Source organism: Algoriphagus sp. oki45 (assembly GCF_036245605.1).
Taxonomy (GTDB): Bacteria; Bacteroidota; Bacteroidia; order Cytophagales; family Cyclobacteriaceae; genus Algoriphagus.
Genome location: NZ_BTPC01000001.1, coordinates 1,556,398 through 2,017,770 on the forward strand (window position 1 = coordinate 1,556,398; position 461,373 = coordinate 2,017,770).

Genomic DNA, 461,373 nt, shown 5'->3' on the forward strand with positions numbered 1-461,373 from the left:
AATCCTTGCTGCGCAAAAAAATCCTCAGCCCGAATAACCATACAGGCACCTGATGCCCAATCCACTTGGATTGAATCGTCATATTGCCCCCGGTCCGTTTCCAGCACATCCCAAATCCTCCCCCGGCAGTAAGGATATCCCAAACTATCCAAAAATCCTCCACCAGCACCCGCATAATCAAATCGCTCCCGGTCGGACCAAGAAAGAATTTTGGGTTGAACACAGGAGTACTCTGGATTCCTTTCCAGCCAGGATAACAGGTCCTGGTCCCAGTTCGGAGTCACTTCCACATCCGAATTGAGCAAAATTAGGTATTCATATTGTCCCTTTATCGACTCGAGTCCCCAATTGTACCCTCCGGCAAACCCGAAATTCGAAGTAAGTCGGATGAGTTTTACCAGAGGAAACTCATGCTCAAGAAAGGAAAGAGAAGAATCCGTGCTGCTATTATCAATTACCCAAATATCCGATTGGCTATGAGCCAATACAGAGGGAAGGAAAGTAGGCAAAACCTTTTCTCCATTGTAATTGAGAATAACAACCGCGGATTTTTTCATAAAGAGGGAAAGTTTGCTCCAGGTTTATTCGGAGCCTTATTCCAGTTGCAAAAAACTTTTCTTGCTTAACCAAACATGCTTCCAAAGTCCATCCCGGGAATATTGGGAAGCATACCTTGAGTGGCAGCTTTCATTTCTTCTTTGATTTTCACCTCAATGGCTTCCATGGCCTTGTTGGTAGCGGCTACAATCAAGTCACTGAGCATCTCCTTGTCATTTGGACTGAGCAGAGATTCATCCATTTCTATGGTCAGGACTTTGCGCTCCCCATTCACCCACACTTTGACCATTCCGGCACCTGCTTCTCCTTCTGCACGCAGATGAACCAACTTGGCCTGAGCCTCTTTTATTTTTGCCTGGGCTTCTTTGACTTTGCCCATTATACCCATAAGATCAAACATATCACTTAATTTTTTTTCAAATATATCTTTTTCAATAAGCAGAAATTACCGCAGTGAATAATAGAATATTCTATTTTCATACATAAAATCAGAATTTTATTCTAAAAAATTACCTTTTATATCAATCATAAGAATATTTAAGCAAACTTTTAGATGAATTATTCTGTAAAACAAAAAGTAACCTAACCTCTTCGACCATGAAAACCATTACCAGGATTGAAAAAGAAGCAATCCGCGATTTAACCTTTTCGAAAAGAGAAGTTCTTTCCTCTCCGGACCTGCGAAAACAGAGAGAGGCAGCTCTTCATCGTTCCCAGACCCTAGGCAATCTATTGCAAACCAAAGTCTATCTGACTTTTGAAAGCGCAGATGGCACCGCCTACCAGGTTCACACGACCGTTTGGGCAGTAGGGGCTGACTTTGTTGTCCTAAAAGAAGGGATTTATTTGCCTGTTTCCGCAATTCTTGAAGTGGATTAAACCAAGGTCTGCAATGCCTCATCAATCGTGAAAGCTTGCTGATCTCCAGTCTTTAAGTTTTTCACAGCCAAGGTATTCGAACTGATTTCTGCATCTCCGCAAATCCCCACAAAGGGGATTTCTTTTTTGGAGGCATATTCCAGTTGCTTTTTTAGCTTGGAGGGGTCAGGATAGATTTCCGCTTTGATTCCTGCTGCTCTGAACTTACCCAAAATGGACAGAGCATAGTCAAAGCCCTTCTGATCAAAATAGGCTAAAAGCAGCCGAGTCCCTTGTAGACTTTCTTCAGGAAATAGCCCCAATTCGTCCAAAACATCGTAAATCCGATCTACCCCGAAGGAAAACCCAACACCGGACACCCCCGGTAGGCCGAAAACACCAGTAAGGTCGTCGTATCTTCCTCCCCCACTTACCGAGCCTATAGAAACACCGTGTACTTTCACCTCAAAAATAGCCCCTGTGTAATACGAAAGCCCTCTTGCCAACAAAACATCAAAATCCACATGGGAAAGGTCTTCACCCATCTGCTTCAATACCCCTATTGCTTCCTCTATTTCCTGAATCCCTTTAAGGCCAGTTTCTGAGCTTTTTAGAAATTTACGCAGAAAATCCAGCTTTTCCGCCAGCCCGTCTTCCAAATTAACCAAGGGTACAAGCTTCTGAACCGATTCCGCTCCAAATCCCCTCTGGGACAATTCCTCCTTCACTTTTTCCCAACCTATTTTGTCCAGCTTGTCAATTGCTACACAAAGAGGCCCTTCTTTTCCTGCTTCCCCTATAGCTTCAGCGATACCTGTGAGAATCTTTCGGTTGTTGAGCTTGATGCTGTAGGATTTGAGCCCCAACTTAGCGAAGACTCTTCGGATCATCAGGATAATCTCTGCCTCGCAGACCAAACTGTCCGTACCTACCACATCCGCATCACACTGATAAAACTCTCTGTAGCGGCCCTTTTGTGGCCTATCTGCCCTCCAAACCGGCTGGATTTGATAGCGCTTGAAGGGAAAAACCAATTCATTGCGATTCATGACCACATAGCGGGCAAAAGGAACCGTCAGATCATAGCGAAGTCCTTTTTCAGAAACTTTAGGGAGAATGGCAGAGCTTCCGTTTTTCAGGTCTTCCTCGGTGACATCCTTGGCAAAATCCCCGGAATTAAGGATTTTGAATAAAAGCTGATCGCCCTCATCCCCGTACTTTCCGGTAAGGGTGGACAGATTTTCCATAGCAGGAGTTTCGATCTGTTGATAGCCAAACAGCTGAAAAGTCTCTTTAATGGTATCCAGAATGAAGTTTCTTCGACCCATTTGAAGGGTTCCAAAGTCTCGCGTTCCTTTGGGAAGGGAGGGCTTTTGCATGTCTTTTTTGGTGATTTAGGCCCAAATTTACCCAAAAATCCCCAAAAGGCCGGAGCATCCTGGATTTTCTCAAAGAATAATTTGCCGGATTTTTAGGCATAAAAGAATTGTCTTCCTATCTTTGCGCCTCATTTCGAATCCAAAAACTTAAACATATACGGCCATGGGTGTAACTACTCTAAAAAGAAAATTGAGAAGAAAAAGACAGGGGCAGAACGCTCGCGTGATCAAAATCAAGCAGTTGAGTGCGAAGCCTGTGATCAAAAACGTGGACATCGAAGAGCTTAAGGCTTCTTTCTCCAAGTAATTTCTTCCTTTGAGAAGATAAAAAGCGGCTCCACAGCCGCTTTTTTTATTTTAAACCCTCCCTCTTTTTCCCAACTCCACCACTTTTAGATTGGTGATTTTCCCCTGGTCCAGGTCAAAAAGCAGCATAGTTCTCGTCTGATGAAATCCCTGCTGCCCTATGGCTCCCGGGTTCATGTAGAGGCAATTGAGCTCCCGGTCGAATTCTACTTTGCAAATATGGGAATGCCCGCAGATTAATACTTGGGCCTTGGACTCCCTGATTCGGATTTTCACTCCTTTTGCATACCGAGGCGGCTTCCCTCCGATATGCGTCATCAATACTTTGACTCCCTCCAGCGTAAATTCATTCCACTCCGGAAAGCGTTCCTGAACCTCCTGATCATCGATATTTCCAAAAACCCCTCTCACAGGAATTCCTTTGGGCAGGCTATCGATCACTTGAAGATCACCAACATCCCCCGCATGCCATATCTCGTCTACATTTTGAAGATATTCAAGCGTTTTGTGATCAATGTAACTGTGCGAGTCAGAAATCAAGCCGATCTTTTGGGGCATTTTGAGTAGATTTAAGGTCAAGTGTAATTCAAAATTCTGTTTTTTCTTTGTTTAGAAAAGTAGAAGCTTTGAACAAACCCAAAATCACCCCAAAAGACATTTCCTATTTAAGATTAACCAAGCAAAAAGTTATAAAACCAATATTACTATGAAAACGAAATTTATTTTCCCCGCCTTATTCTTATTTCTTCTGGTCTTCTCTGCTTCTGCACAGACAGCCCTTCAGGACTCTATTCAGGTGATTTCCATAGAAAAATTCGAAAAAATGTCCGCAAAAAAGAAGGCCAGAATTGTAGATGTCCGAACACCCGAAGAGGTATCCGAAGGTCACCTTGAGGGCGCCTTGAACATCAATTTCCTAGGTGAAACCTTCGCTGAGGAGATTGACAAACTCGACAAAAAGAAAACCTATCTCTTGTATTGCCGTTCGGGAAGCCGTACCCGTAAAGCTGCTGACTTGATGCAAAATGCGGGATTTAAACATGTGTATATGCTTGAGGGCGGAATTACCGCCTGGAAAGAAGCAGGCAAACCCATCGAAAAATGAATTTGATCAAATCAGTTAACCCTTTTACCAACCAACTTTTAAAAGAATTTGTACCCCTTAGTCAGGAAGAAGCCAAAGAACGTGTAGTTCAGGCCCAAGAGTCTTTTAAGGCATGGAGGCAAACCTCATTGTCAGAGAGGGCTGTTTTGATGAAAAAAGCAGGAGAACAACTCCGAAGTGAAAAAGAACACTATGCCCGTCTGATTTCCCTGGAAATGGGAAAAGTAATCCGAGAATCCCTAGCGGAAATTGAAAAATGCGCATGGGTTTGCGACTATTATGCGGAGCATGCAGAAGATTTTCTGCAGGATGAACCTATAGCCCTTCCTGATGGGAAAAAGGCCAAAGTTATTCATCAGCCTTTAGGGGTCATCCTTGCGGTGATGCCCTGGAACTTTCCTTTTTGGCAAGTATTCCGATTTGCTGCCCCTACCCTGATGGCAGGCAATGCCGGAGTCCTGAAGCATGCCTCAAATGTACCGCAATGCGCTTTGGCTATTCAGGAGGTGTTTGAAAAGGCCGGCTTTCCCAAAGGCCTTTTTCAATCTCTTCTGATTAGTTCGGATGTCACACTTGACCTTATCCAAGAGCCTCAAATTCGCGCGGTTTCCCTCACAGGAAGCGAACCTGCAGGACGGGCAATTGCTGCGGCTGCTGGCAAGGGGCTGAAGAAGACCTTGCTAGAGTTGGGAGGCAGTGATCCTTTTATAGTTTTTGCGGACGCAGATATCGATCAAGCTGTGGAAACTGCTGTCAAAGCCCGGATGATCAATTTTGGGCAGAGTTGCATAGCTGCCAAGCGATTTTTGATCGAGCATTCCGTCTATACTCAGTTTGTAGAGGGATTCCAAGAGCGTTTGAGCCAACTCAAAGAAGGTGATCCACTGGACGAGAATTCGGATTATGCTTGCATGGCAAGGCCTGATTTGGCTATGGAGCTATTCGAACAGGTAAAAAAGACTCGACTTCTCGGAGGAACAATTCCTTTTGGTGGAGAAAAACCGGAGCAGGGATCTCCATTTTTCAAACCCACCCTAATCACTGATATCCCAAAAAACTCCCCTGCGTTTCTGGAGGAGATGTTTGGACCTGTGGCTTCCTTCTTTTCCTTTGAAAGTGAAGAAGAAGCAGCACAGATCGCCAATGCAACAGATTTTGGACTCGGTTCGTCCGTTTGGACCAAGGATTCCGATCGTGCCGAGCGAATGAGCCGGTCCATAGAAAGCGGAGCGGTATTCATCAACTCCATGGTAGCCAGTCATCCTTGGCTTCCCTTTGGGGGAATCAAAAACTCCGGCTACGGCAGAGAGCTAAGCCGTCAGGGTATTCTTGAATTTGTCAATACCAAGACCGTCTATCTGGGGTAAAATCCACCTGGACAAAGAAACGGGCAACTTTTGCAAATGCCCGATTCCTTCCTATTTTTACGAGCCAAAATTTTGTCTTTAAATCATGAGAGAAATACAATTCAGGGAAGCTTTGAGAGAGGCGATGTCCGAAGAAATGAGACGTGATAAGAACGTTTTTTTAATGGGTGAAGAGGTGGCCGAATACAACGGCGCCTACAAGGTATCCCAAGGAATGCTCGATGAGTTCGGACCTGACCGAATTTATGACACCCCAATTTCCGAATTGGGCTTTGCCGGCTTGGGAGTAGGTGCTGCGATGAACGGCCTGAAGCCCATCATTGAGTTCATGACATTCAATTTCTCTTTGGTAGCTATAGATCAGATCATCAATTCAGCAGCCAAGATGTATTCTATGTCCGGAGGAGCCTATTCAGTACCTGTGGTTTTCCGTGGTCCTACAGGAAATGCCGGACAGCTCGGAGCTACTCACTCTTCTAACTTTGAGAATTGGTTTGCAAATACTCCAGGACTGAAAGTGATCGTTCCTTCCAACCCTTACGATGCGAAAGGCTTGCTCAAAGCCGCAATCCGTGATCCGGATCCGGTTATCTTTATGGAATCCGAGTTGATGTATTCCGACAAAGGTGAAGTACCTGAGTCAGAATATCTTCTTCCCATCGGAGTAGCTGATGTAAAGAGAAAAGGAAAGGATGTCACACTAATTTCCTTAGGAAAAATGATGAAAGTAGCTCTCGAAGCGGCCGAGGAAATGGCCAAAGAGGGCATCGAGTGCGATGTGATCGACTTGAGAACGGTACGCCCCATCGATTATGCAACCTGCGTGGAATCATTGAAAAAGACCAACAGAGCTGTTATCGTGGAAGAGGCAAATCCAATTGCTGCCATTTCTTCTGAATTGACTTACCATTTCCAGAGATATGCCTTTGATTATCTTGATTCTCCAGTCATTCGGGTCAATTCTATGGATATCCCATTGAGTTACTCTCCAACCTATATCGACGCGACTCTTCCCAATGTGAAAAGAACCGTGGAAGCGATCAACAAGGTCCTCTACAGATCCTAAAAATGAAGAAGCCCGGTTGACCGGGCTTTTTCATTTATGCTTCTTTTAAAATCAAAATCAGATTAGGGTTATTCGGAATAGATTCTAAAGGTGCTTTTTATTTGCTCGCAGTTTTGGTTTCTAAAACCGGGGAAAAATCAACTTTTTGACCTACTTCGTACTTCCCTTTGTGATCCAATTTCCAGGTGGGTCTGGCATTGATATTCCCTGGATTGACAGGAATAATTTTATAACCTACCATCCCATTAAATTTTTCCTCATTGGGTACATAGATCTCAGAAACTACCCAAATGGTTGGCTCTTGCGGAATGATCAGTTTTTTCTCAGGAGTACAGGAAAAAGTCAGTAAGGAAAAGAAGGTCAGGACAAGTAGCTGAAAAAGAGAAACATAAGAATCATTCAATTTCTTCAATTTGATGGATGAATTCATTTGTAGATTTCTTTTTAGGTTAAGGGCTTAGGATTTCGCTCGCCATTCGGAAAACTTTTCAAAACGAACATAGGGTGATGCGATTAATTTGGATTTCCTCCTCTACACTTACCAATTTTCATACCATCAATTCAGATAAGTCTACAATTTGGATGACAAATGAAAAAATTGAGGAGAAAATGAGCTGGTTTTGATAATGAATGGGACCTGAGTTATGAGAATATCAGTTTAAATCTTCTTGTTCCTCATCGGATATAACAAAAAAACCAAGCTTACGAAGCCTGGCATTTTTGTTACCCAATCTATCTATCATTTGTGGGAAAAAACCGGAATGGTCAGTTCCGGGTTTTAATGCGGTAGTCTGATCTAGTTGGATTTAATAGGAGAAAAAACCTCCCATTATTCTTGATCTTTGGATTCAGGAGGAAACCCTCTTTTTAGCTCAGAAGGTCCCTTGAATCTGATTTATTTATCTGTTTCTCACCGGAGCTCCTCCTCCATTTTCCATACCTCCATCACCTCCTCCGTCTTTGAGGTCATCGTTGTTGATGGACTTTCTTCGTCTTGGTCTTTGATCCATGCTGAGCTTTCCGATTCTGTAGTTGAAGTTGATCTTGAAGTTCATGTTTCGGATCGCATTCGTGCTGTTTTGAATGATGGTCGGAGTGATGATTTCGTTTCGGAAGACAAATTCCTTAGCGAGGAAGTTTTCAGCACCGAAGCCAATAGAACCTCTTTTCTCGTTGAATTGCTTATTGAAGCTCAGTCCATAGACTGCGAAGCCTCCCGAGGTACCTTGAAGCTCTACTCTCCTGCCTCTGGCGAAAGAGAACAGTTGTACTTGCCAGTTCTTAGGTAAAGTGTAATTACCAAACAACCTACCAGAGATCACAAAACCTTCATTTTGCGCTGCAAACTGAGGATCGGTGAGTCCATTATCCAACATGGCGTAGTACAAGTCACCTCCCCCGTTCAGAGAGAATTTATTATTGATGTTGATGTTGAAGAAAATGTTTGTACCGACAGCTTGCTCCTGACCTACGTTTTCGTAGGTGGTGAAGATGATTCCGTCGTTTTGAGTGGTTCGGATGGGTTGGATAGAACCTGTCGTATTTCTAAAGAACCCTGTGAAGTTGATCGTTGTGTTCTTGATAAAGGTACTATAGCCCAATTCATAATTGTCGGTCAATTCCGGCTCCAACTCAGGATTACCTTGAGTGATCAGCTGTGGGTTGACTGCTTCAATGTTCGGATTAAGGAATCGAAGAGAAGGTCTTTGAATTCTTCTGTTATACGCAGCCTTAATCATGTTTCCATTTTTCAGCTTTCGGCTGGCGTTGATGCTGGGCACCAAAGTACCATAAGAAGGAATCTCTGCTTCAAATTCCGTTTTGAAATCCGCATTGATCATCGTGTATTCGTAGCGAAGACCGGTTTTCAGGGTATAGTTTTTCAATAAAGGGAAGGTGTAAGACAAATACCCAGCTGTTACATTTTGATCGTAGCTAAATTCATTGCTCAGACTAGGATCTTCCAGCTGCACAAACTCTCCCTCGGCACCCTGAGCTGCGAAGTAAGAGAAGTCCGAATAGGCTTTTCTCAGGATATTCTTAGCTCCGTATTCCAAAATTTGATTTCCTTTTTGATCCAAAGGAGTGACGTAATCAATCTGCACGGTAAACTCCTCGTTTTTGCTTGGGTTTACGTTTCTCAATCTGGACAAGACATCCGTTTGATTTTCTTCAAAAAGGGTATTGGTAAAAGAGTTTTCCCGATCGTTTACAGAGTATAGCGTCAAAAAGCTCAATTCTCTCCCTTTTTTCTCGTAAGTTCTGGTATAGTTTAAGCTTACATCTACAGAATTGGAGTTGTCAAGCGAATTCGTAGCTCTCAATTGTTCTCCTCTGAGTACATCGTCCAGGAAATTCTGAGTAAGGAAGTCATTTTGCCAATTTTTAGAATTTCTCACTCCGAAATTGACCGTACCAGTGATGAAGTTGTATTGATCGATCTCGTAATCCACACCGAAATTATATCGTCCAAAAAGATCTCTTCTTTCCGTCTCTGCGGATTGAAGGGTTTTAGATACTGTTCCGTCCTGATTGTTTGTGATCTGCTGATTGTCAAATCCCCCAAGGATATTGTATCCAGATCTGCCAAATCCTCCAAGTGAGAAGCCAAACTTTCCTGTTCTCGCACTCCCCTGAAGACCCAAATTGGATCCTCTCAAACCGAAGCCGGAGTTGATATTGAGGGTGAGTCCTTGAAGATTATTCTTTTTGGTCACGATATTGATGACACCGGAGGTACCTTCCGCGTCAAATCGAGCCGAAGGAGAGGTGATCACTTCAACTGCTTTGATTTCGTCTGCAGGAATCTGACGAAGCGCATCCGCGATAGATGAAGCAGCGATCGCCGAAGGCCTGTTGTCGATCAGAACCAAAATATTGGAGCTACCTCTCATGGACACATTTCCGTCCAAATCCACAGAGAGCATTGGAACCCTTCTCAATACGTCAGTGGCATCCCCACCGGCAGTTGTTCGGTCGTTTTCGGCTTTATAGATAGTTCGGTCCACTCTTTCTTCGATCAATTCACGCTGACCTTGAACGGTCACTTCTTCCAAAGCGACCCCTTCGTCACTCATTCCGATTTCTCCCAAATTTATTTCAGAGTTTAGGGAGTTGATGTTGACCACCCTTTTGGCAGTTTCATATCCGAGGAAAGTAACCTGAAGCTCATATTCCCCTAGGTCATACCCGGTAATGTAAAATACGCCATCTCCATCAGCCACTGCGCCGGAAGTACTGACGTCGGTTCCGATTTTATATAAAGCTGCGGTTGCGTAGCCTACGGGTTCTCCGGATTTGAGATCCTTTGCCACCCCGATAATTCTTCCGGCTGTTTTCTTTTCCGGATTGTCCTGAGCAAGGGATTGTCCCGCTCCCAGGATCAAAAATGCAAGTACTAGATTGAGTAGTTTATTCATGGTTTTGTTTTCAAACAAGGTATTCGCCTATTAGTACCCCAAAGGTCGAGGCAATGTTCAGGCTGGAAAAATGTAATAGACCGCCCTGCCCCTTTTATCGACAAACCCAACCTATAAGGGGATGAAACGCCACCTTTTCAGAAAAGGAGGCTTAATCCCAAAAAATTGGAGTTTCATGGGGAGAAAGGGTAGTTTGGTAGATTTGATTTGAGGGAGAAATAGAAATTACCTTAGTTTGGATACTGAAAATCAACTCAATGCCAAATCTGATTCCCAATAAAAACCTCTCCCTACTAGTCCACTTGCTAGGATGGATTATGCTGGTGGTAGTTCTTCTGCTGCTTTCTCCGCTTTCTTGGAGAATGGGGGAAATCCAGCTTCCCTATCAATTCTGGATGAAGCAGGTCTTTCTTGTCGGAATCCTGATCACAATTTTTTACTCCAACTCTTCAATCCTAGTTCCAAAGATTCTACTTAAAGGAAAAAACTACCTCTATCTTCTGATGGTCCTTTTGGGAGCCGTGTTGTTTTATGGACTGATCGTCTATTTCGAGCAGTTCATCGGCTATGGAAAAGCCATGCATATGGTTTTTAATCCTGACAAACCTTATGACCCGTCAAGAAGATGGCTCCCGGGAGATGTTTTTCAGCTTTTACTCTTCGTTATTTCAATAGGCTTGAGTACATCAGTTGCTCTGGTTACAAAATATCAAAAAGACGAGGCGCTAAGAAGAGAAATGGACCGACAGCGGATCAATACCGAACTATCCTACCTCAAGGCACAGATCAACCCCCACTTTTTCTTCAATACCCTAAATAATATTTATGCCCTGACCAATCTGGAAGTAAGTAAGGCTCAGGAGGCCCTGCTCAAACTCTCCCGGATGATGCGCTATGTACTTTACGAAAATCAAAAAAACGAAACGCTACTCTCCAAAGAGTTGAATTTTATCCAGGATTACATCGAACTGATGAAAATGAGGCTTTCTTCCAAAGTGAGCCTGAACATTCAGATCGACGAGCCCAAGGACGACCTGATCATCGCTCCCATGCTGCTGCTTCCCTTTCTGGAAAACTGCTTCAAGCACGGCATCAGCTCTCAAAAGGAAAGCGAAATCGTGGTCAAAGTGGAAATCATGGGCAAAACCCTCTTTTTTGAAACACGAAACCAAATCTTTCCCGTCAATCCGGATAGCCCCGAAGCGCATGAAAATGGCATCGGACTGACCAATACCCAGCGGAGATTAAGCCTGATCTATCCCGAAAAACATCGGCTGAAATTTGGCAAAGACGAAGCAAAACAGGAGTATTGGGTAAATCTGACCATCGACTTGTCATGAAGATCAAATGCATAGCTGTAGATGACGAACCCCTGGCACTCAGTCTGCTAACCAAATTCATCAAGCAGACCTCCTTTTTGGATCTGATCGGAGAGTTTTCCAACGGAATAGAAGCTTTGGGATTTGTCAACCAAAATGAAGTTCAACTGATCTTTATGGATATTCAGATGCCGGATCTCTCGGGAATGGAGCTGGCGAGAATCCTGGATGGAAAAAAGAATTCCGACAAAACCCGAATCATTTTTTGCACGGCCTACCATCAGTTTGCCATCGAGGGCTACAAGGTTGAGGCGCTGGACTACCTGCTCAAACCCTATAGCTATGAGGACTTTCTGGCAGCGGCTACCAAGGCCTATCAATACTTCGAAAAAGTAAAACAAAACTCAGAATTCCAGCCTAGAAAGGAATCCGAGGCGCAGCCGGAATATATTTTTCTCAAAGTGGAATACCAGCTGGTCAAAGTGATGCTGAAGGATATTACGCACGTGGAAGCCTACAAAGACTATGTCAAGGTTCATCTGAAGTCAAAGCCCAATCCGCTTCTTTCCCTGACCAGTATGAAAAATATGGAGGAGCTACTTCCTTCGGATAAGTTTATGCGGGTGCATCGCTCGCATATCATAGCATTGGACCACATTGACTCTATTGCCAAAAACACAGTAATTATCGGGAATCATCAAATCTCAGTGGGGGATAATTACAAGGAGCCCTTTTTGGAGTTTCTCAGTCGTTGGATCAGCTAAGGGCCGAGATCAAGGACTTCCGGTTGAATATTCTTTGTGATTAGGTGCTTTGTTTCCAATACCAAACAGAAAAAGTGAGAAGTATTATTCCAAAGCGAAGTGGACAGTGGGCCGTGGTCCGTGTTCTATTCTTTTTTCACAAAACCCAAGACATCCTTGTATCCCTTGCTCCAAGTCCAAAAATACTGAGTAATCATGGGAATATGCTTGGTTTTGGGGTAAAAGGAGTAGGTCAAGTCCGTGCCTTTTTCTTCCGCTTCCTTTATAAACCGCTCCACTGTCAATCGAATCCCGGGATAGGTTTTTTCTCCTTCCATAAGCAGTAAAGGAATCTCTTTTCCACCCAGGAAGTAAATCGGAGAATATTCCTTCCACACCTCAGGCTTGTCCGTAAAAGCATCGTAGTTGTCTTCCGCATTGTATTTTTCCTTTCGCTCAGTCAGAAACCAATACCAATCCAATCCCGCCGGGTCGTTCAGAATAGCACCCTTCAAAGGATTTTGGATACCCAATTCTTGCCAAGGTTCTTCCTTGATGGCGACCAGAGCAGCCAAATGACCTCCTGCCGAATGACCCGAAACGTAAATTTGATCGGGGTCACCACCATAATTGGCAATATTTTCCTGCACCCATTGGACAGACCTTGCGCTGGCCTTCTCCATGGCAGGAACCAGATAATCCGGTGCCAAAGGATAATCGATGATTACCGTGACCACTCCTCTTCGGGCAAGTCGACTTCCCATAAAATCATAGATTTCCTTCCTTCCCTTATTCCAGCTTCCTCCATGAATAAAGATCAACACGGGAGCATTTTGGGCTTTTTTGGGAGCAAAAATATTGAGCTGCTTTTCAGGCAGATCGGATGAAGACTCTAGATAAGTCAGGTCCTTGGTCCGGGTGATGGATTTGAAAGCGCAGCTGGTAAAAAGTGTAAAAACGAGGAGGATCGGTATAAGAGATTTCATTGGTGGATATGTAAGACAAAAAAGCAGAAAAGGCAGGATATTGTTTTGGTGAATTAAAAGGAATAGCTTAAAAACTGAATTAAAGCAGGACTAACTACTCAAATTTATTTCTATTTTTCAGACCGTAATAGATCAATTACAGCCTGTTTAAATCTATAATTGCTCACAGATTTCTCAGATTTGCACAGATAATATACTGGACTACAAGCTTCAACTTGAACACTGAACCCTGCTCCCGATAGTTAGCAGGACTGCAAACTGCCTACTGCCTACCGAAAAGCCGGTTCCTGCTGACTCAGCCCCTCACTAAATCCCTCAAACTTTCCGAAAGTGGGTTTTTACCAGAATTGAAAGCTCTGGACCGGACTTTTTTTATAAGGAATAAATAAAAGAGCGAAGAAATATTGAAGAAATTGAATTACTTTACTTTACCATAAGATCAATAAATTTAAAATAATTTCGAACCTTACTGTCATTTCCTTGTTCGAAAACAGCTATACAAGATAAATTCCCATTTTTAATATGGCCCAATTTTGGATAAAATTCATGCTGGTTAATATAATCTATTTCAATATTATTAAAGATTTGAACATTATCTTTATTTACAACTCTTCTTAAAGCATATATTATTTGCCTATCCTTAATATTTTCGCTTTTTACTACAATAATCTGATTTGAAGGATTTTTTCTGATAAACTCGGCCAATTGATCTATCAAATAATCAAAACAATTAAAACAGGAAGAACTTGGCAAAATAAATAAAAAGCCAGTTGCTTTTTCCGAAAACACTTTTTCAAAGGATAAAAAGAAGTCCTCATCATAAAACCTATCGGAAACTATTTCTGATAGTATATCTACACTTTTACTAGAAAAATTATCAGAATCAACTTTTTCAGAACAAGAAAAAAAGATTAAAAACACTGCAAAAAACCTATTTTTCATGAAATATTAAAATTAGGGGGTTATCACTTTCATTTAATTGAGCGAATTCATCTAATTCGGAAAGAAATCCACTTTCTAGTGGAAGAGAAATATATCCAATTCCTTCACCGAGTGATCCGATCCTCATTTCCTCCTCAAAGTCAACGAAAAATTCACTACCATTTAAGTTAAACTTAATTCGGCCTCCTGAAACAAGACTCTTATCATCTTTATTGTAAATTGACAAATAAGGTTTGCCTGAATTAAAAAAACGAAATGTGAGAAACGATTTACTTTGAAAAACATTACCTATATTAAAAGATTTGTTTGTTGAATTAATATAGGTAAATACATCCACAATGGTAGAAAACCCTCTATTGATCAAATCCTCATTTAATACTTTTTTGTCCTGAAAATCAATATAGTATTCGATAGTAGGCACACCATATTTATTGATAGAATAAATTGTATCATTAAAAGAATTAACAAAGTTAAATTCGTTTTGATTTAATATTGAAAAGTAATCATCTCTATTTATGTGCAAGTATTTAGATTTTTCTATTTCAAACGGAAGAAAAGAGTTTTCCAAAGAATACCCAATGGCCAAGTTTTCACCTGAAAAATTAATCAAAGCTCTCGGCTTATCTATAGACATCATGTACCCAGGTGTACCCAATAAACGGTCATCACTTTTTTCTATACCAAAAAGAGGAAAACCTAATTTATAATTTATCTCAAAATCAAAATCATAATCAAATTGAAGTAAATTCCTTTGATTAGAATCATATACCCAAATTCGATTTTGATCCGGCATTAAAACAACATCCGTTAAATTTATAAAACCATCAGGCCCATCCTTACCTTTTTCAATCTTAGAAATGAATTTTCCAGTTTTATCAAACTTAAAAATTGCACCACTACCCTTTAAAAATAAATATTCATCTATTAAAACTTTATGTACAAAGTCAATAATTGATGAATCATTCGTCTCTAATGCAATAATTTCAGTGATTTCAAAATAATTATCAAAATCGATTACATCATCAGCCTTAGGCAAATTTTGTGAAATTGTAGTATAGGTAAGGACCTCTTTTTGTACTTTAGGCTTACAAAAAACAAGAAAAACTACGGGGATAAATATAAAGTTGTTAAATCTCATGGATTTCGTTTAAAAGAGTTTTTATTTTATTTCAGAAGTACAAGCTGTCTCAGATGCAAGTATGAGACAGCTTGTTGCTTGTAAACCTAACATCTAGCCGCAGGGCAGTAGTCGCTATTGGTATCAGCGCAACAATAAAGGGTACCAGATGCATTACTCATCAATGGCCCACAAGGAGGACAGGGTTCTGTCCCGTCCCCTCCAACAGAAGCTTGAGCAAATGAAGTAGTCATTAAAGACCCTAAAACCGATTCCTGATTGGTGGAACCGGACAAGTCAATTCCCAGAATTCCTACGAATCCAAGGCACAATACAATTGATAAAATTTTCAACTTTTTCATAGTAGTTACTAGTTAATTGTTAGAAATAATTAAAAGAATGGTTGATTTTAAAAAATCAGTTCCACACTTCCAAATCACTTAGGATCAGAAACTTCCGATTCTTGGAATAATACAATCTGAAAAACGGATTTTTTCGGAATATTCTTTTGAATTCTTAGGTCTCCCCCCCCCCCATATTCCTTAGTTTATTTTGCAATAGTTTAAACTAACAAAATAACCAATCGAATATCAACTATTTTTGAATTATTTTCAATTCTTGGCAAAATCAAACGATAAATTTAATACCACTTGTTAAGGAACTGGGCGGAGTCCCTAGCCTCAAAAAAATGAAACTTCTGATTCCTGTATTGAGAATAGCTGAAACATGGGCCTTCTGCCTAAAAAAATTGCTCACAGACTACACAGATTTGCACAGATTATTGAAAGGACTACAAGCTTCTCACTACCAACTGAATTCAACAATACTGCCTACTGAACACTGCAAACTGCCTACTAGACAGCCCGTTCCTGCTGACTCAGCCCTTCACTAAATCCCTAAGACTTCCCGAAAGCAGGTTATCTCCCTGAGCCAATAGGTCGGGCGTACCCACCTCCACCAGTTTACCCTGATCCAAAATCATCACTTCGTCAGCAAGCAGGGCAGGTCGGATGCGGTGTGTGACTACCAAAACAGGAATCTCTTTCTTCACCTTCAGGATCAAGTCTAGCATTTTCTGCTCAGTTATCCGATCCATGGCTCCGGTGAATTCATCCAGAAAAAGTGCCTTAGGACGTTTGATCAAAGCCCTGGCAATGCCTACCAGCTGCTTTTGGCCTCCCGATAGATTTACTCCTTCTTCTCCCACCTGAGTAAAATAGCCCTGTGGCATCCGCTCGAAAAACTCATGCAATCCCAACTCCTGACATCGTCGAACCACCTGTTCAAAACAAGCCGGATTGGGATCCAAGCTGAGGTTAAACCCCAGACTCCCGTTGAAAATCTTAATCTCCTGAGGCACATATCCCACCTGTTCACGCCAGTTGTTTTTAGAAATAGCTTTCATGGACCTATCCTCATTGATCAGGATAGATCCCGATTCGGGGGGATAAAAACCCATCAAAACTTGCAAGAGTGTACTTTTACCACCCCCTGATTCGCCCAACAGCACGCTCAATTTCCCTTGCTTCAGTTCAAAAGTTAGCCCGTCAAAGAGTAGTTTTCTACCTGCAAAGCGGAAACTCAAGTTCTCCACCTGAATCCGGGTTACCGTCTCAGGAATCTCCTCCCCGTCTTCTACCTGCTCCTTGTTTACCTGTACAAATTCATAAAGTCTATCCCCTGCGATCGTTGCCTCCTGAATTTGAAGATTGGCAAGGGCCAGTTTGTTCACTGCCGGAACCAGCATTCCCAGCATTCCGCTGATTGCCACCAAGACTCCCAACTCTAGTTGATTTTGTGCCACCAAATAGCAGCAAGTGCCCAAAACAGAAACCAAAAACACCACACCCGCCAGTTGGGATACCAAGCCCAAGCGATTGTTGACCTGTCCTAAGGCAAAAGCTTCATCCTGAAATCGTCGGTAGGCACTTTGATTAGCTTTCAAAAACAGCCCCTCTTTGGATTCTCCCTTGACGGCTCCTATGCCAGTGAGCGTATCGATGAAATCCGATTCCGAACCCGAATAACTCATCATCACTGCTTTCTGACCCTTTTGAATCGGCCTGTGGTATCGGTAAACCAGAAGAAAATAAACGGGGAGAAAAACAGCAACCCAACATCCAATCTCCCAAGAGTACAGGAAAATCGAAACCGTGCACACGATGACCACAAAGGAGTCCACCATCAGTTCTGTGGTCAAGACCGACACCGCCCGCTGAATGCGGCGGGAATCATTCATCCGGGAGGTGATATCCCCGACTTTTCTGGAATCAAAAAACACCTTGGGCAATCCCAGCAATTGCTCAAAAAATCCGCTGATCAGTCGGAGATTCAATTCTTTGCTTTGACGCACCAAAATGGAAGCACGCAGGTAGCTGAGCACCGATCTTCCGATCAAGAGGACAAAAAGCAGTACCAGACCCAGAGCCAGCTTTTGCCAGGCCTGATTGGGCAGAAACTCATCGATGAGTTTTTGGGAAAATACCGCTACCGCCAGCCCCAAGATCGTGGTGACCAAACCAAGAAAACCCGAAATCAACAAAATCGGTAAATCCGGACGGACCAGATCCAGAATCCATTTCCGCTTTTTCTGACGGCTACTTTCCGAGGTCTCAAATTCGAAACCGGGGCGGATCAAAATCAACGTACTGCTTTGCCAGATCTCCAAAAGCTCCACCTCCGTAATCCAGCGAGCTCCCAAAGCCGGATCCATCAGCTGATACTGCTCACCTTTTTTACCATAGCAAACCACAAAGTGGCTAAACTTCTGATCGATCACAACATGAAGAATGACAGGAAACTCCAGCTCATCCAGGTACCTGATCTCCTTTACCCGAAAAGCGTCACCTTCCAGACCCAGCTGCCGGGCTGCCTCCACCAAACCCAATACCGTCGTGCCCTGAATGGCTGTGCCGCTCAAGTGACGCAGGTACTCTATCGACCGCTCGCCTCCAAAACACCGAATCACCGAAGCCAAGCAGGCCACTCCACAGTCAGAACTCGCCTGCTGCAAGATCACAGGAATCTTATCTGGAGCGATCATGGGCCTTTTGGATGGAAAGGGTCAAGTCTGACATCGATACCGCACCCAAGGTATAGTCCAACAGATTCCCCTCGGCATCATAGACAAAGGTAGCGGGGACTCCAGTCAATCGAAAGGCAGAGGCCAGTCTAAAAAGGGTGTCAGAATAAAAGCGGTGCGTATCCAAACTATCAAGGCTATAGTGTGCCGCAAAATTTTTAACTTCCTCCACCGATTCAGAGGAAACCCATAAAAATCGGGGCAGCGTGTCCGCTTTAAAAGTTCTTTCAATCAACTCCGCCTCAGACTGACAGATCGGGCAGGTGGAATTGAAGTAGATTAGGACAGAAGGGACAGAATCACCTTCGGTTTTCAAATTTACAGAATCACCATCTGTTGAAGTCAACATGATTGAAGGAATAGAACTGTAGGTTGATTGCAATTCCTGCTTTGTGGTATACCTAGAGAAACCAATCCAAGCACCAATCATGATCAATCCAGCTAGCAGAAAAGGGAAAACATATTTTATCTGCATAGCACTAGCTGTTTCCTAAGGAAATAAACATGACAAAAACAACCCAGCAAAAAAGAAAGCTTACATAATAACCCATTACAATTCTCAGAATAGTAGTATCCACCCGAGCAACTGCATATTTTTCAGCCTCCATTGACCAGCTAATTTTGCTTCAAAAACAAACTTATGAAAAGAGCGAGTCAACAAGAAATGGAGGCGATGGTAGCTTCCTTCAAATCCAGTGGTCTGACCCAACGTGACTTTTGTCTGCGGGAGAATATCAAGCTGCCCACCTTCTCCTACTGGTACCGAAAAGTAGGAGCTGGAGCTACGGCTGTCTCATCCGGTTTCACTGAAGTGAGCCCTTCTTTGCCTTCTGGCGATCTTGAGGTAGTCTATCCCAATGGTGTAAGGATTCGGGGGATCCAGGATCTGTCACTACTTGAGCTACTGGTCAAGCTGTAAGATGTTTGCCTTAGGATCTTCGCACCGGTTCTTTCTTTTCGGCGGGGCGGTGGACATGCGCAAAGGCTTTGACGGGCTTTGCGGTCTGGTCCGCAATTCACTGGACCGGGATCCGCTGTCCGGGGAAGTGTACATCTTCCTGAACCGCAGCCGAACCCTGGTCAAGCTGCTCCACTGGGAAGCCGGCGGACTGGTGATCTACTACAAGCGGCTGGAAAAAGGTACCTTCCGGCCACCCGAGGGAATGGAGGCTGGCGGCAAACTCCCCTGGAGTTCACTGGTGCTGATGGTCGAGGGCATCAGGATTCTGGAATCCCGTCAGCTTCCCAGATTTACCCGACCCTGAGGATTTTTTTCAGGATTTTTACTCCTTTTTTATCGACCGGGGTTCAGGTTTTGGGGAAGGGAACAGGCTCTGAGGATACCGTGGCAGTATTTTATGAGTTAAGACAATAATCATTCTCGGGGGACTGTTTATCCACAGGTGGTGTGGGAAACTAATGCTTTGACCGCTTCTTTCGGGGTGTTATTTTCGGTGCATGAACAAACCCCTAGACCAGCTCTCCACTGCCGAACTCATCGCCCTACTGGGCGAGCGGGATCAGCGCATCGAAAAGCTGGAGGGGATTCTTGCCAAGTTTCAAAAGATGCTCTTCGGTCAGAAGCGGGAGCGCTTTGAGTCCCCTGACCAGCTGAGTCTGCCTTTTGAAACCACAGCCGAAGTACAGCAGGTCCTACAGGAAGAACTCACCCAAAAGGTGGAGTATGTCCGCAGGAAATCCGGCGCTGTACATCCCGGCAGGACAAAACTGCCCGAACACCTCCCCGTGGAAGAGATCGAGTTGTATCCTGAAGGCAATCTGGAAGAGATGACCTGCATCGGCAAAGAAATCACTGAAGAACTGGACTACGTGCCGGCCAAGTTTATCATCCGCCGCTACATCCGTTATAAGTATGTATCCAAAGCCCAGGATGATAAATCCCCGATAGTCATCGCAGCACTCCCTTCCCGCCTGATTGACAAAAGCATCGTGGGAACAGGTTTGCTCGCTTCCATCCTGACAGATAAATACGTAGATCACCTCCCGCTATACCGACAGCTCCAACGCTTCAAACGGGAAAACATCCCAATCGCCTCCTCCACACTGGACGGCTGGGTGAGACAGGGGCTCGAGCGGCTGGAAATCCTTTACGGCTGGTTGGTAAAAGACACCTGCGGGAAAGGATACCTCCAGGCGGACGAAACCACCATCAAAGTACTGGACAGCACCAAAAAGAAAGACACCCATCTGGGCTACTACTGGGTTTACCATAACCCTGTGGACGGCACCGTATTGTTTGATTACCAGAAAGGCCGTAATCAAGAGGCTCCCCAAAAGATACTGGAAGGGTTTAAAGGATACCTGCAGACCGACGGCTATATTGGCTATGACCCGTATGCCGCATTACCGGGTGTCACCCACCTCTGCTGCTGGGCACATGCACGGAGAAAATTCTTTGAGGCCCAGGAAAATGACAGGGCAAGGGCAGAACTGGCACTGGTCTTTATCGGGAAACTCTATGAGATCGAGGCCCATTGCAGGGAAAAGAAGCTGACTCCAAAAGACAGAAAAGCTTACCGGCTGGACAAGGCCCTGCCTGTTTTAGATGCCTTTTCCAAATGGCTGACCGAAAACTATGCCCAGACACTTCCAAAAAGTGCCATCGGTATGGCCATGGCCTATACCATGAGACTATGGAAAGAGCTGTCAAACTATCTCCTGGACGGGGTACTCGAAATCGACAACAATACCGTGGAGAACAGGATCAGACCTGTAGCCCTGGGAAGGAAAAACTACCTGTTCGCAGGATCACATGAGGCAGCACAGCGAGCAGCAATGATCTACTCCTTTTTTGCCATGTGTAAAACCGAAGAAGTCAACCCTCAGCACTGGCTCAAGTACCTCTTCGACAATGTCATGGACACCAACATCCAGAAAATACACGAACTCCTGCCCAAAAATTATAAACAATCTCTAGCAAAAAATCACACTACATAAAGACGCAGTTGCCCGGGTGGATACGAATAGTATCGAAACGTTGATTTAAATAATAGCTCCAGACAAAGGTTAATAAAAGCCAATACACAAATTCGTAAAGATTAAAAATTACGACTAAATACTTAAAATTTGAATCAGAATTTAAATAAGAACTAAAAGACAAATCAAATTTTGATAATCCCGAAATACCAAACATTTCAAAGGCAACGGGAATGCAAAAAATAGAATCACAAATCAATACAATAAAAAATAAATCTAGAAAGTTTATTTTATGGTGATTCATCCAAGCGCCCAAGAATAGAATTGATGTAATAAAAATAAACTGTAAAAACTTAAATATTATGGTTAAAAGTGAAAAAATAAGTCCATTTATATTTAAATCAAACAAATTTAAATAATTATATGAATTCTCTAAGTTAGAATACGTCAATTCAAAAAATATAATGACAACAAAGACTAAAAGGGCAGGAGTAAAAATTCTATTTTTCACTTATTTTTAAATAATAACTAGTCAAAACAGCATTTCCCGTAACCAAGGTATCTCCACTGAAGTAAAAAAAATCTGATGTAACACCTAAAAACCTACCATTTGAATCAAAAGCCTTATATTCTATATTTTTATTAACAATTGACCATTTTATTTTAGGATAGTCCATAATTGACATATCTGCATCTTCCACTTGATTTCGAACAATTCGAAAATCTAAAATAAAATCCCCATTTTTTTTATAAGCATATGTATACTTTTCACCAATAGACTCATCAAATCGGGGTTTTCCATCTTTTTCTGACTTAATCATCACCCAAACTCCAATTATCCTCTCCCTTTCCTTTTGTGATTGTAGTTTATTCTCCAATTCTGAGGTAAAGAAAAAAAAGACCATCTTAATTATTAATATTAAATTGAATTGCATAGGTTATATCATTTGAATCCAAAAAATCAGGTTGGTCGTGACCAACCTGAACCATTTTAAGCCATTGCACAATCAAATAGCTTCGCTTGTGCTAAAACCCACGCGGCCCAGTTGTGCGGCGTCGGGTCATCACTCCACTTATCCCAAGCAAGGGCAGCGTATGCAGCCTCATCGAAGCAAGTACCAAAGGAGCCCCCCACCAGATTTTCCATCTGGTCATTTGTTAATTTTTCCATAGTTGTTACTAGTTAATTGTTAGAAATAATTAAAAGAATGGTTGATTTTAAAAAATCAGTTCCAAACTTCCAAATACCTAACCATCAGATCATTGCAATTCTTAGAAAAGTACAAGCTGAAAAACGGATTTTTTCGGAATATTCTTCTGAATTCTTAGTTTCACCCCCCCCCCATATTCCTTAGTTTATTTTCCAATACCTTAAACTAGCAAAATAATCAATCGAATTTCAACTATTTTTTAATTATTTTCAATTCTTGGAAAAATCAAACGATAAATTTAATACCCCTTGTTAAGGAACTGGGCGGAGTCCCTAGCCGCAAAAAAATGAAACTTCTGATTCTTGTCTTGAGAATAGCCGAAACATGGGCCTTCTGCCTTAAAAAATCGCTCACAGATTACACAGACTTGCACAGACTATTGAAAGGACTACAAGCTTCTCACTGCCAACTAAATTCAACAACACTGCAAACTGAACACTGCAAACTGCCTACTAGACAGCCGGTTCCTGCTGACTCAAGCAGTGAAAACTGCCCAAACCCCAGATGATATCTGTACTGTCGATACCGATCACACGCCTACCCGGAAAGCAATCTGTAAGGATATCCAGAGCTTTCTGATCGTTTTTATCCCGAAAAGTCGGCACTACGACCACTTCATTCCCAATGTAGAAATTAGCATAGGAAGCAGGAAGCCGCTGATCTTCCCAGATCACGGGACTAGGCATAGGGAGCTCCACGATATTCAGTTGCTTGCCATTTTCAAGCCTCATTTTCTTAAGGAGCTCAAGATTTTCAGCCAGGATATGGTGATTCTCATCGACTTTGTTTTCCTCCACTACCGTCACCACGGTATCCTCATTCACAAAGCGGGTGATGTCGTCGATATGCCCATCCGTATCATCCCCGATGATGCCATCTCCAACCCAGAGGATATGCTTTACCCCATAGTAATCACAGAGGTACTTTTCGATTTGGGCTTGGTTGAGGTGAGGATTGCGGTTTTCATTGAGCAAGCAGGCCGTTGAGGTCAAGAGCGTTCCTTTTCCGTTAAATTCCACCGAACCCCCTTCCATGACGATTCCAGGTTTGAAATAGGGAATACCCAAGTGCGCCGCAATGCGAATCGGAATCTGATTATCCAGATCGTGAGGAGGATATTTTTCCCCCCAAGCGTTGTAATCCCACTTCACGAGCACCTTCTTGATTTCCGCATTAGGATTGATCAAAAAGGCGGGGCCATGATCCCGGCACCAGGCATCATTGGTTGGAAAGAAATGAAACTGGACTTTGCTCAGATCCGCACCTGCTTTTTCCAGATGTGCCAAAGCAAATTCTTTCATGGCTACATCTGCCACATTGATATTCACCTTTTGGCCTTTGGCTACTTCGGTGATAAACTGGGAATAGGGTGCAAAAATCGTCTCGATTTTTCCCGGCCAGCTTGCCTCTTTGTGGGGCCAACTAAGCCACATGGATTCCTGAGGAGCGAATTCAGCCGGGAAATAATAGCCCAATTCAGCCGGAGTCACTGCTCCGCTTTTGGCCAAGTCAAACAAATCTGCCATCGCTTAGTCTTCGTCTAGGAAACGCTTGGTGATCGGATCGTAGGAATCGATTCTTCGATCCCGGAGGAAAGGCCAATGGGTTCTATATCTGTCCGAACCCGTCAAATCCAATTCTTCCACGTGAACTTCCTCTTCCAAATGCGGGGCCTTGTAAGTCACCCGACCAAAGGCATTGGACACGAAAGAACCTCCCCAAAACTGCATGGGCCCTTCGATTCCGGTTCGATTCACGGAAACTACAGGGATTCCATTAGCGACTGAATGGGAGCGTTGAATCGTCTGCCAAGCGTTATATTGATCCTCGTTGGTCTGCTCGTCCTGATGTAGGGCCCAGCCGATGGCAGTGGGATACACCAAAAAGTCGGCTCCTTTCAAAGCAGTGATTCGGGCTGCCTCAGGATACCACTGATCCCAGCAGATCAGCACGCCGATTTTGCCAAATTTGGTAGGGAACACCTTGTAACCCAAGTCTCCTGGAGTAAAATAAAACTTCTCAAAATACCCCGGGTCGTCAGGAATATGCATTTTTCGGTATTTACCGAGGTAAGTTCCGTCTGCATCAAGAACTGCAGTGGTATTATGGTAAAGTCCTTCCGCACGTTTTTCAAACAGTGAAGCCACGATGACCACGCCAAGCTCTTTGGCTAGGGCTCCGAGTGTCTCAGTTGATGGACCGGGGATGGCTTCCGCCAAAAGGAAATTATCATAATCCTCCACATCGCAGAAGTAGAGCGATCTAAAAAGTTCTTGCAAGACCACGACCTGAGCGCCTTTTTGGGCAGCGGTGCGAACTCCTGCGAGGGTTTTCTCCATGTTTTCGGCCACATTCCCAGAGCAACTGAGCTGGACCAGACCTACTTTGACGGTTTTGTTTGCCACGGCTAAAAGATTTTTTGATTCGGGGCAAAGATACCTTGGAAGGGGGGGAATGGCAAATGAAGTTTGGAGGGAGCTGAAAGGTTTGGTCGGTCAGTTGTAAAAAATGAGTGGTAAGTGGTGAAATGATCAATTATCAAATTCAATGATCAATTTTCAAATTGAGGAAGTGTAACGGGTTTAAATGCCGTAAAACTTGTACCGTCCAAATGGTTCCTGATTTTGCCAAAGGATGCAAATTGCTTACTTCTTGGATCGAACTTAAAATTGGATTTTTTTTCAGAATTACCCTTTGAAGATATTGATTCTGAAAGTGGCTTTAAAATCATATACCTTCAGAGAAGGATCATTTTGCTTGAAAAACTTGCCGGTCATCGTCCCTTCTATGATTCGGTTTGCTTCGTCAAATTTAGTGATCTGCATGCTCAGTGGAAGGTCTGCAGGTTTGGGGCTGATTTCAGGTCCAATGTACCGGGACAAGTATTGGCTTCCGTTCACTTCCAAACTATTGGTAAAAATGGAAGGGTAAGACCCTACTTTGAGGCTTTGGGGCATGAAAACTATCATGTTGACGCAATCTCTTCCTTCTCCTGTGCCGCATTTATTTCCATACTGCATCGATATAGAGTAATCGAAAAAATTGTAAATCAGCACATTAAGCCCCGGAGTATTATCGGTGATTCGTTCAAATCCAGTTCCGGGGATTAGGTTTTCCTCCAAAATTTCAGATCGATACTTCGTTCCGTCTAGGGTAAACTCCATGTATAAAGCTTTCTTCTCTTCTACTACAGGGTCAGGTTCTTCCGTTTCGGAACAACCCAGAAGAAGAGGGATAAAAGGCAAAATAAGCAATAGTAAATAAGTGGTGGTACCTAGGAGTTTTTTCATGTTTTTCTTAAAAATTTTGATCAGATGTACTATTAAGAAAAGCGCTGAAAAATACCCTATATCGGGTATTTTTTTAGTGTTTTAATTATTGGATAATTGGGATAATATACCCCTACCCAGCTATGACACTAAGTGAACAATTAGTCTTCTGCAAAAAATGCCATAACAGAAGATTCGATGCCAATCAAGGCCTGGTTTGCTCCCTGACCAGTGCAAAACCCAATTTCCAAAACCTGTGAAACCTTTCATCTGGACGAAAGAATGCAGGCGGAATTATTAGAAAGCTCAGAAGAAATCACAACTGAAATTCCCGCCAATATTCCCCAACAGAAGTACCAAGCGCTTCTCCAGGAACAAAATCTCTCTTTAGCCATCACCGGGGGGATTTTGGTAGGATTGCTTGGAGCAGTTCTCTGGGCGGCAATTACCGTAGCTACAGGGTGGCAGATCGGTTATATGGCACTCGCTATCGGAGCGGGGGTTGGTTTTTCCATGCGCTATCTGGGCAAGGGAATCGAGCAGGTATTCGGAATTTCCGGTGCAGCAATCGCTGTTTTCAGCTGCGTGATTGGTAACTTTTGGAGTGTTTTGGCTTTCATCGCCGATGCAGAAGGGTTGACCTATTTGGACACATTGCTTTACTTTGACTATAGCTACACCTTGGAACTTTTGGCCGAAACTGCCCAATTCATGGATTTGGTTTTCTATGCCATCGCAGGGTACGAGGGGTACAAATTCGCCTTCCGCCAATTTACTGGAAGTGAATTGGCAAGCTTGGCGAAATAAAAGATGATTTTCTGAAAAATTCCTGTACAATTTCTCAATTTTTGACCATGAAAGACCCTCAGGCCATTTTCGATTACTACTTAGAAAAAATCCAAGAGAAAGACTTCGATCTGGCTGAAGTAAGGAAAACACTGGAGGGGGAAAACTTTCCAGAGGAGGAAATTCGACCCCTAATCAAGCGACTGGACAATGAACTGCAGCGGCAGGCATTTTCAAAAATCAATCAATCCAATCGGGTCAATTTGATGGGATTGGGATTGTTTCTCATAGCCTTGGGCTTGGTGGTCACCTTGGGCACCTTCCTGGGGCTAATCCCTTCCGGCAATTCCTTTATTCTGGCATACGGACCGATTTTTGGAGGACTTGGGATCACTGTTTCCGCCTAATTGAGTAAAAAGAGAAATGGAATAGCACGAGGGAAATTTGAAAATCGGAAAAGGTGAATCGAACACTTTTCAAAAAGTGTAGATTTTGATTGGCTTTCAAAAATCCATGATCGCTTTCAAATCTCCCTAAGCTCCAATGCTTTTTCCAACCTGAGCTTTTCGAGCTTCTCAAAAAATCGGGGATTTTCCAAGGCATGGAATTGATCCAAGAAAATCAAGGAATTTTTTTCCTAAACCGGTTTCTGAAACATCCATGTGAGCTCAAAGAGAGATTTACACCTTGATGAATGTTCAAAATCTTTTCTTTCCTACAGGCGTTCATTAACTTAGAATTGACTATCAAAAACTAACATGTCAACCACACTCAAATCCTCCATCCATCAGCTTGTAGATGAAATCGAAAATGTACAACTGCTGGAAACGATTAGGGATTTTCTTGCCTCAAGAAAAAACTCTGAACCTGGTCAACTTTGGGCAGAACTGCCTGAAGAAAAGAAACAGGAAATTTTATCGGCCTTAGAAGAATCGGAGGATGAATCAACCTTGATTACAAGGGAGGATTTTTTGAAAAGAGAAAAATGAAAATCCTCGTAAGCAAACGAGCCAACAATGACTTTCAACGGATCCTAGATTACCTAGAATATAAGTGGGGTAGTGCTTCTGTAGAAAAGTTCAAAATCTTAACCGATGACTTTTTGGATATTTTGGAGAGCTTTCCTGAAATCGGCTCTATGGAATTCCCAGAAAAAAATATTTTAGGTTTTCAACTAACCCCACAAACTCGTGTTTTCTATATAATCAAAAAAACTCACATCTTGATTTTAGCATTCTTTGATGTCCGCCAAAACCCAAAGAGAAAGAACTTTTCATTAAGAAGCTCAAAAATCCATCACCGCGCCTAACTTCTCCCTCAGTTCCAAAGCTTTTTCAGTACGAAGTATTCCAAGTTTTTCTCAATTCAACTTTTAGTCCGCGACAAAGATTTATCAGAAAAAATCAAGCTACCCCCTCATCGATCAGCTGATCAAATTCCGCATTCACTTCCATGGACGAATCTCTTACCAGTTGACAAGCTTTTGCGAATGCTTTGGCCAACTTCTTCCGCTTATGATAGAGATTGTAAAAATCAATGGCCTCATTGAGGTACCTATTTCTTGGAATTCCCTTTTCCTTGAGAATATCCTCTGTTTCCTCAAAAATCGCTTTTTCGAGACTTTCTGTTAATCGCTTCATGAATTGAATTTAACCCTTCGATTTCAATTGTGAATATTCTTATTTGAATTCACTTAACGAGCTCAAACTTGAAAATTGGAGATCGTAATCCCCAAAAAGACGTATTTTCAGGGATCACAATCCCCAAAAATTCATTTTTCTTAGAGAACAGAACAATTAAGATCCTCCAAAATTTTATTGAGAGCATTTTCCTCAGGTTGAAAAAATTTAATCTATCTGTACACCTGTGCCGAAACTTTGCCAAACTCCCTATAAATCCTACTTTTAACTCAACCTAAACCCATTAACCTATGAAAAGACTCTTTCTCGTGACGCTCCTGTTTTGCTTGGGAGCATTTTCCACTTTTGCTCAAAAAGGCACCAAGGAACGAATCAAAGTGCACAGCAAAGCCCTAGAAGGCAATTTGATCGGAGATCCGGCTGACCGGGACGTCACCATTTATCTTCCTCCCTCCTACGCTACCAATCCCGACAAGCGCTTCCCGGTGCTTTACATGCTCCATGGATTTACAGACACCGATTCCCAATGGTTTGGCTGGGAAAAGCACTGGATCAACTTACAAGACGTGATCGAGCAGTCTTTAGCCGAAGGCCTTTCCAAAGAAATGATCGTGGTCATGCCCAATGCTTATAACCGCTTCAAAGGCAGTATGTATGCGAGTTCCGTCACGATCGGAGATTGGGAAACCTTCGTCACCCAAGAACTCGTCAGCTACATCGATGCCAACTACCGCAGCATCCCGACCAAGGAAAGTCGGGGGTTAGCCGGCCACTCCATGGGAGGCTATGGCACTTTGCGGCTGGGAATGAAATATCCGGACGTTTACTCGGCAATTTACGCACTCAGTCCCTGCTGTATGGATGGTGAAGCCTCCACCAATCCGGAATTAATGAAAAAGTTAGAGACCTTAACTCCTGATCAACTTCAAGAAACCTCCTTCTTTGAAATTGCAGCTTTGGCAACTTCAGCAGCGTTTGCCCCGAATCCCAAAAACCCACCTTTGTATTTGGACCTTCCAGCAAAAGATGGAGCTCCTCGGCAAGATGTAATCAACAAAATCATCGCCAACCGCACGCTCAACTTTGTGGATCAATACATCCTTAACCTGAAAAAACTCAAAGCCATTGCCATTGATGCGGGACTCCAGGACAGAGGGATTAGTGAGGCGACCAAAAGCCTACATGAAGTATTCGAATCTTATCAGATCAAACACTTCTACGAAAGCTATGAAGGCGATCACCTCAACCGAATAGCTGAGCGGATTCATACCAAAGCGCTTCCTTTCTTTTCTGAAAATCTGAAATTCTAAATCAGAATAACCCCATATTTCTTTAGGCCTCAATCTATGCATCCTAGATTGAGGCCTTTTTCATTTGATTTTTACCAAGAGAAAAATTATCGCTTGTCGCTTCCAATGGTATTTTCTATTTTCACATTTTGAGACAATAGAAATTTACACTATGAAAAAAATCCTAATCCTTATGCTTAGTGCCCTGCTCATTCAGGCGGAAGCATTCCCGCAAGAAGCCCTATTTAGAGACCAAAACATCATCTCTCCGGAAGTCCACGAGGACAATTCGGTCACCTTCCGAGTTTTCGCCCCCAATGCCAAGGAGGTCCAAGTGACCGGAGATTTTCTTCCTACGGTGAAAATACATTCCCCGATGGGTCAGATAGACGGACCCAGTAAAGCCGCTTTGACAAAAGATGAAAATGGCGTTTGGTCAATGAAGACTGCCCCTCTAGGTCCCGAGCTATACAATTACTCCTTCATCGTAGATGGATTCACGACCACCGACCCAAACAATCCCTTCCTGATCCGGGATGTGGCTTCAGCTTTTAACATATTCATCGTCGGAGGAGGCCACGCAGAGCTGTTCAAGGTAAATGATATCCCTCACGGTTCGGTGACCAGGAGATGGTATGATTCTCCGGGCTTGGGCATGGACCGTAGGATCACCATTTACACTCCTCCGGGCTACGAGCAATCAAGTGAAAGCTATCCGGTACTATATCTTTTGCATGGTGCTGGAGGAGACGAGGAAGCTTGGATCAACCTTGGGAGAACTGCCCAAATCATGGACAATCTCATCGCTGAGGGTAAAGCCAAGCCCATGATCGTGGTCATGCCAAACGGCAATGTGATCCAAGACGGTGCTCCGGGAGAAGGGAGCAGAAACATGTACAAGCCTCAGTTTATGATCCCGAAAACCATGGATGGAACCTATGAAGGTGCTTTTGAGGATATCATCAAGTTCGTAGAAAGCAACTATAGGGTGAAGGCTGACAAGGCCAACCGCGCCATTGCAGGCCTATCCATGGGTGGATATCATACACTTCATATTTCCAGATATTATCCGAATACGTTTGATTACATGGGACTTTTCTCGGCCGCCATCATGCCTAGAGAAGATGCCACCGGAAAGGTGTACAGCAATTTTGATGAGACCCTAAAAGCCCAAATGGATAATGGCTATAAACTCTATTGGATTGCTATCGGGAAAACCGACTTCCTCTATGATGCCAATCAGCAATACATTGCAAAGCTAGACTCCATGAAAATGCCTTACGAGTATGTGGAAAGCGAAGGCGGCCACATCTGGAGAAACTGGCGATTGTATCTTAGTCAATTTGCCCCGAGATTGTTTCAATAACAAAAAAATGAGGCTGTCTCATAAATCGTTTCGTTGTCAGCCTGAGCACCTGAGAGACGGGAGTCTTGAAGTCGAAGGCCATTTCCAGCTTTCCGGACGACATTTCGACTTCGCTCAATGTGACAAACTTCACTTTTGAGACAGCCTCTTTTTGTTTAATCTACAGGAACTGCCCCAGGAGGAAGCTTTTGCACGATCCGAAACTGCCCCTTGGTTACTTTTACTTCTTGCCCGTCTTTTGTTTTGAAAGTTCCCGCAAACTGTCCTTCGACTGTACCTATAAACAGGCTGAAAGTCCCATTCATAAAGCTATACCTAGTTTGCTTCCCTTCAAATTTGTTGATTTTGACGGTGCAGGAAGAACCTGGAATACGCTCCGATTCCAAAAATCCATATTCATGCGCCGAATACGCATAATGCTTTACATTGCCTTTTTTTACAAAAGCGGTCATGAATAGGTTATTCCCGTTGGTTCCATTCCCAGGGCCCAAATCATGTCCGGCTTCATAGGTACCCACTCCCAGAGGAATCCAATAAAACCCTCCAAAATTGAAGTCATTGGAGGGTCCCCAAAAATTCACCGAAATGGATTTGTCCACATTCAGGGTATTGAGGATCTCTGCATAGTTTTTTACCTCCACCCCATCGATCTCCATCGAATAGCTGCTTTCGTCCCCAGTCAGGGTAAATGGAAAATTCAAATCATTGGTAGCCTGCTGAGGATCATCCGGATCCACATCCTCCCCATCTGTACACGATACAAATAGCCCCGCGAAAAGCGCAAGAATCATCCCTTTAAACAATAAATTTTTCATGTTAAGTTAAATTTTGACTTTCCCAAAATTCAGTCTAATCCAAAGAAATCGCCATACGACAAACGCCCTATAATGGTCCAGGGAGTGGAGTCCTAAAAAAATCCTAAAAATCTTCAGTTGAGATAGGTGAAATGGAAATTTCTATTTTACTTTGTATTTCAAAGTACTTTTAAAATGAATAAAGCAGAACGAGAATTAGCCGAAATCAAAGCCATGATGGAGCGGAGCACCCGCTTTCTTTCCCTCAGCGGCTTATCCGGAGTCCTAGCCGGAATCTACGCCTTGATCGGTGCCGGCATGGTCACTTACTGGATTTATGGTGTAGAAACCAGCCTTTTCGAAGGAATCGACGTTCTTACCACTCGGGAGATTCTTAACCGGACTTTGGTAACAGCTTTAATCGTTTTGGCTTTAGCTTTGATCTCTGCCTACATTTTAAGCCAAAAGAAAAGTCAAAAAAGCGCTTCCAAATTTTGGACTGCTTCCAGCCGGAGATTCCTTTCTGCGCTCTTTGTCCCGGTGATTTCGGGAGGGCTATTTTCCTTCGCCCTGCTTCATGAAGGATTCTTCCATTTGATTCCAGCCGCCACCTTGGTTTTTTATGGCCTGGGGTTGATCAATGCTGCTCAATTCACCTTGAACGAAATCAAAAATCTAGGCTACGGACAGCTGATTTTGGGGCTAATAGCCGCATTTCATCCTGCAGTCGGGCTGATTTGCTGGGCACTTGGATTTGGCGTCCTCCACGTGATCTATGGCTCCATGATGTATTACAAATACGAGCGATAAGGTGAAGGGAAATTACGATAAGGCTTTTGAAAATGTGGTCCGGCTACGCGTCATGTCCATCCTCATGGTGAATGCCCAGTTTGACTTCAATTCCTTCAAGGAGCTACTCGATGTGACCGATGGCAATCTGGCTTCCCACCTGAGGAACCTGGAAAACCAAGGCTATATCCAAGTGGAAAAAACCTTTGTCGGACGCAAGCCCCAAACCAATTATTCGGCCACAGCAGCCGGAAAAATCGCCTTTCAAGAACACCTCGATTTCCTTGAAAATTTGATTAAAGAAAACAAAACCTAAAAAATTTATCAATCCACTTTGAAAATCAAAGTACTTTCCAAATATAGAAATCATGAAAAACTCGCTCAAATACCTCTTGGGAATCGACCCTAATTCCTTGATTCTCCCCGCCATTCTAGGTGCTCTAGTTCCTACTTCTCTCCTGACGTTTCTGATTTTGGCAAATACAGCCAATTACTCCTTATGGATGATCCTCCCACTTTTGATTATTCCCACAGGGGGTGCTGCTGGAGGGATTTTCTTTTATCTCATGGGCTTCCATTGGTTTCCCAAGGGCAATCAAAAACTGATCGCCATAATCGTAAGTATTCTCGTCTACTTCGTGATCGTCTGGCTGAGTTCTGTGATTACGTTCAATTTCACCGGACACTGGAATTAAAAAATTAAATTCAACAAACCTCAACCCACATGAAAGACCTCATTCGCTCCCACTTGGCTGAGCCAGCCGAACTGGAAAAACTCTACCGGAAAAACAAATCCGAGTTTAAATCCGCTTTTAATTCCATTTATCCCGACATCCAAAAGGAGCCCTTGGCCGAATTTTGGAATTCCCGCCTCAACTATGAATCCGAATCGGTGGGTTGGGGAAAGTCAAGCGATTGGATCTTTATTTTGACAGCCACCGCAATCGCCTACCTGATCGCCAAGTTGCCGACCATTTTCGGTTGGGATGAGGAGTTTTTCTTCCCGAGAAATCTGGGCTTTATCGTCTTTCCTTTCGTATCCGCTTATTTTGCCCGGAAGCAAAAGCTGAGTTTGAAATCACTGGCATTACCCGTGGCTTTAATGACACTAGCTTGGATTTACATCAACCTCCTTCCTGACAATAACCAAAGTGATACCCTGACTCTGGCCTGTATTCATTTGCCTTTGCTGCTTTGGGGAATATTGGGCTATGTTTTCGGCGGGGCTAAACCCAAAAATCACGAGGCTAGATTGGCTTACCTGAATTTCAATGGTGACGCGGTGATCATGGGAGCCGTATTGGGACTATCCGGTTTGATTTTATCCGGAATCACCATAGGCTTATTTTCTCTGATCGGACTTCAAATCGAAAAGTTTTATTTCGAATACATCGGCTTATTCGGCTTGGTCGCCGCTCCTTTAGTCGCCACCCACCTGACACAAACCAATCCTCAACTAGTGAACAAGGTCCCTCCTATCGTGGCTAAGATTTTCAGTCCTTTGGTTTTGGTTATGCTGGTGATTTACCTCGGGGCCATTGTCTACTCAGGAAAAGACCCTTACAACGACCGGGAATTTCTTATGCTTTTCAATATGCTTTTGATAGGCGTAATGGCATTGATATTCTTCTCGGTAGCTGAATCGTCCGATGAAGAAAATTCCAAACTTTTCAAATGGGTATTGACGCTGCTTTCCCTAGTCACCATTCTTGTGAACATGGTCGCACTTTCAGCTATCGTTTTCCGGATTTCTGAATGGGGAATTACTCCAAATCGATTGGCAGTATTGGGCATCAATATTTTAATGCTTGTTCATTTACTTCTTGTTAGTAGAGATTTGCTCAAAGCAGCAACAAAAGGATCTCCAGTGCACCAAGTGGGCAATACAGTGGTGACCTACTTACCAATTTATCTGGTTTGGACCATGATCATTGTGTTTTTGTTCCCTTGGCTCTTCGGGTTTGAGTAGACTATCAAATCCCGAAAAAACAACCCTCTGGCATAAAAAAACACGGCTTGTTTTGCGGTAAATAAATTTTATCAAAAAAAATAGTTGATTTGAATACGATTCGTATTTTCGCTTCAAATTCAACTCACACCAATCCATGAAGAAAACTCCCTTTTTCCCCTTTCTTTTCCTCTTTATCCTGATCGGATCGATTCCGGCCTTTTCCCAAATCAAAGCCGTCACCGAAAACGGAGACACCATTTATGTCTACAACGACGGCACTTGGAGCTACGAACTCCGAGAGTTCTCCGGCCAGCAGGGAATGATGGATTTTCTTAATGAACCTATCGATGTCGAGACCCTCAGCTCTTCCTTTACCACCCCTTCCACCTCCAAGGACAAGGTGAAAAATGCCCGGGATCAGTTTCAGATTTTATTCAACTCGGAAGAGTGGAGACGGGTACCTCCTGCCACGCTGAATGATGAGGCAGAATTTGCCTTCGAAGCAAAATTCTCCGACGTATGGAGTGTGGTCATCTCTGAGGAAACGCCAATCGAAAAAGAGACGCTCTTCAAAATCGCCCGCAAAACCATGGAAGACAATACCGGCGCCAAGCCGGAAATCATCAGCCTGACCCAATTCAAGGTCAATGACCAAGATATCCTGAGAGGAGTGATGAGGGCAAGTTTCTCAGGAATTACCTTTGTTTTTGACACCTATTACTTTTCTGATGAGCGGGGTTCGGTACAGTTTACCACCTGGTCCAGTGAGGCGGTTTGGAAAAAGAACGAGGAGAAAATTCAGGACCTGCTTAAAGGTTTCGAAGTGATAGGAGTAGAGTAATTAGCAGGATTTCCCAGTAAAATCAAAAAAGGATAAGAAACATGAATCATATCCTTTTCTTTTTTGAACAAATCCTTATTTAATGGCTCAAGTCTTACTTTTCAAACACAATCGCCTCCGGATTTGCCCCCAATTTTTCCAGGCTCTTGCTGACCGCTTTGATCATGGGCTCTGGTCCGCAGACATAGAATTCCTGAGAGAAGTCCGTCACATTCTTTTTCAAAAAATCCTGATCCACTCGACCGTGGATATGTCCGCTTTTCTCTTCTTGATCCAAAAGGGATATAAAATCATCTCCCAGGATATCCCGAAACCAATCTTCCAAAATCACATCTTTGGAGGTTTTGTTGGCAAAAAACAGGCAGTTACCTTTTAGTATGCCTTTTTCCAACAGATCTCTGAAAATGGCGATGAAAGGAGTAATCCCCGCTCCACCGGCAATGAATGTTCCTTGACCCTTGTACTGAATGGCACCCCAAGATTCATCCACGATCAACTCATCTCCGACCTGAAGACTGTCTATCTTTTTGGTCACCCCGTCATGGTCGTGATAGGATTTGATTACAAATTCCAGATGATCGTCCAGAGGTAGCGAAGTGAAGGTAAAAGGCCGTTTTTCCTCCCGATACCCTTCCTGATTGATGGCCACTTCACAGGCTTGGCCCGGTGTAAAAGAGTAATCCTTTGGTTTTTCTACTTTGATGCGTTTGACATCATGAGTGAGGGACTCAATGGCAAGAATTTTTACAAGGTCTGACATAAAAATGAAGGTTTAGTACATAAATAAAAGCCGCTCAGAGGCAGATTGTTTGATTGATATACCCTATCATTCATTTGCAACCGCTTTTCCCTGCCTCCTGCCCCACAGCCTAAAATAGGTTTGGGATTGAGAAGAATTGGGTAACTTCCGAGCTCAAAACCCTGAACTTACCCTCAGGGAAAACTTACCCTTCAAACACTTAAACCCTATGAGAAAAACAGCTTACAGCCTGATTTTTGCCACATCCCTGACTATGGGAATGCTTTCCTGCGGACAAAAAACAGAAGAAACCACCGAAACCGAAGAAATGACAGAAACTCCTACCCGATTTGGAGGATTGGCCCTTTACACCGTGAGAGATGCTATGGGGCAGGACCCCAAAGCTACCCTTAAGGCCGTAGCTGATGCAGGCTATGCCTACGTGGAAGCAGCCGGCTATGCCGATGGTAAATTTTATGGAATGGAACCTGCTGCATTCAAATCCTATTTGGACTCCCTGGGCCTGCAGCCAAAAAGCACTCATATGGGTGGAGTGACTTTGGACAATGCTGAGGAGCAAATTGCCGCTTCCAAAGCTGCAGGATTTGAGTATTTCGTGATTCCTGTGCCCCCAATGGGCATGTTTACCTTTGGCCCGGAAGGATTGGGTATGAAAGGAACTAAGGAAGAGCTTGTGAGTATCTTGACCACTATCGGAGAAAAATGCTCTGCAGCCGGATTGAAGCTTTTGTATCACAATCACGACTTCGAATTCAAGCTCGATGAAGACGGAAGCACCATCACGGACTATATCCTCCAAAACACCGACCCTGCCCATGTCAACTATCAGATGGACCTATTTTGGGTAACCAAAGCAGGAGCGGATCCTTTGGCATACTTCGAAAAATATCCGGGAAGATTCAAGGCTTGGCACGTCAAGGACATGAATGATGCGGGTGAGTTTGCTCCGGTTGGTACAGGAAATATTGACTTTGCCCGGATTTTGGCAGAAAAAGACAAATCAGGCATGGTTTACTACCTCGTGGAGCAGGACAATACCTTTGATCTTAATCCCATGGAAGCCATCCAAATCAGCCATAGAGGCTTGGAAAAGTATGGTTTTCAATAGTCTTTTTTAAAAAAAATAGGAAAAGCCAGTGCTTAACACTGGCTTTTTTTTTGCCCCAATTTGATTTTTTCACTTCTCTGCAATCGCCCATAACCAAAAAATAGAGCCTTTTATCCTAAAAACAGGCCCAATTTCCATGGATTAGGCTTTATATTTGACCTTTCTCAAAAAATCTCCATTCCGGAGATTCCAATAATCCTTTACATGCAAGATATTATCAGTACCCTCAACGGTCTCATTTGGAGCAATGCTTTGATTTTGCTCTGCTTGGGTGCCGGCATCTATTTTTCTATCGTTACCAAGTTTGTACAGATTCGCTATTTCCGGGAAATGATCAAGCTTCTTTTCGGAGGAAAATCCTCCAATCAGGGCGTATCTTCCTTTCAGGCTTTCGCTTTGGCTTTGTCGGGCAGGATCGGAACCGGAAACATCGCAGGAGTAGCCACGGCTATCGCCATGGGAGGTCCCGGAGCGATCTTTTGGATGTGGATCATTGCTTTTTTGGGTTCGGCTTCGGCTTACATTGAAGCAACCTTGGGACAGATTTACAAAGAAGTCAAGGACGGGCAGTACCGGGGAGGTCCTGCCTTTTACATTGAAAAAGGATTGGGAGTCAAATGGTATGCAATGGTATTTGCCGTGGTAACCATCATCAGTATGTCCCTTTTGCTGCCTGGTGTGCAAAGCAACAGTATCGCACTGAGTATGGACAATGCCTTTCAGGTACCCGTGGAAATCACAGGAGGTGTGGTCGTAGTATTTTTAGGCTTGATCATTTTCGGAGGCATCAAGCGTATTGGCAAAGTAGCCGAACTCGTAGTTCCATTTATGGCCTTTGGCTACATTTTGATTGCTGTGATCATCATGGTGCTGAACTTCCAGGAAATCCCCGGCGTGATCAGCCTGATCGTACGATCGGCATTTAATTTGGAATCGGCCTATTCCGGGATTTTTGGCTTAGCCATCGCTTGGGGGATCAAAAGGGGGATTTATTCCAATGAAGCCGGACAAGGTACCGCACCTCATGCAGCAGCGGCAGCTGAGGTAAGCCATCCCGCCAAGCAGGGTTTGGTACAGGCTTTTTCGGTCTATATCGACACCCTCTTTGTCTGTTCAGCCACAGCCTTTATGATTTTGTTTACCGGACAGTACAACATCCTTAATCCCGAAGGAGGATTTATCGAGGAAAACCTACCCGGAATCAGCTTTGGTCCTGAGTTTACCCAAATGGCCATTGCCACCCACTTCCCCACAGTCGGAGCGGGATTTGTGGCTATTGCATTGATGTTTTTTGCCTTCACCACCATCATGGCCTACTACTACATTGCAGAAACCAACTTGAGTTATTTGCAAAAAGGCAGCAAGAAAAAATGGCCGGTTTATGCCCTGAGAGCTTTGATTTTGGTGGCAACTTTTTATGGTTCGGTCAGAACCGCCGAAGTAGCCTGGACCTTGGGTGATATTGGGGTCGGCCTGATGGCTTGGCTGAATATTGTGGCCATTTTGCTGCTGAGAAAACCTGCCCTAAATGCCCTGAAAGACTACAAAAAGCAAAAGGATGCCGGAAAAGATCCGGTCTATGATTTCAAGGATGTGGATTGAAGAGAGGGAAGTGGGAAGACGGAAGACAGGAGCGGGAAGTCGGATGTCCGATGTCCGATGAAGGGAGCGAGAAGTAGAAGTTTAAAGTGAAAAGTTTAAAGTAAGGCATGAGTGCTTAATTGGTCCAATCCCCCCTATAGGGGGGCTAGGGGGGTTAAATGAAGTTGGAAAGAGATTGAAAAATTAGACAGATGTCCGGTGTCCGATGACCGATGATTGGAGCCGGAAGCGGGAAGATCGAAGCCAAGAGGTTGTAAGGTGGTAAAGTTGAAAAGTTTTAAAGCTGTATTCTCCAATCGATGTCTGAGGATCCTTTGAATGTCGTAATCCTGTACTGAGCTTGTCGAAGTATCGTAAATCGTACCTCGTAAATAAATGAGCGGGAAGACGGAAGCGGGAAGATCGAAGTTTAGAGTGAGGAAATCAGGGTTGAGGTTCCTGTTGATGTCGTAAATCGTAATTCGTAATTTCAAAAGGATTCTGGTTATCTTTTATCTTCCAAAAAATAACCTGCCATGCTCTTTCCTTCCCTGCTTTTTGCTTTCCTGAGTGTTTTTTCCCCTGATTCTTCAAAAGAAGAAAAACCCAATATCGTCCTGATCTTGGCGGATGATTTGGGTTGGTCGGATATCGGCTGCTATGGCAGTGAGGTGGAAACTCCCAATCTGGACTGGTTGGCTGAAAACGGGGTTCGATTCACCCAAATGTACAATACCGCGAAATGCAACCCCTCCCGGGCAGCATTGATGACCGGACTCTATGCCCAGCAGGTCGGCTACGAAGCCACCTATCAGCAGCCGCTGATCAATGGGATTACCCTCGGCGAACTGTTGAAATCCACCGGTTACCGTACGCTTTGGTCGGGAAAGCATCACGGTTTTGACCATCCCATGGACCGGGGGTTTGATCGGTATTTTGGATTGAAAGAGGGAGCATCCAACCATTTCAATCCCGGCCTTCGTCGGGAAGGAGAAGCCCAACCTGCTCAAAAACGCCCGGATCGACCTTTCTACGAGGATCGGACACTTTTTCAGCCTTTCACTCCGCCACTGGACTACTATTCCACAGATTACTTCACCCGATACCCACTCCAATGGCTTGAAGAGTACAAAAACGAAAGCAATCCCTTTTTTCTCTACCTCGCCTACACCGCACCCCATGACCCCCTGATGGCTTGGCCGGAGGACATCGAAAAGTACAAAGGCAAGTACGACCAAGGTTATGAGGCAATTCGCCAAAAGCGCTTCGAAAAGCAGAAGAAACTGGGGCTGATCAGGGAAGATTTCCCTTTAACTGAGTCCACCCACGTCCCTTGGACTAGTCTTTCAGATTCCCTGAAAAGAATCGAAGCCCGGAAAATGGAAGTTTATGCCGCCATGATCGACCGCATGGATCAGAAAATCGGGGAAGTCATCCAAAAGCTCCGTCAGCTCGGCAAGCTGGACAATACGGTCTTTATCTTCCTATCAGACAATGGAGCCTCCGCCGAAATGGTCAATATTCCCGGGGATGGCAACATCGGCACTGTAGGCCATTGGACTTCCCTCGGGGAAGACTGGGCCAATGTGGGCAATACCCCCCTCCGCTTTTACAAAAACTACTCTTTCGAAGGGGGCATCCGCACTCCTCTGATCATTAGCTGGCCCAAAGGCTTGGCTGCCAAAGGAAGCTTCACTGACTTTCCTGCCCATCTAATCGACATCCTCCCTACCCTTGCCGATCTCTCCGGTGCCAATTACCCTAAAGAACTGGATGGAAAGCCGGTTCTTCCTTTTCCGGGTCAAAGTCTTTTGCCTGCTATCCGGGGAGAAAAAGAAGAAAGAGAAAAGCCCATTTTCTGGGCATGGTCCGTAGGCAGGGCTGTTAGACAGGGTAACTGGAAGGCGGTCGCCCATGGCAAAGATGCCCCTTGGGAACTCTACGATCTGTCCAAAGACCCGCATGAAACCCAAAATCTAGCTGCAAATCATCCCGAAAAAGTCCAGGAGCTAAAGGGCCTTTTCCAAGTCTGGAAGGAAGTCAGCGCTCAGCAAAAAGCCTCCGGTCAACTTTCTTGGACTAATTCCCAACAATGAAGGACAATCTGACCCTGATCATCGTTGTGGGGATTTTGGCTCTGCATTTCCTCCTTGGAATCGGTTGGCTGCTGTATAAAATGGCAGGTCCCAAATCGGAAAACAAAAACCCCAAACCCGAAAAATAATCTTCCCAAAATGAAGTTTGTGTAAACTTCCTCCAAGATGTCCCGGAAAAAAGGCGACTTGCTTATCTTTCCCCTACAAATCCAAATTAACCCATTATGCTTCGCATTTTTCTTTGCTTTATGGCTATGACCATCCTTTCTCTTTCCTCTCTTGCTCAGGATACCTTCCACTCCAATCCCGTGATCGCGCATCGGGGAGCTTGGAAAAAGAACAACCTACCCCAAAACTCCATCGCCTCCCTTCGGGAAGCGATTCGCTTGGGATGCATGGGGACGGAGTTTGACGTCTGGATGACCAAGGACGAGGTACTTGTGGTAAATCACGACCATGACTTTATGGGAATGGACATCGAGGAAAGCACCTATGCCGAGCTATTGACCCAAAAGCTCCCCAACGGTGAAAAAATCCCCACTCTGGAAGAATACCTTCGCGAAGGCATTAAGCAAACCGGTACCCGCCTGATCTTGGAATTCAAACCCTCCCGACTGGGCGTAGAGAGAAGTGAGCGCGTGGGAGAGCTCAGCGTCCTGATGGTAAAGAAACTGGGAGCAGAAAAATGGGTGGATTACATCACCTTCAGCTACGAGGGAGGAAAAAAGGCCATCACCACCGACCCCCAAGCCAATGTGGCCTATCTTACCGGAGATAAGTCTCCCGCAACCTTGAAAGAGGATGGATTTTTTGGTTTTGATTACAATATCCGACTGGTCAAGCTCCGAGCCGACTGGATTACCGAAGCTCAGGAACTCGGACTCACTACCAATGCCTGGACTGTCAATGATCCCGATGACATGACTTGGCTGCTCGACCGAAAGGTGGACTTTATCACCACCGACGAGCCCGAAGTGCTTTTTGAACTGCTCAAGCAGAGAAAATAAGCCAAAGGCCGATTCAGGATTTCAGGCGCAGCACTTTTTCCTCATCCCAATGCAGGTAGACCCGATCTCCGGCAGTGAATCTCCGCTGTGGATCATCTACCTCCCATAGCAATCCGCTGTCCTTAAGCCGGACAAAGAGGGAATTGTAGTGCACCAAAAAGCGCTGATCGACCACATGACCGAGCAGTCCCCCTTTGGTTCTCAGCTTGACATCTGCGGGACGCAGGTAGGTATGGTCTACACCAGGAAGGGGATTGATGGCAGAAAAAAGCCGAGCCACATAGCGCGTCTTGGGATGCTCGCAAAGGCTTTGGGAATTGCCCCGCTGCACCAGTTTGCCTTTTTGAAGGATTAGCACCGAGTCCGTCAGGCGGAGTGCATCGTCCAACTCATGAGTCACAAAGATCACCGTCGTACCCATTTCCTGCAGCAATTCCTTCAGTTCCTGGAGAATTTTTCGCTTTTGGATCGCATCGAGATGGGAAAATGGCTCGTCGAGAAGCAATACCTCCGGCTCCACAGCCAAGGCTTGCGCTATAGCGACCTTTTGCTGCTGCCCACCGCTGAGTTGACGGGGCAAACGCTGCCGATAAGCTTCCAAGTCCAACTCCCTCAGCAGGCGATCCAGTTGCTTTTTTCTGTAAGCCGGATCAAAAAGCAGGAGGGGACGGAGGATATTTTCCTCCACCGTAGAGTTGGGGAAAAGCTGGTAATCCTGATGAATCAGCTTGATTTCGTCGTAGCCGGGCACCAGTTTTTCGGCGGGATTTTCGATTTTTTGTCCATTGAGCAGTACTTCCCCGGAGCTTTGGGTCATCAGTCCGGAGGCGATGCGGAGCAGGGTACTTTTTCCCGAACCGCTCTCTCCCACGATGGCGATCATCTCCCCTTTTTCCAATTCCAGAGAAAAGTCATGCAGGGCGGTTTGGGTTTCGTAGGATTTGCTGAGGTGGCGGAGGGAGAAGTAGGACATGGGTGGTTTTCTTCGATATTCGATATTCAACATTCGATATTCGGCATTTATTCAAGGATTGAAAAATTGGAAGATTGGAAAATTGAAATATTGACCTCGACAGAAACCCTTTCTTCCAAGCTGAATTGAATATTTCTTTCTGTGCCATTCTGTGAAATCTGTGAGCAATAAACAATCTGGAAAAATTGAAAATTTTGGAGCTTGGGACTTTACTTCAAACTTCTTACTTCTGCATTCAGACTTTTAAAATGGCTCACGGAAGACACAGATTTTCACAGATTTGGATTTTTAAGACCCCAAAATTCTAATTAAAGTCCTGCTAGGTGAAGATTAGGAACGGAGAAAGGAGTGGTATTGAAAAATTGGAAGATTCGAAGACTGGGTCCAACAGAATTTCCTCCTCCCAAAGTAAATTGAATATTCCTTTCTGTGTCATTCTGTAAAATCTGTGAGAAATAAACAATCTGGATAAATTGAAAATTTTTGAGCCCTAGACTTTACTTCAAATTTCTTACTTCAGCTTTCGGACTTTTAAAATGGCTCACGGATGACACAGATTTTCACAGATTTGGATTTCCCTCAGAAATTATACTTCAAAACTCTATACCGTGCTTCTAAATACCCAATTCTGTCTTTTTTATAACGAATCCAAATGAAACGCCGATTAGTGGGATCAAATAAAGACTGTCCATGACACAACAATAATTTTCCTAACGACCTGGAAAAAGGATAAAATCCTAAATTAACATCAACTGAGATCTTCGTACAGAAGTAGTCGATTTTTTCGACATATGGAAAATCACCCTAAAAAGTATTGCAGAGATATGGAATTGTTCCTTTCTTGAGCAAAGAAAAAGAAAGAAATAAGGCATTTCATACCGAAATCAGATGTATTAAGGTTAAATGAAGTGCTAGGGAAACGAAAAAGATCCCTACTCCCATTCATAAATTTTTTAGAAAGGTGCTTCCCTATGATGACAAAAAATATTTGGAGAAATGATTGACAAAAAAATCGCTCAACTTATTGGAAAAGCCATAAGAGAGGGGAAATATCTGAGTATTACTTACCAAAACCTAAAAGGGGAAATTAATCCATTTTGGATAAACATTCTTGACATCTACACTAATGGTAAACTGAAAGTGGACATGTTCAACGTGACAAAAGATGCCCCTCTCAAAAATGCCGAAATCTATATTTCATCCATAAAAACTGCCGAAATTCTAAAGTTTTCTCACAGTGACATTTCTGAGGATTTTATAAAAAAACTGGATGAAAATGAAAGCTTTCAATTTTTTGAACCTGAATTGAGTGACAACAATATTTTGAATTATTACTTGGCATGCTATCGGGCCAACAAAGACCCTTTTCTATTCAAAGCCCATTTAATTCAAGGAGTGGACTTAACAGAATTGGAAAAGGAAAACCCATACCCATTAAGCGAAGATCAGCTCAAGCAGATTATTAAAGATGTTTACCATAATGAATACCGCAAGTACCATGAATATGAACTCGCTATTTGCGAACTGTCTATTGACTTACCTTCAAAGGGCAAATTTGTAATTGCCTATAGAATACTAACACTAGACCCTGTAAACAGGAAACTCCAAATAGGAACCAAAACACGATTCAATCCGCATTTTTACATCAAGGAGGTAAAGCATTCTTTGGCATTTTATACCGATTTGAGCCCCGAGGATTTTGAAGAGGTTTATCATAAAAACAGATATGAAGCAGAAGAATTATTGAAAGCCAACTTCAATACTGGAGAATTGATCAATACCAGGCCCGAGGTGGTTGTTTTGGGATATTCCCAAATTGATATTTCGGGAATATATGAAGGTATCCAATCCGAATTCAGGAAAAAAGAGGCCATGATTCCATTGAAGGCATTTTTTCAAAACTTATCCTCCCTAGACAGAAAAAACAGGAAAGAGCCCCACCTAGTACTATATGATCAGAATATAAACATTGATCAGATTCAGACTATCTATAATGCACTGAAATATCCGATCACCTATGTGCAAGGACCACCCGGCACAGGCAAAACACAAACTATCCTGAACATTATTGTGAATTGCCTTACCAATGGAAAGACACTTTTGATTTCGTCAAATAACAATGTGCCAATCGATGGGATAAAAGAAAAATTGTATTTGGGGAAATACAGAAACAAAGAAATCCTGCTCCCCGTGCTGAGATTGGGAAACAATGAAATGGTAAAGCAGGCTCTTAAATTGATAAAAGAGCGCTACGATTTTGAAACCAAGGATCTACCCAAAGAGCAACTGTTGTTTAATCTCAAAGAAAGGTCAAAAGAAAAAAACCAAAGACTGCTTGAGAAAATAAAAAATCATGAAATCCGGATTGAACAGATTCAAAATCTTGAGTTTGTAAACAACTTATTATCAAAAGGTTGGAACTATTTACTGGAAAAAGAAAAACAGACCATTGAGGGGAAAATTAAGCAGTTGCCAGAAACGGATAACGAGGATCTGTCCGATTTATACGAAGTGATCAAGGACAATCACCAACTCCTTCAATTTTTTTACTTCGAATCCTTAAGGTATGTGAAACGCCTAAAGACTAAAGATTACTCCGAACTCATCGAAATCCTTGAAATTGAAGAATCAGATAATCAGGTAAAAGAGTTTAACAAATGGATTGCCGATGATGAAAATCTCGATAAACTCACCAAAGTATTTCCCATTATTCTTACCACCAATATATCGAGTCGCAAACTTGGCCAAAAATTTAAGTTTGATTTGCTTGTAGTGGATGAAGCCGGGCAGTGTGATATCTCAACTAGTCTGATTCCAATCTCCAAATGCAAGAATTTGGTCCTCATTGGGGACACCAATCAGCTGAAACCCATCGTGGTCTTCGAAGAAAGCACAAATCAAAAATTGATGCATCAGTTTAATATTGATGAAGCCTATGATTATTTCACCAATTCCATCCTCTCTGTCTTCAAAAGGATTGATAACATATCCAGAGATATTCTGCTGAGCTACCATTACCGATGCGGAAAAAAAATCATCGATTATTCCAACATGCGGTTCTATGAGGGTAAGTTGAATCTCTCCAAGATAAAAATCAATGGTGAACTGAAGCTGATTGATGTCAATAATGTAAACCAACCCAAAAGAAATGCATCGATAGAGGAAGCCGAGGAGATTGTGAAGTATATTACTGACAATGATCTGAGGGACGTTTTTATTATCACCCCTTTCCGAAATCAGGAAGCCCTTATAAACCAATTTTTGGGGATGGCAAAAGCTGACAACAGGATTGCTGAATCAGTCAGCTGTGGGACTATTCATAAAATCCAAGGGCAGGAAAACAAAACCATTGTCATTTCCACCTCCATATCCAAAAACACCAGTCCAAGGACTTACGACTGGATAAAAAACAACAGTCAGCTGATTAATGTTGGGGTGACCAGGGCTCAGGAAAATCTGATTGTTGTGGCTGATAAGAAAGCAATAGACATCTTTTCCAGAAAGGATGACGACCTATATGCCCTTGTTGATTATGTTCAAAAAAACGGCAATACCCAAATCCAACAAAGCACAGCAAACCGATTCACGATTGGGTTTTCCAATGATTCAAAATTTGAGGATGAGTTTTACAAGACCATCAGCCACTATTGCTCAATTGAAGGAAGCCGGTTTGAAAGAAATGTGAAAGTTTTGGATGTTTTTCCAGGAGAAATCCACAACCCAGTATTCAAAGAGAAAGAATTTGATGGAGTGATTTATCAAGGCAGGACTCCAAAAGTAATCTTTGAAATCAATGGTGCTGAGCACTACCTGAACAAAAAAAGCATCAATTCCGACCTTTCAAAAATGAAATTGCTGCGGGACAAAGGTATACCTCATATCACCATCCCCAATGCCTATGTGAAGCATTACGAATTTATTCGAGAACTGATGAATAAGATTAAAGGAGGGGTTTACCAGAAAACACTATTTGAAGAATATGAAACCTTCACCTGAAAACAGGGAAATCGATCAATACCTAGTGAAGCTGGCTTTATTCGGAAAAAAATAGGTTCGCTCAAATCACCTTTGTCCAATTTACGGGCTCAGCAGGCATATTTTTAAAGGCTCACGGATAACACAGATTTTCACAGATTGGATTTTTCAGACCCAAAAATTCCACTTAAATATCTGCTAGATAAGGATTAGCAACTGGGAAAGAAGTGGGATTGAAAAATTGAAAGATTCGAAGATTGGGTCCAACAGAATTTCCTCCTCCCAAAGTGAATTGAATATTTCTTTCTGTGCCATTCTGTGAAATCAGTGAGCAATAAACGATCTGGAAAAATTGAAAATTTTGGAGATTGGGACTTTACTTCAAACTTCTTACTTCAGCTTTCAGACTTTTTAAATGGCTCACGGAAGACACAGATTTTCACAGATAAAGCTATTGCCAAGTTTCAGCTTTCTGACTCTCGTGCTGAGCTAGTGGTCCCTGAGTTTGCCGAAGGGTCGAAGCATCAGACTTCTTACTTCAATCACTCCTTACCACTCACTGTTTACTATTTTCCAACACCTACAAACTCTCACGCAACTTCCTGGGCAAAGAATCCCTCACCAAGTCATAACTATGCTTGGTCAACTCCAGGATCAACGTATCCGGAACATTTCCCAGCACGGAGACCGAATTCCAGAGCTTTTTATTCATATGGTAGCCGGGAGTGATGCCTTCGTACTGTTCCCGAAGCTCGATGGCCCGCTCGGGGTCGCACTTTAGATTCACAAAATCCCAGACTTCCAGATCGGCAATGGCAAAGATCTTCCCTCCCACCCGAAAGCAGAGCGTATTCGCATCAAAAGGCGTGTCTTCCGATACTCCCGGAAGCGCCAAGCAAAAATCACGGAAATAAGATAAAGTCATTTGGAAGGCTGAAGGATAGAGAAGAAATCTAGGGAAAAAAGAGAAATATTCCCTTTAGAAGTACAATATAGGCTGTGGACAAAGCGTAGCCCTGCTGAAACCGAACCTACACTACAAGCCTCCAAAATTTACACGGCCCCAATCAAATCACTTCTGGCTTCAAGATTTCCTTCAGCAAAACGCCAAGTGATAGTTTGGTATTCAAAAGCAACTTCTTCGAGCTGGGTGAGCTCCGTCAGGGTAGGATTTGCGAGCTGCTGTCGGATGGCCGAAATTCTGGCATTTTCAAGTTCTATGCTGTAGAACAGAGAGACACTTCCATCCTCTCCAGTAGCATAGCTTTCGATTTTGACTCGTTTGAATCTGTCATTGGTATTCCAGCAGTCATAAATCAGGACACTTGCTTTGTCTATAGCCTTGGTGATTATTAGGGGTCCATGTTGATTTTTACCTCTTGCCCTTCTTCCAGTGACAGGAGTGGCCGAAGTGACTACATGTGTGGTAGAGAAAACAGAAATCAGGTTTTCGAATCCAGATTGGGTCACCGATCCTTCTATGGTGCCGTGACGATTACTTTCAAGTGTGAGGAAAAGCTGCTGTGACATGATTAGGAGGTTAAAGTTAAAAATTGGTTCGAGTTTTAAAGTAATACTTAAGGAGCTGATTTTCAAATCAATCCTCAATCAACCATTGGAAAACTTGAAAAAAAGGGCCTTTCCCCCTTTCAAGGTATCTCTAACCTACCGGGGGTTTCCTAAAAAGAATTTGAGCCGAATTCACCAGCCATTTCACCTTGTCTGTCTGTTTACCTCAGCACAAAGGCCTTACTTCGCAAACAAAGGCGGATGCTTTTCTTCAAAGTCCGTCGCCTGCTGATAGGCTCGGGCTAGGGCCAAAATACTTCCCTCGTCATACAGGTTTCCCAAAAGCGTAAAACTGGTGGGCCTGCCCTTTTTGTCAAAGCCATTGGGCACACTGAGCGCAGGATGTCCGGTCAGGTTGGTGATCAGGAGCTGTCTGCCCCGGTTGGAGGGAGCGATGATGACCTCATATTCTTTGAAAAGCGCATGAATGGCCTCGATCAGCAAGCTGCGTTGCCGGTTGGCCTGAAGGTATTCCACTGCAGGGATAAACCGGGACTGCCTTAGGGAATTGGCGCGTGAGGCTTCGTCCTGCCCGGTCAGCAAATCCACCTCACCACTTCGTACCAAGTCGTCAAAGAAAGCACCTGCCTCCGCTCGGAGGATGATGTCAAAGACCGCATAGGGAAAGTTGGCCGGCAATTCAATCGGAGTAGGCTCCACGCCCATCGTTTTCAATACTTCCAAGGTAGCTTTGAGGTTGGCCCCAGACTCTGTCGTGTCGGATTCGATGTCTTTATTCAGGTAAGCCACTTTCAGTTGAGCAGGTGATTTGCTCACCCGATTGAAGGGGGCCTCATTTGTACTCGGGTCCTGGGGATCTTTGCCATAGAGCAGGCTGAAGATCAGTTCGCAATCCTCGGCAGAGCGGGCAAGCGGGCCGATTTTGTCCATGGACCAGCTGAGGCTCATGGCGCCCTGTCGGCTGATTCGGCCGTAGGTGGGTCGAAGTCCAGTAATGCCTGATCGAGAGGCGGGTGCCGTGATGGAACCGAGGGTCTCGGTGCCAATTGCAAAGGCCACTAACCCTGCGGAGGTGGCTGCACCGGAACCGGCAGAGGAACCACTGGCACCTTGGGTAAGGTCCCATGGATTTTTGGTTTTGCCACCAAACCAGACATCCCCACGTGCCAGTTCACCTGAAACGAGTTTGCCCAGCAGCACGGCTCCCTCCTCTTCCAATCGTCTGACCACATACGCGGTGGCATCAATTACTTGGGTGGAATAGGGCGCAGCTCCCCAGGTGGTTGGATATCCAGGTACAGCCAAGAGGTCCTTTACGCCGTAGGGAATCCCATGCAGGATGCCTCGGTAATTACCCGAGGCGAGCTCCTGATCAGCCCGTTGCGCTTGTTTGATGGCGAGGTCTTCCGTCAGCGTGATGACACTTTGGAGTTGGCTGTCGTAGCGCTTGATCCGATCCAGGTAGAGCCGGGTCAGGGCCTCAGAAGTGATTTTGCGGTTTTTGATCAGCGAAGCCAGCTGTGGAATGGTGTAAAAAGCGACCTCCTGAAGATCAGCAGGCAGACTTACCTCATCAGGAATCTGGAAAGGGGGATTGTCTTTTTTCTCAGGAAATTGAAATCCCATGGGTCGTGGATCAAACTGGACTGCAGGTAGGGTCTCGAAAGGAACAGGATAGGCACGAAGGCTGTCATACCCCGATTTATTCTCTTTGAGGTAGTTGTATACCACGTCAATTCGCTCCTTGTTAAAGTCCAGACCGATCAGCTTTTGACTGTGTCGGATGTCTTTTTTGGTAAAGCCAGATTGGTTGGTTTTGCAGGAATGTAAACCAACAGCGATAGCGAGCAGCGCGAAGAAAACGAATTGTTTCACAGGTGGTGGAGTTGATCAAGAAAAGAGAAAATACCAAAAACGGGTTGGATGAGTAAGATAATGGAAAATCAAAAAATGCAGCAAGGCAATCGTGCTGACCGGAAAAATGGAAAGGCAAGAGAGTGGCTAATCTGATTAAATAGGAACCCGAAATATCTGAATTCCCCTCTGAGAGTAGTAAAGCCGATTAGGACCAGGTGGAATTTGTAATTCCTCAAACATCCTCTCCCTTTATGCCAGTATAAAAGCCATTTAGGACTAAGCGGAGTTCTCCCTAGAGCACGGCAATCCATACTTTGAAGACTTTTTGTCCTGAGTATCAATCAAAAGTCCGATATTGATAGAACCGAAATAAACATTTTGTTTTTTATCCCCACCGAACCAGCACGTATGACCCGATTTCTTTGCTCTTTTGCTTTGGTTTTCTTTCTCTTCGCCTGCCAATCCCACCAAAACGTATTGAAAGACGCCAGCACTTACTCCAACTTCCGGGGATTTATCCCCATCGATCCCATAGAATATCACGATGAGATTCTCCTGTCCCGAGATGGGGATCTCTATACCAAAGACATCAAGCTGATGAGCAGCGATGAGATTTTCCAGTTTCTTAATAATGAAACAGTTCTCGTCAGCATAGGTCAGGTCAATGCAGAAGGGGGAATTTCCTACCTCCCGGTGACAGTTTCGACGAAAAACTCGAGCTACAAAGTGACGATGGACTATATGAAATTTGCTACCCTGGCTGAGGTGAGACCGGATGGTTCCTTTATCGGATTTCGACGCGTGGGTGTGGGATTGCGGCTGATCACCTTGCTGACCGCCAATGAATCCGGGATCAATATCGGGGACCTTTCTTCCATCGGTTTGGCGGCCAAGCAGGGCTCGATCAAGGGAACCATGATGATCGAGGTGGTGGGAATCAAATCCCGGGAAGTGACCACCTTGCTCCCTCTCCCTTCGGAAATCAATCAGACCACCATCCAAAACGCCATGCAGGCCCTAGCCACGATCAAATCCAAAATCTACGATGAGGACACCGAGCTTTACCCTCAGGTGATGGCCATCAAGCCCGACAGTACTTCCCGAAGAAGGCAACCCTTGGCCGAGCTACCCGAAAATCCGAATACCCAGCCCGGGAGATTACCCAATACCGGAGATGGATCCTTGACTGGCTCTCCCAACCCTGAAACCCTCCCTCAGCCTACGGTCGATCCCAGCAGTACTTACGACAATGATATTCTGCTTCAAATCGGAGGAAGTAAGGGCACGGCAAGCAAGTACCAGACGGCAAAAAATCTGGAAAGAACCGCATTCGAGTTTTTGTTTGACCGGAAAATCGACCGGGTGATCGAGACTCTCGAAGCTGCGGAAAGGGCCTATCCCGGCTTTCACAGCGTGTACGATATCAATCGGATGCTCAAAGCCGAGCGGGAAAGTCTCCAAGATCCGGACTCACCCAAGTGGAAAGAGGTGTATTCCCGAATTTTGAAAGAATACCCTTGGAGGCTATCGGATGAGATCATTGAAAGGCTTCAGGAGGAAGTAGATGGGTGAAAGGGCTAAGGATAGAAATGGGAAAGACATCCCCTTTGGGAGTAGAACCATATTTAGGACTAGGTGGAATTTGTAATTCCACCCCCAACTGATTATTCATAACAGCTTCAATATGTTTGGCAAATTTGAGCTTGATTCGAATAGTAAGTTAAATTCTGCATTCCGATTCTTTAAAGCTGCTTAAGGTGTATTTTTAATAAGTTTTATCAAAGCAGTCTTAAGTGCAAAGAAAAGGTATTAAATGAACCGATTATTCTCAATCGAAGAAATCAGCAAACGCTTCGACACCTCTGGGAGTCGTCCTTTGCTTGTGCACGCTTCCGATTTGGAATACTATATCTGCAAGTACCCTTTTTATCCGAAAGACCCAAAATTACTGAATGAATACTTAGCCTTTCATTTTGCCCGAATTTGGGATATTCGAATTCCTGATTTGGGAATAGTTCAGGTTCAAAGAGACCACTTACCCCCTGAAATGCTAGGAATGCAATTGAGCTATCTCTCTATAGAAAATCCGCTTGTTGGTTTAAAGCAAGTAGAAGATGTCATGGAATTAATTGATTCGGCATCTGAAGGCATTTCAGACTCGATGCTTAAAAAGTATAGCAAATTGGAGTTCTTGAAAATTGCGCTATTTGACCTATGGCTATCAAATGAGGACCGCAATTGTGGAAACATGAATTTGCTGGTCAATTTCCAAGATGATGTGATTGCTCCCATCGCAATTGATCATGAGAAAATTTTCAATTCAGGTTCTCCTTTTGGCCAGATTTATGCATTAAGCTATGAAGAGACTTTGTTTTATTCCAGATTATTTCATTGCTTGTTTCGAAGCCGGAGAAAAAATAATTTGGATATATTTAATCAAATTGGTGCATCTTTGCAGCCCTATGTCTCTAGATGTCAGCAAGAATTGAAGACCATTCTTGACGGAATTCCAAGAGAATGGGGCTTTGATTCAGATGAAATTTATGAAGCTTTATCCAATGGGCTTTTTTCTCCCGAATGGATAGAGGAAGTAGCAAGAACCTACCAGGAGTATCTTTCATTTATGACCCAAAAACCATGAAAAGCTTTTATTCTATCGTCTATTCTCCAATCTCCGCTGTTTCGCAAGAGCGGATTAATTTGGGGTTGCTTATGATTGGCAGCCAAGGGGAAGGCATTTTTCGATTTTCACATGAAAAGCTCCATTCTGTGAAAAGTCTTTTTTCAGAGGAAGGGCTTAAGCTTTTAAAGTCCACATTATCCTCCTTTGAGAATAAGTTTGACCAAAGCTCAAATGATTACCTCTCCAAAACAGCGATCAGTACTGAGCTTTTGAACTATTTCTCTTATTACACCAATAACTTGATTTCATTCACAGCTCCTAAATTGATTGAAGTTGATTTGAATGAACAGGTATTTACTAATCTTTTTGAAAAGTGGGTTTATAAAGGACCAAGAGAAAACCTAAAACAAGAAATTACTTCATATATCAAAAGAGTTAAGCATAACTTAATTCCCCGGGTCAAGTCTAGAGTAAATGTTGATTATCGATTAGAGGCCGAACAATATGATTTTTTGGTGTTTAATTTCAATGTAGATATGATTGGAAAAAACGATCGTCCTGTTCTAACTCAGTTTGTTGATTTTAACGCTAGCCAACAGACCTTGAAAAACAAAATCACCGAGTTTGTTAGCATTATTAAGCCTCTTGAGATTTTTGAAAATCGAAAAGGTAAATTCTTCTTGGTTGGAGAAGAACCATCCCCTAATATGCCTCACCAACACCTTATTTGGGAGCATTTACAAGAATCAACTTGGATAAAAAATGATATTCTAGAATTAGTTCTTCCGAACGAAATAGACAAAATCGAGGACTATTTAGAGGTGCATAATGTTAGGCCATATGTAGAGAATACTTAAACCTCATCAAGTAGAGAACCATAATTAAGACTAGGTGGAATTTGCAATTCCACCTTATTTTTTAATAGAATTTGTAATTCCTCAAAAATCTTCTCCCCGACAGCCATCCCTGACCTATGATCTTTGAGGAGGATTTTTGGCTGCATCCCTTGTTTTCAAATATTTGCTTAGATTGGATTTCTTAATTCCGGGAAATGAAGTGTAAAAACTGCGGAGAATCAGTAAAAGGAAATTTTTGTACTCATTGCGGCCAAAGCACTCGTGTCGGCAAAATCAACCTTCCAAATTTTTTTCAGGAGCTATCCGCCTCCGTTTTTCAGATTGAAAGGGGATTGTTTTTTACCATCTGGGAGGTATTGATCCGACCTGGGACCACCCTGAGAAATTTCATTCAGGGCAAACGGAAAAATTATTTCAAACCCTTTGCCTTTCTATTGACCCTCTCGACTATTTATATCCTGCTTGCGGAAGTGACCGATCTGGACACCTGGTTTGATGCATTTTATACAGGCTGGATGGCTGGAGCATCCGATACCCAGCAGGATAGCAATGCCCAGAAAGTCTTAGGATGGTTTGTGATCAATTATCGATTTTCCACGCTGGCCCTTTTACCGGTTTTTTCCCTGGCCTCTTATCTTTCTTTCCGGAAGTTTGGGTACAACTACCTGGAGCATGTGGTCATCAACTGTTACATTTCCGGAATGCAGGCTTTGATCTATGCAGTTTGTACTTTAGGGGAAGCCTTGCTTAGAAATGAAGTCGTGGAAAGTGCTTCCTTTTTTATTTCAATGGGGTTCAACATTTGGGCCTTTTGGGACCTTTTCATGCAAGCCAAGCCTTTTTCGAGAGTCCTACGCACTATCCTGACCTATTTCCTCAACCTGCTATTTGGAATCCTTTTGCTTTTTGCCGCCATGGCATTGACCAAACTGGCCTAATCAGGTTTTTGACCATAAATCATAGCATCACTTCCTGAAAACCCGATAAAACCTCCACCCTTTTGAGCCCTTTATATCTGAAAATAGTAGAAGTAAAAACAAACCGGGAAATCCCCTTTGAACTGCTGGACTTGGCTGATCCCTCACGGGCGATGATCGAGGAATACCTGAAAACAGGAACCTGCTATCTGGCCAAAGTCGAGTCCCAAGTGATCGGGGCTTTGGTACTTGATCCATTGGGTTCGGATAGGATGGAAATCAAAAACATAGCCGTAGCCGAAAGCGAGCAGGGAAAAGGCTATGGAAAGGCCCTCTTGGCCCATGCTGAAAAGATAGCCCGAGAATCCGGCGTGAAAAAATTGATTATCGGCACAGGCAACTCCAGTCTAAACCAACTGGCGCTCTATCAGAAAGCAGGCTTTGAGATCGTTGGTATCGAAAAGGACTTTTTTACACAAAATTATCCTGAACCCATTTTCGAAAACGGGATTTCCTGCAAGCATAAGATTATCCTGGAGAAGACGATGTGAAAAATGCCCAAATAAAATCTTGTTACTCTCTATTCTTCCGAACTAGGATCAGGTAAAAAATTCATTGATCTTTAGCTTTACGATCAAAAGCCTATGGATATCGCTTCTTTAAAAACCCTACTTTGGAACCAGTTCGGGGCGAGTATCGATATGCTGATTCAGGCGATTGATGACAGTCCGGATGGATATTTCCAGCAAAATCCAAGGTTTTTTTACATCGCTTTCCACAGTGCAATTTTTTTGGATTACTATCTTACCATTCCACCGGAGGACTTTTCCCCACTTCTTTCTCTCACTCAAAAAAGTCCCGAAAACCGACCCAAAGAGGCAATTGATGACTGCATTCCAGACCGAATCTATTCAAAAAAAGAACTGCTCGCCTACCTTCGTCAAAGCCGTGCAAAGGCTCAAACTTTGATCGACTCGCTCACCGAAGAAAAGCTAAAGCTTCGATTTACCGAAGGTGAGGAAGAAGGGGATATGGATTACCCGCTTTTGGAAATCCTACTTTACAACCTACGCCATACCCAGCACCATACAGCTCAACTCAACCTGCTGATCCGTCAGGACATGGACTTGCATTTGAAGTGGTCCTTCCGTGTGGGAGACTTAGAATAAATAAGGATTATGATTCAGGATCAAATCTTTTAGAAGTCTATGTGTTATTTCTCATTTTTGGTACAAACCTATTTATCTTCATCCCACCCACTCACAAAACTGCATGCAAAGTAAAATCAGATACGACTTTTCGGCTCAGGTATGGATATCTCCCGGGATGGGAGGATGGGTATTTGTTTCCCTGCCAAAGGAACTGGCCCAGGAAATCCGGCAACACCTAGGGAGTCTGGAAGAAGGCTGGGGCCGGATGAAAGCTACTGCCCAAATCGGAGATGTATACTGGGATACAGCCATCTGGTTTGATAAAAAACACGACACCTACCTACTCCCCCTAAAAGCTGAAATCCGAAAGAAAGCCCGGGTAAATTTGGGAGAGACCATCAGCCTGAGTATTCTTCTTTGAGAAAGAAAAGAATTTACGAGGTACGATTTACGAAGTACAAGGTATGAGGTACGATTTACGATTTACGACATCAAAAGGAACCTCAACGCTAATTTCCCCGCTTTAAACTTCGATCTTCCCACTTCCGGCTCCAATCATCGGTCATCGGACTTCCGTCTTCGGTCTTCCCGCTTCCAGCTTCCAGCTTTTTTATTTACGAGGTACGAATTACGATTTACGACATCAACATGAACTTCAACCCTTATTTCCTCACTCTAAACTTCGATCTTCTCGCTTCCGGCTCCCTTCATCGGTCATCGGCCATCGGACTTCCGTCTTCGATCTTCGTTCTCCCGTCTCCCCTTTTCCACCTTCAACTTACCCCCTCCCCATTCCGAAACGCTACCGGAGTCAGACCGGTTTTGTTTTTGAACAGCTTGGTGAAATGCTGAGGATAGGCAAATCCTAATTGATAGGCGATTTTAGATACGGGTTCCTCCGTACCCAAAAGGTAGTTTTTGGCCTGCTCAATCAGGTGAAAATGGATGTGCTCTTGCGCATTTTTCCCGGTTTCCTTTTTCAGGAGATCACTCAGGTATTGGGGAGAAAGGTGCAATTGCTCTCCGAGGTATTTGACGCTGGGCAGACCTTGGTCCAAGTGTTTTTCTTCTTCAAAGTAGGCATTTAGCTCCCGCTCAAACCGGTCGATCAGACCTTGATTTAACTGAGTCCGAACCAGAAACTGTCGATCATAGTATCTCAGGCAATAATCCAGAAGCAGCTCCAGAGTAGAAACGATCAGCTTTTGGCTGTAACGGTCGAGGTTGAGGCTCAGTTCGGAATCGATCTTGCGGGCCAAATCAGTTAATGCCTGCTTTTCCGCCTCTGAAACGTGCAAGGACTCGTAGGTCTCGTAGTCAAAAAAACCATAGCGATGGATATTTTTTCCCAAATCCGACATGCGGATCAGGTCCGGATGAAAAAGGAGCAACCAACCCTCTGATGGCACTTCTGATACAGGGGAGGTGACGGTCACGACCTGCCCAGCTTTGAAAAAAGCCAAAGCACCTTCCCGGAAGTCAAAGGAATTCCGTCCATATCCCACCTCGCAATCAGTTCCGGGTTTTAACCAAATCTGGTAGAGATCTATGCGCACCTTGGTTCCCACCTCCACCTCTGCATGGAAGTCCTTTGCAGGCACAAAAGAAATCAGCGGATGCTTAGGAGCCGGAAGCTTCAAAAAGCGATGTGCATCGGTGACAGTCTTGAGAATCAGCATTTTTATTGATTTTGGGCTATTTCATTGATCTCGGTATTGCCCAGATGGGTTTTTGGAAAACCTTTGCCCATGACAGAAAGCATCGCTTGGCCAATGCGAATGGTGGTGGTGATGGACTTGGATTTTTTCATCAGGGGAAAAAAGGGGCGCAGGATTTTGTAGGCGGTATTGTACCAAGGGACTTTGGCCTGAACTCCCTTTTCTGGGATTATCACTCCCGGACGAAAAGCATAAGCCTCCCGAAAACCCTTTTTCAATACATAGTTCTCTGTTTTGCCTTTGACCCTGGCCCACATCATACTTCCCTTTTCGGAAGAATCAGTACCAGCACCAGAGACATAAATGAAGCAGGCCTGAGGACTTTGCTTAAAAATCAAATCCACAAAAGCCTTGACCGGATCAAAAGTCAGGGAAGTATATTTAGCTTCATCCATACCCACAGCGGATACTCCCATGCAATAAAATACCGCATCGAGCTGAGGGATTTCTGCTACTTTTTCCGAGATCTTGGTGAGATCAGAAAGCAGAATTTCTTTGATTTTTGGATGGGAAAAACCGACTGAAGATCGGCTCACCAAGATGACCTGACTCACCACAGGGCTGTCAAGACATTCCAAGAGCACGCCTTTGCCCACCATTCCGGTAGCTCCTGTGATCAATACGGTTCGGGAAGTTTTCATAAGATTCAGAGTGCATTGAAGGAATCTACCATGGTTTCTTCCAAGCTTCGGTAGGAAATACCCAGTTCCCGGATGCTTTTGGAATTGTCGGCTCTCCAGATATGTCCGATGTTGTTTTGGATAAACTTTCTGGTAATCGACTTATTGATCAAAGGCCCCACGAGCATAAGTAACCACTTGGGCAGAGCTTTTTGTGGGATGGGGTGATTTTTCCCAAAGTGGCGATAGAGAATTTGGGCCATTTCCAGCATCGAAGTATTGGACCCGTTAATGATATTCCTTCCATGGGCTTGTTTTCTCATCCCTGCTTCCAAATGGGCAACAGCCAAGTCACGAACATCCACAACCCCGATTGCCAAATTGGGAACACCCATCTTCATGGTTCCATCGGTCATCTGCCGGAGAATATGGATACTTTCCGAAGTGGAATACTTGGGATTCAGTGAGGGCCCCATGACAAAAGAAGGATTGACCACTACCAAATCCCATTGATTTTGACCTTGGACGAGATTCCAAGCCTCTTTCTCAGCGAGTGTTTTGGAATAGGAATAGGGCTGATGATTCAAGGAGGCCGTTGTGTTCCAGATTTCCTCGGTAAGGATTCCTTTGGGCGTTTTCGCCACCTCAGAAGCATCGGTATAGATCGCTGCACAGCTGCTGGTCAAGACCACCCGCTTCACACTGGACGTTTTTGATGCTTGGAGGAGGACGTTTCGGGTACCATTTACAGCAGGATCGATCAGTTCCTTCTGAGGATCGGAGTAGTTGGATGTGAAAGGTGAAGCTGTGTGATAAACCAAGGCACAATCCTGCATGGCCTCTGCGAAACTCCCCTCTTCCAGTAAGTCTGCCTTGAAAAGCTTAAGAGTTCCCGGAGAAGCTGCGGCCAAATCCGAAAGGTGCTGCGTTTTGTTCGTGTCCTTGGGATTTCTGACCGTAGCGTGCACGGTAAATCCCCGCTCTAAAAGTTCTTTGACAATCCATCCTGCTACATAACCGGTAGCTCCGGTCACCATAACCGGCTGACTCTTATCGATCCATTCCATTTGCTTTTTGTTTTTGTTGGGACAAAGCTCCTTCAAAATACAGAGAAGCATTTATACGGAAACCGGAAACGCTAATACATTTCCCAGAAAATATAGATTCCTTATCTCACTTTCCTGGATACTAGGAGAATTTGGGATACTTCCCTCTTCCAGTTCTTTTATTTACGAAGTACGATTTACGATTTACGACATCTACACAACCTCAACCCTAATTTCCCTACTTTAAACTTCCCTCTCCTCTCTTCGGTCTTCCCGGATACCTCTCCAAGCATCGGTCATCCGACATCTGACATCGGACCAATTTTTCAATATTCCAATCTTTCAATTTTTCAATCTCCTTCCAGCTCTGTCAATACGCCGTCCAGCCTCCGTCTGCTACCAAAACCTCTCCGTTGACAAAAGAGGAGTCTTCGGATGCGAGAAACAACGCAATTCGGGCTATTTCATCGGATTCCCCCATTCGAGGCATGGAACCTGCCCCACTGCTGCAAAGCGCCGCTCCTTCCTCATCGGGCTGGGCATTTTTCATGATATTGGTATTCACACCTCCTGGGGCGATCACATTGCATCGGACACCTTTTTTGGCGTAGGTAAATCCAATGTTTTTGCTCATTCCGATAAGGGCGTGCTTAGAAGTGGTGTAGGTCACCCCTGCCCTTCCTCCCATCACTCCGCCGATAGAGGCAATGTTGATTATCACCCCTTTTCTTTGCTTGAGCATTTGGTATATTGCCTCCCGAGAAGCATAAAATGGCCCATTCACATTGACTGCCAATACTTTTTGCCAAAGTTGGTCGCTTACCCGCTCCAAGGGAGTGAAATCATCCATAATGCCGGCATTGTTGACCAAGATATCCAACGAGCCGAATTCGATCACTGCGGCATGGATCAGCTTTTTCACCTGATCCTCGTCGGAGACATCACATTTCAATCCAATGGCATGCCCGCCCTGATGACGGATTGATTCGGCTACCATTTCTGCATCAGTCGAATTCATATCGGAGACAATCACTTTTGCTCCTTCCTGAGCAAAAAGTTCGGCCATGGCCTTACCCATTCCCGAAGCTGCTCCGGTAATGACGGCGATTTTATTTTCCAGCTTTTTCATATGCTTTAGGTTAAATTTTGGATTCGGCTTGAATCATATTTTCGATTCCTTTCAGCAAGGCATCGGGATTAAAGGAAATACTGTCTATGCCCTCGGAAATCAGAAATTGGGCAAAGGCCGGGTTATCACTCGGTGCCTGACCACAGAGGCCAATTTTCTTTCCGGCTGCTTTTGCCTTTTGAATTACTTCAGCAATCATCCACTTCACGGCAAGGTTGTTTTCATCAAACAACTCGCTCAAGACTTCCGAATCCCGATCGACGCCAAGGGTGAGTTGGGTGAGGTCATTGGAGCCAATGGAAAAACCGTCGAAGATTTGGGCAAACTCTTTGGCCAAGATGACATTGGAAGGAATTTCGGCCATGACGTAGATCTCCAAGCCGTTTTTCCCTTGCTCCAAACCCAACTTTTTCATCCTAGCGATGACTTTCTTCCCCTCTTCAGGAGTACGGCAAAATGGAATCATCACCTTTAGATTTTCCAAGCCCATATCTTCCCTTACCCGCTTGACCGCTTGGCACTCGAGGGCAAAGCCTTCCCGGTACCTTTCGTGATCGTATCGAGAGGCTCCCCGAAAGCCCAGCATGGGGTTTTCCTCCTCAACTTCAAATTGGCTTCCTCCCAAAAGGTGAGCGTATTCGTTGGTTTTGAAATCACTCATCCGCAAAATCACATCCTTGGGATAGAAGGCCGCGGCAATCGTCCCCACTGCCTGAGCCAACCTGTCCACGAAGTATTCCTTCTTGTCTGAATACCCATGGCAAAGGGCTTCGATTTGGGCTTTTTCTTCCTTATCCTCCAGCTGATCAAAATGCACCAAAGCCATGGGGTGCACTTGAATGCTTCCATTGACTACAAACTCCATCCGCATCAAGCCAACGCCTTGATTGGGAAAAAAGGAAAGATTGAATGCCTTCTCGGGATCGGCAAGAATAAACATAGGCTGGGTTTTCGGGAGTTGAAGTCCTCGGAAATTGTGTTCCTGGGTTTTCCATTTCAGCTTTCCTTCATAGACTTTCCCCATTTTTCCTGAGGAATTGTCCACGGTCACCACATCCCCGTCTTTTAGCTCCTCTAAAGCCCCTTCAGCCCCGACAATCGCCAATGCTCCGACTTCCCGAGCCACGATGGCGGCATGGCTGGTTCGACCACCTTTAGTGGTAATGATAGCACCGGCCTTTTTCATCACCGGGTCCCAATCGGGATTGGTAATCTCGGTGAGAAGAATATCCCCTTTTTCCAGTAAATCCGCCTCGGCAGGAGAATGGAGGATTTTGATTTTCCCTGCCGTGATTCCACTTCCAATGGCATAGCCGGTACTGCTCAATTTGCCTTTTTCTGTAAGGGAATATTCCTTCAGTACATAGGGATCCTTTTCCGCATGAACCGTTTCCGGTCGGGCTTGCACGATAAAAAGCTCTCCGGAACTCCCATCCTTTGCCCATTCGATATCCATGGGCATTTTGTAATGCTTTTCGATCTGCACTGCCCACTTGCCGAGGGTCTCTATTTCCTTATCCGAAAGCACAAAGGCTTCCTGTTTCTCTTTTGGGGTGTCCAAATTGAGAACTCCTCCCCCTTTTTGGTAGATCATGGTCTTGGTTTTGGAGCCGATTTTTTTTGAAAGGATGGATTTTTTCCCTTTTTCCAAGGAAGGCTTGAATACCAAATACTCATCGGGAATCACCGCTCCCTGCACAATATTTTCTCCCAAACCCCAGCATCCAGTGATCAAAACAGCATCGGCAAAGCCCGATTCAGGATCTATGGAAAAAGTCACCCCACTGCAGGCCAAGTCCGCTCTCACCATCAATTGCACACCCACAGAGAGTGCGATTTCGTGTTTGTCAAAACCCTTGTCGTGCCGATACTTGATCGCCCGGGCATTGTATAGCGAGGCAAAGCAAGACCGGACCGTTTCCACCAGCTTTTCCTTTCCTCGGATATTCAAAAATGACTCATGCAATCCGGCAAAACTCGCCCCGGGAAGGTCCTCGGCGGTGGCACTGCTTCGGACAGCCACCTCTATTTTCCTTCCGTTTACTTCGCAAAGTTGCTGATAGGCTTTTTCAATTTGCTGAGTCAATTCTTTGGGAAAAGATCCGGAGAGAATAAGTTTTTTGATCGAGGAGGAGATGGCATTGAGGTTGGAAAATTCCTTTAAGTCCAACTGCTTCAAGTGCTTCTGAATGGATTCTCCGATTTCGTTGTGTTGGATAAAAAACCGGAAGGCATCCGCCGTGACTGCAAAGCCATCCGGAATATTGATTTTCAGGGGAATCAGCTTTTGGAGCATCTCTCCAAGGGAAGCATTTTTGCCCCCTACTCGGCCCACATCCTCTATTCCGATTTCCCGAAAGGAAAGAATCAAGTCTGACATGGCATTTTGGGTTTAGAATCTGACCTAACTTACCGGATTCCTCCCGGAAGATTCCTGATAAAAGTCAGACCAAAAAGTGAATCTTTTGGAAAGTGTCTGTAGCGAATGCCTTTTCCTCATCGTTCCAAAGAAAAATCGGTACTTTTCCTATCCTTCCAAATCCCATGCTTATGAAACGCCAAATCAACTATTTTCTAAGCCTTTGTGCTCTGGTCCTGATCCTGGCTTCTTGTCAGGATGAAGTAACTTCGACCTATACATATCGGACCATGCTTCCAGTCTATCTCGAGATGAGCGATGTGAGGGCGAGAATCATTGCTCCCGAGCCTCCACAAGCTCTGGAAAATCCTGGCAAGATCTACATCTACGGGGATTATCTGCTGGTGAATGAGCCTACGAAAGGCATTCACATCCTGGACAACACCAATCCTGCCAACCCGATCAACCTGAACTTTATCCCAATCGAGGGCAATATCGACTTGGCTGTCAATGACGAAATGCTCTATGCAGACAACTACGCGGATTTGTTGGTTTTTGACCTGAGCAATCTGGGGAACATCCGATTGGTGAAGCGGGTGGAAGACGTGTTCCTCAGCCAATACGTTCACGAGACAGGACAAATCATCACTTTTAAGGATACGGTGATTACCACGGATGCTCCTTATTTCACAGGAAGGCCGGAATGGGGCTGGTTGGTGAGTTCGGATATGGGATTCCGGGCCAATTTTTCAGCCGCTTCGCAAAGCTATGGGACAGGTGGATCTTTGGCCCGATTCACCCTGATGAGTGGGCACTTGTACGCAGTGGATGAATATACGCTTCGGGTTTTTGACGTAGAAGATCCCAAAGACCCCCAATTCATCAAGCCCATCGATTTGGGATGGGGAATTGAGACGATTTTCCCCTTTCAGGAAAAACTCTTTATCGGCTCCAATCGAGGGATGCATATTTACGATGCCTCTACGCCCAGCTCTCCCACCCGCATGTCGGTCTTTGAGCATGTTATGGCCTGTGACCCGGTGGTAGTCAATGAAGAACATGCCTTTGTCACGCTACGAACCGGCAATACTTGCTGGAATGGAGTTAATGAACTGCAGGTGGTCGACATCACTAATCCATACAATCCCACTCTGAAAAAGGCCTACCCTATGCAAAATCCGCATGGATTGGGATTGGCTGGCGATTATCTCTATCTGGCAGAAGGTAATCACGGACTGAAAAGCTTTGACGTAAGCGATGTGATGAATATCGATCAAAACCAGCTGGAATTCCTCCGTGACATGAAATCCGTAGATCTGATTCCAGGACCAAAATCCCTGATAGTGATCGGACCGGATGGGGTCTGCCAGTTTGACTACTCCCAACCTAATCGTCTCCGAAAGCTCAGCTGTATTCAAGTCTCCAACCCTATTGTGATTAATTGATTGGACTATGAAGCTTCGGATTTTTTGTCTGATTATTTGCTTTTTCTTCTCCTGGGTCAGCAGTTTGGCTCAGGAGAAAATCTATTTTACCCAAAACGAGATCGGTTTACTCTTCGGAAAAGGAGAGGAGCAGTGGGATGGGAGTTCGGAGCGCCGTGTAGATTTCACACTTCAAACTTTTCACGGAGCCTGGATAGGAAAAAAGCAGGTCATCGGCTTTTCTGCTGGGTTGGATCAGTATGATGACATTTCCTTGATTCCTTTGGCAATGGGCTGGAGAGGTTTTCTGGGGAAAAGCGGACGACCTCAATTTTTTGGAGGATTGGATTTGGGAGCGAGTACGGCACTTTTGGAGAAAAAAGTAAGAACCGAGTGGCAGGAAAGCTGGTACGAAGGGGGAGCGATGGTCAGCCCTTCTTTAGGTGTCCGATTTCCTTCTAAGCAGGGGCAATCCTCCCTGAGCTTTACCTTGGCATACAAGCGGCAAGAGCTGACCTATTTCGAAGGCGCACTGAATGGAGGAGGAATCATTTTTCCTAATAACATCGGCGATATTCCAGATGGATTCAATTCAATCTTTCGAAGGGAAACCATCTTTCACAGCTTAGTATTCCGGGCTGGATTGATGTTTTGATAAAATAGAGTTATTTACAAAAACCGCTTGATCGTCCAGACAATCAGGGCAAAAAGGAAGATCAAAATGGAAATTTTGTTGATGCCATGCATCATTCTTAGGTTGAAGTTGGAGGGCTTGTTGGGGTCTGGCTTTTGAAATACCCGCACGAAGTAGTTACCTACCTCTCCCAACTTGAAAAACTCCTGCACTTTATTTTTCTCGGCCATGATAGTTAATTTCTTTATTTACGATTTACGAATTTCGATTTATGAGGCTTTCAGGAACTTCAATCTCTGATCTAGGTAGCAAACTTTACCACTTTACAACCTTCCAACTTCCTAACTCCCCGACTCCCCAACTTCGGTCTCCTGTCTTCTGTCTTCGGTCTCCTGTCTTCTGTCTTCGGTCTCCCGTCTTCAAATCGCCTCCGGCTCATTCCACATCCCGTCTTCCCGGATGATTTCGATCAGTTCATCCACAGCTTTTTCGGATGGAACGGATCGCTTTACCACCTCTTTTCCTTTGTAGAGTGTGATTTTTCCTTTGCCCGAACCCACATATCCGTAGTCAGCATCAGCCATTTCCCCTGGTCCGTTGACGATGCATCCCATGATTCCGATTTTGACGCCTTTAAGGTGGTCAGTTCGCTTTCGGATCATCGCTGTAGTCTCCTGAAGGTCAAAGAGTGTCCGTCCACAGGATGGGCAGGAAATGTATTCGGTCTTGGACATTCGGGTTCTCGCTGCCTGAAGTACTCCAAAGCTCACCGAATTGTGCAACTTGATCTGATCCAAAACTTCCTGTCGGGTATGTTCTCCTTCTTTTTCCAAAGAAATCAAAATCCCATCACCCAATCCGTCTACCAGCAATCCGCCCACATCAGTTGCAGAATAAAGCATGGTCATGTCTGCTGTCTGATCGGGATAGCTCACTTTCACAACCACTGGAATATCCGAACCCGCTTCGATCAAAGAAACAAATGCTCTTCTCAAAGCAGGCATACTGTGCGTATTGGCTGTTTTTAGGATCAGGACGGTGTCTTTTCTTCCCTGAATTGCACAGATGGTTTCAGCAATTTCTGTATCCAAGACTTCCAAGAAGTTGATTTCCGAATGGAAAACCTCTGCCTTTTGAAATTCTGACAAGCTAAAAAGTGGAAACTTATTGACCTGATCCGGAGCCTTTTCCCAGACTAAGTAATTCTGGATTTCCTTCATGCCGTTGGGCAGCATGAAAGGAATCGGATTGGAACCAGAATAGACAAAATCACATCCCAAGTCGTTCATTTTCCACTTGTCCAGTTCAGGCAAATAGAAATGACCTACAGCCTTCATTTCCCGATTTGTGATATTTTTCACTTTGGAAATATCCGTAATCACCCGGGGTACATTATGTCCACCGAAGTTGTATATCTCGGCTACCTGCCGCTTGTTGTGCTCAAAAGGAGTAATCGGATAATTGACTACTTCCGGAATGGAAGCATGTCCAGTTCGTCCAGTATAGCGATCGATCAGGGCTTTGGCTACAGGGGCTTCAAACTCAGGATCTTCGGTAAGTGAGACTCTCACCGTATCTCCCAACCCGTCTTCGAGGAGAGTTCCGATACCAACGGCTGATTTGATTCTACCGTCTTCCGCTTCTCCTGCCTCGGTTACACCCAAGTGGAGAGGATAGGGTTTGAAGCCTCCTTCGTTGAGCTTTTGGACCAAAAGCCGATAGGCCTGCACCATCACCTGAGTATTGGACGACTTCATAGAAATGACGATATCGTGGAATTTCTCATCCTCACAAATTCGCAAAAACTCCAAAGCAGATTCCACCATTCCGATCGGGGTATCTCCATATCGGCTCATGATCCTGTCAGAAAGTGAACCGTGATTGGTTCCGATCCGCATAGCTGTTCCGTTTTCCTTGCAAATTTTTACCAAAGGCAGAAACCGCTCGCGAATCCGCTCCAATTCCTCTGCATAGGAAGCATCCGTGTAGTCGATGACTTCAAATTTCTTTTTATCCGCATAGTTCCCAGGATTGATTCTCACCTTTTCCACAATTCTGGCAGCGAGTTCGGCTGCGTTGGGAGTAAAGTGAATATCTGCCACCAAAGGCGTCTGGTAGCCTCTTTTTCGGAGTTCTGTTTTGATATTCTTCAGATTCTCCGCCTCCTTGATAGAAGGAGCAGTGATCCGGATCAGCTCACATCCTGAGTCGATCATGCGGATGCATTGCTCTACAGAACCGAGGGTATCCATGGTGTCTACCGTGGTCATGGACTGCACCACGATATGATTGTCTCCGCCGATGATCACATCGCCTACTCTTACGGGGATGGTTTTTCGGCGGGAATACTGCGTGAGGTTGTCACAATAAAGGGAATCAAGGCTTTTGATGAGGGATTCCATAGCTTATATATCTCCTAGTTGGGGTCGGATTATTACTTCTTCAACAACGGTTCGGGGCGAAAGGTTATAAGCCGCCCAAACACTCTCTGCAATGTCTTCTGCGGGAATAAATCGCTCTACGGGCAAATCCACTCCTGCCCAGCTTTCAGTGAGGGTAGCTCCGGGCAAAATGGAGGTGACTTTGATCTGATGGGGTTTCAATTCTTCTCTCAGGCACTTGGTCATGCCGAGCATGGCCCATTTGGATACGGCATAGCTTCCTCCATTAGGGTAAGCTGTAAGCCCAGCGATGGAGCCCATGCTGAAGATGTGCCCGGATTTCCGTTGAATCATATCCTGCACCAAGGCCCGAATCAAATGATATGCAGAAAACAAATTGGTCTGCATCATCAGCTCAAAATTGCCGGCAGGCTCATCGTGAACTGCTCCAGGTAAAAATACCCCGGTGTTATTGACCAACGCATCAGGGATGGAAAAGGCCTTAGCTGCCTCAGCAAAACTTCTTACTTCATCTGCACGAGAAAGATCCGCCTTTTTGGCAAAAACACGAACTCCGGGATATTCGGATTCAATTGAGGCTTTGAGACGCTCCAAATCCTGCTCGTTTCTTGCGCAAGTCAGGATATTAAAACCCTCCTTGGCGAATCGCTCGATGATTGCCTTTCCTATTCCTTTTGTTCCGCCTGTGACCAGGATGCTTTTGCCCATTTGTTTAGCAGTTTAATAGTTAGTATGACAACTAACCAGCGCCAGCAAAGTTACATTTTTTTTCACGCGATTAAGAAATCGAAAAAGCAGGGATGTAGGGGAAGGGAACTCTCGCTTATATTGAGAAGAAGATTGACTCTCAAAAAAGAGCCGAGACCTGCATTCTTCCGATATGGACCACCCGATCGAGCCCTTCCGAATTTCTTCCCTCATAGACCAGATTGAGTTGAAGCCCCTCACCGATTTTGTGTAGCCAATTGAGTGACCAGGTTACATTGGTGCCCACAGTCAGAGCCTGCAGCATTTCATAGCCTACAGGGGAGTTGACCTCGCCGTTGTAGTCGATTTGGACGAGCTTTAGATTTCCTGTAAGTGTCGTTTTTATGGCTTTTGCATAGCGAATATCCATCCCCGTCTGATGAATCAGAGACTTCTCCTGAAACTCCACATTTTGCACATTTTCCTTTTCTGTAAAGGAATAAAAACCGGTAATCCTAAAGTAAGGGGTGGGTTGCCAAGCCAGTTCAGGACCAAAGGAATACTGATCCAAGGTATAATTTCTGTTGTCAAGAAAATCCGAAGCGGAAATCCGATTCCCCACACTTCCCAAAAGCCGGAGCGTAGTTTGGGAGTTGAAATTGTAGCGGGTGTTCAGTTTCCATTCCTGCTGAATCTGATCCTCAAAGCCTCCCGTCAACAGCTGCTTCAACTGGGAGTCAAAAAGAGAAAGGTCAAATCCGTATTTGGCTGAGGCCCGATTGAAGAAAAAACTGGTTCGAATCACCTGCCGAAGCGAAAGAATCTGATCTCTACTCAAGCTCCCCAAAAAAGGATTTACCCAACTCCAGAAGTCATCAGAAGTGACTTTCTTTTCCACACTGAGGCTGGATGTATTTGAGAACTTTTGGAGAAAAGACTTCACTCCCCCCGCCCCTTTCCAAGAATCCGGAAGTCTGGCCTGAATCCGGTAATTGAGCAAGGTGGTATATGCCTGGACAAAGGTATCCGTAGGCACAAAGACTTTGATATACAGCTTTTCTTCCGGATTGATGGCGAGGTAAAACTCATTCAACTGCTGAATCCCGTCCCCATTATCATCCCTCCAGGTGTGGGTTCCATCCCCATTAGGTGCAGGAAGGTAGACGTATTCCCGCTGCAGTTCCCGACCATTTCCGATGGCATAGCTTATTTCATTTCGGATGAGATTTTTTCCTATCCCACCCGAGTAGTCCACCTTACTTAGCAAAGTCAACTCATTGGGTAGCTCCCTTTGCAAATATCGGATATCCCGGTAGGTGAATGTCCCGCTGAGGTTGTGACTTTTCCACTGCTTACGCAAAGAGAAATTGGAGGTAAAGGCCTCCGTATCATCCTGTAGAATTCCTCCAGTGGGTAGTCGGTCTGTTCTCCAGGCCGCATCGGCGAGGAATGTGAGTTTGAGCGAGTCATTGCTTTGCAGAAACACCCTATGCTCCTTGAAGTTCATCGCAGTACCTATGATGGAATCTCTTTTGGAGTCGGTCACCTGATTGCGGTCCAAGGAAAACTGATAACCCGGCACGAAGATTTTGGATTTATAGCTCACATTGCCCAAATACCGAATCCAGTCATTGGTGAGGGTATCTTTGGTAGAATTGAGCTGAAAAAACTCCTGCTGAATTCGGAATCTTTTTCCCAATTCGGCTTTCCAGTTGGCTGCTTGCTGATAACCGGTCAGTTGATCTTCCCGGTTTCTCAGATTGATTCGATAGCTAAGTTCATTGAGCGCGTCTTTTTGCAAGGCAAGCTGAGTGAAAAAGAGACGCTCTGCCGCTGCTTCCCTGAGTTCGGCTGGATCCAAACCCCAATCCCGATCAAATTCGATGTATCTAAATCGATCAATGAAATTGAAATTGGTGGAGTTGTATTCCAGCTCGGTTTGGCCCTTGAAGCGGTAGCCTTTGAGAATTCCAACTTCCCGATTTTCGGATTGAAGACCGACTTTCCATCCCAAGCCCTGATTGTCCTGATCGTCAAGTTCTGAAAACAGGTTTTTGTCCAATGAGGAAAGTGCAACTTCAGTATAGACTTTTTCATAAGAACCTAATTTAATCCTTGTACCCGCGGTAGTCATTCTTCGGGCATCCGGGGCAGGGAGTTGAGTCAAAATGGTGTAATTCCCCTGAGCTTGTCCATTTACCCGGGGAACATACTCATAGACCACCCCATTGGCCAGTTGGGTGCTTTTCCGATAATCTCCTTGGCCTTGACTCACCTGTGAAAAGGAGACCTGAAAATGGGCCAAGGCAGGATCTGTGGAATAGCGATAAAATGTAAAAGGATTGCCAAGTGCATCTGTTTCGGTCACTTTTTCATACAAAATCCGGGTAGGGTCAAAGCCCACAGAATCGATGCGGGGAATCACCGCATTTTGGGTTTGATCCCCGACAGATGCCAAAAGGGCCTGCTCCTCCGGAGAAAACTCGGTGAAAAGGGGCCGGTTTCGGTTGTCTTTTTCCTGATAGAAATTGACATAAAAGTCCACCTTCCCATTGGTTTGAAGATGATTGGCTCCCAAAATGGACCGGGTATAGTTTCTCTCAGCAAACTCAAAATCCACCCTCACTCGGGAATATTGGGTGATCAAAACTTTCGGAGTAAAGGTAATCTCAGCTTGATTGTAGTCGATCACATAGTCTGCATTGAATCCCCGCTGCAGAAGACGTCCATCCAAAAATACTCGCTCTGAATTGGCCATGATGACCACAAAGCGTTCTCCATTAGGTCCATTGAGGCGATAAGGCCCCAATACTCCTTCCAAAATCGGAACCTGAATCGAAGCAAACTTCCCTTTGGCCACCGAAGCAAAACCTTCCGTACTCGCTTCCCAACCTCCTTTGACCTTGTATTTGGTGGTAAGTTGGAGCCCCTGCACGTTTTTGTAATAGCGGAGAAAATCCGATTGCCTTTGCTGCAGCACCACATCCCCTGCCGAAAGTCTGAACTGATCATTGTACAACTCCACCAGCACATTGTCGAAATCCTGAATCTGCTGTGAATTTCCCTCAGGTTGAAATGGGACATTCTGATCGGTGATACTTGCCCTGATTTTCAAGTTTTCGCCGATATCCCCATCCAGCTGGAGATTCAAAGCCGAGTTGACAAAGACATTTTGGGTATTGCCAAAAGACACCCCACGGGTGAGACTTCCGGTTTTGTAGAGATTGGTGCTGGGAAAAAGCTCCTCGCGAATGTCAAAATCGGGAACCGCTTGCACCCTGTTGTCTTTAAAAAGTGCCATAGAATCGTAATTGGCCAGCAGTGTCCTTCGGGCAAAGGTTTGCTCCAGTGGAATGGGTAAAGTCTGATAGCAAACCTGAAGAGAATCAGGTCTTGCCGTCTCTTCTCCTTCCAACAGAAGGCTTTGGCTTTCGGGTCGGAAAGTAAAGGGATAAGACTTACCGGAAGCATCCAAAACCCGAATGGTATTTTCCAAAACAGGCAAGGAGTCCAGCCTAACCGGGGTTTTCAACTCTTCTGAAGAAAACCAACGGCACTTTTCCTGAGCCTGGCTAAATCCAGCCAGTAAAAGAAAACCTATCAGGAAAATCAACCGCATGCTTATCCAAAACTATTTCTTGAAGGTAATAAAAACCTCAAATTACTGGATAAGAGGAAAGGTGAGGTAAAAGGTGGTCCCTTTACCCTCTTGTGTCTCAAACCAGATCTTTCCTCCTGCAGTCTCTACCCCACTCTTGGCTATAGCCAGGCCCAGCCCCGATCCAGTGGTCTTGGTACTGAAATTAGGTATGAAAATCTTATCTCTCAATTCAGGAGGAATTCCTTTGCCATTATCAGAAATTTCCAGAAAAACTGCCTGCTCAGTCATCCAAAGCCATACCCGAATGTGGGGAGATTTCCCGGGTTCTACGGCCTGAATCCCATTGATAATCAAATTGGCGATGACCCGACCGAAGAGTTTATCGTCTCCCATGATTGGGATCTCATCAGCATAGGAATCATCCTGAAAGTCCAGCTGAACTCGCTTGTCATTTTGAAACAGCTCCAGAACTTTCAGCACCACAGCCTTGTAATTCATTCGCTCATTTTTGGGAAGAGGCATTTTTGCAAAAGTGGAAAAAGAAGAGGCGATCCCACTCAGTGCATCCACCTGATGGATCAGTGTCTCGAGGGATTTGCGCAACTTTTCTTTATCCTCCAATTTGCCTTCATGCTCCAGTCGGATCAGATGCTGAAGCGTCAGCTTCATCGGGGTGAGGGGATTTTTGATCTCATGAGCCACCTGCTTGGCCATTTCTCTCCAGGCAGATTCCTTTTCGGAAGAGGCAAGGACTTTTTTACTGGCTTCTAGTTTAAATAGCATATTGTTGTATTCCTTTACCAGCAGGCCGATCTCATCCTTGGCCGCCCAATACATGGGTTCGTTGTTTTCCAGATTTGTAGTCTTGAGTTTTTGCGTAAGGATCTTAAAGGGCAAAGTCAAATTGCGGGAAACAAAGCCGGATACTACCAAGAAAAGGATAAAGATGACTACAAAGGCGTTGAAAATATTGCTCAAGACATCCGAAATGAGGGAATTGAGCTCTGTCTCCGATTCGAAATAGGGAATAGCCAAAATTCCTGAGATCGAAGCGTCCACTTGAGAAGGGATTCCCAGATAAACCGTCTGATAGTTCAGGTTACCTATTTTTTCCTGAATCAAAAGTTCGACCTGATTCTTTTCAATGATTCCGGCCATGGCAGCAGGATTGATCAGGGGAGACAGAATTTTCTTATCAAAAATGTTGGGCCGGTTGGTGAATTCCAGCATTCCATCAGGTGTATAGAGATGAATATCACTTGCCAAAGTATTCGCTAAGGCATTGATCTCTTCATTGAGCAAATCCCGGTCTATACTTTCGGGATTTTGATTATTGAGCATGCTCCCCAAATTGACCCGAATGAGATTGGCCTTTTCCAGATATTGCCGATTGAGATCATCCCTGTAGCTCCCTGTAAGCAAACCTATGGTGATGATGGAAATGATGATAATAGGAAAAAAGAAGGCAAAATTGAGGTAGAGCTGCAGCTTGGTAGAGTAGTTGAATTCAAAGTTCCTGTAGCCTTTGAATAGCGTATTCAAAAGAATAGCCAAGAAGGTTAAAAACACAAAAGCGACGAAAAACAGGGAGATATTTCCAAAAAAATGAGCTGCAGAAGGAGTCGGAGAAGATATCACCAAAACCTCATCCCCATTGCGGATACCCAAATGATGAAACCCACTTTGAATTACTCCTGAAGTAAACAGCTGATCCCTCTGGAGATTAGGCAGAAAAGTCTCTTGTGAATAGTTGAATACTCCAACGCTCCTAAGCAATTCCCCATCCCGAAAGACTGCGTATGGGTAGGAAAGAGGCTCTAGCTTATCCGCATATTTCTTATCAAGGAGCAATTTGGGATAGACACTACCCGGCTGCACTCTCAGCTGATTCAGTTCAAAAAATATGGTACCCAAAAGATTATTTTCCCTCACTATGGGAACAAATCCTACCATCTTATTTGCTCCGGTCTCTTTGCCCCGAATAAAATACAGATCTCTTACTCCTGTGGCATAGTCACTTTTGACAAATTGCTGCTGAAGCGTGGGAAGTTCGACCCTTTCCAAAGGACCGAGGATTTGCTGTCCTGATGGAGAAAATATCCGGATAACTACTTCAAACTGATCAAAATAATTATCGAGGTAAATTTTCCGAAGTTTGGTTTCTACAGGGTCCTTAGAAAGGAGCGGATCAGCTAGACGGTTCTGAATAAACAGATCGTTTTTCAGTCGGCTAAAAATATCCGACATAAAAAACTCCGTCATCACATCATTTTCAATCAGGTTTTGGGTAGCAAAGCGAGTTTTTGATTGAACCAGGCTTTCTCTTCCCGTTTGAAAAGTACTGATACCCACAATCCCTGCAATGATCAAACTGGCATAGAAAAAGGTCAAAAAAGTATCCAAACCCAAACGGAAAACATTTTTGTAAAGCTCAAATCGGACTACTGTGAAAATAAAAACCAGGTGTAAAACCCAAGCCATACTCCACCAAAAAGAAAACCAAAACATCAAACCCAAAATGGGAAGTCCCAAAACCAAAAGGAGTCTGTTACTCGGTACTGGCTGAATAATCAGACTTCCTAAAATCCGAAAAAGGGTAAGAACTAACAGGGTGTAAATCCCCGCCCATAAAAAGAGAATGAGGAAACTGATTGCCTTGAATCCGTCGAAAGTAGGGATGGAACGTATATCCAAAACCCATTGAGAGTTAAATATCAAATCCCGAGGAAGAAACCAAAGGATTAGAAAAAAAAGGGAACCAAGACCAAAAGCCAGAAGATACAGCAAGAAGAAAGGATATCTTTCAGCTAATTTTTGGACTTTTTGAAGGGTATTTGCACTGGCTAGTTCATGGATCACCAACCCAAAAAGAAATACTATACCAATAGTATTTACCATTAGGTCACCCAAGCTGGGATTGAACCAAGAAGAAGCATAATAGATGGAATTAAAGAGCTCAGTTTCGAAAAAAGCCCCTGGAAAATCCGTCCACAACATCAAAATTCGAACAGCCAAAAAGAGGATCAAACCATAACCTATAGTCTGCCATCTTTGTCCTTTTTTCCATTTCTTTCTCAGAAAGTCAAAACTGACCAAAACGTAGAGTAAGGAAATGGAACAAATAAAAATAACTAAGGCGGTATTGGAGACGCGAGTCACCGGCACATAGCCTAAGAGGAAATTGATCCCGAATAGTTCTTTTCCTGCTGCATTTTGAATCTGATAAGCTCCGTCTGCTGGATTGGGAAAAAGTTGAAATCGCTCATTTCCAAACAACTCGGGAGATGGGCCAGTTTGGAGATAATCGTTTTGAATTGATCCAGGCCATATCAAACGGTAGGCATGGACCATAAAATAATCCGTGCTTCCCCGTTTGATTTTTCTGGTTTTTAGAAAAAAGGTCCCGAAAGGATCTTCATGCAGGATATATTCTTTGGTAACGTCTAATGCAGAAAAATCCAACCTCACCGTAAAATCCGACCAAAACATCAGGTTTTTTTCCTGATCCAAAAGAAAAAATGGATGCAAATGAGAGGGACTGCTGATCATCGAAAAGGTAACCGGATCTTCCGGTCTCACGTCCATCAACACCCGGATAAAATCCTCGTCAAACTCCCTTTCGATTTTTTGAATCTTGGATTCGATCAGCCTGAGATATTTTTCCTCATCGCTTTTTTGAAAGACAAAAAAATTGAGAATTAAAACGATCAAGACGGCAAGGATGCCAAACAAGATCAGAAGACGACGGGTAGATGGACTCATTTAGCCTAAAAATAAAAAAGCAAAGTCTGGTATCAAACTTTGCCTTTACCTTCATCGAAGGGATAATTTAGCTTTTTTCTTTTTGGCGGATCTATACCATAGAAATCCGATAATGGCAGCCATCAAATACGGCATTACAAATAAATACAAAATCCCGTTGTTCAGCCCGGCACCGATGGAAGTGTCACCATTGCTTACGTTATTCTCAACTGAAGCCCGGCACATTGCGCACTGGGCCCAAGAGGAAACCTGAAGGCCAAAAAACAAGATCAATGCTAGGAAATACTTCAACTTCATCATTTTATTGATTTGAATTGAGATAATCAATGGGTGTAATAGGGAGAGATCATCAGATATACGATCACCCCTGTCACTGATACGTAAAACCAGATCGGAAAGGCGAATTTAACCAATTTTCGGTGCTTTTCCCTCTGATCCGTATACCCATAGTAATAGGCAAATAGAATAGGAAACAGGGCAATGGCTGCAAAGAGGATATGCGTAATCAACAGGAAATAATAGATTGGCCTGATAATCCCTTCCCCTCCAAAGCTGGTACTTTCTGCCGCACTGTGATAAACCACATAAGACACCAGGAAGATTGCTCCTAGTGTAAATGCTACGGTCATAGTAGCCCCGTGGTAGGCAAACTTCTTCTGCTTTGCAAAAATCAAAGCCACAACCAAAGCTACGGAAGCCGCTGTATTAATCACTGCATTCAGATGAGGCAAGAAATATACCCAATCTCCCAGGGCAGTAATTTTGGTAGGCATAAAGAGCAGCACGGCTACTGCCAAAGGAATTGCAACGGATATCCCAATTATCCAACCCTTAACATTTTTCTCGTTTGCCAATGAGTTATTTTCAATTTTTGCCATGCAATAAAACTTTTGTTTCTAACATCAATAGATCTACAGCTTCGCGGTCTGTACCGCTATAGTATCCACGGATACGCCCCATATCATCAATCAGGACAAATTTATCGCTGTGGACAAAATCATCAGGTACTCCATTTCCATCCAAGGTGGGTAAAACGAATCCGCACTTGGCCAGCTGATACGTCTCCTCTTTTGGACCGGATAGAAAGTGCCATTTACCGGGTATAGCATTATGTCTTTCTGCATACTCTTTTAGAATCTCAGGAGTATCGTACTCTGGGTCTATACTGATAGACATTATCTGAACCTTTGGCTCGTCTCTAAACATGTCATTGACCCGCTCCATTTCCTTAGACATAAGAGGACAAATACTTGGACAGGAAGTAAAAAAGAAATCGACGATTGTGATTTTCCCTTCCATTTCAGCCCTTCCTAGGGATTCCCCATTTTGATTCAAAAAGGAAAATTCCGGTATAAAATGCTGACCTGAATCCGTAGATGGACATTCCTGAAAAGGATTTTCCACTCCATTTTCGAAATAAATTGGAAGATCGTATTCATTTTTCCCAAATCCTCTCAGGAAAAGAAAGATCAACAAGGGAATAAGCAGTATGCAGACCAAAACCATGCCCTGCAGCAATCTCAAACTTCTCATACTAGTGGATTAACAAAAAAGAAGGTTGAAGTGATTCACTCCAACCCTCTTTTTTTGGAAATTTTTTACGGATTACCAACGCATCATGAAGATGTCCGAACCTTCCTTGGCCAAGGCAATCAGAAGCCAAACCAAGAAGATCAAAGGAACGATGATGGAATAGAACAAAGGCTTCACTTCGTCTCCCAAGTGCATAAATTCCATCATGATGTACTTGGCTTTCCAAATAGTCAGAATAATGAAAAGGGCATACAAAAGAATACCTCTATCCATAGTAAATGCCATAATAAATTCAGCGACAGTGATGGCCAAAAGAATTCCGGCAGTTTTCCAGATTTTCTTGATTTTCTCTTCATTTCTAGGTTCTACCTGAAGAGTGGATTTAGTGTCTTGGATTTCCATATTTCGAGAATTTTAAAAGGCTTAGATCAAATAGAACAAGGTAAACACGAATACCCAAACCAGGTCAACGAAGTGCCAGTAAAGGCCGATTTTCTCAATCATTTCATAATGACCTCTCTTGTCATACACTCCCACAGCAGCCTGATAGAAAGCCAAGAAAAGGAGCACCACACCGATGGTCACGTGGAAACCATGGAAACCGGTAATGAAGAAGAACAATTGAGCAAAAGCAGGAGGACCATACTCATTGACAACCAAGTTGGCTCCAAATACAGTCTCGGTCACATTTTGGTTCAAAGAATTGATGTAGGTCAGGACTGAACCTCCGTCTGTACCATGGATGAAGTGTGACCATTCCCAAGCCTGACAGCCTAAGAAAGTGATACCACCTAACATAGTCCAAAGCATCCATTTAACTACATCATTTCGATCATTTCTATGACCTGCTTCTACAGCCAATACCATGGTCACAGAAGAGGAAATCAGAATGAAAGTCATGATACCCACAAATACCAATGGGGCATGAAAACCGTGTAGGAAAGGAACGGCTTCAAAAACCAATTCCGGAACAGGCCAGTATTCATTTGAACCGACGAAAGTTTCGGCAGGTCCGGCGTAGGCAGGATAGCTGACTCGGATAGCCAGATAGCTGATCAAAAAAGCAGCGAAAGTGAAAATGTCGGAAAGCAGGAAAAACCACATCATAAGTTTTCCATAGCTAGCCTTAAGGGGCTCATTTCCTCCTCCCCAAACGCCTCTCTTCGAGCTTACTCCAATAGCAGTAGAATGCGCAGACATAAGTTATCTATTTGTACTAGGTTAAATTAATGATTCAATAATAAGAACATGAAAAGATACAGCCAAAGCCCCCCGAGAAAATGCCAGTAAGTCGTGGCCATTTCCATCGTATTCATCGCTTGAGAATGTACCTTCAATCTAAAGGTCGAAATTAGCACAATAATCAGAAATATTAAACCGCTGATCAGGTGCAAGGCATGCATTCCTGTGATTACATATAAAAACGAGCCCGCAGGATTGCCCACAAAAAAGACTTCTCGGTCTACCAATGCTACCCAACTGTACCACTGCCCTACCAAAAAACCAATTCCTAAGAGGACAGTCAAAACCATTCCGGTTCGCAGGTTGGCAAAATTATCTTTCTTGGCAGAGAAATAAGCCCACTGTAGGGTAATTGAACTGAAAATTACGATTCCTGACGTAATCCAAAATACTTCAGGGAGATCATATTCCAGCCAGTTACCTTCGGCTTGCCTCACAATGTAGGCGCTAGTCCACGCTGCGAAAAGCATAACTACAGTAACCATAAACAACCAAAGAGCAAACTTTTTAGGATGCATGCTGATTGGCTGCTCGACCATATCTACGTATTTCAATTCTCTCTCCATCACTTAAGGCATCTTATCCAACAAATACGCTATCTGCACAATGGGCAGGTAGAGAAATGATCCAAACATAATTTTCAAAGCAGACTTTCGACTGCAATCTCTCATCAGGGAGAAAGTTTGAGCCAAAAACAGCACTCCACAAATTGTAGCAACAATTCCAGAATTGATCCCTGTAAGACCGAAATAAGAAGGAAGTAAACCTAGAGGAAGAAGGAACAGCGTATAGATCATAATCTGGATAGCTGTATTCAAATCCTGACCTCCACCACTGGGCAAAAGTTTAAAACCTGCTCTTTTGTAATCTTCATCAGACACCCAAGCAATAGCCCAAAAGTGAGGGAATTGCCAAATAAACTGAATCCCAAAGATGATCAACGCTTCATGGGAAATAGCTCCTGTGGCTGCAGTCCATCCCAACAAGGGAGGCATTGCTCCAGGGATAGCACCTACAAAGACAGCAATTGGTCCAACTCGCTTCAGAGGGGTGTAGGCAAAAACGTAAAGGACCATGCTCAAAATCCCCAACCAAGTGGTCAAGGGATTAGTGAATGCCCAAAGCAGTCCCACTCCAACCAGCGCTACAATAACTGTAAACCAATACGCTTCTTGAAGAGAAATGATATTTAGAGGCAAGGGACGGTTTTGAGTTCTTTTCATCAACCGATCCAAATCGCGCTCCATGATTTCATTGGCAGCGCCTGAAGCTCCTGAAATCAAAAATCCTCCCAAGGCTAAACCCAAAAATCCGGTCCAGCCAAAACCTGTTCCCCGATCGCCAAGGATATATCCAAAGACTGCGGAAAAGGTCACCAATGCAGATAATCTGATTTTAATCAAATCTGCATAGGCTTTTGCCCTTACCAAAAGGAAGCTTACTATAGAATGGTCAGTTGCATTAACTGTCCTCATTTTTCCTATTAATTTAACTTAAACTGAACTTGGTCTTTTAATTGAAGAATCAAAATAAATTGTATCCCCAGTATTAAAGACCCCAAGACTAAATGAAGTGGCTGAAGAAAAGCTGGAATGCCGAAGTAGGCCATACCCATACCGGTTGCAATTTCCAAAAGCAAAACCAGCATCAAGACTTGACTCCAAACCTGCACTTTAGACTTTCGGACTGCGTATCTAAAAGCCCAAAAGAAGTAAAGGATATGTACAGCAAGAAGAATCAGGGAGAAAGAACGGTGGATTATAAACTTGAGTCCAATTTGATCAATCCACTCTTCTCTCATCAAATTTCCGAGAGCGAAGGAAATTCGGTCAATCTCCTCACGAACCTGAGTTCCCAATACTACCTGAATCAGCATCAGGATGGCTCCAATGATTAAAATCCATCTCACTTTTCCAGGAATCTCAGCTCGGATACCGTGATCCAGCTGTAATCTTTCCGAGCGATGATTGATGTACAACAACACACCTACCAGCCCAAGAGCAAGCAGCATGTGAATAGTAATCATCCAAGCCAGCAAATTGGTAGAAACCACAATAGAACCAATCCAGCCAGTGAACATTACCAAAATCAAGGCGACAAAGGCAAGGATTGGAATCATTTTATCAATCTTCCAGAGCTTAAGAGACTTCCAAAGCGTAAGAATGATCAATAATCCAATTACAACACCAATCAGACGGTTGATATATTCTATCCAAGTTTTGGTAGCATTGAATTCCTCTTCTACCAAAATTGATTTGTCATTGGCAATCTCACGAGCCGTTTTTTCAAATCCTAATTTTTCAAGCGTAGCTACAAACCGTTCGTTTTTAGCCAATCTCTGTTTGAGATAAATTTCCTGATAATTTTTTGGGAGCTGATCCACATGTGTAGGTGGAATCACGCTCCCAAAACATTTCGGCCAATCGGGACATCCCATTCCGGAGCCTGTGCTCCTGACGATCCCACCAACCAGTATGAGGAAATAAACAGCTGCCACCGTCAAGAAAGATGTCCGGCGGAAGCTGTTTATCAGTTTATCAGTGTTTGTTTTCATTAGCGACCAATACCTCAGACTCCTCCTTCATAATCTCCTCTTCCAACTTCACCAACTCTTGCTCATGAGGCAGGTTGGATTCTGGAGTTTGTGAGAATGGAACAGTCTGTGGAATGAAGTCTTCAGCAGCACCCGGCTTAGAGTAATCATAAGGCCATCTGTAAACAGTAGGGATTTCTCCAGGCCAGTTACCATGCCCTGGGTTGATAGGCGTAGTCCATTCCAAGGTAGTAGATCTCCAAGGATTAAGAGTAGCTTTTCTACCTCTGTACATGCTGTAGAAGAAGTTGAACAGGAAAATAAACTGCGCTGCAAATGTGATGATAGCAGCAACAGACACAAACATGTTCAGATCTGTATACATGTTGGTGAATTCAAAGTTAGTCCAAGAGTAATATCTTCTAGGGAAACCGGCAATCCCGATGTAGTGCATGGGGAAGAATACCATGTACACACCTACGAACGTCAACCAGAAGTGTACATATCCTAGTCTCGCATCCATCATTCTTCCAAACATCTTAGGGAACCAATGGTATACACCAGCCAGCAATCCAAAGAAGGAGGCTGAACCCATTACCAAGTGGAAGTGCGCCACTACGAAATAGGTATCATGAAGCTGAATATCGATAGCAGAGTTACCTAGGAAAATACCAGTCAAACCACCGGAGATAAAGAAGGAAACCAAGCCGATAGAAAACAACATTGCAGGAGTAAAGATCAAGTTACCTCTCCAAAGTGTAGTCAGGTAGTTGAATACCTTTACTGCTGAAGGAACCGCAATGATCAAAGTGAGGAACATGAAAATCGAACCCAAGAACGGATTCATCCCTGAAACGAACATGTGGTGAGCCCAAACGATGAAGGAAAGAATGGTAATTCCCAACATGGAAATGATCATCGCCTTGTAACCAAAGATTGGCTTTCTGGAGTTTGTGGCAATCACTTCGGAAGTAATACCCAAAGCTGGCAAAAGAACGATGTAAACTTCAGGGTGGCCCAAGAACCAGAATAAGTGCTGGTACAATACAGGACTACCTCCTGTGTTAGGTAAAGCTTCACCACCGATATAGATATCGGAGAGGTAGAAGGAAGTACCAAAGCTTCTGTCAAAGACCAAAAGCAGGGCTGCAGCAAACAATACAGGGAAAGACAATAAACCAATTACAGCAGTAAGGAAGAATGCCCAAATGGTCAATGGAAGTCTTGAGAAAGACATTCCTTTTGTTCTCAAGTTAATTACTGTAGTTATATAATTGATACCTCCAAGAAGAGAGGAAGCGATAAAGAAAGTCATCGCAATCAACCACAATGTCATACCCAATCCAGAACCTGGAATAGCTTGTTCCAGAGCTGATAGTGGAGGATAAACTACCCAACCACCTCCTGCAGGACCAGTCTTGATAAATAGGGAAATAAACATGATCACACTGGAAAGGAAGAAGAACCAGTAAGAAAGCATGTTCATGAATCCCGATGCCATATCTCTGGCACCAATTTGTAGAGGAATCAGGAAGTTAGAAAAGGTACCACTAAGCCCGGCAGTCAATACAAAGAACACCATAATAGTGCCGTGCATGGTTACCAAAGCCAGATAAAAAGTAGGATCTAATTTTCCTGTTTCGTCAATCCAACCTCCCAAAAGTGGTCGTAACCACTCAAGATTCATTTCTGGAAATCCCAATTGCAACCTAAAAAGGATGGAAAGGAATCCGCCAATAATCGCCCAAAAGATACCGGTGACCAAGAATTGCTTCCCGATCATCTTGTGATCTTGGGTGAAAATATATTTTGTTATAAAATTATCATGATGCTCGTGATCGTGATGATCGTGTGCATGTACATCATGATTTGCTACAGATGCTGTTGCCATAACCTATAATTTTATTTTTTACTTTCGCTCAACTGAATATCTGCCAATTCTTTCATTTCAGCAGGAAGACTTTCCGCAAGGGAAGGGTTTTGCTGAATAAAAGATTTCTGTTCCGCCAACCACTTCTGGTAAGCTTCTGGCTCTACTACCTCAATCACCTTCTTCATAGAGAAGTGCCCACGCCCACAGATTTCTGTACAAGCGATTTCATACTCAAATTCCGGATTATTCAATTCGGCTCTCATTTCTTCGGTTGTCTTGGTAGGGACAAACCAGAAACGAGTAGGCATTCCAGGAACAGCATCCATTTTCAATCTCATATGAGGTGCGAATACGGAATGTAAAACATCACGCGCTCTGATTTTGAAAAGAACAGGTTCACCTTTTGGAATAACTACTTTGGGAGAAGGGAAATCATCGATCGCATTTTTATCGGTGAAATCCACCCCATGCGAATTGGAAGCTGTGATCAACCGATAATCGTAATCTCCTAATACATTGTCTTTACCAGGATATCTCACGTCCCATGCAAACTGATATCCCATTATTTCTACTACATGGGCATTTTCAGGTGCAGGAGCTGTGATATCAGACCAAGCCATCCAACCGGTCAATACCAAGCCGGCAAGTACGACACCCGGTACTGCAGTCCAAATGACTTCCAGTTTGTTGTTATCAGGATAGAAAGTAGCTTTTCTGTTTTCCTTGTACTGGTATTTGTAAGGGAAAATGAAAAGCAAAATGTGTGTAATCAGGAAGACTATACCGGTTACAGCCATAGTCACCCAGAAAAGCCGGTCTGTGACTACCCCATGTTCAGAAGCGATTGGCAACTGATAGTTGTCAAACTCTTTAATGGAATACCAAAACATGAGAATGCCTGTTCCCAGTAAGAATAACACGAAAAGAATCGCATTAATCTTGTTACTTCCGGATGCTACTTTTTTATCCGAGCCTTTTACAACCGATACCAAGGTTTGAATTCTGTAAACCATCCAGATGATGGATAACAGCAACAAAACCCCTACTCCAATCAGAAATCCGTACATACCTTATTTTTTTCGGATAGTTAATTAAATGTGATGATGATAGCTTTCTTCAAGCATTGGATGATTTTTCGCAATCAGGTTCTTTTTCGCCAAACCACTCAGTACAACCAACGCCACCGCGGAACCATAAACCAAGAACATTCCTACTTCCATCAGACCAATACCTCCATTGTGTCCTAAAGTACCAGGCTGAACCATCAGGAAGAAATCAATCCAGTGCCCAACCAAAAGAATGGTACAAACCAACTTGAGGAATACTCCGTGTCTCTTGGAATCTCTTGTCATTAAAACTAGGAAAGGAAGCACAAAGTTTAGTGCAATGTTCACAAAAATAAATCCTCCGTAAACGTCACTCTGTAATCTCTCCAAGAAATAAACAGATTCCTCTGGAATGTTTGCATAGTAGATCAAAAGGAACTGAGAGAACCATAAGTAAGTCCAGAAGATAGAAAAACCAAAGACAAACTTACCGAGATCATGCACGTGGTTTTCATTAACCATCTCAAGATATCCTCTGCCTTTCAAGAATATGGTCAGTAAAGTGATTGCTGAAAGCCCTGAAACAAACCAAGAAGCAAACACATACCAACCAAAGAGAGTAGAGAACCAGTGTGTATCAATAGACATCACCCAATCCCAAGCAGAAACAGAAGAAGAAACAGCAAAGAAGACCAAGAAGTAAGCAGACCAGCTCCTCATTTTAAACCAATGGGAAGTACCTCCCAATTGGTCTTCCTGATCAGATATTTTCTTGAACTTATTAAAAAAGAAAACCCAGAATGCAAAGAAGATGACCATTCTCAGCACGTAGAATACCGGGAATGTTCCTTTTTCCATTGGCCAATAGAAGAAAGCACCTTTACCATCGATAATCTTATCGTATTGGGGATCATTTTTATCAAACAGATAAGAATGAGTCCAGTGGAAAAGATCATGATTTGCAATAAAGAAGGTGGCAATCATCAATAGGGCAGCATATGGCAACCAGTTGCCAAAGGAAAGCATAACCCTCAATAAAGGAGTGGACCATCCAGCCTGTGCGGCAAATTGAATTGCAAAGAAGAATACACCGACAATAGCAATTCCTGTGAAGAAGACATTGTTAATCCAAAGGTTAGCATAAAGTCTCTCATACCAATGGAAAGCATGTCCACCAGCTTCACCTGCCTCCTCATGATGACCACCTGTCATTGCCAGGACGATACCAATGCCGAGAATTACCGCACCGATAATCAAAACAGTCATGATAGACTTTTTGGTAGCAGCGTTAAAGTCAAAACGCTGATCTAAATTGTAATGTTGTTCGCCGTGATGAGCCATGATTAGTTAGCTGGGGTTACTTGTGCTTCCTCAGTAGTGGCTGCAGCTTCTGCTACAGGCTGACCTTGGATAACTTGTTTAACATAGTGAACAATTTTCCATCTGCTTTCTACGGGAATTTGAGAACCGTGAGCTCCCATTCTTCCCTTACCTTTGGTGATGACATGGAAAATATGACCTTCAGGAAGTCCTACATAGGCTCCACCTTTTAAATTGGCAACACCGCCGATAACTTCACCGGCTTTTCCATCCCCTTCACCACCTTTGCCATGACAGGCATTGCAGTACTGAAGATACAGCGCTTCACCTTGAGCCAATACTTGTTCTGAAGAAGGCACCGGATTTTTAACCAATGCAGCCTGCTCCAACTCAAATGTTTTTAAACGGTAAGGCAAATAACCTTGCTTGTTTCTAGGCACCGTATTTTCAACAGGTTCTCTCATATTCATTCCATGAGGATTATTGATGTTGGAGTTGTAAAACTCCCCTTTTCCATCCTCACGAGTGGAAAGCCAAGTTCCTTGAGATTCATCCTGAATCTGTGTCAAAGGCTCATAGGCTACGGAATGATACATCTGAGGAGAATACTCCAATCCCGGGCTTTCCCCACCTGCTTTACAGGCAGAAAACAGAGCTGCTACCAGAACCGAACCCGTCAGCGTTAATGCGTTTGCAATTTTCATATATCCGGAATTCTTATTCGAAACTTTTTTCATTTACTTCAGAAGCACCCGAAGACTTCAAGATCTCCTTAATCTTTGCCAGGTCCATTGAACCGTTATTGGCAATATCTACAGCCATGATGTGCTTGTCATCAGTGCTTCTTTCATCGAAGATTCTAGGCTGAGCCCAAGGCTTCAAATTTGAGCTAACCATGAATACACCAACCATTCCAAAGGCTGCAAGCAATACGGTCATTTCAAATGTAACTGGAATGAAATCAGGGAAAGCGGCATAATCTTTACCCCCGATAATCATCGGCCAGTCAAATTTCATCATATAAAACTGCATGGTCAAAGCCAAACTGGTTCCTAACATTCCAAACAAGAACGCAGCGATCGGAAGTCGGCTTCTTTTGTAGCCCAATACATGTTCCAAACCGTGAACAGGATAGGGAGAATATACTTCATGAATTTTAACCCCGCTACCTCTGACTTTCTCTACTGCATGGAGCAATACGTCCTCATCGTCGTAAACTCCCAAAACAAAGTGTGTATCTCTTTCCATGATTATTTTTCAACTTTTTCAGATGAAGACTTCAAGACAGATTTTACTTCGGCCATATTGATTACCGGGAAAAACTTCGCAAAAAGGAAGAAAAGGGTAAAGAACAAACCGAAAGTGAATAAGTAAACTCCCACATCAGCCCAAGTAGGATAGAACATCGCCCATGAAGAAGGCAAGAAATCTCTATGCAATGAGGTAACGATAATTACAAATCGTTCAAACCACATTCCGATGTTTACCACAAGAGATAGTAGGAAAGTAGCTACAATAGATGTTCTGATTTTCTTGAACCAGAATAGCTGAGGAGAAATCACATTACAAGTCATCATGGACCAGTATGCCCACCAGTATGGACCAGTAGCACGGTTGATGAAGGCATATTGCTCAGCCTCAACACCGGAATACCAAGCAATGAAAAACTCGGTGATATAAGCGATACCTACGATCGAGCCGGTGATGATAATTACAATATTCATCAACTCGATGTGTCCAATGGTGATGTAGTCTTCCAGTTTGAAAACTTTTCTGGTGATGATCATCAGCGTCAACACCATCGCAAAACCAGAGAAGATCGCCCCTGCCACAAAGTAAGGAGGGAAGATCGTGGTATGCCATCCGGGGATTACAGAGGTGGCAAAGTCAAAAGATACAATGGTGTGAACCGAAAGTACCAATGGTGTTGCCAAACCAGCAAGAATCAAGGAAACTGACTCATATCTCATCCAAGTTTTTGCGGCTCCGTCCCATCCAAAAGATAGGGCACCGTAGATGGTTTTTCTTAAACCTGTAGCTCTGTCACGGATAGTTGCAAAATCAGGAATCAAACCAATGTACCAGAAAACCAGAGAAACAGAGAAATAAGTTGAGATCGCAAATACGTCCCAAAGAAGCGGGGAATTAAAGTTTACCCAGAGTGAGCCAAAAGTATTTGGCAACGGAAGCGCCCAATATGCACCCAACCATGGACGACCCATGTGGATGATCGGAAACTGAGCAGCACAAATAACGGCAAAGATGGTCATCGCTTCGGCAGCTCTGTTAATGGATGTTCTCCACTTCTGTCTAAACAACAACAATACCGCAGAAATAAGGGTACCAGCGTGACCGATACCGACCCACCACACGAAGTTGGTGATGTCCCAAGCCCAACCTACTGTTTTGTTTAGACCCCACATACCGATCCCTTCCCAGAGAGTAGCTACAAGGGCAATTGCTCCAAGTGCCAATACTCCAGCTGCTGTTAAAAAAGCCAGGAACCAAAGCAAGGAAGGCTTTCCTTCTACCTGACGTGAAATATCATGTGTCACGTCATGGTAGGTTTTACCTCCAGTAACTAACGGTTGGCGTACGGATGAAGTAACCTGCATAGTTTAATTAATTATGATTACGCTTCGTTTTTCTCTTTATTTCTGATTTTGGTAAAGTACCAAACGTTAGGGCTAACGTTGATCTCTTCCAACACATGGTACGCTCGCTCTTCTCCAACTTCTTTCAAAGCAGAGGTTGAATTCTCCTCGATTTTTAGAAGCTGGGAAACTCGGCTGTTTGGATCATTCATATCTCCGAATACCAAAGCATCAGTAGGACAAGCCACAGCACAAGCCACATTGATCTCTCCATCCTGTACTTTCCTCTTCTCACGCTTGGCAGTAAGCTTACCAGCTTGGATTCTCTGCACACACATGGAGCATTTTTCCATCACGCCACGCACCCGAACAGTAACGTCAGGGTTAAGGACCATTTTACCCAAATCATCATTCTGAGCAATGTTCACCCCAGCGAAGTCTTTGTTGTCATGGTATTTGAACCAGTTGAATCGACGTACCTTATATGGACAGTTGTTTGCACAATATCGGGTACCGATACATCTGTTGTAAGTCATTTGGTTAAGACCCTCAGAAGAGTGAGTCGTAGCAGCCACAGGACATACTGTCTCGCAAGGAGCGTTGTTACACTGCTGACACATCATCGGCTGGAAGGTTACCTCCGGATTCTCGGCAGCCACTTCCATCCCTCTCAAATCATCAGCTGGAGCGTCTGAAGAGTAGTACCGATCAATCCTGATCCAAGCCATCTCTCTTCTATTAAGCACCTCTTGCTTTCCGACTACAGCCACGTTGTTTTCAACTTGGCAAGCGACAGTACAAGCACCGCAACCGATACAAGAGTTCATGTCGATAGCCAATCCCCAGTGGTGCTGGCTATACTGATGTCCTTTCCAAAGAGAAATCTTCGAAGGCTTGACAAATTCACCGTCTTTATAGATTTCCGGCTTATATCTTCCTGCTGACGCATCCTGCTTGTAATCAGCCAATGTAGCCTCCTGAATGACGTTTTCACGTCCCATGAAAGTCTGATGCGTCTGTGTTCTAGCAATTTTATAAGAATCACCTGTGACAGCTACCTCTACTCCAGTGGTGATATCAAAGTTGACAAAACCTTTAGAAGCATCAAGCAAATCGTAAGCGTTCACCCCTACTCCGTCAGCCACTCTACCGGCTTTGGTTCTTCCGTAGCCCAAGGCCAATCCGAAAGTACCATTAGCCTGACCTGGCTGGATCAAAATAGGAACGATCAAAGTCTTTCCGTTTACAGTGATTTGTGCCTTTTTGGTGTTTTCCTCTACCATGGTTACTCCGTTTTCAGAAGCCCATGCCTGAGATACAGTCAAATAGTTGTCCCAGGTAGCTTTGGTGATCGGATCAGGCATTTCCTGAAGCCAAGGGTTGTTGGCAAAAGCACCATTTCCAATACCCACTTTAGAGTAAACAACCAATTCAGCACCTGCATTGTCTGCTTTATAAGCTTTAGCAACCTCAGCAGCAGCAGCTGCAACGTCACCAGTAACGGAAACAGCAGGAGCTGTTCTGTTCAAAGCAAGTACACCATTATATAGTGAAGTATCCCAGAATTCTTGGAAATCACCGCCTGTCTCCACTTGGGTGAAAACAGAAGATTCCCAGTTGGTTCTTAGGAAATCATAATAATTGCTGTTTGAACCGGCCCAAGTCAGGAATGAATCCTGAGCCTGACGGGTATTGAAAAGTGGAGAAATAGTTGGCTGTGCCAAAGAAAAATGACCCAGCTTAGGTTCATAATCATTCCAAGACTCCAGGAAGTGATGATCTGGAGCTACAATCTGAACCAAAGAAGAAGTCTCATCTAGAGTTCCGTTTGTAGCGATGCTGACCTTTGCTTTAGAAATACCCTCAGCGATTTCAGCACCTCTTGCGTGGTCGTAAACTGGGTTACAGTTGTAGAATACAACTCCTCCGACTCTGCCAGCTTTCAATTCTGTAACAAATTGATTCATTTTGGCATCATCTCCTTTTCTGAAATGAGCAGGAGTTGAGAAATCCACGGTGGCACCTGTATTTCCAAGAAGTTCATTGATCGCATGGATCACTACCTGAACATTTGGATCATTAGACCCTGACACTACCAAAGAAGCTCCTTTTGAAGCCAAAAGATCATTGGCAGCTTTGTCCAAGTGAGCAATTTGTACTTTTGGAGCAGAAACTGCAGGTGCTCCTGTTTTTGAAGCAATTGCATTGTATAAAGCCAAAACAGCTAATCCAGATTGAGAAGCCTTGATCGGCGTACGGTAATCTGCATTGGCACCGGTCAAAGAAAGATTGGATTCAAACTGATAATGTCTGGACATTTCAGGCTTTTCCTTGGTGATCTTTCTTGTTTTTGCGTAAGCTGAAGCAAATTCGATCGGAGAAATCCAAGTACCTAGAAAATCAGCACCAAAGGATACGATGGTTTCTGCTTTGTCAAAATGATAGGAAGGAAGAACTGCAGAACCATAATAGGTTTCGGAGGCCTTTGTGATTCCATAGTTGGAAATGGGGTCATACATGATGACTTCCGCCCCGCCAAAGCTATCAGAGAATAAGCGAAGCGCTTCCAATGTAGAAGGTGATAGGATGGTGTTGGCTACGATCTTCACAGTCCCCGCCGAAGCCAGTTTGGATCTAACCTCTCCGTCCACTGTAGCCCAGTCAGACTTCTGTCCTCCAAGCATTGGATCAGTAATTCGCTGCTTATCATAAAGAGAAAGCACAGAACCTTCCACGATTGCGTTTACTTTTCCTTTATTTATAGGAGAAAGCTCGTTTCCATCGATTTTGATCGGACGCCCTTCTCGTGTCTTCACCACTACAGCGGCATAATCACCACCGGAAGCAAAGGTTGAAGCATAGTAGTTAGGAATAGATGGATTGATATCCACCGGCTTATTGACATAAGGAATAGCCTTTCTTACTGGCGCCTCGCAAGCCGCCAAAGAAGCAGCTGCCAAGCTGAATCCCATCATTTTCAGAAAATCTCTTCGGGAGGCACTTCCTTCCTCGGACAAACTGGATGGTAATTCAGGAAATTCCCTGTCTGCGTTCTTCACAAACTCCGGATCGTTGCTGAGTTGCTCGAGCCCTTTCCAGTAGGTTTTTTTATTTTCCTTCATTTTTATTTCTAGGAATGAATTAGCTAAAAGGATAAGGAATAATTAATAGTGGCACTTCGCACACTCCAAACCTCCGATGTCTTTTACTTTCAAAGCATCTTTGGAGTCTGAGTGAAGTTGAACCAGCTTTTCGTAGTAGACATTGCCTTCGGTTGCAATCTCAGTCTGTCTATGGCAATCAATACACCAACCCATAGTCAATGAGCTGTGCTGAGCTACCACTTCCATTTCCTGAATAGGACCATGGCAAGTTTGACACTCGATACCGCCTACAGCTACGTGCTGAGAGTGGTTGAAGTAGGCCAAGTCGGGAAGGTTGTGAACTCTCACCCATTCAATTGGCTGATTATTATCCACTGCATTGTATATCTTTTGGATTTCAGGGGAAATCCCCTCTTTTCCTCCTACATTCTGGATGTGCATGTGACAGTTCATACAAATGTTGGCAGAAGGAATATTCGCAGACTTACCGATTTCCACCCCTGTATGGCAATACTGACAGGCGATCTCATATTGTCCTGCATGAAGAGCGTGGGAGAAGGCGATCGGCTGCGCCGGAGCATAACCTTGCTGAACACCCACACTATAAAGTCCGTCAATGGCAGTTTTGGCAACCAAGGCCACAACCAAGGCGGTAACTATGATAATGAAGGCATCTGATTTAAACACTTTTCCAAAATCAGCTTTTTGAGAAATAAACTCTTTATCATCCTCTTCTAAGCCTTGCTTATTCAAATATTTGGTCAAAACCGAGATGATTAAGCCCAACACAACCAAAATCAACAACAAGACCAGGACTAGTACTCCAAGGATCAAAGTCAAATATTCACTCGGGATTCCTCCTCCGGCACCTCCCGCAGCAGCACCATCTGTGGCAGCAGCAGCGGCAGCAGGATCTACTTTGTCACCATACTCAATGTAGGACAACAAATTGTTCAGGTCATCCTCAGACAAAAATTCATGAGATGGCATCACAGTATTGTTGTACTCTTTGTACAGATTACTGTAATAGGAATTTCCTGATGCAATGACTGCCTGGGAATTTTTGATAAAGCTCTTTACCACTTCAATGGGTTGGCGTTCGGAAGAACCTCTAAGAGCTGGTCCAGTGTATTTCTGATCCAGCTTGTGGCATTGCTTACAGTTGGCATTAAATACAGTCTTACCTGCTGAAATTGCCTCTTCGCTGTCTACTACCGATGGATCGGCTGCGTAGGACGAAGCTCCGATCAGTAAGAAAAACAGCACTGCCAGCATTTGGAAACTTAATCGAATCCCTACTAACGAGCGGTTGGATAACATATAATAGCTAATTAAATAGTTTTTAACGGTCTCAATAACCCCTGCAAAGGTAGTATCGGACGCTAATTTTTCAAATATGAAATCCAGATGCCAAAAAGTAGCCTCATTTCATTTAGAATGGCTTTATTTTACTGATTTACAGCTTATTGCAACTTTATTTCAAGGGTAATAATAATTTAGAATCAATATAAATAATAGGATTTTTGCTTCAAAAACGTACAGGGCTGAAAATCAACCGAATTGCATAAAATCAACTTTGGGTATCAATAAAAAATCTTCGTCTTTCAACTTTAATCCCAAGAAAATAAAAAGTCAGCTCTTTGCCACTGAAAAGATAATCTTTACATTTGCATTCCTAAAACAAAGGGTCGCGTGGCCGAGTGGCTAGGCAGAGGTCTGCAAAACCTTGTACAGCGGTTCGAATCCGCTCGCGACCTCAACAAAAAAGCATCTTGATATCCAGGATGCTTTTCTTTTTTGGAGGCAGTTTTATTGAGAAGATGTGATTTTTTAAAAAATCAGAAAGTATACCCAAGCCCAACCTGCAATCCCAATTCCTGAAAGATGAATTCTCTAATTCCCGGATTTTCAAAGGGAGCTACTCCATGCCTCTTGTAATTGGATTGAAGACTGAAAAACCAATTTGCCACAGGAATCCTAGCTCCTAAACCTAAGAGGTAACCCAAACCACTTTGGTCAGAAAAGTTGTTTCCCTCAGACAGCTGAAAATCCAATAAAGGCCCAACGGCCAGATAGAAAACCTTCCCTAAAATAAACTCACCGTACACCGGAACAGAAAGCATGCTAAAATCCGGATTGTGAGCCACCAAAAAGCCAGGACCTGTCGTAATGCAATTTGGACAATTGAAACTAAAATCGACAGTTCCATAAGTATAGCTTAGACCAGTACTGAGCCTGAATTTTGATCCCAAATCTTTGGAGAGAATCAACCCAAAACTACTGACCTGATCCATACTGGGAGAGCTAACCCCAACCAATTCAGTTTTTCGGGAAAGCCCCGATCCGGATTTCCCATAATAGCCCTGTACAGAAAGTCCAGACTGTGCATTTGCACCAAAGAAAATGATCGAAAAGAGAAAGAAAAAGGCTGTTTTTTTCATGAGTCCACTAGGTGTCTTTTATCTTTTACGATCCGAAAACCCGTTTCGCTACAACCAAAAAAAACGCCGACTCTTCAGCCGGCGTTTTGTATTTAACTCAGGGGATCAAGAATTACTTCTTGCCCTCCATTTTCTCTTTCAATTCTGCCAAAGCATCCAGGTCACCCAAAGTAGACTTTTCTGCTGGTGCAGGCATATCTACAGATTCGTTACCTTTTTTCTTTGGAGCAGCAGCCTTCTTAGCAGCCTTTGCTTCTTCTCTGAAAGTAGCGGTATGAGAAAGTACAATTCTCTTGTCATCCTTGGAGAATTCGGTCACTCGGAAGTCCAAAGCTTCACCAACTTCTACCTGAGAACCGTCTTCTTTTTCCAGATTTTTCACTGTTGCAAATCCTTCCAATCCGTAAGGTAGTTCAAGAACCGCACCTTTGTCATTTTTGGAAACTACAGTACACTTGTGTACAGAACCTACCGGAAATACAGTCTCGAAGGTATCCCAAGGATTCTCTTCCAACTGCTTGTGACCTAGAGCCAATCTTCTGTTTTCAACGTCAAGTTCTAGAACTGCTACATCCAACTCGTCACCTACTTTAACAAACTCAGATGGGTGCTTGATTTTCTTAGTCCAAGAGAGATCAGATACGTGAACCAAACCGTCGATTCCTTCTTCCAATTCAAGGAAGAGACCGAAGTTGGTCAGGTTTCTTACTACACCTTTGTGCTTGGTACCTACCGCATATTTGGTAGACATGTCACCCTTAGTCCAAGGATCTTCAGTCAATTGCTTGATGCCAAGAGACATCTTTCTTTCGTCTTTGTCCAAGGTCAAAACAACCGCTTCGATTTCGTCACCTACTTTCACGAAGTCAGCCGGGTTTCTCAAGTGCTGAGACCAGCTCATTTCGGATACGTGGATCAAACCTTCTACTCCAGGAGCCAATTCCAAGAATGCTCCGTAATCAGCCACATTCACGATTTTACCCTGTACTCTGGAACCGATCTCCAAGTTGGCAGCCAAGGAATCCCAAGGATGAGCAGTCAACTGCTTCATGCCCAAAGAAATTCTCTTCTTGTCGTCATCGAAGTCCAATACAACGATCTGAACTTTCTGATCCAACTGCAATACTTCTTCCGGATGGTTGATACGACCCCAAGAGATGTCGGTAATGTGAAGCAATCCGTCCACGCCACCCAAATCGATGAATACACCGAAGTTGGTCATGTTCTTGATCACCCCTTCCAATACCTGACCTTTTTCCAGGTTGTTGAGGATTTCTGCTTTTTGCTTCTCGAGATCCTTCTCGATGAGGACTTTGTGAGAAACGACTACGTTATCATTGGCGTGGTTGATCTTCACCACTTTCACTTCCATCTTCTTACCTACATAGATATCGAAATCTCTGATAGGCTTCACGTCGATCTGAGAACCTGGCAAGAAGGCTTCTACACCGTAGATATCTACGATCAAACCACCCTTGGTTCTTCTCTTCACCAGACCTTCGATCACGCTGTCGTGCTCAAGAGCGCTCTCGATGTCCTGCCAAGCTTTGACGATTTTTGCTTTTTTACGGGAAAGGATCAACTGACCCAAGGCGTTTTCCTGCTCTTCGATGAATACTTCCACTTCATCGCCTGGCTTGATGCCGGCTACATCACGGAATTCGGAAAGAGGCACCAATCCATCGGACTTGAAGCCGATATTGATGATCACATCCTTGTCGTTTACTCCTACTACCACCCCTTTGATCACCTCTTTTTCGGTGATTTCATTGAGGGTTCCTTCGTACATCGCGGCCATTTGCTCGCGTTGCTCTTTGGAATAGCCTTCTCCGAAGCCTTTGGTCTCGAAGTTTTCCCAGTTAAATTCTTTTGAACTAGACATATTAAATTGACTCTGATTGGCCTCAGCCGTCGAGTCATCCGGCTGAAGTTTTTTGGTTAGGAATCAACGCTTTGCACACACAAAACGAGCCGTTCACCCGAACGGACTGCAAAGGTACTGATTTTCTTTTATTTCAAGTCAGTGAAGCATAAAAATGAATGTAGGTCTTTGGAGAAGTATTCTCCATCCGTTGTAAATTTTCCTCATTCCCTCTAAACTTGAACCACCAAACAAAAAAAGTCCCGCAAAAGCGGGACCTGCAAGCAAAGAGTTAAAGGATAATTTACGAACCCAAAAATAACGATATTTCCGGATGATCAAGTTCTTTCAGTGGATTTATACCCTGTATTCTGCCTTGGTATTTATCCTCCTCATGCTGCTGTTCGGATTATTCATTGTCCTGCCGATTCTTGTACACTCGAGGGGAGACCGGATTTCTTTTGTTTTTATTCGACTTTGGGCCGGGATTTGGGCATTTTTGTCAGGGATTCGGTTTGAAGTAGAAGGCAAAAAGCGGATAGACAGAAGCAAGCCATACATCTATATTTTCAATCACCGTTCTTTTATCGATGCTCCTGTTATCCCCATGGCCATCCCTCAGGAATTGAGAGCTTTGGGCAAAAAAGAACTGTCCAAAATTCCCTTTTTTGGTTGGGTGGTAGGCAAATTGGCCATTTGGGTAGATCGAAGCTCGGTAGAATCCAGACGGGCAAGCTTGGAAAAGTTGATCAGCATATTGGAAAATGGAATCTCAGTGGTCGTAGCCCCGGAAGGAACCCGAAATGACTCCGGAGAAACTCTGCTACCTTTCCAAAAAGGCGCGTTCCGATTGGCCATTGACACCCAAATCCCCATCCTTCCCATGGCGGTGATCGGAGCAGACCGAATCATGAAGCGGGGATCGATTTTACTCCGACCGGGAAAAGTCAGGATCTACTTTTCTGACCCTATTTTTCCTCCCCAACCTTCAGAAACAGCCGTGAATGAGTTTACCGAAAAGTGTCGAAATCGGCTGGAAGCTATGCATCTGACTCATGAGTAGGCCCTGAATCAGCCAAAGCCTCTGCGGTCAGCTTCTCAAAAACTGCATATACCGCAAAATAGCTTACCGGCAAGGTGATCAAAACTCCAACCACAAAAAACAGCAGCCCCAGGATATTGATCCCAATCAAAACGAGGATAAACCCGAAAAACTTCCACCAATTTCTGGTAATCAGCTTTCGGCTAAGCTCCAGAGAATTCCAAAAATCCATGCCTGAAAACAGGGCGAAAGGAATCCCAAAGGTAAATGCCACGCCCAAATAAATCCCGGGTAGAATCAAGGCAATTATTCCCAAAAAGGTCAAGATACCGGAAACCAGAGAAGTCACTATAAGAATTCCCCAATAGGAAAAGCCATTGAAATAGTCGGGCAATTGAACCTCCAAACCTCTACTCAGCTGATTGGCCACCAAAAAGAACCCTCCCGTCAAAGGCGGGGAGATCAGGATGCTGATGAAAAGGCTATAATCTTGAAGGAAAACGGAGGAACCCGCCGAAATCCCCAAAATGAGCAAGGAATACAAAAAAGTAAGCGCGGGCTGGATTTTGAAAAGTTCCCAACCCTTGCTCAATGCCTCCTGAATACTGAATTCAGGATACTGCTGAAATAATTTTTGGATCTGAGCTTGAGTCATCATTTTTAAAACTCTTTCTATAAACTGATGGAAATTTCAGAGTTCCGATATCCGGAATATCAGATTCTTGATTTTAGACTTTGGTGCTTTTGACAATCAGTCCAATGAAGAATGTGCTTCTCAGGAAAATTTAAAAATCCTTCAATCTTGGAATTTTCCAGTCCGATCATTTCGTGAAGGCTTCCAGAATATCGTGCTTAGTAATGATGTGGATGTTGTCCAAAGTATCCCTCACCAATACCGCCTTTTCTTTTTCGACCATGGAGGATAGCACATCCAAGGTCGAATCCAAAGCCACAAATTTCATTGAACCCTCCATCACATCGGCTACTTGGCCATCTTTCAGACTTGGATTATCAATGATTTTGGAGAGCAACTTATTATCAGTAAGGCATCCTACCACCTCGTCATTTTCCATGACTGGGATCTGAGAAACACTTTTCCCATTCATCAGAGCAATAGCCTCTTTGACTGAGTCTGACTTTTTCACTGCAAGTAAGGAATAGCTTCTATTGCGCTGGGCGATGATATCCCGGGCAGTAGCGTAGGTTTTGTCCTCCAGAAAACCATGATTTCGCATCCATTCGTCATTGTACACTTTGCCCAAATAGCGGGTACCGTGATCCGGCAAAATGATCACCATCCGATCACCTTCTTTAAGGTTTTCTTTGGCCCACTCTAAGGCTCCGTGCACCGCCGACCCACAGGACCAGCCCACAAAGAGTCCCTCTTCCCGAGCAAGACGACGAGTCATTACCGCAGCGTCTTTGTCAGTTACTTTTACAAAGTGGTCAATCAAGCTGAAATCCACATTTTTTGGCAAAATATCCTCTCCGATCCCTTCGGTCAAGTAAGGGTAAATCTCCTTTTCATCGAAGATGCCCGTTTCCTTATATTTTTTGAAAACAGAACCATAGGTATCAATTCCCACGGTCACAATGTTTGGATTCTGCTCTTTGAGGTATTTGGCTGTACCGCACATGGAGCCTCCTGTACCTACGCCTGCTGCATAGTGGGTGATTGTTCCTTCGGTATCCTTCCAAATCTCAGGCCCGGTAGTCTCATAATGAGCAGCGGCATTGGATAGATTGTCGTACTGATTGGGGTAAAAAGAATTGGGGATGTCCCGGTTAAGCTTTCTGGCTACAGAATAATAGGAACGGGGATCGTCAGGAGTCACATTGGTAGGACAAACCACCACTTCTGCGCCGACTGCCTTAAGGATGTCGATTTTCTCTTTGGACTGCTTATCCGCCATAGTGAAAATACACTTATAGCCTTTGGCCACAGCTGCCAAGGCCAAACCCATCCCTGTATTTCCAGAGGTTCCTTCGATGATCGTACCCCCCGGCTTCAGGATTCCTGCCTTTTCTGCATCCTCCAACATCTTGATTGCCATTCTATCCTTCATGGAGTTGCCCGGATTGAAGTATTCTACCTTCACCAGGACTTCTCCTTTGATGTCTTTTGCAAGCTTGTTTAGACGGATCATCGGGGTATTTCCGATGGTTTCGATGATGGAGTTGTAAATCATAGTCAGTTACATTTGGATGATCAAAATTACAGGAATTTTCCAGCCTTAGGAAAAAAGACGGGATTCTGACCAAATAATATTTTGTTAAGTCGAAGTGGATTTCAGCTAATCGACTTTACAGTTCCTTAAACTCCAATCGCTTGAGAATGTCCATGGTCACATGGACCAAAATCGCAGCGATAAAGGAAAATCCGATAACCAAGGTCAACAAGCCATAGACAAACTGATCAGTAACTGCAAAGATGATAATGGCAAGGATCCCGGACGGCGCCAAGCCAAAGAGCAAGATCCCTCCAATCATCAAAGGCTTAATCAGAAATCGATCCCAACTTTCTTCCAAGCCCACCTGAGGAATGAGGTTGATTCCCAATCCGATCAGATAAGAAAAGATCATCCCTAAAGGAAAAATCAGAATCAATCCCAAACTGATTTTAGCCAGAAATACTGAGGGTATAATGAGTAAAAGAGAAAAGATCACGGTCTGCAGAAGATCGAGCTTGATCATATTCCAGAATTTGGACGACCAGCTTGCAGGAATCAGGATAAACCAAGGCTTTTTCAGATCGCCGATATTTGCCCGGCCAATGCCTGCCAGGAAATAAAAGAGAATCATGAAAAAGAGGTAGAAATAAAAGACCTTGTGGGAAAACCAGTCGAATCGGGACAATCCTGCAAAAAGAATCCCCAAGGCGGCCATTCCGAGTGTGTTCACCCCGATCAAAGGATGAAAATCCTGTCGGCTGCTATGCACATAATTTCTCCAATAAAAGGCTTTGGCCCCAATTCCGAATTCAGGTAATGCCAGCTGCTTTTTTGAATTGAGGCTGTAAGTATCCTCGGTCACCTCCTTTTTTCCCCGAGCCTTTTCAAGCTTATCCTCATTGCTTTTGGTTGCCTCGAGCACATCCTCATAGTAATACCCCGAATGGCGGATTACCAGTTTCACCACCGTGAAGTAGGTCAGTCCATATAAGGCCACAAATCCGGATGCCAAAATCCAATTTTGATGCTGCAGGTAGCCAAAGATGCCTTTGCTCCATCCTACCAGAGGAAAGAAATCAAACCAAGGCGAAGCTATCCAGGCAAACATCCCTTGCCAGAACTTTTCCGCCTGTAATCCGGGTATCAAGATCATCGCTGCCAGCAAGACACCTACACCTACGATTCCACCCTGGATATAATCCATTATGCCGTATTTGGTGTGAAGTGTGTAAACCAAAAATCGGATCGGGAAGATCATGAAAAAGAAGAGGGCGAAGCCAAGTAAAAGAAAAACCACATTGTCCCAGCTGAAATTAAACAACCCGGCCATTTGACTTCCTCCATAGGCCAAGAATATCAGAGATCCGCCTAAAGAAGGAAGAATCGATCTGCCCATGTAGTACAATAGAAGATTTTCAGGTTTGACAGGAGCTGTAAAAAGGAGATTTACATCGGCCATTTTGAAAAAACTTACATTCTTTTTGGTAGCCCGATACAACTGAAAAAGCAAAAATGCCAAAGCCAATAGGGTAAGCCCGCCAATCATGTTTTGAAGACCATAGTCCACCTCTCCCAAGGCATCTAAATTCTCTCCGGATAGAGACTCTTCAGCTCGGTCTTTCATCCGCTGGGAATAGATAAAAAAGAAATACCCTACCATGACTGCATAGGGAATCAGTCTCAAGGGGTTTTTCAGGATCAGCAACAGGTTATTTTTTACTATCCAAAAATCCTTGCGGAGCAAAAGTCTAACTTCATTCATCCTTGGTCAATTCTAGAAACAGATCCTCCAAACTCAAGCCTTCTCCACCCTCAGCAGCTTGATAGCGAAGATTTTCGATAGTATCGTTACCGATGATTTGTCCGTTTTTCATGATCATCACCCGATCTGCAATACTTTCTACACTGTCGATCAAATGAGTGGATACCAAAATTGTCTTTCCCGCTTCTTTCAGATTTCTAAAGACCTGCTTGGTGTTTTTGATTGCTTTGGGATCCAAGCCGATCATCGGTTCGTCAAAAAACAACAATTGGGGATCGGGCAGAAGGGCACAGCAGATCGACACTTTTTGCCGCATGCCTTTAGAGAGATCCCTACCCAGTTTTTTCTGCTTATCGTCCAGTTCGTATAGCTCCAAAAGCTTCTGGGCACGAGACTTCCAATCTTTTACTCCGTACGCCTGAGCCACAAACTGCATGTGTTCATAGACCGTCAGAAGATCATAGACGTAGGGAGTTTCGGGTATGTAGCTGAAAAAGCGCTTGGCCTCCACGCTCAGATGATCATGTCCACCAATGGTGATTTCCCCGGAGGTTTTGCGAAGCAAGCCCACAATACATTTCATTGTGGTACTTTTTCCAGCCCCGTTGGGACCTAAAAGCCCTACAACTTCTCCCCCATCCAAGTTGAAGGAAATATCGTCAACAGCATTTTGCTTGCCGTACTTTTTAATCAGATTGGTAACTGTCAGCATTGGAGCTTAATTTTTCGAAAAATGAATAGATCCCGGCTTTTTCCCAAACCGGTCCCTGACCAATGACCAGATTTCATTACCAATGAGGAAAAATGCGGACTTTTGATTCAACTCCACTATTTTTAGAAATGTTGTGGACACCACTCATTCTTTTATTCAATGACAAACCTTATCTAAAATGAAAAAACTGATTATCGCCATTTTTATGTTGGCATGCGTGCAGGAAGTTGCTGCCCAGAGAGCCGGAGGATTCCGGTTTCAGATGGATTTGGGTGCTGCTATCCCAAAGGACGGGGGTATTGGAGCCTTAGTGAATCTGGAACCCCAGATTTTGGTCAAAAGCAATTTGGGTTTTGGGATTAGATTCGGAATAGCCGGCCTTGCAAAGGAAGTAGTCTATTTCAATGACCCTGAAGCTTATGAAGGAGAAGTAGGAGGCAATGCATCCATTGTGGGCACGCTCAATTACTATTTTAACAAAGGAAACTCCCGGGTTGCACCTTACATCGGAGCAGGTTTTGGATACTACGGATTCAGCAACTTAGAAGTGGATTCGAATGATGTCCCAGAAGAAGTAGGGGACTTGGAAGCAGAATTTGCTTGGGCACCGATGCTCAGGGCAGGTGTGGAATTGGGAAAATTCCGTTTGGGAGCAGAATATAATTTTGTACCGAGCAGTGATTTACAAAACATTAGCGGAGTCGCTATAGGCACTGCAGTCAACGAGTATTTTGGCTTTACCCTAGGGTTCTTTGTCGGAGGCGGAAAGTGGGGGAAATAATTTAGAAATTGAGATTTTGGATATCTTCCTTTGACCATCGATTAGGTTAAACACAAAAAAAGGATGAGGTCGGGGCCTCATCCTTTTTTTTATCTCATTTATTTATTTCTAGATCTTGATACCTGATACTTGATACAAAAAAATCAAGCTTTGGCCCCAGCCAAAAGGTAAAGCACAGCCATCCTTACTGCCACTCCGTTTTCTACCTGTTCCAAGATGATGGATTGGGCTGAATCAGCCGCATCCGAGCTCAATTCCACCCCTCGATTGATCGGTCCCGGGTGCATCAGGACGATTTCTTTATTCAGTGAATTGAGCATCTTTTTATTGATCCCATAGTAGAGGGAATACTCTCTGAGGCTAGGGAAATACTTAATCTGCTGACGCTCCAATTGAATTCTGAGCACATTGGCTACATCACACCATTCCAAGGCTTTTCGTACATCCAATTCTACTTTTACCCCCAAACTGGATATGTATTTTGGAAGCAATGTAATCGGTCCGCAGACCATCACTTCCGCACCCAGCTTTTTAAGGCAAAAGATATTGGAAAGGGCTACTCTGGAGTGAAGGATATCCCCGATGATGGCAATCTTTTTTCCTGCCAAGTCTCCTATTTTTTCCCTCATAGAAAAAGCATCCAACAGGGCTTGAGTAGGATGCTCATGGGTGCCATCTCCAGCGTTGACGATATTTGCTTTGACATTTCTGGAGAGGAAATGAGGCGCTCCGGGGCTGGCATGGCGCATCACGACCATATCCACTTTCATGGAAAGTATATTGTTTACTGTGTCCACCAAAGTCTCTCCTTTTTTCACCGAGGAGTTGGAAGAAGAAAAGTTGACCACATCTGCGCTGAGCCGCTTCTCTGCCAGCTCGAAGGAGAGCCGAGTACGAGTGGAGTTTTCGAAAAAGATATTGGCGATGGTGATGTCGCGAAGTGAAGGGACTTTTTTGATCGGTCTATTGATGACCTCTTTGAAATTAGCTGCTGTTTCCAGAATCAGCTGAATGTCTGATTCGGTGATATCTTTGATTCCAAGCAGATTTCGGGTGCTGATTTGCGACATAGTTAGGGGTTGACTTTCTCTGTGATCCAAACGGCGTCCTGTTCCGGTCCTTGTCCTGCCCACTCGACGACCACATATTGGCTGTCCAGTGTGTTGACATTGACTCCACAATAGTCAGGGAGAATGGGATAGTCCCGGGTATATTTTCGGTCCACAAGGACCATCAACTCTACTTTTTGGGGTCGGCCAAAAGCAATCATGGCATCCATGGCAGCTCTTACACTTCGGGCTTTGTACAGCACATCGTCGATAAGGATGACTTTTTTACCTTCTACCAAAAAATCTATTTTCGTCTCATTGGCTTTGAGGGGAAAATCTCTTCTGCGGAAATCATCCCGATGAAAAGTAGCATCCAGATACCCTGATGGCACACGGATTCCTGAAATCTCCTGAAGCTGAGCGACTACCTTATCCATCAGCAAAGTACCTCTGGGCTGGAGCCCCAAAATCACCGTGTTTTCGAAATCGTCGTGATTTTCGATAAGTTGGAAACAGAATCGCTTGAGGATGATGGCAATCTGCTGCTGATCGAGTACGAGGCGCTTTTGCATGGGTAGGATTTGGGCGTAAATATAGAAAATAAAACTAGTCCCCTTCCTCCTCAGGCTGATACAAATCACCGTCAATGACGAATTTGCTCAAAAAGAAAACCTCTTTGACTTCCTCCAATCCTTCCTCATTTTGGTACCGGATAGACTGCATACCAGAGAGCAAAAAATACTGGTCATACCAATGGACTAGACGTAAAGTTTCCAGATCCGTTCTTCGTATTCTTTGATTTTCATCAGGCAGTTCAATCTCAAAAAACATCCGCTCAAACTTCTTCTCCCCATTCCGGAAAAAACTGGCAATGATTTGATCATTTTCAGCATATACATGATATAAATCCTCTCCTACATAGGCAATCTCTCCAAAAGGACCGGGATAGAATGTGGCAAAGTCTCCATAAGTAGCGGAATTGTCCCATATGACACGCCCATCTTTAGACACTTTGATAAAATGAGAGGACACATATTGATATTCGGTCTGAATGTATACGGGAGTTAGCCCACCAACTGAACTCGGATTAGTCAAATTAGGAGGCGTGTAGGCCATTCGATTTTCCTGATTGTAGCGAAATTCGCTGAAAGGTCCTGTAGTACTGGTTCTTGAACCACCCCGCGAGGTCACAATATTTACCTGATCAAAGTACACCAAAAAAGCATCTTCTGTCTCCTTCACTTCCCGGATAGTGTAGGTATTTCTGATCGGAGGTATCTTTCCTCTTTCCAGATCTTTGAGTACCTGTTGATCCTTTTTTTCCTTTTGTTTTTCCTTCAGGTAATTGAAAAAGTTAGGGAAATCCTCCAGCCCGTAGAGCTTGAAATTGTACTCCCCAAACTCATTGATCTCCATGATAAACATACCCTGATAATTGCCTCTGGCGTTTAGTCCATAGGACCCGATCATCACCTGCTGGTAATTCTGATCTGCCAAAAGCAATCCTCCGAGAATTTCCTGTCCCGGATCACCGAATTGATCTACTTTCACCTCCCGGTAGAGATTCCCCAAAAGATCAAAGGTCAACACCAGCAACTCACGATTTCGGAATTGCCCTTTTCTATTGACGACCACCTCAATGGATTCCAGTTCGGGCATTTTCCTTACCTGTAGCACTTGGGTGTTGTTTCCATAGATTCCCTGCACAGTGTGGAGACTTTTATCGACCAAATCCAAAATCTGCAGTACCGGACGATTTTCGGAAGTCCCCAGAAAAACTGCTTTTTTATCCTGAACCAAAAACTCCACCAAGTCAGAAGGCAGCAAGTTGTCGGCTGAGAATTCAAGACCTTGATTGGTCTTTAAATCCACTTCCAATACATATTTGGTGGAATTGCTGGTGGAACCCTTGGCAAACAGCACATACAAACGATCTCCGTCTGTATCGTATCCGATCATGTCAAAATTGGTCCTTACAGCCAATTCGACCAATCCCTTGGAATTTAGATCCTTGTCTGACAAGAAAAATTGAAAGACCCTTTCACCGGAAAAGTTTTTGGTGACCATGGTCCGAAAGGATACCAAGCCCAAATCTGTCCTCATGGTCTCAAAAGTTGGGTCAAATGCCTCACCTTTGATCTCAAACCGGGACAAAAACTTAATCTGCCCGATGGCTTGAACTTGAATCAGTAGTAAAAAAAGAAGGAACCAGTATTTCTTCATTGTCATAGAAAGCGTTTCTCTAAACTAGTTGCAAAAGGATTTGGGAAAATTTCCCGGTGAATAAACCTTTTTTGAACTCAGGATTTTTTAGCACTCATTTTCAATATCAAATCAAACTCCGGTTTGGTTACTGACATGACTGATAATCTAGACTGCTTGAGCATCAGCATTTCAGAGAGTCGATCCTCCGCTTTGATCGCGGATAGGCTTACCGGATTTTGGAAGGGGGTTTTAGCCTTCAGGTTTACTGCGACCCAATCTCCATCCTTAGGATCGGGGAAAGCCTCCTCAGAAACCTCAGCCACGCCAACCACAGCCTTGTCTTTTCCACTGTGGTAAAAAAGCACCTGATCCCCTTTTTTCATTTCCTTAAGAAAATTCCTTGCCTGATAATTTCTCACCCCATCCCAGACATCTTCTCCTTTTTTCTCAAAATCTGTCCAAGAATAGGACGTTGGCTCTGATTTGACCATCCAGTAGTTCATCGTGTCTTTTATTAATGAGTTATGGGTACTTGGGTTAATGGTTAATAATTTGTTATGTTTTAGATTTCAAAACACTTCTTTCATCCACGGAAGACCTTTGATTTACAAATTTCGACGTATTCAGGAACTTAAATCAAAAGTTGCTTCGAAGAACCTTGTAACTTTCTGACCTCAGCACCAACCTTTCTTCATCGGTCATCCGACATCGGACAATTCTCAAACTCTAAACCAACTCTCAAAGGATAAGTTAAGCTTTCGGACTTTAAATTGAAACAAATATTGAAGACCTTTGTCCATTAAGCCTAACGAAAACCCAAACGTTTTGGATCATAAAACTATCCTGAAAAAGCTCAAGCTGTCCATTCAGCTCATGGAGCTTCACGACGAGAACCCCTTCAAAATCCGAAGCTACCAAAGCGCCCTGAATTCCTTAGAGCGAGGAGATCAGGACTTGATGGAAATTGCTGACGCTGACCTATCAAAAATCCCCGGCGTGGGAAAAAGCATCCAGGAAGCCATCCTTAGCCTCAAAGCTTCCGAATCCTTTCCTGCCCTGGATGAACTCCTGACAAAAACACCCCAAGGCATCTTGGAAATACTGCAGATCAAAGGGTTGGGACCCAAAAAAGTAAAAACCCTCTGGGAAGAACTCGGAATCACCTCCACGCACGAACTCATGGAGGCATGCCAAAGTAATAAGGTAGCCCAGATCAAGGGATTCGGAGAAAAGACTCAGGAAAGCATCATCCAAAATCTGGAATTTAAGGCTTCGAATGCAGGAAAATGGCTCTATGCAGATATTGAAGAGGCGATTTTGGCCTTGGAGGATGAGCTCAAAAAACTGAGTGGTCAAGTTTCTTTTGAAACGGTAGGTGAATTTGCCAGAAAAATGGAAATCATCTCCGGTGCGGAGTTTTTGGTAGGCAATCAAGCAGACAAGAAAAGCTTGAAAAACTGGGATCGGATCGATTGGGAATGGACTCAGAGCAGTCCGACTACCTGGCAGGGAAAGCTGAAAGACCTAGATCTGAAAGTCACCTTGTATTTCTCCAGCGAGGAAGATTTTCTCTGGAAAAAAATGGCGCATAATGCTTCCAAAGCTCATTTGCTTTCTCCGGTATCCGAATCAGAAAACATCGGGGAACGCTTGATGAAAAAGGACTTCAGCTCAGAGGAGGAGTTTTTCTCCAAAAACGGCCTTCAATTTATCCCGGTGGAAATGAGAGAGGGATTTGGTGAAGTCACCCGTGCCAAGGAAAACGCAATTCCAAACCTTTTGGAAGAAAGTGATCTGAAAGGCATCCTGCACAATCACTCCACTTACTCCGACGGAAAGCACAGCTTGAGGCAAATGGCCGAATACTGCAAATCCTTGGGCTATGAATATTTGGGCATTTCAGACCATAGTCGCACAGCCAGCTATGCAGGTGGACTTGAAATTGAAAAGGTCCTGAAACAGCATCAGGAGATCGACGAACTGAATAAGGAACTTGCTCCTTTCAAAATTTTCAAGGGAATAGAGAGCGATATCCTAGGTGACGGAAGTCTAGACTATCCGGACGAGGTATTGGCTAGCTTTGACTTTATTGTTTCCTCTGTGCATTCTATTCTCAATATGGATGTAAAAAGAGCGACCGAACGCCTGCTCAAGGCCATCAATAATCCTAACACTACTATCCTCGGACATCCCACGGGCCGACTTCTCCTGAGAAGAGGAGGCTATCCCATAGACCATCAAGTCATCATTGATGCCTGCGCAGAGCGCGGAGTGGTGATCGAGATCAATGCTAATCCCTGGAGATTGGACCTGGATTGGCGCTGGGTGAATTATGCCATGGAAAAAGGAGTCAAACTCTCCATCAATCCCGATGCCCATGAAATGGAGGGCTACGCCGACATGAAATATGGGGTCTTGGTGGGAAGAAAAGGTGGCCTGACCAAAGAAATGACGCTCAATGCACTCAGTCGGGAAGAAATTGCTGCTTACTTTGCGAAGCGAAAAGCAAAAATTCAGTAGGCAGTCTCAGATTATATTAAGTTGTTAGTAATGAATGGTAATCTGATTACCAAAAATAAAATTCAGCTTTTGATTCTCGATTCTCGTCTCTTGCCTCTTGCTTTTTGCCTCTTATTCTTGATACTAAACTCTAGCTACTAGATACTGAAAAATGAAATGGTCTAATCTTCCCGAACCCGTACTCCTGCAGCGTTCCTTTATTTTTGGACTCACCGGGATCATTTTGGGAACCCTCTCCCTAATCAATACCCAATTTGGCTTATTGGATGCTCCGATGGGCCCGCTAAACGGAGTCAGCCTTTTGCTCCAGTTTTTTGGATTAAGCCTTGCAGTGATGGTGCTTCGAAAGAGGAAACTTCCCCAGGAATTCAAGGAAAAATCCCAGATCATGATTTTGGTTTTAGGAGTAGCCCTACTATTTTTTGTCCTTTCCCTGTAAAAAACCTTCCGAAAAGAAACCCTGAAAGCAACTGACTTTCAGGGTTTTTATTTTTATCCTCAAAAAATTTAACTTTTTTTAGTCTTCCAGCGCAACCCATTTTCAGGCATCTGCATCTACCCTATTGAAAGCCAACCGGAATGTTTAACAGATCCAATTTTTCTACAGAAGAAGGACTAATCAAAGGATGCCTCAAGGGAGACAGAGCTGCCCAGAGACATCTGTACGATACCTACTCGGGAAAATTCCTGGCCATCTGCATGCGGTACCTCAAGGACCGCGAACATGCCGAAGACGTGATGATCGAGAGCTTTATGAAAATCTTCGAAAAACTGCCCCAATTCCAATCCAAGGGAAGTTTCGAAGGATGGATGAAGCGGATTGTAGTCACTCAGGCTTTGATGAAGCTCCGAAGCAACCGACACCTGATGATGGAAGTGAATATGGAGGACGAGCATTACCTGCAATCTCCTCATTACGAGTTGACCCATTTGGAAGCTGCCGAGTTGATGGAATTGGTCCAAAGCCTTCCTGTAGGCTATCGGACTGTATTTAACCTATATGCGATCGAGGGATACTCCCATCAGGAAATAGGAGACCTGCTCGGAATCACTGAGAGCACATCCAAGTCCCAACTGAACCGGGCGAGAAACTCGCTCAAAGAAAAAATTGCCAGTCTTTCACCCAAAATCAAGACAAATCATGGCTAAGACAAATGAACAATTCGACCGGGTGTTTAGAGAAAAACTCGATACCCACCAGGAAAAGCCCAGTGCCTTGGCTTGGGAGAGGCTGGAAAGCCAGCTCCCCAAAAAGTCAGAAAAAGGCTGGGGTTTCTTTATAGGCATAGCCGCATCCATGACCATTCTTCTGACGGTCGGTTACTTGCTTTGGCCCAAAGAAGGAGGAATAAGCGAAGATAATCTACTTGCCGAACAGGCAACTGAGCAAGTAGAAACTTCCCCTGAAGCCAACTCAAATGGCACCACTGAAGAAGTAATCCAAAGCGAAGAAAAAGAGGAATTGCCGGAAGAAAAATCAATCCAAACTCCTACTCCCAAAAAGCAGGAAAAAGTTCAAAACCGTACTGAAACCCAACCTCAACGGGAATTGATCGCTGATTCGTCTACAAAACCGGCAGAGGAAAACAAAAAAACAGAGCTAGAACTCATCCCGGTACCGGAATTGAAAGCTGAGGAATTGATTGAACTGCCCAAGCCTGAGCTCAAAGCAGTGGAAATCCCTCAAACGCTCGTAGCAGAAGCAACAAAACCAGCCGAGGAGGAACAGCTCTATCGAGTAAGCATCTATTCCAATGGAATCAAAAAAGGAGAAACCCCTGACAAGAACCTGATTACCGAACTCGGCAAAACTGTGGGTCAGGTAGAAGATCTTCTGGGTAAAGTAGATGATGGCTTGATTTCCCTTCAGGATGCCAAAAACAACCTATTTACTGCGAAAAACACCAAGAGAGAAGTCTCTGACGAAAAACCATAAAAACTAAACCAACTCATTTCTAAAAGTCAATCGTATGAAAAAGTATCTGCTGTTATTTTGCCTGATGGCCTTGGTTCAGGTGGCGTTTGCCTCTACAGACCCTATAGACTATCCCCTCACCGAGACCCGTGTCATGAAAGACAGTGTGGTCATCGAATTCGGTAAATCCGGAAAAGTAGTCATCATGGTGGAGTCCAAAGAGGACTTTGAAAAACTCAAATTGATGAACATCAATCAGATCATCAGCGAGCTGGATCTGGAAGAAAACAAGCAGACCGGAGAACTGACTATCGTAGAAATCCGGAAGAAAGACGGCAGCGTCAAGGAGGTAGTCAAAGTCTACGAGGACGGATTGGAGACGGAAGTCAATGTAGCCGGCGTCAGAGTATATGTAGACGAAAGCGGCGAAAATACCCGGGTCAAAGTAGAAACCGGTGGCCGGAAAAAATCAGATCCCCCCTTCCGCTCTTACTTCAACGTGGACTTAGGGATCAATAATTACCTCGAGGACGGATCATTTCCCACTTCCGACAAGCCCTACGCCGTGAAAGGCTGGGGAAGCTGGCAAGTGGGGCTCAATTGGATGGCCTCTCAGCGAATCTCCAAAGGCTTCCACTGGAACTTCGGAATAGGTTTCCAGTGGTACAACTTCAAATTTGAAAACCGGGATTTCCAGGCAGTGCGAGGAGAAGATATGATCGAATTTGCCCAGAGAACAGACGTGGATGGTTTCAAAAGCAAGATTTCCGCTTCCTATCTCACTGCCATGACTTTGCTTGAGCTGGATTTTGGAAAAATGAATGACAGCAAGCGAGGACTCAGCCTGGCAGTAGGTCCCTATGTGGGCTACCGACTGGGAGGTCAATCCAAATACGTATATGAAGAATTGGGCGGTTCTGGCCGCAAGAAGGATAAAGAAGCTACCGGTCTTTACCTTGAAAACCTACGGTATGGTCTAAGAGGTGAATTAGGAGTAGGTAGAATAAAATTTTTTACCACCTATGACCTCAACGAGCTTTTCCAAGAGGGTAAGGGCCCGGCCCTCAATCCCATCACCTTCGGAATTGTATTTTAATCCGGTCGGGGAGCACTACTCCCCTGCCTTTTCATTTGCCAACTAAACCAACTATGAAAAAATCACTTTTAATTTTCTCTTTTCTACTCCCCATTTCTTTGGCTTTTTCACAGGAAAAAACGGCCATGGAGGGAGAAAAAACCAAGGTTTACACCATGCTTGGAAAAAGCTGGATGGTCACCAAATATTCGGACGGCACCAAGATGTACGAATGGGAAATCAGTGAAGAGGACTACCAGAATCATAGAAAGAATAAGCCATCCCGCTTCGAAACCAACTTTGTAGAACCTGAATTGGGAATCAATCTTTGGCCTATTGACCAAGGAGCTCCGGAGGTCAAGCCTTGGGGCAGCTGGTATTTTGCGATGAATTCTACCGGAACCTGGAAGCCCGGTAAAAACTTCAGACTAAAATCCGCCCTTGGGGTAAGCTGGTACAATTTCAAATTTGAAGACAGCGATATCATTGCCGTGAAAACTCCCGATGGTTTGGAATTCCAGGAATTTGACGGCGGAGTAGGTACCAAGTCCAAGATATCCGCCTCCTTCGTCAATCTGACCTTGGTTCCAAGTATTCAGACTAACGACGGAAACCTCCGCTTCGGTGTAGGAGGATATGCAGGATTACGGATTGGAGGCAGAGGGAAGTTTGTCTACGACGATGCAGAAGGAGATCAGACCAAGCTATTTGAAAAATCCAACATGTATGTCGACAACTTCCGATATGGCCTTCGCTCAGAAATTGGCGTAGGGGACGTCACCCTTTTCTTCAACTATGACCTAAACGATCTCTTCCAGCCCGGAAGAGGGCCGGAACTTCAAGCTATGAGTTTTGGAATTTTGCTTACAGACTAGACTTTAAACAAATAAAAAGATGAAAAATACCTATTCAAAACTGACCTTGACGCTTTTACTTGCGCTAGTTTCTACCTGGACTTTTGCCCAAAATGTATTGGTGGACACCAAAAAATCCTATCCAGGAATCACCCGGATCGAAGTAGAAAGCGGCTGGCTCAATGTCACCTACGACGGAGGGGCCAGCTCCACAGTGGATGTGGAAGCCTATCTGGAGTCCAATGATACCGATCAGGACATCGTCTTTGTGACTGTGGGAGATGTACTGAAAATCACCCATACAAGAAAGCAGAGAAACTATAGCTGGAACACCCGAAACAAAGGCTATATCACCATTACCGGTCCCAAGGCAATGGCCTTGGATATCAAGGGGAGTTCAGGAAATGTCTCAGTCTCCCAAGTGAAGAGCGAAAGAACCAATCTTAGATTAACCTCAGGAAATCTGAAAGCCAATCAAATTGAAGGAGATCTGTTAGTAAAGGCTACCTCAGGAAACCTGACCGTAGATGGGGTAAAAGGAAATGTAGAAAGCGGACTGACTTCAGGAAACGGTAACTTTTACAACGTAGACGGGGATTTGAACTATCAATCCACAAGCGGATCATTGGATGCTAAAAATATAGGTGGAGAAGTCAACGTGGGACTGACCTCCGGAAACGCTAAAATCGAAAATGCCGGGAAATTGGGCAGCTTGCAGTTTACTTCAGGAACCATGCGGGCCACCGGTGCAGGACTGGGTGAAAACACCCGTTTTCAGGGCAGCTCGGGCAACTTCCGGATTCAGACCAATTCCAACCTGAAAGATTTCAATTTTTCCCTAAAGTCTTCTTCCGGTAATCTAAAAGTGGGAAGCATCAGCTCCGGAAAAACGCTGGAAATAGACAACGGCTCCTCCACTTGGATCCGGGGAAATATCACTTCAGGAAATATTTCCATCGAAAATTAAGAAAAAGCCAATCTTAATTTATTCAGGCCGGGAAGCTGCGCGAATCAGCTCCCGGTCTTCTTTTTTCAGCTTCATTAGTCTGGCCATTCTATCCGGACTGGGTTTGGCCAAAGAAAAGAATACCAACGCCAAAGCAAAAAGAATGGTGTGAAGGGGATTTCCTCCGAAAAGCAAGCCCACACTGGTACAAATAGAAACCAAGAACAAAAACAAAAACCGCTGTTCGGTGGCCTTGGAGTAGATTTTTACTTTTGCCAACAAATCTTCTTCAGAAAAAGTCGTCTTGATTTTGCTGTGAAAGACAAGGTACTGCCCGATCAGAAGAGTAGCCGAAAAGGCAATCAAAAAACCGTTCAAGAATCCTCCCAAAGGAGGAAGATCCTTGTTGATACTCCCAGAAGTATGATAGAGATACACCAATCCAAAGACTGGAAGTGCAATCATCAAAACAATCAGGGTAAACCTCTCGGTGCGCTTGTAGACTTTTCGAATGGGGTCGATTTCCAAAACAGTGAGCTTATTCGATGGTCACTTGAATGTCTTCAGTAAGCGGTCTGGAAACGCAGCAAAGGATATATCCTGCTTCTTTTTCCTTATCACTCAATCCTGCATCCTCATCCATCTTCACTTGACCACTCAGCAATCTTCCCCTACAGGCTGTACAAAGTCCACTTTGGCAGCTGTAAGGCATATTCAAACCGGATTCCAAACCGGATTCCAAAATCGTCTTGCCTGGATTCACAGTCACCACATGCTCCTCTCCGTCCAATTGGATTCGTACGTCCCGGGTCAAAACCCCATGATTAATACCTTTGAGGGCATCTTCATGGGCTTGGTGAGCTGCAGCGGAAAAGAAACTTTCCCGGTGAACCCTGCTTTTTTCCACGTCCAACTTTTCCAAAACTTCCTCTGCTGTATCCATGATCCCGTCAGGTCCGCATAGGAAGTACACCTCCTCATAGCGCTTTTCAAACTCTGCTTTTGCAAACAATTCTCTCAAAAGATCTCCGGAAAGTCTCCCTTTGAGACCGGTCCAGCTTTCGGATGGCTGGCTCAGATTATGAATGATTTTCAACCGGTCTGAATTGGCCTTTTCCAACAAATCCAGTTGCCTTTTGAAAATGATTTGCTCCTCATTTCGGCTGCAATAGATCAGCGTAATGACCGACTGAGGCTCATTTACCAAAACAGATTTCAGGATTCCCATCAAAGGAGTAATCCCGCTTCCTCCGGCAATGAGGAAAAAGTGACGTCGGTTTTGAGAGTGAAAATCCGTGGTAAAATTCCCAAGAGGCTTGAGTACATTGATGGTTTTGCCGGGGAAAACTTTTTCATTCAGATAGTTGGAAAAAAGCCCTCCGGGAACTCGCTTAACCGAAATTCCGGGGAAAGGATCCACAAAAGGAGAAGTACATAGGGAGTAAGAACGACGCTGTTCTTTTCCCTCAAAATCCATCACCAAAGTCAAAAATTGACCGGGTTTGTAATCGAGATAGGGTTCGGGTTGTTCAAAATAGATGGTAACCGTATCTGAAGTTTCTTTGACTACCTCCCGCACTTTGAGAGGCAAGTAAGGGCTGACTTTGACCTCTTCTTTCTTTTTCTTGAAGAAATTGAACATCTGAATTTTATGAATTGGCTGCAAAAATAATTTCCCAAGCCGGAAAACCGGCAATCCTTGGGATATTTTCCCTCAATAACCCCAAAACAAAAAGGTAAGTTTGGACAAAAAGGAGAATTATGTCTGCAGACAGAAGATTTTTTGGTCAAAGACTTAACTTTGCCCTTCCCGAAAATCGGGTCAAGCTCCTTTTTGATTCAAATCCTCACCCATGGAATTCAATGCCCTCACCGCAATATCTTCAGTAGACGGCCGATATGCTGGCAAAACTGCCCCGCTTCGTGCTTTTTTCTCTGAATTTGCTCTGATCAAATACCGCGTTCATGTAGAAGTCGAATATTTCATCGCCCTCTGCCAGCTGCCCCTCCCCCAGCTGGAAGCTTTTGATCATAGCCTTTTCCCCCAACTCCGAGGCTGGGTCAAAAACTTTTCTCTGGAAGATGCTGAATGGGTGAAAAATACCGAGCGTACCACCAATCACGACGTGAAGGCTGTGGAATATTTTCTTAAGGAAAAATTCGATCAGTTGGGTTTGGATGCATACAAGGAGTTTATTCATTTCGGGCTTACTTCTCAGGACATCAACAACACGGCCACTCCCCTGATGCTCAAGTTGGGTATGCAAGAAGTGATTTTACCTCTTTTACAGGAGGTCATCGAAAAGCTGAGCGATCTGGCAGAAGAGTGGAAAGACATCCCAATGCTTGCAAAAACACACGGGCAGCCGGCCTCCCCTACGCGCTTGGGCAAGGAAATACAAGTCTTTGTCGTTCGCCTGAAAAATCAATTGGAGCTCCTTGAGCAAGTACCCTACTCGGCAAAATTTGGAGGAGCTACCGGAAATATGAATGCGCATCAGGTAGCCTATCCTGAGCTGGACTGGAATGAATTTGCCTTCACTTTCGTGGAAAACTTCTTGGGACTCGAGCGATCTTTCCCAACAACCCAAATCGAACACTACGACAATTTGGCTGCACTTTTTGATGGCTTGAAGCGAATCAATACCATCCTTTTGGACCTCTCCAAGGATGTTTGGCAGTACGTGGCCATGAACTACTTCAAGCAAAAAATCAAGGCCGGAGAGGTGGGTTCCTCTGCCATGCCACACAAGGTCAATCCCATTGACTTCGAAAATGCGGAAGGCAATCTGGGCATCGCCAATGCCCTTTTGGAGCATTTGGCAGCCAAACTTCCGATTTCAAGATTGCAGCGGGATCTTACAGACAGTACGGTTTTGCGGGTGATTGGAGTTCCTTTGGCACACATGCTGATTTCTCTGGAATCACTCCAAAAAGGGCTGGGCAAACTCGAACTCAATCGGGCAGCTATCGATGCCGATTTGGAAGAAAACTGGGCTGTGGTGGCCGAAGCCATTCAGACCATCCTACGAAGAGAGGCCTTCCCAAAACCCTACGAGGCACTCCGGGACTTGACCCGAACCAACACAAAAATCACCCAGGAATCCATTTCCACTTTTGTGAACGGCTTGCCAATTTCAGAGGAATTAAAAGCCGAATTAAAGGCTATTACTCCATTTAATTACACGGGGATTTGAGGGCGGTTTGCAGTTTGCTGTAAGCAGTGGTCGGTAAATCGTAAATGGTGAGTGGTTAGTGGTAAGTAGTGGTTTTTTCTCGGTTAGATGTTCATTGTAAAAAGTCCAATTTGATAGGATTTGAACTTATTAGATCTTGTGCTGAATTAGTTCCAAGCATCAGGCTTTAAATTTTCCCACAGATTTCCACGGATTAAAATCACAGATTTTCACAGATGATTTGCTCAGGTCAATTTTTAGCCTTCTGACTTTAAATACGGCTCACAGATGTCACAGATTCCCACAGATGATTTGTTCTGGTCGAGTTTCAGCCTTCTGATTTTAAGACCATTTTCTACTAAATACTCACAATTTACAAACAACTCCTACTGGCAACTGCAAACTGCTAACTACACACTGTCTACAGATTTCTCGGTAAAAAAATCTCTGCCATCATGCATCTTGCAGAGCCACCGCCCAACTTTTCTATGGTAGGAATGGAAGGACTGATGATCGTCGTGTATTTTTCAATTTGCTGGATTTGGCCCACATTCAAGGAATCATAAGCTGTCTGTGACATCACGGTAAACTTTTCCCCGCCGGAATTGCTGACCTCCAGCATATTCCCGGCAAAGTGGAACTTCTGCTTGGCCGTAATGGGAATTACCTTTTTCCCTGCCTTGGTCAAAGACTCTTGCACCAGCTGCTTTTCGCTGGCTTTGGGTATGCTGTCGAGGCAGACCACAGCCAAATCAGTACCGATGTGCATCATGACATTTGTGTGGTAAATGGGACTGACTTGTCCTCCGATTTCCTGAACCGAATCAAATCCTACCACTTGGTAGCCCAAAAGCTTGGCTACATAATCCAAAGGAACCCGATGAGTACGCTGAGAATAGCAGGCATAAATAGTCTTGGAATCGTGATCGATGACCATGCTGCCAGTCCCTTCCATGTACTGCTCACTTTCCTCAAAAAAGCTCAAATCCAAAATCTCACCAACCCCATAGCCCAAATTAATTAGCTGCTCAATGATGTCTTTTCTTCGCTCGAGACGACGATTGGGGGAATACATGGGGTAAAGGATCAGTTTGCCGTCGGGATGGGTGCTAAACCAGTTGTTTGGAAATACGGCATCGGTTTTTATCGGGGTCTCAGAGTCTTCGATCACAATCACCTCCACTCCCTGATCTCTTAGCAAAGCCACAAAGCCATCAAACTCCTTCCGGGCCAATTCCCGGATTTCATCCGCAGACCTTTGATCTTTCTGCTGGTAAAAGTTGTTTTCCGCCGTCTCGGGATTGAATCCAAAGTTGGCCGGGCGGACCATCAAGATTACAGAACTGGTTTGCATGATTTAGTCTTTTGAAGGGTATCGGTAAAGAAAGGGCTGAATATTGAATCGCTTTTCACTGACGGTGAAATAGGATTTTCCGCTGGGAGAAAAGCCAATCGCCTCGCCTTGCGGTTCCGGCACATAAGGTAAGCGAACAGGCATTCGGGAGAGGGCATCGGTCAGGCTTTCTCCCTTTTTTCTCTCCCAATAGTAGACGGCAAAGTAATTTTTGATCAGAATACGGGTTCCATCAGCTGAGATATCTCCCGCTACGGCACTGCTGAATGGCAATTTGATCAACTCCTCCAATACCGACTTTTTCTTGGAGAAAGCATCCTTAGGAACCCTGTAAAGCGTGTTTTTCTCATCCCTTTTGGAGAGGATGTAGATTTCTCCGGTCCAAGGGTCGACCATCAAGGTTTCGGCATCTTTGGCCCCGTCGGGATAGTTGAGGACGGCCACTTCGGGTTGGACTTCTAAGGAGGATGTTACCTTTTCGGGTTCGGAAAAGCGATAGAGTCTAATCTCGGGATAGATTCCTGCATTATCCCCTATTTCTCCGACATAGACGTAGCTTTTGCCTTTTGGACCAGGGCCCACTGCGATATCCTCCCAATCCCGGTTTGGGGTATCGAGTAAGTTGATTTTTCCCAGACTTTTCCCCAAGGAATCCATCAAAAAGACCACCGACTCCCCTCCGCTGTCCACGTGGAGATAGAGTAGATTGGGTTGAATACGGGAAAAAGCAAGTCCACTGACTTCCTCCAAAGCCGGATCATTGATCTCCTTGATCCGCTCACCGGGAAGGTAAAGACTATCCATGGGTATTTCCTGAGCCTGTAATGGAAATTGGAGAAGAACAAATGCCGCATAGACAAGAAGGAGATTTTTCATGGCCTAAAAGTACCAATTTGAAATTGGGTTTGTATGAAGAAATAGCCAACTTTAAGCAAACCATCGCTTAATATCATGGATCCATTATTGAAAAAAATGAACTTTAAGGCTGGAATGAAGGCCCAAATCTGGAATGCTCCGGAGGAATTAGCCAGTCTGATCCAAACCTGGAAAAAAGATGGATTTCTAGTTGAAAACGAAGAAAAAGCTGATTTCTTACTGGCCTTTGTTTACAGTAAAGAGGATATAGACCAGTATTTTGAAGCCATGCATGCGCTTTCTCCCGAGGATGAAGCACTATGGGTGGCTTACCCTAAGGGAACTTCCAAAAAGTATAAGGTAAAAATCAACCGGGATTCGGGCTGGACCAAAGCAGGTGAGCTAGACTATGAAGCTGTAAGACAAATCGCCATCAATGAGGACTGGTCGGCGCTGAGATTTCGAAAATTGAAATACATCAAGACCCTAACGAGAAAGTTTAGCGCGAAGAAACAGTGAGCAGATTGCAGTTGACAGTCTTCAGTAGGCAGTCTTTAGAACACTTGCCTCTTTGTCAATAATTCCAATTGCCTACCGCATACTGTTTACTGCAAACCGCCTGTTGTTTACTGAAAGCTAGACTTTAAACGGCAATTCATACTTCCGCTCGCCGGTCAATTTGTACAAAGCATTGGCCAAGGCAGGGATATAGGGCGGAACGGGAGGCTCACCTACTCCGGTTGGCTTCTCCATACTGGGCACAATGTGTACTTCTATCTTTTTCGGAGCCTGTGGCATACGGATGATCTGGTAGGTATCAAAGTTGTTTTGCTGCACCTTTCCATTTTCAAAAGTGATGGCTGAAGTCATTGCCAAACTGGTGGCAAATTGAGCTCCACCTTCAAACTGGGACTTGATTCGGTCGGTATTGACTCCGATCCCACAATCCACGGCATAGTGCACCTCCGGGATGATTAATTTCCCTTCTGCATCTTTTTCTACCCTCACTACACAAGCCACATAGGTCAAAAAGCTCTTATGAGCCGCAAAACCCACTGCTTTTCCATCAGCCAGGTTTTGTTTCCAATTTGATTTTTCCGCTACCGTTTGGATTACTTTTTTCATCCGAGCAGTATCCCAAGGAAAGTCCTCTATCTTTTCCCCATAATTCCCATAATCGCCCACCATTTCAGCAGTAAAATCAAGATGCCTATCCTCACCGAGCATCTGAATGGCCTGATCTACAGGATCTACTCCCCGGGTTTCGGCTATTTCATCCAGCATCGTACAAATAGCAAAAGCATGGTGAATATTGCTGACTGACCTCAACCAACCCACCCGGGTATGTGCAGTAGTTTCATGGGCCTCCACACGGATATTAGGCACATTGTAAGGGAAGTCACGGCAGCCCAAATCCAATTCCCCATCAGAAGGAGGAGCAGGCGTATTGGAAGCTCCGATAGCAGGAAAAACGGTATGGTGATTCCACCCCGACAAATTTCCTTCTTTGTCCAACGTCGCTACAACTCGCTGGGCACTGTGAGAATGGTAAAAATCATGGTGTAGGTCACATTCCCGGGTCCACTGAACCCGCACCGGAACCCCGGCTGCTTTGGATAGAATCGCGGCTTCTGCCACAAAATCAGGCTTGGACTTTCTTCCAAACCCCCCACCCAATAAGGTCACATTCATTTTTACTTTGGCTACATCGATTCCCAAAGCCCCTGCTACCGCTCCTCTTGCCCATTGAGGATGCTGAGTTGGGGCCCAGACTTCCACTGACCCATCGGCTTTCACATCCGCTATTGCTGCGGGTGGCTCCACAGTCGAATGAGCATAAAATGGTGCCAAATAAGTCCGCTCGATTACTTTGCCTGAGGAAGATCTGGCTTTGGCAAAATCTCCTCGTTCTCGCTTAACCATTCCTTTGCCAGCGGTACTTTTCAGCATTTCCTGCAATTGACTGGAAGAATTGAAGGATTGATTTGGTCCCAAATCCCAGTCAATCTCCAAAGCCTTACTCCCTTGGATAGCGGCCCATGTATTTTCCGCCAAGACAGCCACTCCTTCCAAGGGCTTATCCAAGCCTGCCGGTAATCCGGGACCTTCAATTTTTATCACCTGCTTCACTCCTGGAATGGCCAAAGCTTTTTCATCCTTGTAGGAAATCACTTTCGCTCCGACCACCGGGCTACGCTGAACGACTGCGATCAGCATATTCGGTAGATTGACATCCGCACCAAATACCGCTTTGCCAGTTGCAATTGCCTTGGCATCATAGATCGCTACATCTTTCCCCACCAATTTGTAGCTGGAAAACTCCTTGAAGGTAAGTTCCTCCTGCTTAGGCAGCTCCATCGTCTTGATTTGCTCCACCAAGTCTCCAAAAGGAATTTTCTTGCTCCCCCCCTTTAGAATCACATGGCTAGCTTCGGTATCACATTCATCCGGTGATACGCCCCATTCTTTGGAAGCAGCCTGTACGAGCATGTGCCTTACTGTGGCACCAAACTTTTTCATGGGCTCATAGAACATCCTTACAGAAAAGGAGCCGTCCGTATTTTGATTGCCATAGATATCTTCATCTCCCACTGCCTGTACGATCTTCACCTTGCTCCAATCGGCACCCAACTCATCGGCAACGATCATAGGCAGGGAAGTTCGAATCCCTGTCCCCATCTCCGAGCGGTGGGCCACGATGGTGACCAGGTTATCCGAACTGAGGGTGACAAAGACATTGGGAGCGAAACTGATGATTTCCCCCTTGGGTCCACTGCACTGGAAGTTCACTCCCAAGACAAAACCTCCTGCTGCAAGAGAGCCTATCTTCAGAAAATCCCTTCTGGATGCTCTGAATATCTCACTTCGATCTTTTGCGCTGAACGAATCTGAGTCATTGGTTTTCTGTTTTTTCAAAAATGGCAAATTGGGCATCATAGCTTGAGTGATTTAGGGGAGATTAGAGAGACTGGGAGGCGGTGATGATGGCATCCTTGATTCGATTATAGGTGCCGCAGCGACAGAGATTACCCTGCATGGCTGCCTCAATTTCCATTTCGGAAGGGTTTGGATTTTTGGACAGCAAAGCCGCCGCGTTCATAATTTGCCCGGATTGGCAATATCCGCATTGGGGCACCACATGCTCGACCCAGGCAGTTTGAAGGGGATGATCTCCATCTTCAGAAAGTCCCTCTATGGTCGTGATTTTTCCTTCTCCCACCTGGGAAATCGGGAGACTGCAGGATCGTACGGCCTCTCCGTCTAAGTGAATGGTACAAGCTCCGCAAAGTGCCTGTCCGCAGCCAAACTTGGTACCTTTCATATCCAACAAATCCCGAATCACCCAAAGCAGGGGCATATCTGCAGGAGCTGTGACCGTCTGCATTTTTCCGTTGATTGAAATCGAATAGTTTTCCATAGGGAATGGTTTTTTCTGAGTTAGCAAGGTATAAGTTAGGGAAAAGTATCGAGATCGGAATTTTGGCCTGGGATTAATATCGGTATCCCCTTTTTTGAACTATGGAATTTGGGTAAAGGTCAAAGGGTTTAGGACAGCAATAGATTGGCATAGCTCCATAAAAGTCCTAGGAATCATTTGCCAGCACTGATACTATTCAGAAAATGGAAAAATTAAGTCCCTGAAAAAGAAAAGGAAAAAGGGCAAACGAATAAAGAATGAATAATTTTTCCATTCACAGTTTGGAAAAAATGGATCATGCCTCTACATTTGCAACACGTTTTCGGAAAGCGAAAGCAAACAACAAAATATTCCTCCTTAGCTCAGCTGGTTAGAGCACATGACTGTTAATCATGGGGTCCTTGGTTCGAGCCCAAGAGGGGGAGCTGAAGCCACTCAGAAATGGGTGGCTTTTTTTGATTTTTTTATTCCGATGAAAAATGATTGTAAAAACAATCTAAATCTTTAATTTCCATGAGCTATTAGAAATCTTGGAAACCTCTACTTACAATATCGCCCGAATTCAACATCTGATTTCCCTATACAGATTGGAGAAGGAAGAGTTTTTGGACTTAGTCAGTGAGGGATTAAAAAACAAGCTTCAATGGGAGGATATTTTCAAAGAGGAAATTCAAATCAATCATCTGAAAAGAATCGATAAGATTTTTAGTAAGGGACTTTCTTATTATTTAGATCCTGCTCCTCCTGTTCAATCCAAAGAATCCAGTATTTTTTTTAGGAAGGAAAAGTTTGGAACTGACCTAAACCTGGCCACCAAAAAGATTGTCAACCAGTTTGAAGAGTTGAAGCTTTCTCTTTCAGGACTTGCTAAACTTTCAGATTTAAAAATAGAGAGATCCTTACCTATTTATAATATAAATCAGGAATCTAAAGCAGTGGCTGAGGAAGTTCGCAAAGCTCTTCTTCCCAATTACAAAAAAGACCCCAAGAAATTCTTGGAAGCTATGATCAGCAAATTTGCTGAGGCAAATATTCTGGTTTTTGAATTTGTAGAACATCCCTCTCTAAAGCAAAAAGTCAATATTGATGGCTTCTACCTTCAGCCAAATGTCATTGTGCTTCGAAGAAATCAAGATTATTTCAAACGGGAAATTTTTACGCTGGCACATGAACTGGGACACTACCTACTCAATCAGGAAGAAGTCGAGTCTATGGATTACGATCACTTGGCTACAGGATCTATTTCCAAAATTGAGACTTGGTGCAATACCTTTGCTTTTGCTTTTCTGGCAGGGGAAAAACTGAATGAACTAGATCAACTGCCGGAGATTGGAAAGTCTAACGACTATTCTTTCGAAGAAATCAAATCTATCTCCGATGCTACACATCTGAGCTTCACGGCTATACTTACCTATCTCGTCCGAAAGGGCAAAATGAGCGGCGCCATCTATGGACGAATGAGAAAAGAGCAGGAAGATACCATTCAGGCAAAGAAGGATCTTGAAAAAAAGAAAAGAGAACTGGAAAAGGAAATGGGCAAACCCAGCATGGGAACCCAAGCAAAGCCCATCCAATCCCCTTTGTTCGTTTCTGCCATTCAGACCGCATTTTTTGATGGAGTGATCAATGAATACGAACTCTGTAAAACGCTTCACCTCAAACCCGAGCAACTCGAAAAGTTCCCGAGATGAGGGCCCTTATCGATACCAGTTCTTTGGTGAGTTTGGTTAATATACTATTGGTTAATCAGCTGTTACATTAAAATCTTTCCATTGGTTGTCCTCAACAGAAAATTGTTGCCAAAGATTATAATTGTATTTCTTGCTCCCATCCAAAGAAGAGTAGTCAATTGAAATTATTCTTTTTAGTTGATTTTCTTTCCCTTGGCCTTTTGAGAATATTTTTTGAAAGTCTGCTTGCCCTATCGAAAAACTCCATTCTGAACCAGAATCAGGAAACCTCACAAAGTTTTTTTCATTAAAAGAAAATAGTGTCTGATTTTCTAATTCAATCCTAATTCTGAATTCAACAATCTTACTTGGAGCATTCGAAACTCTAAAACCAACGTGTTCGGGAGAGGGTATCAAAATCCCAGTTCTTTGATCGATGTACCCGTAAGATAAAGCCCAAACAAATGGTCTGGTACTTTTTATATAATCTCTTCTATTCCAATAAAGTGAAATTAAGGAAGTAATTAGTGCAATAAGCGCAATGATTGTAGGTGCCCATTCCTCATACCAGGGAGTAACTGGAAAATTTTCAACGAATACCTTTAATTGATCTTTCATTAATCGGTATGAGGTTAAATAATCAAGCTATTGAAAACTTTAATAAAAAATAAACTATCCTCTCTTCCTTAACTCTTTTCCTCTGCTTTATCCCTCAATAACTGACTTATATCAATAGGAGGCAATAAATACCCTCCCATAGGACCAAGGTTGGTGATCTGATAGATGATGTTTCTAAGGTTATTGATCATCATGTTCAAAGTGGAAAACTGACTTAGATTATTTCTTAAGTTCTCTTCCACTTTTTCGGGATTTTGGATTCGAAAAGTTCCTCCTCCTTCGACCATCAGCTTATATCCAGGAAAAGGCTTCTTCTTGGCAAAATTCACCTCTATTTTAGTGAAAAGCTGGAATTCACCTTCAACCTCTGTTTTGCCTATCCCAAAATCAATATCCACCGGATAGGATTGAAAAAGATCCGGCACATTCACCTCGTCCTCTTCCGGAACTATAAATTCATAGTGGGACTCCAATAGCTTGAAATCCAATAATTGTAAGGGAGAAAATTTTGCTTTCATCCTGCCATAGCGTATTCATCCTCTCCGGCTTGGCTGACTGCCATGACGAGTTGAGGATTGGTGACTTGTTCTTTTAATTTTAAATATTCTTGAGTCTTTGACCAGCGCTTATGGTAGTCAATTAGCTCTTCCTGTACTTTTGCTTGGAAGAGTTCTTCGCTCATAATCTTAAAATCTAAATCCAACTCAAGAGACATTTTTGCCAGAGTATTCCAATTGGGTTTTCGATCGCCACGAAACAGCTGAGTGATAAAGGCAGCTGAGGTACCTATTTTTTCAGCCAATTGCTTTTTGGAAATTTTTTCCATTTCCATCTTGCGATCTACCAAGCCCAAAAACTGCAAAGCCAATACATCTGCCAATGAGGCGACGCGGTCTTCATAGGAACTCTCATTGAATAAGTCTTCCCATTCTTTTTTGATAGAATCTGTCATGGTTTGGGTTTTAAGTCGTACTCGTACTTGGATACTCTTCTGATAATTGCTTTTTCCGTAGATGTCAGCTTTTGGGATTTCTTCTTCTCTAGCAATTCTATCCCAATGATGACAAATCGCTCCGTGTCGCCATCAGCAAACTGCTGGCAGTATATTCTAGGATTTTTCTTCCCTTTAAACAGTTTAATAGCGGTAACCTTTTCACAACCTTTTTCAAAATCCTCCTTATCGTACAAATCCCTAGGAGCGTGGTGGTTCAAAATCATTTCTACGGCTGTTTTAAACTTCTTCAAGTTTGCTGGATCCGATTTCAAAAACGCCATTATTTCCCCGGAGTTTTCTTTATCCAGGTAAAGGGCCTTTTTTCCATCTTTTGAAACTTGTACCAGTTTAGCCTTTCTTTTCACGTCAAAATTAAGCAATAGGTTAATTTAATCAAACCATTTATCAAAAAACTACTCCTTTTTGTAGGATTCCCTTCCCTCCGCCACCATCCCCAATTCCTCTTCCACCCTGTCTTCCGCCTCAGCTACACTAATCTGCCCATTCATCAGCATCGGCAATAGCCAGTCTCGTAGCGTGGAAAGTTGTTGGTTTTGTTTTTTGTTTGCGAGGATTTTCTCGAATAAGCCCAAAGCCTTTTCATTGTAGGCCTCGATAAGATTGTCAGGGGGAATCGGGAGTTTTGTGAATTTAAAATCATTGGTTACCAATGCATTGAAAATAGAACCGCTGGCTTTGGCCTTGATGTAATTTACTAACTCAGCTATGTGTTGAAAAACGAATGGATATCCCAATTCTCGTTTTCCAAAGAGGGCATAACATGACTGATTCATAGCAATTGGTTCTGAAGCGATATTGATTTTTCCTACACTACCTCTAGCTGTTATAAAAATAGTCCCCTTCTTAAAAAGCTTGCTACTGCAATTCTCGAGGCCTTTTTCAGTTATTTTTTCTTTCGTAATAATTGAGAAAATAGATTCTTCATAATCCGCAGGAGTATAAAAACAGTACTCTCCATTCCAATATTCCAGAACATTTGTTTTCGGGGTTCCTCCACCGTAGAAATCTGCAATTTCCATGATGTTTCCACTTCTCCACCCCTCCGGAATCTCTCGTTTCAACTCCTCATTCCAGACCATTTTGCCACCGGAGCTTTTATACCCTTCGACTCCGCTCAGGCTGACAACGGGAAATTCAAACTGCACAAACCAATATTCATACACCAACTTCGCCATCGCCTCCAGTTCCGCATTCATGCGGTTGTTTAGCTCGATCTTGGCATCCAAGTCGGATAGGACTTTGGCGATTTTTTGTTGGGTTTCTAATTCAGGTAATCTTAATGGAATATTATCCATCAAGGAGGTATTCAAAGATGGCATTGTCGCCCCAACTGAAATGTTGAGCATCATTTCTTTGAAAGTTCTTTGTCTGAAGTAAAAGCTTATGAACTTAGGATCGGCTTTCATTTTATCGACCCTTACTCTAATACACCTTCCGGAGAAAAGCCATCCGTCCTCAGATTTGCTTACATAGGTATTCCGATCTACAGAACCTACCCGGCTAAAAACGATATCACCTTCTTTTAGTAAGTATTTGCTCAATCTGACTTTATCCGTGTCAGAGACTAAAGGAAGATTTTGATGCGAAAAACCTGTTTCTCCAAGGTGTTCGACTGTTACTATGGGGGTTCCAATTTCTACATAATCACTTTCATGAAGTTGACTACCAAACGGTCCCGTTTGCGAAATTGCGATATCCTTGAGTTTTAAATTAATCATTCTTATTGGTCTCCCTTCTTCGTCTTCGCTATCAACTTATCAAAATCCGACTGATAGGTTTGGTCTTGGATGACCCGAAACTTGTCAAATTCGCCCTCGGCTTTGAGCTTGGCTTCCAGCATGCTGACTTTTCCCTTGTCCCGCAGAATAGGATAGCTGGAAAGCTCCAAGAAGCTGTCCAGAAACTTGGCCCACTGCTGCATGGAGAAGGCCCTTCCCCGTTGGGCATTGTTTTCTGCCAAGTCCAGGTAGGCAGACACGATCCGGTTCAGTTCCTGAATATGCTGATGGGCAAGGTAGTTTTTGGCGATGGATACATCGCTTTTTTGGATTTTGCCATCGGGGGCGTCTTTCCAGGTCTTCAAGCCCATGTAGAGTTTGGAGGCATCTGCCTCGGTGTAGATGATCTCAGCGGCCGTTTTGCCGGTGATCGCCCAGTGCAGCTTGTTTTGTACCATACCAAAGAATTCCTTGGTTTGTGGACTCTGCGGGTCATAGTCTGTACTCAGCGCATAGAGGTCGGTTATCTTTTGGTAAAACCTGCGTTCACTCGCCCGAATCTCCCGGATGCGCTCCAGGAGTTCGTCAAAATAATCCTGCCCAAAGTGCTTACCCTGCTTCATCCGCTCATCATCCATCACAAAGCCCTTGATGATAAATTCATTAAGCGTTTGAGTCGCCCACTTTCGAAAGTCCGTGGCTTGCATCGAGTTGACCCGATAGCCTACGGCTAGAATGGCTTCGAGTCGGTAGAAATTGGTGGAGTAAGTTTTTCCGTCTTCGGCAGTATGTGCAATTTTTGCACATACTGAGTCCTTATTCAGTTCTTCGCTTTTGAAGATGTTAGCCAAATGTTTGGTGATCACGGATCTTTCCACATCAAACAGTTCCGCCATGGTCTTTTGCGTCAGCCAAAAGGTCCCGTTCTGAAAATAGACGGAGACATTGACAGATTGGTCAGCATTCTGGAAAAGTAAAATATCTCTTGGTTTCATGGCTGAGCAATCAATTCATTTTCAACCGTTTCAAATTCCCCAAGATCTCGTTATCCAAGGATTTTCCCTCGGCAAACATCCCGACTAAGCGCTCCTCAAAGCCGTTAAGCTTGCTCTGAAACTCCTCGGCCGTAATGTCCACATAGTCGATCTTGACTTCGAAGTATTGCCCGGCGCTAAAGCTGAAGTTTTTCTCGGCGATCTGTGATTTACTGACCACCACGGAAAGGTCCTCGACGGCTTCCTGATGATTGAAAGTTTCGATAATGCGGCTTTCTTCCTCCCGGGTGAGGACGGTGCGCTGGTTTTTGCCCTCTTTCACGGTTTGCCCCAGTTTGGAGGCATCCATCAGTACGATATGCTCGGAGTCGGCCATCTTGTCGAGGAAGAGCACGGAGACGTTGGTGCCCGTACTGGCGAAGATATTGCTCGGCATACTCACTACGCCCCGCAGCCAGCCTTGCTTGATGAGTTTTTCGCGGATGCTTTTCTCGATCCCGCTTTGCGCGGTGATAAATCCCGTCGGCACCACGATCGCCGCCCTTCCGCTTTCGCTCAGGCTGTGCATGATGTGCTGGATAAAGAGCAGGTAGATCGCCATGGATTCCTTCTTGGCCTTGGGTACCTTTGGAATCCCCGCAAAAAAGCGGTCCTTGAAGCTGTCCTTTTCCAGATCGTCCCGGAAATCCGAGAAATCCAGCTTAAAGGGCGGATTGGAGACGATAAAGTCAAACTTCTGACTCAAGTAGTAGGGCTGCGCGATGGTATTGGTCTTGATGATATTGGGGATGCTGTGGGTCAGTCCGTTGAGCACCAGGTTGAGACGCAGCATGGTGCTGGACTTTTGGGAAATGTCCTCGGAATAGATGCTGCAATTCTGCTCCCCGATCTGATGGGCCAGGCTCATGAGCAAGGTGCCCGAACCCGCACTCGGATCGTAGCAGCGCACGCCTTTGACAGGTTCGGGAACCAAGATCGCCGCCATAATGCGGGCTACGGTGTGGGGCGTGTAGTATTCGGCGTATTTGCCTCCGCTGTCGCTGTTATAGTCCTTGATCAGGTACTCAAAAATGGTCGCGAAGAAGTCGTATTTCTCCTCAAACATCTCCTCAAAGCTGAACTCAAAGAGCTTGTTGATCAGCGCCCGGCAAAAGGCATCCCGCTGGGAAGAGTCGGAAATGTACTGACTCAGCTCATCAAACAACTTGTCCTTGGCACCGGAAAAGGACTTGATGGAGAAGATATCGGCATTTTCTACCGAAATATCCCGAAGGGTATCGTCAAAGGTTTTCGCAAAATCCCCTTGATTCTGATTGTTGTAGAGGTGAGAGATCAGCTGATGAGACTGCAATCGGGGAATATTGGCATCCAGAGAATTGACCAAAAACAAGTAGTCTTCCTCTGGCATATTTAGCAGTGCGCCGGAAAAGTCTTCCTCGTTTGCCAGTTCTGGCATGGCTTTTTTCACCTCATAGCGAAACTTGTCATTCAGAAATTTGTAAAGGAAAACTTGAGTAATGATTTTAAACTCATTCCCGTCATTGCCCAGGCCATAGTTGGCGCAGACACTTTTCAGGTTATCAATGAGTTCCTTGGTTTTGGTAATGAAATTTAAATCTTGGGTCATCGTATGGATGAGGATTGGTACTGTTGCATATATTCACTGACGATCAATTGATTGATTCCCTCCGTGGTGGGATAATCAATTCTCATCTTTTGTTCATTTTTAAACTCCTTGATCACGAGCTGCATCATAAAGCGTTTGAAAAAAGTCTCGTTCCTCAGGATATCCTCGCTGTTCTGAATGGATTCATCAGCCTGGGACTTGACTTTCAGTAGAGCAACTTGCAATTGGAGCTGCTTCTGGGTCAGGGTTCCTTTTTCCAGCAAGCGCTTGTGGACTCGGGCAAATTTCTCATCCTGACTGTATTTCGACTTGATATTGCTGTTTTGGCGGTTGAGTTCCTTGGCTCTTTCATGGATTTTGCGAAGCAAAGGCATGTTTTCAGCCAAGTCTTCCTGACTAACCTCACTCAGATTCTTCTTTTTGAAAATTCGCTCCAGCTCTTCCCGCAAACTTACAAAAGCAGGATCCTGTTGGTCAAAATTATCCCGCAAAGTTTCCCGGGTTTTTCTTAGCATGTCCTTGAACTCATCCGCTAAGACCAATTCACTCTCGGATACCTTGATAAACTGGAAGACAATATCTTCCAGAGCTGTATTGATGATGTTGACGGAATCATCCTCTTTACCCAAGCTTTCGACATAGTTGATATTATCCAGGCGGTTTTGAGCCTCAATCAGCAATCGATTCCAAACTTCAAAATCAGCCTCCCCATCCAAGGCTTCATAGCCATTAATCGCGATCAAGTTTTTCAGCTCTTTGGCCGTTCTCAGGGCTTTGACCAATCGGATCAAAAGTCCTTTATCTGTGACCTGTGCAATCTGCTGGGAGAACAACTCTCGATTTTCGGTGTCAAACTGAAAGAGGACCTCTTTGATCTCTTCAATCTCCTGAGCGATTTCCTCAGGGGATTTGAAAAGATTGGAGTAAAGCTTCATCTCATCACCCAATTGCTCCTGGAGCTCTTCAAAGTAGAGTTTATTGGTCCGGTTAAAAGCTTTGGAGATATCCGCAAAGTCAACCACATACCCGTATTTATACTTTTTGTAAGGCCGATTGACCCGAGTCAAAGTTTGGAGAAGGTTATGATCTTGAATCACCCGAGCTAAGTACAGCTTCTTCAGTCGCTTGGCATCAAATCCCGTTAGGAGCATATTGTAGACAAAAAGGAGGTCAATATTTCCTTTTTTGTAGACTTTCACCAAATCCTTTCGGATTCCCTTGTCATTCTCATCGTGAAGGATCAAAGCTGCTTTGAGAATCGGAATTTCATGGGCTGCATACTTTTCCTTGGGTTCAGCAGCCAGCAATGCGCCGGCATCCGTTTCCTGTTTCCCATATTTAGCTTCAAAAAGACGAAAAAGCTCTTTGGCCTGGTCTGAGGAATCACAAACCACCATCCCTCCCAAGCTGGCATCCTGTTGATCTTTTCTGAACTGAATCAAATCCTCCAAGATGTAATCCAAAAGCGGTTCAGCGAATTTGGGATGGGCATAAATCTTGGATTTGGAAACCAACCCTTGCTTGACTTTTATCGCATCCATCAGCTCCTTCATCTCCATTTTGAACTTCCCTTCAATCTCCTCCCGAATCAATCGGAGCGTGTATCCATCAGCGATGGACATGTTGTAATAGTATTTGTGGATGTAGTTGCCAAAGAGGGTTTTGGAATCGTAATCTCCGGCTACTTCTCTAAGCAAAGGTGTGCCTGTAAGAGCAATTTTAATCGCCTTCCGATCCGAATTGATCAGATTGGCGAGATAGTTTCCTTTGGGATTGTAACTTCTATGGGCTTCATCCAAGAAAAATACCCGTTGAATATTGATATCATAGTCCAAATTGGCAATTACCGTTGCGTCTTGACTGAATTTTTGGATATTGACCACTGTGATTTCAGGAAGGCCAGAATCGTTGTGAATAGCCCCTAGAACCTGTAAATCCTCCACAAATTCCTGTCGGGAGTTAACTTGTTTTACTTTCAATCCCCGATTGCTAAACTCGGTAGAAGCCTGAATCAACAAATCCAAGCGATCCACCACAAAGTAAAACTTGGGAACGATCTGTTGCTTTTGGAAGTAATCCGTGAGATGCTTTACGTTGAAAAAAGCTAAAGCAGTTTTCCCTGAACCTTGTGTGTGCCAGATGATTCCTTTGGTCCGTCCTTCAGCCAATTTTTGAGCAATCGCCAAAGTGGCAAAAAGCTGTGGATAGCGCATGATGTGCTTTTCTAGACCAGTTTCTTCCTCCACATACGCCAATGCATATTTTAGAATAAATGACAAGCGCTCTCGGCTAAAAAGTGAGGTTAAAATTCTATGCGTTGGGGTAAACTCGGATTTGTTGGTGATAAACTCAGGACTATGCTTGATAACCATCAGGTTGGTATCCTTTAGAATTGCGTTTTCTTGCTCTTCAGAAATGGTCTTCAGGCCCTGTTTTACAGGATATTCCGGATCTTCCCGGAAGTAATTAAAATGCAATTCTTTATAGGATGAGGTTGCATAAAAAGCTCCAAAAACAGGGTCTACAATTCCATCTTCATACTCCATATTGTTGGAGAAAACCATCATTTGGGTGATGTTGGCAAATCTGCGAAAGTGCTTTTTTCGGAATCGCTCATTGATTCTTTTCCGCTCTGCAATGATCCCCTCGCGATTGTGAGGCTTTTTCACTTCAATAAAAGCCAAGGGCATTCCATTGATCAAAACTGTAATATCTGGGCGAAACTCTTCATCACCATTTTTGCAAGTAAGTTCGGTGGTAACATGGAAAGAGTTATTGGAGAAGTTCTGAAAATCGATCAACTTAACCCCAGAATTGGAAGTCAAACGCTCAAAAAACTTCCTGCCTAAATCCTCAAAATCCAATTCCAGAGTAATCTCCTCCAGAATTCTTTTGATTTCTGGCTCTTTGAGCCGAGGATTTATTTTCTGAATACTTTGGATAAAAATCTCCTCAAAAATATTGGTCTCTTCTTTACGATTTTGTTGATGTTGAGGAATATAGGTAAACCCCAACCGGATCAGATGTAAAATAGCCGGGATTTTTACCCTTGAGTCTTCGTTAAAAGCCATGAAAAGTCTGAAAAATTTTCTTTCAATATGGGGAATTTGGCAGATTGAGACAATTAATTTTTTATTTGAACTTTAGTTTTTTTGATCAAAAGTTATCTTGGTTTTATTGAGAAGCACTAATAATTAAAAGAAAAAATCTGTCATAACGGTAGAATTAAACTTATATCCGCTTTCTCCACCTAGCTCCCTTTCCCCCAAAACCCTTATTTTTATTCTCTAATCCATCTCCCATCCTTCTGCCATGAAAAAATCACTTAGGTATATCCTTACGCTCGTCGTCACCTTTTTCGCTATTGAATCCAATTTCGCACAAACCCTGCTGGAAAAAGAAACCATTTCAGACCTCAACAAAACACCCAACTACGCCTGCGGAGTCAAAGACGAAGATGGGCTGATGAGCGCCCTGTCCCTGTTTGATACCTTCGAAGAAAATGGGGTTCAATTCGAGAATTTTGAAATCGTGGTCAAAGGACCCATTGTAAAAAAGCTAGTAAAAGGCTCGGAACTCGAAAAAGCATTTGAAAAATACCAAGGCAAAATCCGCGTGAGTATTTGCAGTGTGGCGATGAAGCGGCAGGGAGTTACCAAAGACCAGCTTTTTGCAGGATTGGAGACAGTAGAGACCTATACCATCCGGATTTTACAGCTGCAGGCTTTGGGCTATAATTCGATTTTGTATTGAGAGAAAGGCTTTAAGTGTTAAAAACCGGATAATCACCCTTCCTAAAATAAGTTGACAGATTGAGGGCAAAGTCCTACCTGAGAATATATTTTCCTGTTTTAAACCAAAAACACCTCCCGGCTAGTTTAGCGTTGGGTTTAGCCCTTCAGCAGTTGATTTTTCATCTTCAACCTTCTTCAAAGCCTTTCCCAACTCCTCCACCAAAGCCTCAGAAAGCAAAAAAGACCCCAATAGTTGCTCCAAAAGCGAATTATCAGGAACTAACTGCCTTAGCTGGGAATTAGCGGCCTGGCATGCGGAGCTTTGCTCCAGCCTACTGAGACAAGCCGTCTTTAGGATCAACTCCCAAAGGACGCTTTGCCCCTGAATCTTCTCCGCCCAATACAGGGCATCGGTGTATTCTTTTTTGTGAAAATGATAAAAACTCAATCCTGCATTGAACCACCAGGGGTAGTAAGGATTGATCTGAATAGACTCACAAAGAAGACCATACCCTCTTTCAAACTCTCCTGCAGCAATCAGGCAAAAGCCCAAACCTCCCGCTACCCCAGTGGCCTTGTAGCTGAGCCTTTCCCATTCTTCGACGACTTGGAGGCATTCTTTCTTTTTCCGCTGAAAGAGATAAGCCAAACCCAAAGTCTGATACCCATGCTGTGTCAGCCTGTCCAGACTCAGCGCCTTTTGTCCGCATCGGATACCCTCTTGGAGAGGATCTGCCTTTCCTGTGTCAAACCCATAAAAATACCCCGCTACGTAAGTTTCCCCCAAAATCGCCCAGCCCAAAGCGTAATTGGGGTCAAAGCTGACGGTATTTTTCATGATCTCGAGTCCTTTTTGTAAAGTGGCTTCGTTGACATCGTTGAGAAGGTAATAGTACCAATAGACCGCATCGTAAACTTTAATATCGACCGCATGCCGGATCGGATTGGCCTTTGCTGCTTCCCTAAAAATGATCCCATGCGTGCCTCCGATTTGGTTGACGACATGGCGCACGATATCGTCTTGAAGCGCAAATCCGCCCAATTCGGACTTTTCGCGTTCATACACATCGGACCAGATTAGCTTTTGGGAGCTACTTTGGATGAGCTGTACCCGGATTCGCACCCGGTCATTTTTTGACTGAATACTCCCTGTGACCAAAAAGGTGGCATCGAGAAGTTTGCCTGCATTTTTCAAGTCAATTTCTTGGGAAGCCATCCTTCGGGAAGAAAAGTAAGAAATCACCGAAAGCTCACTGAACATCCCCAAATCACTGCAAATCTGGTCACAAAGCCCATCCGCAAAGGCTCTGAGGCTATCATCCTCCGAATCCTGAAATGGCAACACTGCCAGCGTAGGTCTACTGATGGATGGCTTATTTTCCGATGAAAACGCGCTTTCTTTTTCCTTCAGAGAAAAAACCGGAACATATGTGCCTTTGGGAATGGAAATCAAAACCGAGTCTTCCATCCCCGGACCCGAATAGTATTCTTCCAAACCCTTTCTCAATCTTCCTGCATGGATTCGCACTGAAGCGTCCCCTTGCGGGTCATAGCCTACTTCTTTTCCCAACACTTCCGTACCGATGGTGTACTCCTTGAGGTCTTTTGATCTTCCTGCCAAAGTCTCCTCCGTGACAAACCTTAAAAATCCGGAAAGAATCTGTGAATTCTTAAATACCGGGAAGTCCAAAATCCGCTTAAGCTGGTCAAAAATATCAGAATCGGTAAAAGAAGAAAGCAAACTCATTCAACGGTTAATTAACTGGAATGACTGGTAGCTAAAGCTACAAAATAATAGTTTTACCGACCCGCAAAAAGATTTAGGTCGGATTTATATCCCGCATTTCCCTTTCCTATGAAGAAAAGTACCCTAGCTCTAGCTCTTTTTTTTCTGAGTATTGCCTTTGCGCAAGCTCAAATCGACAAGGAATCTCTTTCCCTTGAAATCTCCAGAGCAGAAGAGGAAAACAGAAACCAACTCAAAGAATATATCTGGAAGAGAAGATCGGATGTCTTCATCGAAAGCCAGCTGAAACTGACCACAATTACTGAATTCAGCTTTGATCCTCAGGGAAAATTGGTCACCAAAATCATTGAAGCAAAAACCACAGTGGAAAAAAAACCGGGACTGAGAGGAAAAGCTCAGGCAAGTGCTGCCGAAGACAAAATCGAATACATCCAAAAGGCGCTTGCTCTGTCGATGGACTATGCGATGATGAGTAAGGGTGAACTTTTGGACTTCTTTGATAAAGCTACCGTCACAGAAAAAGAAGGCTTCATAGAGGCGGTTGCCACAGGAGTTCGCATCCCGGGAGATCGCTTGCTCGTGCGGATTGATCCCGAAACCCTCCTTTTCACCTACAAAGAATTCAACAGCCTATTGGGTAATGATCGGGTGGAAGGCACGCTGAGCTACAGCTACTTCAGCAATGGAACCAGCCATTTGGAATCGACCAGCCTGAATTTGCCTGCTCAAAAAATGACCATAGAATCCGCCAATCAGGACTACACCATCCGAGTCCAATAATTACCTAGACCGATAAAAGGAAGGAAAAGGATTTATTGGTACCTTTTATTACCATGGTTTGAAAATCAACCAAAGAACCTCTTCCAAGCTAAAAAAGCACCTATGAGAAAAATATTCTTCCTACTCCTACTTGCAGCAGCCTGCGGAAATCCCAGTCCAGAAGAAACACCAAGCCCCAAGCCAAATATTCTGATTTTGGTAGCCGATGATTTGGGATTCAGCGATATCGCCCCTTTTGGAGGGAATATTCACACCCCAACCCTGGAGCGCCTGAGCCAAGAGGGCATGCTGTTTTCAAACTTTTATATCCTGCCTACCTGCTCTCCGAGCCGCTCCGCACTCCTTACAGGAAATGACAATCACGTGACCGGAATCGGAGTCATGAGCGAAGTTCGCTATCCTGCTTTGGAAGGCTTACCAGGATATACCGGTCATCTCAACGATCAGGTGGTGACTTTACCCGAAATCCTATTGGAAAACGGCTATCATACTTACATGGCAGGAAAATGGCACTTGGGAGACGAAGAGGATCAGATTCCCTCAGCCAGAGGCTTCGAGGAATCCTTTGCCCTGCTGCAGGGAGGAGGAAGCCACTATGCAGACCAAAATCCCCTTTCTCCACCCCAGGTGATGGATTACCGGGTAAACGGGTTGAAAATCCAGAATCTCCCGGCAGATTTCTATTCCACTAGAAACTATACAGACACCCTGATTCACTATATCGACAAGCACAAAGGGGACGGGAAGCCTTTCTTTATGTATGCAGCATATACGGCTCCACATGATCCACTTCATGCCCCAAAAGAATACATTGACAAATACCGGGGAAAGTTTGATTCCGGATGGGATTCTCTGCGGATTGAACGCCTTGAAAATCTTAAGGCACTTGGAATCATTCCTCAGGAAGTCAATTCCTTTGCACCGAGTGGTATCCCGGCCTGGACATCCTTGACCCCAGAGCAGCAGGCCGCTTTGGCTAAGGATATGGAAGTCTACGCAGCCATGGTCGAGTATCTGGATATGAGTATCGGCCGAATCATCGATTACCTGAAAATGGAAGGTATGTACGATAACACTCTGATCGTCTTTCTCTCAGACAATGGGGCAAACGGGGTAATGGCCACCACCTACCCGGGCAATGGAGACGGAGTTTATCTCGGAGGATTTGACAATTCACTGGAAAATCGTGGCCTTCCCAACTCCTTCATCGAAATGGGACCGGGATGGGCCCAAGCTTCTTCTTCTCCATTCCGACTGTTCAAAAGTTTTGCTTCAGAAGGAGGTATTCGCGCTCCTTTGATTGTGAAAATGCCTAACAACCAGTCTGAAAAAGGCATTTGGAACAAAAGCTTTTACCACGTAACCGACCTGATGCCCACTTTCCTGGAGCTGGCAGAAGCAAGCTATCCTCAGGAATTTAAAGGAAAAGCCGTAAGGCAGCCGATCGGTAAGTCCATGCTTCCGGTTTTGAGCGGGAAGGCACAGGAAATTCACGCTTCTGAAGAGGGAATGGGCTGGGAACTGTTTGAAAGAAAAGCCTATATCCAAGGCAAGTGGAAGGTACTGAGACTTCCTCCTCCTTTTGGTCCTGGAGAATGGCAGCTCTTTGAATTGGAAACCGATCCGGGAGAGACCACAGATCTTTCTACACAGTTTCCTGAAATTAAGGAAAAACTGATCCAAAGCTGGCAGGACTATGCCCGGAAAAATGATGTATTTGATCACAAAGGACATTACGACAGCCTGTTCAGCAGAAGTTTGGAAAGCCACTAATCAGCAAAGGACATTCGTATGACCAAAGCTTATCAATGGACCGTTTTAGTCATTTCGCTGACTATGTTTGTGAATTTTTTATTCACAGCAGGAATGGGAGTCTATAAAACGGTCCATGCTTTTTCCATTTTTTGGACAGGTGGACCTCAAGCCAAACCTGGCTTGGAAATCATCGAATCACTGGACTTGTTTTTGGTGGCTCTGGTATTTCTGATTTTGGCCTTGGGTTTCATGAAGCTTTTCTACCCGGAGTTTAGCTTTCTGAAAAGAATCCACCTATCCTGGCTGGTCATTCAGGATTTCTACCAGCTCAAACAGCTCACTTGGAATGCGATCCTGCTTACGCTTTTGATCACCTTTTGCACTCAGGTCTTGAAGTCCAACGGCGTGCTGGATTGGCCCATGCTGATTATTCCGGGAGCCGTGTTTCTCTTTTCGCTCAGTTCCAAAATGCTGAAGCACTGAGTTCAACTGAGGAAAAGATTCGATTCAAAGAATCCTTATTCAATCCATCATATCCATGGATTATCCTTCTTCTTTCGCAGGTTAAATTGTACTCAGGAATCAACAGCTTTTAAAAAACTGCTTGGTCGCCAGCTTTTGCTCGATTTCTTTGGCTGTTTTGGTGATGGATAAGCCTCCAAGATTCGTGCAGCGAAGGGTATTGGGAATGCTCTTCCCCACTACATACATCGTCTCGATTACCTCATCCAAGGGTATCAAATGGTCATAATCTGCTAAAGCCATATTGGCGCAGGATAGGGAATTGGAAGCAGCCATCACGTTTCTGTTGAGGCAGGGAGCCTCTACCCGGTTGCCGATCGGATCACAGATCATTCCCAGTGAACTCTGCAAAGCCATAGATGCTGCGGATAAACTTTGATGGAGATTGCCTCCACCCAAATAAACTAATGCCGCAGCGGCCATGGTCGCCCCAGAACCGCACTCTGCCTGACATCCGCCAACCTCGGCGGCAAAAGTGGAATGGGCCGCTATAAACACTCCGATCAATCCAGCGATCATTAAGGCCTTGAGCGTTTCTTCTTCAGAAAGTCCCAAAGAATCCGCCACGCCCAACACTGCCCCAGGCATTGCCCCACAGGAACCTGCAGTGGGTGCTGCCACAATCACTCCCATGGAACTTTTGACTTCCATGATCGCCGAGACATACATGATGATTCGATTCAGCACATCCCCGTCCATGAGTTTTTTCTGCTCCATCAGGGATTTGAATTTGACGGATTGGGGGCCCAAAATCCTGTCCTCGAAGTGAGTGCCCCTAAGTCCGGTTTCCACTGCATTTTTGAGGATTTTGCGGATTTCATCCATTTTCGCCAACACCTCATCTTCGGAAATATTTCCCCGCTGACTCTCGTAGCGCACAGCCAACTCCCACAAGGATAAGTTTTTGTCGGCATTGTACGCCAGCATTTCCTCCACTGTGATGAAAGGAACTTTGGTGTTTTTGGAAGAAAGAACGGGTAAAACAGGGCGGATCTCTTTGATTGTTTTTACTCCCTCGATTTGGGAAAGCTCCTCTTTCAGAATCGAATCCAGAGGAGCTTGGGCAGTCAGCAGGACCATGGAGGAAGTCCCATCAAGCACTTCCAAACTGTCCCAATCCCCAGCCTGATTCAGGTAGTCCAATACCTGATTGGGAAGATCGGTATAGACCAAAGTCATATATCGGTCTCCTGCCAGGGAAACCTTGGCTCCATCGATCTCGACCACTTCGATCATACCTCCACCAGTGGAAATGGCCACTACTTTATGGGATTCCCAAGGATTGGAAAGGGTGATTTGGTAAGCATTGGGATGCTTGTTTTCCAATTCTATGATTCGAATAGTGTAAGAAATCCCAGCTCCCTTAAGATGCATTTCTGAATCTACCAGACGCTCATCGTGCGCCTCCCAACCCAAAAACCCTCCAAAAAGCCCCATATCCGATCCCTGATCTTTGTGAGTGGTGGCCAAAGAGCCTTCGGGATCAAAGTCGATTTCAATATAAGATATCCTCCCTCCCATCAAATCATGACAAATCCGTGCGATCCGGAGAGATGCCGCACAGTGAGAACTAGAAGGTCCGCGCATCACAGGACCGACTACATCATTGAAAATACTGGGATAATTCATGGCTTGAGAGCAAAGGTGGTCCCTTGAATTTAGGAAAAAGGAGTTAAAAAACAGTGCTAAAAACTTTACACCAATTTTTCAAAAAGACATAACTTACCCATCAAATCGCCCCAATCCATGATTCGATCTCTTTTTGTATTCTTCTTTTTTTGTCCAATTCTACTCTCTGCCCAAACCGTTTGCTCCTTGGAAAGCCGGCAACTTTTGGACAAAGAACTGGAGAATCTCGCGAGTGAAACCACCAAAAACCAGTCAATTCAGGAATGGGTGGTAGAAATCGGGAAGGATTTTTTGGGAACCCCCTATGTGGAAAAAACACTGGAAATCCCCGGTCCGGAGCAGTTGGTCATCAACCTGCAGGGAGTGGATTGCACTACTTTTCTTGAGGCAGTGGTGACCTTGGCAAGAATGACTGAAATGCAGGATTTGAGCTTTGAGCAATTCGAGAAAGAACTAGAGAAACTCCGCTACCGATCCGGAAAGAATGAAGGCTATCCGAGCAGACTTCACTATTTCACCGAGTGGATCGTAGCCAACCAGAAAAAAGGAATCATTCAGGATATAACAGCCGAAATCGGAGGCAGCCCCTACCCCAACAGTCCTTCCTTTATGTCGGAAAATCCCCAGTTTTACCCCCAACTCAGCGAACCTGCAAACCTTGCCAAAATTCGCGAAGCGGAGACTCAGATCAGTCAATATGCTTACTCTTTTGTCCCAAAAGAAAAAATCCAATCCCTAGAAAAAGGAATTCAATCCGGTGATTTGATTGCAATCACCACCCCCATGGCCAATCTGGATGTGGTGCATGTTGGCTTTGCTGTCTGGCAAAATGGCCGGGTGCATCTGCTTCATGCCAGTTCCAAAAACAAAGAAGTAGAGATTTCCGCTCTACCTCTCCATGATTACTTGGCCGGCAATAAAGGACAATCGGGGATAATGGTTGCCAGACTTACCGGAAACTAGAAAACTTATTTTTCGAGAAGTCTCTTCAGGTTTTCCAGCCCAACGGTGAAATCATCCCCGATCATTTGCTCCATTCCCATCAGTGGAATCATCAGATTCATTGGATAGGCCATATTCCCTTCAAATCCCCAAGCCACTTCGGTCTGGTTAGGTCCCAAAGAGCTGAAGGTCATATAGGCTTTATCTTTTGCCTCAAAAGGTTCAAAAAACCTTAATTCGTAATCAATTCGCTTCATTTCCTGAATTGCGATAATTTCCTGCTCTCCATGTCCCACATCGGGGTTTTGGCTTTTCCAGCCCGAAACAAATCCTACAGTTCCATCTTCTCCTTCGTAGTAGTGCTCCATCTCAGGGTCCATTAGCTGCCACTTGCTGTATTGGTCCTGATTTTTCAGATTTTTGGTGAAGGCATAAACCTCCTCTATGGGGCGGCGAATGGTTACTTTTTCTAAGACGGTGTACTGATTGGGGACAAATAGTCCATACAGCAAAAGGCTGGCAATGGCCAAAACCAGAACTAATCCGGCGATTTTCAGGATTTTCATAGGGTGGGTTTTTTAAGTGCTAAGGAATTTAAAAAGAAAAAAAGGGAAGTCCCAACTTACCCGAAAGCGAGTGAGACTTCCCGAGGGGAAGGGTGATTAGCAACTTCTCGTCCTCTTTTACTGTCTTAAAATGTCTTTTGCACTCGGAATGTGAGGTAATGAAAGCGGTATCCTGTACCTGAAGAGGCCGCAACATCACTGAATTGACCTCTCAAACCCAAATCGAATCCTGAAACTCTATAATTGAATTCAACCTGTCCTCTGAAGGTGGAGTCCCAAGGCTGATCTTCTATTTTTTGCAATCCTGCTGCCACCTGTAGCTGAAGAGCCAACTTTGAGATCAGAGGCATTGGTGTACTGTAGTCCAAAAACAACTCGGTACTCAAAAAACGATCAGGAGCGAAGTATAGTGTGGTTTCGGAATCACTGTAGGTCAATCCTGAGAAATTCAAACCTGTCTTCAAGGTCGGCTCGGTACGTAAAACCCGATATAGAGACCCGAAAAACTGCATTCTTGTATTCTGATCATTAAGCGCTCCAAAGCTTCCTTGAGAGAAAATTCCAGTTCTACCATCCAGCATCACGTGAGCCATGTATCCTACATCCTGACTTCTGATATTTTTTCCCAAAAGATCAGCTGTAAAATTGAGAATATCTGACTGATAGAACAGGCCCACCATTCTCCGGTCATTGGGCTGATAGACTGTCTCCATCCTACTGGTCAATCCTCTGTAGGAATCCCCAGCCTGAGGAGCGATTTGCTGCAAGGTCAATTCTCCTTTGGACTCAAGAGCAGCACTCCACCTGTAGCCTATTTTTCCAGAGATAAAGGATGATTTGGTAGTCTGCCCTTCAGGAGATGAAACCTGACTTGCACCTGCCCTGAATCCAACCTGTATAGGCTGATCTTTTTCATTCTGCCAGAAAATAGACTGCTCAAGTCGGGAGTTACCTCCGATATCTTCAAAGAATCCCAGTTGAAGTCCTGCAGTCTGCAAGCTGGCTTGCTCTAGAAGCCCTTCTATTCGGGCACGCTGAGACTCACTCAGTTCGGCTCCCTTTGCTTCAACCAAGGCTTTTGCCTCTTCCCATCTTCTCTTTCCAATCAATACCTCCCCGTACTCCAGAATGTAATGGGAAACCGGGAAGACGTTGACCAAAGTATCGTAATAAGCCAAGCCGGAACGATAATCACCTGAGCTGGTAGCCAATCTTGCCTTCATCACCAAGTATTGATCCTGCTTCAAAACCTCCTTATTAGCATCCAAAAAATCCGATGCTGCACTTGTTTTGGTGTTCCAAAGCATGGCATTGAAGTGATTGACGATAGCTCCCTGATGAAGGGAATCTTGAGCCCAGGCTTCCTGAGCTACCTGGAGTGCCTTGGAAGGTTTTTTACCCATGAATAGGGCGTAGGACTTATTGATCCGAACTACAGTCAGTTCATAGTTTAGCGGTAAAAGGGCGTCATACGTCTCCACTGCTCGATCAAACTCCTTGTTTTGAAGGCAAAGGTCACCTTTGAACAAAAGGATTTGGGCATCATCGGGATTGGCAGAAAGAATCTTGTCCAACTCCAAGATTGCATCAGAAAATCTTTCCTCAGCTCTCAGCTTGGAAGCCTGCTGTATAATCGCCTCCCTTTGTGCAGGATCCATGGTATTGGCAGCCTGCATAGCCATAGTTCCGGGTACTGCTGAAAAAATAAATAGAAGAACACCCAACACTTTACTCTTAGGATTAATATATTTCTTCAAATAAGTGAGACTATGGATATAGAGATCAATAAGTTTGTTGCCGTGGGTATAGGTCAACCCGCTCTTAGAATGAATCTGAGCGGAGAGGCTAAAGGAGCTGCTACCGAAACCCTGAGGAGCCATCTGAGTGAAATTCTTGGCAGCGATTTTAGCACGGTTTACTTGGATGTCACCGCCTTGACGGATAATGACCTGGGATTCATCAACGAGGTCATTCACTTCAATTACACTTTGGCTGAAAAGGGAAAGAGATTGATTCTTCTTTACAGAAAGGGATCTGATTTCGAAAATTGGATCAATACTTCCGGTATCGATAAGTTTATCGAACTCGCAGTCACTCCCTGAGAAAACTTTTCGGAACACCCAGAAAGCCAAAGAAGAGAAAATAAGCCCATAGAGTCCTGCACCTACACACATCATAAAACCATCCCAAAAAGAAATAAACTCAGGGAAGAAATAGATCCTCGTAAAGACCGCCAATGAAGCTCCTACCAAAAGCAATGTCCAAAAAGGGAAATTGCTCTTTTCGAAAGCTACTTTAGGATAAACCGGCAACTTGATCATCTCCCGGATCACCCATACCAATCCCAAAAGGCTAAAGCCCAGTTGAAGTACATGATAAAGAGGCATGGAGGTGATTCCTAAGTGAATCATGTCGGACAAGAAAGAAAGGCGGCTTACAAGTCCTCCGTCATGATGAGTAATGGAGTCCAGGATCAAATGAGAAGCAAGACCAATAGCAATAGAAATAAGAACAATCCAAATTCTGCTTGCCTTTTTCCAATCCGTGTTTGCCAGCGCTGCAAAGGAAATTCTTTGCTGAATAAATGCCGGGCTAAACTGAAATAAGGTGGTTTTGATCAAACCTTGAAACAAGAAGAAACAAAGCAAAGCCACCGGTAAATCGAAAAGGAAAATACCTGCTGCTTTATGCCCGATATTCTCATCCAACCTCAATTTGAAATAGAATTCCAAATCAGGAACGATACTACCAAACACCAAAGCGGATACCGATAAGTTTTCAGACCGTTTGATAAATGGAACTATTGCTGCAGGATGAGAAAAGGTAAAAGGCATGGCTATTTTAGACTGTGTGGATTTTCTGGAAATTTTCTATGATATCAGCTAAGGCTTGCTCGGTAGCATTTGCCTTGAGCAAATACTCTGCAGAGCCAAATTCAATCGCACTGATGGCGACTTCCAGATCTTCCAAGGCAGTGCAGAATACTACCTCGATTCCTGGATAGTATGCTTTTACTTGCTGTAGTACATCAAGCCCGTTGGCATTACCCATCTGATAGTCCAGGAAAATCAGTCCGGGATTGAGGTGAATATGGTCTAGACAAGCTTCCCCGCTCTCGAAAGTAGAAATCTTGCTGAAGCCTAATCCCTCCAATAGTTGTTGGAGAATCGCAGTCCAAAATGGATCGTCGTCTACGATAAAGGCTCTCATGTTTTTTAAATCTCTCATGGTATGGTTTAAAGTTTATTTGTTCTTTTTCAGATGAGCCTTTTCTTTTTCCTTTTTTGCCGGATTAGAATTACTCAGCTCTGAAACATCTATTTCCATTTAGGTGCCAAAACAAAAAAGTGCCCCAGAATCCACCTGAGGCACTTTTTGAATTTTGAAATTCCAGTTATTGGAAACTTTTTCCGTTTTCTGGAAAAAGAAATTGACTACTATCTCCCAAAATCATCCTGAAGTCGAACGATATCCTCTTCATCCGAAGGGTGAGAAGCATCGGTATGCTGCCAGATTTCAGCAACCACACCCCAGTCTTCCTTTCCGATCAGACGATGCCGCTCTCCTTGTTGCAGCTTGATCTTATCCCCTTCTTTCAGATGTTTGATTTCTGATTCCTCATCCGTTAGACTGGTAGCCACTGCCACTTCCCCATCAATACATCTCCAGATTTCAGCTCTGCGAAAATGATATTGCCAGCTAAGTCTTTTTTCCGGGGCTACGAGCAATATTTTGGGACTGAGTTTTTCAGAAATTTTTAAAGCTTCGAAATCCTCTTCCTGGAAAAACTGCTTGGCAAAAGCTGGGGCTTGACTTTCCTCTATCACTAAAAATCCTCCCCAAGGCCGATTTCGGTCTTCCTTAATTACCCGGAATCCCAGCTTATCCATCAATTTTTCTGCATGGGCAAATACTTCTTCTTTTTGTCTCATGTTATTTTTCTTTTAGGTCTTGCAATACTTCATTCAGAATCTCCTCCATATGCATGATGATGAATTTCATCCGGGGAGAATCCTTCTGTCCTTCTATTTCTTTTTCGAGCTCTGATACCTCCTCCGAGATTTCCGATATTCTCATCATTTTGATTGAGGGTTTGATCCTGTGGGCAATTCTTTTGACTTGAGTAAAATCCCCGTTTTCAAAACTTACCTTCAACTGCTCCATACCTTCCTTAGCATTGGTTTGGAAGAGTTCCAGCATTTTGGATACAAAATCTTCATTACCCTTCGCTATTGCCTCCAGCTCATCCAAGCTGTAGAGTTTTCCTTTTGGTTTTGTATCTATTTTTGGTTTGACGCTTTCCTTAGCATCCAGATCAAAGATTGACCCCAGCACCCTCAAGAGATCTTTTTCCTGGAAAGGCTTTGCCAAAAAACCGTCCATTCCTTTTTTGGTATACTTTTCTTCATCACCTTTCATGGCAAAGGCTGTCAAAGCGATGATTGGTACAGTCTTTTTGAGTTCTTCCCGGATAATTTGAGTGGCTTTGACCCCATCCATAATGGGCATTTGGATATCCATAAGGATAAGATCAAAGTCTTTCTCCCTGCAAATGCCCACTGCTTCCTGCCCGTGATTTGCTGTAGTGAGCTCCATTTCGAATTGATCCAAAACTGTCGTGGCTACCAGCCTGTTGAATTCATTATCGTCTACTATCAAGATTCGTTTACCTTTGAGCTTTTCCAAATCCACGGTCAATTGGGATTCCGTTGGTATATCCTTCTCGCTTCCCTTCTGGAAGGTAAACTTAACGGTGACCTGAGTGCCAATCCCCTTTTTGGATTTGATATCAAACTCTCCCCCCATCAAATCGACCAGTTCTTTGGTAATACTCAGTCCTAGGCCTGTTCCCCCGTATTTCCTGGTGATTGTGGAGTCTTCCTGAGAGAATTTCTCAATATTTCCTTTAATAAAGGAGGTATCCATTCCTATTCCTGTATCAGATACCTGAATAGCAACTACCTGTGAATCAAACCGGTCTTCCAGCACCTTGCAAGAGATTTGTACTTTGCCTTTTTCGGTGAATTTGACCGCATTGGAAATCAAATTCAACAAAATCTGATTGATCCGATAAGGGTCTCCAATCAAAATCGGATTAAGGCTTGAATCGCAGGAGGAAATATCTAAGTTCAGGCCCTTCTCCTCGGCTTTTGAATTCATCATCTGAATTACCTTGCTGAGAATTTCTCTAGGATCAAAACCGATAGATTCCAAGGTCATTTTGCCAGCTTCCAGCTTCGAAAGATCCAAGATATCCTTAATGATCACCGTCAGGTGATTGGCAGAACTATTAATGGTAGACAAAAAGACCTTTTGCTTTTCATCCAGCTTAGTTTTGGCCATTTGCTCACTCATCCCAACGATGGCATTCATCGGAGTCCGGATTTCATGGCTCATATTGGCAAAAAATATCTCCTTGGCACGCTTGGACTTTTCGGCTTCTTCCCGCTGTCGGATCAGCTCCTCTTCAAGCCTCTTTTGTTCGGTAATATCCAGATGAATACCGATCGATCCAATCAGCTCATTCTTGTCATTATAGTTTGGAGCTCCGCTGATATACCACCAGCGGGCTTCCCCACCTGGCCTATGATATTTTAGTTCATAAGAATCAGAAATCCCTTCAATTCGGCTTTTGGATCTTTTCAGCAGTTTTTCTTTTGAGTCTTCATCCAGAAGCAGATCAGTGGCCTTGGATCCGACGAGATTTTCCAAAGAATAGCCTGACATTTCGCAGAAAGTATTGTTCGCATGCAGTACCTTCTCATTCAAATCCACCTCTAAAAGCCCCAAGTTCATGTTTGAAATAATGTTTCTGAACTTTTCTTCCTGATGAAAAAGGCGGGTTTCTGATTGCTTTCGCATCTGCACGTTGATCAGCATTTGGGCAAAAACAAAAAGCAGTTCGATTTCTTTTTGGGAATATGAATGTTTTTGATTGACTGAATCGAAGCCTACAAAACCCAAGAGTTCTTTTCGATACATCATAGGAATGGCAATGAGACTTTGTATCCCCTGAGGCTCTAAGATCTCTTTTAACTCTCCCAAGCCCTGCTGATCCAATACCGACACATCTTCCACCGAAAACGGTTCTCCTTTTTCGTGAGCTTCTACCCATTGGGGAAGGGCCTCCAAGGGCACATTTTGCGTGTTTTCCTTTTCCTCGGAAATTCCATGCTGCACCCACTCATAGGTACAGGAGCAGGTATTGGCTCCCAAATCATACTTGAAAATATAAGCCCGGTCCGCCCCCACAAATTCACCTATTCTTCTGAGGGAGTTCTGAATCTGCTGATCCACCTCATCTAGGTCCATATTGATATAGGTCGAGGATAGCTCAATCAGAATATTTTTAAGCTCTTCCTGGGCTTCAAGCAACTCCTCGGTTTTTTTCTTTTCGGTAATGTCGACCAAGATTCCATTCATCCGAATAGGAACCCCGTCTTCATAGATCAGCTTGCCTTTATTCTGGACCCATTTTATCTGCCCATCCGGGGTTTGAATCCTATATTTTTTCTCGTATTCTGATTTTTCAACTACTTCCGAAATGATTTCATTAAACACCGGAAGGTCTTCCTTATAGACTATTTTTCCCCACCAGGAATTATCCTTCATCAAGGTGTCCATATCCAATCCAAAAAGTTCTTCTGCTGATGGGGTAAAGAAAATACCGTTGAGGTCAGGATAGGTTACAGACCAAATCACATCCTTGAGTTCATTGAGCACACTTCCCAGCTTTTTGTTTACGCTGATCAGTTCTTGCTGGGCATTTTTCTGCTCTGTGATATCGGAGTGAGTGCCGATGATTTTCAGGGGTTTTCCTGATTCGTCCTTCTCGATGACGATCCCCCTATCTTTTACCCACTTAATGGTGCCATCCTGAGATTTAATCCGGTATTCGAGCTGATGGGAAGAGATCAGGCCATTCCGGTACTTCTGGTCATTTTCTCTCAATAATGGCAGATCCTCTTCCAAAACGGACTCGAACCAAAGTTTGGCAAGGTCGGTAGTGTTATCAAATTTAAATCCGAGAAAGTTGTTCTTCTTGTTTGAAAAAACTGTCTTCTCAGTGATGAAATCATGCTCCCAAACATTGTCTCCTGAGAACTCCAGTACTTTTCGGAACGTGTCCTCGAAGTCCTTGATCTTCTTATTTGAAGCCTTAGCTGCTGTTATGTTTTCAATTTGAGAGAAAAAGTGAAGAAATCTTCCTCTTGAATCCAAAATGGGTTGGCCATTGATCCGAGCGTCAAAGAAAGTGCCATCCTTGCGGTACATTTTCCCCTCTAGCTTGAAACTTTCCTTACGAAAATAGGCCTGTATCATGACCTCTATTTTGTCCTTTTCCGACATGGGCCCTTTTCCAATCTCTATAGGTGTCTTTCCTATCACCTCGGAATTGGCATAGCCTGTCTCCTTCAAAAATCCTTTATTGACATAGGTGATCCTTCCCTCCGAATCTGTGAAAAGCACCCCATCTGAACTGGCACTAGCTATATATGCAAACTTTTCAAGTTCTTGCTTTTGCCTATTGATCGTCTGAACGAGCTCTTTAAGATCATCAGTCACCAATTCCTGATTTTTGATCAAATGCAAGAGATCGATCAAAGGATCCAGTGGAGCAAAGTCTGAAATAGCGAGATCATTTTCTGCGACCTCTTCTATATTTGAAAACCACGGTGTACCTAAGAAAATCAAAAAGCCTTGGTCCTTGAAATAATCAAATTGTCCTCTGAAAAGGGCATTTTTTCCAACCTTTGCTTTAAATAGAAATGTATGATCCAAGGATTGGGTCAAGTCTTCCAAATCAAAGCCCTGGAGTTTTGGTCTCTCAAATTGGAAAATATCTTTAAAAATTTGGCCTCTGATATCGCCCAACATTTTTTCCAAACTGGGACCTATAAAAAGAATTTTCCCTAACTCATCAAACCCAAAATGAAAAGGGAACGTCCGGTTCATTTGGTTTTGACTGATGGAAATATGATTTGCCTTTGTTTTCACCAGCTTACTTTAAATGCTTCATGCTCCCTTCCGGTGCTTTTTCCAAAAATATGTTCTATTTCTACCGGCGTCTCATACATTTTGCCGATTCCGGACAACAGGCCCTTCATGAATCCCACCAGACCTTCTCTTTTGGAAAAGTAGTGGACAATCAGGCTTTTTTCAGCTTCTTCCTCGATTTTGAATTCAGGCGAGGTGAGTTTAGGATAGATCATCATAATCCGGTCATGAAAAGCCGGTAAGTTGGTCAAAAACTCCTTCATCGTACTTCCTCCTGCTTTCATAAGTCCGCCATATTTTTGAAGACTAGTCTTTAAAATCCACCACTCCCCAAACGAAAATAAGACCTCATCAACACTCACCCCCAACTCCTCAGAAGCTGCAATGGCTAGTTTATACGTGACTGAATCATCATAGGGCTCCGTACTGATGAAGTAATCGATATCTATCTGACTTCTTTCTTTGATGGTATTCCACTTTTCTTCACCATAGTTGGTGGTGATCAGGTCCTGAATGGCTTTATTGACTAGTCCGTACATGATGTTAACGCTTTATCTTTATATATTGAAAAATCGGGCCATTCCAAAAACCCTCCCCTAGAGTCTGTATTTCGACTTTTTCAACTAAATCAATACTGGTTTTTTCCAAAAACTGGAAAAAATTCCAACTTTAAGACTATCCGGTCTTGACTTCGCCCTCCTGAATCATTTTGTAAATCGTGCTTTTGCCGATGTCCAAAACTTTGGCTGTTTCCAATACGTCCCCCTGATATTTATTTAGATAATGCTGAACAATATCGCAGGTATGCTGCCGAAGTGTCTTCTGTTCCAAAAAGAGTGTTTTCTCCTTCTGAGTACTGAAGAAACTCAAGTCCTTAGCATCGATTGTCCCTTCATCAGCCATGACTGCAGCCAGCTCTACTACTGCTTTCAGCTCCCGGATATTTCCCGGAAAGGGATATTGGAGGAGTTTGTTTTTAGCCTCCTGAGAGAAGGAAATCGAGGACATTTTATTGGACTTGGCAAAGTCATCTGCAAAATGCTTTGCAAGAATCAAGACATCTGTTCCTCTATCTCTCAATGGAGGCAGTTCGATCGGTAAACCCATGACACGGAAAAACAAGTCCTCCCTGAAATTTCCGGCTTTGACTTCCTCTGCGAGATTTTTGTGTGTGGCCGTGATGATTCGCACATCTAGCTTGACCTGTTCATTTCCTCCCACTCGGGTCAATTCCCTTTCTTGCAAAACCCGAAGAAGCTTGGACTGTAGATTAAGATCCATTTCGGCGATTTCATCCAAAAAGATGGTACCGCCCACCGCCTCTTCAAACTTTCCGATTTTTCTGGAAACAGCTCCGGTAAAGGCCCCTTTCTCATATCCGAAAAGCTCACTTTCGATCAGATCTTTGGGAATAGCAGCCATATTGACCGCAACAAAGCTTTTCTTCTTCCGCTCGCTATTGTAATGAATGGCTTTTGCTACAACCTCTTTTCCAGTCCCTGTCTCACCAGTAATGGACACATTGATATTCGTCTTGATTGCCTTTTCGATCAAGCCAAATACTTTGGTCAGTGCAGAACTCTTTCCGATAATAGTTTTTTCGAAGGAAAACTTCTGCCCCAGCTCTTCCTTGAGCACTTCCACTTCCTTCTTTAGAGATTGGTTTTCACGGATCTTGATGACCGAATTCCAAAGCAAGTCTTTCGTAGCTTCATCCTTGACTAGGTAATCACTTACTCCGGCCTTTAGCAATCCCACCGCCACCGAGATATCTTCCTGAGAACTGATTACCACCACCGGTATTGCAGGATCAAAGGCATTGATTTTTTGAAACAATTTGTCCCCCGAAATATCAGGTAAGGAAAAATCAACGGTCACCATGTCCGGTTTCTCATGAAGCCGAGACAGACATTCTTTACCCGTTTCGAAAAGCTTGACTTCATAATCAGGATTCAAACTCAGGTGATATTGAAGAATCTGCCCGTACCAAGGATCATCCTCAACTATGAATATTTTGAACTGTGCCATAGCTATCTTTTGATTCTACGGAAGATAGGAAATCTATTTAAATCCTGTTCATAAAATGGAATTTTTTCCAATATCTGGAAAATAATTTTTTCTTAAAATTTGCAAACAATTGATTTTCAATAATTTAAAAATTTGGAAATGCTTTTGAATAAAAGTTGGCACACCGAAATCGAAACAGTCATGATCACAACCGAAACCAAAAACGCTCTTCAACTCAATCAGCTATTGAAAGATGCTTTGAAGTACCAGCCGGAGATTCAGCATCAATACGCCATCGTAGTTCCTTGCTACAATGAAGAGCAGCGTTTTGCTTACCAGCAGTTTAAATCCTTCGCTCTTGCACATCCAGAGGTTCTACTTTGCCTTGTCAATGACGGAAGCAAAGACAGAACGCTGGCGGTATTGAGAGGTTTACAAACAGAATCTCCATCCAATGTCTGCGTGCTGAATATGGCAAAAAACGGAGGAAAGGCAGAGGCGGTGCGATATGGAATGCTGTTCGTTCATAAAAATTTCGATTCCAAGCTGATTGGATTTCTGGATGCAGATCTGGCTACCGTACCGGAAGAATGGCTTCAAATGGCCAAGTTCAAAGAAGCTCATCCAAAATTCGGTGCTGTAGTCGGAAGTAGGATCCAGCGATTGGGTGCAGCCATCAACCGAGACGATAGCCGTTCATTTGCCAGCAAGATGATCAAGAAAATCATCAAGACCATATTGAAAGCAAACTTTCAGGACACCCAATGCGGGGCAAAAATATTTCAGAGAAATCTGGTTCCCTTCCTCTTCAAGACTCCTTTCCAGACCCCTTGGCTGTTTGATGTGGAGATTTTTCTGAGACTTCAGGAAAAATTCGGTAAGACCACACTTCAGCGCGGAGTATTGGAGTACCCTCTTTTGCAATGGACCGAAGTTGGTGATTCTAGACTGAAGCTCAAAGACACCATCAGAATCCCTCTTCAGCTTCTGGGCCTATATTATCAGTACCATGTCAAATCAAAGCCACAAAAAATTTACACCAGCAAAACCAAAAAAATCTCAGTTCAATCCATTTGATCCATCAATCTTAAAAAAATACACCCATGAAAAATCAAAATCATTACGTCGCAATAATGGCCGGAGGAGTAGGAAGCAGATTCTGGCCCATGAGTAAGTCCAGCTATCCAAAGCAATTTTTGGACATTTTGAATACCGGACGAACGCTGATTCAGTCAACCTACGATCGATTCGCTGATTTCATTCCAGAAGAAAACATCTATGTGGTCACTTCCAGAGAATACATGGAAATCGTGAAGCAGCAGCTTCCAAACCTGCCCGCAGAAAACATCCTGGGCGAACCGGAAAGAAAGAATACCGCAGCCTGCGTGGCCTACATTTCTTTCAAATTGAAAAAGATGAATCCAAAGGCAAATCTGATTGTAGCTCCGAGTGACCATTTGATCGGAGACTTGGATTTGTTTGAGGAAACCTGCCTGAAAGCTCTGGACTACACCGAATCTCACGAGGCTTTTGTCACCTTGGGAATTCAGCCCAATCACCCCAATACTGGATATGGCTATATCCAAAAAAGCCTAGAGAGTAAGCAGGAAGGAATTTTTCAGGTAAAGAGATTTACAGAAAAGCCAGATCGGGAAACAGCAAAAAAATTCTTAAAGTCAGGAGATTATTTCTGGAATTCGGGAATTTTCATCTGGAGAGCAGAGGAAATTGTCCATGCATTCTGGGAGCACGTGAAGCATATCTACGATTTATTTGAAGAAGCTCTTCCGGCTTTGAATACTCCAGAAGAGGATGCAGCCATCGAGAAGGCCTATGCAGAATGCAGATCGATCTCTATTGACTATGCCGTGATGGAAAAAGCAGAGAACGTGTTTGTGATTCCTTCCTATTTTCAGTGGAATGACTTAGGGACTTGGAATAGTGCCTGGGAAAACTTCTCCAAAGATGAATCCCTCAATGCATCCAATAGCAAAAGCACCATCCTAGTGGATAGTAAGGGCTGCTTAGTTCATAGCAACGAAGATAAACTCATGGTAATCGGAGGTCTGGAGGATCTTATCGTGGTCAATACTCGGGAGGCTTTGTTGATCTGCAAAAAAGAGAACGAGCAGCAAATCAAAGAATATGTTGCCCGAGTGAAAGAAGTCAAAGGAGAACTTTATATTTAAAGAAATCCAGCTTCTCTAATTTGAAAAATCAGGAAACGATGCTATGGGAAGATTTTATAGGGAAAAGGCTGCTCTTGGTAGCCCTTTCCCTTGGTTTATTGACCCATGGCATCATTGTTTATTTCACACTGCCCCAGACCTACGATGCCTTCGTGCATATCTTTTTTGCGGATCATTATTCCCGATTTTGGTTTGAGCCCTGGGAATACCGTTGGTACACGGGATTTCTCACGATCAGCTACCCCCCGCTTGTTCATCAAGCCGTAGCCCTTCTCGGCAAGCTTTTCCCATTCAAAGTTGCCTTCGCCATTTATGCCATCATCGTCTATGAGGCATTAATTATTGGAGTCTACCGATTTACCAAAATGTTTTATGACAAGAGAACAGCTGGGGTTGCCGCCATACTTGCTGTAATTCTGAGCTCATTGGTAGAGACCCTTCATGTCTACGGACAAGTCCCCACTCTGACAGGCTTGGCTCTTCTGCTCAACTCGATTCCTTTTCTTTACCAATACCTGAAAAGTTCAGATTCGAGGTATTTGGTCCTTTCTCTGTCATTTATTGCTGTAGTGGTCAGTTCTCATCATGTCACTGCGATATTTGGGATGGTCTTTTTCATCGCACCTGCCATGCTGATGGCCTTAGTCGATTGGAAGGAAGACTTGGCCGAAGAGAGTCTATTCAAAAAATTTGTTCCCCGGCTTTTAATGGCTGCTTGGGAAAAGAAAGTTGAAATCTTACTCTTCGGCATCATTGCAATTATTTTGGCCGTGGGATTGATTTTCCCTTATTGGTATTGGAGTAAAACTGACCCGATCAGTCAAGTATCTATTCCCCATGGTTCACGGGATAATTTTTTGGAAGTGACCAGCTCAGGACTGGTATTTTATATCATCCCTCTGCTGTTGATCTTGGCTCTACTGCCAGCCATTACCTTTTTGATTACCCGCCATAAAAGACACTTGGGCTGGGCGGTTTCTTTTTTCCTATGCCTGCTATTCGGTAGCGGAGGCACTACCCCACTTCCCAAGCTGATGCTGGGGGAAAATGCCTTCAATATCCTGACCTTAGACAGATTTGGATTTTGGGCTTCGATCATTGCCATCCCTTACATCAGTCACTTTCTGGTATCCTTCCTGTCAGGTCCGATCCGACAATATTGGATAGGCAGGTTTGGAGAAACTTCCCACTTCCTACTTTCCGGATTGAGTGGCTTCTCTTACCTGCTCTTTATCATTTACATTTTTCATTTAGCCAGTTTTCGCCCTCTGCAGCCAAGAGAAGTGAAAATCGAACCCATTCTCAATTTCCTAAACCGGGACGATCACATGCGTTGGCGCTACCTGACTTTGGGTTTTGGAGATCAGATGGCCTGGCTTAGTGCCAATACATTGGCAGCTACCATCGATGGAAATTACCACTCAGCCAGAAGGCTTCCTGAAATGACTTCCCGAGCAGTGGAGCGACTGGAAAATGCCAAATATCTTTTTGAAGAAGGCATGGCCAGCTTGACAGATTTCCTGACCGATTCAGAAAAATACCAGCTGAAGTATGTATTCAGCAATGATCAATACTACGACCCGCTTTTGTTTTATACGGGTTGGAATCGAACTATCCGCTTGGAAAATGGAATCATGGTATGGGAAAAAGGAAACATATCTACAATCCAGCCTATTCAACCCAAAGACATTCACCCCATCCTGAAAAAGGCCTGGGGAATCCTACCCTTCACCACAGTGGCAGTAGCTCTTTTGCTGACCTTCCTTTACCTCTTTCATTTCAAAAAATCTCAGACTGAAATGATTTCTCCTGAGATAGTGGAGCGATACCCTAAGCCGGTGATTTTCCTCTCCGCTTGGATGCCTTTTTTGATTTTCTCCGGCTTTTTGACCTATCTAATCTATGAAATGCTGCTTGTCGATCAGCGAAAAGACCCGGAATCAACCATCTATGCCTTCTACGATCATTTGGACTTTCAGCGATTTGAGGAAGCTTTTTCCTATTTCAAATCCGGTCCGGATTATAGTCTGGATCAATATTTATTGGAAAAATCGGTGAAGGACGGAGGACTCCTTCCCTCCTATGCCAAACTCAACCAACTGGAAATAGACACTTTGGAGCTAGGCGAGGACCGAATCAAATACCAAGTCAATACCACCTGGAGAACCTCCTTGGGGCCGAGGTATTTGGAGGAGGAATTTGTGCTGGAGAAGAACGGGAGTCACTGGTTCATCCTTCCTCCCAAACTGGAATTGGAAATTCCTAAAAATCAGGTGATTTCCTATGATTACACCCTGTTTAAGAAAATGGGTAAAAGGGTCATTTCCGCTTTTCCGACTGTAAAAGACGATCGTATCAAAAAGCCCTTTGCGGCATTTTTTCAAGCCAATCTGGTAGAAAGAGACGGATTGACTTCTATCACCGGAGAACTTATCAACGCAGACAACAACCCCATCACCCTTGCACTTAAAGCTGAAGTAACTTTTAAAAACGATAGTCTGGCGATCTTTTATCCAGAGCGAAAAATGCATTACAACCTTGCCCCAAAAGCCACGACATTTTTCGAAATTCCCTTGGCTAAGGATTCCACCCAAGTATATCCTATCCAAAGCATTACGCTGAAAGCAGAAACGGACGTGACTGAAAGAGGCTATATCCGGGGAATCCGGACAGGATTTGAAATCAAAGAAGAAAACCCCAATTCCTACCTACTCGAAATAGAAATGGAAAATCCGCTGACTACCGAGATCACTATTCCGGGGGTATTGATTGCTGAGCGGGATAGTCTGGGAAGAATCATCCAAGTGGAATTGGAAACACACCCTCGGTCGATCCGCAGTGGATTGGGCACAAGCTTCCGAGTGGACCTGGAGAAAAAGGCCCTAGAGAGTGTGGTAGTAGAGGATATCCCGATTTTCCTCCAGATCAATGGGCAGGAGCGAAGCCTCGTCCTCAAAAGCTGGAATACTGAACAAAAAATACAGCTTTTGCCTCACTGCTTTATATCACCTGAAATCTATCTGCAATGAAAAAGACCCTATCCCTACTCATGATGGTTTGGTTTTTTTCCTGCCAATCGCCCGAAGTCAATCAGCCTACTTGGATCAATCCTATTCAAGAATGGAGGGAATCGGATGGAATATTGAAGTTTAAAGTTCAGCCCGGAGACTGGTCAGTCCTCATTCAGACGAGTTCTCAGCCTATCTTGGCAGATTATCAAGTAGAAGAAGGCGAACTGAGGATTGCCTATCCCAAAAACCGTTCTTTTGTAGTAGGACAGGCTTATATCGTTTTGGAATTGGAAGAAAAATCCTTTGCTTTTCCGGTAATCCTCAATCCCGAACTCGGAAATGGGAAATTGGAAGACATTCGCAGCCCAAAAACCCTGAACACGGACAGCAGTCTTGTGCAGCAGCAAATGCGCTATTCCTTTGGGAAAGGGGGTAACCTTGTTCCTTTGGAAAGTGGGGAGCTTTTCGAAGAGAGGTATATTAGTCAGAGCGATAAAGTCGGAACTTTTGCTGGGGAGTCTGATACCCAACTATCCAGCTTTTACATCACTGCCGGTACACCCGAGTCCATCCCGATGACCATTCAGTTTGATGAAATTCAAAACGAATTCACCGTCCTGGCAGGCCCCTTGAGGGACGCCTTTCAGAATCAGATTTCCAATGGAACCTTACTCACTTTTACCATTCGGAATTCCGGTAAAACCTGGATTATCGAAGAAGTGGCAAGAGAGGGATTTGTAAGAGTTCGTTGTTCGGCAGAGCGCTTTGAAGGGGCTAGTGTTCACGCAAATGTGGCCCAGGTTTTTTCTGAAACTTTAATCCTCAAGAAGCCATGACACGATACATTTTTATCTCCTTTTTTGTGCTCGTCGGCATCTTGTTGTTTTCCTTGGCAAGCTTGCAAAAAGTCAAACCCGAACCACCCTATTTCCTTCGATTTGATGAGAGGGCATTTAATCATCAGACTCAAATGAACCTGAGAGTGGAATCCAGTGTGGAGCCCACCGATGATCAGTTGAGAACTCTGGAAAAAGATCTAGTAGCGATTTGGGCGCACCTGAACTACATCTATGAAAGCAATGATCTCAAACCCGGAAAGGACAGATTTACCGAACGGTTTTATCAAAGCCTGTCGGAAGCCTATCCCGGTCAGCTTTCTGGAGCGGTCAAAAGACAAGACATCAGCCACCTGGTGATAATTAAGAATTGGTCCCGCGATGGATTGGCTTGTCAGCTAATCGATTCTTCAGCAGTAATTCAGTACCACCTCCCCTCGGGAGACAGCATTCAAACTCAGGCCTCAATCGCCATGGCCCTGTATTTTCAGGGAGACAATTGGCGCTTGGATGCCTTAAAAATCATCAATGAAAAACCATTAAATCCTTAACATATGAAACTGGCCTTCATCACCCCATATCCACCAAGTCAAGTGACCCTGAACGAGTACGGATACCACCTGACCCGAAGTTTTTTGGGAAAGAAAGGAATCGATAAAATTTACATTCTGACCAATCATCTCGAGGATGACGCTCAATACTCTCGATATGCAGAAGAAGGTTTGGACATCATTCCTTGCTGGAAATTTGACAATTGGTTTACCGTACTGCATCTGCGGAAAAAGCTCAAAGAGCTGAAACCGGATGCAGTGGTTCTGAACCTTCAATTCATGACCTTCGGAGCAGGTAAAATCCCTGCTGCCTTGGGACTTTTGACTCCTTGGATGTGCAAGCTTTTGGGAATCCCTTCTGTGGTCATCCTACACAATATCACCGAAACGGTTAAATTGGATACGATCGGCATGGCCGACAGCAAGTTTAAAGGACAACTTTTCCTTTGGATTGGGGAGCAACTGACCAAGTTCATCCTGAAAGCCGACTTGGTCGGAGTGACCATCTCCCAATATGTGACCATACTCAAGGAGAAATACAAGGCGAAAAATGTGGTTTTACTTCCCCACGGCAACTTTGAACTTCCCGAAAGAAACTACCTCCCAGATGAACCCAAAGAGATCAATTTGATGGCTTTTGGGAAATTTGGAACCTATAAAAAGGCGGAGGTAATGATCGATGCCATGGAGATTCTTCAGAAAAAGTATCCCAATCTGAAATTCAAGTCTACCGTAGCAGGCACAGACAATCCCAATGTCAAAGGCTACATCGATGGATTGAAGAAAAAGTACGCACATCTTCCCAATGTGGAGTATACCGGTTACATCCCCGAGGAAATGGTATCCAAAATCTTCTGGGACAGCACCTTTGTCATTTTCCCTTATACCACCACTACTGGAAGCTCAGGAATCCTACATCAGGCAGGAAGCTACGGCAGAGCCTGTATCCTTCCAAAAATTGATGACCTGGAGCGAGTAGTGGAAGAAGAAGGATACGGCGGAGCTTACTTTGAAACAGAAAATGCAGAAAGCTTGGCCAAGGCAGTTAGCAGTCTGATCGATAATCCGGAAGAACGAAAGAAAATTGAAGATCAAAACTTCAAAGCTGCAAAGGGCCTACCTATGAACGAGCTGGCCCAATGGTACCTGAGTCATATTCAAAAGCTCTTGCCTAAAACATCATGAATTTATCTTTGAGCAAAGGAATTGAGGCATTTCTTCAGTTCTTTTACCCTATCTTCAAAAAATGGCTAGCCTACGATGTCTACGCCTACCTGGCTGTTGGCGCCCTCAATACCGCACTGAATATTTTCCTCTTTGCTGTATTGTATGAATTTATACTTCCCAAAAGTGGGTTGGATGTGGGAGACTACAATGTGGCTTCTTATACCTTGGCTTTGATCATTTCATTTTTTGCCACAATCCCTACGGGATTTTGGCTGAGCAAAAACTTTGCTTTTAAAACTGTGGATACGGGCAGAAAAAAAACCGGAAAGCAGTTTTTCAAATACATTCTGGTGGTTTCTCAAGGCTTGGGGAGCGATTATCTCATTCTTAAGGGCTTGATCGTTTTTTTTAATGCCCAACCCACAGTGGCAAAAATTGTATCTACAGTAATTGTCCTTACTGTCAATTTTCTTCTGCAAAAATACTTCACATTTAAAAAGTAATTATTCCATATTTTGGAAAATAATCTCGCTATTTCCTGAAAATGGAATTACAAAAATTTTCAATCATTTGATTTTCAATACTTTAAAAAACAGGATCATCTTTTGACATTTTTGGCATAGCTAGAAAGATCAATTATGAAAAATCACCTGATCAAACCTTTACTATTTGCAGTTAAGTGGATAATCCTTGTTATCATTTCGCATTCAACTTTAGCCCAGGAAGTCGATAATAAGCGATGTCCTCAGATTTACAAAAGAAACAATGGCAACGGACAAAGAATAACCGAGTTTGCTTTAAATATCAGTCCTGTAAGTAGCTATTTTTTAAATGCGCTAACCAAAAACTATGAAGGGACATTCACCTTTGGTTGGGGAGGTCAGATTCTTTTTCCTCCTGTGGTCACCAAAAGCTGGATCACAGATACAAGCGGGGCTACAAGGCTGGATTGGACATTTGGGAACAATGACACAGGAAGCCCCTTCAATCCTCCCGGAATTCCCAATTCCAATCAAGTATCCTATAACTTCCACAATAGTAATCTACCCACTGCCGGGGTAATTACCATCGAATTTTCCGATCCTCAAGATAATCTACCGTTATGTATCTGCTCGTATCCACTGACCAATGGAACAGCCACAGATGTGCAATTGATTGGAGAAGAGAATCTCCGAGTGAGCTCCGGAAATGACGGTGGATTGGAAAGTAAAAGTTTGGGAACTGCCGTAGTCGAGCAGATCTTTTCACAATACCAAAACGGAAATGTGGCCTTGAACTACCAAAGACAACCCAGCCTTAAAAACTATCAAATTGCTAGAACCCAAGGATTCACACTGGATTCTTTTATTCCCAATGAAGACCAATTAGGTGAAGAATTCACAGGATATATTACCAGCCCGACTGAGCTTCTGGACATCACCAATGCCGAGGAAGTGGTGTCAGTGGATTACCTCAAGGAGGGAAATAATTTTGCCACTCTCTTTGCCACTGCAACTTCCGGAGTCATTTACGAGCATTCCAAGTACGTTTGTGACCGTCTCAAAGGATCTGAAGTGCTGGCTATTGACAGTCTCCAAGTTGGAAACTATAAACTCATCCGAAGCTTATTAAACCCACCTTCAGGTCTAAACGAATACGCAATTTCTTTTTCTGTTGGATTCAATCAAAATGGTACGGAATTCCACCTTCAATCTGCCTGGTTGCTGGAGGATTATCAGCCAGAAGAGAAGTTTTTCAACTTTCAGCTTTGGAGTGCTGATGCAAAAGTCCTTCAGCGCATGGTGGAAGCCGTAATAGATTCATTTGAATCCAAAGGGACTATATTCCAAACCGTGGCGAAAACTCAGCCCGGAATTTTCGTCAGCAAATCGGTGAGGAAATCCAATGATCCGAGCAAGGTGGAATTGACTATTTGGAATCGAACTCACCAATCCTCTGTCCAGTTGATCTCCACTTCCAAAAGGAATGAAAGCTCAAATGAAATGCTGACAGAGACAAAAGAGGTGGCATTGACTCCCATGGGAATTCAGAAAATCGAATGGGATGCTCAGGACTATGCAGAGTCTTCTCTGGAATTACTCTCCTCGACCAAGCAGGATTACATTTATGAAAGTGATGGTCTTTGGGCTTCATTTGTTCCATCAGGGGGTCAGGTTAGGGTTTTTGATATTCAGAATCAAAATGAACTTCAAGCCAAAGAAGGAACCTATCCCATCTGGAGAAATGTACAGTTTGAATCTAGCGGTTCAGATTATGCCACCGTTTATAAAACAGTCAAAGGTGGCGGAGCTACTGCCGACTTAAGTTCTTTTAATTACCTAAACTTTGAAGCCTCCGGAACTGGAAGTTTGACTATTCGGCTCATTAAAAAGTCAGTCCAAAATTTTGAAGATCACTATTCCTACACCATAGCCCTCAGTCCAAACTCCAGAACCTACAGCCTGCCGCTTTCTTCTTTTCAATCCCCAAAAATGAATACTCCTGTACAGTTGAATGATTTGGTTATTTTGTCTTTCACTGTAGAAAGTAAAGATAAACTTCAGGTACAGCTTAAATCAATCAATTTTGCAAGAGAAAAAGAATTGGTCAACACCAATCCCCTCCAGCTTCAGGCCTACCCCAATCCAGTTTCTTCCCAAACGACTTTGGTTTTTGAATCCGCCATCGGTGGACCTATGGATCTGGGATTGTTCAGTATTGACTCAGGCAGATTGATTCAAAATCAAACCATTGAAACAAAAGCAGGATCGAATTCAACTTTATTAACTCTTAGTCCAGATGTAAAAAAAGGAATTTACATCCTTCGCCTATCTTCAAACAGAGAGTTGCTGACCACCAAACTACTGGTTCAATAAAAAATTTGAGCTGACTATCCAAAGTCTTAAAAGTGTCGGAAAGAAGAAAAGGCAAGTTCATTCTCCATAATTGAAGAAAATCAGATTATTGGGTTACATTGTATTTCAGACCTTGTAAGAAATACATTTTTAATCCCTTTGCTTTTCGCTGTACTAATCTATGCCTGACGCCTCTTTTCTGTCTCAAAAAGGATCAAAAGCTGCACAAAACCCCATCCGGGTAGATTTAAAAATCTACTCCGAAGCGATGGAAAACCTGTATCATCCCCAAACAAATCCCTCAGGCACACTTCCGATGAACATCGCAGAAAACCAGCTTTGCTGGGAAATACTTCGTGAACGAATTCAAAAAGTGACTCGGGAAAAGGATATCCCCGATTGGGTGGCCAACTATACCGATTCCAACGGAGCCCCATCTTTTAGGAAGGCCACAGCAGGGTTTTTGAGCAAATTTCTTTTCCATTGCCCAGTAGATCCAGACAGTCTTGCACTCTCTGTGGGTGCTACTTCGGTGATTGAAATGACCAGTTTCCTATTGGCTAATCCCGGAGATACAGCCGTCATTCCTGCTCCAAGTTATCCAGTTTACACTGGGGATATTGGCAACTTACCGGGAGTACTACGCTATGATTTGCAACTTCCCGGAGAATTCAATGAAAGCGAATATGACTTTGAAATCAGTCTATTGGATCAGGCAAAGACCGAAATCGAAGATAAGGGCAGTCGGTTTCGGATGTTAATATTGACTTCTCCTGACAATCCTACCGGAAAAATCTATCGGGAAGATCATCTCAGAAAAATTGCCTCATGGTGCATATACCATCAAATCCATCTCGTGGTCAACGAAATCTATGGACTTTCTCAGATTGACATCACTCATCCCGACTTGCAAGCGGACTACCCCAACCCAACCCCATTCGTTTCTTTTGGCAAGCTGATGCAGGAATTTCAAAGTCCATTCCTCCATTTTTGGTATTCCTTTTCCAAGGACTTCGGCATTTCCGGCTTTAGGATAGGCTTACTTCACTCGCACAATACAGCGCTGATTCAAGGGTATCAAAATGCTGGTGCAGGTCACTCCATTTCCAATTACACCCAATGGGTCATGCAGGAAGTTTTGGATGACCATACTTTTTTGGCCTCTTATTTCAAGAAATTCCAAAAACTGCTCACCCATTCCTATATCACCTTTACACAGGGCTTAAAAAGTCTTGCCATCCCATTCAACCCCTCAAGAGGCAGCCTTTTTGTATGGTTGGATTTATCAGAGTTTTTGGATGAAAAGAGTGAATCAGGAGAGGAAATACTTTGGCTGGACATATATAAAAAAACCTCTGTGTTGCTGACCCCTTCTAAGGGATTTGGACATCAGCAGCGGGGTTGGTTTCGCGCTGTCATTACCAGTATCAGTCCCTCAGAAATGGAAGTAGCCTTGAAGCGATTGGAAACCTTTGTGGAGAAGAGAAGAAAAGTAAAAATCTAAAGCAAAACTCATTCGTGCCTCTGCCCTTCCATTACTCTAAAAACATGGAGAAAAGCCGGGAAAACGGCATCTATAGATTCTCCTGCCCCAGAGGTAGAACCCGGAACTGCCAAAATCAGGGTGTTCCCAATCTGCCCGGCTAGAGATCGGGATAGCATGGCAAAAGGCGTACGCTGCTGACCATAGTTTCGGATAGCTTCTTCAATTCCGGGAATTCTTCGGTCCAAAATTTCCTCCAAAGCATCCGGAGTGACATCCCGTGGAGAAAGACCTGTGCCCCCGGTGAAAACCAAAAGATGAATGCCTGATTTTTCTGCTTCCTTGGCGAGTTTTTGAATTTGGACCCTGTCATCGGGTATGACGATCTTATCCCTGACTTCTACTCCATGATCGGTTAATTTTTCCCGAATCACTTCCCCAGCCCGATCTTCCCCTTTGCCAGCGGAGATCGTATCCGAACACACCACAATCCGGGCTGAAATTGTCTGATTTGGAATTGGGGTTCGATCAGATTTTCCGCCTTTCTTTTCTACCAGTTTGATCTGTTCGATGCTTACCCCCTTATCGATGGGCTTGAGCATATCATACATAGTCAATGCCACCACTGAGGCCGCATGCATGGCTTCGACCTCCACGCCTGTCTTGTAAATGGTATGGATTTCTACCAAAACCTTGACTTCCATTTCCCCCACCTCATAGCTTACTGAAGTGAATTCGATCGGTAAGGGGTGGCAATCGGGAATCATGTCTGCAGTCCGCTTGGTTGCTGGAGGATTACAAAACTTATCCCGATCATTTCAACTTCCAATTTTGGAGCGCAGATGGAAAGCTCTTGCAATCGCTGATCCTGGATCTTTTGAATAATCTAAAATTCCAAGGAACCATAAACCAGGTTACTCAAGTCTCTGTTCCCCAGATTTTGATCACCAAAGGTCACAGAAATCCAAACGAACCCGGTAAAGTCACCCTAAAAATCCTCAATCAATCAGAGGCAAATGAAGCCAGCCTAAGCTATGAAGCCAAGGTTTCAGAGACCTCCAATGAGATCATCAACCAACAACTTACTTTCCCCTTACCTTCCAAAGGCTTGCATACTTTCACTCTGGACTTGAAAGATTACGCCGAGGCTGCCGTCTTTTTAGGAAATAAAAACCAAACCACAGACTATGTCTTTGACAGTGATGGGTTATGGAACTATTACCTGCCAGAAGGATCCAGCCTGAATGATTTTACGGTATCCAATGGCACCACCGAAGACTCTACGGCCAATTATCCACTTTTGAGAAAAGTGGATCTGTCAGCCCAAACTTCCACCTATGGCACCATTTACAGGACGATTCGAGGCGGTGGAATTCCTGCTGATTTATCCGGATATGAGTACTTGAGCTTTTCTGCCAAAGGTTCTGGTGAGCTTGCGATTCGATTGATTAAAAAGTCTGTGGACAAATACGAAGATCACTACACGCTCACTGTACCACTTACAGGACAAGAGTCCCAAGTTCAAGTAGCTCTCAAGGATTTTGAGTCCACCGGCATCAACCAAAGCTTGGACCCTTCTGATCTGGTTATGATCTCTTTCACCAATGAGGGATTTTCAAATTCCGGTCTTATGGAATTGGCTTTGGACAAGGTCAGGTTCACCAATCAAAAAGAAATCACTGCACCTGCGAAGGCAGAAGCTTTTGTCTATCCAAACCCTTTTGTCGGGAAAACCAATGTCATCTTAAAAACCCGAACCGGTGGAGATATGGTTTTGGGAGTTTATAATCTAGCTACCGGAAACCTGGTTTATGAAGAAACCATCTCTACCGTTCCGGGAGAAAACCAAAAAGAATTGATCCTAGACCAAGCCGTGAAAGATGGATTTTACATTCTCAAAATCGGTTCTTTGACAGAATCTGTGACTGCAAAACTCTGGGTGCAATAAGAATCTATTTCTCCATCCCTTCACTAGGGATCCTAGTTAGGGACCTCAGGAGTTATCCTTCGAACTTTAACTCTATCAGAAATCCCTTTTTCTAAAAACCCGGGTGGCAAGATAATTTGGAACAAGCATCCATATCACCAAGGCAAATGTGGCAATTAAAATGCCTGATCCACTGGAAAAGAACTGTTGGAAAAAAGCCCCTGTATAACCCATCAAGGCCGAAATATCCAACTGCATCAGCATGAGTATTCTTCCCAAGTCAACAGGATTTAGCATGACCAGTGCCAAGGTGGCTTTTTCTAATGGATAATCGGCAAAGCTGTAAATGATGTACAAGACCAAGCCGTCATAGACCAAGGAAAAGTAAATCCACAGCGCCAGACTTATTCCGATGGCTTTGGCCTTGTCCCTAGTGAGTACGCTTGCCAAAAATGCAAATCCTGCAAAGACTGAGCTTAACACGACTCCAACAACCAGCAGCGTCAGCAAACTGCTATCAGCACCCCAAAGCATCATAGGAAGTCCAAATCCCAGTAAAATAGATAAACTCAGCATAATCACTACGGCCAGGAGTTGGCTGAGAAACACGTGAATCCGCTTTACCGGCTGAGCCAGCATCAATTCGATAAACTCCAGATTATTGTAAAAATGGGTGGTGGCAAAGACCGCAGCAATCAGCGGGATAAACAGGATCATGATATTCATCAGGCTGAGCGAAACCTTGCTCAGATCATCCGAAACCTGGTAAATCGAAATCGCCACTAATGCCAAAAACACCGTGTAGATGATCGCAAAGCGGGATTTCAGAATATCGTAAAGCGCGTATTTGAGTAGCTTAAACATGGCTCAGAATTGGTTTACTTGACTTTTTTTTTAGGGTCCACTGCATCAGTTTGGCGATGGCAGGGGAAAACTTGCTCTCTCCGGTGATTTCTTTGAGTTCTTCGATGGTATCTGAGAAAAAAACCTCTCCCTCGTAGATGTAAATGGCCCGATTGGTCAGCTCCTCGAGATCGCTCAGAATATGAGAAGTGATCAGGATCAACTTTCCTTGCTCCCGCTCTTTTTTAATCTTGGCTTTTAGCACCTCCACCGCAATCGGGTCGAGTCCGGCCGTGGGCTCATCCAAAATCAGAATATCGGGATTGAATAAGAAAGCCAAAGCGGCGGAGACTTTTTGTCGAGTACCTCCGGAGAGTGTTCCCAGCGCTTTGTCTTTCATCTGCTCCAGTCCAAAAGCCTCCACCAATTCCAAATCATAGGTTTTGATCTCCGGACGCATGTCTTTCATCATGGAAAAAAGCTGCCCGATCTTCATATTAGCCGGATAGTGTCCGATCTGAGGCATATAGCCGATCTGTTTGCGATAGCTCACGTCACCTTTGATAGATTGGCTGGCGACGGTGATGTCTCCACTATCGGGGATCACCATGCCCAGGATGGTTTTGATCAGGGTGGTTTTTCCTGAGCCGTTAGGCCCCATGAGGGCGTAACTGTTTCCAAGCTCAAACTCCAAGTTGAATTCCTTCAGAACTTGCAGCTTGCCAAACTTTTTGGATATGTTTTTAACCGAAATCATAAGGTCGCATTTTAGGTGAGTGATCGATCATTTCGTCCGGAGTCATAGTGGGCAGAATTTTTTCCATCCTGTCCAAAAGCGTCACCATAAAGCTTCGCCATAGCATCACTGATGCTGGGATTTTTTCGACGATCACACTGTATAGATTGATGGGACGATAAGGCACATCCCCGATTTTATCTTTGTTGAGGTCATAGCCTTCGTACTTATCCCAATAGTTTTCTTTGAGCTCGTTGAGCACGGTATTGCCATTGGTGCTGATGTCAAAGGTATTGCCGGCAAAATTATTGGCCTGAAATAGGTTCTGATCACAGCTCGCCATAAGCTTCAGCGCCCATCCGTTTTCTTTGAAGTTGTTGTCCTTGAAATCGATCCGGCTGCTGCCCTCCATGTAGATACCGACCGTGTTTTTTTGAAAGGTATTTCCGATGACTTTGCTATCTGAGATGTCCTTAAGCAGGATGCCGTAAGCGCTGCTGCCCCAGTTTTCTTCGAAACGGTTTTCCTGCATGGTCACGTTTTTGGTGTACATGACTGCTACACCGGCCCCGTTTCTTTTGAAGGTATTTCTCAGATAAGTATTGTCATGGGAAAACATAAAGTGCAAGCCATAGCGCATATTTCCTTGGATGAAGTTTTCCTTAGCCAGGGAATTAGTAACAAACTCCAGGTAAATCCCGTCCCGATGGCCTGAAACCTCGTTTTTCTCAATCAGGTTGTCCTTGCATTTCCACAGGTGAATGCCGTTACCCACCTCAAATTCCCGGGTAGCTGAAGCTTTGACTTTATTATTTCGAATCGTAAGGTTGGACGAATTGGAAAAGTGAAGACCAAAAAAAGTATCCTCCAGGATATTATCTTCCACAGTACAGTTTTTGGAATCGAAGAATTTGATTGCGGCCGAATCGTCCATGTTTGACTTTCCGGTTCGGATAAATTTCAGTCCCCGAACCAATACATTTTCAGCTGCAATGAGGAAAATGTTGCCCTTGTTTTCCCCATCCATCACCGGGTAGTTTTCTCCGATCAGACTCAGGGGCTTGCGGATCGTGACCGCTGATGCTTGATACGTTCCTGGAGAAAAAAGCAAGGTATCACCGGCAGCAGCCCGATCTACCGCAGCTTGGATGGATTGGCCAGGCTTGAGAACGATCTTGGCCCCTTCCGCGGAAAATCCGCTGAAGGACAAGAAGATGAATAATAGGATCAGTCGGTTCATGACTTTCGATTTCAGACCTTACTTAAACTGAGTGGTGAGTTCGCCCCAAGCGAGGTACACACCGCCATTTTTGGACTTGAATTCTTCCAAAAGACCAAATTCGGGGAAAGCCACGACATTGGAAGCCATGGGGGTTTTAAACTCGGGAGACTTGAGGTAATGGGCAAAATTGGCATCGATGAGCGTGCCGGGATTGAGGTAGTCCATGACCAAGACATGCTTAAAAGTCTGGCTTTTCCCTTCCTCGGAATCCATGTACCCCATTAGGCAATTGACATCATCGAAGATGAAAATCTTGCCTTTGTCAGTAACCAGTTCGGCTCCAAACTTGGGATCCATCAGGGTCATTTTGCAGTGGTGGCAGGCGTCTTGTCCGAGGACAATAGGTCTCGGTTCGGAGCTGCAGGCTGCCAATATCAGCAGAGAGATCAGTGCAATCCATAATCGGTTCATAGCAAAGGGGGTTAATTAAAGGTCGTTAGGTCAGGTTTTGGGTTTTATTTTCCTTTCCAATCGAGGAAAACAGCAAGCATCAATAGGCCTACTCCACCCATAAGTATCCAGCTGCCGGTATCCGGACCGGAGTAAGCCAGAAAGTTTAAGAGTTGTTTGTATCCAATCAGCGGAGGCTGGTAAACCATACCTTCCACTTTGATGGCAGCCTTGGGGTCTAGCTCATGCCCGTATTCATAGCCCCAGCGGTACATATCCACCAGAATGGCGATACCAAATAAGGTCAAGAGTCCGAGAAAGGAATAGAGTGACCACCTTTTCCCAAGCAGGAAAAAAATAACACCCAATCCGATAATCGCTCCCATGACATACTTGAGGTAGGTGAATTCTGGAAACATCTCCACTCCGATATGCTTCATGCCGATGTAGTGGTTGACTCCATTGATCTGATCCACATTACCACTGAGGTGGTCGATCCAGATTTTCATATTCAGTCCTTCCGGATACTGAGGTGCCCATAGACTGATCTGCCAAAGCGGAGTGAAATAGGCCGGAATCAAGGTCAGCACAGCGACTAAAATGAGAATTCGGTTGGTATTGCTGAGGGATTTCATGACTAAGGGGGAGAAATAGAGGCTGTTTTTTGTGGCCGAGTTGTCAGCCTGAGCGGAGTCGAGGGCAATCGTACCAAGTACAACCACATTTCGACTTCGCTCAATGTGACAACGGGTTTCGTAACCGCCTCTAGAGTTAATTTTTATTCAGAGACTCCGGTTGAGTACTTCAGGGGGACATTAGCTCCCTTAGGAGAAACTCTCAAGTAGCCCTGCATCTCCTGGTGAAGTGCCGAACAGAAGTCGGTACAATAGAATGGGAACACTCCGACTCGGTCAGGAACCCACTTCAGGGTAGCAGTCTCACCCGGCATGATCAACAGCTCGGCGGTATTGGCGCCTTTTATCGCAAATCCATGCGGTACATCCCAGTCCTGCTCGAGATTGGTCACGTGGAAGTAAACTTCATCCCCCACATTGACCCCTTCGATATTGTCAGGTCTGAAGTTGGATCGGATAGAAGTCATGTACACGTGTACTTGATTGCCTTTTTTCTCCACTCGGGCGTCATTGATTCCTTTGAGTGCGTAAGGGCTGTGGTTTTTCTCGATCGGATAGAATTTCACCTGACGGTCTTTGATCAGAGAAGCTGGGAAAGACTCTGCATAGTGCGGTTCACCGATGGTCGGGAAGTCCAAAAGCAGCTGCATTTTATCTCCGGAGATATCGTATAGCTGTGCGGAGTGAGCGAGTTCAGGCCCGGTAGGCAGGTATCGGTCTTTGGTGATTTTATTGTATGCGACGAGGTATTTTCCGTGTGGCTTGCCGGTAGGTCCACCGGGAATGCTCAAGTGACCCACAGAATAATAAGTAGGAGCTCTATCGAGTACTTGGAGTGTTTCGATATTCCACTTCACGATTTCGGAAGACACAAACATGGACGTGTAGGCATTTCCCTTGCCGTCAAATTCAGTGTGCAATGGTCCCAAGCCTGGCTTTTCGACCTCTCCGTGCAGTACTGACTCGTACTTCAGCACGGGCATTCCGTTGATATCACCTTCGAAATCCTTGTTTTCAATCGCAGCTAGCATTTTGGTGAAGGAGAATACCGGAATAATCGCAGCCAATTTTCCTGAACCAATAATGTATTCTCCCGTCGGGTCGGTATCGGTACCATGAGGAGATTTAGGACATGGAATGAAATAGACAATATCCTTGAGAATGGCCGGATCCAAGGTCAACACTTCTTCCTTGATGGTAGAAGTAGCCGAGTGGGTTTCTTCATCCCATTTGTTATGGGCATATTTTACTTTTTTCTTGGCCCCCTGACCTGCTTTCACATATTCTTCAGCCTTTTTCCAGTTGACCGCCATGATGAAGTCCTTGTCCTTTTGCGAAGCATTCACTTCCAAAAGCGTGTGGGCCATCTCGGTATTGTAGGTGGAGAAAAAGAACCAGCCGTGGGATTTGTTTTTTCCGGCACGGGCCAAGTCAAAGTTGAACGGAGGAGCTTCGATCTGGAAAGAAAGATCCATATCTCCGGTCTCCTGATTTACTCCAATAAAGGAGATGTATCCTTTAAAATTGTCTTTGTAAGAATCAATAGATACGTCCTGATCATCCCCTACAGGCACAGAGAAACGGGTTCCTGCCACTACATACTCGGTATTTTGAGTGATGAACGGTGAGGAGTGGTTACCAGCCGAATTGGGAATCTCTATGATTTCTACAGTCTTAAAGGTGTTCAGATCCACTCGTGCGATACGGGGAGTGTTGTTGGCATTGCCAAAAGCCCAGCGAGCGTCATGTTCCGCATTAGTCGTAGAGATCGCGATGTGGTGCAAGTCATCCCAAGGCACGAAACCATTGGAGGTATTCAGCATCGGTTTGGATTGCTCGGAATATCCCCAGCCGTTTTCCGGGTGGACGGAGAAAACGGGGAGAATTTTCAAAACCCGACCGGAAGGAAGTCCCACGACGGACATTTGACCGTTGAAACCGCCCGAGACGATATTGTAAAACTCGTCATGCTCTCCCGGTGCCACATAGACTTTGGAGGCAGAATCGCCCGTGATGGCACTTTGGGCACCTTTGGGCTTACATCCTGGTGCTACCGCCGCCGCTAGAAGCCCTGCAGCAAGTAGCCATTTGTGTGTTTTCATTTGGATTATAGTTTAACTGGGTTATTTCACGGCCGCATCGCGCTGACCGCTCTTTTCTTCATCATTTACTCTCATGTATTCCAAAATACCCCTGGCATCATCCAGAGAAATATTTTGATTGGGCATTCGGGTAAGGCACTCTTCGAGAAGCTTTTGAGCTTCAGGATCTTGATCCAGCATCACATCCACATTGGTAATCATATTCATGATCCACTCTGGACGTCGACGATTGGTGACCCCTTGGAATCCCGGGCCCACCAAACGCTTGTCATTCAGCTGGTGACAGGCGGTACACTTCATGTCCACGATAGCTTTGCCTTTATCAGCCAAAGCAGGATCGATGCCTGTACCCAGATCCACATTTTTCACTTCCCCGATTCCTTTGGGATCAGCTGCAGGTGCCGCAGCTTCTTCGGCAGGTGCCGAAGTACCGGTAGAGGAAGATTGTGATTCACTTCCTCCACCGCATGAGGTCAGGAGCATCGCTACGATGCCCATGGACCAGATCATCGCTTTTTTCATAGTTTGGGATTTGGTTTGATTTGTAATTGAGGGAAATTCTATAAAGGGATTGGGACTGGAAACGGTCTCAAATAGACTGAGGAGAGCGATTAAGAGCCCCAAAGGGAACAGAGCAGCTAGTATAAATAGCGCTGTATGATACCAAGACCAATAGCCCAGTGCAAGCCAGACCATCGTCCCCTGACCAAAGAGCAAAAGCTCCGTACCCACAAAACCCAGCGCCACAAGTACCCAACCGATTTTGGACAGTGGACTCAGCGGTAAACGACCCTCAGCCATCGCTAATCCTGCCAAGCCGAAAGTCATTGCTCCCAGCAGAACCAGATGGAGAAATCCGATCACAAACATTCGGATCGTGTAAGAAATGACCGCAACCGCAGGCACCACCAACAGCAACTGAAGAATAGCTTTAGCGATCAGACTAACCATAGCCAAGTAGATCATCCCTCGGACAAATCGGGTCAGCTCGAGGTGAGGAAGGGCTTTCCAGATTTTGCGAAGCACCATGAAATAGGCTACCGCCTGAAGTACTACTGCCACCGAATTGATCCAAAATGACATCGGAGAAGGCGCAGCCCAAGTGACCACCAAAGCATAAGTAAGCAGGATAGATCCGAGCAAGACCATTTCTTGATTACCAGAAAATAAGATCTTAATACCTCTTTTTTCTGCAAAAAAAACGATCAAACCGAGCGTGCCGAGTACAAACCAAGCATTGAGCTGGAAGTGCAAAAACCACTGAATGGTCATGAAATACATTTCATGCATTCTTCCCAAAGTGGCCGTCACAGGCCCCAAAGCCCATAGGCCTAAGGTTGAGATCAGATACCCGATCAGAGACCATCGAATCAGCCGAATTCCAGTGGTGTTTTCTTTTTGCCCAAGGGTCTTCCAAAGCTTGAAGATGAATGCATAAGAAAGGAGCACAAACAAGGTGGAAAAGGAAATACTCACTACTCCATAGCCCTGCACTGGGAAGGAGAACAACATTCCGAGTAGGGAAACCAGCAAGGCGATGAATAGCCACCCGTATTTTTTCCCAAAGTTTTGTTTTCCTTCCAGCTCAAATATCATGGTTCCGATCAGCATCATAAATCCCCATCCCAAGAGGGCTATATGAGAATGGGTATGGAGAATATGACGGTATTCGAGAACAGGGATTTCCACGATGTGAAATGCTCTCATGGTCACCCCGAAAAGCGCAGCGATCAGGAAAAATCCTACCGCCCATCGGTTCCAGATGCGAATAAAGAGCTCGTTTGGTTTTGAAATCCTCATGATATTCGAACTAAAAGGATGTTATAATTTAAGAATTTAATTCTGAATAAAGCACCATAGCTTTTGGAAACAACACATTGTTTTCCAAGTGGATATGGGTATGTAAATCCTGCTCAAACTCCTGCAGCATAGAAAATGCTACCCGGTAAGTTTGACAGGCATCCGCTGGCGCAGTATAACCCTGTGTCAAGGAGTCAATTCTTCGAAAACGCTCCCCTTCCGTGTCATGCTCTTCCTCCATCATGGATATCGGGTTTTCGATATGTCCAAAATGTGGCTTTGAAAGCGGGAAGCTGTTGGTTTTGGCCTCTTCCATCGCTTTGATGTAAGGGAAGAGCACAAATTCCTCCTTTCTCATATGGATGGTTAGCGCATCTGCGGCTTCGAAAAACTCTTGGCGGATGAGTGTTAATTCCGGATGACGGTCTCCGTGAACCCGCTCAATTTTTTCCACATAAAACTTCAATGCCGGAATAGTCTCCTCCACATACTTATGGTGAACACCCACGATATGATCGATCAATTGACTGAGGGACATTTCCTGATAGGGACTTTGGTCGGCCACTTGCATGATAGTTTCCAGTTTTTCGACTACTTCATCTACATTCAGGCCCCGCGTACTACAGGCATCTGAGAGTTTGATTCCGCCTTTGCAGCAGAAGTCAATCCCATACTCCGTGAAAACTTTTGCAGTTCGGAAGTTTTCCGCTACGATTTTGCCTACTTTTTTCTCTTCGATAGTTGCCATTTTGCTTGGAAATTAAGGGATTTAATTATCTTTTAATTAGGTGTTTTTATGTCTTTAAGAAACTGATTCCGGTATTTATGCCCAATGCCATATCCTGAAGTGTGGTGGTCATCATCATACCGGTCAGGTGATCCCGGATAGCTTTGAATTTGTGATGGACTGCACAGGGGTGCTTCTCCGAGCACTCTTGAAGGCCAAGTGCGCAGCCTGTAAAAATGGAGTCGCCATCAATCACCTGTACGATGCGATAAAGGGGAGTTTTACGACCCTCTTCGCTGATTTCAAAGCCTCCATTAGGCCCTTTGATCGACAAAAGCAGATTTTCTCTGACCAGAGTCTGGAGAATTTTGGCAGTAAATGCTTCCGGGGAGTTGGTCGCAAAAGCAATGTCCTTGAGACCTGCACGCTCCTGACCTTCCGGCAGTGTGGCCAGGAAAACCATAGAGTTGATGGCGTATTTACAGGCTTTGGAAAACATCTCGTGCTGAATTGTTATCCCAAATGTATATGAATTTTAATAAAGGATAAAAATATCCTGTAATATTTTTTAAAAAAATTCCACCCTGCCACCGTGTTGCCATCATCTCCCAATTCGAGTTGGCATCAGAATTACATCCTCTAGCAAACGATGGGATATTGTGGTAACTTTGCTTACCTTAAAATCAATATGAAAACTCATCAACTTCCATCTTCCCACTTTTCGCCCGTAGAAGGTTCTTTCATGAACTGGGTTAAGAGGATGGTAGTGTGTCACAGTAGGGCTTTTATCACTTTTCCCTCCGTATTCTAAACGGAGGGCTAAATCACGCTCCAAATTTTCCAGCAGGTAACCGCAGTGGTGTGGCTACCTATACCTTTCAAAAATTACTACTGATGAAACCTATTCTGACAAACTCAGACTATAAAACTATCCATTCCCTACTCCAAAATCTTCCTTCCCGTCTGAAAGGAAAAGAAGTAAGTCTTCTCCAAAAAGAGATCAAATCTGCCGAAATCATTTCTGATGAAGCAATTTCAGAAGACATCATCCAACTCAACTCCCGATTTGAGGTGCTGGAACTCCTGAGTGGTAAATTCATGAACCTGCAGCTTGTGTTGCCTCATCAAGCAGACCTCAAGCAAAACAGAATCTCCATTCTCAGTCCGCTCGGGGTGGCACTGATCGGCTTCAGGCAAGGCATGACTGTGGAATGGACTCTTCCAGGTGGACTGAAAAAGCTACAAATCATCCGGGTTGAAAAACCACTCAGATCGACCTCTGCCACCGAAACAATCCTGAAATGAAATGGACTTACCAAATACGCGGAAAAGCCAAGATCTCCCTGCTTTTGACAGGGCTGATCTGTCTGATTTTGGTCAACAACCTCAGCGAGCGGTCCCAATCCCGTGAACTACAGAAGGTTCTTGATTCGATGTATCAGGATAGATTGATCGCCGAGAGCTACATTTTGCAGCTCTCGGACGAACTTCATTCGATTGGACTGATTTTGGAAAGCGGTTCTGATTTTCAAGAATCCCTTCTTTATTCGCATTGGCAGAAAATCGAACAAATCAACCTTAACTATCTGGAGACCCAACTCACCAAAGAAGAAAAAATTCATTTTGACCGATTTGAAAAAATGACTTGGGCCATTTTCCAGGGGATCCCGGAAAGGAAGAATAGTCAAGCAACCCTACAGGAAGCCCTGACTGAACTGAAAATCCTTTCCGAAATCCAAGTCAAAGAAGCTCAAAATCTAATCAGTAGATCGGGCCAAATCTTCTCCTCCGATGCTGCACACTCTCAACTCGAAATCGCCCTCTTAGTTGTAATGGTGCTGATAGTTCAGGCGATTTTGTTTGCTTCCAAGACGCTAAGCGTAGTCCCCAAGGCACCGCCACAGTTGAATTAAGCTAAATCTTAGTCGGAAGACACCGGACTAATCGGTTGAATTTTTTTCCGTTTTTGAAATTTATCCTTTAATCGATCGATAGATTCATAGACCATTGGCACGAGATAAACTGTCAAAATCAAGGAAGAAATCAATCCACCGATGATCACCCACGCGAGACCATTTTTCCACTCGCTCCCAGTACCACTAGCAAGAGCTATAGGCAGCATTCCGATCGCCATTGATAGGGTAGTCATTAGAATGGGACGCATCCTCCCTTTCCCGGCCTCAATCAGCGCTTCCCGGGTCTGAATTCCTTTTTCCTTCAGCTGATTGGCAAAATCCACGATCAATATTGCATTTTTGGCCACCAAGCCCATCAGCATAATCAACCCCAAAAGAGCAAATAAACTCAGGTTATTCATCGTCAGGTTGAGTGCCAGCATCGCTCCTATGACTGCCACCGGGATAGAAAACAAGACCACAAACGGATACACAAAGCTGTCATACAACGCGACCATGATCAGGTAGATCAGCAAAAACGAAATCAACAAAACCTGTCCCAAAGCACCAAAACTGTCATTTTGCCGCTTGATATCTGAACCCCATACCAGGCTGATTCCTTCGGGAAGTGGATGCTCTTTAAGATATGCCACCACCTGATCCGCTACCGTGCCAGAAGGTCTTCCCAAGGCATCGGCAGTCAAAGTCACCGCAGGCTGTCGGTCTTTTCTTTCCAAAAGCGAAGGAGAGTCTGCCTGAACCACATCCGCCACCTGCGAAAGCACAATCGGCATTCCTTTAGAATTAATCAACTGGAAGTTTTTGACATCCTCGTACGACTGCCTGTTGAAATTATCCAACTGAATTCGTACGGGATATTCGGTACCTGATTCGGTTAGGGTCGCGTCTTCATTGCCTGCAAAAGCATTGCGGAGTGTCAAGCCTAACATGGCATTGGACAAACCCAATCGCTGCAATTTGTCCGAATCGGGGATAACCTGATACTCGGGACTTCCCTCTTCAACCGATAATTTGACGTAATCCGCTCCGGGGATATTCTCCAGCACCAAGGCCAAATCCTTCGCCACCTGCATTACTTGCTCCTGATCGGGTCCGCTGAGCGTCATTTCAATCGGGGCCGAACGGGGAACAAGCCCCAAAGCAGTCATCGAGAAACTGATTCCGGGAAAAGTCCGCTTGAGTTCTTCCCGGACTTCTTTCATGAATTTTTCGGTAGTAAGCCCCCCAATTTCCTTTTTGTCCAAAAGCTGAACGGTCAATTCTGACTTATAAGGCAATCCCACACCCAAACTACCAATGCCGGTAGTGGGACCTGCCACATTGCTAAAAAGCGTGGAGACTTCAGGCAGTTGCAAAAGAAACTGCTCGACTTGAAGCGTGCGGAGGTTATTTTCTTTGACACTTGTGGATTTATCGTATTCCAAATAGAGTCTGAACTTGCCCTGATCTCCGGTGGCAATCAGTTCCTTACCGATAATCCCCTGCTTCATCATGACACCAGTGATCACGAAAAGCAGAATGACTATACCGGTGAAAGCCAACTTATGATTTAGCACCCAAGTCAACTGTCGGCCATACCAAGCAATAAACCGGTCCAACTGATGCTCAAAGCCAATCAAAAATCGGTTAAAAGCATTAGTAGGACTCAGATCCTCAGCCTTGCCAATACGGGAAGCCATCCAGGGTGTTAGCGTAAACCCAACCAGCAAACTGGTCATGGTCGAGGTAATCACCACTACCGAAAACTGCTTGAGCATATCGGCTACAAAAACCTGAAGGAACAGGATCGGTAAGAAAACCACTACGTCCACGAGTGTGATGGACAGCGCTGAAAAGCCAATTTCCATCCGACCATCCATAGCCGCCGACTTCTTGTCTTTTCCCATATCCAAATGGCGCTGAATATTCTCCAAAACCACCGTCGCATCATCCACCAAAATCCCGATAATCAGAGACATAGCAAGCAAAGTCATCAGATTGAGCGTATAGCCCAAAAGCCACATCACCGCAAAAGCGGTCACCAAGGAAGTGGGAATAGCGACCAATACGATCAGGGAATTTCTGAAGCTTCGCAAAAAGAGGAGCATGACCAAAGCCACCAAGATCACTGCTAAAACCAAGTCAAAAACCACAGCATTTACTGCAGCGATGGTATTGTCGGTGCTGTCATCAGCGATGACAAAAGACACACCTGCTGACTCATATTGTGTTTCGATTTGGGAAAGTTTGTCCCGGACAGCTTTCGAAACATCCACTGCATTGGCATCTCCTTGCTTTTTGAGCAAAAGACCGATTCCTTCCTTGCCGTTGAATCGGCTGACCGAAGTGATTTCCTTGGTACCATCTTTGACCACCGCCAAATCCCGAACATAGATCGGAGAACCCGGCATGGGCATCGCGACTTGAACCTGCTCGATTTCTTCCAAATCACTGAACTTGCCACTCAGACGTACCGCATTTTGAATCTGATCTGTCTGCACATTTCCGGCAGGCACATCCAAGCCCGCTCGATTGATCGCTTCCACCACTTGAGGAAGGGAAATCTGGTAGTACCGCAACTTTTCAGGATTCACTTTGACCTGAATCTCCCGCTGCTCTCCTCCGAGCACGGTGATTTCTGCGACTCCTTTTAATTGCTGAATCTGAGGGATAAAATCATCCACCATTTTCTGATAAAACACCTTGGATTCCAAGTCGCTGGTAGAAGTGATGGACATGATCGGAAGATCATTGGGCGAAACCTTGGTCATCACCGGAGAAAGCACATCCTCCGGCAGGTCCTTGGAAATATTGTCCATGTAGCGCTGCGCATCCTGCATGGCCTGATCGAGATCGACTCCATAATTCATGTTGGCAATCACGACTGAAGCATTGGGCATGGACTTGGTGACCAGATAATCTACGCCCTCTAAGTTGGATAGTGCGTCCTCGATTTTCTCTGACACTGAAGACTGGACCTCATCGGGCGAAGCACCGGGATAGCCCGTCTTGATGACCAACACCGGCTGATTGAAATCCGGCATCAGTTCATAGGACAGATTGGTAAAGCCAATGTATCCCAAGAGGACAAATAAACTGAACATTACGATGATCAGCGAGGGCCGATTGATGGATATGGAGGTAATGTTCATCGCTCAGAAGAAAAATTGGGTTCCACATTTGCTCCTTCAAATACATTGACCAAGCCACCGACAATGACCACATCACCGGGTTTGATTCCGCTTTTCAAAAGGAGTTGATCACCCACTCGCTTCGCGATTTGGATAGCTCGGAGTTTGGCTTTTCCATCCTGAATCACATAGACCTGAGGCTCAAATTCGGAACCCACCAAAGCCGAAGAAGGAATAATCAATCCTCCTGAATTTTCTCCGTTTTTCACCACAACCTCACCAAACATCCCTGCTTTCACAGCTTGATCCGGAGTATTTTCAAAGGTCAACTCTACCGGAAAGCTGTTGCCAATGGATCCTCTACTTCCCACCAAAGTCACTTGTGCGGGGATTTCCTTAGAAAGTGAATTAATCGTGACAAGCTGCGAGCTGCCTGACTGGAAATAATTCAGGCCGCTTTCAGGAATCTGAACTGTCAACTTTACCCGACTGAGATCTGTCACCTGAATCAAAGGCTTTCCAGGCGCAGCAAAATCTCCGGCCTCGGTCATTTTAGCGGTGACGATTCCCCCAAAAGGAGCTCGGATCGATGATTTGGCGATTTGTTCTTTTAAGGTGGCCAGTTGGACTTCCAATCCTGCCAAGGCTAGCTCTGTTTTTTCGAGCTGAATCCCCTGAATAGCTTCATTTTCGACCAATATCCGATACCGCTTGAGATCCGCTTCGAGACCGCCTTTTTGCACCTCGGCTGCCTTGAGCTGCAGCTGAAGTAAAGCCACATCCTGCTGCACCAGTACCTGATTAGCCGCTACTTTCTGACCGACTTCCACAGCCACTCGGGTCACTTTTCCCTGTACTTCGGCACTGATTTTACTTTCGCGGATCGGCTCAATCACCCCGGAAAAGCCCCGCTGATTATCCAGCTGACCTTCGGACACTTTTACCGCAAAAACGGGAACGGTTTGTTCTTTGTCATAGACATAGACCCGCTCTTGGGTGGTTTTCTTGTTGGATACCAGCCGGACCGCTACAATTGCGAAGAGGGCCAATGGGATGATATAAATGAGTATCTTTTTCATTGTTCAATCAATTGAGTAGAGTAGCAGATGATTTTTTGAGTTCGAGGGTGGCTCTGAGGTACTCGACCATCGCATCGAGATGGGCTTGTTGAGCAGATCGAAGGGATTGATCGGCAAGAAGAATATCGGTCAAGGTGGCTAATCCTTCCTGCTGCAAAAGGATGGACTTATCGTAAATGGACTGAGCTAGTCCGATCTGATACTGGGTCGTTTCGATTTGCTTTTTAGCAGTAGCCTGCAGTCGCAATGCAGCTTCATATTGCACTCGAGTCTGATCGGCTATCAGGGATTTCTGAAGGCTGGCATTGGTGAGTTCGAGTTCCTTTTGGCGGATTTTCTTGGAAGTGACTGTCCCGTTGAAAATTGGAAAACTCACCTGTGCTCCCAGAAAACTCTGTGGATAGAAATCCAAAAAGGACTCCGGCTCTCCACGGTATCCAAAGCCTGTGGTGCCATAGTTGGCAACTAAGTTTATACTGGGAATCCGGGAATTTTTGATGGCTTTGAGTTCTTGTCCGAGCATTTTCTCTCGCACTTCCTGAATCCGAAGGTCTGAGGTCAGCCCTGGATTGGGAATTTCGGATTCCTCGATTTGAATCGTTGACACCACTTCGATGGATTGATCTAGCGGCAGACCGATGACCAACTTGAGCTGCTGAAGGATCGTCACATATTGACTTTGAAGCTGGAAAATCTGGGATTCCAGCTGCTGATTTTGAAGGATCACTTTGTCCAAATCGGTTCGGCTGGAAAGCTTCTGTTCATAAAGCAAACGCACATTCCTCTCAAGCTTTTGCCCATTGACTTGATTGTCTTGGAGAAAAGTCAGCTTATTTTTCACGATCTGTGCATTGAAGTAGAGGTTGGATACTTCCAGATAAATCTGCTCTTCGGTTCTGACCTGCTGCCACTTGCTCAACTCTTGAAAAGATTCCGAAACCTGAATTCCAGCCATCAACTGCGGATCGTAGATGGGCATGCGAAGATTGAGATTGCCCATGATGGTATGCGGCACGCCAAACTGCACGGCACGAAACACTCCCTCAGGTCCACCAAAAGCAGCTTGGGGAAGAATCTGATAGGGAAGTTGCGTGAAATATTTATAGTCAGCACTCGCCATGATTTTGGGCAGCCACTGACTCTTGGATTCCTGATTTTTCAACTCAGCAGAAGAACTCTGATTAACAGCCATTTGCAACGTCTTATTGTATTGCATCGCCGAATCGATACTCTGCCGAAGAGTCCATTCCTGTGCTTTGATCTCTCCTATCAAAAGGAAGAGAAATAGATAAAGGAAGATTTGTTTGTGAGTATTTACTAACATTTAGAGTTAAATTTTTTTAGTTCTTAATCACGGTTAAAATTGATTCGATAAGTTGGGTGCCCGATGCATTCAAGTCAAAGCTGAATCCGGATACTCTCCATTTGAACATTTGAAGGCGAAATGCCCCCAACACCAAATGCACCAATTGCTCTGCAGAAACATCCGACTTGAAAGTCCCATTACTTTGACCATCCGTAATCAAAGGCAGCAAAAACGCCATTTTGGTCTGCATCAAAGCCAAAATGGCCTGATTGATTTGGTCACTTTCTTCCCAAAGCCCATCCGAAAACACAGCAACAACAAAGTGGGGATTTCGGGTAAAAAAGGAAAACTGACTGAAAAAAATAGCTTTGAACCGCTCTTCTACTCCCAGATTAGCACTAAGGGCAGAAAGCCGACCATGCATATTCTCCCGGAGATATTCCAGCATAGCTAGCGTGATGGCTTCCTTGCTCGGAAAATGCCGATAAATCGCTGCCTCAGAAAATCCCATTTCCAATGCAAGTTTCTTGGTTGTAAGTCCTCCGATACCTGATTCGGTCAGGATTTTACCCGCCGCATCGATGATTTCTTTTTGCCGCTCGGAGATCATTTTTTGGTTAGTTAGTGTTTACTAACAAAAATAAAAACAAAAATAACCGATGCAAAATTTTGGAGAATTAATTTTCCAGCTTATTCGCTTTTTCTGAGATCTCCCGGATCACCTGATCTAATTCCAATGCAGAGGAATCCAATAAACCTAGGTATTGGTTCAATTCGTCGAGATCCACAATCCCGTCTTTGATCAGCTGGACAATCGCCATCAGACGCGCCAGTGGCGCACGCACGATGTGAGATTGCGTCCAAGCGATGTCCTTGAGGATTTTGTTTTGGGCCTCCACTTTTTCCAAATAGCGCACGGTAGTGGTCACGTCGTTGGCCAGTACGAGCTGAGCTAACTTCCCTTCAAACTCGATGGGAATCGAAAAAATCTCAACAATCATCTGCTCCCCTGATTTCTTTTGGTGAATGAATTTTTCTTTGGAAACGGTAAAATTGCCCGGATTTTTCTCCAAAAACTCCTTCATCGTGCCCACTTGATCTTCCGGTCGAAAATCAAAAATCGATATTCCGACAAACTCATCCCGATCATAGCCATAATTGGTCAGCGCGGCCTCATTGACATCAAGCATCCGGAGGGTATCCAAATCAAAAACCCACATAGGCAAGGGGCTAAAATGAAATAGATCGCTGTATTTCTTTTCGGAGGCTTTGATTTTTTCGAAAGACTGAAAAATCTTCTCCTGGGCCTCTTTTTGCTCGGTAATATCCGTGCGGACGGCTAGGAAGCGATACACATTTCCAAACTTATCCTTCAGCGGAAATATGGTAGTAAACACCCAATAATGCGACCCGTCCTTTCTGCGGTTTTTCAGTTCCCCTTTCCACTCTTTTCCGGCTTTGATGGTATTCCACATCGTTTGATAAAACTCCTTTGGGTGATATCCAGAGCGGTTGACCCGAGTATGGGAGCCGATCAGTTCTTCTTTGGAATAGCCCGAGAGCTCGACTGTACTTTGATTGGCATCCAGAATTATCCCATCCAAGTCCGTCAAAATAATATTGGTGCTTTGATCTAATGCTTTTCGAAATTCACTGAGGCGCTGATAGGAAGATTTCAGACGATTTTTAAGAATCACCTCGTGATTGACATCCCGGATCGAACCGATCATTCGGACCACCTCACCTTGGGAGTTGCGAACTGCATAGCCCATTTCCAAGACATAGAAGTAGCGTCTTCGATGATTTTTGATACGATATTGAGCTACCCACTGACTTTTGGACGGATCATTCAGGAATTTTTCCAGACTGGCACTGATGCGGGGAAGATCCTCAGGATATAACCAGCTTTCCCAATCTTTGATAGAAAAAATATGGCCCTCGTGGTCATTGTGACCTAAAATCCGGTCAAAACTCCCTCCCCAGAAAAGTGCGTCATTTTCCAAATCCCAGTCGTAAATCGCTTCATTGGTCGCCTTATTGACCAGCTCATAGCGGGCGTTGGCCAAGGACATTTCTACTTCCAGTTTCTTTTTGGCTGTGATATCGGTAGCGATTCCCACGATCCCAAAAATACTTCCATCCTCTTCCGTCATAGGGACCAACCGGGTAAGAAACCAGCGCTGTTCATGACCCGATCCCACAGACCATTCGTATTGGACATTTTCCCCTTTGAATGCCTTTTGGTTGGGAATCTGATGAACTGAAGCGGCGTCAGGTCCAAAGATATCGGCGGCTGTTTTTCCAAGGAAAAATTCCTCGGTAAGGCCGGTTTTCTCCAGACTTTTCCCAAAAATCCCTGTGTGCCTAAACTCCGGATCAAGAGTAAAAATAAGATCATCCATACTGGAGACCAGCTTTTGGAAGCGTTCGTCAGATCTCAGCAGCTGCTTTCTGGCACGCATCTGATCGGTAAAATCCAGGAAAACAGCCTCCCATACTTTTCGTTTTTTAGTACTCCTCAGTGTCCACCAGGTCTGAAAAACCCGGAGATTGCAGTGTGTGGCAAGATTGATCTCGGCAAAAAAAGTAGCCCTGTCCAAAGTGTCAGCCTGCAGTTTTTCTTTTAACATGTCAGCATCTTCATCCTTCAACTGAGACCAAAAAACGTGGGCGTCATACACCGTATCACTGTAAAGCGAAAAGTATTTGGGAACTTTATTTCCATAGAAGGACACTTTTTCCTCACCTTCATTTTGGGAGGTATATCGAATCACGAAGCCAGGCAGAAACTCAGACACGGATTCAAAAATTCTGGACTTCTCATGCACATCCGTGATATCCTGAACCGTCCCATAGAGCTTGGTAATCAGTCCATCGGCCTGTCGAAGGGCCTTTCCCGTGGATCTGATCCATCGGTGATTCCCCTTGGCATCCAGTATTTCAAATTCACTATCGAAAGCCTTCCCCTGAACCAGACAAGCTGAAAAACTATCGAAAATCTGCTTTTTGGAATTACCAAAGGAATACATCTGCTTGGCTTCATCGAGTGTCAACTGATCTTTGAACCTGAGTCCATGGATGGATTTGGCCACATCATCCAATTCAAGTATGGATTTAGTCACATCATACTCCCAATTCCCCACATGGGTAGAGGCAAATCTGGTCGGTAAATCCTCCTTCGCATCGATCGTTTTGATCGGAGTCACTGTCCAGATCAGCTGGTCCTCGGATTCGACTTTTTCAGAATGGAGCTTCACGGTCATCACCTTGGATTCATCCACTCTGACTTGGGTGACGATGGATTTCTTTGAAAACTCCTCTTTGAAAAACCCTTCCCCAAACCACTCCACATTGAGAAAAAAGGTACTGAAATCCATCCCCAAGATATCCTTTCCGAATAATTCCCCGGCAGCTCTATTGGCATGCAGGACTCCAAATCTGGAGTCCGTGAGAAGAACTCCGATTTCGAGCTGATTAAATAGAGGGCTCCAATGGAAATTCATATTAATGATTCAGGGAAGGATATCAGCTTGCAATTGACTAACAAACCCTCAGTTTATCAAAAAAAATCGGGTGGAAAAATCAAATGGCGTTTTGAATTGTAAATAAACTTCTTCTATTTTCGGACTTATTACTCTTAAATAGATTAAAGTGTCCGAAAGATTCCATCTCACACTCGTGAAAAAATCTTTTATCGGCATTCAAAAAAAACAATTGATTATCACTTGAAAGCCCTCTCCCAAGTCGGAAAATACGGTCTTCGTGCCTTGCTTTACCTGGTAGCCTATCCACCGGAAAATCAGTATCTGAGCATCCGACAGATCTCGGATGATTTGGGTCTGTCCTTTCACTTCGTCACCAAAATCTTCCGTGAACTCACCGAAAGGGGCATTCTCACCTCCTACAGAGGACCTTCCGGAGGAATTGCCTTGGCAAAACCTGCCGAGGAAATCATGCTGATCGACGTGATCAAGGCTCTAGAAGGAGACGATTACTTTGACAAATGCCTGATCGGATTGCCCCACTGTGGCTCAGCTAAGCCCTGCCCTGTGCATGATTTTTGGAAAGAGGTGAAAACGAAACTCCAACATAACTTCTCCGAAACCAGCCTGGCTCTTTTGGGTGAAAAAATCCGAACCCAAGAAGTCCGCTTGGATGAATGAAATTTTTTTATCTTAATTAAGAATAAATAGTCTTAAATATGAAATAACCCTTTACCCACCCATCCATGAAGACAGAACCCAGCTTCCTAACCTACCTGATGAAGCCCAAAAACTGGTGGCTTCCCTTTCTCCTGATCTTCACCGTGAGTATCAGCGGCTTGATTTTCATTGGCTATCAGACCTACAATGAAGCCCCTCCGATCCCGGATTATGTGGATTCAAGAGGAAATGTGGTCATCTCGAAGGCAGACATTTTGGCCGGACAGGAGGTTTTTCATCGCTATGCACTGATGGAATACGGAAGCATGTTTGGTGACGGGGCTCTGCGTGGACCAGACTTTACCGCCCAAACGCTGCACGAAATGGCCGAGTCCATGAAAAAGTTTTACAAGGTGCAATCTCCAATCGAGCCAAATCCGGTTGCCCAAGCGGGTATCGAAGAACTGGTCAAGCAGGAAATCAAAGAAAACCGGTACCGGGAGGAAGACAATCAAGCTGTATTGAGTGATGCTCAAACTTTTGCAGCCAATGAAATCAATACCTTTTATCAGCGGGTTTTTCGGGATCCGGAATTTCATGAAGCCTTCAAGCCTTCCGGCTATCTGACGGACCCCAAGGAAATCGAGCAACTGAGCAAGTTTTTCTATTGGGGTGCTTGGGTGTGCAGCGTATCCCGACCAGGAGAAACGTACAGCTACACCCACAACTGGCCCTTTGACCCTGAGGCAGGCAACACCCCAACCGCTTCCACCATGCTTTGGAGTATCTTGGGATTATTTGGCTTAGTGCTTGGATTGGGAGCCGTGATGTACTACTACGGGCAGTTTGAGCAGCTGACGGAAGAATACTATGCCAAAGGTGCCTCGGAAATGGTAACAGAGGAGAAAGTGAGAACTTTCCGACCCACACCGACCCAGCGGGCCACCTTTAAGTTTTTCTATGTCGCCATTCTGTTGTTTTTGATCCAAGTATTGGCTGGAGTGCTCACTGTGCATGATTTTGTGGGGTTCACATCTTTCTTTGGATTTGATCTTCAGGCGTTGATTCCGGTGACGATTTCCCGCAGCTGGCATGTTCAGGTTTCCCTGTATTGGATTTCAGCTTGTTGGGTAGGAATATCATTTTTTATACTTCCTCTCTTGGCCAAAGGCGAGCCCAAAGGTCAACTCCGGCTGATCAATTTGCTTTTCGCCATCTTCTTTGTTTTGGTTGCCGGATCGGTAATCGGAATTTACATGGGCCCGATGGGAATGCTGGGCAACCTCTCCAGATGGTTGGGTCACCAAGGTTGGGAATTTGTGGAGCTGGGAAGACTGTATCAATACATGCTTTTGGCGGTTTTTGCCTTATGGGCCGTGATTGTCTATCGGGGACTAAAAGGCGTGATGGCCAAAGCCAAGCCCTGGGAACTGCCCAATTGGCTGGTCTATGCGGTTGTGTGCATTTTAATTTTGCTGGTATCCGGTTTCGTGGCCAGTCCAGAGACCAACTTTGTGGTGGCCGATTTTTGGAGATGGATGGTGGTGCATATGTGGGTGGAAGCCTTCTTTGAGGTGTTCACCACGATCATCGTCGGCTACATGATGGTGATGATGGGCTTGGTCAATCGGCAGGCGGTGACCAAAGTCGTTTATCTTGCTGCGTTGCTGTTTTTGGGTTCGGGATTGCTGGGGATTTCACACAATTTCTACTGGAATGCCAAGCCTATAGGCACTTTGGCTTTGGGTTCGGTCTTTTCCACACTTCAGGTCGTACCTTTGATTTTGCTCACCTTGGAAGCTTGGAGAATGCAGCGAATGCCCCAGCTTTTGGCCAATAAAAACAATCAAACTGGTCGCTCTTCGCTTTTTGCCATGCCCGGTGTATTTCTCTACCTCCTCGGGGTCAATTTCTGGAATTTCTTCGGGGCAGGAGTTTTTGGACTGATCATCAATCTGCCCATCGCTAACTACTACGAGCACGGCACCTATCTCACCGTCAATCACGGGCACGCAGCCTTGATGGGCGTGTATGGGAATTTATCCATTGCGGCAATCTTATTTGCCCTCCGCTACCTGACCAAGTCCGATACGTGGAATCCCCGCTTGGTCAAAGTTTCCTTCTGGTCGATCAATCTGGGCTTGGTGTTTATGGTCGTGCTCGACCTCTTCCCAGCCGGATTGCATCAGCTCTTTACGGTGATGGATCAAGGGTATTGGTTTGCCCGATCCCAGGAATTCATCCAAAGCACCCCTTTCCAAACCATGACTTGGCTGAGAATTGTTGGTGGTTCCATTTTCCTCCTTGGAGGCGTTTTGCCTCTTACCTGGATGGTTCTGAAAAGCGCCAGAAACCTAAAACCTGATCAACCCTTTGTTCTCAACCGCTTCCATCAGGAGCGAAAAGAAGTAGAAGTTTATTAATTCCAACTACCCTTAAACTATGCACGACCCTACGCATGACTATGCCGTCAACCTTGAGTGGAATCACGGACGGATCGGACAGCTGAGCAGTCCCGAACTCGAAAACCTCATCGAATGTGCCACTCCACCGGAATTTCCCCATGGAGTACCGGGCATTTGGTCCCCAGAGCACCTGTTTACCGCTGCAGTCAGCTCCTGCTTGATGACCACCTTTCTCTCCGTGGCTGACCATTCCAATCTGAAATTTGAAAAATTCACCTGCAAGGCCACTGGAACACTGGCCAAGCAAGATGGAAAATGGATGATGACTGAGGTGCATCTCTTCCCCGAACTCACGCTCAGCCCGGGAGAAAAAGAAGAGCGGGGCCTAAAAGTGTTGGAAAAAGCCGAAAAAGCCTGCCTGATCTCCCATTCGGTCAAATCAGAAATCAAAATGACACCGACTATTCTTCAACTCGAACTTCATTAATTCCAATCAGTAGCAAAGGTCAAAAAGGGCGGATCTCTTGGGTCCGTCTTTTTTCTTGCTAAAATAGGAATTGGAAACAGTGCTTAACTTACCTTAGAACATGGCAAAACCCACACCCCTCAAACGCCACCCTGCTCTCCATCACCTCAGCCACGATCACCATCACGGGCTTCTACTTTGCTGGAAAATCCGGCAGGGATTCAAACTGGAAGTTGAACCCGACCGAATGAAGACCTATTGCGAATGGTTTTGGGGAAATCACCTACAGGCCCATTTCGAAGAGGAGGAGAAACTGATTTTCCCCATTCTGCCTGAGGATAACCCGCTTGTCAAGCAAGCCCTGAGTGAGCATAAGCGCCTAAGACGGCTCTTTTCCGATTGGAAAAATGTCGAAAAAACCCTCAGGCAAATTGAAGAGGAACTGGAAAGACACATCCGATTTGAAGAGCGGATTCTATTTACCGACATTCAGGAAAAAGCCACTTCCACTCAACTGGAAGCTATCGCAGCCCAGGAAGTGCGGGAAAAATTTGTGGAGAATGGGGAAGATCCTTTTTGGGTAATTGCCACTTAAAGCCTCTTCCAAAACCAGATTTTATCTGAATAGCTCAGCTCCCGGATGTTCACATCATAGTAGGAATAGAGACGGTTTTTCGACAGGTTATTGATCAATACCGAGGAGAGAAAAAGTGTCAAAGCACCTGTCATCAATGGGTTGATCATATAGAGATACCCCATTTGTCTGACTTCCACTGACCCGATATTGGCGATCAGCGCAGTGGCTCCCCAGGATGAAGGGATTTGGTTATTTCTTAGCCAAAATAATCAAGGAAACAGCCAAAGGAGGAGAAATCCTAATGGATTCAGTTCTCCAAAAGAGTATTTACACACTTCCGAAGATCAATTTTTCGGACTGGGCTGCTTACCAATTAGTCATACCAAAAGGTAACACTGAACTGGCTCTAAAACTTGGTTAGTGTTCTTTTCCCAGATAAATGCTTCACTCTTTGGATTTCTGTCTATAGTCGAGCCAAAGTAGTGTAAAAACAGCTTTAATAATCCGCAATTTGGGCTTCACTTCGAAAACTCAATTCCTCCACACCCCCACCCCGCTTTTTAATCCTGGCTTTTTGCTCTCACCCAAATCGCCAAGAGTCTGCTTATCTCCCCGAAAAGGCTGCAAGTAATAGCTTCCGAAATAGCCTTTCCCCCTTAGCCAGGTGTTCATGGCATCAAGGTCGGATGTCCTCAATTGCTCCGAATGAACTGTAGTCCGAACCTCAAAGGGAACGGAAGAAGAGACCATGATTTCCAATGTTTTCTCGAAAGCCAAAAACAAATCAGAGCGGGTAACTTCCCAATACTTTTCCGGTAAAGATTTAAAATCAAGGGCCACATAGTCCAGCAAATCTTCGGTAATTAACTGCCCAATTACCTCAGGCCGGCTACCGTTGGTGTCGATTTTCACCTCAAACCCCATCTTTTTCACCTCCCTGACAAATGGAATCAACTGAGGATGCATCGTGCATTCGCCTCCGCTGAATACCACCCCATCCAGCAAGTGCCGGCGGCTTTGCAGAAATTCCCTGACATGAGCCCAACTCAGCTTGCCTTTGCCAAGGACGATCTCGGGATTGTAGCAGTAGCTACAGCGCATGTTGCAGCCGGCAAACCAAAGGATGCAAGCTGTGCGATCCGGAAAATCCAGCATTGTAAAAGGGGAGATACTGAAGACAGGTCTCCCCTTTTCCAGGCTATTCGACGAAATGGGTGCGCTGCTTGTGTTCACCTTTTTTTCCTATGTTAAAACTCTCCACGGGACGGTGGTAGCCCATCACGCGGGTGTACACGAGACATTTTGTGCGCTTTTCTTCAAGCTGATCGAGGAGCGCTTTGGTTTGGATCGGTTCAGTGCTTGTCTGCATAGTTTATTGGTTTTTGGTTAAGTGAATTGAGTAGAGCTTCATCGCAATGCGGGCAGTATTCATGTTCGCCGTTGAGGTATCCATGTACCGGGCAAATACTGAATACCGGAGTGACGGTGATGTAAGGCAACTTGAAGTTGGAAAGCACCTTCTTCACCAGTCGGCGACAAGCCTCAGGCGAAGAGATTTTTTCCCTCATGTACAGGTGCAGCACGGTACCTCCGGTGTACTTGCATTGGAGTTCGTCCTGTAGCAACAGGGCCTCAAAAGGATCGTCGGTATAGTCCACCGGGATTTGGGAGCTGTTGGTGTAATAAATGTTTTCCCCCATTCCAGCCTGGATGATTTCGGGGAAGCGCTTCTTATCCTCTTTCGCAAATCGGTAAGTGGTACCTTCTGCCGGAGTAGCCTCGAGATTATAAAGGTTGCCGGTTTCTTCCTGGAATTCTTTCATGCGATTTCGAATGTATTCAAGGAGCTCAGCGGCAAAATTTTGTCCGAAGTAGCCGGTGATATCTTCTTTTCCCTGGGAATAATTCAGAATCATTTCATTCAAACCATTCACTCCAATGGTCGAAAAATGATTTCGGAAATGCTTCAGATATCGTTGAGTGTAAGGATAGAGCCCACGGTCGTACATTTCTTGGATGAAAACCCGCTTTTTTTCCAAAGTGGATTTGGAAATCTGCATCAGGTAGTCCAATCGCTCATAAAGTCCAGCCTTATTTCCGGAGTATAAATAACCCAAGCGTGCCATATTGATCGTCACCACCCCGATACTTCCGGTCATCTCGGCACTTCCAAAGAGCCCATTTCCACGCTTCAGCAACTCCCGCAAATCGAGTTGAAGGCGACAGCACATCGACCGAACCGCATTGGGCTTGTAGGCATTGGGGTTTTCTATCTTTTGACCATTCTCATCCACCGTATATTGACTGCCTATGAAATTTTGAAAATAAGAAGAGCCTATTTTGGCCGTATTTTCAAACAGCAAATCCGTATTGGGTCCATACCAGTCAAAGTCTTCAGTGATATTGACCGTAGGAATGGGGAAAGTGAAAGGCTGCCCATTCGCATCTCCTTGGGTCATAATCCTGTAGTAAGCCTTGTTGATCAGCTCCATTTCGGGTTGGAAATGCTTGTAAGTAAGTTCTTCCAGGGAATTCACTCCCCGCTTTCTTGCCTTTTCCATCAACAAATCAGAATCGATTCCCTGGAATAGATGCAGGTCACTCTTGGTCGGCATCTGGTCTTTCAGATCCTCGGGAACTACCCAGTCCAGTGTCACATTGGTGAAAGGCGATTGACCCCATCTCGCAGGAACATTGAGATTATAGACAAAAGAACGAATGGCTTTCTCGATCTCCTTATAATTGAGCTGGTCCTTGAATACATAGGGTGCCAAATAGGTATCAAATGAACTGAACGCCTGTGCTCCTGCCCATTCACTTTGGAGGATCCCCAGAAAATTAGCCATTTGCCCCAGGGCTTCACGAAAATGTGCCGGTGGACGGCTTTCAACCCGACCCCGGACTCCATTAAATCCTTCATTGAGTAAGCCCCTCAAGCTCCAGCCTGCACAATAGCCCGTCAAGCAGTCCAGATCATGAATATGTATGTCCCCATTGCGATGAGCATAGCCTTCCTCCTTATTGTAAACCTTGTCCAACCAATAGTTGGCGATGATCTTTCCGGCCACATTATTGACCAAGCCGGCATTGGAGTAGGAAGTATTAGCGTTAGCATTGATCCGCCAGTCAGTCTGCTGGATATATTCTTCGATTGTCTGGGTACTGTCCACATAGGTGGTGTCCTCGTTGAGTCCAGCCACATGTTCACGCTGGAGTTTTCGGGTATGACGGTAGAGCATAAAGGACCGCATGACCTGAAAGTAACCCGTCTGAAAAAGCTCCTTTTCGATCAAATCCTGAATCTCTTCAACCGCCCAGGTGGTCTTGGAAGCCAAACTGCCGAGTATTCGATCAAAAACTACCGAATCATAGACTTCTGATACACTATGAAAGCCTTTTTTCAGGGCATCTTCAATTTTAAAGGAGGCAAAGGGCTCATATTCTCCATTTCTTTTGATTACATATTGTTCCATATTTCATCTTATTAAGGGATTATTTTATCCTTTAATATTGAATAAAAAGCGAGCCAACTGAAAAAAATCTGAACTAATATTCCTTAGGTTCCGGAATGATATTTATCATGGATTTTTTACCGGAACAAGATGTCCTCAATTCATTGTCAAAAAAATAAATTGGGCAGTCCAAGAACTTGAGTAATCAACTAGCCAAAAAAGCGCTCCTAAATATTCAAATATGGCTTTTTTTCAAAAAAAATCACCTAACATTTTGAAGGCGATTGAATTCAAAACGATTGTCATCTACAGAATTTAACATTATTTCTCCAGAGGAATCCATCCATCCCTAAGTCTAGGAAGCAAAATATCTCCCAAATAGAGAAAAAAATAATAGAGGATATCTTTATCTTTTAATAATTGATTTGTAGTTTTGTTTAAGAATCCGGGACGTCGTCCCTTTTCTTAACCTCAATAAGAGGACAATAATATCCTTTATTATATGAAAAACATCGCAGAACTACCCATAAGCGAAATAGTCTCAAGGGATTACAGAGCTGCTCTGGTATTCCGGACTTTCGGAATAGATTTTTGTTGCAAAGGAGATCAGACAATTCAGGAGGCATGCACTCAAAAAAAGGCAGACCCTCACCTTTTGTTTGAAAAACTTATCGAAGCATTCACCAAACCTGCTGAGGACCACTTCGATTATAAGAGTTGGCCTTTAACCCTATTGGCGAACTATATTGAAAATAAGCATCACCCCATGCTCCGGGAACGGATTCCACTGATCCGGAAATTCCTGAAGCGAGTCGTCAAAGTTCACGGCGCCCATGAACCTCAGCTCAAAAAAATCAAAGCCCTTTTTGAAGATTCCACCGAAGATTTAAAAAGACATTTAGAACAGGAGGAACTGATAGTTTTTCCGTTCATCCGCAAGATTTGCACAGACGGAGAGAGGAAAAAACTGCTATTGAGCCCCAATTTCCAGAAAATAAGAGAATTGATCTACCAATTAATGGAGGATCATGCTCAAGAAGGCGCGTGTTTGGAAGAGATCCGGAGACTTTCAAATGATTACAATCCTCCCTCTTATGCCTGCAACACCTACAAAGTAGCCTTTGCATTACTTCAGGAATTTGATGTAAATCTTCAGAAGCATATGCACTTGGAGCATAATATTTTATTCCCCGAAGCCATTTCCTTAAAGCCTGACCAGAGCATAAACTGATTGAAAGAAATGATTCCCTCCTCATTCAAGGCCTTCTACCTGCTCCCCTTTATTCTTTTGGGTTTGGTGGCCGGGATATCCGGAGGCTGGATCAGGCTTGGCTACCCGGCCATCCCCCTTGCCGAAGCCGCAAGTCAACACGGATTGATTATGACGGGTGGATTCTTGGGAACTTTGATTTCTCTGGAGCGGGCCATGGTCATGGCAAAAAAGACATGGCTCTTGATTCCTTTCCTTAGCGGGATTTCAGTTTTCGCTTTTCTCCTTGGTCTCTCTGATGTCGGTTTGCTCCTATTGACCACAGGGTCTCTCGGGCTAAGCTTGATTATGCACCTGCAAACCCTGAAGCACCCAAAATTCCACTCCGCGTTGCTGTATGGAGGCGCTGTCTCCTGGTTTATCGGCAATTTTCTTTCATGGCAGACCGGATTGATTGCGGCGGGAAGTACTTGGTGGATTGGCTTCCTCCTGTTTACTATTGTGGGTGAACGGCTTGAATTAAGTCAGTTTTTACCGGTCCCGTCCTGGTCACAAAACGCCCTAAAATCCCTCCTTGCCCTATTCACGGTGGGCTTGATCGTTCCCTTTCACACTTGGGGCAATGAGATTATGGGCATTTCAGCCCTATTGATTGCTGCATGGTTGTTGGTTTTTGACATGGCAAAGGTGGCCTCACGCAAAGCTGCCCAATTCCGCTATATCGGGATTGGATTGCAGGTTGGGTACTTATGGCTGGGGATTCATGGCTTGATTGTAATGGGAATGGAAAATCAGGCCTTATACTACGACTTGATGCTTCACACCTTCTTTTTGGGATTTACTTTTTCCATGATTTGGGCACATGCTCCGATTATTTTCCCCACAATTTTTGGGATCCGGGAGACCCCTTATCATCCGGTTCTTTGGATCACTTGGATCGGTTTTCAGCTTAGTCTTTTGGGAAGGATTGTGGCGAGTATCCTCGGTGAATATGAGCTGCGCAAAATATTGGGAGTAGCGAATGGGTACTTGATTTTGATTCAGTTTTTGCTGATGGCAGGAATAATTCTTTGGAAGATGAACCAGAACAAAAAAGTTAAGCCCGGGCGTAACCGAAGTCACGCGAAGGAACTCGAAAACAAAACATTTTTGCATACCCGTGTCTAAAACTTGGCTACATATTGCCCTGATTGTACTCATCCTGCTCAATGGAATGGGATACACGCTGATTCAAGTTCAGTTTTATTTGGACAGAGAGCAAATCACCGCACTTTTTTGTGTCAACAAAGACAAGCCACAACTCGAATGTGACGGAAAGTGCGAACTCTCCAAGCGGCTCTCTGAGGCCAAAGACCAAAACGAAAGTGATGCCCAAATCACCTTGGAAGAACTAAACCTGATCTTTTTGACAAAAAGTAGGGAGATAGGTTTGGACTTAATCCCCGAGGCAAATCATCAAATCGCGCATACTCCAAGGCATCAAATGCTTCACTCTTTGAATTTAGGAATGAATTTTTTCCATCCCCCTCAGCGCTGATTTTTTCTTCAGAAAAGAATCGGGAATCTCTCGATTCAGGACAAAGTCCCTTTTGATTTCCTAAATCCATTATCATGAAAAAGCTCATTTCGCCAGCTGCAAGGATGATTTTTGCCCTTGCCCTGGCACTTCATACCCTCATACCTGCCTTTGCTCAGGAAAAACAATCCCTCCGCATCCTTGATCAAACCACCCTCGAAGGAGTCCCCGGAGTCACTTACCGCTATGGCTTCCAAAAGGGAATTTCAGATGAAAGCGGCACCATTTACTTATTGACTGATAAAGAGAGCTGGCTTTACCTCAGCCATCTCAGCTATGGCAGTTGGATGCTTGATCCTTTGGAAGTAGCTCAAGCCCTTCAAAAAGGAAGCATTTCTCAGAAAGAACAGCTTTACGGTCTTCAGCCTGTATCGGTGATTGCTCTGAAAATGACCGAAGAGAAAGACAAGAGAATTCTCATTTCCGATCAGGAGCGGCTTCACCATGACGCCGGGGCTATTCTCGGTTTGGATCCGGTAGTCTCCGGGATACGCAAAAGCAGCAGCTTTGCCTTTGATCCGGTCATGCGAGGATTCAAATACGATCAGCTCAATATCGTGGTCAATGGCCTCCAATCTGCCAATGCTGCCTGCCCTAACCGCATGGATCCACCTACTTCCCAAGTGGCCCTGAATCGGATCCAAGAAGTAGAAATTCTCAAAGGGCCCCATGCCTTACGCTACGGAATTGGCCTGGGAGGCACGATCAACTACATCCAGGAAGCCCCTGATTTCACCTCCATTCCGGGAATCTACGGAAGGGTTTCTTCCCTGTTTGAAACCAATGGAGATGTATGGAGAAATGATGCCCGAGTGGGTTTCGCGGGAGCGAAGTATGACATCGGCGTGTTGGGAAGCTATTCCACAGGAAATGATTACCTGGATGGTGACGGAAATCCAGTCCCTGCCAATTTCAAGAGAGGAATTTTGGGAGTATATGCGGATTTACAAGCGACTTCAAAGGACTTGCTCCAAGTATCGGTCAATAGAAACTTTGCCCGGGATGTGGATTTCCCTTCTCTTGGAATGGACTTGCGCACTGATGACACCTGGATGGGAAGTCTAATGCACACCCGGACTTTTTCCGGCAAACCTCTTGCCCAGTGGACCAACTCCGTGTATTTCACCCGAGTGGATCACCTGATGGACAATCTGCTGCGCGAACCACGCATGATGGACGCCTCCACCCCTGCCATCACACAAAACTGGGGATTCAGAAGTGAAGGAGAATGGAAGTTCTCTCAAGGAAAACTTTTTGCCGGTGTAGATTTCAAAGAGGAATCAGCCGACGGTACCCGAACCCGTGCCATTACCATGGGGCCGATGAAAGGAAAAGTATTTTACGATAACCTGTGGCAAGATTCACAGATCCGAAAAACCGGACTTTTCGCTAATTACCTGATTCCTGTAGGAGGAACTGTCTTCAGTGCTTCCGGTCGTTTAGAAGTGAATCAGGCGGTTGCAAATAATCCTGCTGAGGAGTTCACCCAAATCCATAGCGAGACAGAAAACTCCCAACTCAATCCCGGAATCAGCATCGGCGCACAGCGAGATTTGGGAAAAGCATTTAGCCTGGGAATCTGGGCAGCAAGCGTCCGAAGAAGCGGAAGCCTTTTAGAGCGATACATCAACTACCTGGCTGTGGGTATGGATCCTTGGGAACTTGTAGGCGACCCTCAGATCAAACCTGAAACCAACAATGAACTGGATGTGGTCTTAGGCTATGGCCGTGAAAAAATCTCCTTGGAACTAACCCTTTTCGGATCCTATATGACCGACTACATTTCCTCTGTAAAAACAGATCTGAAGCCTCGATTGGCGACCAGTCCCGGTGTAAGACAGTATGTGAATGTGGATGAAGCTATGAAGACCGGGTTTGAGTTCAATTTCAAGCAAAAGCTAAGCGGAAGTTTCAATCATTCTCTTGGTGTGGCCTATACCTATGGAAAAGACTTGATTTTGGACGCTCCACTTCCTGAGATTGCGCCATTGGATCTTCGATATGGAGTAAGAGGTCATTTCTTTGAAAGAAAACTTCAGGCAGGACTTAACCTGAGGCATGTATTAGCACAGGAGCGAGTTTCGGAGGCCTTTGGGGAAGGCACAACTCCCGGCTTTAGCCTCCTGGACCTAGACTTGAGCTTTCCTCTGAGCAGCATGGTATTGGTTAAAGCCGGAGCACAAAACCTCTTCAATGAGACCTACTACGAGCACCTTTCCAGGCCCATACGAGCCGGAAACATCCCAATGTACGCCCCGGGTAGAAACTTTTTCGTGATGGTCAGCTTGAAGTTTCCTTAAGTAAAAATCCAACCTGCCAGGATTTAAAACCCTGGCAGGCTTTAAGCCATATTAATCATGTCTAGCCCCTTCCATCACCTTGAAAATGTGAAGAATGGAAGGAAAAACTGCATCCATGGATTCTGAAGCTCCTTTGGTCGAACCAGGAAGTCCCAATACCAAAGTGTCTCCGATCAATCCTGCCACGGAGCGGGATAGCATGGCATAAGGCGTACGTTGCTGTCCATAATTTCGAATAGCCTCTTCAATCCCGGGTATTCTTCTTTCTATTATTTCCTCCAAGGCCTCGGGCGTAATATCTCTTGGTGATAAGCCTGTCCCTCCTGAAAAAATCACCATATCCATTTGATCACTTACCTGCTGAGAACAAAGCTGTTGGATTTGGTCTTTTTCATCAGGTATGATTTGGTAAACAAGAACTTGAACTCCGACTTTTTCCAGTTTTTCTTTGATCACCAACCCGGCGGAATCTACCTTTTTCCCTGCCGAAATCGAGTCCGAACATACAACCACAGCAGCTCGAAGGGACTGCTCCAGATCTTTTTTGCGATCGGACTTCCCTCCTCTTTTTTCAACCAGCTTGATTTGCTCAATAGTCACTCCTTTGTCTATAGGCTTGAGCATATCGTACATAGTCAGGGCTACCACAGAGGCTGCATGCATCGCTTCTACCTCCACACCGGTCTTGTAGATGGTATGAATTTCGACAAAAACGGTTACTTCAATAGCTCCTACTTCATAGCTAACGGAAGTAAACTCCACCGGTAAAGGATGGCAATCGGGAATCATATCTGCGGTCCTTTTGGCAGCAAAAAGGCCCGCAACACGTGCACACTCGAGCACGTCGCCCTTAGGGACAGTTCGGTTTTGAATGGCTTGGATGGTTTCAGGATGACTTACTTTGACGATCGCCTGGGCCACTGCTTTCCGTAGGGTGTTACTTTTATGCGTGATGTCGACCATTTAATTCGTACTTAAACTCCGGGAAGATAGCATATCCTGAATAAAATCCTTCAAATGCTCTATTTCCACATGGTCCATCAGCACGATTTTATACCATTGATTGGTCTCATCGTGGGTTTGTGGGACAAGGTTATACTTATGAGCCAATGATTCCGGCACACATTCGGAGCGAATGGTGACAATATTCATCTCCTGTTCCCGAAAATAGATTACCCCCAACTGATCCAATTGCTTGCAAAGCCAGTTGGTCCGCATTTTGATCACAGATATCTTTTCAAACCACTTATGAGGACCATAGGTAGTCAAAATCACCCAAACTGCCACCGCATTGGCACCCGATCGACTTCCACAAAGGGTCAAGTCCATCCCTTGAACATATTTTGCTTCTGAAGTGAGTACATTTTCGATCAGTTCTTTTCGGCAGACAAAAATACCTGTACCATAGGGTGCCTGAAGCATTTTATGCGCATCAATAGTGATTGAAGAAATATCCGGATTGGTGAAGTTGATTTGGTTTTCGAAGTCTCCAAAAGGATAGACAAAACCTCCATAGGCTCCATCGATATGCATACGGAAAGGGAGGTGAAATTCGTGAAGGACAACTGTGAATACTTTGGGATCATCCACGGAGCCAAACATGGTAGTCCCCATATTGGCGACAACGATAAAGTACTTTTTACCTTTCTGAAGGCTTGCTTTCACCGCCTCTCTCACAGCCTTTGGGCTTACTTCTCTGGTATCCGGATCTACTGAGACTTTTTCCCAGTCGATCATCAGAAGATTGGCAGCCTTGGGGATGGAGTAATGGGTATCTTCGGAAGCAAGAATGACAATTTCATCCAACATGGCTCCCTTATTTTTCAAAAATTCGTTTCGATAAATCCACAGTGCCTGTGCATTGGCCTCAGTGCCTCCCGGAGAAATATACCCGTCAAACTCCCCTTCTCCGATTTTGAACAGGTCCACAGCAATCATGTTCAGGACCTCCCGCTCTATCGCTTGAGTACCTTTGAATGCATATTCGGAAGTCCCAAAGGTATGGCAACCGATATGGTTGGGGTTGGCGATGTATGTACTCAATACGGGCATTTCCCGAAGGAAAAGAGACTCATTTGTAAATACCTTTTCATCCAATCGAGAGGCAGGATAGCCCAAGTTAGCATCTTTAGAAAAATCCACATTGACTTTTAAGGCTTGCTGGACTCGATTGAGCCGCTCCTCTGGAGAGAGTTTTCTCCAGAACTTCATTTGAATTTCCATATCACAATATATTAGTTTTTTTCTTCAGGGAAATCGGAAAAAGTCCGGACTTCTTCCAGGGTGTTTACATTGGTAAATTCGAGATGAGGATCGGTAGAAATAGTCGCCAAATCGACCACCTGATGGGTTTGCCCCTCAATAAATCCTTGCACCTTGTACTCCTGCCGCTCCAGACTGGACAAGACCTGTGGCAGAAGGCTGACAGGATAAATCCCCGGAAAAGGATAAAGGCTCCCGGAAATCATGCCGATAACTATTCCCGTGCACTCCTTTGAGAGGAGTTTATTAATCGTGCCAGTCTGAATCAGCGGGGAATCACAGGAAAAGATAATGGCATGGGAGCATCTACAGTAGGTCAACGCTGTGTAAATTCCACCCAGGGGTCCACAGTTTGGGATCAAATCCGGAATCACAGGTACCCCCATGTCAGCATATCCTGGATGATGTCCGATAATATGCTGTGAAAGGCCCAGAGGAGCTGTGGCCTCTAGGACATGCTGGATCATGGGTTTGCCCTTTAGCTCCACAAGGCCTTTTTCCTGACCCATCCGGGTACTTTTGCCTCCGGCAAGAATAAAAACCGCTAGATCGCGCTGGCTACTCATATGATCAGTGATGGTCGATTTTGTCAGAAATCTCCGGTGCGTGTTTTTTCAGGATAGATTTCACCACTTTGGACATCCATACATAGCACAGAATGGACAGTGCCAGAATAAACATCCAGCTGCTCGTCCAGAGTCCAGTGCCCTCTAGCAGATAGCCAAACAAAATGGGGCAAAAGAAACCTCCCAGACCACCGATTACCCCTACCATACCACCGACTACGCCCACTTCGTTGGGGAAATAGTCTGGAATGAACTTATAAACGGAGGCTTTGCCTATACCCCACACGATCCCAAGAATCAATGTCAAAATGGCAAATACCCACATATTGGCTTCGAAATTGATCCGAGTCACACCTTTTACGAGGAGCTGCTTTTTCTCCACTACGTCGCCTGCTTTCACCACGGGTTCTTGCCAAGAGGTTTTTTGAGGCAATATGGGCTTCTTGTCCGATTCTAGCTCAGTTGAGGCTGGTTTTCCGCTGAAATCATAGGTTTTGCCGCTCTCCATGATGAGTTGGTTTGCCCGAACTTCGGCCACCACTCCCTTTTGCACAGCGTTGATTCCTTTGCCGGGAGAGAAGATTTCCATCTTGGGGATCATCAGGAGGGCTGCGATGGCGATGGACCAGGCAAAAACTCCAAACATCACTCTCCTTGCACCAAACTTGTCACTCATCCAGCCTCCCAAGGCGCGGACCACTCCGGATGGCAAGCTAAAGAGCGATGCGAAAAGACCGGCAATCACGAGGGTGGTGCCGTAGACATTGGTAAAATAAGGCACGAGCCACTGGGATAAGGCCACAAAACATCCAAACACAAGGAAATAGTATAGCCCAAATCTCCACACCCGAATATTGCCAAGTGGCTGGAGCGTCTGAGCCATGGTACGGGTGGAAGTGGCGGGTTTTTTATTTTGCGCCAGCAAAGCAAATAGAATAGCTATGCCCACCAAGACGGCTGCATAAATCGTCGGCAATGTGGTCCACGCCGAAGGATTTTGCCCATTGTCAGTAAAGTAATTTAGTGCTGTGGGAGCAAGCAGGGTGGTGATAGCTGCCCCGGCATTACCTGCTCCAAAAATACCCAAAGCTCTGCCTTGCCAATGTTTGGGATACCAAACCGAGGTGTATCCTATACCCACGGCAAAGCCGGCACCGGCCAGACCAAACCCAAAGCTCATCAGTGCATACCAGCTAAAGGAATCCGTGAAATTCAGCAGATACATGGGGATGGCGGTGAAAAGCAGCAGCCCTACAAAAATCCATTTACCTCCATACTTGTCCGTCAAAATACCCAGCGGGAGCCGCATGATGGATCCCGTGAGAATGGGGATACCGAGTAGCCAGCCGATTTCGACTTGGCTCCAGTTGAATATGCCATTGTCTACCAAGTAAGTCACCATGACCCCATTGAAGGTCCAGGCGGCAAAACACAAGGTGAAGGCTAGGGTATTGAGGAAAAGGACGCGGTGGGCGCCTGCAGGGATGCGCTCATTCATAGGATGCGGGGAGGAGTAGCGGGTGGGTTAACTCTTTTTCTTTCGGGCATCCGGCAGATAGCGCAGGAGCCAGAAGGAGGCGATCGCAAAGGTGATGGATCCCAGTGCCGTAGTAATCGCGAAGTTGAGGTTCTCTTGCAGGGCATTGTTTAGTGCTCCAAAGAGGAACCAGATCTGGATCGTGACAAAGAGAATCTGGAGCAGGATAATTCCTGTCATCAGTGTGCTGGTCTTATTGGGGTGTGCCTGGTTTTGGGATTGTCTGAAATCGCTCATAGCTCAGGGGTTTAGACTTGTTGGGCTTTGACTAGTACCATGCCGTCGCGAAGTACCACTTCGAGTTGGGGTAGTGGACGTGGTGGTGGACCCTGGATCACGTCGCCAGTACGTGGGTTGAAATAGCCCTTATGGCAGGGGCACACGATCTGTCCTAGGTCGTGGCGGTATTTCACCGCACAGGAGAGGTGGGTGCACTTCTGCTCAAAGGCTCGCCATTCGCCCTCACCCAAGTTGATGAGCAGGTAAGGAATGGTCTTGGATCCCTCGATCTCAAACATATAGGACTCCCCCACGGGCACATCAGACTCCAGGCAGATGGGGTGCTCTCCCACGAGTGGCTGATCTGGAAAAGCCAGAGACTTCACCACGATGGCCGTGCTTCCCACCGCAAGTGCACCAGAGAGTAAGGTGAGAAATTTGGCAAACTCTCTCCGAGACACATGTGTGGCTTCCTTTTGCTCAATGGGGAAATCCTGCTTCCATTTTGGAATTTCTTGATTTGGGTTTTTAGACATGACGCAAACTGATTTTAAGGATGAATCCGCAATTCTGTGCTGCCTTTGGGCATCATGATATTGACTTTGGTATTGACTTGTTCTTCTCCAAACATGAATTTGTTTACCGGAGTACTATTGGGACGTAGCTTTTCGATTTCCTCCCGGGTGCCGTAGAAGAGCGCCTGACTAGGGCATACCGTAGCACACATGGGCTTTTTGCCGGCGCTGGTGCGATCGTAGCACATGTTACATTTCATCATGAGCTCGGCCTTTTCTTCTTTTTTGGGTACCCCAAATGGGCAGGCCAGCACACAGTTGGAGCAGCCTATACATCGGGAGGTATTTGCCGTGTGGACCACACCAAAGTCATCCTTGGTGATGGCATCGGCCGGGCAGACATTGGCACACACGGGATCTTCGCAATGCATGCAGACCTGCACGGTCGTTTGGACAGAGGCGGCTCGCTCCACATAGTGAATGTGGATCATGCTTTCCTGCCCGTTGGTCTCACACTCAGCACAGGCCATTTCGCAAGCATGGCAGCCGATACAGCGCTGCATGTCTATGAAAAATTCCATCTGCTGATTGTATTGAGGGTTTTGCATGGTTAAAGGGCTGTTAGGTTAAAAACTTTGATAGGCTGTTTCTTTGATTTGGACAGAGGCCATTTTTCCTGTTGGAATAAGCTGACAGGCACATACTTTGAATTCTGGAATTTTACTGATTGGATCCAAGGTTCCGATAGTCAGTTGATTTGCAGAATGTTTGCCTCCCCAGTGATAAGGGATAAAGACAGTATCTTCCCGGATAGTTTCTACAATCTGGGCTGGGAAGGTCGCCTCTCCTCGACGGGTTTTTACGATTACCTGATCTCCATCTTTGATCCCGTACTGATATGCTAGCTTGGGATGAATTTCCAATAGCGGTTCCGGATATTGATCCAAAAGCTTACCGATTCGGCGGGTCTGAGTACCGCTTAGGTATTGAGATACCACTCTACCGGTGGTCATCACGACAGGATACTCCTTATCCACCACTTCTGCAGGGTCCCGATAGGATACCGGGTTGAAGTGTGCTTTTCCGTCTGGTGTTTTAAATTTGCGGTCCTCCCAAAGTCTAGGCGTACCGGGATGATCTTCTGAAGGACATGGCCAGAACACTCCCATATTCTTCTCAATTTTTTCATAAGTAATCCCGAAGTAATCGGCAGTACCTCCTTTGGAAGCTACCCGAAGTTCATTGAAAACATCCTCAGCCTTGTCATAGGCGAATTTGTCCCCAACTCCCAGTCTCTGTGCCAATTCGATCAGGATTTCGCTGTCTTTTCGGGCTTCTCCGGGAGGAGTGATCGCTTGGTTGATTTTTACCACCCGACCTTCAGCGGTAGTCACAGTTCCCTCTTCCTCTTCGTGTAGCGAGCCAGGGAGAATCAAGTCTGCATGCCTTGCAGTTTCATTGAGGAAAAAGTCAATGGCTACATAGTATTCCAGTTTTTCCAGAGCTTCCCGGACGAAGTTGTTATTGGGCAGGGAAACCAAGGGGTTGAAACAAATTGTGATTAATCCTTTGATTTCACCACGATGGATGGCTTCGATGATTTCATAGGCTGAAAGTCCTTTACCCGGCAATTCTTTTTCATCGATACCCCATACATCCGCAATGTATTGGCGATGTTCTGGATTGGTAATATCCCGATTGCCGGGCAGCTGGTCACACTTGTGGCCATGCTCGCGACCTCCTTGCCCATTTCCTTGGCCTGTGATCGTTCCATAGCCACAATAGGGCTTTCCGATTCGGCCGGTCGCTAAGACTAAATTGATACAGCTGAGGACATTGTCCACGCCTTTTGTATGATGTTCTATGCCTCTGGCATGTAGCAGAAAGCTCGTTTTTGCTTTGCCCCACCATTCTGCTGCTTGCTGGATCTTAGCGGCCTCAATTCCGGTTTTTTCCTCAGCCCAGGCCAAATCATAATCTTTGACAGCATCGATGGATTCCTGAAATCCGGAAGTGTGCTGGTCAATAAATTCGTGATCCAACCAATCATTGTCGACCAAGATCTTAAGCATAGCTCCGAAAAGTGCAGAATCTCCGCCCGGCCTTACCGGAAGGTGCAAGTCGGCTGTTCTGGCTATCGGGGTCACCCGTGGATCAACCACAATGAGTTTGGCCCCGTTGTCTCGAGCCTGCCAAATGTAGTGTGTCAGCGTAGGAAAAGTCTCAGACACATTCGTACCTGCTATGATGATTACTTCTGCATGCTTCAAGTCAGCCCAGGAATTGGAGATTCTATCCAATCCAAAGGCTTTTTTATTTCCCGCACCGGCACTTACCATGCAAAGTCTTCCATTGTAATCGAGGTTTTTGGTCTTCAAGGCAACCCTGGCAAATTTCCCGACCATGTAGCTTTTTTCATTGGTCAGCGACACCCCGGACAGCATCGCAAAAGCATCACGTCCATGGCTGTTCTGAATGCGCTGAATTTCGCTGACAGTTTTGCTCATGGCATCTTCCCAGGAGGTTTTTTCAAAACCTTTCCCTTCGACTCTCTTATAGGGATGCAAGATTCGATCTGGGTGATTGTTTTGAAGGTAGCGTTGAACGCCCTTTGGGCACAATCGCCCTTCATTGAACGGAAATTCCATCCAAGGTTCAAACCCAGCCACTTTATTATCTTTGACTTTCAACTGAATGCCACACTGCATCCCACAGAAGCAGCAATGGGTTTTAACCAACTTATCGGGCTCATGAACTCCCTGGAAACCTTCCTTAGGAGTGTAGGCTTTGTGAGGGCCGAATTGATCAATGATAGAATCTACTGAAGTAGGTAATTTTGCCATGGTCTGATATTTTTATCCGAAGAAAGCTCCGGCATTTTTTCTTGCTTCAAAATGTGCTTTAGCCAAAGCGGCTCTTTTACCTTCGGGACTTAAGTCCAGATGATTGCTTCCATCCTTGAGTGTAAAATCAAAGCCAAGCTCTTTGGTGACTTGCTTTAGGTCATTGACATGCAGTTGAGTAGCAAATTCCTCATGGGTATGCGGACATACAGCCATGCCGTGTTTTTTGCCTTCATGCCGATAAAGGTTGGCTCCTAATTGAGCCAATCGTTGGAAAATGTGGAAAAACTTCCCGAATGGAATCCAAACCAAAAACAGAATCACCGTGACCGCATGAGTCACAGCCATAAACTGATAGGTTTTCCCTTGCAGAAACGTGTAATCATAAGAAATGCCTAAGCCAGTAATGGATATCGCAATCAGCAGCACCAAGGGAAGCCAATCCCCTTCAAATGTCTGTGTCGCAATCAATCCTCCGTCCGTCAAACGACGCTTCATCATCATCACCGCACCTATTGTCACCAAAAGTGAGCACCACACCAGAGCATGAAATGCCATGAATGCGATGAAGGAGCCCAACTCAAATGATCCGGCTTCAAATCCAAAGACCTTGGCGTAATAAATTGTATCATTACCCGGCTTGAACTCAAAATGAATCCATCCCAAAGTCAGCGGAATTGTCACTGCAAAAGCAATCAGGCAGCCCGTAGCCAATAAAAAGTGACCTATCCATCGGGTTCTGCTTCGGTGATAAATAAACCTTTGAAAGAGAATATTTTGAAAAAAGAGCTTGACACTTCTCAAGAGGTAAAAGGGGAAATCCCTACTGAATAGAAATTGCATACTCCTTTTCCAATAAAGCCTTGTAGGAGGCCGCTGCAACCATACCGAATACCGATAGGCAATTCCAAAAACCGCAAAGACAGTCCCCAAGAGGTAAGCTATAAGGGCGGCATCGAAGTTTTGAAGATTTCTGGACCCCAAGAAAACCAACATTACTACCGCCAAGGCAGCAATGATCGCTTTAATCAAGGCTATTTTGTTAAGGGTTTGAAGTAGTCTAAGCATATAGATGCAGGTTTAACAAGGTCTTTCAGCACCTTTTCTGTTGTAGAAATACCAATTGATTCCTGTGGCCAAAACCAGGAAAACAGCCAAAATCTCAAAGAATCCCGTTGCGCTTCCAGTCGAAACCATGAAACCACTGATCGCTAAGGAAAATATAAAAGGTCCATAGGCTCCGATTGCGGCTGTCCATCCAATCACCCCAGAAGCATGCACCGGGTTATGCTTGAAAATCACCGGAAATTGCTTGAAAGTAGAAGCATTACCGATGCCCGTAAAAAAGAACAGCACCAACATAACCAGTATAAACATATCGAGCTGCTGTATTCCACTTGGTTCTAATAAGTTAAGGAAAATAATCACAAGAGTACAACCTAAAAGGCCTAAACCTGAAATTGTAGTCAAAACTGCTCCTCCAATTTTATCGGCAATAAAACCAAATCCCACGCGCGCTGCAGATCCAATCAACGGACCATAAAAAGCATATTTCAAAGGATCCAAGGAGGGGTCAAAGGGCCCATAAACGGACTTCAAAAGCAGAGGGAATGCAGCTGACAATCCTGCAAAGGTCCCGAAGGTCATAAAATAAATTACAGTGCAATACCAGGTATGCTTGTCTTTAAATATGTCTAGTTGATCTTTAAAAGTGGATTTTATAGGAATACTTCGTAATAATAGCCAACAAAGAATCCCAATTAGAATCAGAAGTGGCGCATACCACAAGGAAGCACTTTGAAGGAAGATTTCACTTTGAACCACTTCGCCAGCAGCAGTCTTTTTAGTAAAAATCTGCGGAGCTCCATAGAATCCTATTCCCAGCATAATAGGGGTCATGAACTGTGCAAGACTTACCCCAAAATTCCCAATCCCAGCCTGAATACCCAAGGCAGCGCCTTTCAAGCGAGAAGGGAAAAACATATTGGTCGAAGGCATAAAAGAGGAAAAGTCCCCTCCTCCAAAGCCCGCTGTTAGCGCTAATACCGCAAAAACCCAAAAAGGAGTGTTGGGATCCATAACCGCAAAGCCAAACCCAATGACCGGAATCAGCTTGATAAATGTCGCAATCGTGATCACATGCCGGGTTCCAAAAATGGGAATCAAAAACGTGTGCACGATCCTTAAGGTACCCGCAGCCAAACCTGGCAATGCCGCCAACCAGAAAAGCTGATTGGATGTGAAATTGAATCCGATTCCATCTAATCTTGTCACTATTGCACTGACCATAAACCAAGTTGCAAAAGAAAGCACTAATGAAATCGTTGTAATAGTCAGGGTTCGCCAAGCTATTTTTTTCCCTTGATCATTCCAAAAGATGTCATTTTCAGGTTCCCAGGTCGTAAGCCAAGTTTTCATAGGGTCATTGTTTTATTTTCAATCTGCTCCCGGGACTCCGGGATTTAGGAAGTCACACCACATTACCTCCTTATTTCACCCCTCCGTTTGGTTCGATTCCAAGGGATCTCAATTAGGATAGCTGCTCCGAAGGTAGAAGGTGTTTTTTCCCAATCACATGATAAAAATCAGTTAATAAAATAATTCCTGTAAGCTTTTTTCTACTCGAATACCGGTATAAAATCCCATAAATTAGGATTTAATTATCTTGTTATAATTATCATTTAGGTCGTAAAAGGATTTTTTTTGAAATTTGAAAAAATAATAAAGGATTTATTTGTCTTTTATTAATATGGAATATACATTTGACCTATGATTCACTAAATCCAAAGCATTCATCTTTCAAAAAGACCCAAATCCTTACCTCCCTTCACTATGAAAAAGTTGCTTTATCTCCCCTCTTTGCTTCTGGCCCTGGCCGCCTGGTCTTGTGGCGGTCAGGCCAAAGATAGCACAACTTCTACCGCTGAATCAGCTCCGGGTCCCGGACAATCCGCTGTTTTGGACGATGTCTCTAACCCAAATGTGGTCCAAGTAGCCGTTGGCTCAGCTGATCACAGTACCCTTGTGGCGGCATTGAAAGCCGCAGACTACGTGGATGCCTTGACCAATGTGGGTCCATTTACAGTATTTGCGCCGACCAACACCGCCTTTGATGCATTACCGGCTGGTACTCTGGATGATCTGGTCAAACCAGAGAATCAACGTAAACTCCGAGACATCCTCGAATACCATGTTTTGCTGGGAGTTTACAAACCCGATGATTTTGTAAATGGCAGGAACCTCGGAACAGCAGATGGCCGATCAGTCACCGTCACTGTTGCCGAAGATGGCACGGTGACCATTAATGGAGCAAAAATCGTCGGCACTGTTTCCGCCTCCAACGGAATCATTCATGTCATTGACCAAGTCCTTCTTCCAAAATAAGCTTTAGGTTTCAAGATTTTGTTATGGTTTTTCTTGAAAAGGCCGGAGTTATGTGACTTCCGGCTTTTTTCCTTTAAAATGTGAAAGGTATATTTCGGACAAAATTATCCAAGATGTTCTCCCAAGCTGCTAAGTACGCGATCAAGTCAGTGATTTATATCTGGACTCAAAGCCTTGAAGACAAAAAGGTTAGCGCAAAGGAAATTGGCCAAAAAATAGGCGCTCCAGAGGCATTCACTGCCAAAATCCTACAGAATCTCACCAAGGCCAAAATTGTGGGTTCCATCAAAGGCCCTAATGGGGGCTTTTTCGCAGATGAATCCTATGCAAATTTCAACTTGAAAGATGTCGTCAAAATCGTGGATGGAGATCACCTTTTCGCAGGTTGTAGCTTAGGTCTTCAAAAATGCTCCGAGAAAAACCCATGCCCACTACACTTCGAAGTGGTAAAGGTCCGACGAGACATCGATATCATGCTCACTTCCAAAAGCCTCAAGCACCTCGCTGTAGAAGTCATCAAAGGCCAAACCCATTTGTCAGAGATCCTCTAAATCCTTTTCTTCAGGAATCTTAAAAGCCAAAATATACGGGGTCAATTCACCTAAGAAATAGCATTTCAAGAGTTAACCCTTTCAAAAAAAAACCAGTGAGGTTTTCACTGGTTTTTTTCTATGTCCTTTAATCTTTTCTTCGCTGGCTTTTGATCTCCTCCGCTTTTTCCTTGCTGATTCCCCAGACTTTTCCTTCCAAGGCATCATCGAGCAGGCGATCGATATACCCATCGCTGATCTCATTGCTGTCTTTGTATTTCACCCGAAGTTCTTCCAAACGCCTGTGAAGGTCTGCCTTAATTTCTGCATAGGCAGGGTCATCATAGACATTTTTTAATTCCTTGGGATCTTTCACCCGATCAATTAGCTCCCAATAATCCTGAATGAAATAATAATGAATCAGCTTATACTCCTTCGTCACAATGGCATAATGCCGGTTGACCATATGCTCGGCAGGAAACTCGTAATAGTGATAATACACCGCATCCCGAGTCCATTGTTCTGGTTTTCCGGTAAGAAGGGGAATCATGCTTTCTCCCTGCATATCAATTGGAGCTGGAATCCCCGCAGCCTCCAAAAAGGTCTGCGCGAAATCAAGATTTTGGACTAACGCATCCGAGCGAGAACCTGGCGCGGTTTTTCCCGGCCAAGCGACCAACAAAGGGGTTTTGAACGATTCGTCATAGACGAATCGCTTGTCATACCAGCCGTGTTCTCCTAGATAAAATCCTTGATCTGAGGTGTATACAATGATCGTGTTTTCCATCAAATTATTGGCCTCCAAATAATCCAGCAGGCGACCTACATTTTCATCCACGGCTTTGATTGTACCCAAGTAGTCCTGCATGTAACGCTGATATTTCCAGCGCATGAGATCTTCCTTAGACATGGTGGGATATCTTTGTTTAAAATCCTCACTGATGGGATCGTAATATTTCCGGAAGTTTGCTGCCTGAGCCGGGGTAAACCGATTCATCTGCCCTATTAACCGACTGGTATCATAGCCACCCACATCGGCAATTCCCAATTCTTTCAAAATCTCAGGACGTAGCTTATTATCCCCTGACCAACCCATGTGGGTAAGGATATTCATCTCCGCTTCTGCTGCTGCAGGTCGGCTGGAATAGTCATCAAATAATGTTTTCGGCTCAGGAAAAGTCTTTTTGGTAAACTCCTCCATGTGGCGCTCTGCCATCAGCCAAGGCCGATGGGGAGACTTATGCAAATACATCAGTAGGAAAGGTTCATCTGGATTTCTTTCCTTTTCCAGCCAATCCAAAGTCATGTCGGTCACGATATCCGTTACATACCCTTCTACCTTGATATTCCCTTCGTTTTTGGTGATAAAATCGGGATTGTAATAGGAGCCCTGTCCAGGCAAAATCTTGAATTGATCAAAGCCCTTGGGATTGTTGCCAAAGTGAAGCTTTCCAAACATGGCTGTCTGATAGCCTGCCTGTTGCATCAATTGGGGAAAAGTGACATTGGTGGTATCGAAGGGGAAATGATTGTCGATTTTCCCGTTGAGATGTGAGTGCTTTCCGGTCAGAATGGTGGCTCGAGAAGGTGCACAAATTGAATTGGTAACGGAAGCCTGTGTGAAAAGCATGCCCATCTTGGCAATCCGGTCGATATTGGGGGTTTCGATCAAGGTATTGTCATAGGCCGAGATGGCCTGATAGGCATGATCATCCGACATGATGAAGATGATATTCGGCCGGTCTGATTTAGCTTCTTCCTTTGGAGTACAGGATGCAAAACCAACAAGGAACGCTCCGGCAAGCCATACTTTCAAGACATTTTTCATAGGCTATTCTAGTGGCTCAATTGCCCTTTTCCTTTTTTCGGTCTTCAAAAATCTTGTTCAAAAGCTCGGTGTTTTTTCCACCGGCATAGGACTTGTTTTCCTCCATATAATCCAAGTATTCCTGAAGGTACCGCTGTGAAATCTGGGAATTGTCCCCATACTTCTCTCTCAATCCATCCAGCCGCGTGTGAAGATTCTGGCGGATTTCGGCATATGCAGGGTCATCGTAGACATTGTTGAGCTCCTGAGGATCCTTGATTCGGTCGATCAGTTCCCATTCGTCGGTATCAAAATAGTAATGCACCAGCTTGTATTCCTTGGTCACGATCGCGTAGTGCCGCTTGACCATATGCACCGATGGGTATTCGTAATAGTGATAATAGACTGCATCCCGAGTCCATTTATCTGTCTGTCCTGTCAAAAGTGGAATCAGGCTTTCTCCCTGCATATCGCTCGGGGCTTGGATTCCGGCAGCCTCCAAAAAGGTCTGGGCAAAATCCAGATTTTGAACCATTTCGTTGGACTTGGATCCAGGAGCCACTTTTCCCGGCCAGGCAACCAAAAGCGGGGTTTTGAAGCTTTCATCGTAAATAAACCGCTTGTCAAACCAGCCATGTTCACCTAGATAAAAACCCTGATCTGAAGTATAAACGATGATTGTATTTTCCATCAGGCCATTGGCTTCCAAGTAATCCAAAACCCTTCCTACATTTTCATCCACAGCCTTGATCGTACCCAGGTAATCTTGCATGTAGCGCTGATACCTCCATTTCATCTTTTCCTCCTCAGTCATCGTCGGATAGCGCTTTTTGAAGTCCTCATTGATCGGCCAATAGTATTGATCCCAAACAGCCCTTTGGGCTGGATTAAGTCTTCCTACCTCTCCTTCGAAGGCCGCTTTGCCCCAATTGGAAGTCTCTTCTATGCCCAACTCATCCATGACACTTGGATAGATTTTGGAATCTCCAGCCCAATGCATGTCCTTCAAAAGGTTCATTTCTGCTTCGTGAGCAGCTCTTCCCCGACCGGAATAATCGTCAAATAAAGTAGCAGGCTCGGGAAATGAACGCGTGGTGAATTCAGCCAAATGTCGCTCAGCAGGAAGCCATTCCCGGTGAGGGGCTTTGTGCAGGTAGAAAAGTAAAAAAGGATCTTCGGCCTTTCGCTCATTTTGAAGCCAATCCAAAGTCATCTCCGTGATGATATCTGTCACATAGCCCTCCACTTGGATGTTTCCTTCGTTTTTGGTGATAAAGTCTGGGTTGTAATATTTCCCTTGACCGGGCAGGATCTTAAACTGATCAAAGCCTTTGGGATTGTTGCCAAAGTGCAACTTCCCAAACATGGCGGTCTGATAGCCGGCTTCCTGAAAAAGTTGAGGGAAGGTCACATTGGTGGTGTCAAAAGGAAAGTGATTGTCCACTTTGCCATTCAAATGAGAATGCTTTCCTGTAAGAATCGTAGCCCGACTGGGAGCACAAATCGAATTGGTCACCGTGGCATTGGTGAAAAGCATCCCCATTTTTGCGATCCGGTCAATATTTGGGGTCTCGATCAGATGATTGCTATAGGCCGAAATAGCCTGATAAGCATGATCATCCGACATGATGAAAATGATATTGGGACGTTCGGCTGGCTTTTCTTCCTGCTTGCAACTCCAAAAGGACACAATCAGCAGGGTGATAGGAATTATTTGAAAAACTCTCTTCATAAACTTTATCTTAAGCTGGTATAGCTAAAGTAAAAAAGATCTCTGTACCCAAGCCTCCATCCAAAGAATAATTGACGAAAACAAAAAAACCGTCCTCCTGATGAGAACGGCTTTAGTCAATCTATCTATTTACCTTAAAATTTCAATCCAAGCGTCAGGTAGAAGGTTCTTCCGTCCGCAGGCATGATTCCGGGGCCCGGATATCCTCCAGCTCTTCTTGTGAAATAGCGTTCGTCGGTTAGGTTGTTTACTCCTGCTTTCAACGAGTGCTGCTTCCAGACATTCCAGCTTGCCGACAGGTCCTGAACTTGGTAAGCAGGAATCAGGCCTACTGTGGCCGCAGCATTGGGTTCTACCGTGTTGGAAGCATCGGAGAAAGTCTCACTGATATCGCTCATTTGCCAAGTCACGGAAAACTTACCATTCCTATAAGTAGCTCCAAATCGGTTGATGTTTCTTGGGGCGTTTTCCACCTCATTTCCGGCTAAATTCCGTTCAGCAATCTCTCCGTTGCTCACCGAGGTGACTACAAAATCCTTGTAGGTAGCATTGATGACGGCCACGGAGGCAAAAAGGTGCAAATACCCATATCTGGAACTTCCCACGAATGCAGTAATCGGATCAAACTCCACATAGCCTTCAAAACCTTGACTCACCGATCTACCCAAATTGGTTCGGAAGTTGAAAATACTTCCATCAGCATTTGCCTGAGCAAGGGTACCGATTCGGTTGTCATAGTTCAGGAAGAAATAGCTGAGGTCAAAGTTGAGGTAAGAAGCGACTTTGCCTCGATAGCCAAAGTCAAAGTTGTACCCACGGGCATCCTGCAGATTGGGATCGATCACATCCGTAGTGGCCGGAGGAGTCAAATCAGAGATCAACACCGGGCGGTAAGCTTGAGAGAAATTGGTGTAAAATTCCGTGGTTTTGCCCACATGGTACTCTGCCCCCAGACCCAACAGTGCAAACGTACGTGTCCTAGTCTGAGGAGTAAGCAGTTGCGGATTGCCATTGCTTACATTCAGTTGTCCTTCCATATTGGACTGGATATTTTCCAATCGGATTCCGGCGGTGAAAAGTAGTTTTTCATTGAACCGAAGTACATTTTCAGCAAAGGCAGCCAAGTTAATATTGGTAAAGTCAAGATTTCTTCTGAAGTCTCCATCTGCCACAGAAAAGTCCATTTCGGAGCCCGTTGTGCCCGTACCCAATTGCTTTCTGTCAATGGCGCCATTGAAGTAGCGTAATCCGCTCATTAAGGTTTGTTCTTGACCAAATAGCTGGTAATTGTGCTGCAGTCTTAACTCAGTGCCGTAAGTAGTGTAGAAATCACGGTCTACCTGCCTATTTCCCAAATCATCCTCTTGGTTGATAGGTCTCATGAAGCCCACTGAATTTCTTTCGGCAAAGGTTCCAAAAGCTTTCCAGCTCAGCTTGGTATTGGGTGAAACCAAATATTCGGCAGAAAGTGACGGGATGAACCAAGGAGTATTAAACCAATTTCTGCTTCTTGAGCTTTGTTGAGAATTCTCTCCAAATTGAGCATCAGTTAGCCCCCCCGGCTGTTGGGTTTCCGTGGTCATATAGGTCATTTCATACCCGAGCTTAAGTCGATTGCTAGCGGCATAGTTGACCTCAACATGTGCATGATCGGTATTGAAAAATCCGTTTTCTCTCCAGCCTTTCCCTCTTCTTTTCTGATAGTAAGCGGTATAGTTCCACTTTCCTTCAGTACCCCCCACATAGTTGAAGGAACTGAAAAGGCCATTGCTACCTACTGTGTTGATAGACTCGGCAGTGAATCGGGTAGATTTGTCCGGCTTTCTCAGGACAAAGTTCATCAATCCGCCAAACTGCGGACCGTACTGCAAAGATGAGGCTCCACGGATGATCTGAATCTCCTCCACCACTTCCATAGGAGGTGTGAAATACGCCTCAGGATAGCCCATGGGATCAGGAGTAATGTCATACCCGTTCATTCGAACGTTGAATTCCCAAGAGCGATTGGGACTGAGGCCTCTGGAAGCTACGCCGAGTTGGATCCCGGAACCGTCATTTTCCCAAATAGAAATACCAGGAGTACGCCCGAAAATCTGTCGGCTGTTGTTCATCGCCAAATTGGCATCGATTTCAGCAAGCTTGATAACCTCGTTTTTCTTTCCGGCATTGATCTGAAAATCGCTGACTTCGGGCATATTCCCCTGTCCCAAAATTCCGCGGCTTGCTGAAATGCTGAATTCGGAAAGAAGGTATTCCTCTTCTGTCAGGGTGATATCCAGATTTTTGGTTTCTTTTTCTCCAATGGAAAAAGATCTCTCCTGAGATTCAAAACCCACCAGACTTACCACCAAGTCGTACTTTCCAGCGGGAAAATCCTTGATCTCAAAATTTCCCTGCAAGTCGGTTTGTACTCCTCTCACGGTTCCTTTCAACAAAACAGACGCACCTGACACAGGGGTCCCTTGGGGATCAATGATTTTACCTTCTACTTTATTTTTCTGGGCCATTGCAGCCGAAGAAAGAAAGAAAACGAAGAACAACACTCCGTAAATCGAACGCATAACTTTATTTAATTAGATTTATTTTAAATAACAATACAAACGTACAACAGGGAAGAATTGGATTCAATACTTATCTGGAAAAAATCTAAATAAAAATAATTAAGGTCAAAAAGTGGAGTTTTAGGAGATTTTGTCTGAACGGCAGGGAGAATAAAAAGAAATCATTTTACTTGCCCTTTCTCAATAGGATTTTAGCATGAAATGGATTTTGGCCAAATTTCTTTTGATTATTTCGGTTTCGGCTTTTTCTCAAAGCAAAAAACCAAATATTCTATTGATTGTCTCGGATGATCTGACCACCACGGCTTTGGGAGCCTATGGCAACTCAATAGTAAAAACTCCAGCCATTGATCAGCTGGCCAAAGAGGGGTTCCTGTTCGAAAACACGTATTCCCAATATCCTGTCTGTGGACCCTCCCGGGCTTCCTTTATGTTTGGATACTATCCTACCGCCACCCAAACCTACGGCTACGTCAGTGGGAGGGAACAAGTCGGCCCCTCCAAAAAGTCTATGGCTCAAGTTTTCAAAGAAAAGGGCTACTACACTGCCCGAGTAAGTAAAATCTTCCATATGGGGGTACCAATCGATATCGAAAACGGAAGCGATGGGGCCGACGACCCGGATTCATGGACCGATCGATTTAACTCACAAGGACCTGAATGGAAATCTGAAGGCTTGGCCGAATTGGTCCAAAACAATCCGGACGGCAGCATCGAGCGAAAAGGAGGCAATGTGATGACCATTGTCCAATCCCTAGGGGGAGATTTAGCCCAATCCGACGGCAAAACGGTCGAAAAAACCATCGAATTGATCCAAAAACATAAGGACAGGCCATTTTTCATAGCGGTAGGCTTGGTCAGACCCCATGTGCCTTTTGTGGCTCCCAAGGAATATTTTGAACCTTATCCTTGGGAAAAAATCGTTCCTCCCCCTTTCATTGCAGGTGATTGGGATGATATCCCCGAGAAAGGAATCAACTATGTCACCACCCAAAACGGGGAAATGAGCTACGCCCAGAAGCAGAAAGCCATCGCAGCCTACTATGCCTCGGTCAGTTTTATGGATGCTCAGGTGGGGAAAATCTTGGCAGCATTGAAGGAAGAAGGTTTGGAAGAAAACACTATCGTAATTTTCACCTCCGATCATGGCTTCCATTTGGGAGAGCATGACTTTTGGATGAAAGTATCCCTGAAAGAGGAATCTGTAAAAGTCCCATTGATCATTCGGGCCCCTGGAATTACTCCCGGAAGATCTTCGGCTTTTGCCGAATTGGTAGACCTCTATCCCACCCTTCTGGCACTCTCGGAATTGGAAAGCCCGCAGCAATTGCAGGGAAAAAGTCTGTTGCCGATTTTGCAAGGCAAAAAAGAAGCTGTCCGTGATTTTGCCTTTTCTGTCACTCAGGGAGGAGATACTTATCTCATCCGCACAGATCGTTGGGCCTATATTCAGTATGGAAAGGAGGGAGAAAACGGGCTGGAACTATTTGATATGTACCAAGACCCAGGACAATTTACCAACTTGGCATCCCTGGACAGCTTTCAAGCTGTAGTGAAGGAAATGCAAAGATTATTAACCCAAAAAATCGCTGAGGTCCAACAAAATGACTTAGGCAAAACCTATTGATAATGAAAAGACTCTTGATCGTACTTCTTCTTGCTTACCAATTAGGCTGCCAGGAGAAAACTCCACCTCAAAAGCCCAACGTTCTTTTCCTCTTTGCAGACGATCAGCGCGCAGATGCATTGGGAATTTCAGGGAACACCTATATCCAAACACCGACTTTGGACCAATTGGCAAAGGAGGGCAGCCGATTTACCAATGCCTATGTCATGGGAGGAAATCACGGAGCCATCTGCATGGCAAGCCGGGCTATGTTGCTCAGTGGACAAAGTCTCTTCCGGGTTTACGATCGGTTAAACGGAGTGGAAACAATGACCATGGACTTTGCGAAAGCAGGTTACACCACCTTCGGCACTGGAAAATGGCACAATGAAAAAGAAGCCTTCGAGGCGAGTTTTCAGCAGGCTAAAAACGTCTACCTCGGTGGCATGGCCAATCATTACGACATTCCTCTTCGGGAATATGGTCCTGACGGAAAATTGGGAGAGCCAGCCAGAAAAGGGTATTCTACCGAGGTTTTTGCCCAAACGGCCATTGACTTTCTCAACTCACAAAAGAACGCCAGCAATCCCTTTTTCTGCTATGTGGCTTTCACTGTCCCCCACGACCCCTATTCTCCCGAACTTGGGCTAATCGGAAAATATCCGGACGGAACCATTCCCCTTCCCAAAAACTACCAGCCTTTTCACCCTTTCCAGTTTGATGATTTGACAGTCCGGGATGAAAATCTGACGGGATGGCCCAGAAAACCGGAAGTGATCCAGATGATTCTTTCGGATTACTATGCTTTAGTCACCCATTTGGATTCCCAAATCGCCAAAATCATCCAAACTCTCAAAGAAAACGGCCAATATGACAACACGATCATCGTCTATACCGCAGATAATGGCATTGCCGTAGGAAGTCATGGTCTGCTGGGAAAGCAGAGTCTCTACGAGCACAGCATGAAAGTCCCACTAATCCTCAAAGGTCCGGGAATCCCTGAGGGGAAAGAGTTTGATGCATTTGCCTACATCCATGACCTCTATCCTACTTTGGCGGAACTGGCAGGACTTCCCAAGCGGGAGGATGTGGATGGAAAAAGCCTCGCGAAGGTGCTTTCCGGAGAGGAAAAGCAAGTTAGAGAGTCCCTATTTACTGCATACCGCAATACTGTCCGAGCTGTCCGTGACCAAAAATGGAAGCTAATCCGCTATCCCGAGCGGGATTTCACCCAGCTTTTTGATTTGGAAAATGACCCGGAAGAAATGAACAACCTGGCGGAAGACCCCCGATTTGATTCCGAAAAAGAAAAACTGATGGAATTGCTAAAAGCCTCACAAAAGGAGTTTGGAGATACGATATCTTTTACCTCTTCTGTGCTTAAGCCTATGGCCTACAATCCCGACACCCTAAAAAGAAAACCTGATCAATGGCAACCGGAGTACATACTGAAGAGGTATTTTGGAGAAAATTGATAGATTTCAGACAATAAGCCCCAAAACCCAAAATACCCAACCCGTGTACCGAATTGCCCTTTCTTTTTATTTCTTTTTCATTTTCAAGTCTTTGTTCGCCCAGGAAACCCTGGTATTCGAAGCAGGACAAGAAGGCCATGCCATCTACCGGATTCCTGCGATTGTTTCCCTCCCCGATGGAGACTTGCTGGCTTTTGCCGAAGGACGTGTAAACGGTAGCGATGACTTCGGAGATGTGAATCTTGTGATGAAAAAGAGTCATGACGGAGGGCATACCTGGTCTCCTTTGAAGACTTTGGTAGACTACGATAGCCTGCAGGCAGGAAACCCCGCACCGGTGGTGGATCTTCAGGACCCGGAACATCCACAGGGCGTGATTTTCCTTTTTTACAACACCGGAAACAATCATGAATACGATGTGCGGATCAAAAAAGGAGTCCGGGAGGTTTGGTTGATCAAATCCTATGACTTGGGAAAAACTTGGACCGAGCCTGAAAACATCACTGTGCAGGTTCATCGACCTGATTTTCCGGAATTCAATACCGAATACACCTTTTCAGAAGACTGGAGACACTATGCGAATACTCCCGGCCATGCATTTCAATTCCAAAATGGCCCTCACAAAGGACGGATTTATGTAGCCGCCAATCACTCTCAAGGTGGACCAAAAGAGGATTGGTCGGATTACCAAGCCCATGGATTTTTCACCGATGATCGAGGAAAAACCTATGGGATTTCTGAATCCTTGGATTTTGGCGGTTCCAATGAATCCATAGCTGCGGAACTCTCGGATGGAAGAATGATTCTGAGTTCGAGAAACCAAAAAGGGGATATCCGACAGCGCATTTTGGCTTATTCCTCGGATGGGGGCCAAACTTGGGAGGAACAGTATTTTGAGGAGCAACTGCCCGATCCGGTTTGTCAGGGATCTATTTTGGATTTGGGAGAAAAAGAAGGAAAGACCATCCTCGCCCACTCCAATAATGCTGACGAAAAAGACCGAAACTACCTTACCATCAAAATCAGCTATGACTCCGGAAAAACGTGGGATCATCTGATTCCGGTGGACTTCACTTCAGACGCTTCCAAACTTCCTTGGACGGCCTATTCAGATTTGGTCCGATTGGATGAAAACACCCTCGGTATTCTTTATGAACGGGATAATTATCGTCAGATCGTCTTTAAACCTATCCAATGGAGAAATTGAAAAAAGCGGCAAAAAAGCCGCTTTTTCATTTTTACAATTTCTTAAGCCCCTTCAATTCCTCCTTGCTTGCCTCGCGGATTCGGATGGCATAGCCTCCTCCCGGTGCGGAATACTCTTTCAACACCGATTTTGAGTTGATGGACACTTTTCTGATTTCATAGGCCTGAGGATTGGTTTTGAAGTGGGCATCAGCCTTATCTGCATAAATCTCCGCCAAATAGGTCTTTTCCGGATCCAAAAAGTCAAACTGGATTTCACCGATTCGTCCATCCAATCCATTGACATTCCCCACAAACCATTCTCCTGTGCCCTTTGCCTTTCTGGCGATAGTCAAATAATAACCCGGTTCGGCTTCCAAATACAGACTCTTTTCCCAATCCAAGGCCACATCCTTGATAAACTGGAAAGCATCCGGGAAGCGATCATAATTCTCAGGAAAGTCTGCCGCCATCTGTAGCGGGGAATACATGGTCACATAAAGCGCCAATTGATTGGCGAGGGTGCTATTGACATGGGAACCGTTGAATACGTCCATCTCAAAAACTCCCGGCGTGTAATCCATCGGTCCGCCGATCTGCCGGGTAAAGGGAAGAATAGTCACGTGATTGGCTTTGTTTCCTCCAAAGGCCTGATATTCCGTTCCTCTTGCCGATTCATTGGCGATGAGATTGGGCCAGGTTCTAGCCACCCCAGTCGGACGAACTGCCTCGTGGGCATTGACCATGATTTGGTATTCGGCCGCTTTTTCGATGGCGTATTGGTAGTGATTGACCAGCCACTGACTGTAGTGGTATTCTCCCCGGGGGAGCATATCTCCTACGTAGCCGCTTTTGACGGCCGGATAACCATAGTCTTTCATCAACTGGTAGGCCTCATCCATGTGCCGTTCGTAGTTGCGAGCCGAGGAAGAAGTCTCGTGGTGCATGATCATTTGCACGCCTTTTTCTTTGGCGTAAGCAGAAATCCCCTTCAGGTCAAAATCCGGATATGGAGTGACAAAATCGAACACGTAGTCTTTGGAATTGCCAAACCAATCCTCCCAGCCTACATTCCAGCCTTCGACCAATACCCCGTCAAAGCCATGCTTGGCGGCGAAGTCGATGTATTTTTTCACATTCTCAGTAGTCGCGCCATGGGTACCATTCGGTGTAGCTTTTGAGTAATCCGTCTCCACCAGTTTGATGGCTTTGTAGTCGTTGGTGTAGGACCAGGAGCTTTTTCCGGTGATCATTTCCCACCAAACCCCGACATATTTCATGGGTTTGATCCAGGAGGTATCTTCGATTTTTGAGGGTTCGTTGAGGTTGTAAGTAATCCGCGAAGCCAAAATATCCCCCGCCTTTTTGCCGACGATGATCGTTCTCCAGGGAGTGTGAGCCGGAGTATAGAGGTATCCTTTGTCTCCGATCGCATCCGGGGTGAGATGGGAAGTAAAAATCATCCGCTCGTCATCCAGCTCCAAGTGCATGGCCGGATAATCGATCAAAGCTGCCTCATGCAAGTTGATGTAAAGTCCATCTGCCGACTTCATCATCAGGGAAGTTTGTACCCCGGTATCGGAAAAAGGCGTCTGAGAAGCATTTGGCGTGATGGCCGTTTTCATCAGGCCACGGATTTCAGATAGCTTGGATTCGGTAAAGTCATATTCTTGCGTGTCGTAATCCCCAGGAACCCAAAAAGCAGTATGATCTCCAGTCATCGCAAACTGGGTCTTTTCCTCGGAAATCACGAAATACCCCATCTTTTCCTGCAAAGGAAACTCATAGCGAAGGCCCAAACCTTCGTCGAATGCCCGGAAACGAATGACCATTTTTCGGCCTGTGGCTGCTTGGATCAATTCCACCATCAGCTCATTGTAGTGGTTTCGGATTTGGCTTTCCTCACCCCACACCGGAGTCCAGGTTTCATCAAAAGTGCCAGTTTCGGTTTGGTTAATTTCGAATCCATTCAAAAGATCAATCTCATCCTCTTTCAAATCAAAGCCTAAGGAACTCGGCAAAACGACCGCTTTTCCTTCCAACTTCAATTCATACATCGGCTCACCTTTTGGTCCCAGGTGAAAGTTCATCTCCAAGGTTTTTCCGGGAGAAAAAAGGACTTGAGCTTGGATTAAATGAAGCCCAAAAAAGACCAAAAACAGGGTTAGGTGGATTCTTTTTAACATAATCAGCTACTTTTTTCAACTACAAATAAAGCTTTTATTCGGTCGAGTTGCTGTCCATTTTTTAATTCATTAGCTTTTAGCAAGTTAAAAATCCAAAAACCTATGCATTCCAAACTGTTGCGCTTTCGTCATTTGGCTTATTCTATTTTGGCGGTTTCTTCCCTCCTTTTTTCCTGTCAAAAACCAACAGAACAACTTGCCGAACCCGAAGTAAAGTCCATGACTTTGCTTAAAGACTACGTACAGGCTCCGGATTCGACCTTTCGCTATGAAATCGTCCACTCCGTGCCCGGGGAAAAGTATGATTACCATGTGCTAAAGATGTACTCACAGCATTGGCTGACCCCCGATATCGTGGACCAAACCGAATGGTGGCATTGGGTGTCTATGGTAATTCCCAAAGACACTCCCTACAGCACAGCCATGCTCTGGATCGGCGGGGGCAGCACCAACTCCAAAATGCCCGAGGAACCCAATGAGTTGATTTTAGCCGCTGCCACAAGTACCAATTCGGTGGTCGCCCAAATCCACAATGTCCCCTTTCAGCCGATCACGTTTGCCAATGACACCTTTGGAGAGCGCTACGAGGACGAGATCATTTCCTATGGATGGAGAAAATTTCTGGACGGCGGGGCCAAAGACGAAGATGCCATCTGGCTGGCCCGATTCCCCATGACCAAGGCTGCCAAGCTTGCCATGGATGCAGTCTCAGAGGTAGTTCAAAAGAATTACCAAAAGCCCATCGACTCCTTTATGGTCGGAGGAGCTTCCAAAAGAGGATGGACCACCTGGACCACCGCTGCTACAGACGATCGGGTGATTGCCATTGCTCCGGTGGTGATCGACTTGCTCAACTTGGTTCCTTCCTTTGAGCACCATTGGAGGAATTACGGTTTTTGGGCTCCTGCTGTGGGAGATTATGTCCGGGAAGGCGTGATGAACTGGGTGGGAACTCCGGAATTTGACCGGATGCTGGAAATCACCGAGCCGTATTCTTTCCGCAAAGACTATGACATGCCCAAGTTGCTGATCAATGCGGCTGGGGATGAGTTTTTTCAGCCGGACAGCTGGAAGTTTTATTGGGATAGCCTGCCGGGAGAAAAGCACATGATGTACGTTCCCAACTTTGGGCACGATGTGGGAGAATCGGACGCCTTGCCCAATCTGATTTCTTTTTACAATTCCATCCTGAAAAAAGCCCAAAGACCGAACTACTCCTGGAAAATCGAGGGAGACCAGATTAAAGTCACTTTTGATCCTGCCAATAAACCCGCTGCAATCAAACTCTGGTCGGCACTAAACCCTATGGCTAGGGATTTCCGGATCGATGTCTTTGGTCCCAATTGGACATCAGAGGACATTGCTGTTCCTGATTTGGGAGAATTGACTGTGAATATGACCACACCGGAATCAGGCTATCGGGGTTACTTCGTGGAATTGACTTATGGAGGCGAAAATCCGCTCAAAGTCACTTCCGGAATTGAGGTCTTACCGAGGACTTATCCTTTTGAGCCCTTTGTCTCACCCACAGCTTCCGGCAATTGATTATAAGAAGTGTTTGGATTTGGATTTTCACCCTGACCAGCCTGACTGCCATGGCCCAACAAGAACCGAATTACGAAGAAAGCAAAGTGCCTGCTTTGGTCCTTCCGGATATTTTTCTGAGCGAAAAAGGAAAATGGATCCGATCTCAAGAAGACTGGGAATCCATTCGCAGACCTGAGATTTTTCGCCTGTTTGAATCGGAAGTTTACGGGCAAATCCCAAAAGAATTTGATTCGATCGAGTTTGATTTGGCTCAAGAAACTCCCAATCCCTATCCCGAAATAGCAGAATTGGAGGAGGTCAATATCACCATAAGCAGGAACGGAAAATCCCATACCATGCGGGTCAATCTATTTATTCCCAAGTCAGGTAAAGGTCCATTTCCGGTAATTCTACTGATTAACTATCTTCCAAAATATCCCGATGGCAAGTTGGTAGATGAGTCTTTTTGGCCGGTAAAAGAACTGATCCAAAGAGGTTTTGCCACCGCTTCCTTCCATGCCGAGACAGTCGCTCCCGACAAAGCCGAGACTTACCAAAACGGCATTATTTCCACCCTATATCCCGAGCAAATCGGTAAGCCGGATGGACTCAAAGCCTTCGGTGCTTGGGGCTGGGCAGCGATGCGCGTTATGGATTATTTTGAGCAACACCCTCAAATTGACAGCAAAAAATCGGTTTTGGTGGGACACTCCCGAACCGGAAAAACCGCCCTTTGGACTTCCGCCAATGATCCCCGATGGGCCATCACCTATGCCAATGAGTCAGGTTGCGGAGGTGCGGCTATTTCCCGAAGGAAGTACGGGGAAACTGTCGAAGCCATCAATCGGCGTTTTCCCTATTGGTTTGCAGACAACTTCCGAAAATACAATGAGCGGGAAGAAGCTCTTCCTTTGGATCAGCACATGCTTCCCGGATTGATTGCTCCGAGGGCAGTTTACTATTCCAGTGCGAGAGAAGATCGCTGGGCGGATCCAAAAGGGGAATATCTGGGACTAAGTCTGGGCAGCCGGGTATTTTCGGAGATTTATGGGAAAAAGGCGGTTTTTGAACAGGAGTTTGAAGCCTTGAGCGGGCCTGTTCACCTTGAATCCGTCGGCTACCATATCCGGGAAGGCAAGCACGACCTGACTTGGGAGGATTGGAGGATCTTTTTGGAGTTTGTTGAAAAGATTTTATGATAGGAATGAGGCGTTCCGGACTCAAGAAATTCAGTTTCTTTTCTTAAAAATCAAAGAAGAAACAAAAAAGCTAATCAAGACCAAGCATGACCCTATTCCAATTCCATAACTCAGTCTCCAAAACCATTTCATAGCCGTTTGGCCTCCCTGAAACACTTCTTTTTCGGAAAATGAAAATGAAAGATTGCCGGCAAGCAGATAAGAAATTGGGACCCAAAGGATCCCGAGAAGGATCAAGAGCTTTAGGACCACTGATAAAATCATGTTGAATCGACTGGTGGGCTGTCTTAATTCTTTAGCGCCCCAATAAACCGAAAAGGGCAATGAGATCATTCCTATCCAGGTTATGAAAGTTCCTAAGGGAATTAGCCCTCCTTTATCCAGAGGATAAACAAGAAGAGGTGAACCTGTAATCAAAAGAAAAATTACGCAACATGTTAAAATCAGGAAAACAAAGAAATAGGTCTTTCTTTTATTCATTATCGGATAACTCAATTACTACTTTTTCATCGCTGGGAATTACATCATAAACTACAAAATCACCCTTTTCATCATTTCCCAAGACCAAATCCAGCTTGTTCTTCCCTTGAGTTCCTTGCACATTTTTCCAATCCGAAGGAATGTAGGTTTTAAGAGTCAAGGGAACCCGATAGACCTGTGGATCCAAAATTGAACTGAGACTGATCGAAATCCTCTCAGCATTGACTTCTGTAGTCACATGAGTGGCTTTCCTCTCTCTGATGTATTGGGTCACATCCCTGAAAGGTGCTATCCATACTTTTTCCTCTTTCTCTTTCAGATAGGAGAAGTATTCGACCAATTCCTGACGGGTTTTGGGTTCCCAACCCAGATTCTCCACACCATGATACACCAAAACCAGCCAAGTGTGGTCGTGATTCATGAGCGTGTCAACCCAACTTTTCATCTGGGCTACATCAGTACGGGTAAGCGGTCCTCTTTGCCATTGAACATACTCTTTTTCAGATTGTCCGGGAGTCATTTGGCTGCCCCGGTTGATTTCTTCCAGCCATTCTTCAGGCATGCGATTTCGGAGAGCTGGATATATTGTGTGAGCATATTCCATGACCCTTTCATTTTCTGTTCCGTAGGGCCCTTCCGCTGTGAATACTGACTCAGTACCTATGAATTTCAATAAATCCGCTTTGCTCTGCTCAAGTTCATAAAGCATATTGGCTTCATCCAAAACAGCAAGCCGGGGATGAGTTACCGTATGGGAAGCTATTTCATGACCTTGATCTGAGTAGGACTTGTATTGCGCCCAAGTGGTGGTGTCTTCCACATTGTTGTGAAAAATCACATCATCGGTATCCTGGATGGTTCCTTTCCGGATTTTCTCATAGCCTTCATCAATCAGGGCATAGGCTTGGTCCACCTTTCCTTGTTCAAATAGAGAGCCTACTCTGGCATGATAATCTTCTGCCTCACTTGTACCGGTAAATGCAATCAAGGATGCTCTTTCAAAAAAATTGCTGGAATCAGTTGGGACGTTTGCTGTCTCTCGGATGATTTCTGCAGGATTTCTCCCGATGAATTTTCCCTTGCCTGAACCTTCTACTTTTCCGGTAATGATGTAAAAAGTAGCCAAAAGATCAAGGCTGTCCAATATTGGCTTGGCAATCGTCAGTTGGTTGATAATTCCGTCATCAAAAGTGATGGAAACCGCCCCGGTTTTGTCTCCATACCACTTGGTGATTTCCGTTTTCCCGATTTGAGGATTGGGGGAAGTGCAGGAAACCCAGCAAAGAGCGGTGAGAATACAGGCGAGTAGCGTCTTCATGAAAGAGGGTGATTGGATGAAAAACCAATATCTGAAAAAGAAAAGGAGGGTAAAAACCACCAGTCAAGTTTTAGGAAAATCATGGAGATGAATGCTTAGACTTTTTTCCTGTTTTTAAAAAAATGCCCTGAGGACTTAAAAACGGAGATTATCCGACAACAAACGACTACAATCGAATACAACTGCTTAACTACCGACTAGTCCCTGGATCTCTCTCCAATTTTGACCCATCAGTTTTCCTCTGGCGAAAACGCAAAACAAATCTTTCACATCTAACTATTCAACATCATGAACGCGCTAAGAAACAAAGTTCAACTCATCGGTCGCTTGGGTGACAAAGTCGAAATCAAAACCTTGGAATCCGGAAAAATCGTAGGCCGGGTAAGCATCGCTACTCAAGAGGTCTATCGGAATACTCAGGGAGAAAAAATCACGGATACCACCTGGACCAATCTGGTGGTCTGGGGAAAGCAAGCTGAAACTTTGGAGAAATACACGGACAAAGGCTCAGAAGTAGCCATCGAAGGCAAACTCTCCAACCGTGCCTACACTGACAAAAACGGGAACAAAAAGTACATCTCCGAGGTGGTCATTTCGGACTTTCTTCTACTGGGAGGAAAAGAAAAGCAAGATTAAAAAGAGGATCAACCCATTGACCAAGCTAAACCGTGGACGCGAATAGTAATCCAAAATTCTAAATCTTCAAGAAAAGCTCAGGTCAGAGCCGGACAGTTTTCAAAAAATGTCCGGCTTTTTTGTTAGGTTCAATTCCATTTTGCTACCCAAACTAACCCAAGCCTATGTACTCCCTGATTTCATTTTTCGGACTTTTGAGTCTGCTGGTTTTCGAAGAAAAACCAAAACCTGAAATTCTTGCTTCTGGATTTATTTACGAAACAGCCCCTTTTCCTTCCTGCCATGCTTCAACCTTGTTGGAAACTCCTGATGGGATTTTGGCCGCTTGGTTTGGAGGCACCTATGAGCGGCATCCGGATGTAAATATTTACACCTCCATGCGGAAAAATGGTTCTTGGTCCACTCCACAGGAAGCGGCAGACGGAATTGAAAACAAAGACTTCCGAAATCCAACTTGGAACCCCGTCTTGCACCAAAAAACCAATGGGGAAATTGTCCTTTTCTACAAAGAAGGCCCCAATCCTAGGGAATGGTGGGGACTCTATAAAACCTCCGCGGATGGGGGAAAAACCTGGTCCAAAGCCATCCAAACCCCTTCCGGCTACCTCGGCCCGGTGAAAAACAAATCTGTTGTTCTATCAGACGGCACCTTGTTGCATCCTTCAAGCTTTGAAACCAACGAAATCTGGACTACCCACATGGAATTCACCGATGCAGATCTGAAAAACTGGAAGAAAGTGGAAGTACCTGGCCCATTTCAGGCGATCCAACCCACGATTCTTTTTCATGGAGGGGAAAAACTTCAGGTCCTGACCCGAACCCAAGAAGGAGTCATCGCCACGGCCTTTTCAGAGGATAATGGAAAAAGCTGGACAGCATTAAGCTCCAGCGGCTTGGTTCATAACGGCTCCGGGATCGACGCGGTGACCTTGAAAAACGGATACCATCTGTTGGTTTGTAACCCAATTCCCAAAGGAAGAAATAAATTGAGTCTCTTGGGCTCGACTGATGGCCAAAATTGGGAAGAGCTTTTGGTGCTGGAAGATGAACCCAGCGGAGAATTTTCCTACCCTGCTATCATTCAAGCCAGTGATGGTACAGTGCATATTTCCTACACTTATCAGCGGGAAAAGATCAAGTACGTTCATCTCAACCTTTAATCATTTTTTAGACTATGGAATCCAGCCACACACTTTTCGGGATCATTCCTCCCATGATTACTCCACTCAATCCAGATCTGTCTCTGGATGTGAAACACACGGAAATCCTTGTGGAGCATTTGGTTGAAGGTGGAAATCATGGCTTGTTCATTTTGGGGACAACGGGAGAATTCGCCGGAATAAGCCAGGATGTAAAGAGTGACCTGATCCGCCTGACCTGTAGGAAAGTAGGGGCAAAAATCCCGGTTTTGGTAGGTATTACCGGGTGCTCCTTGGTGGAAAGTTTGGATTTGGCCAGCATTGCCAAAGATTCAGGAGCTGCGGCCCTAGTGGCAGCGCCACCTTTCTACATGAATATCGGGCAGGAAGAACTTCAAGCCTACTACCTGCAATTGGCAGACTCGGTGAATCTTCCCCTGATGCTGTACAATATGCCTTCCCACACCAAAATCAGCATTGCCATTGAAACAGTGGGAGTGCTGGCTTCTCATCCCAATATCATCGGAATCAAGGACAGCAGTGGGGATTTGGGCAATTTTCAGGAACTGTGCAAAAAATTTGAGGATATGCCTGAGTTTCGAATTTTTGTAGGCCCGGAGGAAATTCTTTCTTCCACCCTGAAAATGGGCGGACACGGAGGAGTCACCGGAGGCGCCAATCTTTTTCCCAAACTGTATGTCCAAGCTTTTGAAGCCTTTCAGCAGGGAGACGAATCACGCTTGGGCCAACTCCAAGAAACCATCCTTTTTCTCAGCGAAAAACTCTATCAAAATGCCAGCTATAAATCCAGCTATTTGAAAGGACTAAAAGCCGCCATGAGTTTCGAAGGCCTATGCAAGGGGATTTTGGCACCTCCCCTGACTGCCTATTCTGAAGAGGAAAAGGCTTTGCTCAAAGAAAATTTTCTCGAGGTCAAAAACCGGGTAAGTCGAGTTTTAAACCCATCTTAAGTCTCGAAACAAATCCTTATGCCTGTTTTTGACCTTTTGGTTTTTTTCGTTTACCTCCTCGCCATCGTAGGTTTTGGGGTTTCTTTTTCCTTCAAAAAAAGATCTTCTTTAGATTTTACCACCGGAGGTGGAAGGCTCCCTGCTTGGGCAATCGGCATGTCGATTTTCGCCACCTTTGTCAGCAGCATCAGCTTTCTAGCCTTGCCTGGAAATGCCTATTCCGGCAATTGGAATGGATTTGTATTTAGCCTTTCGATTCCTTTGGCAGCTTGGATTGCCGTCCGGTATTTTGTTCCCCTTTACCGAAAACTGGGAAGCGAATCCGCCTATTTCTACCTTGAAGATCGCTTTGGCCCTTGGGCCAGAATCTATGCCTCAGCCTGCTACCTTCTCACCCAGCTCGCCCGAATGGGAGCCATCCTGTATCTTTTGGCTTTGGCTGCGCAGGCATTGTTGGGATGGAGTATCCCGACGATTATTCTGATTACGGGAATCAGTGTGATTGTCTATTCCATGTTTGGAGGAATCGAGGCGGTCGTCTGGACAGACGCTGTGCAGGGAATTGTGCTGATTGGAGGTGCTTTGGCATGTCTAGGGGTGATCTTTTGGGAAATTCCCGGAGGAAGTTCGGAAGTGTTTCGTATAGCCGAGGAATCGGAAAAGTTCAGTTTGGGGAGTTTTGAACTGGATTTCACCACCTCTACCTTCTGGATGATTTTGGTGTATGGACTATTTATCAACCTGCAAAATTTCGGAATTGATCAGAGTTATGTGCAGCGCTATCTCACAGCCAAAACCGAGCAGGAAGCCAAGAAGTCCACTTGGCTGGGAAGTTTGCTCTATGTGCCGGTTTCCTTTGTTTTCTTCCTGATTGGTACGGCCCTTTTTGCATTCTATCAAGCGCAACCGGAACTTTTGCCCAAAGGAATAGCCGGAGACAAGGTTTTCCCACACTTTATCGTAAACCAACTGCCTGTAGGAATCACTGGGCTGTTGATTGCCTCCATTTTTGCAGCGGGGATGAGTACAATCTCGACCAGTGTGAACAGTTCTGCCACGGTGATTTTGTCTGATCATTTCAAAAAGTACATCCATCCCAAGCCTTCAGAAAAGACTTCTCTTTTGGTCTTGAGGCTTGCTTCCTTGGGGATGGGAGTACTCAGCATTTTGGTGGGTTTTGCGTTCAATGGCGTGGAGAGTGCCTTGGATGCCTGGTGGGCTTTGGCTTCTATCTTTAGCGGAGGGATTCTAGGACTTTTTCTCTTGGGTCTTTTGTCCAAAGCTCAAAAACCACAAGCCTTGATTGCTGTGATTTTAGGCGTTTTGGTGATTGCCTGGATGAGTCTTTCTGCGGTTTGGGTGAAAAACGGCTTTCCCGAAACCATCGCCAATCCGCTTCACACGAATATGACCATCGTGGTGGGTACCCTGACGATTTTTTTGGTAGGCTTCGGCTTGGGAATGCTCCGCACCAAAAACTAATCCTACGACATTTTTCTCCAAAATTCTCCTTGTTCTTGATCTGAGGAGTTACTTTTTGTTTACATTATAAACAAATAAATGTTAAAATAATTAACATTTAAATACTCCTCTGGATTTGTAATCCGAGGTTCTATCCTACGATTTGTCATTCCTAATGCGCAAACCTTCAGGTCTCAAAAGCCTCAAAGGTTTTACCCAATCATAATTCAAACATGTTTATCAACTGCCATTCTCACTTCAGCTTCAAATACGGGACGATGTCTGTGGAAGCGCTGATCGCTGAGGCGAAGGGCAAACGACTCGACACCCTCGCCCTGACAGACATCAACTGCACCGCCGGGGTTTTCCCCTTCATCCGGGAAGCCCAAAAATCCGGCATCCACCCTGTCATCGGCATCGACTTCCGCAATGGTGTCCAGCAGCAATACATCGGCTTGGCTCGGAATCAGGAGGGTTTTTTCGAGCTAAACAAGCACCTCTCCGAACACTTGGTCCACAAGCGGGAATTCAAAGCACGGGCTCCCAAGTTTGAAAACAGCTTTGTGATCTATCCTTTTTCGGAAAAGACTTTTCCCCTGCGGGAAAATGAATACATCGGCATACATCCTGCCCAACTCAACAAGCTGCTGACCTCGCCGTGGTTTCGCAGAAAGGAAAAACTCGTGCTGCTCCAACCGGCTACCTTCAGCTCCAAGCTGGAATTCAACGCCCACCGCCTTTTGCGCAGCATGGATCTGAATACCTTGCTGAGTAAGCTCCCCCTGGAAGAGCAGGCGGATCAAACCGACCGGCTTTACTCCTACGCCGATCTGATTGCCCGCTGCGAAAATCACAGCTATCTGCTCGTCAATGCCCAAAAGCTCCTGGAGCAATGCCAGTTTTCCTTCTATTTCCAAGCCGTGAAAAACCGACGGGATATTCTGGGTTCGGACTGGGAAGATTTTGATTTTCTCCGACAGGAAACTTACAAAGGTGCTCTGCATCGCTATCCGGATTTTTCTCCAGAAATTTCCAAACGCATCGACAAGGAGCTCGAGCTCATCCAGCAAAAGGGCTTTGTCTCCTACTTCCTGATCAACTACGACATCATCACCTTTGCGCAGCAGCGCAACTTCTACCACGTCGGTCGGGGATCGGGTGCCAACAGTATTGTGGCCTATTGTCTGGGCATCACGGACGTGGATCCGATCGAGTTGGACTTGTATTTTGAGCGCTTTATCAATCTCTATCGGGAAAATCCCCCTGACTTCGATATTGACTTTAGCTGGACCGACCGGGATGAGGTGACGGATTATATTTTCCGCAAATACAATGGAAAGAAAGAAGAGTATGTAGCCCTTTTGGGTTCGTACAGCACTTTTCAGTACAACTCCATGCTCAGGGAACTCGGAAAGGTCTTTGGTCTGCCCAAAACCGACATCGAGTCACTGATCCACCATGCCGATAAGGAAGGCTATGAACCCGATCAGTTTGGCAAGCTGATTATCAAGTACTCACAGGTGCTGCACGACATGCCTTCCCACCTGACGATTCATGCCTGTGGGATTCTGATTTCCCACAAACCCATTCACTACTACACGGCTACAGACATGCCTCCGAAAGGCTTTCCGCTTGCGCACATCGACATGCACATTGCCGAGGACATCGGATTGCACAAGTTTGACATCCTAAGTCAGCGGGGACTCGGTCACATCAAATCTTCTTTGGAAATCATCTACCAAAACCAAGGGGTAAAAGTAGATATCCGGGAAGTAGAAAAATTCAAAAAGGATCCCAAAATCAAAGAGCATTTGCGCACCGGGCACACCATCGGTGCCTTCTATGTGGAGTCGCCGGCCATGCGGATGCTTTTGGCAAAGATGAAAGCCGACACTTATCTGGAGCTCGTCGCAGCCAGCTCCATCATCCGTCCGGGAGTGGCCCGATCCGGAATGATGCGGGAATACATCCTGCGACACATCAGCGAAGAGCGGAGAAAGCAAGCGCATCCGGTCATGTGGGACATCATGCCAGAGACCTACGGGATCATGGTCTATCAGGAGGATGTGATCAAGGTCGCCCACTATTTTGCAGGGCTGAGCTTGGCCGAGGCCGATGTACTGAGACGAGGCATGAGCGGAAAGTCGAGGTCCAAGGATGAATTCCAGCGGGTAAAGGATAAGTTCTTTGAAAACTGTAAAAAGCTGGGACGGGAGGATCAAGTCGCCAAAGAAGTCTGGCATCAGATCGAGAGCTTCGCAGGCTATTCCTTTGCCAAGGGACATTCGGCTTCCTTTGCGGTGGAGAGCTATCAGAGCCTCTACCTGAAGGCCTACTTCCCACTGGAATTTATGGTCGGAGTGATCAATAATTTCGGGGGTTTTTATCATACCGAGTTCTATGTCCACGAACTCCGGATGAACGGAGCCGACATCCAGGCTCCTCATCTGAACGAGAGTGAATACCTGACCCGAATCGCTGGAAAGACCGTTTTCCTGGGCTTTATCCATATGAAATATCTGGAGAAAGCCACGGTGGAAAAGCTGCTTTCCGAGCGGAGAGTAAATGGACCTTTTCTGGGTTTGGCGGACTTTGTGTCCCGGGTGGAAATCGGCCTGGAGCAGCTGCTGATTCTGATCCGGATGACTTGCTTCCGGTTTACAGGAAAGACCAAACAGGAACTCCTCTGGGAGGCACATTTTCTCCAAAACAAGCGTACCACCCTAGCCCATACCAATGAGCTATTCCGAACCGGAGAGATCAGCTTTGGCAAAAAACCGCCAGAAGTGCCTGATCTGGACGAGACCGATATCCGGCAGGAGATTTTGGATCAGATCGATATTCTGGAATTCCCTCTCGACTCCCCTTTTCACCTGGTCAAAGACCAAACTATCCAAGGCATCAAAGCCCGGGAAATGACCCAGTATTTAGGAAAAAATGTAATGATATTAGGCTACCTCGTCACGGTCAAATATACCCGAACAGTCAAAGGAGATGTAATGAACTTCGGTACCTTTTTAGATCGGGATGGAGACTGGATCGACACGGTACACTTCCCTCCCGTGGTCAAAAAGTATCCTTTCAAAGGCCGGGCAATCTATAGGATCGAGGGGAAAGTAGTGGAAGAGTTCGGCTTCTACTCCATCGAAGTGGATAAATTGGAGCGGATGGCATATTGGAATGCCGGAGAAGACTGAGCGTCAAGAAAGGCTCCAGTGAGCTTTTTGGATAAGGGCAAGATTGAAGGGAGGAGTTTTTTTAATCTCGAAATCAGGAAGACGCTATGTGGTGTGATAAAAAGTAATCCAAGGTCATAGGAAAATCTCTGTTTGTACTAATCCACTTAGATAAATAAAAGGTTGAGAAGAAGAATCAATTTCGGACAAATTACGTTATCTTAATGGACAAATTACCGATAAATACCATGGCAAAGAAACTATCTAAAGTAAGCGAGCCGGCGGTAGCCCTTTACCAAAAAGCAAAAATGAGCGTAGGAGACATTCTAAGAATAGATTTAGCTGACTTGAACGAGCCGCTCTCCCGATTGGACACATTTCGAAGTGGCCTGGGTAAGAGTGCCTTTGAAAGCTTCAAAGCACTTTCAGGACTAGACTATGAGACCTTGGCAGACGCTTTGGGAGTCTCTGCCAAGACCCTGCAGCGCAAGGAAGTATTTGACACAGGTCAGTCCGAAAAGCTCTATCAGCTGGCTGAGCTGTATGCTATTGGGATCAATTATTTCGGAAGGGAGGGATTCTGTCGCTGGATGGAGCGACCACTTTTTACCCTCGGTAATCGCATTCCCCTGGATCTAATCGACGTATCCGAAGGGATATCACTTCTCAAGACAGAGATCCTAAGACTTCAGCACGGAATTGCAGTCTGAGTAATGAAGGCCTATCGAATCGCACTGACTCCATTTTGTGATGCAAGTGGAGAAGGAGCCAAACTGTACGGAGGAAGATGGAATCTCCAAGGAACACCAGCGATTTATACAGGAGCAAGCATCTCTGCCTGTTTACTGGAAAGGCTTACCATAGACTCTGAAATCCTATCCTCAGAGCGGTATTTGCTCTATTCTGTCATGGAATTTGAAATTCCCGACCATCTTATTTTTTATCCAGGTGAAACTGAACTGCCCAGAGAATGGAATAAGATCCCTGCAGCCAAACCTTCAATGGAGTACGGCACAAATCTACTCAACTCTGGAATCACCTGTTTTGGAGTGCCTTCGGTAGTCGACCCTAGCTCCTTAAACTTTGTAATCAATCCTAATCCGAAGGATTTTCACTTGATACAATCAAAAACCTATCCTTTGACACTTGACAAAAGAATTCTGCGGTAAGCCTTGAGAAGACTCTCTCTTCTCCTATTATTTGGTTTTTTTAGGTTTTGACTTATTTTCATCAAAAATCCACACCTGCATGAAAATCCTCCAAACCGCCATTATTCTGATTTTCACCCTACTGGTTGTTCCTGTTTTCACCTATTTCTTCGGAATCCCACTGGGAGAGAAAGAGTGGGAAGTCCTAAAAGTGCTGATGTATATCTGTGGGTGCTCCATTACTTATTGCTTTTTGGTTGGGGAACTGACCAACAACAACAGCCAAGTAGACAAATACTGGAGTATCCTGCCGATAATCTATGCTTGGGTGATGGCCTACTATGGGGATTTCAGCCCCAGAATGATTTTGATGGCCTCTTTGGTCACTGCCTGGGGAGTCAGACTTACCTACAATTTTGCCCGAAAAGGAGCTTATCGATGGAAGTTTTGGGAAGGTGAGGAAGACTACCGGTGGGAAATTTTGAGGAAAAAACCGGAATTCCAGCCCCGTTGGAAATGGACTCTTTTCAACTTGTTCTTCATTTCTGGCTACCAGAATATACTCATCCTTCTCTTTACTCTCCCTATGCTGGTTACTTTGCAATTTGATGGGGCAGCTCTCGGTATTTGGGATTTGATCGTGGCTTCTGGAGTACTCTTTTTTCTAGTCCTTGAAACTATCGCAGATGAACAGCACTGGAACTATCAAAGTGAAAAATGGAGATTAATCCGGGAAGAAAAGCTGCTTCATGGAGACTTTGCTAAGGGCTTTTTAGACAAAGGTCTTTGGGCAATTTCCCGTCATCCCAATTACCTTGGAGAGCAGGGAATCTGGGTCTGCTTTTACTTCTTTTCAGTAGCAGTTTCCGGTCTTTGGATCAACTGGTCCATTGTGGGAGCGATGTTGTTATTGATCCTGTTTCAAGGGAGCTCCAACTTCAGCGAAGAAATAAGTGCCTCCAAGTATCCGGAATACAAAAACTACCAAAAGAGAGTGCCTCGGTTTATTCCAAAAGTTAGGCCTGAAGGCGTTGGAAAACCTGCCCCCTCCTCCTGAGATGGGTTAGACTTGGTCGGGCAGGGATCTTTGAGAGCTTATTTTCAAAGGACCTTATGATGTCCAAAGGGGATTGGATTTGATAATTATCTTCCTCGTCCAAGATCACTCCTAATCGGGTCTCCAACTCAAACAAAATACCTTCTACATAAAATCGATCAACAGCAATCTCGGAATAAAACTTTCTCCTCTTTTGACTTCCAATAGTAGGAATACCGAATTCCTGAAATACGGAAAGAATGATTTTTGAGAGATTCATCTTGGTTTTCATAGTAGTAAGTGTTGGGGATATGTGTTTATATTTTTTAAAAATCACCTAGAAAATCAGACACTTTTTTCATCGATTATTCACCATACTCACTTTTTGTCTTTAGAAATACGACTGAAACAATTGATTTGGATTGAAGCAGGGAAAGGAAAAAATAAGAGGTAAAAGTTTAAAGATTGGTTCAGATTCAAATTGAAAAAGGATAAATAAAAATTGCTATAATCACCTTTCCTTTGCCCACTTTAAATTGGCCAATTCCCAAAGAAAGACGGATCAGAAAAAGCCAAAAACGAATTTGATTTTTGCATTTTTTGCAAATTCAATCTCATTAGGAAAAAAAAGAGTGAGCCAAAGATTTCCAATGGGCATCCCAAATTGGCCTAGGAATTAAGCATTTATGACCTCAATAAACAGCCCTTTTCCTAAAAAGAGTAGCTCCCATCCAAATTCCTACAAGAGCTGACTATTCTATCCTTGAAAAGTTTGTCCGATTTCAGCATCCCAAAAAACTCGGACACGAAAGATTTCATCGCTTTCAAATCTGCGGAAGTATACAGGTCTTGATATTGGTCAATCAAGCCCATCAACTCGGACTCTCTGTCCAGGAAATGCTGCCTTACATATTGAAACAAAGATTCATCCCTGCAAAATCCCCTGTAAAGCCTTTCTGTCACTTTGCTAATGGGTACCGCTGAATTAACCTGTGCATAGGGAGGATTGACCAAACCGCACATATCAAAATCATAGGCAAGTGGATAAATCGTCTTTTGACCTACGATCATTACTTTTTGATTATGCTGATACAGTCCTGACCAATCTGTATTGCCGATCATCATCTGAAAAAAATCGTGGATGACTGTAGCTGTATCCTCCATGATATTCGGCGGGATTTTTTTATCGGAAATCTCAGCATCAAAGCGCTGGGCAACATCGTCGTCATCCTCAATCACAAAGCCCAATAGTTCTTCCTGCTCCCCTTTTTTATCGTCGAGGTTGGTAAATTTCATTTTGACCAATCGAGTTCTGAAATAATAATCAGTGACCAATTCATACATCTTGTAAGCCAAGTATTCCTTTCCTACATAGTTGCCGGAATTTTTACCTTTTGAACAGGGCAAAACGAGTTTCAACTTTCTAGTTCCCTGAAAAATTGAACCTTTGGCATCATCTTTTGCCATTCGGATGCGGGTGGGAGGATAGTAGCAGTTTTCCAGGCGGAAATTTCCCCGGGTTCTGATCTCAAATGGATAATTTTCAAATGTGCCATTTTCGTATACGGCGATATCTTGAGTTATAAAAGTGGAATCATTGGTTTCTGATCTCAGCCTTTTGATGGAAGTAGACATCTCCAGTTCTAAGGCTTCTTCAGTGTCAAAAAGCCGCTTTTCCTCTTGTGCAAAAACAGGATTGAAAGAAAAAGAAAAAAGGAAAATTGAGAATAAAGTCTGGAAAGCTCGGTGTATTTGCATGGGTTGATAAAGTTCGATCACCTTTAAAAGTTAGGAATTTTATCCCTTTTTTCCACCATGAATGAAATCTGAAAGGCCTTCCCTGCGAAGGAAATCTTAATTCTTAGAAGAAGCAGCCAACCTTGCCTCCCAAATCCTCATAAAAAGCATATGAGCCATCCTTCGGGCGTGTTCTTTGGCATAGTCTGCATTTTCCCCTTCGAAATATCGATCAACGGTAGCAAACCACAACTCAAGCCAATTTCCAAAGTGGACTTGGTCAATCTTGTGATTTACTTCCGCATCCACTTCCCGATGTACTTTTGTTGGATTGAATTTACCACGGCCAGGCCCAGTCTGAAGCAGAATCATTTCCCAGAAATCTGACAGATGAATCAAATGGTGATCCCAATCCTCGACGATTTGATTGAAAATCGGTCCTAACAGTTCATGCTCACGAACTTTATCGTAAAACCTTCTTACCAAAAAATCAACTTCCTTTCGGGATTGGATAGGGATTCTGTTCATTTCAGGATAGGTTGTAGCACTTCTAATTTCCCGTCGATATCTACCGGAATCGGCAGGCCTAAAATTTCGCAAATCAGGGGATACACATGAATATTATCAAAGGAATCAATGGTCAATCCCGATTTGATCTGAGGTCCCTTGGCATAGAAGATTGCATGCATTTCTTTTGCTTTAGGGTCAAAACCGTGCTCCCCTCGTGCAGTAGAACCATCCATCCGCATCCTTCTCGCGACCACACTGAGATAACCTTGATCATTGGCAAGGTAATAGCCCAAGTCGGCCAAAATGATCAAATCCCCTATGCGATCGGCATGAGTAGATAAGTCGCCATAGTACTCCAAATCAGCCGGATCGACGATTTTGAATTGGCCTTTTTTTGTCAAAAGCTGTTGTTTGACGGCTACTTTTTCTCCTGGATTTTGAAGGTACACATGCGCCAAAGCCCCGCTATTGACGATTCGGGCTTCGATTCCTTCCACCAGCTTATCCAGCAAAATTCGATTTTCCAAAGTCACATCAACCATTCCATGATCTGACACAATGATGATATTAACCTCTTGATCCAAGCTTTTTACCCCTTCAAAAAGCGCCCCGAGTTCGGCATCCAGCTTATTCAATCGGGCTCCAATTTGCTCTTCGTTACTTGGTCCATACCGATGCCCGATATCATCCATATCGGAAAAATACATGGTAATCATCCTCGGCCGAATAGAATCCGGCATCTGAAGCCATTCAAAGGCTTTGGAAATACGGGTCAGATTATTCACCCGCCCGTCGTAATCGTAATAGTAACTAGGCCTGACTCCTTGGATAGCTGCCTCTGAACCTACAAAGAAGTAGCTTGCGGCTTTGATCCCGTTTTGCTCCGCAAGCACCCAAAGCGGAGTGCCTCCATACCAAGATCCATCCGTCACTAATTCCCTCTTGCCGATTGCGTAGACCTCATCTTTTTCCGGATCGTAAAAGGTGTTGTCCACGATTCCGTGCCGCTCTGGACGCATGCCGGTGGCGATGGTGTAGTGGTTCGGGAAAGTTTTGGAGGGAAAGGAAGAGATCATGGATTGGGCCTGAGTCCCTTCCGAGATAAATCTGGAGATATTCTCCGGCTTGAATCGCTCCACATAATCGTATCTAAATCCGTCCAGAGAAATGAGAATTACTGTGGGTTCTTTTTTCTGAGACCAGGAAAGGGAAACCATTCCCATAAAAGCCATGCAAAAAAGAGCTAACTTTTTCATTGATATTTTTTTCGAAATTATTTCAAACACGCGATTCCCAAAATTCTTTTTTGAATTAGCAATAACCCAAAAACCTTCATCCAGGAGAAATTATTGAAGGAGCCCCTGATAATAGGCTGCCCGCTCGGCATTGCCCAAGGAGGTATTGAGCAAATACAAGTTGCGGATGACTGCCTGATTAGATCCATATTTCAAAGCATCTTCCAACACTACCAAGGCTTCTCTCTCCTTCCTTTGGACCAGCAAGGCTGTACCCAAATTCATTCGGGCTACAAATGGATCTTCTGGGTTGGAGTTTACTGCAGCGCGGAAGTACCGTTCCGCTTCGGCATACCTTTTTTCCTTGAAAAATGCGATTATTCCCAAATTGGTAAGCACTACATGGTTATTTGGATCTACTTGATAGGCCTTTAAAAATTCCTTTTTTGCCTCCACGGTATCCCGGGTTTCGATCAGGGCTTTACCAAAAGCGGCATAGTAGGATGGATATTTTTCCGATCCTCCGAAGGTCTCAAAATCCCCGGCAATCTTCCGGTAGTTTTGAATGGCGGAGGGATAATCCTGTCGCTGAAAAGCATCATTGCCAGCCTTTAATGCAAAGAGGAACGCCGTTTCTTTCACATTAATAGTCGAATCCTGCATCAATTCTCCGGCTTTTTCCACCATGCCCAAATCCGTGTATAGATAGGCAAGCAATCGGTTAATTTCAGGATCAGCTTTTTGAGCTTTGGCTTTCTCCAAGGCGGCTATAGCCTCGGCCTTTTGGCCCAATTGCATGTAAGTATTCCCGAGATTTTTGTAGGTGGCATACAAGTCGGGCCTTTCTGCCTCCAGAGCCTTGAGGTAAAGTTCTTTCGCTTTTTCATAGTTTCCTTTACCGTATTCAAAAAAAGCCAGCTTAAACCATCCGTAGTGGATTTTGGGTGCCTTGGTAATACTGGTTTGAAGCACCTCCTCCGCCCGGGTAGAATCTCCATATCCAAGAAGAGCCTCGGCCAAGGTGGCATAGTATTGCGGCACTGGATTGATCGGACCCAAAATCTCAAAACCTCGGTCATAGTGACCTATCGCTTTTTCAAAATACGGTTTGGCGGAATCGGGACTGGTCTTTTCGATCTCTTTTCCTTTCAACCGGAGCTCCTCTGCATACATAATGTGCGTTCTCCAGCTTTTTGGAGCATCCTCTACACCGGAGGCCGAGAGAGTCATGTTGTTTTCCCACACTTGAGACCGATCGATGGTTTTCCAGGAAAAGGCCAGACAAACCGGCACTAATACGGTTAAGGCAAGTGTAAAATCCTTTGCTTGCCATTTCTTTTTCCCCAGTTCGTACAATCCATACACTACCAAAAAGGAAAAGGCCAGAGATGGAGTAAACATAAAACGCTCTCCTAAATTGGATCCGATGATCAAAGAGGGAATCAAATTGGCGAAAATTGAAAAAGAGGTGAAGTAAAAGAGTATACCAAAGCTATACAGACTCCTCTCCTTGAACCCTGTATAGGCCACATAGCCCAAGCCTACAAAAACAGCCATACTCAACCATACCAAAGGATTTGCAAAAGTCTGGACCTCTATCTGACTGAACGAATAGTCCCAAGAAAGAGGATGAGGGAAAAACAAAAGTTTAATGTACTGAAGGTAGATATAAAAATTGGTGGATATCCAGTCCAAACCGCTCGCTGAGTACATCACTGAATTGACAATGCTGCCATATACACTTTCAGAGGCGGAATCCAGATATACCGCCCGAATTCCCATATACACTGCCAAAGGGATCAGAAAAGGCAAAACTACCCGAAAGGATTGATTCAGATTATTCTTTAAGAAAAACCAGGAAATCAATCCCACCAATGCAACAAGGGGAATACTTTCCTCCTTGGATAGGAGAGAAAGGAAAAACAGCCCTAAAATCAAAATCCATTTTCCGATAGCCGGTTTCCCTGAGTTTTTTACCCAAATCAGGATCGAAGAAAAGGCAAATACACCCGATAGCAAGGTGTCGCGGCTTTTGACAGAGGCTACCACCTCCGTATGAATGGGGTGAGCGGCATAAACCAACAAAATCAAAAGGGGGACCCAGTTAGGCAGATTTCTCTTTTGGGCCAAATCACTCAATAAAAATCCTATCAAGAGCAGCAGAATGAAGTACAGAAGGATATTGAAGATGTGTCCATTCTGTGCATCAAACTCTCCAAAAATCTGGTGCTCTATGGCAAATGTAAGCAGGGTCAGAGGTCGATAAATACTGGTATTGGAAGGGTTGATTTGAATGAAGTTCATGGATCCGTACTGGAACAATTCCGTCCAGTTTTCCAATCCTTTGATCGTGACCCGGTTGAAATAGGCATAAATACCATCATCCCCGGAATAGCCGAATGTAGCCGTCTGGAAGTACAATAAAGCTCCAAAAATGGAAATCAAAAGGATCCAAACCGAAGTATTAACTTTCATAGATTTTCCGAAAAGCCCCAGAAAAATAGAGAATCCATTTCAAAATTGACCAAATATTTGACGAAATGGCTTGATAAATACCTACCAATCTATCCTCATGAGGTAATCCGTCTGAATCTCATCTCCAAAAGGAAAAGGATGGCTTCCGAAGATTCGGAGGCCATTTTTTTCGTAAAACCGGATCGCTCGGGGATTATGCTCCCACACGCCTAGCCAGAGGTATTTTTTCCGGTTTTGCTTCGCAAAGTCAATGGCCGTATCAAGTAGCCTTTTCCCCAATCCACTTCCCAAGTGCTCTTCCAGCACATACAACCGGGCAATTTCCAGACTTTCTGGATCATGAATATCCGCCTGTGCAGGTACCTGATTGACTTTGGTGTACCCGATGATTTCCCCCTTGTATTCAGCCACAAAAAAGGTAGAAGCAGGGTTGGCCAGCTCCTTTTCAAATTGATTTAACGTAAAAGCTTCAGCAAGATAGGCTTCTACATTTTCAGGCTTATTTCCGGCGGTAAATGCCTGCAAAAAGGCCGTTCGGGCCATGTGGAGCAAGTCAGCTAGATCTGAAGGAATTGCTTTTCGGATGGAAATCATGGTGGCAAGCAGCAAATTTTTTGAAAAAAATAATATACATCAGTTTCTTATGTATATAAGGTTTTGATATATTCGAATCAAACTTAACATCATGTCAAGCAACGCGCTGGTCAAAGGTAGCCTTCAAACCATTATCCTCAAGCTGCTGGAGGAAAATGAAAAGATGTATGGCTACGAAATCACACAAAAAGTAAAGGAACTAACAGCCGGGGAGATCAAAATCACCGAAGGTGCCCTCTACCCTGCCTTGCACAAGCTCGAAGCCGAGGGACTCCTCACCACCGAAATCCAGCAAGTGGACAATCGGGTGCGGAAATACTACAGCCTGACCAAGGACGGGAAAAAAGAAGTGAGCTCCAAGCTCGCCGAGCTTCAGGCTTTTGTCGAAAATATGCAGCGGATTATCAATCCGGGATTGAAGCCGGAATTTTCACTCTAAAATTTAAAAACATGAAAAATTTACTGGAAAGGATAACCCTAAACCCAGAGGTAGTCCACGGAAAGCCTGCCATAAGAGGAACCAGAATATTGGTAAGTTCCATTTTGGAATACTTGGCAGGAGGAGATAGCGTTGAGGATATTTTGGAAGAATTCAAAGAATTGACCAAAGAGGATATTTTGGCATGTTTAGCTTATGCTTCAAAGGCTATCAATCATCAGGAGTTTAAGATTTCTGCGGCATGAGGTTTCTTTTGGATGCAAATATCCCCCCCTCATTAGCAGAAGAACTTGGAGGACATGAGGTCTTCACTTCCCAATCTCTACCCGAAGGAAATGCATCCAAGGATTCCGAAATCATAAAGTTTACCCTAGATCATGATGCAATTTTGGTCTCAAAAGACTTCGATTTCTACCATTCTTTTCTCCAAGGCAGAAAGCCCAGAAAACTGATTCTGGTCAAGTTGGGAAATATGAAAATCAGAGAATTGAGATCCTATTTCAGAAAAAATCTGCCAAAAATTATTGAGCTGTTTGTAACAACATCGATGATCATTCTTACACCTGAGGAAATTTTAACATTTGACTGATGAGAAAGCTTTCCGAACAAGAACTCAAACTTGTCCAATTGGCCATATCCGAAAAGGGGATAAACTCTGCCGAACTTTTGATGGAAGTATATGATCACTTTTTAAGCCATTTGGAAAGCTTCCCCGAAGAGCAATTTGAAGTTCAATTGAATTCGCTGAACTTAAAATGGTCCAGGGGGTATTGTGCAAAGCTTCAAGACAACCTCAAGAAAAATTTGAATAAAACGGTAAGGAAAATCCAGTGGAATCTGATCAACAGTTATTTTTCTTGGCCAAAGTTTTTCATCACCCTATTACTAATCGGCGGAATCACTCTATTGATCAATCTTCTCACCAGTAAATTACAATTGGCTATCCTTTTCTCAGTACCTCTGATTTACCTAACAGGGTTTCTGGCTATGGTTTTGTTTAGGACTCATCAAAAGCTAAAGCCCATTAAATCCACATTCAAGGATTCTGGTCTCAAAATTAACTCGCTTTACAGTTCGTATTTTATCACGTACCTGACTTTGCCTTTTCATTTTTACAATATCTGCCTCAATGTTCCTAGAGTACTCAAATTGGATCAATTAGTCTCTGATGAATTGGTGAATTATCTATCCATTGGCTTTTGCTTTTTCATTTATATTCATGCTATTACAGTCTATGAAGCCTGGAAAATCAAATCCAAAACTGCTTTGATATGAGAACACTTTCATCTAGTCAATTGGATAGAATCCGGAGAAAAATCAGCTCGAGCCAAGTCTACTACACCGATATCCGGGCCGAGCTGACTGACCATATCGCATGCAAAATCGAAACGGAAATCAAGGATGAAGAAGAATTTGAAAACTTATTTCAAAAATCCTTGGCGGAGATCAATCCCGGTAAGTTTCAGCGAAATCTTTTGATTCAGGCGCACTTCAGTTCCTTGAAAGAGTTTTTGGGCAATTTGGGCAACCTGAGAATTATGGTCAAAACCGTCGGGATGACTTTAATTATCGGCTCCTTTATCAATGTATTTTCAACTTACACCCCTGAAACTGCCGAGAAAGCACTCAAAACTGCCTTCTTGATTGCCTGTTATGGAGGATTCATTTTAGGACTCTGGAAAAACAAATACCTCAGCAATTCCCGGGTATTGACTTCGGCAAATGTCTTATTCCTGATCGCCTCCCTTTCCCAGTTCTTTCTCCGACTGGAGTGGCTGGCATGGACAGGGGCTTCCCATCAACAGCTACTTTTTTTTATGACTGCCTGCTTTTCCTTTATCCTTTGTTCAGGCTATGCCAACTTATTCCGCCAATTCCACAAAATCCAGTGGAAATGAAGCTTACCCCTGATCAAATCAATAAACTCAAAAAACTCATTTCCTTCAAAGGCTATGAGGAAATCGACGTGCAATACGAAATACTCGATCATGTGGCCTGTCGGATCGAAGTGCTGATGGACGAAAATCCCAAGTTGACTTTGGAGGATGCTTTCCAAAAAACCCACGCCGAATTCGGGATTTTTGGCTTTGCCGACTTGGCAGATTCCTATCGGGAAAGCATCCGAAAGAAGTTTTGGAGCCGATATTGGGCGAATTTGAGAAGCTTAGTGACTTCCTATCGGGTCTTCTATCTTTTCCTCTTGGGATGGACTTTTCACTGGATCAGCCAAAACTATATGTTCTTTGGAGAGCGTCTCACCGCACCGGGTTGGGCGGTGATTGGGCTGATGATCTCAGTGGTCCTTTTCTTGATTTACTTTCATCGTGTAGGGAAGAATTTCAAAAACTACGCGACTTTCAAGCATGGGCTGAGTTTCTTTGGTGGGTTTAATTTGATCATCCATATTTCTATTCAGGGAATGCGGTTTTTGATGGGCCCCGAGATCCCCATGGAATTGAGCTTTCAAGGAATTATGGCTTGGATTACTATAGCTGCTTTGCTTATAGCTTGGGTTTCGCTTTTTCTTTTACCAAAAATCATCCAGGAAGCCTCCATGGAAACCCAGCGACTAAAAGCGATCTACGAAGCCTGAATTTTCCTCTTCCTATTTCCCCAAAAAATCACCAGAGCCGCCGTACCAAACATAATCAGGCTGTAAATCGCAGAAGGGATGGTCATGATCGAATTGACAATCAAGGTGGCTGCGATGGTGATTCCCAAAGTACCATTCTGAATTCCTGACTCTACAGCGATGGTGAGACATTGTCGGAAATTCAACCCCGCCATCTTCGCAATTCCATATCCCAAAGCTAAAGTAGCTATGTTCAAAGCTAAAGAAGCTGGTCCGGCTTCGATAAAAAACTGAACCAGATTGTCCTTTTCCTTCAAAATAGCTGCGATGATGATAATCACAAAAAACACGGCAGAAATCTTCCGAAAGGGAGCATCCCAACGCCTTGCCAGTTCAGGAGCTTTTTTCAACACCAACATTCCAATCGCCACAGGAATAATGGTGATCGCTAAAACCGCCACCACCGTCCCCAAAATCTCCAGCTTTAACTCTTCTCCCCCCGGGATAAAGTAGCCAATTGAAAAATTGACGATAAATGGAATGGTCACAACGGTAATCAAGGAAGAAAAGGCAGTCAAGGTGATCGAGAGTGCAGAATCCCCTTTGGCCAAATGAGTAATCAGATTAGACGTAGCACCGCCGGGACAGGCCGCCAAAATCATCAATCCTACTGCCAACTCCGGGGACAGATCAAATGCCCGCGCAAGCAAAAAAGCAACTGCCGGCAACAAAATAATCTGATTGAATAATCCCAGAGAAACTGCCTTAGGGTAAATCAAAATCCGCTTAAAATCAGCCGGAGTAAGGCTTAACCCCATGCCAAACATGATCACTGCCAAGGATAAGGGCAAAAACAATTCTGTAAGCAAGCTGGATTCCATGGTATTTTGGGTTTTTGGTTATTGGTAATTGAGTTATTGGCTATCAGGAATTTTCAACATCATCAATTCCATGAAAATTGAAAATTGCTCATTGGAAATTGATAATTCTTGTGCCTTATGTCTTGATACTAGATACTGGATACTTCAAAGCATCCCCGCCACCGCAAAACCAACATACGTTCCGAGCGCATTTCCCAAACTCCCCACCAGCACCCCGGGAATCAATAAATCGGGCCGATTCAGACTCTCTGCAGCAGCCAAAGCTGTAGTATTTCCTCCCACATTGGCCTGAGAAGCTACTGCCAGCACATCCCAATCTATCTTCAGCAAGGCTCCTATCCCAAACAAAACCACCCCATGGATCAATACCAAAAGCCCAACAAATAGCATCAGCGTTCCCGCCAATTCTCCCGTTTCTGCTAAAGCTCCAAAATCACAGAGGGTACCAATCACTGCAAGGAAAATCAGAATAAAGAAGAAGCCCAGGGTTTGCTTTCCATAAAGCTGTTGCACAGATGGAAATTGAGCCAGAATCAAGGCCAAGGTGGTGAGGAAGATGATTTCCGGAACTTGGGGAAACCATCCCACCAATACTTTGCTGATCGCCATGCCCAGCAATCCCAAAGCCAAAATCGAAGCCAAAGAAGAAATGGAAACGTATTCGATGGACTGGATTTTCTCTCCGCTTTGGGCAGAAGCGAGTTTCTTTCTTGGGAAAAGCTTTTGCAAATACTTGGGCAAAATCAAGGTGGCAATAATCCAGGGCGTTCCGATCAGATTATCCACCACGGTGGTGGCTGCAAACAGATTCCCTGCTTCATTAACCTTGTAATGTAGCGCTACCGCATTGAAATTGATCGATCCGCCGATATAGGTTCCTGTAAACATACCCGCTACTGCCGGAGCAAGTTCCCCGATTTTCACCTCTGGATTGACCAAAAACCAGGAAGCAAGAACTCCGACCACAGTCGCTGCCGAACCTAATAAAAACATGCCCAAAAGTGGTAATCCGGCATTTTTCAAACTTTTCAAATCCACTTCCAACAAGGCGATAAAAATCCCAAGGGGTGCCAAATAGATGAAAACCCCATCATACACCGGACTTCCTTCCATGGCACTCGGAATCACACCCAAGTTGGAGAGTAAGGCACAGATCAAGATGACCCAAATCGGGGTTCCGACGGTTTTTCCCCAAGAAAATCGGGTTAGCCATTGGGCAAAAAAAACAGCTATGCAGAGTGTACCTGCAATAAAGATTGGCTCTTGGGTGAAGGACATGAGGGAAAATAGAAAAAATATCAGAAAGGATTTGGCAAAATATCCTAAGCACCAAAAAAACTATGGACCGTATCGATAATAAAGCTCACTTCCTCCTTTTTTAAATAGGGATTCAATGGCAAGGAAAGCCCTTGGCTAGCTAGATTTCTTGCATTTCGAAAATCTCCTTTTATCTGATAAGGCTTCATATCCGGCAAAATCATCGGATAGTGAATAGCTGTCCCAATTCCTTTCTCCGCCAGATAGAACTTCAGCTTATCCCTTCTTTCGGTTTGGATCACAAAAAGGTGAGCATTATGATCCTCCGCTAAAATCCCATCCGGTAAAGTCAGTTCGGGAATTCCACTAAACGCTTCCAGATATCGCTTAGCTATCGCTTTTCTCTTTTCCTGATTTTTTTCAAAATCTTCCAACATGACATTCAGAAAAGCGGCCTGCAGCGTATCGATTCGGCTGTTTTTTCCTACCAACTCGTGCCGATCTCGGATAGGCTGCCCGTGATTGAGCAGGAGTCTGATTTTTGTTGCCAAATACCCATCTTGAGTCAGGCACATACCAGCTTCACCCAGAGCGCTAAGATTTTTGGTCGGATAAAAACTCAGGCAGCCTACATCTCCCCAGGTTCCGGCTGATTTTTCGTTTTGAAAAGCCCCAAAAGCTTGAGCCGCATCTTCAATCACAAAAAGTTGACGGGATTTGGCTTTTTCCATCAATGGCTTCATGTCCACCATTTTTCCATATAGGTGAACCGGAAGGATAGCTTTGGTTTTTGGAGTGATAGCATTTGGCCAGTCTACTGAAATCAAACCTTGCTCATCCGTATCCACAAAAACTGGTTTTGCCCCTACCAGAATCACCGATTCGGCGGTAGACACCCAAGTCATCGCAGGTACAATGACCTCATCTCCTGGGCCGATTCCCAAAGCCCGAAGAGCCAATTCCAAAGCATCGGTCCCATTGGCGCAGGGAATGGAATGCCTGGAATTTAAAAAGCTCGAAACTGATTCTTCCAAGATCTGAACTTCCTTCCCTCCTGAAAAAATCCCAGCCTCCATCACCTCTGAAAATCGCGATTTTAACCGTGACTTTAAGGTTTCATCCATTCGGCCTAGATCAAGAAACGGTATTTTCATCCAAAATTTGAGCTAAATCAAAGGTGAGGGATCTTCGGGAAAAACGATCCAGATCGGCGCCATCTTTATTTGCTTTTCCAGAATCCATCAGCTCCCTCAAAGCCACCTGAATACCCACAAAATCATCATGCCGAACAACTTTCCCGGCTTTTCCTTCCTGAATAATCTGAGCCGAATCCCCATTTGGGTCTCCCAAAGCCAATATGGGAACACGGGTTGCCAAGTATTCAAATAGCTTCCCGGGGATATTTCCCTGGGCATTTTTAGTATCCGTGAGGATCAGGACTAGAGCATCTGCTTGCGCATAAAAACCAAAAACTTCCGCATGGGTGACATAACCTGGAAAACTGACCCGATCTACCAACCAAGCATCCTGGGCTACAAACTCCCGAACTTGCTCTGACACCTTCCCCACAAAAGTCAGGCTGACGGCTTCTCCGGTTTCAGCAAACTCTTCCTTGAATGCTTTGAGCAGGGGAGTCGGATTCCGGATCGAGTCTATCACCCCTGAATAAACCAAATGAAGATTTCCAGCTTGTTTTTCTTTTGGAGAAAAGCCATCCGGAATGTCCGAAGGGTCAAATCCATTAGTCAGCAGGTGAACTTTCCTTTTGGCCAATTTTTCCAAATCCATTTGAAAAGTGGTAGAAATGGTCAATACCGCATCCGCTTCCTTCAAAACAGTTTCCTCCAAGAGTTGATGCTTTTTCCTTACTCTCGATGTCATCGGCAGCGTGTCCAAAAACTCCCAATGCGACCAAGGATCCCGAAAATCAGCAATCCAAGGCAGGCCTGTCTTTCGCTTGAGGTCTCTCCCGATCAGATGCATGCTGTGAGGGGGACCGGTGGTAATGATGGCCTGAAACTGCCCACTCTGAGCTAAATCAGTCAAAAACTTCACCGAAGGCTTCACCCAAAACACCCTAGGGTCGGGCACCAACAAATTGGCCCTTGCCCAAATGGCGATTTTTTCCAAAACCCCTCTCTCCTTCTGCTCCAGAAGTCTTCCGGGATGGGTTTTGGACTTTCTTTTCACTTTGGAAAAAAGCTGATAAGGCTCCCAAATGGGAAACTTGATTACCTCAAGGTGATAGGGAATTTCCTTTTCTAGACTATGATCCTGCAAGTCAAAATCGGGGTTTTCCGGGGTGAAAATCACAGGCTCCCATCCGGCCTCGGGAAGATACTTGGCAAACTTCAACCAACGCTGCACTCCCGAGCCACCGCTTGGCGGCCAGTAATACGTGATGATGAGAACGCGTCGGGACATGGATGATTTGAAATTTGAGATTTGAAATTAGAAAATCCTTGCAAAAGAAAGGGCTGCCTTATTTAGAAAAGCAGCCCAACATCAAATTTCAAATCTCAAATTTATAATTTACTCCCCTTGCGCCAGGGAATAACCTCTCACTCCGTCAAAGGTGTACAGGTGCTCAGTCTTGATAAAATCAAAGCCCATATCCTTGATCTGCCGGAGCAAATCCAGTACATCCCAATGCGAGATTGGAGATCCATCAGCAGTTTTGAATCGGCATCTCCAGTGGTCGGTACAGAAGGTTTCCTTTAGTCCTTCGGGGAAAACCTTCACCCCACGGTTGGTAATCAAATGGAGTTGTAGCCCGTTGGCATTGGCTTGTCGGAGTCTATCTCCGATTACATTCGGGTCTCTTCCTTCCTCATCCCAATCGATAAAGACATCGACACCGGTGAGTTCTTTTTTGGCTTTGGTTTTTGGGGTCAACTTAATATTCATCGGCTCGGTATCCTCCTTAGAGAAGGTCACAGGAGACATTTTTGCCGGCTCTTGTCCTAGTCTATCGATGATCGCCTGAGCAAATTCCTGAGTTCCCACTTTCTTGGAAGACAATCCTTCCTGATAGATATCTCCAGTGTGGATACCGTCTTCCAAAGTCTTCATCCAAGCATTGGCTACTTTCTCAGCAATATCCGGCTGTCCGATGTGAACAAGCATCATGATGGCACCATTGAGTAGGCCGGATGGGTTTGCCATGTCTTTACCAGCAATGTCCGGTGCGGAACCGTGGATGGCTTCAAACATCGCCACTTCTTCTCCCACGTTGGCCGAGCCTCCAAGTCCTACGGAACCTGTCACCTGAGCCGCCACGTCGGAAATTATGTCTCCATATAGGTTAAGGGTCACAATCACGTCAAAAATCTCCGGTCTTTCCGCGATAAGAGCTGTTCCGATATCGATGATTTTATGATCGGTCTGGATTTCCGGATATTCCTTGGCCACCTCGTCAAACTTCTTGTGGAAGTGTCCGTCGGCCAATTTCATAATATTGTCCTTGGTCATGCAAGTCACCTTCTTTCGGCCGTATTTCTTGGCATATTCAAAAGCATACCGGATGATTTTTTCCGATCCAGGCTCGGAGATCAGTTTCAAAGTCTGATAGACCTCCTGAGTTTGTCTGTGCTCGATCCCTGCGTAGAGGTCTTCCTCGTTTTCCCGGATGATAACCAGGTCAGTTTTCGGGAAGTGAGTTTTTACAAATGGAGAATAAGCCTTGCAAGGTCTCACGTTTGCATACAGACCAAAAGATTTACGGGTAGTCACATTCAGGGACTTGAATCCCCCACCCTGAGGGGTTGTGATAGGAGATTTGAGGAAGACCTTAGTCTCTCTAAGTGACTCGATAGCCCTAGGCTCCATCCCGGAACTGATCCCTTTCAAGTAGACTTTTTCACCTATTTCAATGACATCGTATTCCAGCTGCGCACCGGCCGCTTCTAGGATCGCCAGGGTGGCTTTCATGATTTCAGGGCCGATTCCATCACCATAGGCAACCGTAATTTTTCTTTTGGAGGACATAGAAGTTGTTGTTTAGTTTTGGATTAACTGCCGCAAAAGTAAGGAAAAATGCATGAAGCAGGCCTTCCGATTCCATGAATATCCTTTATCCAATGCATAAAACTCCAAAAGCTTTCCAGTTATCGCCTAGTTGTTTTTGGATAAATATTTCCCTTCGATTTGGCATTGAATCCCCTGACTGTATATTTGTTTTCCAACATCCCCTATTTCAATGGCAGATTTTGTAAACATCCTGACCGAAGAAAAAAACGGAGTCCTCTACCTCACCATCAATAGAGAAGACAAACTCAACGCACTCAACTACGCTACCCTCGAGGAAATCAAGAGCATCTTTGAAGAAGTAGCTGATAATAAATCCATCAAAGCAGTAATCATCACCGGTGCTGGTGAAAAAGCTTTTGTGGCGGGTGCGGATATCCGTGAAATCGCCGACCTAAACGAAGTCAACGCCCGGAAGTTTGCCGAAAATGGTCAGGAAATCTTTGCCATGATTGAAAACTGCCACAAACCAGTTGTGGCCGTAACCAACGGTTTCGCTCTGGGAGGTGGTTGCGAATTGGCCATGGCCTGCCACATACGTGTAGCCTCTGCCAACGCAAAATTTGGACAGCCTGAAGTCAATCTGGGAATCATTCCCGGATACGGAGGCACTCAGAGACTGACACACCTGATAGGAAGGGGAAAAGCAAACGAACTCATGATGACTGGAGACATGGTGGATGCCAATGAAGCCCTTCGACTAGGTCTAGTCAACCATGTCCTGCCCACTAAAGCAGAAGCCATGGCCAAAGCAGAAGATATTGTCGGAAAAATCATGAGCAAGGCCCCTTTGGCTATTGGCATTATAGTGGATTGTGTCAATGCTGCATTCCTCCCCGAAGAAAACGGCTACCAAACCGAAGCCAACAGCTTTGCAAGATGTGTCAAATCAGGCGACTACAAAGAAGGCACCTCTGCTTTTTTGGAAAAAAGAAAGCCCGTTTTCAAAGGGGAGTAAGCTCCTAGCTTCCCCATGAGCAATTTAAAACAACTTGCCGGACAGACCGCAGTCTACGGCCTGAGCAGCATTCTCGGCCGATCCATTAATTTTTTGCTGATCATCGTCTACACAGGTTATCTCAGCAAAGCCGACTTGGGTGCTTTCACTGGGATCTATGCACTGATTGGTTTTTTGAATATTGTCTTTACTTACGGTATGGAGACCTCTTTTTTTAGGTTTTCTACCGGCAAAAATCTTGATCCGCAGCAGGTTTATGCCAACACCCAATCCCTGCTCGTGACCAGTTCGGTGCTGATGGGCTCAGGTTTGTTTCTATTGGCACCGTGGATTGCGGAGATTATGGACTATCCCGGACAGTCCTATTTATTCAGATGGACTGCCTTGATTTTGACTTTTGATGCAGTTTTGGCTATTCCTTTTGCAAAACTGAGGTTAGAGAACAAGGCTTTGGTTTTTGCTGGTAGCAAACTCCTGAATATTCTGCTCAATGTCCTACTCAATCTACTTTTGATCATTTGGATGCCCAACTGGATCCAAAACGGCCTGTTACCGGGTGGATTTCTTGGCTATAGGATGGATTGGGGAGTAGAGTATATTTTCTTAGCCAACTTGATAGCCAATGGACTGATCATTCCTTTCGTTTGGTGGCAAGCAGGATTTTTTCGTTTTTCCATGGACAAAAAAATTCTCTTCCCGATGTGGAAGTATTCCCTGCCCCTTTTATTTATGGGGCTTGCAGGAGTGACAAACGAACTGGTTTCCAGACTTTTATTTGAATACACCATTCCAGACAAGTTTTACTCAGGGTTAAATCCCCGGGAAGCAGGGGGCGTATTTGGTGCCACATTCAGACTGGCTATTTTGATGAATCTGGTGATTCAAGCTTTCAAATATGCCGCTGAACCTTTCTTTTTCAGACAATCCTCAGACAAAAACTCCCCCCAGCTCTACGCCCGGGTGATGCATGCGTTTATTCTGTTTTGTACGCTTTTGATGATTGCCATTTCGGTCAATCTGAACTGGATCGGGCCCCTTTTCATCAAGGGCGAAGGATATGCTGAAGCGTTTGTTATCGTCCCCATGCTGCTATTTGGTTATTTGCTTTTGGGTGTCTATTTCAATCTTTCGATTTGGTTTAAGCTGACTGACCACACCCAGTACAGCTTTTGGATTACTGCCTTGGGTGCGGTGGTGAGTATTGTGGTGATTTTGGTGGCCGTTCCCAAGCTCGGCTACTTGGGTGGCGCGATGAGCACCCTGGCTTGCTACACAGTGATGACCATAATCTGTTATTACTTTGGTCAAAAATATTTCCCCATTCCTTACCAAACTGCAAAAGGGATTCTCTATTTGCTGACGGCGTTTGGCTTGAGTTACTTGGGTTTATCCCTTCCTTTTGAAAATTTTTGGTTGGGGTTCCTTGCTAAAAACAGTCTCATACTGCTCTTTTTGGGATTGGTCCTCTACTTGGAAAAAAGCGAACTTTCCAAGCTGACCAATTCGTTTAAAAGAAGTTGAACTGCATCTGTCAGTTAGTCCAAAAACTTCCATTCTATTTCATAAAAGGCATTATGTTTGTGCTGAGATGCTGCATTACAGACCGCACGTGAGAATTACCCCCAGTATACTTCTTGGTTTTTTCTTTTTTCTTGGCATTTCCGTGGGATTTGCTCAAGAGAAAATTTCCAAAAAAGAAGCCAAACGACTCGAAAACCAAACCAAAGGAAGCCGCTACTTCATTGAAGGAGAAAAAGCCCTCGTTTTGGGAGATTTGGAGCGCTCTTTTTTCTACTTGCAAAAAGCATTGGAATTTTCTCCCGACGAACCAGCCATTCATTACAAGATTGCAGAAGTATTGGTCAGGTCCGAGCAGGCTGAAAAAGCACTACCCTATGCCAATCGGGCGGTGGAGACAGATCCAGAAAACAAGTATTATGCCCTCCTTGTGGCGGAGATTTACACCCAACTCAAGCAGCCGCTCAAAGCCGCTGAAATCCTGGATAGACTCACCTCCGATTCCGAAAAAAATCAGCAATACAATCTCGATCTCGCTTCGATTTACTTACAAGCAGGTGAATTTGACAAGGCTTTGGTGGTATTGGATCGAGCAGAGGAATACTACGGAGTCCGGGAGCCTTTCACTATGCAAAAGCAAAGGATCTATCTGAGAAAAAATGACCTTGCCCAGGCTTTGGCAGAGGGAGAAAAACTCATCGATGCCTACCCGGGAAATCCTACCTACGTCCTCAATCAGGTAGAAATCTTGTACAACAACGGACGATTGGATCAAGCGCTCACCTTGGTCGAGGAAGAAATGGAGAAATTCCCCAATCAACCCGAACTTAGAATGGCTGCCTACACGCTACTCAAGGAAAAAGGGCAGCAAGGAAAGGCTCAGGTGTACCTGATTTCTGCTTTTGCCAATCCTGACTTGGATCCTGAGGTCAAAGCCAAGACTTTTGTCTCCATTCTTTCCGAAATGCAGACCAGCCAAAGAGATTCTCTGCTAGATCAGATGGAGAGCCTGATGCTAGACCTCCACCCGCAGGAAGCCATGGTATTGGAAGCAGCAGGTGAACGAAAGAAAAGGCAGGGAAACATGGAAGAGGCTGTGGAATTGTATAAAAGATCCCTCCAATCCAATCCAAAAAATGCCAGCCTCCTAGAGCAGGTCATTCTGAATTCGTTTGGGGAAAATGCTGATTTCGCCAAGCTGGAAACCTTCACGGTCATGGCTACGGATGAATTCCCTGAAGCAGCGGAGTTTTGGTTTTATGATGGGGTAGTGAAGTCTGCCAGAAAGAAAGACTCTTTGGCCGTCAACTCACTCAACAAAGCAATCGGACTCAATCAAGGGAGGAATTCTCAACTGGACCAAGTGGCTTTCGGATCTTTGGGCAATAGTCTTTTTAATTTAGGAAAAAAAGATTCGGCATTCCACTACTTCGATCGAGCGCTCCTACTCAACCCCAATGACGAACAAGTATTGAACAACCTTGCCTATTTCCTTTCCCTCGAAAAAAAGGACCTGGAAAAAGCCGTCGTTATGTCCGGGAAAGTGGTCGAAAGATTTCCGGACAATTCCACTTACCTCGATACACATGCCTGGGTTTTATTTCAGATGGGAAATTATCAGGAGGCGTTGACGTTTATGGAAAAGGCAATTGCAAACGAATCCGACCCAAGCGGAGTACTGTTGGAGCATTACGGAGATATTTTGTTTCATCTTGGCAAAGTTTCTGAGGCTTTAAGCTGGTGGAAGAAAGCCTCGGAAAGTGACGAAGCTTCTGAACTCATTTCAAAAAAAATTAGCGACAGGAAATATTATGAATAGATTTTTTGCATTCTCCCTTTTGATTTTCTTGGTGCTGTCTGCCGGTTGCGCTAAGAAAGTAGTCCTTTATGAAGGAGATCAGGGCATGACTGACTTCACTCCCCGTAATGCAGACTATGACTACCTAAATGCCAAAGCCAAAATTGTCATCGAGGAAGAGTCTGGAAAAATCACACGAGGGACTCTTAGCCTAAGGGCAAAGAAAGACAGTGTCCTCTGGTTTACCATGTCTCCGGGCATGGGCATGGAAGCCATCCGAGGATTTTTCACTCAAGAGAAAATACAGATTCGGGATCGGATAGGACGTGACGATGTCAACCTGACCTATCAGGAGTTTGAGCGATTGTATGGACTCAAACTCTCGCTGGAAATATTCCAAAATGTACTTTGGGCAAATATTCCCCATCCGGTAGACTATCAGGATCGATTGGTCAGAATTGGAAAAAAGTTTGAACTGACTCAGGTAAGAGATGGGGTACGGTATTTTACCAAAGTGGAAACTTCTACAGCAAAGGTGGCCGAACTCACCTCCAATTCCTTGGATGACCGAGGTTCTTTCCTGGCTAGCTTCCCCAAGTTTATGGATGTCAATTCTCAACCCTTCCCTGCTGAAGCTCTTTTCAAACTCATGTACCAACTGCCGGAAGGAAGTCAAAATACGATCATCCATGTGGAATGGACCAGCATAGAGCCTACATCCGCTCCATTAAGTTTTCCATTTAGGTTTTGATTGATATGACGTCTTTTTTCCGGTTTTTTTTAGTCATGCTGTTGGTTTTTGGCCTGGGTAAAGACGCATTTCCTCAGACCAAAAAATCAAGAGAAGATCTCGAACGGGAAAAAGCCGAAGTGCAGGCACGACTCCGGGAGTTTGATGCAATCCTCAAGCAAACCACCGCCACCAAAAGGACCTCTATTGGCGAACTGAATGCGATCACCCAACAATTCCAGACCCAAAGCCGGTTGGTCACTACTTTGGACAGGGAAGTTCGTCTGATCAATCAGGAAATCCAGGAAACCGAGCGAAAAATCGAGATGCAGGAAAAGCAGCTCAAAGAATTGAAGGCAGAGTATGCCCGAATGATTTACAACTCTTCCAAGCTCAATCGAGGACTTTCCATTGTGGCTTTTGTGTTCAGTTCGGCCAATTTCAATCAGCTCTACATGCGCTTAAAATACCTCAAACAATACAGTGACAGCCGAAAACAGCAAGCAGAGCAGATAGTCAAGCTTACCGAGCAGCTGGCCGAACAGCGGGTCCTACTCGATGAAAGAAAAGCCGAAAAAGAGGTAGTCTTGGCCGAGGAAAAAAACGAGCGAGAAAAACTCGAAAACCTGAGAAAAAACCAACAATCGGTGGTCAATACCCTTTCCCGAAAAGAACGAGATATCCAGAAACAAATTACAGCAACCAAGAAACAGCAGGAACAACTCAACCGAATGATCAAAGCGGCTATTGAGGAAGAAATCCGATTGGCTGAGGCTGCTGCTAGAAAAGAAAACAGCACCACGACCAAAAAAGCGGGAACTTCCATGCCTATGACTCCTGAGGCAGCAGCGCTTTCCAGCTCGTTCGCTGGTAACCGGGGAAAACTCCCTTGGCCCGTGGAGACAGGCTTTATTACCCAACGCTATGGAACTTACCCTCACCCAACCTTGAAAGGAATCACCCTGGATAGTGACGGAATTGATATTCGTACCCAACCCAACTCCAACGTAAGAGCTGTATTTGACGGGGTGGTCACAAAAATTACCACCATTCCGGGCTATGGGAATACCCTGATCATCAAGCATGGAGAGTATTTTACCATGTACAGCCGTCTGAAAACCATCACCGTAAAATCAGGACAGGAAGTCAAAGCCAAAGACATCATCGGACAGGTTGCAACCAATGCTGAAGGTCAGGCAGAAGTTCACTTCCAGACTTGGAAAGGTCTACAAATCATGGACCCTGCAACATGGATTACGTCCAGATAGGTTAAAAAATCGTAGCTTCATAAAAAAGATGCACCTCTATAGCCGGGAACTTTGGCTATGCGGGGGACAGTTGTATCTTTGTTATCTTATATATCCTTAAACACACACCATCATGCTTACATTAGGTTTCATTCAAAACATGGGCGGAGGTTCTTTGATTCTCATCATCCTCGTTATCCTTCTGCTCTTTGGTGCTAAAAGGATCCCTGAATTGGCCCGAGGATTGGGTCGTGGCATCAGAGAATTCAAAGATGCTACCAAAGAAATTCAGAACGATCTTGAAGATGGGCTGAAAGACAAAAAGAAATAATTTCTAAAGCCAATTCACATTGGAAAAATTCGATTCCTTCGACGATATCAAAAAATCGCTCGAAAAGAAAGAGGCTGATTGCAAGTCAATTGTATCGTATTATTTAAAAAACATTCAGACGAAGGCGCATCTCAACGCCTTCGTCGAAGTTTATGCCCAATCCGCTCTCCAGCAAGCCGAGCAAATTGACGAAAAACTCGCCAAAGGCAAAGCCGGAAAACTCGCAGGTATGGTCATCGGAATCAAAGATGTCCTTAATTTTTCGGGCCATGAGTCCAACGCCTCCTCGAATATCCTAAGGGGTTACGTCTCCCAATACACCACCACCGCTGTACAGCGACTGATCAATGAAGATGCTATCATTATCGGACGACTCAATTGTGATGAATTCGGTATGGGTAGCTCCAATGAGAATTCAGCTCACGGAAAAGTCCTCAATGCCTTGGATGAAAGTCGGGTACCTGGAGGTTCATCCGGAGGTTCGGCTGTAGCCGTGCAGGCCAATCTCTGTACGGTTTCTTTGGGAACGGATACCGGAGGTTCAGTGAGACAGCCCGCGGCATTTACAGGGGTCATTGGTATGAAGCCCACTTATTCGAGAGTTTCACGTTGGGGATTGATTGCCTATGCTTCATCCTTTGATACGATTGGAGTTTTCTCCAAAACAGTAAAAGACAATGCTTTGGTGATGGAAGTGATGGCTGGGCATGATGAATTTGACAGCACTTCCTCCCGGAAACCAGTTCATCATTACAGTGAATTACTTCACTTTGAAAAAAAAGTAAAAGTTGCCTATTTCACTGAAACTCTAGAATCTTCTGCACTGCAACCTGAAATCAAATCTCAAACCGAGGCGATTTTGGAAAAACTGAAAGCTGAAGGACATGAAGTAGAGGAGGTTCATTTCCCCCTTTTGAAATACACGCTTCCGACTTACTATATTTTGACCACAGCGGAAGCAAGCTCCAATCTTTCCAGATTTGACGGAGTAAAATACGGCTATCGGTCTCCCAATGCCCATAACCTGGAGTCCATGTACAAGCTGACCCGAAGTGAAGGATTTGGAGAGGAAGTGAAGCGGAGAATCATGCTGGGAACATTCGTACTCTCGGCAAGTTATTATGATGCCTATTTCACTAAAGCTCAACGGGTAAGAAGAATAATCAAAGACTTCACCGAGAATCTTTTGGATGATTTTGATTATCTTATCATGCCGACTACGCCAACTACAGCGTTTAAGTTTGGAGAGCACAGTGGAGACCCGGTCGCCATGTACTTGGAAGACCTATTCACTGTTCAGGCCTCGGTATCAGGAGTACCGGCAATTTCCCTTCCTAACGGAAAAGACCAAAATGGCATGCCGATTGGTCTGCAAGTAATTGCCAATTCCTTCAAGGAAGCCGAATTGTACGCTTTTAGTAACTATTTGACAGAATTAACAACCTAAAGTAAACCTTATGAAAATGACTTGGCATAGAACCATCCTCAGCTCACTGGCAGTATGTTTGATTCCCATGACCGAAGTCTTTTCTCAGGAAGAACCCCTGGAGGCGGCTTCCGCTCTCAACGAAGAGATTCTCCCCAACTATCACTACGAATATATTCCGGATTTCACCTATGAAGAAGTAGAGCAAAGGATCAAATCCATGAAAACGGAAATGCCTTTTGAGCTCAATGATCGGATTTTTTCCTTCATCCAATACTTCACCGTCAGAAATAGAGAGTACACCAAAATGGTTTTGGCAAGAAAGGATAAGTTTTTCCCCCTCTTCGAGTCAACCATGAAGAAGCACGAGATGCCAGTGGAAATCCAATACCTCTCCATCATCGAATCGGGACTGGATCCTCAGATTCGATCCAGAGTGGGTGCAATGGGACTTTGGCAGTTTATGCCGGCTACAGGAAGGATGTATGGCATGTATGTCAACTCCGATGTGGATGACCGCATGGACCCTGAAATGAGCACTGATGCAGCGGCTAAATATTTGAAGTCACTTTATCGAATGTTTGGAAATTGGGAAGTTGCTTTGGCAGCTTACAATTGTGGCCCGGGAAATGTCCGAAAAGCTATCCGCCGTTCTGGAGGAAAAACCACCTTCTGGGGAATATACAATTACCTCCCGAGAGAGACCCGTGGGTATGTCCCACAGTTTCAGGCAATGCTTTACATTCTCAACCACTTAGAAGAACATAATTTCAATCTGGAAGAACCTACCTATCCGATCGAATACGAGAAGATCAGATTCGAAAGAGCATTCCGAATGGAAAAACTGGCTGAACTCACTGACATCTGCCTGAAAGATCTGGAAGAACTCAACCCCAGCATCAAAAACCGAAACATACCTGAGTCCAATAGATCCATGGCTATCCGAATCCCAAAAAACAAATCCCTGTTTTTGAAGCAGAATCTGGCTTGGATCGGAGATTCACTGGGCAATGCGCCTACAATGCTTCTTGCTTCCCAGATGGTGCCAGTGGAAGAAGCCGCTACTTCAGTAAATAGAGAGGCAATTACCTATCGGGTAAGGTCAGGTGATGTTTTGGGAAAAATCGCCTCCAATCATGGGGTCACGGTGACCCAACTTAAAGATTGGAACAATCTCAATTCCAATCTGATCCGTGTAGGACAAACCCTGAGAATTTATTCTGGCAATTCCTCTTCAAGCACTTTAGCTGACAATTCTTCTTCCGGCACCAAAACATACACCGTACGTCCGGGAGATTCGCTTTGGATTATTTCCAAGAAGCACTCACTGAGCGTGGAGCAAATCAAAAGACTAAACAACCTCAATTCCAACAACATCAAACCCGGGCAAAAGCTGATTATTGGTTAATTATTGTTACTGATTTTCAAACAGATTCACTAATTCCTATTTTCAGAGATATTTAATTGATCAGGGTTCTAAATATTCCGATATGAAACGATTTACCTATATCCTTCTAATTTTTTCAGCCTTCACTCTATTCTCTTGCGGAGAGGGTAAGGAAGGCTTTGGCGGGGGAAAACCTAAAGCCAAAGGCTCCATCGGTGAGATTGTATTGGCTATAGATTCCGCTAAATGGGCAGGGCCTGTCGGAGAGGAGTTGAGAGGTATTTTTGAATCAGACCTGCCGGGGATGCTTCGATCTGAACCCATGTTTAAAGTGCATCGGGTAGATCCTAGAGGGATGACTCGGATGCTGAAGATGTTTACCAATTTGGTCTATGTGACCACCTTCGATGACAAAAGCGGGGGAAGCCAAGTAATCAACGCTCAATTTTCCAAGGAATCCAAAGAAAAAGCTGCAGCTGACCCAGGTCTGTATTCCTTGAGAATGGAGGATGAATATGCCATCGGTCAGGAAGTATTGTATTTATTTGGCAACAATGAAGAGGAACTGATTGCCAACCTTCGAAAAAATAAGGACCGTCTACAGAATCTTTTCGAAGTAAGGGAAAGAGGTAGATTGGAAAAGGCTTTGCTGGCAAGAAAAAACTCAGCAGCTCAGCATGAAGCCAGAAACAACTTGGGAATTCAGATTCAGCCTCCCGTCTCTTACCAAATTGCCAAAAGTGAACCGGGTTTTCTCTGGCTGAGACAGCCTTCGCCAACAGAAAAAAGACCGGACATTAGCCTGTTTTTTTACGAGACCAATTATACCTCCGAGGAGCAGACTTTTCCAGAAAACATCGTGGCACTCAGAGACTCCATTACCAAAACAAGGATTTTTGGAGACCCTGAAAATCCCAATTCTTACTTGGTGACGGAAAAACAAATTCCTCCGGCATTCAGAAACCTAGTGATAAATGATAATTTTACCGTCGAAATCAGGGGGACCTGGAAAACCAACAACATCAGTATGGGCGGTACTTATCTCGGCTATCTCATGGTAGATGAGGCCAAAGGTAAGCTGTATTACATGGAGGGATTTGTCTATTATCCCAACGAAATCCACAGGGATGCATTGAGAGAAATCCAAACCATCCTCCTAAATACGGATGTAAGCTGGATGGAAAACCAGGGAGCCTAAACCCAGTCTAACCCACCATTTATGTCCATCAAAATCCGAAAGCAGGATGCCTTGAATTATCATAGCCAAGGCTCCCCCGGAAAGATTGAAGTAATCCCCACCAAACCCGTATCCAGTCAGCTCGATTTGGCTTTGGCCTATTCCCCAGGAGTGGCTGAGCCCTGTAAGGAAATCGCCGAAGACGAGGAGAAAATCTACAAATACACGGCCAAGGGAAACTTGGTTGCAGTAATTTCAAACGGCACAGCAGTCCTGGGTCTTGGAAACATCGGCCCTTCGGCATCCAAGCCTGTCATGGAGGGAAAAGGGGTTCTTTTTAAGAAGTTTGCAGGCATTGATGTTTTTGATCTAGAAATCAACGAAACAGACCCCAAAAAACTCATTCAGATCATCCGTTCTCTCGAGCCCACTTTTGGCGGTATCAACTTAGAGGATATCAAGGCACCTGAGTGCTTTGAAATCGAGCAGACCCTAAAGCAGGAAATGAATATTCCTGTGATGCATGACGATCAACATGGTACTGCCATTATCTCCGGAGCTGCATTGGTCAATGCTTTGGAACTGGTCGGTAAAAAAATTGAGGATATCCGCTTGGTAGTCAGTGGGGCAGGTGCAGCAGCCATTTCCTGCCTGAGATTTTACATCAGTTTGGGAATCCAAAAAGATAATGTCATTGTCTGCGATAAGGACGGGGTAATTCGGACCGACCGCGAAGGATTACTGGACATTCATAGAGAATTTGCTACTGATAAGAATATCTACACTATCGCAGAGGCTCTTCCTGGTGCGGATGTTTTCTTGGGCCTTTCTGCCGGAAATATCATTTCTCCTGAAATGATCAAAACCATGGCGCCCAACCCTATTGTTTTTGCCTTAGCCAACCCCGATCCGGAAATTGACTATGATACAGCTATTGCAGCAAGAGAAGATGTGATCATGGCTACAGGTCGTTCAGATCATCCCAATCAAGTGAATAATGTACTGGGTTTCCCATACATTTTCAGAGGTGCTCTTGACGTAAGAGCTACCGTCATTAATGAGGAAATGAAGCTGGCAGCAGCCCAGGCGATTGCCAAGCTGGCCAAAGAACCTGTACCTGAGACGGTAAATAAAGCTTACGGAGATAACAGTCTTTCCTTTGGAAAGCTTTACCTAATCCCCAAGCCTGTAGATCCTCGATTGATTACCACTATCGCTCCTGCTGTGGCCAAAGCTGCCATAGATTCAGGAGTGGCTAAAAAAATCATCACAGATTGGGAAGGATACGAGCTGGAGCTACAAAAACGAATCGGTATCGATCAGCGCCTGATGCAGGTGGTCATTGGCCGTGCCAAAAAAGATCCCAAGCGGGTGGTATTCGGTGAAGCCGACAATCTTAAGATTCTGAAGGCAGCTCAACTGATTCGTGACGAAAAAATCGCCGTGCCTATTCTTTTGGGAAATAGGGAAAAAATCCTGTCTCTGATAGATGACAATTCTTTGGACTTGGCGACAGCCACGATAATTGACCCTATCACAGAAACTGAAAAGCTTCAGGAATTTGGGGATTTTCTCTACGAAAAAAGAAAGCGGAAGGGCATGACCCTACACGATGCGCACCGTCTGGTGCGGGAGAGAAACTATTTTGGAGCGATGATGGTGGAAAAAGGAGATGCGGATGCATTCATCTCAGGTCTCACTAGAGATTATCCTAAGACCATCCTTCCTTCCCTTCATGCAATCGGGGTGAAGCCAGGCGTAAACCGGGTAGCCGGGATGTACATCATGAATACGCCAAAGGGTCCTTATTTCTTTTCAGACGCCACAGTCAATGTCAACCCAACAGCAGAGGAATTGGTGGACATTATAGGTCTCACAGCCAATGCGGTGAAGTTTTTCAATATGGTACCAAGAATAGCTTTGCTTTCCTATTCCAACTTTGGATCTGCCCAAGGCGAAACGGCAACCAAAATGGCGAAAGCTACGGCACTGGCGAAAGTAAAATATCCAGACTTGATTATCGAAGGAGAAATGCAGGCTAATGTGGCGCTTAATCAGGACATTCAGCGGGAGATTTATCCTTTCTCGGTATTGGCTAATCAGCCGGTAAACACGCTGATTTTCCCTGATCTTTCTTCATCGAATATTGCCTACAAACTTCTTGCAGAACTGGGCAATGCAGAAGCTATCGGTCCTATTCTCTTGGGAATGAATAAGCCCGTACACATTCTACAGCTAGGAAGTTCCATTCGTGAAATCGTCAATATGGTGGCCATTGCCGTAGTGGATGCCCAATCGTCCGGAAACATCCTATGATTGCCTATTTGAGTGGTCGCCTAGTATTCAAAGATCCAACTTATGTCATTTTGGACGTGGGAGGAGTAGGATATCAGGTAAAAATTTCCCTTCAGACCTACAGTCGAATCAAAGATGAGGAGCAGCTCAAGCTCCTCACTTTCCTGCACATCAAAGAGGATGCACATACCCTTTATGGATTTAAGGAAGAGCGCGAGAAAAGTCTTTTTCTACTTCTATTATCAATCAATGGCGTCGGTCCAAACACCGCATTGATGATTTTATCGTCCCTGAGTTCTGAAGAAATCGAAGTGGCAATAGCTTCGAATGACGTTGGTACAATTCAGGCAGTCAAAGGAATCGGGGCAAAGACTGCGCAGAGAATCATTCTAGAGCTCAAAGACAAGGTGGGTAAATCCTCCGGTTCCGAATCCACAGCACCGCTTGGCTTCCTTCATTCTGGCAATAAAGTCCGAGAGGAGGCGTTACAAGCATTGATTACTTTGGGCTTCCCCAAGGCAGTCGCAGAGAAAAATATCACACAGGTGCTGAAAAAAACAAACGGAGAAATTTCCTTAGAAGATTTAATTAAAGCATCTTTAAAGACACCTTAATTTGAATCTGGATTGAACTTTAAGGACTTACTGACTTTTTGCAGGAGGAAGCCTCGAAGCTTGATACCTGTTGGATTGATCCTGCTGATTTGCCTGTTAAATCTATCCCCAGCACGTGCACAAGAGACAGGAGAACGAGACAGTATCCAAGCCCGAATAGATTCCCTCAATTTCAGAAGACTAGCTCCCTCCTTTTTGCTTTGGCAAAATCTGAGGACCAATCCCCTTTTCCCCTATTCCAATCCCTTTCTGAGGCAGAGATCGCCTTTTTTGCCCGTCTCACCGGTGGACCAAAACGTGGAAGTGAGGATGGATTCTACCTTGAGATATAACATCCAAGACCAGGTGGACAGCACCCGTATCGGCAATGAACAGGAATACAGTTTTGATGAATTTTCAAAAATTCAGGAATATCGGGTACGGCAAGATTACTGGAGGTCCCGGGCGCGGGGAATGGACGGAGAAAGTGCTGTGGAAGGCAGAAACTTGATTCCTCCGCTGACTGTCAGCCCTTCTTTTGACCGGATTTTTGGTGGAGATCAGATCAGCATCGTTCCCACGGGGTATGTCAATTTGGATTTTGGGGCCATTTTCCGAAGAGTAGATAACCCCACCTTGCCGATTAGGCAGCAACAAAACGGGGGCTTCAACTTCCAGCAGCAGATTCAAATGGCAGTGAATGGCAGCTTGGGAGAAAAAATGAAAATCGCTGCCAACTTTGATTCCAACAATTCCTTCGATTTTCAAAACCAGCTAAAAGTGGAGTACGATGGATTTGATGAAGACATCATTCAATCCATCGAAATTGGCAATGTGAGTATGCCGGTACAAAACCGGTTGATTCAGGGCGCTCAGAACCTTTTCGGTGTAAAAACCCAAATGCGCTTTGGAAAATTAAATGTGACCGCAGTTGCATCCACCCAAAGAGGACGAAGGGATAATCTAGTCATTGATGCGAATGGTCAAGGAAGAGCCTTTGACATCCAAGCCTCCAAGTATGATGAAAACAGACACTTTTTCCTTTCTCACTTCTTCAGAGACAATTACGAACGATGGCTGAGAGGACTGCCGCAGGTACTTTCCGGAGTGAACGTGACCCGTATTGAAGTCTATATTATGAACCGGGCAACCAACACGGAAACACTGAGAAATTTTGCGGCATTCTTGGATTTGGGTGAAGGTCGGGTTATTTACAATCCTTCAAACCCATCCATCGGCAACGGAGATCCCAATGCACCTGCGGGAAACGGAGCCAACCTTCTTTATTCGAATATTTCTACTAACCCAAGTTACCGGCCTTTTGATACAGGGGCGAGAGCTATGGAGTCAGATTTGGGGCTGAGAAAAGGAGTTGACTTTGAGCAAATCAACGGAGCTAGAAAATTAGCACCAACAGAATATTTCTTCAATCCCCAACTTGGCTATTTGTCCCTTTTCAGGAGGCTTCAAAATGACGAAGTATTGGCTGTTTCCTACGAATACACGTATAACGGACAGGTATATAAAGTCGGTGAACTGACTGAAGATTATCAGGTCAGGGCTGAGGATGAGCTGATTTTCCTCAAACTCCTCAGACCGGCAAGAATAAACACCCGAATTCCGACTTGGGACCTGATGATGAAAAACGTCTACAGTCTCAATGCAAGTCAAATTCTCCGTGATGGATTCCAGCTTCAAATAATCTACAGAGATGACCGTACGGGGCTGGATAATCCATCCTTATTGGAAGGGGCCAATGTCAAAGATGTTCCTCTCATTCGACTGACTGGACTTGACAATCTCAATCCACAGAACGATCCCGCACCGGACGGGAATTTTGACTTTGTGGAGGGGTTGACAATGATTTCCAACAGGGGCCTACTTATTTTTCCTGTATTGGAACCATTCGGTTCTAATTTGGAAAGAAGATTCAATCCTGAAGAAATCGTACTCAAGGACAAATATGTCTACGACACACTCTATCGAACGACCCAAGCCGATGCAGAACTCGTCACCAGACTGAATAAATATTTCATCAAAGGCCGACTTACCGCAGGTTCGGCAAGTGAAATCCAACTTCCTGGGTTAAACATCGCGCCGGGCTCGGTGATTGTCCAAGCTGGAAATATTCCGCTCACTGAAGGAGTAGATTTTACGGTTGACTACAATGTCGGCCGTTTGGTCATCATCAATGACGCAATTCTCCAATCCGGAAAGCAGATCAATGTGAGTTTTGAAAAAGCCGATTTGGTCTCTTTTCAAACCAGAAGCCTACTTGGTACAAGGTTGGACTACTTGGCCAGTAAAAAATTGAATATAGGGGGTACTTTTCTCTACCTTAACGAAAGACCAAATGTGACCCGGATTGCCACGGGAAATGAGACGCTGAGAAACAGCCTTTGGGGATTGGATGTGAACTTCAATGATGAGTCAAGATTCCTGACCAAGCTGGCAGATGCATTACCTTTCACTGATACCAAAGAAAAGTCTTTGGTCCAGTTCAATGCGGAATTTGCCCACCTTATTCCAGGCTCATCCAACAGAGTAGATGGGGACGTGGCTTCGTATATTGATGATTTTGAAGCTGCTGTTACCCCATTCTTCTTAGGAGCTCAGGCTAATCAAACCTGGAAACTGGGGGCTACACCTGTGACTCCAGACAACAAATTTGACCTCAGCAATCAGGCAGGAGACAACCTTGGGAATACTTACCGAAGAGCTAGATTGGCTTGGTACAACATTGACAATATCTTCTACCGCGAGAGTGGTCCTGGAGTACCTACCAACTTGAGTGCAGAAGACAGAAGAAACCACTATGTAAGACGCGTGGTCCCTCAGGAAATCTTCCCCAATCAGGACAGAGAGGTAATCATCGTGCCCCAGCCTCTATTTGAATTGGCCTATTTCCCACAGGAGCGAGGAATTTACAACTACAACCCAAACCTGACTCCGCAGGGCTTTTTACCCAATCCAAGGCAAAACTACGGGGCAGTCACTAGGGCAATTACCACAGAAGTGGATTTTGACAGGACCAACATAGAATACATCGAATTCTGGCTGATGGACCCGTTTATTTCCGGTGAAAACGGACGTGTTTTGGATGGAGTGCTCAACCAAAACAACACTACTGGGGGTAAGCTTTTCCTCAATTTGGGAGACATTTCCGAAGACGTCATGAAAGATGGGCGACATGCTTTCGAAAACGGATTACCGGCCGATGGGGACCCTGCTGAAACAGGAGAAAACGAGTGGGGAAGAATCACCAGAGAGCAGTTTTTGATTCCTGCCTTTGACAATTCGGAGGCATCCAGAATCAATCAGGATGTGGGCTTGGATGGCTTAAAAAATGAGGATGAAGCGGACTTTTTCAGAAATCGCTTCCTAGACAGACTGAATGTCACTTCAGAAGCGCTAAGTAGAATCACTCAGGATGTCTCTGCGGATGCTTTTCAGTATTATCTCGATCAGCAATTTGATGACAACAACATCAAGATTCTGGAGCGATACAAAAAGTTTAACGGGCTAGAAGGAAATACTCCTGTGTCTGCTGACCCGAGTCTGCCTTATACCCCTTCCGGAACCAACTCTCCTGATAATGAAGATCTAAATACGGACAACACCATCAATGAACTCGAGAACTACTACGAGTATGAAATTGACCTTAGACCAGGCCAGCTTAATGTAGGTCAAAACTACATCGTGGACCAGATCACCGCGAATGTGAATGGAGACGAAGTCAATTGGTACCTTTTTAGGATTCCAGTCAGGCAGCCTGACCGAGTTCAGGGAGACATTACCGGATTTAAATCTATCCGCTGGATAAGAACTTATTTGACCGATTTTGAGCAGCCAGTAGTACTTAGAATGGCTGAATTCCGAATGGTGGGAAGCCAGTGGAGGGTTTTTCAAGAGTCCTTGTTTGAGCGGGGTTTCTTCGAAATTCCCGAACCGGACCTTTCCAACGTGGTAGTCGATGTGGTCAACATCGAGCAAAACTCCCAAGGAAGTGATAAGTCAAGCCCTTATGTACTTCCTCCAGGAATTATCCGGGACCGGGATAATACATCCACGGTAGAAAGAAGACTCAACGAGCAATCTCTCCGGGTATGCGTAGAGGATCTGGCTCCAAAAGATGCCCGTGCAGTATTCAAAAACTTAACGATTGATTTGGTCCAGTACGAAAGGATCAAAATGTTCTTCCATGCCAACAGCGAAGATGCGCAAGATGGAGAAGTGACCGCCTTCTTGAGATTGGGAACAGATTACACGGACAATTATTATGAGATTGAGGTTCCTTTGACTATTTCTCCTTTGGGAAGCAATGATCCCACCTTGGTTTGGCCAAAAGAAAACGAAATAGACATTGCCATTCAGGAAATAGTGGGAGTCAAGGTAGAGCGGGACAATACGCAATCGCCACTTACTCTTCCTTTTTCACAAACTATCAGGCAGTATAAAGTGACGGTAGTCGGAAGGCCAGAGCTCAGCCTTGTTCAGGGAATGATGATCGGCGTAAGGAACCCCGGCACAGGAATCGGCTCATCTAAATCCATCTGTATATGGGCAAACGAACTTCGGGTGACTGGGTTCACGAAAAACAATGGTTGGGCGGCCAATGCCTTCCTCAATACCAAAATTGCTGATGTAGCGGTCGTTTCTGCTTCTATCCGTCACAATTCCATAGGATTTGGTGGACTGGAAACCCGGCTGTCACAAAGAACCCGATCTGCTACCACTCAGTATGACATTTCTACCAATGTAGAGGTGGACAAACTTTTGCCGCAAGGTTTGGGACTTAGTATTCCCATGTATTTTTCTATCGAAAACTCCTCCACTCGACCAGAATATGATCCTTTGAATCCCGATGTTCCTTTTGAGGTGGCTTTGGGAAAATTTGAAACAGACGCACAGCGAAGAGCCTATCGGGATATAGCTTTGGACCAGCTCAACAGGAAAAACCTCAGCTTCAACAATATCCGGAAAATCAAAAAGAATCCGGATGCTCCCAACCGCATCTATGACCTTTCCAATTTTGCATTTTCCTATGCCGTAGGTACAGTTACTCAGACCAATGCACAAATCCAAGGGTACACATTCAAAACCAATCGGGGAAATTTAACCTACAGTTTTCAGCCCAAGGAATGGGTAATCGCTCCTTTCAAGAAATCGGAAGGGATGAAATCCCCTTATTTGAAATTGATCAAGGACTTTAGTCTTAACCTATCTCCTACCCTTCTTTTAGCTCGACTTGACGTTGACCGTCGCTTTATGAGGTCCCAGTACAGAAATGATCAATTGGGTACGGCAGGAGTGGATCCTCTTTTCCAAAAATCATTCTTCATGAACCGTTCCTTCAATGTAAACTGGGATCTTTCAAACAGTCTGAGAGTTGATTTTGCCTCAAGGGCTATGGCTGTGGTGGATGAACCGGAGGGTGACTTGGATACGGAGGCAAAAATAGATTCCGTTCGATCCAACTTCTGGAGATTTGGCCGAACTACCAATTACAATCATACTGCAACAGTCAACTACTCCATTCCCCTTAACAAACTGCCAATCACAGATTGGGTTCAGGCGGAATACCGCTACCTGACTTCCTATACCTGGCAAACAGGGGCCATAGGTCAGCGGGACACTTTGGGTAACGTCATCCAGAATACCCGAGACCAAAGCATTACCGGCAAATTGGATTTCCTCAAGCTTTATAACAAAAACAAAAGTCTGGCTGCCCTTAACGCCCCCAAGCGACCGAGTATTCCGGGCAGAAATACGGTGGCGGCCGAGGACACGATTGGCACACCATTCAGCAATAAGTTGCTGAAGTTTCTGATGATGCTTAAAGAGGTGACATTTAACTATGGAGTGGTGGAAGGGACCTTTCTGCCGGGATATATGCCTAATACCGGCCTTTTGGGAATGGATCGAGCTTGGGATAACCCGGGCTGGGCTTTTGTCTTTGGTAGCCAAAATCCGAATATCCGCTTTGACCTATCCGAAAACGGAAACATGGCCCCAAGCGCGGAACTTACCCAACCTTTCAGACAAAATCGGGCTACCAATCTCCGACTGACCGGATTGGCCGAACCATTCCCGGATTTTAGGATTACCCTAGCCGCCTCAAAACGTGAAATCGGAGATTATCAGGAGATTTTCAGGAATTCATTGGACAACCCGGGAGATTTCCAATCACTCAGCCCCAACCGCCTAGGTTCTTACAGTATCACGACGATAATGATCGGGACCACTTTCTCCAGAGATGATGCCCAAAATGTGTCTCCGCTTTTTACCGATTTTGAGAATTATCGGTCCATCATCAAATCCAGACTGGATGGAGCAAATCCTGAACAAGGGGAATATGGAATAAATGGACAAGATGTAATGATTCCAGCGTTTTTGGCAGCATATAGAGGGCAAGACCCCAATACTACCAATTTGAATCCTTTTCCTAAAACTCCACTACCCAACTGGAGGCTGGACTATCGAGGCCTATCAAGATTAAAAGGGCTTAGCGATATATTCTCCAGCATCAATATTACTCATGGCTATTCTTCCACGTACGATGTGAGTAATTTTTCGAATTCCCTCCAATACCAAAGAGGATTAGAATTATTCAATTCCCTCCAGCAGATTCAAAATCCAAGTATTCTGAATGATGATGGATTGTTTATTCCTATTTATGTCCTCAATCAAGTGGTGCTTTCGGAACGCTTTGAACCCTTCATCGGTGTGGACTTGCTGACCAAAGATCGATTCAATATCAACATCAATTATAACAAGGAAAGAAATCTTGGGTTGAATTTCTCCAATTCACAAATCACAGAACAAAGGACAGCCGACTTTGGACTGACACTGGCCTACACGAAGGCAGGGGTGAAAATTCCATTTAAAATTCAGGGAAGCCAGAAAGTATTGAAAAACGACCTGCAATTTAGGCTAGACTCCAGAGTCGGAGACACCCGGACAGTCCAGCGAAAAATCGGTGAATCCAATACGGTTACCAATGGAAACTTGAATATTCAGTTCAGACCCACCATCGGTTATGTGATCAATCAAAATCTGAATTTGACCATTTATTTTGAACGGACGATCAATGACCCAAGAGTCACTACCGTGTATCGAAGGACCTCCACGGCCTTTGGTGGACAATTGAGATTTAATTTGTCACAATAGATTTCAATCTGTCCCGAATCCTTTTAATTTTGACGCTCTGTAAATTAAAAAACTATGAATTTTCCTGAGGAATTAAAGTACACCAAAGACCACGAGTGGGTAAAAATTGAAGGGGATATTGCAACCATCGGAATCACCGACTTTGCCCAAAGGGAATTGGGTGACATCGTCTATGTGGAAGTAGAAACGATTGGCGATACCATCGAAGCAGGCGAGGTATTCGGCACCGTAGAGGCCGTCAAAACGGTTTCAGACCTGTTTATGCCCGTGACCGGGGAGGTCATTGAATTCAACGAAGAGTTGGAATCTTCTCCTGAATTGGTCAACGAATCTCCCTACGAATCCGGCTGGATGGTCAAAGTGAAAATTTCCGGGGAACTACCCTCTGACTTAATGGATGCAGCAGCTTACGCGGAGCTGATTGGTGAATAAAAAGAACCGTTTGAGATTATTCCTCGCATTGACCTGGCAAATCTTACTACTCTGGGCTATGCTTAGTCCGGGAGACAGATTTCCGGAAGTGGACGTATTCGATCTTCAGGATAAATTGATTCACTGGCTGGTTTTTGTGATTCAAACCTACCTATGGTGTGGAGTAAAGCTTGTAAAAAAGCCTTCCCTCGCTCCCAGTCAGAGAGAAAACATCAACTTTCTGGTATTCGGATTGGCCATGGGAATTGCTCTGGAATATGCTCAGCTATTCATCCCATTTAGATCGTTTGATTATTGGGACATGATTACCAATACTGTGGGCTGTTTTTCAGGTTTTCTTATCTATAGAAAATGGCCTTCCATTAAATTCATTTTGGAATAATCTCTAATTATTCTTACACTTGTTATCACTTTGGAAAAAATTAACCTGTATAAACCAATTAACTCATGGAAGCAAAAAAGACTCCTAAAGCTGACTTGACCAAGAAGGTGGGTATGTTCACCAACCTTGGGCTGGCAGTTTCTGTAGGTCTCACACTTGCTGCCTTCGAATACAAGTCTTTTGACGACAGTGCTCTGAAAGATCTAGGTGCGGTCAATGACAACTTCGAGGAACTGCTCGATGTGCCTATCACAGAACAGCCACCGCCACCACCCCCCCCACCACCAATGGAACAGCCTATCATTGAGGAGATTCCTGATGAGGTAGAAATTGAAGAAAAAATTGAGGTAAACTTTGACGTAGACGTTAAAGAAACTACCGTAATCAAAGAAGTAGTCATCGCTGAAGCTCCAGTAGAAGAAAAAGCTGACGAAATTTTTGACGTGGTAGAAACACAGCCAAATCCTCCAGGAGGCATGTCAGGCTGGAATCAATACCTATCCAAAAATCTGAAATACCCAACTCAAGCACGAAGAATGGGTATCGAAGGTACAGTTATCGTAGTATTCGTAATCAACACCGACGGTTCTATACAGGACGTAGAAGTACTGAGAGGTATCGGCGGAGGTTGTGACGAAGAAGCTGTAAGGGTAGTAAGTGAAGCCCCTAAGTGGGAGCCCGGTAAGCAGCGAGGTCGACCAGTACGTACTCGAATGAGACTACCGATCCGATTTAAACTAAGCTAAAACAAGCAGAGGCTGTCAGCAAAACTGACAGCCTTTTTTCTTAATTATTGTTAGAGGATTAGTTTTTCAATAGAATAAAAATTAATTTTTTAATACACTAAACTCTAACAGCCATGGAAAACAAAAAGAACCCTAGACTTGATCTCAAGAGATGGAATCAAGTCTTTCTTAATTTGGGACTGCTTATTGCGGTCGGCGCTGTTTTGGCGGCCTTCGAATGGAAGGCTTATGAAGAAAAACCCCCGATGAATTTGGAAGATGGGATTACAGATTGGGATATTCTGGATATCCCGATAACCATTCAGGAACCTCCAAGGGCACCTGACCCTGTGGTCATTCCACAGTTCAAACCTACACCAGACGATATTGTCTTGGACGACCTTCCCAATTTTGATCTGAATGTGGACCCCACCACAGAACTTCCTCCAGTCATTTTAGATGACACTCCTCCAACCATAGAAAATGCCGACGAAATCTATGATTTCACTGAAGTGCAAGCCTCTTTCGTAGGAGGTATGCAGGGATGGTATGAATACCTCAAAAAGAACCTAGTCTATCCAAAAATGGAGCAACGGGCAGGACGAGAGGGAACCGTGATTCTCAGCTTTGTAGTGAATATTGACGGAAGTATCGAGGATGTGGTCATAAGGAGATCAGCAGGAGAAGGTTTGGACGAAGCTGCCAAAAGAGTGATTGAAGCTTCTCCCAAATGGGAACCGGGAAGATTCAGAGGAAAAGCTGTCCGCTCAAGAATGACCATCCCTATTCGATTTAAGCTCAATTAAGAGTGAAATAAAACAAACTGGCAAAGTCTGATCTGCAAGGGTCAGACTTTTCTTTTTATATTCCCTAATCCATTGACCAACTCATCTTGATGATATGAAGAATCTTCTTGCTTTCTTACTGGTAATGATTCTTTTCAGCTGCTCTGATAGTCCTGAATTTGACTTAATCATTCTCAATGGCACCATTTACGACGGAACTGGAACCGAACCGACACAAGGAGATATCGGCGTCACCGGAGACCGGATTGTAGAAATCGGGAACCTGAGTAAAAGAAAGGCTACTATTACTATCGATGCCACGGGGCTTGCGGTGAGTCCTGGGTTTATCGACATGCATACCCATTTGGAACCCATCATGCAACTCCCTCAAGCGGAAAGCTTGGTCAGGCAAGGGGTCACCTTTGCCCTTGGCGGTCCAGACGGCGGCGGACCTTGGCCCTTTGGTTCCTATCTTGATTCTTTATCCGAATTCCCTTTAGGATTGAATGTAGGCTATCTGGTGGGGCATAATACTATTCGGGAAGAGGTCATGGGAATGGAAGATAGAATACCCAATCCGGAAGAATTATCCAAAATGGAGTCTATGGTGGAAATTGCCATGGGAGAAGGAGCTTTTGGGATTTCCACAGGATTGAAATACCTGCCAGGCACTTTTTCAGAAGTTGACGAAGTGATCGCTCTTTCAAAAAAAGCGAGCGAGCAGGGTGGAATATATACTTCCCACCTCCGAGAGGAAGGTTTGGGCCTTTTGGAGGCAGTGAGGGAGGCTATTTCTATTTCTAGAGAGGCAAACATCCCAGTGATTCTTACTCATCATAAGGCCATTGGGGTGAAAATGTGGGGAGCCAGCGGCAAAACTTTGGCCGTGGTGGATTCTGCCCGGAATATCGGACTTGATATTCGAATTGACCAGTATCCTTATGCTGCCAGTCATACCGGACTCAGCGTCCTGATCCCAAGTTGGGCTTTGGAAGGAAATCAATTTAAAGAGAGAACAGAGGATCCAGAATTAAGGAAAAAGATAAAAGAGGGTATAGAATTCAACATTCTAAATGACCGGGGTGGAAGCGATTTACGTCGGATTCAGTTTTCAAGAGTATCCTGGAAAAAAGACCTAGAAGGAAAAACCCTACACGATTGGGCTGTCGAATCAGGATTGGAACCTACCGTTTCCAATGGTGCTGAATTGGTCATTGAAGCCCAGCTTAGAGGTGGAACGGGGACTATTTATCATGCGATGGATGAGCAAGATGTAGAAAATATCATGAAGCATCCGATGACCATGATCGGTTCGGATGGGAGACTTAGCCAGCCAGGAGAAGGACACCCACATCCAAGAGCCTACGGGACTTTCCCGAGAGTTCTAGGACTTTACAGCAGGGATAAAGGACTTTTCCCGCTCCAAACTGCCATTTACAAAATGACGGGACTTTCGGCTCAATCTCTCGGATTAAAAAACAGGGGGATTTTGAAGCCTGGAAACATAGCTGACATTACCATATTTAATCCAGAAACGGTCATCGATCAATCCACTTATATCGAGCCTCACCAGTACCCAAAAGGAATTGAATACGTGATTGTAAACGGAATTCCAGTAGTGGAAAACGCAGCAATGACAGGCAAAACGCCAGGAAGGGTAATCCGAAAAACAGAAATTTATTAGAGAACAGGCAAGATCCGGTTAAAGTACATTCAGGCTTTGTTCTTTGATCTTTTCCAGTTCATCCTTCATCAGGATGACATGTTTTTGAATTTCTGCATCATTGGCCTTGGACCCGATGGTATTGATTTCCCTTCCGATTTCCTGACTGATAAAGCCCAGCTTTTTGCCTTGCTGTGCATCTTCATTCATCGTTTTTTGGAAATAATTCAAGTGGGTTTCCAGGCGAACCAGCTCTTCTGTGATGTCGATTTTTTCGAAATAATAGATCAGTTCCTGCTCAAATCGATTGGGATCGAAGGAATTTTCTTCCATCCACTGTGAAAAATGACCTTGAATGCGCTCTTGGATTCTTGCTTTACGGATTGGGTCCTTGATTTTGATCTCCCCCAACTCTCTTCTAATCAACTCAATGTTTTCATTTAGTTTTTCATAAAGCGCTTTTCCTTCATCTGCTCTAAATCCATCACACTTGACCAAGGCTTGCTTCAGTACTTGTTTCACCAAATCCCAATCTTCGTTTTCCTCTCTTTCCTGAGGAATGGAGTTGATCACATTGGGAGATTGAAGTGCCAATTTGAACAGGTCTGAAGGGTTTTCTCCGACTTCAATGGCCAAGGTTTTAAACTCCTGATAGTACGATTTGAAAAGTTCCTTATTGATAGTAACGGGAAGGCTTTCAGCTCCTTTCGGAACAAATTCAATAGACACATTGACCTTCCCTCTATCTAGGTGAGTTTGGACGAGTGTCCTGATTTCCGGCTCCTTGTCCGAAAATTGCCTTGGACTTCTGAGGGAAAGATCCAAAAACTTGGAATTAAGCGAACGAACTTCCACCTGAATGACCACTTGCTCATTCTCCAATCCAGCTACTCCAAAGCCGGTCATTGACTTAATCATGATACTATTGCTTAGAAATTGTAGCCCAAGGTAAAATAAAACTTCAAGTCTTCCCTCTGATAATTGCGAATCGGTTGGGCTACATCAAATTTCACATAGTAATTCAGCAAGACGGTGCGAAGACCTGCACCATAGCTTTGCAGCCAAGGGTTATTGAAGTTGTTAAGGACGATTTCAAATGGTGAACCTTCGGTATTGATCACCTCGGTATTTTGATCATTGACTTTCTGCCAAGGATTGAAATCGTTCCATGCTGAGCCTATATCGTAAAACGCAACCAGCTGAAAATTTCGGATAAAGTTGGAAGTGATATTCCCTCTTGTGAGATAGGAGAATACCGGAAGTCGGAGCTCTGTGGTGAAAGTGAGGACATTTCTGCCCCGGATTTCATCATAATCATACCCACGCAGATCGACAAATTCGGTGAAAAGAAGATTGGAATTTTCTACCCCTGCCGGATTTCTTACCGGAGAAGGCTCCGGCCTATTGGAAGGTGGATTGTAGTACTCATTAAACAGCCAATTGTCCATTCCTCCTACTAGGTAATTCTGAGGATTATTCCCCATAAATGACCCGTAGAATAATCTGGACGCCAAGACAATGTTTTTATGAATTCGTTGGAAGTTGCGGATATCTACGTACAAATTACTGAAAGAGCGATCCCCATGGTTCATTCCCTGGTAGTGAACAAAGCCTACTTTTCCTTTTAAACCTGTGAAGGAATAAAGCCCCAAAGGCTGAGTGCGGTCGTAAACGAATTCCGCTTTGCCACCGACATAATTGACATCAAATCGATTTTGATCAGGATCTTGACCAAATATTAACGAATCAGGATTCAGGTTGAAATATTGGGTCTTGGCCAAGAAAGGAGCCAAATACACTCGTGAATTTATATTCAGCGGATAGCTGACGCCCAGCTCAGTTTTGGTCAGTACATACTTTTGGACTGAAATATCACTTTCATTGGAACGGATGACTCTTCGGTCAAATCTTCCTCTTAAGTCAAAGCGATTCTTCAAATACTCATACTCAAACCAAATATCCCCACCCGAACTGAAGTCCAAAGACTGCATGATTCCTCCCATGAACACATGATTATCCAGGATATCAGTCATTTTCCCATTCAGATTGATTCCAAAGCCCCTAAGGGGATCTACCACAAAATGGGTATTGATATTATTGGTGAAAAACTGAGGTTCCATCTGTCTGGGACCGGAGACCCGCTTGGTCAAATTTTGCTTTCTAAATGCCTCAAGGAGATTGCTTCTGCCGGTGTCGGTTCTGGCAGGAGCTTCTTGTGCATTGACTCTCGACGGTAAGGAATCAAACTGATAATTATCGGTGTTGATTCCTCTCCTATTGTCAAATCGGAGCCGGTCTAGACTTATAGAGGAGGTTCCACTCTTAGTGGTATCTGTTTTGGTATTTTCAGCAGGTACCGGTAAAGATGCCGGTGCTGGAGGGGTTTGCTCCTTTACTTGGTTGGTTCGAGCTTCAAGAAGCCTTCGAGCCGCCAACCGCTCATTTAGTTCTTTTGCCTGAGCCAGCTGAATTCTAGGTGTGCTTGGAGTAAACTGATCGGCCCCGCTGTAGCTTTCCACAAACAATTCCGCAGATTTGCCATCTCGAACTGCATAAGCAATTTTGTTCATCCGGCTGTTTACATCGAATACTTCAATACTTTTCCCATAGGCGGAAATCTGATTGGAGACTTGATTTCCAATGTTGAGCTTCATGAGATTATTAATCCCGCTTAAATCGCTCAGGTAAACCATGGTGTTGTTGTTTACCTTTCTTGGCATCAGATTTTTACTATTGGTATTGGTCAGTTTTGTGAAAACTGTGGTGTCCTTCAATACCTGAACCATGTACAAATTATAGAGATCAGGCAAATCTTTAATATCCGGAGTGGCCGTAAGGACCGAATCAGGAAGTTCAGTGAAGTTTGTAGAGTAAATTATGGTCGAATCATTCAAAAAGGCCGGGGTCAAATCATCAAACAGATCATTGGTCAGTCTTTTACCCTGACCTCGGACATTAAGCGTGTAGATATCAGATCTGCCATTTGAAATAGCAGAAAGAACCATATTTCGTCCGGATTCATTAAAATCCAAACTGGTGATCTGAGTAATATTTCTCAGGAATATTTTATCCTGAGAAGAACCATCAATGGAACGGAGACGCAGCGTTGTGATTCCTCTCTTAAATGAGGCTATGGCAATGTTTGCGGAATCTCTCCAAGCGATAATTGGAGACCCTACATTGGGAGGAAGCTCGTCATAGGAAGCGCCTCCGGTAAAAATCGTCTGCTCCAATCCTGATGACAACTCCCTTACAATGACCTTGAATTTTCCAGAATTATTGATCACGTAAGCAAGATTCAATCCATCAGGACTGAATTTCACATCTGAAATGGCCCCCAGAGTCCTTGAAGAAGTGGAAGCGATGGCAGAGCTGGGATTGACTTCTTTGAATCCAGCGTAAACCGGCTCATTGATTTTCAAGTAGAAGCTTTTCCACTCATCAAAAAACTGCTTCACATTAAGCCCTATAGTATTGGAAATGCTATTTTCTTCATTTCTGTTGATTCTGGAAAGATTCAGAATACTGGAAATGTATCTTCTCCCGTATTTTTCTGCGATATAGTTCCAGATAGATTGACCGACTAAGGCCGCATCTGTACCGGAAAGATTCAAAATTTTAGGATTGGGATTTTCTTTCAGGTAATACCTTAAAAAATCATCCATTTCTCTGCTCCAGCCTTTGGCAAGGAAAAGAGCCACTCCGTCGATATACCATTCTGGGAAATCATTGACCAAATTAGCCTGAAAAGCATCTGAGACAGAGGCTCCATAGAGCATTTCTTTGATAATTACCTTTGTCGTGGCATAAATCAAATCCTCCTTAAACTGATCAACGCGGCCTTTATAGGCAAGTTCGGCGATCAATCGGGTGAATTTAGTCTGCCCGTCAATGGTATATTCCTGAAGATTGAGATCCAGATTACTTTGAAGTCTCTCCTCAGGAGAGTTGTAGATGTATATTTTCGGCTTGGTATAGGCTACGTATCCAATACTTTGGGTGATACGGTCAAACTCTGACTCCAAATACTCGATAGCCATTTTGGCATTGGGGCCACCCCGATCGTAATAATAAACTTCAAAATTATTTGAAGAGTAGAAATACCAATTGATCTCTTTGTGCTGAACCCTGTTTTTACCAAAACGCTCCTGGTCAAATTGTGCCAAGGCTAGCTCTCCTGATCCCAGGAAAAAACATAAAATAAGAAGTCGAAAGACCAGAAATCGCATTCTTAATGATTTGAACCGTTTTAAATATACTTAAAATACCTTTTGATATCCACTTCGGATAGTATTGGTTGATTTTGGAGTAGAAAATCCCTCATCATTCGACTAAAATAGGGAATTAAAGACACTCCTTTAGCCCCAAAACCATTGAATATGTAAACGCCATCTTCCTCAGGATGTTTTCCCAAAAAAGGCTTTCTGTCTTTAGTGGCAGGACGGATGCCTGAGCGGTGATTTTTTACCTCGATGACAGCAGGTTTGACCAGTTTGTGAAGCTTCTCCAAAAGCTCGGTTTTAGCATTCTCTGTAGGACCTTGATCCAAATCATGCCAAGTGTAAGTAGAACCAACACGGAAAAGTCCATCACCCAATGGAACACGAAATACTCCCCGGTTGACAATCCATCCCGGATCAAAATCCTGAAGAACTTCCAGAATTTCTCCCTTTACCGGGGCAAAAGGCAGAAAGCCAAAAAACCTGGAGTTTTTTTCTGCAACTCCCCCACAGTAGATAAGGGCCTTGGCCTGAATGTCTCGATAAACCCATCCCAATTTAGTTTTGACCAAATCCTCTTCCTTGAACCAATCCACTATCAACTTTTGCCCTAAAAAATCAGCAAACCCATCGAGATATACGGGAATGTCCAACCATCCCGATTGCTTCAAAAGAACCCCACCAAAGGAATCTCTCAGTTCGGGAAATTGACTCGAGGTAGGTATTCGCTCCAAAAACAATTCAATCATCGGATCACTCGAATGCCCCATCCACTCATTTTGCTCCTCCACATTCAAGAAAGGGCGATAAATGGGAAATTCATGTAAGAATTCCTTTTGAAGCACTTTTTCTATCTCCTGATAAAAAGGTACAATCTCCGGAAAAAGGTGCTCAGCCATCCAGGATTTGACCATTTTTTTGCCGGTGACAGGATTGTATAATCCAGCGGCAATTCGGCTGCTTTGATTGTTTTTCGGCTGATCGATGACCATGACTTTTTGCCCGGCCTGCAATAGCCTGTAAGCCATGGCACTGCCTGCCAAACCCTGTCCTATGATTAAAAAATCAATTTCCATAGCCAAAAGTAAGTCCATATTTCTTTATTTTGCCGACTTTCAGCGGACTTTTACCATGCTTTCTATTCACTCCTTCACCTTCAATCCTTTCCAAGAAAACACCTATCTTATCCATGATGAAAATGGAGTGGCAGCGCTCATTGATCCGGGTTGTCATGAACCGGGGGAAAAAGCAGAGTTGACCGAGTTTATCGAAAGGCATCAATTAAAACTTGAGCAGCTTTGGAACACACACTGCCACATCGACCATGTGTTGGGTAATGCCTGGGCAAAGCGTAAATGGGGGATTCCGCTTTGGATTCATGAGAAGGAAATCCCCGTGCTCAAATCTGTGGAGGTCTATGCGCCTAATTATGGTTTTCATGGATACGAAGGTGCTACTCCAGATCATTTTCTTCAAGATGGACAGACAATTACCCTTGGAGAGGAGGAGATTAAAGTCCTATTTGTGCCTGGACATTCACCCGGTCATGTGGTTTTTTACCATGAACCCAGCAAACGATGCATTGGCGGAGACACGCTGTTCAGAGGAAGCATAGGGCGAACTGATCTCCCGGGAGGAAATCACTCCCAGCTGCTTTCCAAGATAAAAAGTGAACTCTTCACTCTTCCAGGGGAAACAGTGGTTTTTCCCGGACATGGGCCAGAGACTACCATTCAATTTGAAAAAAGAAACAACCCCTTCGTGGGAGAAAAAGCAATCTATTGATCATTCTGAGACATATCCCCAATTTCATAACCCTGTTGAATCTGCTCACGGGGGTTTTGGGAATTATTGCCGTACTTGATGGTAAAGTAATGCAGGCAGCCACTTTTGTTTTGATAGCGGCTGCATTGGACTTTTTGGATGGATTGCTAGCTCGTCTATTGAAAGTACAGAGCGGAATCGGGAAAGAATTGGATTCCTTGGCAGATGTAGTTTCATTTGGTGTGTTGCCGGGAATCGTTCTCTTCCAGATGACCTTGGGAAATACTTCCTTGGAATGGCTGCCCTATCTCACCTTAATTGTTCCTATGCTTTCGGCCTACCGCTTGGCCAAATTCAATCTAGACACGAGACAAAGTGAGCGGTTTATCGGCCTTCCTACCCCAGCAAATGCACTTTTTATCAGTACTATACCTCACCTAGCTCTTCTTTGGCCAAAGATCGGGCTTTGGCTGACTAGTCCAGTTTCTTTGGTGATTATTGCCTGGGTTTTTTCAATTCTTCTGATCTCAGAGATCCCCCTCATTGCGCTGAAATTTAAGCACTTCAGGTTTTCAGGGAATCAGTTTAGATTTATTTTGGTGGGCTTAAGTATTTTTGCTTTCGCAGTTTTTCAGCTGGCAGGAATCCCGCTGATAATTCTATCATACATTCTATTATCGGTAGTTGAAAATTTAGGGACAAGTGAATGAGATGGAGATGTTCAGTGTGGCTAATGATCCTTTTTTCGCTCAGCTATCAGGGAGCTTGGGCCCAATTTTTTCAAGTTGAAATCAAAGAATCAGGAGTCTATAAACTGACCCGTGAAAAAGCGTTGGCATTGGGATTTGCCGATTTGTCTCAAGTCAGTTTTTTTGGATACCCAGAAATGCTTCCCCAAAAGCTCGATTCAGCTCAGCTTCAACTTCAGGAAATACCATCCTGGCAAACCCAAGACGAACTTTGGGTTTTTCTCCAAGGTCCACATACAATAGATTTAGACTCCACCGGAGAAATACGCTATCAGCATCACCTCTATTCCAATTCTCTAAGCTTTTTGATAGGGAAAAAAATTAATCCTCTACGTATTACAAAAGAAGTTTCACCTGATTCTTCCCTTCCCTCGCCGGAATTTCTTTATCAACTCTATTCGTACAAGGAGGAAAAAACCAATCTTTTGGACTCAGGAAGGGACTGGTATTCGCTTCCAATCCGGCAGGGACAAAGCTTAAATGTCAATTTTGGACTTAGTTCTGATTCATCTGCCCCTTGGCTGGTTCAAGGAAGGACCATGGCTCAGTCTTCAGCAACTTCCTCCATCCGTGTCCTATCAGGGAATACGCTTTTGGAGGAAATTGAATTTTCCCCCATACCAAACACACTTTACGGAATAAAAGGCCGGGATCAGAATTTTTCTTTGAACATTTCACCTGCAGATAACCGAATTTCCCAGCTTCGTTTTACCTATCAGGCTTCCGCGCCAAACTCGTCCGGATATTTGGATTTTGTAGTCATCGGGGTCCCGAGATCTTCGACCGAATGGAAAAACGGAGTTTTTCACAGCGTCACTCCAGTCCTTCTAACCATTCCCAATTCTACTGAAGTATGGGAAATCAGCAATTTTTCCCATCCGATTGCCACCACAGGCAATCAGCTGACCGGTAGAAAATGGGCTGTTTTTTCTCCCAATGAAATCCCAGAATTGGAGCCATCACAAGAACTATTCTTGGATAGAAGAACCCAAGTATCCGGAGCGGAATTACTGATTATCTCTTCCCAAGAGCTGCTGAATTCGGCAAGGAAACTTCAAGCACACAAGCAATCCTTGGGGATTTCGACAGAGGTGGTTCCGTTAGATGAAATCTATAAAGAATTTGGCTATGGAAATCCAGACCTAACTGCGATCCGCAACTTTATAGCATGGGAATACCATCAGGGAAAAGGGCTAAAAAATGTGCTGATACTTGGCAAGGGCACTTTTGATTACAAAGGAATTTTGGGAGGCCGTCCCAATTTGGTCCCCATTTACACCAGCAGAAATAGCCTCAATCCCCTGGCTACCTATAGTTCAGATGATTATCTGGGCTTGATCGAATGGGGACAGGGACAGTGGGAGGAAAGTCGGGACGGGGATGAACAGATGAAAATCGGGTTGGGTAGAATTCCCGCTATTTCATTCACAGAAGCCAACGAAATCGTCGAAAAAATTATCCGATACGAAACAGACCCACTTCCGGGCAAGTGGAAGCATCGAATCAGTTTTTTGGCAGATGACGCCGACAACAACATCCACATGAGAGATGCCGAGGCCCATGTCGGATACTTGGAGGAAAATCATCCGGGATTTTTATCCCAAAAGCTCTATCTCGACCGCTTTGAACAAGTGAATAATTCCGGTAGGCAATACTCTCCTGCCGCAAAAGAAGCGCTGCAAAAGACCCTGGACGAGGGTACTTTACTGCTAAATTTCATTGGGCACGGAAACGAAACCACCCTGACTGCTGAGGAGATTTTTCAAGTCAGTGACCTCCAAAACTGGCCCAAACAGCCCTTTCTACCCATTTGGATGACAGCTACCTGCGAATTTGGCAGACACGACAGCCCCTTCATCCGTTCGGCCGCTGAAGAATTATTGTTTGCTCAAGAGAAAGGAGGAATTGCTCTTTTGACTACAGGAAGACCCGTTTTCAGCAGTGTCAACTTTTCGTTAAACAAGGAATTTATCGAAGAATTGCTTGCCTCAGAAGAGGGGCGATACCAGGATTTGGGCACTATTTTCAAAAACACAAAAAATCAAAGTTTAAACGGTCCTCTGAACAGAAACTTCTCCCTTTTAGGTGATCCAAGTTTGAGACTTCCCCTGCCCGAGCTACAGGTGTCAATAGAAAAAATAAGTCAGCCCGATTCAGAAAACGAGACAGACACCCTGACTGCCTTACAGGAATACGAGCTTTTTGCTCAGGTGGTAGACCCTCTGACTGGGGCGGTTCAGCCCACTTTTCAAGGGGAGTATCAGCTGGAAATCAGGGATAAACCCGTGAGCAAATCCACCCTGGGAGATGAAAACAGCCCCTTCAGTTTTTCGGAGGAAAGTACATTGATCATTCAGGGCAAAGGAAAAGTCGAACGAGGACTCCTTAAAACCAAATTTCTGGTTTCCAAAAATATTGATTTGGAAAAGGGTGACGGAAAAATCAGAATTTGGGCAGTCTCTGAATCCGGCTTAGAGGCTTTTGGAAGTGAAAAAGTAAGCATCGGAGGTATCTCTCCTACTCCGCCTGCTGACTCGGAGGGACCTGAGATTTCCATTTTACCGGGCGGAAAAGCTACCTCTCCCTACTTGTTCAGCTCACCGAGTATTCCGGTTGAAGTAAATTTGGAGGACCCAAGCGGGATAAATATTTCCGATTTAGTGTCAGAGGAATTACTTACTCTTCAGGTAAATGAGGAAGAGCCTGTCTACGTGGGAAGACTATTTGAGGCCGAAGAGGGAGGGTTTTCAAAAGGTAAACTTTCTACCCGAATATCAGGGCTGAAAGAAGGGAAAAATCTAATTCGGGTCAGGGCTTGGGACAACCTTGGCAATGGAAGTGAGTCACAAATCGAGATTCAGGTGGAGGGAAGTCAAGAGCTTCGCATTCTATCCTATCAGGTTTTTCCCAACCCTGCCAGTGAAGTAGCCAATTTTGAATTGTCGCACAACCGACCAGGCCAAAACCTCTTGCTCACTTTAGAAGTTTACAATTTGTTGGGTCAAATACTATTTTCCAAATCTTATCGTTTAGTGAGGGCAGAAGAAAATATCAGGGATTTGTCCTGGTTTTTTTTCCAAAGTCAAACAAAATATCCAGCAAAAGGAACTTATATTTACAAATTAACGCTACAGTCAGAGTCCGATTTTGACTTCGACTCCAAAAGCGGGAAATTAGTTATCAGATGAAAATAAAGGCCATTTTCTACAGGCAGAGCCCCTTTTTCCTTTTCTTTTTCCTAATTGGTTTCTCCACTTTTGGGCAAAATAGTGTGATCATTTCCGGTCAGGATCCCAATCGCAGGGTGATCACCACAGCCGTTCCTTTTCTGAATTTTGCTCCAGATTCCCGTCACTCCGGGATGGGTGATGTAGGTGTGGCAACTTCTCCGGATGCCAATTCCGCCCATTGGAATTCAGGTAAATTGGCTTTCATCAAAGATGATTTGGGATTTTCTTTATCCTACTCTCCTTGGCTGGGTAAGTTGGTGAATGACATGTCCCTCAGCTACCTGACAGGATTCAAACGAATTGATGAAAACTCTGCATTTGGCTTTGACCTTCGATACTTCAATATGGGCGATATCCAGTTGACTGATGGGAGAGGCAATGATGTAGGAGAATTTAATCCTCGCGATATAGCGATTGGAGGCACGTATTCCAGAAAGCTTTCTCAGAATTTCGGATTGGGTATTTCAGCAAGATTCATCTACTCCAATCTTTCCGGAAACATCTCTTCTTCCGGAGGAAATGAAGCCCGAGCCGGAATCGGCGTAGGAGCGGATATTGGATTATATTACCAAAAGCCCACGCTGATCGGATCTAAAGAAGGAACTTGGGCTTGGGGGGTATCCATCACCAATATCGGTCCAAAAATCACCTACAACAGTGCGGAAGACCTAGATTACATTCCGACCAATCTTCGAGTAGGCACTTCCTATGGTATCTTCTTCAATCCTGATAATAAAATCACTTTTTCTCTGGATTTGAATAAACTCATGGTACCTACACCTCCGGTGTACGCAACCAATGAGGACGGAACTTTGGCCACTGATGAAAATGGTGACTTGATTATTGAATCTGGAAAAGATCCTAACCGCCCACTGATTTCAGGAATGTTTGGCTCTTTTGCAGATGCTCCTGGTGGATTTGAGGAGGAAATGAGAGAGTTTACCATCTCTTTCGGAGCAGAGTACGTCTATGCAGAAAAATTCGCACTTCGAACCGGATATTTTTACGAAAATCCAACCAAAGGTGGTAGACGCTATTTCACCATGGGGCTAGGACTGGACATTAACCGAATCGGAATTGACTTTTCCTATCTTGTTCCTCAAGTCCAAAATCATCCTCTCGCAGAGACTCTCCGCTTTACCCTTCTTTATACAATCGCCAATAATTAATGCTGGATCGGACTCAGGCCCCAAAATTCCATTTGCCGGAGGACTTTACACTCAACGATCCTGAAAAGTGGAAAACCCCAACAGGTGTCCCCGTTTTCTATTTCCGCACGCCACTTCTTCAAGCTGTCAAAATTGAAGTCGTATCCAAAAGTGCACGAAAACACCTCCCACTTTCGAAAAACCTTGTTCCTTCCTTCACTCTTCAACTTTTAACTGAAGGCACAAAAGAACTTTCTGAAAATCAAATTTCAGAGTTCTTTGATTTTCATGCCAGTGAAGTCCAGCCTTCTTCTGGGTTTTCCAAAGAAGGAATTAGCCTTTTTACCACCAAAAAGCATCTTAATAACGTCCTCCCTGTGTTTTTGTCTCTATTTACTGAGGCTGATTTCCCTGAAGACAAGTTGAAAAAAAAGAAGTCTTTGAGAAATCTTGGACTCAAACTGGAGAAGGAAAAAACTGCATCCAGAGCCTCCCAGCTTTTCAGATTGGGACTTTTCGGATCCAATCACCCCTATGGACTGGAGATCACCGAGGACCATATTGATGCAGTCTCACGACAAGATCTTTTGGACTATAAGGATCAACTCCTCTGGGATGGAGCTGAAATATTTATCAGTGGAGACTTTTCTCTTTCTGAACAGGAAGAACTCAATCAAAAGCTGGCACGAATTCCTTTCATCCGCCTACCGGAGCAGGATTGGAAAGAAGAAATCCAACAGACCTATTCGCTTGTAGAAGAGCGGCCCCAAGCATTCCAAACCAGCATTCGGATGGGCGCATGGTCTATTCCCAAAAACCACCCGGATTATTTCCCTCTCTCTGTATTCAATACCGTTTTAGGAGGATATTTCGGCTCTCGCTTGATCAAAAACATCCGGGAAGACAAAGGCCATACTTATGGGATTTCCTCCTCATTGGGAGAGATTGATAATTATCCTTATTGGACCATTGCTGCTGATGTCCAAAAACAATACAAGCAGGAGGTAATGGATGAAATCAAAAAAGAGATTGATTTGCTTGCCAGCCAAAAATTGGGATCAGATGAGCTGGAATTGGTCAGAAATTACCTAATTGGACAAATGGTAGGTAGGTTCAGCACATCTTTTGATTGCGTGGACCGGTTTAAAAGCGTTCATTTTTCCGGATTGGATTTTTCTTTTTATCGAAGAAAGATGGAGTTTCTTCGGGAATTTAATGCCGGCGAAATCCTGGAAAAGGGCAACAAGTATTTCACAAAGTGCCCGATTATTGAAATCACTGTAGGCTAGGTCAGCTTCTCGTAAAGCCAGGAAATATCCCACCGCTTTTTTGCCCAAAGACGGTACCATTTGAACCTCAAACCTCGAATACCGATTCTTCCTCCCAATTCAACTAGTTCTCTGGCCGGATCAAAATTGGCTGACCACAGGGCATGTTTGAGCTCATACATGACCCGCTCACCCAAAGCCTTATCCTCTTCAGCAGTCTGATTCATAGCTTCGATTTTCAGGCAGACTTTCACCGTTGTAGGTAGCATTTTGGAATCATAACGCTTGTATTGCCCTTCGGACATGGAAGAAGAATGTTTTCTTTTCAGCACACCGATATGGTCAGAAAAAACCAAGGGATAATTCCGAGCCAATCGAACTTGCACATCAAAATCCTCATAAAAAAGCTCCTCGTCATACCCTCCAATTCGTTTCAAAATTTCAGTATGGAAAACTTGGGTAGGTGAACAGATAAAATTTCTTTTGACCAAGGTCTCATAGATATTGGTCAGGAGGATTTCCTCTTTGAGCTCTCCTGCATGGTTTCTTGGATAAAAAGTGGAAATCTCATTGATCTGATTCAAGATGTAGGCATCTGAGAAGCAAAATGCTGCAAAAGGGGCAGTTTTCAATTCTTGGACACTTTTTGAAATATGATCTGGAAAAAGCACATCATCTCCTGAAAGATCCACGACATATTTACCTTTTGCCTGAATCAGATAATCATTAAAAAGTTGGCAGTAAGGCTTCGTTTTTTCTAGAAAATGAGTGGTCACATACAAATAGGAGGTATTTTGGCTAAGCCAATATTTTATCCTTTCTACTGTCCTATCCGTACTCCCATTGTCTACAATGATCAATTCCTTATAATAATACTCCTGCTCTTTTACGCTTTCCAGAGTCTCTTCTATCCATTTTTCCTGGTTATAAGTGATGCAGATGATAGTTACTAACTCTTCGGCTTCCATGGTCAGATTGTACGACTCCAGGTGATTTTGATACAAATATCGTTGGAAAACCTGGATTTAAAGTGAATCAAATTATGGTTGGGGCCTTCAGGTAAATCAGAAGAACCCAGATCCACCCAATTTACTTTGAGTTCACTGGCCAGGAAAAAAAACTTTGCTAAAATAAGATCACCCAGATTTTTCACTTCAGATTTGGGATTAATAGCTGAAAGAAAATAATAAAGGGAATCTTCGGTAAGCATGACACCCAAGGCATGGGCAATAGCTTGCTTGTTTTTCATAATGGAGATCAAAAAATACCGCTCCGGAAACTCGGAAACCTGCTGTATCAATCTGCTCTCATCAAAGGTAACCGAGAATCCTTTTTGCATATTCCAGCTTCTAATCTCTTCCAAAAATCCAAAATTCTGGATAGGGCCCATTTGCATCTTCAACCCACTTTCTTTGATTTTTGGAGACCACTTTATTTGCTGATCCTGGGCAAATTTTTTGATTTTCTTTTTTCCACTGTAGAATTGTTGACTGACTACTTCCTCTACTTTAAAGCCATTTTTAAACAAGATATAATTGATCAGATCAACCTGCTCCCCATAAGGTTTGGGAGGCTGGACTATTCTCACACTTTGGATGTTTCTTTTCTGTAGATTCTCAATGACCGAAAGCAAAAAACCCTCCAAGGACTTCGAATTGAGCTTCTCTTCGGTCCAAACCCCTCCAAACGGAGCTTTGGGCAAAGAAATTGCTGCTCCGTCCTGAGACAAGGCAAAAGTCACCCCCGCTTTGATTTTATCCTTCTTTATCCATTGAAAGTCCAAAAGCTCAGGGTAATCCGGCAAAGGGGACTGTCTCAGGAAATAGGAATAGGTTCCTTCCAGGGCTGAAGTCACTCGGAGAAAGTACGAGATGTTTACTTCATTAGTGTTTGCTTCCAAAGTCTTTTTTGTCTCTGATATAGTCCGATTCATCATATGCTCTGTCTGCCAAGCCCAATAAGACTGCCCCTGGAGAAAACTCCACTTCAACCCAATTCATTGGGGGAACAAACAAACCTTCTGCTGGGGAGGAAAGGCTAAAATGGCTCACTTCTCCACTAGCACTTTCTACTCTGACTCGCAGTAGACCATTCATAGCTACAAGTAGCTGTGACTCCTGATAGTGAGCATGTTTACCTCTGATTTCGCCTGCAGCTACGCCGCAAATCCAAAAACTCCTCTTGATTCCTTGGGGAAAAAGTGGAGACTCATCCCAATAGTAGATATTACCAGAGGGATTTTCCAGGCCTGGAACAGGCAAAATTCTTGGGATTTGATTGAGGTTGGAATCTTGGGGTGAAACCGGTTGAGTCATAGCTAAAATTAAGACAAAAGGCTTGAAGGAGACATTAGCCAAAGGTTAAATTTATAATTTGCTAAAAAATGAGCTTCCTTTTGCCAGCTTCTCGACTCAGGCAAAATGATGTGTTTCCTTGGTTTGACAACCAGAAAAGACCGAACTAGTGATCCAATAAGGACCTAAAATCTAAATTAAAGAATCGGAATGAGCCAAAATCCAATGGATGATTCGTACCTCACCTTTGCCCGAGAATCAGAAGGGCTTTACAAAGACCGGGGAAGTAAGTTTCATTTTTTTGGATTTCCTGTCCAGTCTGAGGAGGAAATCAAAATCAAACTTTCGGAATTGAAGAAGGTCTACTTCGATGCCAGTCACCATTGCTATGCTTGGATTTTGGGCAAAGAAGGCATCCATTTCAGAGCCAATGATGATGGAGAACCCAATCACTCCGCAGGGGATCCGATTTTGGGACAGATCCGATCTCATAAATTGACCAATGTATTGATAGTAGTGGTGCGGTATTTTGGAGGCACCAAACTTGGTGTGAGCGGACTGATCCAAGCCTACAAAACTTCAGCCCAAATGGCTATAGAATCCAACGAGATAGTCAGCCAGTTTCTTCAGAAGCAGGTCAGATTAAAATTCCCCTATGAAGCGATGAATGAGGTAATGAAAATGGTCAAATCACTGGACCTGAGCATTATCGAGCAAGAAATGCATCTCAACTGTGAAATCGTTCTAAAATTTCGCGCAGGACTGAAAGAAGAGGTGGAAAACAGGGTTTTGGATATGGAATCAGTGGAGCTTCTCAGCGATTGATTAATTCATCCAGAAAACCTTCATCCCTTAATACCTTGTAAATCTCCAAGCAAGCCCAAGCATCAGTAGCGGCATACCGAAGCTGCTTTTCAGTCAATCTTTCAGCTTCCCAATTAGACACCTGTTCGGACTTGGAAATCCTAATCTTCAGCACCATTCCACTGAGATTTCTTACGCCTACATTGTGAAATCCGACTTTTTTCAGCTCGTCATTCAGATCAAAAAAGGAAGCAGGGTGAAAAGAATTGGTCAACTTTCGAAGTGCCTTGATATCATCATGCACCGCAGCCCCTACCTTAATCAGGTTGTCTTTTTCGAGCAGACTTCTTAATTCATTGGGAAAACCGATCGAATTCAGTCTAAAAAGAAAGGCCTGTGTTGCAGTGGACAATTGCAGAAGTGACACATGATTAAACTGTCCTTTTCGGAAGGACGGCTTAGTCTCTGTATCAAACCCAATGATGTCCTGATCTTCAAGGAAATCCACGACCTCTCCCACATCCTCTGGATGATCGATCAAAAATATTTCACCTTCAAACTGCCCCAATGGCAGCTCATTGATTTCTTCTTTGCTAATACTGTAAGGGATCATACCAATTCTTCCTCCGGCTCATAATAGCGGATACCCAGATTAAGATATCCATAAAGAATGGTCATAAATGGGCTTATTATATTGAAAAAGCAATAGGGAGCATAGACCAAAGTCGCCACTCCCAATACGGATGCCTGAGTGGCTCCGCAAGTATTCCAAGGCACTAATACTGAAGTAACCGTTGCCGAATCTTCCAAAGTCCGACTCAGATTCTCAGGTTTCAGCCCTCTTTTTTTATACACATCAGCATACATTCTTCCAGGCACCAGGATCGCCAGGTATTGATCAGAAGTGGTGATATTGAAGAAAAGACAAGTGGCTGCAGTAGAAGCAATGAGCGAGCCTACCCGATGTACTTTTCGGATGATGGACTCCGCCAAAACTTTCAGCATCCCGCTTTCTTCCATAATCCCTCCAAAAACCATCGCACAGATAATCAGCCAGATGGTATTCAGCATTCCCGCCATTCCTCCGGTCACCAGGAGCTCATTCACAATAGCGTTGTCAGTCACCACGCTGATTTCTCCATAGAGGGCCATCATCAGCGCTTTAAAGCTCAGATAGGCGTACGACCCGGATTCATTGGCAATGAGTTGAATGATTTCAGGCTGAAAAATCAAAGCAAACACCCCTCCCAATAAAGCTCCAGTCAAAAGTGCAGGCAAGGCGGGGACTTTTCTGATGATCATCACTAAAACGACCACAGGAACTACAAAAAGCCAAGGAGTAATGTTGAACTTGGCCTGAATCACCGAAGAAATAGTCTTGACATCCTCCACATTCCCCCCGGTCTCATAATTCAGTCCGATAATGATAAATAAGATAAAGGTGATACTGATAGAAGGAATTGTGGTCTTGGCCATGTACCGGATATGGGTAAAAAGATCCGTTCCCGCCATAGCAGGTGCCAAATTGGTCGTATCCGAAAGCGGAGACATCTTATCTCCAAAGTATGCACCTGAGATAATCGCGCCGGCGATGATACCCTCTTCAAAACCCAATGCCTTTCCAATTCCTAGAAGGGCAACCCCTACTGTGGCCACAGTGGTCCAGCTACTTCCGGTAGCGATCGATACCACCGCACTGATAAAGCAGGCCGCAAAGAGGAAAATCACTGGACTTAATACCTGCAAGCCATAATAAATCATAGCAGGCACTATTCCACTTAATAGCCAAGTACCAGCCAAAGCTCCAATCAAAAACAAAATCAGTATACTGCTCATGGCCGAACTGATGCTTTTCACGACTCCGTCTTGAAGCGTCTCCCAAGAATAGCCCAATCTGAATACAGCTACACAAGCGGCTACTGCTGCCGAAAGAACCAAAACGATCTGATTGGAACCGGATAATCCATCTGTCCCAAAAACTTGGATATTAATTACCAAAAGAACAATTAAAAAGGAAAGGGGGATAAGCGCGTCGAGTACTTTTGGGGACTTGGGTAAGCTTTTCATCAACTGAGATTCAGGAAAATTGAGGTTCAATCTAAATAAAAAAAATCAATTACCTGCCCGAAAGAAGCTCCGAAAGCTCTTTTCCTACCTGCCAGCCAATGGCTACCCCCATACCACCTAATCGGACAGCTGCTCCCAATCGATCTCCTACTTTTTGGATCAGAGGAATTTTTTTGGAGCCAAATGCCATAATACCAGTCCATTCCATCTCCCAAGAAAAGGTTTTCCCCGGAAGAATGACCGTTTTGGCGAGGGCATCCAGGTGACTTTTAATCTTTGGGTTAACTTTAAATTCTGTGGATGTTTCTCCTTCAAAATCCAAATTTCTGGCCCCTCCCAGCAGAAGCCGACCGTCGATTTGACGGAAATAAACGTAACCCCTATCCATATGGTAGGCCCCTTTCCATGGGATTTTTCCATCTATAGGTTGGCTCAATAGAATCAATCCCCTACCCGGGTTAATTTCAGATTCAGGCCAGAGTTTTTTGGTAAATGCATTGGTACAAATCCCGACTTTTTGAGCTTGAAATTCAAAAATTCTCGATCTGTCCAGATTTTCTGCCAAAACCAGTCCGGTATCCTTTTGTACTTCAATCACCGCCACTCCGGTGAGGATTTTCACCCCCATTTCCGAGGCCATTTTCCAGAGTGCACCAAGGTATTTGCCGGGATCCAATTCCCCTTCGAATCTATTTTCAACCACCGCCTTAACTGAGGAAGAAAACCCAAGTTTTTTCGTTCTTTTTACCTGAGAAAAAACATCTTTTTTGAAAATGGTCTTGAGGAGGCGATTTACTTTTTCCAGGTCATTTAATGCCTCTTCTGACTTTTCATCCAAAATTTCAAATCCGTGATTTGCTTTATACTCCAAGGTTTTGTCTCCAAAAACCTTCCGGATCTCCTCCAATCCTCGATATCTCCTTTTCACCAACCCTAAAACCTCCTCCTCAGAAAGAGTCTGCAAATCATCCAAGAGCTCCGTTAAGCTGCCAAAGCAAGCAAATCCGGCATTTTTCGTACTTGCTCCTGTGGGAAAAATCTCCTTTTCCAAGACCAAAACCTTGGCTTTGGGGTTTTTCTTCTTGAAATGAATTGCAGTAGAAAGTCCGGTAAAGCCCGAACCGACAACAATCAAATCATGATTCAAAAAGTTTTTTTGCTCCCAATAACTGATCATTTTCAATCGGTTTGATTTAATTTTTTCTTCCAGTTGATTAATTTGACCCAACTTAATCGAAGAAACCCAAAAAGCCATGAGAAAGATCGACTTGCTACTCGAAGAATACGGGGAGAGCCACCAAAACCCAACCAATAAATTGATTCATTGGGTCTGCGTGCCGGCAATATTTTTCAGCGTTGTAGGATTGATTTTCAGCATCCCTGCCGGTTTCCTCCCGTCGGCTTTGTCTTTTCTGGGAAATTTTGCCAATTGGGCCACCGTCGCTCTTTTACTGGTGATGATCTATTACATCTCCCTTTCTGTACCACTTTCTTTGGGCATGTTGTTCTTTTCCGCTCTTTGTTTGGCATTGGCCAATTTTCTAGACATCTCCTTCCCCGGATATCTTTGGTTGATCAGCTTGGCAATATTCGCTATTGCATGGGTCGTCCAGTTTGTTGGACATAAAATAGAAGGCAAGAAACCTTCCTTTTTCAAGGATGTCCAGTTTTTGATGATCGGACCTGCTTGGCTGATGCATTTTATATACAAGAAGATAGGAATCGGCTATTGAATCCATGCACCTCAGGACAAGGTCATTATCCTATTAAATACCCGGGATCATTCCTCTTTTTCAAAGATTTCCACCAGTCTTTGAAGTGCTGCCTGATTCTTTTGGGTATTGATACTCATCAGAATTGATTTCTTTTCTCTGGCTGTCAATCTCCAGTTGAGTGAGGCTCTTTGCATCGTTTCCTGACTTCCTGTAAGTTCTGCAGCCTGAACTTTTTCGGGAGCATATTCAAACTCCACCCGCTCCAAAACAAATGGCATGGACTCCAACATGTAGTTGAACAAAACTTCATTTTGGATGGTCTGCACATTGTCCCAATTAGCATAGATGTTTTTGAGAGGATTAAAAACTTTTTGAAAAATCCGTGGGAGCTCAGTCTCGGGGATTTGTGTGGTTTTTTCAGAATCTCTGATTGTAATCAATATGACGCCTGAGGTATTATTACTTATCCACTCCCTAAATACATACATGAATCGCAAGGCATCCTGAATCCCAAAATTGTCTGAAAGGCCGGTATCCATGGTTTCCATTTGAGGACTGGAAGGCAGTTGAATATTAGGCGTGATAAAGGGGAAAGTCGCGCTCATTCTGAGAGCTGTCAGAAACCGGAGGTTTTGAGGCTGATGATTTTCAAAAAAACGAAGAAAATCAATAGACTGCTTTTTCTCTCCCGGGATGGTTTTGCCTAGTACGGAACTTCCCAAAAAAGACATGGAATGCGGGGAAATCACCAATTTTCTTCCATCATTAGTAATCAATGAAGTGACTGGCAAAAGCGGAATCTCTCCTTCCATTTCTGGTTTCTTGTAGGCTTTGAGCGGTTTGTCCAAAACTCCCCGAGTATTGTCATTGAGTTGCTTTTCAAATGCATAACCTCGATCCTTGAGATAGCTAAATCCCTGATAGCTGAATTTCTGATTCCGTATCAATAGATCATTGACTAAGAGTGTGAAAATAATTGGGTTGAGATTATCGGCAGAGATTTGATCCAGGTACTTTGGATCGGAGAGCAGGACCGAGGAATCTGACAGAGACCTTAAATACAACTCCCGGAAGAAAGCTTCACCAATCACCCCTCCTGAGGCTCCTGTGTAGAGCTTGGTATGTCGCGTGGCTTTCCCTTGGGTGGATTCATGAATGGTCTGAAGGACATGAAAAGTCCAAAGACTTGCTCTTTGCCCTCCTCCACTCGCGGCGGTAATCACCATTTTGGGTAAGGAATCCTTCCCCACTCGTTCTTTCCAATTGTTCAAAATTTGAATAATATTCTGCTTATCCTTTGTCAATGTGTCCGGATGGAGCAGGTCATCCAACCTTTCCACAGTATAGGCTGCAGGAGCTTGTGAATAATCCAAGCCAAACGCTTCGTGAGGCCGATTAAAAAGGGATAAATTGGAAAAGTAATTAGCAAAAAACAGCAAGATTACGACAGTGATTGTAGAATAACCTCGCAGCCAGAAACTAAGTGCTCCCACCAGCATAATCAAGATGGACAAAAGCAAAAGCGAACTCATGGCCGCGGGAAACATAAGGAATTCCTGCTCCTTAAATAAGCCTAAAAAGAGGACGAACAAAATCAGAAACAGTTGAATACTAAGAAGATTGAGATGATTTTGATCGAAAACTCTCAGTAATTGCACTTTTTCAAATCGAGCAATATCTGGCCTAACCTCACGGATTCTAAGTTTATAATCAAGATAAACCTCCACCCGTTCTCTTTTGTCTTTAAGCTCTTTTATTCTGCTTAGCGTACTGGCTCGGGTGAGTTTTACTTTTCGAAGTCTTTTATTCACTGAGCCGGCAAAAAGGATGAAAAAATCTTTATTGGTCAATGCCGAATACCCAAAAATAATAAAATAGGTCACAATACTCCCCGCAGCAAAACCCAGATAATAGTGTAAAACATACCAATCGGAAGGAAGGTCATTGTCCAGCTGAAACGTGATAAACTTGATGGTGTAGAGGAAGTAAAAAAGAAGAGGAATAATGGAGTTGTTGAAACAATAGGTGATAAATGGTTTGGGCACAATCGCCAGAAACCGGAAAAGACTACCATCCATGATGTAAGTAGTCATGTGATAGGCCATGGTAAGAATAGCCAATCCGACCCCCATCAAGAAAAAACTGATCCAGGAAACCTCATGCAAATACTCTGGATCTAAAAAAAGAAATGGAATCCCCAATACCACTCCAAACTGTTCGAGAATAACCCCGGATAAAACAACCCAAATCAGGAGTAGACCAAGGTTTTTCCTAAGATGAAGAAGGAGGAGCTGAACTGGGAAACTTAAGATTAACTTTTGTCGCATGGCATTTTTCGTGCACATAAGTTATAGTTTTTTTACTTCAATCGAGCCTTCGGAAGGAGCTCAAAAAATCAAGTAGTATTATTTTGGTTTCCAATGAATTAGACTTATCCGCTAAAAAATCAAAAAGATTCTCAGAGAAATATCTGGCTGCTTTCAGCTAGAAAAAGTACTTTCGGCAAAGAATTAAAAGGTGGAAAAATGAGAATTTGGTTTTTGTGCAAAGTAAAATACGCAAAGGAAAATGAGGAAGGCTTATTGAAAAGCATTTCCGAGCAATACTTGGTTGATGCAGTCTCATTTACAGAGGCAGAAGCAATTCTATACGATCGCTTAGGATCTCAAATTCGCGGTGATTTTCAAGTTACGGGCATCAGCAAAAGCAATATCGTAGATGTTTTTTACTATGAGGATGCGGATATCTGGCACAAGTGCAAAATCACCTATCTTATCGCTGATGCAGATTCAGGAAAGGAGAAAAAAGTAACCCAATTCATGATAGTCACGGCAGAGGATGTAAAACAGGCCTATGATCGAATCCAGGAAAGCTTAAGCAATATGCTGGTAAGCTTTAGAGTTCCTGATATTACAGAAAGTCCGATAGTAGAAGTCTTCCCCTTCGAAAAAGATGAGGTGGCCGAACAGCTTCCTCCAGGCAATTTCAGACCACTTAATGAAATCGAGCAAGATTAAAAAAGAGGCTGTCTCAAAAGTGAAGTTTGTCACATTGAGCGAAGTCGAAATGTAGTCCGAAAAGCTGGAAATGGCCTTCGACTCCGCTCAGGCTGACAACGAAATGATTTATGAGACAGCCTCTTTTTTTTTATGAAAGATCTGCATTTAGCTGATTATCAATTACAAGTTGAATTAACTCCTCTTGGGAGATATTTGCCCGTTCAGCGGAATCTTTGATATCTTCTCGGCTTACCTGTGCAGCAAAAGTTTTATCCTTAAGTCGCTTTTTCACTCCTTTTATTTCCATGCCCAAATATCCTTCGGGTCTCATCAGGGAGTAAGCATGGATAAATCCACTCAACTCGTCAAAAGCATAGAGCATTTTATCCATCTCGGTAATTGGCTCTACTCCAAAATATCTGGGACCATGAGAGGCGATAGCCCTAATGATCTCAGGGTCAATCTCCCTAGCTTCCAATTCTTCAATGATTTTACGGCAATGTTGATCAGGCCATTGGTCCCAATCTGCATCATGAAGCAAGCCGGCTAAATACCACTTGTATTGAATGGATTCGTTATATCCTTTGGATTGGGCATAAGACTTCATCAAATGTGCAACCTGCTTCATATGAACCTTAAGTTTTTCATTTTTGACCCAATCATCCAGTAAGCTCATTGCATCTTCTATGCTTAGGATTTTACCTTGATTAACCTGATTTCCAAAAATCGAACGATTCAATTGAAGTGAAGTGCTTTCCATTTTAGATGTATTTTTATGCAGTTTGAATAATTATTTTTGCTTTTTGTTTATTTAAATTTACTAATTATTTATCTTTGCTCAATGAATAGTTGGGAATCCATCCAAGTCCTTAGCCAGCTGGCCATCACCTCCGAATATTTTTTGCAGGTGACTTTGGATAAATCTGGCCGGGTTTTATCCTCTGACTCCGGGATAGGCCCTGTACCCAGTTTATTCGATTATAAAGAAAAGCCAATTTATTTTGCGGATTGTTTCATTTCCTCCGAATGGTCAAAATTTGAAAACCAGAGGTTAAAGGCCTGGAAAAGCAGCCACCAATCATTTTTCATTGAACTTCACAAAATCAATCACCCAGAAGAAACTACCACCTTGACAAAATGGGAGTTTTTTTTCATTTCGGAGGATTTTGGGACTTGCCTTGGGATTGGTCATCCTGTAGATCCACTCAAGCCCTACAGCCTGGGCCTTGGTGAATTTATAGATGGCAATTTTGGAAATAATGAACTGGTAGACAGTCTTCTTGAGAATAAGGTGTTAGGATTCTGGAAGTTTGACCTTGGAAATGAAAAAGAGCAAATCAGTCCAGGTCTTGCCCAAATTTTGGGATATGGCGGTGAGGAAATCCACTCAAAAACAAATCTATCCTGGCAAAATCATATTCACACGGATGACTTGAATAAGGTCTCCAAACAACTTCGCGGTCATTTAAAGACAAAAGGAAACCTTCCATTTCGATCAGAATTCAGACTGGTTTCAAAAAATCATCAAGTCACTTGGGTGATTGCTTTCGGCAAAACCACACACTGGACTTCAGATGGCTTTCCAAAGTTGCTTCAAGGACTTTTGATTGACATAACTGAAAAGAAAAAACAGGAAATCTGGCTCCGAGAACATCATTATTTTTTGCGCGATCTGGCATTTCAGCAATCCCATTCCCTAAGAGCCAGAGTAGCAAATATCATGGGAATTTTGGAGATAATCGAGACAGAGAGTCATTCTGAAGAAACCCAAAAGCTACTCAACATCATCAAAACAGAAACAAAAATGCTGGACAATTCCCTGAAAAAGAGCATCAAAGAATCTGTCCAGCAAAACCAAAGTTGGGAAAGAGGAATACAGGGAAAAGGCTAAAGATTCCTGATTTTCCATTTTGCCTTCAAATAGCCCCAAATCACTTTGGGGCTTACTGCTTTTTTCCCCTTGATGCCTCCAGCATATCCCACATAGCCTCGGGTATTTGATCCAGATTATTGAATTCTCCTGCCCCTTTAAGCCATTCACCACCATCAATAGTCATCACTTCTCCGTTGACAAATGAAGAGAAATCAGAAACCAAATAAGCGGCTAAATTGGCCAATTCCTGATGCTCACCCACTCTTCCGACGGGGACTTTTTTAGCAGGATCAAACTTCTTCACCAAGTCTCCCGGTAGGAGCCTACTCCAGGCTCCCTCAGTAGGAAATGGTCCAGGAGCGATTGCATTGGAACGGATACCGTACTTGGCCCATTCTACCGCTAAGGAACGAGTCATGGCCAATACTCCTGCTTTTGCGGCAGCCGATGGTACAACATAGGCCGAACCTGTCCAAGCATATGTAGTGACTATGTTAAGAAAAACTCCGGGCTGTTTTTGGGCTATCCAATCCTTGCCTGCAGTCAGAGTAACTTGCGAAGTACCTTTCAAAACGATATCCAAAACTGTATTGAAGGCATTTACGGAAAGTCGCTCAGTAGGACTGATGAAGTTGCCCGCGGCATTATTAAGCACCACATGAATTTGCCCCAGTTCTGATTTGGCTTTAGCCCACATCTTCTCCACCTGCTGAATATCTCTTACATCGCAGGCAACAGGAATCACACGGCCTCCCTTCTTTTCCATCATTTCTTTGGCGGTATCTTGAAGGACATCCAGTTTCCGGGAAGTGATCACCAAATTGGCTCCCAACTCCAAAAAATACTCTCCCATGGATTTTCCCAAGCCGGTTCCTCCTCCGGTAATCAGGATGTTTTTATCTTTGAGAGCATCGGCTTTTAGCATTCCTTGATTAAAGTTCATCAGTTTGGTAAGATTAGTTTCAGCCAAGATAGGAATCGGGCGCGGTAATTGAAAGAAGTTCAGTCTTCGGATTTGAATATGAAAAAGCTGTTTATTTATTTCTTAATTCTGAGTCTTCTTTTCTCTTGCAATGAAGAAATCAGCAGGGATATCACTACCGATCTTTCGATGGAGGCAGATCAATTTTTCGATTTTTCAACTGCAATCAATGAAGGCGGATATCTGGGGAATTTTTCCTATCCTGACTATTTTAGAACACAAAGTCAATCTTTACCGGGCTGCCCAAAAATTGAAATAGATCAGACTTTGCGCATTGTTACTTTGGATTATGATGCGGTAGATTCCTGTACCCAGGAAAAAACCCTCAAGCGAAAAGGTAAAATAAGATTGGACTTTTCTCAATCCAATACTCAAATCGGCACTTGGTGGATGGAGTACATTGATTATCATTTTGAAAATACCGAAATCAAAGGTAAGCGAGAGTTTAAAGCCCTTACAACCAGTCAAAATCAAGAAAAATTTGAAAATCTAAGATTTAATAGGGATACGGGTCTCTCTTTCGTGGCCAATGGCACCAACACTTATTTTGTATCCCGCTTTTCATTCAGACCTTTTGCAATCAGCTTCGTAGGCAAGATCGAAGGGACCAATCCGGCAGGTAGAAAATTCAGCCAAACCCTGACTAAAGCAAAAGAGGTTTACATCAATTGCTACAGTGAAGGATGGATTCTACCTTTTGAAGGGGAGGAAACCTGGACTGTTGAGCGTGGGCAAGGCAGAGAATTAACTTACCGATTTAACTTTTCCAGTGAGGGTCAGTGCGAGCCTATAGTCAATGCACTGCTTCCTGATGGGAGAAATTTGATTTTGAATCCTTGATTATCCATGATTCTTTTTCCCAGCTTGCAAAGGCTTAAAAAGAAAAAAACCCGGATAACTCCGGGTTTTAATAGTGAGAATACTTCTGATTAGTATCTGTAGTACTCCGGCTTGAAGGGACCTTTTACTTCCACGCCGATATACTGAGCCTGATCTTCAGAAAGCGTGTCCAGTTCTACGCCCAACTTGGCCAGGTGAAGTGCCGCTACTTTCTCGTCCAAGTGCTTTGGAAGCACATAGACTCCCGGCTGATAGTTCTCGTGATTTTTCCATAACTCCAACTGAGCCAAAGTCTGATTGGTGAAGGAATTGGACATCACAAAGGATGGGTGACCGGTGGCACAACCCAGATTAACCAATCTCCCTTCAGCCAAAACAATGATTTCTTTTCCGTCGAGATCATACAAGTCTACTTGAGGCTTGATGACATTCTTGGTCTTGCCATAGTTTTTGTTCAGCCAAGCCATATCGATCTCATTATCAAAGTGGCCGATATTACAAACGATGGCCTTGTCCTTCATCGCTTTGAAATGCTCTCCGGTGATGATGTCCTTGTTTCCCGTTGCAGTCACTACTATATCAGCTTCTTTCACGGCATCAGCCATCTTTTTCACAGCAAAGCCATCCATCGCAGCCTGAAGCGCACAGATTGGGTCGATTTCAGTCACAATCACTCGTGCGCCAGCTCCTCTCAAAGAAGCCGCTGAACCTTTTCCTACGTCTCCATATCCTGCCACGACTGCTACTTTACCTGCCATCATCACGTCAGTAGCTCTACGGATAGCATCTACCAAAGATTCTTTACAACCATACTTATTGTCAAACTTGGATTTGGTCACGGAGTCGTTCACGTTGATGGCTGGCATTGGAAGCGTACCATTTTTCATTCGCTCATACAGTCTGTGAACTCCGGTCGTAGTCTCTTCAGACAAACCTCTGATTCCGGCAACCAACTCGGGATATTGATCCAAAACCATATTGGTCAGGTCTCCTCCGTCATCCAAAATCATATTCAAGGGCTGTTTTTCCTCTCCGAAAAACAAAGTCTGCTCTATACACCAGTCAAATTCTTCTGCGGTTTGGCCCTTCCATGCGTACACCTGAATGCCCGCTGCCGCTATCGCTGCTGCCGCATGGTCTTGTGTGGAAAATATGTTACATGAAGACCAAGTCACCTCTGCACCCAAAGCCACCAATGTTTCGATCAAAACCGCAGTCTGGATCGTCATGTGAAGACATCCTGCGATTCTGGCCCCTTTTAATGGCTGGGATGGACCAAATTCCTCTCTCAAAGCCATAAGGCCCGGCATCTCTGCTTCGGCCAATTTGATTTCTTTTCTTCCCCACTCCGCCAAGGAAATGTCCTTCACTTTGTACTGGATGAATTTCTCAGATTTGATTTCTGACATCGTATTGAATATTAACAGTTAAAAACTTTTTCAGCCGGCAAAGTTACCTCATAAATTCGGCAAACAAAAACCCAATCAATAGTCAGCAAACTGGATTTCTTTCAAATCAAACTCTTCGAAGTCTCCATTTTCATACTCCACGACCAATTTACCCTCCTGACTGATCCCATCAATTTTGGCCTTTATCCGATTTGACCTGATAAAAAAGTAAGCCCACTCACCCAAACGAAACAAATGACTGAGATACTTTTCTTTGATTTCCTTGTGCTTTCCCTTTTTGAGGGCAATGTATCCTTGCTCAAGTTGGGCCATAAGGAGTTTGAACAGTTCCTCAAGATCATATTCACTGCCCGTCAGGGAAGACAAAGAGCAGGCCTTATTCGAGAGGAATTTGACTTGATTGATATTTATCCCTATTCCTACGAGCGCATATTCCCAGCCTTTTTGTCCCAAAATATTTTCAATCAAGATTCCACCCAACTTCCCTCTTTTCGGCGCCACCAGGTCATTGGGCCATTTTATCTGGAGGTCAGGAATGTAATCCTGCAGCACTCTTTGTATAGCATTGGAAACGAACATATTGAGCAAAAACTGCTGAGAAACATCCAGAAAATCAGGCCTTAATACCAAGGTAAATGTAAGGTTCTTTCCCGGCTCCACTTCCCAAACATTTCCTCTTTGCCCCTTTCCTTTACTCTGATGCGAACAGATTACCACAGTCCCTTCTTGAGCTTTGCCTGACCTGACTAACTGCATGGCAGTGTCATTGGTCGAGTGACACTCTGGCAGGAAAAGGACATCTTTCCCCAGAAAAATGGTGTTGGCAAGAATTTTATACATTAATTTTCGGTTCGGCTAAAGGATAGAAGTTAGAAGCCGGTTCAAAATTAAATGAATTATATGACAGCAGAAGGGCTGAGCAAGGTTATCATCAAAGGTATGGAGGAGAAAAAAGCCTCTGATATTTTGGTGATGGATCTAAGAAACATCAAAAATACAGTGACCGATTTTTTTGTGATTTGCTCAGGAAACTCAGACACTCAAGTGGATGCCATCTCCCAATCCATAGAAGAGCAAGTACACAAAGCAGGTGAATCACCAGCTTGGAAAATCGAAGGCAGATCCAACGGTCAATGGGTATTGATGGATTATGTTAATGTAGTGGCCCACATCTTTCTCAAGGATAAACGCGAGTTTTACGGACTAGAGGAGCTTTGGGGTGATGCCAAAACCACCCGCATAAATTAAAATCCGGATGAACTTTCAAATGGTTAATCCGTTTTAGCATAAGTTTATAGAATTACCGAAAAAAGCGATGAGCGAAACCAATAAGAATAAAAATTTTGTACCTAAACCTCCCCAAAAGCCAAATTTTCAGCTCTATCTGATTATTGCTGCAGTTTTGGTATTGCTGGGACTGACATGGATTCAGCAGAGAGGTGTAGTTATAGATATAACGCAGAAAAGATTTGAGGACATGTATCTAGCGGGTGATGTGTCCAAGGTAGTAATCGTCCGAAATATGAATCGTGTCGACGTGACTCTGAATCCTTCTGCCCTTCAGAATGCCAAATACAAAACTGAATTAGAGAGTAATTCTACCTTCTTTAATCCTTCCGGACCGCATTATTCTCTAAATGTAACCACACCGGACAAGTTCCAAGAAGACTTCGAGAAACTTCAAGAACGTGTACCTGAAGACCAAAGAATTCCTTTTGAGGTCAAAGTAGAGGAAAACTGGACCAATTGGTTCAGCAGTTTTGGATTCTTGATCCTTTTGTTTGTCTTCTTCTGGTTTATGATGAGAAGAATGGCTGGCCCATCTGGTCCCGGAGGACAAATATTCAACGTAGGAAAATCCCGTGCTCAGCTATTCGATGCTGAGAATAAAGTCAAAATCACCTTTGATAATGTGGCAGGTCTGGATGAGGCCAAGGAGGAAATTCAGGAAATAGTAGAATTCCTTAAAAATCCATCCAAATTCACCAAGCTGGGAGGTAAAATCCCGAAAGGCGCTCTCCTAGTAGGCCCTCCGGGTACCGGTAAAACCTTGCTCGCAAAGGCCGTGGCAGGGGAAGCAGGAGTACCATTCTTTACCCTTTCGGGTTCTGATTTCGTGGAAATGTTCGTGGGTGTGGGCGCTGCCCGTGTCCGCGACCTCTTCAAGCAAGCAAAAGAGAAAGCCCCTTGTATTATCTTCATCGATGAGATAGATGCTATCGGCCGATCTAGAGGAAAAGGTCAAATGCCAGGCTCCAACGACGAACGAGAAAATACGCTCAACTCCCTTTTGGTAGAAATGGACGGTTTCGGAACCGATTCAGGTGTAATTGTACTTGCTGCCACCAACAGACCGGATGTATTGGACAGCGCATTGCTGAGACCGGGACGATTTGACCGACAGATCTCCATCGACAAGCCGGATATCGTAGGCAGAGAGGCTATTTTCAAGGTTCATCTGAAGCCAATCAAAATCTCCGACGATGTGGATGCCAAAAAGCTGGCCGCACAAACCCCCGGATTTGCCGGAGCAGAAATTGCTAACGTATGTAATGAGGCAGCACTTATCGCAGCCCGAAGAAATAAATCTGCTGTAGACATGCAGGACTTCCAAGATGCCGTAGACCGGGTAATTGGAGGTTTGGAGAAGAAAAACAAGATCATTTCTCCTGAAGAAAAGAAGATCGTGGCCTATCATGAAGCAGGACATGCTGTGGCAGGATGGTTTTTGGAGCATGCCGACCCATTGGTGAAGGTATCTATCGTTCCCCGGGGGGTAGCAGCTTTGGGCTATGCCCAGTATCTTCCCAAAGAACAGTTCCTGTACCAAACAGAGCAGCTCATCGATGAGATGTGCATGACTTTGGGCGGCCGAGCAGCGGAGGAGATCGTTTTTGGAAAGATTTCCACAGGAGCCTTAAGTGACTTGGAAAGAATTACCAAAATGGCTTACAGCATTGTTTCCGTGTACGGAATGAACGAAAAGCTAGGCAATATCTCCTTCTACGACAGCAAAAGCGATGGGTACAAGATGACCAAGCCGTACTCTGAAGCTACTGCGGAAATGATCGACCAGGAAGTAAGTAAATTGATTCAATTTGCCTACGAGCGTACCTTGGATTTGCTCAAGGAGCACAGAAATGAATTGGAGACTTTAGCCAATGAGCTTTTGGAGAAGGAAATCCTCTTCCAGTCTGATTTGGAGAAACTGATCGGTAAGCGTCCTTTTGCCAAGGAGACCACTTATCAGGCTTATACAAACAAAAAGGAAGCTCCAAAAGGCCCGGAATTAGTCAGCAAAGAAGAAGAAGGAAAAGAAGAAAGCTCGGATCCACTTACTTCCCAACCCATACCTGAACCTAATCCAGACAATCAGATCAACTGATCCCAAAGCCCCGGATTTTTTCGGGGCTTTTTTAATTTTGCCCTCCCCTAGTATCTTTAGCGCATGCAATCCCAACCCCTGAACTTTCATCTAAGAGGCAAGAAAATCTATTTCGCTTCGGATTTTCATTTGGGTGCTCCTGACCGGGAAACAAGCAGGGCAAGAGAAGCAAAAATCATCCGATGGCTGGAAAGCATCCGAAGGGATGCTGCGGCAATTTTCTTAGTCGGAGATATCTTCGATTTTTGGTTTGAATACCGTGAGGTCATTCCCAAAGGGTTCATTCCTTTTATTTCAAAAATCACCCAACTACGTGAAGAAGGCATTCCAATTCTCTTTTTTACAGGCAATCATGACCTTTGGATGAAGGATTATTTTACACAAGAACTGGGAATACCTGTCTATGCCCATCCCATAGAGCTTTTGGTCGATGGAAAGAAAATCCTTGTCGGTCATGGAGATGGTTTAGGACCTGGAGACCATACTTACAAGTTGCTTAAAAAAGTCTTCACCAATCCAGTGGCTCAGTGGTTGTTTCGCTGGCTTCATCCTGACCTGGGGATTCGTCTGGCCAAAGCCTGGTCTGGACACAGCAGAATTACCAATATCGAAAAAAACGAGAACCATTTCCTTGGAGAGGACGAGTGGCTTTGGGCGTATTGCAAAGATTTGGAGGCCAAAACCCATCATGATCTCTATATTTTTGGCCATCGACATCTACCCTTGGAATTAGAAGTTTCGGACAATTCCACCTATTTTAACTTAGGAGAGTGGGTAAGTCAGTACACTTTCCTAGAGCTCTCCGAATCCGAGCCCCGTCTGAAACACTTTGAAGAATGAATTCCTTCCTTTTGATTCTGATTTCTGTTTTTTCAAACCTTCTTTCAGACCCCAGTCCGAAAGCCCCCCTTTTTACCAACCCATCTGCCGAAATCCCTTTAGAATACCTTGATTTAGTCTCTTTGGATACACGGGACCAGATATTTGCCAGCAATACCTCGGGAGACGTTTATCTTTTTGACAAAAACGGAAAACAACTCAATCTCTACTCCCCGGTAAATCAAGGAAGATTACATCAGTTGGAAGCTTCATGGACAGTCAATATTTTCACCTTTTCGGCCGACCTTCAGGAATACCGAATTATGGATCGATTCCTGAATGAGCTCAGCAATAGACAGTTTTTTTCTACCGGTATAAATTTGCCAAAAGCTGCAACCTTGGGCAATAACAACATCATCTGGGCTTGGGATGAATCCGATTTGTCCCTAAAAAGCCTCAATTACCTACAAAATCAGATCATCCAATCCCAGCCGCTCAATTTGATATTGGAATTGGAAAATCTTACTGTCTCCGAGATCAGAGAATTCAAAAACCGACTCTTCATGAATGTCCCTGAGTCAGGGATTTACATTTTTGACAATCAGGGGAATTTTCTTCAAAAAGTGAATCTGAGGATCGACCAAAGGCTCTGCTTTTATCGGGAAAATCTATTTTGGGTGGAAGGAAACAAGCTTAAAATGTATTCTTTGGGATTGAAGGCCATTTTTGATGTGGGTGTGCTGCCTACAAAAGATGTACAATACCTTCAGATCGGTCAGGAAATCATCACTTTTGTCAAAGAAGACCGGATAGAAATCTATCCACTTCCAGAAGGTCTCAAAATCATATAAAAAAAGCCACAGGCAGGACCTGTGGCTTTGTTGCATATGTTCTCAGCGATCAGTTAATCGCTACAAGCTCAATATCGAAAATCAAATCTTTGCCCGCCAATTCGTGGTTCGCATCCAAGGTGATTTTTTCCTCAGTCACATCCACCACAGTCACGGGCATAGGCTGACCGCCTCCACCCTGCAGGACTAGCTGAAGTCCGATTTCAGGAGTGATATTCGGTGGAACCTGACTTACTGGCACATCGATCATCATATCGTCTCTGCGCTCTCCGTAAGCCTCGGCAGCAGGAATGGTTACAGTTTTTTTATCTCCAATCAGCATCCCATAGACTGCTGCATCAAATCCTTTGATCATATTGCCATCTCCCAAGGTAAATCCAAGGGGTTCTCTGGACACCGAGCTGTCAAATACACTTCCGTCATCGAGTCTTCCAGTATAATGCACTTTTACAGCATCGCCTTTCTTTGCTTGCATGTGTTTTAATTTTAGTGAGTTACAAAGGTAAGGCTAAAAAACCGGACACCCAACCGGACAAAAGTGTACGGAAACAGTATAAATCCGTACACTTTCGGACACTATATCTAGGAAATAAGCCTAAATTGTCCATAAATGCACTTGGCACCATTTTCCCAAGACTAATCCCAAATAAGTAACCATGGAAAATCAGACACTCGGCAAAATCCTGATCATAGACGACAATGAAGACCTACTCTTTGCAGCAAAAATGCTTCTAAAGAAGCATGCCAAGGAAGTGGTGATGGAAAAAGACCCCAGACGGATTCCTTTTTTGATCAGCAACAACAACTTTGATGTGATCCTGCTGGACATGAATTTCCGGGAAGATACCACTTCGGGTAAAGAAGGTTTCTATTGGTTAAATCAGATCAAGGAGATCGATCCCAAAGCTGTCGTTATCCTGATTACTGCTTTTGGAGATGTGGAAATGGCTGTTCAGGCTCTAAAGGAAGGAGCTACGGACTTTATCCTGAAGCCTTGGCAAAATGAAAAGCTTATCGCCACTCTTCATGCGGCAGTAAAACTTAAAGAAAGCTACAATGAGGTAGACAAGCTCCAATCCAAGCAAAAACAACTGCAGACCGATCTGAAAAAGCCCTACACGGACATTATCGGGAGTTCGGCCTCCATGAAAAATATCTTTTCCATCATTGACAAGGTAGCCCAAACCGATGCCAATGTGCTAATCCTCGGGGAAAATGGAACCGGAAAGGAACTGATTGCCCGGGACATCCATGAGCGCTCATTGAGAAAAGATGAGATTTTCGTGGGCGTAGATATGGGTGCGATCACGGAGACACTCTTCGAGTCGGAGCTTTTTGGACACAAGCGTGGAGCCTTTACCGATGCCAAAGACGATCGTGCAGGCCGTTTTGAAATTGCCGACAAAGGGACCCTTTTTCTGGACGAAATCGGAAACCTCTCCATGCCTCTCCAATCCAAATTGCTGACGGTATTACAAAAAAGAGAAGTCACCCGAATTGGAACTAACAAGGCCATCCCGGTAGATATCCGACTGATCTGTGCAACCAATATGCCAGTACATGAGATGGTACAGGATCATACTTTCCGTCAGGATTTGCTCTATCGAATCAATACTGTGGAGATTTTCCTTCCTCCCCTCCGAGAAAGACAGGACGACATCCCAACTTTGGCCAATCACTTCCTAAAGCAATACGGGCAGAAATATCGTAAGAATTTCAGCGGCTTCACTCCATCTGCAATGGAGCTCCTGCAGCGCTACACTTGGCCGGGAAATATCCGGGAACTGCAGCATGCCATCGAGCGGGCCATCATCATGGCCGAAGGTGAGCAACTGGACAGCCGGGATTTCTTTTTCCTTTCTGCCAAACCTGCCTCTGAAAAAGCACCGCTCGTGAACACGCTCAATCTCGACGACATGGAGCGAACCACCATTCAAAAAGCTATTGACAAAAACGGAGGAAATATCTCCAAGGCCGCTAAAGAGCTCGGGCTAACCCGCGCTTCTCTTTACAGAAGACTGGAAAAATATGGATTATAGAGTTGGGTTATTGGGAAGAATTGCCTTGATGGCGGCCTCCTTGTTTCTTTTGGCTTATGGCATCATCGATGACTGGGGAGTCTTTATGATTTCCCTATTCCTGATTCTCGTGGTCTTTCAGTTGATTTTTTTGCTCAGGTATTCCGAGAGCTCTTTCAAAAAAGTCCGGGTTTTTCTGGACAATATCAAGCAGGACAAATATTCTCAACTCTATCCTGTCAAATTTGACGGGACCGAAACCGACGATCTTCATATAGAGTTTAACGCCATCCTGGCCAAGCTCAAGGAAGATCAGGCCGAAAAGGAGGCCAACTACCAGTATTTCCGCTCAGTATTCAAGCACCTGAGTATTGGTTTGATCACTTTTGGGGAAAATGGGGACATCCAAATTCTCAACGTAGCAGCCAAGCGAATCCTGCAGGTCGACGAACTCAAAAACATCTCAGAGATCGAGGGGGTCAACAAAGAACTGCACCTAGCCATCCAAAACCTCCGAACTGGCGGCAGTGAGCTAATCAAAATAGCCCATCCCGACGGGATCATGCAGCTCTCTGTGTATGTCATTGAGCTCCTGATGAGAGGAGAACGATTCAAACTGGTTTCTCTCCAAAACATCCAATCCGAACTCGAAGAAAAGGAAATGGAAGCTTGGCAAAATCTTGTCAAGATTCTTACCCACGAGATCATGAACTCCATCGCTCCGATCTCCTCCCTTGCGGGTACGCTGAAGGGCGAACTGGAATACAAAATCGACCACGATGAGCCTCTACTTCCTGCCGATATGGAAGACTGCATGATGGGCATCAGCACCATCGAAAAGCGAAGTGAGGGATTGATCAGTTTCGTTTCGGATTTCCGGAGCCTGGCCCATATTCCTCCCCCAAAGTTTGGAAGTATCGGGATTTCCAAGCTTTTCGACCAGTTGGAAATCCTCCTCCAAAACCAGCTCGAAGCTCAAGGAATCACGCTAAAGAAGGAACTCAATCCAAAGGAACTGATACTCTTTGGAGATCAAAATCAGATTGAGCAAGTCCTGATCAACCTGCTCCAAAATGCCATTCAAGCGCTGGAGGATGCCGAGGAAAAAACCATTACCCTCAAAGCCTATATCGATGAGGCCGGAAAGATCATTTTGGAAGTCTGCGATACCGGAAAAGGCATCGAAGAAGAAGCCTTAAGCAAAATCTTCATTCCTTTCTTCACCACCAAAAAGAAAGGCTCGGGAATCGGGCTGTCTCTCTCCAAGCAAATTATGCGCCGGCACAAGGGAAATATTCAGGTCCGCTCCACACTGGGTGAAGGGACTACCTTTAAATTGATTTTTAATGGCTAGATATAAAACCTAAATCCCATTTAGACCTGCTCCAATTTTTTTCAGAATTAGAAGCTCTAATTTTCTCCAAGTAGTTTACCTTGCCGATAAAGCCAAATTGAGTTTGTAGTTTTATCAAATTCGGGTTTATATTGAATGACCACCCATAACTCTTCTAATGAATTTATCAAAACTCGCTATCTACTCTCCAAAAGAAATTTACCAATTGATCAAGTATTCTATAGGAAGAAAATTGCTGGGACAGGTGCCCATAGGATTGAGGCATTCGCATACCTTGTTTGACGAACTTTACGCAGAGGGAATCTCACTGACCAAAAAGTCGGACTCGGTGACCTTCAATTATTCTATCAACAACCATCCTCTTACCATCACCCTTTTAAAAAATTCGGCTGATATGATTGCCTTCAAGCAGGTAATCATGGATAAAGAATATGGAGGAGTGGTAGATTTTTTTAAAAAAAATCATCTCCCCTTACGGACCATGATTGATGCTGGCGCAAATGTGGGATTCACAACTATTTTCATGAAATCTCATTTTCCTGATGCAAAGATCATCTGTTTGGAACCTTCAAAAGCTACTTTCGAAAGGCTTCAGCGAAACATCAGGGAAACAGGTTTTAAGGATATTACTACTTTGAATTTGGGACTTTGGGGTAAAAAAACACATTTGAGTGCAGCAGGGGATTTTGAAGCAGGGCTTGACTTAGCTTTTAGATTAGTGGAAACTTCCGATGCCAGCAATGCGCTGTTTGAAGTTACTTCTATTCCTTCCCTGAAGTCGCAATTTGAATTAGATGAAATAGATTTTTTAAAAATTGATATTGAAGGCGGAGAAGTGTCTGTTTTTGGTAAGGAAACAGAATTAAGTTGGCTGAATAATGTCAAGGTGATAGCTATGGAAATCCATGACGAGTTTTTCTGCCGAACGGAAATTGAAAACACGCTTATTTCTTATGGCTTTAAGCTTTCTCATTCAGGAGAATTGACAATTGGAATTAATTTAAATTTATTGCCATGAAAAGAAATATGGCTTTAGCCTACTCCTATTAGGAGAAGATGTATTAGAACGGGATATGTTCAATTATTTTTTGAAATTTAAAATTGCCTTTCTATTCCTTTTTACACCACCAAAAAAAAGGTTCTGTAATCGGCTTATCCCTTTCCAAACAGATTATTCGTAGGCACAAAGGGAATATTCAAGTTCGTTCCGAGCTTGGAAGAGGGACTAACTTCAGGCTAATTTTTAATGGATAAATGAGAATAAGTTGAAATTTTGGCTAATCAATAAATGCTAATTTTTTTTCTATCGACTGACATTCGTCATGTTTACTCAAATGCTTATGGGTTACTTTTGGTCACAAACCTTTAGATTGTGGCACTTCCCCAAAAACTTAAGCGGTTTCTTTTTGAGAAAAGTCTTGTCCCCCCAAAAAAATGGAGACCAGCGGCCACTTTTGTAGTTGCCATCATTTTTGGCTTGGGCATCTTCCTGTTGGATTTCTCCAATGCTTCTTCTTATTTATCGGATGATCCTCAGGCTTGCGTGAACTGCCACATCATGCAGCCCCAATACATTACCTGGACTCATAGCTCCCACCGGGAAGTGGCCAGTTGTAATGATTGCCATGTCCCCCATAACAATGTGGCAAATAAATATTTTTTCAAAGCCAAAGACGGCTTGTACCATGCCTCGGTCTTTACGATGCGTGCAGAACCTCAGGTCATCAGAGCTAGACAACCATCCATAGAAGTCATTCAGGCCAATTGCGTCCGTTGCCACCAAGATCAAGTGACCGATGCAAAAATGGAGGCCTTTGTCCAAGACCATACTGCCAATAGAACAGATAGAACCTGCTGGGAATGCCATCGGGATATCCCTCATGGGAGAGTAAGAAGCCTCTCAGCGGTCGGAGCGCAAATAGAACCTATCAAAGAATACGCTTCACCAGATCTTTCTATCGTACCAAAGTGGCTCAAAGAGTCCATGAATACCCAGCAATCCAACCCCAAGTAATTATGAAAAACTGGATCCTTTTCCTTGTAACCGCCGCTGCCGCCTTTTTACTTGGCCTTTTGGCAGTCAATATTTTTGAACGGAAATCCGAAGCTAAATATGCTTACCAGCCCAAAGTTGAACTGGAAGGGCTGGAGCCCCGTGATTCTGTATGGGGATTGAATTATCCCCGTCAATACCAATCCTACATGAAAACTAGGGACACTACTTTCCATAGCATGTATGGGACTTCGGGTCATAAAGACATGCTGGACTCAGATCCGGAGCTAGTGGTTCTTTGGGCGGGATATGGATTTAGCAAAGATTACAATGCTCCAAAGGGACATGCCTGGGCGGTGGAAGATATCAATAAAACCCTTCGAACCGGCGCACCCATGAAAGCTGGAGAAGGCCCCATGCCCTCCACTTGCTGGACTTGTAAAAGTACCGATGTCCCTAGACTGATGAGTGAAATCGGGGTGGCAAATTACTATAGCCAAAAATGGTCTGATTTCGGATCTCAGATCATAAACCCCATTGGCTGTGCAGATTGCCACAATCCGAAAACCATGAAGTTGACCATTACACGGCCGGCTTTGGTTGAGGCCTTTGAAGCGATGGGAAAAGATATCAACCAAGCCTCCCATCAAGAAATGAGGTCTTTGGTCTGTGCCCAATGCCATGTGGAATATTATTTCGATAAGAAAAAGCCGGGATTGGAAAATGCCCAATACCTTACCTTCCCCTGGAAAGATGGAATGTCAGTCGAAGAAATGGAAGGGTATTATGATGCCATTGAATTTGCAGATTGGGTTCATCCACTGAGTAAAACTCCCATGCTTAAGGCTCAACATCCTGATTACGAAGTGTTCGAAATGGGAGTTCATGCAAAAAGAGGGGTAAGTTGTGCAGATTGTCATATGCCTTACCAGACTGAAGGTGGACAAAAATTTACCAACCATCACATCGGATCTCCTTTGTCCAACGTGGAAAATTCCTGTTTTGTCTGCCATCGGGAAAAAGTGGAAGACCTCGTGACAGATGTCTATGAAAGACAGCGAAAAATCAAAGAAGGAACCACTAAACTTCAGCGATTGATCGCCATGGCCCATATCGAGGCTGCCAAAGCTATAGAATTGGGAGCTTCTGAAGCCCAATTGGCACCAATACAAAAGGGAATCCGTCATGCCCAATGGAGATGGGATTATTCTGTCGCTTCTCATGGTGCGGCATTTCACGCTCCTTTGGAAACTTCCAGAATTGTTACCTCCGCCACCGAAATCATCCAGGAAACGCGCATTGAGCTAAGCCGAGTTTTGGCCTCCTTAGGGTACAACCAACCAGTGCCTATGCCTGATTTCTCAAGTAAAAGTGCCCTGCAAACCTACATTGGTTTAGATATCCCTAAAGAAAAAGCCGCCAAACAAACCTTCTTAGAACAGGTAGTTCCTCAATGGCTTAAGGAAGGAAAAGCCCGGGAAGCCTCTAAAAAAGTAAATACCATCAGTAGCAGATAACCCATTCTCCTATGAAATCCTACAAACTAATCCTTGGATTAGCGGCCATGGTCATGCTAATCCCCTTGAAATCTTTTGCCCAATTTACAGTAGATGGTCAGATTCTGGTTAGAAGTGAATTCAGAAATGGCTACAACAAACCCATCCAAGAAGGCCTGGATCCAGCCGGGTTTATCGCCCATCGAGCCAGATTACAGGCAGCTTACAAATTGGATCGGTTCAATTTCTACATGAGCGTACAGGATGTCCGAACTTGGGGCAGTACATCACAAGCAAATATTTCAGACGATTTCTTATCCGTTCATGAAGCCTGGGGAGAAGTGAATTTTGGAGAAAACTGGAAAATCAAGCTGGGAAGACAGGAACTCAACTACGACAATTTCCGATTCTTAGGGAATTTAGACTGGGCTCTCCAAGCACGATCTCATGATTTTGCCTTAGTGAAATACGAAAAGGACAAAGCCAAACTACACTTTGGAGGGGGATTTAACCAAGACGGTCAAAAACTCAACGGAAACATTTACACCATTCCCAATCAATACCGTGCAGCCCAACTTATCCGGTTTGAGAACAGCCTTGGAAAAGTAGACTACTCCTTACTTTTCTGGAATGAAGGAAGACAATGGACCACCAAAAACAGTAATGGAACCATCACCGATCAGGGAGTCCGATTTCGCCAAACTCTGGGAATTCCCACGTTGAGAACTTCAATTAAAAACACCACCTTGAGCGGATATTTCTACAGCCAGTTTGGAGAAGATGTAGCCGGAAAAAAAGTCTCTGCCTACAATGCCAGTGCACAGGTCAGTCAATTGTTGATCAATCGGGAAGATGGCAAACGCTGGAGAGCTACGCTAGGCTATGAAATCATCTCTGGAAGTGATCCAGGCAGCGAAAAAAACAATTCGTATACCCTGCAGTACGGTACTAATCACCTTTACAACGGATACATGGATTGGTATTTTGTTGGGAATACCTGGGAAAATTCGGTAGGTCTTAAAGATCTTTACCTAAGAAGCAGATACGAATTCAACCCGAAATTCTGGGTACAAACCGATTTCCACAGCTTTTCAGCCCATGCAGAACCAGGCCTTCCTTCCACCTCCTTTTCCTCTGAAAAGGGTCTGGGATCTGAGTTGGATTTTACTTTTGGTTGGATCATTCATGAGGCCGTATCTCTTCAGGGTGGATACAATAGGTATTTCCTTTCTGACACTATGAGAGGTTTACAAGGCGGAAATTTGAAAGACCAACAAAATTGGGCGTACTTAATGGTAGTATTTAGACCCACTTCCAAAGCCAAATTCATTGGGGTTCTTCAGTAAACTATTTCCTTTCTGCTTATCAACTCTTTCATGAAATTCCTTTTTTCCACCAAAGTCAGCTTAATCCTTTTAGTTCTTTTGGCCACTTCGATGGGAGTGGCTACATTTTTAGAAAATGACTATGGAACATTAGTGGCCAGAAACCTAGTCTATGAAGCCTGGTGGTTTGAGTTGGGAATGGGCTGGTTGGCCATTAATTTTCTAGCCCATGTGAAAAAGTATAGACTTCTATCCAAGGAAAAATTCGCAATTGGCCTTTTTCATCTAGCCTTTGTGGTGATCATCTTTGGCGCAGGAGTTACAAGGTATTTCAGTAAAGAAGGAGTAATTCATATTCGGGAAGGTCAGTCTCAAAGCACTTATTATTCGGCTGAAAACTACCTTCAGGTGGCGAATTCAGAGGGAAGTACCCATCTCATCGCCAAAGAATATATTCCTAAGGTCTTCCAGCCAGAGTCGATTCCATTCCAGCTTGCCGGAAAAAAGCTGGTAATCAAAGTTGAAGAATACATCCAAGGGGCCAAACAAGAATTTGGTCCTGGAGAAGAAACGCTGATTGAACTCTCGGTCCTGCAAAATGGAAACCGACAAGATTTAGTCCTTAAAAAAGGCCAAAACCTCCAACTTGGAGAATGGCTGATCAGTACAGCCGCTAATCCAGCAGCAGCCATTCAACTGGTAAAAGTGGATTCACTTTGGCAAATCCAGACCGCATTTCCTCTTCAATTAATGGACATGGCCACGCAGGAAATCGGCGTATTAGATTCATTAACAGCCTCCCCACTTAAACTCCGGACGCTTTACCAATGGGAAGAGGGAGCCATGGTAGTCAGATCTATCCAGGAAAATGTCCAAAAAATTCTTGTTGCCGAACCGGATGAAAAACTCGGCAAAGATCTCTTGGATGGCGTTAAAATTTCAGTTTGGGATGATTCAGAGAACCTTCTTCAAACTGGCTATTTTCATAAGGTAAATCGGAATCCAGAGTGGATCGACTTCTCTCTGGAAGGAAAAACCTATCGATTTACCTATGGACCAAAAGCCGAATCACTTCCTTTCGCACTTTACCTCAACGACTTCCAGCTAGAGCGATACCCGGGATCAAGTAGCCCATCCAGCTATGCGAGTGAGGTCATGGTACAAGATGGAGAAGAAAACCCTTGGCCTTTTCGGATTTTCATGAATAATGTGTTGGATTATCGTGGGTTTCGATTTTACCAATCTTCCTATGACTCAGATGAGCGAGGTACCGTATTGTCCATCAATCAAGACAGACCAGGGACTTACTTGACCTATTTGGGCTATACGCTTTTAAGTTTGGGAATGCTTTGGACTTTATTTGCTCGGGGAAGTCGCTTCCGGATGATCCTTTCAAAGCTGGGTAACCTAAATAGAGCAGCTACTATCCTCCTCCTGTTTTTAGGATTTCAGGCAAATATCTTGGCCCAAGATTCTACCCGGGTTTGGATTGTACCTGAAGAAAAAGCCAAAGCCTATGGCCGTTTGATAGTGCAGGATTTGGATGGAAGGATGAAGCCATTAAATACACTGGCTCAGGAAATTCTAAGGAAAATCTACGGAAAATCTCGGATGGAATTGGACCTCCCTTCTGGAAAATACAAGTTCAATGCCGAGCAGTTTTTATTGGCAGCGCAACTCGATCCGGAATCTTGGACCAAGCTACCTATCCTGAAAGTAGATGAAAAAAAATCCCAAGAAATCTTCGAGACATTAGGCAGAGAACCTTCTCCTTTTCTCAGTTTTTCAGACTTTATCACGGAGGAAGGTGAATATAAATTGGCCCAATTAGTGGAAGAGGTCAACCTATTAAAACCTTCCCAACGATCTGAAGGACATAATGAGGTCCTAAAAGTCGATGAACGTTTCAATATTTTCTATGGGGTTTTGGTTGGAGACTTTTTGAAAATTTATCCCAACCGATTGGATGACAACAACACCTGGTTTACAGGCCAACAGTTTACAGAAGGGTTTGAAGAGGAAGACGGCATTTTTGTCAAAAACATCGGGCCCTTGTATCTGCAATCACTCCTTCAGGGAATTGAAAGCGGGAATTGGAGCCAAGCCGATTCCACCTTGGGGTACATAGACCTTTACCAAAGAAAGGCCGGAGAGGAAGTGTATCCAGATCAATTGGCGATTGATGCGGAAATATTGTACACCAAGCTCAATCTGGGGAACAGGCTTTTCGGTGTTTTTTGGATGCTGGGATTGGTGATGCTGATTCTAGGAATTCTTGGGCTTTTTAAGGAAAACAAAGGGCTAAAAATTACTTGGAAAATTGGAAGTGCTTTGGCTTGGCTAGGATGGATGGTATTTACATTTCATCTGTCCTTACGATGGTTTATTGCCAAACATCCCCCCTGGAGTGACGGATTCGAAATGCTGGTATTTGTAGCTTGGGGAATTTTACTTTTTGGATTGGCTTTCTCCTCAAAGTCCAAATTTACGATTCCTTTGGCCTTGTTATTTTCTGGAACCCTCCTGTTTGTCAGCTTTTTGGATTGGTTAAATCCGGAGATCACCAACTTAATGCCGGTATTGAATTCCTATTGGTTAAAGATCCACGTGGCCATCATCGTCAGTAGCTATGCTCCTTTGGCTTTGTCTGCCATCCTAGGACTCATGAGTCTCTTTTTACTGATCACCAAGCCGTCCCAGCCGACTAGTTCTTGGTGGAGAGCCCAAAAAGAACTGATTGCGGTCAATGAACTTTCTCTGACCATTGGTCTTTTTTTGCTGACAATTGGTACCTTCTTAGGAGGTGTTTGGGCCAATGAAAGCTGGGGAAGATATTGGGCTTGGGATCCCAAAGAAACTTGGGCTTTAATCTCTGTCTTGGTTTACGCAGTCATTCTACACCTCCGACTTATCCCCGCCACCCGCTCCGCTTTGGTGTTTAATCTCGCCAGTCTTTGGGGATTTTCCTCCATTGTCATGACCTCATTTGGGGTAAATTATTACCTCTCCGGACTTCATTCCTATGCCAAAGGAGATCCTGTACCTGTTCCCGATTGGGTTTTTTGGGTGGTTGGAATTTTACTTTTCCTTTCAATTCTTTCTTATTTGAAATTCAAAAAACTTGATTTTGCAGAAAGGCAAAAACTACTTGTTTAACCTTTGGCTTTTACTATGAAAAGGAATCACTAGAGGAGGCTTTGTGGTTTTTTCTATAAATTCAGAAAAAACATCTCTTTTTTCATGAATTTAAAATCGCTTTCGCTCCATCTAAAATCTTGGATCGGCCTTCAACTTAAAAAAGTCAAACCCGGAAAACGCTCCATTAAAGGGGCTTCGATTGGACTTCTGGTGGGTTCTACTTTCTTTTTTACCATTGAGCTTATTGGAATGTCCATCAACTTCAATGACCGATGGATTTTGGTCCTTGGGGTCTTAGTGGTTTTGGCCGCAGTTCTCGCCAGTTATTTATCCAGTTGGTTGATAAAAAAGATCCATGAGATTCCAAAAGCCTACAAAATCACTCTATTTATTGCCCTTCCACTGTTGCTTCAAGTACGGTTTGGTGATTTCAGGATTAGCCTTTTTCTAATCCTAGTTTTGTCACTTTTGGGAGCAGGGTTGACAATTTTTAAACCTGGCCACTTCAAAAAAATGACATCTCCAAAAAAGTCTGCGGCCCTCTTGGGCTTGGTACTGGGACTGGCGGGAATAGGTTCATTTTTCTATTTTTTGGGAATAAGAGGATTGGACATGCCTCCATCGATTAATGCGGCTAGTCTTTCCAAGGAAAAAATCTCTCCTCTTACATTTGACTCTCCAGCTAGTCCGGGAACCTTTGAGGTGGAGTTTTTTACCTATGGCTCTGGAAAAGACAAACGCCGGAAAGAATTTTCGGAGGAAGTGAAATACCAAACGGCATCGGTAGATGGAACCGCATTTCTGGATGAATGGGATGGTCTTTCCGGAAAATACAGGACATTTTCCTGGGGGATTGACTTTCGTGAACTCCCGATTAACGGGAGAGTATGGAAACCTAAGGGGAAAGGTCCTTTTCCTTTGGTCTTGATCGTCCATGGCAATCATCCCATGCAGGACTATTCCGATCCGGGGTATGAATACTTGGGTGAATTATTGGCCTCAAGGGGCTTTATTTTGGTTTCAGTCGACGAAAACTTCTTGAATGGATCCTGGTCAGATATTTTTGGAGGCTTGGAAAAAGAAAATGATGCAAGGGGCTGGATGCTTTTGGAACACCTCAGGCAATGGAAAACCTGGAATGAAGATTCCTCTCATGAACTTTTTGGACAAGTAAACATGGATAGGCTTGCGCTTATCGGACACTCACGGGGAGGCGAGGCGGTCGGTCATGCAGCCATGCTGAATCAGCTGGATTACTACCCGGATGATGCAAGTATACCTTTGGGCTATCATTTTGGCATTCAATCGGTCATCGCCATCGCTCCGGTGGATGGGCAATACAAGCCCGGGGGAAGTCTGACCAAATTTTCGAACGTCAGCTACTTTACCATCCATGGAGCTCAGGATCAGGATGTAGAGTCCTTTGACGGAGCCAAGCAGTTTGAACGAATTACTTTTTCCGATTCAGTTTACCGATTCAAAGCAGGGCTGTATGTCGCCAATGCCAACCACGGGCAGTTTAATTCCAGCTGGGGAGACAATGACATGCTGGCAACTTTTTCCGGTGTACTCAACCGAGGACAATTGATGGATGCCAAAGAGCAGGAAACCATCGCCCAAGTGTATATCTCCGCCTTTTTGGAAGCTACGCTCAACCAAAAGTACGAGTACCTCCCCCTCTTTATGGATTCCAGAAAAGCCCGAAATTGGCTCCCAGAGACAATTTACCTTAATCAATTTGAAGACTCCAGAAGCCGGTATTGGGGCCGATTTGATGAGGATTTTGACGTGTTGACCATTTCTGAAGGAGGAAAGGCAATCGGAAAAAACCTGAGTGTCTGGAAAGAAGGGGAAGTCATGCCCAAATACGGGTTGAAAGGAACCCGGGCAGTTTTCTTAGGTTGGAATTACGAGGACTTTGGAAAGGATAGCTTGGATTGGGACGGGGATCAAAAGCCCTATTTACCGGATTCCATCCGTGCCAGCTATACCTTGACTTTGGGTCCCGAATCTTTCCGTCCCGATTCTAGCTCGGTGTTGATTTTTTCACTGGCTGAATCCAACGAAAGCTCCAATCCAAAAAGCAGTGGAAAGTGGGTAAAAAACAACGATGAAAATCAGGAAGAAGCTGAGCCAAAGGAAGAGTCTGAGCCGGAAGAAAAAGAGGAAGAAAAGCCCTTGACTCCTTTGGATCTTACCTTGGAGTTGGTAGATACCGAAGGAAAGCAAATTTCATTTCTCCTGAGTGAATTTTCTCCCTTGCAGCGCTTAATTCAGTCTCGGGTGATGAAAATCCAGTTTCTGGACAAAAAGGATGAGACGGAAAGCATATTCCAGATATTCCAGTTTGATTTGGAAAAATTGGCTTCTCGAAACCCGGATTTCCAGCTGGAAAAGCTCCATCAAATCCGATTCAGTTTTGACCGATCGGAGCAGGGAGCTGTGATCTTGGATCAGATCGGGTTGATGCCGAAACTTCCAATAAATTCAGAGAATAGTCCTTCACTCTAATTCTTATTCTGAATGAAAAAAGAATACCTCCTGCTGCTATTCTTTATACTCGCCAAGTTTGCGCTGCAATACTTGGCAGTGCATCCGGATTATGATTTGCAGCGGGATGAGTTTCTGCATTTGGATCAGGCCAAGCATTTGGCTTGGGGCTACCTTTCAGTGCCCCCTTTAATCTCCTGGAATTCGGTGCTGATCAATGGGCTGGGAGGCGGGGAGTTTTGGGTGAGGTTTTTTCCTGCATTGTATGGGGTTTTGACTTTGGTTTTGGCTTGGAATCTGGTCAAAAGAATCGGAGGAGGCCTTTTTGCACAAAGCCTATCGGCTATTTTTCTACTTTGCTCTGCGATGATCAGGGTCAATATCCTCTATCAGCCCAATGCAGCTGATATCCTATTTTGGACTTTGGCTTTTTACAGCTTGATTCGATGGGATCAGAATTCAAATCCGAAATGGCTCTACTTGCTTGGTCTGGCATTTGGCCTGGGAATGCTAAACAAATATTCCATTGCTTTTCTAGGATTGGGAATCCTATTCTCGTTGCTTTTGATGAAACCCCGGATTTATAAAATCAAACACCTTTATGGAGGACTGGGGGTGGCTTTTTTGCTTTTTCTCCCAAACCTGATCTGGCAAATCACCCACGGCTTTCCTGTGCTGACCCACATGCGATTGCTTCAGCAATACCAATTGGTCAATAACAGTGCAACAGGCTTTATGGCAGAACAGGCCCTATTCATTTTCCCATCTCTTCTCCTCATCCTACCGGCCCTTATTGGGTTTTTGATTTCGGATTGGGGAAAGCCTTATCGCTGGGTTTTGCTTTCTGCAGGTATGACTTTGGCGATTCTGGCATTCTTTCAGGCCAAAGGGTACTATGCCTTGGGACTTTATCCAAGTCTGTTGGCCCTATCGGCTTTCAGTCTGGAGAAAATGAGTAAAAGCGGATGGATAAGAAAACTCCGGCCAGTTGCTTTGGCCTTGCCCATTATCCTGTTTTTGCCTGCATTCAATTTAATTCATCCCACCGTTGGACCTGAAAAGATCTTAGTTTCTCCTCCAAATTATGCCAAGCTCGGCCTCAATCGCTGGGAAGATGGGAAAGAATATCCCCTTCCTCAGGACTTTGCAGATATGCTAGGCTGGAGTGAATTGGGAAGCTTGGTGGACCAAGCAGTAGACCAAATCAAGAAGCCAGGGCGAGTTTTAGTGCTCTGCGGAAATTATGGGGAAGCAGGAGCGATTAATTTTTATTCCAAAACTCCCGGTTTGGAAGCCTTCACTATGAATGCAGATTACCTGTATTGGTTTGATCTGGAGGAGCCGGTTCGTCACTTGATTTTGGTTCGAGTGGCGGAGGAGCCATTGACTGAGAGAGAAAAGGAGTTTTTCGATTCTTACACCGAGATCGGACGGATTTCTCATTCTTTGGCCCGAGAATCCGGCACCACAGTATATTTACTCCAAGGAGCCAAAGGAGATGTGAATTCAGTTCTTGAAGCAGAAATCCGGGAAGAGAAAAGGGTTTGGGAGGGAGACACTCCTTGACAAAAATCCCATTATTCTCAGGCTTTTTTAGCGGAATGCCTTAGGTTAGTCATCCAGAACCGACTGATTTTTATGAGTAGATTATTCCGAAAATTCAGAAAAGAGATCCTTGCCAAGGGAAAAATCCAAAAATATCTTCTCTATGCTTTAGGCGAAGTATTCCTGTTGGTAATCGGAATTATGATTGCCTTAGCTATCAACAACAATAACCTCAAGCGACAAAATCAGGTCAAGGAACAGGTATACCTGGTAGGATTAAAAGAGGATTTTCAGATCAGTCGGGCAAAACTCCAAGAGCTGATCAAAGTCAACCGAAACAATCTCGAAAGTGCCAAGAAGATCATTCAGGCAGACCCCAAAGACCCAAATATGGATGAAAAGCAGTTTTCCCAATGGGTATTTGAAGCCTTAGCATTTGAGATTTCATTCAGTCCAAACAACTCTCTATTGATAGAAATGGTCAGTTCTGGAAGCCTAAAAGATCTTTCCAACCCGGACTTGAGAAAGGCCTTGACGGATTGGTTGGCCACCTTGGAGGATATCCAGAAACAGGAATTGGAACTGAGCCTTCAGCGGGAAAATGTAGTCAGTATTTTTGATCAAGAAGGCTACAGCATACGCAAAGTCTTTGAAGACGCAGAAGTAACTCAGGCGTTGGAGATTCCAAACGGGGATTTTTCCGGAAGTAATCTGAAGATTTTGGAGTCCGTGTCCTTCGAAAATCGACTCCTGACTTTCATCCTTACTACTCAGGCCACGGAAGAGGCTCACTACCTTCCTCTTTTGGAAAAGCTGGAATCCATTTTGGGATTGATTGAAAAAAACAGTGAGGAATAAAACAGTGGATTTTCACTGGAAATAAGAGACCTGAAAATTCAATTCATTTTTTATTCACTACCCAGTCCTGCTTCTCAAAAGTGGAAAAATCAAATTTTCCCTTTCCTAATTTAGTCCTGATTGCTAAAGGGAAAAAAAGGGAATGATTCATTAGTGAAAATCAATAATTCTAACTCCCCTATTTTTTTCTATGCTCAATCTAATCTAATCAAAAATATCTCTCAGGCGAAATGACATCGGCGAATTAGAACGATTGAAAATACTTTCAATCAAACTTATCACGCCATGAAAAATCGAATTGAAACCTCATCCGCCGACCTTGGAAAATGCTTTTTGAAAGCCAGTCTGATTTTGACCTCTTTCCTTTTCCTTGGATTTTATTTAGAAAACACTACCCTTTCATTTGTCCTCCTTCTTTCAGCAGGCTGGTTGATGTGGACCTTTGTGGAGTATTCCATTCACCGCTTTTTGATGCATGAATTGATCGTCCCGGGAGGCAAATCAGACATCTTAAATCACCAGCACCATCATCAGCATCCACATGAACTCAAGGTAAAACCCATTCATCGGCTGAGTGTACTGATTTTGGGTATTGGAGTATTCATTATCGCATTCAAGCTCCAGAACTCCTTCACCATTTTAGCCGGGTTTATTATCGGATTCTTGATTTACAATTATTTACACTATCTCCTTCATCTTCCGATAGGAAGATATTTCCTGCCAAAAATCCAAAAAGCTCATATCCTACATCATACCCGATATCCTTATTGTGGATATAGCTTCAGTACTATTCTTTGGGACTGGTTATTTGATACCTTACCTCCTAGAGATGCAGAAGTCACAGAAAAAATGAAGGAAAATTTCTTTGGCACCTCTGGATCAATAAGGAAACAACCAAACAGGATAACTTCAGAATTGCAAATCGAACCTTGAAAAATCGATTTTCAAATCTATTATTTTTAAAAAACTATAACTTAACTAAATTCATTTCGTAAATTGAGTTTGACAATCCAACCATCCAGCTATGAAAACCATCGGATGTTTTTTAACCTTGTTTTTGGGAACCCTCGCATGGACTCAAGCTCAGGAAAAAATCGATACACTCAGTAATTCCCAAAAGGACACCATTTTGTACAATTGGAAATTCAACCCTGAATTCAAGACCGATTCCTCTCAGGAAGGAAGGATACTTCTGGACAGTGGATTTACATTTTTGCCCAAAAGCCTTAACCCCGGAGGAACGATCGACTTAACTCCCAACCCTAAATTCAGAGTGGGAATACCTACGTATCAATTACCCGATCCTCAAAGCCGAATGCCTATCAAAACCTTTGACAACTCGGTAAATTATACGATTCTGATCAAGGAATACGACTAAGTCCACTTCGCCCATAAGCACAAAAATGCCCGACTTCGTTATGAAATCGGGCTTTTCTTTTTTTTAACCAGCTTTTTAGGCTCACAGATGGCACAGATTCCCACAGATAAATACCCGAAACCTACTCACTGCAAACTTCCTACCGCTACTTATCCTTCGGCTTATCCCGCTGCATCTCAATCATATCCACTGGAGGCGGGGTATTATCTCCCAGGAGGTGACGGACAAAGTAGTCTCCCATTTTCCAGAAGAAATACTCCGTCATGTCTCCGTAGCCGTGTCTTTGGCCAGGCAAAATCACAAATTCAAACCGCTTACCGGCTTTGATTAGGGCTTCTGCCATTCGGATGGTTCCTGCCGGGTGCACATTGTTGTCCACATCTCCAGTGCTAAGCATCAAGTGACCTTTTAGATTTTTTGCCAAATCCGGGTTTTTCTCGATTTGATAGACAAAAGTCGTGTCTCCTTTCGGAGTGATGAGTTCTTTTACTCCGTGGTGCTTTTCTGACCACCAGCGATTGTAGATGTTGTTTTCATGGTTCCCTGCAGAAGAAACCGCCACTTTGAACACATCCGGGTAAACAAGCATTGCCGCAGTGGACATAAAACCACCTCCAGAATGTCCGTGAATTCCCACGCGGTTGCGGTCAATGAAAGAGTGGCGGTCTGCCAATTGATCTACTGCTGCTTTTTTATCCGCCAAACCATAGTCTCTCAAGTCTCCATAGCCATAGTTGTGATACCACTTGGATCGGGCAGGATGACCTCCACGATTGCCCAAAGTCACTACTACAAATCCAAATTGTGCCATTCGGTCAGTTCTATCCATTCCTCTTCCAAAAGACTTATTCACCGCCTCAGTCTGAGGACCGGGGTAGACATATTGTACCAATGGATATTTTCGGGTTGAGTCGAAGTCAAACGGCTTGTACATCACCCCATACAAATCGGTGATCCCATCGTCTGCTTTAAACTTAAATGGCTCTGGGAATTGATAGCCTGCAGCAAAAAGCTGACTCAAGTCTGCTGTCTCCAAATCCATCACTTTCACTCCATTTCGGTCCATCAGTACAGAAACAGGCGTTGTATTTACTCTGGAATAGTTGCTAACAAAGAAAGACGCATTGTCATTGATCTCGATGCTGTGGTTGAAATCACCAGCATTCAACAAGCTGACATTTCCTCCATCCAAGGATACACTGTACAGGTGCTCGTAGTAGGGGTCTTCTCCTTTTTCTCTTCCATTGGCTACAAAATAGACTCGGCGATTTCGAGCATCTACTCGTGCTATTCCTCCCACATGATAAGGGCCTGAGGTCAATTGTCTTTTCACAGAACCGCTCTTGTCATACAAATAAAGATGACCCCACCCGTCTCTCTCAGACCACCAAACCAGCTCATTTCCCAGGATTTCAATCTTTTCAAAATCGATATAGGTATTGCTTCTTTCCTCGATGACCACTTCTTTTTGACCGGTAGCAAGGTTCCAACGAACCACATCCACCCGCTTCAGGTCTCTACTGGTGATGGCAAAATAGAACTCATCCAGATCTCCCAACCAAGTAGCCGGACGGAAATCATCATCTCTAGTATTGGCAGGAGGTGTAGTTGACCAAAGGCTTACGGTTTGATCCTTGAAAGTGGAAATCGGCAATTTCTTCAGCTCTTTGGAATCAAAGGAAAAATGCAGCAGTTCGGTTTGGGGCTGCTCCTTTTCACCCGGCATTGCGTATTTGTAAGTCTCCAAAGTCGGTCTTGGATCCCGGGTATTGTGGATGACCCAGAGATCTTTCACTTGTCTTTGGTCAGTTCGTGTGAGGATAAACTGCTTGGAATCCGTACTCCAGAGGACCCCCACTCGCTTACGGTCATTTTTCTTCTTTTCTTCCTCCACATTGTCATCTCCACGGCCATCCCAGCCGTATTCGTAGTCTTTTTCCCCATCGGTGGTCAATTGATTTTCCACAAGGGTCGAATCTTTCTCATCCTTTACTGCCTTTAGGAAGTTTTCCTTGTCCATCCAGTAGAGGTTGAAGTTTTTGGCATAAACTACCTTGGATGAATCCGGAGCTATATTGGCCCAGGAAAGCCGCTTAGGGTCTTTTTCGTTTTCAATCTCCGTCAAGGTTTGGGAACCGATATTGAAAAGAAAAGTATGGACTTTCTTCTCCATGGAGTCCTTTGCGTTTTTGTTTTTTTCCTTGATTTCAGCCCAGTCGGACTTCAGGACATCTGCGGTGGACTTTACCTTGAATCGGATGGTATTTTCATCCTCCATCAGTTTCAGGTCATCCAACTTTAGGTGCTGACCATCAAAGGGATCTTTTACTGCTTTGGTGATTTCAGCGGCCAGTTTATCCCGATCAAAAAGCTCTGTTTTGGTTTTGCGGACAGGATCTACCACGTACCAGCGCTTGCCTTCTGTGGTTTCATATTCATACCAAAAGCGGTCGGATTTTTTCATCCAGTGGGGATCTACACTGGTCGAAAAGATCATTTTTCTCAGTTTTTCCGGAGAAAATCGAGCTGCCAGCTCATAATTTCCGGAGTAATTCTCCTCTTGGGCATATCCGGATACTGAAACCAGAATCAAGCCCATCACTAGTATAATTTTCCTCATTTGAGTTTGTTTTTCTTGTTTGCGAAGCTAAAAACCAAGAAAAAAATAGGCATTACCGCTTGTAATATTTTCTGAATTGCCGGACAAAAAGAATCGCACCAACTACTCCACCACTGCTTCCCAATTTCTCAATCCCTTAACCTTTAATTCATTTTTGCCAAAGAATATTCGGAAATCAAAACAAATACTTAACAACCTAAACATATTGGATTGATATGCTCAGTGTAGTTTTGGAAAAACCAAGAATGTGAAAACTCACTTCAAAACCATTGTCATTTCTGACGTCCATCTCGGAACCAAAGGAGCCAAAGCCAAAGAAATCGCCCGCTTTCTCAAACAGTACCAATGCGACAATCTCATCCTCAACGGAGACATTATTGATGGCTGGCAGCTCAAAAAATCAGGCAGCTGGAAACGAAAACACACCCGGTTCTTCAACCGAGTCCTGAAAATGATGGAAAATCATTCTACCCAAGTCTATTACCTCAGGGGAAATCACGATGACTTCCTTGACCAGATTCTACCGCTTCAGATCGGTAATTTGCGTATTCAAACAGACCTGATTTATGAGAGCAATGGCAAGAAATATTTCATCACTCACGGGGATGTTTTTGACAGCATCACTACCCATCTCCGGTGGATAGCCTACCTAGGAGACATGGGGTACACTTTTCTTCTTTGGCTCAACCGAGTAGTCAACCACTACCGGTTCAAGCGGGGATTACCTTATTTTTCCCTTTCCCGCTATGTCAAGTCCAAGGTAAAGTCAGCCGTTTCCTACATCGATCAATACGAAACCGAGTTGGCAAAAATGGCTAGAGCCAAAGGCTGTGACGGAATCATCTGCGGGCATATTCATCAGCCGGAAAACCGGATGATTGACGGCATTCATTACCTCAATTCCGGAGATTGGGTCGAAACTATGAGTGCTTTGGCTGAGGATCACGAGGGCAATTGGCAGTTGATTTATTACAATGAAATCGACTTTAAGCAATTGCAAACAACTGAGCTACCCAAACGCAACGAAGAAGACGACCTGCCTGAAAATGACTTCTTGCCAATGAAAAGGGTAGCTTTTGATAGACCGGGTGAGGATTTGAATCCACCATCATTCAGATTGTAATGAAGTTTCTTTTTATCGTACAGGGCGAAGGCCGCGGGCATATGACTCAGGCGATTGCCTTTGCCCGCATACTTCGTGACCAAGGTCATGAGTTGCTCGGCGTCTTGGTTGGAAAAAGCCATCGTCGCAGCATTCCGGATTTTTTTATCCGGGAGATTCAGGCCTCGATTACCCTGTTGGAAAGTCCCAACTTCGAAGCAGATGGAGCTGAGAAAAAAATCCTGCTGGGAAAAACCATCCGGAAAAACTTAGCAAAAGCTCCTGTTTTTTGGAAAAGCCTCCGGCAAATTGACCGACAAGTCAAAGATCTGAATCCGGACGTGATTTTGAATTTTTACGATCTTTTGGGCGGCCTATATTCCCTCTTGTTCCGACCAAAGGCATCCTATTGGGTGATAGGCCATCAATATCTTTCCGGACATCCTGAATTTATTTTTGCTCCGGAAAGGCGATGGGAGCGCTTCCTTTTTCGATTGAATACACAAGTCACTGCATGGGGTGCCGATGAGGTTTTAGCCCTCTCCTTTTCACCAAAAATCCCAAAGAACAAGATTAGAATCCTGCCTCCGCTTCTGAGAAAAGAAATCAAAGACTTGGTGATCCGGCAAGAGGATTTTTTCCTTGCCTATATGGTCAATCCGGGATATGGAGAAGAGGTGAAAGAATTTGCCGGAAAATATCCTCACCTCAAGATTAAGGCCTATTGGGATAAAAAAGATGCCCAAGAAGTCGAATATCCACTCCCCAATCTTACCTTTCATCGGGTCAACGACCGGACATTTTTGGAAGATATGGCCGCCTGTCGTGGTCTCGTATGTACTGCTGGATTCGAATCTGTTTGCGAAGCCATGTACTTGAAAAAACCCGTGCTAATGATTCCCGTGGCAGGTCAGTATGAACAGGCCTGTAATGCCTTGGATGCTGAAGCCTCCGGAGCAGGTATTGCAGCTCTGTGTTTTGATTTTGCACTTTTGGAAAAGGCAGAAAAAAAGGATGCCGAAGCATCCTTGATGTATCAGGAATGGGTGGATTCCTGGCCTGAACATTTTCGGGAACTGATAAAACAAGCTGGAGAAAGACAGTCAGTTTCTACTAATTCCAATGAAATGCAAGGCAATCCGGCGTTTGGGTGAATTCTTAACACGCCATACTTCGCCTTTCTTCCTCAGTCAAATCTTCTATTTTTTTGTAGGTAGTGATTCCATTCTTTTCTGTTTTAAAAAACGGGAAATTTACCCGTTGTACCTGAGTTCTTTCAATTGGACTAAGGAGAGAAAAACGTGTTCTCAAATCCTGAAAGTCTTTTTCCAGACCCATGATTTCCTGATCAGTCCATTTGGTAAACAGTCGGTTTTCATAGGCTTTGGTCTGATATTCCCCGTAAAGTTTGATATACATTTTCAAGGCCTCACTTTTGTATAATGGAGCATTTACCATCGAAAAGGAAACCGAATTGGGGTCCGAGGATACTTGAGCCATTGCTTTTCCTTTTGATTCTTTTTGGGAGGAAGATTGATCAGGAGGCAAAGGTTTTACCAGTCTCTTTTGCCTGCTGGCAGGTGTCTGATCGTAGGTGGCATTTAATTCTTGGTATAAACTTTCCAACTCTGCCTTCACCTGAGGGGAATCCGCGTTTCCGGCCGACTTAAGATTCTCGTATCTGGCGTTTTTCTGCAAGTAGGCGGTGACAGGATCCGGATATCGGGACAAATCCTTAAATGAAGTCAATTTTCTCTGGGTCACAGTAATCGTATCCTGATTGGTTCGAGGTCGAAACATCTCGGAATTTGGCCCAAAGCTTTCCTCAAAGTACTCCGGTGAATATAAATGAATCTGAAAAGGCTGTGGAAACCGCTCCGAACGCGCATTGGCTTTGACTCCGGATTGAAAAAACCAATCGAAATCCTGAGGCTGGAACTTAGCCAAAATCGAATTATCCACCGTTTTCCCATCAATCCACAGCGCATACTCCGCCTTGTTTTTCCAGGCCTCAAAGGATGCTGCATCAGGACCTTTCTTTTCCACAGGTTTATCTGTAAAAAGTAATCCGATCTTCTCTTTTTCCGAAAGCTCAGCGTATCGCTTTTGGGTGTATTCCATGTCTACACTTTCGATCAGAAAAATCGCATCCCGGAAGTGTCGTTCTCTCGCCGATTCGGAAGAGGAAGTTTCTTTTTGACTTTCCGACTGCATGTATTTTACTCGACGAACCTCATTTTCTCTGAGCAATTCTTGAATATCAGCCAGGTCTCCCATTTTCGACTTGGGGTCGGCAGTCAGATTGACTATGGTTTTTTCACCATCCACATCGGAAAGTTCACGGACGAGCTGTTCTTGATTTGTCGGATTTCCATTCAGTAAAAGCTCCCCATCGGCAGTTAGATGAATCGAAATGGATTTGGGCTCATCGGTTACTTGCACTTCTGCCGATTGCTCAGCAGGGGCGCTTACGGCTATTTTCTCGGCGAAAAGCATCACCACTATCCCAAGAAAGCCGACCAAACTGGCCAATTTCAGGACTTGAATTCCGGGTTTTGAAGTCTTCTTCATCATGGCAAATCGTTTTTTGGTTAAGGGAAAATTCAAACTACTCCCGAGCGCAAATCCTTGCTGACCGGAGATAATGGAAATCAATAAGTATTGGTAATCCCTCACGGGAAAGTGCTTGATCACTTCCTGATCGGCGATAAATTCATGGTTGAGTCGAATGGATTGTAGAGCGAAATGCAAGCCCGGATGAAACCAGAATGGAATCAGCAAAACCTCCAAGAGAAGAATATCCAAACTGTGTTTTTCCCGCACGTGACATTGCTCGTGGAGAAAAACCGCTTCGGGAATCCCTTCATTTTCATAGGTCGATTTGGAAAAAAAGATATATCTCAGAAAGGAAAAGGGAGAAGTCTTGCGATCCAACAAAACCAGCGTCTCCTCCTTGTAAATCACCCGAATATTCCGCCGAATCTGGTCCCGAATGATTCGAATGTTTCGAAGAAAACGAATCAGGAATATCAAAACACCTGAGAAATAAACTGCCCAAGCTATGGCTGTCCAGGGAATTTCAGCTTTGGGGCTGGAGGAGACAGGGGCCATTTCAGTCGAAGTTGGAGTAGTCGGAAAATCTGTGGAATAGCTTTCATCAGAAAAGACAACTTCAGAAACAGGCGGTAAGGGTACCTCTTTTTCTATTTCAAAAGTGATCAGAGGAATAAAAAAAGACCCTAAGACTGCTGCCAAAAGATAGAATCGGTTGAACCGATGAAGTACCTCCTTCTGCAGAAACAAACGGTGAAAAAGCAGCAACAAAAGCAGGCAAAGGACGGATTTGAGCAGATATTCCATTATTTCTTGCGGTGGAGTTGGTCATCAATCAGAGACTTGAGCTCCTCAAGCTGAGCCTCAGTCAGGGGAGTATGCGCTGCAAAAAAGGAAGCAAACTGGGCTGGAGAATCATTGAAAAAATTCTTGATCAGGCCTTGAAGGTGTTTGCCAAAATAAGATTCCTTCGAAACTAGAGGGAAATATAGTCTGGCTTTACCCTCAGTCTGATAGTCCACAAAATTTTTATCCTGCATGCGCTTCAGCAAAGTGGAAACGGTAGTAGCAGCAGGCTTGGGTTCTGGATAGGCATCGATTAGATCTTTCAGAAAAGCCTTTTTCTGCTCCCAGAGATAATTCATTAATTCTTCTTCAGCTTTGGAAAGCATAATTTCTCTTTTTTTTCTACAAATGTAGAAGAGAAAATGAAATCTACAAGTGTAGAAGAAAAAAATCTTTTGTGGTGAAAAATTCTGCCCAAACAGGAAATGCTCAGGAAACCGATTTCCGGGGTGGCTTTTTCCCTTAACCTAAAAACGAAGGCTAATTTCTTCTTAAAGGAGCGAAAAAAAATCAGGTACAAAGTGAACACAGCCCTGCATTTTCGGCTTAAATACCCAGAAATTGATAATTTCGAAACTTGCTCAAGGAGAACCTACATGCCAGCTGAACATATACGATTACAAGAAGATAAGGAACGCAAAAAGCATTGGAAAAAATGGGGGCCTTACCTCACCGAACGCCAATGGGGAACAGTGCGGGAAGATTACAGTCCCGATGGAGCCGCATGGGAAAATGTGACCCATGACGATGCCCGTAGTAAAGCCTACCGATGGGGGGAAGAGGGAATAGCGGGGATTTCAGATCACAAGCAGAAGCTTTGTTTGGCTTGGGCGTTTTGGAATGGAAAAGACCCGTTCATCAAAGAGCGGCTATTCGGTCTGACTGGTAATCAAGGCAACCATGGTGAGGATGTGAAGGAAATCTATTACTACCTCGACTCCACTCCTTCCCATAGCTACATGAAGATGCTGTACAAGTATCCTCAGGCTGAATTTCCCTACAAAAAGCTGATCGATGAAAACCGAAAGGCAGGAAAGCTTAAAACCGAATATGAGCTGATCGACACCGGTATATTTGATGAGGACCGCTACTTTGACATTTTCATCGAATACGCAAAAAATGATGTCGAAGACCTGGTAGCTATAGCCACCATTCATAATCGGGGCCCTGAGGATGCGGAAATATGGGTGATGCCCACCATTTGGTTTAGAAAAACCTGGTTTACCGGACATGAACCCTTCATGCCCAATATCAGCAAACTGAGTGATCACTCGGTCAAGGCCTTTAGCCCCAAATCCGGAAACTACATCTTTTCTTTTTGCGGAAATCAGGAGTTGGCCTTCTGTGACAATGAAACTAACCGGCAGCGTTTGTATGGTATTCCCAACGAGAAAAAACACCCGAAAGACGCGATCAACGATTACTTGATTACCGGAGATCCTGCTTTTTTAAACCCACAAAACAAGGGAACCAAAGCCGCAGCCATTTACAATCTGACTATCCCTGCAGGTGGCCAAAAGCAGGTAAAGATGCGAATGCAGCATCAAATCGAAGAAAACCCTTTGGATTCCTGCGAGCAAACCCTTGACTTGAGAAAAAAAGAAGCAGAAGATTTCTATGGAATGATACAGGATCGGGTTTCAGATCCTGAACACCGAATGATTCAACGACAGGCTTTTGCAGGGTTGATGTGGTCCAAGCAGTTTTACTACTACGATGTCAACCGATGGCTGGAAGGAGACCCGGGACGATATCAGCCCCCAGCACAGAGAAAAAAGGGACGAAACAACCACTGGAGACACCTACAAAACTACGATATCATCTCCATGCCCGATAAGTGGGAGTACCCTTGGTATGCGGCTTGGGATTTGGCCTTTCATTGCATTCCCATTGCAAGAATCGACCCTGAATTTGCCAAAAACCAGCTCTTGCTTCTGCTCAACGAGTGGTATATGCACCCCAACGGACAGATTCCTGCTTATGAGTGGAACTTCTCAGATGTCAACCCTCCTGTCCATGCCTATGCAGTACAGCGAGTCTATCAGATTGACAAAAAGATGAATAACGGCCAAGGGGATCAGGAGTTTTTGGAGCGGGCTATGCACAAGCTGATGCTCAATTTCACTTGGTGGGTCAACCGAAAAGACAGCGAAGGCAATAATATCTTTGAAGGGGGCTTCCTGGGACTGGACAACATTTCCCTGTTTGACCGCAACCATGCCCAATACTATCAAGGAAAACTTGAGCAAGCAGACGGCACGAGCTGGATGGCTATGTTTTCCCTGAATATGCTGAGAATCGCTCTTGATCTCTGCGAATTCAACAAAGTATATCAGTTCAGTGCGACCAAGTTTCTCGAGCATTTCCTGTATATCGCAGGAGCGATGAATAACATTTCCTCCGAACACATCTCCTTATGGGATGATGAGGACAATTTTTTCTATGATGTCTTCCACTATCAGGGAAAAGAGCCCAAAAAGCTTAAAGTAAGGTCGATTGTGGGTCTTATCCCCTTATTTGCTGTCGAGCCCATCCGGGAGGATTTATTCGACAACTTGCCGGAGTTCAAAAAGAGATTGGACTTTTTCCTCAGTGAAAAGCCCAAATTAGCAGCCTTGGTATCGAGCTGGATCCAACCGGGCTACGATAAGCGAAGGCTTTTTTCACTCTTGCGAGGCCATCGGATGAAAAGCGTACTTTACCGAATGCTGGACTCCGACGAATTCCTCAGCGAGTTTGGAATACGATCGCTATCAAAATTCCATGAGAAAAATCCCTACACGATGAAAATCAACGGGGATGTGCTCTCCATCGAATATACCCCGGGAGAATCCACCACCCGAATGTTTGGTGGCAATTCCAACTGGAGAGGGCCCATCTGGTTTCCGATCAATTACCTGATCATCGAGTCGCTGAAGAAGTTTGACTTTTACTATGGGGGAGATTTCTCCATAGAATACCCCACCGGATCGGGTAACTTTCTGACCATTGACCTCATCGCCAAGGAGCTTTCCTATCGATGCATCCGTCTTTTTACCAAAGATCAAAAAGGCAATAGACCTGTATTTGGGGGCAATAAAAAGTTTCAGGAAGATCCGCATTTCAAAGACTACATTCTCTTTTATGAGTATTTTCATGGAGACAGCGGTCGTGGCTTGGGTGCTTCCCATCAGACGGGTTGGACTGCCTTGGTCGCCGAGATGATTCACAAAATCCACAAACCCAGCAAAGTTCACCAAAGTGTCTCCACTACTCCCCTATTTAGAAGCTAATCGACTGGAAGCAGGCTGTGATGAAGTAGGCAGAGGATGTTTGGCAGGCCCTGTGGTAGCCGCTGCGGTGATTCTTCCGGCAGATTACTCCAACCCTTGGATCAATGATTCCAAGAAGCTAAGCAAATCCAACAGGGAAGAACTAATCGAGGAGATCAAGGATAAATCTTTGGCGTGGGCTATCGCTGAGGCAAGTGTAGAGGAAATCGATCAGATCAATATTCTGAATGCCTCTTTTTTGGCCATGAAAAGAGCAGTACTTCAACTATCGGTTCAGCCAGAACATTTACTGATCGATGGGAATCGCTGGAGATCTGACCTGAAGCTTCCCTACACCTGTGTCATCAAGGGGGATGGTAAATTTGCATCCATTGCAGCAGCATCCATCTTGGCGAAAGTGTACCGGGATAAGCTGATGGAAGGGCTAGCGGAGGAGTTTCCTCATTTTGCCTGGGAGAGAAATGCAGGATATCCGACTCAAGCTCACCGGGAGGGAATCGAAAAATTCGGTCCCACGATATGGCATCGCAGAAGCTTTCAGCTGCTCAAGAATCAATTGGATTTGGGAATTTGATTAATATCTGCACCATGACATCAATAAAAAAACCTCCAAAGAATTTCCGGAGGTTTTGGTTTATATAGGGGTGATTGAATTTTCTATTTGATACGTTCAAAGACCAATTTCCCAGATTTGGAAGTGGCGCTGATCGGCAACAGAACCATTTTCTTTGGACTAAACTCAACAATTTTAGCAAGCCGGTCCTCATCTTCATCATGAATGATCAGCATGTTTTCATCCCTGAGTTCGATTTTGGCTTTCTTCTGTACTACCGTCTGATTGACAAAATCAATGTACTTGAGTACATCTTTTTCTTCAAACTGATACACCGTGTTTTCAAGCCTAAACTTGATCCTAGCATCCATATTAGCACGCTGCATCGGAGTAGCATTCTGGTATTCAGGAGAATGGACAATCTTTTCGATCCCTTCAAAATACGTCAGTTGCCAAGTACCTACCAGTTCACTGTACTGAACCTGATTCCAATAAAAGAATAGCGGCAGGAGAAAAGAGGTAATTAGAGAAAGATTCATGCTGGCTAATCGGCAATAATTTTGCCAAATATTTTCTAGCTCATTTCTTTCATCTCACCCACCACTTTGGTAAGGGTCTGCTTGGCATCCCCGAAGAGCATAAGACAGTTGGGATAGCCGAAAAGTTCATTTTCGATCCCCGCATATCCCTTACCCATACTTCGTTTGGATACAATGACCGTTCTTGCCTTATCTGCATTCAGGATGGGCATGCCATAGATCGGACTTTGAGGATTGGTTCTAGCCGCAGGATTCACCACGTCATTAGCTCCTACTACCAGCACAATGTCCGTATTGGCAAAGTCATCATTGATGGATTCCATTTCGATCAGCTTATCATAGCTGATATTTGCCTCAGCTAAAAGCACATTCATGTGCCCCGGCATTCGACCTGCGACCGGGTGGATGGCAAAGCGGAAATCTATGTTTCGCTTTTCACACTGCTCCATGAGCTCTCGCATCACATGCTGCGCTTGTGCCACAGCCATGCCATAGCCGGGAACTACGATCACAGAGGATGCCGAATCAAAGAGCATGGCAGATTCCTCCACACCGATTTCTTTGATGACAATGGATGGGCCATCCTGAGCGCCCGATAAAGCAGTTTGCCCAAAGCCTCCCAAAAGCACATTCATCAGGGAGCGGTTCATGGCTTTGCACATGATTTGGGTCAAAATTATTCCTGAGGCACCGACCAAAGAACCTGCTACGATAAGCACATTGTTATTTAGAATAAATCCCGTCGCACAAGCTGCCATACCAGAGTAGGAATTGAGCAAAGAAATCACCACAGGCATATCTGCACCACCAATCGGAATTACAATCAGCACGCCGACCAGCAAAGCAATGGCCACCAAAATGGTGATGTAAATCGGTTCGATTTGGAAAAGGTAAGTCATCACTGCTACCCCAAGGAAAGTCAGAAGAAGCAAAAGATTCAGCAAATGCTGACCACTAAACGTAATCGGCTGTCCTGAAACTTTCCCGTTCAGCTTCAGCCAGGCCACTACAGAACCGGTAAAGGTGACTCCACCAATCAACACCGAAGCGATAATACTTACAGAATTGACCGTATCGATTTCCACTCCCTGAACCTGAGTTTTGAAAAAATGGTCGGAAAGTGCAACACCTAAGGAAGCCATTCCACCAAACCCGTTGAAAAGGGCCACCATTTCAGGAATTTGAGTCATTTCTACCTTCTTGGCATAATACAAACCGATAGCCCCACCCACGAGCATGCAGGCAAACATCTCCACAAAGCTGAGAATCTCAAGGGTGGTCAGGGTTGCAACTATTGCAATGAGCATACCGACCGCAGAAAGCATATTTCCACGTCTTGCATCCTTGGTTTTACCCAAAAACTTGATCCCCAATACAAAAAGAACCGAGGCGATCAGATAGGCGATTTGGACAATATTGCTCATTTCTTCTTAAACATTTTTAGCATTCGATCTGTGACAGCATACCCTCCGACCACGTTAATTGTTGCCAAAATCAAAGCAAACATGCCCAGCCATTTACTTAAAGTGGTAAATCCCATTTCGCTGGTAGCTATCAGTGCCCCTACAATGGTAATTCCGGAAATCGCGTTGGATCCAGACATGAGGGGTGTATGCAACGTTGGCGGTACTTTGGATATCAATTCGAACCCGAGAAAACTGGCCAAAACCAGCACATAAATCAGGATAATCAATGCTTCTGCATTCATAGCTATTCGGATTTAAAGGTTGAGAATGCTTTTGGTGAATGGATGGACCAACTCTCCATCCTTGGTGATCAAAACCCCCTTGGCAATCTCCTCTTCCGGATCATAAGTAAACCCAGAGGAATTAGCCAAATGAAGTAAAAGAGTACTGATATTGGTAGCGTAGAGCTGACTGGCATTGACAGGAAGCAGAGAAGGTAGATTGGATTCCCCCACCAAAGTCACTCCGTGCTTGACCACGGTTTTATTTTTTTCAGAAAGCTCACAGTTGCCTCCGGACTCCACGGCCATGTCTACAATCACCGAACCGGTCTTCATGGATTTGACCATGTCCTCGGTGACCAAAATAGGCGACTGTTTACCCATCACCAGCGCAGTGGTGATCACCAGATCAGCATCTTTGATTTTTTCACGGATTAGCTGCTGCTGTTTTTCCAAATATTCTGCAGATACTTCCTTGGCATAGCCACCTTCCACCTTTACTCCTTCTACACCTTCTACAGTGAGGAATCTGCCCCCCAAAGACTCTACCTGCTCTTTTGTCTCGGGTCTCACATCGGTACATTCCACGATTGCACCGAGTCTTTTGGCAGTGGCAATAGCCTGCAGACCAGCTACACCAGCCCCAAAAATCAGGACTTTAGCAGGAGTGATGGTGCCTGAAGCAGTCATCATGAGAGGGAAAATCTTACCCAAGTGATTGGCACCCAGCAAAACAGCCTTATACCCAGCCAAGTTGGCCTGAGAAGAAAGCGCGTCCATTTTCTGTGCTCTGGAAATCCTGGGAACGGCGTCCATGGAAAAGGATTGGATTTGTTTTTCATTAAAAGCCTTTACCAAATCCGGAAGCTGATAGGCATAAAGGAAGGAAATGCAGGCCGCCCCCTTGGGCATTTCCGCTACTTCTTCTAGAGTAAAGGCATTGACTTTGAGAAATACATCGGCTAAAAAAACTTCCTTTTTCGGCACTACCTGAGCTCCGGCTGCTTCAAAATCCGCATCCAAAAAGTAGGAGAACTCCCCTGCCCCGGATTCGATGATGACTTTAAATTCCTTTTTGATCAGCAGCTTCACCACATCCGGACTGAGGGCTACCCGCTTCTCAAATTCCTTGGTTTCTTTGAGGACTCCGATTTTCATTTTCGTGGAAGATAATGGGCAATGACCGGCATTACCCCTTTATACAAGGAACGAAAGTAATTGGATAAGTCCTATTTAACCATCCTGCCTGAAAAAAAAGAGGAGTTAATTACGGAATCGATAGAGATAAATGCTGCATGAAATGGAGGCTGCTTTACGGGTACCTTTAATCAAAAAATGCCTCTAAAATCCATTAGGACTACTGCTTTCCATCCGATTAATTCCTATTTTAATCGCTCCATTAGATCTCATCAAACTATTTTCCTATGAAAAACCCAAAATCAAACCCCTCCTCAGGACAATCCCGGAGAGATTTTATCAAAAATGCGGCCATAGCCTCCTCATTTTTCATCGTGCCAAGGCATGTGCTTGGCGGTGTAGGATTCACTGCACCTTCAGATCAACTCAATCTTGCGGCTATTGGTGCTGGAGGAAAAGGCCGAAGCGATATATTGAATGCCTCCGTGAATGGACGAGAGCGCGTTGTGGCACTTTGCGACGTGGACTTTTCGGGGACAGCTAAAGACTCTGTCAAGAGCTTTCCCAATGCAAAGCTTTATGCTGATTACCGAAAAATGCTCGAAGAGCAGAAGGACATAGATGCCGTGACCATCTCCACCCCTGACCATGTGCATGGCCCGGCAGCTAAATTCTGCATGGAGCGTGGCAAGCATGTCTATGTACAAAAGCCCATGACTCACAATATCCGCGAGGCCAGAATGCTCACCCAAATGGCCCGAGACCAAAAGGTAGTCACCCAAATGGGAAATCAGGGAGCCTCCAATCCGCTGATGGAAATGATCCGTGGCTGGATGAATGAGGACAAAATCGGCAAAGTATCCAAAGTACAAATCTGGACCAACCGTCCCGTATGGCCACAGGGAGGACCTTTCCCTAAAGCAGATTCAGGAAGCAAGCCAAGCGAACTCGAGTGGGATCTTTGGCTCGGTCCGGCACCCGAAATTCCGTTTACCCCTAACCTCCACCCATTCAACTGGAGAGGCTGGTGGGATTATGGCACAGGCGCCTTGGGAGACGTGGGATGTCACCTGATGGATATTCCTTTCCGCATGTTGGGCTTGAACTACCCAACTGACGCGGAATGCTCTGTGGGTTCTGTGTATTCCCAAATGTGGACCGCTGACTATAATCCGGAAGGATGCCCTGCCTCTTCTTTCATTACCCTACACTATGGCCCGACGGCAAAAAATCCTGTGCCTCTGGAAATGACCTGGATGGACGGGGGAATCAGGCCTTCTCATCCGGATATCATTCCTCCAGACCATGACTTAGGTGGAGCCAACTCTGCTAATGGTGTGATGATGATCGGTGAAAAAGGAATCATTACTCATAATATCAATGACAGTTCTCCTTTGATGCCCAAGCTGTATCTCTATGATGGCACCCAGGAATTTGGTCCGGACCGAATCGAAGGCACCGAGCCAGAGTATGGACATCAGCGCAAGTGGGTGGATGCCTGCAAAGCTGGATTTGGTTCGGAAGAACACAAGGCCTTGACCTCCTCCTTTGACTATGCGGGACCGATGACTGAGACCGTACTAATGGGTAATCTGGCCATACGAAGCTATATGCTGAGAAGAAAAAATGCACAGGGAAGAGATGAGTTCTTCGGCAGACGCAAGTTGCTTTGGGACGGGGAAAATATGCGAATCACCAACCTGGAAGAAGCCAATCAATTTGTTGGCAGAACCTACAGAAAAGGGTTTGAAGTTTAGTTCAGTTAGCAGGAAGCGGTAAAGAGTTTGCAGAAGTCGAAAGACCGTTTGCAAAGCATAGCGAATAGATGATTTAAATTAAGTTTTGAAACCGTGAGTGGAAATGCTCACGGTTTTTTTGTGAATTTTAAAGACATTTCCTTACAACTTATTTCTTCATGAAAGCCCTCCTTGTAGAATCATTCCAACAAAAACCAAAGATTTCCCTAGTAGCTGACCCGATAACTCCCGAAAATGGAGTAGTGCTGGAAGTCAAAGCCACCGGAATCTGCCGAAGCGACTGGCATGGTTGGATGGGGCATGACTCGGATATTGTACTGCCTCATGTACCCGGACATGAGTTTGCCGGTGTAATTCGGGAAGTAGGAAAGGGAGTGGAAAATTGGAAAATCGGCGATCGGGTTACGGTTCCCTTCGTTTGTGCCTGTGGAACATGTCCTACCTGCCAAAGCGGAAATCAGCAGATCTGTGATGATCAGTTTCAGCCGGGTTTTACCCATTGGGGATCTTTTGCCGAATATGTGGCTGTTTACCGCGCAGAAACCAACCTGATCCGAATCCCTGAATCAGTGAGTTTCGAAGCGGCGGCAAGTTTGGGTTGCCGATTTGCCACTTCCTATCGAGGGATTGTCGCGCAGGGAAAAGTAAGCGGTGGCCAATGGGTAGCTGTTCACGGGTGCGGAGGAGTAGGGCTCTCTGCTATCATGATTGCAGCAGCTTTGGGAGCGCAGGTCATTGCAGTGGATATTTCAGAAGAAAAACTGGCTTTGGCCAAAGAAGCCGGGGCTGGCATACTCCTCAATGCTAAAACAGTATCCGATATTCCCGGGGCCATTCTTGAATTAACCGGCGGTGGTGCCCATGTGTCCATGGATGCCTTGGGTAGTAAAATAACTTGCTTTAATTCCGTCTCTTGCTTGAGAAAAAGAGGGATGCACATTCAAGTCGGCCTGATGGCAGGCTCAGAGACCAACCCTCCCATCCCCATGCATTTGGTCATTGCCAAGGAACTTGAGCTCCTGGGCAGCCATGGCATGCAAGCCCATGCCTACCCGGAAATGATGCAAATGATCCAGTCCGGTAAACTTTCCCCCGAAAAACTCATCGGAAAGCGGATTTCCTTGGATGAAGCAGTGGAAGCCCTGATCTACATGGACACTTTCTCTGAAAATGGGATGACTATGATCAATTCTTTTTGACAAAAAATCAAAATACAAATCCTATGAAATCAAGTACACGCTGGTTCGTCCAATCTGTAGCTGGACTTTTGTTAACAGGCACTGGACTTTGTTTGACCGTGGATGCAGGCTTTGCAAGATTTGCGGGCGAAGAATGGTTTTGGTATGGAACCTTTGCCCTTATTGTATTTCAAGCAGGACTCTGTTTGGTGATAGACGGTGTCCGGTTCCGGAAATAAAGAATTAAGCGAATCTTAAGATGAAGGGCAGAAAAAAGCGAATAAATAGCACGAAATTGGGATTAGAAATGCTCTTTCTATAATAAACCCCAGAAAAAAACCAGAGTCTAATCGCAAACTAACCCTCCCAGCCATGTTCAAAAAAATCACGATCGGATTTCTTGCACTCCTTGTCTTGATTCAGTTTATCCCAGCTGAAAAAAACGAAAGCAATGACACCGAATTCGACATCAGCAAAAGCTACAATATCCCGGATAATGTCGCCACTATTCTAAAGGTTGCCTGCAATGACTGTCATACTAATCTGACACGATACCCTTGGTATTCCCATATCCAACCTGTCAAATACATGCTGGCAGACCATGTGAATGAGGGAAAGGAGCATCTCAACTTTTCCTCTTTTACCCGACTGCCTATAGCAGTACAAAACCACAAGTTTGAAGAGGTAATAGAAATGGTAGAGGAAAAAGAAATGCCGCTGGAATCCTATACCTACTTTGGACTCCATCCGGAAGCTAATCTGAGCGAGGAAGAACGACAGGTCCTGATCGATTGGGCAAAGGAACAAATGGCCTATCTCGCTGCCAATTACCCCGCAGACAGTCTGGTGATGAAACGCAGAACTCCTCCTTCACAGTAATTTAGGAAAAAGCCATCCCGTAAATACTCCCAAAAAGTAAATCACTTTGGGGGAGTATTTTATTTAGGTTTGCACAGAATGGATCCATTCCCTTTAATATTAAATCCGATTTTTCCCCTTTCAAAAGCTTTCATCTTTTCCTACTTTCCGTAATGAACATATTTTCAGATTCAGAAGTCCGTTGGGGAATCATCGGTGTAGGCAACGTTTGTGAAGTGAAGTCCGCCCCAGCCATGAATTTAATCCCGAATAGCCGACTTGTCGCAGTCATGAGACGGGATGAAGCCAAAGTGAAAGACTATGCCTCTCGACACCAAGTCCCCAAATGGTACACAGACGCCCAAGCCCTGGTTTCTGACACGGAGGTGAATGCCATATACATTGCCACTCCTCCCAACGTGCATTTGGAGATGACCCGACTCGCTGCAGCTGCGGGGAAGCCGGTTTATGTGGAGAAACCCATGGCGAGAACCTACTCAGAGTGCCAAGAGATGATCAGGATATGTGAAGATGCAGGTGTCCCGCTCTTTGTCGCCTACTACAGAAGAGCACTTCCCCATTTTGTCAAAATTAAAGAATTGCTTCAAAGCGGCGCCATTGGAGATATCCGCTCCGTTCACATCAACATGAAGCAAGTGCTCCGCCCGGAAATTATCACCCATCTGGAAAACAACTGGAGAGTGGACCCCGAAATTGCCGGAGGAGGCTATTTCTTTGATTTGGCTTCCCATCAGCTGGATTTGATGGATTTCTTTTTTGGAAAAATCACCCATGCCTCCGGTTACTCAGCCAATCAGGGAAAAATCTATCCTGCTGAGGATATTGTGGCGGGAAGTTTTGTCTTCGAATCAGGAGTTTTGGGCACAGGAAACTGGTGCTTTACGGCTTCAAAAGAAGCGGAAATAGACGAAACAATCATCTACGGCAGTGAGGGAATGATTCGCTTCGAGACCTTTGGAAAAGGTGAATTTGAACTATGGCAAAATGGAAAAGGTCCAATCTTGCATCAGTTTGAGCTCCCCAAGCATATCCAGCTTCCGTTGATCAAAGTCATTGTAGGAGAATTGCTCGGAAGAGATTTTTCTCCATCAACCGGAATCTCTGGGGCACGCACCAATTGGGTAATGGACGAGCTGGTTCAACCCAGAGTTTTTTAAAGCATTCCACCCTCTAATTTTTTATACACATATCCACCGATAAAGAGTTTGGAGGCGTACTTCCTGAAACATCAAGTACTCCATTTGAAATTTTTTTAAAAAAAATTGAAAAAAAATTATGGATGACATAATGGCTTCTTTTGGCCTTTTTCCGTTTAGTTTTTTGAAAAACAGAGAAAGCCTTTAGTGATTTTTTATTCAGGCTTAAAAATAGTTAATTAATATTTTTATTTAAGTCAATTAATTTTACTCTTATTTTTTGAATATAAATAAATTTGTAACCAAACCTTCATTTATTTTTTTACGATACACATCATAAATCAAAGCTATATTTTAAAGAAGATTTTAAAAATGGCCTGATTTATGAAATACACCGTGCAACCTAACCAATACAAAAGACATCTACCTAAATAGATCAAAAGCCCCAACCGAGGAAACCAAGTATTCACCTTTAACCACTACTACCATGTTATCTAAACTAATATTCGAACGACTGAGAATTCCGGCACTGAGCTTGGTTCTTTTCACCGGATTGCTATTCGCCTCGGAAAAAGTAAAAGCAGAACATTTCGGGGTAAGTTTTCAGGTATTCTATGATGCACTCACCCCCTATGGAGACTGGGTCAAAGATGCCCGCTACGGGTATATTTGGCTACCTGCTGTCTATGATGACTTTCATCCCTATGGCACCAACGGACACTGGGTTATGACTGAGTTTGGCAATACCTGGGTTTCAGATTACGATTGGGGATGGGCTCCTTTCCACTACGGAAGATGGTATTTTGACGATTACTACCGGTCTTGGGCTTGGATTCCCGGCTACGAGTGGGCTCCTGCCTGGGTCAGCTGGAGATCAGGCGGGGGATATTATGGCTGGGCACCGCTTGGACCAGGAGTATCCATCAATGTGAGAATCAACATCCCTACCAGACATTGGGTATTCATCCCTTCCGCACGGATTTACCATAGAAATGTCTATGGCTACTACGCTCCTTTTGCTCAGCATAGAACTAAGATAAAAATCATCAACCGAACCACCGTCATCAACAATACGGTAGTTTACAACAACTACAACGTCTATGCAGGCCCTTCCCGAAGAGAGGTAGAGCGCATCACAAGGCAGACGGTCCCTGTCTATCAGGTGAGGTCTTCCGAAAACCCAGGCCGAGCTTCCTTGGCGAGAAACGAGGTGAGAATTTACCGACCGGATATCGACTCATCCCGAGGCAGAAGTGTGGAAGCGAGACCTTCTCGGGTGATTGACTCCAATCAAGCCCGATCCTCCCGATCCCGAAGTGCAGTTAATCCCTCCGCCAATCAGCCAAGCCGAGTGGATAACTCAAGAAGTGCAAGTTCTGGAAGAAGTTCCAGCCCTTCGGCGAGACCAAGCGAAGGAAGGTTTGAGGTGAAACCCGCTCCCAGCGAGACCAGATCTCGGGAAGCAGTCAACTCCCGATCTTCTCAGTCAAGCCGAACTGAATCTGTACGGACCCAACCTGCTCCCTCAAGAGAAAGTCAGGTGAGAACCCAGCCTTCTCCTTCCAGAGAAAATCAGGTGAGAACCCAATCCGGAAGATCTTCACAGGTGAGAACCCAACCTCAGCCTTCCTCAAGGGAAAGCGTTCAACAGAGAGGGACTTCTCCAAGTCGAGCTCCGGAAGTAAAGTCCAGCAGGCAGCCCAATCAAAGCCAAGTAAGGACAGCGCCTTCCCGAAGTTCCGATTCCAGAGTGGCTCAGCCTAGCCGAACCCAAAGCAAGCCTGAGGTAAGAGCTACTCCTCCTGCCAGAAAAGCCCCTGAAGTAATCAGCAGAAGCCAAAGCTCAGGAAGCAGCAGAGGAAATAGCCGAGAAAGAAATAATTAAGCCCTTTTGATTACTAAACCAACTCAGCCCAATCGGAAAAACCGGTTGGGCTATTTTCATTTCCCCTAAAAAGAGAAGATATCTGGGCATCCCTATTTGCTTACTGACTAAATCGGTATATTGAGCTAACGTTGTGGTTCACCACGATTTCCAATTGGCTTAAACACTTATGAAAAGAATTACCCTGCTTTTACTGATCCTACTTTTCTCTTCCTCCACTGGAATTTTACTTGCCCAAAACAGCAAAAACCGGGTTGTACCCGGAAAAATGTACAATTCAGGAGAAGAAGTCTACTCTCCAAAGTATGGATTCACAGCGACTATTCCCGCGGGCTGGGTGGGAGTCCTACCCCGGGAGACAGAGGTCTTTTTACTGAATTCTACTACAGGTGTATTTGGGGAAATCTTTGTTTTTGGAAGAGAAAAGATCGATTTAAACGAACTTTCAAGAGTTTGGCAGGAAGGCGTCAATATATCGGAAACCATTAGTCTGAAGGCTGCTGAACCCAAGATTGAAGGAGATATTCTCTTTTCTCAGGTTGAGGCCGCAGGAAATTACGTAGCCCCAAAAAATTACCGGGCCTTTGCTGCCACCCGATGCGGTGAAGCATGTATCACTGTCTTGGCTATCTCTATGGAAGAAAATGCTGAAATGGTCTCCCAATCTGCCCTGGAATTACTCAAAACCGCAACTCTGACCACAGCAAGAGAAGTAGATGTTTATGAAGGTTTTGACTGGAAAGAGTTCCTGTCTGACAAGCTTTTGATCGCATATGAAGGCTTTGTTGGAGGAAAACAACAAACCAAAGTCAATCTGTGCTCAGACGGAGGATTCAATGCCAATATTTCCAAAAAAGGAATCATGAAGGACAGCAATCCAGAGTACAAAGGCACTATGAAAGGGCAATGGAAGGTAGAAAGCGAAGGTTCAAAAGCCACTTTGACCCTGACTTTTGAGAAAAAAGGACTAGCCCCCGTTACTGTAAATCTGGAGTTTATCAATGAAGAACTCTATGCCAATGGAGAGCGGCACTATGCGAGCAAATCGGAAAAGTGCTTTTAACCTGAATTATGTATAATTATTCGTAGAGAGCTTAAAATTGAGTTTGCCGTAGACATTTAAATCTTTATTTCAAGTTTAATACAAGCAAGCAGTCCTTATTTCAACTTTTCAAGCCTCGAGCCCACATCTCGGGGCTTTTTCTTTCCTTCACCTCTTCCCCAATTTTTTCAGGATTTGTCTATCTTAGGTTCCAATCCAACCCAACCTTTTATGAAAAAAATTCTGTTTGGCCTACTTCTCGGCCTCAGCGTTTCCGCTTTCTCCCAAACCTTCGACAAATCCTTACCCATCAAATACCGAAATATCGGCCCTTATCGGGGCGGCCGCTCGGTCACTGCCACCGGGGTAGTCAATGATCCCTTGACATATTATTTCGGAACCACCGGAGGAGGACTCTGGAAAACCAGCGATGCCGGACAGCATTGGGAGAATATCTCTGACGGTTTTTTTACCACAGGTTCAGTTGGAGCAGTGGCTGTCGCAGAGAGTAATCCCAACATCATCTATGTTGGCATGGGCGAACACGCGCCTCGAGGGGTGATGACTTCCTACGGAGACGGTGTCTTCAAATCCATCGATGCCGGAAAAACATGGAAAAAACTCGGTTTGGAAAAAACGCAGCACATTTCCCGAATCCAAATTCACCCGACTAATCCTGACATTGTCTTTGTAGCTGCACAGGGAGCTTTGTATGCACCCAATGAGGATCGAGGCGTCTACAAATCCACAGACGGAGGCGAGACTTGGGAAAAAGTACTTTTTGTGGACAATATGACCGGAACCGTGGAGCTATCCATGGATATGAATTTCCCGGAGATCCTCTACGCTGCCATGTGGGAGCATCAGCGCTTTCCTTGGCAAGTAAAGTCAGGCGGTCCGGGTTCGGGTATGTACAAATCCACCGATTCAGGAAAAACTTGGAAAAAAATAGAAACTGGATTGCCCAAGGAAAAAGGGAAAATGGCCGTATCCGTCTCCCGAGCCAATTCTAGTCGAGTTTATGCGCTGATCGAAAGTGATACCTACAAAGACTTGGGCGGTTTGTTTGTCTCCAATAATGCCGGAGAAAGCTGGACTTTGGTGAATAAAGACAACCGACTCACCCAGCGGGCTTGGTACTACATCGAGGTTTTTGCCGACCCAAATGATGAAAACACGGTTTGGGTACAAAGTGCACCGATGTTGAAGTCCTTTGACGGAGGAAAAAGCTTTGAGGCTATCGACGGAGCCCATGGAGACTATCACGATCTCTGGATTAACCCCAAAAACTCCAAAAATATGATCTTGGCAGACGATGGAGGGGGCTCGATCACATTCAACGGCGGCGAGACCTGGTCCACTCAGAATAATATGCCGACCGCCCAGTTTTATCGGATCAATACGGATAATCAGTTTCCTTATCGAATCTACGCGGGACAGCAGGACAATACTTCCTTGGTGATTTCCAGCATTGCGCTGGGAAGAGGCGGGATTGGAGAGGAACACTGGAACTACTCCGCAGGTGGGGAAAGTGCCTTTTTGGCCTTTGATCCGGATGATCCTCGGTATGTCCTGGGAGGAAGCTATCAGGGAACCATCGAAGTCTTGGATATGCAGACTCAGGGTTCGACCAACATCATGGCTGCACCGATCCAATACCTCGGAATGGATGCCAAGGATATGAAATACCGCTTCAACTGGAATGCGCCGATCATTTGGTCCCAGCACGAGCCAAATACCTTTTACCATGGGGCTCAGGTCCTGTTGAAAACTCAGGATTGGGGACAAACCTGGACGGAGGTCTCTCCGGATTTGACCCGAAATGAAAAGGAGAAGCAAGGCACTCCAGGCGTTCCCTACACCAATGAGGCGGTAGGCGCCGAAAATTACGGTACTTTGGCTTATGTGATGGAAAGCCCACATGAGGCAGGAGTCATCTGGACAGGAAGCGACGACGGATTGGTGCATTTGACCCGTGATAATGGAAAAACCTGGACCAATGTGACCCCGAAAGGTTTGCAGGAATGTTTGGTCAATGCGATTGACGTATCTCCTCATGATCCAGCCACGGCATACATCGCCACCACCCGATACAAATTCAACGACTACACACCTGCGATTTACAAAACCACGGACTACGGAAAGACCTGGACCAATATCTCCAAGGGAATTCCTTACGGAGCCTTTACCCGAGTGGTGAGAGAAGACACGGAGAAAAAAGGACTGCTATATGCCGGCACAGAGCAGGGCATGTACATTTCCTACGATGCGGGTACGAATTGGAAATCTTTCCAGCTTAACCTTCCTGTCACTCCAATCACGGACTTGAAAGTGGCTCACAATGACCTGATTGTAGCGACTTCAGGAAGATCCTTCTGGATCTTGGATGAGCTGAATGTCGTGCGGGAGGTAAAAGAAAAAGTAGAACAAGTCACGCTCTACACCCCTGAAGATGCGCTTTTGGGCAACTGGTACTCCAGTATGAATGGAGGAAATCTGGATGATTTCACCGGAACCCATCCCTTGCAGGGACTAAATCCAGCCAACGGGATGGTGATCCATTATTCCCTTCCAGAGTCTGTAAATGACTCCACAGAAGTGATTTTGGAAGTCTTGGATGCCAAGGGAAATCTGGTCAGAAAGCTGAGTTCCAAGAAAAACCCGGAGGCTAAATCTTGGGCTGGCGGTCCGCTCATGGAGCCTACCCTTTCGAAAAGAAAAGGATTGAATCGATTTGTATATGACCTTCGCTACCCCACCCTTCCGGGAATTCCGGGAGCTTATATCGAGTCCAGCTATCGGGGTCACAAAGCCATCCCCGGCACCTACACGCTACGCTTGACTTCGGATGGAAAAACGTCCGAAGCCCAAGCCGAAATCAAGGATATCCCAGCTTACAACCTGACTCAGGCGGACTACCAAGCTTATCACGCTTGGATGAGCCAACTCGAGGCAGAGGTAACCACCATGCACACGATGGTCAATACGGCCAAGGACTACCAGGACCAACTCGCCGACTTGCTGAAAAAACTGGAAGGAAAAAGCGAGTATGCTGACCTAATATCAGAAGGTGAAACTCTCATAAAGGCACTCCAAGCTTGGGACGAGAATATGATCCAACGAAGATCAACCGCCTACGACGACGTGGAAAACTTCCCGAATAAGTTCACGGCCAACTTTATGTTTATGATGAACCATGGAGAAAGCAGCATTCCCAAGGTCAATGCCGGCACCAAAGCGGAATACACCCGACTAATGGAAGAATGGAAACCGCTAAAAGGCGAAGGCGATCGCCTGCTTCAAACTGCCGTGCCCGCATTTAATAAATTGGCGAGTGAGAAGGGGGTTGGGGTGTTGTTTGTGGAGTAGAAAAAATGCCGGGTGGAGTGAAGAGCTTCACCCAGCATCTAATTGAACCTCATAGATTTTGAAAAACCTAGGCTTAGAGTAATTCTTAATTACCGCTTTCAAGAGAAAGGCTATTTCTAAGTATATTTAAGTGAATTAGTTGCTTATTGAAGCAGACAATTCCCAAATGATTTTTTATATGAGCGATCAAGGAAAAAATACCGATGGATTCATTCCTCAACATGGGGGGTACAAGAATCTTTTCAGCTATCAGAAAGCAGAAATCATCTATGATGCCACTGTGTATTTCACAAATCGTTTTTTTCACCCTTATGATCGTACTGTAGGTCAAATGGTTCAGGCAGCAAGGAGTGGAAAACAAAATATAGCTGAAGGGAGCATGGCTTCGGCAACTTCTAAAGAAACTGAAATTAAGTTAACCAATGTAGCAAGAGCAAGCTTGGAAGAGCTTCAAATAGATTATGAGGATTTTTTGAGAACGAGAAAACTTCCCATTTGGGATAAAAATCATCGGCTAGTAGAAAGGATAAGGGAATTGAATAAAAGCACCCCTACACCTTCATATCAGACTTTTCAAAAAGCCATAGAGCACGATAATCCCGAGATCTGTGCAAACACGATGATCACCTTAATTAAAATCTGCACTTATCTCCTAAGTCAACAAATCAAAAAACTAGAAATCGAGTTTGTCAAAGAAGGTGGATTGAGAGAGCGAATGACTAGAGCAAGAATTGAGGAAAGAAAAAAGAATCGATAGTTTTTTAGGACAAATGGGAAATTTGGAACTCTTGCCCAAGTGTCACAAATGTCCCAAAAAAGCTACAAATCCCCTTAAAAAGTAAGTAAAACATTATTGTATTTAGGAAATTCTATCACTTTCAATTTTTAATCTCTTTACAATCCTTAATATCTAGTTTCTCCCACAATGACCCCCGACTCCCAAACCAACTTCCTTTTCTTAGCTGATTCCCTTCCGAAGAAGTATCCTGAGTTTTATGCGCGATTGGAAAGGGAATTAAAGAAGCATAAAGTTGATTTTGGCTTTTTACCTGGCACCAAAGATGTCTGGGCAGTGGATTACATGCCGATTCAGGTTGGAAAGAAGTTTGTCCAGTTCCGATACGACCCCAGCTATCTTCGATTCAAAAAATATGAAAAGACCAAATCTGATGTCGATTGGATTTGCCAGTCTTTGGGAATCCAAACCCAGAAATCCGAGATCATTTTAGATGGGGGAAATTTGGTGCGCTCTGCCCATCAGGCCTTTGTGACAGATCGGATTTTTGAGGATAATCCCGCTTGGGAGAGAAAAGCACTTTTGACTGAACTCAAAAACCTTTTGGAATTGGATCAGATTTTTCTCATTCCTGCCCAACCCGGGGATTTTACCGGACATGCAGATGGGATGGTTCGATTCGTGGACGAGAAAACCATCTTGGCCAATGATTATTCCAAAGAACCCAAAAAGTTCTACCAGGCCTTCGAAATTGCCCTTCACAACACAGGGCTGGAGGTAATCAAACTCCCCTATCCCATTTATGACAATCCCAATAATTCCTATGCCAACGGGGATTACATCAATTACCTGCAGATGGAAAAGGTAATCTTCGTTCCTAGTTTCGACTTCAAGGAAGATCAAGAGGTAATTCGGATTTTGAAGCAGGCTTTCCCTAAGGACTCCATCATTCCTATCGAATCCAATGAGCTCGCAAAAGATGGAGGCATTCTGAATTGCATCAGTTGGAATATTAATCGATAGACCTTATCGATTTAGCCCAAACCCATACTTGGATGGATTGAAAATTTGCCAAAAACGAAAAAAAATACATTTTTCAAGCATAGAAATAGCTTTTTTAGCATGCATAAAAATTTAGTGACAATGAATTGATTTACAAGCCTATAAGGTAATTTTGTCTTGTTAATTAATTACTTATGAAACGCAATGCACTTCTTCTAATTTTGGTTTCAGGCATGATCTTTTGGTCTTGCAACGATAAGGCAGAAAGTCCAACAGCCAAAGGTGAAATCCCATACCGATTGGATTCTGATCAAAGTGTAATAGGAGCTCGGGTAGATGTGTCTCAGGCTGGGACTATTTTTCCTCTCTTCCAACCGAATCTACCTTCCTCACGAGTTCAGTCCGTGGATTTCAAATTGGAGCTTCTCAGCGAAGTCAAACCACCGGAGTTAGAAGGGCAAAGCCTCCGCGCCGCCAATGTCAGAATTACAGGAAACCTTTTGGCCATTTCTTACAACTTTGAAGGTAGTACCTATTTGGGGGGAATCGACATCGTCAATATCTCCCAGCCCAATTCTCCAAGATTGGTCACTCAAGTCCTCTTTGAGGATGGTTCGGTCAGTGACGCTTACATTGAAGGAGAGCATTTGTACTTCGCTGGAGCCTTGGATATTGACCAAGTAAGTGGATTAAATTCTCCAGCCATCGTAGGGAAAATCCGTTTGAATGAGGCATCAGAAGCTACGGATGAGTATAGCCAAGTAGATTTGCCCAGTTTTGTCGGTACTTACACAGAAAGGGGCTTTGGAAGTTATCTTGCTACTTCTGGCAATAGCGGAGGAGGTCTCACCATTCTTGATGATCAATTCCAACGCATTGGATTTATTGATCTGCCCAATGCACGCTCAGTATCCATCGGGGATACCACCGCAGCGGTACTTCAAGGTGAACCAGGAAGAATAGCAGTTTTGGATGAAAATTTAACCCTGATCAATCAGTTTTCCATAGCAGGAGCAAGCAATCCCGAAGCAAAAGGCCAGGTGGATTATTTCAATTCCTTTTTAGCTGTCGCAGGAGGTCCTGATGGAGTTTTGATCTATAATCCGGTGGAAGGTGACCTGATCACAACTTTGGAAATGAAGCCAATCGATGGCGTTGCTGATTCTGATATTGTAGCCAATGGGCTGGTGGCGGACGGAAACACCCTATTTATGGCCAATGGAGCTTCTGGGCTTTATGTAGCTGATTTGATCGGGAATGAATTAGAAATCCTCGGTACTTTCGATGTAAATGCCTCTGCCAATGGTGTGGCGGTTCAGGACGAATTGGTAATAATTGCAAATGGAACGGCAGGTACCCGAATCCTAAAACTGACCAAGTCTAAGCCCGTTCAGGAAGGGGAAATCTTCGATATTGATTTTGCCACTACATCCCGCGACAAACTGGCAGTAAAAGGATGGGTATTCCAGTCTTTCACCCAAAGTGGAAATGAGCTTCGAGGAGGTAGATATGGTGGGCCTGACAGAAATAATCTGCTCAACCCTGAAGCATCACAGAAAAACCAAATAAAAATTCCTGCAAATCAACTCATTGCAGTAAATGAACTGAAAGTATCGATCCGAAGGGATCAGCCCTATGAAGTCTATGTATGGCTGCAAAAAAAGGATGGAACTTTAGAAAACCTAGGACTTAGTAGACTGGCTGACAACAACACGGTTCAGAATCTCACCTTCGATCTGAAAGGAACCGAAAACTTGGACTATGTCATCTTAGGCGCGGCACCTGCTGCCGGAGGATATGGAAGAGTCTTTATTTCAAAGGTCAGCATGAGTGGCAAATATTGATTGACCCAAATCAAAAAAATAATCCATCCCGCCCTATTGGTAGAAATAAATCTCAACTGGATAGGGCGGGATTTTTTTCTGGTTGCATTTAAAAATTCAATCTTTGGTAGATCTAACCCATTTATATTTCCGCAAAATCAATAATCATTAAGATTTACCATTTCTATCCTCTGACTTTAGGATTAGTAATCATGGAATTGAATAAAACATTTTGCATTTTAAGGGAGACAGTTAAAAATCAATCCTGACTCAAGCCTTGTAATCATGCAGTCAAGTAATGGCAAAATTGCCCTCCTTCTTTTTTTCTTTTCGTTTTTTTCCGTGACCTTTTCCTTTTCTCAGGAAAAAGTAGTCTACAAAACCATAGACACCCTAGAGCTTAGCCTCGAAGTTTACCGCCCAGATGGAAAACCAGATGAAAATGGGTTTCCAGCAATGGTTTTCTTCTTTGGAGGGGGATGGACGGGTGGCAATACCGCTCAGTTTGAGCCCCAAGCAAAGTATTTCTCGGAGCGGGGCATAGTATGTTTTTTGGCCGAATATCAGGTAAGCTCCCGAAATCAAACCACACCTTTTGAATCCCTCATGGACGCCAAGTCAGCGTTGCGGTTTATCCGAAGTCACGCGATGGAATTCCAAATTGATCCCGAAAAAATCATTGCATCGGGAGGTTCAGCGGGAGGTCATTTGGCGGCAGCCACAGCCCTGATCGATGGCTACAATGACCCAACCGATGACTTGAGTATCAGCTGCAAGCCTACTGCATTGGTCCTCTTCAATCCTGTCATCGACAACGGTCCGGGAGGTTATGGCTTTGAGCGGATTGGTGAGGCTTACCCGGACTTTTCTCCACTTCACAACATTCGGCAAGGAGCTCCTCCTACCGTGATTTTCTTAGGCACCGAAGACAACTTGATCCCAGTGGAGACCATGAAGTATTACCAAACCGTCATGGAAAAAGTGGGAAGCCGATGCGAGCTTTTCCTCTACGAAGGGCAGCCTCACGGCTTTTTCAATTACAGGAATTTTGAGTTTTATGAAAAGACCCTTCGAAAGGCCGATGAATTTTTACAGTCCTTAGGATATCTGGATTCAAAATCAGAATTAATCATTCGTTAAAAAGGATTAGTTCTCAATAGGATTTCCAAAAATTGAATTTTAGATTCAGCTATGGGATTAGAACAAGGGATTAAAGAAAAATGGGTTAATGCAGCATACTCTGAATTTGTAAAGGCAGGACCCAAATTCAGTCTGAAAGCCCTTTCAGAGAAAAACAAGCTTCCCAGAGCCTCCCTTTATTATCATTTTGATTCCAAAGAAGCGCTCTTGGAAGAGCTGTTTTCCCTCCATCAGGAAAAAATTAACGACTACATAATCGAACTGGAATCGAAGGTAAAGAATCTGATTCCGGATCTTTATGAGGTCATTTATTCCCACAAAGAAGGGATACTTTTTCACCGCCAACTGCTTTTGCATTCAGAGAAGGAGGATTTCTATTCACTTTACAAAAGCGCAAACGAGCGGGCTTTAACTGTTCTTCTACCTCAAATCAAGAGTCTATTTGCATCCAGCGGTACCGATGAAGAGTTTATCCAATTCTACCATACCCTGACCGATGCGTGGTATATCCGCTTGGATCCCAACCAATTTACCGTGAAAAGCATGATTGATTTGGCAATGGAGATTATGGAAAACACCCTTGGCCTCTTCTCCGGGTCTGTTTCGCCAAAAAATCAATAAGCCAAAACTCTGCGATTTCTTGATTTTAATTTTTGAAAAAAGGAGGTAAATCCTCCAGATTAGACAACCCTGTCCAAGACAATTTCTATTTCAATTCCTATTTTAAAAAAGTGTCAAGAAGCCCGTCCTCTTGCCTGTTTTTTTGTATCAATAACCCAGACCAATGAAAAAGCTTTCTCTCTTCTTCGGACTAGTCGGAATCTTATTTAGCTGCCAACAACCCGCTCCAACTTCTTCAGAAAACTCAATCCCCTATCCCAATGAAGAATGGAAAGGGGTACAGGGAAAAACGCTGGCAGATTCCAAACCTTATTTTATCGGCCCTCCCAAAGCTCCGGAAGGCGCTCCCAACGTTCTGATTATCCTGCTTGATGATGCGGGCTATTCCAATGCCTCTTCTTTTGGCGGGGTCATGCAAACCCCGACTTTTGACCGGATTGGGGATGAAGGGATTAGATACACGCATTTTTCGGTAGCTGCCGTCTGTTCTCCGAGTCGTGGTTCCATTTTGACCGGCTACAATATTCATCAAATTGGAACTGGAATTATTTCCGAGTTTGCCACTGGTTATCCGGGATACAATTCCCAGATCGACTATAGCACCCCTTCCATTGCCAAAATTCTTACTGAAAATGGATATGCCACTTCAGCCTTTGGCAAGTGGCACAACACCCCAATGGAGGAGGCTTCTCCCGCAGGACCTTTTGAAAGCTGGCCCACAGGAATCTGGGGATTTGAATATTTCTGGGGCTTTTTAGGAGGAGAAACCAATCAGTTTCATCCCTTGCTCTATGAAAACACCACCCCTATAGAAACACCCAAAACCAATGCAGACGGCTCTACATTCCACCTTTCTCATGGTTTGGCAGATCAAGCGATCAAGTGGCTGGACAACTGGAAGGGACTGAGAGACAATCCATTCTTTATGTATTATGCCCCGGGAGCGGTACATGCCCCGATTCAGGTCCCTGAAGAATGGAGAGACAAGTACAAAGGGAAATTCGACGAAGGCTGGCATGCTTACCGGCAGGAATTATTGGAAAGGCAAAAGAAACTAGGCTTAGTCCCTGAAAATGCCCAGCTGGTAGAATGGCCAGAAGTAATTCCCGAATGGGACTCTTTCAGTGAGGAAGGAAAGAAATATTTGTCCCGACAAATGGAGGTCAATGCTGCATTTATGGAGCATGTGGACCATCATGTGGGAAGAGTGATAGATCGACTTGAGGAAATGGGAGAACTGGACAATACTCTGGTAATCTATTTGACCGCAGACAATGGTGTCACTGCAGAAGGGACGCCCACAGGAACTTTTTCTGAATTATTGTTCCAGAATGGCTTCCCTCCAATATCCATGGAGCAACAGTTGGAAAAGCTGGAAGAATTTGGAGGAATTGAGGAGTGGGGCGGGCCTCATCTTGCCAATCACTATTCGGTAGGATGGTCCTATGCTTCTTCCACACCCTTCCAATGGACCAAGCAAATCGCCTCACATTTTGGCGGCACTATTGCCGCGACTGCCATTCGCTATCCCAAAGCTATAAAAGCCAAAGGCGAATGGAGAAGGCAATTTCAAAATATCACTGACATCGTTCCCACCATTTTGGAAGTGACCGGAGTGCCTACACCTGACTACGTAAACGGCCAAAAACGAAAAGAATACCCGGGCAAGTCCCTGACTTATGCCTGGAATGATTCGGATGCCAAAACCAACCATCCCACCCAATACTTTGAAATGACCGGTTTTGTAGGACTATACCATGAGGGATGGACCATCTCCGGTAAACCCTACCGGGTACCCTGGACCGTAGATCCTGAAGCCCTAAAGAACTTTGATCCTCTGAATACCGAATGGGAATTGTATAATGTCGATGAAGACCCAATCCAATCAGTGAACTTGGCTGATCAATACCCTGAAAAAGTCAAAGAATTGGAGGAGCTTTTTTGGAAGGAAGCAGAAAAATACGATGTGTTTCCCATTGGCGGCTCCATGGGAAGGTCTCTCCAGCCTGAGTCCAATCCTCAGCGAGCAGCCAAAAAACACTGGGAACTCACTCCCAACGTCTATCGGGTCCCCGAACTTGCCGGTCCGGAGATCAAGTCCACCAATTACGAGATAAACGCCTATATGACTACTACCGCTCAAACGGAAGGAATCATCTACGCCGTAGGGGAGAGATTGGGAGGTCAGGCCCTATTTATCAAAGACGGCAAGCTTAGATACAGCTACTCCACATTAGGGCTTTATTGGCATGACTTCGATGGAAACGTAAAAATTCCAGTTGGTGAAGTCAAAATCACCTTGAAGCACACCATGAAGGAGGCAAGACTTAATGGACCGTCTTTGGTAGAATTCTTCATCAATGACCAAAAAGTAGGAGAAATGGACCTTACCGCAACTGTCTATGCTGCTTTCACAGGACATGAAACCTTCGATATCGGAAGAGACGAAGGCCTACCTGTCAATGAAGAATATGAATCTATGGGCAAATTCAATTTTAACAACGGGATCCTACGCAAGGTGGTGTTTGATATAGAATAAAATATCTGGCATTGAAGTATAGCCTATTGCAGTCATTCAAGCCAAATATCAAACACAAAAGCGAAGCCCTTATCCATGCAGCCCCATCTATGATTCACGGGGTTTCTATCCTAAATCCCAGTCAGACTGAAGAGATAAATTTCAGAAAAACAGGCCCAAACCCCTATTCCCAGCTCAAAAGGCTGGGATTATTTCTTTATTTTTCTCTAAAAATCAACCAACATGGAGCCACTCAAAATTTGGGAAGTCGAAGAGACTGTCATTACCAAGGAAAAGAAGATAAGACGCTTTACTTTCCGCAATCTCCTGCAGAGTTTTCTGGATATTTTTGAACTGGACCAAGGGATAGTCTACACCGTCATCGGTTTGTTTAAATTTCCGGGCAAAATCATCCGGGAACATCTCGATATGGATAGGCTCACCATCACCAATCCTCTTCGGTACTTCTTCTTTGTGGTGGGGGTCAGTGCTTTTCTCACGATCAAGTATGACTTCTGGATCAAGCAAAATATGGCTTTGAACGGGGCAGAATCTGCCAGCATGAGTCCGGAACAGCAGGCTTTCAATCAGCAATTCTCCGAAGTGTACCAGTCTGTCTTTATAGATTACCTTTCCCTTTGGTTTGCAGTGGCCGTGTTTTTTGTTGCTTTGTTTTCCTACCTTTTTTTCAAAAAGTCAGGGCTTACCTATTGGGAACAGTTTATAGCCAATCTCTTTATCTTCAATCAGATGACACTGATTTTCATACCTTTCATTCTGGTATCCGAGCTGTTTGACAATATGAGTTTGTACCTGATCTACCTCCTTCTGGGCTACATTTATGCCATTTGGGCCTACCGAGATCTTTTTGGTCAAAGTTGGGGAATCTCCATAGTCAAGGGGTTTCTGGTTCAGATTTTGGGATCGATCTTGTTTTTTGGAGTATTTTCTATCGGTTTGACCTTGATTTTGGTTTCAAAAATGTAGTTCCCTAACCCATCCCTACTCTAAACCCAAACCTAGTTTATCATGAAAAACCTATTTTTAAGCCTTCTTTTGGTAGCCTTACTAGGATGCCAAAAGGAAGGTTCCCAAACTTCTACTTCAGAGCTTCTTATCGAATCCTTCCAATCCTGGAACGGGGACTCTCTTCCAGCTTATCCCTCGGGCAAGCCGAAGATTTCCATTGTGAAAGTGACCATTCCTCCCCACTCCGAATTGCCCAAACATTATCACCCGGTCATCAACGCAGGCGTTTTGCTCAGCGGTGAACTGACCGTGGTGGACTCGAAAGGAAATACACTAAAAATGAAAGCCGGAGATCCCATCATCGAGCTGGTCAATCAGGTGCATTATGGAAAAAATGAGGGAAATGTGCCCGCCGAAATCGTGGTCTTCTATGCCGGAACGGAGGATACCCAGATTGTAGTTAAGGAATAAGTTTGAAATGGTTCTTATTAAAAATTTTCAGGGATACAACTGTAATTGTTGCTTCTCAAGGCTAAAACCTAAAAGCATCTTCTGTTTTACTCACTAAGAGCCACGTATTTATTTCTATTTTCGTTTAAAAAATAAAATCTTAATTAAAGACAAAAATTCACCATGAGAATATTCTTCACCGGAGGCTCCGGAAAAGCCGGAAAACACGTCATCCCCTACCTGCTTGACCAAGGACACCGAGTTCTCAATGTAGACTTGACTCCTTTGAATCATCCCGGAGTGGACAATCTCACAGCTGACATTACGGATTCAGGACAGATGTTCAATGCTATGAGCATGTATGCGGGATTTGACGAAATGGAGCCGGGAACAGGAGTCCCTAAGTTTGACGCGGTGGTGCACTTTGCCGCAGTGCCACGTATACTGATCAAGCCCGACAATGAAACCTTTCGGGTCAACACCGTCGGGACCTATAATGTGATCGAAGCAGCAGTCAAACTCGGCATCAAAAAGATCATCATTGCTTCTTCGGAAACGACTTATGGGATTTGCTTCTCAGATGGAAAAACCGACCCGGCTTACCTACCTCTTGATGAAGAATACGACGTCAATCCTATGGACAGCTATGGGCTATCCAAAGTAGTCAATGAGCAAACTGCCCAGGCTTTTCAGCGCAGAACGGGAGTGGATATTTATGCCCTTCGGATTGGCAATGTGATCGAGCCCCACGAATACCAGCAACTTTTTCCTTATTACTTCAAGCACCCTGAGGTGAGAAGAAGAAATGCCTTCTGCTACATCGATGCCCGTGATTTGGGGCAAATCGTGGATTTATGCCTGAAAAAGGACGGTTTGGGCTATCAGATCTTCAATGCTGGAAATGACCAAAATGGAGCCATCATTCCAAGCAAGGAACTGGCAGAACGCTTTTTTCCGGGAGTACCGCTTACTCGAGATTTGGAAGAGCATGAAGCCCTTTTCTCCAATCGGAAAATCCGGGAAGTATTGGGATTCAAAGAGCAGCACAATTGGAGAAAATATGTCAAAGGGGAGTAAGTCCTCTTTTTTTTATCTAAATAAATCGGACTTCGACCGATCCCCATTTTTCAGGATTCCTTCTTTGCAAAAATCTTCTAATTTGCTTAAACCTATCCGTCAGCAGATTTACCTAATCTACCTATGCAGTATCGCAGACTTGGCAAAACCGAACTAGAAGTCTCCATTTTAGGCTTTGGTGCCTCCCCAATGGGAAATGTTTTTGATCCCGTGGATGAAAAAGAGGCCATTTCGGCAGTTCATTTGGCTTTAGATCATGGGGTGAATTTCATCGATGTGTCTCCCTTTTATGGGCTGACTTTGGCGGAAAGCAGATTGGGAAAAGCGATCGAAGGAAGGCGCAAAGAGATCATTCTGGCCAGCAAATGCGGAAGGTACGATCTTCAACACTTTGACTTTTCCAGAAAACGTATCCTCCAAAGCATCGATGAATCGCTCACCCGACTGAAAACCGATTACCTGGACTTATTTCAGCTCCATGATATTGAATTTGTAGATAAGCAAATAATTCTGGAGGAAGCGGTCCCTGCTATCCAAGAAGTGGTCAAGTCCGGGAAAGCTCGATTCTGGGGCATCACCGGATTGCCAGTCCGGTATCTTGCCCAGATTGCTCGCGAAACCAATCCCGACACGGTGCTTTCTTGGGCTCATTACAACTTGCTGGAGGATGAGATCAATAATGAATTAGTTCCGCTCGCACAGGAAATGGATTTTGGACTAATGAATGCCGCCCCATTGATGCAGCGCATCCTCTCAGATGCTCCTTTGCCTCCTTGGCACCGCTCTCCGGCAGAAGTAAAGGCCATGCAGCCCGTTTTGTTGGACCTTTGCCAAAGCTTTGGATACAAGCTGAGCCAAGTAGCCCTGCGCTTTGCGATGGATCACCCCCTTATTTCTACCACGATAGTAGGGATGTGTGAAGTCAAAACTGTCCAGGAAAATCTCGAAGCAGTAGATTTAGAAATCCCTTCAGAATTAATAGATCGAATCCTCACGCTTGTCGAGCCGGTCAAAAACCGAATATGGTTTGAAGGAAAGGCGGAGAATAATATTTGAGCAGACAGGAATCGGAGAGAGAGAAGAAAGAGGTTGTAAAGTTGTAAGGTTTTAAAGTTGAAAAGTTAGGCTCCCTTTAGAAGGGTTTGAGATTCTTAAAAATCTCGTAAATCTGAATTCTTAAATCGTAGATCGAAATGAAAGCTCTTTTTCTCACCGAAGTCGGAAAATCAGAAGTTCGGGAAATTACCAAACCGAGCCCAAAAGCGGGAGAAGTACTACTTGAGGTAGGAATGGTGGGGTTTTGCGGAGGAGATCTGAACGGGTTCAAAGGACTTTTCCCCCTACAGGAATATCCCAATATCCTCGGCCATGAGGTCGGTGCAACGATTGTCGAAAAAGGACTTGAAGTTCCAGAGGACCTTTCTATCGGAACTCGGGTTACCCTTTATCCCTACCTCGCCTGTGGCACTTGCATAGCCTGCCGAAAAGGCCGGCCCAATGCCTGCAAAACCAACAAAACCATGGGAGTTCGCCGACCAGGGGCTATGACGCGATACATTACGGCACCTTGGCAGGATGTATTTCCTTCGGAAAAATTGAGCCTGCGAGAACTTGCTTTGGTGGAACCTCTAACTGTAGGCTTTCATGCAGTCAGCCGAGGACGAATAAGCGCTGAAGACCGGGTTGCGGTTTTAGGTTGCGGAATCGTAGGTCTTGGAGCAGTGGCAACTGCGGTCAATCGAGGCGCTCAGGTCATTGCCATTGATCTGGATGAAAGCAAGCTGGAAGTGGCCCGGAAAATCGGGGTAGCTCATACCATAAATCCAAGCTTAGAAAACCTCCACGATCGTCTACAAGAAATCACCCAAGGAGACGGGGCCGATGTAATTATCGAGGCAGTAGGGAGCCCAAATACTTACCGAAGTGCAGTAGAAGAAGTGGCCTTTCTGGGCCGGGTAGTCTGCATCGGCTACGCCAAAGCTCCCGTGGAGTTCAATACCTCCCTTTTTGTCCAAAAGGAAATAGAAATCCTGGGTTCGAGGAACTGTGTGGGCAAAACCGACTTCCCCGAGGTGATCGAATACCTCGAATCCGGCAAATTCCCGGTGGAAGCAGTTATTTCCAAAACCATTTCAATCGAAGAAGGCCCCGCCACCCTCATAGAATGGGCCAGCAATCCTCAAGAGATCATTAAAATCATGCTCAATCTCGAAGACCAATGATCAAATCTGCCGTCACACTCAATCTTATAGAAACCATGTCCATCGGTCCTTGGATCTTTTGGCATAATCTGGAAGAAAGTCTAAAAAAAGCTGCTGAATTGGGTTTTGACGGAGTAGAACTCTTTACCCGATCGGGTTCTGATCTGGATGCCAACCACCTTCAAGACCAGCTCAAGCATTACGGACTCGAACTTGCGGCAGTGGGAACGGGTGCCGGGAAGGTACTTCATGGCCTAACCCTCACCGACCCCGATCCCGAAATCCGGAAAAAAGCGATTGACTATATAGCAGAAATGATCGATTTCGGAGCTCAGTTTGGCGCACCAGCGATCATCGGATCCATGCAGGGAAATATTCCAACAGGACATTCTAAAGAGGATGCCTTAGACTTGTTGGCCGAAGGGCTTTCCCAGTTGGGAAAAATCGCCAAATCGGCTGGGGTAATCTTGATTTATGAACCCTTGAACCGATATGAAAGCAATCTCATCAATACCCTTCATGCAGGGAGTGAGTTTTTGAAGCGAAATCACTTGAGAGCAATTCGCCTTTTGGCTGACCTTTTCCACATGAATATCGAAGAGGACAATAGTGCTCAAAGCATTCTTGATTTTGGTCAATACATAGGGCACGTGCACTTTGCTGATTCCAACCGAAAACCTATGGGTTTTGGGCATACAGACATGGCACCGATTGCCGCAGCGCTCAAGGAAATTAACTGCTCGGGATACATTTCCGCAGAAGCTTTCCCCTACCCCAGTCCAGACGAAGCAGCAAAACAAACGATCAATCAATTCAAAAAATACTTTCGCTAGATATATGGCACAATGACTTCCTAACTTCCATACCTCCTTACCTCCATACTTCCCAACTCCCATTCTCCCCAACTCCCAAACCTCCACACCATGAAACGATATTGCCTAGCCCTTGATCTTATAGACGATCCTGAATCCATCAAAAAATACGAAGCCCATCATGCTCCCGGAGCAGCCTGGCCGAAAGTGACTCAGCATGATATTGACTGTGGAATATTGAATATTGAAATCTTTCGGACCGGCAACCGGATGTTTATGATTTTGGAAACAGTGGATGAGTTTACTTTCGAGAAAAAAGCAGAAATGGATGCCGCAAATCCCATCATTGCCAAGTGGGAGGAATTGATGTGGGGATTTCAGCAACCTTTGCCTTGGTCCAAACCCGGAGAAAAATGGGTACTTATGGACCGGATTTTCAAATCAGGAGAATAAATTTAATTTCCATTTTATCTAAACCCCTGCACCATGCGTTTCCTTTCATTTCTAAGTCTTCTTTTTCTAACCATCGCCTGTAGTCCTTCTTCGCAGGAATCCTCTCATTTGGAAGTTGCAAGTGACTCTACCTTTATTACTCCGTTGGGTAAAACCTATTCTATAGCTCTGCCTTCCGAAAAACTTCAAACCCAATATCGGGAAGCAAAAGCCATCTACGAGTCGAATCCTGAGGATGTGGAAGCCTTGATTTGGTATGGAAGAAGGATTGCCTATTTGGGTCAGTACAATCAGGCCATTCAGATATTTTCTCAGGGAATTGAGAAATTCCCAAGCGAACCCAAGCTTTACCGTCATCGAGGGCACAGGTATATTTCTATCCGGGAGTTTGATGAAGCCATTTCCGACCTGGAAAAAGCAGCAGAATTGATCCAAGGCACTCCCAATGAAATAGAACCGGACGGCATGCCCAATGCCCTGAATATCCCGGTCAGCTCGCTTCACAGCAATATTTACTACCATCTCGGATTGGCTTACTACTTGGTGGGTGACTATGAGAAAGCTTATGAAGCTTACGTGAAATGCCGGGAAAGCGGCAGCCATTATGACAATATTGTCTCCAGTACGCATTGGCTTTACATGATTCAGCAGCGACTCGGCAATCCAGCCAAAGCCGATTCCCTTTTGGCGCCCATTCACGCAGATTCTACCGTGATCGAAAATCAAAGCTATGCAGACCTTTGTCGATTGTACAAAGGTTGGATTCCGGTAGATTCTCTGATTCAGCAAGGCCCGGGAGGCAGCCCCTCCAATGATGCCGTACGCTATGGGGTGGCCAATTGGTACTTGTACAATCAGGATACTGCAAGGGCTAAAGAAATGATGGAAGGCCTATTGGAAACTAACTATTTTGCCTCTTTTGGCTACATCGCTGCTGAACAGGACTGGATTCGATGGTTTCAACCAAAATAGCCAATCATGAACTCTGACGAAAGAATCGCAAAAATGACTTTTTCCTCCGTTTACCCTCATTATTTAGCCAAAGTGGAGAAAAAGGGAAGATCAGAAGAAGAACTTCTTGAAGTCATCACTTGGCTCACCAACTTTTCGAAAGAGAAGATTCAATCATTAATCCATGAAAAAGTCAGCTTTCATGATTTTTTTGATCAGGCAGACCTAAATACCAATGCCCATCTGATCACCGGACTTATTTGTGGATACCGGGTGGAGGAAATCGAAAATCCCTTGACTCAGAAAGTTCGCTACCTGGACAAGTTGGTTGACGAATTGGCCAAAGGCAAAAAGATGGAAAAGATCCTTAGAATCGCATAATACTTCTGAATGAAAGCCAGAAAGGTCACTGTCGTCGGATCAGGAATTATTGGACTTACTTCTGCCATAGCCCTACAAGAGGCAGGTTTTGATGTTCGCCTTTTTGCCAAAGAGAAATTCGATTATACCCTATCCCATAAAGTCGGCGCGGTGTGGTTTCCCTATACTATCGAGCCCAGAAAAAAAGTGGATCGATGGGCAGCAGTCAGCTATGCCCGCTATGAAAAAGAGTCCGAATATGCTGCGGGGGTATCGATGATTTCGTTCTTAAATGCCTACAAAGACCTGAAGGACGAGGAATGGGTTCATCAGTTGCCTGCAGGAACGGTGAGAGAAGCCACATGGGATGAGCTCCCAAAAGGAATGAAAAAAGGGCTGATTGCTGATGTACCCTTGACCGAACCTCCACTTTATCTTCCTTATTTATTTGAGAAATTCCTGAATCTGGGCGGAACCTTTGAATTGAAAACTTTCAACAGCCTGGAAGAAATAGCTTCTCAAGATACCCTGGTAGTGAATTGTACAGGTTTAGGAGCCAAATCGCTTTGTAAAGACGAGGATTTGCATCCCATGCGGGGTCAGATTTTGCGGGCAGAAAAGCTGGATATCCCCTCCTTTGCCGACCCTACGCAAAAAGGTGCACTTTCTTACATCATCGGAAGAAGCGGTGATTCCATTATAGGAGGTACCGATTATGACTACGACTGGAATGAATCCGAAGACCGAAGAGATACCGAATTAATTTTGGAAAGACTCAAAAACTTTGGGATAAAAAACCAACCTGAGATTCTGGAAATCGTGGTAGGCCTACGGCCTAAACGAAGTACCGTCAGATTTGAATTTGACGCTGATTTCCAAAATGTCTTTCACAATTACGGTCATGGCGGAGCTGGATTTACCGTAGCTTGGGGATGCGCCATGGAAGTGGCTGAGACACTAAGCAAGAACTCCCTTTGAAAATTAAGCTCCTTCTACTCAACCCAAAACCAATACAAAAACAAGATTTTAGGCCTATTTTCAAGAATAGGAAATCGGAGGATTGTTGTACTCCAAAACCAGCCAATTAATCCCTCCCAATAAGCTTTTTTCATTAAACCATGACTCAAGTACCGGTAAGCAATCAGGTCAAAAAAATCCTTCCCGTCATCTTGGCTACAGCCATTTTTATGTTGATGCTGGATTCCACCATCTTGAACACCTCCCTTCCAGCCATTGCTTATGACCTTGATGAGTCTCCGCTGAATATGCAAAATGCCATCATCAGCTACGTCCTTACCGTGGCTTTGCTGATGCCCATCAGTGGATTTATGGCGGACCGATTTGGTACCAAGCGGGTTTTTATCGGGGCATTGATGGTCTTTGCTCTCGGGTCTCTCCTCTGCTCATTATCCCAAAACCTCAATCAGCTGGTGCTTTCCCGGGTGATTCAGGGAGTAGGTGGCAGTATGATGACACCTGTGGGCCGACTGGCCCTGATCAAATCCTTTCCCAGAAACGAAGTGGTGCAAGCGATGAATTTTGCCATAGTCCCCGCCCTTATCGGGCCGATTTTGGGACCATTAGTGGGAGGCTATATGGTGGACTATCTGTCTTGGCACTGGATATTTCTGATCAATCTACCCATCGCTGTCCTGGGTATTTTGCTCAGTCTGAAATTTCTGCCTGATTATTATTCTCCTTCATCAGAGTTTGACCTGAGAGGATTTCTGATTTTCGGAGCAGCCACTTTTATCCTTTCCATTTCTCTTGAGCTTTTGGGCGAGTCGGTCCAACTCACCCCCTTACTGATTGGAGTGTTTTTGGGCTTTCTTTTACTCTATTTCTATTATCGCCATGCTAGGCGAGAGGACAACCCGCTCTTTCCACTGGACCTTTTTCAGGTTAGAACCTTCCGGGTTGGTATCCTTGGTAATCTCGCCACCCGATTGGGAATCAGTTCAGTTCCTTTGCTTCTGCCCTTGATGATTCAGATCGCCTACGGAAAGTCAGCCGTGGTATCAGGCTGGATCGTGGCTCCAATGGCCCTGACTGCCATGCTAGGCAAGTCTGTGGTGATCCAAATTCTAAACAAAATCGGTTATCGAAAGACGCTCATGTTCAACACCTTTCTGATCGGCTGCCTAATTTGTTCATTTGCCCTCCCCAGTCTGGAAGCGTCCATCTATTGGCACTTGCCTATCATCGCCATTTTGGGATTTTTCAATTCCATTCAGTTTACCTCGATGAACTCAATCGCAATCGCAGACCTGCGCCCCTATCACACGAGTAGCGGAAACTCCCTGCTTTCGGTCAATCAGCAATTGTCGATTGGATTTGGGGTAGCTTTGGGACTATTGATTCTCAAACTTTTTGAGGGGGATGAAAAGCTTATTCCCATTGAAGTCCATCAAGCTTTCCGCTATACCTTTTTGATCATAGGAAGCTTGACCATCATCTCCGGTCTGGTTTTTAGAAGACTTCATTTCAGAGATGGGGAAAATCTTAAATCCTGAAATAACTTTTTTAAAGCCATTTCCAGATATGCTTACCTATATCTCAATCCCAAACTCCAATATTTTAGAGGCCTCCTCTACAAGAATCCTTTGAGTCTATCCCCTCATTCTCTTCATTTTCCCTACCTTTGCGACTTCTTGATTTCTCACCTTTCCATCTAAAAATGGCTGTCAAAAAAATCCAATCTGCTCTTATTTCAGTCTTTTATAAGGACAACCTCGAACCAATCATCGCCCTACTTAAGCAACATGGAATAAAAATCTACTCTACCGGTGGCACGCAAAAGTTTATCGAAGAACAAGGCGCTGAGGTCATCCCTGTGGAAGAACTCACCTCTTATCCTTCCATTTTCGGAGGAAGAGTAAAGACCCTTCACCCAAAAGTATTCGGAGGCATCCTCTATCGAAGAGAAAATGAGGGCGATGTGGCTCAGGCAGCCGAATTCGACATTCCTGCCATCGATTTGGTCATTGTGGATTTGTACCCATTTGAAGAAACTGTCGCTTCAGGCGCATCAGAAGCAGATATTATTGAGAAAATCGATATCGGTGGAATTTCCCTGATTCGTGCCGCTGCCAAAAACTTCAAGGATGTGATCATCATTGCTTCCAAAAACCAGTACGGAGAATTGGAAGAAAAACTGAAGGCCCAAGATGGAGGCACCACCATCGAAGACAGAAGATACTTTGCCGCTCAGGCTTTCCAAGTGTCATCCCATTACGACACTCATATTTTCAACTACTTCAACCAAAGCGAAGGAATTCCTGCTTTGAAGGTTTCCGAAAACAAGGCAAAGGCCCTTCGTTATGGAGAAAACCCCCATCAGGCGGCTCATTTCTACGGTGACTTGGATAATCTTTTCGATCAGCTCAACGGAAAAGAACTCTCCTACAACAACCTGGTCGACGTAGATGCAGCAGTCAACCTGATTGCTGAATTTGACGGACAAACTGCCTTCGCCATCCTGAAGCATACCAATGCCTGCGGATGTGCCACTGCGGATACGGTGAAGGAAGCCTACCAGAAGGCTTTCGCAGCGGATACCACTTCCGCTTTCGGAGGCGTATTGGTGACCAACCAGACGGTGGACAAAGCGGCTGCTGAAGAAATGCATTCCCTTTTCTTCGAAGTGTTGATTGCACCGGAATTTACCGAAGAGGCCTTGGAAGTATTGAAAGGCAAAAAGAACAGAATCCTACTTCGTCAGAAAATGGCTCTTCCGGGCACCAAAATGATCAAGACTCTCCTGAACGGAGTGATTGAGCAGGACAAGGATTTGGCTACCGAAAGCAAGTCTGATTTCAAAGTGGTGACCAAAGTTGCCCCAAGTGAAAGGGAAATGGACGCATTGGTTTTCGCAGCCAAAGTCTGCAAGCACACTAAGTCCAATACCATTGTATTGAGCAATGATTCCCAGCTTTTCGCATCCGGAGTAGGCCAAACTTCGCGTGTGGATGCTCTCCGTCAAGCGATCATCAAGGCGGGAGAATTCGGCTTTGACCTGAAAGGTGCTGTAATGGCATCCGATGCCTTCTTCCCATTCCCGGATTGTGTGGAGATCGCGCACGAAGCCGGAATCACTGCCGTGGTTCAGCCCGGCGGCTCCATCAAAGACCAAGACAGCATTGACTTCTGTGACGCCCACGGCATGAGTATGGTGATGACCGGAGTGAGACACTTCAAACATTAATTTGAAGTATCAAGTAGCTAGAATTTAGTATCAAGACCTCCGGTTCGAATAGAATCGGAGGTTTTTTGTTTTTTTCTAAACCAATTGATTAAATCCGGATTAATTTGAAAATTCAGATTCTTTTTAATGACATTATTTTAGAAGTAGTATGGGGAAGTACCAAAAACTTTTGATAAGGATTCTTTCAGGAACTTCAGATGCTAATGTTGATTTTGAACAGCTCAGGAGATTATTGATCCTCTTTGGTTTTGCTGAAAGGATCAAAGGAAGCCATCATATTTTCTCCAAAGAAGAGATAGAGGAAATTTTGAATATTCAAGAAATTCAGGCCAAAGCCAAACCCTATCAGGTGAAACAAGTAAGAAACCTTATATTGAAGTATCAATTAAAACTCGAAGAAAATGACAATTGAATCAAAATACGAAATCATCATTTATTGGAGTGAAGCAGACCAGTCATTCATCGCAGAGGTCCCAGAACTAGCTGGTTGCGCAGCTGATGGAAAATCCTATGCTGAGGCGCTAAAAAATGCGGAAACAGTCATTTCTGAATGGCTCGAAACAGCATTAGAATTAGGAAGAACTATCCCAAAACCAAAAGGTAAATTGATGTTTGCTTAATGGTAATTTTAAAATTCATTAAGCACTTATCTTCCAATTAAAAATCTCTTCTTTTTAATCTCTTAAATCAGCTTTGACCTCCGGTTCGATTAGGATCGGAGGTTTTTTGTTTTTTATGATGGGTCATACCCTCTCTCCAAAGGATTAAATGCCAAAGGCATTTTCTGTCTCAGCCCAGAATTCAATTCTGGGTGTAGGTTTTCAAAAGAGTTTTAAGAGTGCCAACGGCACGATCTATATAGATTACAAATCGCCCATTCAGGGCTCAAAATCAAAAATCAAATGTTCAAAGCCCCAAATTGAATTTGGGGCTACTATAAGTTGCGCTTTCAGCGCACTTTCACCAATTAATCCAGCAAGTACTATATAAAGTCCTTATCGTCTCATGGGAATTTGTCACTCTAACTTTTCCAAAGTGCAGAACTTTGGAAAAGTTAACTGCCCCTGACATCCATTTCTTTTCATTTCCCAAGCCAAATCCGCTATTTTGCAACACGAACCTAAAAATCGGTTTTCCGGTTTTAGAGACTTGAATCTCGCTTCTAGCATCTCAAAATGAAATCGCATCAACTCAAAGTATACAACACGCTTTCCCGCCAAAAGGAAGAATTTCAACCCATCAACCCGCCTTTTTTGGGCATGTATGTCTGCGGGCCGACTGTTTACGGAGACGCACATTTGGGCCATGGGCGACCTGCAGTCACATTTGACACAGTCAACCGCTACTTAACTCATTTGGGATTCAGAGTTCGCTATGTCCGAAACATTACCGACGTAGGGCACTTGACTGGAGATGCGGACGAAGGAGAAGATAAAATCGCCAAAAAAGCCAAGCTAGAGCAGCTCGAACCCATGGAAGTGGCTCAGCAATACACGGACACGTATCATCGGGACATGGCTTTGCTCAATACCTGGAAACCCAGCATTGAGCCCCGAGCCACAGGCCACATTCCAGAGCAGATAGCTTTGGTAGAAGCGATCCTGAATGAAGGATTGGCCTATGAGGTGAATGGCTCAGTCTATTTCGATGTGTTGAAATACAACAACACCTACAAATACGGCAAGCTATCCGGCAGGGTATTGGACGAATTGATCAGCGGTAGCCGAGACCTTGACGGTCAGGGCGAAAAGCGCAATTCGGTGGATTTTGCCCTTTGGAAAAATGCCGCCCCCGAACACCTGATGAAATGGGAATCTCCCTGGGGAGTAGGATTTCCGGGCTGGCACCTCGAGTGTACAGCGATGAGCAGCAAGTACTTGGGAACCCAGTTTGACATCCACGGAGGTGGCATGGACTTGATGTTTCCACATCACGAATGTGAAATCGCGCAGGGAAACGCTTGCAATCATCGAGACCCAGCCAAATACTGGATGCACAACAACATGATCACCATCAACGGGCAGAAGATGGGCAAATCTTTGGGGAATTTCATCACTCTGCAGGAGCTTTTTACCGGAAACCATAAGCTTCTGGAGCAGGCCTATAGCCCAATGACGATCCGCTATTTCATGCTCACAGCGCATTACCGCTCCACTTTGGACTTTTCCAACGAGGCACTTAAGGCTGCACAAAAAGGCTACAAAAAGATTATCAACGGATTGAGAATTGCCCGCCTTTTGGAATACACGCCAAATCCGGAAATATCTCCTGATCAAGAACAAATCAAGCAGGTCGAAAGCAGCATAACTGCGGCCTACCGGGCCATGGACGATGATTTTAACACCGCTCAGGCTATCGGTCACCTGTTTAATCTGCTGAAAAAGATCAATTCCATTTTCACCGGTCAGCTTTCTTCTGCCGCTTTGGGAGAAGAAGTATTTCGGAAAATGAAAGATACCTTCATCACCTTTGTGGTAGATATTCTGGGGCTGATTGAGGAGAAAAGCGATGTGCAGAATTCCATGCTGAATCTTTTGCTCAAGCTGTATGGGGAAGCAAAAACTGCCCGAGATTACGCCAAAGTGGATGAAATCCGCGCAGGCCTGAAAGAAATGGGATTTGTGGTCAAAGACATGAAAGACAAAATCGACTGGGCATATGAAGAATAATAAGATTTGGCTTTTTGCCCTGTTGATATTGGCCTGGGCTTGTTCAGGCGAAAAAAACACAGAAACGCAGGTTCCCGAAGTGGTTGTCAAGCCCTACCCTGCCTTCAATGCCGATTCTGCTTATGCTTTCGTCCAAAAGCAGGTGGACTTTGGTCCTCGTGTCCCAGGCACTCCGGGACATGCTGCCACCAAGGCCTGGATTATCGCTGAAATGGAATCCTATGGAATGAGTGTTCAGACTCAGGACTTCCAGGTGAAAACCTACGATGGATTGAATTGGAATCTCAGCAATATCATTGCTTCCTACAATCCCAAAGCCACCAAAAGAATCCTTTTGGCAGCCCATTGGGATACACGGAGAATTGCCGATAAGGACACCGAGCGCATCAATGAACCTATAGACGGAGCAAATGACGGGGCCTCCGGAGTAGGTGTGCTGCTGGAAATTGCAAGGACTATTTCCAGCCAGGGATTGAAGCCAGAAGTGGGAATTGATTTTATTTTCTTTGACGGAGAGGATGACGGAGAGCCTGAAATGTCTTCAGGAAGAAATAACTCCCAAGTGTGGTGGTGTCATGGCTCCCAATATTGGTCCAAAAACAAGCATATCCCCAATTATTCTGCCTACTATGGAATATTGGTGGATCTTGTAGGTGCGAAAAATGCACGGTTTTACAGAGAAGGGTATTCCAGACAGTTTGCAGGAGGAATTGTTTCCAAAGTATGGGGTCACGCTTCCCAACTGGGCCATTCTGGCTTTTTTATCCAAAAAGACGCTCCAGAGATCATAGACGATCATTACTTCGTCAATTCACAAGCAGGCATTCCGATGATCGATATTATCGAGTTTTCCCCAGACTTTGGATTTGGCCATTACCATCATACCCATCAGGACAATATGGACCTGATCGACTCACGTACACTAAAGGCTGTCGGTGAAACCGTTTTATTCACAGTTTATCAGGAATAGCGGTTTTTCTAAAAATCTTTGCTTTATTCGTAACTGCAGACGATTGCATTTTTGAGAATTAAGAAGGAAGAAGTATGAAAAAAGGGCATCAGGTCACGATGAAAGAGATCGCCAAAAAATTGGGTGTATCCGTGTCTACCATTTCCAGAGCCCTAAAGGACTCCCCAGAGCTCCATCCGGAAACCAAGCGAAAAATCGTGGAAATGGCCAAGGAGATGAATTACCAGCCAAACCTGCTGGCACAATCTCTCCGGATTTCCCGATCAAAAACCCTTGGAGTCATCGTCCCCGAAATCACTTCTCATTTTTTCGCTTCCTGTATCAGCGGAATTCAAGATCATGCCAATTCTCGGGGTTACAATGTCATCATCTGCCAAAGTAATGAGTCTCTGGATCAGGAAAAAGCCAATATTCGCACCCTGGTATCCAGTCAGGTCGACGGATTGCTCATTTCCCTGAGCCGGGAGACTAATCGGTTTGAGCATTTGTACGACCTCTACAATAGGGAGATCAACTTCGTTCTTTTTGACCGGGTACAGGAAGATATTCCCGTATCCAAGGTTACTTTCAATGATGCAGGAGGAGCATACCAAGTGGTGAAGCACCTTTTGGAAAATGGTTCCCGAAAAATCGTCTATATCTCTGGACCAGAGGACCTTTATATTTCTAAGAAAAGGAAGGAAGGATATCTCAAGGCATTAAAAGAATACGGATTGAAAGAAGATCCGACCTTGATCAAAATCACAGATCTAACGGAGGTTGGAAACATCCAAGTTGCTCGAGAAATCCTAAAGTTGGACCCAAGACCAGATGCGGTATTCTGTATGATTGACCCGGTGGCGGTAGATGTCCTGACCGATTGGAAAGCCCACGGAATCCGAATCCCCGAGGATATTGCCTTGGCAGGCTTTACCAACAATCCCACTTCCGCTGTGGTCGAGCCTCCACTGACCACTGTCTCCCAGCCTGGCTACGAAATGGGGAAACTGGCAGCGACCCATCTTTTGGATCAATTGGACGGAATCGCCTCCGAAGATCCGATTTCGATTATTTTGGAAACCACCTTGGTGCCTAGGAAGTCTTCCCAGCATTTTGAGGTAAAGAAGTAAATCGTTATTAGTTATTGGTAATTAGATATTTCTTTAGGCTTATACCCTGAATACCTCAATAACTATTTTCCCAATAACCTATTCACCAACCAAATGCACCCCCAACTCCTCCCTACTTATCATTCCAACTTTTCAGGTTCACCTTTAATTGCCTTTGCTCCAGGCAGGATCAATTTGATCGGAGAACACACGGATTATCAAGAAGGGTTTGTATTTCCGGCTGCGGTGAAGCAGGGAATTTGGGTGGCAATTCAGAAAAACGATATTCGTTCCTGCCGGCTTATTTCTGCAGACTTCGGACAGGAATTCAGCTTTGATCTGGATTCATTTACCCCAAAAAAAGGCCACTGGGCAAACTATGCTATGGGAATGTGTGCCCTGATGAAGCAGTCTGGCTATGAAGTAAAGGGGTTTGACATGGTTATTGGAGGAAATATTCCGGTAGGATCAGGACTTTCTTCTTCGGCCGCACTTTCGGTAGGAATTGGAACTGCGATATCCGCGCTTTTTGACTTCGATATCCCAAAGAAAAACTTGGCCTTGTATGCCCAAAAATCCGAGCATCTCTATGCAGGTGTGAAATGCGGAATCATGGATCCTTATGCCTCAGCCTTTGGCAGAGAGGGAAAGGCACTTTTGCTGGATTGTCGAAGTAATACTCATCAGGAAATTCCGGTACACCTTGGAAATTATTCTTTGATTTTAGTCAATTCTAAAGTGAAGCATTCCTTGGCAGATTCAGCATACAATAAGCGAAGGGAGGCCTGCGAAGAAAGTGTCCGACTGCTGCAGGCCAATTATCCTGAAATTATAACACTGAGAGATTTAAGTATTTCCGATTTGGGAAAAATTGAAGAAATCCTTCCTAAATCTTTTTTCCCCAAAGCCAAGCATGTCATCACCGAATGTGATCGGGTTCATGAGGCCGCAAAAGCTCTCCAATCTGGAGATTTAATCACATTCGGAAGACTTCTGGATGCATCCCATACCAGCCTGAGCCAAGACTTTGAAGTGAGTTGTCCCGAACTGGATTTTCTGGCTCAAATAGCCACTTCAATGCCTGAAGTCCTAGGATCCCGGATGATGGGAGGAGGATTTGGAGGATGCACGATCAATCTGGTGAGGACGGATTTTTTGGAAAAATTCAAAAGCCATATCCAAATTGGCTATGAAAAAAGATTTTTAAAGTCCCCGGAATTTATTCCAGTAGAAGTTTTTGAGGGAGCAAGGATGCTTTAGTTTGGGATTTCATCGACAAAATCGACCGATTGATCCATTATATCGCTCCTTGTATTTCTTATCAATCAAGCATTTGGACTTTTTTCCTAATTTCCCCAAAAAAATTTCTCAAACCTCATGAATTACCCAAAAAACCTAAGGAGCCTAATCGTGGTGATTATGCTCATTGGATTGGGATTGGTTGCTTGTTCCAAAAAGCGAGAAGGCAATCCAAAAGTCCTGATCTTCAGCAAAACAGCTGGATATTACCATGAATCCATTCCCTCCGGAATTGCTGCCATCCAAAAACTAGGCGCAGAAAATGGATTTGAGGTGGATACCACCAAAAATGCAGCAAACATCAACGAGGAAAACTTAGCTCAATATGCGGCGGTAATCTTCCTCAGCACTACGGCTGATGTTCTGGATCATTTCCAGGAAGCAGATTTTGAACGCTACATCCAATCGGGTGGTGGCTTTGTTGGAATCCACGCAGCTGCCGATACCGAGTACGAATGGGGCTGGTATGGCCGATTGGTAGGAGGGTATTTTGCAGACCATCCTGGCATCAATGATCCACATCCCAATGTTCAGCAGGGAAAAATCTCCAAAACTGGAGAAAAACATCCTTCCGTGGACTTTTTGCCTCAATCCTTCGAAAGAACTGATGAATGGTATAGCTACAAAAACGTCAATCCCAATACCAAAAAGATCTTAATGCTGGATGAGGCTTCCTATCAAGGCGGAATGGATATGGGAGAGCATCCCATTGCCTGGTATCATGAGTTTGACGGAGGAAGAGCTTGGTATACCGGCGGTGGGCATACTCATGAATCCTTTTCTGAAGAAAATTTCCTAAAACACCTTTTGGCGGGAATTCAATATGCTATTGGAGAAAATGAAGAATTAGATTATTCCAAAGCCAAATCCAAAAGAACTCCAGAAGAGAACCGGTTTACCAAGACCACCCTTTCCATTGGAGAGTTTACCGAACCAACGGAAATGACTGTTTTGCCCAACTTGGACATTTTGGTAGCACAAAGAAGAGGGGAAATCCTTCACTACAATAATGCTACTGGAGAACTCAAGGAAGTGGCTAAACTAGATGTCTATTGGAAGGCAGAGGTTCAGGGAGTCAATGCAGAAGAAGGGGTCATGGGTCTTCAGAAAGATCCAAATTACGCTCAAAACAATTGGGTATACGTTTTTTACTCCCCCACAGGAACTGAAGAAATCAACCGTCTTTCCCGATTTAAGTTTGCCAATGGAGCTTGGGACATGGGATCAGAGCAGGAGATTTTGGAATTATATTCCCAAAGAAATATCTGCTGTCATACCGGTGGATCCATCGCCTTTGATGCACAAGGAAATCTCTTCCTTTCCACTGGTGACAACTCCACGCCATTTAATCAGCCAAACACCCCGTATAGACTCAATGGATACGCACCTTTGGATGGTAGAGAGGGAAACAAGCAGTACGATGCCCGAAGAAGTTCAGGAAACTCCAATGACCTGAGAGGAAAAATCATCCGAATCAAAGTCAATGAAGACGGAAGCTACACTATCCCTGAGGGCAATCTTTATCCTCAAGGTACAGAAGGCACTCGTCCGGAGATTTACGTCCAAGGCTTGAGAAATCCTTACCGAATCTCAGTGGACCAAAAGACTGGGTTCCTTTATTGGGGAGAAGTTGGCCCAGATGCCAACAACGACTCACTGGACATCAAAGGTCCAAGAGGATATGACGAAGTCAATCAGGCGAAGAAAGCCGGACATTTCGGTTGGCCATACATCATTGGAAATAATTATACTTATCGCGAGTTCAACTACGAAACCGGCCAAACAGGGCCGGCTTTTGACCCGGCAGGCCCAGTAAACAATTCTCCGCATAATACCGGTCTAAAGCAATTGCCTCCAGTGCATCCTGCTTTCATTTGGTATCCCTATGCCGCTTCTCCAGACTTCCCATCCGTGGGGACAGGCGGAAGAAATGCCATGGCAGGACCAGTTTACTACTCTGAAATGTATCCAGCAGAAACCCGATATCCGGATTATTTCGACGGAAAACTTTTCATCTACGAATGGATCAGAGGCTGGGTAAAAGTGGTGACGATGACCGAGGATGGCAGCTTTGACAAAATGGAGCCATTCATGGCAGGAACCAAGTTTAATGCCCTAATGGATATGGAAATGGGCCCTGATGGGAAAATCTACATTCTGGAATACGGCAATGGATGGTTTTCCAAAAATCCGGATGCAGGTCTTTTCCGAATAGATTATAACGGAGGCAATAGAGCACCGGTGGTTACCAGTCTTTTTGTAGACAAAACTTCAGGGCAAAATCCTCTGACAGTAAACTTTACTGCCAGTGCCTCAGATCCGGAAAGTGATCCCTTGTCCTATACATGGAACCTTGGTAATGGAGAGACTAAAACCACCACAGAACCTACCCTAACCCATACCTACACCAACATCGGCGATTATGAGGTAAGTGTGGCTGCCAATGATCCCGCAGGATTGAAAGGAGAGAGTGTTCCACTGAGTGTCTATGCAGGAAATACTGCTCCTGAGATTCAGATTGTAATTGACGGCAATCAATCCTTCTATTTCCCGGGCAAAAAAGTATCCTACACGGTGACTGCCACTGACCCGGATGAGCCCGGTGCCAACTTGGATATGAGTACTCTGTATGTGTCTGCAGACTACGTGTCAGGAGTTGACATGGCAGAAGCGGACATGGGACACAAAGTGATGAGCGAGGCCATGACAGGGAAGTCTCTGGTGCAATCCTTAACTTGTAAAACTTGTCACAAAGAAAACGAAGCCTCAATAGGCCCCGCATATACAGAGGTAGCCAAAAAATACAGAGAAAGAGACCGAAACTATCTCCTAAACAAAATCAAAAACGGTGGCGGAGGTGTATGGGGTGAAACAGCCATGCCTGCCAATCCGGATTTGAAATCGGCTGATGCCAATGCTTTGGTCACCTACATTCTGTCCTTGAGAAATGAGGCCAAGCCAAGTTTGCCTGCCAAAGGTTCAGTAGACCCAACTTTGAGCAAGCAACCTTCCCCAACAGGAGCCTTGGTAATCTCTGCTACATACACAGATAAAGGTGGAGAAAACATTAAGCCTCTCACCGGAGCCAACTCTGTGATGCTGACCTCGAACTCTCCGAGTTTGGCCTTGGCAGGAGAATATGCCGGCTACAATAAGATGGTATTCAATGGACAAACTCTCCTGACTATTCCAGCTCAGGCCGCATCCTTTGCCATGCCGGCTACTGACTTGACAGGTATTGGTTCCGTCAGTCTCAACATGGCTATCCAAGGTGAAATCAGTAAACCCTTAGCCTTTGAAATCAGACAAGACAGCCCTACCGGACCTGTGGTAGGTCAAGGGGCGGTCAACCCAGGCCCAGGAATGCAGGTTCAGGGTATACCTATGCCAATGCATATGGCAACAATCCAGTTGGCTGACGGACTCGATGGGAAAAAGCACAAGCTCTATTTCCTCAGTGATCCAAAAGGCGCGGATTTGGGTACTGCCATCCTGATTGGAATGACTTTCAACGCCAAGTAAACGAATCAAATAAATGCAAAAAAGCCGTACCGGAATTCCGGTACGGCTTTTTAATATCAAATTTCAATTCTTCAATTACTTCATTGGAGAAAAAGGCAAAGTATTAAAGAATACGGCGTCTACCTTTTCGACAATTTTTCCTGATTCTTCTGAAGCATCACGGGCCTTAATCCACTCTGGGTCAGTTCTGAATCGGTCAAAAGCAGCATTAAATGCCTCTTTGGAATCATGACCAAGCAAATAGATCAATTTCGGCTGAGCTCCGTCCTTTTCTACAGTCAGCCAATAAGGGTAATTCTTTAAACCTTGCTTTTCAAACAAGGCTCTGGTATGATCACGGAATCGGGCTTGAATATTTTCGATTTTTCCGGGAAAGCAGTGGTAAGTCCTCATTTGGAAAATCCCACTTCCGGTAGGAATCGGGGTGTCATTCAGTTCCGGTGCCAAAACCATAAAGGTTTGCTCTATGCTTTTGACCAAAGGTCCATTGACCCGAGATTCTTCATAGGCTTTTTTCCACACCGGATCATTCAAGAAGATTTCCCAGCTCTTTTCTCTTGCCGCCTCATCAGGATAGCCCAAAATATAGGTTAGGGAATTGTCCGTGTTTTCTTCAGGCACGAAATAAACGATATTTTCCATCCCGGCCTTTTCAAAAAGGTGACGGGTATGATCTTCAAACCGCTTGATCAAATCCGGAAGTTTACCGGGGTGAGCAATGTACTTTCTTATCTCGAAGTACTTGGAAGTAGAAGTTTTGGGGAGCTGGGCAAAAGCACCAAAGCAAAGCAAAATGGCCAATGCAGAAAGAATAATTTTTTTCATCAGGTTTAAGGGTTTGGTTTTATTGGAAATTGATTTGAAATACAACGGAAATATTGCCTCCTGCGGAGGTAGAAATACCTTGGAAATACCTCTTGAAATCTATTTCTACCCTTATTTCATCGAGCGAAGCGAGTTGTATTTCTACTGTATTTCTATAGTCTTAAATTTTTTACTTTTTCCAGGCTTTGTACAGGGCTGGACTGAGCACCAAGGCAATAATTGCCAAGCCAAAGGTCTCGCGGTTTTCCTCCATTTCAGGAGTCTTCATGGTCAGGTCTTTCTGGGCCCATTCGTCAGCAATCCAATCTCCCACTCCTCCGGGAAAGAAATAAATAGCTCCCAAAACGGATAAAACAACGACCAGAGTCAATGGAATCTTCGGAAATATCCCTCTAACACCCAGCAAACAAAAGATCATCGCTACTCCATAAATGCTCACCCACACCTCAGGATCGGGGTCGTTAAACTGCCAATAAGCGAAGAGAGCAAACAGGAAAATCCAGGTTCCGAAGAAGTATTTGTTGAATTTCATTGAGATTAGGTTGGGTTGAGACTGTTAAAACTAAGCAATTTCAGACTCAATCTATCCTGCTTGGGATATTTGGTCTGATCTGAATTTAAGCAGAAATTACTGGAGTAAATTAACCCTTTCCAATCCCTCTCCCAAGCTATGCTTCAAATCAAATCTGCGGAAACCCAAGCCGAATTTCAAGGAATACTGGACCTGCAATGGGAAAATCACCTCCACACCGTCACCGAGTCGGAAAAGAAAGAGCAAGGTTTCGTGACGGTAAGACACAGCATGGACCAGATTCAGCTGATGAATTCCATCGCTCCCCACATCATAGCCAAAGATGGAGAGAAAGTGGTGGGGTACATTTTGGCGATGACCAAAGCGAGCAAGGATTTGGTCCCGATTTTGATCCCGATGTTCGCTCAATTTGATCAATTGTACTATCAGGGGAAGAGAGTTTCAGATTTTGAGTACCTAGTCATCGGGCAGATTTGTGTGGGGAAAAGTCATCGGGGGCAGGGTCTTTTTGATCGGATGTATGCAGCCTATCGGGAAGCTTTTTCAGAAACTTATTCTTTTGCCATCACCGAAATTGCGAAAAGCAATACCCGGTCCCTGTCTGCCCACCGTAGAGTGGGCTTTGAGGTTATTCATAAGTTCAAAGACGACTTATTCGATTGGGCTATTGTAGCTTGGGATTGGACCTAAAGGGCAAGGCAGGTCAGAGAAGGATAGTCTCCGATCAAAAGAAAAATATATTCATCCAACTTATAGGGTAATAAGTAAATGATTGGGTAAGGGAACGGGGGCCGGATGGCTCCCGTTTTTTATTTTCTTCAAATAAATCAATAACTTTTATCCATCTATTGGTTTAATATCAAGAAAATGGCGATCACAGAAACTCAGAAGGCCATCATCAAAAAGGTAACACGAAAGTTCCAACCCAAACTAATCGGGATTTTTGGATCTTATGCACGTGGAGAACAAAATGAGGATTCTGACATGGATCTTTTGATCGATTTTGAGGAAAAAATAAACCTTTTGGAACTCATTGGGCTGGAGCAAGAACTATCTGATTTATTGGGAATAAAAGTCGATTTAATCACCCAAAAATCGCTTCATCCTCCGCTAAAGTCACTTATTGAAAAAGACCTAATCAGGATCTTGTAATGAAAAAAGATCCTCGAATCTATCTGGAACATCTTTTATCCAGTATTCGGAAAATCAGGTCTTACACTCAAGACTTTTCAGAGTCTGATTTTCTAAGTTCCCCACTTGTTCAAGATGCAGTCATTCGTAACCTAGAGGTCATCGGAGAAGCTACAAAAAAGCTGTCTGCAGAATTTCGAGGAACTTATCCCAAGATTGAATGGAAGAAGATCGCCGGAATGAGAGACAAACTAATCCACGATTATATCGGAGTGGATCTTTGGGCTGTTTGGGCAGTTGTGGAACAAATCATTCCGGATTTTGAGGAGAAAATTGATTCAATTATTAAAGAATTGAACGGCAAAAATCTGGGCTAATTTTTTTCATCCAAAAACAGATTAAAGACCGGATTCTTAAATCTTGAATCCTTAATTATTCTTTCCAATTCCTCTACCTTTTCCGGATTTTGAGCTGCCAAATCTTTATTTTCTTGTGGATCATCCGCTAAGTTAAACAGCTCGATGGTGGTCTTGGTGGAATCTTTCACCTGATATTTGACCAGCTTCCAACCGTCTTTCAGTACAGCCTGCCTGCCTCCCAATTCATGAAATTCCCAATACAAATGATCATGTTTGGCTTGATTGGAATCTCCCAACATGGACGGCAAAAATGAAATCCCATCAATTCCCTCCGGAGACTTTTCTCCTAAAATATCAGCAAATGTGGGCAACCAATCCCAAAAAGCAGAAACGTGGTCCGATTGGCTTCCGGCTTTTACTTTTGCTGGCCACTTAACGACTAGGGGTACATGGATTCCTCCTTCATACAGATCTCTTTTCAATCCTCGGAAAGGTCCATTGCTATCAAAAAAATCATAATCGGCTCCTCCCTCAAAATGTGCCCCATTATCGGATGTGAAGACGATCAGGGTATTTTCGCTTAGCCCCAATTCCTCCAATTTCCCAACCACTTCTCCCACATACCGATCAATCCGCTCCACCATAGCGGCAAAAGTAGCTCTCGGATAGGGATTGGATTGGTAGCCGGGAATCTTCATCTCCGGGCCATAATCACCTCCGGGAGGAGCTTGGTGGGAAGTTTCATCGCCAAATTTTGCCCGATATTTTTGAAAAATCTCATCCTCGGGAGCCGCCAGTTCCGCATGGGGCATCACGATGGGCATAAAGAGGAAAAAGGGATTTTTGGCATTTTTCTCAATAAAATCCAGCGTTTTCTCCTGAATCAAATCCGGAGCATAGGTGAATTTATTAGTCCAGTCATTCCCAGGAAGATTGATCTGAGTCTGATTTTCCCACAAATACGCGGGATAGTAGCGATGCGCATAGCGCTGACAGTTGTATCCAAAAAACTGGTCAAAGCCCTGATTGCTTGGGTCACCGGATGTGCCGATAAAGCCCAAGCCCCACTTGCCAAAGGCTCCTGTGGCATAGCCGGCTTGCTGAAATACCTTACTCAAAGTCAGAAGAGTATCCGGCATGGGATATTGCCCTTCGGGCTGTACTTCGTAATTACCCCTGACCGGCGTATGCCCGGTATGCAGACCGGTCAACAAGGTGGATCGGGAAGGTGCACAGACTGGGGAACCTGAATAGTGATTGAGAAAAACCATCCCTTCAGTAGCCAAGCGGTCAATGTTGGGAGTTTCGATATATTGCTGACCCAGAAAACCCAAATCTCCATAGCCCAAATCATCGGCAAGGATAAAAATCACGTTGGGGGGCGTTTCTCTGGTTTCTTTTACAGGGCTCTGACAGGAAAAAGACCCTATTACCATCATAATTATCAATAGGCGCATGGACATGGTGTGGATTTTTTCAGAAATTAAGAAAGACAAAACAATAACCCCATCCTGTCCCATAATTTTTATGAAAAAGCTGATTCCGTTTAGCATTTTGCTGATTATAGTGTCTTTTTATCCTGGATTTTCTCAAGAAAAGATACCGGTGATCATTTCGACCGATATCGGTGGAGATGACCCGGATGACCATCAATCCTTGATTCACTTTTTGGTCTATGCAGATCGGTTTGAAACTTTGGCAATCCTCTCCTCCCCTCCCGGAAAAGGACGTCTGAGCGATATGGAAGAAGTATTGAATGCGTATCAGCTGGATTTTCCCAAATTAGAATCCACGGGGTTGGACTATCCCAGTCCGGAACTGCTTCGTAGTGTATCGCTTCAGGGTGAAAAAGAAATACAGTCTTCCGAAAAGCCGGAACGCTTAAGCGAGGGAGCAAAATTTATGGCCGAGCAAATTCTGAACTATGGGAAACCTGTCTACATTCTGGTTTGGGGATCGATGACTGACTTGGCCCAGGCCATCCATTTTTATCCCGAAATCAAGCGGCTGATCCGGGTGTATTCCATTGGATCTTGGAATACCCAGCAGGATCAGAAATCCAGGGATTACCTGTGGAATTACCATCCTGACTTTTGGTGGATCGAAAACAACACCACCTTCAGGGGAATGTATATGGGAGGTATTCAGGATGATCCTTGGGGGAATATTTCCTTTGTGGAGAGGTATGTGAAAGATTTTGGAGCAATGGGTAAGCTGTTTTTTGAAAAAAAGCCAGACATCAAAATGGGCGATACCCCAAGTGTCCTCTACCTGCTTGATGGCAATCTGGAAGACCCTTCGGGGGAAAGTTGGGGAGGTTCATTTATAAAAGATCCTAAAAGACCAGACTATTGGACTGATCGGCCCGATCCCGACTTAGTGGAAAATAATAGGCCCGGCGCAAAGACGGTCAACCGGTTTCGGTCAGCCTATTTGAGGGATTGGAAGGAGCGGATGAAAGTATTAAAGTAAAAAATGGTAAAAAACAGAAATGGGAAGCATTTCTTGACGAAAGCTTCCCATTTAGTGAGTTGAAAACCATAGTCCCCAATTCACTCCAAGCTACAGTTCATGCGGCTATTCCCAGTTGCCCGAGTCAAAACCGAAGGTCTGCAGTCGCTCCGAAGAGCATGTCCCCGTTTTCAGATACCTTGCTGCATTTCTGCGGTTGCCCTTCTCAGACTTTCCCGGAGGAAAGCCCCTTCATGCCCGGTATCCTGAATCTGCCCGACGGCGGATTCTAGGGCCGATCGTGATAGCACTTCTGCGGTGGTCCGTTTCAAACGGCTGCATTTGAGCAACTGTTCCTTTGTGCCCGATGGATTTGCTTTTCACCCGAGGGATTCAAGCCCTGATTAATCCGTGGTTGCACTTCTGGAGTTGCCTCTTTCAATAGGGAAATTGCTTTCCCAATCCTTCATGCCGGAACTCTAAATCCTCCGAAGAGAAACTTAGATTCAGTTCATCGTTTTTGGCACTTCTGCGGTGGTCCGTCTCAGAAATTTACCTTGCGGTAAAATCCCCTTCGCGCCTGATCTCATCCTGTCAAACCACGGTCCGAAATCTTACTTTCGGCCATTTATCTCTCACTTGCTATAATCAAAGTTGCATCAATAAAGCCCTGAAAACAAGCTTTTAACTAAAAACTTTCCCACAAATTTTCCCCGAATAAATTCCTATAAAAACACAGGATATCCACCTATTTTTTTGACTTATGCACATTTTTTGGAATATTTTTTCAAAAAGCTGACGGAGATCAGTATTTTCATTAGATGTCTATTTTCTACCCTTCCTTTTTCAGCTAATTTAAATATGACAAACTCCAATCCAGACCCAAAATGACCCAGCGAAGAACCTTTATCCGACAATCCAGCCTTATCGCAGGAGGCCTTTGGCTTTCCCCTGCACTACTCCAAGCCCGGCAGCGCATTGCATCGAGCGATCAAATCCGAGTCGCCTTGATCGGCGCCAATAACATGGGCTTTGGCATTCTCCGACATCACCTAGCCTTACCTGAGGTGAACTGCGTGGCCATCTGCGATGTGGATCAAAGTGTACTGGACAAGCGACTAAAAGAGGTAGAAGAGGCTACCGGAAAAAGACCCGAACGATACACTGACTTCAGAAAACTGCTGGAAAGAAAAGATTTGGATGCAGTCATCATCGGCACCCCGGACCATTGGCATTGTCTGATTGCAGTGGCTGCCTGCCAATCGGGAAAAGATGTCTACGTCGAAAAACCCATGGCCAACTCCATCGGAGAGTGTGATCTCATGGCCCAGGCAGCAGCTAAACACAATCGAATCATGCAGGTGGGTCAGCAGCAGCGTGCCGGACAAGCATTTGTCGAGTCCCGCGACTTGATCCAAAGCGGCTATCTGGGCAAAATCCGAAAAGTGAACATTTGGTCCAATTTCAACTATGGTCTCGGCAACGAGTTTAAACCTGCCACACCGGTTCCGGATGGGGTGGACTATGACTTTTGGCTGGGACCCGCACCTAAGCGGGACTTCAATCCTAACCGCTTCCATGGGAGTTGGAGACACTTTTGGGATTACGGAGGAGGATTAATGTCGGATTGGGGTGTCCATCTCTTGGATATGGCGATTTGGGTGGAAGAAAATCCAGCGGCACCTTCGACTGTGATGACTTACGCCAGAAATGCCAATAAGGAAAACCGAGACCGAGACACCTTTGACACGATGAATGTCCTGTTTCCCAAAAAAGATTTTCTGATCAATTACGATATGAACGGAGGTCTTCAAAGTGGACCTTATAACAAACCTTATGGGATTGCTTATGTGGGTGAATTGGGCACCTTGGTCGTCAACCGAAGTGGCTATGAAATTTACCCCGAATGGGACGGAACTGCCAATGCCCCAAAATGCGAGGTCAAAAAACTGGAAGGCACCAAAGAATCCCACAACCTCCACGTGGCCAATTTTGTGGAATGCATCAAGACACGGAATCAGCCCAACTGCCCTCCCGAGGCAGGAAGATTGGCTGCTCTACATGCCCACATCCCTAATATTGCGGCTAGAATCGGTGGGGAAACTTTGGTTTGGGATGATGAAAAAAGACAGTTTCTCGGGAATGATGCAGCCAATGCGATGATTTGGCCAGAGTATCGTGAGCCTTGGAAGTTGCCAAAGGTTTAGCCGTCATTGCGAGGGGCCACATAAAGATTTTCTAATAAAATACAGTAAAGCCCCGAAGCAATCTTTTGAAGTAGAGCTCAACATAAAGACTGCTTCGTCGCAGCAAACATCTGAAATAATTGAGGATTTGAATTTGCTCCTCGCAGTGACGTCTATCGTCATTGCGAGGGGCTTTTAGTAGACTTTGAATATCAAAACACAGGGGCAAGCCCCGAAGCAATCTTTGAAGAAAAGTCCACATAAAGACGGCTTCGTCGCAGCAAAATTTGAAAATTATTGAAGGGTTATTTTTGCTCCTCGCAGTGACGTCTATCGTCATTGCGAGGGACTTTTAGTAGACTTTGAATATCAAAACACAGGGGCAAGCCCCGAAGCAATCTTTTGAAGTAGAGTTCCACATAAAGACTGCTTCGTCACAGCAAACATCTGAAACAATGGAGGATTTGAATTTGCTCCTCGCAGTGACGTCTCTTCCCAACTCCCATACTTCCTAACCTCCTTTCCCCCTAACTTCCTACTTCAACTGAATTCGCATCAAATACGCATCAGCAGCCATATAGAGGTAGTTTTCTTCGGCATCAAACGCACAGTTAGCCGTACCATTTTCGGTTAGGATCGTACCCAAATGCTTTCCCTCTGGACTAATCACTAAAACCCCACCAGGTCCAGTAGCAAAGAGAGTACCGCTGGAATGCACCTTAAGTCCATCAGGAAGGCCTTTTCTAGTCTCGCCTTGAAGAGAAGTGGCATCAAAAAGAACTCTTCCCGAAACCACATTTCCTACCTCATCCAAGTCAAAGGCGTAATATCTAGCTTTTTCCGGATCAGATTGAGCGATATACAGCGCCCTTTGGTCGGGACTCAAAGCGATTCCATTGGGTCGGCTGAGTGTATCTACCAATAGATTCACTGTACCGTCGGTATCTAAACGAAATACGCCCTGAAAATCTAATTCTTTCTCGTCCCAAGGATCCATGCCATAAGGAGGATCGGTGAAAAAAAGCTGGCCCTTTGAGTTAAACACTAAGTCATTGGGACTGTTGAATCGCTTACCCTCATACCCTGTCGCCAAGCTTTCAAATTCCGCTTTTGGAGTATCCAGAGTAGAAAGCATTTTCCCCACTTGTCTTTCCCCGTGCTGACACAGCACCAAATTCCCCTGAGGATCCAATGCCAAGCCATTTGCTCCGGGTTCCCGCTTATCTGACCGATCACCCAAATACCCAGAAGGACTTAAATAAAGCGTCAGGCTGTCCTTCTCTGTCCATTTCCAGATGGTATTGGTTGGGACATCGGTGAAAATCAAGGCCTGCTGCTCCTCCAGCCAAAGCGGACCTTCAGCCCATTCAAAGCCGGAAGCCAAGACTTCAATCTTTGCATCCGAACCAATCAAAGAATTGACTGCGGAATCCAGTCGCTCGATGGAACCGGTGGTTTGGAATCCGGGATTTGTTTCTCTCTCATTTTCCACTTTTGGGGAAGAACAGGACAGAAAAATGAAAAAGGCAAGACAGCTTGAAAGAAGTTTCATGGTTTGGGAAGTTTCCCTGAATTTAACCTAATTTGATTCAAACCTAATCCAAAACAGCCTGGTCATGAGAAAATTACTCTTTATCCTTTTGTGGTTTTTTTTGCTTTCTAAGACGGATTTGACTGCGCAAGAGTCTGGCCCAAACATCATTTTTATTCTGACCGATGATTTGGGTTATACCGATTTACCTGCCTATGGAAACCCCTTTCAGGAAGCCCCCAACTTGGATTTCTTGGCAAATAATGGCTTAAAATTCACCGATGCCTATTCCTCCAGCCCAGTTTGCTCTCCTTCCCGGGCGGGTTTCTTGACGGGTATTCATTCTACCCGCTATCACCTGACCAATTTCATCGCGGGCAACCGAAAAGCGGATTCGTTATCGATCGACCCTGCACCTTGGAATCCCCATTTAGCCGGAGAACAAGTGACTTTGGCAGAACTTTTCAAAGAAAAAGGCTACCAAACGGCTATGATTGGGAAGTGGCATTTGGGAAACCAAGAAGATCAGACACCCTGGGCTCAGGGTTTTGATTTCGCTAGAATGATCGGTAAAAATGGTTTGGATTATTACCATTACGGGATTTTTGAAGACAGCTACGAAAAAGTATTCCAAGACACCGGTACGCATTACCTCACCGATAGACTGACGGATTACGCTTTGGATTTTTTGGAAAAAAGGGAGCAGAGTCAACCCTTTTTTCTTTTCCTCAGCTATTCTGCACCTCATGTATTCATAGTACCCAGAGGAGATAAAGTCAGCAAATACCTCCGTAAATACGAGCAGATTGGGGGAAAATACAATCCCTATTACGCAGCCATGATCGAATCAGTAGATGATGGAATCGGGTTGATCATGGAAAAACTGAAAGGCAAAGGGCTGGATAAAAACACGCTAATCCTATTCACATCGGATAACGGCGGAGTAGGTTTACCGGAACTTGGGCCTATTCCGACCAACTTGGATCCTTTGCGGAAATGGAAAGGCCATCCCTATGAAGGCGGGATACGTGTTCCCCTGATTGCCTTTTGGCCGGAAAAAATTGACCCCGGAGTCACTCCTTTTCCTACTACCAACTTGGACTTCGCTCCCACTTTTGGGGAACTGGCCGGACTGACTTCCCAAAAAGCCTGGGATGGTCAATCCCTTTCCCCGATTCTTTTTGGAAACAGAACAGCCTTCAGAGAACACCCCCTTTTTTGGCATTATCCCCACTTTTCCAATCAACTGGGGATGCCTGCAGCAGCGGTCAGAAAGGGAGACTGGAAGCTGATTCTGCACTATGAAAGCCAAAAAGTTGAGCTTTATAATTTGAAGGAGGACTTAGCTGAGTCCAAAGACCTGGCGAGTACGAATCCGGAAAAAACCAAGGAACTCTACACCCTCCTTTATGGATGGCTGATAGAAAGCCAAGCTAACCTTCCCCTTGAAAAATCTACCGGTAAGCCGATTCTGCTAAGGCCTTCTATCTAGGGTATTTTCTAGTGCTTCTATGCCCCAACTTCACAAATTCATTGAAATCTGTGAAGTTGACTTCATGAATTTAGCTAAATTTATGAAGTTGAGTTCATATATTTGGTTAAATTTGTGAAGTTAGACTCATGAATTTAGATCAACCGAACTCATGCAGGTATCCCGAACCATCATTTCTCAAGTTGAAGACCAGCTTTTCAAAGGAAAAGTCCTGATCCTCTATGGTGCAAGAAGGACCGGGAAAACCACTTTGGTGAAACACCTGCTAGGGAAGTTTCCTGAAAAATCGGCTTACATCAACTGTGAACTTCAAGAATACAAAGACGCCCTTTCCACAACTAATTCAGGGCTTTTGGCCGAGTTTATCGGAAATCGGGAGCTGATCATTTTTGATGAAGCACAGCATATTCCAAACATTGGATTGGTATTGAAAGTACTGGTGGACACCTTTCCGCAGGTTCAATTTATAGCGACGGGTTCTTCCAGTTTTGAACTTTCAGGAATGGTCTCCGAGCCGCTGACCGGCAGATCGCGTCAGTTTCTGCTCCTTCCCTTTTCTCTGGAAGAAATCGGACAGTCGCTCAATCCCATTCAGATCAAAGCCAATCTGCCCAACTTCCTGAGATTTGGACTCTATCCTCAGGTGTTCAACAGCATTGGAGATGAAAAAATCGAAGAACTCGCCGAGATCTCTTCCAACTATCTGTACAAAGACCTCTTCCAGTTTGAGCAAATTAAAAAACCGGACTTGCTGTTCAAGCTTTTGGCAGCGATTGCCTTGCAGACCGGAAGCGAGTCTTCTTTGAATGAGCTCGCACAAATCACCGGAACAAATGTGCACACGGTCAAGCGATACTTGGAGCTGCTGGAAAAATCCTTTGTGATCTTCCGACTGAACTCATTCAGCAGAAACCTAAGGAAGGAACTGGCCAAAAGCCAAAAAATCTACTTCTACGATGTGGGAATCCGCAACGCCGTGATCCGCAACTTTAATGAAATGAATCTCAGAACGGATGTGGGAGGACTTTGGGAAAACTTCTGCATCACCGAGCGAATCAAGTTCAACCAAAACCACCGGAAATTTGTCAACATTTACTTTTGGAGAACTTATGACCAAAAGGAGATTGACTACATCGAAGAAAAAGACGGGCACTTGATCTGCTTCGAATTCAAGTATGCAGAAGGAGCTCCCGGCAAGTTCCCGGCAGAATTTTCTGAGACGTATCCGAATTCAAGCTTTAAGGTGATAACACCGGGAAATTTCTATGAGCTTTATAAGAGTTAATTAAATGAGGTTATCTAATAAATCGTTTAGTTGTCAGCCTGACCCTTCGATTTCGAGACTCTCGTATCTCAAGTGCTCAGGGTGACAGGAGTCGAAGGCCATTTCCAGCTTTATGGACGACATTTCGACTTCGCTCAATGTGACAAACTTCACTTTTGAGACAGCCTCATTCGATACGCTAATTAAAGCCTCAACTCCAAAATCTTGGATATTACTTCCCCATCGATGGTCCTGCCTTCTACTTTGATCCGAACCTCCTTCACTCCATAAGGAACCTTGACTTGGGTCTGAAACGATCCTCCTTCTGTTTGGGCAAACGGCTCCCAATACAGGGTAGGTTTTCTTTTCAGGAATTGCTCAGCAGGGGGTTGATTCGGAAATTCGGTGAAATCGGTAAAGCCCGGGATTTCAAAAATTGTAAACCCTTCGGAATTAAATTTCCGATCGGAATCAGGGCCTGATTTGAACCCTTTTTTGGTCTCAATCATGTAAACACCCCCATAGCCCAACATCCCAAAAACTGATTTGCTGATATTGTCATTGTAGACTTTGATCGACTCCACTTCGGCAGGAACTAAAGTGAGGAAAATTTCTCCAGGATCAATACCCGGGAGTTTTTGTCCATTAAGGATAATCAATGGAGGACCTGTTTTCTCACCGAAAGTATAGTTTCCAAACAAGGCCAATTGTCCAAAAACCTGATTCCAATCTGCCATTTTTGATAATTGCTCCTCACCCATTTCCCGGTTGGGAATGCCATACCCATAATTCCGGTCTGCCATGGTCTCCCGCTCCTTAACTTCCTCCTTGACAAACTCTTCCAGCAGAATATAATCTCCCGAGGTGTCCAATAGCTGAATTTCCTGACTCCTCGCTTCGGTTTCGAAATTCAGTTTTGGAAGTAAGGCCGGGAGTCCAAGTTGAGGAAAAGGACTCAGTTCAATCGAACCAAAGGGCCTCAAGCGCTCACTGACCGCAGAAATGGCAATTTGTGCCGTATCACGGAAATAAAGACCTGTCGCCCAAAACCTGCCCATACTATCGGACTGAACTTGTCCATAATCCTCCAGATCTCCACGAACAATGGTGATGGGCTGTGCCAAAGGCCTTCTGCGATTGTCGGGGATAAAATTTCCCCTTACGGATATCCCGTATTCGATGGGAAAGGAAAAGTCATTTGAAAAACCGGCGGGCAAATCCGAATCCAACCAGTCAAGGGCTTTTTCCAGATCATTGTTTTGATCTATAAAAGCCACTTCTTCCCAATCGGTCAAGGAAAGAACAAACTTTGCATCGATGGGATTTTGGAATTCATCTAAAAAACTCAGGTCCAAATCCATCACCCGATAAGAAAGAGAATCAGCAATGGAAAAGGAGGGCTGGACCGTGACTCCCCCGATAATATCTTCTTCCTCCAAACTTTCTGATATGGGCTTGAGACGGGAATCCAAAACCAGCAGCGCCAGCAGAAACTGATCCGATTCAGGGAAATTCCTGCTCCAATTCGTGTAGGCCCGAAGTACATACTCCCCCGCAGGCAAAGAATCTGGAATTTCAAAACCTCCGGAAATCCTACTTTCCTCTAAAGGAAAGATAAAAGACTGATACACCGAATCCTGATCCAACAAATCCACATAAAGTACCCGGCTAAGGGTGTCAGACCAGGCAGGTTCTTGATAGAGCATCTGCCCTCCGATCCATGCTGTTTCACCCGGATAGAAATACGGTTTGTTGGTGGTAAACCAAGCCTTTTCCCGAAGTCTATCCCATTTTTCAATCGGGTTTTGCTGAATTTCAGCCTCCATGGCTGTTACCATAAAGGAAGATTTAGGCTCAAAATCCAAGGGGAGGATTCTCGCCATTCGTTGTCTCCCCATATATCCTGACAAGACCAATTGAGTGGGATTGATCAAGATTCCTTTTCGGTCCACATCGTAAAATCCTTCAGGAGCAAAAATCCAACTGACTGCGTAATACACATTGGTATAATAGTCGTTTTTCCATACTTTGTCCACATGGTGAACTTCCATCCTTCCCGGAAGAAAAATTCGAAATGTCCCATCCCCATTAGGTCGTCTTAAAATGGAGTCTGTGGACATTGGGATAACTGTTTCACCTATTTCTTGGGTCAGATCGTTGGTTCGGATACGATCCAAACGCTCCGGTAGCGCATGATACACCCGAAAGTGTGCGGTATCGGGACTGTTGAGCAGGATCGCCTGATTCAAAAACCGAATGGATTGGTAGTAATTTTCATCCCGAACCTCCTCCCAGGTTTGAGCTAAAGAATCGTTGGCAAGGTTTTCATAAAAAACTTGTCCATAAAATCTTGATCCCGCACGACTAACCCGAAAATCCTGCAGATAATAATCCACCTCATAGCCTAAAGCCTGATTGATGATTTTCAGCGGTTCTTGAGCGCTTGCCTTGACATAATTAGGAGCGCCTTGAACTTTTACTTTTTCAAAGTCCACTACCCAGGGATTGGTAATCTCAATTTTGGGTTTGAAAGGATCATCCGGCAGGGCCAAAAACACTTCCTCAAACCGACGGAATTCCCTTTCCCAATTTTTGTCTCTTTTGGCTTTAAGCTGAATTTCAGTCAGATTGGATTCATTGATGGCCAGCTCAAAGTCAACCTGAATTTCGGATTTCCCACGGGTGGATATCTTTTTCACCTCGGTGATGTATCCTACAAAAGAGGCCACAACTTCAATTTCCTGGGGCAAGTCACTAGAAATCCGAAATCGGCCCTCCTGATCAGTAGCCTTGCCCAAGGTAGTATTGCTGACAAACACATTGGCAAAAGGGAGCGGCAATCCCGAGCCTTTTTCCTTTACTGTGCCTATGATGGTTTGGGAAAAAAGCTTACCCAAAACGAGAAAGAAAAAAATCGATAGGCAAATTCGCATTAGATTATCTTGGGGTTGGAAAAAAATCAATTGTAAGCTTATTACTGAGAAATATTACGTCAATAAGCTTTTGAAGTTTCCAATTTAGGCTTAAAGCCCACTCGCCTGCGCATTCTTTCCTCTTTTGTTTATCAACTTTTCCCTGATTTTTTCCTTTCTGTAAAAAGCCAGCGGATCGGATTCTCCACCACTTTGGATTCTGCCTTCCCGCACCAAAGGCCTTACATCTGTCAAAAACGCTTCTTGTAGCACTTCCTGAGCTCCCACCACATCCCCTTCATTTTGGCATTCAGTCAACTTTTTTCGATCCACCAAAAGAGCCTTGGCATAAGCCTGAGAAATAGCCTCAAGCGCTTGAATCAAATCCTCGAGTGGATCTTTGGTATTGTGACTCGCATCGATCATCCAAGAAATAGAATCCCAAGCTTGAACTCCTTCAGCCGCTCCACCGATCAGTTCGCAAAAGATCAGAAAAAGCTGGTAGGGCTTGATGCTTCCCGTACTCAGATCGTCGTCTCCATATTTGCTGTCATTGAAATGGAATCCTGCCAATAGATTTTGGTGCATCAGGGTAGCCACAATCTGCTCGATATTGGTATTCGGCAGATGATGCCCCAAGTCGACCAATACTTTTGCCCGATCTCCCAATTGACGACAAATCAACGCCGAAGTACCCCAATCGGGAATGACTGTATGGTAAAAATTGGGTTCGTAGGGCTTATATTCTAACAGCAACTTCCAGTCCGACGGCATTCCTGCATAGATTTCCTTCAGGGATTCCGTGGTCCATTGCAGCGCTTTTCTGAAGTGCGCCTGCCCGGGAAAGTTACTTCCATCCGCAAGCCAAACGGTCAGTCCTTTGCTACCCAAACTTTTCCCGATTTCAATTACCTGTAGGTTATGATCCACTGCTTGTGCACGGACAGCTGCATCAGCATTGCTCAGCGAACCCATTTTATAGGAAAGCGGCTGCCCGTAATCCTGAAAGGTATTGCTGTTCATCGCATCGAAGCCGATACCCAAGCTTGCCGCCTTTTGCTTCACCGCCTCCGTATCCTGAGGAATATCCCATGGAATATGCAGGGAAACGGCATCTGTTCGCTTGGTCAGCTTGGCCAAAAGGCCGATATCCTCCAGTTTTTCCTCCAAATTCCTAGGCTCTCCGCCAATAGAAAATCGTCCAAAGCGCGTCCCTCCAGCTCCCAGCGCCCAACTCGGTACTGCGATCTGGAATTGGGTAATCTTGGAAATCAATTCGGATGTATCGATTCCCTTCTCAGTCAATTGCTCAGAAAGTAGGTTGAGTGATTTTTGGTGGAATGAGGTGGACATGGAATTGGGATTGATTTTGGGTTATTGGATTCTCAAGTTGTCTCGTTGTCTAGTTCTCAGGTTGTTGGATGATTCTTGGATTGAAGTTCTAAAATCAGTTCATCACTGGAAAAAAGGTCGTAAAACTAAATTCGTAAATCGTAAATAGAATTATTGTTTGCTTTCTTCCTGCTGTTTATTTATCCAAAAAGGCGCTGTAAGCATCCAAAGCACCATTCCGATTCCCATGGAAAATTTCATCCTATCTAAGGTAGCATCTCCCATGAAATACAGAACAGGAGGGTAAATCGTAAAGATTAAGCCAAGCAAGGAGATAAATTTCAGTACCGTTTTCATGAGGCAAGAGTATTAGTAAGCGGATATTTCATTTTTGAGGCGATGACGAAAATGGCCACTGCCACAAACCAGCCCGGAAGGCCGAGAAAGAAAATTTCTACTCCATAAAGTAGATTTAAGCCCAAACAAAAACCCAGAGTTAACACCCAACTGAGCAAGGCAGGCCAGCTGAAATCTGATTTGGAATTCAATGCCCCTTCAGAACGGAAGCCCATCTTTTGGGAAAAATAAAAATCAGCAAAGATCACGGCTCCCATCGGCATCAAGAGTAAGCCATAGAGCGCCACAAAATCCAACAGCTTCATCACCAAGGCAGGAAAGCACGCTGCCAAACTCGTTATTCCACCCACGATAGCGGTGATTTTCCAAGTAGGAACTTTCGGAAAAATTCCCTGCAAGGCCAATCCTGCACGGTAAATCGTTGGATTAGCAGTAGTCCAGCCGGCAATAATCACACAGACCGCTCCTGCAATTCCCAAAGTTTGGTAGGCAATCTGTCCGGGGGCAAATTCTTGAGAACCGGTATTGGCCTGAAGGAACACGGCATAGAGAATGCCCGAGGCAATCCAGGCTACAAAATGCCCTAAATACACCCCCGCGAATACTGAAAATCCGAAAGTCCAGGATTTGGCGTACCGTAAAATAGTAAGATCAGACATTCCGATATGCATGGCCATATTGCAAAACCAGGCAAAAAAGATGATATGCCAGATGGTGAATCGGGACATCCCCGGAAGTGGAACTCCATTCCAAATTACTTCTTGAGCGATAGAAACCAAACTTTCAGCCGAGCCAACTCCCAACTGCGCTAAACCCACAATTCCTGCTGCAAAGAAAATCAGGATCATCCAAGGGGACATCACGTTGGCGAATTTGGACACTTGATTGTACCCTTGTATAGCCACCAAAGTGATGAATCCTCCCATGAGCAAGACCGTCAGAATCCAACCCGGGGTCCTTGGCAGCCAATCAGAAAGTGTAGGCATTTCCAAATCAAAAGGAATTCCGACAGCAGTAGCCGAAACGGCAATCATTGAGCCTGCCAAAAAACAAAACATCAGCGCATTGACCAGATTATACCATCGTACTACCTGTTTTCCGGCAATTCTTTCCAGCTGATAGTAAAGCGTCAGCCTTTTGGTCGCCGCTATGGGTGCTGTAATCAAGCCCCAACTGAGTACCGCCAGAAGATTTCCGATCAATAGGCCTAAAACCAAGTCTCCGGCGCTGACTCCGTGGGCGACAAACAAGGGTCCAATTACGAATTCCGTCCCAGCGGTATGCTCTCCTGCATACATTCCGAGAAAACTCCGATTCCCTTTTAGCTGGGAATCCGGGATAGGAGTGCGTTCGTATTCGTTGGTTTCCGATACTATTTTTTTAAAAAAAGGATTGGCCATTTGGGTGAAGATTTATTGGAAGAAAATTAAATGGGACTAGTCACCCATCCTGCTGTGTCCGAAGCCGATATTGACTTTAATTTTCTATTCATTTTGTGAAAAAAGCCAATTGAGCTAGATTATAAGAATATTTAGAAAGAAATTCCAAAGAGAATTTTTCCTGTAAAAAATTTCTACCTCTCAAGACACTACAGGATACTTAAAAATCAAGATTCCCTGAAATTCAAATTATAACAAGAAGCCCTCAAACAACCATGAATACACCTATAATGAGTTTCAAGCATGTTAGCTACCTATGGGATGAGTCCAATGCATCTGAGCTTGAAGGCAATGAAGTAGCACTTTTACTCTATCGCTCCAATATTTTGGGGGCAGACCTCAGAATCACCAATTATGGAGGCGGAAATACTTCCTGTAAGACGATTGAACTTGACCCGCTTACCAAAGAACCCGTAGAGGTGATGTGGATCAAAGGTTCAGGTGGAGATATAGGTACACTCACCCGGTCGGGTTTAGCTGGCTTATATGTAGACAAGCTAAGATCGTTGGAAGGAATTTATAGGGGAATTGAATTTGAGGACGAAATGGTGGAGCTGTTCAATCATTGCATTTATGATTTGGCATCCAAGGCACCTTCTATCGATACTCCTCTGCATGGATTTCTTCCGTTTAAGCATATCGATCACCTTCATCCTGATGCCGCTATTGCTATTGCCGCTTCCAAAGATGGTGAGCAAATCACACAGGACATTTGGAAAGGTGCAATTGCCTGGGTTCCTTGGCAGAGACCGGGATTTGATCTAGGTTTAAAGCTCAGGGAGGCTTTGGAAAAAAACCCTGGCATTCGGGGAATTATGCTTGGGGGACATGGGCTGTTTACCTGGGCAGATACTGCTTACGATTGCTACATCAACAGTCTTGAAGTCATTGAAGCTGCTTCCGCCTATCTCGCCGCCAATTATGGAAAGAAAAGACCGGTTTTTGGAGGAGAAAAGGTAGCTTCTCTTTCTCCGGAAAAAAGAAAATCACAGGCTGCACAAATCGCTCCTGTATTGCGAGGCCTAGCTTCCTCTGAAAAGAGAATGGTCGGCACCTTCAACGACAGTGAGACCGTTCTCCAGTTCATCAATAGCCACGACTTGGGGAAATTGGCCCCAATGGGCACTTCATGTCCGGATCACTTTCTGAGAACCAAAATCAGTCCATTGGTTTTGGATTTAGCGGCTGATGCCGATCTCACTGATACGCAGGATTTGAAAGAAAAAATCGGATCGGCATTCCAATCCTATCGGGAAATGTATGCCGACTACTATGAGAAGCACAAGCACCCCAACAGTCCGGCCATGCGGGATCCAAATCCTGTGATCATTCTTTGGCCAGGCGTGGGACTCTTCAGCTATGCAAAAGACAAGCAGACTAGCCGGGTAGCTTCCGAATTTTACATCAACGCGATCAATGTAATGCGGGGGGCCGAGGCTGTATCCGAATATGTTTCCCTACCCCTTCAGGAAGCTTTCGATATCGAATATTGGCTTTTGGAAGAAGCCAAACTTCAACGAATGCCAAAAGAAAAGCCACTTTCCAGAAAGATTGCTTTGATCACAGGAAGTGCTGGAGGGATTGGAAAAGGTATAGCAGAAAAATTCGTGCAGGAAGGTGCCTGTGTGGTCCTGACTGACATCGATCAGGGAAGACTGAATGGAGCCGTGAAGGAGTTTGAAAAGAAATATGGAAAGGATGTGGTCTTAGGCGCCAAACTGGATGTGACTGACTCAAATAGCCTAGCCGATGCGATTCAGGCCACTTGCCTGAAATTTGGAGGCTTGGACATTGTGGTCAACAATGCCGGCATTTCCATCTCCAGAGCCTTTGAGGCACATACCCATGATGACTGGGCCCGACTTAACGATATTTTAGTCATGGGGCAATATCATGTCTCCAAAGTTGGTGTAAAAATCCTGAGAGAACAAGGACTAGGGGGAGACGTGGTGAATGTAGTCAGCAAAAATGCCCTAGTTGCAGGACCGAAAAATGTAGCCTATGGCACTGCAAAAGCCGCTCAGTTGCATATGTCCCGGCTGATGGCCGCAGAACTGGCCGATGACAAAATTCGGGTCAATGTGGTCAATCCGGACGCTGTTATCGAAAACTCCAATATTTGGGAAGGAGGCTGGGCCGAAAATCGCGCCAAAGCCTATGGCATCGAAGTCAAAGACCTTCCTCAATACTATGCCAACCGGACCCTTTTGAAAGAAAGCGTCAAAGTAAGCGATATTGCTGATGCGGCTTTTGCCTTCGTCAGTGGATTGCTAAGCAAATCTACCGGAAACATGCTGAATGTGGACGGTGGTCTTGCTGCGGCTTTCCCAAGATAAGACTGAAAATAGCTTCCTTACCCAACAATACAACCCAAAACCCTATAACCCATGCTACTTGACAAATCCGAAAAAATCGCGGTGGACTCCCGCACTCCAAAGTACCTTCAGGTGGTCAATCTTATCTTGGAGGATATCGAAAAAGGCAAACTGAATGTTGGTGATCGGATTCCTTCGATCAATGAAACCAGTTTTGATTTTCTGCTGAGCAGGGATACGGTAGAGAAAGCATACAATGAACTCCGAGACCGGGGAATCATCACCTCAGTCAGAGGCAAGGGGTTTTACATCTGCTCTACCAATATGAGCACCAAAACCAAGGTTCTTTTGCTCTTCAATAAGCTGAGTTCATACAAAAAGATCATTTATTATTCGATTGTGGATACCCTCTCGGGCAATGCTACTGTGGACCTCCACATCCATCATTACAACAGGAACCTTTTTGAAGACCTGCTGGAGCAAAATCTCGGGAATTACAATTATTACATCCTAGCTCCTCACTTCTTTGATAACCAAGGTCACCCTGAGACAGCTTACGATCTGATCAAGCGAATTCCGAAAGACAAGCTATTGATTATTGACCGGGCAGTGAAGGGTCATGAAAATGAATTTCCGGGAGTGTATCAGGATTTTGCCAAGGATATTTTCGAAGTATTGGAATCTGGGATTTCCCACTTGAGGAAATACAGAAGGCTGATTTTGGTATTTCCAAAAGGAGACCTCTACCCGGTTGAAATCATGGACGGGTTTAAGCGGTTTTGTTTTTTCCATGACTTCAAAAACCTCATCGTAGACGGCGTAGATGACGATGAACCGCTTGATGAGGGAGATTGCCACATTGTTCTTGCAGAGTCAGATTTGGTCAATATTGTAAAGAAATCCAGAGAGCAGCTCTTTAAGCTCGGAAGAGATGTGGGAGTCATTTCGTACAACGATACTCCACTTAAAGAAATCCTCGCCGACGGAATCACTACTATTTCTACAGATTTTCATAGTATGGGAAGGACCATTGCTGAGCAAATTATGGGCAAAGAAGATAGAATTCCTATCAAAAACCCTTTCCGGATGACGCTGAGAAAGTCGCTTTAGATTGAAAGATTTAAAAATTGAAAAATTTGAAAATTCTTCCAATGAGATTTTCCCAAACCTCGTAAATCCTAACTCGTAACTCGTACCTCTAAATGTCCAGAACTCCCGTTACCGCTGTCTTTGATATCGGGAAAACAAATAAAAAATTCTTCCTCTTTGACCAAAATCTAAAGGAAGTATATCATACCTACACCCGCTTGGAAGCCATTCCCGATGAGGATGGCTTCCCCAGCGAGCCTGTACTTCCTCTTCGGGAATGGATGCTGGACACATTCAAAAAGTCCCTTGAATTCTCAGAATTTGAAATCAAAAAACTCAATTTTTCAGGTCATGGCGCCTCTTTCGTTCATGTGGACGATTCTGGCGAGCCGGTCACTCCGCTTTACGATTACCTTAAGCCTTATCCGGAGGACTTATTGTACAGATTCTACCATGAAAACGGAGGGAAAATGGGCTTTTGTCAACAGACTTCCTCTCCTCCTTTGGCCATGCTGAACTCAGGCCTTCAGATCTATTTTTTGAAATATGCCAAGCCTGATCAATTCAAAAAGATCAAACACTGCCTCCATCTGCCCCAATACCTCAGCCTGATTTTCACCGGCCAAATGGTCTCGGATTATACCAGTATCGGGTGTCATACTGGCCTATGGGATTTTGCAAAAATGGACTATCATGTGTGGGTAAGACGGGAAGGAATCGAACCTCTGTTGCCTCCCATCTTACCGGGAAACTCTCTTCTTCAAACAAAATCCGAATTGGGCAGCATTCCCTGCGGGATAGGAGTTCATGACTCCTCAGGAGCACTTTTGCCCTATTTAAATCAGGAGAAAAATCCCTTTGTCCTTCTTTCCACAGGGACTTGGGCCATCAGTATTAATCCATTCAATAAAACTGCACTGACTGAGGCTGAGCTGAATCAGGATTGTCTTCAGTTTTTGAGCATTGCAGGCCAGCCGATCAAAATTTCCCGCCTGTTTATTGGAGAAGAGCACAAACACCAAGTAGAGCAGATGTATGCTTTTTGGGACCTCCCCTTGGGTACTTATAAAAAACTCAAATTCGACAAGGCTATTTTCGAAAAAGTATCCCGAAACACAGGCAAGCGGATCGGCTTTCACTATTTGAAACCCCAAGACTATGGCTTGGAGAAAGCAGACAAGACAGATTGGGACTCTTTTGCCGAATTCACAGAGGCCTATTATACCTTCATTCATGAGCTGACTGATATCCAAGTAGCCTCGCTCAAGCTGGTTTTGGAAGGTGCAGAAGTGAACAGAATCTATGTGGACGGAGGATTCAATGCCAATGACATATTTCTGGAAATGCTTCGAATCAAACTTCCCGGAAAGGAAATCATCCCTAGTGATTTCCCGAATGGATCTGCATTAGGGGCGGCTATGCTCGTGAATATGGATTTTTGACCTTATCTTCTCCATAATGAATCCATCGACTCCCCATATTGGCCTTTTTATCCCTTGCTATGTAGATCAGTTTTATCCCAATGTGGCGATAGCTACTCTGGAACTACTGGAAAAGCTTGGCTGCAAAGTGAGTTACCCATTGGAGCAAACTTGCTGTGGCCAACCTATGGCCAATGCTGGGTATGAGCGGGACACTGTGGGTACAAGCCGGCATTTTCTGGAGATTTTCGGAGGCTTTGACTACATCGTAGCTCCCTCTGGAAGCTGTGTCCTTCATGTGAAGGAGCATTTTCCTCCCATCCCGAGTATGGAAAAAACCCAGAGTGAAGTTCACAACCGAATTTTCGAACTCACTGAATTTCTGACAGACATCCTGAAAGTGGATCAGTTGGAGGGCGCCTTCCCACATAGGGTTGGATACCATGCATCCTGCCATGGTCAGCGGGGTTTAAGATTGGCCTCCAGTTCGGAGATGCATATTTCTCCCTTTAATAAGGCAAAAAAACTTTTGGAAAATCTGAAAGGTTTGGAATGGGTGGAACTCAGTCGAACAGATGAGTGCTGCGGATTCGGAGGTACTTTTTCAGTGACTGAAGAAGCCTTATCCATTCAAATGGGTAAAGACCGACTGGAAGACCATCAGGAAAAGCAAGTAGAAATCCTCACCGGTGGAGATATGTCCTGCATCATGCATTTGCAGGGTATAGCGAGTCGGGAAGGCAATGCGATGAAGTTTATGCATGTGGCAGAAATCTTAAATCAGGCAATCCAATGAGTCATCCTCAAGCAGCAGCGGAATTTCTGAAAAATCAGGCCAAAGCCAAATGGCATGACGAGACCCTGTGGTTTGTTCGGGATAAGCGCGACAGAATCAGTAAGACCATTCCTGAGTGGGAAGACTTGCGCAACCTCGCCTCTGAGATCAAGGATCATACTTTGTCCCGATTGGATTTTTATCTGGAAGAGTTTGAAAAAAATGCGTTAAAAAACGGGATCCAAGTCCATTGGGCCAAGGATGCAGAAGAGCATAATCGGATTGTCTTGGGGATTTTGCAAAAAAAGGACTGCAAAGCCATTGTCAAGAGTAAGTCCATTCTGACGGAGGAATGCCACCTCAACCCTTATTTGGAAACAAATGGAATCGAAGTGGTGGACACGGATTTGGGAGAGCGGATAGTCCAGTTCCTAAATCAACCACCTAGCCATATTGTACTTCCTGCTATTCACCTGAAAAAGGGTGAAATTTCTGAACTCTTCCACGAAAAGCTCCAAACAGAAAAAGGAAATGAAGACCCTACTTATCTGACCCAAGCAGCCAGGATTCACCTTCGTGAGAAATTTCTGAAAGCTAAAGTAGCCATCACGGGAGTCAATTTTGGAGTAGCCGAAACCGGTGAGTTTGTCGTCTGCACCAACGAAGGAAATGCAGACATGGGCGTACATCTGGCGGATGTGCATATTGCATGCATGGGCATCGAAAAGCTAATCCCAAGAAGGTCGGATTTAGGGGTTTTTCTGAGACTTTTAGCCCGATCTGCTACCGGACAGCCTGTCACCAATTATAACTCCCATTTTCGCAGCCCCTCCCCAGGAAAAGAAATTCATTTGGTCTTGGTAGACAATGGACGTACTGCCCAACTAGCACGGGAGAAGTTTCGCAATTCCCTGAAGTGTATCCGGTGTGGAGCCTGCATGAATACCTGCCCCATCTACCGTAGGAGCGGAGGATTTAGCTATGGTAGTACTGTCCCAGGACCGATTGGCTCTATCCTATCACCCGGATTGGACATGAAAAAACACAGCACGCTTCCTTTCGCCTCCACCCTTTGCGGTAGCTGCTCGGATGTCTGCCCGGTCAAAATCAACATCCACGAACAACTCTACGAATGGAGGCAAGAGATCACCAAAACCCATGGGGAATTGGGCAAAAGCCTTTCCATGAAGCTGGCAAGCGGGATTTTTAAAAGTCCTTTGGCTTATAAAATATCCGGCAATCTAATGCGGTCTGCATTGAAAAACTTGCCCAAATCTCTGATTTATCATCCTATCAACAGCTGGGGAAAAGGACGAAATCTCCCCGAAACACCCGAGCTGTCATTCAAAGAGTGGTACAAAAGAAACAGATCATGAGCAGCAGAGAAGCTATATTGAACTCAATCCGCGAAATTCACCGTGATCTGAAGCCTTTGCCAGAAGTGCCGAGTTTTGGAATAAAAAGAGATATGGTTAAGGATTTCACCACCTCATTGATAGGAAACAAGGCCGAAGTGATGGATTCTTCAGCATTTGAATTTTGGCTGAAGAGCTCAGGAATGAATCGGGTTTTTTCGGCCGTCCCGGAATATATAAGCTACTCTAGGGTCACCCTGCCAAAAGATCCTCACGACCTAGAAAATCTGGAATTGGCCATTTTAGAGGGACAATTTGGAGTAGCTGAAAACGGAGCCATTTGGCTGGATGACAACCAATTGCCTCATCGGGCTATGCCATTTATCACGGAGCACTTAGTCTTGATTGTGCCAAAAGGACATTTGGTAGAAAACATGCATCAAGCTTATCAAAAAATAGGAAATACTTCATCAGGATTTGGATTATTTATCGCCGGACCTTCTAAAACCGCAGATATCGAGCAATCGCTAGTTATCGGAGCTCATGGGGCTAAAAGCCTTCGCGTCGTTTTGGTTTGAATTGGTTTTTGGTTGAATTTTCCGGGTTAGGAAGAAGACATTAGCTTCCCCAGCAGTGCTCTCAAAGCCCAAAATCATTTCCAGCTTATCAGCTATTTTTTTGCATAAGGGAAGACCTAGGCCAGTTCCCTTTTCAAGTTGAGTTCCCCGTGAGCTTTTTACTTTAAACTCAAACAATTCATGCGAGACGTGTTCAGGAATCACTTGACCTTCATTTTTCACTTCCCACCTCAAGTCAGTGGAGCTAATCATCAACTTGATTTCAATACTTGCACCTAAAGGAGAGAATTTGATTGCATTGTCCAAAAGATTCTTGAGAATGATTTTAATCTCATTTACCTCCAGCTCCAGAACTTGATCTTCTCCAAAGAAATGATATACAATCTGTTGTTTTTTTCTGGAAGCCTGAATTTCCATCGTGGCCCCAATATCTTTAGTCAGCTCGAATACACTCACCTTTTCTAAAGAAATCTTTCCATCTTCCATTTCGGTCAGGACCCAATTCAAAGTATTATTTAAAACCTTATTGAGATGGAAACTTTGACCCTTGAGATCATCTAGGATAGTCCCCAAATCATCTCTTTCAAAAACTCCCTGATCCACCAACTCCAACGTAGTGCTGAGCGTGCCAACCGGGTTTTTCAGATCATGGGCTAGGAGAGCCAAAAGTTGATTTTTTTTCGTATTGAGTTCCTCGAGTTTTTCCAAAGCCTTGTTTTTTTCCTCTTGGATCTCAATCATCAACCTATTCTGAGTATGGTAATTTTTGATGAATAGGTGAATACCCAAAAATGAAAAGAGTCCAGTCCATAAAAGCGTAATCCAATGGTCCCAGAAAAGATTTTCCAAGCTTTGATAATGAGGAATCACAGTGAACCAGCCATTGATTTCGCCATAGAAGAGTATGCTTAAGGAAGCGAAACCAAAAAGTAGCCAAAACACTTTTTGCCACCCTTCAAAAAGGATGGCAGTGACTACCACGAAAATAAAAAAAGCATACATCGACGGTCCCATGTAGCCTTCATTATGAAAGTAATTGAGGATAATGGTCAAGTATCCAATAAAAACCAAGGCGTGCATGATAGCGGGGTGATAGCCCCACTTTCTCATGGTCAAGTAGCCGATGATGAAAGGAATTGCCAGCACAATTTTGACTGACACAATAAATAAACTTAGCCCTAAAAAATAATCCGACACTCCTAAAAACAGCATAAGAAACCCTGCCAGAAAAGCGAATATCTCAGATATCCGGCTTTGTAGCTGGTATAGATTGCCCGCCTGATCTACCGATCTAAAAAAATTCATAGTCTAAAATCACGGATTTGTGAAGATCAAAACTAAAACTAATTGGTGAACTTCGTATATACCCAAGGCTTGGATTTGTCTTTTTATCAAAAATTCATGAAAAAATAGGATTCATTTTTGGGAATGTAATGCAATCCTGTTTCCCTCAGTATCAAAAAACACCCCCATAAAACCTATTTCGGGTGATATCTGTCTTTTTGGGATCATTACTTCACCACCAGCTTCCTTCACTTTTTCCAATTTCACAGCACAATCTTCACAGGAAAAATAAACTAAAGGACCTGCCTCCCTGCTGGAGTGATAAAAATCTTTGTGATATACCAAACTCCCTCCGGCTCCTCCTTGACTTTCATCCCATGGAAACCAAGCCATTTGGAAATCACCCATGACTTGCTTGCTGAGCTTGCACTCAAATACTTCTTCATAAAATTGGATGGCCCGATCCATATCCTGAACCGGAATTTCAAACCATCCTACGGTGACTGATTTCATGGGGGCAGGGGGTGTTGATTACAGATTATAGATTTTTGGTCATTTAATGAGCGTCTATCGTCCTTCTTCGGTCTTCCATTTATTTATACTCTTGTCAATTTGATGGGATAAGTCTTCCCGGCATTCCATTGGCAGACGTAGATATTCTCATCCTGATCGATGCATACATCGTGGCAATGCTTGAAAACAGGCTCCTTTTGTACCATCAGCTGCAATTGTCCATCTCGATATTCCGGAGCAGTTCCCCCGGGATTGGAGACTACCTGATTGTTTTGGTCAAGAATAGTCACAAAGCCAGAATTATCAGTCTGCTCCAAATACTTCAATCTCGACCAGCAAACTCCTGCATAGAGATTAGTGCCATGGATAACAGGGCGGCATACAAATGCACCGGGAAGGAAAATCGTCTCAATATATTGCCCATCCAGAGTAAATCGCTTGAAAGAGTTGTGACCTCGGGAAGTACATAGCAAGGTGGGTTCCTTTCCTCCTCTGGCATCAACGGCAATTCCATGAGCCGTACTGAACTGTGCATCACCCTGTCCCGGTCCACCGAATTTCCGAATGAACTTCCCGTTTTTATCATACTGCAAAAAGTACTGTGAGCCATACCCATCAGCGATGTAAAGATCCCCATTGGGTCCAATGGCCGTTTCAGTAGGTACCCAGCGCATTTTCTCTTCATAAACACCCTCCTGAATCGGCGAAACCACTTCTGATACTACCTGGCCACCAAGGGTAGTTTTGACCACACGGCCTCCATTATCCACGATCCATAGGTATTCTGCATCCCCTTCATCTACCAAAGAGAGCCCGTGAGCACGATCCAGGCCCAAGGTCCAGGAGTCCAAAAGCTTCCCGCCTTGGTCATAAATCAGGACATTGTTTTTGACTTCGTCAGTCAAGAGAATCATTCGACCTTTCCTGTCCATGACCATTTCATGGCAGTTGACCACAGGATACTTGTCCGGGTCCAGATTACCCCAAGATGGGTCGATTTTGTATTTGAAATCGCCGTGACCAAGTATTTGATCTTGGGCTGCAAAAAGTGAGAAATTGGGTTGAATAGTCATAGCAAGTCCTGCGAGGGAGGTATTTTGGATAAATCTTCTTCGGGAATTCATAAGTGTAGGTAATTCTTTGAATTTAGGGAAAAATTGATTGAAATGGGAAAGGAATCCTGCAGGATAAAATGGTTTTTCCTAGATTAGAGTGACTTAAATCCAAAACCTATGAAATTCAAGTTCTTATTCCTTTTCTTACTAATGATCAGTTCGATGGGGCTCAAAGCCCAAGAAATAGCTCTTCAGTTGTATTCTCTAAGAAATCAAATCCCTTCTGATCCGGCAAAATATCATAAAATGATTGCGGAATGGGGGATTTATGCTGTGGAAGGCGGAGGAGGATACGGAATGTCGGATACCGAATACAAAAAATTACTTGCAGACAATAATCTACGGGTAGTCGGAGTCGGGGCGGATTACAACAAGCTCAAAACCGATCCTCAAGCCATTCTTTCAGAGGCCAAGAAATATGGGGCAAAGTTTGCCACCTGCTATTGGATTCCCCATCCTGATGGCCCAATAAGTATGGAAATGACCAAAGAGGCCGTGGATTTGTTTAACAAAGCAGGAGAGATGTTTGCTAAAGAGGGAGTCACTTTGACTTACCATCCTCACGGCTATGAATTTATGGATGCTGGAGAGGGAGTCCCGATGGATTATCTACTGGAAAATGCAAAGCATTACCAGTTCAATATGGATGTGTATTGGGTGAAAATGGGAGGAGGAGATCCCTTGGCAATCATGCAGGCTTATCCGGGTAAATTCCCTCAGCTCCACCTTAAAGACCGCAAAAAAGGTACTCCCGGGTCTACTGACGGCCACGGAGACGTAGAAACAAATGTAGTCTTGGGTACTGGGGACATTGATATAGCAGGTCTCATTCGCGAGGCGAAAAAGCAGGGAACGGCCTTTTTGGTGATAGAGGACGAAAGCTCACGCTCTGTCGAGCAGATTCCTCAAAGTGTGGCATTCATTAAAAAGCATCTGCAATAAACACCACAAAACCTGCCAGAGTAGGCAGGTTTTTTTATAAGTGGATTAGACAAAAAACTTTCCTTATAGAAATTTGTTCCCATTCAAACCCAAATCCAAAAAAATGAAAAATAACAAACCCTTTTTCCTGGCTTTTGCCCTTTTCATCACCACTTCAATTGCAGCCATGGCCCAGCTTCAGCAGCCTGCATTGAGCCCGGCAGCATCTGTTTCCCAGGTAGTAGGCTTTACCAAAATCAGCATTGATTATTCTTCTCCTGCTGTGAAAGGAAGAAAAATTTTCGGTGAAATCGAAAAATACGGGGTCACTTGGAGAGCAGGAGCTAATGCCCAAACGATCATTGAATTCAGCACAGGAGTAAGTGTGGGAGGCAAAAATCTCAGAGCTGGAAAATACTCCATCTTCATGACTCCAACTGAATCCGGAGACTGGACTGTGCACCTAAACAGCAAAGCAGCTTCTGTTTTTGCTTACATGAAAGATGGCAAAATCGATGAAGAAGCAGTGGCTAAAGATGATGCTGTATCCTTCAAAGCTACTACCGAGAGAGGTGGAAATACCGAAAGACTTCAATACCATATCTCCGCTCATAACAATAAGGTAGCGCACATCACCATGGCTTGGGAAGGGGTGAAAGTTACTTTCCCGGTTGACACCCAAGTCGATCAGAAGATGGAGCAATTCAAATCCCAATTCTGATTTTATCAGATAGAATTCAAAAGAATCCTGCTTTTCGAAAAAAGCAGGATTTTTTTATGAGTCCACTTTTCCGAATTCCTTAAATTCAATTTTCAATTCAGACCAACAAATGACCAGTCCGCTTATTTCAGCCCAAGCTCTTTTGAAGATTATAGACCAACCTGACTTGGTATTGGTAGATGCCCGATACAGTGCTTCTCCAAGACAAACTTTTGAAAACGGCCATCTCAGAAAAGCCAAGTTTATTGACCCGGACAAAGAATTGGCCGATATCAAGGAAGACTTGGCCTTGGGTGGCAGGCATCCTTTGCCCAAGGTGGAGAAATTTTGTAGGGTTTTAGGAGATTTAGGAATCAATCCAAACAATCACGTAGTCATCTATGACGATCAAAAAGGGGCCAATGCATCAGCCCGAATGTGGTGGATGCTGAGGGCTTTGGGGCATGAAAAAGTTCAGGTGCTGGAAGGAGGAATGCAAGCGGCCCTCAAAGCCGGATTTCCAGTAAGCACCCAACCGATACAGCGAATCAATGGAAAACAGTACCCAGGCAAAGAGTGGAAGCTAATGATCGCAACCATGGAGGAGGTTCAGTCAAAAGCTTGGGAAAAGGACCACTTGATCATTGACGTGCGCAGTGAGGAGCGATATAGGGGAGATTTTGAGCCGATCGACTTGGTAGCAGGACATATCCCTGGAGCGGTCAATGTCCCCTTAACTGAAAACATGGATTCGGAGGGAAACTTCCTTTCTCCTGAAGAAATTAGAGAAAAATATCTTCCAATTCTTGAAGAAATCCCCAATGACCATATCATCGTACACTGCGGTTCAGGAGTGTCTGCCTGCCATACTCTTTTGGCTTTAGAGCATGCGGGGCTTGGTATTCCCAAGCTGTATGTGGGTTCCTGGAGTGAGTGGAGTAGAAATGATAAGCCGATAGGTAAAACTCTCAACTTGGACTAAGTGAAGTCAAAACCTGAGAAAAGACCTCAGACTTCATCTGAGGAAAAAGCCAATACCCTGACTCATGGTTTGGGACTGATCTTGGGAATCGTCGGGATAATTTTTCTTTTTAATCAACCCCAAGATGGAAAAACACTAATTGGAACCTTGGCCTTCAGCATTGGAGTGGTGATGGTCTATGGGTTTTCCACTGCTTATCATGCCGCCAAGGATCCCGTCAAAAAATCCCGATTGCAGGTGATGGACCATGTGTCGATTTATTTCCTGATCGCTGGTTCATACACTCCCATGGTTTTGGCCATCCTCCAAACCGACAAAGCCATACTTTTTCTTTCAATTATTTGGGGCTCCGTTTTGGTCGGTACTTTCTTTAAGATCTTTTTTACCGGAAAATTCAAAACCCTTTCTGTAGTCATTTACCTGACTATGGGATGGCTGGCAGTTTTCTTTTTCAATGATTTACTGGAAAAATTGAGCTTCGAAACACTTTTCTGGATTGGACTTGGGGGCCTGAGCTATACGATCGGGGTATTTTTTTATGTGAAAAGTGAGCGGATGTTTTTTCATGCCATTTGGCATGTTTTTGTTTTGGGAGGTACTGCAGCTCATTTTATTGCAGTTTTCCAGCTGATTGGCAGCTGACTTCCCTTAGATTTCTCAAAGAATTAGAATGGAGTTGTTTGCAATTTTCTAAATTCAAAAGGCTCTAATTCCTCCTACAATGGCTTCAACCCCACTTCCTACCCAAAGATTGGTTTCATTGGATGTCTACCGCGGATTGACCATGTTTTTATTGGTGGCAGAAGCGGCCTTGGTTTATGAGGCCTTGATGGAGCTTTTTCCGGAAGGGCATTCACTGCATCCGCTTTTCCTACAATTCACCCATCATGAGTGGAATGGGCTACGATTTTGGGATTTAATTCAGCCCTTTTTCATGTTTATCGTGGGTGTGGCGATGCCTTTTTCCCTGAATAAAAGACTGGCACTTTCGGAAGACCGTAGCAAAGTGACCCTGCATATTTTGAAGCGCTGTTTGATTCTTTTCCTATTTGGAACAGGTCTCCATTGTGTCTATTCGGGGAAAATGGTCTTTGAACTCTGGAATGTGCTGACCCAGCTTTCTTTCACCATTTTAGTTACATATTTCCTCCTGTCCAAAGGCTGGAAAGTCCAGCTTGGAGTTTCCTTGGGACTTTTGGCTTTGACCGAAATCCTGTATCGAGCTTACAATCCCGAGGTTCCTTTTGAGCACGGTACCAATTTTGGCAACTATACAGACCAACTCCTGATGGGCAAAATCAATCGTGGTGGCTGGGTGGCCATTAATGCCATTCCTACTGCTGCACATACCATTTGGGGAGCGATTTGTGGGAATTTGCTTCTTTCTGAAAAGTCTTCCCATGAAAAAATCAAAATCTTTTGCATCGCCGGAATCCTAGGATTGTTGATTGGTTACGGGCTGGATTGGGCAGGAATCACCCCAATTGTCAAGCGAATCAGTACGGTTTCCTTCGTGTTCGCTTCCGGAGGTTGGGCTCTGCTCGCTTTGGCTTTTTTCTATTGGTGGGTTGATGTGAAGAATAAGAGAAAAGGAATTTTCCTTTTTCTGGTCGTTGGAATGAATTCAATTTTCATTTACCTCTTTGCCGAGATTCTGGGCAGATGGATGAATAAAACGGTGGGTATTTTCACCACCGGAGCTTTTGGATGGCTAGGAATCGAGGAACATGGTTTGTTCTTGATTGCCTCTTTTGGGGCTCTTGCTGCCATGTGGGGATTGTGTTATTTTCTGTACAGAAAGGGGATTTTCTTTAGGATTTAGGTCTTTCCAAATCGATGTACTTGGCCAAATAAGAAACCGCATACAGCGGGAAATTGGTCATCCATGATTCCCTTCTGAAATTAGACATCGATGTTCTGACGGGAAAAGTATCCGGAAAATTTTCTGCGACTACCTTCAAGCTTTTGGCTTTTAGGTTTTCTTCTGCCTTCACCTCCAAAGGAATCACTGTTCCTTGATCCTGAAGGATAAAATCGAGCTCAGCCATACCGCGCTCTGCCGACCAATAATAAAGGGTATTTCCCGCGGTGATTAATTCCTGTAGAACAAACTGCTCAGTCAGCGAGCCCCTGAATTCCGTAAAAAGGCGATTCCCCTCCAAAATGGATCGGGCATCCAAATCTACCATGGCTCCCAAAATCCCAACATCCAACAGATAAACCTTGAAAGCTGAAAAATCCTCATACGCCTTCAAAGGCATTTCAGGCTTGCTTACCCGGGAAATTTTATGAATCAGTCCGCAGTCACGAAGCCACTCCATGGCCAGTTCAAAATCTTTAGCACGGGCACCCTGCCTCAACTGACCAAAAATGAATTTCTTATTTTCCTTGGCTAATTGAGCTGGTATAGAGTTCCAAATCATCCGAATCCTCGGAACCACCTCAGTAGGAGCATGTTTGGAAAAATCCTGTTCATATGCCTCCAAAATACGCCTTTGAATAACCCTCACTTCAAAAAAATCCTGCTTTTCGGCATAGGTTTTAACTGCCTCAGGCATTCCTCCGATGAAATAGTAAGTCCTAAGGTGATAAATCAGTTTTTCACGAAATGGAGACAAAAGACCCCAATCCAAGCTAGAAACCAGGCTTGCCAAGGATTTTTCACCAATTGCTTCCAAAAACTCGGAAAAAGAAAGAGGATAGAGATCCAAGAATTCCACCTTTCCAACCGGAAATGAAGTGTTTTGGTGCAAAGCGACTCCAAGTAAAGAACCCGCTGCAATGATGTAATAATCAGTAAACAGCTCCTGAAAATACTTCAGTGAGGTAAACGCATCCGGACATTCTTGAATCTCATCAAATATCAACAAGCAGTTTTTGGCATCTATAGATTTTCCAAGTTGAATCTCCAAACCCTGAATAATTCGGGCCAAATCTAATCCCTGTTCAAACAAAAGCTTAGCTGTACGATTCGTCTCAAAGTTGATGTAGACCAAATCTGAAAAGTAAGTGGAGCCAAACTCTTTCATCAGCCAAGTTTTACCCACCTGTCTAGCGCCTCGGATGATGAGTGGTTTTCTTCCCACAGTATCCTTCCAAGTCAGTAGCTTGTGTAAAAGTTCCCGTTCCATTTTCCTGATTTAAAGCGCAAAGAACGGAGTAATTTACATTTTTTCAAACGAATAAATGTTAGATATAACACTTTTTCAAATGAAAAAATGTAAAACTCAACACTTTTTCAAATGAATAAATGGAAAAACAAGCCCTCCAAGGGGTTAAAACACTTGGAGGGTGGAATACTTACTTTCCAAAATTTCCCGAATCCACATCCTTGATAAACTGGATCACTCCAGGAAAAAAGTGCTCGGGATCATCGTATTGACTCAAATGACTGCCATTGGGGCAAAGTAAAAATCGGCCATTGGATACTTGGGTTGACATCCATTCCATATGCTTGGGATCCATGGTGTCATGAGAAGCTCCAACCACCAAGGTAGGGACAGTGATGTTTTTCAGCTGATCCTTCACATCCCATCCTTCCAAGCTCGCTCCCGGAGTAATGCCAAATTCGCTATAGCCTTGCATGTAGACATATACATTGGGATTGACTTGCTCAAGAGCCTGATTGATTTCTGCCGGCCACTGATCTATAGGCATGCGAAGTACATGCAGAGGATAATGATGCTCCATCAGGAGTTCCATATACCTGGGATTTTCGAAGTCCATATTCTTTTCAATTTCCATCAGTTCGGCAAAAACAGCGGGAGGCATTTGAGGTCCGAGGACTTCTTTAGCATATTTTTCATACTCATCCAGGCTGGCCATCATATTGCAAATGATCAGTCCTTTGAGATTTTCCTGATGCTTAAATGCGTACTCCATCGATAGCATTCCACCCCAAGACTGACCAAGCAGGTAAAAGTTATCCTTGTTAAGACCCAATGCTTGCCGTACCTGCTCCACCTCATCCACAAATCGCTCAATCGTCCAAAGGGTAGAATCCTCCGGCTGTTCGGAATGGGCCGAACCCAACTGATCATACCAGATAAATTCAATACCTTCCTGAGGAAAATGATCCTTGAAATTGGCGTACTGCAAATGCGACATCCCTGGTCCTCCATGAAGAAGCAAGACTTTCATCGTTGGATTGTCTCCAATCTTTTTGGTAAAAACCTTGAATTCTCCTTTTGGGGTTTGAATTGGGATCATTTCCACTCCATCCTCAAGAGCTAGCTCAGTAGATTCACCCTGAATTTCATCAGTTTGAGTTTGGGATTGGCAGGAGAATAAAGCCACTACCAAGGCTAGATACAAGAAACCATATTTTCTCATGTTGAATAATTTATTTGGTTGATTCCAAGTTAGCCGAAAGGAAGCTGGAATTCAAATTTTCCGAATCAACCCAATTTCCTTGAATAAAAAGAGCCCAAACTTTTCAGTTTGAGCCCTTTCAGATTTTAAAATTCAGCCTTCATCCTTTCACACTTTCTCCACCCAATCTACCCCGGTGTCTTTCCAAGCCCGATCACGAGCAGAGTCCAATACGGCTTCGCAGACTTTCTGAGTTTCAAAAGCATCTCTAAAGGTCGGATGACAAGGCTCTCCAGACTGCAAACTGTAGAAAAAGTCCGCCACCTGATGGATAAAGGAATGCTCGTAGCCAATGGAAGTCCCAGGAATCCACCAGCGATGCATGTAGGGGTGATCTCCATCCGTGATGTGAATGGACCTCCAGCCCCGAACTTTTCCTTCGTCACTGTGATCAAAGTATTCCAATCGGTTCATGTCATGCAAATCCCACCGGATGGAAGCATGCTCCCCGTTGATTTCCAAAGTGTAAAGCGCCTTATGTCCTCGGGCGTAGCGGGTAGCTTCAAAAAGTCCCAAGGAGCCATTATCGAAATGGCAATGGAAAATACATGCATCATCGATCCCCACGGCTTGTTTTTTACCCGTTCCTTGATGAACTCGTTCTTTGACGAATGTTTCGGTGACAGCAGAGACGTCTTTGATTCCTCCATTGATCCACATGGCGGTATCGATGCAATGGGCCAGCAAATCACCTGTTACGCCGGAACCAGCCGCATCCACATCCAATCTCCACAGGGCGTCTCCTCCCTGAGGAAGATCAGGATTGATCGTCCAATCTTGAAGGAAGTTGGCTCGGTAGTGGAAAATCTTACCCAGCTTGCCAGAAGCTACAATGTTTTTAGCCAAAGTCACGGCCGGAATTCTGCGGTAATTGTACCAAACGGTATTTTGAACGCCTGCTTCTTCCACCGCTTTGACCATGCCTTCTGCCTCAGCTACCGTTCTAGCCAGCGGCTTTTCGCAAAGGATCATTTTACCGGCTTTGGCAGCGGCAATGGCGATTTCCGCATGAGTGTCGTTCGGAGTACAAATGTCTACCGCATCGATATCGTCCCGTTCAATGATTTTTTTCCAGTCCGTCTCATAGGAGGCATAGCCCCATCGCTCCATGAAAGCTTTAGCGTTAGCTTCTCTTCTGGAACAGCAGGCCTGCAAGACGGGCACATATTCGTATTCGGGGAAAAAGTCTGCCAAACGCTTATAGCCATTTGTATGAATTCGGCCCATCAGCCCTGTACCGATCAGGCCTACTCGAATTTGTTTTTTATTGCTCATGATAATTGAATTTGAAATTTGATGAATTTGAAATTTGAGATGAATTGAAATCGATACGCGAGAATTTCAAATCTCGAATATCAAATTCCCAATTAACCCTTCCAGCCATGTGCTTCTCGGACTTTGACCAATGCGGCCAGGATGTCATTCCATGTCTGCTGTTTTTCCATCACTGAATTTGGGAACATGCATCCATCCCAGCAAATATGCTGAAAGGCCTTTGTCAGGTTGCCATTCTCATCCCGAAGCCAGTATCCCGCATCGTGAGCGATATCCAGAACTCCATTTGGATCAGTTGCTTGGCAGTGGCGCCCAGTCTTGTCATGGGAACCAGATCCAAAAACGGAGCCATCGTTTTGGGCGACATGGAAATCGATCGTCCAAGGACGAAGTGTATCTGTCACCACTTTCAAGGCGGCTTTGACCGCATCCCTATCCTTAATATCCGCATTGGTAGGAAGGATCCTATGCTCTGGCGCATTGTATCCCATGGTGTATAGGAAGGTATGCGACATGTCTGCCTGGAATCCAATATTCGGTCGGTCTACCATCTCCAATAGCTCCACCATATGCTTCCAACTGTGCATGGCACCCCAGCAGATTTCACCCTCAGCAGCCAGTCTCTCTCCAAATCCAGCCGCTACGTCACAGGCCTCGCGGAATGTCTCCGCAATCAGTTTGGTATTTCCCACCGGATCTTTGGCCCAATCAGAAACCCCTGCAGCTGAATCAATCCGGACTATCCCATAATGGCGCACGCCCAAATCCTTGAGCTTTTGGCCAAATTCACAGGACTTGCGGACCATCTCAACAAATGTTTTTCGCTGATCTGCAGTACCCATGGCCGAGCCAGCCCAAATAGGAGCTACAAGAGAACCTACATTCAAATTATACTTAGCCACTTTATCTGCTAACTTTTTGGGTTCGTCGGGATTGTTGAGATCAAAATGGGGCTCCAAAAGTCCTACATCGATCCCGTCAAATTTTACCCCGTTTACTTCCGCTGCTGCGGTCATAGCTAACAAAGAATCAAAAGGTATCACTGGCTCGGAATCAGGGCCCTTGCCTACCAATCCCGGCCAAGTGGCGTTGTGGAGTTTAGGAAAGTTGTTCATGGTTATTTGGGATTTGAAAATTGAAAGATTGGAAAATTTGAAAATTGCCTCTCATAATAGCTAGAAGCAATGTTTTTATAAATAAAGACTTACAATACAATAAGATCAGGGTTATCTGGACCGAAATGTTTAAGCATGACGATCGGGTCGGTTTTGGACAAATTGGTAATTTTTACTCCTTCCTTGGCAGCATCTTCAGAGACGAAATATTCGTCATGAGTCAATTGGCCAAAGCGAATCAGAGCCGGGGTTTCGATGTCCCAAACGCCCATTTTGCCGTAGCCTTGCATCATAATGAATCCATAGGCAGCGTTGTCTTTGATCACCACTGTTTGACCCGGATAGACGGTCAGTTCCTTGGCGCTGTAGTCACGGGACCGATAGCAAATCCAGTTTTCATGGTATCCGGCTGCATGCATTTCCTCCACCGCATGGACCGGCTTGGGCTCCATGTAGTGGTTGTCCATCAGGTTGGGGTTAACATTCAGGTCCCAATCAATCATTTCTACCAGCAATTCATAATCACCCCAACGGTTTTTTGGAGTCGCGTTCCAAAGCAACTCCTCAGGAATGATCGCCTCGTTCACCAGACTTTGGTACATGGCGAAGATATCGGAGGCCTTTTGCGGCTCATAGGTACAGAGTGAACCCGGCGCATGAAGCATTCCCGGAGGCACATCCCAACCCGTACCCGGCTGTAATCTGAAAGCCTGCGAGTAATTGGTAATTTTGTTGTCCCCTTTACTGAAGTTTTTCAGACAATCCAAAATGATGTCTTTGGTGGTCCCCGGAGCAATGCCGAAAAAGGTATATGGAAAGTCTCCTCCGTGGTTATTAACCTGAGGAGGAAAATAGTAGGCCTCGGGTTTCCCGTTTTGTCCGGTCAATGCGCCAAATTCATCACTGGGGTGAATGTGGTGGGGCAAAGGGCCCATGTTGTCAAAGAATTTGGAATACATTGGCCAGGACTTGTATTTATTCCAAAGCCTGGAGCCAATAATCTGCGCACCCAATTCATCTATCGCATCTTTAAGAAGAAAGAGCTCCGTTTTTCCTCCTTCTTCGAAAGCCACGTGGCTCAATCCTTCATTTTTGGAAGTCAAGGGGCCATTTTGAGCAGGGGTAGTGGAAGCAAACCACCGCTCGTCAATTCCTCCCCTATTTCCGCCAAGGGCATAGTAGTCATCCGGATGCAGTTTGATTCTTCGACCGGGCACGCAAAAAGATCTCGGCACCCAGGTTGGGGTCAGTCTTAGTATTCCTTCGCCCTGTTCCAGGGCCTTTTTGGCTAGACTCATTTTATTGGTTGTTAGGTTATTGAGTTACATTTTATTGTTCAGTGTTCATTATTCAGCTTTCGATATTCGACGGTATGAAAGTTCAAGGTTCGAGGTTCTTGGTTCAAGATTTCCATTCTAGGAAAAGGTCGTAAATCGTAAATCTTAAATCTTAAATCGTAAATTCTCTTACCTTTTCGCCCGTCAGTACTTCCAATCTTAGATCATAAGTTCGGCTTTCTCCAGGCTCTAGCAGAATCAAAGTGCCATTTTCTCTTGCTGCAGCCTGTCCAATCGGAGGATGAGTGGCAGGTTCGAGAGCCGTCACGTACTCATTTTTTCCCCAATGCTGCCAGTTGATCAACCAAGGCATTTGGGTTTTGGAAAAGGTAATCTTTAAGGCCAAACCCAAGGAATCATTGGCGTAGCCGCAGACCACCTGATCTTGGGAATCAGCCTTAGGATCAATAAATGCCACATCTTCTCCAAATCCGGCATGCGCATCCATCGGGGCCGTACATCGGGTAAACTCATATTTCCGGTTGAAATCGGTATTATTCGCGTCCGTTGCTTTGGGTTTCTTTTCTCCCTTCCACACGATCCTTGTTCCCTCATCAATCAGAGGCCAGCCACAGTTAATATGATAAAGCAACATATGGGGAGCAGGAGCATTTCCACGATTGGACACCGTGTCCATGATCCGGATTTCCGCAGATCCGAGAGTGCCTGAGATGCTTCGGTGCATTTCGAGACTTGGGCCGAAAGTGGTCGTTTCTCTGACTTTAGCCAGGATTTCAAAACTCAGATCCCCAGAAAAAATATCCGGCTGTTTGATTGAAATCAACTCTGCCGGTGTATTGGAATAGTTTCCGTGTAAGCCACGAGCGCCGCTTTCATCGGTATTGGGTGGACCGGCATTGGACAAGCCGCAAGTCGTCAGCAAACCTCCTCCGAAGGTGCGAAGCCAGTCAATTCCCTTATTGGAGAAAGGCTGTGGAGCAGTCAATCCTGCATGGGAAATCCAAGCCAGACTGTTTTCATTAAAAAACGCATCCAAAATGTCCATTCCGCGGTCCATGACCAGCTTGTATCGGAGGCCCGTTCCGGTATTGACCCAGGCAATTCGAACCCCTTTTCCGGCCCCATTGTCCAAAATGGAGGTTTCAATCCCGCCTATTTGCTGGACATGGGAGAGTTTATCTTTCCAAGATTCAGGATTTCCGAGGTTCATTTTGGGTTGTGAATTGAAAAGGTAACCTATTAAAAAGCCACTCTGAGACTATCCTGCCCTATATGGGTAAGGCACTACAGCTTGGGATCAATTTAACCAAAAGAGCAAAGAGAATTTTGCCATTGGTCAAAAAGAGAGTGAAAAATACCACAAAGAAAAAAAGGCGCCAAATCAGTTTAGCGCCTTTCTGCCTTTGTGGCCAATCATTACATTTTCTTCAACTGAATATTCCTAAACTTTATCGTCATCGGAGGCCCTACATGCATCTGCATGCCCATCAGGCCTTTCAGCATCCGGTTTTTTGAATCTTCGTCATGGACCTCACTCATCAGGGTACCATTGACATAGTGTTTCAACACATTGCCTTGAGCTACGATATGGATAGAGTTCCAATCCCCGGCTTTGATCAGCTGGCCCAACTCGGCACGATCTTCAATATCTTCTACAAGGTTAAGGCCTTTCCAAGCATTTCTAACCACAAAGTCCCGGAGATTGCTGATGCTGTCGGGTTGGGAAGTGATTCGGGTTTTCTGTCCTCTATAGGCCAAAGTAGTTCGCTTCCTTTCCTCGTAATTCTGTCCTGTGTAGCGATTTCCCCCATCAATGTCGGCCTGATAACCTCTCAAAGCGTAAGGCACTTCAGTAAACAGGTCACTTCGGTATTGCACGCCTGAGTTTCCGGTTTCGGAAATCCAGTAGTCCATTTTCAGTTCGAAATCATCCAGCTCTCCGCCTTTCCAGATGATAAACGTATTGGCTTTGAGGGGATTTTCAGCAGTAGTCTCTCCATGAATAGCTCCATCCGTCACCTTCCAATAAGCCGGATCAAACTCCCAGCCTTCCAGACTTTTTCCATCGAAAATGGGTACAAAATCTGCCTCTCTGGGATCAGAGTATCCAAAGCTAAAGGCCTTTCCAAGCAGAAAGGCAGCCTCCCCCCACCTATTTACTGTTTGGTAGGAACTCAATGCAAGGGAAAGGAAAATAGCCGATCCAAGCAAAATCAATGAAGGCTTCTTGAAACCAAACTTACTGTTCATTTTTGTGCGGTGGCTTTGTTTTGAAATACCTCATGATCGGGATTACCGGAAGAGATCAGATAGGCCATGAGATCCTTGAGTTCTTCCTCGTTCAAACGGTTGATCAGACCCGGCATCATGATCGATACTTCTGCGTTTTTCTTCAGCACTACCGAGCTTTTCGCGATGGTTTTGATGTCATTTGGCGCAAAAGGGTTCTGTGAGATATAATAGTTTTGATCATCTTCATCATTCAGCTTACCCACAATGGATCCCCCGTCTTTCAGCTCCAAAACAGTAGCATGATACTGGTCAGAGATCGTTTCGGAAGGATTGATGGTAGCAACTAAGATGTCCTTTGGAGAAAAGCGGGTGCCTAACTGAGTCAAGTCAGGACCGATCGCCCCACCTTCGCCCTGCATAGTATGGCAAGACTGACAAAGCGTGGCCGCGTACATGGCTTTTCCTCTGACAAAATCTCGTCCGCTCAGATCTGCCATCAAAGGTTCGGCTTGCTCCACGGTCCATCTTCGGCCGGGGCCTTCTGGCTGGATGCCCGGCTCTACGATATCGTTTCCACTAGAAGAAAGAAGTTTACCTCCTGACATTTCATCATACTTCTCAAAGTCTGCCTGATTCACTGAAGCCAATGCCATCTTTCTAGCCCGGTCCAGGAAGCCCACATAGCTTCGGCCTCCTTTGTAATTGGTCAGGGCATTTTTCACCCATGCGAAATACTCCTCCCGTTGCCCTGAAGTCCAGCCTTGATCCGCTCCACCCAAAACAGTGGCATAGAAGGTAGCTTGGGCAGGTGGCACGTTGGCAAGCATATTGGCGATGTCCATTCCGTATTGAGGATTTCTGAAAATCAACTCCGAGGAGGCAGTAAAGGTCTTTTGGTAGTTGGGATCGTCTTTGGCATTTTTGAGGAGAGCCAAGGTCTTTTCTACCGCTGAAGGCGCATCCAAATGAACCATCAGGATAGAAAGGGAGCGATCCAGCATATTGTCATTGGCAGGATAATTTGGATCCAAATAGGCGGTCAGTTGCTGCTTGACAGGCTCGGCCCCTTTTTCATAGCGATAGAGAATCACTTCGATAGTCCGCAGCAAGTCCTGCTTGTCTTTTGCAGAAAGTCCTTTGTAATCAATCTGCATCAGGCTATTGAGCATGGCTGCTGCGTCAGCATCTGTAGCATGATGGGCCAAGGCCAAAATCGCATGAATTTTTTTGGCGGGATCAGGTTCGGCAATCGCCTTATCTTTCCAAGAAGCAACCGGCTGATGTTCCAATACCAGTCTTGCGGCGTATTGCACGTATCGGTCGTCATGACTCAATTGTGCCCAAGCTTTTTCCAAACCATCTGCTGGAGCCCCTGAGACGTGGTATTTTTCCAGTTCCCGTCGGGTTTTAGCTTCCTGAGGAAGGTCTGCTTCGGTCATTGGTGTATAGCTGTCCAGCTCTCCGGTGTAATACACCCGGTAAAGGTCTGATTCCAGTCTTCTTCCTCCTGTGGCAAAATACATAGCACCATCAGGTCCAATAGCTCCATCTGTCAGTGGAAGCGGAGAACCTGAAATGAATTCCTCAGCAGTAGCATCGTAAGTAGCACCATTTGGAGTCAAATGAATGGCGTAAATCATCCCAAAGCTCCAATCAAAAGCATAAAGTGCTTTTTTGTATTTGCTAGGGAATTTGGCATCGTAGCCAAACATGGCATTTACAGGAGAACCTTGGCCAATATTCAGCACAGCGGGAAGATTATCCGGATAGTTTGGAGACCATTTAGAATTTCCTGTTCTCCAGCCAAACTCCGCTCCACTGGTCACGTGATTGATTCGCGTAGGTCGGTACCAAGGCATTCCAAAGTCCCACTCCATATCTGCATCGTAGGCGAAAATATCCCCCACTTCATTGTAATCGAAGTCAAATGCATTTCTAAAGCCAGCTCCAATCAGTTCCCAATCGGTTCCTTCTGGGTTAATTCTTGCAATCCATCCTCCCGGAGCCATTCGATTGTTGGCATGTCCACGTGGATCTTTGATCAAAGGGAACAGATTGTCCTCCTGCCAAACAGGAGGCAAGCGATAGGAATTCATCTCTTGCACATCTACATGGTTGCCTGCAATCAGGTAAATGCCTTTTCCATCTGGTGTCACTCTCATGCTGTGCGGCCCATGTTCACCTTGCTGCCCTTTCAGTTCCCGAATTTGGGTGACAGTTTCAAACTGATCATCTCCATCCAAATCCTGAATTCGGTACAAACCCGTAGGCTGACTGAAAGTCTCATTGGGATTGTGGTTGACCATGACGTAAAGGCTGTTAAAAGCATACAGCAAGCCCTGTGCATAGCCCATCCCCACTTGAGGTTCGGACACGTTACCTACGATCAGTTTCTCCACCTTGGGTTTGACCGTAGAATCTGATCCAAGGGGAGGCAACTCTAATCTGTAGAGAAACCCATATTGATCTGAGGTGATCATTCGGCCTTTGTCATCAAAGGTCATTGCCACCCAAGAGCCTTGATCATGCTCCCCCGGGCTGTAGAGCAGTTCTGCCACAAAGCCATCCGGAAGTTTGAGTTTATCAATCTTGGGATTTCCGGTAAGCTGACGCTGGGATTCTTCTTTTTTGGCACAAGAAAAAAGAAGAACCGATACTCCCAGGACTAAAATGAAGATTTTGGATAATCGATTTAGAAACATAGGGTTAAGGATTTATTGCTTTCAAATGGAATGTTCTCTTTTTTACAAATTGGGAATAATTTGACGGAAAAGGGAGCCATTCACAAAGGCTATTTACTATTTATCACTTTGCTGACTGTCCTGCTATATCTGCCAAAAAATAACCCTGTTCCAATACAATTCCTAAGAATTTGAATTGGATACAGGGCTATTCGAATTGAAGAAAACCAACTTAGAAATGCGGTGTCAAATCAGCCTCCAGTGAAGGATAGGGATAAAATTTATCAAGCACTGTGAAGGCATTGCTTGGTGGTACAGACCCCGGAACGGGTGGATAGTAGTAATCCAGAGGATTGGAAATGATTCGCTGACCATAAGGGACGATGATTTCCTGGATTCGGTCTGTTCGCATGATATCAAACCAGCGCTTGTTTTCGAAGGCCAGTTCCACCCTCCTTTCTTTGAAAATTGCCTCACGGACACCTGCTTGTCCTGAAGCCGTGGAAGCTCCCAATCCTGCTCTTTGTCGGACTTGATTGAGAAGATTTACTGCTTCTCCACTTTTTCCCTGTTCATTTTGAGCCTCTGCCATCAGCAACAATACCTCTGCATAGCGATAGACTGGCCAGTTCATTCCATGGTTGTTATGCTGAACATGGTTGCTCTGGAATTTTTTGATGTAAGGATATACTTTGTCATCTCGGAAACTGGCCGAGAGGAAAATGTAACCAATGGATGCTTCTTCTCTCAAATCCCCTTCTTCATAGGCTGCTATCAAGTCAGGGGTAGGTACTGCAGGACCTTCTCCACCGAGTTCTTGTGGATTAATGGTGCCCATGATCGGAGCCAATTCAGTAATGGAAATCGGTCTGGGCATAAATTGGTACATGAAATTACCCTGAAGCCCTTCCGGTCCTTCTTTGAATTGGACCTCAAAGACAGACTCCGCGTTGTTTTTATTATTTACACTTTCCGAAAACGCCATATCGTAAGACGGCATCAGCATGTATTCACCCGAGGAAATGACGGGGGCCAATACTTGCTCGGCTTCCGACCAACGCTTAAGATAAATATAAACGTCTGCCAGCAAAGTCCTTGCAGAACCTTGGGTGACTCTGCCTGGCAATTGCTGAGATTTTTGTGGCAAAAGCGGAACCGCTTCGGTCAAGTCAGCAATGATCTGAGAGAAAACCTCAGCCTCATCTGATAGAGGCAAGGCAGACTCCTCTCTGGTTGCTACCGGCTTGAGATGCAAGGGAACACGTCCAAAATATCTAGACAAATGGAAGTAAGAGAATGCTCTCAGGAAAAGAGCCTGACCTTTTACATTGCTCTTTGAGGAGGCATTGAAATCTACCGCATCTATTCTGTCCAATACTTGATTGGTCCGGGCGATGATCAGGTAGAGATTTCTCCATGCATTCAGGACATGGACATTTGGGGTAGTCCCTCCGGATATCGGCACAGCAAAGTCCGCCAGATTCTGATGGTTTTCCGTAGCACCAAAGAGGATATTTCTTCCATAATATAGGTTATCGGAATGCAATTCTCCCAAAAGCCATGCTCGGTCATTGTAATAAGGCCTCAATGGAGCGTAGGCAGCATTGACAGCCTGCACAAAGTCCGCTTCAGTCTGGAAAAAGGTAGCCGAACTCAGGGAGGTCTCAGGCACTACGGTAAGAAAGTCTTCGCAACTGCTGAAAACAAAAGCCAAAGACAAAAGGAATACATTATATTTTTTCATGTTCTTTTTCATTTTTAGTAGGTGATCAAATACATGGATCCTTATCAGAAATTAATATTGGCACCGAAAGTAATCGTACGAGGTACAGGATATGGAGCCAAATCCACTCCAGGGCTGAGATTACCTCCATCACCCTGACCGTTGTTTTGCATACTTACTTCAGGATTAGATCCACCCCAGTATTTGGTAAACACGAAGACATTCTGTGCAGAAGCATAGATTCTGGCTGACTTGATTGCCTTTGGTAGCTTCGTGAATGTGTAGCCCATGGTGATATTTCGGATGGTAAAGAAGGAGGCATCCCAGACGAAATTACTGTTTGGCCAGTCCCGCTCAACTCCGGTCACTACTCCTCCACCTACAGTAGTTCCAAAAATTCCTTCTCCGGGATTGGATGGAGATCGGAAACGGTCTCCCGCTCTTCGTACCATATTGAATACCCCGTCCAGGTTTGCAGTGGAGAAGAGGTGTCTCATATACAACTCATTTCCGTGAGATCCAGAACCGATGATGCTGAAATCCCAGTTTTTCCAGTTCAGGTTGTTGGTAATACCATAAACAAAATCTGGGAATGGGTTACCGATGATGGTTCGGTCGTCATTGTTTCCACCAAATGTTATGACCCCATCTCCATTGATGTCTGCCAGCTTGATACTGCCTACCGTAGATCTTCCGGGAATGATCGGAGAATTGGCCAAATCTTCAGCATTGGCATAATTTCCTAGTTTCTGCAATCCATAAAACTGGGCAAATGGCTGACCGACCTGTGTAATATGAAAAGATCCAAAAACTCTATCAATTCCATCTGCCAAAGAGATTACTTCGTTTCGGTTGAAGAAGATATTGGCATTGATCGTCCACTTCAGTGCTCCTGTGGTAGGAATGGCATTGATGGCAAACTCATGTCCCCAAAACTTGATCTCGCCAATGTTGTCATTGAAATTGGTGAAACCAGATTCCTGAGGAATTTGAACAGCGAAAAGCAGGTTGGTGGTATTTTTTACGAAGTAGTCATAGGTAAATGAAATCCTATCATCCAAAAACCCTAAATCAAATCCGATATCAAACTGGGCCGTAGTCTCCCAACCCAAATTGGGATTGTCCAAGGTAGTCACAGCCGCACCAGGGATGACATTGTTTCCAAAGGCTACGTTGACTGTGTTGTTCACCAATGCATACTGGGTGAAATTACCGATGTTGTTATTTCCAGTTACCCCAAAACTCGCTCTCAACTTGGCAAATGAAAGAGTCTTGTTATTGGCCAAGAAATCCTCGTCAGAAAGAACCCATCCCGCTGAGGTAGATGGGAAAATCCCCCAACGGTTGTTCGAACCGAACCGGGAAGAACCATCCCCTCTTACTGCAGCGGTAAAGAGATATTTTCCTTTGTAATTGTAGGTGAATCGGGAGAAAACTGAAGTCAAAGCCCATTCTTGCACATCGTTTCTTGTGCCTCCACGATTGATATTGATTGCTCCCTGAATAGTAGGAAGACGATCGTCTGCATAAGTATCTGCCTGAATTCGCGTAAAATCACTTCGGAATCGCTGATTGGCCAGACCGGCAAGAAACTCCAGATTATGGTCGTTGATGGAGGTTCGATAAGTAGCGATGTTTTCGTTCAACCAAGAAAGGTTGTTAGCATTCTCCCTTACAGAAACTGCTACAGTAGGGATCGCTACGTTGATGGCGGAAGTGGCTGTAGAGGGGTTAAAGGTGAAGAAATTGGAAGTATTGATTTCTGTATTGAAAGTAGACTTCAAAGAAAGGCCTTTGATAGGCTTCCATTCCAAATAGGTATTGGCCAGCACATTGAGTCTGGTGGTCTCATTGACAATCTCTTGAGCAGAACGTACCCAGTTTGGATAGGCAAATATATTTCCGGTATTTCCTGGGAATCGGTTAAAGAAGGTAAGCTCGCCTTCCTCGTCGTAAATAGGCATTACCGGCCAAGTGTGCAGTGCATTGAATAAAATACCTGTTCCCCTAGTACCGTCTGTCCTTGGAGTATTGTCATATACGTAGTTCGGTGCAACATTCAATCCTATATTGACTTTGTCAGAGAGCTTGTAATCGGTATTTAAACGCATGGAATATCTCTGGAAATCTGTATTAATGACAACCCCAGTCTGGTCAAAAACACCCAAAACTACCGCTGTATTCATCCGGTCAGTGTTGGAAGTGACTGTAAGGTTATAAGAAGAGATAGGGGCTGTCTGCAGCAGAGCATCATACCAATCGTTATTTTCATTCCTGTATTGAGCAGGGTTCTGAAATTCTACTGGAACGGCCTGACCGGCATCTTCGAAATATTCTTTTTTGAACTGTGCAAATTCCTCAGCATTCATCATCTCCAATCTGCCTTCCATTGGAACATTCTGGAAACCCGTAAATACATTCAGATTTACATTGGTCTGACCTGCCTTACCTTTTTTGGTGGTAATCAAGACTACGCCGTTTGCAGCCCTTGAACCATAAAGTGAGGTGGAGGCTGCGTCTTTCAACACGGTAATATCCTCGATTTCATCAGGGTTGATGGCATTGATATCACCGGTGATCGGGAATCCATCAACCACATACAAAGGATCACTACCACCGGAAACAGAAAGCTGTCCACGAATACGGACCTGCATCCCTCTTCCAGGCTGACCTGTGGTCTGATTGATCTGCACCCCGGCAAGTCTACCCTGGAGCTTCTGGGCCACGGTAGATACTGGCATATCCCGAAGTTCGTCTCCACCGATCGATTGGATGGCACCGGTCACTTCTTTCTTGATCTGACTACCATAACCCACTACGACCACTTCGGAAAGATCTGAAGTGGAAAGCGGCAGGTTGATATTGACATTGGTTTGTCCGGCAACTACAGCTACTTCCTGGGTGGTATAGCCCACAAAGCTAACCACCAGAATTTCTCCTGGAGTAGCATCGATGGAAAATGACCCGTCAATGTCAGTGACGGTACCCTTTTGAGTGCCTTTGATCAGGACCAAAGCACCCGGTACAGGCTCCTTGTCCGGTTCAGAAAGGACAACTCCTCGTATGGTTTGGGTTTGACCCAAAACCTGCAGACTCATGCAGGCAAATACTAGTAAAAATCCCAAAAATCGGATTTTAACCTTAGATAGATAGTGGTTATTCATAAGGTCGGGTTTATTGATGAGAGATAGTTTGTAATAGCCAATTTTCATTTTTACCCATGCAATCCTATCCTGCCGAATCCTGCATAAATTCAAGAATATCAGCAGTTAACACACAGGACACAGCAGGACACCCCCGATCAAATACTGAAGTTTATGCGCTTTAAATCCTCCTGTCTAATGATCGTGTAGATAATTTAAAATGCAGGATAGGACAGGATTGTAATTGGGTGTTTTTTTCAGGCATAGCTCTATCTTTCCTTCTAAAAAAAGTGAGGGTACAAAACCACTCTTTGAATCAATCTTTTATTGAAAATTGGCCATAATCTGCCTATACTTATCAAGTCATTAACCCATCATTATGAGAAAAAACCCAATCTGGTTTTTAACCTCCTGCCTAGTGCCTCTGGCATTGTTTCTAAATAGCTGCAGCCCGGACCCTACCCTTCCGATTCAAAAAAACTCCAGCATAGCTCTCGTGGGAAACAACCTGGGTTCCCGCATGATGGAATTCGGATGGTTTGAAACTGAAATGCACCTGAGATATCCCGACAGTACACTTTTCATCCGCAACTTATGCGACCCGGGAGATACTCCCGGTTTTCGTCCGAGATCGGCTTCCAATGACCCTTGGGCTTTTCCCGGAGCGGAAGAATTTCAGGATGAATTCAGCACCTATTCCAATAGTGAGGGTTTTTTGGAAAAACCGGATCAATGGCTCTCCCGGCTCAAAGCAGATATTGTGGTGGGATTCTTTGGTTTTAATGAGTCCTTTCAGGGAAAAGAAAAGCTACAAAACTTCAAGGATGAATTGGGAGCATGGGTGATTCACTCCAAAGCCCAGCAATACAATGGCAAATCTGCCCCGCAACTGGCTTTGGTTTCCCCTATTGCCTTCGAAGATCTGAGTGCCAGCATAGATGTGCCGAACGGAAAAAAGGAAAACGAAATGCTGAAGCTCTACACTGAAGCTATGGCAGAGATAGCCAAAAAGCATAAGTTGGTTTTTGTGGATGCCTTTTCTGCCAGTCAAAAATGGTATGATTCCAATAAGAATCCCTTAACCGTTGATGGCTCCCAATTGAATGAAGAGGGATATCAGATTTTCGGAGAGTTTTTGGCCGATAAACTCTTCGGAAAAGAAGACCGAAAGGCAGAAGCAAATATAGAACTGATCCATCAGGCAGTGATGGAGAAAAACTGGCTTTGGCACAACGACTACAAAATCCCCAATGGAGTCCATGTATATGGCAGGCGCTACGATCCTTTTGGCCCGGACAATTATCCCTTCGAAATAGAAAAAATCCGACAAATGACGGCCATCAGGGACACCGCAATCTGGGAGGCCAATCAAGGAAGAGTAAAAGACCTTGTGGCTGCAGATGCCAATACACGCAGCCTGCCCGAGGTGGAAACCAATTACAATCCTCAAGCCAACGGAAGTCTGGAGTACAAATACGGGGAGGTAGCCCTAAAAACCATCCAAGTCCCTGAGGGTTACAAAATCGAACTTTTTGCTTCCGAGCAGGAATTTCCCGATCTGGCTAATCCCGTCCAACTCTCCTTTGATAATAAGGGACGTCTTTGGGTAGCGACCATGCCCAGCTATCCCCACTACAAGCCCGGAGATCCCAGACCCCAGGACAAACTGATCATTTTGGAGGATACAAACGGAGATGGGAAGGCTGACAAGCAAACCACTTTTGCGGATAATCTTCATATCCCTGTAGGTTTTGAACTTGCTCCGGAAGGAGTCTATGTCTCCCAAAGTCCTAATCTGATTTTATTGGAAGACACCAATGGAGATGACAAAGCGGACAAAAAGACCATCTTGCTATCAGGCTTTGATGATCACGATACGCATCATGCCATTTCGGCCTTCACCACGGATGAAAGCGGGGCGATCTATATGGCTGAGGGCGTCTTTTTGCATACCAATGTAGAAACCTCCTATGGACCGATAAGGGCTACAAACGGGGGATTTTATCGGTACGAGCCAAAAAGACACAAACTCGAGCGGGTCAATCAGGTGAGCATTCCAAATCCTTGGGGGATTGCATTTGACGATTGGGGGCAAAACTTCTATGCCGAGACCTCAGGCCCCAATGTTAACTGGATGCTACCCGGGTCCACTTTGCCCCGCTATGGCAATTCCAACTTCAAAGGCCCCAATCTGATCGAAAAAGACCACATGGTGAGACCAACCTCCGGATTGGAGTTTATTTCCAGCAGGCATTTTCCGGAGGAAATCCAAGGAGACCTGATTATCAATAATACTATCGGCTTTTTGGGTACCAAACAGCATCGGATGATAGAAGATACCGTGGGATTCAGCACCCAATGGAGACAGGACTTAATCAAATCCTCGGATCGGAATTTCCGCCCTGTGGATATGGAAATCGCTCCGGATGGTTCACTCTACATCGTCGATTGGCACAATATCCTGATCGGCCACATGCAGCACAATGCCCGCGATCCTCTCAGAGACCATGTCCATGGACGAATTTATCGTTTGACTTATCCATCAAGGCCTTTAGTCACCCCTGCAAAAATCGACGGAGCAAGCATCTCCGAATTGTTGGAAAATCTTAAGCTTCCCGAATACCGAACACGATACAGAACCCGCAGAGAACTGCGAGGTAGAGATGTTCAGGAAGTTTCCCAAGCGGTTAAAACCTGGCTAGCCAACTTGGACAAGAATGATCCTCGGTACGAGCACCATCGATTGGAAGCCCTTTGGGTGACTTGGGGAATCAATCAGGTGGATCAGACCTTATTAAAAGACTTGCTGAAATCTTCTGATTACCGGGTAAGAGCAGCGGCCACCCGAGTACTCCGCTACACTGGCCATCAGGTAGCGGACCAAGCAGATCTCCTGATGGCTGCAGTCAAGGATTCCCACGGACGAGTAAGAATGGAGGCAATAGCAGCTGCCTCATGGCTTCCTCAGGAAAAGGGTTTGCCGATCTTGGCAGAGGCAGAAAAGCAGGAAAATGATCAGACTTGGATTCCACGAACCTTGGAAACCGCCGTGGCCCATTTAAATGGACTTTCGGTAGCCGAGAAAAAAGAAGAAGACATCAAGACCTCGCTAAGCGGTTCGGATAGAGAGCTTTTTGTCTTGGGTAAAGAAATTTACGCCCGGGAAGGCTTCTGCGCCACCTGCCACCAATTGGATGGGGGTGGATTGACCGCTTCCCAATTTCCTCCGCTTCGAGGTACGCCTTGGGTGACCGGAAGTCCTGAACGATTGGTCAAAATCGTTCTTAAAGGAATTATGGGACCAATAGAAGTGGCTGGAAGAGAATATCCCGGGCAGGTACCCATGACTCCGTATGAAGGCATGCTCAATGACACCGAAATCGCCGCCGTCTTGACCTACGTGAGAAATTCATTTGGTAATCAAGCCTCTCCCATTTCCCCGGATTTGGTCAAAAAAGTGAGAGATGAAGTCAAAGACAAGGAAGGATTCTGGAGTCCGGAAGAATTGCTCAGGATGCATCCGATGGAGAAATAGTTTGAAGCCCGATGTCCGGATGATCGATGTCCGATGAATGTGTCATGTTATTCGTCTTTTTTGAGTTATTGGTGGCATGGTTTTTTAGATCATTCCACTAATACTTGTTTTCGGGAACCAATTAAAATACAGATTTGAGGTTCCTATTTCGGTCGTAAATCTAAAATCGTAAATCGTCAATGAAAGCCCTTCTATCCCTACTGACCTTAACACTTCCTTTTCTTTCCTTTTCCCAGACCAAAAATCTCCGCTTCGAAAAGCAATTGATCGCCTACGAAAGCTATGAGTCTGTAGGCATCCTAGATGTGGACAAAGATGGGCACTTGGATTTGGTATCGGGAAGCTACTGGTACAAAGGCCCTGAATTTTTGGATCGACAGCTAATTGGTCAGGTCAAACGCTTTGGGGAATACTATGAGGATTTTGCCACGATCCCCATGGATGTGAACGGAGATGGAAATATGGATTTTATCACCGGAGGCTGGTTTGAAGGAAAACTGATCTGGAAAGAAAATCCCGGCAAAAACGGAGAATGGAAGGAACACCTAATTGCTGAAACCGGGAATATTGAAACCATCCGGGCTTGGGATTTGGACGGTGATGGCACTTTGGAGATCGTCCCCAATACGCCTAGAAAACCATTGGCTTTTTACAAGTGGGTAGGACCAAATCAGTTTGAAAAATATGAGGTCTTCGAGACCCAAGGCCATGGACTGGGCTTCGGGGATATCAACGGAGACGGATGGGGAGATTTGATCAGCTCCATGGGCTGGTATGAAGCCCCTGCGGATTTACGCTATGGAGAGTGGGTTTTTCACCCCATGGATGGATTCAAAGATTTAAGTATCCCGATCATCGTGACGGATTTGAATGGAGACGGAAAAAACGACCTGATTCTAGGCAATGGCCACGACTACGGCTTGTTTTGGATGGAGCAGATCGAGCGGGAAGGCCGAATTGACTTTATTAAACACGATATTGACCCCTACCACTCCCAGTACCATACCTTGGAATGGGTGGACCTGGACGGAGATGGTCAAAATGAACTGATCACAGGCAAGCGCTACCGGGCACACAACGGAAAAGATCCCGGAGGAAAAGATGAAGTGGGACTGTATTATTTCAAGTGGGACGGAAAATCCTTTGTGAAAAACGTCATAAGCTACGGTCCATTTGGCGAAGGGAAAGGTTCGGGGATTTACTTCGAAGTGAAAGATCTCAACCGAGATGGAAAGCTGGACATCGCCGTGGCTGGAAAGGATGGCTTGGTTGTGTTTTTTCAGAGATAAGCCTTTGTATTCAAAAGATTTACCAAAATAATACGATTTTGTACGTCCAAAAAATTATATATTTACACGTACAATTAAAAAATCATGGATACCAAGCTCACTCTTAAACTGGATAAAAGTGTTATCGAAAAGGCAAAAGCCTATGCATCTGATCAGCAGGTGAGCCTTTCAAAATTGGTAGAAAACTATCTAAACTCACTCACCTCCAAATCCACAGAAAAAGACGAAATCTCCATTACCCCATTTGTGAAAAGTCTGACTGACGGAAATACCATTCCTGCTGATTACGATTACAAGAAGGATTACCAAGCCTATCTGGAGGAAAAATACCGATGAGAAAAATCTTTTTGGATACGAATGTCATCTTGGATCTTTTGGCTGAAAGACATCCCTTTTATGAGCCAATCGCCAAGATAGTATCCTTGGCTGACCGGAAGGAGATTTCTTTATTTACCTCCCCTATTTCTTTCACTACAGTTGAATATGTTTTATCAAAATTTGAATCCAAAGAGTCAGCCCTACTCAAGCTTCAAAAGTTCTCCATTCTTTGCCAAGTGGCAGAAGCTAATCAGGAAACGATAGACAAGAGTCTCTTTTCACTTTTCAGCGATTTTGAAGATGCAGTCCAATATTTCTGCGCACTTCAATCCAATTGCGACCTCATTTTAACTAGAAACAAACTGGACTATAAAAAGTCAGTACTTCCGGTTTTTACCGCATCCGAGTTTTTGGCAAGTCTTATCAAGTAAAAAGGTTTACTACCGGTTTATCAAAGATTCGATCAATTAAGCCCCCCCATTTTTTAGGATATAAACCACTTAATCATTTCCATTTTATTCATCCCCATTAAAAGACTTCTTTCACTAGAAATAAAAGACTTTTCGATCAGCCTAGAGTCCTTTTCTCAGGTCTGTGGGAAAAATCATTTTGTTCTAAAATATTTTTTTTCAATACTTATTTATTGTTTTTCAATAAATTTTTACTGACTTTTGGAAAGTCAATTTCAACACTATGAAAACTCTAACAGAACAATGGAAAGAAAAATGGATCAATCAGCCTTCGCTGATGCTCATTACCGTGGTCATTTGGTCCATCTTTATCGGACTATGCATTCAGGCAGGGGCCCTGCTTTTCACTTTTATCTACAGCTGGTTTAATCCTATCGTAGCTCAAAATCTATTTGACGGATTGAATCTCTATTCCCTGAAAGAGGCCAATCCTTGGTATTATGGAGGGGTAATTTCGATGGTGCTGTTTATCATCGGATTGAAAGCCTATCTTTTTTACCAGATCATCAGGATATTCTTGAAAATCAATCTGGTGCATCCATTTAGCAAGAAGATTTCCAAGCTTATTTCAGCAGTCAGCTACACCGCATTTCAGATTGGAATCGGGATAATTTTTGCCTCGGCCTCCTTCAAATGGCTGGCAAAAAAGGGGTACGAACTCGATCAAGTCTATTCCTTGATGGGAGGAGCTTATGAATTCCTCCTTATGGCAGCGATCCTTGTGGCGGTCAGTCAGATCTTCAAGCGGGGAGTGGAGTTGCAAGCTGAGAATGAATTAACCGTCTAACCTCCTCCAACCATGTCCTCCAAAACCGATCTTGTCATCAAGTTTCTTCATGTGATCTCTTGGATCATCTTCATCGCGCTTTGTTATCAGACAGGAGCTCTGATGTTCAATTATGCCTTTATGCAATTCCGGGTTTTTCCACCGGAAAATCAGTATCTGATTTTGGATCTTCGCGAACTCTTCACCCAAAGTGAACTCTATTTTGGGATCCTATTTGGTTTGGCGATTGGAGTAAATGGATTGAAGGCATATACCTTCTATCTGATCACCCTGATTTTTCAATACCTAAATCTGCACAAGCCCTTTAGTCAGGAAATGTCCCGTCTGATCTCCAAGATCAGCTACTACATCTTTGCTGCGGGCATCCTTGGAGCGATCGCTCAGGGAGTTTCCGATGAACTGGCCAAACAGGGCTTTCCGGTCGCCAATGCCAATCAACAATGGGACGATTATTCAGCCTTCCTGATGATGGCTGCAGTGGTCTTTGTCATAGCCCAGATTTTCAAAAAAGGTTTGGAAATCCAGTCTGAAAATGAGCTAACCGTCTAAAAAATTATTTAACTCACCCAGTATAAATCAACCAATGAAAATAACCAGAATATTACTTTGGATTACCTATATCAGCTTGGGGCTGAGTGTAGTAGCTTTCGGTTTGTTTGGAATAATTCTGATTAAAACTGATTTCCAAGCCAAAAAAATCGAGAATGGGGATTTAGCGGGGGTCACTTCAAAAAGTACCACTGGTAAATTTAAATTGCCAATGAACTTGGAGGCAGAATATTACCTCAGAATAAAAGATGGGCAAGTCCTTGTCGACGGCTACTTTCTAAAAATACAAAAGAAGTACATCCCAGATTCCTTCTTGGCTAATATTGAAATCCCTGGAACTGATTATCCTGTTCCCATTCAAGGCAAGTTCTATTCTATGCCCGCTTCGGATAGCTACCTGTATCTACAAACAGAATTTTCCACAATCGAGAAAGCGCTTTCTCTCTGGAAATCTTTTTTCCTTTTATCCTACATCCTGCTAATAGTGGGAGTGGTACTGGTAATTCTTTTCCTGAGGAATTGCGATAATGAAAACTTCTTTATTTCTCAAAATGCCGCCTATCTGCGAGGAATTTCTTACCTAGCTCTTGGCTATTGTCTGATGGAATATGGTTTCCAGTGGCTGATATTCAATGAAATGAGCTCCCAAGTAGTCAGAAATTTTTCATTTTCACTGAATTCATCCTTAGAGTTTAATTGGAAATACCTCATATTTTCACTCTTCTTGGTCATTGTCGGCCAAGCTTTCACAGAAGGCACCAAGCTAAAAGAGGAACAATCCCTAACCATCTAGACCATGGCAATTATCGTAAATCTGGACGTGATGATGGCCAAGCGGAAAATGTCCCTCAACGAGCTCTCCGAAAAGGTAGATATTACCCTTTCCAACCTGTCCATCCTCAAAACCGGAAAAGCCAAAGCCATCCGATTCAGCACCTTGGAAGCCATTTGTCAGGCCTTGGACTGTCAGCCGGGGGATATTTTGGAGTTTCGGGAGGAATAAGAGCGTGTATGGTTATTGGGTTATTGGAAAATAGTTCGAAGTTCGAAGTTCAAAGTTTCCCATTTATCGACAAGTGGATGAACTTTGAACCCTGAACATCGAACCTCTTAACCTTTAACCCCATGAACCCCCAAGTCGACCAGTTTCTCCTCGAAGGCTGTATGCGCTGCTCAAAAGGAGGAACTCCAGCCTGCAAGGTCCATTTATGGACGCCGATATTGGAACAACTCAGGCAAGTTTTGCTGGAGACTGAACTGGTTGAGGAAAGAAAATGGGGCGTGCCTACCTACACCCTAAATGGGAAAAACGTCATCATGCTGGGTGTATTCAATGATTCCTGTGTTTTAAGTTTTTTGAAAGGGATTCTGATCGAAGATCCCAAAGGCTTGTTGGAATTTCCCGGACCCAATTCCCAGCAGGCAAAAGTCCTTCGCTTTACCGATTTGACTCAGGTGAAAAAATGGAAAAAGGATATTCCCGAATTCATTTCTCAGGCAATTCAAATCGAAAATCAAGGAAAAAAAGTCGAATCTCCCCGGCAAACCGGCTCCAAAATCCCCAAAGAACTCATTCAGAAATTTGAAGAACACGAAGGCTTGGAAAAGGCCTTTTTTGCACTGACTCCCGGACGTCAGCGAGGCTACTTGATCCACCTCAGCGGAGCCAAGCAGTCGGCCACCCGACTCAGCCGGATCGAAAAATGTATTCCGAAGATATTAGCGGGTAAAGGAATGATGGACTAAAAGCTTTTATTTGCCAAATCACGAGTCAATTAAAGCCTCACCAACGAGTCTCAAAAACTCATTCCAAACCACATGCTTGGGTAAATCAGGATTTTTGTCATCTCCTAATCTGACCAGAAGCATGTTCCATTCTGGCACCACGAGAATGATATTGTGGTTCAACCCACTCAAGTAGGCCACTCCCAAAGGTGCATCCGGCATTCGTGACAGCCCATCGGTAGAATTTACCCACCAGTTATACCCATATGAACCAGAACCTTTTACGCTGGCCCGATCACCTGGATAAACAGGAACGGAAGCGGCGACTTGAGCGGAAAGGGCTTTTTTGACAAACTCTTCAGGAATGAGTTGCTTTCCTTCCCATTTTCCTTGGTTCAAAAAGAGAAGACCAACTCTGGCAGCATCCAGGGCATTTAAACTAATTCCTGTACATCCGTTTTGGATGGCTATTCCGTTTTCCAGGGCTTGTTCCGATGCCCAAGACCAAGAATCAATCCCGATTGGGGACATGATTTTCTGATCCAAATAGGACTTCATCGATCCATTCAAAAGGGTGGTAAGTCCTTTCCCAAACATCATCTGTGCCTCATCCCAATATTCATAATGGCTTCCTGGAGTAAAATGGGGAGCTTCCGGGCTGTAAGGAGTCCAAGACCAATCTGAGTTTTCTTCGTTCCAGCGGCTGATGCCAGCCCCACTATAGCCGCTGGTCATGGTAGCAAAATGTTCCCACGTTACCTCAGCATATCCGGATTCTAGTTCGGGTAAAGTTTTGTAAACTTTATCACGGATCGAAAGCCGCCCTTCGGCTTCCAAAAGCCCCATTACCAAAGAGGTAAATCCTTTGGTACAGGAGTAGATATTGTGAGACTTAGTGACAGAATCCCCCTGAAAAACCACCCTCCCATTTCTCACTATCACCACCTCAGAAACTCCATCCCCATAAGACTGGGAGGCGAGGTAATCCAGCGCTTTTTCCAACTGAATCGAATCCAGACCCACCTCCAAGTAGGAAACTTTTTCCCAATTATCCTGTGGAAATGCCGAAGCTAGTGATGGATCCAGTGAGAGCGGTTTACAGGAGAGGAATAGACTTTCTATAAAAATGAGAATGAAAAAGGGGGTAATTTTTCCAAAATCCATAAAGAGACGAGTATATTTCAGGGTTACTTACTTTCTCGAACCTAATGAAAAAACACCTATTTCTAAGCTTTTGCCTCATTTTCGGATTACGCTTGGATGGAATGACACAGATTCCGACTTTGGCTGGACCGACCCCAAGCAAGGAAAGCTTCCAACCTTACCAGGTGATTGATCTTTCTTTTTCTTCCCAAAAGACCACCAAACCCGATGCTTGGGATCTTTCCTTTGGTGCTATTTTTCGAGGACCCAGTGGAGAATCACTGACTATTCCCGGATTTTTTGATGGAGAAAATGACTACCGTATCCGGTTTTCACATGGGACCACAGGTACTTGGACCTACATCACTTATTCCTCTGACCCGGATCTAGCCGGGAAAAAAGGTCAATTCACCATCTCCGGCGGTCCATTTTTTGAGTCGAAAGGTCCGGTACAAATCAATCCGGTACAACCGCAAAAATTCCAATACGCCAATGGCGAATCTCATTTCCCCTTGGCTTTTGAGCTGGATTGGTTGTTTGCCTTGGATTACGCAGACCCAAAAGGCACACCCAAAACCGATCAAATCCTTGATGATATTTCAAAAAATGGATTCAATCATGTGGTCATGAATGTCTATGCATACGATGTTGGTTGGAAAATCGATACTTCTGTTCCCGATCGATACTTTTTTGGAAGACCAAATTACTCTCCATACGGCGGGACCAATGAAAATCCGGATTTCAGTACGCTTAACACCCAACTTTTTGAAAACCTAGATCGCGTTATTTTGGCTTTGCAAAAAAGAAATATGGATGCTCACCTCATGATCTATGTATGGAATAAGCAAGTGAACTGGCCGGAGATGTACTCCAAAGAAGACAACCGCTACTTTGACTACATTATCAAGCGATACCAGGCATTTCCAAATATCATCTGGGATGTATCCAAAGAGGCGCTTGATTATGGAAGATGTGACATTCCGTATCTGGATGAGCGGATTTCAAGAATCCGAAAGCTGGATGCCTTCGACCGCCTGATTACTGTGCACGACTACGAATATAACTCCCGAAGACCGGATCAGGTGGACTTTATTTCTATTCAAAGCTGGAGAAGCCAACTATACAATCACATGATCGATGCAGTGGGTCTCCATCCAGACAAGCCAGTTTTCAATATTGAGCATGGGGGGTATGAAAAAGGACCTTTCCAGTCTTTTTTGGGCACCTACACGGATGCAGCAGTCTGCCTCGAAAGGGCCTATGAGACAATTTTTGGAGGGGTCTATGGCTCGTACTACTGGCAGAATGCGGCTTGGAATATAGTGGTCTACGATGCCTTGGACGAGGAAAATTCCCTGCCTGCCCCACGCTATGAGTACTACAGGCATTTACAGGAAATATTTTCCGAGTTCCCATTTGAGGAGTTGGAGCCGAGTTACCCAAAAATCACAACCAATTCAAGACTGGAAAAGGACAACTATTCCAACAATGGTATGGTGCTTACCGACCACCAGGATACTTGGCTGATCCTGCTTCCAAAAGAGGCCGAGCGCACTCATCTCAACATTGCCAATCCTTCCAAACTCCCCTTTCGAACCACTTGGATTCATCCGCTGACCGGGGAGAGAAAAGTGGAAAATCATCCTCCCGCAGAAAACTGGAAATGGAAGGAAGTGATCTCTCCTTGGCAGGCACAGTTTGCTATACTAGCTGTAGAATTAGTCCGCTAGTCCACAAGATCACAAAGATGAAGGTCAGAAAAGCGAAATACCTGCCTGGGATGAAGATAAATTAGGCACTACTTCAATCACAAACCTCATATATCGGGTCATTGGATGGTCCCCATTGTCTCTCACTTCGGCGATAATGTGAAGCATACCCAGTGCCATGGGATCCAGTATTACCTCCACTTGGTTGCCGTTGGGAATCAATTCTGGCCTGCCTGGATAAGTCCCGACTTCCTGATACACCCAAAACCGAGTCTCTAGAACATCCCCATCAGGATCACTGGTCTGCACCTCTATTCGAACCTTCTGACCGGGAGAAGCCGCAAAGTGAGTAGGACCAACAGCCGAAATACTTGGTGCATGATTGGCGTCTTTGTAGTCCATCACGCACCAGTCTGCCCGAGCTGCAAAGTCCTGCTGTATAGTTTCTACCCAACGGACCTGAGGATAATTCGCATCCAAGGTGTCTTTGAAAGGGCTGTAGTCCAAGACACCTGCCCCATCCTCCCATCGGTTGGGTTGCTCGGGAGATTGCACTAATCTACCTCCCCAGCCTCCCCAGCCTGGATTGTTCAGGTTGTCCAACCCCACATCGATCAAATGTAGAAATGCCGGAGAATCTCCCTCAGAGATAAAGTCATAAACACCAAAAGTCCCCCATTGGGCATTTTTCAATCGGGTCGGATCGCCGTGGATATGCTCGTCATCTCCTTCCTGCTTTTGTCCATCCCCATAGCTGTAATATTGCTTCAGGAGCGGACCGTGATTGTTGATGATTTCATCCCCCATAAATTTCCCTTCAAACAAATAGTGTTGGGACTCAGGTACAGCATTTTTCCACGCATAAGCAAAACACCAAAACTGGCTGGAATTGTAATAAATCTTCAAATCCGGCCAATTCGGGGCGATATAGTTTCTATAGGTGGCATCCTGATCGAGAATGGCGTAGATGATGGCTTTGTCGATTACCTTTTGGTAAATGCTTTCCCATTTCGAGGTGCCTTTGTATTGATCTTCAATAGATTTCAAGGCTCGGGCGATGGTGTTTGTTCCACCCCAAGCTTGCAGATAGATCGGTTCGGTAGTTTCATCCAGAAGCTTTTCTTTGATAAACTCCGAACCATGCGTGTCCTTTTCCATTTCCCCTTCAAATTCAATATTCCCTACTCGGACTACTGAACGGAGGTACTCTGCAGTCGGAAATCCCTCGGCATGTTGGCTAAGTTTGGGAAAAACGGCCTCATAGGCATCCAGAAGCGGATTCATCCACTCCACTCCCGGCCACCGGAGATCTGTCTTGGCTCCATACATGTTTTTGGTCATCTCCATTTCGGAAGTGAAAAGAGTTCCTTTCCCATCTCCTGCATAGTGCCACATAGAAGAGGAATAAATCAAGCCCTCGATTTGAAATTCATTGGCATAAAGCAACATTCGGATAAAGGAATCCACATCATCAATCTCCCCGTCGGTAGTGATGATGGTACGGGGCTTTGACGGGTTTTCAGGGCTTTCTTCCATAGATTCTGTAGGAGATTGACAGGCAGCCATGTAGACCAAAGTAAGGATGGTAATGAGGTATTTCATAATCTTAGGGTTAAGGAAAAATATTTAATTATTTATATCGCCACTAATTATGGTGTTCAGCCTTATTTGACTCGGCCAGGAGTGTAAGGTGCTCCAGCTTTAGACAGTTTCTCCTCGTATTCCTCTACTTTTTGGAAAAAGGCTTCGGTTGATTTCAAGTATTGCTCGTATCCGGAAAGAGCAAGCTCATAGCTTCTTCTATTAGTTGCGGTTGGTGCCTGAGTAGTACCCCAATTTTGTGATTGCCATACTCTTGTCATCAAAGAAGGACTGGAAGGCTCATTTTTAGAATTTCTGATGCCATCTCCATAAAGGGCTTCCTGCCTGTCTTTAAGCCCATTTTCAATTTCCTGCAATCCTTCAAAAAGATCAGGCTCAGCACTGCTGGTGTGCATCAAAGCTGCACGCATGTACGGGATTTTTGCACTCACCTCTCCCAGTTTTCTTCCTTCCAATTCTGCCTTTCGGTAGAGCTCCGTAATTTGCTTGTGAAAAGATGCATTTGCCTTAAAATCAATTGAATTACTGATCGCTGGAATGGGCTTGACCTCAAAAGACTGAGCCTCACCCTGCGATTCTAACTTACCTTGATTCAAAATAAACAGCTCCACCTGATAGGTGCCCGGAGCAACTAAAGGACCCTGTGGATCAGTGACCCAAGGTGGCTGAAAGTCTGGCTTGCTTAAAGAAATCGCATTGGGAGCCGGCAATCTTAGATCCCAACTGGCCCGATGCAATCCCTTCTCTGATTTTCCTTCGATCCATCGGATGGCTTCACCTTGCCCATCCCGGATCAACAGCATGACCTCAGGGGCACGCTCCCTCGATTCTGCTGCTAAGGCATCCCAACCGGGGAAAGGAATATCCTCACCCTTTGCAGCGGCAACTTTTTCGGTCTCCTTCCTTTTTTCAGAAGAGGTCATTGGGATATCTTTTACAAAATAGGAAATGACGGCTCCAAATTCTGGATTGGGAGTGCGGAAGGCTGAAGAGCCTTGAGAAGGCATCCCTTCCGCCTGATATGGTGCTGAGGGAATATACCACCAGGCATCTCTTACCGGGAAAAGTGAATTGCGCTGAACCTTCTCCCCTAACCCCCGCAATGGGCTATAATCGTCCAAAACGAAAATACCTCTTCCAAATGAGCCTCCAACCAAGTCATGGTCTCTTGAATGCAACTCGATATCACGAAACGAAATGGTGGGCGCACCTGAAAGACGAACCCAGTTTTTCCCCTGATTTGGAGAGAAATAAATCCCGAATTCTGCCCCAATAAAAAGAAGATTTGGATCCACTGGGTCCTGCTTGATAGACCAGACAATCGTCTCTGCAGGAAGATCTCCTACAATCGACCTCCAGGAAGCACCTTTATTGGAACTTATGAAAAGGTAAGGCTTGTAATCTCCAAACTTATGGGCATCGGCGGAGGCAAAAACCACATGCTCATCATGAGCAGATGCCTCTAGGTCATTGATAAATGAGCGTTCGGGTACGCCAGGAAGTGTCGCGGCTTTCTTCCAAGTATTGCCCCCATCCTCAGTCAGATGAATCAAGCCATCATCCGAACCGGTATAAATCAAGCCTTTCTTCATGGGAGATTCAGCCAGGTTGGTCAGTGTGGCATAGACCGACATGGCACCATTATCATAAAGTGCATCTATGCTTGGAACCTGATCGATCATTTCCAGTGTGTATGGGTTGGTATTGGTAGTAAGATCACCACTCACAGGGGTCCATGAATCTCCACGATCCGTACTTTTCCAGACCCGCTGAGAGCCGAAATAGAGAGTTTTACTATCGTGAGGACTTACCAAAATGGGACTGTCCCAATTCCATCTTTCCGGTGGATCATTGGGCTCAGGTCGGGGTTTGATGTCTATCAGTTCCTCGGTTTTTCTATCCAATCGGTTGAGCTCTCCACCTTGAATCTCCATATAGACGGTGGAAGGATCCTCAGGATCAAAGGCTGCATCATAGCCATCTGCCCCCAAAGGCACGTACCAATGATGATTTTCAATACCTTCGGTAGTAGTGGTTCGTGAAGGGCCGATCAGCGTCCCCAAATCCTGAGCACCTGCAACCACATGGTAAAATGGTTCTGCTTGATCCAAGGCAATCTTATAAAACTGAGAAATCGGCAGATTGGAAAAATGTCTCCACCTAATCCCTTCATCAAAACTTTCATACAATCCTCCATCTGACCCGGCGATCAGATGCTTTCCGTTGTCTGGATCTATCCAAAGGGCGTGATTGTCGCTGTGCTTGTCTCTTCCAGTCTCTAAATAATCAAACTGAGATCCTCCATCTCGGGTCACATGAAGAAACACATCCATTTGATATACCAAATCGGGATTTGTAGAGGAGGCTTCTATTTCCTGATAATAATGTGGCCCTGTGCCTCCAGAGATATAACCATTTTTTTTAGTCCAGCTTTCACCCTTATCCATAGAGCGATAAAAGCCACTTCCTCCTCCATTGGCTTCAATAGTCGCATAGACATAATCGGGATTCGCAGCAGTCACCGCCAATCCGATTTTCCCTATCTCCCCACTTGGCAAACCCGAATTGATCTTCCTCCAGGTTAGCCCCCCGTCCGTAGACTTGTAGATTCCAGAATTGGGACCTCCTGCCAATAGGGACCAGGTTTTTCTTCTTCGTTCGTAAGCCGCAGCATAAAGTACATCAGGATTTGAAGGATCAAACTCCAAGTCAGTTACTCCGGTATTTTCATCGATGAAAAGTGATCTGGTCCAGGACTTTCCGCCATCAGTTGATTTATAGACACCTCGCTCACCTCCCGGAGACCAAAGGGGACCTTCTGCTGCCACATAGACTATAGCCGAGCTTCTTGGGTCAATCAGGATTTTCCCGATATGGTCAGATCCTTTTAAGCCCATATTTTCCCAGGATTTTCCCGCATCCAAACTCTTATAGACTCCGTCGCCCCATCCTACATGACGTCCACTTACATTTTCTCCCGTTCCAACCCATACCACGTTCGGATCCTTTGGGTCCAAAGTCACAGTACCTATTGAATATGAAGGCTGATCATCAAAAATCGGCTTCCAAGTGATCCCGGCATTTTCTGTTTTCCAGACTCCTCCAGACCCCACTGCAATGTACCATTGGCTTTTATTTTGAGGGTTAACGGCAATGTCTGCAATCCGACCTCCCATAGTAGCTGGTCCTATAGGTCTGAGCTGTAGCCCTTGAGCGGCTTTTTTGATTGCTTCAATATCCTCTTGCGCAAGCACAGAAGCAGAGGTGAATAGAGTAATGACAAGAAAGAATCTGAAAAAACGCATGGCATCAAATTAAGGTCAGAAACTTAAGGTAGGAAAATGAAAACGAAATGGGAAGAAGCACCTGGGTATTTATGCCAATCCGATATTATTCTCAAATTCCCTACCTTGAATAATCAAAATTCAACCTGTGAAAACACTTCAAATCTTTGACTTTTTGGTCCAACGGGACCAACTTCAAGAAACCCTTCTCCTTGAAAGGCCCTTTACTACTGAACTCTCCCCAGATCAAGTCCTTTTGGAAATTCAGTTCTTTTCTTTCACTTCCAATAATATTACTTATGGAGTAAGTGGAGACAAATTGGGATACTGGAGCTTCTTTCCTACACAGGAAGGCTACGGAATTATCCCCACTTGGGGCTTTGCAAAAGTGATAGACTCAACCCATCCTGAAGTCCAAAAAGGAGAGCGTTTTTACGGATTTTTTCCAATGAGTACTCATTTGGTGACTTCACCTGGCAGAGTGAGCCAAAGTGGTTTTGTCGACCAATCAACTCATCGGCAGCAACTTCCCGGTGTTTATAATTTTTATTTTAATTTGGCAAATGACCCTTCCATCACTCCTGAATCGGAAAGTTTGATTTCTATTTTTAGGCCTTTGTTCGTGACTTCTTTTTTGATTGAAGACCATTTGAAATCTGAGAATTACTTTCAGGCAAATCAAGTGGTATTGACCAGTGCTTCCAGCAAAACAGCCCAAGTACTTGCTTGCCTTCTGTCGAACCGAAAAAAGAAGGTAAGCAAAGACCTACACATTATTGGCCTGACTTCAAAGGAAAATAAAGGTTTTGTTTCCAGCTTGGGCTGGTACGATCAAATCCTCAGCTATGATGAAATAGGACTTCTCGATCCTGAAAAAAAGCATATTGTGATAGACTTTACAGGCAATCACAACACTCAATTCAAACTACAAAATCTCCTGAAAGAGCAATTGGTCTATAATTGTCTGGTGGGCTTAGTCGATTGGCAAGGCCGAAAAGGAGATGAAAAACTTCCACAAAAAGGAGAGTTTTTCTTTGCCCCTACTTTCGCAGAAAAAAGACAAAAAGAATGGGGAATAGATGAATTTCATGTACGTTTAGGCATGGCTTGGAATCATTTTTATGATTCTATCCGAGACAAAATCCAAATTCAAGAACATCTGGGCCTGGCCAGTTTATCTGAACTTTACCCAGATATGCTTTTGGGCAAAATGAATCCGGCTCATGGACATATCATCCGCATAGCTCCATGACTATCCTGAAATCAAGAAAAAGGATTCATCAAAAATTAATTATTCTATTCCTTTTCTCTGGAATCCCTTTGTTTTAATCCAAATAGCCTATTTTTAACGAATCGGCAATCTAAAACTCCTTACTATAATGAGTCGAACAATTCTGATTTGTCTTTTGTGGCTTGGTCTGATGATTACTTGCCGGGTTTTCGGCCAAGAAACAGAAAATTCCTTAAAAGGCCAGTCAGCTTATGGGGTTAAAGCAGGGGTAAATTTTGCAGAACTATGGGGCCGTGATGCCCTTCCTGAAAGTGATCGAAAAGTGGGATATTCCATAGGAGCTTTTGGGACATTTAAGCTTTCCAAAACACTCAAAATTCAACCCGAGGCCATTTGGTCTCTTCAAGGAGAGAGTTCAAAGGAAAATGGACGCTATAAAATCACATACCTTAATTTCCCCTTGATGCTCAAGTGGACACAAGACAGATGGTACTCCGAAGTTGGACCCCAATTGGGACTGCAAACGATCAATACCACCAAATCAGTGCCGGACAATCTCCGCCTAGAAGACTTTGAGACCTTTGATTTTTCCATTAACGTCGGCGTAGGTTACCCATGGGATGAGGATTGGAGTGTAGGTCTGCGCTACAGTCAGGGACTGACCAATCTAGTCAGAGGCAGGGAGCTCAAAAACAGTGTCGTTTACCTTGGGCTGGCCTATCGCATTTTCTGATGCATTCCCTGATTGAAAAATCAGTAAATCTGTTTTTTCCTAATCCTTCTTGAATAGAACTGCGGTATTTATTCAAAGCTTGTCCTTTGGGTGTCAGTCTCTTTTTTCTTAATTTTTCATCACCGCATATTTCAGTTTCCTTTTTTCAAAATAAACCAGGTAAAAATGATCAGGAAAATTTTAATCGGTCTGGGAATTTTAGTGGGTTTGGCTCTTTCCCTTTTTGCATTAGGAGTATACTATTTTTCCCCGGACGGAGAGAAAGTGCTGGACTTTTTGAAAGAAAACCCGGAAAGAACCGCTATTCTTTTAGTAAGGAATGATTCTGTACTGGTAAAGCAGTCAGTAGATAAAGTAATGCCATTGGCCAGTACGGTAAAAATCATTTTGGCAATAGCCTACGCAGAACAGGCTGCTTCAGGAGAAATCGACCCCGAGGAGTTGGTTTCTTTGGAAGAATTGGACCAACTCTATGTCGCCAATACAGATGGAGGTGCACATCCCGCTTGGCTTGAGTCTATTCGGGAAAATGTCCAAAATGAGCGAATTCCTTTGAGAGAAGTTGCCAAAGGGATGATCAGGTATAGCTCCAACGCGAACACGGAATGGCTCCTATACAGGCTAGGGTACGACCGGGTCAACGGAATTTTGGACAGCTTGGGGATCAATCAACACACTGAAATATACCCCATTGTTTCGGCATTGTTTGTAGGCAAAGAATTGTTTCCGGGACTTGCAGGAGAGGAATTGGAGGGAAAAATGAAAGCTCTCAGTCCAGAGGAGTATATCCAATCCACTCTGGATATTCATCAAAAACTGATCAACGATTCCACTTACAAAAAAGACCTCGGAGATCTCAGTCTTCCTATTCAAAAAATTTGGTCAGATCGTCTGCCTTCATCTACTGTAGAAGACTATGTTTCAGTAATGGAAAAAATCAACCGAAGAGCCTATTTTTCCAAAGCAACCCAGCAGCACTTACACGAAGTGTTGGAGCAGAGTATGGAAAATCCGTCGAATCAGGAAAAATATCAGCACAGAGGTTCCAAAGGTGGTTCTACAGCTTTTGTCCTGACCAAGGCCCTCTATGCCACTGACAAAAAGGGAAACCGGACCGAAATGGCTTATTTTCTCAATGACTTATCCATACTAGAGTCCACTCGATTGCAAATGTCAATGAGTGAATTTGAACAGGAAGTGCTTGAAAATTCCTCCTTTAGAAAAAAAATTCAGGAGCGAATTCCTGTCAGGGAAAATGATTAAGTGTCTGACTTGGAAGAACAATAAAAACTAGGCCTAGGCACAGGTTCTATGAAAGTTATATTCTTTTTCAAGCCTCTTAATCCTTGTTTTCGAAAGATTTGTTGCATCTCCGGAAAATCACGAGTCAATCACCTGGTTTACTGATCAAAAAAGAAAAAACTCGTCAAGGCTTATCTTCAAACAACCGCATCGTATACTCCAGCAATTCCACTCCTCCGACTTTGCCATGTCCGGGAATGACCTTTTCCACCTCTCCAAAACCAGATTTGATCCCTCTTATCGTTTCTGACCAAGATCCAACATTCGCATCGCCCAAATAGCCAACTGAGGCATTCAATTCTTTTACCAGACATCCTCCAAAAAGTACCCGATCGGAAGGCACATAGGCCACGACATTGTCTCGGGTATGTCCTTCTCCGAAAAACCGGGATATCACCTCCAAATCACCCACCCGCTGACTCAACTCATCTCCAAAGCCATTTTGAGGTACAGACTCACCTGCTTTTTGTGCCAAATCAATCGTCCGATCAGACGCAAAAGAAGGGATTCCCCGAGCATGAAAAGCCTCCAGTCCACCCAGACAATCGTCATGAAAATGGGTAGCCAATACCGCTTTTACCTCCACGTTCTTCCCCTTTTCCAACCATGAGATTAGCTCCTCACTGACTTGGTCACTAGTCGGAGTATCAAAAACCAACGCCTTCCTTTGATCTATCACCACCATCCCATTGCAGCCTACCTTTCCAAAATCCTGCGTTTCCAAATAGCTGACATGAACAAACACACTTGGACTGACTTGCCTGATTTGAAGAGTTTCCGATTGGTAAACAAGGGAATCTTGCTGAGCAAAAAGCGAAAAACTTATCCAATTCAGGAGTAAGAATCCAAGTAGAACTTTCATCTTCATGGCCGGGGATTTTAACTGAAGAAAGGTACTAAAAATAGTTTGGTCCTCCCCCTTAAGACCAGTTGAGAATAGCTGTCCTATTTCCTAACTTATTTCAGTTTTTTCTTAAAAAGCTAATCTCATGGATAGCCTTGTCATCGAACCCTATTCCCAAAAAATCACTGGAAGCTCCGGCCTTTATGTGGCTGATGCAGGGCCCAAGGGCCGGGGAGTCTTTGCCGGAAGAGCCTTCCGAAAAGGTGAAGTAATCGAAAAGTGTCCGATTATCCCTTGGGAGGCACCGGAGCTTTATCGACTCTCCGGTCACTTGCTCGAACGGTATGTTTTTCTTTGGGACCGAAGAAAAAAATCACTTGCTGTGGTCCTGGGCTATGGGTCTTTATACAATCACTCTTTTGAGCCAAATTGCAGCTATTCCCGACAGATCAAAAACCAACTGATCGTATTCAAAGCAAGGGTACCCATCCAAGCCCACGAGGAGTTGACTATTCATTATGGCCCTTCTGCCGAATCTTTCCACAAAATCCCATAAAACCATGGCTAAACGAAAAATCAACCCCGCATCTAACGAAATCAAAAACACACTTCATCCCATTGGAGAAGATGTACCAAAAGCAGGTATCCCAGTATCCCAGCCTAAAAAAGGCAAGAAGAAGACTGGTAATCCGGAAGAGCTTTTCCAGAAAGACGACGGCTTTGGCCCCAAAATCGGCCCAAAAGGGGTGATGCACAAAATAGATGCAAGCTCCGCAAAAGGACTTCCTGATCTTTCGGCCAAGATGGCTGGGGGAGGAAAATTTAATAAATGATCCCGAATAGAAGGGGGCAGTGAAAAAATGTATGGCCGGGGTTTCCCAAGCTTACTTAATTTGATTTTAGGATTTGGACGCATCCTGTCTTTTCTTTGTAGGCCCAAGCAATCCTCTTTCTACTCATGAGCAAAACTATCCTCATCCAGCAGGCCCATGTGGTCAATGAAGGCCAAATCCAAGTAGCTGATGTTCTCATCTCGGGAGAATTAATCAAAAAAATCGGTCAAATCCCTGCCGAAGAAGCGGAAGTCATCGTGGACGGAAGAGGCAAATACCTGCTACCGGGAGCCATTGATGGACAGGTACACTTCAGAGATCCTGGCTTGACCCACAAAGCAGACCTCAGGTCAGAAAGCCGGGCAGCCGTGGCAGGCGGCGTCACTTCTTTCATCGATATGCCCAATACCCGGCCCAATACCCTTACTTTGGAGTTGCTGGCTGAGAAGTACCGGATTGCTGCAGAAAAATCCTTGGCCAATTATGCTTTCCTGCTCGGTATCAATGGAGATAATCTGGAAGAAGTCCTTCAGTGGGACACTTCCGACCTTTTGGCTATCACGGACGATGGGCTTTATTTTTCAGGAAAAGGAAATATCCTCGCCGACCGACCTGATATGCTGGAAAGGATATTTTCCTCGCATAAAGGAATCCTGGCCATCCATTCGGAGAAAGAAGAAATCATAGAGAAAAACGAGGAGGAATACCGGGAAAAGTACGGGGACGATGTGCCGGTGAAATTCCATCCGATCATCCGCAGTGAACAAGCTTGCTATGAAGCCACCGAGCGGGCGATAGCTCTGGCAGAGAAGCATGGAGCTCGACTTCACATCCTCCACCTGAGCACAGCCAAAGAGACCTCTCTCTTCAGAAATGACATCCCTCTCAAAGAGAAAAAGATCACTACCGAAGTTTCGGTTCATCACTTATGGTTTTCCGACAAAGACTATGAATCCAAAGGAACCCTGATCAAATGGAACCCCGCGATCAAAACCCAAAAGGATGCAGACGGCTTGTTGGAGGCCCTTTTGGATGACCGAATCGATCTGATTACAACTGACCATGCCCCTCATGCGATTGATGAGAAACTCAAACCTTATTTCCAGTCCATGTCCGGTGCTCCTTTGGTACAGCATTCGGTGGTTTGCCTTCTGGAGTTTCATAAGCAGGGAAAAATCTCCCTTGAGAAAATCGTAGAAAAAATGTGTCACAATCCGGCCATCCTGTACCAAATCGACCGAAGAGGTTATATCCGGGAAGGGTATTTTGCAGACCTGACCTTGGTGGATTTGGATTCCCCATGGACAGTGAGTAAGGACAATATCCTCTACAAATGCGGCTGGTCTCCTCTGGAAGGCACGACTTTCCACAGCCAAGTGCTCAAAACTTGGGTCAATGGGCACCAAGTCTTCGATCAGGGCAGCTTTGATGAAAGTGTAACAGGAAAAGCACTAGACAAATCCAAAGCCTAAATCTTCTCTCATGTTTGCCGGCCGCACCCTGATTTTGGCTACCAAGCACCAAAAAGAGCAGGTCTTAGGGCCATTGTTTGAAAAGGCTCTGGGAGTGAAAATAGTTGTCCCGGAAAGTTTGGACACGGATTTACTGGGCACTTTCTCTGGAGAAAAAGAGAGAGAGGACGACCCACTGACTACAGCCAAAAAGAAATGCGATTGGGCCATGGATCTTTTGGGTGCAGACTTGGCCTTAGCCAGTGAAGGCTCATTTGGGGCCCATCCTTCCTTGTTCTTTTTGCCTGCTGATGAAGAATGGTTACTATTTTCCGACCGAAAAAACGGATGGCAAATCCATATCCGTCATCTGTCCACTGAAACCAACTATTCCTACTTGGAATTTGATTCTTGGGAGCAACTGGAAAACTTTGCGAAGCAAGTCCAATTCCCCAGTCACGGGCTGATCCTGAAAAAAGCAAAGGAAAGCCTGGAAGGCATGAGCAAAGGAATTGTGACTTGGGAAACATTAAAAGAGAAAGCAGAGCAGCTGCTAAATGCCTTTGGGAAAGGGTATGCAGAGACTGATATGCGAGCCCACCTCAACCCAACCCGTATGCAGGTGATTCGGGAAGCCGGAGAAAAGCTTTTGCAAAAAATCCAATCCCTCTGCCCAGCATGTCAAACTCCAGGGTTTGGAGTGACTAACTGGGAGTCGGGCCTTCCCTGTAGCTGGTGTGGCAGTCCGACTAGATCTATTTTGGCCGAAATCAGAACTTGCGGGCATTGCAGTCATCAAGAGCGAATTCTTTTCCCCAAAGGAAAAACGGAAGAAGACCCCATGTACTGCGACCGCTGCAATCCTTGAGGAATTTATTGTGAATCTTCCAGCAGAAGCTTTTTTCTTTCCTTCAAAAAAGCCTCAATTTGAGCTTCCATCTTTTTCCTCAGCTTGGCTAGATCAGTTTGGAAGGCAGAATTACTAGCCAAATTGTTTTGTTCCAAAGGATCAACACTCAGGTCGTAGAGCTCCTCCCATTCCGGATCATTGATGTAGCGGAAATATTTCCAACGCTCAGTCCGGATCGCCTCACTGGGTGCGATGATCGGGGTTTGCCACAGGTGCTCGATAAGAACCTCATTTCTCTTCCCCAGAGCAGAAGATTGGAGCGAAAGTCCCTGATAAACTTTGGGAATTTTAGCTCCCGCCAGTTCCAAAATAGTCGCTGCCACATCGATGTTCAGAGCAAATCCGGATTCTCGTTTACCTCCAGTCGTTCGGGGGTCAAAGACCAGTAAAGGAACCCGAAAAGAATTGTCGTACATCAGCCACTTGCCTGCCAACTGCCTTTCACCAAGGAAATACCCATTATCGCCCATAAGAATAATCACGGTATTCTTATCCATTCTTTTTTCAGCCAGAACCTTTCGAATCTTTCCGATTTCAGCATCTACCTCTGAGATCATTCGGTAGTAGCCTTTGACGCTATGCTGATATTTTTCCGGCGTATCATAGCGCCAATACCAGCGAGTTCGATTTTCCCCTGTCCGAACGTATTCCGGCTGAGCTAAGAACTCTGCCTCTGAAGCCATAATCGGGTCGGGAATCACCACATCTTCATACAAATGGTCAAATTCCGGAGACCAGAAGTATTGCAATTCGGCCGGATCATGAGCATGGGGTGCGCTAAAGCTCAGAGACAGCATGAAGGGTTTTTCGCTGGGAGCATTCTGAATAAAATCAATGGCTTGCTGTCCAGTATACCTGGTCAGATGGACCGTATCTTGTCCTATTGTTTTGAAAAAATACCCTCTTCGATCTTTAAATTTCCCATTTCGGTCGTAGTCTTCTCCTACATCAAAAAGCTCGGAAAATCCAGGGTAATTCACTCCAAACTTACCGAAAAAACCGGTGAAATAGCCAGCTTTGCGAAGCTCGGCTGGATAGGATTGATTCATAAATGGCTCCTTGATATCCCCTTGCCCAAAGGTGTAGCCGTGTGTTCGCTCATACAGTCCGGTGAGAATACTCGCCCTGCTTGCCGCACAAATCGGAGTGGTGACAAAGGCATTTTCGAAGTAGGTTCCCTCGGAGGCCAAGCGATCCATTTCGGGAGTTTGGATGATCGTATTTCCGGCAAAACCCAAGGCATCCCAACGCTGATCGTCAGTCAGGATAAAAATGATATTGGGCCTGGATTCCTGAGCATGCCCAGAAACTCCAATCAGGAGGAAAAGAAAACAGAAGATTGATTTTTTCATGTGCCAAAATAACTTTTCAGGCTTATTCCCCCACCCTGCACTCTCATGGAATTCAAAATATTTCACTGATTTTCCGAACTTACTCCAAATATTATCACAGCAATTTCGACTCAAAATTTGAAATCCTCTGGAATTATCACAACATTTAAAATCAGGCAAGCCCAAGATTTTATCCCAAAAAACCTATTCTAACCTATGTTCATCATCGAAACCTATTCCATGGCGGTCCTTTTCAGCGTGATCACCATGCTCTGTTGGGGATCTTGGGCCAATACCCAAAAGTTGGCCTCATCTTCCTGGCGCTTTGAACTGTTTTATTGGGATTATGTCTTGGGGATCGTCTTGCTCTCCCTGATTTTCGGGCTGACTTTGGGTAGTTGGGGAGCAGATGGGAGGAGTTTTATCCCGGATCTGATGCAAGGGGATCGGGAGGCACTACTTTCAGCACTTTGGGGAGGAGTGGTCTTCAATGCTGCCAATATCCTTTTGGGAGCCGCAATTGCAATATCTGGTATGGCGGTCGCTTTCCCGGTGGGAATCGGTCTTGCCTTGGTTATCGGAGTAGTGGTCAATTATGTCCAGAACCCGATTGGCAACGTAGCTATCCTTTTTGCAGGAGTGGCATTGGTCACCTTAGCCATTCTACTCAATGCCAAAGCCTACCGGAGCCTAAATCAAAACCAATCGAGCGCTTCCACGAAGGGATTGATTCTGTCTGTGGTAGCGGGAATACTGATGGGCTTTTTCTACAAGTATGTAGCCGATTCTATGTTTCTGGATTTCACGGAACCCATTCCCGGTAAGCTGAGTCCCTATTCGGCAGTCTTTGTTTTTTCCCTTGGCATCTTTCTTAGCAACTTCCTTTTCAACACGCTATTGATGAAAAAACCCTTCGTTGGGACTCCCGTTGCCTATTCTGCCTATTTTCGGGGTTCCTTAAAAACCCACTTGACGGGAATATTGGGGGGATTGATCTGGTGTGTGGGAATGTCCTTCAGCATCATTGCAGCCGACAAAGCAGGGCCTGCGATTTCCTATGGGTTGGGACAAGGAGCTACGATGGTTGCCGCATTTTGGGGTGTATTTGTCTGGAAAGAATTCAAAGCCCTGCCTCCGTCCAAAGGCTATTTGCTTAACCTGATGTTTGTCTTTTTCCTTTTGGGTCTGGGACTGATCATCTATTCCAAATTAGCCTGATTCCATCCCGAAATCTTCCAAAATCATGGCAAACATTCTCGTTGTTGGCAGTTCGAATACAGACATGGTGGTAAAAACCTCCCGATTTCCTTTGCCCGGTGAAACCCTGACTGGAGGAGATTTCTTTCTTTTTCAGGGCGGAAAAGGAGCCAATCAGGCAGTCGCAGCCTCCCGCATGGGAGGAAAAGTAAGCTTTCTGACCAAACTTGGCCAAGACCTCTTTGGACAGCAAACCCGCAAAAGCCTGGAGCAGGAGGGGATATTTCCTGAATTGATATTGGAAGATAAAAACACCTCCTCAGGAGTAGCGCTGATTATGGTAGATCAAGCAGGTGAAAACCAAATCGTGGTTGTCCCCGGAGCCAATGGGAATCTGCTACCTGAGGATTTATCAAAGGCAGAAAATGCCTTGGAGGAAGCGGACATAGTCCTCTCCCAGCTCGAAACTCCCCTTTCCACCTTGCTCAGCCTCGCCAAATCCGTGGAAATAGCAGGGAAAAAATTAATCCTTAATCCCGCTCCGGCTCAAGCCCTACCGGATTCTATCTACAAAAACCTTTTTCTGATCACTCCAAACGAAACCGAAGCTTCTCTACTAACCGGAATATCATTGGAAAATAATTCTGCTCTTTCAAAAATTGGAAACTGGTTTTTGGATAAAGGGGTCCAAAATATCATTGTTACTTTGGGCGAAAAGGGAGCCTATTTTCATTCTTCAAAAATGCAGGTTTTAATTCCCACTCATCCAGTCCATGCAGTAGATACCACGGCTGCCGGAGATGTTTTCAACGGCACATTGGCTGTAGCTCTGGCAGAAGGAATGAACTGGGAAAAGGCCATCCAAACCGCCAACAAGGCCTCTGGAATAGCGGTCACCCGAATGGGAGCTCAACCGTCTATTCCTTTTCGAAATGAAGTTTTTTAACAAAAAGCCATATCTATGAAAATCACTTTCTACCTGACTTTCACTCTGCTTGCCTTTCTGATTCTAGGATGCGGGAGCAAATCGGTAACCGACCCGGTACCTGAGAAAAATCCAAACCTAAGCTATGCCACCTTTGGGCAAAAAGAGGCTGGCTTAATCCTGAACCGGTCAGAGTATGCCAGCCGACTTGAAGGATTCTGGCTAGGAACCTGCATTGCCAATTGGACCGGCTTGGTGACCGAAATGGACAAAGTCGGAGATATAGGAGATAAAAAGACCGGGGCATTTTACACCCGGGAAGACTGGGGAAAACCCGACCAGCCAAATATCTGGTCTGGGGAAGAACCTAGCCCTTTTTCTTCTACCATCGATTTTGTCTTTGCCGATCCGGATACCCTTTGGGGTGCGGATGATGATACAGATATCGAATACATCTATCAAGAATTGCTGCTCAGAAATCAGACTTCCTTCCTCACGGGGGAACAGATCCGAGAAGGCTGGCTCAAGCATATCAAGACGGAGGAAGAAAACTTCCTATGGGTTTCCAATCAGAAAGCCTTTGACTTGATAAGAGAGGGACTGGTACCTCCAGGTACCGGAGATCCGGAGAATAACCCAGAGTATGAAATGATCGATGCTCAGCTCACAACAGAAATCTTCGGTCTTTATGCACCAGGAAGGCCTGATTTGGCGGTAAAAATGGCCCAGCTCCCTATCCAAACTACAGCAAGAATGGAAAGCCAGTGGATTTCTGAATTCTATGTGAGCATGTTTTCTTTGGCAGCTGCCTCAGATCCAGCCCTTCCCATCAAAGATCGGCTGATGGAAATCGCTGAAAAATCCAAAGTCTACCTTCCTTCCAACTCTTACCCAGCCAAGATGTATGATTTTGTCAAAGCAAAGTACGAAGAGGGAATTTCATGGGAACAGGCCAGAGATTCGGTCTACTACCGATATCAGGTCCAGCAACTCGACGGATACGACATGACCTCCAGAAATCTCCCCTGCAATGCATGCTTTGCCGCAGGAATCAACTTCGCTGCGAGCTTGGTCAGTCTTTTTTATGGGGAAGGAGATCTCATCGAAACAATCAAAATCGGAGCCTTGGCAGGATGGGATTCTGATAATCCGACCGCCACTTGGGGAGGATTGATTGGATTTATGCTGGGTAAGGAAGGGGTAGAAGAAGCCTTTGGCAGAAAGTTTTCAGATCGGTTTCACATTCACCGTACCCGGATAGGCTTTGAAGGTGAAGGAATCGACACATTTCAAAATATGGCAAAAAAGGGCGTTTGGATTGTAGATCGGGTGGTGCAAGAAGAGCTACAGGGAGGTATAGATCTGAGCCAAAACACTTGGTCCATTCCACCAAAAGTCAGCAATTAAACCTGAACCTACACTTACCGTGCAGAAATCCACTCCTCCCTGGAAAAAGCAGGTTTTATTGCTGATCATCTACCTTTCGTTCATCAGTCTGGGCCTCCCCGATTCCATATTGGGTGCTGCCTGGCCAGCCATGTATGCGGATTTGGAAGTACCGGTGGATTATGGGGGAATCATTTCCATGATTGTAGCCGCAGGAACGGTCATTTCAAGCTTATTGAGCGGGAAGCTTATTCAAGGCTTGGATTACTCACGGATGATTACATTCAGCGTATTGACCACGGCCCTTGCCCTAATGGGATTTTCGCTTTCTGGAGAATTTCTTTACCTCTGTATTTTGGCAGTTCCTCTCGGTTTAGGAGCTGGAGGAGTGGATGCCGCTCTCAACAATTACGTGGCCTTGAATTACGAAGCCCGGCAGATGAACTGGCTCCACAGCTTTTGGGGAGTGGGAGCCGCTATCGGTCCCATGATCATGGGCAGTTATTTGGCAAAGGGGGATTCATGGTCCAGTGGGTACAATACACTGGCCTGGATTCAGCTGGGCTTGGTGTTGATCCTGCTTTTTTCCATCCCCTTGTGGATCAAAAGCCATTCCAATCTGGAAAATCCGGAAGAGACTTCCTCTTCAGGCTTGTTTTCCTCTCTGCTGCAGCTACCCGGACTACCTCAGGCCTTGCTGGTATTCTTTTGTTATTGCACCATAGAAGCAACCTTTGGAATGTGGGGAGCGAGTTTCTTGGTATTTACTAAAGGATTTGAACCTGATCAAGCCGCAAAGCTGACTTCTCTGTATTTTCTGGGAATCACTTTGGGCAGGTTTTTATCCGGATTTTTAACGGCTCATTTTTCCAATCGTCAATTGGTCTATTTGGGTCAGGCAGTGATTGGATTTGGATTGGTGATGCTCGCTTTACCTTTTTCTGTGACCGTTTTCCCTGGTTTTTTGCTGGTTGGCTTGGGCTGTGCTCCCATCTTTCCCAGTTTGTTGCACGAGACTCCTGCCAACTTTGGAGAAAAACATTCCCAACGAATTATGGGCCTTCAGATGGCCAGTGCCTACGTGGGCATTACGCTGATGCCTTTCCTTTTTGGTAAAATCGCCTATTACACCGGACATGGGTTTCTTTTGGGCTTTTTGGGTATCTTCCTGATACTGATCGTCGGAATGACCCGTCGAATGAACAGAAAAGTCCGACTTGGAAAAGTCAGTTAATGATTTCACATCAACCAAATAAATGAAAACACTCCTACTTATTACTTCCTTTGTTTTTTGCTTTTATTTTTCTTCCCTAGCTCAAACTTCCGGCGAGGAATTACTCCAAGTAGATTTAGGCTGGGAAAAGGCATTGTTGAAATCTGAGGTAGGTTATTTGGAGAATTTGCTGGCTGAGGAATTTATCTGGGTGCACAACCATGCAGGATTGATTGATGGTAAGGAAGCGGTTTTGGCACGCGCCAGACGGATTCAGGAAGGCCAAACCGATGCCACCAAAGGCCGAAACTCCCGTGATCAGATAGTGGTCATCTTAGGTACGACTGGAGTCGTCAGCGGATACACGGTGGTAGACCGGGGCCCCAGTCCTACTACTTATCACTTTATGCGAACTTATTCTTGGATAGATGGACAATGGAAGCTTTTGGGTAACCACACCATGGCGATACCGGAAGAATGACCCCAACTCTATCGATCGATCCTCTCAAACTCCCATTCGAATGTCAATGAAATCCATCTCTGCCTTCCTGAGTTTAGTCCTTTTGGCTTTGATTACTTTCCCCTCCAAATCCCAAGACTATGCAAAGGTCCTTGAATCAGAAATCACGACCTCTAACCCGGGAATCCTTTTTACCATTGAATCTGGAGATGAGAGCCTCTCTTGGTCAGGAGCCGCAGGAATCAACAACCTTTCTATTGGCGACTCTTTAAAAGTGGAGCAAACCTTCCGAATCGCCAGCGTCACCAAAACCTTTGTGGCTGCAGCAATTCTTCGACTGATGGAAAAAGGAATTTTGAGTCTGAATGACCCGATTTCAAAGCATATCTCCCCCGAGCATGCACAAATCCTTGCTCAGGATTATGATCTGGACCAAATCACCCTTCGGCAAATTCTCAGGCATTCGGCTGGATTTTTTGATCACACGAATGCCCCTGAGTTCTTTGACATCGTCCTTGGTACACCTGAGCACGAATGGACTCGCACCGAGCAACTGAAGATGGGAGTGGAAAAAGGAGAACCCATTGGTCCTCCCGGAGGGCAGTTTAGCTACTCGGATACGGGCTATTTGATTTTGGGAGAATTGATCGAAAAGTATACCGACAAATCGCTGGATGGAGGAATCAAGGAACTGCTCAGATTGGAAAATTTGGGATTGGATCGGACTAATTTTGAGCGCATAGATCCACAAACCGATCAGCTAAGGATTCACAAGTATTTGCAGGGAAGAGACACCTATGCTTTCAGTCCCACGATGGATTATTTTGGAGGGGGTGGGATTGTGTCCAACTCTCAGGAGTTGGTGGATTTCTTCCAGGCTTTGTTTCAGGGAAAAATCTTTAACAAAGCGGAGACTTTACAAATCATGCTAGAGCCAGTCAGTTACCCTGAAAAAGCCCGAATGGACTATCAAATGGGCATGTACCGAATCCAAATCAATGGAATGGAAGCCTATTGCCATTCCGGCTTTTGGGGTACGCAGGTGGTTTTTATCCCCGAGCTAGATTTGTATATGGCTGCCAATTACTCCGGAGGATGGAGAGGAAGTGCGGTGGCGCCGATATTTGAGAAGATCCTTTTGGAAAAAGAGAAAAACCAACCCAAACCCTAATGTCGTAGACCTCAATTCTTGACTTTTTAAATATTTTGCTTTCAAGGAATCCTATGTCCAGTCCACCCAAATATTTCAGATAGTTTTCTTATCTTTTCCATAAACCAACCCCCATCCTATGAAAGCTTTTTATCTCCTTTTGATCTGTCTATTTGGGATTTCTTCTTGCCAAAAACCTCAACAATTCGATGTTTTAATCAAAAACGGACAGATTCTGGATGGTTCTGGCAATCCATCTTACATCGGCGATGTGGGAATCAATGCAGATACCATTGCAGCCATCGGCAAACTGGAAAACGCAGTAGGCACCTTGGAAATTGATGCCACAGAACTGGCCGTGGCTCCCGGCTTCATAAACATGCTGAGCTGGGCTGTGGAGTCCCTGATTGAGGACGGCAAGTCCCAGAGTGACATCCGGCAGGGGGTCACTTTGGAGGTCTTTGGAGAAGGTAATTCCATGGGACCGCTTTCGGAGGCTATGAAAGTCGAAGAGCTGAAATCCCAGGGGGATATTAAATACCCAATTTCCTGGACCACGCTGAAGGAATATTTGGATTTTTTGGAGAAGAAAGGAGTAGCTACCAACGTAGCCTCATTTGTAGGCGCTACCACCGTCCGAATCCACGAATTAGGGTATGAAAACCGGGCTCCAAGTTCTGAAGAGCTGGAAAGAATGAAAAATCTGGTTCGCCAGGCAATGGAAGAAGGAGCCTTGGGCGTAGGGTCATCTTTGATTTATGCTCCAGCTTTCTATGCCAGCACAGAAGAGTTGATTGAGCTGTGCAAAGTCGCAGCAGAATACGATGGGATGTATATCTCCCATATGCGAAGCGAGGGAGTCCGACTATTAGAAAGTCTGGATGAGCTGATCCGCATCGCCTCCGAGGCGGGGATTCGCGCGGAAGTCTACCACCTCAAAATGAGCGGAAGGGACAACTGGAGCAAATACGATCAGGTGGTAGCCAAAATTGATTCCGCCAGAGCTGCCGGGCTGGAAATCACCACCGACATGTATAATTATGTGGCAGGAGCAACCGGACTGGATGCTTCTATGCCTCCTTGGGTTCAGGAAGGCGGATACGATAAATGGGCTGAGCGACTCCAAGATCCTGCCATCCGAAAGAAGGTTATGCAAGAAATGACCACGCCAACTACTGAATGGGAAAGTTTGATGCAGGCTGTCGAAGGACCGGATAAAATCATTTTGGTCGGCTTCAAAAATGACAGTTTGAAATACCTGACTGGCAAAACTCTAGCTGAAGTTGCTGCCATGAGAAACACCTCCCCTGCCGAAACGGCAATGGACTTGGTGGTCCAGGACGGAAGCCGGGTTGGAACGGTTTATTTCCTCATGTCGGAAGAAAATGTCAAAAAACAGATTGCCTTACCTTATATGAGTTTTGGTTCGGATGGGGGTTCTTTGGCCAATGAGGGGGTATTTCTAAAGTCAAGTACGCATCCTAGGGCATTTGGCAACTTTTCCCGACTCCTCGGAAAGTACGTCAGGGATGAAAAAGTGATTTCCTTAGAAGAAGCCATTTACAAGCTTACCACTCTGCCAGCTACCAACCTGAAAATCAAAAATCGGGGAGCCCTGAAGGAAGGCTACTTTGCGGATCTGGCGATTTTTGATCCGGCTAAAATTCAGGATCATGCCACCTTTGAAGACCCCATGCAATACTCAACCGGGATGGTTCATGTCCTTGTCAATGGCACTCAAGTCCTCAAAGATGGAGAACACACCGGAGCCCTACCCGGGAGGGTGGTCAAAGGACCCGGTGCCAAAGAATAAATCCACAAAAAATCCCCGTCCTAAAAATTGGCGGGGATCTTCTGGAAAAATCCACTGATTTCGCTGGTCGAGATTTGCAATCTCGACCTATTATTTCAGGAATTTACAATTCCCAAAACGTAATCACAATCCATACTTCTCCCCCATTTCCCGAATCAGTTTGTAGCCATTTTCAGCCATATCCCATGGTGCTGAAAACTCCCTCCACACCCCGATGGAATTGGCAAAGGCGGGATCGTTTCTGGTAAATCCCTCGATGGTCAACCAGCCTTTGTAATTCACCTTTTTCAATGCCGCAAAGGTTTCGTCCCAAGGTACATGCCCAGAACCCGGAGTGCCTCGGTCGTTTTCAGAAATATGAAAATGACCCAATCTAGGAGCAATCTTTTCAATAGCCAAGCCCAGCTTTTTCTCCTCCATATTGGCATGGTGGGTGTCAAACATGGCCTGAACATTCGGATGATTGACTTTGGCCAGCAGGTAATCCAACTGATCCATGGTATTGGCCAGATAACACT

The 461,373-nt window shown here is 44.6% G+C and carries 392 protein-coding genes, 2 tRNA genes and 2 pseudogenes (2 of these 396 cut by a window edge); 219 read left to right on the forward strand and 177 right to left on the reverse strand.

Going from position 1 to position 461,373, the window contains the following annotated elements:
• Positions 1-557: the 5' portion of a glycosyltransferase family 2 protein gene (locus tag AAA942_RS06770; protein ID WP_338219484.1), read on the reverse strand. 448 nt of this gene lie to the left of the window's left edge; 557 of the gene's 1,005 nt are visible here — the first part of the coding sequence; its start codon is at positions 555-557; its stop codon lies beyond the left edge, outside the window.
• A gap of 65 nt (positions 558-622) precedes the next feature.
• Complete coding sequence (locus AAA942_RS06775; RefSeq protein ID WP_338219485.1) at positions 623-958, reverse strand: YbaB/EbfC family nucleoid-associated protein; 336 nt, start codon at positions 956-958, stop codon at positions 623-625.
• Positions 959-1,155: 197 nt separating this feature from the next.
• Here AAA942_RS06775 and AAA942_RS06780 point away from each other — a divergent pair, with 197 nt between their 5' ends.
• Positions 1,156-1,437, forward strand: coding sequence for a hypothetical protein (locus tag AAA942_RS06780; RefSeq protein WP_338219486.1), 282 nt, complete (start codon positions 1,156-1,158; stop codon positions 1,435-1,437).
• On the opposite strand, the gene hisS is transcribed toward AAA942_RS06780, so the two are convergent.
• Positions 1,434-2,795 (reverse strand): histidine--tRNA ligase, encoded by a 1,362-nt coding sequence (hisS, locus tag AAA942_RS06785; RefSeq protein ID WP_338219487.1) that lies wholly within the window; start codon positions 2,793-2,795, stop codon positions 1,434-1,436. The two genes, AAA942_RS06780 and hisS, sit on opposite strands and share 4 nt — an antisense overlap.
• 163 nt (positions 2,796-2,958) lie before the next feature.
• Between hisS and AAA942_RS06790 the strand changes: the two genes are divergently transcribed.
• The gene (locus tag AAA942_RS06790; protein ID WP_338219488.1) at positions 2,959-3,102 is read left to right on the forward strand and encodes a hypothetical protein; all 144 of its coding nucleotides are present in this window, start codon (positions 2,959-2,961) and stop codon (positions 3,100-3,102) included.
• 50 nt (positions 3,103-3,152) lie between these two features.
• Here AAA942_RS06790 and AAA942_RS06795 read toward each other — a convergent pair whose 3' ends face one another.
• Positions 3,153-3,659 (reverse strand): metallophosphoesterase family protein, encoded by a 507-nt coding sequence (locus AAA942_RS06795; protein ID WP_338219489.1) that lies wholly within the window; start codon positions 3,657-3,659, stop codon positions 3,153-3,155.
• A gap of 148 nt (positions 3,660-3,807) precedes the next feature.
• Between AAA942_RS06795 and AAA942_RS06800 the strand changes: the two genes are divergently transcribed.
• From AAA942_RS06800 to AAA942_RS06810, 3 genes are all read left to right on the forward strand, one after another.
• The gene (locus AAA942_RS06800; protein ID WP_338219490.1) at positions 3,808-4,206 is read left to right on the forward strand and encodes a rhodanese-like domain-containing protein; all 399 of its coding nucleotides are present in this window, start codon (positions 3,808-3,810) and stop codon (positions 4,204-4,206) included.
• Positions 4,203-5,573 carry an NAD-dependent succinate-semialdehyde dehydrogenase gene (locus tag AAA942_RS06805; protein WP_338219491.1) on the forward strand — a complete coding sequence of 457 codons (1,371 nt, stop codon included), beginning with the start codon at positions 4,203-4,205 and terminating at the stop codon, positions 5,571-5,573. The genes AAA942_RS06800 and AAA942_RS06805 overlap by 4 nt, the downstream gene beginning before the upstream one ends.
• A gap of 85 nt (positions 5,574-5,658) precedes the next feature.
• Positions 5,659-6,639, forward strand: a complete 981-nt coding sequence (locus tag AAA942_RS06810; RefSeq protein WP_338219492.1) for a pyruvate dehydrogenase complex E1 component subunit beta — start codon at positions 5,659-5,661, stop codon at positions 6,637-6,639.
• Positions 6,640-6,736: 97 nt separating this feature from the next.
• Here the strand turns inward: AAA942_RS06810 and AAA942_RS06815 are convergent, their stop codons facing one another.
• Together AAA942_RS06815 and AAA942_RS06820 are read right to left on the reverse strand one after the other, a co-directional pair.
• Entirely contained in the window at positions 6,737-7,069 is a 333-nt protein-coding gene (locus AAA942_RS06815; RefSeq protein ID WP_338219493.1) for a hypothetical protein, read from the reverse strand.
• Positions 7,070-7,538: 469 nt separating this feature from the next.
• Positions 7,539-10,058 (reverse strand): TonB-dependent receptor domain-containing protein, encoded by a 2,520-nt coding sequence (locus AAA942_RS06820; RefSeq protein WP_338219494.1) that lies wholly within the window; start codon positions 10,056-10,058, stop codon positions 7,539-7,541.
• A 257-nt stretch (positions 10,059-10,315) separates the two neighbouring features.
• On the opposite strand from AAA942_RS06820, the gene AAA942_RS06825 reads away from it, so the two are divergent.
• Together AAA942_RS06825 and AAA942_RS06830 are read left to right on the forward strand one after the other, a co-directional pair.
• The gene (locus AAA942_RS06825; protein WP_338219495.1) at positions 10,316-11,398 is read left to right on the forward strand and encodes a sensor histidine kinase; all 1,083 of its coding nucleotides are present in this window, start codon (positions 10,316-10,318) and stop codon (positions 11,396-11,398) included.
• Positions 11,395-12,141, forward strand: a complete 747-nt coding sequence (locus tag AAA942_RS06830) for a LytR/AlgR family response regulator transcription factor (RefSeq protein WP_338219496.1) — start codon at positions 11,395-11,397, stop codon at positions 12,139-12,141. The genes AAA942_RS06825 and AAA942_RS06830 overlap by 4 nt, the downstream gene beginning before the upstream one ends.
• Before the next feature lie 125 nt (positions 12,142-12,266).
• Here AAA942_RS06830 and AAA942_RS06835 read toward each other — a convergent pair whose 3' ends face one another.
• The 5 genes from AAA942_RS06835 to AAA942_RS06855 all read right to left on the reverse strand — a co-directional run bounded on the left by AAA942_RS06835 (position 12,267) and on the right by AAA942_RS06855 (position 18,722).
• Positions 12,267-13,106 (reverse strand): alpha/beta hydrolase, encoded by an 840-nt coding sequence (locus AAA942_RS06835; protein ID WP_338219497.1) that lies wholly within the window; start codon positions 13,104-13,106, stop codon positions 12,267-12,269.
• Positions 13,107-13,529: 423 nt separating this feature from the next.
• On the reverse strand, positions 13,530-14,048 hold the full coding sequence (locus AAA942_RS06840) for a hypothetical protein (protein WP_338219498.1): 519 nt from the start codon (positions 14,046-14,048) through the stop codon (positions 13,530-13,532).
• The gene (locus AAA942_RS06845; protein ID WP_338219499.1) at positions 14,038-15,186 is read right to left on the reverse strand and encodes a 6-bladed beta-propeller; all 1,149 of its coding nucleotides are present in this window, start codon (positions 15,184-15,186) and stop codon (positions 14,038-14,040) included. The genes AAA942_RS06840 and AAA942_RS06845 overlap by 11 nt, the downstream gene beginning before the upstream one ends.
• Before the next feature lie 856 nt (positions 15,187-16,042).
• The gene (locus AAA942_RS06850) at positions 16,043-18,208 is read right to left on the reverse strand and encodes a peptidase domain-containing ABC transporter (protein WP_338219500.1); all 2,166 of its coding nucleotides are present in this window, start codon (positions 18,206-18,208) and stop codon (positions 16,043-16,045) included.
• Positions 18,192-18,722: a TlpA family protein disulfide reductase gene (locus AAA942_RS06855; RefSeq protein ID WP_338219501.1), complete on the reverse strand. Its 531-nt coding sequence runs from the start codon at positions 18,720-18,722 to the stop codon at positions 18,192-18,194. Before AAA942_RS06855 ends, AAA942_RS06850 begins: the two co-directional genes overlap by 17 nt.
• 165 nt (positions 18,723-18,887) lie before the next feature.
• On the opposite strand from AAA942_RS06855, the gene tnpA reads away from it, so the two are divergent.
• The 3 genes from tnpA to tnpC all read left to right on the forward strand — a co-directional run bounded on the left by tnpA (position 18,888) and on the right by tnpC (position 21,205).
• Positions 18,888-19,166, forward strand: a complete 279-nt coding sequence (gene tnpA, locus AAA942_RS06860; RefSeq protein ID WP_338219502.1) for an IS66 family insertion sequence element accessory protein TnpA — start codon at positions 18,888-18,890, stop codon at positions 19,164-19,166.
• A gap of 1 nt (position 19,167) precedes the next feature.
• Positions 19,168-19,512, forward strand: coding sequence for an IS66 family insertion sequence element accessory protein TnpB (gene tnpB / locus AAA942_RS06865; protein ID WP_338219503.1), 345 nt, complete (start codon positions 19,168-19,170; stop codon positions 19,510-19,512).
• A 193-nt stretch (positions 19,513-19,705) separates the two neighbouring features.
• Positions 19,706-21,205 carry an IS66 family transposase gene (tnpC, locus tag AAA942_RS06870; RefSeq protein ID WP_338219504.1) on the forward strand — a complete coding sequence of 500 codons (1,500 nt, stop codon included), beginning with the start codon at positions 19,706-19,708 and terminating at the stop codon, positions 21,203-21,205.
• Positions 21,206-21,684: 479 nt separating this feature from the next.
• Here tnpC and AAA942_RS06875 read toward each other — a convergent pair whose 3' ends face one another.
• The 5 genes from AAA942_RS06875 to AAA942_RS06895 form a co-directional block, all read right to left on the reverse strand.
• A complete protein-coding gene (locus AAA942_RS06875) occupies positions 21,685-22,119 on the reverse strand; it encodes a hypothetical protein (protein WP_338219505.1) in 435 nt (144 codons plus the stop codon).
• Positions 22,120-22,175: 56 nt separating this feature from the next.
• The gene (locus AAA942_RS06880) at positions 22,176-22,355 is read right to left on the reverse strand and encodes a hypothetical protein (protein ID WP_338219506.1); all 180 of its coding nucleotides are present in this window, start codon (positions 22,353-22,355) and stop codon (positions 22,176-22,178) included.
• Positions 22,356-22,847: 492 nt separating this feature from the next.
• Positions 22,848-23,921, reverse strand: a complete 1,074-nt coding sequence (locus tag AAA942_RS06885; RefSeq protein WP_338219507.1) for an agmatine deiminase family protein — start codon at positions 23,919-23,921, stop codon at positions 22,848-22,850.
• Positions 23,922-23,924: 3 nt separating this feature from the next.
• A complete protein-coding gene (locus AAA942_RS06890) occupies positions 23,925-24,800 on the reverse strand; it encodes a carbon-nitrogen hydrolase (RefSeq protein ID WP_338219508.1) in 876 nt (291 codons plus the stop codon).
• Positions 24,801-25,082: 282 nt separating this feature from the next.
• On the reverse strand, positions 25,083-25,685 hold the full coding sequence (locus AAA942_RS06895) for a hypothetical protein (RefSeq protein WP_338219509.1): 603 nt from the start codon (positions 25,683-25,685) through the stop codon (positions 25,083-25,085).
• Between the two features lie 210 nt (positions 25,686-25,895).
• On the opposite strand from AAA942_RS06895, the gene AAA942_RS06900 reads away from it, so the two are divergent.
• The 4 genes from AAA942_RS06900 to AAA942_RS06915 all read left to right on the forward strand — a co-directional run bounded on the left by AAA942_RS06900 (position 25,896) and on the right by AAA942_RS06915 (position 27,759).
• Positions 25,896-26,471 (forward strand): hypothetical protein, encoded by a 576-nt coding sequence (locus AAA942_RS06900; RefSeq protein ID WP_338219510.1) that lies wholly within the window; start codon positions 25,896-25,898, stop codon positions 26,469-26,471.
• A 47-nt stretch (positions 26,472-26,518) separates the two neighbouring features.
• Positions 26,519-26,857 carry a hypothetical protein gene (locus AAA942_RS06905; RefSeq protein WP_338219511.1) on the forward strand — a complete coding sequence of 113 codons (339 nt, stop codon included), beginning with the start codon at positions 26,519-26,521 and terminating at the stop codon, positions 26,855-26,857.
• A gap of 351 nt (positions 26,858-27,208) precedes the next feature.
• A complete protein-coding gene (locus tag AAA942_RS06910) occupies positions 27,209-27,439 on the forward strand; it encodes a hypothetical protein (RefSeq protein WP_338219512.1) in 231 nt (76 codons plus the stop codon).
• A complete protein-coding gene (locus tag AAA942_RS06915; RefSeq protein WP_338219513.1) occupies positions 27,436-27,759 on the forward strand; it encodes a type II toxin-antitoxin system RelE/ParE family toxin in 324 nt (107 codons plus the stop codon). Before AAA942_RS06910 ends, AAA942_RS06915 begins: the two co-directional genes overlap by 4 nt.
• 94 nt (positions 27,760-27,853) lie before the next feature.
• On the opposite strand, the gene AAA942_RS06920 is transcribed toward AAA942_RS06915, so the two are convergent.
• Positions 27,854-28,090 carry a hypothetical protein gene (locus AAA942_RS06920; protein ID WP_338219514.1) on the reverse strand — a complete coding sequence of 79 codons (237 nt, stop codon included), beginning with the start codon at positions 28,088-28,090 and terminating at the stop codon, positions 27,854-27,856.
• Between the two features lie 290 nt (positions 28,091-28,380).
• Between AAA942_RS06920 and AAA942_RS06925 the strand changes: the two genes are divergently transcribed.
• Together AAA942_RS06925 and AAA942_RS06930 are read left to right on the forward strand one after the other, a co-directional pair.
• A complete protein-coding gene (locus tag AAA942_RS06925) occupies positions 28,381-29,400 on the forward strand; it encodes an alpha/beta hydrolase (protein WP_338219515.1) in 1,020 nt (339 codons plus the stop codon).
• 151 nt (positions 29,401-29,551) lie between these two features.
• A complete protein-coding gene (locus AAA942_RS06930) occupies positions 29,552-30,745 on the forward strand; it encodes an esterase (RefSeq protein WP_338219516.1) in 1,194 nt (397 codons plus the stop codon).
• A 155-nt stretch (positions 30,746-30,900) separates the two neighbouring features.
• On the opposite strand, the gene AAA942_RS06935 is transcribed toward AAA942_RS06930, so the two are convergent.
• Positions 30,901-31,560: a hypothetical protein gene (locus tag AAA942_RS06935; RefSeq protein WP_338219517.1), complete on the reverse strand. Its 660-nt coding sequence runs from the start codon at positions 31,558-31,560 to the stop codon at positions 30,901-30,903.
• 174 nt (positions 31,561-31,734) lie between these two features.
• On the opposite strand from AAA942_RS06935, the gene AAA942_RS06940 reads away from it, so the two are divergent.
• From AAA942_RS06940 to AAA942_RS06960, 5 genes are all read left to right on the forward strand, one after another.
• Positions 31,735-32,349, forward strand: coding sequence for a hypothetical protein (locus tag AAA942_RS06940; RefSeq protein WP_338219518.1), 615 nt, complete (start codon positions 31,735-31,737; stop codon positions 32,347-32,349).
• 1 nt (position 32,350) lies between these two features.
• Positions 32,351-32,644: a winged helix-turn-helix domain-containing protein gene (locus AAA942_RS06945; protein ID WP_338219519.1), complete on the forward strand. Its 294-nt coding sequence runs from the start codon at positions 32,351-32,353 to the stop codon at positions 32,642-32,644.
• A gap of 52 nt (positions 32,645-32,696) precedes the next feature.
• Positions 32,697-33,023, forward strand: coding sequence for a hypothetical protein (locus AAA942_RS06950; RefSeq protein WP_338219520.1), 327 nt, complete (start codon positions 32,697-32,699; stop codon positions 33,021-33,023).
• 29 nt (positions 33,024-33,052) lie between these two features.
• Complete coding sequence (locus AAA942_RS06955; RefSeq protein WP_338219521.1) at positions 33,053-34,297, forward strand: hypothetical protein; 1,245 nt, start codon at positions 33,053-33,055, stop codon at positions 34,295-34,297.
• A 136-nt stretch (positions 34,298-34,433) separates the two neighbouring features.
• Entirely contained in the window at positions 34,434-35,120 is a 687-nt protein-coding gene (locus AAA942_RS06960; protein ID WP_338219522.1) for a hypothetical protein, read from the forward strand.
• Between the two features lie 94 nt (positions 35,121-35,214).
• Here AAA942_RS06960 and AAA942_RS06965 read toward each other — a convergent pair whose 3' ends face one another.
• On the reverse strand, positions 35,215-35,880 hold the full coding sequence (locus AAA942_RS06965; protein WP_338219523.1) for an FAD-binding oxidoreductase: 666 nt from the start codon (positions 35,878-35,880) through the stop codon (positions 35,215-35,217).
• A gap of 208 nt (positions 35,881-36,088) precedes the next feature.
• Between AAA942_RS06965 and AAA942_RS06970 the strand changes: the two genes are divergently transcribed.
• The 5 genes from AAA942_RS06970 to AAA942_RS06990 all read left to right on the forward strand — a co-directional run bounded on the left by AAA942_RS06970 (position 36,089) and on the right by AAA942_RS06990 (position 41,672).
• Complete coding sequence (locus tag AAA942_RS06970) at positions 36,089-36,988, forward strand: sugar phosphate isomerase/epimerase family protein (protein WP_338219524.1); 900 nt, start codon at positions 36,089-36,091, stop codon at positions 36,986-36,988.
• Between the two features lie 204 nt (positions 36,989-37,192).
• A complete protein-coding gene (locus tag AAA942_RS06975) occupies positions 37,193-38,590 on the forward strand; it encodes an alanine/glycine:cation symporter family protein (protein ID WP_338219526.1) in 1,398 nt (465 codons plus the stop codon).
• A gap of 515 nt (positions 38,591-39,105) precedes the next feature.
• A complete protein-coding gene (locus AAA942_RS06980) occupies positions 39,106-40,665 on the forward strand; it encodes an arylsulfatase (RefSeq protein WP_338219527.1) in 1,560 nt (519 codons plus the stop codon).
• A complete protein-coding gene (locus AAA942_RS06985) occupies positions 40,662-40,793 on the forward strand; it encodes a hypothetical protein (RefSeq protein ID WP_338219528.1) in 132 nt (43 codons plus the stop codon). Before AAA942_RS06980 ends, AAA942_RS06985 begins: the two co-directional genes overlap by 4 nt.
• Before the next feature lie 96 nt (positions 40,794-40,889).
• Positions 40,890-41,672 carry a glycerophosphodiester phosphodiesterase gene (locus AAA942_RS06990; RefSeq protein WP_338219529.1) on the forward strand — a complete coding sequence of 261 codons (783 nt, stop codon included), beginning with the start codon at positions 40,890-40,892 and terminating at the stop codon, positions 41,670-41,672.
• Between the two features lie 13 nt (positions 41,673-41,685).
• On the opposite strand, the gene AAA942_RS06995 is transcribed toward AAA942_RS06990, so the two are convergent.
• Entirely contained in the window at positions 41,686-42,645 is a 960-nt protein-coding gene (locus AAA942_RS06995; RefSeq protein WP_338219530.1) for an ABC transporter ATP-binding protein, read from the reverse strand.
• Between the two features lie 996 nt (positions 42,646-43,641).
• Here AAA942_RS06995 and AAA942_RS07000 point away from each other — a divergent pair.
• Complete coding sequence (locus tag AAA942_RS07000; protein ID WP_338219531.1) at positions 43,642-46,641, forward strand: AAA domain-containing protein; 3,000 nt, start codon at positions 43,642-43,644, stop codon at positions 46,639-46,641.
• A gap of 559 nt (positions 46,642-47,200) precedes the next feature.
• Here the strand turns inward: AAA942_RS07000 and AAA942_RS07005 are convergent.
• The 3 genes from AAA942_RS07005 to AAA942_RS07015 form a co-directional block, all read right to left on the reverse strand.
• Positions 47,201-47,545 carry an MmcQ/YjbR family DNA-binding protein gene (locus AAA942_RS07005; protein ID WP_338219532.1) on the reverse strand — a complete coding sequence of 115 codons (345 nt, stop codon included), beginning with the start codon at positions 47,543-47,545 and terminating at the stop codon, positions 47,201-47,203.
• A gap of 128 nt (positions 47,546-47,673) precedes the next feature.
• Entirely contained in the window at positions 47,674-48,150 is a 477-nt protein-coding gene (gene tssD, locus AAA942_RS07010; protein ID WP_338219533.1) for a type VI secretion system tube protein TssD, read from the reverse strand.
• A 219-nt stretch (positions 48,151-48,369) separates the two neighbouring features.
• Positions 48,370-50,025 carry an amidase gene (locus AAA942_RS07015; RefSeq protein ID WP_338219534.1) on the reverse strand — a complete coding sequence of 552 codons (1,656 nt, stop codon included), beginning with the start codon at positions 50,023-50,025 and terminating at the stop codon, positions 48,370-48,372.
• A 390-nt stretch (positions 50,026-50,415) separates the two neighbouring features.
• Here AAA942_RS07015 and AAA942_RS07020 point away from each other — a divergent pair, with 390 nt between their 5' ends.
• The 7 genes from AAA942_RS07020 to AAA942_RS07050 all read left to right on the forward strand — a co-directional run bounded on the left by AAA942_RS07020 (position 50,416) and on the right by AAA942_RS07050 (position 55,976).
• On the forward strand, positions 50,416-51,579 hold the full coding sequence (locus AAA942_RS07020) for a hypothetical protein (protein WP_338219535.1): 1,164 nt from the start codon (positions 50,416-50,418) through the stop codon (positions 51,577-51,579).
• Between the two features lie 241 nt (positions 51,580-51,820).
• Positions 51,821-52,648, forward strand: a complete 828-nt coding sequence (locus AAA942_RS07025; protein WP_338219536.1) for a HipA family kinase — start codon at positions 51,821-51,823, stop codon at positions 52,646-52,648.
• Complete coding sequence (locus AAA942_RS07030; protein ID WP_338219537.1) at positions 52,645-53,487, forward strand: hypothetical protein; 843 nt, start codon at positions 52,645-52,647, stop codon at positions 53,485-53,487. The genes AAA942_RS07025 and AAA942_RS07030 overlap by 4 nt, the downstream gene beginning before the upstream one ends.
• A gap of 194 nt (positions 53,488-53,681) precedes the next feature.
• Positions 53,682-54,425, forward strand: a complete 744-nt coding sequence (locus AAA942_RS07035) for a DUF3667 domain-containing protein (protein WP_338219538.1) — start codon at positions 53,682-53,684, stop codon at positions 54,423-54,425.
• A gap of 62 nt (positions 54,426-54,487) precedes the next feature.
• The gene (locus AAA942_RS07040) at positions 54,488-54,955 is read left to right on the forward strand and encodes a GNAT family N-acetyltransferase (protein WP_338219539.1); all 468 of its coding nucleotides are present in this window, start codon (positions 54,488-54,490) and stop codon (positions 54,953-54,955) included.
• Between the two features lie 93 nt (positions 54,956-55,048).
• Entirely contained in the window at positions 55,049-55,573 is a 525-nt protein-coding gene (locus tag AAA942_RS07045) for a DinB family protein (RefSeq protein ID WP_338219540.1), read from the forward strand.
• Between the two features lie 103 nt (positions 55,574-55,676).
• Positions 55,677-55,976, forward strand: coding sequence for a DUF1905 domain-containing protein (locus tag AAA942_RS07050; RefSeq protein ID WP_338219541.1), 300 nt, complete (start codon positions 55,677-55,679; stop codon positions 55,974-55,976).
• Between the two features lie 352 nt (positions 55,977-56,328).
• On the opposite strand, the gene AAA942_RS07055 is transcribed toward AAA942_RS07050, so the two are convergent.
• The 5 genes from AAA942_RS07055 to ppsA all read right to left on the reverse strand — a co-directional run bounded on the left by AAA942_RS07055 (position 56,329) and on the right by ppsA (position 62,448).
• Positions 56,329-57,234: a helix-turn-helix domain-containing protein gene (locus AAA942_RS07055; protein WP_338219542.1), complete on the reverse strand. Its 906-nt coding sequence runs from the start codon at positions 57,232-57,234 to the stop codon at positions 56,329-56,331.
• A 2-nt stretch (positions 57,235-57,236) separates the two neighbouring features.
• On the reverse strand, positions 57,237-57,914 hold the full coding sequence (locus AAA942_RS07060; RefSeq protein WP_338219543.1) for an NAD-dependent epimerase/dehydratase family protein: 678 nt from the start codon (positions 57,912-57,914) through the stop codon (positions 57,237-57,239).
• 5 nt (positions 57,915-57,919) lie between these two features.
• Complete coding sequence (locus tag AAA942_RS07065; RefSeq protein WP_338219544.1) at positions 57,920-58,960, reverse strand: SDR family oxidoreductase; 1,041 nt, start codon at positions 58,958-58,960, stop codon at positions 57,920-57,922.
• Between the two features lie 349 nt (positions 58,961-59,309).
• Positions 59,310-60,068 carry a glucose 1-dehydrogenase gene (locus tag AAA942_RS07070; protein WP_338219545.1) on the reverse strand — a complete coding sequence of 253 codons (759 nt, stop codon included), beginning with the start codon at positions 60,066-60,068 and terminating at the stop codon, positions 59,310-59,312.
• A 10-nt stretch (positions 60,069-60,078) separates the two neighbouring features.
• Complete coding sequence (gene ppsA, locus AAA942_RS07075; RefSeq protein ID WP_338219546.1) at positions 60,079-62,448, reverse strand: phosphoenolpyruvate synthase; 2,370 nt, start codon at positions 62,446-62,448, stop codon at positions 60,079-60,081.
• Positions 62,449-62,618: 170 nt separating this feature from the next.
• Between ppsA and AAA942_RS07080 the strand changes: the two genes are divergently transcribed.
• Positions 62,619-63,872, forward strand: coding sequence for an LVIVD repeat-containing protein (locus tag AAA942_RS07080; protein WP_338219547.1), 1,254 nt, complete (start codon positions 62,619-62,621; stop codon positions 63,870-63,872).
• Between the two features lie 7 nt (positions 63,873-63,879).
• On the forward strand, positions 63,880-64,506 hold the full coding sequence (locus AAA942_RS07085) for a hypothetical protein (protein WP_338219548.1): 627 nt from the start codon (positions 63,880-63,882) through the stop codon (positions 64,504-64,506).
• 14 nt (positions 64,507-64,520) lie between these two features.
• Here the strand turns inward: AAA942_RS07085 and AAA942_RS07090 are convergent, their stop codons facing one another.
• The 21 genes from AAA942_RS07090 to AAA942_RS07190 all read right to left on the reverse strand — a co-directional run bounded on the left by AAA942_RS07090 (position 64,521) and on the right by AAA942_RS07190 (position 91,502).
• Positions 64,521-64,715 (reverse strand): DUF6728 family protein, encoded by a 195-nt coding sequence (locus AAA942_RS07090; RefSeq protein WP_338219549.1) that lies wholly within the window; start codon positions 64,713-64,715, stop codon positions 64,521-64,523.
• Between the two features lie 189 nt (positions 64,716-64,904).
• On the reverse strand, positions 64,905-66,887 hold the full coding sequence (gene ispG / locus AAA942_RS07095; RefSeq protein WP_338219550.1) for a (E)-4-hydroxy-3-methylbut-2-enyl-diphosphate synthase: 1,983 nt from the start codon (positions 66,885-66,887) through the stop codon (positions 64,905-64,907).
• Between the two features lie 3 nt (positions 66,888-66,890).
• Positions 66,891-67,595, reverse strand: a complete 705-nt coding sequence (locus AAA942_RS07100) for an SDR family oxidoreductase (protein WP_338219551.1) — start codon at positions 67,593-67,595, stop codon at positions 66,891-66,893.
• A gap of 139 nt (positions 67,596-67,734) precedes the next feature.
• On the reverse strand, positions 67,735-71,193 hold the full coding sequence (locus AAA942_RS07105) for a hypothetical protein (protein WP_338219552.1): 3,459 nt from the start codon (positions 71,191-71,193) through the stop codon (positions 67,735-67,737).
• A 42-nt stretch (positions 71,194-71,235) separates the two neighbouring features.
• A complete protein-coding gene (locus AAA942_RS07110) occupies positions 71,236-74,937 on the reverse strand; it encodes an ATP-binding protein (RefSeq protein ID WP_338219553.1) in 3,702 nt (1,233 codons plus the stop codon).
• A 51-nt stretch (positions 74,938-74,988) separates the two neighbouring features.
• Positions 74,989-75,237 carry a hypothetical protein gene (locus AAA942_RS07115; protein WP_445083322.1) on the reverse strand — a complete coding sequence of 83 codons (249 nt, stop codon included), beginning with the start codon at positions 75,235-75,237 and terminating at the stop codon, positions 74,989-74,991.
• A 23-nt stretch (positions 75,238-75,260) separates the two neighbouring features.
• Complete coding sequence (locus AAA942_RS07120; protein WP_338219555.1) at positions 75,261-75,815, reverse strand: DUF420 domain-containing protein; 555 nt, start codon at positions 75,813-75,815, stop codon at positions 75,261-75,263.
• Entirely contained in the window at positions 75,802-76,470 is a 669-nt protein-coding gene (locus AAA942_RS07125; RefSeq protein WP_338219556.1) for an SCO family protein, read from the reverse strand. Before AAA942_RS07125 ends, AAA942_RS07120 begins: the two co-directional genes overlap by 14 nt.
• A gap of 72 nt (positions 76,471-76,542) precedes the next feature.
• On the reverse strand, positions 76,543-76,872 hold the full coding sequence (locus AAA942_RS07130) for a cytochrome C oxidase subunit IV family protein (protein ID WP_338219557.1): 330 nt from the start codon (positions 76,870-76,872) through the stop codon (positions 76,543-76,545).
• A 21-nt stretch (positions 76,873-76,893) separates the two neighbouring features.
• Positions 76,894-77,670: a cytochrome c oxidase subunit 3 gene (locus tag AAA942_RS07135; protein ID WP_338219558.1), complete on the reverse strand. Its 777-nt coding sequence runs from the start codon at positions 77,668-77,670 to the stop codon at positions 76,894-76,896.
• Positions 77,671-77,696: 26 nt separating this feature from the next.
• Complete coding sequence (locus tag AAA942_RS07140; protein WP_338219559.1) at positions 77,697-78,278, reverse strand: cytochrome c oxidase subunit 3; 582 nt, start codon at positions 78,276-78,278, stop codon at positions 77,697-77,699.
• Positions 78,279-78,281: 3 nt separating this feature from the next.
• Positions 78,282-79,187 (reverse strand): heme o synthase, encoded by a 906-nt coding sequence (gene cyoE, locus AAA942_RS07145; RefSeq protein WP_338219560.1) that lies wholly within the window; start codon positions 79,185-79,187, stop codon positions 78,282-78,284.
• An 8-nt stretch (positions 79,188-79,195) separates the two neighbouring features.
• Entirely contained in the window at positions 79,196-80,266 is a 1,071-nt protein-coding gene (locus tag AAA942_RS07150) for a COX15/CtaA family protein (protein ID WP_338219561.1), read from the reverse strand.
• Complete coding sequence (locus AAA942_RS07155) at positions 80,250-82,136, reverse strand: cytochrome c oxidase subunit I (protein ID WP_338219562.1); 1,887 nt, start codon at positions 82,134-82,136, stop codon at positions 80,250-80,252. The genes AAA942_RS07150 and AAA942_RS07155 overlap by 17 nt, the downstream gene beginning before the upstream one ends.
• A gap of 11 nt (positions 82,137-82,147) precedes the next feature.
• On the reverse strand, positions 82,148-83,185 hold the full coding sequence (locus AAA942_RS07160) for a cytochrome c oxidase subunit II (protein WP_338219563.1): 1,038 nt from the start codon (positions 83,183-83,185) through the stop codon (positions 82,148-82,150).
• A 24-nt stretch (positions 83,186-83,209) separates the two neighbouring features.
• The gene (locus AAA942_RS07165) at positions 83,210-84,505 is read right to left on the reverse strand and encodes a quinol:cytochrome C oxidoreductase (RefSeq protein WP_338219564.1); all 1,296 of its coding nucleotides are present in this window, start codon (positions 84,503-84,505) and stop codon (positions 83,210-83,212) included.
• A gap of 2 nt (positions 84,506-84,507) precedes the next feature.
• Entirely contained in the window at positions 84,508-85,188 is a 681-nt protein-coding gene (locus tag AAA942_RS07170; protein WP_338219565.1) for a c-type cytochrome, read from the reverse strand.
• Between the two features lie 13 nt (positions 85,189-85,201).
• A complete protein-coding gene (locus AAA942_RS07175; RefSeq protein WP_338219566.1) occupies positions 85,202-85,732 on the reverse strand; it encodes a DUF3341 domain-containing protein in 531 nt (176 codons plus the stop codon).
• Between the two features lie 2 nt (positions 85,733-85,734).
• Positions 85,735-87,099: an NrfD/PsrC family molybdoenzyme membrane anchor subunit gene (nrfD, locus tag AAA942_RS07180; protein WP_338219567.1), complete on the reverse strand. Its 1,365-nt coding sequence runs from the start codon at positions 87,097-87,099 to the stop codon at positions 85,735-85,737.
• Positions 87,100-87,116: 17 nt separating this feature from the next.
• Positions 87,117-90,200 carry a TAT-variant-translocated molybdopterin oxidoreductase gene (locus tag AAA942_RS07185; RefSeq protein WP_338219568.1) on the reverse strand — a complete coding sequence of 1,028 codons (3,084 nt, stop codon included), beginning with the start codon at positions 90,198-90,200 and terminating at the stop codon, positions 87,117-87,119.
• Positions 90,201-90,242: 42 nt separating this feature from the next.
• Positions 90,243-91,502, reverse strand: coding sequence for a c-type cytochrome (locus tag AAA942_RS07190; RefSeq protein WP_338219569.1), 1,260 nt, complete (start codon positions 91,500-91,502; stop codon positions 90,243-90,245).
• Positions 91,503-91,868: 366 nt separating this feature from the next.
• Here AAA942_RS07190 and AAA942_RS07195 point away from each other — a divergent pair.
• Positions 91,869-91,939: transfer RNA gene (locus AAA942_RS07195), tRNA-Cys, on the forward strand.
• An 81-nt stretch (positions 91,940-92,020) separates the two neighbouring features.
• Here AAA942_RS07195 and AAA942_RS07200 read toward each other — a convergent pair.
• Positions 92,021-92,623 (reverse strand): hypothetical protein, encoded by a 603-nt coding sequence (locus AAA942_RS07200; RefSeq protein WP_338219570.1) that lies wholly within the window; start codon positions 92,621-92,623, stop codon positions 92,021-92,023.
• Between the two features lie 112 nt (positions 92,624-92,735).
• Positions 92,736-94,505, reverse strand: a complete 1,770-nt coding sequence (gene rpsA, locus AAA942_RS07205; protein WP_338219571.1) for a 30S ribosomal protein S1 — start codon at positions 94,503-94,505, stop codon at positions 92,736-92,738.
• A gap of 313 nt (positions 94,506-94,818) precedes the next feature.
• Between rpsA and AAA942_RS07210 the strand changes: the two genes are divergently transcribed.
• Positions 94,819-95,547, forward strand: coding sequence for a lysophospholipid acyltransferase family protein (locus AAA942_RS07210; protein ID WP_338219572.1), 729 nt, complete (start codon positions 94,819-94,821; stop codon positions 95,545-95,547).
• Here AAA942_RS07210 and AAA942_RS07215 read toward each other — a convergent pair.
• The 4 genes from AAA942_RS07215 to AAA942_RS07230 form a co-directional block, all read right to left on the reverse strand.
• Positions 95,525-96,181, reverse strand: a complete 657-nt coding sequence (locus tag AAA942_RS07215; RefSeq protein WP_338219573.1) for a hypothetical protein — start codon at positions 96,179-96,181, stop codon at positions 95,525-95,527. The two genes, AAA942_RS07210 and AAA942_RS07215, sit on opposite strands and share 23 nt — an antisense overlap.
• A 166-nt stretch (positions 96,182-96,347) precedes the next feature.
• Positions 96,348-97,715, reverse strand: a complete 1,368-nt coding sequence (locus AAA942_RS07220) for a pyridoxal-phosphate dependent enzyme (RefSeq protein WP_338219574.1) — start codon at positions 97,713-97,715, stop codon at positions 96,348-96,350.
• Between the two features lie 115 nt (positions 97,716-97,830).
• Positions 97,831-99,459, reverse strand: a complete 1,629-nt coding sequence (locus AAA942_RS07225; RefSeq protein WP_338219575.1) for a putative ABC exporter domain-containing protein — start codon at positions 99,457-99,459, stop codon at positions 97,831-97,833.
• The gene (locus tag AAA942_RS07230; RefSeq protein ID WP_338219576.1) at positions 99,452-100,171 is read right to left on the reverse strand and encodes an ABC transporter ATP-binding protein; all 720 of its coding nucleotides are present in this window, start codon (positions 100,169-100,171) and stop codon (positions 99,452-99,454) included. Before AAA942_RS07230 ends, AAA942_RS07225 begins: the two co-directional genes overlap by 8 nt.
• Before the next feature lie 178 nt (positions 100,172-100,349).
• Between AAA942_RS07230 and AAA942_RS07235 the strand changes: the two genes are divergently transcribed.
• Positions 100,350-100,952, forward strand: coding sequence for a hypothetical protein (locus tag AAA942_RS07235; RefSeq protein ID WP_338219577.1), 603 nt, complete (start codon positions 100,350-100,352; stop codon positions 100,950-100,952).
• Positions 100,953-101,095: 143 nt separating this feature from the next.
• On the opposite strand, the gene AAA942_RS07240 is transcribed toward AAA942_RS07235, so the two are convergent.
• From AAA942_RS07240 to AAA942_RS07255, 4 genes are all read right to left on the reverse strand, one after another.
• Entirely contained in the window at positions 101,096-102,022 is a 927-nt protein-coding gene (locus AAA942_RS07240) for an aspartate carbamoyltransferase catalytic subunit (RefSeq protein WP_338219578.1), read from the reverse strand.
• Positions 102,023-102,024: 2 nt separating this feature from the next.
• Positions 102,025-102,573 carry a bifunctional pyr operon transcriptional regulator/uracil phosphoribosyltransferase PyrR gene (pyrR, locus tag AAA942_RS07245; RefSeq protein WP_338219579.1) on the reverse strand — a complete coding sequence of 183 codons (549 nt, stop codon included), beginning with the start codon at positions 102,571-102,573 and terminating at the stop codon, positions 102,025-102,027.
• A 34-nt stretch (positions 102,574-102,607) separates the two neighbouring features.
• Positions 102,608-104,224: a transcriptional regulator gene (locus tag AAA942_RS07250; RefSeq protein WP_338219580.1), complete on the reverse strand. Its 1,617-nt coding sequence runs from the start codon at positions 104,222-104,224 to the stop codon at positions 102,608-102,610.
• Positions 104,225-104,301: 77 nt separating this feature from the next.
• Positions 104,302-104,709, reverse strand: a complete 408-nt coding sequence (locus AAA942_RS07255) for an EVE domain-containing protein (protein WP_338219581.1) — start codon at positions 104,707-104,709, stop codon at positions 104,302-104,304.
• 322 nt (positions 104,710-105,031) lie between these two features.
• On the opposite strand from AAA942_RS07255, the gene AAA942_RS07260 reads away from it, so the two are divergent.
• From AAA942_RS07260 to AAA942_RS07290, 7 genes are all read left to right on the forward strand, one after another.
• Positions 105,032-106,726 (forward strand): helix-hairpin-helix domain-containing protein, encoded by a 1,695-nt coding sequence (locus tag AAA942_RS07260; protein WP_445083323.1) that lies wholly within the window; start codon positions 105,032-105,034, stop codon positions 106,724-106,726.
• 151 nt (positions 106,727-106,877) lie between these two features.
• Positions 106,878-107,165 carry a hypothetical protein gene (locus tag AAA942_RS07265; RefSeq protein ID WP_338219582.1) on the forward strand — a complete coding sequence of 96 codons (288 nt, stop codon included), beginning with the start codon at positions 106,878-106,880 and terminating at the stop codon, positions 107,163-107,165.
• Positions 107,166-107,305: 140 nt separating this feature from the next.
• Positions 107,306-107,875, forward strand: a complete 570-nt coding sequence (locus AAA942_RS07270) for an RNA polymerase sigma factor (protein ID WP_338219583.1) — start codon at positions 107,306-107,308, stop codon at positions 107,873-107,875.
• A complete protein-coding gene (locus AAA942_RS07275) occupies positions 107,868-108,662 on the forward strand; it encodes a hypothetical protein (protein ID WP_338219584.1) in 795 nt (264 codons plus the stop codon). Before AAA942_RS07270 ends, AAA942_RS07275 begins: the two co-directional genes overlap by 8 nt.
• A gap of 34 nt (positions 108,663-108,696) precedes the next feature.
• Positions 108,697-109,737 carry a hypothetical protein gene (locus AAA942_RS07280; RefSeq protein WP_338219585.1) on the forward strand — a complete coding sequence of 347 codons (1,041 nt, stop codon included), beginning with the start codon at positions 108,697-108,699 and terminating at the stop codon, positions 109,735-109,737.
• Positions 109,738-109,790: 53 nt separating this feature from the next.
• The gene (locus AAA942_RS07285) at positions 109,791-110,591 is read left to right on the forward strand and encodes a hypothetical protein (RefSeq protein WP_338219586.1); all 801 of its coding nucleotides are present in this window, start codon (positions 109,791-109,793) and stop codon (positions 110,589-110,591) included.
• A 19-nt stretch (positions 110,592-110,610) separates the two neighbouring features.
• Positions 110,611-111,537 carry a DUF4097 family beta strand repeat-containing protein gene (locus tag AAA942_RS07290; protein WP_338219587.1) on the forward strand — a complete coding sequence of 309 codons (927 nt, stop codon included), beginning with the start codon at positions 110,611-110,613 and terminating at the stop codon, positions 111,535-111,537.
• Between the two features lie 18 nt (positions 111,538-111,555).
• On the opposite strand, the gene AAA942_RS07295 is transcribed toward AAA942_RS07290, so the two are convergent.
• Positions 111,556-112,044, reverse strand: a complete 489-nt coding sequence (locus AAA942_RS07295) for a hypothetical protein (protein WP_338219588.1) — start codon at positions 112,042-112,044, stop codon at positions 111,556-111,558.
• Positions 112,045-112,054: 10 nt separating this feature from the next.
• Positions 112,055-113,158: a ferredoxin--NADP reductase gene (locus AAA942_RS07300; protein WP_338219589.1), complete on the reverse strand. Its 1,104-nt coding sequence runs from the start codon at positions 113,156-113,158 to the stop codon at positions 112,055-112,057.
• Positions 113,159-113,369: 211 nt separating this feature from the next.
• Between AAA942_RS07300 and purB the strand changes: the two genes are divergently transcribed.
• Positions 113,370-114,713, forward strand: coding sequence for an adenylosuccinate lyase (gene purB, locus AAA942_RS07305; RefSeq protein WP_338219590.1), 1,344 nt, complete (start codon positions 113,370-113,372; stop codon positions 114,711-114,713).
• Positions 114,714-115,113: 400 nt separating this feature from the next.
• Here the strand turns inward: purB and ctlX are convergent, their stop codons facing one another.
• Both ctlX and AAA942_RS07315 read right to left on the reverse strand, forming a co-directional pair.
• Complete coding sequence (gene ctlX / locus AAA942_RS07310) at positions 115,114-116,046, reverse strand: citrulline utilization hydrolase CtlX (protein ID WP_338219591.1); 933 nt, start codon at positions 116,044-116,046, stop codon at positions 115,114-115,116.
• 3 nt (positions 116,047-116,049) lie between these two features.
• On the reverse strand, positions 116,050-116,922 hold the full coding sequence (locus AAA942_RS07315) for a hypothetical protein (protein WP_338219592.1): 873 nt from the start codon (positions 116,920-116,922) through the stop codon (positions 116,050-116,052).
• Between the two features lie 75 nt (positions 116,923-116,997).
• On the opposite strand from AAA942_RS07315, the gene AAA942_RS07320 reads away from it, so the two are divergent.
• Entirely contained in the window at positions 116,998-117,420 is a 423-nt protein-coding gene (locus AAA942_RS07320; RefSeq protein WP_338219593.1) for a hypothetical protein, read from the forward strand.
• Positions 117,421-117,537: 117 nt separating this feature from the next.
• Here AAA942_RS07320 and AAA942_RS07325 read toward each other — a convergent pair whose 3' ends face one another.
• Positions 117,538-119,817, reverse strand: a complete 2,280-nt coding sequence (locus AAA942_RS07325; protein WP_338219594.1) for a xanthine dehydrogenase family protein molybdopterin-binding subunit — start codon at positions 119,815-119,817, stop codon at positions 117,538-117,540.
• A gap of 43 nt (positions 119,818-119,860) precedes the next feature.
• Positions 119,861-120,319: a (2Fe-2S)-binding protein gene (locus AAA942_RS07330; RefSeq protein WP_338219595.1), complete on the reverse strand. Its 459-nt coding sequence runs from the start codon at positions 120,317-120,319 to the stop codon at positions 119,861-119,863.
• Positions 120,320-120,670: 351 nt separating this feature from the next.
• Between AAA942_RS07330 and AAA942_RS07335 the strand changes: the two genes are divergently transcribed.
• Positions 120,671-120,744 (forward strand) — tRNA-Asn (locus tag AAA942_RS07335).
• A 105-nt stretch (positions 120,745-120,849) separates the two neighbouring features.
• A complete protein-coding gene (locus AAA942_RS07340; protein WP_338219596.1) occupies positions 120,850-122,010 on the forward strand; it encodes an ImmA/IrrE family metallo-endopeptidase in 1,161 nt (386 codons plus the stop codon).
• A gap of 51 nt (positions 122,011-122,061) precedes the next feature.
• Here the strand turns inward: AAA942_RS07340 and AAA942_RS07345 are convergent, their stop codons facing one another.
• From AAA942_RS07345 to AAA942_RS07380, 8 genes are all read right to left on the reverse strand, one after another.
• The gene (locus tag AAA942_RS07345; protein WP_338219597.1) at positions 122,062-122,607 is read right to left on the reverse strand and encodes a hypothetical protein; all 546 of its coding nucleotides are present in this window, start codon (positions 122,605-122,607) and stop codon (positions 122,062-122,064) included.
• A 68-nt stretch (positions 122,608-122,675) separates the two neighbouring features.
• Entirely contained in the window at positions 122,676-123,125 is a 450-nt protein-coding gene (locus AAA942_RS07350; protein WP_338219598.1) for a preprotein translocase subunit SecB, read from the reverse strand.
• On the reverse strand, positions 123,122-123,559 hold the full coding sequence (locus AAA942_RS07355) for a helix-turn-helix domain-containing protein (protein ID WP_338219599.1): 438 nt from the start codon (positions 123,557-123,559) through the stop codon (positions 123,122-123,124). The genes AAA942_RS07350 and AAA942_RS07355 overlap by 4 nt, the downstream gene beginning before the upstream one ends.
• Positions 123,556-123,825, reverse strand: coding sequence for a hypothetical protein (locus AAA942_RS07360; RefSeq protein WP_338219600.1), 270 nt, complete (start codon positions 123,823-123,825; stop codon positions 123,556-123,558). Before AAA942_RS07360 ends, AAA942_RS07355 begins: the two co-directional genes overlap by 4 nt.
• Before the next feature lie 189 nt (positions 123,826-124,014).
• Entirely contained in the window at positions 124,015-125,340 is a 1,326-nt protein-coding gene (locus AAA942_RS07365; protein ID WP_338219601.1) for a restriction endonuclease subunit S, read from the reverse strand.
• A 2-nt stretch (positions 125,341-125,342) separates the two neighbouring features.
• Positions 125,343-126,335, reverse strand: a complete 993-nt coding sequence (locus AAA942_RS07370) for a virulence RhuM family protein (RefSeq protein ID WP_338219602.1) — start codon at positions 126,333-126,335, stop codon at positions 125,343-125,345.
• Between the two features lie 10 nt (positions 126,336-126,345).
• A complete protein-coding gene (locus AAA942_RS07375; RefSeq protein WP_338219603.1) occupies positions 126,346-127,962 on the reverse strand; it encodes an HsdM family class I SAM-dependent methyltransferase in 1,617 nt (538 codons plus the stop codon).
• A complete protein-coding gene (locus AAA942_RS07380) occupies positions 127,959-131,033 on the reverse strand; it encodes a type I restriction endonuclease subunit R (protein ID WP_338219604.1) in 3,075 nt (1,024 codons plus the stop codon). Before AAA942_RS07380 ends, AAA942_RS07375 begins: the two co-directional genes overlap by 4 nt.
• Positions 131,034-131,274: 241 nt before the next feature.
• Here AAA942_RS07380 and AAA942_RS07385 point away from each other — a divergent pair, with 241 nt between their 5' ends.
• The gene (locus AAA942_RS07385; RefSeq protein ID WP_338219605.1) at positions 131,275-131,715 is read left to right on the forward strand and encodes a hypothetical protein; all 441 of its coding nucleotides are present in this window, start codon (positions 131,275-131,277) and stop codon (positions 131,713-131,715) included.
• A 120-nt stretch (positions 131,716-131,835) separates the two neighbouring features.
• On the opposite strand, the gene AAA942_RS07390 is transcribed toward AAA942_RS07385, so the two are convergent.
• Positions 131,836-133,443, reverse strand: coding sequence for a tetratricopeptide repeat protein (locus AAA942_RS07390; RefSeq protein WP_338219606.1), 1,608 nt, complete (start codon positions 133,441-133,443; stop codon positions 131,836-131,838).
• 108 nt (positions 133,444-133,551) lie between these two features.
• Here AAA942_RS07390 and AAA942_RS07395 point away from each other — a divergent pair, with 108 nt between their 5' ends.
• From AAA942_RS07395 to AAA942_RS07405, 3 genes are all read left to right on the forward strand, one after another.
• A complete protein-coding gene (locus AAA942_RS07395; RefSeq protein WP_338219607.1) occupies positions 133,552-134,223 on the forward strand; it encodes a hypothetical protein in 672 nt (223 codons plus the stop codon).
• 102 nt (positions 134,224-134,325) lie between these two features.
• Complete coding sequence (locus AAA942_RS07400; RefSeq protein ID WP_338219608.1) at positions 134,326-135,996, forward strand: arylsulfatase; 1,671 nt, start codon at positions 134,326-134,328, stop codon at positions 135,994-135,996.
• A gap of 18 nt (positions 135,997-136,014) precedes the next feature.
• The gene (locus AAA942_RS07405; RefSeq protein ID WP_338219609.1) at positions 136,015-136,461 is read left to right on the forward strand and encodes a YqhA family protein; all 447 of its coding nucleotides are present in this window, start codon (positions 136,015-136,017) and stop codon (positions 136,459-136,461) included.
• Positions 136,462-136,560: 99 nt separating this feature from the next.
• On the opposite strand, the gene AAA942_RS07410 is transcribed toward AAA942_RS07405, so the two are convergent.
• Positions 136,561-138,129, reverse strand: coding sequence for an L-serine ammonia-lyase, iron-sulfur-dependent, subunit alpha (locus tag AAA942_RS07410; RefSeq protein ID WP_338219610.1), 1,569 nt, complete (start codon positions 138,127-138,129; stop codon positions 136,561-136,563).
• 117 nt (positions 138,130-138,246) lie between these two features.
• On the opposite strand from AAA942_RS07410, the gene AAA942_RS07415 reads away from it, so the two are divergent.
• A complete protein-coding gene (locus tag AAA942_RS07415; RefSeq protein WP_338219611.1) occupies positions 138,247-139,092 on the forward strand; it encodes an N-acetylmuramoyl-L-alanine amidase-like domain-containing protein in 846 nt (281 codons plus the stop codon).
• 5 nt (positions 139,093-139,097) lie between these two features.
• Here the strand turns inward: AAA942_RS07415 and AAA942_RS07420 are convergent, their stop codons facing one another.
• The 7 genes from AAA942_RS07420 to AAA942_RS07450 all read right to left on the reverse strand — a co-directional run bounded on the left by AAA942_RS07420 (position 139,098) and on the right by AAA942_RS07450 (position 149,663).
• Positions 139,098-139,637, reverse strand: coding sequence for an SRPBCC family protein (locus AAA942_RS07420; RefSeq protein ID WP_338219612.1), 540 nt, complete (start codon positions 139,635-139,637; stop codon positions 139,098-139,100).
• Between the two features lie 125 nt (positions 139,638-139,762).
• On the reverse strand, positions 139,763-142,471 hold the full coding sequence (locus AAA942_RS07425) for a DUF4184 family protein (protein WP_338219613.1): 2,709 nt from the start codon (positions 142,469-142,471) through the stop codon (positions 139,763-139,765).
• Positions 142,472-142,478: 7 nt separating this feature from the next.
• On the reverse strand, positions 142,479-142,865 hold the full coding sequence (locus tag AAA942_RS07430) for a response regulator (protein ID WP_338219614.1): 387 nt from the start codon (positions 142,863-142,865) through the stop codon (positions 142,479-142,481).
• A gap of 209 nt (positions 142,866-143,074) precedes the next feature.
• The gene (locus tag AAA942_RS07435) at positions 143,075-143,569 is read right to left on the reverse strand and encodes a phosphoheptose isomerase (RefSeq protein ID WP_338219615.1); all 495 of its coding nucleotides are present in this window, start codon (positions 143,567-143,569) and stop codon (positions 143,075-143,077) included.
• A gap of 1 nt (position 143,570) precedes the next feature.
• A complete protein-coding gene (locus tag AAA942_RS07440; protein ID WP_338219616.1) occupies positions 143,571-147,635 on the reverse strand; it encodes a PAS domain S-box protein in 4,065 nt (1,354 codons plus the stop codon).
• On the reverse strand, positions 147,632-148,174 hold the full coding sequence (locus AAA942_RS07445) for a heme NO-binding domain-containing protein (protein WP_338219617.1): 543 nt from the start codon (positions 148,172-148,174) through the stop codon (positions 147,632-147,634). The genes AAA942_RS07440 and AAA942_RS07445 overlap by 4 nt, the downstream gene beginning before the upstream one ends.
• Before the next feature lie 136 nt (positions 148,175-148,310).
• Positions 148,311-149,663, reverse strand: a complete 1,353-nt coding sequence (locus tag AAA942_RS07450) for a sigma-54-dependent transcriptional regulator (protein WP_338219618.1) — start codon at positions 149,661-149,663, stop codon at positions 148,311-148,313.
• A 180-nt stretch (positions 149,664-149,843) separates the two neighbouring features.
• On the opposite strand from AAA942_RS07450, the gene AAA942_RS07455 reads away from it, so the two are divergent.
• The 9 genes from AAA942_RS07455 (at position 149,844) to AAA942_RS07495 (ending at position 161,734) form a co-directional block, all read left to right on the forward strand.
• A complete protein-coding gene (locus tag AAA942_RS07455) occupies positions 149,844-150,719 on the forward strand; it encodes a glycosyltransferase (protein WP_338219619.1) in 876 nt (291 codons plus the stop codon).
• A 26-nt stretch (positions 150,720-150,745) separates the two neighbouring features.
• Positions 150,746-151,831, forward strand: a complete 1,086-nt coding sequence (locus AAA942_RS07460; protein ID WP_338219620.1) for a mannose-1-phosphate guanylyltransferase — start codon at positions 150,746-150,748, stop codon at positions 151,829-151,831.
• A gap of 38 nt (positions 151,832-151,869) precedes the next feature.
• Entirely contained in the window at positions 151,870-154,860 is a 2,991-nt protein-coding gene (locus AAA942_RS07465) for a hypothetical protein (protein WP_338219621.1), read from the forward strand.
• Positions 154,857-155,678 (forward strand): hypothetical protein, encoded by an 822-nt coding sequence (locus AAA942_RS07470; protein WP_338219622.1) that lies wholly within the window; start codon positions 154,857-154,859, stop codon positions 155,676-155,678. Before AAA942_RS07465 ends, AAA942_RS07470 begins: the two co-directional genes overlap by 4 nt.
• On the forward strand, positions 155,675-156,229 hold the full coding sequence (locus AAA942_RS07475; RefSeq protein WP_338219623.1) for a hypothetical protein: 555 nt from the start codon (positions 155,675-155,677) through the stop codon (positions 156,227-156,229). Before AAA942_RS07470 ends, AAA942_RS07475 begins: the two co-directional genes overlap by 4 nt.
• Before the next feature lie 3 nt (positions 156,230-156,232).
• The gene (locus AAA942_RS07480) at positions 156,233-157,414 is read left to right on the forward strand and encodes a glycosyltransferase (protein WP_338219624.1); all 1,182 of its coding nucleotides are present in this window, start codon (positions 156,233-156,235) and stop codon (positions 157,412-157,414) included.
• Positions 157,411-157,899 carry a GtrA family protein gene (locus AAA942_RS07485; RefSeq protein WP_338219625.1) on the forward strand — a complete coding sequence of 163 codons (489 nt, stop codon included), beginning with the start codon at positions 157,411-157,413 and terminating at the stop codon, positions 157,897-157,899. The genes AAA942_RS07480 and AAA942_RS07485 overlap by 4 nt, the downstream gene beginning before the upstream one ends.
• Positions 157,900-158,034: 135 nt before the next feature.
• Positions 158,035-160,251: a T9SS type A sorting domain-containing protein gene (locus AAA942_RS07490; protein ID WP_338219626.1), complete on the forward strand. Its 2,217-nt coding sequence runs from the start codon at positions 158,035-158,037 to the stop codon at positions 160,249-160,251.
• 160 nt (positions 160,252-160,411) lie between these two features.
• The gene (locus AAA942_RS07495; RefSeq protein ID WP_338219627.1) at positions 160,412-161,734 is read left to right on the forward strand and encodes an aminotransferase class I/II-fold pyridoxal phosphate-dependent enzyme; all 1,323 of its coding nucleotides are present in this window, start codon (positions 160,412-160,414) and stop codon (positions 161,732-161,734) included.
• A gap of 8 nt (positions 161,735-161,742) precedes the next feature.
• On the opposite strand, the pseudogene moaCB (AAA942_RS07500) reads toward AAA942_RS07495, so the two are convergent.
• Positions 161,743-162,489, reverse strand: a pseudogene (gene moaCB, locus AAA942_RS07500) (bifunctional molybdenum cofactor biosynthesis protein MoaC/MoaB); the annotation flags it as partial.
• A 101-nt stretch (positions 162,490-162,590) separates the two neighbouring features.
• Between moaCB (AAA942_RS07500) and AAA942_RS07505 the strand changes: the two are divergent.
• Complete coding sequence (locus AAA942_RS07505; RefSeq protein WP_338219628.1) at positions 162,591-163,661, forward strand: T9SS type A sorting domain-containing protein; 1,071 nt, start codon at positions 162,591-162,593, stop codon at positions 163,659-163,661.
• A 75-nt stretch (positions 163,662-163,736) separates the two neighbouring features.
• Here the strand turns inward: AAA942_RS07505 and AAA942_RS07510 are convergent, their stop codons facing one another.
• The 9 genes from AAA942_RS07510 to AAA942_RS07550 all read right to left on the reverse strand — a co-directional run bounded on the left by AAA942_RS07510 (position 163,737) and on the right by AAA942_RS07550 (position 172,654).
• Positions 163,737-164,504, reverse strand: a complete 768-nt coding sequence (locus tag AAA942_RS07510) for an ABC transporter permease subunit (protein ID WP_338219629.1) — start codon at positions 164,502-164,504, stop codon at positions 163,737-163,739.
• Positions 164,497-165,240, reverse strand: coding sequence for an ABC transporter ATP-binding protein (locus AAA942_RS07515; protein WP_338219630.1), 744 nt, complete (start codon positions 165,238-165,240; stop codon positions 164,497-164,499). Before AAA942_RS07515 ends, AAA942_RS07510 begins: the two co-directional genes overlap by 8 nt.
• Complete coding sequence (locus AAA942_RS07520; RefSeq protein WP_338219631.1) at positions 165,227-166,459, reverse strand: nitrous oxide reductase family maturation protein NosD; 1,233 nt, start codon at positions 166,457-166,459, stop codon at positions 165,227-165,229. The genes AAA942_RS07515 and AAA942_RS07520 overlap by 14 nt, the downstream gene beginning before the upstream one ends.
• 18 nt (positions 166,460-166,477) lie before the next feature.
• Complete coding sequence (locus AAA942_RS07525; RefSeq protein ID WP_338219632.1) at positions 166,478-166,912, reverse strand: nitrous oxide reductase accessory protein NosL; 435 nt, start codon at positions 166,910-166,912, stop codon at positions 166,478-166,480.
• Positions 166,913-166,956: 44 nt separating this feature from the next.
• A complete protein-coding gene (locus tag AAA942_RS07530) occupies positions 166,957-167,526 on the reverse strand; it encodes a hypothetical protein (protein WP_338219633.1) in 570 nt (189 codons plus the stop codon).
• 143 nt (positions 167,527-167,669) lie between these two features.
• Positions 167,670-169,628: a Sec-dependent nitrous-oxide reductase gene (gene nosZ / locus AAA942_RS07535; protein ID WP_338219634.1), complete on the reverse strand. Its 1,959-nt coding sequence runs from the start codon at positions 169,626-169,628 to the stop codon at positions 167,670-167,672.
• A gap of 21 nt (positions 169,629-169,649) precedes the next feature.
• Entirely contained in the window at positions 169,650-171,428 is a 1,779-nt protein-coding gene (locus AAA942_RS07540; RefSeq protein ID WP_338219635.1) for a c-type cytochrome, read from the reverse strand.
• 28 nt (positions 171,429-171,456) lie between these two features.
• Positions 171,457-172,176 (reverse strand): iron-sulfur cluster repair di-iron protein, encoded by a 720-nt coding sequence (ric, locus tag AAA942_RS07545; protein ID WP_338219636.1) that lies wholly within the window; start codon positions 172,174-172,176, stop codon positions 171,457-171,459.
• Between the two features lie 46 nt (positions 172,177-172,222).
• The gene (locus tag AAA942_RS07550; protein WP_274670954.1) at positions 172,223-172,654 is read right to left on the reverse strand and encodes an RrF2 family transcriptional regulator; all 432 of its coding nucleotides are present in this window, start codon (positions 172,652-172,654) and stop codon (positions 172,223-172,225) included.
• A gap of 395 nt (positions 172,655-173,049) precedes the next feature.
• Between AAA942_RS07550 and AAA942_RS07555 the strand changes: the two genes are divergently transcribed.
• Both AAA942_RS07555 and AAA942_RS07560 read left to right on the forward strand, forming a co-directional pair.
• The gene (locus AAA942_RS07555; protein ID WP_274670953.1) at positions 173,050-173,460 is read left to right on the forward strand and encodes a GreA/GreB family elongation factor; all 411 of its coding nucleotides are present in this window, start codon (positions 173,050-173,052) and stop codon (positions 173,458-173,460) included.
• The gene (locus AAA942_RS07560; RefSeq protein WP_274670952.1) at positions 173,457-174,068 is read left to right on the forward strand and encodes a hypothetical protein; all 612 of its coding nucleotides are present in this window, start codon (positions 173,457-173,459) and stop codon (positions 174,066-174,068) included. The genes AAA942_RS07555 and AAA942_RS07560 overlap by 4 nt, the downstream gene beginning before the upstream one ends.
• An 8-nt stretch (positions 174,069-174,076) precedes the next feature.
• Here the strand turns inward: AAA942_RS07560 and AAA942_RS07565 are convergent, their stop codons facing one another.
• From AAA942_RS07565 to AAA942_RS07585, 5 genes are all read right to left on the reverse strand, one after another.
• Complete coding sequence (locus tag AAA942_RS07565) at positions 174,077-177,202, reverse strand: efflux RND transporter permease subunit (protein WP_338219637.1); 3,126 nt, start codon at positions 177,200-177,202, stop codon at positions 174,077-174,079.
• Positions 177,199-178,260, reverse strand: a complete 1,062-nt coding sequence (locus tag AAA942_RS07570) for an efflux RND transporter periplasmic adaptor subunit (protein ID WP_274670950.1) — start codon at positions 178,258-178,260, stop codon at positions 177,199-177,201. Before AAA942_RS07570 ends, AAA942_RS07565 begins: the two co-directional genes overlap by 4 nt.
• Positions 178,261-178,267: 7 nt before the next feature.
• Positions 178,268-179,584, reverse strand: a complete 1,317-nt coding sequence (locus tag AAA942_RS07575) for a TolC family protein (RefSeq protein ID WP_338219638.1) — start codon at positions 179,582-179,584, stop codon at positions 178,268-178,270.
• Between the two features lie 16 nt (positions 179,585-179,600).
• A complete protein-coding gene (locus AAA942_RS07580; protein WP_338219639.1) occupies positions 179,601-180,176 on the reverse strand; it encodes a TetR/AcrR family transcriptional regulator in 576 nt (191 codons plus the stop codon).
• 67 nt (positions 180,177-180,243) lie between these two features.
• Entirely contained in the window at positions 180,244-183,069 is a 2,826-nt protein-coding gene (locus AAA942_RS07585; RefSeq protein ID WP_338219640.1) for a PAS domain S-box protein, read from the reverse strand.
• A 222-nt stretch (positions 183,070-183,291) separates the two neighbouring features.
• Here AAA942_RS07585 and AAA942_RS07590 point away from each other — a divergent pair, with 222 nt between their 5' ends.
• From AAA942_RS07590 to AAA942_RS07605, 4 genes are all read left to right on the forward strand, one after another.
• Positions 183,292-183,729 (forward strand): RrF2 family transcriptional regulator, encoded by a 438-nt coding sequence (locus tag AAA942_RS07590; protein ID WP_274670940.1) that lies wholly within the window; start codon positions 183,292-183,294, stop codon positions 183,727-183,729.
• Between the two features lie 65 nt (positions 183,730-183,794).
• Positions 183,795-186,131: a nitric-oxide reductase large subunit gene (locus AAA942_RS07595; RefSeq protein ID WP_338219641.1), complete on the forward strand. Its 2,337-nt coding sequence runs from the start codon at positions 183,795-183,797 to the stop codon at positions 186,129-186,131.
• A gap of 19 nt (positions 186,132-186,150) precedes the next feature.
• Positions 186,151-186,600, forward strand: a complete 450-nt coding sequence (locus tag AAA942_RS07600) for an OsmC family protein (RefSeq protein WP_287935953.1) — start codon at positions 186,151-186,153, stop codon at positions 186,598-186,600.
• Between the two features lie 100 nt (positions 186,601-186,700).
• The gene (locus AAA942_RS07605) at positions 186,701-187,174 is read left to right on the forward strand and encodes a hemerythrin domain-containing protein (protein ID WP_338219642.1); all 474 of its coding nucleotides are present in this window, start codon (positions 186,701-186,703) and stop codon (positions 187,172-187,174) included.
• On the opposite strand, the gene AAA942_RS07610 is transcribed toward AAA942_RS07605, so the two are convergent.
• The 4 genes from AAA942_RS07610 to AAA942_RS07625 all read right to left on the reverse strand — a co-directional run bounded on the left by AAA942_RS07610 (position 187,171) and on the right by AAA942_RS07625 (position 190,629).
• The gene (locus tag AAA942_RS07610) at positions 187,171-187,401 is read right to left on the reverse strand and encodes an HPP family protein (RefSeq protein ID WP_084438838.1); all 231 of its coding nucleotides are present in this window, start codon (positions 187,399-187,401) and stop codon (positions 187,171-187,173) included. The two genes, AAA942_RS07605 and AAA942_RS07610, sit on opposite strands and share 4 nt — an antisense overlap.
• A gap of 286 nt (positions 187,402-187,687) precedes the next feature.
• Positions 187,688-188,311, reverse strand: coding sequence for an anaerobic ribonucleoside-triphosphate reductase activating protein (locus AAA942_RS07615; protein ID WP_274670943.1), 624 nt, complete (start codon positions 188,309-188,311; stop codon positions 187,688-187,690).
• Between the two features lie 43 nt (positions 188,312-188,354).
• Positions 188,355-188,525, reverse strand: coding sequence for an anaerobic ribonucleoside-triphosphate reductase (gene nrdD / locus AAA942_RS07620; protein ID WP_338219643.1), 171 nt, complete (start codon positions 188,523-188,525; stop codon positions 188,355-188,357).
• On the reverse strand, positions 188,509-190,629 hold the full coding sequence (locus tag AAA942_RS07625) for a ribonucleoside triphosphate reductase (RefSeq protein ID WP_338219644.1): 2,121 nt from the start codon (positions 190,627-190,629) through the stop codon (positions 188,509-188,511). The genes nrdD and AAA942_RS07625 overlap by 17 nt, the downstream gene beginning before the upstream one ends.
• Before the next feature lie 481 nt (positions 190,630-191,110).
• On the opposite strand from AAA942_RS07625, the gene ric (AAA942_RS07630) reads away from it, so the two are divergent.
• From ric (AAA942_RS07630) to AAA942_RS07645, 4 genes are all read left to right on the forward strand, one after another.
• Positions 191,111-191,839, forward strand: coding sequence for an iron-sulfur cluster repair di-iron protein (ric, locus tag AAA942_RS07630; protein WP_338219645.1), 729 nt, complete (start codon positions 191,111-191,113; stop codon positions 191,837-191,839).
• 9 nt (positions 191,840-191,848) lie between these two features.
• Entirely contained in the window at positions 191,849-192,985 is a 1,137-nt protein-coding gene (locus tag AAA942_RS07635; RefSeq protein ID WP_338219646.1) for a hypothetical protein, read from the forward strand.
• Positions 192,978-193,355 carry a hypothetical protein gene (locus tag AAA942_RS07640; protein ID WP_274670933.1) on the forward strand — a complete coding sequence of 126 codons (378 nt, stop codon included), beginning with the start codon at positions 192,978-192,980 and terminating at the stop codon, positions 193,353-193,355. The genes AAA942_RS07635 and AAA942_RS07640 overlap by 8 nt, the downstream gene beginning before the upstream one ends.
• Before the next feature lie 74 nt (positions 193,356-193,429).
• Positions 193,430-195,694 carry a TonB-dependent receptor domain-containing protein gene (locus AAA942_RS07645; protein WP_338219647.1) on the forward strand — a complete coding sequence of 755 codons (2,265 nt, stop codon included), beginning with the start codon at positions 193,430-193,432 and terminating at the stop codon, positions 195,692-195,694.
• A 51-nt stretch (positions 195,695-195,745) separates the two neighbouring features.
• On the opposite strand, the gene moaCB (AAA942_RS07650) is transcribed toward AAA942_RS07645, so the two are convergent.
• From moaCB (AAA942_RS07650) to AAA942_RS07695, 10 genes are read right to left on the reverse strand one after another with little or no spacing between them, the layout of a single operon-like run.
• The gene (gene moaCB / locus AAA942_RS07650) at positions 195,746-196,657 is read right to left on the reverse strand and encodes a bifunctional molybdenum cofactor biosynthesis protein MoaC/MoaB (RefSeq protein ID WP_338219648.1); all 912 of its coding nucleotides are present in this window, start codon (positions 196,655-196,657) and stop codon (positions 195,746-195,748) included.
• Positions 196,658-197,917 (reverse strand): pyridoxal phosphate-dependent decarboxylase family protein, encoded by a 1,260-nt coding sequence (locus AAA942_RS07655; protein ID WP_274670996.1) that lies wholly within the window; start codon positions 197,915-197,917, stop codon positions 196,658-196,660.
• Between the two features lie 11 nt (positions 197,918-197,928).
• Entirely contained in the window at positions 197,929-198,522 is a 594-nt protein-coding gene (mobA, locus tag AAA942_RS07660) for a molybdenum cofactor guanylyltransferase (RefSeq protein ID WP_338219649.1), read from the reverse strand.
• Positions 198,523-198,526: 4 nt separating this feature from the next.
• Positions 198,527-200,020 (reverse strand): MFS transporter, encoded by a 1,494-nt coding sequence (locus tag AAA942_RS07665; RefSeq protein WP_338219650.1) that lies wholly within the window; start codon positions 200,018-200,020, stop codon positions 198,527-198,529.
• A gap of 27 nt (positions 200,021-200,047) precedes the next feature.
• The gene (locus tag AAA942_RS07670) at positions 200,048-200,296 is read right to left on the reverse strand and encodes a DUF6755 family protein (RefSeq protein WP_274671005.1); all 249 of its coding nucleotides are present in this window, start codon (positions 200,294-200,296) and stop codon (positions 200,048-200,050) included.
• Positions 200,297-200,307: 11 nt separating this feature from the next.
• Positions 200,308-200,814, reverse strand: coding sequence for a QcrA and Rieske domain-containing protein (locus AAA942_RS07675; protein ID WP_274671004.1), 507 nt, complete (start codon positions 200,812-200,814; stop codon positions 200,308-200,310).
• 14 nt (positions 200,815-200,828) lie between these two features.
• Positions 200,829-201,401, reverse strand: coding sequence for a 4Fe-4S dicluster domain-containing protein (locus AAA942_RS07680; protein ID WP_338219651.1), 573 nt, complete (start codon positions 201,399-201,401; stop codon positions 200,829-200,831).
• A gap of 18 nt (positions 201,402-201,419) precedes the next feature.
• On the reverse strand, positions 201,420-203,636 hold the full coding sequence (locus tag AAA942_RS07685; protein ID WP_338219652.1) for a molybdopterin oxidoreductase family protein: 2,217 nt from the start codon (positions 203,634-203,636) through the stop codon (positions 201,420-201,422).
• 12 nt (positions 203,637-203,648) lie between these two features.
• Positions 203,649-204,704, reverse strand: a complete 1,056-nt coding sequence (locus AAA942_RS07690) for an MFS transporter (protein WP_338219653.1) — start codon at positions 204,702-204,704, stop codon at positions 203,649-203,651.
• 12 nt (positions 204,705-204,716) lie between these two features.
• On the reverse strand, positions 204,717-206,054 hold the full coding sequence (locus AAA942_RS07695) for an MFS transporter (RefSeq protein WP_338219654.1): 1,338 nt from the start codon (positions 206,052-206,054) through the stop codon (positions 204,717-204,719).
• 414 nt (positions 206,055-206,468) lie between these two features.
• Here AAA942_RS07695 and AAA942_RS07700 point away from each other — a divergent pair, with 414 nt between their 5' ends.
• Positions 206,469-207,020 (forward strand): fasciclin domain-containing protein, encoded by a 552-nt coding sequence (locus AAA942_RS07700; RefSeq protein ID WP_338219655.1) that lies wholly within the window; start codon positions 206,469-206,471, stop codon positions 207,018-207,020.
• 113 nt (positions 207,021-207,133) lie between these two features.
• Positions 207,134-207,571 carry an RrF2 family transcriptional regulator gene (locus AAA942_RS07705; RefSeq protein ID WP_338219656.1) on the forward strand — a complete coding sequence of 146 codons (438 nt, stop codon included), beginning with the start codon at positions 207,134-207,136 and terminating at the stop codon, positions 207,569-207,571.
• 127 nt (positions 207,572-207,698) lie between these two features.
• Here AAA942_RS07705 and AAA942_RS07710 read toward each other — a convergent pair whose 3' ends face one another.
• From AAA942_RS07710 to AAA942_RS07720, 3 genes are all read right to left on the reverse strand, one after another.
• Complete coding sequence (locus AAA942_RS07710) at positions 207,699-209,378, reverse strand: sulfatase family protein (RefSeq protein ID WP_338219657.1); 1,680 nt, start codon at positions 209,376-209,378, stop codon at positions 207,699-207,701.
• Positions 209,379-209,394: 16 nt separating this feature from the next.
• Positions 209,395-211,089 (reverse strand): sulfatase family protein, encoded by a 1,695-nt coding sequence (locus AAA942_RS07715; protein WP_338219658.1) that lies wholly within the window; start codon positions 211,087-211,089, stop codon positions 209,395-209,397.
• A 134-nt stretch (positions 211,090-211,223) separates the two neighbouring features.
• Entirely contained in the window at positions 211,224-213,650 is a 2,427-nt protein-coding gene (locus AAA942_RS07720) for a TonB-dependent receptor domain-containing protein (RefSeq protein ID WP_338219659.1), read from the reverse strand.
• Between the two features lie 196 nt (positions 213,651-213,846).
• Here AAA942_RS07720 and AAA942_RS07725 point away from each other — a divergent pair, with 196 nt between their 5' ends.
• The 3 genes from AAA942_RS07725 to AAA942_RS07735 are packed head-to-tail and all read left to right on the forward strand — an operon-like array spanning position 213,847 to position 217,938.
• A complete protein-coding gene (locus AAA942_RS07725) occupies positions 213,847-215,277 on the forward strand; it encodes a sulfatase (RefSeq protein WP_338219660.1) in 1,431 nt (476 codons plus the stop codon).
• 2 nt (positions 215,278-215,279) lie between these two features.
• The gene (locus tag AAA942_RS07730) at positions 215,280-216,731 is read left to right on the forward strand and encodes a sulfatase-like hydrolase/transferase (protein WP_338219661.1); all 1,452 of its coding nucleotides are present in this window, start codon (positions 215,280-215,282) and stop codon (positions 216,729-216,731) included.
• A gap of 43 nt (positions 216,732-216,774) precedes the next feature.
• The gene (locus AAA942_RS07735) at positions 216,775-217,938 is read left to right on the forward strand and encodes a sialidase family protein (RefSeq protein ID WP_338219662.1); all 1,164 of its coding nucleotides are present in this window, start codon (positions 216,775-216,777) and stop codon (positions 217,936-217,938) included.
• 31 nt (positions 217,939-217,969) lie between these two features.
• Here the strand turns inward: AAA942_RS07735 and AAA942_RS07740 are convergent, their stop codons facing one another.
• Positions 217,970-220,102 carry a glycoside hydrolase family 97 protein gene (locus AAA942_RS07740; RefSeq protein WP_338219663.1) on the reverse strand — a complete coding sequence of 711 codons (2,133 nt, stop codon included), beginning with the start codon at positions 220,100-220,102 and terminating at the stop codon, positions 217,970-217,972.
• Positions 220,103-220,204: 102 nt separating this feature from the next.
• Here AAA942_RS07740 and AAA942_RS07745 point away from each other — a divergent pair, with 102 nt between their 5' ends.
• Both AAA942_RS07745 and AAA942_RS07750 read left to right on the forward strand, forming a co-directional pair.
• Positions 220,205-221,647 (forward strand): PhoPQ-activated pathogenicity-related family protein, encoded by a 1,443-nt coding sequence (locus AAA942_RS07745; RefSeq protein WP_338219664.1) that lies wholly within the window; start codon positions 220,205-220,207, stop codon positions 221,645-221,647.
• On the forward strand, positions 221,644-222,828 hold the full coding sequence (locus tag AAA942_RS07750; RefSeq protein WP_338219665.1) for a glucuronyl esterase domain-containing protein: 1,185 nt from the start codon (positions 221,644-221,646) through the stop codon (positions 222,826-222,828). The genes AAA942_RS07745 and AAA942_RS07750 overlap by 4 nt, the downstream gene beginning before the upstream one ends.
• 472 nt (positions 222,829-223,300) lie before the next feature.
• Here the strand turns inward: AAA942_RS07750 and AAA942_RS07755 are convergent, their stop codons facing one another.
• Complete coding sequence (locus AAA942_RS07755; RefSeq protein ID WP_338219666.1) at positions 223,301-224,626, reverse strand: polysaccharide deacetylase family protein; 1,326 nt, start codon at positions 224,624-224,626, stop codon at positions 223,301-223,303.
• A 288-nt stretch (positions 224,627-224,914) separates the two neighbouring features.
• Here AAA942_RS07755 and AAA942_RS07760 point away from each other — a divergent pair, with 288 nt between their 5' ends.
• The 8 genes from AAA942_RS07760 (at position 224,915) to AAA942_RS07795 (ending at position 234,214) form a co-directional block, all read left to right on the forward strand.
• Positions 224,915-225,262 carry a single-stranded DNA-binding protein gene (locus tag AAA942_RS07760; protein WP_338219667.1) on the forward strand — a complete coding sequence of 116 codons (348 nt, stop codon included), beginning with the start codon at positions 224,915-224,917 and terminating at the stop codon, positions 225,260-225,262.
• 164 nt (positions 225,263-225,426) lie between these two features.
• Positions 225,427-226,422: a sialidase family protein gene (locus AAA942_RS07765; RefSeq protein ID WP_338219668.1), complete on the forward strand. Its 996-nt coding sequence runs from the start codon at positions 225,427-225,429 to the stop codon at positions 226,420-226,422.
• A 14-nt stretch (positions 226,423-226,436) separates the two neighbouring features.
• Positions 226,437-227,372 carry a dihydrodipicolinate synthase family protein gene (locus tag AAA942_RS07770; protein WP_338219669.1) on the forward strand — a complete coding sequence of 312 codons (936 nt, stop codon included), beginning with the start codon at positions 226,437-226,439 and terminating at the stop codon, positions 227,370-227,372.
• A gap of 12 nt (positions 227,373-227,384) precedes the next feature.
• Positions 227,385-228,854 (forward strand): sodium:solute symporter, encoded by a 1,470-nt coding sequence (locus tag AAA942_RS07775; protein WP_338220032.1) that lies wholly within the window; start codon positions 227,385-227,387, stop codon positions 228,852-228,854.
• Between the two features lie 212 nt (positions 228,855-229,066).
• Complete coding sequence (locus tag AAA942_RS07780) at positions 229,067-232,030, forward strand: DNA polymerase III subunit alpha (protein WP_338219670.1); 2,964 nt, start codon at positions 229,067-229,069, stop codon at positions 232,028-232,030.
• A gap of 227 nt (positions 232,031-232,257) precedes the next feature.
• Entirely contained in the window at positions 232,258-232,719 is a 462-nt protein-coding gene (locus AAA942_RS07785; RefSeq protein WP_338219671.1) for an antitoxin Xre-like helix-turn-helix domain-containing protein, read from the forward strand.
• A 3-nt stretch (positions 232,720-232,722) separates the two neighbouring features.
• Entirely contained in the window at positions 232,723-233,178 is a 456-nt protein-coding gene (locus AAA942_RS07790; protein WP_338219672.1) for an RES family NAD+ phosphorylase, read from the forward strand.
• A gap of 79 nt (positions 233,179-233,257) precedes the next feature.
• Positions 233,258-234,214 (forward strand): DUF1295 domain-containing protein, encoded by a 957-nt coding sequence (locus AAA942_RS07795; RefSeq protein ID WP_338219673.1) that lies wholly within the window; start codon positions 233,258-233,260, stop codon positions 234,212-234,214.
• Here the strand turns inward: AAA942_RS07795 and AAA942_RS07800 are convergent.
• From AAA942_RS07800 to AAA942_RS07825, 6 genes are all read right to left on the reverse strand, one after another.
• On the reverse strand, positions 234,174-234,485 hold the full coding sequence (locus AAA942_RS07800) for a hypothetical protein (RefSeq protein WP_338219674.1): 312 nt from the start codon (positions 234,483-234,485) through the stop codon (positions 234,174-234,176). The genes AAA942_RS07795 and AAA942_RS07800 overlap by 41 nt on opposite strands.
• Positions 234,486-234,904: 419 nt before the next feature.
• Complete coding sequence (locus tag AAA942_RS07805; protein WP_338219675.1) at positions 234,905-235,951, reverse strand: hypothetical protein; 1,047 nt, start codon at positions 235,949-235,951, stop codon at positions 234,905-234,907.
• 96 nt (positions 235,952-236,047) lie between these two features.
• The gene (locus AAA942_RS07810; protein ID WP_338219676.1) at positions 236,048-236,458 is read right to left on the reverse strand and encodes a group III truncated hemoglobin; all 411 of its coding nucleotides are present in this window, start codon (positions 236,456-236,458) and stop codon (positions 236,048-236,050) included.
• Complete coding sequence (locus AAA942_RS07815) at positions 236,455-237,696, reverse strand: alkaline phosphatase family protein (RefSeq protein ID WP_338219677.1); 1,242 nt, start codon at positions 237,694-237,696, stop codon at positions 236,455-236,457. The genes AAA942_RS07810 and AAA942_RS07815 overlap by 4 nt, the downstream gene beginning before the upstream one ends.
• Positions 237,697-237,786: 90 nt before the next feature.
• Positions 237,787-240,150: a tetratricopeptide repeat protein gene (locus AAA942_RS07820; protein ID WP_338219678.1), complete on the reverse strand. Its 2,364-nt coding sequence runs from the start codon at positions 240,148-240,150 to the stop codon at positions 237,787-237,789.
• 81 nt (positions 240,151-240,231) lie between these two features.
• Positions 240,232-240,744 carry a GNAT family N-acetyltransferase gene (locus AAA942_RS07825; RefSeq protein WP_338219679.1) on the reverse strand — a complete coding sequence of 171 codons (513 nt, stop codon included), beginning with the start codon at positions 240,742-240,744 and terminating at the stop codon, positions 240,232-240,234.
• Positions 240,745-240,835: 91 nt separating this feature from the next.
• Between AAA942_RS07825 and AAA942_RS07830 the strand changes: the two genes are divergently transcribed.
• From AAA942_RS07830 to AAA942_RS07855, 6 genes are read left to right on the forward strand one after another with little or no spacing between them, the layout of a single operon-like run.
• On the forward strand, positions 240,836-241,183 hold the full coding sequence (locus AAA942_RS07830) for a PadR family transcriptional regulator (protein ID WP_338219680.1): 348 nt from the start codon (positions 240,836-240,838) through the stop codon (positions 241,181-241,183).
• An 11-nt stretch (positions 241,184-241,194) separates the two neighbouring features.
• Complete coding sequence (locus AAA942_RS07835; RefSeq protein WP_338219681.1) at positions 241,195-241,428, forward strand: DUF433 domain-containing protein; 234 nt, start codon at positions 241,195-241,197, stop codon at positions 241,426-241,428.
• Positions 241,425-241,772, forward strand: a complete 348-nt coding sequence (locus AAA942_RS07840) for a DUF5615 family PIN-like protein (protein WP_338219682.1) — start codon at positions 241,425-241,427, stop codon at positions 241,770-241,772. Before AAA942_RS07835 ends, AAA942_RS07840 begins: the two co-directional genes overlap by 4 nt.
• Complete coding sequence (locus AAA942_RS07845; RefSeq protein ID WP_338219683.1) at positions 241,772-242,458, forward strand: hypothetical protein; 687 nt, start codon at positions 241,772-241,774, stop codon at positions 242,456-242,458. Before AAA942_RS07840 ends, AAA942_RS07845 begins: the two co-directional genes overlap by 1 nt.
• Positions 242,455-243,081 carry a hypothetical protein gene (locus tag AAA942_RS07850; protein WP_338219684.1) on the forward strand — a complete coding sequence of 209 codons (627 nt, stop codon included), beginning with the start codon at positions 242,455-242,457 and terminating at the stop codon, positions 243,079-243,081. Before AAA942_RS07845 ends, AAA942_RS07850 begins: the two co-directional genes overlap by 4 nt.
• Entirely contained in the window at positions 243,078-243,776 is a 699-nt protein-coding gene (locus tag AAA942_RS07855; RefSeq protein WP_338219685.1) for a hypothetical protein, read from the forward strand. Before AAA942_RS07850 ends, AAA942_RS07855 begins: the two co-directional genes overlap by 4 nt.
• Here the strand turns inward: AAA942_RS07855 and AAA942_RS07860 are convergent.
• The 5 genes from AAA942_RS07860 to AAA942_RS07880 form a co-directional block, all read right to left on the reverse strand.
• Entirely contained in the window at positions 243,764-244,636 is an 873-nt protein-coding gene (locus AAA942_RS07860; RefSeq protein WP_338219686.1) for a bile acid:sodium symporter family protein, read from the reverse strand. The genes AAA942_RS07855 and AAA942_RS07860 overlap by 13 nt on opposite strands.
• Before the next feature lie 144 nt (positions 244,637-244,780).
• Positions 244,781-245,914, reverse strand: coding sequence for a DUF819 family protein (locus AAA942_RS07865; protein WP_338219687.1), 1,134 nt, complete (start codon positions 245,912-245,914; stop codon positions 244,781-244,783).
• A gap of 44 nt (positions 245,915-245,958) precedes the next feature.
• Positions 245,959-247,047 carry a DegT/DnrJ/EryC1/StrS family aminotransferase gene (locus tag AAA942_RS07870; protein ID WP_338219688.1) on the reverse strand — a complete coding sequence of 363 codons (1,089 nt, stop codon included), beginning with the start codon at positions 247,045-247,047 and terminating at the stop codon, positions 245,959-245,961.
• Entirely contained in the window at positions 247,028-248,317 is a 1,290-nt protein-coding gene (locus AAA942_RS07875; RefSeq protein WP_338219689.1) for a glycosyltransferase family 4 protein, read from the reverse strand. The genes AAA942_RS07870 and AAA942_RS07875 overlap by 20 nt, the downstream gene beginning before the upstream one ends.
• Before the next feature lie 108 nt (positions 248,318-248,425).
• Positions 248,426-249,880 (reverse strand): NADP-dependent isocitrate dehydrogenase, encoded by a 1,455-nt coding sequence (locus AAA942_RS07880; RefSeq protein ID WP_338219690.1) that lies wholly within the window; start codon positions 249,878-249,880, stop codon positions 248,426-248,428.
• A 211-nt stretch (positions 249,881-250,091) separates the two neighbouring features.
• On the opposite strand from AAA942_RS07880, the gene AAA942_RS07885 reads away from it, so the two are divergent.
• From AAA942_RS07885 to AAA942_RS07965, 17 genes are all read left to right on the forward strand, one after another.
• Positions 250,092-250,877, forward strand: a complete 786-nt coding sequence (locus AAA942_RS07885; RefSeq protein ID WP_338219691.1) for an enoyl-CoA hydratase/isomerase family protein — start codon at positions 250,092-250,094, stop codon at positions 250,875-250,877.
• Positions 250,878-250,892: 15 nt separating this feature from the next.
• Entirely contained in the window at positions 250,893-252,398 is a 1,506-nt protein-coding gene (locus tag AAA942_RS07890; protein ID WP_338219692.1) for a lipopolysaccharide biosynthesis protein, read from the forward strand.
• Between the two features lie 67 nt (positions 252,399-252,465).
• A complete protein-coding gene (locus AAA942_RS07895) occupies positions 252,466-254,214 on the forward strand; it encodes a tetratricopeptide repeat protein (RefSeq protein ID WP_338219693.1) in 1,749 nt (582 codons plus the stop codon).
• Positions 254,207-254,944 carry a DUF4292 domain-containing protein gene (locus AAA942_RS07900; protein WP_338219694.1) on the forward strand — a complete coding sequence of 246 codons (738 nt, stop codon included), beginning with the start codon at positions 254,207-254,209 and terminating at the stop codon, positions 254,942-254,944. The genes AAA942_RS07895 and AAA942_RS07900 overlap by 8 nt, the downstream gene beginning before the upstream one ends.
• A 5-nt stretch (positions 254,945-254,949) precedes the next feature.
• Complete coding sequence (locus AAA942_RS07905; protein ID WP_338219695.1) at positions 254,950-256,191, forward strand: murein hydrolase activator EnvC family protein; 1,242 nt, start codon at positions 254,950-254,952, stop codon at positions 256,189-256,191.
• A gap of 112 nt (positions 256,192-256,303) precedes the next feature.
• On the forward strand, positions 256,304-256,501 hold the full coding sequence (gene tatA / locus AAA942_RS07910) for a twin-arginine translocase TatA/TatE family subunit (protein ID WP_338219696.1): 198 nt from the start codon (positions 256,304-256,306) through the stop codon (positions 256,499-256,501).
• 19 nt (positions 256,502-256,520) lie between these two features.
• The gene (gene gatA, locus AAA942_RS07915) at positions 256,521-257,948 is read left to right on the forward strand and encodes an Asp-tRNA(Asn)/Glu-tRNA(Gln) amidotransferase subunit GatA (protein WP_338219697.1); all 1,428 of its coding nucleotides are present in this window, start codon (positions 256,521-256,523) and stop codon (positions 257,946-257,948) included.
• A gap of 10 nt (positions 257,949-257,958) precedes the next feature.
• Positions 257,959-259,335 carry a LysM peptidoglycan-binding domain-containing protein gene (locus tag AAA942_RS07920; RefSeq protein ID WP_445083324.1) on the forward strand — a complete coding sequence of 459 codons (1,377 nt, stop codon included), beginning with the start codon at positions 257,959-257,961 and terminating at the stop codon, positions 259,333-259,335.
• A gap of 82 nt (positions 259,336-259,417) precedes the next feature.
• On the forward strand, positions 259,418-260,512 hold the full coding sequence (locus AAA942_RS07925) for a DUF4837 family protein (protein ID WP_338219699.1): 1,095 nt from the start codon (positions 259,418-259,420) through the stop codon (positions 260,510-260,512).
• Between the two features lie 21 nt (positions 260,513-260,533).
• Positions 260,534-262,807, forward strand: a complete 2,274-nt coding sequence (locus AAA942_RS07930; RefSeq protein WP_338219700.1) for an NADP-dependent malic enzyme — start codon at positions 260,534-260,536, stop codon at positions 262,805-262,807.
• Positions 262,804-263,400, forward strand: coding sequence for a Holliday junction branch migration protein RuvA (gene ruvA, locus AAA942_RS07935; protein WP_338219701.1), 597 nt, complete (start codon positions 262,804-262,806; stop codon positions 263,398-263,400). The genes AAA942_RS07930 and ruvA overlap by 4 nt, the downstream gene beginning before the upstream one ends.
• Positions 263,401-263,460: 60 nt before the next feature.
• Positions 263,461-270,549 (forward strand): T9SS outer membrane translocon Sov/SprA, encoded by a 7,089-nt coding sequence (gene sov / locus AAA942_RS07940; protein ID WP_445083325.1) that lies wholly within the window; start codon positions 263,461-263,463, stop codon positions 270,547-270,549.
• A gap of 54 nt (positions 270,550-270,603) precedes the next feature.
• Positions 270,604-270,981, forward strand: coding sequence for a glycine cleavage system protein GcvH (gcvH, locus tag AAA942_RS07945; RefSeq protein WP_338219702.1), 378 nt, complete (start codon positions 270,604-270,606; stop codon positions 270,979-270,981).
• Positions 270,982-270,991: 10 nt separating this feature from the next.
• Positions 270,992-271,363: a VanZ family protein gene (locus AAA942_RS07950; RefSeq protein WP_338219703.1), complete on the forward strand. Its 372-nt coding sequence runs from the start codon at positions 270,992-270,994 to the stop codon at positions 271,361-271,363.
• A 65-nt stretch (positions 271,364-271,428) separates the two neighbouring features.
• Positions 271,429-272,109 (forward strand): energy transducer TonB, encoded by a 681-nt coding sequence (locus AAA942_RS07955; protein ID WP_338219704.1) that lies wholly within the window; start codon positions 271,429-271,431, stop codon positions 272,107-272,109.
• 113 nt (positions 272,110-272,222) lie between these two features.
• The gene (locus AAA942_RS07960) at positions 272,223-272,894 is read left to right on the forward strand and encodes an energy transducer TonB (RefSeq protein ID WP_338219705.1); all 672 of its coding nucleotides are present in this window, start codon (positions 272,223-272,225) and stop codon (positions 272,892-272,894) included.
• Between the two features lie 94 nt (positions 272,895-272,988).
• On the forward strand, positions 272,989-274,557 hold the full coding sequence (locus AAA942_RS07965) for an N-acyl-D-amino-acid deacylase family protein (RefSeq protein WP_338219706.1): 1,569 nt from the start codon (positions 272,989-272,991) through the stop codon (positions 274,555-274,557).
• A gap of 18 nt (positions 274,558-274,575) precedes the next feature.
• Here AAA942_RS07965 and AAA942_RS07970 read toward each other — a convergent pair whose 3' ends face one another.
• Genes AAA942_RS07970 through AAA942_RS07980 form a run of 3 tightly spaced genes read right to left on the reverse strand, consistent with a single transcriptional unit; the run spans position 274,576 to position 279,850 of the window.
• Positions 274,576-275,454 (reverse strand): YicC/YloC family endoribonuclease, encoded by an 879-nt coding sequence (locus AAA942_RS07970; RefSeq protein WP_338219707.1) that lies wholly within the window; start codon positions 275,452-275,454, stop codon positions 274,576-274,578.
• An 11-nt stretch (positions 275,455-275,465) separates the two neighbouring features.
• Complete coding sequence (locus tag AAA942_RS07975; protein WP_338219708.1) at positions 275,466-278,765, reverse strand: biopolymer transporter Tol; 3,300 nt, start codon at positions 278,763-278,765, stop codon at positions 275,466-275,468.
• Positions 278,766-278,785: 20 nt separating this feature from the next.
• The gene (locus AAA942_RS07980) at positions 278,786-279,850 is read right to left on the reverse strand and encodes an NAD(P)/FAD-dependent oxidoreductase (protein ID WP_338219709.1); all 1,065 of its coding nucleotides are present in this window, start codon (positions 279,848-279,850) and stop codon (positions 278,786-278,788) included.
• On the opposite strand from AAA942_RS07980, the gene AAA942_RS07985 reads away from it, so the two are divergent.
• Genes AAA942_RS07985 through AAA942_RS08005 form a run of 5 tightly spaced genes read left to right on the forward strand, consistent with a single transcriptional unit; the run spans position 279,810 to position 286,936 of the window.
• Positions 279,810-280,541: an MBL fold metallo-hydrolase gene (locus AAA942_RS07985; RefSeq protein WP_338219710.1), complete on the forward strand. Its 732-nt coding sequence runs from the start codon at positions 279,810-279,812 to the stop codon at positions 280,539-280,541. The genes AAA942_RS07980 and AAA942_RS07985 overlap by 41 nt on opposite strands.
• Complete coding sequence (gene pssA / locus AAA942_RS07990) at positions 280,538-281,230, forward strand: CDP-diacylglycerol--serine O-phosphatidyltransferase (protein WP_338219711.1); 693 nt, start codon at positions 280,538-280,540, stop codon at positions 281,228-281,230. The genes AAA942_RS07985 and pssA overlap by 4 nt, the downstream gene beginning before the upstream one ends.
• The gene (porU, locus tag AAA942_RS07995) at positions 281,227-284,457 is read left to right on the forward strand and encodes a type IX secretion system sortase PorU (protein WP_338219712.1); all 3,231 of its coding nucleotides are present in this window, start codon (positions 281,227-281,229) and stop codon (positions 284,455-284,457) included. Before pssA ends, porU begins: the two co-directional genes overlap by 4 nt.
• On the forward strand, positions 284,454-285,668 hold the full coding sequence (gene porV / locus AAA942_RS08000) for a type IX secretion system outer membrane channel protein PorV (protein ID WP_338219713.1): 1,215 nt from the start codon (positions 284,454-284,456) through the stop codon (positions 285,666-285,668). Before porU ends, porV begins: the two co-directional genes overlap by 4 nt.
• Positions 285,668-286,936, forward strand: a complete 1,269-nt coding sequence (locus tag AAA942_RS08005; protein ID WP_338219714.1) for a M16 family metallopeptidase — start codon at positions 285,668-285,670, stop codon at positions 286,934-286,936. Before porV ends, AAA942_RS08005 begins: the two co-directional genes overlap by 1 nt.
• Here the strand turns inward: AAA942_RS08005 and AAA942_RS08010 are convergent.
• Genes AAA942_RS08010 through AAA942_RS08020 form a run of 3 tightly spaced genes read right to left on the reverse strand, consistent with a single transcriptional unit; the run spans position 286,933 to position 289,230 of the window.
• Complete coding sequence (locus AAA942_RS08010) at positions 286,933-287,883, reverse strand: glycosyltransferase (RefSeq protein ID WP_338219715.1); 951 nt, start codon at positions 287,881-287,883, stop codon at positions 286,933-286,935. The genes AAA942_RS08005 and AAA942_RS08010 overlap by 4 nt on opposite strands.
• A gap of 2 nt (positions 287,884-287,885) precedes the next feature.
• Complete coding sequence (locus AAA942_RS08015) at positions 287,886-288,848, reverse strand: hypothetical protein (protein ID WP_338219716.1); 963 nt, start codon at positions 288,846-288,848, stop codon at positions 287,886-287,888.
• A complete protein-coding gene (locus tag AAA942_RS08020; RefSeq protein ID WP_338219717.1) occupies positions 288,799-289,230 on the reverse strand; it encodes a sugar 3,4-ketoisomerase in 432 nt (143 codons plus the stop codon). The genes AAA942_RS08015 and AAA942_RS08020 overlap by 50 nt, the downstream gene beginning before the upstream one ends.
• 189 nt (positions 289,231-289,419) lie before the next feature.
• Here AAA942_RS08020 and AAA942_RS08025 point away from each other — a divergent pair, with 189 nt between their 5' ends.
• Positions 289,420-290,034, forward strand: coding sequence for an IMPACT family protein (locus tag AAA942_RS08025; RefSeq protein ID WP_338219718.1), 615 nt, complete (start codon positions 289,420-289,422; stop codon positions 290,032-290,034).
• Here the strand turns inward: AAA942_RS08025 and AAA942_RS08030 are convergent.
• The 3 genes from AAA942_RS08030 to AAA942_RS08040 are packed head-to-tail and all read right to left on the reverse strand — an operon-like array spanning position 290,024 to position 293,257.
• Complete coding sequence (locus tag AAA942_RS08030; RefSeq protein WP_338219719.1) at positions 290,024-290,626, reverse strand: 3'-5' exonuclease; 603 nt, start codon at positions 290,624-290,626, stop codon at positions 290,024-290,026. The two genes, AAA942_RS08025 and AAA942_RS08030, sit on opposite strands and share 11 nt — an antisense overlap.
• A complete protein-coding gene (nhaC, locus tag AAA942_RS08035) occupies positions 290,623-292,080 on the reverse strand; it encodes a Na+/H+ antiporter NhaC (RefSeq protein ID WP_338219720.1) in 1,458 nt (485 codons plus the stop codon). The genes AAA942_RS08030 and nhaC overlap by 4 nt, the downstream gene beginning before the upstream one ends.
• Positions 292,081-292,129: 49 nt before the next feature.
• Positions 292,130-293,257, reverse strand: coding sequence for an NAD(P)/FAD-dependent oxidoreductase (locus tag AAA942_RS08040; protein ID WP_338219721.1), 1,128 nt, complete (start codon positions 293,255-293,257; stop codon positions 292,130-292,132).
• Between the two features lie 76 nt (positions 293,258-293,333).
• Between AAA942_RS08040 and AAA942_RS08045 the strand changes: the two genes are divergently transcribed.
• Entirely contained in the window at positions 293,334-293,813 is a 480-nt protein-coding gene (locus AAA942_RS08045) for an Mpo1 family 2-hydroxy fatty acid dioxygenase (protein WP_338219722.1), read from the forward strand.
• Between the two features lie 47 nt (positions 293,814-293,860).
• Here the strand turns inward: AAA942_RS08045 and AAA942_RS08050 are convergent, their stop codons facing one another.
• On the reverse strand, positions 293,861-296,140 hold the full coding sequence (locus tag AAA942_RS08050; protein WP_338219723.1) for a patatin-like phospholipase family protein: 2,280 nt from the start codon (positions 296,138-296,140) through the stop codon (positions 293,861-293,863).
• Positions 296,141-296,320: 180 nt separating this feature from the next.
• Here AAA942_RS08050 and AAA942_RS08055 point away from each other — a divergent pair, with 180 nt between their 5' ends.
• Complete coding sequence (locus tag AAA942_RS08055; protein WP_338219724.1) at positions 296,321-296,812, forward strand: DUF4494 domain-containing protein; 492 nt, start codon at positions 296,321-296,323, stop codon at positions 296,810-296,812.
• A gap of 130 nt (positions 296,813-296,942) precedes the next feature.
• Here AAA942_RS08055 and AAA942_RS08060 read toward each other — a convergent pair whose 3' ends face one another.
• Entirely contained in the window at positions 296,943-297,554 is a 612-nt protein-coding gene (locus AAA942_RS08060; protein WP_338219725.1) for an HD domain-containing protein, read from the reverse strand.
• An 81-nt stretch (positions 297,555-297,635) separates the two neighbouring features.
• On the opposite strand from AAA942_RS08060, the gene AAA942_RS08065 reads away from it, so the two are divergent.
• The gene (locus AAA942_RS08065) at positions 297,636-298,685 is read left to right on the forward strand and encodes a PAS domain-containing protein (protein WP_338219726.1); all 1,050 of its coding nucleotides are present in this window, start codon (positions 297,636-297,638) and stop codon (positions 298,683-298,685) included.
• A gap of 52 nt (positions 298,686-298,737) precedes the next feature.
• Here AAA942_RS08065 and AAA942_RS08070 read toward each other — a convergent pair whose 3' ends face one another.
• On the reverse strand, positions 298,738-299,610 hold the full coding sequence (locus AAA942_RS08070) for an SDR family oxidoreductase (RefSeq protein WP_338219727.1): 873 nt from the start codon (positions 299,608-299,610) through the stop codon (positions 298,738-298,740).
• 78 nt (positions 299,611-299,688) lie between these two features.
• On the opposite strand from AAA942_RS08070, the gene AAA942_RS08075 reads away from it, so the two are divergent.
• Positions 299,689-300,489, forward strand: a complete 801-nt coding sequence (locus AAA942_RS08075; protein WP_338219728.1) for a hypothetical protein — start codon at positions 299,689-299,691, stop codon at positions 300,487-300,489.
• 89 nt (positions 300,490-300,578) lie between these two features.
• Here AAA942_RS08075 and ahcY read toward each other — a convergent pair whose 3' ends face one another.
• Together ahcY and AAA942_RS08085 are read right to left on the reverse strand one after the other, a co-directional pair.
• Positions 300,579-301,898, reverse strand: a complete 1,320-nt coding sequence (gene ahcY / locus AAA942_RS08080) for an adenosylhomocysteinase (protein WP_338219729.1) — start codon at positions 301,896-301,898, stop codon at positions 300,579-300,581.
• A gap of 75 nt (positions 301,899-301,973) precedes the next feature.
• Positions 301,974-302,738 (reverse strand): biotin--[acetyl-CoA-carboxylase] ligase, encoded by a 765-nt coding sequence (locus AAA942_RS08085; protein WP_338219731.1) that lies wholly within the window; start codon positions 302,736-302,738, stop codon positions 301,974-301,976.
• A gap of 60 nt (positions 302,739-302,798) precedes the next feature.
• Here AAA942_RS08085 and rsfS point away from each other — a divergent pair, with 60 nt between their 5' ends.
• The 4 genes from rsfS to AAA942_RS08105 all read left to right on the forward strand — a co-directional run bounded on the left by rsfS (position 302,799) and on the right by AAA942_RS08105 (position 306,953).
• Positions 302,799-303,146 (forward strand): ribosome silencing factor, encoded by a 348-nt coding sequence (gene rsfS / locus AAA942_RS08090; RefSeq protein ID WP_338220034.1) that lies wholly within the window; start codon positions 302,799-302,801, stop codon positions 303,144-303,146.
• 67 nt (positions 303,147-303,213) lie between these two features.
• Entirely contained in the window at positions 303,214-305,283 is a 2,070-nt protein-coding gene (gene ftsH / locus AAA942_RS08095; protein WP_338219733.1) for an ATP-dependent zinc metalloprotease FtsH, read from the forward strand.
• Between the two features lie 63 nt (positions 305,284-305,346).
• Positions 305,347-306,123 (forward strand): UDP-2,3-diacylglucosamine diphosphatase, encoded by a 777-nt coding sequence (locus AAA942_RS08100; RefSeq protein ID WP_338219735.1) that lies wholly within the window; start codon positions 305,347-305,349, stop codon positions 306,121-306,123.
• Entirely contained in the window at positions 306,120-306,953 is an 834-nt protein-coding gene (locus AAA942_RS08105; RefSeq protein ID WP_338219736.1) for a hypothetical protein, read from the forward strand. Before AAA942_RS08100 ends, AAA942_RS08105 begins: the two co-directional genes overlap by 4 nt.
• Positions 306,954-307,002: 49 nt before the next feature.
• Here AAA942_RS08105 and AAA942_RS08110 read toward each other — a convergent pair whose 3' ends face one another.
• Positions 307,003-307,428 carry an FKBP-type peptidyl-prolyl cis-trans isomerase gene (locus AAA942_RS08110; protein ID WP_338219737.1) on the reverse strand — a complete coding sequence of 142 codons (426 nt, stop codon included), beginning with the start codon at positions 307,426-307,428 and terminating at the stop codon, positions 307,003-307,005.
• Positions 307,429-307,609: 181 nt separating this feature from the next.
• Here AAA942_RS08110 and AAA942_RS08115 point away from each other — a divergent pair, with 181 nt between their 5' ends.
• From AAA942_RS08115 to AAA942_RS08175, 13 genes and pseudogenes are all read left to right on the forward strand, one after another.
• Entirely contained in the window at positions 307,610-308,992 is a 1,383-nt protein-coding gene (locus AAA942_RS08115; protein ID WP_338219738.1) for a sigma-54-dependent transcriptional regulator, read from the forward strand.
• On the forward strand, positions 308,982-310,325 hold the full coding sequence (locus AAA942_RS08120; protein WP_338219739.1) for a sensor histidine kinase: 1,344 nt from the start codon (positions 308,982-308,984) through the stop codon (positions 310,323-310,325). Before AAA942_RS08115 ends, AAA942_RS08120 begins: the two co-directional genes overlap by 11 nt.
• Before the next feature lie 274 nt (positions 310,326-310,599).
• Positions 310,600-311,343 carry an FkbM family methyltransferase gene (locus tag AAA942_RS08125; RefSeq protein WP_338219740.1) on the forward strand — a complete coding sequence of 248 codons (744 nt, stop codon included), beginning with the start codon at positions 310,600-310,602 and terminating at the stop codon, positions 311,341-311,343.
• 93 nt (positions 311,344-311,436) lie between these two features.
• Positions 311,437-311,579, forward strand: a pseudogene (locus tag AAA942_RS08130) (ATP-binding protein); the annotation flags it as partial.
• A gap of 118 nt (positions 311,580-311,697) precedes the next feature.
• Positions 311,698-312,339 (forward strand): cytochrome c nitrite reductase small subunit, encoded by a 642-nt coding sequence (gene nrfH / locus AAA942_RS08135; protein ID WP_338219741.1) that lies wholly within the window; start codon positions 311,698-311,700, stop codon positions 312,337-312,339.
• Positions 312,340-312,341: 2 nt separating this feature from the next.
• Entirely contained in the window at positions 312,342-313,835 is a 1,494-nt protein-coding gene (gene nrfA, locus AAA942_RS08140; protein WP_338219742.1) for an ammonia-forming cytochrome c nitrite reductase, read from the forward strand.
• 11 nt (positions 313,836-313,846) lie between these two features.
• A complete protein-coding gene (locus AAA942_RS08145; RefSeq protein WP_338219743.1) occupies positions 313,847-315,160 on the forward strand; it encodes a hypothetical protein in 1,314 nt (437 codons plus the stop codon).
• Positions 315,161-315,190: 30 nt separating this feature from the next.
• Positions 315,191-318,295, forward strand: coding sequence for a cytochrome c biogenesis protein (locus AAA942_RS08150; RefSeq protein WP_338219744.1), 3,105 nt, complete (start codon positions 315,191-315,193; stop codon positions 318,293-318,295).
• 84 nt (positions 318,296-318,379) lie between these two features.
• Positions 318,380-320,788: an alpha/beta hydrolase family protein gene (locus tag AAA942_RS08155; RefSeq protein ID WP_338219745.1), complete on the forward strand. Its 2,409-nt coding sequence runs from the start codon at positions 318,380-318,382 to the stop codon at positions 320,786-320,788.
• Between the two features lie 12 nt (positions 320,789-320,800).
• Positions 320,801-322,333, forward strand: coding sequence for an ArnT family glycosyltransferase (locus tag AAA942_RS08160; protein WP_338219746.1), 1,533 nt, complete (start codon positions 320,801-320,803; stop codon positions 322,331-322,333).
• Positions 322,334-322,405: 72 nt separating this feature from the next.
• The gene (locus AAA942_RS08165) at positions 322,406-323,170 is read left to right on the forward strand and encodes a DUF6090 family protein (RefSeq protein ID WP_338219747.1); all 765 of its coding nucleotides are present in this window, start codon (positions 322,406-322,408) and stop codon (positions 323,168-323,170) included.
• Between the two features lie 285 nt (positions 323,171-323,455).
• Positions 323,456-324,103, forward strand: coding sequence for a sterol desaturase family protein (locus AAA942_RS08170; protein WP_338219748.1), 648 nt, complete (start codon positions 323,456-323,458; stop codon positions 324,101-324,103).
• 91 nt (positions 324,104-324,194) lie between these two features.
• Positions 324,195-324,548 (forward strand): hypothetical protein, encoded by a 354-nt coding sequence (locus AAA942_RS08175; RefSeq protein WP_338219749.1) that lies wholly within the window; start codon positions 324,195-324,197, stop codon positions 324,546-324,548.
• Positions 324,549-324,693: 145 nt separating this feature from the next.
• Here the strand turns inward: AAA942_RS08175 and AAA942_RS08180 are convergent, their stop codons facing one another.
• Positions 324,694-327,168, reverse strand: coding sequence for a S9 family peptidase (locus AAA942_RS08180; protein WP_338219750.1), 2,475 nt, complete (start codon positions 327,166-327,168; stop codon positions 324,694-324,696).
• Positions 327,169-327,415: 247 nt separating this feature from the next.
• On the opposite strand from AAA942_RS08180, the gene AAA942_RS08185 reads away from it, so the two are divergent.
• Together AAA942_RS08185 and AAA942_RS08190 are read left to right on the forward strand one after the other, a co-directional pair.
• Complete coding sequence (locus tag AAA942_RS08185) at positions 327,416-328,291, forward strand: UDP-2,3-diacylglucosamine diphosphatase (RefSeq protein WP_338219751.1); 876 nt, start codon at positions 327,416-327,418, stop codon at positions 328,289-328,291.
• Complete coding sequence (locus tag AAA942_RS08190) at positions 328,291-329,424, forward strand: glycosyltransferase family protein (RefSeq protein ID WP_338219752.1); 1,134 nt, start codon at positions 328,291-328,293, stop codon at positions 329,422-329,424. Before AAA942_RS08185 ends, AAA942_RS08190 begins: the two co-directional genes overlap by 1 nt.
• Positions 329,425-329,428: 4 nt before the next feature.
• On the opposite strand, the gene AAA942_RS08195 is transcribed toward AAA942_RS08190, so the two are convergent.
• The gene (locus tag AAA942_RS08195; protein ID WP_338219753.1) at positions 329,429-331,630 is read right to left on the reverse strand and encodes a M56 family metallopeptidase; all 2,202 of its coding nucleotides are present in this window, start codon (positions 331,628-331,630) and stop codon (positions 329,429-329,431) included.
• Complete coding sequence (locus AAA942_RS08200) at positions 331,630-331,995, reverse strand: BlaI/MecI/CopY family transcriptional regulator (RefSeq protein WP_338219754.1); 366 nt, start codon at positions 331,993-331,995, stop codon at positions 331,630-331,632. Before AAA942_RS08200 ends, AAA942_RS08195 begins: the two co-directional genes overlap by 1 nt.
• Positions 331,996-332,265: 270 nt before the next feature.
• On the opposite strand from AAA942_RS08200, the gene AAA942_RS08205 reads away from it, so the two are divergent.
• Together AAA942_RS08205 and AAA942_RS08210 are read left to right on the forward strand one after the other, a co-directional pair.
• The gene (locus AAA942_RS08205) at positions 332,266-334,941 is read left to right on the forward strand and encodes an MGH1-like glycoside hydrolase domain-containing protein (RefSeq protein ID WP_338220035.1); all 2,676 of its coding nucleotides are present in this window, start codon (positions 332,266-332,268) and stop codon (positions 334,939-334,941) included.
• Complete coding sequence (locus tag AAA942_RS08210) at positions 334,910-335,515, forward strand: ribonuclease HII (protein ID WP_338219755.1); 606 nt, start codon at positions 334,910-334,912, stop codon at positions 335,513-335,515. Before AAA942_RS08205 ends, AAA942_RS08210 begins: the two co-directional genes overlap by 32 nt.
• Positions 335,516-335,598: 83 nt before the next feature.
• Here AAA942_RS08210 and AAA942_RS08215 read toward each other — a convergent pair whose 3' ends face one another.
• The 4 genes from AAA942_RS08215 to AAA942_RS08230 are packed head-to-tail and all read right to left on the reverse strand — an operon-like array spanning position 335,599 to position 338,878.
• A complete protein-coding gene (locus AAA942_RS08215) occupies positions 335,599-336,033 on the reverse strand; it encodes a hypothetical protein (RefSeq protein ID WP_338219756.1) in 435 nt (144 codons plus the stop codon).
• Positions 336,034-336,068: 35 nt separating this feature from the next.
• Entirely contained in the window at positions 336,069-337,457 is a 1,389-nt protein-coding gene (locus tag AAA942_RS08220; protein ID WP_338219757.1) for an NAD(P)(+) transhydrogenase (Re/Si-specific) subunit beta, read from the reverse strand.
• Entirely contained in the window at positions 337,454-337,741 is a 288-nt protein-coding gene (locus AAA942_RS08225; protein ID WP_338219758.1) for an NAD(P) transhydrogenase subunit alpha, read from the reverse strand. Before AAA942_RS08225 ends, AAA942_RS08220 begins: the two co-directional genes overlap by 4 nt.
• A gap of 12 nt (positions 337,742-337,753) precedes the next feature.
• On the reverse strand, positions 337,754-338,878 hold the full coding sequence (locus tag AAA942_RS08230; protein ID WP_338219759.1) for a Re/Si-specific NAD(P)(+) transhydrogenase subunit alpha: 1,125 nt from the start codon (positions 338,876-338,878) through the stop codon (positions 337,754-337,756).
• 266 nt (positions 338,879-339,144) lie between these two features.
• Here AAA942_RS08230 and AAA942_RS08235 point away from each other — a divergent pair, with 266 nt between their 5' ends.
• The 33 genes from AAA942_RS08235 to AAA942_RS08395 all read left to right on the forward strand — a co-directional run bounded on the left by AAA942_RS08235 (position 339,145) and on the right by AAA942_RS08395 (position 378,968).
• Complete coding sequence (locus tag AAA942_RS08235) at positions 339,145-340,614, forward strand: Gfo/Idh/MocA family protein (protein ID WP_338219760.1); 1,470 nt, start codon at positions 339,145-339,147, stop codon at positions 340,612-340,614.
• Between the two features lie 158 nt (positions 340,615-340,772).
• Positions 340,773-341,813, forward strand: a complete 1,041-nt coding sequence (locus tag AAA942_RS08240; protein ID WP_338219761.1) for a zinc-dependent alcohol dehydrogenase family protein — start codon at positions 340,773-340,775, stop codon at positions 341,811-341,813.
• Positions 341,814-341,836: 23 nt separating this feature from the next.
• A complete protein-coding gene (locus AAA942_RS08245; RefSeq protein WP_338219762.1) occupies positions 341,837-342,031 on the forward strand; it encodes a hypothetical protein in 195 nt (64 codons plus the stop codon).
• Between the two features lie 133 nt (positions 342,032-342,164).
• Positions 342,165-342,671, forward strand: a complete 507-nt coding sequence (locus AAA942_RS08250) for a heme-binding domain-containing protein (protein ID WP_338219763.1) — start codon at positions 342,165-342,167, stop codon at positions 342,669-342,671.
• A 152-nt stretch (positions 342,672-342,823) separates the two neighbouring features.
• Complete coding sequence (locus AAA942_RS08255) at positions 342,824-343,828, forward strand: Gfo/Idh/MocA family protein (RefSeq protein WP_338219764.1); 1,005 nt, start codon at positions 342,824-342,826, stop codon at positions 343,826-343,828.
• Positions 343,829-344,294: 466 nt separating this feature from the next.
• Entirely contained in the window at positions 344,295-345,692 is a 1,398-nt protein-coding gene (locus tag AAA942_RS08260; protein WP_338219765.1) for a DUF6600 domain-containing protein, read from the forward strand.
• A gap of 169 nt (positions 345,693-345,861) precedes the next feature.
• A complete protein-coding gene (locus AAA942_RS08265) occupies positions 345,862-346,755 on the forward strand; it encodes a hypothetical protein (RefSeq protein ID WP_338219766.1) in 894 nt (297 codons plus the stop codon).
• A 210-nt stretch (positions 346,756-346,965) separates the two neighbouring features.
• Positions 346,966-350,103, forward strand: a complete 3,138-nt coding sequence (locus tag AAA942_RS08270) for a VPS10 domain-containing protein (RefSeq protein ID WP_338219767.1) — start codon at positions 346,966-346,968, stop codon at positions 350,101-350,103.
• Between the two features lie 178 nt (positions 350,104-350,281).
• Entirely contained in the window at positions 350,282-350,860 is a 579-nt protein-coding gene (locus AAA942_RS08275) for a four helix bundle suffix domain-containing protein (protein ID WP_338219768.1), read from the forward strand.
• A gap of 168 nt (positions 350,861-351,028) precedes the next feature.
• Positions 351,029-351,862: an agmatine deiminase family protein gene (locus AAA942_RS08280; protein ID WP_338219769.1), complete on the forward strand. Its 834-nt coding sequence runs from the start codon at positions 351,029-351,031 to the stop codon at positions 351,860-351,862.
• A 173-nt stretch (positions 351,863-352,035) separates the two neighbouring features.
• Positions 352,036-353,685 (forward strand): hypothetical protein, encoded by a 1,650-nt coding sequence (locus tag AAA942_RS08285; RefSeq protein ID WP_338219770.1) that lies wholly within the window; start codon positions 352,036-352,038, stop codon positions 353,683-353,685.
• A 264-nt stretch (positions 353,686-353,949) separates the two neighbouring features.
• Positions 353,950-354,804, forward strand: coding sequence for an alpha/beta hydrolase (locus AAA942_RS08290; RefSeq protein ID WP_338219771.1), 855 nt, complete (start codon positions 353,950-353,952; stop codon positions 354,802-354,804).
• Positions 354,805-354,855: 51 nt separating this feature from the next.
• Positions 354,856-355,425: a TetR/AcrR family transcriptional regulator gene (locus tag AAA942_RS08295; protein ID WP_338219772.1), complete on the forward strand. Its 570-nt coding sequence runs from the start codon at positions 354,856-354,858 to the stop codon at positions 355,423-355,425.
• A gap of 163 nt (positions 355,426-355,588) precedes the next feature.
• Positions 355,589-357,964 (forward strand): arylsulfatase, encoded by a 2,376-nt coding sequence (locus AAA942_RS08300; protein ID WP_338219773.1) that lies wholly within the window; start codon positions 355,589-355,591, stop codon positions 357,962-357,964.
• A gap of 222 nt (positions 357,965-358,186) precedes the next feature.
• On the forward strand, positions 358,187-358,930 hold the full coding sequence (locus AAA942_RS08305; RefSeq protein WP_338219774.1) for a DUF3667 domain-containing protein: 744 nt from the start codon (positions 358,187-358,189) through the stop codon (positions 358,928-358,930).
• A 42-nt stretch (positions 358,931-358,972) separates the two neighbouring features.
• A complete protein-coding gene (locus AAA942_RS08310; RefSeq protein WP_338219775.1) occupies positions 358,973-359,383 on the forward strand; it encodes a cupin domain-containing protein in 411 nt (136 codons plus the stop codon).
• A 162-nt stretch (positions 359,384-359,545) separates the two neighbouring features.
• Positions 359,546-360,439 carry an NAD-dependent epimerase/dehydratase family protein gene (locus AAA942_RS08315; protein WP_338219776.1) on the forward strand — a complete coding sequence of 298 codons (894 nt, stop codon included), beginning with the start codon at positions 359,546-359,548 and terminating at the stop codon, positions 360,437-360,439.
• Between the two features lie 123 nt (positions 360,440-360,562).
• The gene (locus AAA942_RS08320; protein WP_338219777.1) at positions 360,563-361,495 is read left to right on the forward strand and encodes an aldo/keto reductase; all 933 of its coding nucleotides are present in this window, start codon (positions 360,563-360,565) and stop codon (positions 361,493-361,495) included.
• Between the two features lie 137 nt (positions 361,496-361,632).
• Positions 361,633-362,661: a zinc-binding alcohol dehydrogenase family protein gene (locus AAA942_RS08325; RefSeq protein ID WP_338219778.1), complete on the forward strand. Its 1,029-nt coding sequence runs from the start codon at positions 361,633-361,635 to the stop codon at positions 362,659-362,661.
• Positions 362,658-363,473: a sugar phosphate isomerase/epimerase family protein gene (locus AAA942_RS08330; RefSeq protein ID WP_338219779.1), complete on the forward strand. Its 816-nt coding sequence runs from the start codon at positions 362,658-362,660 to the stop codon at positions 363,471-363,473. The genes AAA942_RS08325 and AAA942_RS08330 overlap by 4 nt, the downstream gene beginning before the upstream one ends.
• Positions 363,474-363,563: 90 nt before the next feature.
• A complete protein-coding gene (locus AAA942_RS08335; RefSeq protein WP_338219780.1) occupies positions 363,564-363,905 on the forward strand; it encodes an L-rhamnose mutarotase in 342 nt (113 codons plus the stop codon).
• 33 nt (positions 363,906-363,938) lie between these two features.
• Positions 363,939-364,877, forward strand: coding sequence for a tetratricopeptide repeat protein (locus AAA942_RS08340; RefSeq protein ID WP_338219781.1), 939 nt, complete (start codon positions 363,939-363,941; stop codon positions 364,875-364,877).
• 6 nt (positions 364,878-364,883) lie between these two features.
• Entirely contained in the window at positions 364,884-365,237 is a 354-nt protein-coding gene (locus AAA942_RS08345; RefSeq protein ID WP_338219782.1) for a DUF2200 domain-containing protein, read from the forward strand.
• A 9-nt stretch (positions 365,238-365,246) separates the two neighbouring features.
• Entirely contained in the window at positions 365,247-366,194 is a 948-nt protein-coding gene (locus AAA942_RS08350) for an FAD-dependent oxidoreductase (protein ID WP_338219783.1), read from the forward strand.
• 140 nt (positions 366,195-366,334) lie between these two features.
• Entirely contained in the window at positions 366,335-367,729 is a 1,395-nt protein-coding gene (locus tag AAA942_RS08355) for an MFS transporter (RefSeq protein ID WP_338219784.1), read from the forward strand.
• Positions 367,730-367,893: 164 nt separating this feature from the next.
• On the forward strand, positions 367,894-369,420 hold the full coding sequence (gene purH, locus AAA942_RS08360; RefSeq protein WP_338219785.1) for a bifunctional phosphoribosylaminoimidazolecarboxamide formyltransferase/IMP cyclohydrolase: 1,527 nt from the start codon (positions 367,894-367,896) through the stop codon (positions 369,418-369,420).
• 148 nt (positions 369,421-369,568) lie between these two features.
• Positions 369,569-369,832 carry a type II toxin-antitoxin system HicA family toxin gene (locus tag AAA942_RS08365; RefSeq protein WP_338219786.1) on the forward strand — a complete coding sequence of 88 codons (264 nt, stop codon included), beginning with the start codon at positions 369,569-369,571 and terminating at the stop codon, positions 369,830-369,832.
• Positions 369,822-370,040, forward strand: a complete 219-nt coding sequence (locus AAA942_RS08370) for a type II toxin-antitoxin system HicB family antitoxin (protein ID WP_338219787.1) — start codon at positions 369,822-369,824, stop codon at positions 370,038-370,040. The genes AAA942_RS08365 and AAA942_RS08370 overlap by 11 nt, the downstream gene beginning before the upstream one ends.
• Positions 370,041-370,595: 555 nt before the next feature.
• On the forward strand, positions 370,596-372,089 hold the full coding sequence (cysS, locus tag AAA942_RS08375) for a cysteine--tRNA ligase (protein WP_338219788.1): 1,494 nt from the start codon (positions 370,596-370,598) through the stop codon (positions 372,087-372,089).
• A complete protein-coding gene (locus AAA942_RS08380) occupies positions 372,079-373,059 on the forward strand; it encodes a M28 family peptidase (protein WP_338219789.1) in 981 nt (326 codons plus the stop codon). The genes cysS and AAA942_RS08380 overlap by 11 nt, the downstream gene beginning before the upstream one ends.
• A 74-nt stretch (positions 373,060-373,133) precedes the next feature.
• Positions 373,134-374,168, forward strand: a complete 1,035-nt coding sequence (locus tag AAA942_RS08385) for a LacI family DNA-binding transcriptional regulator (RefSeq protein WP_338219790.1) — start codon at positions 373,134-373,136, stop codon at positions 374,166-374,168.
• A 93-nt stretch (positions 374,169-374,261) separates the two neighbouring features.
• Positions 374,262-375,407 carry a galactokinase gene (galK, locus tag AAA942_RS08390; RefSeq protein ID WP_338219791.1) on the forward strand — a complete coding sequence of 382 codons (1,146 nt, stop codon included), beginning with the start codon at positions 374,262-374,264 and terminating at the stop codon, positions 375,405-375,407.
• 117 nt (positions 375,408-375,524) lie between these two features.
• A complete protein-coding gene (locus AAA942_RS08395; RefSeq protein WP_338219792.1) occupies positions 375,525-378,968 on the forward strand; it encodes a ThuA domain-containing protein in 3,444 nt (1,147 codons plus the stop codon).
• 75 nt (positions 378,969-379,043) lie between these two features.
• On the opposite strand, the gene AAA942_RS08400 is transcribed toward AAA942_RS08395, so the two are convergent.
• The gene (locus AAA942_RS08400; protein WP_338219793.1) at positions 379,044-379,793 is read right to left on the reverse strand and encodes an NIPSNAP family protein; all 750 of its coding nucleotides are present in this window, start codon (positions 379,791-379,793) and stop codon (positions 379,044-379,046) included.
• Positions 379,794-379,962: 169 nt separating this feature from the next.
• Positions 379,963-380,325 carry a transmembrane 220 family protein gene (locus tag AAA942_RS08405; protein ID WP_338219794.1) on the reverse strand — a complete coding sequence of 121 codons (363 nt, stop codon included), beginning with the start codon at positions 380,323-380,325 and terminating at the stop codon, positions 379,963-379,965.
• A gap of 138 nt (positions 380,326-380,463) precedes the next feature.
• On the opposite strand from AAA942_RS08405, the gene AAA942_RS08410 reads away from it, so the two are divergent.
• From AAA942_RS08410 to AAA942_RS08420, 3 genes are all read left to right on the forward strand, one after another.
• On the forward strand, positions 380,464-381,015 hold the full coding sequence (locus AAA942_RS08410) for a GNAT family N-acetyltransferase (RefSeq protein WP_338219795.1): 552 nt from the start codon (positions 380,464-380,466) through the stop codon (positions 381,013-381,015).
• A gap of 177 nt (positions 381,016-381,192) precedes the next feature.
• A complete protein-coding gene (locus tag AAA942_RS08415; protein ID WP_338219796.1) occupies positions 381,193-381,477 on the forward strand; it encodes a nucleotidyltransferase family protein in 285 nt (94 codons plus the stop codon).
• Positions 381,477-381,833 carry a HepT-like ribonuclease domain-containing protein gene (locus AAA942_RS08420; protein ID WP_338219797.1) on the forward strand — a complete coding sequence of 119 codons (357 nt, stop codon included), beginning with the start codon at positions 381,477-381,479 and terminating at the stop codon, positions 381,831-381,833. Before AAA942_RS08415 ends, AAA942_RS08420 begins: the two co-directional genes overlap by 1 nt.
• On the opposite strand, the gene AAA942_RS08425 is transcribed toward AAA942_RS08420, so the two are convergent.
• Positions 381,830-383,278, reverse strand: coding sequence for an arylsulfatase (locus tag AAA942_RS08425; protein WP_338219798.1), 1,449 nt, complete (start codon positions 383,276-383,278; stop codon positions 381,830-381,832). The genes AAA942_RS08420 and AAA942_RS08425 overlap by 4 nt on opposite strands.
• Before the next feature lie 64 nt (positions 383,279-383,342).
• Here AAA942_RS08425 and AAA942_RS08430 point away from each other — a divergent pair, with 64 nt between their 5' ends.
• Entirely contained in the window at positions 383,343-384,287 is a 945-nt protein-coding gene (locus tag AAA942_RS08430) for a nucleoside hydrolase-like domain-containing protein (RefSeq protein WP_338219799.1), read from the forward strand.
• Positions 384,288-384,457: 170 nt separating this feature from the next.
• Here AAA942_RS08430 and AAA942_RS08435 read toward each other — a convergent pair whose 3' ends face one another.
• Entirely contained in the window at positions 384,458-384,598 is a 141-nt protein-coding gene (locus AAA942_RS08435; protein WP_338219800.1) for a hypothetical protein, read from the reverse strand.
• Between the two features lie 555 nt (positions 384,599-385,153).
• On the opposite strand from AAA942_RS08435, the gene AAA942_RS08440 reads away from it, so the two are divergent.
• Positions 385,154-386,473, forward strand: a complete 1,320-nt coding sequence (locus AAA942_RS08440; protein ID WP_338219801.1) for a Gfo/Idh/MocA family protein — start codon at positions 385,154-385,156, stop codon at positions 386,471-386,473.
• A 514-nt stretch (positions 386,474-386,987) separates the two neighbouring features.
• Here AAA942_RS08440 and AAA942_RS08445 read toward each other — a convergent pair.
• Positions 386,988-388,004: an SMP-30/gluconolactonase/LRE family protein gene (locus tag AAA942_RS08445; RefSeq protein ID WP_338219802.1), complete on the reverse strand. Its 1,017-nt coding sequence runs from the start codon at positions 388,002-388,004 to the stop codon at positions 386,988-386,990.
• A 64-nt stretch (positions 388,005-388,068) separates the two neighbouring features.
• Between AAA942_RS08445 and AAA942_RS08450 the strand changes: the two genes are divergently transcribed.
• Both AAA942_RS08450 and AAA942_RS08455 read left to right on the forward strand, forming a co-directional pair.
• Positions 388,069-389,475, forward strand: coding sequence for a sulfatase (locus AAA942_RS08450; RefSeq protein ID WP_338219803.1), 1,407 nt, complete (start codon positions 388,069-388,071; stop codon positions 389,473-389,475).
• Between the two features lie 151 nt (positions 389,476-389,626).
• Positions 389,627-390,760 carry an ATP-binding protein gene (locus AAA942_RS08455; protein WP_338219804.1) on the forward strand — a complete coding sequence of 378 codons (1,134 nt, stop codon included), beginning with the start codon at positions 389,627-389,629 and terminating at the stop codon, positions 390,758-390,760.
• Between the two features lie 182 nt (positions 390,761-390,942).
• Here AAA942_RS08455 and AAA942_RS08460 read toward each other — a convergent pair whose 3' ends face one another.
• The 4 genes from AAA942_RS08460 to AAA942_RS08475 form a co-directional block, all read right to left on the reverse strand.
• Positions 390,943-393,672, reverse strand: coding sequence for a carboxypeptidase-like regulatory domain-containing protein (locus tag AAA942_RS08460; protein ID WP_338219805.1), 2,730 nt, complete (start codon positions 393,670-393,672; stop codon positions 390,943-390,945).
• 90 nt (positions 393,673-393,762) lie between these two features.
• Positions 393,763-395,004: a TIM barrel protein gene (locus tag AAA942_RS08465; protein ID WP_338219806.1), complete on the reverse strand. Its 1,242-nt coding sequence runs from the start codon at positions 395,002-395,004 to the stop codon at positions 393,763-393,765.
• A gap of 150 nt (positions 395,005-395,154) precedes the next feature.
• Positions 395,155-395,340 carry a hypothetical protein gene (locus AAA942_RS08470; protein ID WP_338219807.1) on the reverse strand — a complete coding sequence of 62 codons (186 nt, stop codon included), beginning with the start codon at positions 395,338-395,340 and terminating at the stop codon, positions 395,155-395,157.
• Positions 395,337-396,740: a purine-cytosine permease family protein gene (locus tag AAA942_RS08475; protein ID WP_338219808.1), complete on the reverse strand. Its 1,404-nt coding sequence runs from the start codon at positions 396,738-396,740 to the stop codon at positions 395,337-395,339. The genes AAA942_RS08470 and AAA942_RS08475 overlap by 4 nt, the downstream gene beginning before the upstream one ends.
• A 254-nt stretch (positions 396,741-396,994) precedes the next feature.
• Between AAA942_RS08475 and AAA942_RS08480 the strand changes: the two genes are divergently transcribed.
• The 6 genes from AAA942_RS08480 to AAA942_RS08505 all read left to right on the forward strand — a co-directional run bounded on the left by AAA942_RS08480 (position 396,995) and on the right by AAA942_RS08505 (position 404,312).
• Positions 396,995-399,115 carry a bifunctional aldolase/short-chain dehydrogenase gene (locus AAA942_RS08480; protein WP_338219809.1) on the forward strand — a complete coding sequence of 707 codons (2,121 nt, stop codon included), beginning with the start codon at positions 396,995-396,997 and terminating at the stop codon, positions 399,113-399,115.
• A 51-nt stretch (positions 399,116-399,166) separates the two neighbouring features.
• On the forward strand, positions 399,167-400,204 hold the full coding sequence (locus tag AAA942_RS08485; protein WP_338219810.1) for a GntR family transcriptional regulator: 1,038 nt from the start codon (positions 399,167-399,169) through the stop codon (positions 400,202-400,204).
• A 92-nt stretch (positions 400,205-400,296) separates the two neighbouring features.
• The gene (locus tag AAA942_RS08490; RefSeq protein ID WP_338219811.1) at positions 400,297-401,625 is read left to right on the forward strand and encodes an FGGY-family carbohydrate kinase; all 1,329 of its coding nucleotides are present in this window, start codon (positions 400,297-400,299) and stop codon (positions 401,623-401,625) included.
• A 16-nt stretch (positions 401,626-401,641) separates the two neighbouring features.
• On the forward strand, positions 401,642-402,400 hold the full coding sequence (locus AAA942_RS08495) for a (Fe-S)-binding protein (protein WP_338219812.1): 759 nt from the start codon (positions 401,642-401,644) through the stop codon (positions 402,398-402,400).
• Positions 402,397-403,755, forward strand: coding sequence for a lactate utilization protein B (locus AAA942_RS08500; RefSeq protein WP_338219813.1), 1,359 nt, complete (start codon positions 402,397-402,399; stop codon positions 403,753-403,755). The genes AAA942_RS08495 and AAA942_RS08500 overlap by 4 nt, the downstream gene beginning before the upstream one ends.
• On the forward strand, positions 403,752-404,312 hold the full coding sequence (locus tag AAA942_RS08505) for a LutC/YkgG family protein (RefSeq protein ID WP_338219814.1): 561 nt from the start codon (positions 403,752-403,754) through the stop codon (positions 404,310-404,312). The genes AAA942_RS08500 and AAA942_RS08505 overlap by 4 nt, the downstream gene beginning before the upstream one ends.
• Here AAA942_RS08505 and AAA942_RS08510 read toward each other — a convergent pair.
• The 3 genes from AAA942_RS08510 to AAA942_RS08520 form a co-directional block, all read right to left on the reverse strand.
• The gene (locus AAA942_RS08510; protein ID WP_338219815.1) at positions 404,262-405,617 is read right to left on the reverse strand and encodes a sensor histidine kinase; all 1,356 of its coding nucleotides are present in this window, start codon (positions 405,615-405,617) and stop codon (positions 404,262-404,264) included. The genes AAA942_RS08505 and AAA942_RS08510 overlap by 51 nt on opposite strands.
• A gap of 111 nt (positions 405,618-405,728) precedes the next feature.
• Entirely contained in the window at positions 405,729-406,109 is a 381-nt protein-coding gene (locus AAA942_RS08515) for a VOC family protein (RefSeq protein ID WP_338219816.1), read from the reverse strand.
• 83 nt (positions 406,110-406,192) lie between these two features.
• On the reverse strand, positions 406,193-407,233 hold the full coding sequence (locus AAA942_RS08520) for a 6-bladed beta-propeller (RefSeq protein WP_338219817.1): 1,041 nt from the start codon (positions 407,231-407,233) through the stop codon (positions 406,193-406,195).
• Between the two features lie 108 nt (positions 407,234-407,341).
• On the opposite strand from AAA942_RS08520, the gene AAA942_RS08525 reads away from it, so the two are divergent.
• The 5 genes from AAA942_RS08525 (at position 407,342) to AAA942_RS08545 (ending at position 411,649) form a co-directional block, all read left to right on the forward strand.
• A complete protein-coding gene (locus AAA942_RS08525) occupies positions 407,342-408,166 on the forward strand; it encodes a sugar phosphate isomerase/epimerase family protein (protein ID WP_338219818.1) in 825 nt (274 codons plus the stop codon).
• A 103-nt stretch (positions 408,167-408,269) separates the two neighbouring features.
• Positions 408,270-408,866 carry a DUF2911 domain-containing protein gene (locus AAA942_RS08530; protein ID WP_338219819.1) on the forward strand — a complete coding sequence of 199 codons (597 nt, stop codon included), beginning with the start codon at positions 408,270-408,272 and terminating at the stop codon, positions 408,864-408,866.
• Positions 408,867-408,975: 109 nt separating this feature from the next.
• Positions 408,976-409,827 (forward strand): sulfurtransferase, encoded by an 852-nt coding sequence (locus tag AAA942_RS08535; protein WP_338219820.1) that lies wholly within the window; start codon positions 408,976-408,978, stop codon positions 409,825-409,827.
• Complete coding sequence (trhA, locus tag AAA942_RS08540; RefSeq protein WP_338219821.1) at positions 409,828-410,469, forward strand: PAQR family membrane homeostasis protein TrhA; 642 nt, start codon at positions 409,828-409,830, stop codon at positions 410,467-410,469.
• Between the two features lie 79 nt (positions 410,470-410,548).
• Positions 410,549-411,649, forward strand: coding sequence for an acyltransferase family protein (locus AAA942_RS08545; protein ID WP_338219822.1), 1,101 nt, complete (start codon positions 410,549-410,551; stop codon positions 411,647-411,649).
• Here the strand turns inward: AAA942_RS08545 and AAA942_RS08550 are convergent.
• The 10 genes from AAA942_RS08550 to AAA942_RS08595 form a co-directional block, all read right to left on the reverse strand.
• A complete protein-coding gene (locus AAA942_RS08550) occupies positions 411,639-412,958 on the reverse strand; it encodes an ATP-binding protein (protein ID WP_338219823.1) in 1,320 nt (439 codons plus the stop codon). The two genes, AAA942_RS08545 and AAA942_RS08550, sit on opposite strands and share 11 nt — an antisense overlap.
• Positions 412,959-413,127: 169 nt before the next feature.
• A complete protein-coding gene (locus AAA942_RS08555; protein WP_338219824.1) occupies positions 413,128-414,159 on the reverse strand; it encodes a proline iminopeptidase-family hydrolase in 1,032 nt (343 codons plus the stop codon).
• A 147-nt stretch (positions 414,160-414,306) separates the two neighbouring features.
• Positions 414,307-415,473: a Gfo/Idh/MocA family protein gene (locus tag AAA942_RS08560; protein WP_338219825.1), complete on the reverse strand. Its 1,167-nt coding sequence runs from the start codon at positions 415,471-415,473 to the stop codon at positions 414,307-414,309.
• A gap of 92 nt (positions 415,474-415,565) precedes the next feature.
• Positions 415,566-416,588: a sugar phosphate isomerase/epimerase family protein gene (locus AAA942_RS08565; RefSeq protein WP_445083326.1), complete on the reverse strand. Its 1,023-nt coding sequence runs from the start codon at positions 416,586-416,588 to the stop codon at positions 415,566-415,568.
• Positions 416,589-416,677: 89 nt separating this feature from the next.
• Positions 416,678-417,886, reverse strand: coding sequence for a hypothetical protein (locus AAA942_RS08570; RefSeq protein ID WP_338219826.1), 1,209 nt, complete (start codon positions 417,884-417,886; stop codon positions 416,678-416,680).
• Positions 417,887-418,037: 151 nt separating this feature from the next.
• Positions 418,038-419,096 carry an aldose 1-epimerase family protein gene (locus AAA942_RS08575; protein WP_338219827.1) on the reverse strand — a complete coding sequence of 353 codons (1,059 nt, stop codon included), beginning with the start codon at positions 419,094-419,096 and terminating at the stop codon, positions 418,038-418,040.
• Between the two features lie 206 nt (positions 419,097-419,302).
• The gene (locus AAA942_RS08580) at positions 419,303-420,136 is read right to left on the reverse strand and encodes a 3-keto-disaccharide hydrolase (RefSeq protein WP_338219828.1); all 834 of its coding nucleotides are present in this window, start codon (positions 420,134-420,136) and stop codon (positions 419,303-419,305) included.
• Positions 420,133-422,820, reverse strand: a complete 2,688-nt coding sequence (locus tag AAA942_RS08585) for a c-type cytochrome (protein WP_338219829.1) — start codon at positions 422,818-422,820, stop codon at positions 420,133-420,135. Before AAA942_RS08585 ends, AAA942_RS08580 begins: the two co-directional genes overlap by 4 nt.
• Positions 422,821-423,031: 211 nt before the next feature.
• Positions 423,032-424,543, reverse strand: coding sequence for a RagB/SusD family nutrient uptake outer membrane protein (locus AAA942_RS08590; protein WP_338219830.1), 1,512 nt, complete (start codon positions 424,541-424,543; stop codon positions 423,032-423,034).
• Between the two features lie 44 nt (positions 424,544-424,587).
• Positions 424,588-427,686, reverse strand: coding sequence for a SusC/RagA family TonB-linked outer membrane protein (locus AAA942_RS08595; protein ID WP_445083327.1), 3,099 nt, complete (start codon positions 427,684-427,686; stop codon positions 424,588-424,590).
• Positions 427,687-428,044: 358 nt separating this feature from the next.
• On the opposite strand from AAA942_RS08595, the gene AAA942_RS08600 reads away from it, so the two are divergent.
• The 9 genes from AAA942_RS08600 (at position 428,045) to AAA942_RS08640 (ending at position 436,359) form a co-directional block, all read left to right on the forward strand.
• On the forward strand, positions 428,045-431,200 hold the full coding sequence (locus tag AAA942_RS08600) for a PVC-type heme-binding CxxCH protein (protein ID WP_338219831.1): 3,156 nt from the start codon (positions 428,045-428,047) through the stop codon (positions 431,198-431,200).
• Between the two features lie 179 nt (positions 431,201-431,379).
• Positions 431,380-432,489: an FG-GAP repeat domain-containing protein gene (locus AAA942_RS08605; protein WP_338219832.1), complete on the forward strand. Its 1,110-nt coding sequence runs from the start codon at positions 431,380-431,382 to the stop codon at positions 432,487-432,489.
• 84 nt (positions 432,490-432,573) lie between these two features.
• Positions 432,574-432,825: a DUF6364 family protein gene (locus AAA942_RS08610; RefSeq protein WP_338219833.1), complete on the forward strand. Its 252-nt coding sequence runs from the start codon at positions 432,574-432,576 to the stop codon at positions 432,823-432,825.
• The gene (locus AAA942_RS08615) at positions 432,822-433,238 is read left to right on the forward strand and encodes a type II toxin-antitoxin system VapC family toxin (protein WP_338219834.1); all 417 of its coding nucleotides are present in this window, start codon (positions 432,822-432,824) and stop codon (positions 433,236-433,238) included. The genes AAA942_RS08610 and AAA942_RS08615 overlap by 4 nt, the downstream gene beginning before the upstream one ends.
• Before the next feature lie 262 nt (positions 433,239-433,500).
• The gene (locus tag AAA942_RS08620; protein WP_338219835.1) at positions 433,501-434,064 is read left to right on the forward strand and encodes a DUF2975 domain-containing protein; all 564 of its coding nucleotides are present in this window, start codon (positions 433,501-433,503) and stop codon (positions 434,062-434,064) included.
• 12 nt (positions 434,065-434,076) lie between these two features.
• On the forward strand, positions 434,077-434,613 hold the full coding sequence (locus tag AAA942_RS08625; protein WP_338219836.1) for a DUF2975 domain-containing protein: 537 nt from the start codon (positions 434,077-434,079) through the stop codon (positions 434,611-434,613).
• Between the two features lie 34 nt (positions 434,614-434,647).
• Positions 434,648-435,406 carry a DUF2975 domain-containing protein gene (locus AAA942_RS08630; RefSeq protein WP_338219837.1) on the forward strand — a complete coding sequence of 253 codons (759 nt, stop codon included), beginning with the start codon at positions 434,648-434,650 and terminating at the stop codon, positions 435,404-435,406.
• Between the two features lie 3 nt (positions 435,407-435,409).
• A complete protein-coding gene (locus AAA942_RS08635) occupies positions 435,410-435,616 on the forward strand; it encodes a helix-turn-helix domain-containing protein (RefSeq protein WP_338219838.1) in 207 nt (68 codons plus the stop codon).
• 122 nt (positions 435,617-435,738) lie between these two features.
• Positions 435,739-436,359, forward strand: coding sequence for a YdeI/OmpD-associated family protein (locus AAA942_RS08640; RefSeq protein WP_338219839.1), 621 nt, complete (start codon positions 435,739-435,741; stop codon positions 436,357-436,359).
• A gap of 18 nt (positions 436,360-436,377) precedes the next feature.
• On the opposite strand, the gene AAA942_RS08645 is transcribed toward AAA942_RS08640, so the two are convergent.
• Entirely contained in the window at positions 436,378-437,502 is a 1,125-nt protein-coding gene (locus tag AAA942_RS08645) for a serine hydrolase domain-containing protein (RefSeq protein ID WP_338219840.1), read from the reverse strand.
• 44 nt (positions 437,503-437,546) lie between these two features.
• Between AAA942_RS08645 and AAA942_RS08650 the strand changes: the two genes are divergently transcribed.
• Positions 437,547-439,211: a DUF5060 domain-containing protein gene (locus AAA942_RS08650; RefSeq protein ID WP_338219841.1), complete on the forward strand. Its 1,665-nt coding sequence runs from the start codon at positions 437,547-437,549 to the stop codon at positions 439,209-439,211.
• 24 nt (positions 439,212-439,235) lie between these two features.
• On the opposite strand, the gene AAA942_RS08655 is transcribed toward AAA942_RS08650, so the two are convergent.
• A complete protein-coding gene (locus AAA942_RS08655) occupies positions 439,236-440,792 on the reverse strand; it encodes a DUF1593 domain-containing protein (RefSeq protein ID WP_338219842.1) in 1,557 nt (518 codons plus the stop codon).
• A 62-nt stretch (positions 440,793-440,854) separates the two neighbouring features.
• On the reverse strand, positions 440,855-444,097 hold the full coding sequence (locus AAA942_RS08660; protein ID WP_338219843.1) for a WD40/YVTN/BNR-like repeat-containing protein: 3,243 nt from the start codon (positions 444,095-444,097) through the stop codon (positions 440,855-440,857).
• Between the two features lie 127 nt (positions 444,098-444,224).
• Here AAA942_RS08660 and AAA942_RS08665 point away from each other — a divergent pair, with 127 nt between their 5' ends.
• From AAA942_RS08665 to AAA942_RS08675, 3 genes are all read left to right on the forward strand, one after another.
• Positions 444,225-445,328 (forward strand): DUF2855 family protein, encoded by a 1,104-nt coding sequence (locus AAA942_RS08665; protein WP_338219844.1) that lies wholly within the window; start codon positions 444,225-444,227, stop codon positions 445,326-445,328.
• A 127-nt stretch (positions 445,329-445,455) separates the two neighbouring features.
• The gene (locus AAA942_RS08670; protein ID WP_338219845.1) at positions 445,456-446,040 is read left to right on the forward strand and encodes a porin family protein; all 585 of its coding nucleotides are present in this window, start codon (positions 445,456-445,458) and stop codon (positions 446,038-446,040) included.
• Between the two features lie 165 nt (positions 446,041-446,205).
• Positions 446,206-447,303, forward strand: a complete 1,098-nt coding sequence (locus tag AAA942_RS08675) for a serine hydrolase (RefSeq protein ID WP_338219846.1) — start codon at positions 446,206-446,208, stop codon at positions 447,301-447,303.
• Between the two features lie 163 nt (positions 447,304-447,466).
• Here AAA942_RS08675 and bla read toward each other — a convergent pair whose 3' ends face one another.
• Positions 447,467-448,210, reverse strand: coding sequence for a subclass B1 metallo-beta-lactamase (gene bla, locus AAA942_RS08680; protein ID WP_338219847.1), 744 nt, complete (start codon positions 448,208-448,210; stop codon positions 447,467-447,469).
• Positions 448,211-448,331: 121 nt separating this feature from the next.
• On the opposite strand from bla, the gene AAA942_RS08685 reads away from it, so the two are divergent.
• The 4 genes from AAA942_RS08685 (at position 448,332) to AAA942_RS08700 (ending at position 451,338) form a co-directional block, all read left to right on the forward strand.
• The gene (locus AAA942_RS08685) at positions 448,332-448,742 is read left to right on the forward strand and encodes an SET domain-containing protein (protein ID WP_338219848.1); all 411 of its coding nucleotides are present in this window, start codon (positions 448,332-448,334) and stop codon (positions 448,740-448,742) included.
• A 4-nt stretch (positions 448,743-448,746) separates the two neighbouring features.
• Complete coding sequence (locus tag AAA942_RS08690) at positions 448,747-449,019, forward strand: hypothetical protein (RefSeq protein ID WP_338219849.1); 273 nt, start codon at positions 448,747-448,749, stop codon at positions 449,017-449,019.
• Positions 449,020-449,144: 125 nt separating this feature from the next.
• Positions 449,145-450,491, forward strand: coding sequence for a dihydroorotase (locus AAA942_RS08695; protein ID WP_338219850.1), 1,347 nt, complete (start codon positions 449,145-449,147; stop codon positions 450,489-450,491).
• 10 nt (positions 450,492-450,501) lie between these two features.
• Positions 450,502-451,338 carry a DUF6671 family protein gene (locus AAA942_RS08700; protein ID WP_338219851.1) on the forward strand — a complete coding sequence of 279 codons (837 nt, stop codon included), beginning with the start codon at positions 450,502-450,504 and terminating at the stop codon, positions 451,336-451,338.
• A gap of 5 nt (positions 451,339-451,343) precedes the next feature.
• On the opposite strand, the gene AAA942_RS08705 is transcribed toward AAA942_RS08700, so the two are convergent.
• Positions 451,344-452,732, reverse strand: coding sequence for a sulfatase family protein (locus tag AAA942_RS08705; protein ID WP_338219852.1), 1,389 nt, complete (start codon positions 452,730-452,732; stop codon positions 451,344-451,346).
• A 195-nt stretch (positions 452,733-452,927) separates the two neighbouring features.
• Here AAA942_RS08705 and AAA942_RS08710 point away from each other — a divergent pair, with 195 nt between their 5' ends.
• The 7 genes from AAA942_RS08710 to AAA942_RS08740 all read left to right on the forward strand — a co-directional run bounded on the left by AAA942_RS08710 (position 452,928) and on the right by AAA942_RS08740 (position 460,855).
• Positions 452,928-453,929: a multidrug DMT transporter permease gene (locus AAA942_RS08710; protein WP_338219853.1), complete on the forward strand. Its 1,002-nt coding sequence runs from the start codon at positions 452,928-452,930 to the stop codon at positions 453,927-453,929.
• A gap of 25 nt (positions 453,930-453,954) precedes the next feature.
• Positions 453,955-454,854, forward strand: a complete 900-nt coding sequence (gene rbsK, locus AAA942_RS08715) for a ribokinase (protein ID WP_338219854.1) — start codon at positions 453,955-453,957, stop codon at positions 454,852-454,854.
• A 15-nt stretch (positions 454,855-454,869) separates the two neighbouring features.
• Positions 454,870-456,240, forward strand: coding sequence for an ADP-ribosylglycohydrolase family protein (locus AAA942_RS08720; protein WP_338219855.1), 1,371 nt, complete (start codon positions 454,870-454,872; stop codon positions 456,238-456,240).
• A gap of 19 nt (positions 456,241-456,259) precedes the next feature.
• The gene (locus AAA942_RS08725) at positions 456,260-457,453 is read left to right on the forward strand and encodes an MFS transporter (RefSeq protein WP_338219856.1); all 1,194 of its coding nucleotides are present in this window, start codon (positions 456,260-456,262) and stop codon (positions 457,451-457,453) included.
• Positions 457,454-457,475: 22 nt separating this feature from the next.
• Positions 457,476-457,913, forward strand: a complete 438-nt coding sequence (locus AAA942_RS08730; RefSeq protein WP_338219857.1) for a nuclear transport factor 2 family protein — start codon at positions 457,476-457,478, stop codon at positions 457,911-457,913.
• A gap of 40 nt (positions 457,914-457,953) precedes the next feature.
• The gene (locus AAA942_RS08735; protein ID WP_338219858.1) at positions 457,954-459,063 is read left to right on the forward strand and encodes a serine hydrolase domain-containing protein; all 1,110 of its coding nucleotides are present in this window, start codon (positions 457,954-457,956) and stop codon (positions 459,061-459,063) included.
• Between the two features lie 118 nt (positions 459,064-459,181).
• Positions 459,182-460,855 carry an N-acyl-D-amino-acid deacylase family protein gene (locus AAA942_RS08740; protein WP_338219859.1) on the forward strand — a complete coding sequence of 558 codons (1,674 nt, stop codon included), beginning with the start codon at positions 459,182-459,184 and terminating at the stop codon, positions 460,853-460,855.
• Positions 460,856-460,978: 123 nt separating this feature from the next.
• Here the strand turns inward: AAA942_RS08740 and AAA942_RS08745 are convergent, their stop codons facing one another.
• Positions 460,979-461,373, reverse strand: partial view of a sugar phosphate isomerase/epimerase family protein gene (locus AAA942_RS08745; protein WP_338219860.1) — the 3' end only. It continues 457 nt past the right edge of the window; the window shows 395 of its 852 coding nt (coding positions 458-852); its start codon lies off the right edge, out of view; it ends in the stop codon at positions 460,979-460,981.

Coding starts and splice junctions, on each gene's coding strand:
- AAA942_RS07810 (WP_338219676.1), bottom strand. CDS start 236,458: ATGAACAGAATCCCTATCCAATCCCGAAAGGAAGTTGATTTTTTGGTA.
- AAA942_RS08710 (WP_338219853.1), top strand. CDS start 452,928: ATGTTCATCATCGAAACCTATTCCATGGCGGTCCTTTTCAGCGTGATC.
- AAA942_RS07480 (WP_338219624.1), top strand. CDS start 156,233: ATGAAACTGGCCTTCATCACCCCATATCCACCAAGTCAAGTGACCCTG.
- AAA942_RS08295 (WP_338219772.1), top strand. CDS start 354,856: ATGGGATTAGAACAAGGGATTAAAGAAAAATGGGTTAATGCAGCATAC.
- AAA942_RS07410 (WP_338219610.1), bottom strand. CDS start 138,129: ATGAATTATCCCAGTATTTTCAATGATGTAGTCGGTCCTGTGATGCGC.
- AAA942_RS07050 (WP_338219541.1), top strand. CDS start 55,677: ATGCAAAGTAAAATCAGATACGACTTTTCGGCTCAGGTATGGATATCT.
- AAA942_RS08510 (WP_338219815.1), bottom strand. CDS start 405,617: ATGAATTTTTTTAGATCGGTAGATCAGGCGGGCAATCTATACCAGCTA.
- AAA942_RS06995 (WP_338219530.1), bottom strand. CDS start 42,645: ATGTCCTACTTCTCCCTCCGCCACCTCAGCAAATCCTACGAAACCCAA.
- AAA942_RS08735 (WP_338219858.1), top strand. CDS start 457,954: ATGTCAATGAAATCCATCTCTGCCTTCCTGAGTTTAGTCCTTTTGGCT.
- AAA942_RS07385 (WP_338219605.1), top strand. CDS start 131,275: ATGAAAAAATCACTTAGGTATATCCTTACGCTCGTCGTCACCTTTTTC.
- AAA942_RS07445 (WP_338219617.1), bottom strand. CDS start 148,174: ATGTACGGACTAGTCAATAAAGCCATTCAGGACCTGATCACCACCAAC.
- AAA942_RS08110 (WP_338219737.1), bottom strand. CDS start 307,428: ATGCAAGCAAAGAAAGGCGATGCTGTAAAAGTGCATTATACTGGAAGA.
- AAA942_RS08395 (WP_338219792.1), top strand. CDS start 375,525: ATGAATTACCCAAAAAACCTAAGGAGCCTAATCGTGGTGATTATGCTC.
- AAA942_RS08370 (WP_338219787.1), top strand. CDS start 369,822: ATGACAATTGAATCAAAATACGAAATCATCATTTATTGGAGTGAAGCA.
- AAA942_RS08565 (WP_445083326.1), bottom strand. CDS start 416,588: ATGAACAACTTTCCTAAACTCCACAACGCCACTTGGCCGGGATTGGTA.
- AAA942_RS07560 (WP_274670952.1), top strand. CDS start 173,457: ATGAAATGGACTTACCAAATACGCGGAAAAGCCAAGATCTCCCTGCTT.
- AAA942_RS06800 (WP_338219490.1), top strand. CDS start 3,808: ATGAAAACGAAATTTATTTTCCCCGCCTTATTCTTATTTCTTCTGGTC.
- AAA942_RS07125 (WP_338219556.1), bottom strand. CDS start 76,470: ATGAGAAGTTTGAGATTGCTGCAGGGCATGGTTTTGGTCTGCATACTG.
- AAA942_RS07530 (WP_338219633.1), bottom strand. CDS start 167,526: ATGAAATCCCTCAGCAATACCAACCGAATTCTCATTTTAGTCGCTGTG.
- AAA942_RS07845 (WP_338219683.1), top strand. CDS start 241,772: ATGAGAAAGCTTTCCGAACAAGAACTCAAACTTGTCCAATTGGCCATA.
- AAA942_RS08345 (WP_338219782.1), top strand. CDS start 364,884: ATGAACTCTGACGAAAGAATCGCAAAAATGACTTTTTCCTCCGTTTAC.
- AAA942_RS06970 (WP_338219524.1), top strand. CDS start 36,089: ATGAGAAAAACAGCTTACAGCCTGATTTTTGCCACATCCCTGACTATG.
- AAA942_RS07785 (WP_338219671.1), top strand. CDS start 232,258: ATGGCAAAGAAACTATCTAAAGTAAGCGAGCCGGCGGTAGCCCTTTAC.
- AAA942_RS07690 (WP_338219653.1), bottom strand. CDS start 204,704: ATGCTTAGACTACTTCAAACCCTTAACAAAATAGCCTTGATTAAAGCG.
- AAA942_RS07670 (WP_274671005.1), bottom strand. CDS start 200,296: ATGAGCGATTTCAGACAATCCCAAAACCAGGCACACCCCAATAAGACC.
- AAA942_RS08460 (WP_338219805.1), bottom strand. CDS start 393,672: ATGCGAATTTGCCTATCGATTTTTTTCTTTCTCGTTTTGGGTAAGCTT.
- porV (WP_338219713.1), top strand. CDS start 284,454: ATGAAAATAAAGGCCATTTTCTACAGGCAGAGCCCCTTTTTCCTTTTC.
- AAA942_RS07350 (WP_338219598.1), bottom strand. CDS start 123,125: ATGAAAGCAAAATTTTCTCCCTTACAATTATTGGATTTCAAGCTATTG.
- AAA942_RS08535 (WP_338219820.1), top strand. CDS start 408,976: ATGACCAGTCCGCTTATTTCAGCCCAAGCTCTTTTGAAGATTATAGAC.
- AAA942_RS07370 (WP_338219602.1), bottom strand. CDS start 126,335: ATGAAACCAAGAGATATTTTACTTTTCCAGAATGCTGACCAATCTGTC.
- AAA942_RS06790 (WP_338219488.1), top strand. CDS start 2,959: ATGGGTGTAACTACTCTAAAAAGAAAATTGAGAAGAAAAAGACAGGGG.
- AAA942_RS07585 (WP_338219640.1), bottom strand. CDS start 183,069: ATGAATTTCCATTGGAGCCCTCTATTTAATCAGCTCGAAATCGGAGTT.
- AAA942_RS07905 (WP_338219695.1), top strand. CDS start 254,950: ATGACGTCTTTTTTCCGGTTTTTTTTAGTCATGCTGTTGGTTTTTGGC.
- AAA942_RS08560 (WP_338219825.1), bottom strand. CDS start 415,473: ATGAGCAATAAAAAACAAATTCGAGTAGGCCTGATCGGTACAGGGCTG.
- AAA942_RS07740 (WP_338219663.1), bottom strand. CDS start 220,102: ATGTTAAAAAGAATCCACCTAACCCTGTTTTTGGTCTTTTTTGGGCTT.
- AAA942_RS07955 (WP_338219704.1), top strand. CDS start 271,429: ATGGAAGCAAAAAAGACTCCTAAAGCTGACTTGACCAAGAAGGTGGGT.
- AAA942_RS08065 (WP_338219726.1), top strand. CDS start 297,636: ATGAATAGTTGGGAATCCATCCAAGTCCTTAGCCAGCTGGCCATCACC.
- AAA942_RS08490 (WP_338219811.1), top strand. CDS start 400,297: ATGTCCAGAACTCCCGTTACCGCTGTCTTTGATATCGGGAAAACAAAT.
- AAA942_RS08310 (WP_338219775.1), top strand. CDS start 358,973: ATGAAAAACCTATTTTTAAGCCTTCTTTTGGTAGCCTTACTAGGATGC.
- AAA942_RS06830 (WP_338219496.1), top strand. CDS start 11,395: ATGAAGATCAAATGCATAGCTGTAGATGACGAACCCCTGGCACTCAGT.
- AAA942_RS07455 (WP_338219619.1), top strand. CDS start 149,844: ATGATCACAACCGAAACCAAAAACGCTCTTCAACTCAATCAGCTATTG.
- AAA942_RS08220 (WP_338219757.1), bottom strand. CDS start 337,457: ATGAGCAATATTGTCCAAATCGCCTATCTGATCGCCTCGGTTCTTTTT.
- AAA942_RS08410 (WP_338219795.1), top strand. CDS start 380,464: ATGCTTCAAATCAAATCTGCGGAAACCCAAGCCGAATTTCAAGGAATA.
- AAA942_RS07230 (WP_338219576.1), bottom strand. CDS start 100,171: ATGCTGACAGTTACCAATCTGATTAAAAAGTACGGCAAGCAAAATGCT.
- AAA942_RS08075 (WP_338219728.1), top strand. CDS start 299,689: ATGAAAAAGCTGTTTATTTATTTCTTAATTCTGAGTCTTCTTTTCTCT.
- AAA942_RS08440 (WP_338219801.1), top strand. CDS start 385,154: ATGACCCAGCGAAGAACCTTTATCCGACAATCCAGCCTTATCGCAGGA.
- tatA (WP_338219696.1), top strand. CDS start 256,304: ATGCTTACATTAGGTTTCATTCAAAACATGGGCGGAGGTTCTTTGATT.
- AAA942_RS07625 (WP_338219644.1), bottom strand. CDS start 190,629: ATGGAACAATATGTAATCAAAAGAAATGGAGAATATGAGCCCTTTGCC.
- AAA942_RS07355 (WP_338219599.1), bottom strand. CDS start 123,559: ATGACAGATTCTATCAAAAAAGAATGGGAAGACTTATTCAATGAGAGT.
- AAA942_RS07280 (WP_338219585.1), top strand. CDS start 108,697: ATGAAAAAGTATCTGCTGTTATTTTGCCTGATGGCCTTGGTTCAGGTG.
- AAA942_RS07470 (WP_338219622.1), top strand. CDS start 154,857: ATGAAAAAGACCCTATCCCTACTCATGATGGTTTGGTTTTTTTCCTGC.
- ppsA (WP_338219546.1), bottom strand. CDS start 62,448: ATGTCAGACTTGATTCTTTCCTTTCGGGAAATCGGAATAGAGGATGTG.
- AAA942_RS07465 (WP_338219621.1), top strand. CDS start 151,870: ATGCTATGGGAAGATTTTATAGGGAAAAGGCTGCTCTTGGTAGCCCTT.
- AAA942_RS07795 (WP_338219673.1), top strand. CDS start 233,258: ATGAAAATCCTCCAAACCGCCATTATTCTGATTTTCACCCTACTGGTT.
- AAA942_RS06940 (WP_338219518.1), top strand. CDS start 31,735: ATGAATAAAGCAGAACGAGAATTAGCCGAAATCAAAGCCATGATGGAG.
- AAA942_RS08190 (WP_338219752.1), top strand. CDS start 328,291: ATGAAGTTTCTTTTTATCGTACAGGGCGAAGGCCGCGGGCATATGACT.
- AAA942_RS08180 (WP_338219750.1), bottom strand. CDS start 327,168: ATGAGGAAAATTATACTAGTGATGGGCTTGATTCTGGTTTCAGTATCC.
- AAA942_RS07375 (WP_338219603.1), bottom strand. CDS start 127,962: ATGACCCAAGATTTAAATTTCATTACCAAAACCAAGGAACTCATTGAT.
- AAA942_RS08285 (WP_338219770.1), top strand. CDS start 352,036: ATGAAACGCAATGCACTTCTTCTAATTTTGGTTTCAGGCATGATCTTT.
- AAA942_RS07115 (WP_445083322.1), bottom strand. CDS start 75,237: ATGATGAAGTTGAAGTATTTCCTAGCATTGATCTTGTTTTTTGGCCTT.
- nrfA (WP_338219742.1), top strand. CDS start 312,342: ATGAAAAACTGGATCCTTTTCCTTGTAACCGCCGCTGCCGCCTTTTTA.
- ispG (WP_338219550.1), bottom strand. CDS start 66,887: ATGGAATCCCTCATCAAAAGCCTTGATTCCCTTTATTGTGACAACCTC.
- AAA942_RS06895 (WP_338219509.1), bottom strand. CDS start 25,685: ATGAAAAAACTCCTAGGTACCACCACTTATTTACTATTGCTTATTTTG.
- mobA (WP_338219649.1), bottom strand. CDS start 198,522: ATGAGTAGCCAGCGCGATCTAGCGGTTTTTATTCTTGCCGGAGGCAAA.
- ftsH (WP_338219733.1), top strand. CDS start 303,214: ATGAGCGAAACCAATAAGAATAAAAATTTTGTACCTAAACCTCCCCAA.
- AAA942_RS06915 (WP_338219513.1), top strand. CDS start 27,436: ATGAAAATCCTCGTAAGCAAACGAGCCAACAATGACTTTCAACGGATC.
- AAA942_RS07240 (WP_338219578.1), bottom strand. CDS start 102,022: ATGTCGCAAATCAGCACCCGAAATCTGCTTGGAATCAAAGATATCACC.
- AAA942_RS08020 (WP_338219717.1), bottom strand. CDS start 289,230: ATGACTCAACCGGTTTCACCCCAAGATTCCAACCTCAATCAAATCCCA.
- AAA942_RS08480 (WP_338219809.1), top strand. CDS start 396,995: ATGAATACACCTATAATGAGTTTCAAGCATGTTAGCTACCTATGGGAT.
- AAA942_RS07200 (WP_338219570.1), bottom strand. CDS start 92,623: ATGAAAAAAACAGCCTTTTTCTTTCTCTTTTCGATCATTTTCTTTGGT.
- AAA942_RS07070 (WP_338219545.1), bottom strand. CDS start 60,068: ATGAAAAAGCTGGAAAATAAAATCGCCGTCATTACCGGAGCAGCTTCG.
- tnpC (WP_338219504.1), top strand. CDS start 19,706: ATGAACAAACCCCTAGACCAGCTCTCCACTGCCGAACTCATCGCCCTA.
- AAA942_RS07880 (WP_338219690.1), bottom strand. CDS start 249,880: ATGTCCTCCAAAAGAAAAATTACGGTTGCCTATGGTGATGGAATCGGC.
- AAA942_RS07235 (WP_338219577.1), top strand. CDS start 100,350: ATGAAAAAACTGATTATCGCCATTTTTATGTTGGCATGCGTGCAGGAA.
- AAA942_RS07860 (WP_338219686.1), bottom strand. CDS start 244,636: ATGGAATCCAGCTTGCTTACAGAATTGTTTTTGCCCTTATCCTTGGCA.
- AAA942_RS06885 (WP_338219507.1), bottom strand. CDS start 23,921: ATGGCAGATTTGTTTGACTTGGCCAAAAGCGGAGCAGTGACTCCGGCT.
- AAA942_RS08245 (WP_338219762.1), top strand. CDS start 341,837: ATGAAATCAAGTACACGCTGGTTCGTCCAATCTGTAGCTGGACTTTTG.
- AAA942_RS07435 (WP_338219615.1), bottom strand. CDS start 143,569: ATGAGACAAAAAGAAGAAGTATTTGCCCATGCAGAAAAATTGATGGAT.
- AAA942_RS07105 (WP_338219552.1), bottom strand. CDS start 71,193: ATGCGGTTGATTTTCCTGATAGGTTTTCTTTTACTGGCTGGATTTAGC.
- AAA942_RS08060 (WP_338219725.1), bottom strand. CDS start 297,554: ATGGAAAGCACTTCACTTCAATTGAATCGTTCGATTTTTGGAAATCAG.
- AAA942_RS07525 (WP_338219632.1), bottom strand. CDS start 166,912: ATGAACCGATTATGGATTGCACTGATCTCTCTGCTGATATTGGCAGCC.
- AAA942_RS08265 (WP_338219766.1), top strand. CDS start 345,862: ATGAAAAGAATTACCCTGCTTTTACTGATCCTACTTTTCTCTTCCTCC.
- AAA942_RS06780 (WP_338219486.1), top strand. CDS start 1,156: ATGAAAACCATTACCAGGATTGAAAAAGAAGCAATCCGCGATTTAACC.
- AAA942_RS06925 (WP_338219515.1), top strand. CDS start 28,381: ATGAAAAGACTCTTTCTCGTGACGCTCCTGTTTTGCTTGGGAGCATTT.
- AAA942_RS08635 (WP_338219838.1), top strand. CDS start 435,410: ATGGCAATTATCGTAAATCTGGACGTGATGATGGCCAAGCGGAAAATG.
- AAA942_RS07190 (WP_338219569.1), bottom strand. CDS start 91,502: ATGTTATCCAACCGCTCGTTAGTAGGGATTCGATTAAGTTTCCAAATG.
- nrdD (WP_338219643.1), bottom strand. CDS start 188,525: ATGCAGACAAGCACTGAACCGATCCAAACCAAAGCGCTCCTCGATCAG.
- AAA942_RS08625 (WP_338219836.1), top strand. CDS start 434,077: ATGTCCTCCAAAACCGATCTTGTCATCAAGTTTCTTCATGTGATCTCT.
- AAA942_RS07330 (WP_338219595.1), bottom strand. CDS start 120,319: ATGGAAAACTATTCGATTTCAATCAACGGAAAAATGCAGACGGTCACA.
- AAA942_RS07815 (WP_338219677.1), bottom strand. CDS start 237,696: ATGAAAAAGTTAGCTCTTTTTTGCATGGCTTTTATGGGAATGGTTTCC.
- AAA942_RS07985 (WP_338219710.1), top strand. CDS start 279,810: ATGATTAAAAAATCAATTTCCATAGCCAAAAGTAAGTCCATATTTCTT.
- AAA942_RS06935 (WP_338219517.1), bottom strand. CDS start 31,560: ATGAAAAATTTATTGTTTAAAGGGATGATTCTTGCGCTTTTCGCGGGG.
- AAA942_RS08365 (WP_338219786.1), top strand. CDS start 369,569: ATGGGGAAGTACCAAAAACTTTTGATAAGGATTCTTTCAGGAACTTCA.
- AAA942_RS07485 (WP_338219625.1), top strand. CDS start 157,411: ATGAATTTATCTTTGAGCAAAGGAATTGAGGCATTTCTTCAGTTCTTT.
- AAA942_RS07275 (WP_338219584.1), top strand. CDS start 107,868: ATGGCTAAGACAAATGAACAATTCGACCGGGTGTTTAGAGAAAAACTC.
- AAA942_RS06825 (WP_338219495.1), top strand. CDS start 10,316: ATGCCAAATCTGATTCCCAATAAAAACCTCTCCCTACTAGTCCACTTG.
- AAA942_RS07930 (WP_338219700.1), top strand. CDS start 260,534: ATGTCCATCAAAATCCGAAAGCAGGATGCCTTGAATTATCATAGCCAA.
- AAA942_RS07825 (WP_338219679.1), bottom strand. CDS start 240,744: ATGATTTCCATCCGAAAAGCAATTCCTTCAGATCTAGCTGACTTGCTC.
- AAA942_RS08105 (WP_338219736.1), top strand. CDS start 306,120: ATGAATTCCTTCCTTTTGATTCTGATTTCTGTTTTTTCAAACCTTCTT.
- AAA942_RS07920 (WP_445083324.1), top strand. CDS start 257,959: ATGAAAATGACTTGGCATAGAACCATCCTCAGCTCACTGGCAGTATGT.
- AAA942_RS08175 (WP_338219749.1), top strand. CDS start 324,195: ATGAAAACCATCGGATGTTTTTTAACCTTGTTTTTGGGAACCCTCGCA.
- AAA942_RS07030 (WP_338219537.1), top strand. CDS start 52,645: ATGAAAAGCTTTTATTCTATCGTCTATTCTCCAATCTCCGCTGTTTCG.
- AAA942_RS08225 (WP_338219758.1), bottom strand. CDS start 337,741: ATGAATGCAGAAGCATTGATTATCCTGATTTATGTGCTGGTTTTGGCC.
- AAA942_RS08700 (WP_338219851.1), top strand. CDS start 450,502: ATGTTTGCCGGCCGCACCCTGATTTTGGCTACCAAGCACCAAAAAGAG.
- AAA942_RS08580 (WP_338219828.1), bottom strand. CDS start 420,136: ATGAACAGTAAGTTTGGTTTCAAGAAGCCTTCATTGATTTTGCTTGGA.
- AAA942_RS06990 (WP_338219529.1), top strand. CDS start 40,890: ATGCTTCGCATTTTTCTTTGCTTTATGGCTATGACCATCCTTTCTCTT.
- AAA942_RS07595 (WP_338219641.1), top strand. CDS start 183,795: ATGAAGACAGAACCCAGCTTCCTAACCTACCTGATGAAGCCCAAAAAC.
- AAA942_RS08150 (WP_338219744.1), top strand. CDS start 315,191: ATGAAATTCCTTTTTTCCACCAAAGTCAGCTTAATCCTTTTAGTTCTT.
- AAA942_RS06985 (WP_338219528.1), top strand. CDS start 40,662: ATGAAGGACAATCTGACCCTGATCATCGTTGTGGGGATTTTGGCTCTG.
- AAA942_RS08050 (WP_338219723.1), bottom strand. CDS start 296,140: ATGTGCACGAAAAATGCCATGCGACAAAAGTTAATCTTAAGTTTCCCA.
- AAA942_RS07085 (WP_338219548.1), top strand. CDS start 63,880: ATGAAGCTTCGGATTTTTTGTCTGATTATTTGCTTTTTCTTCTCCTGG.
- AAA942_RS07605 (WP_338219642.1), top strand. CDS start 186,701: ATGGCAAAACCCACACCCCTCAAACGCCACCCTGCTCTCCATCACCTC.
- AAA942_RS08500 (WP_338219813.1), top strand. CDS start 402,397: ATGAGTCATCCTCAAGCAGCAGCGGAATTTCTGAAAAATCAGGCCAAA.
- AAA942_RS08165 (WP_338219747.1), top strand. CDS start 322,406: ATGAGTAGATTATTCCGAAAATTCAGAAAAGAGATCCTTGCCAAGGGA.
- AAA942_RS07130 (WP_338219557.1), bottom strand. CDS start 76,872: ATGGAAATCCAAGACACTAAATCCACTCTTCAGGTAGAACCTAGAAAT.
- AAA942_RS07000 (WP_338219531.1), top strand. CDS start 43,642: ATGATTGACAAAAAAATCGCTCAACTTATTGGAAAAGCCATAAGAGAG.
- AAA942_RS06795 (WP_338219489.1), bottom strand. CDS start 3,659: ATGCCCCAAAAGATCGGCTTGATTTCTGACTCGCACAGTTACATTGAT.
- AAA942_RS06855 (WP_338219501.1), bottom strand. CDS start 18,722: ATGCAGATAAAATATGTTTTCCCTTTTCTGCTAGCTGGATTGATCATG.
- AAA942_RS08200 (WP_338219754.1), bottom strand. CDS start 331,995: ATGCTTTCCAAAGCTGAAGAAGAATTAATGAATTATCTCTGGGAGCAG.
- ctlX (WP_338219591.1), bottom strand. CDS start 116,046: ATGCAAACCAGTTCTGTAATCTTGATGGTCCGCCCGGCCAACTTTGGA.
- AAA942_RS07800 (WP_338219674.1), bottom strand. CDS start 234,485: ATGAAAACCAAGATGAATCTCTCAAAAATCATTCTTTCCGTATTTCAG.
- AAA942_RS07550 (WP_274670954.1), bottom strand. CDS start 172,654: ATGTTTTCCAAAGCCTGTAAATACGCCATCAACTCTATGGTTTTCCTG.
- moaCB (WP_338219648.1), bottom strand. CDS start 196,657: ATGGTCGACATCACGCATAAAAGTAACACCCTACGGAAAGCAGTGGCC.
- AAA942_RS08045 (WP_338219722.1), top strand. CDS start 293,334: ATGAGAAAGATCGACTTGCTACTCGAAGAATACGGGGAGAGCCACCAA.
- AAA942_RS07025 (WP_338219536.1), top strand. CDS start 51,821: ATGAACCGATTATTCTCAATCGAAGAAATCAGCAAACGCTTCGACACC.
- AAA942_RS08250 (WP_338219763.1), top strand. CDS start 342,165: ATGTTCAAAAAAATCACGATCGGATTTCTTGCACTCCTTGTCTTGATT.
- AAA942_RS08515 (WP_338219816.1), bottom strand. CDS start 406,109: ATGAAATCAGTCACCGTAGGATGGTTTGAAATTCCGGTTCAGGATATG.
- AAA942_RS08675 (WP_338219846.1), top strand. CDS start 446,206: ATGATCAGGAAAATTTTAATCGGTCTGGGAATTTTAGTGGGTTTGGCT.
- rsfS (WP_338220034.1), top strand. CDS start 302,799: ATGACAGCAGAAGGGCTGAGCAAGGTTATCATCAAAGGTATGGAGGAG.
- AAA942_RS06920 (WP_338219514.1), bottom strand. CDS start 28,090: ATGAAGCGATTAACAGAAAGTCTCGAAAAAGCGATTTTTGAGGAAACA.
- nosZ (WP_338219634.1), bottom strand. CDS start 169,628: ATGAAAACACACAAATGGCTACTTGCTGCAGGGCTTCTAGCGGCGGCG.
- AAA942_RS07220 (WP_338219574.1), bottom strand. CDS start 97,715: ATGATTTACAACTCCATCATCGAAACCATCGGAAATACCCCGATGATC.
- AAA942_RS08600 (WP_338219831.1), top strand. CDS start 428,045: ATGAGAAAAAACCCAATCTGGTTTTTAACCTCCTGCCTAGTGCCTCTG.
- AAA942_RS07555 (WP_274670953.1), top strand. CDS start 173,050: ATGAAACCTATTCTGACAAACTCAGACTATAAAACTATCCATTCCCTA.
- AAA942_RS07685 (WP_338219652.1), bottom strand. CDS start 203,636: ATGGCAAAATTACCTACTTCAGTAGATTCTATCATTGATCAATTCGGC.
- AAA942_RS08290 (WP_338219771.1), top strand. CDS start 353,950: ATGCAGTCAAGTAATGGCAAAATTGCCCTCCTTCTTTTTTTCTTTTCG.
- AAA942_RS07315 (WP_338219592.1), bottom strand. CDS start 116,922: ATGAAAAATCTCCTTCTTGTCTATGCGGCATTTGTTCTTCTCCAATTT.
- ric (WP_338219636.1), bottom strand. CDS start 172,176: ATGGCAACTATCGAAGAGAAAAAAGTAGGCAAAATCGTAGCGGAAAAC.
- AAA942_RS07540 (WP_338219635.1), bottom strand. CDS start 171,428: ATGAGGATTTCAAAACCAAACGAGCTCTTTATTCGCATCTGGAACCGA.
- AAA942_RS07475 (WP_338219623.1), top strand. CDS start 155,675: ATGACACGATACATTTTTATCTCCTTTTTTGTGCTCGTCGGCATCTTG.
- AAA942_RS07060 (WP_338219543.1), bottom strand. CDS start 57,914: ATGAAAACTTCCCGAACCGTATTGATCACAGGAGCTACCGGAATGGTG.
- AAA942_RS08070 (WP_338219727.1), bottom strand. CDS start 299,610: ATGAACTTTAATCAAGGAATGCTAAAAGCCGATGCTCTCAAAGATAAA.
- AAA942_RS07655 (WP_274670996.1), bottom strand. CDS start 197,917: ATGGAAATTCAAATGAAGTTCTGGAGAAAACTCTCTCCAGAGGAGCGG.
- AAA942_RS07380 (WP_338219604.1), bottom strand. CDS start 131,033: ATGGCTTTTAACGAAGACTCAAGGGTAAAAATCCCGGCTATTTTACAT.
- AAA942_RS08055 (WP_338219724.1), top strand. CDS start 296,321: ATGAGAATTTGGTTTTTGTGCAAAGTAAAATACGCAAAGGAAAATGAG.
- AAA942_RS08505 (WP_338219814.1), top strand. CDS start 403,752: ATGAGCAGCAGAGAAGCTATATTGAACTCAATCCGCGAAATTCACCGT.
- AAA942_RS07760 (WP_338219667.1), top strand. CDS start 224,915: ATGAACGCGCTAAGAAACAAAGTTCAACTCATCGGTCGCTTGGGTGAC.
- AAA942_RS08595 (WP_445083327.1), bottom strand. CDS start 427,686: ATGAATAACCACTATCTATCTAAGGTTAAAATCCGATTTTTGGGATTT.
- gcvH (WP_338219702.1), top strand. CDS start 270,604: ATGAATTTTCCTGAGGAATTAAAGTACACCAAAGACCACGAGTGGGTA.
- AAA942_RS07635 (WP_338219646.1), top strand. CDS start 191,849: ATGATTCCCTCCTCATTCAAGGCCTTCTACCTGCTCCCCTTTATTCTT.
- AAA942_RS08695 (WP_338219850.1), top strand. CDS start 449,145: ATGAGCAAAACTATCCTCATCCAGCAGGCCCATGTGGTCAATGAAGGC.
- AAA942_RS08470 (WP_338219807.1), bottom strand. CDS start 395,340: ATGAAAACGGTACTGAAATTTATCTCCTTGCTTGGCTTAATCTTTACG.
- AAA942_RS08610 (WP_338219833.1), top strand. CDS start 432,574: ATGGATACCAAGCTCACTCTTAAACTGGATAAAAGTGTTATCGAAAAG.
- AAA942_RS08730 (WP_338219857.1), top strand. CDS start 457,476: ATGAAAACACTCCTACTTATTACTTCCTTTGTTTTTTGCTTTTATTTT.
- AAA942_RS08315 (WP_338219776.1), top strand. CDS start 359,546: ATGAGAATATTCTTCACCGGAGGCTCCGGAAAAGCCGGAAAACACGTC.
- AAA942_RS08415 (WP_338219796.1), top strand. CDS start 381,193: ATGGCGATCACAGAAACTCAGAAGGCCATCATCAAAAAGGTAACACGA.
- AAA942_RS06820 (WP_338219494.1), bottom strand. CDS start 10,058: ATGAATAAACTACTCAATCTAGTACTTGCATTTTTGATCCTGGGAGCG.
- AAA942_RS08040 (WP_338219721.1), bottom strand. CDS start 293,257: ATGATCAGTTATTGGGAGCAAAAAAACTTTTTGAATCATGATTTGATT.
- AAA942_RS07175 (WP_338219566.1), bottom strand. CDS start 85,732: ATGGAAAGAGATACACACTTTGTTTTGGGAGTTTACGACGATGAGGAC.
- AAA942_RS08660 (WP_338219843.1), bottom strand. CDS start 444,097: ATGCGTTTTTTCAGATTCTTTCTTGTCATTACTCTATTCACCTCTGCT.
- AAA942_RS07855 (WP_338219685.1), top strand. CDS start 243,078: ATGAAGCTTACCCCTGATCAAATCAATAAACTCAAAAAACTCATTTCC.
- AAA942_RS08320 (WP_338219777.1), top strand. CDS start 360,563: ATGCAGTATCGCAGACTTGGCAAAACCGAACTAGAAGTCTCCATTTTA.
- AAA942_RS07265 (WP_338219582.1), top strand. CDS start 106,878: ATGAAATGGTCTAATCTTCCCGAACCCGTACTCCTGCAGCGTTCCTTT.
- AAA942_RS08170 (WP_338219748.1), top strand. CDS start 323,456: ATGAAAAATCGAATTGAAACCTCATCCGCCGACCTTGGAAAATGCTTT.
- AAA942_RS07870 (WP_338219688.1), bottom strand. CDS start 247,047: ATGAAAATACCGTTTCTTGATCTAGGCCGAATGGATGAAACCTTAAAG.
- AAA942_RS08670 (WP_338219845.1), top strand. CDS start 445,456: ATGAGTCGAACAATTCTGATTTGTCTTTTGTGGCTTGGTCTGATGATT.
- AAA942_RS07320 (WP_338219593.1), top strand. CDS start 116,998: ATGGATCCATTATTGAAAAAAATGAACTTTAAGGCTGGAATGAAGGCC.
- AAA942_RS08085 (WP_338219731.1), bottom strand. CDS start 302,738: ATGTATAAAATTCTTGCCAACACCATTTTTCTGGGGAAAGATGTCCTT.
- AAA942_RS07675 (WP_274671004.1), bottom strand. CDS start 200,814: ATGTCTAAAAACCCAAATCAAGAAATTCCAAAATGGAAGCAGGATTTC.
- AAA942_RS07080 (WP_338219547.1), top strand. CDS start 62,619: ATGAAACGCCAAATCAACTATTTTCTAAGCCTTTGTGCTCTGGTCCTG.
- AAA942_RS08630 (WP_338219837.1), top strand. CDS start 434,648: ATGAAAATAACCAGAATATTACTTTGGATTACCTATATCAGCTTGGGG.
- AAA942_RS07395 (WP_338219607.1), top strand. CDS start 133,552: ATGAAGAAAAGTACCCTAGCTCTAGCTCTTTTTTTTCTGAGTATTGCC.
- AAA942_RS06930 (WP_338219516.1), top strand. CDS start 29,552: ATGAAAAAAATCCTAATCCTTATGCTTAGTGCCCTGCTCATTCAGGCG.
- AAA942_RS07400 (WP_338219608.1), top strand. CDS start 134,326: ATGAGAAAAATATTCTTCCTACTCCTACTTGCAGCAGCCTGCGGAAAT.
- AAA942_RS07770 (WP_338219669.1), top strand. CDS start 226,437: ATGGAATCCAGCCACACACTTTTCGGGATCATTCCTCCCATGATTACT.
- AAA942_RS08655 (WP_338219842.1), bottom strand. CDS start 440,792: ATGAAATACCTCATTACCATCCTTACTTTGGTCTACATGGCTGCCTGT.
- AAA942_RS07155 (WP_338219562.1), bottom strand. CDS start 82,136: ATGGCAACAGCATCTGTAGCAAATCATGATGTACATGCACACGATCAT.
- AAA942_RS08525 (WP_338219818.1), top strand. CDS start 407,342: ATGAAATTCAAGTTCTTATTCCTTTTCTTACTAATGATCAGTTCGATG.
- hisS (WP_338219487.1), bottom strand. CDS start 2,795: ATGCAAAAGCCCTCCCTTCCCAAAGGAACGCGAGACTTTGGAACCCTT.
- AAA942_RS07780 (WP_338219670.1), top strand. CDS start 229,067: ATGTTTATCAACTGCCATTCTCACTTCAGCTTCAAATACGGGACGATG.
- tssD (WP_338219533.1), bottom strand. CDS start 48,150: ATGTCACAGCAGCTTTTCCTCACACTTGAAAGTAATCGTCACGGCACC.
- AAA942_RS07600 (WP_287935953.1), top strand. CDS start 186,151: ATGCACGACCCTACGCATGACTATGCCGTCAACCTTGAGTGGAATCAC.
- AAA942_RS07980 (WP_338219709.1), bottom strand. CDS start 279,850: ATGGACTTACTTTTGGCTATGGAAATTGATTTTTTAATCATAGGACAG.
- AAA942_RS07885 (WP_338219691.1), top strand. CDS start 250,092: ATGGCAGATTTTGTAAACATCCTGACCGAAGAAAAAAACGGAGTCCTC.
- AAA942_RS07390 (WP_338219606.1), bottom strand. CDS start 133,443: ATGAGTTTGCTTTCTTCTTTTACCGATTCTGATATTTTTGACCAGCTT.
- AAA942_RS08425 (WP_338219798.1), bottom strand. CDS start 383,278: ATGTCCATGCGCCTATTGATAATTATGATGGTAATAGGGTCTTTTTCC.
- AAA942_RS08465 (WP_338219806.1), bottom strand. CDS start 395,004: ATGTCCACCTCATTCCACCAAAAATCACTCAACCTACTTTCTGAGCAA.
- AAA942_RS08620 (WP_338219835.1), top strand. CDS start 433,501: ATGAAAACTCTAACAGAACAATGGAAAGAAAAATGGATCAATCAGCCT.
- AAA942_RS08350 (WP_338219783.1), top strand. CDS start 365,247: ATGAAAGCCAGAAAGGTCACTGTCGTCGGATCAGGAATTATTGGACTT.
- AAA942_RS08025 (WP_338219718.1), top strand. CDS start 289,420: ATGAGCCAAAATCCAATGGATGATTCGTACCTCACCTTTGCCCGAGAA.
- AAA942_RS06905 (WP_338219511.1), top strand. CDS start 26,519: ATGAAAGACCCTCAGGCCATTTTCGATTACTACTTAGAAAAAATCCAA.
- AAA942_RS08155 (WP_338219745.1), top strand. CDS start 318,380: ATGAATTTAAAATCGCTTTCGCTCCATCTAAAATCTTGGATCGGCCTT.
- AAA942_RS07290 (WP_338219587.1), top strand. CDS start 110,611: ATGAAAAATACCTATTCAAAACTGACCTTGACGCTTTTACTTGCGCTA.
- AAA942_RS08255 (WP_338219764.1), top strand. CDS start 342,824: ATGAACATATTTTCAGATTCAGAAGTCCGTTGGGGAATCATCGGTGTA.
- AAA942_RS08495 (WP_338219812.1), top strand. CDS start 401,642: ATGAATCCATCGACTCCCCATATTGGCCTTTTTATCCCTTGCTATGTA.
- AAA942_RS07255 (WP_338219581.1), bottom strand. CDS start 104,709: ATGAACTACTGGATGGTCAAATCAGAGCCAACGTCCTATTCTTGGACA.
- purH (WP_338219785.1), top strand. CDS start 367,894: ATGGCTGTCAAAAAAATCCAATCTGCTCTTATTTCAGTCTTTTATAAG.
- AAA942_RS08100 (WP_338219735.1), top strand. CDS start 305,347: ATGCAATCCCAACCCCTGAACTTTCATCTAAGAGGCAAGAAAATCTAT.
- AAA942_RS08160 (WP_338219746.1), top strand. CDS start 320,801: ATGAAAAAAGAATACCTCCTGCTGCTATTCTTTATACTCGCCAAGTTT.
- ahcY (WP_338219729.1), bottom strand. CDS start 301,898: ATGTCAGAAATCAAATCTGAGAAATTCATCCAGTACAAAGTGAAGGAC.
- AAA942_RS08275 (WP_338219768.1), top strand. CDS start 350,282: ATGAGCGATCAAGGAAAAAATACCGATGGATTCATTCCTCAACATGGG.
- AAA942_RS07365 (WP_338219601.1), bottom strand. CDS start 125,340: ATGATTAATTTAAAACTCAAGGATATCGCAATTTCGCAAACGGGACCG.
- pyrR (WP_338219579.1), bottom strand. CDS start 102,573: ATGCAAAAGCGCCTCGTACTCGATCAGCAGCAGATTGCCATCATCCTC.
- AAA942_RS08485 (WP_338219810.1), top strand. CDS start 399,167: ATGCTACTTGACAAATCCGAAAAAATCGCGGTGGACTCCCGCACTCCA.
- nhaC (WP_338219720.1), bottom strand. CDS start 292,080: ATGAAAAGCTTACCCAAGTCCCCAAAAGTACTCGACGCGCTTATCCCC.
- AAA942_RS08590 (WP_338219830.1), bottom strand. CDS start 424,543: ATGAAAAAATATAATGTATTCCTTTTGTCTTTGGCTTTTGTTTTCAGC.
- AAA942_RS08330 (WP_338219779.1), top strand. CDS start 362,658: ATGATCAAATCTGCCGTCACACTCAATCTTATAGAAACCATGTCCATC.
- purB (WP_338219590.1), top strand. CDS start 113,370: ATGGAATTCAATGCCCTCACCGCAATATCTTCAGTAGACGGCCGATAT.
- AAA942_RS08010 (WP_338219715.1), bottom strand. CDS start 287,883: ATGGAAGCCGAAGAGTTAGTAACTATCATCTGCATCACTTATAACCAG.
- AAA942_RS06805 (WP_338219491.1), top strand. CDS start 4,203: ATGAATTTGATCAAATCAGTTAACCCTTTTACCAACCAACTTTTAAAA.
- AAA942_RS08475 (WP_338219808.1), bottom strand. CDS start 396,740: ATGGCCAATCCTTTTTTTAAAAAAATAGTATCGGAAACCAACGAATAC.
- AAA942_RS07405 (WP_338219609.1), top strand. CDS start 136,015: ATGACCAAAGCTTATCAATGGACCGTTTTAGTCATTTCGCTGACTATG.
- AAA942_RS08270 (WP_338219767.1), top strand. CDS start 346,966: ATGAAAAAAATTCTGTTTGGCCTACTTCTCGGCCTCAGCGTTTCCGCT.
- AAA942_RS07300 (WP_338219589.1), bottom strand. CDS start 113,158: ATGTTCAATTTCTTCAAGAAAAAGAAAGAAGAGGTCAAAGTCAGCCCT.
- ric (WP_338219645.1), top strand. CDS start 191,111: ATGAAAAACATCGCAGAACTACCCATAAGCGAAATAGTCTCAAGGGAT.
- AAA942_RS08385 (WP_338219790.1), top strand. CDS start 373,134: ATGAAAAAAGGGCATCAGGTCACGATGAAAGAGATCGCCAAAAAATTG.
- AAA942_RS07700 (WP_338219655.1), top strand. CDS start 206,469: ATGAAAAAGTTGCTTTATCTCCCCTCTTTGCTTCTGGCCCTGGCCGCC.
- AAA942_RS08280 (WP_338219769.1), top strand. CDS start 351,029: ATGACCCCCGACTCCCAAACCAACTTCCTTTTCTTAGCTGATTCCCTT.
- AAA942_RS06815 (WP_338219493.1), bottom strand. CDS start 7,069: ATGAATTCATCCATCAAATTGAAGAAATTGAATGATTCTTATGTTTCT.
- AAA942_RS08640 (WP_338219839.1), top strand. CDS start 435,739: ATGAACCCCCAAGTCGACCAGTTTCTCCTCGAAGGCTGTATGCGCTGC.
- AAA942_RS07725 (WP_338219660.1), top strand. CDS start 213,847: ATGAAATGGATTTTGGCCAAATTTCTTTTGATTATTTCGGTTTCGGCT.
- AAA942_RS08215 (WP_338219756.1), bottom strand. CDS start 336,033: ATGAATCTTTCTCTAATTACCTCTTTTCTCCTGCCGCTATTCTTTTAT.
- AAA942_RS07495 (WP_338219627.1), top strand. CDS start 160,412: ATGCCTGACGCCTCTTTTCTGTCTCAAAAAGGATCAAAAGCTGCACAA.
- AAA942_RS08585 (WP_338219829.1), bottom strand. CDS start 422,820: ATGTTTCTAAATCGATTATCCAAAATCTTCATTTTAGTCCTGGGAGTA.
- AAA942_RS08120 (WP_338219739.1), top strand. CDS start 308,982: ATGGATTATAGAGTTGGGTTATTGGGAAGAATTGCCTTGATGGCGGCC.
- tnpB (WP_338219503.1), top strand. CDS start 19,168: ATGTTTGCCTTAGGATCTTCGCACCGGTTCTTTCTTTTCGGCGGGGCG.
- AAA942_RS07110 (WP_338219553.1), bottom strand. CDS start 74,937: ATGAGTCCATCTACCCGTCGTCTTCTGATCTTGTTTGGCATCCTTGCC.
- AAA942_RS07270 (WP_338219583.1), top strand. CDS start 107,306: ATGTTTAACAGATCCAATTTTTCTACAGAAGAAGGACTAATCAAAGGA.
- AAA942_RS07745 (WP_338219664.1), top strand. CDS start 220,205: ATGCATTCCAAACTGTTGCGCTTTCGTCATTTGGCTTATTCTATTTTG.
- AAA942_RS07490 (WP_338219626.1), top strand. CDS start 158,035: ATGAAAAATCACCTGATCAAACCTTTACTATTTGCAGTTAAGTGGATA.
- AAA942_RS08030 (WP_338219719.1), bottom strand. CDS start 290,626: ATGATCCCTTACAGTATTAGCAAAGAAGAAATCAATGAGCTGCCATTG.
- AAA942_RS07565 (WP_338219637.1), bottom strand. CDS start 177,202: ATGAACATTACCTCCATATCCATCAATCGGCCCTCGCTGATCATCGTA.
- AAA942_RS07345 (WP_338219597.1), bottom strand. CDS start 122,607: ATGAAAGATCAATTAAAGGTATTCGTTGAAAATTTTCCAGTTACTCCC.
- AAA942_RS08115 (WP_338219738.1), top strand. CDS start 307,610: ATGGAAAATCAGACACTCGGCAAAATCCTGATCATAGACGACAATGAA.
- AAA942_RS08260 (WP_338219765.1), top strand. CDS start 344,295: ATGTTATCTAAACTAATATTCGAACGACTGAGAATTCCGGCACTGAGC.
- AAA942_RS08705 (WP_338219852.1), bottom strand. CDS start 452,732: ATGAAAAAATCAATCTTCTGTTTTCTTTTCCTCCTGATTGGAGTTTCT.
- AAA942_RS07020 (WP_338219535.1), top strand. CDS start 50,416: ATGACCCGATTTCTTTGCTCTTTTGCTTTGGTTTTCTTTCTCTTCGCC.
- AAA942_RS07170 (WP_338219565.1), bottom strand. CDS start 85,188: ATGAAAATTGCAAACGCATTAACGCTGACGGGTTCGGTTCTGGTAGCA.
- AAA942_RS07830 (WP_338219680.1), top strand. CDS start 240,836: ATGTCAAGCAACGCGCTGGTCAAAGGTAGCCTTCAAACCATTATCCTC.
- AAA942_RS07570 (WP_274670950.1), bottom strand. CDS start 178,260: ATGAAAAAGATACTCATTTATATCATCCCATTGGCCCTCTTCGCAATT.
- AAA942_RS07215 (WP_338219573.1), bottom strand. CDS start 96,181: ATGACTCAAGCTCAGATCCAAAAATTATTTCAGCAGTATCCTGAATTC.
- AAA942_RS07850 (WP_338219684.1), top strand. CDS start 242,455: ATGAGAACACTTTCATCTAGTCAATTGGATAGAATCCGGAGAAAAATC.
- AAA942_RS08445 (WP_338219802.1), bottom strand. CDS start 388,004: ATGAAACTTCTTTCAAGCTGTCTTGCCTTTTTCATTTTTCTGTCCTGT.
- AAA942_RS07965 (WP_338219706.1), top strand. CDS start 272,989: ATGAAGAATCTTCTTGCTTTCTTACTGGTAATGATTCTTTTCAGCTGC.
- AAA942_RS07250 (WP_338219580.1), bottom strand. CDS start 104,224: ATGAAGAAATACTGGTTCCTTCTTTTTTTACTACTGATTCAAGTTCAA.
- AAA942_RS06850 (WP_338219500.1), bottom strand. CDS start 18,208: ATGATCGCTCCAGATAAGATTCCTGTGATCTTGCAGCAGGCGAGTTCT.
- AAA942_RS08685 (WP_338219848.1), top strand. CDS start 448,332: ATGGATAGCCTTGTCATCGAACCCTATTCCCAAAAAATCACTGGAAGC.
- AAA942_RS07090 (WP_338219549.1), bottom strand. CDS start 64,715: ATGGCCGAGAAAAATAAAGTGCAGGAGTTTTTCAAGTTGGGAGAGGTA.
- AAA942_RS07695 (WP_338219654.1), bottom strand. CDS start 206,054: ATGAAAACTTGGCTTACGACCTGGGAACCTGAAAATGACATCTTTTGG.
- AAA942_RS08340 (WP_338219781.1), top strand. CDS start 363,939: ATGCGTTTCCTTTCATTTCTAAGTCTTCTTTTTCTAACCATCGCCTGT.
- AAA942_RS07730 (WP_338219661.1), top strand. CDS start 215,280: ATGAAAAGACTCTTGATCGTACTTCTTCTTGCTTACCAATTAGGCTGC.
- AAA942_RS08450 (WP_338219803.1), top strand. CDS start 388,069: ATGAGAAAATTACTCTTTATCCTTTTGTGGTTTTTTTTGCTTTCTAAG.
- AAA942_RS08720 (WP_338219855.1), top strand. CDS start 454,870: ATGAAAATCACTTTCTACCTGACTTTCACTCTGCTTGCCTTTCTGATT.
- AAA942_RS07710 (WP_338219657.1), bottom strand. CDS start 209,378: ATGAAAAATGTCTTGAAAGTATGGCTTGCCGGAGCGTTCCTTGTTGGT.
- AAA942_RS07975 (WP_338219708.1), bottom strand. CDS start 278,765: ATGCGATTTCTGGTCTTTCGACTTCTTATTTTATGTTTTTTCCTGGGA.
- AAA942_RS07575 (WP_338219638.1), bottom strand. CDS start 179,584: ATGTTAGTAAATACTCACAAACAAATCTTCCTTTATCTATTTCTCTTC.
- AAA942_RS06910 (WP_338219512.1), top strand. CDS start 27,209: ATGTCAACCACACTCAAATCCTCCATCCATCAGCTTGTAGATGAAATC.
- AAA942_RS08195 (WP_338219753.1), bottom strand. CDS start 331,630: ATGGAATATCTGCTCAAATCCGTCCTTTGCCTGCTTTTGTTGCTGCTT.
- AAA942_RS07415 (WP_338219611.1), top strand. CDS start 138,247: ATGATTCGATCTCTTTTTGTATTCTTCTTTTTTTGTCCAATTCTACTC.
- AAA942_RS08420 (WP_338219797.1), top strand. CDS start 381,477: ATGAAAAAAGATCCTCGAATCTATCTGGAACATCTTTTATCCAGTATT.
- AAA942_RS06845 (WP_338219499.1), bottom strand. CDS start 15,186: ATGAGATTTAACAACTTTATATTTATCCCCGTAGTTTTTCTTGTTTTT.
- AAA942_RS08520 (WP_338219817.1), bottom strand. CDS start 407,233: ATGAATTCCCGAAGAAGATTTATCCAAAATACCTCCCTCGCAGGACTT.
- AAA942_RS07005 (WP_338219532.1), bottom strand. CDS start 47,545: ATGACTTTATCTTATTTCCGTGATTTTTGCTTGGCGCTTCCGGGAGTA.
- AAA942_RS08690 (WP_338219849.1), top strand. CDS start 448,747: ATGGCTAAACGAAAAATCAACCCCGCATCTAACGAAATCAAAAACACA.
- AAA942_RS07420 (WP_338219612.1), bottom strand. CDS start 139,637: ATGAAAATCCTGAAAATCGCCGGATTAGTTCTGGTTTTGGCCATTGCC.
- AAA942_RS07425 (WP_338219613.1), bottom strand. CDS start 142,471: ATGCCTTTTACCTTTTCTCATCCTGCAGCAATAGTTCCATTTATCAAA.
- AAA942_RS08570 (WP_338219826.1), bottom strand. CDS start 417,886: ATGAGTCTAGCCAAAAAGGCCCTGGAACAGGGCGAAGGAATACTAAGA.
- AAA942_RS07875 (WP_338219689.1), bottom strand. CDS start 248,317: ATGTCCCGACGCGTTCTCATCATCACGTATTACTGGCCGCCAAGCGGT.
- AAA942_RS07755 (WP_338219666.1), bottom strand. CDS start 224,626: ATGAAGACGCTACTCGCCTGTATTCTCACCGCTCTTTGCTGGGTTTCC.
- rpsA (WP_338219571.1), bottom strand. CDS start 94,505: ATGTCTAGTTCAAAAGAATTTAACTGGGAAAACTTCGAGACCAAAGGC.
- AAA942_RS06955 (WP_338219521.1), top strand. CDS start 33,053: ATGAAAGACCTCATTCGCTCCCACTTGGCTGAGCCAGCCGAACTGGAA.
- AAA942_RS07895 (WP_338219693.1), top strand. CDS start 252,466: ATGCTGCATTACAGACCGCACGTGAGAATTACCCCCAGTATACTTCTT.
- AAA942_RS08430 (WP_338219799.1), top strand. CDS start 383,343: ATGAAAAAGCTGATTCCGTTTAGCATTTTGCTGATTATAGTGTCTTTT.
- AAA942_RS08645 (WP_338219840.1), bottom strand. CDS start 437,502: ATGGATTTTGGAAAAATTACCCCCTTTTTCATTCTCATTTTTATAGAA.
- AAA942_RS07820 (WP_338219678.1), bottom strand. CDS start 240,150: ATGAAAGTTAATACTTCGGTTTGGATCCTTTTGATTTCCATTTTTGGA.
- AAA942_RS07120 (WP_338219555.1), bottom strand. CDS start 75,815: ATGGCAAAAATTGAAAATAACTCATTGGCAAACGAGAAAAATGTTAAG.
- AAA942_RS08355 (WP_338219784.1), top strand. CDS start 366,335: ATGACTCAAGTACCGGTAAGCAATCAGGTCAAAAAAATCCTTCCCGTC.
- AAA942_RS07360 (WP_338219600.1), bottom strand. CDS start 123,825: ATGATTTTGAACCACCACGCTCCTAGGGATTTGTACGATAAGGAGGAT.
- AAA942_RS06875 (WP_338219505.1), bottom strand. CDS start 22,119: ATGCAATTCAATTTAATATTAATAATTAAGATGGTCTTTTTTTTCTTT.
- AAA942_RS08575 (WP_338219827.1), bottom strand. CDS start 419,096: ATGAACCTCGGAAATCCTGAATCTTGGAAAGATAAACTCTCCCATGTC.
- AAA942_RS07970 (WP_338219707.1), bottom strand. CDS start 275,454: ATGATTAAGTCAATGACCGGCTTTGGAGTAGCTGGATTGGAGAATGAG.
- AAA942_RS06960 (WP_338219522.1), top strand. CDS start 34,434: ATGAAGAAAACTCCCTTTTTCCCCTTTCTTTTCCTCTTTATCCTGATC.
- AAA942_RS07840 (WP_338219682.1), top strand. CDS start 241,425: ATGAGGTTTCTTTTGGATGCAAATATCCCCCCCTCATTAGCAGAAGAA.
- AAA942_RS06950 (WP_338219520.1), top strand. CDS start 32,697: ATGAAAAACTCGCTCAAATACCTCTTGGGAATCGACCCTAATTCCTTG.
- ruvA (WP_338219701.1), top strand. CDS start 262,804: ATGATTGCCTATTTGAGTGGTCGCCTAGTATTCAAAGATCCAACTTAT.
- AAA942_RS07135 (WP_338219558.1), bottom strand. CDS start 77,670: ATGTCTGCGCATTCTACTGCTATTGGAGTAAGCTCGAAGAGAGGCGTT.
- AAA942_RS08550 (WP_338219823.1), bottom strand. CDS start 412,958: ATGGAACGGGAACTTTTACACAAGCTACTGACTTGGAAGGATACTGTG.
- AAA942_RS07900 (WP_338219694.1), top strand. CDS start 254,207: ATGAATAGATTTTTTGCATTCTCCCTTTTGATTTTCTTGGTGCTGTCT.
- AAA942_RS07140 (WP_338219559.1), bottom strand. CDS start 78,278: ATGGAGAGAGAATTGAAATACGTAGATATGGTCGAGCAGCCAATCAGC.
- AAA942_RS07510 (WP_338219629.1), bottom strand. CDS start 164,504: ATGTTTAAGCTACTCAAATACGCGCTTTACGATATTCTGAAATCCCGC.
- porU (WP_338219712.1), top strand. CDS start 281,227: ATGAGATGGAGATGTTCAGTGTGGCTAATGATCCTTTTTTCGCTCAGC.
- AAA942_RS07890 (WP_338219692.1), top strand. CDS start 250,893: ATGAGCAATTTAAAACAACTTGCCGGACAGACCGCAGTCTACGGCCTG.
- nrfD (WP_338219567.1), bottom strand. CDS start 87,099: ATGCAGGTTACTTCATCCGTACGCCAACCGTTAGTTACTGGAGGTAAA.
- rbsK (WP_338219854.1), top strand. CDS start 453,955: ATGGCAAACATTCTCGTTGTTGGCAGTTCGAATACAGACATGGTGGTA.
- AAA942_RS08015 (WP_338219716.1), bottom strand. CDS start 288,848: ATGAATCGGACTATATCAGAGACAAAAAAGACTTTGGAAGCAAACACT.
- AAA942_RS06840 (WP_338219498.1), bottom strand. CDS start 14,048: ATGAAAAATAGGTTTTTTGCAGTGTTTTTAATCTTTTTTTCTTGTTCT.
- AAA942_RS07160 (WP_338219563.1), bottom strand. CDS start 83,185: ATGTACGGATTTCTGATTGGAGTAGGGGTTTTGTTGCTGTTATCCATC.
- AAA942_RS07055 (WP_338219542.1), bottom strand. CDS start 57,234: ATGCTGATTCTCAAGACTGTCACCGATGCACATCGCTTTTTGAAGCTT.
- AAA942_RS07035 (WP_338219538.1), top strand. CDS start 53,682: ATGAAGTGTAAAAACTGCGGAGAATCAGTAAAAGGAAATTTTTGTACT.
- AAA942_RS06775 (WP_338219485.1), bottom strand. CDS start 958: ATGTTTGATCTTATGGGTATAATGGGCAAAGTCAAAGAAGCCCAGGCA.
- AAA942_RS07520 (WP_338219631.1), bottom strand. CDS start 166,459: ATGAACCGACTGATCCTATTATTCATCTTCTTGTCCTTCAGCGGATTT.
- AAA942_RS08650 (WP_338219841.1), top strand. CDS start 437,547: ATGAAAAAACACCTATTTCTAAGCTTTTGCCTCATTTTCGGATTACGC.
- AAA942_RS07960 (WP_338219705.1), top strand. CDS start 272,223: ATGGAAAACAAAAAGAACCCTAGACTTGATCTCAAGAGATGGAATCAA.
- AAA942_RS07580 (WP_338219639.1), bottom strand. CDS start 180,176: ATGATCTCCGAGCGGCAAAAAGAAATCATCGATGCGGCGGGTAAAATC.
- AAA942_RS07835 (WP_338219681.1), top strand. CDS start 241,195: ATGAAAAATTTACTGGAAAGGATAACCCTAAACCCAGAGGTAGTCCAC.
- cysS (WP_338219788.1), top strand. CDS start 370,596: ATGAAATCGCATCAACTCAAAGTATACAACACGCTTTCCCGCCAAAAG.
- AAA942_RS08555 (WP_338219824.1), bottom strand. CDS start 414,159: ATGAGAAAATATGGTTTCTTGTATCTAGCCTTGGTAGTGGCTTTATTC.
- galK (WP_338219791.1), top strand. CDS start 374,262: ATGCACCCCCAACTCCTCCCTACTTATCATTCCAACTTTTCAGGTTCA.
- AAA942_RS07460 (WP_338219620.1), top strand. CDS start 150,746: ATGAAAAATCAAAATCATTACGTCGCAATAATGGCCGGAGGAGTAGGA.
- AAA942_RS07225 (WP_338219575.1), bottom strand. CDS start 99,459: ATGAATGAAGTTAGACTTTTGCTCCGCAAGGATTTTTGGATAGTAAAA.
- AAA942_RS08400 (WP_338219793.1), bottom strand. CDS start 379,793: ATGAAAAAAATTATTCTTTCTGCATTGGCCATTTTGCTTTGCTTTGGT.
- AAA942_RS07765 (WP_338219668.1), top strand. CDS start 225,427: ATGTACTCCCTGATTTCATTTTTCGGACTTTTGAGTCTGCTGGTTTTC.
- AAA942_RS07790 (WP_338219672.1), top strand. CDS start 232,723: ATGAAGGCCTATCGAATCGCACTGACTCCATTTTGTGATGCAAGTGGA.
- AAA942_RS06810 (WP_338219492.1), top strand. CDS start 5,659: ATGAGAGAAATACAATTCAGGGAAGCTTTGAGAGAGGCGATGTCCGAA.
- AAA942_RS08335 (WP_338219780.1), top strand. CDS start 363,564: ATGAAACGATATTGCCTAGCCCTTGATCTTATAGACGATCCTGAATCC.
- AAA942_RS06965 (WP_338219523.1), bottom strand. CDS start 35,880: ATGTCAGACCTTGTAAAAATTCTTGCCATTGAGTCCCTCACTCATGAT.
- AAA942_RS06980 (WP_338219527.1), top strand. CDS start 39,106: ATGCTCTTTCCTTCCCTGCTTTTTGCTTTCCTGAGTGTTTTTTCCCCT.
- AAA942_RS07515 (WP_338219630.1), bottom strand. CDS start 165,240: ATGATTTCGGTTAAAAACATATCCAAAAAGTTTGGCAAGCTGCAAGTT.
- AAA942_RS08240 (WP_338219761.1), top strand. CDS start 340,773: ATGAAAGCCCTCCTTGTAGAATCATTCCAACAAAAACCAAAGATTTCC.
- cyoE (WP_338219560.1), bottom strand. CDS start 79,187: ATGAGGACAGTTAATGCAACTGACCATTCTATAGTAAGCTTCCTTTTG.
- AAA942_RS07720 (WP_338219659.1), bottom strand. CDS start 213,650: ATGCGTTCGATTTACGGAGTGTTGTTCTTCGTTTTCTTTCTTTCTTCG.
- tnpA (WP_338219502.1), top strand. CDS start 18,888: ATGAAAAGAGCGAGTCAACAAGAAATGGAGGCGATGGTAGCTTCCTTC.
- AAA942_RS07210 (WP_338219572.1), top strand. CDS start 94,819: ATGATCAAGTTCTTTCAGTGGATTTATACCCTGTATTCTGCCTTGGTA.
- AAA942_RS08235 (WP_338219760.1), top strand. CDS start 339,145: ATGAAAAACCCAAAATCAAACCCCTCCTCAGGACAATCCCGGAGAGAT.
- AAA942_RS06835 (WP_338219497.1), bottom strand. CDS start 13,106: ATGAAATCTCTTATACCGATCCTCCTCGTTTTTACACTTTTTACCAGC.
- AAA942_RS08405 (WP_338219794.1), bottom strand. CDS start 380,325: ATGAAATTCAACAAATACTTCTTCGGAACCTGGATTTTCCTGTTTGCT.
- AAA942_RS08740 (WP_338219859.1), top strand. CDS start 459,182: ATGAAAGCTTTTTATCTCCTTTTGATCTGTCTATTTGGGATTTCTTCT.
- AAA942_RS07680 (WP_338219651.1), bottom strand. CDS start 201,401: ATGCAAAACCCTCAATACAATCAGCAGATGGAATTTTTCATAGACATG.
- AAA942_RS07865 (WP_338219687.1), bottom strand. CDS start 245,914: ATGTCCTTCACCCAAGAGCCAATCTTTATTGCAGGTACACTCTGCATA.
- AAA942_RS08545 (WP_338219822.1), top strand. CDS start 410,549: ATGGCTTCAACCCCACTTCCTACCCAAAGATTGGTTTCATTGGATGTC.
- AAA942_RS07450 (WP_338219618.1), bottom strand. CDS start 149,663: ATGGCACAGTTCAAAATATTCATAGTTGAGGATGATCCTTGGTACGGG.
- AAA942_RS07705 (WP_338219656.1), top strand. CDS start 207,134: ATGTTCTCCCAAGCTGCTAAGTACGCGATCAAGTCAGTGATTTATATC.
- AAA942_RS07715 (WP_338219658.1), bottom strand. CDS start 211,089: ATGAAGAGAGTTTTTCAAATAATTCCTATCACCCTGCTGATTGTGTCC.
- AAA942_RS07645 (WP_338219647.1), top strand. CDS start 193,430: ATGAAAAAGCTCATTTCGCCAGCTGCAAGGATGATTTTTGCCCTTGCC.
- AAA942_RS08005 (WP_338219714.1), top strand. CDS start 285,668: ATGCTGGATCGGACTCAGGCCCCAAAATTCCATTTGCCGGAGGACTTT.
- AAA942_RS07185 (WP_338219568.1), bottom strand. CDS start 90,200: ATGAAGGAAAATAAAAAAACCTACTGGAAAGGGCTCGAGCAACTCAGC.
- AAA942_RS08230 (WP_338219759.1), bottom strand. CDS start 338,878: ATGAAAATCGGAGTCCTCAAAGAAACCAAGGAATTTGAGAAGCGGGTA.
- AAA942_RS07925 (WP_338219699.1), top strand. CDS start 259,418: ATGAAACGATTTACCTATATCCTTCTAATTTTTTCAGCCTTCACTCTA.
- AAA942_RS08615 (WP_338219834.1), top strand. CDS start 432,822: ATGAGAAAAATCTTTTTGGATACGAATGTCATCTTGGATCTTTTGGCT.
- AAA942_RS08300 (WP_338219773.1), top strand. CDS start 355,589: ATGAAAAAGCTTTCTCTCTTCTTCGGACTAGTCGGAATCTTATTTAGC.
- AAA942_RS08605 (WP_338219832.1), top strand. CDS start 431,380: ATGAAAGCCCTTCTATCCCTACTGACCTTAACACTTCCTTTTCTTTCC.
- AAA942_RS07805 (WP_338219675.1), bottom strand. CDS start 235,951: ATGCAAATACACCGAGCTTTCCAGACTTTATTCTCAATTTTCCTTTTT.
- AAA942_RS08530 (WP_338219819.1), top strand. CDS start 408,270: ATGAAAAATAACAAACCCTTTTTCCTGGCTTTTGCCCTTTTCATCACC.
- AAA942_RS07285 (WP_338219586.1), top strand. CDS start 109,791: ATGAAAAAATCACTTTTAATTTTCTCTTTTCTACTCCCCATTTCTTTG.
- AAA942_RS06975 (WP_338219526.1), top strand. CDS start 37,193: ATGCAAGATATTATCAGTACCCTCAACGGTCTCATTTGGAGCAATGCT.
- AAA942_RS07065 (WP_338219544.1), bottom strand. CDS start 58,960: ATGGAATGGATCGATAAGAGTCAGCCGGTTATGGTGACCGGAGCTACC.
- AAA942_RS07150 (WP_338219561.1), bottom strand. CDS start 80,266: ATGAAAACAAACACTGATAAACTGATAAACAGCTTCCGCCGGACATCT.
- bla (WP_338219847.1), bottom strand. CDS start 448,210: ATGAAGATGAAAGTTCTACTTGGATTCTTACTCCTGAATTGGATAAGT.
- AAA942_RS07665 (WP_338219650.1), bottom strand. CDS start 200,020: ATGAATGAGCGCATCCCTGCAGGCGCCCACCGCGTCCTTTTCCTCAAT.
- AAA942_RS07045 (WP_338219540.1), top strand. CDS start 55,049: ATGGATATCGCTTCTTTAAAAACCCTACTTTGGAACCAGTTCGGGGCG.
- AAA942_RS07165 (WP_338219564.1), bottom strand. CDS start 84,505: ATGGCTCATCACGGCGAACAACATTACAATTTAGATCAGCGTTTTGAC.
- AAA942_RS08380 (WP_338219789.1), top strand. CDS start 372,079: ATGAAGAATAATAAGATTTGGCTTTTTGCCCTGTTGATATTGGCCTGG.
- AAA942_RS07100 (WP_338219551.1), bottom strand. CDS start 67,595: ATGGGCAAAAGCATCCTGGTCACAGGCGGAACAAAAGGAATAGGAAAG.
- AAA942_RS07430 (WP_338219614.1), bottom strand. CDS start 142,865: ATGAGAGATTTAAAAAACATGAGAGCCTTTATCGTAGACGACGATCCA.
- AAA942_RS08325 (WP_338219778.1), top strand. CDS start 361,633: ATGAAAGCTCTTTTTCTCACCGAAGTCGGAAAATCAGAAGTTCGGGAA.
- AAA942_RS08305 (WP_338219774.1), top strand. CDS start 358,187: ATGGAGCCACTCAAAATTTGGGAAGTCGAAGAGACTGTCATTACCAAG.
- AAA942_RS08455 (WP_338219804.1), top strand. CDS start 389,627: ATGCAGGTATCCCGAACCATCATTTCTCAAGTTGAAGACCAGCTTTTC.
- AAA942_RS06880 (WP_338219506.1), bottom strand. CDS start 22,355: ATGGAAAAATTAACAAATGACCAGATGGAAAATCTGGTGGGGGGCTCC.
- AAA942_RS08145 (WP_338219743.1), top strand. CDS start 313,847: ATGAAATCCTACAAACTAATCCTTGGATTAGCGGCCATGGTCATGCTA.
- AAA942_RS07615 (WP_274670943.1), bottom strand. CDS start 188,311: ATGCTGGATTTTCCGGATCGCACAGCTTGCATCCTTTGGTTTGCCGGC.
- AAA942_RS08205 (WP_338220035.1), top strand. CDS start 332,266: ATGCCAGCTGAACATATACGATTACAAGAAGATAAGGAACGCAAAAAG.